Below are 347,843 nucleotides of genomic sequence, written 5' to 3'. Positions count from 1 at the left end.
CCCTGCCGCCCGCTCCAGCCGATCGAGGCGAGCTGGGCGTCCGACAGTGGCTCGGTCATGAGCACGTAGTCGTACACCGGCACCGTCTGGAGGCGGTTGCGCTTCAGCAGGCTCGGGAAGACGTTCGTCGCGAGCGCCGTGCGCTCGGCGCGGACCACGCCGCGCGGCGTCTCGAGGGTGGTGCCGTCGCCGATGCTCTCCACCGGGGAGTGCTCGAAGATCTCGACCCCGAGGTCGGCGCACGCCCGCGCCAGGGCCCTGGCCAGCTTGGCCGGGTGCACCAGCGACGAGTCGGCGGTGCGGAGGAGGCCGGCGAGGTAGGTGGGGGAGTGAACCTCGGCGCGCACCGCGTCGGTGTCGAGGAAGACGGCGTGCTCCCCGTCCGCGGCCTCGCGCAGCCACTCGACCTGGTGCGGCTCGGTGGCGAGGTCGATGGCCCCGTTGCGCTCGAAGTCGGCGTCGAGGCCGAGCTCCCCGATGATCGCCTCGATCTCGTCGAGGTTCCGCATCCCGAGCCGCTGGAGCTGGTCGAACTCCTGCGGGAAGCGGCTGAGGCCGTTGTCGTCGCCGTGGGTCAGGCTGGCCTCGCAGAAGCCGCCGTTTCGGCCGGAGGCCGCCCAGCCGATCCGGCGGCCCTCCAGCAGCACCACCCGGGCGGCCGGGTTCTCGCGCTTGGCGAGCAGCGCGGTCCACAGTCCGGAGTAGCCGCCGCCCACGACGGCGAGGTCGCAGGCGAGATCGCCGGTGAGTGTGGGATACGCGTCGCCCGGCGCATCCTCGATCCAGAAGACGGACTGCCGGGTGCCTGCGAGGCTGTGCCTCACGACGGACGCGTCCGGTCGGCTCCGCTCGAAAACCGTACTGCCCACTCGACTCACGCGCCTCTCTGCTGGGTTTGTGACATTCTGCTCCCTGCGACCCCGACAGAACGACGGATTCCGTACCGAATCCGGCCGCATTCCATCCATTCCGTCCGACGAGCGGCGACAGATGCCCGGCTGATCAGGGCTGGTGGCGTTCGAGGAAGTCGTAGACCTCCGTGGTGTCCACGCCCGGGAACGTCCCCGTCGGCAGCGCAGCGAGCAGCGACGTGGGTGTGCGGGCGGCCGGCCAGGCCTGCCCCTCCCACCGCTCCGCCAGTGCACCGGAGGGGCGGCGGCAGCAGCTCTCGTCCGGGCAGCGCGAGAGGGCGCGGTGCGGGGTCTCCCGGCCGCGGAACCACTTCACGTGCTCGAACGGCACGCCGACGCTCACCGAGTAGTCGCCCTCCTTGGCCTTCTCGATGCGGGAGGTGCACCAGAACGTCCCGCGGGGCGTGTCCGTGTACTGGTAGTACGGGCTGAACCGGTCCTCCACGTCGAACACGGTGCGCGCCGTCCAGCTGCGGCAGACGGGCGTGCCCTCGATCGCGCCGAGCGCGTCGGACGGGAACGCGACCGAGTCGTTCTCGTACGCCTTGATGATCGTGCCGGACTCGTGCACCTTCATGAAGTGCACCGGGATGCCGAGCCGCGCGGTCGCGAGGTTCGTGAACCGGTGCGCCGCCGTCTCGTACGACACGGCGAAGGCGTCGCGCAGGTCCTCCATGGAGATGCGGCGGAAGTTCTTGGCCTCCGTGAGCACGGCCACGGCGTCCTTCTCGGGCAGGAGGAGCGCCGCCGTGAGGTAGTTGGTCTCGATCCGCTGCCGCAGAAATTCCGCGTAGTTTCGCGGCTCGTCGTGGCCGAGCAGCTGCGACGCGAAGGCCTGCAGGATGGGGGAGCGGGAGTCGCGGGAGGCCGACTGCTCCGTCGGCAGGTAGATGCGCCCGTTGCGCTTGTCGGTCACCGAGCGGGTGGAGTGCGGCAGGTCGCCGACGTAGTGCAGCGAGAAGCCGAGGTGGTCAGCCATGTCGGCCACCGTCTGCTGCGAGACCGGGCCGCCGGCGTGGCCGACGGCGGCGAGCAGGTCGGCCGCGATGGCCTCCAGCTCGGCGAAGTAGTTGTCGCGGGCGCGCATGGTCGCGCGCAGCTCGGCGTTCGCGCGGCGGGCCTCCTCCGGGGTCGCGGCGCGCTCGCGGTGCAGCCGCTCCACCTCCTGGTGCAGCGCCAGGATGGCCCGCAACGTCGCGTCCGGCACCGCCTTCGACACCCGCACGGGATCGATCCCGAGCGCGTTGAAGACCGTGCCGCGCTGCGCTCGCTCCACCGCGATCTCCAGGGCGGCGCGCTCGTCGGGCGCCTCGGGGGCGAGCAGGTCGTCGACCGTGACGCCGAGCGCCGTGGCGATGGCGCGCAGCTGCGGGAGGCGCGGCTCGCGGTTGCCGTTCTCGATGGTGGAGACCTGCGAGGGGGCGCGGTCGATCGCCGCGGCCAGGGCCTCCAGGGTCATGCCGCGCTGCACGCGCGCCGCCCGGATGCGCCGCCCCAGGGTGAGCGCGTCCGCCGCCAGGTCGTCGTCGACCGTGTCTGTCATGCAGGCCATGCTGACACCCGCCGGAAGTTCTGGCAAACAGAAGAACGGCCGGATTTCTGTCGGCGGATCCGTTCGGGACGGCGCGCGCCGGGCACAGGATCGTCTCAACCGAACCGACCGATGGAGGTCACGATGAGCACCGCAGCCCACCCAGAGCCCCGCCCCGGCGACACCGTGCAGACCGCCGCCGAGCTCCAGCTGGAATGGGACGCCGACCCGCGCTGGTCCGGCATCCGCCGCGACTACACCGCCGCCGACGTCGTCGCCCTGCGCGGTCCCGTCCGCGAGGAGCAGACGCTCGCCCGCCGCGGCGCGCAGACCCTCTGGGAGCTGATCCAGCGCGACGGCAGCGGATCCGGCGCCCGCTGGGTCTCGGCCCTCGGCGCCCTCACCGGCAACCAGGCCGTGCAGCAGGTCCGCGCCGGCCTCGAGGCCATCTACCTCTCCGGCTGGCAGGTCGCCGCCGACGCGAACCTCTCCGGCCAGACCTACCCCGACCAGAGCCTGTACCCGGCCAACTCGGTGCCCGCGGTCGTCCGCCGCATCAACAACGCGCTGCTGCGCGCCGGGCAGATCGAGGGCGTCGACGGCGCCGTGCGCGACTGGATGGCGCCGATCGTCGCCGACGCGGAGGCCGGCTTCGGCGGCCCCCTCAACGCCTACGAGCTCATGCACGGGATGATCCAGGCCGGCGCCGCGGGCGTGCACTGGGAGGACCAGCTCGCGAGCGAGAAGAAGTGCGGTCACATGGGCGGCAAGGTCCTCATCCCGACCGGCCAGCACATCCGCACGCTCAACGCCGCGCGCCTCGCCGCCGACGTCGCGGGCGTGCCCACCATCGTGATCGCCCGCACCGACTCGCTGGCCGCGACCCTGCTGACCAGCGACCACGACGAGCGCGACCGGCCGTTCCTGACCGGCACGCGCACGGCGGAGGGCTTCTACGAGGTGACCAACGGCATCGACCCGGTCATCGCCCGCGGGCTGGCCTACGCGCCGTACGCCGACCTCCTCTGGGTCGAGTCGGCCGAGCCGGACCTCGAGCTGGCCCGCCGTTTCGCCGAGGCCGTGCACGCACGGTTCCCGGGCAAGAAGCTCGCCTACAACTGCTCGCCGTCGTTCAACTGGAAGAAGCACCTCGACGACGAGACGATCGCCCGGTTCCAGCGGGAGCTCGCGGCGATGGGATACGCCTTCCAGTTCATCACCCTCGCGGGCTTCCACGCCCTCAACCACTCGATGTACACGCTCGCCCGCGACTACGCGTCGCGGCAGATGAGCGCCTACGTCGACCTGCAGGAGGCCGAGTTCGCCTCCGAGGCCGACGGCTACACCGCCACCCGCCACCAGCGGGAGGTCGGCACGGGCTACTTCGACCGCGTCGCGACCGCGCTCAACCCCGACAGCGCCACCCTCGCCCTCGTGGGATCCACCGAACAGCACCAGTTCTGACGGACTGGCCGCACCGACTGACCAAGGAGACACGACCATGATCGAGATCACCGGTCCGACCGTTCCCGGCTCGGACGAGATCCTCACCCCGGAGGCGCTGAGCTTCCTCGACCACCTGCACCAGGCGTTCGCCGCCCGGCGGCAGGAGCTGCTCGCCGAACGGCAGCAGCACCGCGGGGAGGCCGGCAACGGCCGCGACCCCCGGTTCCTGAGCGCGACGGCCGCCGTCCGCGAGGACCCGACCTGGCGCGTCGCCGGCGCCGGCCCGGGCCTGGAGGACCGCCGCGTCGAGATCACCGGGCCGACCGACCCGAAGATGGCGATCAACGCGCTCAACTCCGGCGCCCGCGTCTGGCTCGCCGACCAGGAGGACGCCACGAGCCCCACCTGGACGAACGTCGTCGGCGGTCAGCGCACCCTGCGCGCCGCGGTGCGCGGAGAGCTGGAGTTCGCGAGCCCGGAGGGCAAGGAGTACCGCGTCACGACGCCGCAGGAGCACACCCCGACCATCGTCATGCGTCCGCGCGGCTGGCACCTGGTCGAGAAGCACCTCGCCTTCACCGACCGCGCCGGCCGCACCGCGCCCGCCAGTGCCGCCCTCACCGACTTCGGCCTGTACTTCTGGCACAACGCCCAGGCGCTCGTCGACGGCGGCCGCGGACCGTACTTCTACCTCCCGAAGCTCGAGGGGCACCGGGAGGCGCGGCTCTGGAACGACATCTTCGTCTTCGCGCAGCAGCGCATCGGGATGCCCGTCGGCACGGTGCGCGCGACCGTCCTGATCGAGACCATCCCGGCCGCGTTCGAGATGGAGGAGATCCTCTACGAGCTGCGCGACCACTGCGCCGGACTCAACGCCGGCCGCTGGGACTACATCTTCTCGATCATCAAGACCTTCCTCGGGCGGGGCCGCCGGTTCGCGTTCGGCGACCGGGACCGCATCACTATGACCGTCCCGTTCATGCGCGCCTACACCGAGCTGCTCGTCGCGACCTGCCACAAGCGGGGCGCGCACGCGATCGGCGGCATGAGCGCGTTCATCCCGAACCGCCGCGACCCGGAGGCCACCGAGCGCGCCCTCGCGAAGGTCGCCGACGACAAGCGACGGGAGGCGGGCGACGGCTTCGACGGCACCTGGGTCGCCCATCCCGACCTCATCCCGACGGCGCTCGCGGAGTTCGACGCCGTGCTGGGCGACCGCCCGAACCAGCTGTCGCGGCAGCGGCCCGACGTGCACGTCACCGCCGACGACCTGCTCGACGTGACGTCCGCCGACAGCACCGTCACCGACGCCGGCGTGCGCTCGAACATCTCCGTCGCGCTGCGCTACATCGAGGCGTGGCTGGGCGGCACCGGCGCTGTCGCGATCGACGGCCTGATGGAGGATGCCGCGACCGCCGAGATCTCGCGCTCGCTCCTCCGGCAGTGGATGGACAACCGGGTCGCCACGCAGGAGGGAACGGCCGTCGACCGCGCTCTCGTCGAGCGGATCCTCGACGAGGAACTCGACCGGCTCCGCAGCCCGGAGGGCGACGACCGCTTCGCCGAGGCCGCGGACATCCTGCGCGAGGTCTCCCTCGGGGAGGAGTTCCCGACCTTCCTGACGATCCCGGCGTACGCCCGTCACCTCGTGGACGCGCCGGAGCCCGAGCGGCTCGCGCTGGCGGGCTGACCGGCTGACCGCTCGCCGGTCATCCGGGGTGGTGCTCGAGGAATCCTTCGAGCACCACCCCGTGGTTCTGTTCGCCGCGCGCCCCGACCAGCAGGGTGACGACGGGATGCGCGCGGCCGACCTCCCGCAGCTCCTCCACCGCGGGATTCGTTTCGAGCTCCTCCTCGTAGCGGGCGCGGAACTCCTCGAACGGCGGGTCCTCGTGGTGGAACCACTGCCGCAGCTCGGTCGAGGGCGCGATCTCCTTCAGCCAGAGGTCCAGCCCGGCCCGCTCCTTCGAGACGCCGCGCGGCCACAGCCGGTCGACGAGCACGCGGAACCCATCGTCGGGCGACGGGTCGTCGTAGACCCGTCGCACCCGGAACGCGCCCACCCGATCCGGCGTCGCGCTCACAGCGGGGCCAGGAGGGCGCCGCGCAGCCGGTCGCTCAGCCCCGGCGGGACGTCCACCGCCACCCCGAGCGCCTGGATCGCCCGGCTGAAGTAGTTGCGGGCCGCCGCGGCGAGCGTGATGTCGACGATCTCCCGGTCGGTGAAGCCCAGCTCCCGCAACCGCAGGGTGTCGGCGTCGGTCATCCCGGCCGCATCGGTGCTGATGCGCTCGGCGTACTCCATCATCGCCACCTCGGCCTCGCTGAGATCGGCGTGACGGTAGTCGCGCGCGATGGCCTCCAGCGGCTCCTCGTCGACGAGCGTCAGCATCCTGGCGCCGTGCGCGAGCCGGCAGTGCTCCGAGTGGGCGCCCTGCGCGGCGGCCAGGGTGACGAGCTCGTAGCGGCGCAGTCCCAGCTGCGCGGCGATGGCCCGCGCGAGCTGCTCCCACGCCAGATACGCCTCGGGATTCACGGCCATGACGCGCGTGTGCTCCGGCACGTAGCCGAGATGGCGCTGGTCGTCCGCGTAGATCTCGGCGACGACCCCGGTCGCCTCGTCAGGTTCAGTGGTCTGGATGATGGACACGGCTGCCTCCTCGTGACGCCCCGACGCGCCCATGATGCCATCCGTCCCGCGCCGCGGCCAGTGCGGATCGGGGGAGGCTGCACTATGCTCGCGGGCAGATGCCGATTCTGCTGCGCGATCTCCGACGGGCCTGACCGTCCGCACGTTCGGCGCGCCTGTGACCGGGTCGTGACACCACGGGAGCCTCCTGGCTCCCGTCCGTCCGCACGACCCCCTCATCAGGAGCAGACATGGAATCCATCCTCATCACCGGCGCCTCCGGGCGCCTCGGCGGCGCGATCGTCGCCGCCCTCGCCGCGCGGATCCCGCGCGAGCGGCTTCGCGTGCTCGTTCGCACCACCCCCGCCGCGGACGCCTTCCGGGCCCGAGGCGTGACAGCCCGGCTCGGCGACTACGCCGATCGAAGATCCCTGGTGGACGCCTTCGCCGGCGTCGACCGCCTCGTCTTCGTCTCGAGTCCGGTGCACGATCCGGCGATCCGGGTGCCGCAGCACCGAGCCGTTGTGTCCGCCGCGGTCGCCGCGGGCGTGCGCCGGGTCGTCTACACGAGCGCGTTCCGCGCCGCGCACGATCCCGGGCATGCGACGACGGAGGCTCTGCTGGCCGAGCGGTTCGGTCACGGCGACGACTCCGGCGCCACCATCCTGCGCAACGGCTTCTACACCGAGCCGTTCGTCGACCGGGCCCTGGCAGAGGCCGTCGTCGGTCGCGTCACATCGGCAGCCGGTGGGGGAGCTCTTGCGACGGCGTCGCTCGTCGACCTCGCCGAGGCGGCCGCGCTCGCGGCGACCCGACCGCCTGCGCGCGCTGTGCTCGAACTGCGCGGCCCCGCGTGGACCTACGACGAGCTGGCCGCCCTCCTCTCGTCCGAGCGCGGCAGGCCGATCGTCCACGAGCGCGTCGACGTCGAAGCGGCAAGAGCCTTCGGCCCGCTGCACGCGCTGGCCGCCGGCGGACGTCTCGCCACCGGGTCCGACGACCTCGCTGAGCTGCTCGGGAGGCCGCCGCGCACGCTCGCGGACGTGGTCCGCTCGGCGCTGCAGCGCTAGGCGCCGAGCTCGCGCAGCCGCACGGCGAGCACCGCCCGCAGCGTCTCCTCGCTCAGGGGCGCTGCGGGCGGGAAGTGCAGGGTCGCGCCGGTGATGCTGCCCTCGGCGAGCGTCCCGGTCAGCTCGGCGGCGGCCGGCGGGCTCATCAGCAGGAGGCTGCAGTCCTTCGCCGTCGCGGAGAGGCCGACCAGTCCCTTCCCGTTCAGGCGGAAGATCGGGACGCGGTAGCTGATGACCTGCTCGACCTCCGGGACGATCGCGACGATCCGGTCCCGCACGGTGCGCAGCGCGGTGCCGAACGGCTCGCCGATCCGGTCGAGGTACTCGTCGACCGTGTCCGCCTCCACTCCGCGCGCCATGCCGCGACCCTAGCGCCGGCCGCGAACGGTCGCAACACGCCCTTTTCCGTGATGTTTCAGCTCGGAAAAGGGCGTGTTGCGACGTCTCGCAGCTCGCGGAGCAGGCGGGTCAGTGCGCGAAGGCGCCGTCGGGGACGGAGTCGGCGGGCTTGCTGATGAAGAAGGAGCCGACGACGGCGAAGAGCGAGATGATCGCGGCGGCGAGGAACGCCACCTTGATGCCGCCGGCGGTCGCCACGTCGAGCGGAGCGCCGCCCGCGGTGAGCGCCGCCGTCTGCGCGGACAGCACGGCGACCAGCAGTGCCGTTCCCGCGGCCCCGCCGACCTGCTGCACGGTGCCGACGATCGCGCTGCCGTGCGAGTACAGGTGCGGCGGCACGGCGCCGAGACCGGCCGTGAACAGCGGCGTGAACATCAGGGCCAGGCCGAGGCTCATCACGATGTGCGCGGCCAGCACCATCCCGACCGGGGTGGTCTCGCTCACCAGGGTGAGCGACCAGAGCGCGAGGCTGACGAGGATGGAGCCGGGCACGACGAGCACGCGCGGCCCGAACCGGTCGTACAGGCGGCCGACGAACGGCGCGGCCAGCCCCATGACGAGGCCGCCGGGCAGCAGGAGCAGACCGGTCGAGAGCGTGTCGAGGTGCAGCACGTGCTGCAGGTAGAGCGGGAGCACGATGATGACGCCGAACATCGCCGCCGTGCTGATCGCCATGAGCACGATCGAGACGGTGAAGACGGGGGAGCGGAAGGTGCGCAGGTCGAGCAGTGCGCGATCCCGCCGCTGCAGGATCAGCTGGCGCAGGATGAACGCCGCCAGGCCGACCACGCCGATCGCGAGCGAGATCCAGAGCGCCGCGCCGGGGCCGCCCGACGCGCTGCCCGACTCGCCCGAGAGGGTGAGGCCGTAGACGAGGCCGCCGAAGCCGAGCGCCGAGAGCACGACCGAGAGCACGTCGATCCGCACCTTCTGCGTCTCGGTCACGTTCTCGACGAAGCGCATCCCGATCAGCAGCATGATGAGCGCGATCGGCAGCACGATCAGGAAGATCCAGCGCCAGGCGAGGTAGTTGAGGATGAAGCCCGAGATCGTGGGGCCGATGGCCGGCGCGACCGAGATGACGATCGAGACGTTGCCCATCGTGCGCCCGCGCTTCGCCGGCGGGACGAGGGTCATCAGGGTCGTCATGAGCAGCGGGAGCATCATCGCGGTGCCCGACGCCTGGATGACGCGGGCGCCGACGAGCACCGCGAAGCCGGGCGCGAGGGCGGCGGTCAGCGTCCCGAGCGAGAACAGCGACATGGCGGTGATGAACATCGCGCGCGTCGTGAACCGCTGGAGCAGGAAGCCGGTGATCGGGATGACGATCGCCATCGTCAGCATGAACGCCGTGGACAGCCACTGGGCGGCCAGGGCGTCGATCTTCAGGTCGTCCATCAGCTTCGGGATGGCGACCGTCATGATCGTCTCGTTCAGGATGACGACGAACGTGGCGGCGAGCAGCAGCCAGATCACCCGGTTGTTGCGGCGCTCGATGCGGCCGCTCTCGGCGGCGGTGTCCGTCGTCGCGGGGTCGGCGAGGACGGCGGGCACAGGTGAGGTCTGCTCAGTCACCGGTCAACAGTACCGACGACGGGCGACACCGGGGGTTTCGCGCGGGTAAACGATCGCGCCGTTCACTGACCGCGAAACCGGGAATAGAACGGGCGCGGATCAGCGGCCCAGCGCCTGCACCGTCCGCACGGCTTCGCCGACCGCGGGGGCGACGGCCGCGAGCTCGGCCGCGCCGACCTCCGGACCCCACGAGAACCGGACCGCCGTGCGCGCGAGGTCCTCCGGGTAGCCGAGCGCGAGCAGCACGTGCGAGGCGTCCTCACTCCCGGCGGCGCACGCCGAGCCGCTCGACGAGACGATGCCGTGGCGCTCGAGCTCGAGGAGCACGGCCTCGCCGTTGGTGCCGGGGAAGACGAAGGAGGCGGTGCCCGGGAGGCGCTGCCCCGGGTGCCCGGTCAACTGCGCCCCCGGAGCGGCCGCGAGCACGGCGGCGACGAACCCGTCGCGCGCCTCGGCGGCGGCTGCCGCGTTCGCCGCCCGTCCCGCGGTCGCGAGGCGTGCGGCGGTGGCCAGGGCGACCGCACCCGCGACGTTCTCCGTGCCCGATCGCCGGCCGCGCTCCTGGCCGCCGCCGTGCAGCACGGGCTCCAGTGGGATGCGTCCGCGCACGAACAGCGCGCCGATGCCCTTCGGGGCGCCGATCTTGTGGCCGGAGACGCTCAGCGCGTCGACGCCGAGCTCGCGCACGTCGAGCGGCAGCCAGCCCGCCGCCTGCACCGCGTCGGTGTGGAACGGGATGCGGTGCTCGTGCGCCAGCGCCGCCAGCGCGGCGATCGGCTGGATGGTGCCCACCTCGTTGTTGGCCAGCATCACGCTGGCGAGCGTCGTGTCCGGGCGCAGCGCCGCGGCGAACGCGGCCGGGTCCACCAGGCCGTCGGGTCCGACCGGGACGAACGTCGCCTCGAAGCCGTGCAGCCGCACGAGATGATCGACGGATTCCAGCACGGCCTCGTGCTCGATCGGAGTGGTGACGATGTGCCGGCCGCGCGGAGAGGCGAGCGCGATCCCCTTGATCGCGAGGTTGTCGGCCTCGGTTCCGCCCGACGTGAAGACGACCTCCGACGCGCGACACCCGAGCCACGCGGCGACGGCTGCGCGGGCCTCCGCCAGAGCTCGCGCCGCCGATTCACCGACGGCGTGATGGCTCGACGGGTTGCCGAAGTCGCCGGTCAGGTACGGCCACATCGCCTCCAGCACCTCGCGGCGGACCGCGGAGGTCGCCGCCGCGTCGAGGTACAGGCCGCCGGTCATGGCGTCTCGACCACCACGTCCAGGCCGAGGTCGAGCGAGCGCACGCTGTGCGTCAGGGCGCCGGAGGAGATGACGTCGACGCCGGTCTCGGCGATGGCGCGCACCGTGGCGAGGCTCACGTTGCCGCTGGCCTCCACGATCGCACGGCCGGCGATCAGCGCGACGCCCTCCCGCAGCTCGTCCAGGGTGAAGTTGTCCAGCATGATCGTGTCCACGCCCGCGGCGAGCACCGGCTCGATCTGGTCGATGCGGTCCACCTCCACCTCGAGGTGCGTCGTGTGCGACAGCTGCGCGCGGACCGCGAGGAGGGCGTCGGTCACGCTCAGTCCCGACTGCGCGGTGAGCACGGCGAGGTGGTTGTCCTTCGCCATGACGGCGTCCGAGAGGGAGTAGCGGTGGTTGTGGCCGCCGCCGGCCCGGACGGCGTGCCGCTCGAACGCACGGAGGCCCGGCGTCGTCTTGCGGGTGTCGACGACGCGCGCGGAGGTGCCATCGACCTCCCGGACGAACGCGGCCGTGAGGGTGGCGATGCCGCTCATGCGCTGCGTGAAGTTCAGGGCCACGCGCTCGCCCTGCAGCACCGAGCGGGCCGGGCCGCTGACGGTCGCGAGTGTGTCGCCCGCGGCGAACTCCTCGCCGTCGGCGCGCTCGAGCACCACCTCGATGGCCGGGTCGGTGAGGGTCATCGCCGCGGCGAAGACCTCGCCGCCGGCGAACGTCCCGGGCTCCCGCGCGACCAGGCGCGCGGTGGCATATGCCGATTCCGGAATGAGCAGTTGGCTCGTGAGGTCGCCCCAGGGAGCGTCCTCGACGAGGGCGGCGCGGACGACGGTCTCGATGATCTGGCGGGTCAGCATGCGACGGCGGCTTTCTGGAGGTCGGCGGCCGGGGCGAGCACGGTGTGGCGCGCTGCTCCGGCGGAGGTCAGGGGGAAGTCGGAGCGGTAGTGGGCGCCGCGCGACTCCTCGCGGGCGAGGGCGGCGGCGACGACGAGGCGGGCGACCTGCAGGAGGTCGCGGTCCTCGCCGGGGGCGGGCTCGATCGTCGCGGCCAACCGGGCGGCCGCGGCGGTGAGCCCGGCGCGGTCGCGGTGCACGCCGGCCGCCTCCCACATCAGGGCGCGGAGGCCGTCGCGGTCGAAGGGGAGCGTCGCCTCGACGGGCCGCTCGGTCCCGCCGAGCGCCTCGGCCCGCTCGGCCCGCGGATCGGCCGCGGGCTCGGCGACCGCCGCATCCGTCAGCCACGCCGGCGCGGCCTCCCACGGCGCGCCGAGCGCCTGCACGGCGCGCTGGGCGAAGACCAGCCCTTCGAGCAGCGAGTTGGAGGCGAGCCGGTTCGCACCGTGCGCGCCGGTGCACGCCACCTCGCCGACGGCGAACAGCCCGGGGAGGGTCGTGCGGCCACTGGTGTCGGTCGCCACGCCGCCCATGACGTAGTGCGCCGCCGGGGTGACCGGCACGGGTTCGCGCGCCCAGTCGATGCCGGCCGCGCGGCACGCGGCGTCGATGGTCGGGAAGCGGCGGGCGAGGAACTCCGCGCCGAGCGCGGTCGCGTCGAGCACGACCGGCCGTCCTCCCTGCGCGGCCATCTCGATCGCGATGCCCCGGGCGACCACGTCGCGCGGCGCCAGCTCGGCGTCGGGATGCACATCCACCATGAACCGCTCGCCGCGCGCGTTGCGCAGCACGGCGCCCTCGCCGCGCACGGCCTCCGAGACCAGGAACGACCCCGGGATCGCCAGCGCGGTGGGATGGAACTGCACGAACTCCAGATCGGCCACCGCGGCTCCGGCCCGCCACGCCGCGGCGACCCCGTCCCCGGTCGCGACGGCGGGGTTGGTCGTGTGGGCGTAGAGCTGCCCGAAGCCGCCGGTCGCCAGGATGACGGCGTCGGCCGCGATCCCCCGCTCGGGATCCTGCTCGGTGCGCACCAGCACCCCGGCGGCGGCGCCGTCGCGCACGACGACCTCCCGCAGGAACGCGTGCTCCACGATCTCGACCGCGGAGGCCCGCGCCGCGGCGACGAGCGCCCGCTCGATCTCGGCCCCGGTCGCGTCGCCGCCCGCGTGCAGCACGCGGGGGCTCGAGTGCGCCGCCTCCAGTCCGCGGGCGAGCCCGTCGCCGTCGCGGTCGAACGCGACGCCGAGGGCGATCAGCTCCCGGATGCGCTGCGGGGCGTCGCCGCACAGCGCCTCCACGGCCTCCCGGACGCCCAGCCCGGCGCCGGCGCGCAGTGTGTCGTCGACGTGCGCCGCCGTGCTGTCGTCCGCGAAGAGGGCCGCGGCGATCCCGCCCTGCGCGTACCGGGTGTTGCTCTCGGCGAGCTCGCCCTTGGTGACCAGGACGACGTCGTGGTCGCGGGAGGCCCCGAGCGCGGCGATCAGCCCGGCGATCCCGCTGCCGACGACGACCACGCGGGTCATGTCAGGCCGCCATCGTGGTGTCCGGCCGGGCGGCGAGCATGCGCTCGAGGGCCACCCGTGCGGGCTCGGCGACCTCGGCCGGCACGCTCACCTGGTTGTAGACCTCGCCGCGCACCAGACCCTCCAGCACCCAGGCCAGGTAGCCGGGGTGGATGCGGTACATCGTCGAGCACGGGCACACGACCGAGTCGAGGCAGAAGATCGTGTGCTGCGGGAACTGCGCGGCGAGCCGCTGGACGAGGTTGATCTCGGTGCCGATCGCGAACGTCGAGCCGGCGGGCGCCGCCTGGATGGCCTTCACGATGTAGTCGGTCGAGCCGTACTCGTCCGCAGCGTCGACGACGTCCATCGGGCACTCGGGGTGCACGATCACGCGCACGCCGGGGAACTCGGCGCGGGCGTTCTCGATCTGGCCGACCGTGAACCGCTTGTGCACCGAGCAGAAGCCGTGCCAGAGGATGACGCGGGCGTCCTGCAGGGTCTGCTCGTCCGTCCCGCCCCAGGCCTTGCGCGGGTTCCAGAGCGGCATCTGCTCCAGCGGCACGCCCATCGCCTTGGCGGTGTTGCGGCCGAGGTGCTGGTCCGGGAAGAAGAGGACGCGCTGACCGCGCTCGAACGCCCAGTCCAGCACGGTCGCCGCGTTGGACGACGTGCAGACGATGCCGCCGTGCTCGCCGCAGAACGCCTTGAGCGCCGCCGACGAGTTCATGTACGTCACGGGGATGACCGGCGCGCGCCCCTCGGCGTCCGGCTCGGTGCCGTACAGCTCCTCGAGCTGCTCCCAGCACTCCTGCACCGAGTCGAGGTCGGCCATGTCGGCCATCGAGCAGCCGGCGGCGAGGTTCGGGAGGATGACGCGCTGGTCAGTCCGCGACACTATGTCCGCCGTCTCGGCCATGAAGTGCACGCCGCAGAAGACGATGGCTTCGGCCTCCGGGCGCGCCTTGGCGGCGTTGGCCAGCTGGAACGAGTCGCCCACGAAGTCGGCGAACTGCACGACCTCGTCGCGCTGGTAGAAGTGGCCCATCACGGCGACGCGGTCGCCGAGCGCGGCCTTGGCGTCGAGGATGCGCGTGTGCAGCTCGTCGGCGCTCGCCGTGCGGTACTCCTCGGGCAGCTCTCCCTGGCGCGGGGTGAACGCCGGGATGGGGTCGGCCATGGAGGCGCCCGGGCCGTACGAGGGCGGCGCGGCGTCGAAGTTCCACGGCGCCTCCACGAGGTCGGGGGTGCAGGTCGCGCCGTCCAGCTCTCCGCTGGCGATGAGCTGGATGGTCGTGTCGACCGAGGCGATCGTGGTCATTTCTCTCCTCCGAATGGGTGCTGCTGGCGCGGCAGGGGGCCCGCGTCGGCGAGGTCGATCGAGTCGTTGTACCGGTACAGGCGCGGCGGCCGGTGGGGCGTGCCGGTGAGGTACTCGTCCGTCGCGACCACGGCCCCGGAGGCCTCGATGGTGCGGCGGAAGTTGGCGGGGTCGAGGGCGCGGCCGAGCACGGCCTCGTGCACCTCCCGCAGCTGGGCGAGGGTGAAGCGCTCGCCGAGGAAGGCGTGGGCGATGCGCGAGTACTCCATCTTGGTGTGGAGGCGCCAGAGCGCGTACTCGACGATCAGCTGGTGGTCGAAGGCCAGCGGCGGGAGGTCGTCGGCGGGGAACCAGCGGACGTTCTCGCCCACGCTGGCGCGCTCGGCCTCGTCGGAGCGGACCAGCGCCCAGTAGACGATGGAGACCACACGGTCGCCGGCGGGGGAGCGGGAGGTGTCGCCGAAGGCGTACAGCTGCTCCAGGTAGCGCGGCGTCAGCCCGGTCGTGTCGTTCAGGGTGCGGGCGGCGGCGAACGCGAGGTCCTCGTCTCCGCGCAGCGGTCCGCCGGGGAGCGCCCAGCGGCCCTCGAACGGCTCGCGGATGCGGCGCACCAGGGGGAGCCAGACCTGCGGCAGGCCGCCCGTCTCGTCGTCCTTGCGCAGGGCGAAGATCACGGTCGAGACGGCGAGGATCGCGCTCGCTCTCGTGTGCTCCGTCGTCATGGCCGCTCCCGGCTGGTGGATGGTGCCCTAAAAGTCATCGTGACTCTAACGTGGCTTCATCTTAGTGTCATGCGGACCAGAACGCCAAGCCGAGGTGAACAGGAGGTGACGCGCGGCGGACTCCGTTATGCTGACGACCATCAACTGAACACAGGGCCGACGAGGTCGATGCGGGAGAGTCGCGCGCGTGCGTGCGACACCGAAGGAGCAATCCTCCCCGACAATCTCTCAGGTACGCGTACCGCATCGGACTGGCCACTCTGAAAAGCAGGACGGCGACCGCCGTCCTCGCCCAAGGTGAAAATCGGCGATGCCCGCGACGGGCGGCGCCGGTGAAGCTCTCAGGCCGGATGACAGAGGGGGAGTTCTTCCCGGGGCGGGTGACCGCTCCTTGCAGCCCCCGGCCGACGGCCGGCGATCGGAGAACTCATGACCTCGCAGGACAGCGCGCCGCAGCAGAGCGGCCGCCTCTCTCCCCTTCACGACGCCCACGCCGCGGCCGGCGCCTCGTTCACCGACTTCGCCGGCTGGCAGATGCCGGTGCGCTACTCGAGCGATCTGGCGGAGCACCACGCGGTGCGCAGCGCCGCCGGGCTCTTCGACCTTTCCCACATGGGCGAGATCGTGCTCATCGGCCCGGAGGCCGGGGTCGCCCTCGACTACGCGCTCGCCGGCAAGCTCTCGAGCCTGGCGATCGACCAGGCCAAGTACTCCCTCCTCCTGTCCCGGGCCGGCGGCATCGTCGACGACCTCGTCGTCTACCGCACGGGCGAGGACCGCTACATGGTCGTCGCCAACGCGGGCAACCGCGAGGTCGTCGCCGAGGAGCTCCGCGACCGCACCTCCCCGTTCGACGTCGAGGTCTACGACGAGAGCGACGACATCGCGCTCATCGCCGTGCAGGGCCCCGCGAGCCTCTCCATCCTCCTCGCCACTCCGGGCTTCAGCGTCGAGGGCGGCGACATCGGCGAGCGCCTCGCCGCGCTCAAGTACTACTGGAGCATCCCCGCCGAGTTCGAGGGCCACCAGGTGCTCATCGCGCGCACCGGCTACACCGGCGAGGACGGCTTCGAGCTCTACCTCGCACCGGACGAGGCGCGCACCCTCTGGGACGCGCTGCTGGAGGCCGGGGCCGAGCAGGGCCTCGTCCCCGCGGGTCTCGCGAGCCGCGACACGCTGCGCCTGGAGGCCGGGATGCCGCTGTACGGCCACGAGCTCGGCCTCGACACCAAGCCCGCCTCCGCCGGGCTCGGCCGCGTGGTCAACCTCGCCAAGGAGACCGACTTCGTCGGCCGCGCCGCCAGCGAGGACGGCCCGCACCCCGAGGCGCGCGTCCTGGTCGGGCTGATGGGGGAGGGCAAGCGCGCGGCGCGGGCCGGCTACCCCGTCGTGGTGCCCGGTGCGGACGGCGCGGACGAGGTCGTCGGCGTCGTCACCTCCGGCGCCCTCTCGCCGACCGTCGGCGTCCCCATCGCGATGGCCTACGTCGACCCGCGTCTGGCCCGTCCCGGCACCGAGCTGCACGTCGACGTGCGCGGCAGCCGCCTCCCGTTCACCGTCACCGCCCTCCCCTTCTACAGCAGAAAGAAGCACTGACCATGGCCGCAGAGCAGGACCTCAAGTACACCGCCGAGCACGAGTGGCTGCTCGTCGAGGGCGACGTCGCGACCGTCGGCATCACCGCCTACGCGGCGGAGAAGCTGGGCGACGTCGTGTTCGTCGAGCTGCCCGCCGTCGGCAGCACGGTGGCCGCCGGCCGCGTGGTCGGCGAGATCGAGTCCACCAAGTCGGTCGGCGAGCTCTTCGCACCGGTCGACGGCACGGTCGCCGAGGTCAACGACGCCGTCGTCGACGCCCCCGAGCTGGTCAACAGCGACCCGTTCGGCGAGGGCTGGCTGGTGAAGGTCTCCTTCACCGAGCTCCCCACCCTGCTCAGCTACGACGAGTACACCGCCCTCACGGGCGAGTGAGGCGAACCCCCGCACATGACTGAACTCTTCCAGGCGCGTCACATCGGCACCGACGGCGACGCGCAGCGCACGATGCTGTCCGCCCTCGGCGACGCCCACGCCCGCGCGTACGGCTCCGTCGAGGAGGTCGTCGCGGCGGCCGTCCCCGCGGGCATCCGCGTCGATCCCGCCTACCGGCCGGCCCTGCCGTCGCCCGCGAGCGAGCGCGCCGCGCTCCGGGAGCTGCGCGCGATCGCCTCCCGCAACACGGTCAACCGCTCGCTCATCGGGCTCGGCTACTACGGCACGATCACCCCCGCGGTGATCAAGCGCAACGTGCTCGAGAACCCGGGCTGGTACACGGCGTACACGCCGTACCAGCCGGAGATCTCGCAGGGCCGCCTGGAGGCACTGATCAACTTCCAGACCATGGTCGCCGACCTCACCGGGCTCGACACCGCCAACGCGTCGATGCTCGACGAGGGCACCGCCGTCGTCGAGGGGATGCTGCTGGCGCGCCGCGCCTCCAAGGCCGCCTCCTCGCGGTTCGTCGTGGACGCGGACACCTTCCCGCAGACGCTCGCCCTGCTCCGCAACCGCGCGGAGGCCGTCGGCATCGAGCTGGTCGTGCGCGACCTGGCCGCCACCCCGGCCGACGCTCCGGAGCTGACCGACGCCTTCGGCCTGTTCGTGCAGTACCCGGGTGCCTCGGGCCGCGTCTGGGACCCGGCGGGCGCCATCGCCGCGGCGAAGTCCGCGGGCGCGGTCGTCGTGGTCGCCGCCGACCTGCTCGCGCTGACCCAGCTGCGCTCGCCGGGCGAGCTGGGGGCCGACGTCGCCGTCGGCACCAGCCAGCGCTTCGGCGTCCCGATGGGCTTCGGCGGTCCGCACGCGGGCTACATGGCCGTGCGCTCGGGCCTCGAACGCCAGCTGCCCGGCCGGCTCGTCGGCGTCTCGCAGGACGCCGTGGGCAAGCCCGCCTACCGCCTGACCCTGCAGACCCGCGAGCAGCACATCCGCCGCGAGAAGGCCACGTCGAACATCTGCACCGCGCAGGTGCTCCTGGCCGTCATGGCGGCCATGTACGCCGTCTACCACGGCCCGCAGGGGCTGCGCGCGATCGGGCGTCAGGTGCACCTGACCACCGCCGCGGTCGCGGACCTCCTGCGCGCCTCCGGTGTGGACGTCGTCTCGAACTCGTACTTCGACACCCTCCAGGTCGCCGTCGACGATGCTGCGGCAGTCGCGGAGCGCGCCCACCAGCGCGGCCTGCTGCTGCACGCCACCGACGCCGGCCTCGTCTCGCTCAGCGTGGACGAGGAGGTCGCCGCCGACCTCCGCGACGGCGACTTCCCGCTCGCCGACCTGGTCGCGGTGCTGGGCGGCACCCTGCAGGGCACGCCGGAGCTCGTGCTCCCCGCCGAGGACGCCTTCGACGGCGCCCTCGCCCGCACCTCCGCCTACCTCACGCACCCGGTGTTCAACACCCATCACTCCGAGACCGCGATGATGCGCTACCTGCGCCAGCTGCAGGACCGCGACTACGCCCTCGACCGCGGCATGATCCCGCTCGGGTCGTGCACGATGAAGCTCAACGCCGCCACCGAGATGGAGGCCGTCACCTGGCCCGAGTTCGCCGCCCTCCACCCGTTCGCCCCCGCGGCGGACGTGCAGGGGTCGCTGGCGCTCATCGACCAGCTGGAGTCCTGGCTCGCCGACGTCACCGGCTACGACACGGTCTCCCTGCAGCCGAACGCGGGCAGCCAGGGCGAGCTCGCCGGTCTGCTCGCCATCCGCGGCTACCACCGCTCGCGCGGCGACGACCAGCGCACCGTCTGCCTCATCCCGCAGAGCGCGCACGGCACCAACGCGGCCTCGGCCGTGCTCGCCGGCATGCGCGTCGTGGTCGTGGCGACCGACGAGCTCGGCAACGTCGACCTCGACGACCTGCGGGCCAAGATCGCCGAGCACGCCGACGCCCTCGCCGCGCTCATGATCACCTACCCGTCGACGCACGGCGTCTACGAGCACGAGGTCGTCGCGATCACCACCGCGGTCCACGAGGCCGGGGGACAGGTCTACGTCGACGGCGCCAACCTCAACGCGCTGCTCGGCTACGCCCGGTTCGGCGACTTCGGCGGCGACGTCAGCCACCTCAACCTGCACAAGACGTTCTGCATCCCGCACGGCGGCGGCGGTCCCGGCGTCGGACCGGTCGCGGCGAAGGCGCACCTCGCTCCGTTCCTGCCCGGCCACCCGCTCGCGCAGGACGCGACCCACCCGCTCGCGGGCGGGGGACGCGTCGAGCACGGCGGCGCCCCGGTGTCGGCTGCGCCGTACGGCAGCCCGAGCATCCTCCCGATCAGCTGGGCCTACGTGCGGATGATGGGCGCGGAGGGCCTCCGCGACGCGACCGGCGCCGCGGTGCTCGCCGCCAACTACGTCGCCGCCCGCCTGCGCGACCACTTCCCGGTGCTCTACTCCGGCGACGCCGGGCTCGTCGCGCACGAGTGCATCCTCGACCTGCGTCCGCTCACCGAGCGCACGGGCGTCACGGTGGACGACGTCGCCAAGCGTCTCGTCGACTACGGCTTCCACGCCCCGACGATGTCGTTCCCGGTCGCCGGCACCCTGATGGTGGAGCCGACCGAGAGCGAGGACCTCGCCGAGCTCGACCGCTTCGTGACCGCGATGATCGCGATCAAGGCGGAGGCCGACGCGGTCGCCGCCGGTGCGTGGCCGGCCGACGACAACCCGCTGCGCGGTGCGCCGCACACGGCCGAGTCCGTCGTGACCGCCGACTGGAGCCACCCGTACACCCGCGAGCAGGCGGTCTACCCGGTCCCGGGTCTCGTCCGCGGCAAGTACTGGCCGCCGGTGCGCCGGATCGACCAGGCCTACGGCGACCGCAACCTGTTCTGCGCCTGCCCGCCTCCGGAGGCCTTCTCCTGAGCCCTGCCCGCCGCTGACCGAGTGCGGTCTCCCGGCACGTCCGCCGTCGTCCGACGCGGCGCGGTCGTACCGGGGGGCCGCATTCGCCGTCTCACGCGAAGATCGACGGCCACCAGGCGACGGCGAGGGGATACCCCACGAACGACACGATGTCGATGACGACATGCGCCACCACGAGCGGCATGACGCGGCCCCAGCGGGTGTAGCACCAGCCGAACACGACGCCCATGATCGCGTTGCCGATGAACGGCCCGAAGCCCTGGTAGAGGTGGTAGCTGCCGCGGAGCACGGCGGCGCCCAGGATGATCGACCAGCGGCTCCAGCCGAGCTGACGCAGCCGGGTGAAGAGGTAGCCGACGACGATGACCTCCTCCTGGAGGCCGGCCCGCAGCGCCGCGAGGACCAGCACCGGCACCGTCCACCAGTGCGTGGTCAGGGACGACGCCTGGACCTCCACCGTGATCCCGAGCAGCCGGGTGAGGGCGAAGAACAGGATGCCCGGGATGCCGATGACCAGGAACAGCAGCCCGCCGCGTCCCAGATCGCCCCAGGGCCGGGTCGCGTCGAGGCCGATCCGCCGGAAGCCGCTGCGCGCCGGCTGCCAGAGCAGGAAGATCGTCAGCGCCACGGCGAACAACGGGAACAGGTTGCCGAGCACCTGGTAGAGGAAGTCGAAGAGCTCGCGGCTCGACTGCGACGGGTTGACCTGCGCGACCTGGTCGGCGAGCGCCTGCGGGCGCGTGCTCTTGTCGATGATGTCGACGATCGAGTAGATCGCGGACTGCCCCAGCGAGAGCCCCAGGACGAGGGCGATCTCCCACCACAGCCGGGCTCGCCCGGTGCGTTCCACGGGGGTCTCGCCGGACCAGGTCGGTGCGCTGCTCATATGTGCATCCTGCCAGGCGGCGAGCCACCCGGCGTGCAGTGGCCCGGAGCGTCTGAGAGCACTCGAATCGGGCGCAAGCGCTTGAAATCCTGCGCCGGGCGATGCATTCCGGACGTTTTCGAGCAGAGTGCGCAACAATCCGCCGACTGAGTTACCACTGTGTAACGTTTCCGGGCCTCATTTTGCATTGGCGGCGTGCGCTACCTAGGGTCATTCTTATCGAGCGCGGACCGGGCACTCTCGCATGCCCGTGCTGCGCACACTTCGCACAGGAGGAACATTGAAGACACGCAGATCGCGGCTGCGCCCCGTCGTCGGGGCCGTCGCTGTCGCTGCTGCAGCCGGACTGATTCTGTCCGGTTGCACCACGAGCGGCTCGTCGAATGAGGGCGGCACCGGGGGCAAGACCGTCACTGTGGCGCAGGTGAACGAGGTCACGTCGTTCAACTACAACACGCCGCAGGGCAACCTCGACATGAACGGCATGCTCAACTACATGACGCAGCCGACGTTCTACACCCTCGACCAGAACTACCGGGTCGTCCACAACACGGACCTCGGCACGTACAAGAAGCTGAGCGACAACCCGCTCAAGGTCGAGTACACGCTGAACAGCGACGCGAAGTGGTCGGACGGGACAGCGATGACCGCCGACGACCTCCTCCTCGGCTGGGACCAGCTCTCGTGCTACCACGACTCGTCGACCACCGACGACCAGGGCAACGTCACCAAGGGCACGCAGTACTTCTCGACGGCGAGCGGCTGCGTCTTCTCGACGGGCCTGCCGACCGTCAGCAGCGACAACAAGAGCATGACGATCACCTACGACCAGCCCTACGTGGACTGGGAGATCATGAGCCCGATCCAGCTCCCCGCGCACGTCGTGGCCGCGGAGATCGGCTCGACCACCAAGGACCTGAGCAAGGCGATCCTGGACACCCCGAAGGGTGACAAGGACAACCCGGCGCCGGCCAACCCCGTCCTCGAGAAGGCGGCGAAGTTCGTGAACACGGGCTTCGACACCACCTCGCTGCCGAAGGACAAGAAGCTCTACGTCTCCGGCGGACCGCTGATGGTCACCGCCTGGACGCCGAAGCAGTCGATGACCCTCGTCCCGAACCCGGAGTACAAGGGCAAGCACGCCGTCTCGTTCGGCAAGCTGGTCGTCCGCTTCATCGCTGACGCGAACGCTCAGGTCACCGCGCTCCAGAACGGCGAGGTCGACGCGATCCAGCCGCAGGCGTCCGCGGACACCGTCAAGGCGCTCAAGGCGGCCTCGGGCATCAAGCTCGAGCAGGGCAGCCAGGTCGCCTACGACCACCTCGACCTGAACTTCAAGTCGCCGACCTTCACCGACCCGACCGTGCGCGAGGCCTTCCTGCTGACCGTTCCGCGTCAGGACATCCTGAACTCGATCGTCACCCCGATCAACCCGGACGCGAAGGTCCTCGACTCGCAGATCTTCCTGCCCGGTCAGGACGGCTACGACGAGTCGGTCAAGGCGAACGGCTCCTCGGCCTACGACAAGGTCGACATCGACAAGGCGAAGACGCTCCTCGCGGGCAAGACGCCGACGGTGAAGATCCTGTACAACTCGCAGAACCCGAACCGTGTCGACTCCTTCCAGGCCATCCAGGCGTCGGCCGCCAAGGCCGGCATCAAGGTCGTCGACGGTGGCTCGCCGCAGTGGAGCTCGCTCCTCGCCGGTGGCGACTACGACGCGTCGCTGTTCGGTTGGGCCAACCCGGGTGCCGGCAACGCGCAGCTCCCGCAGCTCTTCCAGATCGGCAACGGCAGCAACTACAACAACTTCAACGACCAGCAGGCGAGTGACCTTGCTGTGAAGTCGCAGGTGACGCTGGACACGTCGGCGCTGCAGGACATCAAGATGCAGCTCGACAAGATCTCGTTCGAGCAGGCGTACGGCCTCCCGCTGTTCCAGCTGCCGGGCCTCTTCGCGAACACCAGCAAGGTGACGGGCATCGGCTACTTCGGTGGCCAGAACGGCATCTTCTGGAACGTCTGGGACTGGAAGAAGTAACACCTACCTCGTCCTCCCGGACACGCTAGAATCACTCAATCACTCGGGGCGCCGGATCCTGGATCCGGCGCCCCATCCATGGGCGGCCACTCGACGACCCGTCACCGATGGCCTGCCGGCCCGGACAGCACCTGTCCGGGCGGCAGGCCGTCACGGCTGCCCACGCTAGCCTGAGGTGCTCGTTTTCTATGGTGAGTTTTATTGCGAGACGCGTTGGCGTCTCGATCCTGATCCTCGTCGCCGCGTCGTTCATCATGTATGTCCTGACCGCAGGCTCGGGGAACCCCCTCCAAGACCTTCAAGGCAGTTCGTCGCCGAACAAGCAGGCGCTCATCGACGCGCGCGTGCACGCTCAGCACCTCGATCTGCCGTCTCCCGTGCGCTGGCTGCTGTGGCTCGGCGGTGTCGCACGATGCATCGTCCCGCTCGGCGGCGCCTGCGACCTCGGCACGACCTTCCAGAACCAGTCGGTCGCCCAGCTGCTCCCGCAGGCCATGGCGGCCACGCTGCAGCTCGTCGTGCTCGCCTTCGTGCTCGCCGTCATCCTCGGCGTCGCGCTCGGCATCGTCACGGCGCTCCGCGCCTACTCGGGCTTCGACTACTCGATCACCCTGGTGAGCTTCTTCCTGTTCTCCCTGCCGGCCTTCCTCGTGGCCGTGCTCCTGAAGACGTTCGTGGCCATCGGCTACAACAACTTCCTGGCGGACCCCGTCATCGGGATACCCTCGCTGATCCTGATAGCGGTGATCGTCGGATTGATCGTCCAGCTGATCACCGGAGGCACCTGGGGCCGGCGCGGCATCGTGTTCCTTATCGCTGCGGTGCTGACGGCTGGGATCCTGGCCTACATGTCGGCGACGGACTGGTTCCTCAAGCCCTCCCTCGGCCCGGTGGTCGTCATCGTGTTCTGCGTCGCGATCGGCCTGGCGGTCGTCGCGCTGCTCGCCGGACTGAACAACCGCAAGGCGTGGCTCACGGCGGGCATCAACGTCGTCGTCGCGATCATCTGCTACTTCTCGCTCCAGGGGCTCCTCAACGTGTCCTCGCTCGCGACCCTGGTCATCCTGGGCGTCGTCGCGATCGTGGTCGGCCTGCTCGTCGGCTTCTTCGTCGGCGGCTACGACCGCGGCCTGATGATGCGGATCGGCGCCATCACGGCGTTCTTCACGTCGGGCGTCATCGTCATCGACCGCCTCATGCGCTCGTGGCCCGCCTACCTCGACATCACGAACGGCCGCCCGATCGCCACCGTGGGGTCGCAGACCCCCGGTCTCGAGGGCGACGTCTGGATCACGAGCCTCGACTCGTTCACCCACCTGCTGCTGCCGACGCTGAGCCTCCTGGCGATCAGCTTCGCCGGCTACACCCGGTACGCGCGCTCCGGCATGCTCGAGGTGCTCAACCAGGACTACGTCCGCACGGCGCGGGCCAAGGGCCTCCCGGAGCGCACTGTGGTCGTGCGCCACGCCTTCCGCAACATGCTGATCCCGATCACCACCCTCGTCGCCACCGACATCGGTGCGCTGCTCGGTGGCGCGGTGATCACCGAGAACGTCTTCGGCATCAGCGGCATGGGCCAGCTGTTCATCACGGGCCTGTTCCGCACCGATGTGAACCCCGTCATGGGGTACTTCCTGGTGATCGCGATCACGGCCATCGTGTTCAATTTCCTCGCCGACCTCACCTACTCGGTGCTCGACCCCCGGGTGCGTGTGCGATGAGGACGGCAATGACGGTCTTCGCGACCATGAAGGAGGAGGTGGCTCGATGAGCACCCTTCAGGGCAATCTGCCGGAACCGAACCTCGGCCGCGACCTCGAGACGGCGGACGCCGGGGACGGCGCGCGCGGCGAGAGCCAGGGCCGGATCATCTTCCGGCGCTTCATGAAGAACAAGGTGGCCGTCGCAGCCATCATCATCTTCCTGCTGATCCTGATCTTCTCGATCTCCGCGATCGGCCTCGGCCCCATCCCGGGCTGGTGGCACTACTCGTACCGCCAGCTGAACGCGCAGCTCAACCAGGGCGCTCCCACTCTGACGCTGTGGCCGTTCAGCCTCGGCGAGCACCCGTTCGGCCAGGACCGCATCGGCAAGGACTACTTCGCGCTGACGATGCGCGGCATCCAGAACTCCGTCCTCGTCATGATCGTCATCGGCCTGTTCGCCACCGTCATCGGTGTCGTGGTCGGCGCTCTCGCCGGCTACTTCCGCGGCTGGGTGGACTCGGTCCTGATGCGCATCACCGACATCTTCATCGTGATCCCGGTGCTCGTCATCGGCGTGATCGTCGGCCAGACCGCCAACGGCCTGAACGCCTTCGTGCTCGCGCTGCTGCTCGGCCTCGTGTCGTGGATGGTGATCGCGCGACTCGTTCGCTCCGAGTTCCTGGCGCTGCGCGAACGCGAGTTCGTCGAGGCGGCCCGCGTCGCGGGCGCGTCGGACATCCGCATCATCTTCCGCCACATCCTGCCGAACGCGATCGGCGTCATCATCGTGAGCTCGACCCTGCTGATCGCCTCGGCGATCCTGCTCGAGACCGCGATCAGCTACCTCGGCTTCGGCATCAAGTCGCCGGACTCGTCGCTCGGCCTGCTCATCAGCTCGAACCAGAGCGCGTTCACCACGCGCCCGTGGCTGTTCTGGTGGCCCGCCGTGTTCATCGTGCTGCTCGCGCTCTGCGTGAACTTCATCGGTGACGGTCTGCGCGAGGCCTTCGACCCGCGTCAGCAGCGATTCAGCCTGCGCCACACCAAGGATCAGCCGGTGCCCGAGCCGGACGAGCCGGCCGAGACCGCGTCGGCCGGTCGAGCGGCCGGATCATGACCGCCGCAGCAGCCATGGCGGGCTCAGCCCAGAAGCACGAAGAAGCTGGCCACCAGCAGCACGAGCAGCGCGGCGCTCAGCCACACGTGCACCTGGATGCGCACCGGGGCCGTGTCCGCGACGCCCAGCTCCAGCCGGCCGCTGTCGCGCAGCTCGCTCCAGCGGTCGCGCACCAGGTACGCGGCCTGGCCGGAGTCGGTGCCGAGCAGGTCGCCCGGGCGCACGGTTCCGTCGTCGCGGGTCGGCGCGGGGCCGACCTTGCCACGGCGCTCGGCACGAGCGGCCCGCGAGGCCGCGGCCCGGCCGGGCGCGGGGGCCACCCAGGCGCTGAATCGCCGTCCCGGCGTGAACAGCGTCAGAGCGTGGCGGGTATCCACCTGGATCAGCGCCTCCCACGGGATGAACACCGTGCGGAACACGTTCCGCAGCTCGGTTCCGTCGTCGTCCACGACGAGGCGGGGGCGCCAGAGGACGGCCCACGCCGCCAGCGCGACGAAGGCGACCGGGACCAGCACCAGCGGCTGCCGCAGGCTCGCGTGCACGGCGATGTAGCTCACCAGGGCGAAGGCGTCGAGCGCCCAGGCGGTGATCGCCAGTCCGCGATTGAACGTGGAAACGAAGACGACCCGGGTTCCGAACTCTGCCATGGTCCAATCGTGGCAGACCTGTTTCGCAGCCCCAACTCACTTGTGTCACCTGCGGCTCGACTGAGCCGGGAAAGGGTTGCTAGCTGATGGCTACAGTGACCGAAGATCTGCCCGTTCTCGAAGTCGAGGGCCTCAACGTCGACTTCGCCGTCGACGGCTACTGGGTGCCCGCCGTGCGCGACCTCGGCTACCGCATCCGCCGCGGCGAGGTCATGGCCCTCGTGGGCGAGTCCGGTTCGGGCAAGAGCGTCAGCTCGATGTCCGTGCTCGACCTCCTCCCGGGCAACAGCCGCGTGAGCGGCAGCATCAAGCTCAACGGCCGCGAGCTCCGCGACCTCTCCAAGCAGCAGATGCGCGGCATCCGGGGCAAGGAGGTCGCCGTCATCTTCCAGGAGCCGATGACGGCCCTGAACCCCGTGCTGACGGTCGGCTTCCAGATCGTCGAGACGCTGCGCATCCACTTCGGGATCTCGCCGCACGAGGCCAGGGAGCGGGCGATCGTCCTCCTCGGCATGGTGGAGATGCCCGACCCGGAGAAGGCGTTCAACTCCTACCCGCACCAGCTCTCGGGCGGTCAGCGGCAGCGTGCGATGATCGCGCAGTCGATCGCCTGCGACCCCGGACTGCTCATCGCCGACGAGCCGACGACCGCGCTCGATGTGACCGTGCAGGCCGAGATCCTCGACCTCATCCGCAACCTGAGCGACAAGCTCGACAGCGCCGTGCTGCTGATCACCCACGACATGGGCGTGGTCGCCGACCTCGCCGACCACGTCGCGGTCATGCGCCACGGTGAGATCGTGGAGCAGGGCACCACGCAGGAGATCTTCCGCGCGCCGAAGCACCCGTACACGAAGGCCCTGCTCGAGGCCGTGCCGCACCTCGGCACCGGCTCGGGCGACGACGCGATCGACGTGACCGCCTCCCTCATCGCCGCCAGCGGTGCGGACGTGGAGGTCAGCGAGGACGTCCTCCGCCAGATCGCCGTGAACGAGGAGGCGCTGCAGGAGGCCCACGAGATCGCCGAGGAGCTGGCCTCGCGTCCCGCGGTGCTCCAGTTCTCCGACGTCGTGATCGAGTACCCCGGCCGAGGCCGGGTCAAGGCGTTCCGCGCCATCGACGGCGTCGACCTCACGGTGCACGCCGGCGAGGTCATGGGCCTCGTCGGCGAGTCCGGGTCCGGCAAGACCACGCTCGGCCGGGCGGCCATCGGCCTCCTCCCGATCACGAGCGGCACCCTGAACGTGGTCGGGACGGACCTGTCGCGGCCCACCCGCAGCCTGGTGCGTCAGGTGCACAAGAACGCGGGGATCGTCTTCCAGGACCCGGCGTCGTCGCTGAACCCGCGCATGACGATCGGCCAGTCGATCGGCGAGCCGCTCCTGCTGGCCAAGAAGGCGTCCGGACGCGGCCTCGAGCGCGAGGTGAAGAGCCTGCTCTCGTCGGTCGAGCTGCCGCACTCCTACTACAGCCGCTACCCGCACGAGCTGTCGGGCGGCCAGAAGCAGCGCGTCGGCATCGCCCGCGCCCTGTCGCTGCGCCCCGACCTGCTCATCGCCGACGAGCCGACCTCCGCGCTCGACGTCTCGGTGCAGGCCAAGGTGCTGGAGCTGCTCAAGGCGCTGCAGGCCGAGTTCCAGTTCGCGTGCTTGTTCATCACCCACGACCTCGCGGTCATCGACATCCTGGCCGACCGCATCGCCGTGATGCACCACGGCCGGCTTGCCGAGGTGGGCACGCGCGACGAGATCCTCCGCAACCCGCAGGACCCGTACACCCAGCGCCTGATCGCCGCGGTGCCGCTTCCCGACCCCGACGTGCAACGCGAACGCCGCGAACTGCGCGCGCAGATCCTCTCGGCCGGCTCGGACGAGAAGTAGCGTTCGTCAGAAGGGCCCGTCGGCGTTGCGCCGTACGGGCCCTTCTGCGTTTGCGGGGCCTCCGGGGGCGACGATTCAGCTGGGAGCGTGAGCAATTGCCCTCCCGTTCATGTGCGTGCGGCGTTCTGTGGTAGTCGATGGGGATAGAATGGACCGTTCCCCGAAAACCACCTGACGAGAGTCGAGCCTTCACGCATGTCCGAGAACGCCGTCGCCCACCGCGACGATCTGCGCAACGTCGCGATCGTGGCCCACGTCGACCACGGCAAGACCACGCTGGTCGATGCCATGCTGCGCCAGACGAACTCGTTCGGTGACCACGAGCACGTCGAAGAGCGTGCGATGGACTCCAACGAGCTGGAGCGTGAGAAGGGCATCACGATCCTCGCCAAGAACACGGCGATCTCGTACAAGGGCAAGCACGCCACCAACGGTCCGATCACCATCAACGTGATCGACACCCCGGGCCACGCCGACTTCGGCGGCGAGGTCGAGCGCGGTCTGTCCATGGTCGACGGCGTCGTGCTGCTCGTCGACTCGAGCGAGGGCCCGCTGCCGCAGACCCGCTTCGTGCTGCGCAAGGCGCTCGAGGCGAAGCTCCCCGTCATCCTCGCGGTCAACAAGACCGACCGCGGCGACGCCCGCATCGAGGAGGTCGTGAGCGAGAGCCAGGACCTGCTGCTCGGTCTCGCGAGCGACCTCGCCGACGACGTCCCCGACCTCGACCTGGACGCCATCCTCGACGTGCCCGTCGTCTACGCGTCCGGCCGCGCCGGCGCCGCCAGCCGCAACCAGCCCGCGAACGGCGAGCTGCCCGACAACGACGACCTCGAGCCGCTGTTCGAGGCGATCCTCGAGCACATCCCGGCGCCGAGCTACGACCCCGAGGCGCCGCTGCAGGCCCACGTCACCAACCTCGACGCGTCGCCGTTCCTCGGCCGTCTCGCGCTGCTCCGTATCTTCAACGGCACCCTGAAGAAGGGCCAGACCGTCGCGTGGGTCCGTCACGACGGCGATGTGCACAACGTGCGCGTCACCGAGCTGATGATCACGAAGGCGCTCGACCGCTACCCGGCCGAGAGCGCGGGCCCCGGTGACATCGTCGCCGTCGCCGGCTTCGCCGACATCATGATCGGCGACACCCTCGCCGACCCGGACGACGTGCGCGCCCTCCCGGCCATCCACGTCGACGAGCCCGCGATCTCCATGACCATCGGCACGAACACGTCGCCGCTGGTCGGCAAGATCAAGGGCCACAAGCTCACCGCCCGCATGGTGAAGGACCGCCTCGACCGCGAGCTGATCGGTAACGTCTCGCTCCGCGTGCTCGACATCGGCCGTCCCGACGCGTGGGAGGTGCAGGGCCGCGGCGAGCTCGCGCTCGCCATCCTCGTCGAGCAGATGCGTCGCGAGGGCTACGAGCTCACCGTCGGCAAGCCGCAGGTGGTCACCAAGCGCGTCGACGGCAAGCTGCAGGAGCCGTACGAGCACCTCACGATCGACGCCCCCGAGGAGTACCTCGGCGCGATCACTCAGCTGCTCGCCGCCCGCAAGGGCCGCATGGAGAACATGGCGAACCACGGCACCGGCTGGGTCCGCATGGAGTTCATCGTCCCGTCGCGCGGCCTGATCGGCTTCCGCACCGAGTTCCTGACCACCACCCGCGGCACCGGCATCGCGAACGCGATCTCGCAGGGCTACGACGAGTGGGCCGGCCAGATCGTCACCCGCAGCAACGGCTCCATCGTGGCCGACCGCGCCGGTGTGGTCACCCCGTTCGCCATCATCGCGCTCCAGGAGCGCATGACCTTCTTCGTGAACCCCACCGAGGAGGTCTACGAGGGCATGGTCATCGGTGAGAACTCGCGCGCCGACGACATGGACGTGAACATCACCAAGGAGAAGAAGCTGACCAACATGCGTCAGTCGACGGCCGACAACTTCGAGTCGATGACGCCCTCGCGTCAGCTGACGCTCGAGGAGTGCCTGGAGTTCGCCCGCGAGGACGAGTGCGTGGAGGTGACCCCGGAGGCCGTGCGCATCCGCAAGGTCGAGCTCGACGCCACCGCCCGCGGCCGCGCCGCCGCGCGCCTCAAGCGCCAGGACGCCTGAGCCTCACCGCTCCGTAAAAGGGAGGGGATTCGTCACGAATGTGGCGAATCCCCTCCCTTTTGTGCGCATTCGGCACGAATGTGGCGACCGCTACGCGAAGAGCCCGGCCCCCACGTACGACCCCTCCTTCGCGCCCGGCGGGACGGCGAAGATGCCGGAGCCGACGTGCTTGAGGTACTCGTTCATCAGGTCGCTGCGCGCCAGCCGCGACTGGATGGGGATGAACTGTTTGCGGGGATCCCGCTGGAACGCGATGAAGAACAGCCCGGCGTTGAGGCGGCCGAGGTCGTCGTTGCCGTCGACGAAGTTGTAGCCGCGGCGCAGCAGCTGCGCGCCGTCGTTCATCGTCGGGTGTGCCAGCCGGACGTGCGAGTCCGGGTCGATCTTCGTGCCGCCGTCGGGAGCGAGCGCCAGGAAGTTCGGGTCGCTGAACTCGGTGCCGCCGGAGAGGGGAGCGCCCTCGCCCTTGTCGCGGCCGACGATGCGCTCCTGCTCGCCGAGCTGCTGCCGGTCCCAGGTCTCGATGACCATGCGGATCTTTCGGGCGACGAGGTACGAGCCGCCGGCCATCCACGCGGCGCCGTCCGAACCGGACGCCCACACCTGGTCCTCGACGACCGTCTGGTCCTCCGACTTGATGTTCGCGGTGCCGTCCTTGAAGCCGAACAGGTTGCGGGAGGTGACCTGGCTGCGGGAGGTGGAGGAGGTGCGGCCGAAGCCGAGCTGCGACCACCGGATCGACGCGCGGCCGAAGGCGATGCGCGACAGGTTGCGGATCGCGTGGACGGCGATCTGCGGGTCGTCGCTGCACGCCTGGATGCAGAGGTCGCCTCCGCTGATCGCGTCCATCAGCGCGTCCCCCGGGAAGTGGGGGAGGTCGACCAGCGCCGCCGGCCGCTTGGCGGCGATCCCGAAGCGGTCCTGACCGTCCGCGGTGGTGAACAGCGTCGGGCCGAAGCCGAAGGTGAGGGTGAGGCCGCCCGGCGGCAGGTCCAGCGCCTCCCCGGTGTCGTCCGGCGGCTGGTCGGCCGGACCGGAGGCGGGGCCGTACTTGCCGGCCGGCTTGCCCTGCGTCATCCGCGCCGCCGCGACGGTCCAGTCCCGTAGCAGGTCGATCAGACCCTCGCGATCGAGACCCGGGTTCACGTCGAAGGCGGCGAAGTGCAGGCGGTCCTGGACGGCGGTGGTGATGCCCGACTGGTGCTCGCCGTAGAAGGGATGGACGGCGGCCGCGGCCTGCGTGCCCGTGACCGCGCGGTCGACGGCGATGCCGGCACCGAATCCGACGACTCCGGCACCGACGCCCAGCCCGGCGAGACCGAGCAGGCCGCGCCGCGACAGGCCGGAGCGCCCGGGGTCCTCGGTGGGCTCCGGGCGCTCGGCCGGTGTTTCCTCGCTCACGCGCCTCCTACTTGACGAGGATCGACGTCAGCTGGCTCAGCGGCTCGCTGAGGGCGTTGACCTCGTCCGAGAGCTCCTTCACCTGCTCGGTGGTGAGCTGGGTGTAGCTGACGTAGCCGTCGCCCGAGGTGTACTGGGCGAGCAGCTTGTCGATCGCGGCGAACTCCGCGTCGAGCTTCTTCGCAGTGCTCGTTCCGGTGCTGCCCTTCTCCAACAGGATGTCACGGACGGTTCCGTACGCGACCTCGGCGCCCTCCACGTTCGCTTTGAAGTCCCACAGGTCGGTGTGCGAGAAGGTCTCCTCCTCGCCGGTGATCTTGCTGCGGGAGACCTCCTCCATCAGGCCGCTGGCGCCGTTGGAGATCTGGTCGAGGGTGAGGGTGAAGTCCTTGGCGTAGACCAGGTCGTAGAGCTTCTGGGTGTCGGCCACGAGCTGGTCGCCGAGCTGCTTGCGTCCGGCGGCGTCGGAGGGGGTGAAGCCGGCGGGGGCCCAGAGGTCCTTCTCGATGCGGTGCCAGCCGGTCCAGTTCTGGCCCTGCTCGAGGTCGGCCTCGCGGAGGTCGAGTGCGGGGTCGATGTCGCCGAACTGCTCGGCGGTCGGCTCGATGCGCTCGTAGAACATGCGCGCGGCGGGGTACTGCGCCTGCGCGGCCGCGTCGTCGCCGCTCTCGTACGAGGCGGCGAACGCCTTCGTGGCGGTGAGGAGCTGGCCGGCCTGGTCCTTGACGTAGCTCGTGTAGTTGGTGACCGCCTGCGCGACCTGCTTGCTCTCGCTCGCGGACTTCGTGTCGGCGGCGCCCTTGCTCACGCTGAACGCGGTGACGGAGGTCGGGCTGCCGACCATGCCCTTCTTGCAGGCGGTGAAGTAGTCGCCCTCGGCGAGCTGCACGACGTAGTTGACGGTCGTGCCGGGCCCGATGTTCTCCTTCTCGCCCGCGATCCGGAGCTTGTCCTTCGCGAGCACCTCGAACTCGTTGACGTCGGAGCCCTTGTTGGTCACCTGGAAGGTCACCGGCCCCGACGGCGCGGACGCGGCCGACACGGTGCAGCTGTCGTCGTTCAGGGTCACCGCGATCGCCTCGGCCTCGGCGGTGGCCTTGTTCGGGACGCAGCCCGTCAGGGCGGCGGCGAGGGCGGCGGCGCCGGCGATGCTGCCGGCGATCACGCCGAGCGGACGGTATCGAGCCATGGGAGTGCTGTGCTTTCTCTCGGGGTGCGGGGAGTGTGTGCGAGTGGTGCGGTGCTGCGGTGCGGTTCCGGGGCGCCTCAGGAGGCCACGGGCGTGCTGTTCGTCGCCCCGGGCGCCTCCGCTTTCGCGGGCTTGCGGTGCGCGGTGCGTTGGGCGCGAACGTAGAAGAACGAGACGACGATGATGTAGCCGAACCAGGCGATGACCTGCAACCAGGTCGGCGACGGGTTGAAGTTGACCGCGCCGGCGAGCACCGTGCCGTACCAGCTCGACGCCGGGATGGCGGCGCTGATGTCGTAGGCGTGGATGCCGGCGCCGGGGATCACTCCGGCCTCCTGCAGGTCGCCGATGCCGTAGGCGAGCACGCCGCCGGCGACGAGGATGAGGAACGCGCCCGTCCAGGCGAAGAACGTCCCGAGGTTGATGCGGACCATGCCGCGGTAGAGCAGGAAGCCGAGCACGGCCGCGGTCAGGAGGCCGAGCAGGGCGCCCACGAAGGGCTCCCAGCCGCCGCCGACGCTGTCGACCGTCGCCCAGACGAACAGGGCGGTCTCGATGCCCTCGCGCCCGACGCTGAGCATGGCGAGGATGACGACGCCCCAGCCCGCGCCGACGAGCACGGAGTCGAGCTTCTCGTGCAGCAGCGACTTCATCGAGCGGGCGGTCTTGCCCATCCAGAAGATCATCCAGGTCACGAAGGCGACGGCGACGACCGAGAGGCCGCCCCCGACGATCTCCTGCGCCTGGAAGCTCAGCCCGTACGGGCCCCAGGTCAGCAGGGCGCCGATCCCGAGCGGCACGACGAGGGCGATGCCGACGCCGATCCAGAGCTTGGAGAGCACGTCCTTCCGGCCGACCTTGACGACGTAGGCGATGAGGATGGTGACGATGAGCGCCATCTCGAGGCCTTCGCGGAGGCCGATCAGGTAGTTCGCGAGCACAGAGGACCTTGCTGGGAGAGGGGAGGGGGTTGGTAAGGCTAACCTTACCGAATCGAGGGTACGTCCTGCCCTCTCGATCTGTCCAGATAAGATGCGAGAATGCTCAGCCGGATCCTCAACGCCGTCCTGCTCGTGCTGGCCGGCATCCTGGTCGGCGCGGTGGGCACGGTGGCGCACCAGATCGACGTCACCTGGGGTGTGAGCATCCCCCTCGGCCTGATCGGCTCCCTGCTGGCGTTCACGCTGCTGCTGGTCGGTCTGCGGCTGCTCGCCTCGACGCGCGTCCCCGCGATCCTCGCGGCGCTCGGCGCGATCGCCACCATCCTGCTCTTCACGCAGCAGAGCCCCGGCGGCTCCGTGCTCATCCCGAACACGCTGGCCGGCCAGATCTGGCTCGTCGCTCCGCTGCTCATCGCCGCCGTCGTGATCGCGTGGCCCGATCTGCGCCGCCGCGACGCGCGCCCCGCTGTCGTCGCCCCCGCACCCGCCCCGGTGCCGTCGGCGGAATCCGTCACCCGCGTTTCGGAATAAGCTAGTCGAGTAGCTCTCGAAGCTCTCGCGAAGGGAACAGAAACACCGTGACCTATGTCATCGCCCTCCCGTGCGTGGACGTCAAAGACCGCGCCTGCATCGACGAATGCCCGGTCGACTGCATCTATGAGGGTGAACGGTCGCTCTACATCCACCCGGACGAGTGCGTGGACTGCGGCGCCTGCGAGCCGGTCTGCCCGGTCGAGGCCATCTACTACGAGGACGACCTCCCCGAGGAGTGGGCCGACTACTACAAGGCCAACGTCGAGTTCTTCGACGACATCGGCTCGCCCGGCGGCGCGGCCAAGGTCGGCGTGATCGCCAAGGACCACCCCGTCATCGCCGCGCTGCCGCCCCAGGCGCACTGACGTGGCCCTCAAGGAGCTCCCGGACTACCCCTGGGATCTGATGGCCCCGTACGCCGCCCGCGCCCGCGAGCACGCCGACGGGATCGTCGACCTCTCCATCGGCTCGCCCGTGGACGAGACGCCCGAGCTGATCCGCACGGCGCTGGCCGAGGCGACCGACGCGCACGCCTACCCGCAGACCGTCGGCACGCCGGCTCTGCGCGAGGCGATCGTCGAGTGGTTCGCGCGCCGTCGCGGCGTCCCCGGGCTCACCGTCGACAACGTGCTGCCGACCATCGGCTCCAAGGAGCTGGTCGCGTTCCTGCCGTTCCTGCTCGGGCTGGGGGAGGGGGATGTGGTGGTGCATCCGCGCGCCGCCTACCCGACCTACGCGATCGGCGCGGCGATGGCCGGCGCGGACGCCCTCGCCAGTGACGACCCGGCCGAGTGGCCCGAGAACACCCGCCTGATCTGGCTGAACAGCCCGGGCAACCCCGACGGCCGGGTGCTGTCGGTGGAGGAGCTCCGCGCCGCCGTCGCCCGCGCCCGCGAGCTGGGGGCCTACCTGGCGAGCGACGAGTGCTACGCCGAGCTCGGGTGGGACGCCCCGTGGGATGCGGAGCGCATCCCGAGCGTCCTCGACCCGCGCGTGATCGGCGACGACCGCCGCAACATCCTCGCCGTGTACTCGCTGAGCAAGCAGTCGAACCTCGCCGGCTACCGCGCCGCGTTCGTCGCGGGGTGCCGCACGGTGGTCGGGAGGCTGACCAACGTGCGCAAGCACGCCGGGCTCATGCTGCCGTCCCCGCTGCAGGCCGCGATGGTCGCCGCACTGGGCGACGACGAGCACGTCGCGCAGCAGCGCGAGCGCTACCGCGCGCGCCGCGAGCTGCTGCGTCCGGCCCTCGAGGCCGCCGGGTTCCGCATCGACCACAGCGAGGCCGGCCTGTACCTCTGGGCGACCGAGGGCCGCGACGCCTGGGAGAGCATCGGCCGGCTGGCCGACCTCGGCATCCTCGCCGGGCCCGGGCACTTCTACGGCGACTCCTTCCCCGAGCACGTGCGGCTGTCGCTCACGGCGACCGACGAGCGGATCGCCGCGGCGGCCTCCCGGCTGCGCGCTTTTGGAGACTCCCTCTAACGCGATGCGCGCGGCTTTGCGTGATGCGACAGTAGCCGTGCGCGTTCGTTAGGCTGTACCCGCACGAATGATTGCAGCGCTGCCACGATCGGCGCGCGTGGTTATGCCCGTACCCAAGACCTGGAGGCGTTGTGACTGGACTCGGCACCGAGAATGCACCGGCGGAGCGTGTCGGCTCCACCGATGGCGAGGCGGCCGTCGCCGAACTGCGCTACCCGGGCGGTGTCGCCGAGTTCCCCATCCTGCCGAGCACGTCCGGCGCGTCGAGCATCGACCTCTCCAGCCTCACCAAGCAGACCGGGCTGACCAGCCTCGACTACGGCTTCGTCAACACCGCGGCGACCCGGTCGGCGATCACGTACATCGACGGCGACCAGGGCATCCTGCGCTACCGCGGCTACCCGATCGAGCAGATCGCCGAGAACTCGTCCTTCCTCGAGACGGCGTGGCTCCTCATCCACGGCGAGCTGCCGACGCCGAGCGAGCTGGCCGACTTCGACGAGCGCATCCGCCGTCACACCCTCCTCCACGAGGACCTGCGCCGCTTCTTCAGCGCCCTCCCGCACGACGCGCACCCCATGTCGGTGCTGTCGAGCGCCGTCTCCGCGCTGTCGACCTTCTACCAGGACTCGCTCAGCGTCTCCGACCCCGAGCAGGTCGAGCTCTCGACCATCCGCCTGCTCGCGAAGCTGCCGGTCATCGCCGCGTACGCGCACAAGAAGAGCCTCGGCCAGGCCTTCCTGTACCCGGACAACTCGCTGAGCTTCGTCGACAACTTCCTGCGCCTCAACTTCGGCACCCTCGCCGAGCCGTACGAGGTCAACCCCGTGCTGTCGCGTGCGCTCGAGCGCCTCCTCATGCTCCACGAGGACCACGAGCAGAACGCCTCCACCTCGACCGTCCGCCTCGTCGGCTCGACGCAGGCCAACCTCTTCGCCTCCGTCTCGGCCGGCATCAACGCCCTCTACGGCCCGCTGCACGGCGGCGCCAACGAGGCCGTGCTCGACATGCTCGCCGGCATCCGCGACTCGGGCGAGAGCGTCCAGAAGTTCGTCGAGCGGGTCAAGAACAAGGAGTCCGGCGTCAAGCTCATGGGCTTCGGCCACCGCGTCTACAAGAACTTCGACCCCCGCGCCAAGCTCGTCAAGCAGTCGGCGGACGAGGTGCTCGCCGCCCTCGGCGTGCACGACCCGCTCCTCGACATCGCCAAGGAGCTGGAGGAGGTCGCCCTCGCCGACCAGTACTTCATCGACCGCAAGCTGTACCCCAACGTGGACTTCTACACCGGCGTGATCTACAAGGCGATGGGCTTCCCGACCCGGATGTTCACCGTCCTCTTCGCGATCGGCCGCCTCCCGGGCTGGATCGCCCACTGGCGCGAGATGAACCTCGACCCCGCCACCAAGATCGGCCGCCCGCAGCAGCTCTACACGGGCAGCCCCGAGCGCTCCTGGCCGACCAGCCGCTGAGCGCCGGCGGGGCGCGAGCGGGCGCGCGTACGCGCGCGCTCGGTGGGATGGCGCTCTCGCGCTGCTGCTCCCGCGAGACCCGCGGGCTAGCGCTCTCGCGCTCCGGCTTCGGCGCGCACTGTGGATGAGCGCGGCTCACTCGTCGTGACACGCCCTCGTGCGCGTGCCGCGCGGCGCGAGAAGGGCGTGTTGCGGCCGTTCGCGGGTGAGCGGTGCGGGAGGGCGCCGCGAATGCGGCGCGTCGCCCCGCACGCACGTTCCCCGCGCGCACTGTGGATGAGCGCGGCTCACTCGTCGTGACACGCCCTCGTGCGTGTGCCACGCGGCGCGAGAAGGGCGTGTTGTGACCGTTCAGCGGCCGCGCGCGCCGCGTCGCGCTCAGCGCGACGACGGGTGCAGCGTGAGCGTCTGCGTGGCGGACGCGGCGATGGCGGTGCGGCTGAAGGGCCAGGGGAGGGTCTTGTTCACGGCCCAGAGGTCGGTCTGGTCGGCGTAGTGGGGGTCGAAGGCGTGGCCGGAGGAGCCGGCGAGGTTGATCCAGCGGCTGCGGTCGAAGTCCGCCAGGTCGACGATCATGCGCATCGACGGGACGCGGTCGGCTCCGTAGCCGACGGATGCATCCCACCCGGTGGCGTCGACGACGCTGGACCCGCCGCCGACCGGGTAGGGGCCGCGGTTGAGCAGCCACTCCACGGGCGCGATCCCGGAGCTGCCGAGGCTGGCGTTGGTCAGGGTGAGCGTGTGGATGCGGTCCCAGCGCCAGTGCGCGGGGTCGTCGCCCATCAGTGAGCGCGCCTCGGTCCAGGCCTGGTCGGCGGCGCGGGCGATCATGCCGTCGCGGTCGCTGGTCCCGAGGTCGGAGTCCGCCCACCAGGCCGAGTCGGGCTGGGTGACGAGATTCTGCACCACGGCGAACCAGCGGTCCCCTCCCGCAGGCGGGGCGGATGCGGGGAGCTTGCGGCCGAAGGCGTCGTGCAGGAGGTTCTTCCAGAACACGTTGAAGTAGGCGGCGGCGGCGCTGTCGGCGTCGTCGTGGAAGTCCCAGCCGGCGAGCAGCGCGGCACCGCGCGCGGCCCCGGAGCCCGGCTCTGCGGCCTCGCCGACGGTCCGCAGCAGCGGGACGAGCGTTGCCGCGTTCGCATCGTAGGTGTCGCCCTGGATGGCGGCCATCTGCGCGGCGGTGATCTTCGCGCCGGCGGCGACGAGCGCCTGCACTCGCACGGCGATCTGGTTGGCGCGGTAGCCGTACTCCCAGTCGCGGGTGATCATGACGGGGTAGTCGGGGCCGACCGCGGCGTTGTTGGCGGTGACGATGTACCCGCTGGGCGGGTCGAGCACCGACGGGAGCTGGTCGTACGGAACGGTGCCCACCCAGCCGTACTGGCTCGTCCAGCCCGGAACGGGCACGGTCCCGTCCCCGGCGGCCCGGATCGGGACGGAGCCCGGCGCCTGGTAGCCGATGTGACCGTCCACGTCGGCGTAGACGAGGTTCTGCGACGGCACCTGGAAGTCCGCGGCCGCGGCGCGGAAGCTCGCCCAGTCGGTGGCGGTGTCGAAGGCGAAGATGGCGCCCGCGGTGGGGCCGGGCGTGAGCGCGGTCCACTCCAGCGAGAGCTGGTACTCCTGCGCGGGCACCCCGAGCTTGCCGGCCTGGTCCTTCGCGATCGCCGCGTAGTCGTCGCTGAGATCGGTGATGAGCGGACCGTGACGGGTGGAGCGGATGGTGAGGTCGACATCCTTGCCGCCCGCAACCCTGATCGTCTCGTGGCGGATCTCGAGCGGCACCTGCGCGCCGTCGTACTCGTAGGTGTCGCCGGTGACCTTCTCGACGTAGAGGTCCGCGACGTCGGGGCCGAGGTTGGTGAACCCCCAGGAGACGCGGTCGTTGTGCCCGATGACGACGCCGGGGAACCCGGAGAACCCGAAGCCGCTGACGTCGAACGGGCACTCCGCGTTCACGGTCGCGCAGTGCAGCCCGACCTGGTACCAGACCGACGGCATGGACGCGCCGAGGTGCGGGTCGTTGGCGAGCAGCGGCTTGCCGGTGGCGGTGAGGGCGCCGGAGACGACCCAGGAGTTGGAGCCGATGTCGCTGCCGGCCGGACCCATCAGGCGGGGGAGGGACTCAAGGCTGGCCGACACCTGCTCCAGCTGCGCGCGGTAGTCCGCGGGCGGTGCGGCGGCGAGCGCCTGCGCGTCCGTCCCGTTCGACGCGGCGGCCCCGGCATCCGCCGCGGAGGCGGTGCTCGGGGTGTCGGGTGTCGTCCGTGCCGGGTCCCCGCCGCCCTCCGCGGTGATGGTCGGGTGCGCTGCGTAGTCGTAGCCCGGGTGGAGGTCGGCGATCTGCTGCGGGGTGAGGGAGGCGGCCAGCAGCCCGCGGTCCACCTCCTCCTCCAGATTGGAGCGGAGGTCCCACGCCATCGCCTTGAGCCAGGCGATGGAGTCCGCCGGGGTCCACTTCTCCGGCTTGTAGCCGGGGTTCTGCAGGCCGAGCACGGCGTACTCGACGCTCAGCTCGGCCCCGGAGTGCGCGGCCAGGTACGCGTTCACCCCGTCGGCGTAGTCCTGGTAGTAGCGGAGCGCCGTCGGGTCGAGGAGCTTCACCTCCTGCTCGGCGACGCGGCGCCAGCCGAGGGTGCGGATGAAGATGTCGGTCGGCACCTGGCTCGCGCCGAACATCTCCGAGAGCCGGCCCGCGGTGACGTGCCGGCGGAAGTCCATCTCCCAGAAGCGGTCCTGGGCGTGCACGAATCCTTGCGCGCGGAAGAGGTCGTCCGCGGTGGAGGCGACGATCTGCGGGATGCCGGCGCCGTCGCGGTAGACGGTCACGGGCTTCTGGAGGCCGGGCACGTCGAGCGATCCGGAGGTCTGCGGGAACGAGCGCGTCACGGTCCAGAAGCCGACGCCGCCGGCGATCGCCGCCACGACCAGGAGCACGGCCAGGATGCCGCCCACGGCGCGCAGGACCCGATGGTGCCGTCGCAGTCTGGGGGTGTCGTCGCCCACGTCCCTCCTCGTGCTCGGTGCCTTCCTTGGACCCTAACGCACGCCGGTGACGTGGCGGCAGCGGGTCAGCGGGCCGTGAGCGCCGCCCACGCCATCCGCTCCAGGACCGGGCGCACGGCGGCCTCGTCGGCGTGCGCCGAGCCGACGCGCGCGGAGTGCGGGGTGGAGTTGATGAGACCGAAGGTCGCCTGCACGCGCACGCGCAGCTCGTCCGGGGCGAGGGAGGGGTGGAGCTCGCCGAGCACGCGGGTCCACAGGTCGACGTAGCGGCGCTGGAGGCGGCGGACCTCGCGCCGGTCGTCGCCGGGGAGGGCGTCGAGATCGCGGTCCTGCACGCGGATGGTGTCGGGCGCGCCGAGCGCGAAGTCGACGTGGAAGGCGATCAGGGCGCGGAGGGCGCCGGCCGCATCCCCGCTCTCCTCCTGCACGGTCGTGCCGCCGTCGAGGAGCCCCTGGCTCACGTCGACCAACAGGGCGGCGAGCACCGCCTGCTTGGAGGGGAAGTGCCGGTACACGGCGGGGCCGCTCACGCCGACCGCCGATCCGAGGTCTTCGATCGAGACCCCGTTGTAGCCGCGCTCGGCGAACAGCCCGGCGGCGGCGTCGAGCAGGGCCGCGCGGCGGTCGGCCTTGGCGCGGCTGCGCTGGGTGGGCCGGCCGGGGGCGTCGAGATCGGTCATGCGGTCTCCCGAGAGGGTGGACATTTGGGTTAATGAACACTAACCTAAAACTGGGTTAGCGAACACTAACCGAATGTCGACGACGACAGGGAGCACGATGCCCGCCACCACCACCCAGCGCGAGCTGGTCGCCGAGCTGCGCGAGCGTCTCGCCGTCGCGGCGGCGGGAGGTCCGGAGCGCTCCCGCGAGCGCCATCTCGCCCGCGGCAAGCTGCTCCCGCGCGACCGCATCGACACCCTGCTCGACGAGGGCAGCCCGTTCCTCGAGATCGCGCCGCTGGCGGCGACCGGGATGTACGGCGACGAGAGCCCGGCCGCCGGTGTGATCGCCGGCATCGGCCTGGTCCACGGCCGGCACGTGATGGTCGTGTGCAACGACGCCACGGTCAAGGGCGGCACCTACTACCCGATGACGGTCAAGAAGCACCTGCGCGCGCAGGAGATCGCGCTCGAGAACCACCTGCCGTGTATTTACCTCGTCGACTCGGGCGGAGCATTCCTGCCGATGCAGGACGACGTGTTCCCCGACCGCGACCACTTCGGCCGCATCTTCTACAACCAGGCCCGGCTCTCGGCGGCGAAGATCGCGCAGATCGCCGCGGTGCTCGGGTCGTGCACGGCGGGCGGCGCGTACGTCCCGGCGATGAGCGACGAGACCGTGATCGTGCGCAACCAGGGCACGATCTTCCTCGGCGGGCCTCCGCTGGTGAAGGCGGCGATCGGCGAGATCGTGACGGCCGAGGAGCTGGGCGGGGGCGACCTCCACGCCCGCACCTCCGGCGTCGTCGACCACCTCGCCGAGAACGACGAGCACGCGCTCGCGATCGTGCGGGACATCGTCGCCACCCTGCCGCAGCCCGCCGCGCCCGCCTGGGAGGTCGTGCCCGCGCTGGAGCCCGCCGCCGATCCGGCCGGCCTCTACGACGTCGTGCCCGTGGACGTGCAAGCGCCGTACGACGTGCACGAGGTGATCGACCGGATCGTGGACGCCGGGGGACTGCACGAGTTCAAGCCCGAGTACGGCACGACGCTCGTCACCGGCTTCGCCCGCATCCACGGCCACCCGGTGGGCATCGTCGCCAACAACGGCGTGCTCTTCAGCGAGTCGGCGCTGAAAGGTGCCCACTTCATTGAGCTGTGCGACCAGCGCGGCATCCCGCTGCTGTTCCTGCAGAACATCTCCGGCTTCATGGTCGGCCGCGACTACGAGGCCGGCGGCATCGCCAAGAACGGCGCGAAGATGGTCACCGCCGTCGCGACGGCGCGCGTGCCCAAGCTCACCGTGGTGATCGGCGGCTCGTTCGGCGCCGGCAACTACTCGATGTGCGGTCGCGCGTACTCGCCCCGCTTCCTGTGGATGTGGCCGGCCGCGCGCATCTCCGTGATGGGGGGAGCGCAGGCCGCGAGCGTGCTCGCGACCGTGAAGCGCGATCAGCTCGAGGGCAACGGCGAGGAGTGGAGCGCCGAGGACGAGGCCGCCTTCCGTGCTCCCATCGCCGAGCGTTACGAGGAGCAGGGCGACCCCTACTACTCGACCGCCCGCCTGTGGGACGACGGCGTGATCGACCCCGCCGAGACCCGCACCGTCCTGGGCCTCGCGCTCGACGTCTGCTCCCGCAGCCCGCTGCCCGACACCGCCTTCGGGCTCTTCCGGATGTGATCGCCGTGACCCTCCCGTTCGACTCCGTGCTCGTCGCCAACCGCGGCGAGATCGCCTGCCGCATCATCCGCACCCTGCGCCGCCTCGGGATCCGCTCCGTCGCCGTCTACAGCGACGCCGACCGGAACGCCCCGCACGTCGCGCTCGCCGACGTCGCCGTGCGGCTGGGCCCGGCGCCCGCCCGCGAGAGCTATCTCGACGTCGACGCGATCGTCGCCGCCGCCACCGCGACCGGTGCGGGAGCCGTGCATCCTGGCTACGGGTTCCTCTCCGAGAACGCCGAGCTCGCCCAGGCCTGCGCGGCCGCCGGCGTCGTCTTCGTCGGCCCGGGCGTCCACGCGTTGGAGGTCATGGGCGACAAGATCGCCGCGAAGCGCGAGGTGGAGTCGCACGGCGTGCCGACCATCCCGGGTATCGCGGAACCCGAGCTCGACGACGGCGCCCTGATCGCCGCCGCCCGGCGGATCGGCTTCCCGGTGCTGGTCAAGCCGTCCGCGGGCGGCGGCGGCAAGGGGATGCAGGCCGTGCGCGACGCGGCCGACCTGCCGGAGGCGCTGCGCACCGCCCGACGGGTCGCCGCCTCCGCTTTCGGCGACGACACCCTCTTCCTGGAGCGCCTCGTCGACGCGCCCCGCCACATCGAGGTGCAGGTGCTGGCCGACACGCACGGCACGGTCGTGCACCTCGGCGAGCGCGAGTGCTCGCTCCAGCGCCGCCACCAGAAGGTGATCGAGGAGGCCCCCTCCGCCCTGCTCGACGGCGAGACCCGGGCGCGGATCGGTGCCGCCGCGTGCCGCGTGGCCGAGAGCGTGGACTACGTCGGCGCCGGCACCGTGGAGTTCCTCGTCTCGGCGGAGGCGCCGGACGAGTTCTTCTTCATGGAGATGAACACCCGGCTGCAGGTCGAGCATCCCGTCACCGAGCTGGTCACCGGCCTCGACCTGGTGGAGTGGCAGCTGCGCATCGCCGCGGGGGAGCCGCTCGGCTTCGCGCAGCGGGACGTGCGCCTGGACGGGCACGCCGTCGAGGCCCGCGTCTATGCCGAGGACCCAGACCGGGGCTTCCTCCCCGGAGGCGGTCGCGTCCTCGCGCTCCGGGAGCCGACCGGGGAGGGCGTCCGCGTCGACAGCGGGCTCGCGGCCGGGCTGGAGGTCGTCACCGAGTACGACCCGATGCTGTCGAAGGTGATCGCCTGGGGCGAGGACCGTCCCTCCGCTCTGGCCCGGCTCGACGCCGCCCTCGCGCGCACCAGCATCCTGGGCGCGACGAACAACGTGGGCTGGCTGCGCGACCTGCTCGCCGACCCGGAGGTCGTGGACGGGACGATGGACACCACGCTCATCGACCGCCGGCACTCCGAGCGCGAACCCGCGGCGTCGTCGGTCTCGGAGGTCGTGCTGGCGGCGCTGCTCGCTCATCGTGCCCGGGAGGCCGTCGCCCCGCACGGCGCCGGTGCGCTGTGGTCCGCGCCCTCGGGCTGGCGGATGGCGAGCCCCCGCCCGGTGTCGTACGACGTGGACGGGACGACCGTCGCGGTCGCCGACGACGGCGCTCGCGTGCTGCTCGGCGACGCGGAGCACACCACCGAGCTCACGGTGCACCCCGGCCGCGACGGCGAGCCGGACCACGCCCTCCTCACCCTCGACGGCATCACGGCCGGATACGACATCGCGCTGGACGGCCCCACCCTCTGGCTCGCGAGCGGCGGACGCACCCGCGGCCTGCGGCTGCGCACGCGGGAGGAGCGGCTGGCCGAGGCGCTCGCCGCGGTCGAGCGCGGCGACGCGGCCGCGCATCCCGAGCTGCGCTCGCCCATGCCGGGGACCGTCGTGGCCGTGCCGGTCGCCGACGGGGACGCGGTGGCGGCGGGAGACACCGTGGCCGTCGTGGAGGCCATGAAGATGGAGCACCGCCTCCTCGCCCCGATCTCGGGCGTCGTCCGCGTGCAGGTCGCCACCGGCGACCTCGTGCGGCTCGATCAGCTCGTCGCCCGCGTCGACGCGACACCATCGCCCGACGACGCGGAACCCCATGGACAGTCACCACGAGAGACAGGAACCCCATGACCATGCAGATGACCGGGCGGACCGCCCCCGCCGCCGACAGCGACGTCGCCGGCTTCGAGCTCACCGCCGAGCAGCGCGCCCTGCGGGACGAGGTGCGGGAGTTCGCCGACACCGTCGTCGCGCCCGCCGCGTACGAGTACGACACCAAGCGCAGCCTCCCGTACGGCATCATCGCCGAGATGGGCCGGATGGGGCTGTTCGGGCTGCCGTTCCCCGTCGAGTACGGCGGCCAGGGCAAGGACTACCTCTCGCTGTGCCTCGCGGTCGAGCAGCTGGGGCGCGTCGACCAGTCGATCGGCGTCACCCTGGAGGCCGGCGTCGGCCTCGGCGCCATGCCGATCTTCCGCAGCGGCAGCGAGGAGCAGAAGCAGCGCTGGCTGCCGATGCTCGCGAAGGGGGAGGCGCTCGCCGGGTTCGGGCTGACCGAGGCGGACGCCGGGTCGGACGCCTCCGGCACCAAGACGACCGCCGTGCTCCGTGACGGCGAGTGGGTCATCGACGGGACCAAGCAGTTCATCACCAACTCCGGCTCCGAGATCACCGCTCTCGTCACGATCACCGCCGTGACCGGCGAGGAGCGCCGCGCCGACGGCTCGATCAAGAAGGAGCTGTCGGCCATCATCGTGCCGAGCGGCACCCCCGGCTTCGTCGCCGAGCCCGTCTACGACAAGGTCGGCTGGCACACCTCCGACACCCACCCGCTGACGCTCACTGACGTCCACGTGCCCGAGGAGAACCTGCTGGGGGAGCGCGGCCGCGGCTACGCGAACTTCGTCGCCACCCTCGACGAGGGGCGCGTCGCCTTCGCCGCGCTCTGCACGGGCGCCGCGCAGGGCTGCCTGGAGGAGGCGCTCGCCTACGCCAAGACCCGCAACGTCTTCGGCCGTCCGATCGGCTCCAACCAGCACATCGCCTTCAAGCTCGCGCGGATGCAGGCCCGGGTGCACACCGCCCGGCTCGCCTACTACGACGCCTGCTTCAAGCTGATGGCCGGCAAGCCGTTCAAGATGGAGGCCTCCATCGCCAAGCTCACCGCCAGCGAGGCCGCGATGGACAACGCCCGCGACGCCACGCAGATCTTCGGCGGCTACGGGTTCCTCAACGAGAACCCGGTCGCCCGCCACTACCGCGACTCGAAGATCCTGGAGATCGGCGAAGGCACCTCGGAGGTCCAGCTCATGGTCATCTCCCGGGCTCTCGGCTTCACCGCCTGAGCCGGGCCGCGGTGCGCGACAATGACAGAGGCTCGACGGTGAGAGAGGGAGGCATCCCGTGATCGACAAGACGGTGGCCACGGCGGCGGAGGCCGTCGCGGACGTGGGCGACGGCGCGAGCCTGGCGGTCGGCGGTTTCGGCCTGTGCGGCATCCCGAGCGCCCTGATCGGAGCGCTGATGGAGGCCGGCACGACCGACCTCGAGGTGGTCAGCAACAACTGCGGCGTCGACGACTGGGGCCTCGGGCTGCTGCTCGCCGAGCGACGTATCCGCAAGATGATCAGCTCCTACGTGGGGGAGAACAAGGAGTTCGCCCGGCAGTTCCTCTCGGGCGAGCTGGAGGTCGAGCTCACCCCGCAGGGCACGCTCGCCGAGAAGCTGCGCGCGGGCGGGGCGGGCATCCCCGCCTTCTACACCCCGGCCGGCGTCGGCACCCAGATCGCGCAGGGCGGCCTGCCCCGCCGGTACGCGCCGGACGGCTCGGTCGCGGTCGCCTCCGAGCCGAAGGAGGTGCGCACCTTCGACGGCGCCGACTACGTGCTGGAGGAGTCGCTCCGCCCCGCTTTCGCCCTCGTGCACGCGGCGAAAGGCGACCGGCACGGCAACCTCGTGTTCCACGCCGCGGCGATGAACTTCAACCCGCTCGCCGCCATGGCCGGGCGCATCACCATCGCCGAGGTGGAGGAGCTGGTGGAGCCGGGGGAGATCGATCCCGGCGCGGTCCACTGCCCGGGCATCTTCGTCCAGCGGGTCGTCCACGCGCCCGGCGTCGAGAAGCGGATCGAGCGGCGCACCGTCGCCGAAGGGAGCCGGTCATGAGCCTCACCCGCACCGAGCTCGCCGCCCGCGTGGCGCGCGAGCTGCGCAACGGCCAGTACGTCAACCTCGGGATCGGCATGCCGACGCTCATCCCGAACTACATCCCCGACGGGGTGGAGGTCATCCTGCACTCCGAGAACGGGGTGCTCGGCGTCGGGCCGTATCCGGCGGACGCCGACGTGGATCCGGACCTGATCAACGCCGGCAAGGAGACGGTCACCGTCGAGCGCGGCGCCGCCTACTTCGACTCGGCGCTGTCGTTCGGGATGGTGCGCGGCGGGCACGTCGACGTGGCGGTGCTCGGCGCGATGGAGGTCTCCGAGACCGGCGACCTCGCCAACTGGATGATCCCCGGCAAGATGGTCAAGGGGATGGGCGGTGCGATGGACCTCGTGTTCGGCGCCAAACGGCTCATCGTGATGATGGAGCACGTGGACCGCGAAGGCCGCCCGAAGATCCTCCGGGAGTGCACCCTCCCGCTGACCGGTTCCGGCTGCGTCGACCGCATCATCACCGACCTCGCCGTCATCGACGTCACGCCGGACGGGCTGGTGCTGCGCGAGCTGGCGCCGGGCGTCACCGTCGACGAGGTCGTCGCCGCCACCGGCGCGCCGCTCGCGGTCGAGCTGGAGGCGGCGCCGTGAAGGAGGTGGAGCAGCGCGGGCTCTACTACGACGAGCTGGAGCTCGAGACGCGCTACCTGCACCGGCCGGGGCGCACGCTCACCGAGGCCGACAACGTCCTGTTCACGACCCTGACCATGAACACGCAGGCGTTGCACCTCGACGCCGCATGGTCGGCTTGCCAGCCGTTCGGCGAGAGGCTCGTCAACTCGATGCTGACCCTCTCCACCCTGGTCGGCTCGTCGGTGGCGCAACTCACGCAGGGCACGATCGTCGCCAACCTCGGCTTCGAGCAGGTCGCGTTCCCGCACCCGATGCACCACGGCGACACGCTGTACGCCGAGACGGTCGTCACCGCCAAGCGGCTCTCCGCCTCCCGCCCCGGGCAGGGGATCGTCACGCTGGAGCACACCGGCCGCAACCAGGACGGCGTCGTCGTCGCGACCGCGACGCGGCAGGTCATGGTGTGGTGCCGGGAGGCGCACGAGCGGTCGACGACGTGACCGGCCGCGCCTTCCCGTGGGGACCCGCCCTGCTGTTCTGCCCGGCGGACCGGCCCGATCGCTACGCCAAGGCGCTCGACCGGGCGGACGCCGTCATCCTGGATCTCGAAGACGCCGTCGACCCCGCGCGGCGTCCGGCGGCACGGGAGGCGCTGGCCGCGTCGCGCCTCGATCCCGCCCGGGTGATCGTCCGGGTCAACCCGGCGGGAAGCAGTGACCACGACGCCGATCTCGCCGCGCTGGAGCTGACGCCCTACCGGGCGGTGATGCTCCCCAAGGCGGAGCGCCCCGCCGACCTCGCGGCGTTCGACGGCTTGGCCGTCATCGCCCTGTGTGAGACCGCGGACGGGGTGCTGGCGGCGCCCGAGCTCGCGCGCGCCCGGAACGTGCTGGCGCTCATGTGGGGCGCGGAGGACCTGGTCGCGTCGCTGGGCGGCACGTCGAGCCGGCACGCGGACGGCACCTATCGCGACGTCGCCCGGCACGCCCGCTCCGCGGTGCTGCTCGCGGCGGGCGCGGCGGGGGTGCACGCCGTGGACACCGTGCACCTCGACATCGCGGATCTGGACGGCCTGCGCGCGGAGGCGGAGGACGCCGTCGCGGTGGGATTCGCGGCGACGGCGTGCATCCATCCCGGGCAGGTCGAGACCGTCCGGGCGGCCTACCGTCCGACGCCCGAGGAGGCGGCCAGGGCGCGCGAGCTGCTCGCCGCGGCCGAGGAGGCAGGGGGAGGGGTCTTCCGCTTCGACGGCGGCATGGTCGACGGGCCGGTGCTGGCCCATGCCCGCGCGGTCGTCCGCCGGGCGTCCGCGGCCGCCGGTCCGGGCGAGCCGTGATGAAACCGTGATCTAGGTTTCTGTCGCAGTTCACCCGTTTCCCCGACGGCGTGTCGTGGGTTTGACGTAGCCTTCACATAGAGTTCGGGAGTAGATCATTCTCGAATCGATTCGACAGTACGATCCGGCCGGTCAGCGGCAGGATCGGGTGCAGGGGGATGAGATGCCGCAATTGCTTCCCCTGCGCCTGCTCGAGACGGTCGGTCTGCGCACCGCCCCCGTCGCGACTCCCATCGTGGAGCCGTCGACCGACACCGGCGGCCCGCTCGACTTCGACCCCGCCCTGGAGCGCACCGGGCCCCTCTCGATCATCGCCCCGCGCCGCATCGGCGAGAGCGACCTCACCGTCTACCCGCTGTCGCTCGGCGCGAGCGTCTTCGGCTGGACGGCCGACGGCGACACGTCGCTCGACATCCTCGACCGCTTCGCCGCACTCGGCGGCGACTTCGTCGACACCGCCGACAGCTACGTCGGCGGCCGCAGCGAGGTCCTCATCGGCAAGTGGATGCGCGAGCGCGGCAACCGCGACCACGTCACCGTCGCCACCAAGGTCGGCCGGCACCACGAGAACCCGGGCCTCGGCTCGGTCAGCATCGTGCGCGCCGTCGAGGCGTCGCTCGAGCGTCTGCAGACCGACCGCATCGACCTGCTCTACTTCCACGACGACGACCCCGACGTGCCCCTGGAGGACAGCCTCGCGACCGCCGAGTGGCTGATCGAGTCCGGCAAGGTGCGCTACCTCGCCGCGTCCAACTTCAGCGCCGACCGCCTGATCGAGGCGCGCATCCTGGCGTCGTCCGGGCTGCCCAAGTTCGTCGCCATCCAGACCCAGTACAACCTGATGCACCGGTCCGAATTCGAGAGCGCGCTGCGCATCGTCGCGGCCGCGCAGGGGCTGTCCGTCATGCCGTACTACGCGCTCGCCAACGGTTTCCTGACCGGCAAGTACCGCTCGAAGGGCGACCTGACCGCCGACGCCAGGAGCGTGCGCGCCTCCGCGTACGTCAACCGCCGCGGCCAGCGCGTGCTCGCCGTGGTCGACCGCATCGCGACCGAGCACGGCGTCGAGCCCGCGAGCATCGCGATCGCGTGGCTCCTGGCCAAGCGCAGCGTCGCCGCACCCGTGGCGAGCGCCAGCCGCCCCGACCAGGTCAACGCCCTCATGGCCGCCGCCGGCATCCGCCTCACCCGCGCCCAGATGCTCGACCTGGACCGCGTCTCCGAGTAGCCCGCTCACGCTCGCGCACATTCGTCACGAATGTCGCGAAAGCCGCCCCCATTCGCGACATTCGTGACGAATGTCGTGGCCAGGACCGCGCGCTGACCCCCGCGACGCGACCCTCCGGAATTCCGGTGATCCGGGCTCCCTCCGGGCCGCAGGCCGGAGTTCCGGAGAATGGAGCGGCGTGGCGCGCGGGAAGACCGGAACGACGGCGTCGAGGCCGCGTCGGCCGGCGGGGCCTACTTCTCGGCGAGGATGCGGTCGAGGGAGCGGTGCAGGGCGGCGCCCGCGGCGATCGGGTCGCCCACGTAGCCGCCGGCGAGGGCGCCGTCGCGGGCGAGGATGAGGTCGTCGGCCGCGTCGCCGGGCCGCGGGTGGCCGAGGTCGCGGAAGAGCTGCTCGATCCGCTTCGCGTACCAGTCGCGGTGCGCCGTCACGGCGACGCGCACGGGGTGGTTCTCGTCGGCGAACTGCGCGGCGGCGTTGATGAAGGGGTCCCCGCGGAATCCGGGGCGGATCGCCTCCTCGTTGATCGAGTCGACGAGGGCGCGCGCGATGGCGCGGGGGTCGTCGCCCGCCTGCTCGCGGGTGGTGAACCACTCGCGCACCTGGCGGTCGCGGCCTTCGACATACGCGATGATGAGGAGGTCCTTGGATCGGAAGTGCTTGTAGAAGGTCGCCTTCGTCACCCGGGCGCCCGCGATGATGCGGTCCACGCCGACGGTGTGGATGCCCTCCTGGTAGAACAGCTCATCCGCTGTCGCGAGGATCTTGATCTTCGACGGCGCTGGAGGCCGGATCGTCGCTCGGGCGCTAACCACCATCGGGCGCGACTCCTTCTGTCACGGGAGGCGGTAGGCCGCCCCCTCGGGGGATGGAAACCACCGGACCGGTCGGGACGGGGTCCAGGGGGGTGCGACCGGTCCGGGTGGTGAGTCCAGTATATAGGTAGACAGACCAGTCTGTTTGTCCTCATTGAAGAGTCCCAGGGATTCCGAAGGCACTGGCGTAGGGTGGTGGGGATGAACAGCGCAGTCGACCTCCCGCTCGGTCTGGCCGACCTCTCCTTCGCCGCATCCGGCGATGCGCTGGTCCGCCGCACCGTCCTCCCCAGCGGCATCCGCGTGCTCAGCGAGCAGGTCCCGGGCGCCCGCAGCGCCACTCTCGGGTACTGGGTCGCCGTCGGCTCCCGCGACGAGACCGACGAGCCGGGGAGCCTCGGCTCGACGCACTTCCTCGAGCACCTGCTCTTCAAGGGCACGCGCGAGCGCACCGCGCTCGACATCGCGATCTCCTTCGACTCGGTCGGCGGCGAGCACAATGCGATGACGGCCAAGGAGTACACCTGCTACTACGCCAAGGTGCAGGACCGCGACCTCGCGATGGCCGTGGAGGTCATCGGTGACATGCTCACCTCCTCCCTGCTCGACCCGGTCGAGTTCGAGAACGAGCGCGGGGTCATCCTCGAGGAGCTGTCGATGGCCGAGGACGACCCGGCCGACGTCGCCAACGAGCGCCTGTTCTCCGCCGTGCTCGGCGACCACTCGCTCGGTCGCCCGATCGGAGGCCGTCCGGACACGATCCGCGCCGCCTCCCGCGACGCGGTCTGGGAGCACTACCGCGCCAACTACCGCCCGCAGGACCTCGTGATCACCGCCGCGGGCGCCGTCGACCACGACCTGCTCGTCGAGGGCGTGGTCCGCGCCCTCGCGGCCGCCGGCTGGGATCCCGAGGTCACCGCCACGCCGGTCGCGCGCCGGTCCGCCACGGCCGCGACGATCGAGCGCGGCGCCGCCCTCGTCACCGTCGAGCGCCCGACCGAGCAGGCCAACCTCCTGATCGGCCTCCCGGGCATCGTCGCGACCGACCCGCGCCGCACCGCCATGAGCGTCCTGAACTCGGTGCTGGGCGGCGGGATGTCGAGCCGGCTCTTCCAGGAGATCCGGGAGCGCCGCGGGCTCGCCTACGCGGTCTATTCGTTCTCGGGGTCCTACTCCGACGCCGGCGTCTTCGGGCTGTACGCGGGCTGCGCGCCCGCCAAGGCCCGTCAGGTCGCCGACCTCATGCTCGACGAGCTGCACCGCCTCGCCGACGGCGGGATCACGCCCGACGAGCTCCGGCGCGCGGTCGGTCAGCTGTCCGGCGGCGCCGCGCTCGCCCTCGAGGACTCCGACACCCGGATGTCCCGCCTCGGCCGCGCCGAGATCACCCTCGGCGAGTTCGCCGACCTCGACGAAAGCCTCCGTCGACTGCACCTCGTCACCGCCGACGATGTGCGCGACCTCGCACGGGATCTGGCCGACCGCCCGATCTCCGTCTCCGCGGTGGGGAGCGTGACCGACGACGTGTTCGCCGGCCTCGCCTCCTGACCCCCGCCTCCGACAGTCACTTCCGAAAGGTCCACCGGTGCCCCACTACCTCTACCTCGTGCGCCACGGCGAGCAACAGGATGCCGAGCACGGCCTCCCCGACGGCCCGCTCTCCCCGCGGGGCAAGCGGCAGGCGCAGCTCATCGCCGAGCGGCTGAGCGGCATCCCCTTCACCGCCATGTACCACTCGCCGCTCGTGCGCGCGGCGCAGACGGCGTCGATCATGGCCGAGCGGATGCCCGCCCTGGAGCCGGAGCCGTCGAGCCTGCTGTTCGACTGCATCCCGTCGGGCCCCACGCCCGACATGCCGAAGGCGTTCGAGTCGTTCTTCGGCTCGGTGACCGAGGCCGAGATCGAGGCCGGGCGCGCGCAGATGGACGACGCCGTGGGGGAGTTCCTCACCCCGGCGCTGGGCGACCGCCACGACCTGCTGGTCACCCACAACTTCGTCATCGGCTGGTTCGTGCGCCACGTCTTCGACGCGCCCGCGTGGCGGTGGCTCGGCCTCAACCAGGCGAATTGCGGCCTCACGATCATCCGCGTGCGCTCGGCGAAGCCGCCCGTGCTCGTGGTGCACAACGACCTGGGGCACCTGCCGGTCGAGCTGCGCACCGGCCTCCCGGAGCTGCAGCCGGTCTGAGCGGCCGAGCGGCGACCGGCGACCGGCGACCCGGAGGCTGCGCGCAGCCGGTCAGTCGGTCAGCGCCTTGCGGAACCAGTCCGTCGCGTTCGGGTTGTCGTTGTAGGGCTGGATGTCCTCGTAGCCGTGCGAGCGGTAGAGCGAACCGGCGGCCTCCAGGCTGGCGTTCGTGTCGAGCACGACCTCGGTGGCGCCGAAGCCGCGGGCGCGGTGCTCCAGCTCCGACAGGATGGCGCGGCCGAGGCCGCGTCCCCGGTGCGTCGGCGACACCCACAGGTGCTTGATCTCATAGCGGACCACCCCGTCGCCCTCTTCGGCGTCGCCCGGGCGGAGGCGCAGCTCGCGGACGCCGCCGCAGCCCGCCTCCCCGTCCTCGTCGTAGGCGAGCAGGAAGACGCCCGCCGGCGCGACGAACTGGCCCGGGTCGGGGAAGGTGGTGCGGTAGGCGCCCTGCGTCGCGGGGAACGTCGACGCGCGCTCGGCGAAGTAGTCCGCGAGCATCCGGTGGGCGGTCGCGTCGGTGACGGCGACATCTGCGAAAGACACCATCGCCCCAGAGTAGCCCCGCGTGCCCGCACGGCCCCGGCGCGACGCGAAGGAGGGTGCGCGGGCCCGGGTAGGCTGGGCGGGTGACTATTCGCGTGGCCGTCGCGGGGGCGAGCGGAAAACTGGGAAGCGTGGCCGTCCGGCTCATCGAGCAGGCCGACGACCTCGAGCTCGTCGCGACCCTGGGCTCCTCGTCGTCGCTCGACGAGATGCTCGGTGCGGACGTGCTCGTCGACATGACGCTGCCGCAGGTGAGCCCCGGCATCGTCGCCTTCGCGGTCGACAACGGCCTGAAGGTGCTGATCGGCACCTCCGGCTGGTCGGCCGACCGCATCCTCGACCTCGAGCGCCGTGTCGCCGCGCACGAGGGCGGCGGCGCGGTCGTCATCCCGAACTTCTCGCTCGGCTCCGCACTCGGCACCGCGTTCGCGACCGTCGCCGCCCGCTTCTTCGACTCGATCGAGATCATCGAGACGCACGGGGCGACCAAGATCGACTCCCCGTCGGGGACCGCGGTGCGCACCGCCGAGTTGATCGGCGCCGCCCGCGCGGGCCGGGGCCCGGTGGAGGCGCCGCACACCGACCAGCGCGCCCGCGGTCAGCAGGTGGCGAGCGTCCCCATCCACAGCCTCCGGATGCGCGGTGTCGTCGCCGAGCAGCAGGTGATCTTCGGCGGCGCGGGGGAGACCCTCACCATCCGGCACGACACCATCGGCCCGCAGGCGTACGAGACGGGGATCCTGCTCGCCCTGCGCGCGGCCGCGACCGCGACCGGCGTGACCGTCGGGCTCGACGCGCTCGTGGACCTCGGCATCTCCGGCCCGGACGGCGAGCCTCCGCGGCCCACCGTGCGCGAACGCTGAGGCGCCCGTGAAGAACCGCATCGCCGCCATCGTCATGGCGATCATCCTGCTGGTCTATCTGGTGCTGGTCTTCCAGCGCTCGATCATGCTCATCGCCACCGGCGAACCCGTCGGGGTGGCCATGGGCGTCGCGCTCGTCCTGCTGCCGATCATCGCCGCCTGGGCGATCGGCCGCGAGCTGCTGTTCGGCGCGCAGACTGAGAAGCTCGTCCGCATCCTCGACGCGGAGGGCGGCCTCCCCGTGGAGGATCTGCCGCACCGGGCGAGCGGCCGGCCGCTGCGGGATGCGGCCGACGCCGAGTTCCCGACGTACAAGGCCGAGGTCGAGGCCGCACCGGAGAGCTGGCGGGCGTGGTTCCGCCTCGGGCTCGCGTACGACGCGTCCGGCGACCGGAGGCGCGCGCGGGAGGCGCTCCGCCGGTCCATCCGGCTCTACCGCTCCGAGGCGCGCGCCGCCCGGTCCTGAGCGGGGCGCTGCTCCCGGGTCAGGCCGACTTCGCCGCCACGAGGCGCTCCATCGCGTCGCGCACCGTCGAGTCGCGGAAGACGAAGCCGTCGTCCAGCAGCCGGGTCGGCAGGACCTTCTGGCTGGCGAGCAGCAGCTCGCGGCCGGCCTCCTGCAGCGCGAGGGTGACCGCCTTCTCGGGCACCGGGAGGCCGTACGGCCGGTGAACCGCGGCCGCGAGCGCGCGGAGCACCCCGCCCGCCGTCGCCGGGGTCGGGCCGGCGATGTTGACCGGGCCCTCGACCGCGGACGTGAGCAGGTGCACGATCGCCGCGGCCTCGTCGTGCAGGCTCACCCACGGCCAGTGCATCCCGCCGCCCGCGATCGGGCCCGCGAGGCCGAGGCGCGCGACCGGTAGCAGCGGCTTCATCGCGCCGCCGCGGCCGATGACGAGACCGGTGCGTAGCAGCACGACGCGCGTCTTCTCCGGGGCGAGCCGCGCCGCCGTCTCCCACGCCTCGACGACGTCGGAGAGGAAGCCGGTGCCCTTCGCCGAATCCTCGGTCAGCTTCTGGCCGGGCCGGTCGCCGTAGTAGCCGACCGCCGAGCCGCTGAGGAAGACCGCGGGGGAGCGCGACGCCTGGCGCATCGCGTCGGTGAGGGTCCCGGTCGCCTCCAGTCGCGAGGAGAGGATGCGGCGCTTGGTCGCGCCGGTCCACGGGAAGTGGTTGAGCGACGCGCCCGAGAGGTTGACGACCGCGTCGGCCGCCTCCATCACGTTGACGTCGATCATCCGGGTGGACGGCGACCAGTGGAACTCATCCGCGGACTGCGGACGCCGGCGGACGAGCCGGCGCACCTCGTGCCCCGCCTCGGCGAGCTGACGGGTGAGCTCGGTGCCGATCATGCCGGACGCCCCGGCGACGAGCACCCGCATCGCTCAGACCAGCGCGGCGTCGATGGTGATCGGGATGCCGACCAGAGCGCGCGAGACCGGGCAGGTCCGCTTCGCCTCGTCGGCGAGGCGCTGGAAGTCCTCGTCGGAGAGGCCGGGCACGCTTGCCTCGACGGTGAGGTGGCTGCCGGTGATGCCCTCGGCCGGGTCGAAGGTGACGGCGGCGGTGGTGCGGATGCTCCCGGGAGCGGAGCCGAAGCCCGCGAGGATGTTGGAGAACGCCATCGAGAAGCAGGCCGCGTGCGCCGCGCCGAGCAACTCCTCGGGCGTCGTCACGTCGCCGCCGCCCTGCGAACGGGCCTTCCAGGTGACGGGGAGGCTCGCGGCGCCGGAGGAGTCGAGGCTGACGTTCCCGGAGCCGGACGTGAGGTCTCCGGTCCAGACGGTGGTGGATTCGCTGGTGACGGGCATGAGTACTCCTGTTCGGTCGCCGCGGGCACGGCGGGTCCGTCCAGACTACTGGCGGGCGGAACCGTGCTCGCGGGCGTCCGGGGGATTCCCGGTTTGGCCCGTCAGACCGCCGGGCCGCCCACCGCCGCGTGGCGGCGGACCAGGCCGGCCCGCACCAGCAGCAGGTAGATCTGGCAGCCCAGGCAGTACCCGAAGACCGCGTTGAGGAACGCCGCGACGAAGGCCAGACCGGCGGCGATGGGGAGCACGAACGGCACGCCGAGGACGTGCAGGAGCAGTCCGAGGCCGGTCACGACGAGGCCGACGCCTTGCGCGAAGGTCGGCGGCGCCGGGTCCTCGCGCTCGGTGGGCGGCGCGAGGCGCGGCTGCACGAGGCGCCGGTAGAGCACGCCGTACGGGTGGCGGCGGATGCCCGCGAACGCGCCCCACGCGAACAGCAGCGCGATGGCCAGCAGGAGGAGCGCGGCCGCGGTCGTCGCACCCACGAGCGCCAGGAAGACGTCGACGAGGAGGAGCACGGCGGTGATGCCCGCGCCGAATCGCGGCGAGCGCGGGTCGATGCCGGCGGGACGGTCAGGCTGAGACATGGTCGCTCCCGAGGATGCGGTCGAGGGTGGTGCGCACGTCGGCGGGCCGGGCGGCGCCGCCGATGCGGGCGCGGACGGATCCGGCGCCGTCGAGCACGAGGGTGGTGGGGGTCTGGAGCACGGAGAAGCGGTGCGCGAGGTCGGGGCGCTGCGTGAGGTCGACCTCCACGTGCGTGACACCCTGCTCCGAGCGGGCGGCCGCACCGAGGACGCGCGCCGTGGCGGGGCAGAGGGCGCAGAACTCCGTCGTGAACTGCAGGAGTGTCGCGCGCTCGCCGAACGCGGCGGCGCCGACCTCCTCGGCGCGGACGGTCTCCGCCCGGCGTGCGGCGCGGGCGCGGCCGGTGGTCGCGCGCCAGACCAGTCCTGCGGCGGTGGCCGCGGCCACCAGTGCGAGCAGGACGCCGAGCGCCGCGATGCCGTTCATGGTGCGCCGACCCTACGCGCGGGCGCGCCCGGCCCGCGCGGTTTGTGTCGGAAGATGACGGGTCGCCCGGGGAGGCGCCGCCCGGGCGCGACCCGATAACCTGGGTCCATGTCTTCCTCTGCGAACCCGTTCGGCCAGGTCCTCGTCGCCCTGGTCACCCCGTTCACCGCCGATGGCGAAGTCGACTGGGCCGGCGCGGAGAAGCACATCGACGACGTGATCACGGCGGGGGCCGACGGCATCGTCGTCACCGGGACCACGGGCGAGACCTCCACCCTCACCGACCCGGAGAAGCTGCGGCTCGTCGAGGTCGGCAAGTCCGTCTCGGCCGGCCGCGCCAAGATCATCACCGGCGGCGGCTCGAACGAGACTGCCCACGCCATCCAGCTCTACCAGCAGAGCGAGAAGGCGGGGGCCGACGGCGTCATGGTCGTCACCCCGTACTACAACAAGCCGACGCAGGCCGGCATCCTGACCCACTTCCGGATGATCGCGGACTCCACGGATCTGCCCGTCATCCTCTACGACATCCCGGGCCGCACGGGCGTCCCGATCAAGTACGAGACGATCCTGCGCATCGCCAAGCACCCGAACGTGCTCGCGATCAAGGACGCGAAGGGCGACTTCAGCGAGGTCAGCCGCGTGCTCAACCAGACCGACCTGCTCTACTTCTCGGGCGACGACGCGAACGTGCTCCCGCACCTCGCGATCGGCGCCAGCGGCCTGATCGGCGTCACGGCGAACATCGCCCCGACGCCGTACCGCCAGATCGTCGACGCCGTGAACGCCGGCGACCTCGCCACGGCCACCGCGGCGCACAAGAAGCTCGAACCGCTGGTGCGCGCCGTCATGACCCACGTCCCCGGCACCGTCGCCGCCAAGTACATCCTCCACGGCCTCGGCCGCATCTCCAGCCCTCGCGTCCGGCTGCCGCTCGTCGGCCCGGAGGAGTGGGAGGCTGCGCAGATCGAGGACGAGCTCGACCTCGTCAAGGACATCCCCGGTGTGGACTTCTCCAACTTCCGGCCGGACCGCAACGCGGCCGCCGGTGGAGCGCTCCCCAGGATCGCCGGGACAACGCGGTAGGGGCCGCCGTCACCAAACGGCCCGGGCGCGACGCGCCCCCGACTCATTCGCAACACCTTTAGGAGGGCATATGCCCAACCTCGTCACCGCACCGCCCGCACTCGAACCCGGAACGCTCCGCATCATCCCGACGGGCGGTCTCGGCGAGATCGGCCGCAACATGACCGTCTTCGAGTACGAGGGCAAGCTCCTCATCGTCGACTGCGGCGTGCTCTTCCCGGAGGAGAACCAGCCCGGCGTCGACCTGATCCTGCCGGACTTCGCCCCGGTCCGCGACCGCCTCGACGACGTGCTCGGCGTCGTGCTCACGCACGGCCACGAGGACCACATCGGCGCCGTCCCGTACCTGCTCAAGCTGCGGGCCGACATCCCGCTGATCGGCTCCGGCCTGACCCTGGCGCTGGTGGAGGCGAAGCTCAAGGAGCACCGCATCCAGCCGTACACGCTCTCGGTCAAGGAGGGTCAGCACGAGCAGCTCGGCCCGTTCGACCTGGAGTTCGTGGCCGTCAACCACTCCATCCCGGACGCGCTCGCGGTCGCCATCAAGACCCCCGCCGGCGTCGTGCTGCACACCGGCGACTTCAAGATGGACCAGCTGCCGCTCGACGACCGCATCACCGACCTGCGCGCGTTCGCCCGTCTCGGCGAGCAGGGCGTCGACCTCTTCATGGCCGACTCCACCAACGCGGACGTCCCCGGCTTCACCCCGCTCGAGCGCTCGATCGGCCCGGTGCTCGACAACGTCATCGCCCGCGCCCCGCGCCGCGTGATCGTGGCGAGCTTCTCCAGCCACGTGCACCGTGTGCAGCAGGTGCTCGACGCCGCCCACGCGAACGGCCGCCGGGTCGCGCTCCTCGGCCGCTCGATGGTGCGCAACATGACCATCGCCGCCGAGCTCGGCTACCTCAAGGTGCCGGAGGGTGTGCTGATCGACTACAAGAAGGCGTCCGACCTCCCGGACGACAAGATCGTCTACATGTCGACGGGTTCGCAGGGCGAGCCGATGGCCGTCCTCGCCCGCATGGCGAACATGGACCACCAGATCGAGGTCGGCCCGGGCGACACCGTCATCCTCGCCTCCAGCCTGATCCCGGGCAACGAGAACGCGGTCTACCGCGTCATCGACGGCCTCACGAAGCTCGGCGCCAACGTGGTGCACAAGGGCAACGCGAAGGTGCACGTCTCGGGCCACGCGGCCGCAGGCGAGCTGCTCTACTGCTACAACATCCTCAAGCCGCGCAACGTGATGCCGGTGCACGGCGAGTACCGGCACCTCGTCGCCAACGCGAAGCTCGCGATGGACACCGGCGTGCCGGAGAGGAACACGATCCTCGCGGAGGACGGCACCGTCGTCGACCTGCGCGACGGCCTCGCCCGCGTGGTCGGCCAGCTCGACCTCGGCTTCGTCTACGTCGACGGGTCGAGCGTCGGCGAGATCACGGACGCGGACCTCAAGGACCGCCGCATCCTCGGCGAGGAGGGCTTCATCTCCATCATCGTCGTGGTCGAGGCCGCGACCGGTCGCATCGTCACCGGTCCCGAGATCCACGCCCGCGGCTTCGCGGAGGACGACGCCGTGTTCGACACGGTGAAGCCGAAGGTCGCCGCCGCGCTGGCGGAGGCCGCCCAGAACGGCGTGCGCGACTCGCACGCCCTCTCGCAGGTCGTGCGCCGCACGGTCGGCCGCTGGGTCAACACGAGCTACCGTCGTCGCCCGATGATCGTCCCGCTCGTCATCGAGGCGTGACCGCAGGCACGACCGAGGGCGCGACCGCGCACTGAGCAGTTCCGGGCGAGGGGCCCGGCGGATGAAAGGCAGCAGCAGATGGGGGTTATGCGGCGCTGGGTGTTCCCGGTCCTCAGAATCGTCGTGATGGCGGCGATCGCCGTCGCACTCGTCAAACTCGCGTTCTTCCCGAGCGGCGAGGCGACGGCGGCCGACCCGGCCGTCCCGACGGGGGAGCTGAGCGACCCCGTCACGGCCGTGGCGACCGGCACGATCGTGAACGACGTGCGGGTCACCGGATCGATCGTCGCGGACGACGCCGTGCCGGCGCGGGTGACCGCGGCCGGCACGGTGAACGAGGTGCAGACCGCGGTCGGCACGCACGTGGAGGCCGGGGACGTGCTCTTCGACGTGAAGATCGAGACGCCGCGCGACCCGGTGGTCACCACCGGGCCCGACGGGTCGCAGACGGTCACCGAGCGCAAGCCGCTGGTGACCTACTCGGCCGTCACCGCGCCGATCGCGGGCACCGTCAGCGAGCTGCCCGTTCTCAGCGGCCAGACCGTGGCGATCGGCGACAAGGCGGGGGCGGTCGCGCCGCCGACCTTCTCGGCCACCGCCTCCCTGCCGCCCGAGCAGCAGTACCGCCTCGTCGCGCGCCCGGACTCGGCGTCGGTCGCGGTCAAGGGCGGACCGGCTCCGTTCACCTGCACCGCGCTGTCCATCACGACGCCGCCGGCGACGGCCTCGGAGGCCCCCTCCGGCGCGGCTCCCAGTACCGGCGGGTCCTCGGGCGCCTCCGGGTCGGGAACCGCCTCGACGACGACCCTGCGCTGCGCCGTCCCGGCCGACGTCACCGTGTTCGCCGGCCTGTCCGCCGACATCACGATCTCGGCGGGGAAGGCGGAGGGGGTCCTCACCGTCCCGACCACCGCCGTGAAGGGGTCGGCCGAGAAGGGCGTCGTCTTCGTCCCGGACGAGAAGGGCGGCGACCCGAAGGAGATCCCGGTCACTCTGGGCCTCACCGACGGCACCTCCGTCCAGATCACCGGCGGCCTGGCCGAGGGCGACACCATCCTCGAGTTCGTGCCGGGCGCCCCCGCACCGACCGGCGACGGCTGCATGCAGGGGCCGGGCGGCGGGATGATCTGCTCCGGGACCGCGGCGTCGTGAGCCTGCTGCGACTCGAGGGCGTCACGAAGACCGTCCGCATCCCCGACGCCGAGCCGCTCACCATCCTGCACGGCGTCGACCTCGAGGTCGGCGCGGGGGAGCGGGTGTCGGTGGTCGGGCGGTCCGGTTCGGGCAAGTCGACCCTCCTCAACATGCTCGGGCTGCTCGACTCCCCGAGCAGCGGCGAGTTCTTCTTCGACGGCACCCCGGTGCAGCGGCTGGGCGGCGGCGCCCGCGATCGGCTGCGCGGAGCGGCCGTCGGCTTCGTCTTCCAGCAGTTCAACCTCCTCTCGGGCCGGACGGCGCTGGAGAACGTCGTGACCCCGCTGCTCTACGCCACGGGGCGCCAGTTCTGGCGCCGGCGGGAGATCGCGGCCGGGATGCTCGACCGCGTCGGCCTCGGGCACCGGCTCGACGCCCGGCCTGAGGTGCTCTCCGGCGGCGAGCAGCAGCGCGTCGCGATCGCCCGCGCGCTCGTCCGCACACCGCGGCTGATCCTCGCCGACGAGCCGACCGGCGCCCTCGACGTCGAGACCGGGGCGGCGGTGATCGACCTGCTCGAGGAGGTCGCTGCCGAGAGCGACGCGGCCCTCGTCGTCATCACGCACGATCCCGCCGTCGCCGCGCGGTCGGCGACGCGCTACCGGCTGGACGCCGGGCGCCTGCACAGCACGTCCGAGGTCGCGGCGTGAGGGCGGTCGAGGCGGTCTGGGGCGCGATCCTCGAGGCCTGGCAGGAACTGCGCATCCACCGCACCCGCGTGCTGCTCTCGCTCATCGGCGTCGGCGTCGCGGTCTGCGCGCTGAGCTCGGTCGTCGGGCTCGCGAACATCGCCGAGCAGTCGCTCCGCGAGAACAACGAGCGCTACGGCGGCCGTCCGGCGCTCATCTCGATCTACCCGGGCGAGGGCACGGCGAGCACCGAACGCAGCGAGGCCGTCTGGGCGCAGATCGTCGAGCGGCACGGCATCCGCTACACCTCGCAGGTGCAGAGCGGTGCCATGCGCGTGCAGTTCCGCATGGGCGCGATGGACGTCCCGGCGCAGGCGGTCGACCAGCCGTACGCGCAGATGCATCGCACCGTGATGAAGCAGGGGCGCTGGTTCACCGACGCGGATGCGGCGAACCTGGCCCCGTCGATCGTCGTGAACGAGGACTTCTGGTCGCGCCTCGGCCAGCCGTCGCTGGACGCCCATCCCACGGCGACGGTGCTCCGCGGCGAGCAGAAGGTCACGGCGGTCGTCGTCGGCGTGGTCCGCACGCCCGAGTCGAGCGATCAGCCCATGGCGATGGTCCTCGGCGCGGGCGCTCCAGCGCTCCTCGCGTCCGACCCCGAGATGTACGGCTCGCCCACCCTGGAGGCGTGGGTGCCGCCGGAGACCGGCGACGCGATGGCGGCGGCGATCACCGCCGAGTTCGACCGGGCGCTCGGCGCGGGGGTGGTGAGCGTGAACCGGTCGGACTACCAGGCGTACCAGACCGAGGACCCGCTGCTGTTCCTCAAGCTGCTGGTCGGCGGCATCGCCGGGCTCATCCTGCTGCTCGGCGCCCTCGGCCTGGTGAACATCGCGATGGTCACCGTGCGCGGGCGGATCCGCGAGATCGGCATCCGGCGCAGCGTCGGCGCGACCAGTGCGCGCGTCTTCTTCGCCGTGATGATGGAGAGCGTCGTCGCGACCAGCGTCGCCGGGGCCGCCGGCGTCGCGCTGGCCATCCTGATCGTGAAGAGCCCGTGGGTCGAGGAGCTCGTCGGGCGGGGCATGGTCGCCGACCCTCCGCCGTTCCCGGCCGAGGCGGCGGTGCTGGGACTGGTGGCCGCGACGGCCGTCGGCGCGATCGCCGGCCTGCTGCCGGCGCTCGTCGCGGTGCGGGTCAAGGTCATCGACGCGATCCGCTACTGACGCGCGCGCCCGTGCATCCGTAACCTGCCCGAAACACGGGGGCGAGTAGCGTTCCCCCATGAGCGGGTACCGCATCCGCCCGGCCGTGGGCGCAGACGCACGGACCATCGCCGACATGCTCGTCGAGGCCGTGAACTGGAACGCCGTGCGCATGCGACCGCGCGTCACCGTCCTGGAGGATCCGGTCGTCTCCCGCTACATCGCGGGCTGGATGCGCCCCGGAGACTTCGGCTGCGTCGCGGAGGACCTGCGCGGTACCCCGGTCGGCGCCTGCTGGGCGCGCCTCTTCCCGGCCGATGCTCCTGGCACGGGGTTCGTCGCCCCCGGGGTCCCCGAGCTCACCCTCGGCGTGAACCCGCAGTGGCGCGCCCGCGGTGTCGGACGTGCGCTGCTGCAGGAGGTCGGGAGGCGCGGGGCGGCCGGCGGCGTCGCACGGCTCAGCCTGAGCGTCGAACGCTCGAACTTCGCGCAGCGGCTCTACGTGAGCGAGGGCTACGTGACGGTCGCGTCGGACGACCGCGCGGACATCATGGTGCGCGCCCTGCGCTGAGCGCTCGGATTTCGGCATTCCAGGCGCGGGATCCGCGGGGTGTCGCGGGCGCGAAGTACCGTTGAGCCCATGGCTACGAGCACCAAGTCGAACGCGCGCTCCGGCGGTTCCGGTCGCGGCGGCTCGAGCGCGCGCAAGCCGGCGTCGAAGACGGCCGCCCAGAAGACGGTGGCCTACCCGGCCGCCGACGCCGCGCCGAGCCCTCTCGTGCGCGCCTGGATGGGCCTCGCCCACCTCACCGGCGGCGCCTTCCGCGCGCTCGGCCCCGAGAAGCTGAGCAAGGAGGAGCGCCGCGACGGCTTCCCCTTCTTCCTCGTCCTGCTCGCGGTCGCCGGCGCGGTGATCGAGTGGTTCCTGATCAACGACCAGGTCGCCCGCACGCTCGATTCCTGGACCTTCGGCATGCTCTTCGGCCGTGTCGCCTTCGCCCTCCCGGTGGTCATGGTCATGTTCGCCGCGTGGCTCTTCCGGCACCCGAGCTCCGTGCACGACAACACGCGCATCGGCATCGGGGTCGGCATCCTGCTCCTGATGGTGTCGGGGCTCTGCCACCTGTTCAGCCACCACCCGACCCCGACCGACGGGATCGCCGCGCTCGCCCAGGCCGGGGGAGTGCTCGGCTGGCTGATCGCCGCGCCGCTGTCGATGCTCATCACGCCGTACGGGGCCGGCGCGGTGATCATCCTGCTGCTGCTGCTCAGCCTCTTCATCATCACGAAGACCCCGCCGAACAAGCTCCCCTCCCGCATCCGCGAGCTGTACGCCTACCTCTTCGGCGCTCAGCTGCCGACCGAGGAGGAGCGTCAGGAGGCCCGCGAGGCCGCCAAGGAGGCCAAGACCAAGCAGGTCCCGCTCGACGGCGTCGACGACGACGAGCAGGAGCCGGAGGGCAACCTGCCCTGGTGGCGCCGCAACAAGTCGCAGCGCGAGGAGGACCCGGACTACGACGGCCCCGCCGCGCGCGACAGCCTCACCGAGGTCTTCGGCGAGCCGAAGCGCGGCAAGGGCGAGTTCGCCACCCCGCTCGAGCCCGATCCCTCCAGCGATCACTACAACACCGAGGTGCTCGGGGAACTCGCCCTCGCGGAGGACGCCCTCAAGCGGTTCACCGGCGAGGTCCCGGCCACGGCGGTCGCTGCCGCGGCCACCGCGGTCCCAACCGCCCCCGCCGTCCTGCCGGGCTTCCAAGCGGGAACGGCGGACGACTTCGACGACACGACCGCGCTGCCGTCCGACGGTCAGCCCGCCGCGCCCTACCACCTCCCCTCCGCCTCCATGCTCTCCGCGGGCACACCCGCCAAGGTGCGCTCGAACGCCAACGAGGAGATCGTCGCCGCGATCACCGAGGTGCTCACCCAGTTCGGCGTGGACGCCAAGGTCACCGGCTACTCGCGCGGCCCGACGGTGACGCAGTACGAGATCGAGCTCGGCCCGGGCGTCAAGGTGGAGCGGGTCACCGCCCTCAGCAAGAACCTCTCGTACGCCGTCGCCAGCAACGAGGTCCGCATCCTGTCCCCGATCCCGGGCAAGAGCGCGATCGGCGTCGAGATCCCCAACTCCGACCGCGAGATCGTGTCGCTCGGCGACGTGCTGCGGTCGCCGGCCGCGACCAAGAGCGTCCACCCGATGACCATCGGCGTCGGCAAGGACGTCGGCGGCGGCTACGTCGTCGCCAACCTGGCCAAGATGCCCCACCTGCTCGTCGCGGGCTCGACCGGCTCGGGCAAGTCGAGCTTCGTCAACTCGATGATCACCAGCCTCCTCATGCGGGCGCAGCCCTCCGAGGTGCGCATGGTCCTCATCGACCCGAAGCGCGTGGAGCTCACCATCTACGGCGGTGTCCCGCACCTCATCACGCCCATCATCACGAACCCCAAGAAGGCTGCCGAGGCGCTGCAGTGGGTCGTCAAAGAGATGGACATGCGCTACGACGACCTGGCCAGCTTCGGCTTCCGCCACATCGACGACTTCAACAAGGCCGTCATCAACGACGAGATCGTTCTGCCCGCCGGCAGCGAGCGCAAGCTCAAGCCGTACCCGTACCTCCTGGTCGTGGTCGACGAGCTCGCCGACCTGATGATGGTCGCCCCGCGCGACGTCGAGGACTCGATCGTGCGCATCACCCAGCTCGCCCGCGCCTCCGGCATCCACCTGGTGCTCGCGACGCAGCGCCCGTCCGTCGACGTCGTGACCGGCCTGATCAAGGCCAACGTGCCGTCGCGGCTCGCGTTCGCGGTGACGAGCGTCACGGACTCGCGCGTCATCCTCGACCAGCCCGGCGCCGACAAGCTGATCGGCCAGGGCGACGGCCTGTTCCTGCCGATGGGCGCCTCGAAGGCGATCCGCGTGCAGGGCGCGTGGGTCAACGAGGACGAGATCCAGAAGGTCGTCGAGCACGTCACCCGGCAGGCGCGTCCCGAGTACCGGCAGGATGTCACGGTCGGCGCCGAGAAGAAGCAGATCGACTCCGACATCGGCGACGACCTGGAGCTGCTGCTCGCGGCCGCCGAGCTGGTCGTCTCGTCGCAGTTCGGCTCCACCTCCATGCTCCAGCGCAAGCTGCGCGTCGGGTTCGCGAAGGCGGGCCGGCTCATGGACCTGCTCGAGTCCCGCGAGATCGTCGGCCCCTCCGAGGGGTCGAAGGCCAGGGACGTGCTCGTCACGGTCGAGCAGCTGGCGGACGTCATGGGGCGGCTGCGCGGCGAGGAGCCGGCAGCGCGACCGGCCGCGCCCGCGGCGGAGGCATCCCCGTCCACGACGGTCGCCGCGCCGTCGGGCGGCGCTGCCGACGACGACCGCTACGGATCCGACCCGGTCGCCGCGATGACCGAGGGCTATCCTGAGGTGGACGGCGACTCCGGCGAGGACGCCTGGCAACTGACCGGCAGGGAGTAGATGAGCGCGATGGCGTCCGAGACACCCCCGCTGGCGGGAGCCCCGGTCCCGCGGCCCAGCAACTGGAACGTGCCCAACGTGATCACGGTGGTGCGCATCCTGCTCGCCCCGCTGTTCGTGTGGATGCTGCTGGCCGACGCCGGCGCCGACGGCTGGCTGCGCTGGGCGGCGGCCGTGCTGTTCGTCCTCGCGATCGCGACCGACGGCGTGGACGGTGCCATCGCCCGGCGCAACAACCTCGTCACCGACCTCGGCAAGCTGCTCGATCCGATCGCCGACAAGGTGCTGACGGGCGGCGCCCTCATCGCCCTCTCCATCCTCGGCGAGCTGCCGTGGTGGGTCACGATCGTCATCCTGGTCCGCGAGGTCGGCATCACGCTCTACCGGTTCGTCGTGATCCGGCAGGGCGTCATCGCCGCCTCCCGCGGCGGCAAGATCAAGACGATCGTGCAGTCGATCGCGATCTCGCTCGCCCTCTTCCCGTTCTGGGCGGTCTTCGGCGACTGGGTGTACTGGGTCAACGGCGTCTTCATGACGGCCGCGGTGATCCTCACGGTCGTCACCGGCTTCGACTACCTCTGGCAGGCCTGGAAGGGCCACCGGGCCAAGCGTGCCGCTGCCTGACGCCGGCCGGTCCGGCGATGCGACGGCGCGGCTGATCGCCCGCCTGCGGGAGACGGGGCGCACGATCGCCGCCGCCGAGTCGCTGACCGGCGGCGAGCTCACGGCCGAGCTCACGCGTGTGCCCGGGGCGTCCGCCGTCGTGGTCGGGGGAGCGGTCGTCTACGCGACCGCGCTCAAGCACTCGCTCCTCGGGGTGGACGCCGCCCTGCTCGACGCGGAGGGGCCGGTGCATCCGCAGGTCGCCGCCCAGCTCGCGGAGGGCGTGCGGAGCCGACTCGCCGTCGACGGACGCGCGGTGGACGTCGGCGTCGCCACGACCGGCGTGGCCGGCCCGGACCCGCAGGGCGGCCGCGCCGTCGGCACCGTCTATCTCGGCATCGCGACCGCGGCGGGGACGCGCGTGGTCGAGCTCGCGCTGCAGGGCGATCGGGCGGCGATCCGGCGGGCGACGGTCGAGCGGGCGATCGCGGAACTCGTCGCGGAGACGGGCGCCTGAGGCCCGGGAATACAGACTGTTTCCGTCTCGTTACAACTGCTGCATTCACAAGAAAAGCCCAGTCGTCGCCGATATCGTGAACATCACGGATGCGGTACAGTTGCATCCCGATCGATCGGTCGGCAGGGTAGAGAAGGAGGCTCCGAATGATTCTTGTACGTCAGGAAATCGGCGACGTGCTCAGGGACTTCCGCCTGCAGAAGGGCCGCACGTTGCGGCAGGTCGCCAGCAAGGCGAGCGTCGCCCTCGGTTATCTCAGCGAGGTCGAGCGCGGACAGAAGGAGGCGTCGAGCGAGATCCTCGCTTCGGTCGCCGACGCTCTGGACACCCCGGTGTCCGTCATCATGCGCGAGGTCGGAGATCGCATCGCGGTCCTCGAGGGCCTCGAGCCGGTCATCCCCGACACCGTCCCCGACGAGTTCGTCACGGCGATGGAAGCGCCGCTGGTCTCGCGCTGACACCGTTCATCCATCAAGACTCGAGGACGCCCCGCGTGAGCGGGGCGTCCTTCGTCGTATCCGACCCGTGAGAATGGATCCATGAAGCTCAGCGAATTCCAGCGCGCCGTCGTCGACGAGTTCGGCAGCGGCTACGGCCAGGCCCTCCTGTCCGACCTCGTGCTCGGTGAGCTCGGCGGTAGGACCGCGCAGCAGGCGCTCGACGCCGGCGCCGCCCCGCGCGAGGTGTGGTTCGCCCTGTGCCGCGAGGCCGGAGTCCCGATGTCGCACTGGCACGGTGCGGGTCGCCCGGCGCCGAAGAGCTGACCCCGACACGCCGATTCGAACGACTCGAAGATATGTTCGGATGTGGCTAGACTCGCTTCACAACCGCAATCGAAAACGAGTTGTCCACCGATCTTCCGGACGACGGCCCCGTGTCGGACGTTCCTCGTACAGTCGAACTCGTCAGCGAAGCGTAAGAAGGAGAACCGCACATGCCATCACCCGCAGACCGCGAGAAGGCGCTCGAGACCGCACTCGCGCAGATCGACCGTCAGTTCGGAAAAGGCTCGGTCATGCGACTGGGCAGCGACGAGCGCGCACCGGTGGAGGTCGTCCCGACCGGCTCGATCGCGCTGGACGTCGCGCTCGGCATCGGCGGGCTCCCGCGCGGCCGCATCGTCGAGATCTACGGCCCGGAGTCGTCGGGTAAGACGACCCTGACCCTCCACGCCATCGCCAACGCGCAGCGCGCGGGCGGCATCGCGGCCTTCATCGACGCGGAGCACGCGCTCGACCCGGAGTACGCCCGCAAGCTCGGCGTCGACATCGACGCCCTGCTCGTCTCCCAGCCCGACACGGGTGAGCAGGCGCTCGAGATCGCCGACATGCTCGTGCGATCCGGCTCCATCGACCTCATCGTCATCGACTCCGTCGCAGCGCTCGTGCCCCGCGCCGAGATCGAGGGCGAGATGGGCGACTCCCACGTCGGTCTGCAGGCGCGCCTCATGTCGCAGGCGCTCCGCAAGCTCACCGGTGGGCTCAACCAGACCAACACCACCATGATCTTCATCAACCAGCTCCGCGAGAAGATCGGTGTCTTCTTCGGAAGCCCCGAGACCACCGCCGGTGGTAAGGCGCTCAAGTTCTACGCGTCGGTCCGACTCGACATCCGCCGGATCGAGACCCTGAAGGACGGCACCGAGGCGGTCGGCAACCGGACCCGCGTCAAGGTCGTGAAGAACAAGATGGCCCCGCCGTTCAAGCAGGCCGAGTTCGACATCCTCTACGGTGTCGGCATCTCCCGCGAGGGCAGCCTGATCGACTTCGGCGTCGAGCACGGCATCGTCAAGAAGTCGGGCGCCTGGTACACCTACGAGGGCGACCAGCTCGGCCAGGGCAAGGAGAACTCGCGCAACTTCCTGATCACCAACGCGGACATCGCGGCGGAGATCGAGAACAAGATCAAGATCAAGCTCGGTATCATCCCCGACCCGAACCCGGTGGCGGCCCCCGAGGCCGACGCCGAGGTCGGCTCGATCGAGGAGAAGCTGCGCGCACGCAAGGGCGCCTGACCCGGGCCGCGGGCGTATCGCCCGTCGACCGTCCATCCGTTCGTCGCACGAGGAGATCCGCATGGTCGTGAGGTTCCCGTCCGATCCCTTCGGGGGCGAGCAGGGCGATGCCCGCACGGACGAAAGCGGTGTCACCGGGGGAGAGCACCTCGCCCCGGTGACACCGCTCCGGCGCCCGACGGCGCCCCGAGGCGGTGGCACGCAGAGCTCGCGCCACCCGGCGGGTTCCGGCCGTGCTGCTGCGCTTGCGAAGCCGGAACCCGCGGGTGAGGTCGTCGAGCTTCCGGGGTCGACGCGCTGGAACAACACCTGGGGCGACGACGGTCGTCCCGCGGCGTCGCGCCCTGAGACCCGGTCGACGCCCACCGAGCCGGAGGACGACGAGGCGGACCGGCAGAGCAAGAAGGTCTCGGCCGTCACCATCCGTCAGCTCGCCCGCCGCGGCATGTCGCGCTGGGAGCTGGAGCAGGTGTTGATCAAGCGCGAGATCGAGCCGGAGGTGTTCGGTCCGGAGCTCGACCGCCTCGAGACGCTCGGCGTGATCGACGACGCGTCGCTGGCCGTCAGCCTGGCGTTCACGCAGCACAGCCGCAAGGGGCTCGGCCGATCGTCGATCGAGCAGGACCTCAAGCGCCGGCACATCGATCCCGAGCTCATCGAGATCGCCCTGGCCGACATCGCGGACGAGGACGAGCTGGAGCGGGCCACCGAGCTGGCCGTCAAACGCATCGGGCAGTTGTCGTCGTACGACGAGGAGACCGCGCGTCGCCGGCTCCACGGCTTCCTCGCGCGCAAGGGCTACAGCTCCAGCATCGTGCGGCAGGCGATGGACGCCGCCTTCGCGTCCCGCCGTCGCGGCGGCGTGCGCTTCCAGTAGCCGTTCGGATCCACGCCGAGGCGAACGTAGAATTGTCGGCATCATGAGCATCACCGAACAGCGCACCGACCTCGAACTGCGCAGCGTCCTCGAGAAGCGCAGCATCATCGAGCCCTCCGACGCGGCCCTCAGCACCGACGGACGCGCCCGGACCTACGAGGTCCGCACCTTCGGCTGCCAGATGAACGTCCACGACTCGGAGCGGCTGAGCGGCTCCCTCGAGGCGGCCGGCTACGTGCCCGCCGACGGCCAGGAAGCCGACGTCGTCGTCATCAACACCTGCGCCGTGCGCGAGAACGCCGACAACAAGCTCTACGGCAATCTCGGCCATCTCGCCGGGGTCAAGCGCCGGCACGAGGGCATGCAGATCGCCGTCGGCGGCTGCCTGGCCCAGAAGGACAAGAACGTCATCCTGGAGAAGGCGCCTTGGGTGGACGTCGTCTTCGGCACCCACAACATGGGTGCGCTGCCGAGCCTGCTCGAGCGCGCGCGTCACAACGACGCCGCCGAGATCGAGATTCTCGAGGCGCTGGAGACCTTCCCCTCGACGCTGCCCACCAAGCGCGACTCGTCCTACTCGGGCTGGGTCTCGATCTCCGTCGGCTGCAACAACACCTGCACGTTCTGCATCGTGCCGTCGCTGCGCGGCAAGGAGAAGGACCGTCGCCCCGGCGACATCCTCGCGGAGATCCAGGCGCTCGTCGACGACGGCGCGATCGAGGTCACCCTCCTCGGCCAGAACGTCAACTCCTACGGCGTCGAGTTCGGCGACCGTCAGGCGTTCAGCAAGCTCTTGCGCGCGGCGGGCCAGATCCAGGGGCTCGAGCGCATCCGCTTCACCAGCCCGCACCCGGCCGCCTTCACGGACGACGTCATCGACGCGATGGCCGAGACCCCGAACGTGATGCCGCAGCTCCACATGCCGCTGCAGTCCGGCTCCGACCGTATCCTCCGCAGCATGCGCCGGTCGTACCGCTCCTCGAAGTTCCTCGGCATCCTGGACCGCGTCCGCGCCAAGCTGCCGGACGCCGCGATCAGCACCGACATCATCGTCGGCTTCCCCGGCGAGACCGAGGAGGACTTCCTCGAGACCATGCGCGTCGTCGAGGCGGCCCGCTTCGCGTCGGCCTTCACCTTCCAGTACTCGATCCGCCCCGGCACGCCCGCCGCGACGATGGAGGACCAGGTGCCGAAGGAGGTCGTGCAGGAGCGCTACGACCGCCTGATCGCGCTGCAGGAGCGGATCTCCCTGGAGGAGAACCAGAAGTTGGTCGGTCGCGAGGTCGAGCTGCTCGTCGCCAACGGCGAGGGCCGCAAGGACGCCGACACCCGCCGTCTGAGCGGGCGCGCCCGCGACAGCCGCCTGGTGCACTTCGAACTGCCCGAGGGCTCGGAGACGCCGCGACCCGGCGACATCGTCACCGTGCGCGTCACGCAGGCCGCCCCGCACTACCTCATCGCCGACGCCGACCCGGGCACGCCGCTGCGCGTCCGCCGCACGCAGGCCGGCGACGCGTGGGACCGCGCCGAGGCCGAGTCCTGCGCCGTCCCTGCGCACGGATCGGGCACGGCAGCGAGCGGAGCGGGCCCCGTCTCGCTCGGCCTTCCCACGCTCCGCACGCGCGAGCCGCTGACTTCCCCGGGTGTCGGGACGATGCCGATCTACGACCCGACGGACGGACAGCGCTGAGCGCCCACGCCCCGGGCGCCGAGGCGCCGTCCATCGTCGCGATCGTCGGCCCCACCGGCACCGGCAAGACGGACCTGTCCCTCGCGCTCGCGGAGCGGCTGCGCGACCGCGGACAGGCCGCCGAGGTCGTCAACGCCGACGCGATGCAGCTCTACCGCGGCATGGACATCGGCACGGCGAAGATCCGGCCCGCGGAGTGGCGCGGCGTCCCGCACCACCTCTTCGACGTGCTCGACGTCACCGAGGAGGCGACGGTCGCCCGGTACCAGCCGGAAGCGCGCGCGGCGATCGAGGTGATCCAGGGCCGGGGTGCGGTGCCGATCCTCGTCGGCGGCTCCGGGCTGTACGTCTCGAGCGTGATCTTCGACTTCCGGTTCCCGGGCACCGACCCCGTGCTGCGCGCCCGCCTCGAGGCCGAGCTCGCCGAGCAGGGCCCCGGGATGCTGTTCCGCCGCCTCGCCGAGGTGGACCCGGAGGCCGCGGCGCGCATCGGCTCCAGCAACGGCCGCCGCATCGTCCGGGCGCTCGAGGTCGCCGAGCTGACCGGAGAGCCCGTCAGCGGGACGCTCCCCGACGCCCCGGTGCCGTGGCGGCCCGTGACCGTCCTCGGCCTCGCCGCACCGCGCGAGGAGCTCGTCGCGCGGCTCGACGCCCGCGTCGACCAGATGTGGGAGTCGGGCCTCCTGGACGAGGTCCGTGGCCTCCTCCCGCTCGGCATCGAACGCGGCGTGACCGCCGGCCGGGCCATCGGGTACGCCCAGGCGCTGGCCGAACTGCGCGGCGAGCTGACCCGCGCCGAGGCGATCGCCCAGACGCAGCAGCTCACCCGGCGCTATGCGCGGCGGCAGGTGAGCTGGTTCAAGCGCTACCCCGACCTGCACTGGCTCGACTACGACGACCCCGGTCTGGTCGACGCGGCGCTCGGTAGGCTGTGAGCATGGCGACACTCCACTTCACCAAAGGTCAGGGCACCGGGAACGACTTCGTGCTCTACTCCGACCCGGACGGCAGCCTGCCGCTGACGGCCGCGCAGATCGCCGAGATCTGCGACCGCCACTTCGGCGTCGGGGCCGACGGCGTGATCCGCGCGGTGAAGTCGAAGCACCTCCCCGAGGGCGCGGAGGCCCTCGCCGAGGACGAGGGCGCCGAGTGGTTCATGGACTACTACAACGCCGACGGCTCGGCCGCCGAGATGTGCGGCAACGGGATCCGCGTCTACACCCGCTACCTCATCGAGTCGGGGCTGGTGGAGCTCGCCGACGGCGACACGCTCGCGATCGGTACCCGCTCGGGCGTCCGCGACGTGCAGCGCAACCTCACCGGCTTCCAGGTCGACCTCGGCCGGTGGGCCCTCGACGGCGGGGAGCCGCTGGTCCGCGCCAAGGAGCTGCCCGTCGCCCGTCCCGGTCTCGGCATCGACATGGGCAACCCGCACGTCGTCGTCGCGGTCGCCGACGAGAGCGAGCTGGAGGCGGCCGACCTCACGTACATCCCGCACCTCGAGCCCGCCCCGGAGGACGGCGCGAACGTCGAGTTCGTGGTTCCGCACGAGCCGCTCGTGAAGGACGGCGTCGGCCGCATCCGCATGCGCGTCCACGAGCGCGGCAGCGGCGAGACCCTGTCCTGCGGCACGGGGGCGGCGGCGGCGGCACTCGCGGTGCGATACTGGGCCGGCGGCGGCGCCCCGAACCAGTGGCGCGTCGACGTGCCGGGCGGCACGGTCGGCGTGCGGATGTTCGCGACGGAGGACGGCGAGCACGTCGCCCTCTCCGGACCGGCCGAACTCGTCTACACCGGCACCCTCGAGCTCGCCTGACCGGGCGAGCGTTCCCGACATTCGGCACGAATGCCGGGTTTCGCGCGGGCATTCACGACATTCGGCACGAATGTCGCGCCGGGGTCACGCCGGGCGGTGCGAGCGGAGGACGCGGTAGCCCTTGGAGATCGCCTGGCGGGTGGTCTTGAGCTCCGGCATGGTTGCCTCGATCCACCGCTGCAGCGAGTCGCTGCCGAGGTTGCGCTGCACGACCAGCCACGCGTCGGAGCCCGGCTCGAGCCGGGGGAGCCAGCGGGTCAGGATGTTGTGCAGCTCGTCCTTGCCGATCCGGATGGGCGGGTTCGACCAGATCGTGGTGAACATCACGTCGTCGGGAACATCATCCGGGGTGACGGGGTTAACATTGGTGAGACCGAGCTTCTGCGCGTTCAGGCGCACCACGTCCAACGCTCGGGTATTGACGTCGACGGCCCAGACCGTCGCATGAGGGGATTCGAGAGCAAGTGTGAGAGCCAGGGGCCCCCAGCCGCAGCCGAGGTCGAGGAACTGACCGCCCGGAGGCGCCGAGGGGACATGGTCGAGCAGGACTCTCGTTCCCGTATCGATGCGCTCGGGGCTGAAGATGCCGTTCGCGGTCGTCAGCTCGTACGTCTGGCCGGCCAGTCGTACGGTGATCGGCCGCAGGTTCATCTCGCTCTCGGGAGCCGTGGAAAAGTAGTGGTCTCCGCTCGCCATAAGAGGACCGTACAGGACGCAGACGAACTGACAAACTGGGATGGACCCGGAACGGGGACGAACGATGACTGAACGAACGAATATCGAAGAACACGAGGCCGACGATGTCGTCGCGCGCGTGCTGGCGACCGAGAAGAACCGCGCGAGCGTGACCCTGTTCGGAACAGGGGCGCAGGCGCTGCAGTCGACGGCGACCGCCGACGGCTCGCACGACGGCGAGCAGTTCGACCGGGAGGAGCGTGCGGCCCTGCGCCGCGTCAGCGGCCTCTCGACCGAGCTCGAGGACGTCACGGAGGTCGAGTACCGGCAGCTGCGGCTCGAGAACGTGGTGCTGATCGGCGTGTACTCGCAGGGCAGCCTGCAGGACGCCGAGAACTCCATGCGCGAGCTCGCGGCCCTCGCGGAGACCGCGGGCGCCGTGGTGCTCGACGGCCTGCTGCAGCGCCGCCCGCACCCCGACCCGAGCACGTACCTGGGCCGCGGCAAGGCGGAGGAGCTCGCGAGCGTGGTCGCCGCCCTCGGCGCGGACACGGTCGTGGCCGACACGGAGCTCGCCTCCAGCCAGCGGCGCGCGCTGGAGGACGTCGTGAAAGTGAAGGTGATCGACCGCACCGCGGTGATCCTCGACATCTTCAGCCAGCACGCCAAGAGCCGCGAGGGCAAGGCGCAGGTCGAGCTCGCGCAGCTCGAGTACCTGCTCCCGCGCCTGCGCGGCTGGGGTGAGTCGATGTCGCGCCAGGCCGGTGGCCAGGTCGGCGGGGCCGGTGCGGGCATGGGCTCGCGCGGTCCCGGTGAGACGAAGATCGAGCTGGACCGGCGGCGCATCCACACGCGGATGGCGAAGCTGCGCAAGCAGATCGCCGGGTTCAAGCCGGCCCGTGAGGCCAAGCGCGCGAACCGCAACCGCAACTCGGTGCCCTCGGTCGCGATCGCGGGTTACACCAACGCAGGCAAGTCGAGCCTCCTGAACCGCGTCACCAAGGCGGGCGTGCTCGTCGAGAACGCGCTGTTCGCGACCCTCGACGCGACCGTGCGCCGCTCGGTGACCGCCGACGGCCGGCTGTACACGCTGGCTGACACGGTCGGTTTCGTGCGCAACCTGCCGCACCAGCTGGTGGAGGCGTTCCGCTCGACCCTGGAGGAGGTGGCCGACTCCGACGTCATCCTGCACGTCGTCGACGGCTCCCACCCCGACCCCGCGTCGCAGCTGGCGACGGTGCGCGACGTGATCGGCGAGGTCGGTGCCCGCGACATCCCGGAGATCGTGGTCTTCAACAAGTCCGACCTGATCGGACCGGACGAGCGGCTCGTGCTGCGCGGCCTGGAGCCCGGAGCGATCTTCGCCTCCGCCCGTACGGGCGAAGGCATCGACGAGGTGCTGGCGGCGATCTCACGACTGCTGCCCGACCTCTCGGTGGAGGTGGAGCTCGTGGTGCCGTACGACCGCGGCGACCTGATCTCGGCCCTGCACGAGCGCGGACGCGTCCTCTCCACGGAGTACGTGGAGGAGGGCACCCGCGTGCACGCGAAGATCATGCCGGAGTACACGGCGGTGTTCGAGCCGTTCGCGGTCTGAGCACGGTGCGGGCCGCCGCCTCGCGGTGGCGGCCCGCCCCCAGTTTTGGTTCCTTTGAGAAAGCTCAGCTTTTGCTAGGTTTGCGCTGTGAACGAAGGAACAAGCGCAGCAGCAGGATGGTACGACGACGGCTCCGGCCGTCTGCGCTGGTGGGATGGGACCCGATGGACCGATGACTACCAGGCGATCGACAACCAGGCGGTCGACGACCAGACGATCAGTGGGCCGCTGACCGCGAACGTGGCTCCGGCCCCCACCGCCGTCGCGTCCAAGGGCGCACCATGGGCGCTCCTCGCCCTCATCGCCGGCATCGTGGCGATCCTGCTCGGCCTCGTCCCCGTGCTCGGCGCCCTCCTCGGGGCCGCGGCCATCGTCTTCGCCGTGCTCGCGTTGCGCGCTCGCCTGTCGAAGGGGCAGAGCGTCACCGGCATCGTGCTCGGTTCGCTCGCTGTCGTGGCCTCCCTCGGGATGACGGTCGGCGTCGCGAGCGTGGCTCCGCGGATCTCGGCGGATGCTCCCCTCGTGGCCCAGTCGACGGTCGAGCCGACGGCGACGCCGCCCGCGCAGCCGTCGCCGACCGCGACGACGCCCCCTGCGCCCACCCCCACGGTTCCGCCCGCCCCTCCCGCGCCGGCGGCTCCGGCTGTCCCCGCCGAGTTCACCTCGGCGCTCAGGAAGGCCGGCTCCTACTCGAGCATGATGCACATGAGCAAGGCCGGCATCTACGACCAGCTCACGAGTCAGTACGGTGAGAAGTTCTCCGCGGAAGCGGCCCAGTACGCGATCGACAACGTCGCGGCGGACTGGGGAGCGAACGCCTTGGCGAAGGCGAAGAGCTACCAGAGCCAGATGAGCATGTCGCCCGAGGCGATCCGCGACCAGCTGGTGAGCGAGTACGGCGAGAAGTTCACGCCGGAGGAAGCCGACTATGCGGTGCAGCATCTGAACGACTGATCCGATCTCGTCGGAAGGCCGGACGGAGCGCGTGTGTCGAATGATGACACCCGCGATTCCGTCCGGCCTTTCCCGTTGCTAGATTCGGCACTCAACCGCAGCGGACGACCGCTCGGTGGTGCGACAGCCGAGCCCGGCACCCGCCCGTGAAACCCTGCCCCTGGCCGTGAGGTCCGAGGCGGGGTGTCCGTGCCGCTGATCGACCACCTGAGGACCTCATGAGCTGTACCACCGCGCGGTACTCCTTCGAGCTCTACCCGCCGCGCAACGAGCGGGCGGCCGCCGCGCTGCCCGCCACCATCGACCGGCTCGCCGCTGCGCGCCCGGACTTCATCTCCGTGACCTACGGGGCGAACGGCTCCTCCCGCACGTCGTCGCTCGACGTGCTGCGCCACATCCTGGAGCGCACCGACGTCAGCCCGATGGCGCACCTGACCTGCGTGGGATCTTCGCACGAGGAGGCCAACCGCCTCATCCGCGAGTTCCTCGACGCGGGGGTGCGCCGGTTCCTCGCGGTGCGCGGGGATCCGCCGGAGGACGCGGCGCCGGGCGAGGACGGTATCGGCGACATCCACAGCTCGGCCGAGCTCGTGCAGCTCATCCACCGGGTGCAGGCCGAGCGGGTCCCGTACGGCGAGCTGCCGGTGCCGGGGCTGCCCGCTCAGGCCGTGCTCGCGCACCGGGAGCACGTGCAGATCGCGGTCGCCGCCTTCCCGAACGGGCATCCGGCCTCGCACTCGATCTCCCAGGACATCGACGCGCTCCTCGCGAAGCAGGCGGCCGGCGCGAATCTCGGCATCACGCAGCTCTTCTTCCACGCGGAGGACTACTTGTCGTTCGCGCAGAAGGCGAAGGATGCGGGCGTCGCGTTCCCGATCCTGCCCGGCATCATGCCCGTGACCTCGCCCGCCCGCCTGAGCCGGATGCTCGAGCTGAGCGGCGAGGACCTCCCGAGCGATCTGGCGATCCAGCTGGAGGTCGAGCCGACCGACGAGGGACGCCGCGAGATCGGCATCGAGTGGGCGGCCCGCCTCGGCCGCCGGCTGCTCGACGGCGGCGCACCGGGCCTCCACCTCTACACCTTCAACCAGAGCGAGGCGGTGCTGTCGGTCCTCGACCGGATCGGCGCGCTGCCCGCCCCCGACTCCACCTCCTCCGCAACCGAAAGGGAACCAGCATGACCTCCACCTCCCGCGCCGCCTTCCCGGCCGGAACGATCCTCGGCTACCCGCGCATCGGGCGCCGCCGCGAGCTCAAGAAGGCCGTCGAGTCCTTCTGGGCCGGCGCCATCACGGCGGACGAGCTGGAGGCGACCGCCGCGGGCCTGCGCGCTGCGACGCGCGAGCGCCTCGCCGCCCTCGGCCTGGGACGCGACGACGCCGCCATCCCGGAGAGCTTCAGCTACTACGACCAGGTGCTCGACGCCGCGGTCGCCGTCGGAGCCGTGCCGACCCGGTTCGCCGGGCTCGTCGGGGCGGACGGCACCGTCGACCTCGCCGGCTACTTCACCATCGCGCGCGGCGAGGGCGACAACGCGCCGCTCGAGATGACGAAGTGGTTCGACTCCAACTACCACTACCTCGTGCCCGAGATCGGACCGGAGACCGACTTCCGCCTGGCGTCCGACCGCCTGGTGCGGGAGTTCGAGGAGGCGCGCGACGCCGGCTTCGTCACCCGCCCGGTGATCGTCGGACCGGTGACGTTCCTCCTCCTGAGCAAGGCGTCGGACGAGGCGCCCGAGGGCTTCCGTCCGCTCTCGCGCCTGGCGGACCTGCTGCCGGTGTACCGCGAACTGCTCACCCGGCTCGGCGCCGCTGGCGCACCGTGGGTGCAGCTGGACGAGCCGGCGCTCGTCAGCGAGAGCATCGAGGAGCCGCGGGCGGAGGTGCTGGAGGCGCTGCGCACGGCGTACGCCGACCTCGGCGCCGTCGCCGAGCGGCCGGCCCTCTTCGTGGCCGCGCCCTACGGCAGCCTGGACGACGCCCTCCCGGTGCTCGCCGCGTCGCCGGTGGAGGCGATCTCCCTCGACCTGGTCCGCGGCTCCCTGCCGACGGGGCTCGACGCGCAGACCGCCGGTTCGCTCGCGACGAAGACCATCGTCGGCGGCGTGGTCGACGGCCACAACATCTGGCGCGGCGACCTGGAGGCGGCCTTCGGCTCGCTGACCGAACTGCTGTCGCTGAGCCCGGACGTCGCGGTGTCCACCTCCACCTCGCTCCTGCACGTGCCGCACGACGTCGAGGACGAGCCGGAGCTCGACGGGCGCCTGAAGAGCTGGCTCGCCTTCGCCGACCAGAAGGTCGCGCAGATCGCGATCCTCGCCCGCGGGCTGGTCGACGGCCACGAGTCGATCCAGGACGACCTGACGGCGGCCACGGCCTCCCTCGCGGACCGCGCCTCCGCTCCCGGCGTGCGCGTCGACGCGGTGCGGGCCCGGGAGGCGGCGCTCACCGAGGCGGACTTCCGCCGCGGCGCGTACGAGGACCGCCTGGCGGCCCAGGACGCGGCCCTCGGCCTGCCGTTCCTCCCGACCACGACCATCGGCTCGTTCCCGCAGACCGGGGACATCCGCCGCTCGCGCGCCCAGCTGGTGAAGGGCCTCATCACCGAGGCGGAGTACCTCGCCCGCATGCAGGCGGAGATCAAGCGCGTCGTCGACCTCCAGGAGGAGATCGGGATCGACGTCATCGTGCACGGCGAGCCCGAGCGCAACGACATGGTCCAGTACTTCGCCGAGAACCTCGACGGCTTCGCGGTCACGCAGAACGGCTGGGTGCAGTCCTACGGCTCCCGCTGCACGCGGCCCTCGATCCTGTGGGGCGACGTCTCGCGGCCGAAGCCCATCACGGTGGACTGGTCGACCTACACGCAGAGCCTGACCGAGAAGCCGGTCAAGGGGATGCTGACCGGCCCGGTGACGATCCTCGCGTGGTCGTTCGTCCGCGACGACCAGCCGCTCGGCGAGACCGCCCGCCAGGTCGCCCTCGCGCTGCGCGACGAGATCGAGGACCTGGAGTCGGCGGGCATCCGCGTCGTCCAGGTCGACGAGCCCGCGCTGCGCGAGCTGCTCCCGCTGAAGCGTGCGGCACAGGACGACTACCTCGACTGGTCGGTCGGCTCCTTCCGCCTGGCGACCGCGGGTGTCCGCGACGAGACGCAGATCCACACCCACCTCTGCTACTCGGAGTTCGGCGTGGTGATCGACGCGATCCGCAACCTCGACGCCGACGTGACCAGCATCGAGGCCGCCCGCAGCCGGATGGAGGTCGTCCACGACATCCAGACCTCCGGATTCGAGCACGGCATCGGCCCGGGCGTCTACGACATCCACTCGCCGCGCGTGCCGTCGGTCGCCGAGGTCACCGAGCTACTCGAGACCGCGCTCAGCGCCATCCCGGGCCGCCAGCTCTGGGTCAACCCGGACTGCGGTCTCAAGACGCGCGGCTACGACGAGACCGTCGCCTCGCTGCGCAACATCCTGGAGGCGACGCGCGCCGTGCGCGAGCGGGCCTCGGTCGACGCGTAGCTAGGACTCCGGGGTCGCGGCCCCGCCGGTTCCGCCGTGGGCGGACGGCGGGACGCGACCCCGTCTCCGTGCGTCAGGATGGGCGCATGGTGCAGATGACGGACGCTGAGTTCGAGGAACTGGTGGGCGCGGTGTTCGACGCGCTGCCGGACGCGATCGTCGGGAAGCTCGACAACGTGGCGTTCCTCATCCAGGATCAGCCGTCGGGGGACCGGCCGCGGCTGTTCGGGCTGTACAGCGGGCGGCCGATCACGACGCGCGGCGTGTACGGCTTCGGCGAGCTGCCGGACCGGATCACCCTGTTCCGCAACAACCTCGAAGCGAGCTGCTCCAGCCTGGACGAGCTGCGCGCGCGGGTGCGCGTGACGCTGGTGCACGAGATCGGCCACTACTACGGGCTCGACGACGCGAAGCTGCAGGAGCTCGGCTGGGCGTGAGGGCCCGCCGCACATTCGTCACAAAAGTGGCTTGTGAGGCGCGCTTTCGCGCCATTTGGCACAAATGTGGGTTATGACGCCGCTATAAGCGACATTTGGCACAAATGTGGGGGTCAGACGGCGCGGAGGACCGCGACGACCTTGCCGAGGATCTGGGCGAAGTCGCCCACTATCGGCTCGAAGTTGGAGTTGCGCGGCAGCAGCCAGGTGTGGCCATCGCGCTGACGGAACACCTTGACGGTGGCCTCCTCGTCGAGCATGGCCGCGACGATGTCGCCGTTCTCCGCCGTGTTCTGCTGGCGGACCACGACCCAGTCGCCGTCGGTGATGGCGGCGTCGATCATCGACTCGCCCACGACCTTCAGCATGAAGAGGTCGCCGTTGCCGACGAGCTGACGGGGGAGGGGGAACACCTCCTCGACCTGCTGCTCGGCCGTGATCGGCACGCCCGCGGCGATGCGCCCGACGAGGGGGACCATGGCGGCGTCGCCGACCGGGGTCTGGTTCTCGTAGTCGACCGACTCGGAGGACGGGGACGGCAGGTCGATCAGGATCTCGAGGGCGCGGGGACGGTTCGGGTCGCGGCGGAGGTAGCCGCTCAGCTCCAGCTGGTTGAGCTGGTGGGTCACCGACGAGAGGGAGGAGAGCCCGACCGCGTCGCCGATCTCGCGCATGCTCGGCGGATAGCCCCGCTGGCTGACGGACTTCTGGATCACGTCGAGGATCGCGAGCTGCTTCTCGCTGAGGTTCTTGCGGCGGCGCGTGCCCCCTCGTGGAGCCTGGTTCTCGTTCGACACGCTCGTCCCTTCGTGACCTCGACCGCATCCGCTCGTCTCGAATGTCGGTGGTGCCTGGAAAGGTGAAGTCCAGACAATCGAAACTGTATCCACGATACGGCCGGAAACAAACATGTGTTCGAGTGTGTCTCGAAATCCGTGGGCGAATTCCTCCACCGCATCGGCTCTTGCGGTTTCGAACATTCGAAGATACATTCGGAACAAAGCTTCGCATCCGCGTTGCACGAGGAGGTCACAGCCATGAGCACGACGGCGATGGTGAGCAGCACGATTCCCGCTTTCCCCGCGGGTGCACGCACGCGGCTCCGTCTCACGCGGCGCGGTCGCGCCGTCCTGACGGCGCTCGTCGCCCTTCCCCTCGTCATCGGCGCCCTCGCCTTCGCTCTCAACGGCGGGGGAGCGGTCGCCACGAGCGAGCAGACGCACGTCAGCTTCCAGCACGTGACGGTTGAGTCCGGCGACTCGCTCTGGTCGGTCGCCGAGCGCGTCGCGCCGAGCGCCGACCCGCGCGATGTCATCGCCGCTCTCGTCCAGCTCAACGGCCTCGACGCGTCGGGTGTCGTCTCGCCCGGCCAGCAGCTCGCCATCCCGGCGCAGTACGCGCACTGACGCTCGCGCGGCGGTGAACGTCGCGCGGCACTTACCCTCGCGCGGCGCTGACCCTCGCGCGCCGCTGACGCTCGCGGCGGTGACCGTCCCGCAGCCGTTCGTCATGTGGGATGAGCTGCACCGGCGCATGGCTAGCATGGATGGGTGACCTCCCTCTCCGACCTCCCGATCCGTGACGATCTGCGTGGACGGACGCCGTACGGCGCCCCGCAGAAGTCCGTTCCCGTCGCCCTCAACGTGAACGAGAACACGCATCCGGTCCCGGAGGACGTCGCGGCCGACATCGTCGCCCGCGTCGCCGTCGCCATCACCGGCGTCAACCGCTACCCGGACCGCGAGTTCACCGAGCTGCGCGAGGCCTTCGCGCGCTACCTCGGCCACGGCCTCGACGCGAGCCGGATCTGGGCGGCGAACGGCTCCAACGAGGTGCTGCAGCACATCCTGCAGGCCTTCGGCGGACCGGGCCGGAGCCTGCTCGGCTTCGCCCCGACGTACTCGATGTACCCGCTGCTCGCCTCCGGCACCGGCACGAGCTGGATCGCCGGGGCGCGCGACGCCGACTACGAGCTCACGCCGGAGACCGCCGCCGCCGAGATCCGTCGCGCCGATCCGGACATCGTCATCCTCTGCTCGCCGAACAACCCCACCGGCACCCCTCTCGACCTGGCGACCATCGAGGCCGCCTACGATGCTGCGCGCGGGATCGTCGTGGTCGACGAGGCGTACGCCGAGTTCATGCCCGACGGCGAGCCGTCGGCCCTCACCCTGCTGGACGGCCGGCCCCGCCTGCTCGTCTCGCGGACCATGAGCAAAGCGTTCGCCTTCGCGGGCGCCCGCGTCGGCTACCTCGCCGCCGACCCGGCCGTCGTCGACGCTCTGCGCCTCGTGCGCTTGCCCTACCACCTCTCCGCGCTCACCCAGGCGGCCGCGCTCGGCGCCCTGGCCCACTCGGACGAGATGCTCGCGATGGTGGGCGAGATCCGCCTGCAGCGCGACCGCCTGGTGACCGAGCTCGCGCGCCTCGGCTACGCGCCCCACCGGAGCGGGAGTAACTTCGTGCTCTTCGGGGGCGTGGCGGACCCGCACGCGGTCTTCGAGGCGCTGCTGGAGCGGGGCATCCTGATCCGCGACGTCGGCATCCCGAACCACCTGCGGGTCACCGCGGGGACCGAGGCCGAGACGACCGCCTTCCTGGAGGCGCTGGCCGCCCTCGGGCGCCCGTCCGGCTCCTCCGCCCCAGTAAACTCGCAGTCATGACGAATCGCACCGCCAGCCTGCAGCGGGAGACCAGTGAGTCGAGCATCGAGCTGAGCCTCGACCTCGACGGGACGGGCGTGGCCGACATCGCCACGAGCGTGCCGTTCTACGACCACCTCCTCACGGCGTTCGCGAAGCACTCGCTGACCGATCTGCGCGTGCGCGCCAACGGCGACACCGAGATCGACGTGCACCACACCGTGGAGGACGTGGGCATCGTGCTCGGCCAGGCGATCCGCCAGGCGCTCGGCGACAAGAGCGGCATCTCCCGGTACGGCGACGCGCTCGTGCCGCTGGACGAGGCGCTCGTGCAGGCCGTCGTCGACCTCTCCGGCCGCCCCTACCTCGTGCACACGGGGGAGCCGGCTGGGTTCGAGTTCCACCTGATCGGCGGCCACTTCACCGGCTCGATGGTGCGGCACGTCTTCGAGGCCATCGCGTTCAACGCCGCGATGACCGCGCACATCACCGTCGTCGGCGGTCGCGACCCGCACCACATCGCCGAGGCGGAGTTCAAGGCGTTCGCGCGCGCGTTCCGCCAGGCGAAGGCGCTCGACCCGCTGGTGTCGGGCATCCCGTCGACCAAGGGCGCGCTGTGAGCGTTTCGGGCACCCCGGACGTCGTGGTCCTCGACTACGGCTCGGGCAACGTGCACTCCGCCGTCAAGGCGCTCGAGGCCGCCGGCGCGAACGTCGAGCTGACGGGAAACCGCAAGCGGGCGCTGGAGGCCGACGGCCTGCTCGTCCCCGGGGTCGGAGCGTTCGCCGCGGTCATCGACGCGCTGCGTGCGTCCCACGGCGACGAGGTCATCGACCGCCGGCTCGCGGGCGGACGCCCCGTGCTCGGGATCTGCGTCGGGATGCAGGTGCTGTTCGAGCGCGGCGTCGAGCACGGCGTGGAGACCGAGGGGCTCGGCGAGTGGCCGGGCACGGTCGACCTGCTGCAGGCCGACGTGGTCCCGCACATGGGCTGGAACACGATCCAGGCTCCCGAGAGCTCGCGACTCTTCGCCGGGCTCCACGACGAGCGCTTCTACTTCGTCCACTCCTACGCCGCGCAGGACTGGACCCTCGAGGTGACCGGCCCCTTCCCGAAGCCGCACGTGACCTGGGCGGAGCACGGCTCGCCGTTCATCGCGGCGGTGGAGAACGGGCCGCTGAGCGCGACCCAGTTCCACCCCGAGAAGTCCGGCACCGCCGGCATCCAGCTGCTGCGCAACTGGCTCGGCACTCTCTGACCGACGCCGGAGCGCGTCACCCCGTCCGCCGTCGCGGACCCGAACGAGGAAACACAGTGAGCGAATTCAACAACACGCCCAAGCTCGTCCTGCTCCCGGCGGTCGACGTCGCGGACGGCAAGGCCGTGCGCCTCACGCAGGGCGAGGCCGGCAGCGAGACGAGCTACGGCGACCCGGTCGACGCGGCCGCCGAGTGGGCGGACGCGGGTGCGGACTGGATCCACCTCGTCGACCTCGACGCCGCCTTCGGGCGCGGCTCGAACCGTTCGCTGCTGAAGAAGGTCATCCGCCAGGTGCGCGGCGTCAACATCGAGCTGTCCGGCGGCATCCGCGACGACGAGTCCCTGGAGCAGGCGCTCGAGATCGGCGCGACCCGCGTCAACCTCGGCACTGCGGCGCTGGAGAACCCGGAGTGGGCGGCGCACGTGATCGGCCAGTACGGCGAGGCCATCGCCGTCGGGCTCGACGTACGCGGCACCACGCTCGCCGCCCGCGGCTGGACGCAGGACGGCGGCGACCTGTGGCAGGTCCTCGAGCGCCTCGAGGACGCCGGCTGCGCCCGCTACGTCGTCACCGACGTCACGAAGGACGGCACCCTGCGCGGGCCGAACCTCGATCTGCTCCGCGAGGTCATGGACCGCACCGAGCGCCCCGTGGTCGCCTCCGGCGGCATCGCGAGCCTGGACGACATCGCCGCCCTGCGCGAGCTCGTCTCCCTGGGCCTCGAGGGCGCGATCGTGGGGAAGGCGCTCTACTCCGGGGCGTTCACGCTGCCCGAGGCGCTGGATGTCGCGGGATACTGACCCGGCGGACGGCCGCGACGCGACGGGCGACGCGGCGGGCGGCACCGGCCGCGCGCCCGGGCGGCCCACGGAGAAGGGCGCCGATCGGCTGAAGCACTTCGCGGCGTCGCTCGGCGACTCCGCGGGTCAGCCGTGGGAGGGCCGGGAGTTCGACGACAACCCGTTCGGCGACGACGACGGGACGGCGCCCCCTGCGCTCCTCGGCGCACTGGCGGCCTTCCGCGCCGGCGAGGTCGGACCGGAGGCCGTGGTCGACGCGCTCCGCGCCTCCCGGCTCCTGATCCCGCTGGTGGCCGAGCTCGGCGACGAGGGCACGACGGAGGCCGGCCTCACCGTCGACAAGTCGCAGGAGCTGTCGATCGTGACGGTCTCCGGCCCGGACGGGCGCAGCGTCCTGCCCGTCTTCTCGTCGGTCACCGCGATGCAGACCTGGAACCCGGCCGCGCGTCCGGTCCCCGCCGACGGACGGCGGGTCGCTCTCGCCGCCGCCTCGGAGGAGACCGAGATCGTCGTCCTCGATCCGACGAGCGAGACCGAGTTCGTGCTGCGCCGCCCGGCCGTCTGGGCCGTCGCGCGCGGGGAGCGGTGGCTGCCGAGCGACCGCGATCCCGAGGTGTTCGCCGCGTTCGACGCGTCCATCGCCACCGAGCTGGGTGTGCACGCCGTGCGTCTCGCCGCAGGCGATCCCGGGCACCGGTTCGCGGGCGAGGAGCTCGTCGTGCAGCTCGCGCTCGCGAGCGGACTGACGCGGGAGGAGCTCGACGCCATCCTGGCCCGGCTGGCCCAGCGCTGGGCGGCGGACGACGTGATCGCGACGCGGGTGGACTCCCTCCGCGTGCAGCTGGTCGCGGCGGACTAGCGACGACCGGTCGAAGACCCGTCTTGCATCGCCTCCCCGCGCTCTCGTAGTCTGAACGCGCCGTGGAGAGCCCTACCGGTCGCCGAAATGATCGAACGCCGGGCGTGACGCCAGAGATGAAGCTCGAGGCGGGGCATCCACAGATCGGAGCACCGATGCGTGCCTCATCCCGTACAGCCCTGACCACCCTCCTCTCCGCCGGAGCGATCGCCCTGTCGATCGTCGCGGGCGGGACCGCCGCGCAGGCGGCGACCCCGGCACCGCCGCCGGTGAACGCGCAGTTCGACTACCAGATCGGCGGCGCCTACACACCGGCGGCGTCGGTCGGCATCGTCGACCGCGACCACACCGCGTCGCCCGTGGCCGGCAAGTACAACGTCTGCTACGTGAACGCGTACCAGACCCAGCCCGACGACACCACGACGTGGGCGGGCGCGAACAGCGACCTCATCCTCCGCAACGCGAAGGGCGTGAAGGTCGGCGATCCGGAGTGGAACGAGTACCTGCTCGACACCTCGACCCCGGCCAAGCGCACCCGGATCGCCGCCATCGTCAACGGCTGGATCGACTCCTGCGCGACCAAGGGCTTCCAGGCGGTCGAGCCCGACAACCTGGACTCCTGGACGCGGTCGAAGAGCGGCGGCACGCAGCTCCTGACCAAGCAGAACAACATCGATCTCGCCACTCTGCTGGCCGCCCACGCGCACCAGAAGGGGCTCGCCATCGCCCAGAAGAACACGACCGAGCTGGGCTCGGCGGGCAAGAACACGATCGGGTTCGACTTCGCCATCGCGGAGGAGTGCCAGTTCAACACGGAGTGCAGCGCCTACACCTCCGTCTACGGCAACAATGTGATCGAGATCGAGTACACGGACAACCCGCGCTCGGCGTACACGCAGGCGTGCGCCGCGCAGGGCAAGAACATCTCCGTGATCCTGCGCGACCGGGATGTGGTCGCCAAGGGCGACAGCGCGTACCGCTACGAGTACTGCTGAGCGACGGCTGCGGCCGGGGACGTCTGCGGCTGCGCGCGCAGCCGCGGACGTCCCGTGCCGTCGCCGTCACCGTGGAAGGGAGACGCCGTGAGGATCGGCATTCTGGGCACCGGTGCGATGACGGAGGCCCTCGGCCGGCGGCTCGCCCGGGCGGGTCACGACGTCGTGGTCGGCTCGCGCGATCCGGAGCGGGCCCGCGGGCTCGCGCGCGCCATCGGGGCCCTCGACGGGACCGATCACCGCGGGGCGGCCGCCTCCGACGCCGTGATCGTCGCGGTGCAGGATGCCGTGGCCCTCGAGCTCGTCCGATCGCTGGCCGCCGAGTTGGAGGGGCGGGGGCTGATCGACATCGGCAACCCGATCGACCCGCCGCACTTCGAGAGCCGCTACGGCGCGGGTCCGTCGCTCGCCGAGCGGATGGCGGAGGCGGCTCCCGGGGCGCGCGTCGTGAAGGCGTTCAACACCGTCTATGCCGAGCTGCTCGCCGACGATGCGGACGAGCGGGTCCAGGTGCTGCTCGCCTCCGACGACGACCCGGCCAAGGAACTCGTGGCGGGTCTCGTCACGGAGATCGGGTGCGAGCCGTTCGACGTGGGCCCTCTGCGGACCTCCCGGCACCTGGAGCGGCTCGCCGGCTTCGAGGTCGATTTGGTCGAGCGCGGATACGCGCGCGCCACGGCGGTCCGGATCGTGGACCGCCGCGGCTGACGCGCCCTCGCAGGCGCGGGGTCAGGCCGTCCGCAGCATCCGCAGGCGCCCGAACAGTGCGAGCACCCCGACGACGCCGACGAACACCACGAGGACGGGGACCAGGGGCCAGACGATCAGGGCGACGCCGACCAGCAGCACCGGCAGCGCGAGCCCCACGTAGGCGACCAGGAAGATCGCGGCCAGGACCTCCCCGCGACGTTCGGGCGCGGCCAGGGCGGCCGTGGCGGCGATCGCGGAGCGGAACAGCAGGCCGACCCCGGCCCCCGCGAGCACGCCGCTGACCAGGAAGACCGCCAGCGACGCGAGGAGGACGCCGGCCGCGAGGCCCACGAGGCCGGTGAGCATCAGGACCAGGGCGAGGACCAGCTGGGCCCGCATCCGGAGCCGCGCGAACACGATCTGGGACAAGGCCGACGCGGCGAAGACCGTGAACGGGACGGCGCCGGCCAGCAGATGCGACGACTGGTGCAGCACGCCGGAGACGACGCTCGGCGCGAGCGAGGTGAACAGGCCGAAGACCGCGAATCCGGCGAACGCGGCGATCGCGGCGGCGGAGAAGGCGCCGCGAGCCGACGCCGGCAGCGACACCCTCTGCGGCCGGTAGGCGGGGCGCTCCTCAGCGCGCTCGACCGTCTCGGGGACCAGCGCGACGGCCAGCGCCGCGACGGCGAGCAGGACGAGGAACACGACGTAGGGGAGCAGCAGGGGCGCCGGCAGGAACTGCGCGAAGGCGCCGCCGATCAGCGGCCCGAGTGCCAGGCCGCCGGTGTTGACGACCGTGGACACCGTCCCCGCCAGTCGCGGGCCCTCGGCGGGGCGGGCGACCGCGCGCAGCTCGCTCAGGTGCGCGGTGGCGCTCGCCGTCAGCGCCCCCACGCCGATCCCGGAGAGGATGCGGGCGACGATCAGTCCGGAGACGTCGTTCCAGACGAGGAAGACGACCGCGGCCAGCACCTCGACGAGGACGGCGATCAGCACCATCCGCCGCCGGCCGGCCCAGTCGCTGAGGTGGCCGATCAGGAACAGGCTCGCGATCACTCCGACGGCGTACGCGGCGAAGACGACCGTGACGACCCAGGTGGGGAACCCGTCGCGCGCCTGGTAGAGCGAGTAGAGCGGCGTCGGCACGGTGGAGAAGGCCATCACGGTGAGGAACGCGGCGGCGATGACCCAGAAGCCCGTCCCGTGGCGGAACCGCCAGCGCCGGACGGGGGAGGCGGGGAGGGACGAGGTCTCGGGTTCGCGGATCGTGCTCATGGTTCCGAGGATGCCCCCGATCCATGATCGAGTCCAACGGATAACGTCGATACCTGCGATCGATGGATACGATTGCCGCATGGACATCCGACAGCTCGAGTACCTCGTCGCCGTCGCCGAGGAGCTGAACTTCACCCGCGCCGCCGACCGCGTGTACGCCGCGCAGTCGACGGTGTCCGCGGGCATCCAGGCCCTCGAACGCGAACTGGGCGCCCCGCTGTTCGACCGCGACCCCCACGGGGTGCGCCTCACCTCCGTCGGCGAGGCGGTGCTGCGGGAGGCGCGCGGCGCCGTCGACGCGATCGACCGGATGCGCGATGCGGCCCGCGGGGACGGTGAACTGCGCGGCATCGTGCGCGTCGGCATCTTCACCAACCTCACCATGATGGATCTGCCCGGGATCATGGGCGCGTTCCACCGGCGGCACCCCCTGGTCGACCTCCGGCTCGGTCCCTCCCCGAGCGGCTCGACCGGATTGGCCGAGGAGGTGCGCCAGGGCCGGCTCGACATCGCCTTCGTCGGTCTGCCCGACCGGCTGCCCGGTCTGCTCGAGCACGAGCTCGCCGTCTCGCCGTTCGTCGCCCTGCTGCCCGCGTCGCATCCCCTCGCCGGTCGTGCGGAGGTGTCGCTGTCGGAGCTGGCGGAGGAGCAGTGGGTGGATGCGCGCGAAGGCTTCGGCAACCGCGTCACCCTCGACCGGGAGCTGGCCGCGCGCGGGATCGTGCGGCATGTGCCGACCGAGCTCTCCGACCTCGGTGAGATCCCGCGGTTCGTCGCCGCCCGCCTCGGCGTCGCCGCGCTGCCCGAGCTGACGGTCATCCCGGCGGAGGGGGCGGTCGTGGTCCCGCTGCGGGAGCGGATCGAGTGGCGGCTGGGGACGATCGCCCGGCCGCGCCCGAGTGCGGCCGCCGCGGCCCTGCTCGACCTCGTGGCGGAGCGGTTCGCGCCGTCCCGTACGCTGGAGGGACGATGACCGTCTTCGCCGCCCTCGTCCTGTTCCTCAACGCGCTCTTCAACGTGTTCGCGTGGCCGCGCTTCTTCACCCGCGTCCGCAAGGACCCGCGTGCGCGCGACGCCGCGGGCAAGGCGACGCCGTTCCTCGTGGTGCACGCGGTGCTCCTCGGGGTGGCGCTGCTGCTCGCGGTGCTCTCCGCCGTCGCGGGCGTCCTGCTGCTCGTCGCCTGACCCGTGGCCGGGCGACCGTGCGCCGCCGCCGACGCCGTGGGACGATGAGGGCATGGCAGTGAACATCACGGGCGACGCGGCCGCGGACGCCCTGCTCGACAGCTCCCCGTTCGCCCTCCTCGTCGGGATGCTGCTCGATCAGCAGGTCCCGATGGAGACCGCCTTCGCCGGCCCGGCGAAGCTGCGCGACCGTCTCGGTGAGCTCGACCCTGCGCAGATCGCGGCGCTCGATCCCGACACGCTCACCGCGGCGATGAAGCAGACGCCGGCCGTGCACCGGTTCCCGGGGTCGATGGCCGGGCGCGTGCAGGCGCTCGCCGCCGCCATCGTCTCCGACTGGGGCGGCGACACCGCCGCGATCTGGACGCGCGACGATCCCTCGGGCGCGGAGGTCCTGCGCCGCCTGAAGGCGCTGCCGGGCTTCGGGGAGCAGAAGGCGAAGATCTTCCTCGCCCTGCTCGGCAAGCAGAAGGACCTGCAGGCGCCGGGCTGGCGCGAGGCGGCGGGCGACTACGGCACCGAGGGCTACCGTTCCGTCGCGGACATCGTGGACGCCGACTCGCTCACCCGCGTGCGCGAGCATAAGCGCGCGATGAAGGCCGCCGCCAAGGGCTGACCGGCGGGCCCGTCCGCCGCTGGGCCGGCACGGTGGTGTCGGTGGTTCCCGATAGGTTGAGGGGACTCGACGGAAGGGGCTGCGCGTGTTCGTGCTCGACGGAGTGATCGTCACCAGCGCCAGCGACCTGACCGAGGCGTCGAAGTGCGAGTTCGCCTTCCTGCGCGCACTCGACGTGAAGCTGGGGCGGATCGAGAAGGCGCCCGAGATCGAGGATCCGATGTACGTGCGGTCGTCGCGCCTCGGCGACGAGCACGAGCACCACATCCTGGAGCGCTACCGCGAACGCTTCGGCGCGCAGGTCGCCGAGATCGAGCGGCCGGAGTCGCTCACGGCCGACGCGCTCGCCGCGGCCGTGGCCGAGACCTCGGCGGCGTTCGAGGGCGGGGCCGAGGTCGTCTTCCAGGCGACCTTCTTCGACGGCGCGTTCGTCGGGTTCGCGGACTTCGTCGTGCGCCGTCCCGACGGCCGCTACCGCGTGCAGGACTCCAAGCTCGCCCGCAGCGCGCGGGTGACGGCGCTGCTCCAGCTCGCCGCGTACGCCGACCAGCTGCGGCGGCTCGGCGTCGACACCGACGAGACGGTCGAGCTGCTGCTCGGCGACGGGTCGGTGAGCGAGCACCGCCTCTCCGACATCGAGCCGGTCTACCGCAAGCGGCGGGCGCGCCTGCTGAGGGTGATCGACGCGCACCTCGCCGATCAGGGGCCCGTGGCCTGGGGCGACCCGCGCTTCACGGTCTGCGGGCGGTGCGACACCTGCGACGCCGAGGTGCAGGCGGCGCGCGACGTGCTGCTCGTGGCCGGGATGCGGGTGACGCAGCGCGAGCACCTGATCGCCACGGGGCTGAACACCATCGACGCCCTCGCCGACTCCACGGGACCGGTGGAGGGGATCCCCGAGGGGACGCTCGACGGCCTGCGCGAGCAGGCGCGGCTGCAGCTGCGCGCGACGCCGGGGGAGGTGCCGCCCGTGCGCGTCTACAACGCACCGGTGCTCGCCGCCCTGCCGCACCCCGACGACGGTGACCTCTTCTTCGACTTCGAGGGCGACCCGCTCTACACCGAGGGTGCGGGGGAGCGCTGGGGGCTCGACTACCTGTTCGGCATGGTCGACGTGAACGCCGAGTTCACCGCGTTCTGGGGCCACGACTTCGCGGAGGAGCGGCTCGCGCTGGAGGCCTTCCTCGCGTTCGTGAAGGAGCGGCGCGCCCGGTACCCGCGCATGCACATCTACCACTACGCCGCCTACGAGCAGACGCACCTGCTCGCGCTCGCCGCCCGGCACGGCGTCGGCGAAGAGGAGGTCGACGGCCTGCTGCGCGACGGCGTGCTGGTCGACCTCTACCCGCTGGTGCGCAAGGCCGTGCGCGTCGGATCGCGCTCGTACTCGATCAAGAAGCTCGAACCGCTCTACATGGGCACCGAGCTGCGCGAGAGCGAGGTGACGAACGGCGCCGACTCGATCACCGAGTACGCCAATGCCCGCGACCTCCTGGCCCTCGGCCGCGAGGAGGAGGCGCAGCCGCTGCTCGACGCGCTGGGCGACTACAACCGGTACGACTGCGTCAGCACGCTGCGCCTGCGGGACTGGCTGCTCGCCCGGGCCGCGGAGAACGGCATCCCCGTCGGCACGGCGCCGGCCGACGAGCTGGAGGCCCCGCCGGAGGAGTCGCCGCTGCGCGCGGCGCTCCTCGGCTACGCGGGCGACCCGCTCGACCCGCACCGCACCCCGGACCGCGCGGCCGTCGCGCTCGCCGCCGCCGCGATCGACTTCCACCGGCGCGAGCAGAAGAGCTTCTGGCAGTCGCACTACGCCCGCCTCATCCAGCCGATCGAGGAATGGGCCGAGACCCGCGATGTGCTCGCCGTCGACACGGTCCGCGTGGTGCGCGACTGGTACCAGGACGACGGGCAGCGCGTCGAACGGCGCGAGCTGCTCCTGAGCGGTCGCTGGGGCCCGGGGAGCGCCGTGCGGGTGAGCGAGCGCGGCGGACCCTTCCTGCTCTACGAGTTCCCCGGCCCGTTCCGCCAGCCGCGCGCCCAGCCCGGCTCGCGCACCGCGCGCACGGTCGCCGTGATCGGCGCGACGGAGGATGGATCGGTCGTCGTCCGCGAGACGCTGCCGCGGGACGTGCTGCCGTACCGCGACGCGCCGACGGCGCTGACCCCCGCCGCGCCGCCGGACGCGCGCCGGCTGGGCGAGGCCATCCGCGAGTGGGGCACCGGGCTGCTCGCCGCGCTCCAGGCCGGCACCTGGCCGGTCGACGCGACCGTCGACCTCCTGCGCCGCACCCCGCCGCGCACCGTGTCGGCCGCACTCGCCGACGAGGGGCCGAGCGACGGGAGCGGGCGGATCGCCGCGGTCGTCGCCAGCCTCCTCGACCTCGACCGCTCCTACCTCGCCGTGCAAGGGCCGCCCGGGACGGGCAAGTCGTACCTGGGGGCCCACGTGATCGCGCGCCTCGTCGCCGAGCACGGCTGGCGCGTGGGCGTGGTGGCACAATCGCACGCCGTCGTGGAGAACCTCCTCGATCGCGTCGTCGCCGCCGGCCTCGACCCGGCGCGCGTGGGCAAGGTGGCGTCGGCCTCCGCCGCCCCGGACGAGGAGCGCGCCTACACCGTGCTGCCGCCGGACGGCCAGCTGCTCTTCGCCGAGGACAACGCCGCCGGCGGCTTCGTGCTCGGCGGCACGGCCTGGGACTTCGCGAACCCGGCCCGCGTGCCGCGCGACAGCCTCGATCTGCTCGTCGTCGACGAGGCCGGGCAGTTCTCGCTGGCCTCCACCATCGCCGTCGGCGTCGCGGCGGCCAACCTGCTGCTGCTCGGCGACCCGCAGCAGCTGCCGCAGGTGAGCCAGGGGCGGCATCCCGAGCCCGTCGACGGGTCCGCGCTCGGCTGGGTGAGCGACGGTCACGACGTGCTGCCCGCGGAGTACGGCTACTTCCTCGCGGAGAGCCGGCGTATGCATCCGGCGCTGGCGGAGGCCGTGTCGGTGCTCTCGTACGAGGGCCGCCTGCACGCCCACCCGGATGCGGGCCGGCGGCTGCTGGCGGGTGTCGACCCCGGGATGCATCCGGTCCCGGTCGTGCACGTCGGCAACGCGACGGCGTCGCCGGAGGAGGCGGCAGTGGTCGTCGACCTGGTGCGGGGAGCGCTGGGCCGGTCGTGGAGCGATCCGTCCGCGGGCGTCGAGGACCAGCCGCTCGGCCCGGAGGACGTCATCGTGGTCACCCCGTACAACGCGCAGCTGGTGGAGGTGCGCGCGGCCCTCGACGCGGCGGGCCATCCGGCGGTGCGCGTCGGCACCGTGGACAAGTTCCAGGGCCAGGAGGCCGCGGTCGCGATCGTGAGCCTCGCCGCCTCCAGCGCCGCCGACGCCCCGCGCGGCATGTCCTTCCTGCTGATGAAGAACCGGCTGAACGTCGCGATCTCGCGCGCCAAGTGGGCCGCATACCTCGTCCACTCGCCGGAGCTGGCCGAGTTCCTGCCGACCACCCCGACCGGCGTCACGGAGCTGAGCGCGTTCATCCGTCTGGTCGAGGGCGACTGAGACGGCTACGGTGGACCCATGAGTCCCGAGGAGCTGGAGACGCTCGTCGCGCTCCGGCGCGCACGCGACCTCATCGACCGCGACTATGCCAAGCCGCTCGACGTGCCGACGATGGCCGCGCACGCCTTCATGTCCGCCTCGCACTTCTCGCGACAGTTCCGCGCCGCCTACGGGGAGACGCCCTACAGCTACCTGATGACGCGGCGCATCGAGCGGGCGATGGCGCTGCTGCGCGCGGGGATGAGCGTGACCGACGCGTGCATGACGGTCGGCTGTACCTCGCTCGGCTCGTTCAGCGCCAAATTCAGTGAGCTCGTGGGGGAGACGCCGACCAGCTACCGATCGCGCGAGCACCTGTCGGTCGCGGTGATGCCGGACTGCATCGTCAAGCAGCGCGTCCGCCCGGTGCGCACCCACCAGCACGGCTGAGTCGAGCAGTTTTGGAGAAGCGGGGCCGTGGCACCGCTTTCTAGAGTGAAGCCATGAGTATCTCAGTCCACTTCGTCGACATCATCGCCACCGACCCCGCCGAGTCCCTCGTGTTCTACCGCGACGCGCTGGGCCTCGACGTCCTCAACGACGTCGCCTACGACGGCCACCACTGGATCACGATGGGCGTGGCCGGGGAGCCCGGCTCGCAGATCGTCATCTCGGACCCGTACGCCGGTCGCCCCCAGGCGGACGGCGACGCCCTCGCGGCGCTGGTCGCCAAGGGCACCCTGCCCGGCGTCGTCTTCAGCACCGACGACGTCGACGGGCTCTTCGAGCGGGTGCGCGCCTTCGGCGCCGAGGTCCTGCAGGAGCCGATCGACCAGTTCTACGGCTCGCGCGACTGCGCCTTCCGCGACCCGTCCGGCAACCTGGTCAAGATCCAGCAGTGGGGCGTGGACGCGGCGCAGACCGCGTAACGATCCGCCGCGACCTCGGAGCGCCGGCTCAGGCCGGGCGCACCGACCCGGGCACGAACTCTCGCACCGGGTGCGCGATCGTGGCCGCACAGGTGCTGAGCAGCGGTTCGGAGAGCCGTTCGGCGACCTCCACCACCACCGTGCCGCCGTCGTGCGCGAGCTCGACGGTCCAGCCGTGCGGGTGCGGGCGCTCGGAGACGACCCGGTAGGCGTCGATCGCGTCGTCGCCCGAGACATCCCGCGCGAAGGCTTCCGCCGCCTGCGCGACCGTGGTGAGGGAGGTCCGGCCGCGCAGAAAACGCGGGTCGACGCGTCCGTCGGCGTAGCGGGCGACCACCTCGGAGGCGTCGGCGGCGGGGACGCCTCCGTAGAGCAGCCCGTGCGGGAAGACGATCATCGTGGCGGCGAAGCGGTCGCCGCCGAGGTGCGAGCACTCCCACGTCTCCTCGGGGAAGGCGTTCGCGAGGGCCTCCACCACCGGGCGGCCGCGGACCGCGCAGCACTGATCGTGCCGGGCATGCGTGCAGACGGCGTAGACCGGCCGTTCGCTGGGCTCCCCGGCCGTCCCGTCCAGCGGAAGGGTCAGGAGGTCGCGCGGGTCGTCCACCCGTCCCCACCGGATGGACGTGCGCCCCGGCCGCGCATCCACCAGGGCCCAGCGCCAGGTCTCCTGGGCCCGGCGCTCTCCGGCGCGCAGACCCGTGCGCCGGATCGCGAGAGGCCGGATCCCCGCCTCCTCCGCCCGGGAGACGAGGGCGGCGCCGACCGCCGGGTCGAGGGCGGAGTCGAAGAACGCGTGGCGCCCCCAGCCGCTCTCGATCTCGACGAGGAGCCAGCGCTCGCCGAATCCGGCCGTTCCCGGCAGCGGGTCGCCGCGCTCGCGGGCGCGGTCGCTGCACGGCAGCCAGCCGGGCGCCGGCGTCACGGCTCGTCGACCACGACGACACCCTCCCGTAGCAGGCGGCGCGCGACCACGACGGCGGACTCCGGGTCGAGGGAGGGAAGCTCGCCGACCACGACCGGTGTGCCGTCGAGCAGTCGCTCCACGGCCGCGCGGGCGGCGATCGGCAGCGCGACGGTGCGGCCCGGGAGGCGGACCGTCACCGTCTCCACCTCGACCGTGACCGTCGGCCGCAGACCTGCGCGCGCGGTGACGACCGTGCTGCCGTCCAGTGCGCCGGCCGCCTCGATCGTCGCCAGCGGCCGCACGGCTGCGGGCGGGGAGTCGCGCCGCCGACGCGCCCGCAGCCGCCGCCCCACCGCGTCGGCGATGAGCGCGCGGCGTGCCGGATCATCGAGGGCGTCGCGCAGCGCGTCGAGCGCGGCGTCGACCTCGGGGTCGAGCAGGGACGCGTCGTCCGGGTCGAAGCCGAGGGGGAGGGAGGCGCGGAGCGACGGGATGTCCGCGGCGCTCGTGACCGCGGCCTCCACGATGTCCGTGCGCGTGTAGGCGGCCACGCCCACCGTGAGGTGGATGGAGAGCTCGCCGAGCGCGGTGGCGGAGTGGATCCAGCCGCGCGGCAGGTACAGCGCGTCGCCGGGCCGGAACGTCTCGTCGATCGCGGGCGTCTCCTGCGCGCGAGCGGCGACGGCGGTGCGGTGGTCGGTCCAGGGCTGGTCCCGCAGCGGGTCCGGGTGGACGGGCTCGTGGATGCGCCAGTGCTTCTCGCCGGCGATCTGCAGCACGAACACGTCGTGCACGTCGTAGTGCGGATCGAAGCCGCGCGACGAGGCGGGGGTGATGTAGGCGTTCACCTGGCAGGGATGGCCGAGCTCGGCCGACAGCGCCCGCGCGAACGCGGCGATCGGCTCCCAGGTGCGGTGCAGCCCCTGGAGGACGAGCGTCGCTCCGGCGGCCAGCTCGGCGAGCACGCGCTCACTGGCGACCTGGTCGCCGACCTCCGCGCCGAACCCGCCCCCGGACGTGTAGCGCGCGGGAGGGAGGACGTCGCCCTCCTTCGCCATCCGGACGAACGGCGTGCGCAGGGCACGCGCGGCGACGAGCTCGTCGACGTCCTCACTGCTGAACAGGTCGGAGAAGTCACCACCGAGATCGGCGGCGCGGGTGAAGAGGGGGCGCCGCGACCAGTACTCCGACGCGAACGCGTCACGCGGGATCGCCGTGCAGCGCGAAAGCGCGGGCCGGTCGCCCGGCCCGCGCTCGTCGGTCGCCATCAAGCGGACCCGTCGGCTCCGCCGTCGTGCCCGTTCGGGGTGGCGCCGCCGTCGGCGGGGCCTTCGCCCGCCGATCCGTCGGCTCCTCCGTCGTGGCCGTTCGGGTTCGCTCCGCCGTCGGCCGGGCCTTCGCCCGCCGATCCGTCGGCCCCTCCGTCGTGGCCATTGGGGTTCGCTCCGCCGTCAGCGGGGCCTTCGCCGCCGCCGCTGGCGTTCGTGGTGATGTCGTCGTCGTCGATCGCGCCCATGTGGGCCTCCACTTCGCTCGGTGCTCGCCACACTACGCGCGCTCGTCACATTTCGGAACGCACTTTGACCCTCCACCGCGCGGCTGCGAGGCTGGTTCCACCGGCGGACGAACACCGGTATCACATTCCCCCCTTCACAAGAGAGAGGCACAGCCATGCCCGACGCCACCCCTCCTGCCGGCTCCCCGACGCCGGCGCTGCCCGAGAAGCCGAAGAAGTCGAAGGTCGGCTGGATCGCCGGCATCGCCGTCGCGGTCGTCGTCGTGATCGTGGCCGCCGTGCTGATCGCCGTGAACGTCGCCGCCGACGGCTCCTCGCAGGCCGCCGGCTCGAAGAACGTCACCGTGAAGATCGGCACCACCGAGCAGGCCGCCCCCTACTGGGCCATCCTGAAGAAGAAGGCTGCCGCCGAGGGCATCACCATCGACGTCGTCGGCTTCAGCGACTACACCCAGGCCAACCCGGCGCTCGCCGACGGCCAGATCGACCTCAACCTGTTCCAGCACCTCCAGTTCCTCGCGAACTACGACGTGCAGGCGAAGCAGAACCTGGTCCCGATCGCCTCGACGCTGGTCGTGCCGCTGCCGCTCTACTCGCACAAGTACGACTCGGTCGACGCGATCCCGCAGGGCGCCCAGATCGCCATCCCGAACGACGCGACCAACCAGGCCCGTGCGCTGCTCGTGCTGCAGAAGGCCGGCCTCCTGAAGCTCAAGGACGGCGGCAACACGCTCGCCACCCCCGCCGACATCGACGCCTCCGCCTCGAAGGTCACGGTCATCCCGGTCGACGCCGCGCAGACCGCCCCGGCGCTCAACTCGGCCGACGGCGCGATCGTCAACAACAACTTCGCCCTGACCGCCGGCATCGACCCGAAGTCCGCGATCTTCCAGGACGACCCGAAGTCCGAGACGGCCGAGCCCTACATCAACGCCTTCGTCTCCCGCGAGAAGGACAAGGACAACGCGACCTACCTCAAGATCGCGGAGCTCTACCACTCCAAGGAGGTCACGGACGCGGTGCTCGCGGAGTCGAAGAACACCGCGGTGGTCGTCGAGAAGCCGCAGGCCGACCTCATCGCCGTGCTCGACAAGCTGAAGAAGAACATCGAGGCGGCGAAGTAGCCCGGTGAGCCCCATCATCGAGTTCCGTGGCGTCACCAAGAGCTTCCGCTCGGGTGACGCCACGGTCGCGGCCGTCGAAGGGATCGACCTCGCCATCGAGCGCGGCGAGATCTTCGGCATCATCGGCTACTCCGGCGCCGGCAAGAGCACGCTGCTGCGGCTCATCAACGCGCTGGAGCACGCCACGAGCGGCACGATCGTGGTCGACGGCCGGGAGATCACCGCTCTGAAGGAGCGCGACCTCCGCAGCGTGCGCGCGGGGATCGGGATGATCTTCCAGCAGTTCAACCTGTTCCGCTCGCGCACCGTCTTCGGCAACATCGCCTACCCGCTGAAGGTGGCGGGCTGGCCGGCCGAGAAGCGCAAGGCGCGGGTCGCCGAACTGCTCGCCTTCGTCGGCCTGACCGACAAGGCGTGGTCGTTCCCCGACCAGCTCTCCGGCGGCCAGAAGCAGCGGGTCGGCATCGCCAGGGCGCTCGCGACGAACCCGGACATCCTGCTCGCCGACGAGGCCACCAGCGCGCTCGACCCAGAGACGACGGCGGACGTGCTCTCGCTGCTCAAGCGGGTCAACGACGAGCTCGGCGTGACGATCGTCGTGATCACGCACGAGATGGAGGTCGTCCGCTCGATCGCCGACCGGGTCGCCGTGCTCGACTCCGGGAAGGTCATCGAGCAGGGGACGGTGTTCGAGGTGTTCTCGAACCCGCAGACCTCCACCGCCCAGCGGTTCGTCGGCACGGTGCTGCGCAACCAGCCCGGCGCGGCGGACATCGAGCGGCTGCGCGGCAAGCACTCCGGTCGCATCGTCTCGGCGCGCGTCGCCGACGACGGCCGCCTGGGCTCCGTGCTCTCCGACGCGGTCGGCCGGCACGGCGTGCGGTTCGAGATCGTCTACGGCGGCATCTCCGCCCTGCAGGGCCGGTCGTTCGGCAGCCTCACGCTCGAACTGATCGGCGAGCCCGCCGCGGTGGATGCGCTGATCGCCGAGCTCCGGACCGTCACCGACGTCGAGGAGGTGTCCGCATGAGCGACTGGTCCACTCTCTGGCCCGTCTACCTGGACTCGATCGGCCAGACGCTCTGGATGGTCGTCGTCACCCTGGTGCTGGGCGGCATCTTCGGCCTCGTGCTCGGCGTGCTGCTGTACACGACCCGCAAGGGCGGACTGCTCGAGAACCCGGCCGTGTTCACCGTGCTCAACATCGTGGTGAACTTCATCCGGCCGATCCCGTTCATCATCTTCATGACCGCGATCGCCCCGCTGACGCAGGCCGTGCTCGGCACGTTCCTCGGCACGCCGGCGGCGATCTTCCCGATGACGATCGCCGCGACCTTCGGCATCTCGCGGATCGTGGAGCAGAACCTCGTCACGATCGAGCCCGGTGTGATCGAGGCGGCGCGGGCGATGGGCTCGCACCCCCTGCGGATCATCGCGACCCTGCTGATCCCGGAGGCGCTCGGGCCGCTGATCCTCGGCTACACGTTCATCTTCGTCGCCATCGTGGATCTGTCGGCCATCGCGGGCAGCATCGGCGGCGGAGGCCTGGGCAACTTCGCGATCGCCTACGGTTACCAGCGCTACGACTGGGCGGTGACCTGGATCGCGGTCATCACCATCGTGATCCTGGTGCAGGCCGCGCAGTTCCTCGGCAACTGGCTGGCGCGCAAGGCGCTGCGCCGCTAGCCGCTGCGCCCTCCCGGGACGTCTGCGCCTGCGCGCGCAAGCGCAGACGTCCCGGGATGCAGCACACGCATCCCTACAGCGGTCCGGTGTAGCGCCCGACCGGACGCAGGCGGAGGGCCGGCTCGCCGTACTCGGCGAGGGCGTGCACCACGAAGCCGACCGCGCGCGCCGTGGCGAAGATCACCTCGCCCGCGTCGTCGCGCATCCCGTGCGCGAGCGTGATCGCGCCGAGCGCGAGGTCGACGTTGGGGAGCGCCCCGGCGCGGTCGCGCAGCAGGGCGGAGACCGCCTCCACGGCCGCGAGGACCGGCGTCGCACCCGCCTCGGCGGCCAGCCTGCCGAGCAGGGCGCGGGCCCGGGGGTCGCCGTCGGGATACAGCGGCTGGCCGAAGCCGGGGACGGGCCCGGCCGCTCCCACGACGGCGTCGGCGACGACGCGGGCGGGGTCCTCTCCGTCGACCACCCGGGCCAGCAGCCGGTGCGCCGCGCGGCTGGCGTTGCCGTGCAACGGGGAGTCGAGGGCGCCCATCCCGGCGACCACCACGCCGTACGGGGTCGCCCGGGCGGAGGCGGCCGCCCGGGCCGCGAGCGTCGATACGGCGAGATCGTGGTCGACGAGCAGGACCAGGGCGGCGTTCAGAACGGCGACCACATCCGGGGTCGGAGGCGTCGCGGCGAGCCGGCGGTGGAGGCGTAGTGCGAGTGCGTCGTCCTCGGTCTCACTCGCGTCGTCGTGCGCCACGACAGGCAGCACGGCGACCATCCCCGCCACCATCCGTTCGGCGGCTCCCGCCACGGTGGTCGGGTCGAGGGAGGTCCGCAGCGGGTCGGCCGCGGCGAGTGCGGTCACGGCGATCAGCTGGCGATCGCGGTCCGCCGCCGAGGAGGGCAGCGCGTCGGCCGCTCGACGCGCGGCCGCCATCCCGCCACCGGGGGAGAACCTCGCCTCCGCGTCCCACGCACCGGTGAGCGCCCACCGCGCGACGGTCTCGAACGGCTCGGCCGCAAGGTCGACGGCGCGGCGCCCGCGGTAGAAGAGGTCGCCGTCCTCGATGAGGGCGAAGCCCGTCTCGATGACCATGAGCGGGCGGCCGTCCGATCGCCCGGTCGCCGGACTGCCCGGCGCGGAGCGGCGCCGGCGCCCCGCCGCGAACCGCTCGACCTCCAGCGGGTCGAACGACGAGCCGTCCGCCGTGCGGTCGCGCGCGAGCTTGCCGCGGGCCACGTAGGCGTAGAGGGTCTCGAGTTTGACCCCGAGGCGTTCGGCGGTCTGCTCGGCGGTCAGGCGGGGGAGGGCATCCATGTTGATCCGATCAACGTTGACGTAGTGAAAATCCACGCTCACACTACCCTCATGGACCGGATGAACGACACCCTGATCGACGTCCCGCGCGGACTCACCAATGTGGTGGCCGCCAGCACCGCGCTCGGCGACGTGCGCGGGCAGGAGGGCTTCTACCACTACCGCCAGTACCCGGCGATCGAGCTGGCGCGCGATCACGCCTTCGAGGAGTCCTGGTACCTGCTGCTCAACGGCGAGCTGCCCGATGCGGAGCAGCTCGCGGCGTTCCGCGCGCGGACGGCGGAGGCGCGACGCATCCCCGGCCCGGTGCGCGAACTCCTCCCGGCCATCGCCCGCCTGACCGCCGGGGACGCCCTCGCCGGCCTGCGGATGGCGCTGGATGCCGTCGCCGCCGCCGACGGCATCCGCCCGGTGTACGACGAGGACCCGGAGGCGCGGCTCACCGACGCGATACGTGCGGCGGCCGTGACGCCGGTGCTGCTCGCGAGCCTGCACGCCCTCGCCGAGGGGCGCGTGCCCCTGGAGCCGCGTGACGACCTCGGCCACGTGGCCGACTACCTGTATCTCGTCACCGGCGCCGAGCCGGATCCCGAGCGGGTCCGCGCCCTCAGCGCCTACATGACCGCCGCGATCGACCACGGCTTCAACGCCTCCACTTTCACGGCCCGGGTCATCGCCTCCACCGGCGCCGACCTCGTCGCCGCGGTCGTGGGCGCGCTCGGAGCGCTCTCGGGCCCGCTGCACGGCGGCGCGCCCAGCCGCGCTCTCGACACGCTCGACGCGATCGGCACCCCCGGCCGCATCGACGAGTGGATCACGCAGACGGTCACCTCCGGTGGTCGCGTCATGGGCTTCGGCCACGCCGTGTACCGCACCGAGGACCCGCGCTCGCGGATGCTGCGGGAGGTCGCCCTCGGCTTCGGCGGACCGCGCGTCGACTTCGCGGTGCGGGTGGAGGAGCGGGTGCAGCAGCTCCTCGCCGAGCTCAAGCCCGGCCGCGAGCTGCACACGAACGTCGAGTTCTACGCCGGGATCGTGATGGAGCTGTGCGGCATCCCGCGGGCGATGTTCACGCCCACCTTCGCCGCGGCGCGCGTCGTCGGCTGGTCGGCGCACGTGCTCGAGCAGGCGGCGGACGGGAAGATCCTCCGCCCCTCCGCCCGCTACGTCGGACCCGAGCCGGTCAGACCGCCAGTGCTCCGATGAGGGCGGCGCCGCCGGCCAGCGACACCAGGCCGCGCAGACCGTTCGCCCGGCGCCAGCGCTGCGCGAACGCCGCGTAGTCGCCGTCGCGGGCGAGCCGGTTGTTGAGCGGGACGTTGACCGCGCCGGTGATCAGGAAGGCGGCCACCGCGAGCACGGCACCCACGAGCGCGAGCACCGCGTCGGCCTCCGGCAGCCTCCCGAGCGTGAGGACGGCCGCGACCACGGCCAGCACGGGGGATGCGAGGAAGAACAGCAGGAAGGACGACCGCGGCGCGCGCACGTTGATGCGGTTCATGACCGACGCGGCCTCCGCTGGTGGCGTGTCCCCGAGCGCGGGCATCACCATCGCGCTGAAGCCGACGTAGACACCGCCCGCCACGGCGGTGGCGAGGGCGGCCAGCCCGGTCACGATCGAGGTCGCTGCGTCCATGCGGCGAGCGTATCGTGCCGGGTGGACGGAGGCGATGGCGATGCGCGGAGCCGCTCGGTGCGTCGCGCGGGTCGTGGCCGGCGACTTCGTTCGTGGCGCGGCTATGTCTCGTTGGGATCCGTGCCGGAGAGCCGGGCGAGGAGGCGTTCGCCTCCAGCCCGGGGGATCTCGACATACAGGACGTACGTGCGGTCGTCGGCGTGCCGATCTGCCCACTCGAGGCACTCGACGACGGAGGCGGCCTCGGTGAGCCGCCATTCGTCGGACGCGCCATCGGCATCGTGGAAATAGACGCGGTAGGCGTCCGGCTCGAGTTCCAGGCTGATGGTTCGCGGGTCCACGGTGGAGGCCTGCACGACACGTCTCCTCATCTGCGACCGGCGCGCGCCGTCACCCCGACGGCGGTCGATCGAGGTCGCTGCGTCCATGCGGCGAGCGTATCGTGCCGGGTGGACGGAGGCGATGGCGATGCGCGGAGCGGTGCGGCACGTGGAGTGGGTCGGCGACGAGGATCCGGAGCGGCTGGAGGCGGCGACGGTCACGCTGGCGCCGGACCGGCTGGACGCCCTCGGCGTCTCGCGCACGACGGACTACGTCACGAGCTGGTCGCTCGAGACCGGTCCCGACTGGGTGACGACCCGGCTGGACGTCTCGGTGACGGGTCGCGGCTTCACCCGCTGGCTCGTGCTGACGCGGGATGACCGAGGCCGGTGGGTGAGCGAGAGCTGGGCGCACGGGGTGACCGCCTTCCACGGTGAGCCGCTGGCGGAGCCCGGTCTGGCCGAGCCCGGCGGCGTCGACGGGGCGCTCGACTGCGATCTCGCTCTCTGCCCGGTCACGAACACGATGCCGATCCTGCGGCTCGGAGCACTGCGCGGCGTGGAGGAGACGGAGCTCACGATGGCGTGGGTCGACCTCCCGAGCCTGGAGGTGCGGGCGAGCCGGCAGGTCTACAGCACGATCGAGCCGTTCGACCCCGCGAGCGGGCGCGGCGTGGTGCGCTACCGGAGCGCCGACCGGGACTTCGTCGCCGATCTGGGCGTGGACGAGGACGGCCTCGTGATCGACTACCCGCGGCTCGCCCGGCGCATCCGCACCCGCACCCGCTGAGCCTGTTGGCAGCCGCTGACGCTACGGGGTCGGGTCGAGCGCGTCGTAGCGCCGGAACGCGCCCTGCACCCGCACGACGGTCGCGACGAGCACGATGATGAGCAGCCCGCCCAGCAGCGGCGGGAACCAGAGGGCGCCGGTGAGGGCCAGGAGGCCGATGTAGAGGTCGCCGAGGCGCGGGCCGCCGGTCACGACCACGGTGAACACGCCCTGCAGGCGGCCGCGCATCGTGTCGGGGGCGGACGCCTGGAGGATCGTCATCCGGAAGATGGAGCTGATGTTGTCGGCGGCGCCGGAGGCCGCGAGCAGCAGGGTCGCGAGCACGAGCGCCGGGAGGTTGGCCTGGGCGATGGAGGTGCCGCCGCCGTTCCAGCCGCCGATCGCGACGACGGCCAGAACGATCCCGAAGCCCAGGATGCTGGCGCCGTAGACGAGGATGGCGCGCTCCACGGCGCGCCCCTGCCAGCGGACGTGCCCCAGTCGGCCGGAGAAGACGCTCGAGACGAGGGTCCCGACCGCGCCTGCGGCGGTGAGGATGCCGACCGTCACGGGGCCGCCGCCGATCAGCAGGGCGCCGACGGCGGGGAAGAGTGCGCGGGGCTGGCCGAAGGTCATGGCGATGAGGTCGAGCACGAACGTCATGCTCAGGTTCGGGGCAGAGCGCAGGAAGCGCAGGCCCTGGAGCACGGAGGCCAGTCCGGCGCTCTGCCGCTCGCCCTCGGGGACGATGGAGGGCAGCGTGAAGATCCCGAGGAAGGCCGCCGTGAAGAGGAGCACGTCGGCCGTGTAGGTCCAGGCGATGCCGACGGTCGCGACCAGCACACCGGCGAGGGCGGGGCCGACGGTCACCATCACACCCATGCTGATGCCGCCGAGGGCGCTCGCCGCGGGCAGCAGCCGGGTGGGGAGGAGGCGCGGCGTGATCGCCTGCCGCGTGCTGCCGATCATCACGGATGCGACCGCGTTGATGGTGGTGAGCACGTACAGCGGCCACACCACCTGGATGTCGAGCCAGGCGAAGACGGCGATGCCGGCGGTCGAGGCCCACGCGACGATCGCCGTGACGAGCGCCACGAGGCGGCGGTCGAAGGCGTCGGCGAGCACGCCGCCGTAGAGGCCGAAGACGATCATCGGGCCGAGCGCGAAGAGGGCGACGAGCGCCACCGCGAGGGTCGAGCCGGTGAGGTCGTAGATGTGGAGGCCCACGGCCACGATGGTCATCTGACCGCCGATGCCCGAGATGGCACCGCCGAGCCAGAGCCGCGCGAACGCGGGGGACTCCTTCAGCGGGGTGAGATCGACGAAGTGGCGCCGGCGGGCCAGCGTCGTATCGTCGGGCTCCTTCGTAGCCGGAGCGTCGTCCGGACTCAGAAGCGGGGCTTCTTGCTGAGCGCGACGGCGGCGGTCGAGAAGACGACGCCGGCGGCCATGATGGTGAAGGTCACCGCCTGCAGCACGGTCTGCCAGAACGGCTCGAACGGAGTGACGGACACCCAGAGCCAGAGCACGGCGCCGATGAGGGTGATCACGTAGCTGAAGGTCTTGCGGGCGGCGATGGCGTTGATCGCGACGACCGTGCCGGCGACGAAGACCTGGAAGAGCGGGAGGCCCGCTCCCGGGTTGCCGCTCCAGGTCGCGATGAGGCTCCAGATGCCGAAGACGATGGTCGCCAGGACCACGACGGTGGCGATGACCGAGCCGAGCGCACCGGGGAGGGTGGCGCTGAGGCTGCGGACGAGCGGGCCGTGCTCGTCGTCGGCGGTGACGGCCTCGGTGTGGGCCGCGGTGGGGGCGGTAACGTTCGTGCTCACGACGACTACCCTACCTCCCGCACGACCTCCTCCGGCGACTTGTCGGGCCGCAGGCCGCGCCAGGAGGGCTGACGCAGGCGGTCGGTGCCGGTCCACTCCGCGAACTCGACCTCGCCGACGTGCTCGGGACGCACCCAGTTCGCGCCGCGGGCGTCGGCGGAGGGCACCCCCTCGAGCGGGCTCGTCTTGCGCGGGTGCGCGGCCAGCAGGGCGGCCAGCCGGTCGAGGTCGGCGTCCGAGAAGCCCGTGCCGACCTTGCCGACGTAGCGCAGCTCGTCTCCGTCCGGGATGCCGAGGAGCAGCGCCCCGAGGGTCCCGGCGCGCCGGCCCGTTCCCGGGGTCCAGCCGCCGATGATGACCTCCTGGGCCAGATGGTGCTTGATCTTGATCCAGGAGCGGGACCGGCGCCCGGTCGAGTACGTGCTGTCGCGGCGCTTGGCCATCACGCCCTCCAGTCCCAGCTCGCGCGACGACGAGACGGCGTGGGCGAGATCGCCGGCGAACGCGGGAGGGACCTGGATCGGGTCCCCGCTGGGCGGCTGCAGTGCGTCCTGCAGGGCGGTTCGCCGCTCGTCGTAGGGCGTGCGGCGCAGGTCGTGCCCGTCCCGCTCCAGGATGTCGAACACGAAGTAGTGGGCGGGTGCCCGCTCGGCCGCCGCCGTCACCTCTGCGGGACGCGTCAGCCCCATCCGGGACTGCAGGAGGCCGAAGTCCGGGCGTCCGCGCGGCGTGAGGGTGACGATCTCGCCGTCGACGACGAGGTCGTGGCCGCCCGCGAGCGCGACGAGCCCCGCGAGGTCCGGATAGGTCGCGGTGACGTCGTTGCCGTTGCGGGTGGTGAGCCGCAACCGGTCGCCGCGCACGACGGCGATGGCACGGATGCCGTCCCACTTCATCTCGAACGCCCAGTCGTCCTCGTCGTCGACGTCCTTCTCCGAGCCGAGGGTCGCGAGCATGGGGGAGACGGGCGTCTCGGTGATGCGCTCCGTCGTCGCGGTCTTCGTCTTCGCCGCGTCCGGCTTCGCCTTCGCCGCAGCCTTCTTCGTCGTCGCCGCCGGCTTCTTCTCCGCGCCCTCCCCGTCGTCCTTCATCAGGTGGATGAGCCAGTTCTTCTCGTCGCCGTCGCGGCCCCCCGTGCGGATGAGCGCGAACTTCCGCGGTTCGCCGCCCAGGCCGCCGTCGGACTGTCCGTGCAGCGTGACGATCACCTCCGCGTCCCGCCACTTCTCGAGCTCGTACTCGCCGTGGTCCCAGATGTCGACATGGCCGGCTCCGTACTCGCCGTGCGGGATGTCGCCCTCGAACGTCCCGTACTCGAGGGGGTGGTCCTCCACGTGCACCGCGAGGTGGTTCTGCTTCGGGTCGACGGGCGGGCCTTTCGGCAGCGCCCAGCTGACGAGCACGCCGTCGTGCTGCAGGCGGAAGTCCCAGTGCAGTCGCCGGGCGTGGTGCTCCTGGATGACGAACGAGCGGCCGTCCACCGCATCCGGGCTGACCTCCGGCACCGGCTCCGGCGTTTTCGCCGCGTCGCGCTTGGAGCGGTAGGTGGTGAGCCGGTCGCCGCCGCTGTCGGGCAGCTGCTCGGCGTCCGGATGCCCGGCCTCCGCCGTCCCGCCGGTCGCGAGCGCAGCCAGCGGGTCGCCGTGCTTCTTCACGCGCTCGAGCACCTCCTCGTACTCCAGGTGCCGCAGGTCCTTGGACGCCAGCTCGCGCCAGGTGCGCGGCGCCGCGACGGTCGGCCGGAGCCGCCCGCGCAGAGAGTAGGGCGCGATCGTGGTCTTCGCGCCGTTGTTCTGGCTCCAGTCCACGAGGACCTTGCCCGCGCGCAGCGCCTTCTTCATGTCGCTGACGACGAGGTCGGGATGGTCGGCCTCCAGCGCCCGCGCCAGCTCGTGGGCGACCGCGGAGATCTGATCGCTCGTCTGCGACCCGTCGAGCGGGGTGTAGAGGTGGATGCCCTTCGAGCCGGAGGTCACCGGCAGCGGGTCGAGCCCCATGTCGGTCAGGATGCCGCGCGCCAGACGGGCGACCTCGGCGCAGTCGGCCAGCGTCACGCCCTCGCCCGGGTCGAGGTCGAGCACCATGCGGTCCGGGTTGCGCCGCGCGTCACCGCGTCCGACGCGCCACTGCGGCACGTGGATCTCCAGCGACGCGATCTGCGCGAGCCAGACCAGCGTGGCCCGGTCGTTCACCAGCGGGTAGGTGTTCTCGCTGGTCTTGTGCGTGATGGTGCGCTGCTTCACCCAGCTCGGGGTGGAGGCGGGGTCGAGGTTCTTCTGGAAGAACACCTCGCCCGGGTGGTCGGCCGTGCCCACCCCGTGCACCCACCGCTTGCGGGTGGCGATGCGGTCGCGGGCGTGCGGGATCATCGCCTCCGCGATCGCGTGGTAGTACCCGATCACGTCCGCCTTGGTCGTCCCGGTCTCCGGATACATGACCTTGTCGAGGTTCGTGAGCTTCAGCCGGTGACCGTCGATCGAGACGGTCTCGGTGTCGTCCGCAGCCATGCGCCCACCGTACGCCGGGGAACATCCTTCGATCACTGGTTGAAATCAGGGCGATGCGCGGACACGATAGAGCGCATGAGGGCCATATGGACGGGTGCGATCACCTTCGGGCTGGTCAACGTGCCGGTGAAGGTCTACAGCGCGACGGAGGATCACGACGTCGCGCTGCACCAGGTGCACGACGCCGACGGCGGGCGCATCCGGTACCAGCGCCGGTGCGAGATCGACGGCAAGGTCATCCCGTACGAGCACATCGCGAAGGCGTACGACGACGGCGACCGGACGGTGATCCTCACCCCGGACGACCTGGCGTCGCTCCCGGCGGAGCGCAGCCGCGAGATCGACGTCGTCGAGTTCGTGCCGAACGAGCAGATCGATCCGATGATGCTCGACCGCAGCTACTACCTCGAGCCCGACTCCAAGTCGCTCAAGGCGTACGCCCTCCTGCGCAAGACGCTGGAGGACGAGGACCGCACCGCGATCGTGAACTTCGCCCTGCGCCAGAAGACGCGGCTGGCCGCTTTGCGCGTGCGGGGCAACGTCCTCGTGCTGCAGACCATGCTCTGGCACGACGAGATCCGGGAGGCCGACTTCCCGGCCCTCGACACGTCGCCCCGCATCACCGAGCGCGAGCTGAAGCTCTCGGCCGCCCTGATGGAGAGCTTCGCAGGCGACTTCGAGCCGGAGAAGTTCACCGACGAGTACCAGGAGGAGCTGCGTCGCCTCATCGACGCCAAGCTCGAGCAGGGCGAGAGCATGGACACCGCCGAGACCTTCGGCGAGGAGCCGGAGAAGGCGAAGGGCGGCGGCGAGGTGATCGACCTCATGGAGGCGCTGCAGCGCAGCGTCGAGCGCAGCCGGTCGACCAAGGAGCCCGCGAAGAAGGCCCCCGCGAAGAAAGCGGCCGCCAAGAGCTCCGTCGCCAAGAGCGCTCCCGCGAAGAAGGCGAAGAAGCCCGCGTGACGCGCCTGCGCCGTAGCGATCCGTCCGGTCCGGGATATCACCGTCGTGCCAGCAAGAAGGGTCCGGTCTACGAGGACGAGGCCGGCAATCCCATCGTCGACGAGCGCGAGCTGGAGCGCATCCGCTCGCTCGTGATCCCGCCCGCGTGGGAGGACGTGTGGATCTCGCCCGACGCGCGCGGGCACATCCAGGCCGTCGGTACCGACCAGGCCGGGCGCCGGCAGTACCGCTACCACGACTCCTGGCGCCTCCACCAGGACCGGGTGAAGTTCGAGCGCGCCGCCCAGCTGGCGGAGACGCTGCCGTCGGCCCGCCGCAAAGTGACGATGGACCTCCGCCAGGAGGGCTTCGGCCGCGACCGCGTGCTGGCCGCCGCCTTCCGCATCATCGACCTCGGGAGCGTCCGCATCGGCAGCGAGGAATACCTGCACGCCAACGGGAGCCGCGGCCTCACCACCCTGCTCTGCCGGCACGCCCGCGTCGACGGCGACGAGATCACGCTGACGTTCCCCGCCAAGTCCGCCCAGAAGTGGACCAGCACGATCGTCGACGCCGACCTCGCCGAGCTCCTCACCCAGATCCAGTCGCTGCGCGGCCAGCGCTCCCGGCTGCTCTCCTGGAAGGACGGCACCTGGCACACCCTGCGCCCGGCCTCCCTCAACGAGTACATCCGCCGCCAGACCGGCGGCGAGTTCACAGCGAAGGACTTCCGCACCCTCCACGGCACGATCGTCGCGGCGGAGGCGCTCGCCGCACTGGGCACGAGCGACACGGAGTCGCGCCGCAAGAAGCGCGTCACCGCGGCCGTGAACGAGGCGGCCGCCGCTCTCGGCAACACCCCCGCGATCGCCCGCAACAGCTACATCGACCCGCGCGTCTTCGACCGCTACCGCCAGGGCGAGGTCATCGACACGGCGGGCGGTCGCGTGCCCGAGCCGGCGCTGCTGGAGCTCCTCGCGAGCTGACCGGCAGCGCCGACGCCGGTCACTTCGCGGGCTGCGCCTTCGTCTCCGCCGAGAGCGGCTGCGCGATGTCCTCCAGCGAGCGGCCCTCCGCGGCGATCCCGAGGAAGAGCTCGACGAGGCCGGCCGCGATCATCAGGCCGGCGCCGATGTAGTAGCCGATGACGACGGAGTGGATGCCGCCCTCGATCAGGTTCCCGAACAGGATCGGGCCGATGATGCCGCCGAGGCCGGTGCCGACCGCGTAGAAGAAGGCGATCGACATGGCCCGGGTCTCCATCGGGAAGATCTCGCTCACCGTCAGGTAGGCGCTGCTGGCGCCGGCGGAGGCGAGGAAGAAGACGACCATCCAGCACGCGGTCAGCCAGAAGGCGTCGAGCGCGCCGGAGTCGAACAGGAGGGCGGTGCCGACGAGGAGGATGCCGCTGCCGACGTACGACAGCGTGATCATGAACTTGCGGCCCACGGTGTCGAAGAGGTGGCCGAGGATCATCGGGCCGAGGAAGTTGCCGATCGCGATCGGCACGAGCGCCCACGGCGCGACGTCGTCCGGCACGTGGAGGAGCTTCGTGAGTACGAGGGAGTACGTGAAGAAGACGGCGTTGTAGAGGAACGCCTGGCCGATGAAGAGCGACAGCCCCAGCACGAACCGCTTGGGGTAGCGGGTGACGGCGGTGCGCACGATCTCGCCGAAGCCGGTCGAGCGGCGCTGGCGGATGTCGATGCCCTTGTCGTCGGGGACGACGGGGAGGGATTCGCCGCTCTCCTTCTCGATGTCGTGCTCGATCCCGTCCACCAGCTTCTCGGCTTCCTGGTCGCGACCGTGGATGAAGAGCCAGCGCGGCGACTCGGGCACGTTGCGGCGCACGAGCAGGATCACGAGGCCGAGCACGGCGCCCAGGCCGAACGCGATGCGCCAGCCGATGTCGGCGGCGAAGAGCTGCTCGTTCAGCAGGAAGACGGTGAGCACCGCGCCGAAGGCGGTGCCGAGCCAGTAGGAGCCGTTGATCGCGAGGTCGACGAGGCCGCGGCGGCGGGCCGGGATGAGCTCGTCGATCGCGGAGTTGATCGCCGCGTACTCGCCGCCGATTCCGGCGCCCGTGAAGAAGCGGAAGACGAAGAACATCCAGGGGGCGACGGAGAACGCCGTGAGCACCGTCGCCACGAGGTAGAGCCCCAGCGTGAGGATGAAGAGCTTCTTCCGGCCGAATCGGTCCGTGAGGTACCCGAACACCAACGCGCCGACGCACGCGCCGGCGACGTAGATCGCCGCGGCCAGACCGACCTGGGCGGTCGTCAGGCCGAGACCGCTGTCCTGCTCGGTCAGCCGGCTGCCGATCGCGCCGACGATGGTCACCTCGAGGCCGTCGAGGATCCACACGGTGCCGAGACCCAGCACGACGAGCCAATGGAAGCGGGACCAGGGGAGGCGGTCCATCCGCGCGGGGATGAGCGTGCGGATCGTGGACAGTGTCGGTTGCTGGGAACCCGGTGTACGTGTACTCACGAAGGTCACCGTACGATCCGTGGGTATTTCCCGGGAGGACCTTGACACGACCGGCGAAAGAGAGCAGGGGGTTGGCGATTAGCGCATCGCCGCGTACCCTGTCAACCCCTTGTTGGGGGACAGGGGCCCCTGCCTACTCTGAGTGTGCGGCGATCCCGGATGACCCCGGCAGCCGCAGCCGAAACACCGAGGCAACGCACGACAGTACGAGCTGAATGGGATGACACGATGACTGTGCTCGAAGTGACCAGCGACCCGGTACGCGACTACCTGAACTCGATCGGACGGACGCGACTGCTGACCGCCGACGAAGAGGTGGCGCTCGCCAAGCGCATCGAGGTGGGAGTCCTCGCCGGAGAGCGCCTGAGCAAGCGACCGGGACTCACCGCCCGAGAGAAGCGCGAGCTCCAGTACCTCGCCGACGACGGCAAGCGCGCGTTCGAGCGCTTCATCGAGGCGAACCTCCGCCTGGTGGTGAGCATCGCCAAGCGCTACTCGGGCCGCGGCCTGCCCGTGATGGACCTGATCCAGGAGGGCAACCTCGGCCTCGTCCGCGCGGTCGAGAAGTTCGACTACCGCACCGGCAACAAGTTCTCCACCTACGCGACGTGGTGGATCCGCCAGTCGATCCTCCGCGGGATCGCCGACACCGCGCGCATGATCCGCATCCCCGTCCACACGGTCGAGAAGATCGACAAGCTCGACCGCATCCGCCGCGACCTCGGCGGCGAGCTGGGCCGCACGCCCACCCTCGAGGAGATGGCGGAGGCCGCCAACCTCACCGAGGCCGAGGTGCACAAGCTGCAGATGAGCGACTCCGAGACCGTCTCGCTGGCCGTCCCGGTCGGCGAGAACGAGGGCGCCGAGCTCGGCGACCTGATCGAGGACGACGACTTCCCGACGCCCCCCGAGGCCGTCGAGGTCGTCTTCCGCCACCGCGACCTCGAGGAGCGCCTGCGCGACCTCCCGCCGCGCGACGCCAAGGTGGTCCGCATGCGCTTCGGCCTCGACGGCCAGAAGCCGATGACGCTGGACGAGGTCGGCGAGGTCTACGGCATCACCCGCGAGCGCGTCCGTCAGCTCGAGACGCGCAGCCTCAAGCGCCTGCGCAGCCCCGAACTGCTCGAGTACCTGCGCTGAGCGCGCGCACACGAGACGAGGACCTCGTGCTCCGTCGAGCGCGGGGTCCTGTCGTCTGCGGGGGACTACTTGCCGGGAGGGGAGTCCGAGTCGACCTCGTCGGCGCCGAGCGCCCCGATCTCCTCGGTCAGCTGCAGGCCGGCCGAACTGTTCGACGAGATGGTCAGCGCCTCCAGCCACGTCTTGTTGATCTTCGGCTGACGGCCGCCGCTGTAGCGGAACAGCAGGGGGACGGCGGGGTCGATCCAGATCGCGCTCCGGCCGTCGCCGACGCTCTGCTCATCCCGCCAGGAGAAGAAGAACCCCTCCTTGCGCCGGAGCTTCAGACCGATCACGATCTGCAGGTGCGCGAGGACGCGGTCCTCGAAGCCGATCTCGGTCGTGCCGGCGTATACGAGCTTGCCCATGCCAGAACCGTACATGACGCCGGCGTCATGACCGCACCGGCCCCGGTTGCGGGTCGCGCGCCTCGGCGTATGGTCGGCGCATGACCCCGCAGCGCGTACTCGTGACCGGAGCGACCGGGTACGTCGGAGGGAGGCTCGTCCCGCGACTGCTCGACCGCGGCCACACCGTGCGCGTGCTGGCGCGCTCGCCGCAGAAGCTGGCCGACGTGCCCTGGGCCGGCGACGTCGAGGTCGTCCAGGGCGATCTCGGCGATCCGGACTCCGTCGCCCGGGCGATGGAGGGGATCGACGTCGTCTACTACCTGGTGCACTCGATGCGCGCTCGCGGCGACTTCGAGGACGAGGAGTCGGAGGCGGCCCGCACGGTGGCGACCGCGGCCGAGGAGGCGGGCGTGCGCCGCATCGTCTACCTCGGCGCGCTGCATCCCGAGGGGCCGCTCTCGCGGCATCTCCGCTCGCGCGTCGCCGTCGGCCGCATCCTGCTGGACTCCGGCGTTCCGACGATCGTGCTGCAGGCGGGGGTCGTGATCGGGTCGGGCTCGGCGTCGTTCGAGATGATCCGCCACCTCACCGAGGTGCTGCCGTACATGCCGGCGCCGAAGTGGGTGCGCAACCGCATCCAGCCCATCGCGATCCGGGATGTGCTGCACTACCTCGTCGCGGCCGCGGACCTGCCGCCCGAGGTGTCGCGCGCGTTCGACGTCGGCGGACCCGACATCCTGCGCTACGGGCAGATGATGAACGGCTTCGCGGTCGAATCGGGGCTCCCGCAGCGGCCGATCGCCTCGCTGCCGGTGTTCACGCCGTGGCTCGCGTCGCAGTGGGTGAACCTCGTGACGCCCATCCCGCGCAGCCTCGCCGTGCCGATCATCGAGTCGCTGCAGTACGACTGCGTGATGCACGAGCACGACATCGACGGCGTCATCCCGCCGCCCGAGGGAGGCCTGACCGGCTACCGCACGGCCGTCCGGCTCGCGCTGGCGCGCATGCGCGACGGCGACGTCGAGACCACCTGGCGCAACTCGTCGGTGGCGGGCGCGCCGAGCGATCCGCTGCCGAGCGACCCGGAGTGGGCCGGTCACACCGTGTACACGGATGTGCGGGAGCGCACCTCCGACGCCGCCCCGCCGGAGCTCTGGCGCGTGGTCGAGGGCATCGGCGGGGAGCGCGGCTGGTACTCGTTCCCGCTCGCCTGGGCGCTGCGCGGCTGGATGGACAAGCTGGTCGGCGGCGTCGGGCTGCGACGGGGGCGGCGCGACGCCGACCGTCTCTCCACGGGTGACGCGCTCGACTGGTGGCGCGTGGAACGCGTCTCGCGCGGCCCCGAGGGCGGCGACCTGCGATTGCGGGCCGAGATGCGCGTCCCGGGGCGGGCGTGGCTCGAGCTGACCGTCACTCCCGGGCCGGACGGGGGCTCCCGCTACCGGCAGCGGGCGGTGTTCTTCCCGCGGGGACTCGCGGGGCGGCTCTATTGGTACTCGATCCTGCCGTTCCACGGCGTGATCTTCAACGGCATGGCGAACCGCATCGTCACCGAGCCCGACCGGCTGCGGTCGGTCGTCAGTCCTCGGCCGGCGGCGGGGTGACGACGGTGGTCGCACTGAGCTCCGTCAGGAACCGTGTGACCACCGCACGCTCGTCGGGCGTCAGCGATCGCGCCACCTCGAAGCGCCGCGCGTGCTGCAGACCCATCGTGCGGCGCACCTCGCGATGCGTCTCCGGGGTGATCTCCACGGTCACGGCCCGGCGGTCCGTCGGATGCGGGCGGCGCACGACGTGGCCCGACGCCTCGAGCCGGTCCAGCAGCTTGGTCGTGGAGGCGGTGGAGATGTGGAGGTGCTCGGCGAGCGCGCCCGCGGTCACCGCGACGCCCGCGTTCATCGAGGCGATGACGTACCGCAGGGCCTTCATGTCGGTCTCGTTGAGCCGCATCTTGCTGCGGGACTCGAAGCTGAGCCGCTGCTCCGCCTCGCGCCAGCCGCGGATCGCGCTCAGCACGCCCACGATCTCGGTGAGCTCGGATTCCGAGAGGTCGTCGTGGCGGACGAGCTCCTGCCGGGGGTCGATGACGCGCGGGTCGATCATCGACCCGGAGATGCGGCGCGCATCGTCCCTGGAGCTCATGCCGACATCTTATGCGACGAGTAAGATGCGTGCTAAGTTATTTTCTATCTTGGCTAGCTATTATGGTCGTTCGCACACGAGGAGGTCCGGATGACCCGCTTCGATTCCCGCATCGACCGGCCGGGGCCCGTCCGGATCCCGCCCGCCGACATCGAGGGCGGCCTCGCCGCGGTGGATGGCCGGCTCGCCGCCTTCTTCGCGGAGCGCATCGCCGCCTCGGCCGCCTACGGCGACGACTACCAGCACCTGTGGTCGAGCGCCCGCGCCGCCGCCGACGGCGGCAAGCGGATGCGCCCGCGGTTCGTGCTCGCGGCCCTCGCCGCTCTCGGCGGGGAGGTGGACGCCGCCGCGATCGACACCGCCACGGCATTCGAGCTCCTGCACACGGCCTTCCTGCTCCACGACGACGTGATCGACGGCGACACCGTGCGCCGGGGGAGGCCGAACCTCTCCGGCGAGTTCGCGGCCGACGCCGCAGCACAGGGCACGCCACGTCCGCAGGCGCGCCTCTGGGGCGAGTCCGCGTCGATCCTCGCGGGGGACCTGCTGCTGCACGCCGCGACGGCGCTCGTCGGCCGCCTCGACATCCCCGCCGCCGCGCGCGGCCGCCTTCTCGACGTCCTCGACCACTCGGTCGTCGTCACCGCCGCGGGTGAGCTGGCCGACGTCGGCCTCGCCATCGGACTGACCACCCCGTCGTTGCCGGCCGTGCTCGGCATGACCGAGCGCAAGACGGCCGCCTACTCGGTCGCCGGCCCCGTGATGGCCGGCGCGATCCTCGCCGGCGGCGACGACCGGCTGCTCGCGGTGCTCGCCGACTACGGCCGGCTCGTCGGGACGGCGTTCCAGCTCGGCGACGACCTCCTCGGGGTCTACGGCGACCAGGAGAGCACCGGGAAGAGCGTGCTGAGTGATCTGCGCGAGGGCAAGAAGACGACGCTCATCGCCTTCGCCCGCACCACCGACGGCTGGCCCGAGATCGACGCGGACCTGGGGCGCGACGACCTGACGGCGCAGGAGGCGGCCGCGCTCGCGGCCGCGCTCGAGCGCTGCGGCGCCCGCCGCTTCGTCGAGCGCCTCATCGCCGACCACGTCGAGCAGGCGGTCGACGCGATCGACGTGCCCGAGGTGCCGTCGGCGCTCGCCGCGGAGCTCACCACCATCGCCCGCAGCTGCGTCGGGAGGATCCGATGACGCGCACACCCGTCGCCTCCACGCCCTCGGCCGCCGCACAGCCGACCGATCTCGCGCTCTACACGCGCGCCGCCCACGCCGGCGCCGCGACCATCATCCGCGAGTACTCGACCTCGTTCGGGATGGCGACCCGGCTCCTCGGCGCCGAGGTGCGCCCGCGGGTGGAGGACGTGTACTCGCTCGTCCGGGTCGCCGACGAGATCGTCGACGGCGCGGCCGCCGAAGCCGGTCTCTCCGTGGCCGACCAGCGCGACCTCCTCGACGCCCTCGAGGCCGACACGGAGCGGGCGATGCGGACCGGCTACAGCGCCAACGTGGTCGTCCACTCGTTCGCCGCGACCGCCCGCGCCTCCGGTTTCGGCGCCGAGCTCACCCGCCCGTTCTTCGCGTCCATGCGACGGGACCTCAGCCCCGTGGACTTCACGGCCGAGGAGCTCCGGGCCTACATCTACGGCTCGGCCGAGGTGATCGGCCTGATGTGCCTCGCCGCCTTCCTCGCGGGGCGTCCCGTGGCCGACGACACCCGGCGCCGGCTGGAGCTGGGTGCGCAGCGGCTCGGGTCGGCCTTCCAGAAGATCAACTTCCTCCGCGATCTGGCCGTCGACTACGCCGAGCTCGGGCGCAGCTACTTCCCGGGGATCGACCCCTCCCGGCTGACCGAGCGGCAGAAGCTCGCCCTCGTGGTCGACATCGACTGCGACCTGGGTGCCGCCGCCGACGTGATCCCCGAGCTGCCCGACAACTGCCGCCGCGCGGTGCTCGCCGCCCACGGCCTGTTCGCGGAGCTGAGCGACCGCATCCGCTCGACGCCGGCGAACGAGCTGCTCGCCCGCCGCGTCAGCGTGCCGACGCGCACCAAGCTCGCGATCCTGGTCCGGGCCGGCGCGGGGTCCTGGCGGTGACCGCGCCGCAGCGCGTCGTCGTGATCGGCGGTGGGATCGCCGGACTCGCGTCGGCGGCGCTCCTGGCCCGCGACGGCCACGACGTGACCCTGCTCGAGCAGTCCGCCGTCGTCGGCGGACGCGCAGGCTCGTGGGAGCACGACGGGTTCCGCTTCGACACCGGTCCCTCCTGGTACCTCATGCCGGAGGTCTTCGACCACTTCTTCGCCCTGATGGGGACCAGCACGGCCGAGCAGCTCGACCTCGTCACCCTGGACCCCGGGTACCGCGTCTTCTCGGAGGACGGGAGGCCGCCGCTCGACGTCCGCGCGGACGGGGCCGCCAACCGTGCACTGTTCGAGAGCGTGGAGCCGGGGGCGGGCGCGGCCCTCGACCGGTACCTCGCCGGCGCGCGCGAGACCTACCGGATGGCCGTCTCCTCGTTCCTCTACGGCACCTTCGCGTCCTTCCGCCCTCTGCTGACCCGCTCGCTGCTGCGCCGCTCCGGCCGGCTGCTCCGGCTGCTGCTCGAACCGCTGGACCGGTACGCCGCCGGCTTCGTCCGGGATGTGCGCCTGCGGCAGATCCTCGGCTACCCGGCGGTGTTCCTCGGCACCTCTCCCGACCGGGCGCCGAGCATGTACAGCCTGATGAGCCACCTCGACCTCGACGACGGGGTCCGCTATCCGCTGGGCGGCTTCACCGCGCTGATCGGGCGGGTCGCCGCACTCGCGACGGAGGCCGGGGCGAGCATCGTCACCGGCGCGCGGGTGACCGCGATCCGCACCGCGGGCGGCCGTGCCGGGGCGCGGGCGACGGGGGTCTCCTTCATCGACGCCTCCGGCGCCGTCCGCGAGCTCGACGCTGACGTCGTGGTCTCGGCCGCCGACCTCCACCACACCGAGACGCGGCTGCTCCCGCCCGAGCTGCGCACGCATCCCGAGCGCGTCTGGGAGAAGCGCAACCCCGGACCAGGCGCCGTGCTCGTCATGCTGGGCGTGCGCGGCACGCTCCCGCAGCTGACGCACCACAATCTCTTCTTCACGACCGATTGGGCCGCCAACTTCGAGCGCATCTACGGGTCGGAGCCCGGCATCCCCGACCCCGCCTCCCTCTACGTCTGCATGCCGAGCGAGACCGATCCGGGGGTCGCGCCCGAGGGATACGAGAACCTCTTCGTGCTCGTCCCCGTCCCGGCCGACGAGTCCATCGGCTCGGGCGGCCTGGAGGGCGCGGGCGACCGCCTCGTCGAACGCACGGCGGACGCCGCCATCGCGCAGGTCGCGGCGTGGGCGGGCATCCCCGACCTCGCCGACCGGATCGTCGTCCGCCGCACGGTCGGGCCCGGGGACTTCGCCCGGGACGTCAACTCCTGGAGCGGCGGCGCGCTCGGACCGGCGCACACCCTGCGGCAGAGCGCCTTCTTCCGCCCGGGCAACGCCTCGGCGCGCGTCGACGGGCTGTTCTACGCGGGCTGCTCGACCATCCCGGGCATCGGGCTGCCGATGTGCCTGATCAGTGCCGAGCTCGTCGTGAAGCGGATGCGCGGCGACGTCTCCGCCACCCCGCTGCCCGAGCCGCTCGTCGCGACGGCCTCGCGGTCGGAGCGCGTGCCGTGAGCCTGATCTACCTGGGCGCCCTGCTGGTCTCGCTCGCGGCCATGGTCCTGCTCGACCGCCGGTTCCGGCTCGTCTTCTGGCGGGACGCCCGACGCGCAGCGATCACCCTCGCCGTCGGCCTGGCGTTCTTCCTCGCCTGGGACGCGGCCGGCATCGCCCTCGGCATCTTCGCCCGCGGCGGATCCCGCTACATGACGGGCATCGAGGTCGCGCCGGAGCTGCCGCTGGAGGAGATCTTCTTCCTCCTCTTCCTCTGCTACCTCACACTGGTGCTCGTGTTCGGCGGCCGCACCCTCCTCGACCGGCGGAAGGCGGAGCGCTCGTGACCTACCTGTGGCTCAGCCTGGCCTTCCTCGCCGTGGCCGCGGTGGTCCTCGTCGTCGCCCTCACGCGGGCGCGCGATCGCCGCAGCCTCGTCCGGCGCTGGTGGCTGCCTGTGACGATCGCCGGCGTGCTGATCGCGGTGCTGACCGCGGTCTTCGACAACCTCATGATCGGCATCGGCCTGATGACCTACGGCGGCGCCCACCTGACCGGCCTGCGGCTCGGGCTCGTCCCGATCGAGGACTTCGCGTATCCCCTCGCCGGGCTCCTCCTGCTCCCGGCCGTCTGGCTCCTGCTCCGCCGGCGATCGGGGGAGGAGGGATGACCACGGCCACCGCACCCGCGCCCTGGCGGCAGCTGCTGATCGCGTCCCGGCCCGTCAGCTGGATCAACACCGCCTTCCCGTTCGCCGCCGCGTACCTGCTCGCCACCGGGCACGTCGACCTGACGCTGGTGATCGGGACGCTCTACTTCCTCATCCCGTACAACCTCACGATGTACGGCGTGAACGACGTCTTCGACTACGAGTCCGACCTGCGCAACCCGCGCAAGGGCGGAGCAGAGGGCGCGCTCCTCGACCGCGGGATGCACCGGCGCACGCTGGTCGCCTCCGCGGTGAGCAGCGTCCCGTTCCTGCTGTACCTCGTGATCGTCGGGTCGCCGCTGTCGTGGCTCGTCCTCGCGGCGAGCGTCTTCGCCGTCCTCGCCTACTCGGTGCGCGGGCTGCGGTTCAAGGAGGTCCCGTTCCTGGACTCCGCGACCTCCAGCTTCCACTTCAGCAGCCCGGCGCTCTACGGCCTGGTGCTGGCCGGCGCGGTCTTCACCCCGCAGCTCTGGCTGCTGCTCCTGGCGTTCTTCCTCTGGGGCGTCGGCAGCCATGCGTTCGGCGCCGTGCAGGACGTGGTGCCCGACCGCGACGGCGGCATCGCCTCCATCGCCACCGTGCTCGGCGCGGCCCGCACGACCCGCTTCGCCATTGGAGCGTGGGCGCTCGCCGGCGTCTGCGTGCTGTTCACCGCCTGGCCGGGACCGCTCGCCGCGATCTTGGCCGTGCCCTACATCCTCGCGGCCGCGCCCTATTGGTCGGTGCCGGATGCGCGGTCGAGCGCCGCCAACCGGGGCTGGCGGCGCTTCCTCTGGATCAACTACGCGTGCGGTTTCGCGGTGACGCTCCTGCTGATCGGCTACGCCCTCCGCTGACGCCCGCGCCGCCGCGCGCTCCTAAGAGCGCGCCGGGAGCTGCTGGAGCGACCAGGCGTTGCCGTCCGGATCAGTGAAGGTCACGAACCGGCCCCAGGCGAGGTCCGCGACGCCCTGCGCGTCGACGCCGTTCTCCTGCAGGTGCGCGAGTGCCTCGTCGGCGTCCGGGATGACGATCTGCAGCCCCTGCATGGTGCCGGGGGTCATCTCGGAGAGCCCCTCGCCGAACGCGATGGAGCATGCGGAGCCGGGAGGCGTCACCTGCACGAACCGCAGGGTGGGGGAGACGCGCTGGTCGTGGTCGGCGTTCCAGCCGAGCGTGTCGACGTAGAACGCCTTCGCGCGGTCGACGTCGCCGACGGGGAGGATGATGAGCTCGATGCGCCAGTCGCTGATGGCCATGATCTGCCTTTCTGTCCGTGTCTTCCGGTGTGTCACCAGGCTAGGCACGCTTGCGGTCAGATTCCGTCCGCAATCGGATATCGAGCAAACGCCCGGTCCGGCGCGCTATCGTCGGAGACCGACCCTCCCAGACGACCGAAGGATCTCCGACCGCATGAGCGACAGCCCCGCCGCAGCCACCCCGTACGAGGTGCTCGGCGTCCGCTCCACCGCGACCCAGGAGGAGCTGCGGCGCGCGTACCGCCGCCTCGCGCGGCAGACCCACCCCGACACGGGCGGCACGGCCGCGGCGTTCCAGGCCGTGCAGGAGGCGTGGGAGCTGGTCGGCGACCCCGAGGACCGCGCGCGTTACGACCGCGGCGAGACCGTCACCGTCGACGCGGTCGCCGGTGGCTACGACGGCGACGGCGGCGGCTTCAGCGCGACCTTCCACTCCACGCGCTCGACGCGCGGCGCCACGGTCCGCGCCCGCAGCTACGGCCACCCGGGCGGACGCGCGCGCGAGCGCTACCTGACCCTGCTGCGCGAGTGGGTCGGCCGCGGCGCCGAGCTCGACGACCCGTACGACCCCGCGCTCGTGCGCTCCGCCCCGCGCGAGATCCGCGGGCTGCTCGCGGAGGCGCTGGCCGAGGAGGCCACCGCCCGCGCGGTCTCGGGCCTCGGCATCGGCTTCACCATCTGGAACGACGTGGCCGTGCACCCGTCGTCGGACGCCAAGATCGACCACATCGTCCTCGGCCCGGCCGGCCTGTTCGCCCTCCGGTCCGCCGACTGGGGCACCGAGGTGAAGCTGGCCAAGGGCGAGCTGGTGGGCCCGGGGATCGCGGACGGCGAGGAGCCATTCCACGATCTCCACCGCGCCGCGAAGAGCTTCGGGCGGCAGGCCGGGGTGCGCTTCACCACGCTCATCGTGGTGGTGCCGGACGACGCCCTCGCCGTCCCGTTCGACGTCGTGCAGCGCGGACGCCTCTCCGGCTCGCTCGTCGTGCGCCGCTCCCTGCTGCCGACGATCCTCCGCGACGGGGCCAACGCGGCCGCGCGCGAGAGCGTCGACCGCGCGTTCGAGCTGCGCACGCGCCTGCAGGAGTCGATCCGCTTCGTCTAGACGCGCGTGCCGCGGAGGAGCAGAGTGGGCGCATGGTCACACCACTCGAGATCTTCAGCGGCTTCAGCGTCAGCGACATCGACGCGGCCCGCACGTTCTACCGCGACACCCTCGGCCTCGCCGTCACGGACGGCCCGATGGGCAACCTCGACATCGCGCTGCCGGCCGGCTCGCACATCTTCGTGTACCCGAAGCCGGACCACGAGCCGGCGACGTTCACCATCCTCAACCTCGTGGTGGACGACATCGACGCGGCCGTCGACGACCTGAACGCGCGCGGCGTCTCGACGACGATCTACGACGACGACCAGCTGCCGACCGACGAGAAGGGGATCCTGCGCGGGCGCAGCCACGACCGCGGACCCGACATCGCGTGGTTCCGCGACCCGGCCGGAAACGTCCTCTCGGTGCTGCAGGACTAGTCCCGCAGCCGCTCCCGGAGCCCCATCGCGTCGTACGGCGCGCGCACCTTCACGTCGTTGTCGAAGTAGGCGTAGACGTCCAGGCCGGCGTCGAGCCAGTCACGCGCCTCCGCCGCCCAGCGGTCGAGGGCCTCGTCGGTGTAGCCGCTGGTGTAGAGCTCCTCGTCGCCGTGCAGGCGCACGTAGACGAAGTCGGTCGTGACCTCCCGCAGGAGCGGGTAGCGGCCGGCGGTGTCGGCGACCACGACGGCGACCCCGTGCTCCCGCGCGATCCGGGCGAACGCGGGGTCGGCGAAGGAGGGATGCCGCGCCTCCACCGCGTGGCGGAGCGGCCGGTCGACCGGTGATGACGCGTCCCGCCTGTCCTCCTCGAGGCTGCTCTCGCCCGCGAGGGCGGCCGCCTCGGCGGTCGTGCGCGGCAGCGAGCCGAGGAAGGCGTCCAGCGCCTCCTCGTCGAGGGGGAGGTTCGGCGGCAGCTGCCAGAGGAGCGGCCCGAGCTTGGGGCCGAGCGTCAGCATCCCGGAGGCGAAGAAGTTGGCGAGCGCCTCCCTGGTGTTCTTCAACCGGAGGATGTGGGTGATGTAGCGGCCGCCCTTGACCGCGAAGACGAAGTCGTCCGGGGTCTCCGCCGCCCATTTGCGCCAGCTCGTCGGCCGTTGCAGGGAGTAGAAGCTCCCGTTGAGCTCGATCGAGTCGAGGCGCTCGGCGGCGTACGCGAGCTCGGCGCGGTGGGGGAGCCCTTTCGGGTAGAAGACCCCGCGCCAGGGCGCGTAGGTCCAGCCGGCGATGCCGACCCGGGCCGTCCCGCGCGCCGGGGCCGCCATCAGTGCCCCCGCAGCTGCTCGATCAGACGGCGGTCGCGCTTCGTCGGCCGCCCGGCTCCGCGCTCGCGGGTCACGTCGGTTGGCGCCTCGGTCTTGGGCGGGGGAGGCGGCGTCCGGTCCTCGAAGCAGTCCGCGGCGACCGCGGCGCCCACCCGCTTCACGATGAGCCGTCGCGCGATGTAGATCTTCTCCGACCCGGCGACGAACGCCCGCACCTCGTCGCCGACCTTGACCGGCTGCGAGGGCTTCGCGCGGTCGCCGTTCACCTTCAGGTGTCCGGCCTTGCACGCGTCCGACGCGGCCGAGCGGGTCTTGAACAGGCGCACAGCCCAGGCCCAGGAGTCGACGCGGACGCTCGACGGCTCGGGCACGATCAGACCGCGACGGGAGCGGCGGCCTCGGCCGCGGCCTCCTCGGCCAGCTCGGCCTTCCACTTCACCAGGCTGCGGACGGTGCGGCTGCGATCGGTCGCGAGCTTCTCCATCACGTCCGCCGGTACGAAGTAGTTCACCGCGACCCAGCCGCGCACCGTCTCGGAGCGGTCGTCCGCGAGCGCGCGGAGGATGTCGCAGGGCGTCGCCTCGTTCTTCGCCACGCAGCCGCGCACGCCCTCGTCGGGGTCCTTCGCGAGGGTCTCGAAGAGATCGACGGGCGTGTTGTAGCTGCTCGCGACGGCCTCCCGGATCTTCGGGTTCTTGTCCGTGGCGAGCAGTCGCAGCCGGCGGATCTTGCTCTCCGTCACCTCGGGCGAGGGATGCAGCGCCGCCGCCTCCTCGGCCGTGAGCATCGCCGGGCTGTGCTCACGCATCGCCTGGCGCTGGGCAGGGGTGTTGAACCGGATGCACGACATGCCTCCACGGTACGCGCTCGCGGGCGGCAGCGCCCGGATCACCCGCCGCGATCCGCCGCTCGCGGTACCGTGAATGCATGGAACAACTGCTGAAGCGGCTCGACCGCCTCGCGGGCGGCCGCCACGCGGAGTACGTGGTGCCCGCGGAGGGGCGCGACCACCCGCGCACGCGCCGTGCGTTCGTCGTCATCTTCTGGCTGCTCGTCGCCGAGCTGCTGATCGGCCTGGCCGCCGTCGTCGTCGCCGTGGTCCTGACCGTGGGCGGTGAGACGCTGCCGTTCGCCGTGTGGATGCGCGCCCTCATCGTGCTCGCCATGACCGCCACGCTCTTCTACTTCGCCTGGCGGGCGCAGAAGGGCTACTACTGGGCGTACTCGCGCCTGCGGCTGTTCTCCAAGATCTTCCCCGTGGTGACCCTGGTGCTCGCGGCCATCCCGGGCCTCTACCCGCTCTGGATGGTGAGCGAGCAGATCCTGTTCAGCCTCCTGCTGATCGGCGTGGCCGACTACCTCGACTCCGACCACATGCGCTCGGTGTTCCCGAAGCCGGGGCGCCCGGTCGCCGCGACCTCCTGACCGCTACGGAGCGGTGACCGGCTGCTCGCCGCCGCGACGCGGGAACCACGGCACGATCGGCGAGGTGCGGCGCTGGTAGTCGGCGTACTCCGGGTAGCGCGAGCGCGAGATGCTCTCGGTGAAGACGGTGGAGCCGATGAACAGCCCGGTGAGCAGCACCGGGCCGATGACGGTCCACTGGAGCACCGATCCGGCCGCGGCGCAGCCGATGAAGAAGAGAACCCACCACTGCGCCTGCTCGAAGAAGAAGTTGGGGTGGCGCGAGACCCGGAAGAGACCGGTCTGCAGGAACCGCGGCGACGGCGTGCGGCCGGCGGCGATCTCCGCCTTCTTCCAGCCGTGGAAGTCCCACTGCTGCTGGTCGGCGACCGTCTCGCCCACCAGGAACGCCAGGAACACGACCGCGAGGACGATGTCCAGCGGTCCGAGCGGCGTCCGGTGGTCGTAGGCCGTCCACGCGGGCAGCGAGATCAGGAGCAGCAGCACGTTCTGGTAGATCACGATGAAGAAGAGGTTGAACAGTTGGAACGCCGCCGAGCCCATCCGCCCGCGCAGCACCTCCCAGCGGTAGTCCTCGCCGCCCGGCTTGTAGCCGCCCTTGCGCGCGAAGTTGAAGGTCAGGCGCGCGCCCCACAGCGTGACCAGCCCGGCCATGAGGTTCAGGCGCGGATCCTGCAGGCCGGCGGCGCCGGCGAACACCCAGACGTAGGCCAGCGGCACCAGCGACCAGATGCGGTCGACCCACGAGTGCTCGTTGGTGATGAGGGACAGGACCCACGTCACGAGACAGACGGCGGCCAGGATCCAGAGACAGACGATGAAGGGCTCCACGCCGTCATCCTAGGCCGTGGCCCATCGGTCAGTAGAGTGGAGGGGTGGATGGAGTCGGCGCACGCGAGGTGAGTTCCCGCGTCTGGACGATCCCGAACATCCTGAGTTTCGTCCGGCTCGCCCTCGTTCCGGTCTTCCTGGCGTTCGTGATCGCCGGACTCGACGCGCTCGCGCTGCTCGTGCTGGTGGTCTCCAGCGTCACCGACTTCCTCGACGGCTACCTCGCCCGCCGCCTGAACCAGGTGTCGCGTCTCGGCCAGCTGCTCGACCCCGCCGCCGACCGGCTCTACATCTTCGCCGCGCTGATCGGCCTCGCCTGGCGCGAGGTCATCCCCTGGTGGCTGGTCGCCGTGATCGTCGCCCGCGACGTCATGCTCGCGGTGCTCGGCGTCATCCTCGCGAACCACGGCTTCGGCCCGCTGCCCGTGCACCACCTCGGCAAAGTCGCCACGTTCTGCCTGTTCTGGGCCCTCCCGCTGCTCATGCTGGGGGAGGCCTTCTCGGCCCTCGCGCCGTTCTCCCTGCCGCTCGGCTGGGCCTTCGCCCTGTGGGGCGCCTTCCTCTACTGGTGGGCCGGGATCGTCTATATCCGCGAAACCGCCCGGGTAATACGACTTCCGGCCGATGACGGGGGCGCTCGATCGGATACGCTGGATCACGAGGAGGTTGACGGTGCCTGACGAGAACTACCTGACCGGACCGGCGGACGACGCCGAGAACAACCCCCTGCGTGATGCCGCGTCGGGGAATGAGGACACCACGGCCCGCTTCGGCGAGGACTTCGTGTCGAAGATGTACCCGCTCGACGGGGAGATCTCACCGGAGGAAGTGGAGGCGATCGGCGCGCTGCCCTCGGGCTCCGCTCTGCTGGTGGTCCGCCGCGGCCCCAACGCCGGCGCGCGGTTCCTCCTCGACGCCGACGTGACCACGGCGGGGCGTCACCCCAACGCCGAGATCTTCCTCGACGACGTCACCGTCTCGCGTCGCCACGCGGAGTTCACGCGCCGCGGCACGGCGTTCGAGGTGCGCGACCTGGGGTCGCTCAACGGCACGTACTACGACGGCGTGCGCATCGAGAGCGCCCTGCTCTCCGACTCGGCCGAGGTCCAGATCGGCAAGTTCCGCCTCACCTTCTACGCTTCGCGCCAAGACCTCGCCGCTTCGGCGAACGGCTAGTGGCCCGGCAAGCGGCGAGGGCGCCCGCCGCCTCGCGCGCCCTGCTGAGCATCGGCCAGGTCCTCGAGCGGCTGACCCCGGAGTTCCCCGACCTCTCGTCGTCGAAGCTGCGCTTCCTCGAGGAGCGCGGGCTGGTGTCGCCCGCCCGCACGGCATCCGGGTACCGCAAGTTCTCCCCGGCCGACGTCGAGCGTCTGCGCACCGTCCTCGGGATGCAGCGCGACCATTACCTGCCGCTGAAGGTCATCAAGGCGTACCTCGCCGACCTCGACGCCGGTCTCGAGCCGACGCTGCCCGGAGGGGGCGCGGCACCGTCCATGCTCGGCGACGAGCGACGGTTCGACCGTGACGAGCTGCTCCGCCGGACCGGTGCGACGCCGGACCTGCTGCAGCAGGCGATCAGCGCCTCCCTCATCGCCCCCGCCGACGTGTACGGGGAGGAGGCGCTGGCCGTTCTCGGAGCCCTCGTCGAGCTCGGCCGCACCGGGATCGAGCCGCGTCACCTGCGCGGTTTCCGCGCCGCCGCCGAACGCGAGATCGGGCTCATCGAGACCGCGCTGGTCCCGATCGCCCGCCGCAACGACGTCTCCAGCAAGGCGCGCACGGCCGAGCTCGCCCGCGAGATCGCCGGTCAGCTCGACGTCGTCCGCGGCAGCATCATCCGCTCCTCCCTCGATCGGATCCGCCCGTAACTGACGGATCCGCTCGACACGCCGACAGTGAATGGGCGGATGTCGTTGCCCGGGGCCTCCGGCATGGGTACCGTGGATGAAGCGCCCCCACCGTCGGCGCAGGATCCGAGAACGGGCGAGAGGCGAACATCATGAGCGAAGCGAGTCGTGACGACGGCGCCGCCCGGTACGACCTGGGCCTCCTGTTCACCGACGGCCTCCCCGACATGGACGACGCCAACGGCTATCGCGGAGCGGTCGCCGCACGCGCAGCCGGCATCTCCTACCGCCAGCTCGACTACTGGGCCCGTACCGGCCTGGTCGAGCCGACCGTCCGCGGAGCGGCGGGCTCCGGCTCGCAGCGCCTCTACGGCTTTCGCGACATCCTGGTCCTGAAGCTCGTCAAGCGCCTCCTCGACACCGGGATCTCGCTGCAGCAGATCCGCACCGCCGTCAACCAGCTCCGGGAGTCCGGCGTGAGCGATCTCGCGCAGACCACCCTGATGAGCGACGGCGCCAGCGTGTACCTCTGCACCTCCAACGACGAGGTCATCGACCTCGTGAGCCGCGGCCAGGGCGTCTTCGGCATCGCCGTCGGCAAGGTCCTCCGCGAGGTGGAGTCCAGCCTGGTCGAGCTCGACACCCAGGGCGACTCCCTCGACGAGCTCGCCCAGCGTCGCGCCAGCAAGTCCAAGGCGTCCTGACGCCCGACCCCATCCGCCGGACGGTCCGCTGACGCGGGCCGTCCTTTTTGCGCGGTCAGGAGGCGCTGGTCAGGAGGCGCTGGTCAGGAGCCCGCGGTCGCGTACTCGCCGATGCGCGCGGTGCGCAGCACCCGCTCCAGGAGCAGGTCGAAGTTGTGCGCCATCTCCTGGGCGCTCTCGCCGGGCCAGACGTGCAGCGGCTTGGCCGCGCCCTGCGCCTGCTGCAGCGACGTGCGCTCCGGCAGCTGGGGGGCGAGCACGAGCGGGCCGAACATGTCGCGCAGCTCCTTGATGCGGAACTGGTGCTCCAGGGACTGCACGCGAGCGCGGTTGACGATGATGCCGAGCGGCTGGAGGCGCGGCGAGAGACCGCGGCGGATCTCCTCGATGGCGCGCAGCGCGCGGTCGGCCGCGGCGACGGAGAACAGGCCGGGCTCGGTCACGACGGCCACGCGGTCGCTGGCCGCCCACGCGGTGCGCGTGAGGGCGTTCAGCGAGGGGGCGCAGTCGATCAGCACCAGCTCGTAGTCGTGCTCGACGTTGGCGAGGGCCTCCTCGAGCTTCCAGATGTCGCGGATGCTCGGGTGCGGGCCGTCGAAGTTGATCGCGGACGGGCTGCCGATCATGACGTCGATCTTGCCCGAGCGGCCGCGGGTCCAGCCGGAGGGAGCGATCGCGGCGCGCACGATCTTCTCCTTCGGGGACGCGAGCACGTCGGCCACGTTGAGGTGGCCCGCGACCTGGATGTCCATGCCGGTCGACACGTCGGACTGCGGATCGAGGTCGACGACCAGCGTCCGCAGACCTTTCGCGAACGCCGCCGAGGCCAGCCCGAGCGTCACCGTGGTCTTTCCGACACCGCCCTTGAGGGAACTAACGCTGAGTACGTGCACGAGAGCCACGTTACCTTCACTAGTCTTAGAGAACCTAACCGTTTGCTGTGTGGTGTCGACCCCTGCTCGAAAGGTTCCCATGTTCAGAAAGATCCTCGTCGCCAATCGCGGAGAAATCGCCATCCGTGCGTTCCGCGCCGCCTATGAGCTGGGCGCAGAGACCGTGGCCGTCTTCCCGTACGAAGACCGCAACTCGATGCACCGCCTGAAGGCCGACGAGGCGTACCAGATCGGCGAGCCGGGTCACCCCGTGCGCGCCTACCTGGACGTGAGCGAGATCATCCGCGTCGCGAAGGAGTCCGGCGCCGACGCCATCTACCCCGGCTACGGCTTCCTCTCCGAGAACCCGGAGCTCGCCGAGGCCGCGCGCGCCGCGGGCATCACCTTCATCGGCCCGCGCGCCGAGGTCCTCGAGATGGCCGGCAACAAGGTCACCGCCAAGGAGCACGCGATCGCCGCGGGCGTCCCGGTGCTCAAGTCCACCCCGCCGTCGCGCGACATCGACGAGCTGCTCGCCGGGGCCGACGCGATCGGCTTCCCGATCTTCGCCAAGGCGGTCGCAGGAGGCGGCGGTCGCGGGATGCGCCGCGTCAACACCAAGGGCGAGCTGCGCGGAGCGCTCGAGGAGGCCATGCGCGAGGCGGACAGCGCCTTCGGCGACCCCACCATGTTCCTGGAGCAGGCCGTGCTGCGCCCGCGCCACATCGAGGTGCAGATCCTGGCCGACGGCGCCGGCGACACCATGCACCTGTTCGAGCGCGACTGCTCGGTGCAGCGCCGGCACCAGAAGGTCGTCGAGATCGCGCCGGCCCCCAACCTGTCGGAGGACATCCGCCAGTCGCTCTACCGCGACGCGATCGCCTTCGCCCGCTCCATCGGCTACGAGAACGCCGGCACCGTCGAGTTCCTCCTCGACACCGCGGGCGAGCGCGCCGGCGAGCACGTCTTCATCGAGATGAACCCGCGCATCCAGGTCGAGCACACGGTCACCGAGGAGATCACCGACGTCGACCTCGTCCAGGCCCAGATGCGCATCGCGGCGGGGGAGACCCTCGCCGACCTCGGCCTCAGCCAGGAGACGGTGCACGTCCGCGGCTCCGCCCTGCAGTGCCGCATCACCACGGAGGACCCGACCGCGGGCTTCCGCCCCGACACCGGCAAGATCACGACCTACCGCTCCCCGGGCGGCGGCGGCATCCGCCTCGACGGCGGAACCATCAGCCCCGGATCGCAGATCAGCCCGCACTTCGACTCGATGCTCGCCAAGCTGATCTGCCGCGGCCGCGACTTCCCGTCCGCCGTGTCGCGCGCCCGCCGGGCCCTGGCCGAGTTCCGCGTCCGCGGTGTCGCCACGAACATCCCATTCCTCCAGGCCGTTCTCGAAGACCCGGACTTCATCGCCGGCAACGTCTCCACCTCGTTCATCGAGGAGCGCCCGGAGCTGTTCAAGGGCCGCGTCTCGAAGGACCGCGGCACCAAGGTGCTCAACTGGCTCGCCGACGTCACCGTCAACCAGCCGAACGGCGCTCGCCCCGAGACCGCGGAGCCCACCGACAAGCTGCCCCGCATCGACCTGAGCGCGCCCGCCCCGGCCGGCTCGCGTCAGCGCCTGCTGGAGCTCGGCCCGAAGGGCTTCGCGGAGGCGCTGCGCGCGCAGACCGCGCTGGCCGTCACCGAGACGACCTTCCGCGACGCGCACCAGTCGCTGCTCGCGACCCGCGTCCGCACCAAGGACCTCGTGGCCGTCGCGCCGTACGTCGCACGCATGACCCCCGAGCTGCTCTCGGTCGAGGCCTGGGGAGGCGCGACCTACGACGTCGCGCTCCGCTTCCTCGCCGAGGACCCGTGGGAGCGGCTCGCCACCCTGCGCGAGGCGCTGCCGAACATCAACATCCAGATGCTGCTGCGCGGGCGCAACACCGTCGGCTACACGCCGTACCCGACCAAGGTGACCGACGCGTTCGTGCGGGAGGCCGCCGCGACCGGCGTCGACATCTTCCGCATCTTCGACGCGCTGAACGACGTGTCGCAGATGCGTCCCGCGATCGAGTCGGTGCTCGCCACCGGCAGCGCGATCGCCGAGGTCGCCGTCTGCTACACGGGCGACCTGCTCGACCCGGCCGAGGACCTCTACACCCTCGACTACTACCTGAAGCTCGCCGAGCAGATCGTCGAGTCGGGCGCGCACATCCTCGCCATCAAGGACATGGCCGGCCTGCTCCGCCCGTCCGCCGCCGAGAAGCTCGTGGCCGCGTTCCGCGAGCGCTTCGACCTCCCGGTGCACGTGCACACGCACGACACCCCGGGCGGCCAGCTCGCGACCCTGCTCGCGGCCGCACGCGCCGGAGCGGACGCGGTGGATGTCGCCAGCGCCCCGATGGCCGGAACCACGAGCCAGCCGAGCGCCTCGGCCCTCGTCGCCGCGCTCGCGCACACCGAGCGCGACACCGGCATCTCGCTGACCGCCGTCGAGGACCTCGAGCCCTACTGGGAGGCCGTGCGCCACGTGTACGCGCCGTTCGAGTCCGGCCTGCCCGGCCCGACGGGACGCGTCTACAAGCACGAGATCCCGGGCGGACAGCTCTCGAACCTGCGCCAGCAGGCGAAGGCGCTGGGCCTGGCCGACGACTTCGAGCTCGTCGAGGACATGTACGCCGCGGCCAACCAGATCCTCGGCCGCATCCCCAAGGTCACCCCGTCCTCGAAGGTCGTCGGCGACCTGGCGCTGCACCTCGCGGCCGTCCACGCCGACCCGGCCGACTTCGCCGAGAACCCGCAGAACTACGACATCCCGGATTCGGTCGTCGGGTTCATGGCGGGCGAGCTGGGCGAGCTGCCCGGCGGCTGGCCGGAGCCCTTCCGCACCAAGGTCCTCGCCGGCAAGACCGTCAAGGTCGGCGTGGAGGACGTCCCCGCGGAGGACGCCGCCGCGCTCGACGGTTCGAGCACCGAACGCCGCGCCGCCCTCAACCGCCTGCTGTTCCCGGCCCCGACCCGCATCTACGAGCAGATGCGCGAGCTGTTCGGCGACCTGTCGGTCGTCGACTCCCTCGACTACCTCTACGGCCTCAAGCAGGGCTCGGAGCACGTCATCGAGTTCAGCAAGGGCGTGCGCCTCTACATCGGGCTGGAGGCCATCGGCGAGGCGGACGAGAAGGGCATGCGCACCGTCATGACCACGCTCAACGGCCAGCTGCGCCCCGTCTTCGTGCGCGACCGCGGCATCGAGGTCGAGGCGAAGGCGGCCGAGAAGGCCGACACCGCCAAGCCGGGCCAGGTCGCCGCGCCGTTCTCGGGCGTCGTGACCCTGCAGGTCGCGGTCGGCGACCGGGTCGAGGCGGGCCAGGCCGTGGCGTCGATCGAGGCCATGAAGATGGAGGCGGCCATCACCGCTCCCATCGCCGGGACGATCGAGCGGCTGGCCGTGCCGAAGACCCAGCAGGTCGACGCCGGCGATCTCCTGGTCGTCATCACCCCCGCCTGAGCGCCGTACAATGACGCAGTCGCCTCCACCGGAGGCAGAAGGAGACCGAAGAACGTGGCACAGAAGCCGGAGGAGCCGGAACGCCGCGACCTCGCGCCCCTGGACGAGGAGCTCACGCTCACCACGCCCGAGACGCTGAGCATCGCGGTGGACCTTCCGCCGACCCCTCCGCGCGAGGTGCCGGACGACGAGGCCGCCGTGGCGATCGACGACGTCCCGGTCGACCCGGGATTCGTCGCGTCGCCGACGGAGCCGAACACCATGTCGGTCGCCATCGTCGCCTCCCGGCTGGCGGCGGCGACGGCGGAGGCCGAGGCGGCCGCAGCCGCCGCGGCCGAGCCGGTCGTCCCGCTCCCGGGCGCGGACGCGTCCCGGCAAGAGCAGTACGGGCAGTCGCGGCGCGACCGGATGCGCGGCGAGCACTCGACGCAGCCCGAGCCGGCGGCGATGCTGACCGCCGACCGGCTGCTCGAGGTCAACCGCAAGACGCGTCCCGGCCCCGAGGGGCCGTGGCAGCGCTTCGTCTACAACGCGACCTTCCGCACCGTGAACCTCGGCGACTCGGCCAAGGTGCGCGCCCGCAAGGAGCTCGACCACCGCATCCAGAAGCAGTTCGAGGGCGGCACCCGGTTCGTGCCGGTGCTCACCCGCAAGGGCGGCGTCGGCAAGACCACGGTCACCACGCTGCTCGGGATGGCGCTGGCCGACGCCCGCGAGGACCGCATCGTCGCCATCGACGCGAACCCGGACCGCGGGACGCTCTCCGAGCGCGTGCCGAAGCAGACCAGGGCGACCGTGCGCGACGTGGTCCACAAGGCCGCCAGCATCACCGGCTTCACCGACTTCTCGGCCCTCGTCTCGCGCGACGAGACGCGCCTCGACATCCTGGCGTCCGACACGGACCCGATGCTCTCGGAGGCGTTCGACGAGAACGACTACAACGTCGTCGCCGACCTCTCCGCCCGGTTCTACTCGATCGTGCTGACGGACTGCGGCACCGGCATCGTCCACTCGGTGATGCGCGCGACGCTGCAGCGGGCCGACTCGCTCGTGATCGTCTCCGGCGGCAGCGTCGACGAGGCACGTCTCGCCTCCGAGACCCTGACCTGGCTCGACGCGAACGGCTACGGCGAGCTCGTCCGCAACGCGATCGTGGCCCTCAACACCGCGACGCAGGGCACCAACCTGGTCAAGCTCGAGGAGATCGAGGCGCACTTCCGCTCCCGCGTGCGCGAGATCGTGCGCATCCCGTACGACCCGCAGCTCGCCGCCGGCTCGGTGGTGCAGTGGAAGGCGCTCAAGCCGCTGACCAAGCTCTCCGCTCGCACGCTCGCGGCGCTCGTCGTCGAGGGCCTGCCCGCCGAGCGCGACTGAGCCCGACCGCCCCGTCCGCACCACCGAGGAGTAGTACCTGTGACCGAGCGTCAGATCCGCATTTTCGGCGACCCCGTCCTGAAGACCCCGTCCCTGCCCGTCGGCGAGCTCGACGAGGGCGTGCACGGGCTCGTCGAGGACCTGGTCGACAGCGTCCTCCCGCCCGGCCGCGCCGGAGTGGCGGCGCCGCAGATCGGCGTCAACCTGCGCGCCTTCAGCTACAACGTGGACGGCGAGGTCGGCTACGTCATCAACCCCGAGCTCGTCGAGGTGTCCGGCGAGCCCGAGCTCGTCGACGAGGGCTGCCTCTCCGTCCCTGGCCTGTGGTTCAAGACCCTGCGCTACCCGTTCGCCCGGGTGCGCGGGATCGACGTCGACGGCAACGAGATCGAGGTGTCCGGCACCGGGGTCATGGCGCAGGCGCTCCAGCACGAGACGGACCACCTGGACGGCACGCTCTACCTCGACCGGCTCGACAAGGAGACACGGCGCGAGGCCATGAAGCAGGTCCGTGAGAGCGACTGGTTCTGACGCCCGCCTCCTAGACTGACCGTATGCGCATCGCGGTCACCGGAGGATCAGGCAAGCTCGGACGCACCGTCGTCCGCGAGCTGAGGGCGGGCGGCGACGACGTCGTCAACCTCGACGCGGCGGGGGAGCGCGGCCCCGGGTTCGTGAGGGTCGATCTGACCGACTACGGCCAGACGCTCGACGCGATCCTCGGCGTCGACGACCAGCACGACGGGTTCGACGCGATCGTGCACCTCGCGGCCATCCCGGCGCCCGGCATCCTCAGCGATGTCGCGACCTTCCACAACAACATCCGCGCGACCTACAACGTCTTCCAGGCCGCGCGGCGGGCCGGCATCCGGAACATCGTCTACGCGTCGAGCGAGACCGTGCTCGGGCTGCCGTTCGACGTGCCGCCGCCGTACATCCCCGTGGACGAGGACTACCCCGCCCGACCCGAGTCGACCTACTCCCTGGTCAAGCACCTCGAGGAGCAGATGGCGATCGAGCTCGTGCGCTGGGATCCCGCGCTCAAGATCGTGGCGCTGCGCTTCTCGAACGTCATGGAGCCGGCCGACTACGACGCCTTCCCCGGCTTCGACGACGACGCGCAGAAGCGCAAGTGGAATCTCTGGAGCTACATCGACGCACGGGACGGCGCTCAGGCCGTCAAGCGGGCGCTCGACTGGCAGACGACCGGTTTCGACCGCTTCATCATCGCGGCCGGCGACAGCGTCATGAGCCGCCCCAACGCCGAGCTCGTCGCGGAGGTGTTCCCCGGCGTCCCGCTGAAGGGCGACCTCGGCGAGCACGACTCCCTCCTCTCCATCGCGAAGGCCCGCCGCCTCCTCGGCTACGCCCCCCAACACTCCTGGCGCGACCCCCGCTGACCCCCCCCCCGACATTCGTGCCGAATGTCGACTTAGCGCGCCGCTTTCCCGCGATTCGTGCCGAATGTGTCCTCCCCAGGAGGACGTGCCTGCGGCGGTTCTCCACAGAACCGACGGGGAGGCGTCCTGCGGCGGCATCGCGTTGTCACGATGAGGCATGCGAACTCCTCCGCCCCTTCCCTCCGCACTCAGTGGAACCTCGTTCACCTCGGCGCATGCTCGTCGGGCAGGTGTCAGTGCGTCGCGGCTGCGTGCACGCGACCTCCAGCATCCGTTTCACGGCGTGCACGCGTCGCGACCGCCGAGCGATGTCATCGCGCGCTGTCTCGCGTATCTGCGCGTGATGCCCGATTACGCGTTCTTCAGCCATCAGACCGCCGCGGCGCTGTTGGGAGTTCCCCTTCCTCCCGGAATTGCAGACGACCACCTCCATGTGTCGGTCTCCTTTCCGCGCACACCCCCGCGAGGACGCGGCATCATCGGGCACAGCCTCGGAAGCGTCGAGGGTTTCGTGGTGGGCGACCTACCGATCTCGGAGCCGGCTCACGTGTGGTGCCAGCTCTCCGGAGTTCTGGAGAGAGACGATCTGGTTGCCGCCGGAGACTTTCTGGTGGGCGCTCGCACTCGCAGCCCGTTGGTCACGGATGACGATCTCGCGGCACTCGCCGCTGACCTGCATCGGACCAAGGGAGCACGGTCGCGAACCTGGGCGCTTCAGCGCATCCGCTTCGGTGCGGACTCTCGGCCGGAGTCGCTCTTGCGGTTGCTGCTCGAGAGTCTGGGACTGGAGGGACTGCACGTCAATGCGCCTGTCACCGTCAGCAGCGGCCGACTCGTCCTGCATCCCGATCTCAGCGTCCCGCAGCTCCGCTTGGCGTTCGAGTACGAAGGGGACGGACATCGCGTGGATCAGCGCCAGTGGTACCTCGACATCGAACGACGCGAGCTACTCGAGGCCGAAGGGTGGCGGGTCGTCCGCGTTACCGCGCGGGACCTCTTCCACGAGCGCGCTGGCTTCGTGGAGCGCCTCCAACGATTCGTGCCGAATGTCGACATTGAGAGAGCCTAAGTCGACATTCGGCACGAATGCGTGCGGGTCAGTAGGCGAGGGAGATGCCCTGGGTCTTGGGGTTGTCGCTGTAGATGCCGTCGATGACGTCGGCGAAGTCGGCGAGGATGACGTTGCGCTTGATGCTGAGCTTGGGCGTCAGGTGGCCGCTCGCCTCGGTCAGGTCGGTCGCGAGGATGACGAACTTGCGCACGCTCTCCGCCCGGGAGACGCCGGCGTTGGCCGCGTCGATCGCGCGCTGCACCTCGGCGTTGACGGCCGGGTTCACGGACGCCTCGGCGAGGGTCATGTCCTTGTCCTCGCCGTTGTTCGCGAGCCAGGTCGACAGCATCTCGGTGTCGAGGGTGACGAGCGCCGAGATGAACGGCTTCTGGTCGCCGACGACGATCACCTGTCCGACCAGCGGATTGGCGCGGATCGGGTCCTCGAGGGCCGCGGGGGAGACGTTCTTGCCACCGGCGGTGACGATGATCTCCTTCTTGCGGCCGGTGATGGAGAGGAAGCCGTCGGCGTCGAACGAGCCGAGGTCGCCGGTCTTGAACCAGCCGTCGTCGAAGGCGGCCGCCGTGGCCTCCGGGTTCTTCCAGTACTCCTTGAAGACGTTGATGCCGCGCACCTGGATCTCGCCGTCGTCGGCGAGACGCACGCCGATGCCCGGGAGGGCCGGTCCGACGGTGCCGATCTTGAACTTGTCCGGGAGGTTGACCGTCGCGGGAGCCGTGGTCTCGGTGAGCCCGTACCCCTCCAGGATCTTGATGCCCAGGCTGTGGAAGAAGTGGCCGAGGTGCGAGCCGAGCGGCGCGGAGCCGGACACGGCGTAGCGGACGCGGCCGCCCATCGCGGCGCGGAGCTTGCTGAACACGAGCCGGTCGTACAGGGCGAACTTGAGCTTGAGCCCGAATGGCACGGAGCCGGCCTCGAGCGCCTTCGAGTGCTCGACCGCGACGGCCGCGGCGGCGCGGAAGATCTTGCCCCGGCCGCCGGCCTCCGCCTTCTGCTCGGCCGAGTTGTAGACCTTCTCGAACACGCGCGGCACGGCGAGGAGGAAGGTGGGCTTGAAGCTCGCGAGCGCCGGGAGGAGCTGCTTGGTGTCGGCCTGGTGCCCCACCTTCACACCACCGGTGACGCACAGCACGGCGATGAACCGGGCGAAGACGTGCGCGGTCGTGATGAAGAGCAGGGTGGATGCTCCGCCGGGCTGGTCGACCAGCTCGGTGAGCGCCTCGGCGGAGTTGCGGGAGAGCTCGACGAAGTTGGAGTGCGTGAGCACGCAACCCTTCGGCCGTCCGGTGGAGCCCGACGTGTAGATCAGGGTCGCGATGTCGTCGCCGCGGGCGAGGTTGCGGCGGCGCTCGATCTCGCCGTCCGGGATCTCGGTCCCGGCCGCGGCGAGCTTGTCCAGGTCGCCGAGATGCAGCTGCCACACGTTGTCGATCAGGGGGAGGTCGGCGTGCACCTCGTCGAAGCGCGAGTACATCTCCGCGTTCTCCAGGATGACCGCGATGGCGCCGGAGTCGGCCATGTTCCACTGGATCTGGCTGGGGGAGGAGGTCTCGTAGATCGGGACGAGCACGGCGCCCGCGAACCAGGTGGCGAAGTCGATCAGGCTCCACTCGTAGCGGGTCTTGCACATCAGGCCGATCTTGTCGCCGGGCTGGATGCCGGCGGCGACGAGACCCTTGGCGAGGGCGATGACCTGGCGGTGGAACTCGGCTGCGGTGATGTCCCGCCAGCCGTCGCCGTCCGGGAGGCTGAAGAGCGGTGCGTCGGGCGTCGCGGCGACGCGCTGGACGAGCAGATCGGTCGAGTTGGCCTCGGGGTCGGCGGGGACGACGGCGGGTGTTTCGAAACTGATCACGGCAGCTCCTTCGATACCGGTGGGCGCGGGCCCGGCCGAATGGCTTCGGCCGGACTGGTTAACTACACTCTAGATGGTGTGGCGGGAGTCGCCCTCGGCGCCCCCTCTCCACCACTCTCCCCACCCGCCTCCTCCTGGAAGGTTTCTGCCTGTGCACGCGATCGGCATCGACATCGGAGGCACGAAGATCGCGGGGGCCGTCGTCGACGAGCTCGGCGTCATCGTCCGCGAGGACCGCGTCCCGACCGACGCCACCCGTCCGGAGGAGATCGAGAACGCCGTCGTGGCGATGATCGAGCGTCTGTCGGACGGCCCGGAGGAGATCGCGGGAGCGGGAGTCGCGGCGGCCGGATTCATCGACGCCGCGCAGTCGACCGTGTACTACGCGCCGAACATCAACTGGCGGCACGAGCCGTTCCGGGAGAAGCTCGAGAAGCGCATCGATCTGCCCGTCCTCATCGAGAACGACGCCAATGCTGCGGGATGGGCGGAGTTCCGCTTCGGCGCGGGCCGTCTCGTCAGCGACATGGTGATCCTGACCATCGGCACGGGCGTCGGCGGCGCCATCGTCAGCAACGACCGCCTGTTCCGCGGCGGCTTCGGCGCCGGCGCCGAGATCGGGCACATGCGGGTCGTCCCCGGCGGCCTGCCGTGCGGCTGCGGCGCCCACGGCTGCATCGAGCAGTACGGCTCGGGACGCGCGCTGCAGCGCATGGCGAACGAGCTGGCGGATGCCGGCGGGATCGGCCAGGCGCTCGCCGACGTGCGTTCGCGCAACGGCTCGCTGAGCGGCACCGACATCTCGGCCCTGATCACGGCGGGCGACCCGGGCGCCCTCGCGGCGCTGCGCCAGCTGGGCGACTGGCTCGGCCAGGCCTGCGCCAGCCTCGGTGCCGTGCTCGACCCGCAGCTCTTCGTCTTCGGCGGCGGTGTCGCCCAGGCCGGCGAGCTCCTCCTGGAGCCGATCCGTCTGGCCTACCTGGAGAACCTCCCCGCCCGCGGCTACCACCCGGAGCCGGAGTTCAAGATCGCCGAGCTCGTGAACGACGCGGGCGTGGTCGGGGCCGCCGACCTGGCGCGCCTGCACGCCTCCCTCTGAGGCGCTCGGGGAGGGGTAGGCTCCAGAGCGATGTTCTACTGGCTGATGAAATACGTCGTCGTGGGCCCGATCCTGCGCGGGATCTTCCGCCCGTGGGTGGTCGGCGTCGAGAACGTGCCCGCCGAGGGCGCCGTCATCCTCGCCAGCAACCACCTCTCGTTCATCGACTCGATCTTCCTGCCGCTCATCGTGGACCGGCACGTCTCCTTCCTCGCCAAGAGCGACTACTTCACCCGCAAGGGGCTCAAGGGCTGGGCGACCAAGACCTTCATGAAGGCGACCGGGCAGCTGCCGATCGACCGCTCGGGCGGCAAGGCGTCGGAGGCGTCGCTCAACACCGGTCTGCGCGTCCTGGCCCGGGGCGAGATCCTCGGGATCTATCCCGAGGGCACACGCAGCCCCGACGGCAAGCTGTATCGCGGACGCACCGGCGTCGCGCGGATGATCCTCGAGGCCGGCGTGCCGGTGGTGCCCGTCGCGATGGTGGACACCGCCGAGATCATGCCGATCGGCAAGCGGCTGCCGAAGATCGGGCGCATCGGCATCGTCATCGGCGAGCCGATCGACTTCTCGCGCTTCGACGGGATGGAGGGCGACCGCTTCATCCTCCGCTCGGTCACCGACGAGATCATGTACGAGCTGCACGCGCTGGGCGCCCAGGAGTACATGGACGTCTATGCCAGCACGGTCAAGGAGAAGCGCGCGGCGCTCGCCCGCTGACGCCGCGCGTCCCGCCCCGTCGTCATCTGTCACGCGGGGCAGGCGCAGCACGGTAGGCTCGGTATCCACCAAACCCACCGGCGCTGCCGAGTGCAGGCGCGCCCCCGAATGAGCGGAAGACCAGTGCTACAGACCACAGATCCCGTCGTGCGACCAGACGAGTCCGTGATCGAGGGCCTGGACTATTGGCGCACCCTCGAGATCAAGCAGCAGCCGACCTGGCCGGACGCCGAGGCCGCGGCCGCCGCGTCGGCCGAGATCGCCACCCTCCCGCCGCTCGTCTTCGCGGGCGAGGTCGACCAGCTGCGCACGCGTCTCGCGCGCGCGGCGGAGGGCAACGCGTTCCTGCTGCAGGGCGGCGACTGCGCCGAGACCTTCGCCGGGGCGACCGCCGACCAGATCCGCAACCGGGTGAAGACCATCCTGCAGATGGCGGTCGTGCTGACGTACGGCGCCTCCGTGCCGGTCATCAAGATGGGCCGGATGGCGGGCCAGTTCGCCAAGCCGCGCTCCAGCGACACCGAGACCCGGGGCGACGTCACGCTGCCCGCGTACCGCGGCGACATCGTGAACGGCTACGACTTCACCCCGGAGTCGCGCCAGGCCGATCCGCGCCGCCTCGTGCAGGGCTACCACACGGCCGCCTCGACGCTGAACCTCATCCGCGCCTTCACGCAGGGTGGCTTCGCCGACCTGCGCGAGGTGCACAGCTGGAACCGCGGCTTCGCCGCCAACCCGGCCAACCAGCGCTACGAGGGCCTCGCCCGCGACATCGACAAGGCGATCAAGTTCATGGAGGCGGCGGGAGCCGACTTCGACGAGCTCAAGCGGGTGGAGTTCTACGCCAGCCACGAGGGCCTGCTGATGGACTACGAGCGGCCGATGACGCGCATCGACTCCCGCACGGGCACGCCGTACAACACGTCGGCGCACTTCGTCTGGATCGGGGAGCGCACGCGCGACCTCGACGGCGCGCACGTCGACTTCCTCTCGCGGGTCCGCAACCCGATCGGCGTCAAGCTCGGCCCGACGACCACGCCGGACACGATGCTGCGCCTGATCGACAAGCTCGACCCGGAGCGCGAGCCCGGCCGCCTGACCTTCATCACGCGGATGGGCGCGGGCAAGATCCGCGACGCCCTCCCGCCGCTGCTGGAGGCCATCAAGGGCGCCGACGCGCTGCCGCTCTGGGTCACCGACCCGATGCACGGCAACGGGCTGACCACGCCCAACGGCTACAAGACCCGTCGTTTCGACGACGTGGTCGACGAGGTGAAGGGTTTCTTCGAGGCGCACCGCGCCGTCGGGACGAACCCGGGCGGCATCCACGTCGAGCTCACCGGCGACGACGTCACCGAGTGCCTGGGCGGTTCGGAGCACATCGACGAGGAGACCCTGGCGACGCGCTACGAGTCGCTCTGCGACCCGCGCCTCAACCACATGCAGTCGCTGGAGCTGGCGTTCCTGGTGGCCGAGGAGCTCGCCAACGCCTGATCCCGGCGCCGACGCCGAAGAGCCCCCGTCGTCCTCGGACGGCGGGGGCTCTTCGCCTGTCGGGCGTGCGACCGGCGGGGCCGCTCAGAACCCGGCGAAGTTGACGGTGATCGTCGAGCCCTTCGGGACCTGCTCGTTGGCGGCGGGCGAGATCTTCGACACCACGAATGCGGGAGGCGCGACGTCGGCGATCGGGCTGTATTTGAGCTGGAAGCCGGCGGCCTGCAGGGCCTTCTTGGCGACGTCCCATGTCTTGCCGACGACGTCGGGCACCGCGACGGGCTCCGGCCCCTTCGACGTCTCGAGCAGCAGTGTGTCGCCGGGCTTGACGACATCGCTCTGCGGGTGCGCCGCGATGACGTCGCCCTTCTCGACCGTGTCGCTGTAGCTCTCGGGGCCGGCGCCGACCTTGAGGTTCACCTTCGCGAGGGTGGCCGTGGCATCGTCGACGGACTTGCCCGCGACGTCCGGGATGGGGCCGACGGACTCGACCAGATCGACGGTCGCCGCCTCGAAGTACTCGCCGCCCTGGGAGAGGTCGCGACCGTCGAGAGCGCCGGAGGCCGAGATGATGGTGCCGGAGGGGACCTTCGCGTCGAACTGCTGCGCGACGGCGCCGACGTTCGCCTTCTTGGCTTTGATCTCCGCCTTCGCCTGATCCAGGGTCGTGCCGGCCAGGGCGCCGAGGGTGATCGGCGCCGGTCCCTGCGAGATGCGGACCGTGACGAGGCTGCCGCGCGCAGCGGACGCGCCCTCGCCCGGATCGGTGCTGGAGACGAGACCCTTCTGGACCGTGGTGCTGTACTCGGGCGCCTCCTTGGTCTGGAAGCCGAGCTCCTTGAGTTGTGCGGCTGCCGCATCCGGCGCGACGTTCACGAGTTTCGGCACCTGCACGAGGGAGCCGGGGCCCGAGCCGAAGTACCAGCCGGTGCCTCCCGCCACGCCCGCGAGCAGGATGATGAGAGCGAACAGCCACCAGCCCTTGCCTCGGCGCCGCTTGGCCGAGTCCGCGAGGGCGTCGGCGGAGCTCGGCGTGTTGGCCGCGACCTGCTGGCGGATGGCCGGGTTGATGATCTGGGTGTCGCCCTCGTCGGCGCTGTACGCCGGCGGGAGGACCATGGTCGGCTGCAGCACGGCCTCGCCGCGGATCGACTTCTCGGCCTCGATCAGCCGGTCGAGCATCTCGCGGGCGTCTTTGGGTCGGCGGTCCGGGTCCTTCTCGGTCGCCCAGAGCACCAGCTCGTCGAGCTCGGCGGGCACCGCCGGGTTCTTGCTGCTCGGGGCGGGCACGGCGTCGTTGGCGTGCTGGTAGGCGATCTGCATCGGCTGCTCGCCCTTGAAGGGCTGCTCGCCGGTGAGCATCTCGAACATCATGATGCCGAGCGCGTAGATGTCGCTGCGGGCGTCCGCGACGCCGCGGGTCACGAGCTCGGGGGAGAGGTACGCGATGGTGCCGAGCAGCGCCTGGCCGGTGGCGGTGTTCGCGCTCGCGGCGCGCGCCAGCCCGAAGTCGCCGATCTTGATGCGGCCGTCGTCGGCGAGCAGCACGTTCTCGGGCTTGAGGTCGCGGTGGACGATGCCGGCCTTGTGCGCGGCCGCCAGACCGCTGAGGACCGCCTCCATGATGTCGACGGTCTGCTCGGGGGTCAGCTTGCCGTAGTCCTTGAGGAGGTCGCGCAGGGTGATGCCCGGGAGGTACTCCATGACCAGGTACGCCATGTCGGAGTCCTGGCCCTGGTCGAACACGTTGACCACGTTCGGGTGGGCGAGGCGCGCGGCCGAGCGGGCCTCCTGAACGAAGCGGCTCTTGAAGGTGCTGTCGTCGGCGAGGTGGCCGTGCATGACCTTGATCGCGACCCGCCGCTCGAGGCGGAGGTCGGTGGCGAGGTAGACCGTCGCCATGCCGCCCCGGGCGATCCGCGAGCGCACCTGATACCGGCCGTCGATGAGACGGCCGATCAAGGGGTCGGTCTGGCTCGTGGTCACGAGTCGAGTCTAGGGAACGACGGGTGCGTGAACCCTGCAAAACACCGGTGACGGCGCGGGCTGTGATCCGGCTGTGACCTTCTGCGGCCCACGCGGGTCAGCCGAGCTGCACGAGCCACGCGCGCGCCGAGGTCTCCCACTTGGCGTAGGCGTCGGGGAACGCGGAGATCTGCACGGCCTGCGCGGCCTGGGTGACGCTCATCGAGGTCCAGCCCGGGATGTCCAGGAGGCCGCGCGTGCGCCCCGGGTTGGGGTTGCCCGCACCGCCGTAGAACGCCCGGATGGCGCGCTCGGGGTCGAGGACCTGGGCGGCGGTGCCCCAGCCGGTGCTGGGCCGCTGCTGGAACAGGCCGAGCGAGTCGCGGTCGCCGTAGCGGACGTTGCGGAGGCCCGACTCCTGCGCGGCGGCGGCCAGCGCGACGACGATGCCCTGATCGCTCACCCCCTCCTGGCGGCCGATCCGCACGATGAGAGCGGCGTTGCCGCGCATCTCGTCGGTGAGCGCGACGACCTGGCCGGCGCTCGCGCTCGGGAGCGGAGCGGGAGCCGCGACCGGAGCCGGAGCCGGCGCCGGAGCGGCCACCGGGGTCACGGACGCCGCGGTCGTCATGCCCGGGATGGTGATCTGCTGCCCGGGGAAGATCAGGCTGGAGCTGCTGAGGCCGTTCACGCTGAGCACCGACGCGGTCGAGACGCCGAACCGGCTCGCGATGCGGCTGATGGTGTCGCCGGAGACGACGGAGTACTTGGTGACCGCCGGGGCGGACGGGGCCGCGGGCGCCGGTGCGGGGGCGGCCGCTCCGCCGAGCGCGAGCACCTGCCCGGGGAAGATGAGGCTCTTCCAGCTGAGCCCGTTGAGGGCGAGGATGCTCGCCGTCGAGACACCGAAGCGGGAGGCGATCCCGCTGACCGTGTCGCCGGAGGCCACGGTGTAGCTGGTCGGGGCGCCCGCGACGGAGGTCAGCGCCGTCGACGTCGTCGTGCTGGCGGACGGATCGACGGCGATCCGGGTCGACCCGGTCGTCGGCGTCTTCTCGCGCGGCTGTTCCGCCGTCTGCGGCTGCACGGCCTGCGCGGGGGTCACCAGATTGAGCGCCACCGCGATCGAGCCGGCGACGGCGATCGGGACGGTGCCGAGCACGGACCGCGTCCAGTGCCGGCCGCGCTCCTGCACGGTCGTCGGCTCCGCGGCGGCTTCGTCGTCTCGCACGGACATGGGACCCCCCTTTCGAGTGACACGCCGGACCCCACGCTGACACAGAATGTAGAGGGAGTCAACCAAAGTGACGGGTGTGACAGCAGTTTACCTGATCGTAACAATCGGTCCCGCACACGGGCCCGCTCCGGACGTGGCACCCTTGATGACGTGAATGAGCGCGTGCAGGCCACCGAGTGGCTCACCATCCCCGACCTCGTCGACCAGCTGGGCATCGGCGTCAGCCGCGTTCGCCGGCTGATCGAGGACCGCCACCTCGCCGCGAAGCGGATCGGCGGCGTCATCAAGGTCCCGGCGCTGTTCCTGCGGGACGGCGAGCCGTTGCCGGAGCTGCGGGGGACGCTGGTCGTCCTCTCCGATGCGGGCTTCGACGACGACGAGGCCGTCGACTGGATGATCGAGGAGGAGGAGTCGCTGGGCACCTCGCCGATCGAGGCGCTGCGCAGCGGCCGCAAGGCCGAGGTGCGCCGGGTGGCCCAGGCTCTCGCCTGAGCCCGTTCAGGCCGCGCGGCGGGTGACCGTCACGGCGAGGTCGCGCAGGTTCGCCTTCGCCTGATCGCCGATGGGCGCGGCCTCGAGCGCGTCGATCGCGCGCCGCACGTTGTCCGCGATCATCTTCTCGACCGTGTCGACCGCGCCAGACTCGCGGATGGTCGACTGGAGCATCGCGATCTGCTGCGGCGTGAGCTCCGGGTCGCCGAGGAGCTCGTCGAGCGTGGCGCGCGCACCGGAGGGGAGGGCCTCCCGGGTGAGGGCGATCAGCACGGTCCGCTTGCCCTCGCGCAGATCGTCCCCGCTCGGCTTCCCCGTCACGTCGGCGTCGCCGAAGACGCCGAGCAGATCGTCGCGCAGCTGGTACGCGATCCCGAGGGGGAGGCCGAAGCCGCGCAACGCGTCGAGCTGGCCGACGGTGGCGCCCGCGAGACTGGCCCCGATGAGCAGTGGCGACTCGATGCTGTACTTGGCCGACTTGTAGACGATGACGCGCTCCGCCCGGGCGAGTTGGTCGGAGTCCGGCCGCCCGGCCCAGCCGATCTCCTCGAAGATGTCGAGGTACTGGCCGGCGGTGACGTCGATCCGCATCCGGTTGAACTCGGCGCGGGCCGCTCGGCGCGCCGATGGGCTGACCGCCTGCGTGAGGCCCTCGTCGAACAGCTCGTCGCTCAGGATCAGGAGGAGGTCGCCGAGCAGGGTGGCGGCGCCGTGGCCGAACGTCTCGCCCGAGCCCTTCCAGCCCTCCTGGTCGTGGAGGCTCTGGAAGCGGCGATGCGCGGACGGTGCGCCGCGGCGCGTGTCGGAGTTGTCGATCAGGTCGTCGTGGACCAGGGCCGCGGCGTGGAACAGCTCCAGCGCGCTCGCGACCGAGACCACGGCGTCGAGCGGACCGCCGGTGGTGACGGGCGACTCGGCGGCTTCGTCACCGGCCGTGCGCACGGCCTGCCAGCCCCAGAAGCAGAAAAGGGCGCGGAACCGTTTGCCGCCGCTGAGAAAATCCCTTGAGAAACCCGCGATCGGGGAGAGCTCGTCCGCGATGGAGACGAGAATAGATGCACGGACATCGAAGAATCCATCGATTCTGGACTGGATAAGGTCGACGAATCGGATGCTTTCAGACACATGCCTAGCCTAGTCAGAGACGCACGGCTACAATCAGCCACACAAGGCTTGAACCCACGAGAAAGAGGGGGAAACGGATGCCGCTTTCGGAGCACGAGCAGCGCCTCCTCGAAGAGATGGAGCGCAGCCTCTATCAGAACGACGCGGATTTCGTGGCGAAGGTCGGCGGCAAGCGGGTGCGACCCGCGTACCGCTCGATCGTCCTGGGCATCCTGATCGCCGTCGTCGGCGTCGGTGTGCTGATCACCGGAGTCTTCGTCCAGCAGCCGCTCGTCGGCATCCTGGGCTTCGTCGTCATGTTCGGCGGAGTGCTCCTGGCCATCGCCCCCGGCAAGCGCGTCGCGGTCGACCCCGACGCCCCCACCACGCCGAGCAAGGCCAAGGCGGGTCGCGGCGGCAGCCAGGCCGGCTTCATGGACAAGCTCAACGACCGCTGGGACAAGCGGCAGGACGGTCAGGGCTGACCCTCCCTCCACTTCGCCCCACCCCGCTCCCTTCGTAGGCAGCACCAGGCCGATCCTTTGGATCGGCCTTTTTTCATGCCCATTTTCCTCCCCGGGCGCGTAGGATTGCTCCACTTTGCTCCACCGCGAAAATCCTTGATTTTCCGCGGCTCGAACACCCCCTTTCGGGCCAATATTCCCGATGTGCGTGATTTTGTGGATGGAAGTGGAGTAAAGTGGAGGCGCACCACAACCTTGGGCCGGAAGAGTGGGGAGGCGTCCGATGTTCCTCGGTACTCACGCCCCCAAACTGGACGAGAAGGGGCGCATCATCCTGCCGGCCAAGTTCCGCGATGAGCTCGCGTCCGGTCTCGTCCTGACCCGCGGTCAGGAGCACTGCGTGTACGTCTTCAGCCAGCGCGAGTTCGAGGCGCTGCACGAGAAGATCCGCCAGGCGCCGGTGACGAGCAAGCAGGCCCGCGACTACCTGCGCGTCTTCCTCTCCGGGGCGAGCGCGGAGGTGCCGGACAAGCAGAACCGGGTGACCATCCCGCAGACGCTGCGTTCGTACGCCGGGCTCGACCGCGACCTGGTCGTGATCGGTGCGGGCAGCCGCGCCGAGATCTGGGACGCCCAGGCCTGGGAGACCTACCTGGCCGAACAGGAATCCACATTCGCAGAGACCGACGAGGAGGTGATCCCAGGGCTGTTCTAGCGCCTGACGCCGGACTCCCAGCCATACGCCCTGACGCACTTCCCCGGTGTCAGGTCGGAATGGATGGGGATCCGGAATCAGGGGCACGGGCCCTCTTCACGATGAGCGAACCGACGAATCACGACGAGATCCACACCCCGGTCCTCCTGGAGCGGTGCATCGAGCTGCTCGGGCCCGCGCTGGAGCGCCCCGGGGCGATCTTCGTCGACGCCACCCTCGGCATGGGCGGCCACTCGGCGGGCGTGCTGGAGCGGTTCCCGGAGGCGATCCTGGTCGGGCTCGACCGCGACCCCGAGGCGCTCGCCATCGCGGGGGAGCGGCTCGCACGGTTCGGCGACCGCGTTCACCTCGTCCACACCGTGTACGACGGCATCCGCGAGGCCCTCGACGGGCTCGGGTTCGACGCGGCCGACGGCATCCTCTTCGACCTCGGCGTCTCCTCCCTGCAGCTCGACCGGGTCGAGCGCGGTTTCTCGTACTCCAAGGACGCCCCGCTCGACATGCGGATGGACGGCACGAGCGACCTGACCGCCGAGGTCATCCTGCGCGACTACTCGGAGGCCGACCTGCGCCGCATCTTCCGCGAGTACGGCGAGGAGAAGCTGGCCGCGCGGTACGCCCAGAAGATCGTGGCGGCGCGCGAGCAGGAGCCGCTGGTCCGCTCCGGGCAGCTGGTCGACGTGATCACGAAGGCCACGCCCGTCGCGGTGCAGCGCCAGGGCCACCCCGCCAAGCGCGTCTTCCAGGCGCTGCGGATCGAGGTCAACCAGGAGCTGTCCGTGCTGCAGCACGCGATCCCCGCGGCGATCGACTCGCTGCGCGTCGGCGGCCGCATCGTCGTCGAGGCGTACCAGTCCCTGGAGGACCGCATCGTGAAGCGCGAGCTGCAGGCGCGCTCCGTCTCCAGCGCGCCTCCGGGGCTCCCGGTGGAGCTGCCGGAGCACCGCCCCGAGCTGAAGCTGCTGATCCGCGGCGCCGAGCTCGCGAACGACGACGAGAAGGCCGCGAACCCGCGAGCCACCCCGGTCCGCCTGCGGGCGGCCGAACGCGTGAGGAGGGCCTCGTGAGCACGAGTCTTGCTGAATCGACCGCACGACGCCGTCCCGCCGCGGGCTGGACCGGGGGCGTCCTCCCGGCCCCGGCCGAGCAGGAGCGGCGCGGCCACCTCGAGGTCGTCCCCTCGCGCTCCCAGCGCCGCGCCCGCCCGCGCGCTCTCTACGCCGTGGTGGCGGTGGGCTCGCTGCTGGTCATCGTCGTGGCCCAGCTGCTGCTGAGCATCGCGATCTCGCAGGGCGCGTACACGCTGAACACCCTCCAGACCCAGCAGACGAGCCTGCAGCGTTCGCTGCAAGCGGCCTCGGAGGACCTCACCCGCGTGTCGTCGCCGCAGAACCTCGCGGCGAACGCCAACTCCCTCGGCATGGTCAGCAACAGCAACCCCGCCTACCTGCGCCTCTCGGACGGCGCCGTGCTCGGCGCGCCCATCGCCGCGACCGGTGCAGCGGGCACGGTCACCGGCGGCCAGGGCAACCTCGTGCCGAACTCGCTCCTGGCGGGCGTCGGACTGGCCAACACGCAGCAGCCGGCCACGCCGCCCGCGACCCAAGCTGGGAATTCCGCAAGCACGGGTGCCGCTACCCCGCCCACCACCGCGCCGACCGTACCGTTGCAGGGAGCGTTGCCCACGCCGGTGACGCACTGACGACGGGACGGACGCACGCATGACCAGCAAGAAGATGTTGCGGCGGCGGACCGCGGTGACCGTGGCGGCCGTCGCCGTCACCGTCGGCATCCTCGGTGCGAAGCTCGTCGACATCCAGGTGGTCCGCGCGGACGCGCTGCAGGCGCAGTCGGTCGACGCGAAGGAGCGGACGACCACGCTCTACGGCAACCGCGGCGACGTCGTCGACGACGACGGGACCGTCCTGGCCACCACCATCTACAAGTACACGGCCGCGGCCTCCCCTTCGGACGCGGTCGCCGGCGCCGACGGGCACGCGAAGATGCTGGCGGCGGCCGCGAAGATCGGCGCGATCACCGGTCAGGGCGCCGACGCCGTGGCGAAACTCTTCGACGACGCGCTCGCCCAGAACCCGAAGTCGAAATACGTGCTCATCAAATCCGGGATGGACGTGGGCACCTTCGACAAGCTGAACGCGCTGCCCTACCCGTGGCTCACCTTCTCGAAGGTCCAGACCCGCAGCTACCCGAACGGCGCGGTCGCCGGCAACCTGCTCGGCTACATGTCGGACTCCGGCAACGGCGGCCTGGAGGAGAGCGAGAACACCTGCCTCGCCGGGCGCAACGGCTCGGAGACGTACCAGCAGGGCGCCGACGGCGTGGCCATCCCGGGCAGCACCGTCGTGCAGAAGCAGGCGAAGGACGGCGGCACGGTCAAGCTGACCTTGGACAGCGACCTCGAATGGTTCGCCACGCAGACGCTGGCCCAGCAGGTCCAAGCGACCGGATCGCAGTTCGGCTTCGTGACGGTCGTGGAGGCCAAGACGGGCAAGGTCAAGGCCGTGGCCCAGTGGCCCTCCGCCGACCCCAACAACCTCGACGGGACCGACCCCAAGTACTGGAACCTGCGGCCGCTCACCGACCCGTACGAGCCCGGCTCGACGTTCAAGGCCCTGACGGCGGCCATGCTGATCGACCAGGGCAAGGCGAGCCCGACCTCGCAGGTCCTCGCCCCCTACGAGTGGAAGTCCGGCAACGGCGCAGACCTCCACGACTCCAGCTACCACGACCCGCTGCGGCTGACGCTCACCGGCGTGCTGATGATGTCGTCGAACACCGGCATGTCGCAGCTCGGCCGCGCGCTCAGCGATCAGACGCGCTACGACTACCTGAAGAAGTTCGGGATCGGCGACAGCACCGGCCTGCCGTACCCGGGGGAGTCCGACGGCATCCTGCACCCGGTCGACAGCTGGGACGACCAGACGAAGTACGCTACGATGTTCGGCCAGGGCGTCTCGGCGACCCAGCTGCAGATGGTGGACGCATACCAGGCGCTCGCGAACGGCGGCGCGCGCATCCCGCTCTCGCTGGTCGAGAGCTGCACCGACGCCGACGGCAAGGTCACCCAGGTCCCGTCGGCCAAGGCGACCCAGGTCGTCTCGCCGGAGGCCGCCAGCACCACGCTCGGGATGATGGAGTCGGTCGTCACCAAGGGCGAGCTCGCGAAGCAGCTCCAGATTCCCGGCTACCGCGTCGCCGCCAAGACCGGAACGGCCCAGCAGCCGGACGGCAAGGGAGGGTACCTGCCCTCGTACTACGTCTCGGTGATGGGCGTGGCCCCGGTCGACGACCCCCAGTACGTCGTTTCGGTCAACCTCGGATACCCGACTACCATTACTTCGTCGGCAGCCGCCGCTCCGCTGTTCCACACGATCATGAGCCAGGTGCTGAAGACCTACCGGGTGAAGCCGTCGACGACCAGCCCGGCCGACTACCCTCCGTACTACTGAAAGTGAGCCCCGTGACAGGACCGGCGCCCTCCTCCCTGCGCCCCGAGCATCCCGTCGCCCGTCCGCTCGCCCAGCTGGTCGCGGAGTTCGGGCTGGACTGCCGAGGCGACCTCGACGCCGTCGAGGTGACCGGTGCGGCTCTCGCGAGCTCCGCCGTCGAGCCCGGCGATCTCTACGTCGGCGTGCCCGGCAAGAACGCGCACGGCGCGAGCTACGCGGCTGCGGCCGCGGAGGCCGGCGCGGTCGCGGTGCTCACCGACGAGGCGGGCGCCGACCTCGCCGCGGCCTCGGGACTCCCCGTCATCGTCACGCAGGACCCGCGCGCCGCCCTCGGCGCCGTCGCGGCCTGGATCTACCGCACGGACGAGAACCAGGCGACCCTGTTCGGCGTCACCGGGACCAACGGCAAGACCAGCGTGGTCTACCTGCTCTACGCGATCCTCGGGCAGCTCGGCGTCGTCGCCGGGCTCAGCTCGACCGCCGAGCGCCGCATCGGCGAGCAGGCGATCACCAGCAAGCTGACCACTCCGGAGGCCAGCGAGCTCCACGCGCTCCTCGCCCGGATGCGCGAGGAGGGCGTCCGCGCCGTCGCGCTCGAGGTCTCGGCGCAGGCCCTCAGCCGCCACCGCGTCGACGGCATCGAGTTCGACGTGGTCGGGTTCACCAACCTCAGCCACGACCACCTCGACGACTACACGGCGATGGACGACTACTTCGAGGCGAAGCTGGAGCTGTTCCAGCCGGACCGCGCCCGCCGCGGGGTCGTCACGGTGGACTCCGACTGGGGCCGCTCGCTCGTCCAGCAGTCGCGCATCCCCGTCACGACCCTGTCCAGCTCGCCCGGAACCGAGGCCGACTGGACCCTGACGATCCTCGACGAGACCCTCTCCGACACTGCGTTCGCGATCGAAGGACCGGACGGCCGCCGCCTGGAGTCCTCGGTGCCGCTGATCGGCGCCTACAACGCCGCCAACGCCGCGCTCGCGATCGTGATGCTGGTGGAGTCCGGCTACGACCTGGACGCGATCGGCGCGGCCCTCGACCGCGACGGCGGGATCGACGCCTACGTGCCCGGACGCACCGAGCGGCTCTCCGGCGACCGCGGTCCGGTCGTCTTCATCGACTACGGACACACGCCCGACGCGTTCCTCTCGACCCTGACGGCGCTCCGCCGGGTCACCTCGGGCCGCGTGGTGATGGTCTTCGGCGCCGACGGCGACCGGGACACCACCAAGCGCGCCGACATGGGCGCGATCGCCGCCCGCGGCGCCGACGCCGTGGTCATCACCGACTTCCACCCGCGCTGGGAGGACCCGGCCGCGATCCGCGAGGCGCTCCTCGCCGGCGCCCGTGCCGCCGTCCCGGACGGCGAGCTCTACGAGGTGCCGGACCCGCGCGCCGCCTTCCGCAAGGCGCTCTCGCTGGCGGGCGACGGCGACGTCGTGCTGTACGCCGGCCCCGGCCACGAGGACTACCAGGAGGTCGCCGGCCAGCGACTGCCGTACTCCGCCCGCGACGACGCCCGGCTCGCCCTCCGAGAGGCCGGGTGGCTCTGATGATCGCCCTCACCCTCGCCGAGGTCGCCGCGGCGACCCGCGGCACCCTCCTGCTCGACGGCGCGCTGGTCGACGGCGCGCCCGCGACTCCCGAGACCGTCGTCAGCGGGCTCTCGACCACCGACTCGCGGGAGGTCGTGCCCGGCACGCTCTTCTTCGCCAAGCCCGGTGAGTTCACCGACGGGCACCTCTTCGCGCCGCAGGCGGCCGAGGCGGGCGCCGCGCTCCTGGTGGTCGACCACGCGCTCGACCTCCCGGTGCCGCAGCTGCTCGTCGAGGACACCGTCGTCGCCCTCGGCGACCTCGCGACCGAGGTCATCGCCCGCGTGCGCGCCCTCGGCCGGCTGAAGATCGTCGGCGTCACCGGCTCCAACGGCAAGACGACCACCAAGAACCTCCTGCGCGAGATCCTGGAGCAGGTCGGCCCGACCATCGCCCCCCGCGCCTCCTTCAACAACGAGGTCGGTGCCCCGGTGACGATGCTCGAGGTCACCGAGGAGACGCGCTACCTCGTCGCCGAGATGGGCGCGAGCGGCGTGGGCGAGATCGCCCGCCTCGTGCGCATGGCCCGTCCGGACATCGGGATCGTGCTCAAGGTCGGCCTCGCCCACGCGGGCGAGTTCGGCGGGATCGAGAAGACGCTCGCGGCGAAGACCGAGATGGTCAGCGACCTGCTCGAATCCGACGTCGCCGTCCTGAACCTGGACGACCCGCGCGTCGCCTCCATGGCGGACAAGACCGCCGCCCGGGTGCTGTGGTTCGGCCTCGACGGCCGCGCCGACGTGCGCGCGACCCACATCGTCTCCAGCGCGCGCGGTACGTCGTTCACCCTCCACCTGCCGGACGGCACCTCGAGCGAGGTCCGCTTCCGGGTGCTGGGCGAGCACCACGTGATGAACGCCCTCGCGGCCGCGGCCGCGGCGCACACGCTCGGCGTCGGCATCGACGCGATCGTCTCCGCCCTCCAGACCGTGCAGCGCGCGGAGCGGTGGCGGATGGAGGTCCTGGGCGGCGCCCGTGGCGTGACGGTCATCAACGACGCGTACAACGCGAGCCCGGACTCCATGTCCGCCGCGCTCAAGACGCTCGCGCAGATCGCGGAGCCGGGCTCCCGGACCGTCGCCGTGCTGGGCGAGATGAGCGAGCTCGGCGAGTTCTCGGGGGAGGAGCACGACCGCATCGGCCTGCTCGCCGTCCGTCTCGGCATCGGCCAGCTCGTCGTCGTCGGTCCCTCGGCCCGGCGGATGCACATCACCGCCATCAACGAGGGATCGTGGGACGGCGAGTCCCTCTACTTCGACACCCAGGACGCCGCGTACGAGCACCTGACGGGAGACCTCCGCGAGGGGGACACCGTGCTCGTGAAGTCCTCCAATTCCGCGGGACTGCGCTTCCTCGGCGACCGACTGGGAGAATTCTTCTCGTGAGAGCCCTGCTGACCTCCGGTGCACTGTCGATGGCGTTCTCGCTGTTCCTGACGCCGCTGTTCATCCGCCTGTTCCGCCGCCTGCAGTGGGGGCAGTTCATCCGCGACGACGGGCCGCAGAGCCACCACGCCAAGCGGGGCACCGCCACGATGGGCGGCATCATCGTCATCCTGGGCACGCTCTTCGGCTACTTCACCGCCCTGCTCCTCACCGGCGACGAGACGAGCGTCTCGGCACTGCTGGTGCTGTTCCTCATGGTGGGGCTCGGCATCGTCGGCTTCGTCGACGACTTCCTGAAGACCCGGCGCGAGCGCAGTCTCGGCCTGACGGGGTGGGCGAAGGTCGCCGGCCAGGTGATCGTCGCGACCGTCTGGGCGTTCCTGGCGATCTCGTTCCCGAACGGCAACGGCGACACCCCGGCCTCGATGAACGTGTCGTTCATCCGCGACCTGCCGATCGACTTCGGCCACCTCACCCAGTTCGGGGCGATCGGGCTCGTGGTGGGCTACGGCCTCTACCTGATCTGGATCAACTTCATCGTGGCCGCGACGTCGAACGGCGTGAACGTCACCGACGGGCTCGACGGCCTGGCCTCGGGTGCGTCGATCCTCGCCATCGGCGCCTACATCATCATCGGCTTCTGGCAGTCCATCCAGTCGTGCGCGAACTCCAACCTGAACCCGGAGAACGTGGCCAAGTGCTACGAGGTGCGCGATCCGTTCGACCTCGCGATCGTGGCGACGGCGATCGTCGGCGCCGTGGTCGGCTTCCTCTGGTGGAACACGTCGCCCGCGCAGATCTTCCTCGGCGACACCGGTTCGCTCGCGCTCGGCGGCGCGGTGGCGGCCCTCGCCATCCTCAGCCACACCGAGCTCCTGCTCGTGCTCATCGGCGGCCTCTTCGTGATCGAGGCGGGCTCGGTGATCGTCCAGCGGGCGTACTTCAAGCTCACCCACGGCAGGCGCATCTTCCTGATGAGCCCCATCCATCATCATTTCGAGCTCAAAGGCTGGGCGGAGGTGACGGTCGTCGTGCGGTTCTGGATCATCGGCGGTCTGCTCGTCGCCGCCGGCGTCGGCTCGTTCTACCTCGAATGGCTCGCCACGTGAGTGCGGGGGAGCGGCTCTCGACCCTGACCAGCTGGCACGCCGACTGGCGCGGCCTGCGGGTCGCCGTCTACGGCCTCGGCGTCACCGGTTTCTCCGTGGCGGACACCCTCGCCGAGCTCGGCGCGGAGGTCCTCGTCGTCACGGCGTCGGCCGACTCCGAGCGGGCGATGCTGCTCGAGGTCATCGGCGCCGAGCTGCTCGAGGAGTCCGACCTCTCGTCGGCGCCGGCGCGTCTGGTCGAGTTCGATCCGGAGCTCGTGGTCGTCTCGCCCGGATTCCACTGGGACCACCCGCTGCTGGTGTGGGCCGAGGAGCGGGAGACCCCGGTCTGGGGCGACATCGAGCTCGCGTGGCGGCTCCGCGACAAGGTGGCGGCGCCGGGCAGCGGGAACACCCCCGCCGACTGGATCTGCGTCACCGGGACCAACGGCAAGACCACCACGGTGCAGCTGACCGCGACCATGCTCCTCGCCGGCGGCAGCCGGGTGGCCCCGTGCGGCAACATCGGCGTGCCGGTGCTCGACGCGATCCGCGACCCCGAGGGCTTCGACGTGCTCGTCGTAGAGCTCTCGAGCTACCAGCTGCACTGGATCAACCGCAACGCGGGCGGCGAGCTCTATCCCTACTCGTCGGCCTGCCTCAACATCGCGGACGACCACCTCGACTGGCACGGCTCGCTGGAGGCGTACATCGCCGCGAAGGCGAAGGTCTACGACAACACGCAGGTCGCGTGCGTCTACAACCGCGCCGACGCCAACACCATCCTGATGGTGGAGGAGGCGGAGGTCGTCGACGGCGCCCGGGCCATCGGCTTCGGGCTCGACGTGCCCGGCCCGAGCGATTTCGGCGTGGTCGACGGCATCCTGTGCGACCGCGCGTTCCTCGAGGACCGCATGACGACCGCCCTGGAGCTGACCACGCTGGACGAGCTGCGGGAAGCGGGACTGTCGGCGCCGCACGTCGTCGCCAACATCCTGGCCGCCAGTGCGCTCGCGCGCTCGTACGGGGTCGAGCCGCAGACCATCCGCGACGTGCTGACCGCGTTCCGACTGGACGCGCACCGCATCGAGCTGGTGCGGGTCGAGGCAGGCGTGAGCTGGGTCGACGACTCCAAAGCCACCAACCCGCACGCCGCGGACGCGTCGCTGCGCGCGTACTCGTCGGTCGTCTGGGTGGTCGGCGGCCTGCTGAAGGGCGTCGACATCGACGAGCTCGTCCGCAGCCACGCCTCCCGCCTGCGCGGGGCCGTGCTGATCGGCGTCGACCGTGAGCCGCTCCGGGAGGCATTCCGGCGACACGCGCCGACGGTTCCGGTGGTCGAGGTCGAGGCCGACGAAACTGAAGGGGTCATGCCGACGGCTGTCCGCTCGGCCGGCGGTCTCGCCCGCGAGGGCGACACCGTTCTGCTGGCGCCGGCCGCGGCGTCCATGGACCAGTTCGCCGACTATGCGGAACGGGGACGCCTCTTCCAGGCGGCCGTCAACGAGTACTTGGGAGGTGAGGCGGATGACTTCTCCGCCTCGCGTCCCGACGAGGACTGAGCGCCCCACTCCCGCCTCCCGCGGCGCCGCCTCGTCCGAGACCTCGTCACGCCTGGCCGGCCTGACCGCGCGGATCTCGCTCGGCAAGAACGTGACCGCGGAGTCGGCCAACTACTTCATGCTGCTCGGCGTCACGCTGTTCATGGTGATGTTCGGCCTGGTGATGGTGCTGTCGTCCTCCTCGGTGGAGTCGCACAGCGACAGCGACAACTTCTTCTCGCGGTTCTGGTCGCAGGGGGCGTTCGCGCTCATCGGCCTGCCGCTGATGTTCCTGGTGTCCCGGTTGCCCGCGCGGTTCTGGAAGAAGTCGATCTGGTTCCTGCTCGCCGCCGCGTGCTTCCTCCAGGTGCTCGTGCTCCTGACCCCGCTCGGCGTCGAGATCGGCGGCAACCGCAACTGGCTGCGGATCGGATCGTTCACCGGCCAGCCGTCGGAGGCGATCAAGGTCGCCCTCGTCGTCTGGCTCGGCGTGGTGCTCGCGCGCAAGCGGGACGTCCTCGACCAGTGGAAGCACGTCGCGGTACCGGTCGTGCCGATCGCCGGCGGCGCGATCGCGCTCGTCCTGCTCGGCGGCGACCTGGGCACGACGGTCATCATGGCCGCACTCGTCCTGGGCGCCCTGTTCTACGCCGGCGTGCGGATGCGCTACCTCGTCATCGGGACGGTCGGGATGGCCGCGATCGCGGTCGCCGTCGCCCTGTCCAGCGCCAGCCGCGTCGGACGCATCGCCGCGTTCTTCGGCGGGAGCAGCGCCGCCAACCCGGACGTCGACTGGCAGATCAAGAACGGCTTCTACGCGCTCGCGTCCGGCGGCGTGTTCGGCGTCGGGCTCGGCAACTCCCACTCGAAGTGGTCCTGGCTGCCCGCTGCCGACACCGACTTCATCTTCGCGATCATCGGCGAGGAGCTCGGGCTGATCGGCGCGATCGTGGTCCTGCTGCTCTTCGTGCTGCTCGCGATCGTGTTCCTCCGCATCATCCACGCGTCCACCGACCCGTTCGCCCGCGTCACGACGGCCGCGATCATGGTCTGGCTGATCGGCCAGGCGTTCGTGAACATCGCCGTCGTCCTCGGCGTCATACCCGTGCTCGGCGTACCGCTCCCACTGATCTCTGCGGGAGGGACTGCCATGATCAGTTCCATGATCGCCATCGGAATCGTCCTCTCGTTCGCGCGCGAGTCGAGCAAGGAATCGCACGCGAACCCGTCCGCCTCCCGATCGGCCGGTCCGCGCGCATGACGCGGTACCTGCTGGCCGGCGGAGGGACCGCCGGCCACGTGAACCCGTTGCTGGCCGTCGCCGACCGCCTGCGCCGCGACGACCCCGCGGCCGAGATCGTCGTGCTCGGCACGAAGGAGGGGCTGGAGGCACGACTGGTGCCCGCGCGCGGGTACGAGCTCGTCACCATCCCGAAGCTGCCCTTCCCGCGGCGCCCCAACGCCGCCGCGCTGCGGTTCCCCGGCGCGTACCGGCGCGCGATCCGCACCGTCGTCGAGCTGATCCGCGAGCGGGGGATCGACGTCGTCGTGGGCTTCGGAGGCTATGCCGCCGCGCCGGCCTACTCGGCCGCCCGCAAGGCAGGCGTGCCGCTCGTGATCCACGAGGCCAACGCCCGCCCCGGCCTCGGCAACCGCCTCGGAGCGCGCTACACCCCGTGGGTGGGCGTGGCATTCGAGGGTACCCGGCTGCCCCACGCGACCTTCGTCGGCATGCCGCTCCGGGTCGAGATCGAGGAGCTGGACCGCGCGGCGTCGCGCTCCGAAGCCCTCGCCGAGTTCGGCCTCGCCGACGACCGGCCCACGCTGCTCGTCACCGGCGGCTCGCTCGGCGCCCGCCGGCTGAACGGCACGATCTCGGCACGCGCCCGCGAGCTGACCGCGGCGGGCTGGCAGGTGCTCCACATCCAGGGCGGCCGCGGCGAGCTGACGGACCCGGGTGTCGAGCACTACCGCCTGCTGGACTACTGCGACCGCATGGACCTCGCGTTCGCGCTCACCGACTTCGCCGTGGCCCGCGCCGGTGCGGCGACGGTGTGCGAGTTCGCCGCGCTGGGCATCCCCGCCGTCTACGTGCCCTTCCCGATCGGGAACGGCGAGCAGCGCTACAACGCCGCCGGCGTCGTGGGCGCGGGCGGCGGGATCCTCGTGGACGACGCAGCGTTCCTCCCCGAGTGGGTCGACGCCGAGCTCCTGCCCCTCCTGAACGACCGCGAACGCGTGGCCGGCATGTCCGCCAGGGCCGCCGCGGCGGGGGTCCGCGACGGGTCCGACCGCATGGCGGCACTCGTCCGGCGCTCCCTCGGCCGCGCCTAGCCCCGTGAGAAGATGGAGGAAGCCGTGATGGAGTTACTCCTCGTGAACCGAAAGCAGTGCCCGTGATCAAGCCCGACCTCACCATGACCATCCCCGACGACCTCGGCGCCCTGCACTTCGTGGGCATCGGCGGGTCCGGGATGAGCGGGATCGCCCGCCTGTTCCTCGAGGCCGGCTACACGGTGACCGGCTCAGACGTGCGCCATTCCGCGAACATCGACACCCTGCGCGCCCTCGGCGCGACCATCGCCGTCGGCCACGACGCCGCGAACGTCGGCGATGCGGACACGCTGGTCGTCACCGGCGCGCTCTGGCAGGACAACCCCGAGTACCAGCTCGCGCTCGCGAAGGGCCTCCCGGTGCTGCACCGGTCGCAGGCGCTCGCGTGGCTGATCAACCGCAAGCGGCTCGTCGCCGTCGCCGGTGCGCACGGCAAGACCACGTCGACGGGCATGATCATCACCGGCCTGCTCGGCATCGGCGAGGACCCGAGCTTCGTCAACGGCGGCGTGATCGCCTCGCTCGGCAAGAGCTCGCAGACCGGCAGCGGCGACCTGTTCGTCGTGGAGGCGGACGAGTCGGACGGCACCTTCCTGCTCTACGACACCGCGGTCGCCCTCATCACCAACGTCGACCCGGACCACCTCGACCACTACGGCTCCCTCGAGGCCTTCGAGGAGGCGTTCGTCACGTTCGCCCGCGAGTCGAGCGAGCTGGTCGTCGTGTCGTCGGACGACGCCGGTGCGAAGCACGTCACCGCCCGCCTGCTGGAGTCCACCCCCGACAAGCGCGTGGTGACCTTCGGCGAGGCGGAGGATGCCGACGTGCGCGTCCACTCGGTCGTCACCGACGGACCAGTCTCCTTCCGCATCAGCTACCAGGGCGACGAGTACGCCGCGCAGCTGCGGGTCCCCGGCCGCCACAACGCCATCAACGCCGCGGGCGCCTTCGCGGTGCTGACCGGCCTGGGCTTCGAGCCGGCCGCGTCGCTCGCCGCCATCGCCGAGTTCGGCGGCACGGAGCGCCGCTTCGAGCTGCACGGGACGGTCGGCGGCGTGAGCGTCTACGACGACTACGCCCACCACCCGACCGAGGTCGCCGCCGCACTCTCCGCGGCGCGGACGGTCGTCGGCTCCGGCCGCATCATCGCGGTGCACCAGCCCCACCTCTACAGCCGCACGCGGCTCTTCGCGAACGAGTTCGCCGAGACCCTCGAGACGTACGCCGACGAGACCGTCGTGCTGGACGTCTACGGCGCCCGCGAAGATCCGGAGCCGGGCGTCACGGGCGCGCTCGTGGCCGATCGGTTCGCGCATCCCGAGCACGTCGCGTTCATCGCCGACTGGCAGGCCGCGGCCGACCACACCGCCGAGATCGCGCGCGAGGGCGACTTCGTCATCACCCTCGGGTGCGGCGACGTGTACCGCATCGTGCCCCAGCTGCTGGACTCGCTCCGCCGCGTCCGCGAGTAGCCGCCCGTGAAGCGCCCTCAAGGTCACGACCGGTCGCCCGGGCAGACGCCGCCGCCCGCGGCGGGCCCGCCCGCGAACGCGCCGGAGCCCGAGCGTCGCGCGACCGCGCGACCGGCGGTGACCGAGCCGATCCCGATCATCCAGGCGCCCACGCCCACGCCCACGCCGACGCCCTCGGCGCCGGCGTCTGCTCCATCCCGCGACCGCGAGCCCGCGCGCCGGCAGCACAGCGCACCTCCGGAGGCCGCTGCCGCCGCCGACACGTCGCCGTACGACCGCCTCCCGAGCAACCGCGAGATCAGCAAGGCGCTTCGGGCCGCGCGCAAGGAGCGCAAGAAGGTGGAGCGCGGCGAGGTCCGCCGGTTCACCAAGCGGTCGCGCCGGCGGCGTCAGGCCTGGCTCGGAGCGGGCGGAGTGGTGGTCGCGCTCGTCCTCGGCGTCACCCTGCTCGCCTTCTCCCCGGTGCTCGCGCTCAAGCACATCGAGGTCACCGGGGCGTCGCGGCTGAACCCCAAGGACATCCAGGCGAAGCTGGGGGATCAGCTCGGCAAGCCGCTCCCGCTGCTCGACCAGGCGGGCATCTCGCACGACCTCGCCGCGTTCCCGCTGATCCGCAGCTACACGGTGGAGAGCCATCCGCCGGACACCATCGTGGTCCGCGTGGTCGAGCGCCAGCCGATCGGCGTGGTGCAGAAGGGTGCGGCGTTCACCCTCGTGGACGCCGCCAAGGTGCCGATCGCCTCGAGCGCGGCCCGGCCCGAGGGGTTCCCGCTGATCGCGGCCGGCGGCGCGTCGGCCGAGAAGGACGCCGACTCGGCGTTCGCGGCGGCCGCCAGCGTGCTGAGCGCCCTCCCCGCCGCGACCCTCGCGCAGGTGGACACCATCTCGGCAACGACGAAGGACGACGTCTCCTTCACCCTCCGCGGCAGCGGTGCGACCGTCGTCTGGGGGAGCGCCGAGGACTCGGAGCTGAAGGCCGCCGACCTCGCGGCGCTGCTCGTCGGAGCCGCCGGCGCGAACCACTACGACGTGTCGTCGCCGCACAGCGTGACGACCGGATGACGCCGTGCGGACGACGGCTTCGGGACGCACTTTCCCGACACGCCTGGCCGGTTCCACCGCCACGGCCCGCGCGCACCTAACGTCGAAAAAAGGAATTGCATACTCAGCATAACTTTAAGCCTCGACTTGAGGTTGAAGGTTCCCGTGGAGGCCGGACGTGACAGCAAATCAGAACTACCTCGCCGTGATCAAGGTCGTCGGCATCGGCGGAGGCGGCGTCAACGCCGTCAACCGCATGATCGAGCTCGGCCTCCGCGGCGTCGAGTTCATCGCCATCAACACGGACGCGCAGGCGCTGCTCATGAGCGACGCCGACGTCAAGCTCGACGTCGGTCGTGAGATCACGCGCGGCCTGGGCGCCGGAGCCGACCCCGAGGTCGGCCGTCGCGCCGCCGAGGACCACGCGGAGGAGATCGAGGAGGCCCTCGCGGGCGCCGACATGGTCTTCGTCACCGCGGGCGAGGGAGGCGGCACCGGCACCGGCGGCGCTCCCGTCGTCGCGCGCATCGCCAAGTCGATCGGCGCGCTCACCATCGGTGTCGTCACCAAGCCGTTCTCCTTCGAGGGCAAGCGCCGCCAGCAGCAGGCCGAGGCCGGCGTGCAGCGGCTCAAGGAAGAGGTCGACACCCTCATCGTGGTGCCGAACGACCGGCTGCTGGAGATCAGCGACCGCGGCATCAGCATGCTGGAGGCGTTCTCCACCGCCGACCAGGTGCTCCTCGCGGGTGTGCAGGGCATCACCGACCTGATCACGACCCCGGGCCTCATCAACCTCGACTTCGCGGACGTGAAGTCCGTGATGCAGGGCGCGGGAAGCGCCCTCATGGGCATCGGCTCCTCGCGCGGCGCCGACCGCGCGATCAAGGCCGCCGAGCTCGCCGTGGCCTCGCCGCTGCTCGAGGCCAGCATCGACGGCGCGCACGGCGTGCTGCTCTCCATCCAGGGCGGATCGAACCTCGGCATCTTCGAGATCAACGACGCGGCCCGCCTGGTGCAGGAAGCCGTCCACCCCGAGGCGAACATCATCTTCGGTGCCGTCATCGACGACACCCTCGGCGACGAGGTGCGCGTCACGGTCATCGCCGCAGGCTTCGACGGGGGAGAGCCCGGCTCCAAGCCGGTGGTCGACACCCGTCGCTCGACGTTCGTCGAGGCCGGCGCGGAGGATGCCGCGACCTCCTCCGCCGTGACCGAGGCCGGAGAGGTCGAGGCGCCGGTCGCCGAGACCTGGACCGGTGAGACCCCGGTCGCCGAGACCGCCGCTCCCAAAGACCCTGCGTTCGACGACGAGAATGACGACCTCGACATCCCCGACTTCCTCAAGTAGCCCGCTCGCCGAGCGCCTCGCCGCGGTCCGGGACGGCATCGACGATGCCGCCCGGGCGGCGGGGCGCTCGCCGGACGAGCTGACCACGATCGTGGTCACGAAGTTCCACCCGGCCTCCCTGGTGCGCGAACTCGCCGCACTCGGCGTGCGCGACGTGGGGGAGAACCGGCACCAGGAGGCGCAGGAGAAGGCGGCAGAGCTCGCCGACCTCGATCTCGCCTGGCACTTCGTCGGGCAGCTCCAGAGCAAGAAGGCGCGACAGGCGCGGCGCTACGCCTCGGTCATCCACTCGATCGACCGCTTCTCGCTCGTCGACGCCCTGCGCTCCGACGAGTCCGAGGTGGACGCCTTCGTGCAGCTCAACCTCACGGACGACCCGGGCCGGGGCGGCGTCGCCGACCGCGACCTGGAGCCGCTCGTCGAGCACGTCCTTGCCACGCCCGGCCTGCGGCTTCTCGGCGTGATGGCCGTCGCCCCTCTCGACGAGGAGCCGGCACGCGCCTTCGAGCGCGTACGGGCCTCGAGCGAGCGCGTCCGTTCGCTGGCCCCGGAGGCCTCCGCGATCTCCGCCGGGATGTCCCAGGACTACCGCGAAGCCATCGCCGCCGGCGCGACACACCTTCGGATCGGGACGGCCATTACCGGGAATCGGCCCACCCTTCGTTAATCTCGAAGGAGAAGAAGGTTCGCAATACGTGCGTGCGAGGCGTCGGCGCACAGTTCTACACGGAGGAAGCGCATGGCCAACCCGCTGAAGAAGACGATGGTCTATCTCGGCCTCGCCGACGAGGAGCTGGAGTTCGACGAGCAGCCCGAGCAGGCGCAGCACCAGCCGCGCCGCGAGGCTCCCGCCCCGGCGCCGGTCCAGCCCGTCCCGCACCCCGCACCGGTCGCCCCCGTGGCCGGCCGCGCTCCGGTCACCCCGCTGCGCAAATCGTCCACCGCACGGAATGTTTCGGTACAGGAAATGAACGAGATCCTCACGGTCCACCCCCGCCAGTACCGCGATGCCCAGGCGATCGCCGAGTCGTTCCGGGAGGGCATCCCGGTCATCATCAACCTCTCGCAGATGAGCGAGGGCGACGCGCGTCGCCTCATCGACTTCGCCAGCGGGCTCTCCCAGGGCCTCTACGGCAAGATCGAGCGCGTGACGCCGAAGGTCTTCCTCCTCTCCCCGTCGCACGTGGTCGTCTCCGGCGAGCACGGCGGTGCGGACTCCGAGGTCGACGCCTCCTTCTTCGCCCAGAACTGAAACGTGCGGCTCCGGCCGCCGACACGACGTGAGCGCACGCCCCCTCGTCAGGGAGGGCGTGCGCTCTCCGTCATACTGGGGGTGTGCTTGTCGTCTCGATAGTCGCGACCATCGCGTACTACCTCCTCCTGATCTACTTCTTCGTCATGTGGGCGCGCTTCGTGCTCGACCTGGTGCGGACCTTCGCGCGGCAGTGGCGGCCCAAGGGCCTCGTGCTGCTGCTGGCCGAGGCGACCTACGCGGTCACGGACCCGCCGATCAAGTTCTTCCGCCGGATCATCCCGCCGCTGTCGATGGGCCCGGTCGCGCTCGACTTCGGGTGGAGCCTGACGATGCTCGTCGTGATCATCCTTTTGTACGTGACGCTGGGATTCAGCTGAGCGTCGATCGCGGAACCGGCGGCCGCCCCGTTATAGGGTTGTCGAGCCGACGAGCGAGCGCGGCGGAGTGCGCATTACCGGCCCACTTTGCTAGCGTTGGCTGAACGCGATATCTGTTCGTCTCTTTCAAGATCTAAGGTGGCTTGCCATGGCGCTGACTCCGGAAGATGTAGTCAACAAGCGGTTCCAACCGACGAAGTTCCGTGAGGGCTACGACCAGGACGAGGTCGATGACTTCCTCGATGAGGTGGTCGTCGAGCTCCGTCGTCTGGGTCAGGAGAACGAGGAGCTGAAGCAGCGCCTCGTCGCCGCCGACTCGCGCATCGCCGAGCTGCAGCGCAGCTCCGGCTCGTCCGCTGCGACGCCCGCCCCCGTCGCGGCCGCGCCTGCCGTCGACAACGGCGAGCTGACCCGTCTGCAGCAGGAGAACGAGGAGCTCAAGCAGCGCCTCGCCGCCGCGCAGCAGGAGTCCGCGGCCGCCGCCGCTGCGGCACCGGCCGCCGCTGCCGCCGCCCCGGCGTTCGCCGCCGACAGCGCGAACGACCCCAACGCGACCAACAACCTCCTCCAGCTCGCGCGCCGTCTCCACGAGGAGCACGTGCGCGAGGGCGTCGAGAAGCGCGACTCGCTCATCGCCGAGGGTCACGCCACCGCCGCGCGCATCGTCGCCGAGGCCGAGTCGAAGCAGCGCGCCCAGATCAGCGCCCTCGACCAGGAGCGCACGCAGCTGGAGCGCCGCATCGACGAGCTCCGCACGTTCGAGCGCGACTACCGTCAGGGCCTCAAGGGCTACATCGAGGGTCAGCTCCGCGACCTCGACGCCCAGCCCGCCGCCGGCGGTGCCGGCTTCGGTCAGAACCGCGCGGCCGCTCCCGTGAGCGCCAGCATCCCGGCCCCCGTCGCCGCGGACGCCTCCAGCTCCTCGGACCAGGGCAACCAGCCCCCGGTCTTCCCCGGCTTTGGAGGCTAATACCTCCCGGCCCTCGGTCAGCGTCCGGGCCTTGGTGATCCTGGCGGTGGTCGCGCTCTGCGTGTACCTCGTCGACCAGATCGCCAAGGTCCTGGTCGTCGCCAACCTCTACGAGGGTCAGCGGGTCGAGGTGCTCGGCCAGCTGCTGCAGTTCAACTTCGTCAAGAACGCCGGCGCCGCCTTCTCGATCGGGAGCGGATCCACCTGGATCTTCTCGATCGTCGGCGTCGGCGTGCTCGGCTTCGTCGTCTGGTACGCCCCGCGGATCAAGTCCACGGCGTGGGCCATCCTGTTCGGTCTGCTCCTCGGCGGCCTGCTGGGCAACCTCACGGACCGCCTCTTCCGGGAGCCGGGCTTCGGCGTGGGCCACGTGGTCGACTTCCTCCAGATCCCGCTCCTGCCGGCGATCTTCAACCTCGCCGATGTCGCGATCGTGTCGAGCATGGCGCTCTTCCTGATCCTGACGATCCGCGGCGTCGGTCTCGACGGGCGCCGGACGGGCGAGGATGAGGATGTCGACGCCGACACCGACGCGCTCGACGACGCGGACGCCCCCGTCGCGGACGACGCGGTCGTGGAGGCTCCTGCCGACGCGCCGACGGAGGCCGAGCACCCCGAGAAGCCGCAGCCGTAGATGGAGTCGCGCAGTTTCCCCATCCCCGACGGGCTCGACGGGGCGCGGGTGGACGCGGGGCTCGCGAAGCTCCTCGGCTTCTCCCGCAGCTTCGCGGCCGAGATCGCGGAGGCCGGAGGCGTCACGGTCGACGGCCGCGACGTCGACAAGTCCGACCGGCTGACGGCCGGCTCCTGGCTCGAGGTGTCGTGGAAGCCGCGCGAGGAGGTCACGATCGTCCCGATCGCGGTCCCCGAGCTCACGATCGTCCACGACGACGACGACATCGTCGTGATCGATAAGCCGGTCGGCGTCGCCGCGCATCCCTCCGTCGGCTGGGAGGGCCCCACCGTGCTCGGTGCCCTCGCGGCGGCCGGGTTCCGGATCTCGACCTCCGGTGCGGCCGAGCGGGCCGGGATCGTGCACCGGCTGGATGCCGGCACGAGCGGTCTCATGGTGGTCGCCAAGTCCGAGCACGCCTACACGGTGCTCAAGCGCGCGTTCCACGATCGGACGGTGGAGAAGATCTACCACGCCGTCGTCCAGGGGCATCCCGACCCGCTCACCGGCACGATCGACGCCCCGATCGGCCGTCACCCGAAGTCGGACTGGAAGTTCGCCGTGGTCGCCGACGGGAAGCCGTCGGTCACGCACTACGAGACGATCGAGGCGTTTCCGGCGGCGAGCCTGCTCGAGATCCACCTCGAGACCGGCCGCACCCACCAGATCCGCGTGCACATGGCGGCGCAGCGGCACCCGTGCGTGGGCGACTCGATGTACGGCGCCGACCCGACGCTCTCCGCCCGCCTCGGCCTCACGCGGCAGTGGCTGCACGCCGTGCAGCTGGCGTTCGAGCACCCGGCGACAGGGGAGTGGGTCACGTTCACGACCGGCTATCCCGCCGACCTCCAGCACGCTCTCGACGTCCTCCGCGCGTCCTGACTCGGGCGTCGACGGGCGTCGCGAACGGAGGAGTTCCGGCGCTCCCGAGGGATGACCGGCGGCTTACGGAGGAGATCCGATCCGGGGTCCGGAAAATGTCCTCAGGAGCCCGCGCGCGAGGCCCGCGACGTCGGTCCCACGACGTAGGCTTGTCCTCGACATGAGCGATTCCTTCGTCCACCTCCACGTCCACAGCGAGTACTCGATGCTCGACGGGGCGGCACGCGTCAAGCCGCTGATCGACGCCGCCGTCGAGCAGCAGATGCCCGCCGTCGCCGTCACCGACCACGGCAACATGTTCGGCGCGTTCGACTTCTGGCGCACCGCCACGGACGCCGGCATCAAGCCGATCATCGGCACGGAGGCGTACCTCACGCCGCGCACGCACCGCACCGACAAGACCCGCGTCCGCTGGGGCGACGGCGGCGGTGACGACGTCTCGGGCTCGGGCGCGTACACGCACATGACCATGCTCGCGGCGACGACCGAGGGCATGCACAACCTGTTCCGGATGTCGTCGAAGGCGTCGATGGAGGGGTACTACTTCAAACCCCGCATGGACCGCGAGCTGCTCAGCCAGTACGGCAAGGGCATCATCGCGACGACCGGCTGCCCGTCGGGCGAGGTGCAGACGCGCCTGCGTCTCGGGCAGTACGACGAGGCCGTCAAGGCGGCGGCGGAGTTCCGCGACATCTTCGGCAAGGAGAACTTCTACGCCGAGATCATGGATCACGGCCTCGGCATCGAGCGCCGGATCATGAGCGACCTCATCCGCCTCGCCAAGGACCTCGGCATCCCGATGGTCGCCACCAACGACCTGCACTACACGCACGCCGAGGACGCGAAGAGCCACGCGGCTCTGCTCTGCGTTCAGTCCGGGTCGACGCTCGACGACCCCAACCGGTTCAAGTTCGACGCCGACGAGTTCTACCTGAAGTCGGCCGAGCAGATGCGCCAGCTGTTCCGCGACTACCCCGAGGCGTGCGACAACACGCTCGCGATCGCCGAGCGCTGCGACGTGCAGTTCGACACGCAGGCCAACTTCATGCCCCGCTTCCCGGTGCCCCCGGAGGAGACCGAGCAGACCTGGTTCGTCAAGGAGGTCGAGAAGGGGCTCACGGAGCGCTACCCGAACGGCATCACGCCGGAGGTGCGCAAGCAGGCCGACTACGAGATCGGCGTCATCTCGCAGATGGGCTTCCCCGGCTACTTCCTCGTCGTCGCCGACTTCATCAACTGGTCCAAGAACAACGGCATCCGCGTCGGCCCGGGCCGTGGCTCGGGAGCCGGCTCGATGGCGGCCTACGCCATGCGGATCACCGACCTCGACCCGCTGCAGCACGGCCTGATCTTCGAGCGCTTCCTCAACCCCGACCGCGTCTCCATGCCCGACTTCGACGTCGACTTCGACGACCGTCGCCGCGGCGAGGTCATCAAGTACGTGACCGAGAAGTACGGCTCCGAGCGCGTCGCCCAGATCGTCACCTACGGCACCATCAAGGCCAAGCAGGCGCTGAAGGACTCGGGCCGTGTGCTCGGCTTCCCGTTCTCGATGGGTGAGAAGCTCACGAAGGCGATGCCGCCGCCCGTCATGGGCAAGGACATCCCGCTCACCGGGATCTTCGACAAGAACCACCCGCGCTACAAGGAGGCGGTGGACATCCGGGCGGTCGTCGAGAGCGACCCGGAGGCCAAGACCGTCTTCGATACCGCGCTCGGCCTCGAGAACCTCAAGCGCCAGTGGGGTGTGCACGCGGCCGGCGTCATCATGTCGTCCGACCCGCTGATCGACATCATCCCGATCATGAAGCGCGAGCAGGACGGCCAGATCGTCACGCAGTTCGACTATCCGGCCTGCGAGTCGCTCGGCCTGATCAAGATGGACTTCCTCGGCCTCCGCAACCTGACGATCATCAACGACGCCCTCGACAACATCGAGGCGAACCGCGGCGAGAAGCTCGTGCTCGAAGACCTCGAACTCGACGACCGACCGGCCTACGAGCTCCTCTCGCGCGGCGACACCCTCGGCGTCTTCCAGCTCGACGGCGGCCCGATGCGCTCCCTGCTGCGCCTGATGCGCCCCGACAACTTCGAAGACATCTCGGCACTCATCGCGCTGTACCGCCCGGGCCCGATGGGCGCGAACTCGCACACGAACTACGCGCTGCGCAAGAACGGCCAGCAGGACATCACGCCGATCCATCCGGAGCTGGCGGAACCGCTCGCCGACATCCTGTCGACCAGCTACGGCCTCATCATCTACCAGGAGCAGGTGATGGCGATCGCGCAGAAGGTCGCCGGCTTCTCCCTCGGACAGGCCGACATCCTGCGTCGCGCGATGGGCAAGAAGAAGAAGTCCGAGCTGGACAAGCAGTTCGCCGGCTTCGCCCAGGGCATGAACGACAACGGCTACTCGATGGACGCGGTGAACAAGCTGTGGGAGATCCTGCTGCCGTTCTCGGACTACGCGTTCAACAAAGCACACTCCGCCGCCTACGGCGTGATCTCGTACTGGACCGCCTACCTCAAGGCGCACTACCCGGCCGAGTACATGGCGGCGCTGCTCACCAGCGTCGGCGACTCCAAGGACAAGATGGCGCTCTACCTGAACGAGTGCCGCCGCATGGGCATCAAGGTGCTCCCGCCGGACGTCAACGAGTCCAGCCTGTACTTCGCCGCCGTCGGCGAGGACATCCGCTTCGGGATGGGCGCCGTGCGCAACGTCGGCGCGAACGTCGTCGAGGGCGTGCGCGAGGCGCGCGAGAGCAAGGGGCGGTTCGAGTCGTTCCACGACTTCCTGTCGAAGGTGCCGATCCACGCCGCGAACAAGCGGACCGTGGAGTCGCTCATCAAGGCGGGCGCGTTCGACTCGCTCGGCCACACCCGCCGGGCCTTGGTCGAGGTGCACGAGGACGCGGTGGAGTCCGCGGTCAAGATCAAGCGCAACGAGGCCAACGGCGACGTCGGATTCGACTTCGACAGCCTGTGGGAGGCCGACGAGCCGGGTCAGGCCCAGCACAACATCCCGGACCGGCCGGAGTGGGGCAAGCGCGACAAGCTCGCGTTCGAGCGCGACATGCTCGGCCTGTACGTCTCCGACCACCCACTGGCCGGCCTGGAGCTGCAGCTGGCGAAGATGGCGAGCACGTCCATCGCCGACCTGGTCGGCTCCGACAACATCCAGGACGGCGAGACGGTCACGATCGCCGGGCTCATCACGAGCGTGCAGCATCGCGTCGCGAAGGCGTCCGGCAACCAGTACGGCATGATCACCGTCGAGGACTTCGGCGGCGAGATGACCGTCATGTTCATGGGCAAGGCGTACCAGGAGTTCTCGCCGATGCTCACGGGCGACGCGATCGTCGTGGTGCGCGGGCGCGTCAGCCTGCGCGACGACGGCATGAACCTCCACGCCTTCAGCCTGATGAATCCTGACCTCGGCCCCATCGAGGACAGCAGCCCGCTGCAGATCACGATCCAGGACCGCCGGGCGACCCCCGACGTCGTCACCCGCCTGGGCGAGACGTTCTCGCGGCACCCGGGGGACAACGAAGTGCGGATCCATCTGGTGACGGGCGGCCGTGTCCGCGTGCTCGGCGTGCCCAAGCAGGTGAAGGTCAGCCCGGATCTGTACGGGGAGCTCAAGGGCCTCCTCGGCCCGAACTGCCTGGTCTAGCGTGGGGTCATGAGCGACGGCGTCCGCAACCTGCACGAGGCACTCGCACGGATCGGCGAGCACTGGCAGCCGCACCGCCTGACGAGCGTCAACGACTACGACGTGAAAGTGGTGAGGCTGCTCGGCGAGTTCGTCTGGCACGAGCATCCCGACACCGACGAGCTGTTCGTGGTGCTCAGCGGTGAGCTGACGATCCAGCTGCGCGACGGCGACGTCGTGCTGGGCCCGGGCGACGTCTACGTCGTCCCGCGGGGCGTCGAGCACTGCCCGCGAGCGGACGCCGAGGTGGAGGCGGTCCTGTTCGAGCCGCAGGGCACGGTGAACACCGGGTCGGCCGGCGGCGAACGGACGGCACAGCTCCGCGAACTGGACTGAGCGACGGCCGGACCGCCGGCGCCGTCAGTCGAGCGCGGTGGGCCGGTGGTAGCGGCGCTCGTGGTAGAGCAGGGGCTCGTCCTCGGCGCCGAGCTCTCCACGCTCGATCTGGACGACCACGACCGCGCTGTTGTGCACGGTGAAGCGCTCGACGATGCGGCCGACCACCCACGCGGTGGTGTCCTTGATGACGGGGAGGCCGTACGGACCGGGGTACCAGTGCTCGCCCTCGAACCGGCGGGCGTTGTCTCCGGCGAGCTTCTCGGCGGCAGCCTTGTTGCGCACGCCGAGCGTGTGGATGACGACGCGATCCGTCTCGGCGATGGCGGGCCAGCTGGACGCCGAGAGCGCCATGTTGAACGTCGCGAGTGGCGGCACCGCTGCCAGGGAGGCGAGCGAGGTCGCCGTGAACCCGACGGGGCTGCCGTCGGCCCGCAGAGCGGTGATGATGGCGACACCGGCGGCGTGGCGGCGGAACGTCTGGCGGAAGGCCGACAGGTCCGGCGTGACGTCGGAGACGGTGCCGTCGGTGGGGTCGGGGGATGCGTTGTTCATACGTGTACTGCAAGCACCAATCGACATCGAGAATTCCGCGCGGGGAAACCATCGCGGGGGAGCGGATAGGCTTGTCGCGCCATGATGCAGACCATCGATCTCCGCGGAGTCCAGCCTACTCGCGTCGCCTTCGAGCGCCTCGTCCCCCGTCCCGTCGTGGACGTGCAGGTCGCGATGCATGTAGCGACCGAGCTCATCGACGACGTGCGCGCCCGCGGGGCCGCAGCTCTTCGGGAGCAGGCCGAACGGTTCGACGGCGTCGCGCCGCCCGCGGTCCGCGTCCCCGTCGAGGAGATCGCGGCCGCCGTGGAGGCGCTGCCCTCCGACGTCCGAGCGGCTCTTGAGGAGACCATCGCGCGGGTCCGAGAGGCGACCGCTGCGCAGGTGCCGCCGCCCGCCGAGACCCGTATCGGCCCGGGGGCGACCATCGTGCAGCGTTGGCAGCCCGTCGAGCGAGCGGGTCTGTACGTGCCGGGCGGCAAGGCCGTCTACCCGTCCAGTGTCGTGATGAACGCGGTTCCCGCCCAGATCGCGGGTGTCTCGTCGATTGCGCTCGCGAGCCCGCCCCAGCGCGAGTTCGGAGGCAGGGTCCACCCCGTCATCCTGGGCGCCGCCGGGCTGCTCGGCATCGACGAGGTCTACGCGATGGGCGGCGCCGGCGCGATCGGCGCGCTCGCCTGGGGTGTGGAGGAGATCGGGCTCGAGCCGGTCCAGGTCATCACCGGTCCCGGCAACATCTACGTCGCCGCCGCCAAGCGCGTCGTGCGCGGGAAGGCCGGCATCGACTCCGAGGCCGGCACCACCGAGATCCTCGTGATCGCCGACGACAGCGCGAACCCGCGGTACGTCGCCGCCGACCTGGTGAGCCAGGCCGAGCACGACGAGGCCGCCGCCTCCCTCCTCGTCACGGACAGCCCGGCCTTCGCCGAGCGCGTCGCCGCCGAGCTGGACCAGCTGGCCGGCGCGACCCGGCACAGCGAGCGTGTCCGCACGGCCCTCGGCGGCCAGCAGTCCGCGATCGTGCTCGTCGACGACCTCGCCGCCGCCGCCGCGTTCAGCAACGCCTACGGCCCGGAGCACCTCGAGATCCAGACCGCGGACGACGACGCCGTGCTCGCCGACATCCAGAACGCCGGTGCGATCTTCATCGGTCCGAGCGCGCCCGTCAGCCTCGGCGACTACCTCGCCGGGTCGAACCACGTGCTGCCGACCGGAGGGCAGGCGCGGTTCTCGTCGGGCTTGGGCGCGTACTCGTTCCTGCGCCCGCAGCAGGTCATCCGGTACGACCGGGATGCGCTGCGCGACGTCGCCGACCGCATCGTCGCGCTCTCGGGCGCCGAGGACCTCCCCGCGCACGGCGAGGCGGTCACCGTCCGCTTCCGCGGCTGACGGCCGGGAGACCGGTAGAATCGGGGTATGTTCTGCCCCTTCTGCCGCCACCCGGACTCCCGTGTCATCGACTCCCGGACCAGTGACGACGGTCTCTCGATCCGCCGCCGCCGGCAGTGCCCCGAGTGCGGCCGCCGCTTCTCGACCACCGAGACGGCCAGCCTCAGCGTGATCAAGCGCAGCGGGGTGGCGGAGCCGTTCAGCCGGGAGAAGATCATGCTCGGCGTGCGCAAGGCCTGCCAGGGGCGGCCGGTGACCGACTCCGACCTCGCCGTACTCGCGCAGAAGGTCGAGGAGACCATCCGCTCGACCGGCGCCTCCCAGATCGAGGCGAACGAGGTCGGCCTCGCGATCCTGCCCGAGCTGCGGGAGCTGGACGAGGTCGCGTACCTGCGGTTCGCCAGCGTCTACCAGGCGTTCGACTCCCTCGACGACTTCGAGGAGGCCATCCAGCAGCTGCGGGTCGCCCACCACATCGTGCCCGCGGACGTGCAGGCCTGACGCCGACCGGTATTCTCGTACCGGCATGTATCGCACACTCTTCTCCCTCGTCCTCTCCAAGCTCGACCCCGAGCGGGCCCATCACCTCGCGTTCGTGGCGATCCGCGCGCTGCCCCTCGTGGGGCTCGGCGGTGTCGCCCGGCGGTTCACCGCGGCCGACCCGTCCCTCGCCGTCGATGCGCTCGGACTGCGGTTCGAGTCGCCGTTCGGTGTCGCGGCCGGCTTCGACAAGGACGGCGAAGCGGTGCTCGGGCTCGGCGCGCTCGGCTTCGGCCACGTGGAGGTCGGGACGATCACCGCGATCGCGCAGCCCGGCAACGACAAGCCGCGCCTGTTCCGCCTCATCCCGGACCGCGCGGTGATCAACCGCATGGGCTTCAACAACCGCGGTGCGGGCGTCGCGGCGGATCGGCTCCTGCGCGTCATCCGGACACGCCACCGCCCGGTGCTCGGGGTGAACATCGGCAAGAGCCGCGTCGTCGCCGTGGAGGACGCCACCGCCGACTACCTGACCAGTGCCAGAGCCCTCGCGCCGGTCGCCGACTACCTGGTCGTCAACGTCAGCTCGCCGAACACGCCGGGGCTGCGCGGGCTGCAGGAGCTCGACCTCCTCGCTCCGCTGCTCACCGCCGTCCAGGAGGTCGCGGGCCGGAAGCCGCTGCTCGTCAAGATCGCGCCCGACCTCACCGACGAGCAGGTGCAGCGGATCGCGGAGCTGGTCGTGCGCCTCGGTCTCGACGGCATCATCGCGACGAACACCACGATCTCCCGGGAGGGGCTCCGCACCGACCCGGCCCGCGTCGACGCGGCCGGGGCAGGCGGCCTGTCGGGCGCACCGCTCGCGGCCCGCTCGCTCGAGGTCCTGAAGCTGATCCGCGCGACCGTCCCGCCCGAGCTCTGCGTGATCTCGGTGGGCGGCGTGGAGACGGCGGAGGACGTGCAGGAGCGTCTCGACGCCGGGGCCACGCTCGTGCAGGGCTACACCGCGTTCCTCTACCGCGGCCCGCTGTGGGCGCGGCAGATCAACCGCGGGCTGCTACGCCTCCGGCGTGCCCTGGTGGAAGCGTAGGCGCCAGCGGCCGCCGCTGCGCTGCCACAGCGAGCTGCGCAGGGTTCCGCCGCGCGCGTCGCTCGTGCGGGCGGTGAGCAGGATGACGCCGTCCGCGACCACCTCGGTGGCGAGGACGTCCAGCTCCACGGCCTCGGCCTCCTCGCCCGCGAGGGCCTGGAGGGTGTCGTCGCGACCCCAGAGCCGGCCGGAACGGCCGATCTCGGCGAACTCGGGGTGCAGCAGGCCGGCGACGCGTGACGCGTCGGAGCGGACCGCCGGGTCGAGCAGCTCGCGCTCCAGCCGGGCGACGATCTCCTCGTCGCTCTCCGCGACGGCCAGGTCGCCGAAGATGTCCAGTTCGAGGGCGTCCTCGGCCGCAGCCTGAGTCGGCGCAGCGACCGGTGCGGATGCTGCGGCCGGAGCGCTTTCAGCGACCCGCGGAGCCGGGGGAGCGGCCTCCTCGACCGGCTGATCGGCCTGCCGCGTGGCCGGGGGCCAGCCCGGTCCGATCGGGATGGGGTCGCCCTTCTGGTACGCGGTCGCCACGGCGCGGGCGCGCACGTCGGCGGCTTCGTTGAGGTCGTGGCCGGCGTGGCCCTTCACCCACTCGAACGTGTAGCGCCGCCCCTGGAGGGCGCGGTCGAGACGCTCCAGCAGCTCGCGGTTGAGCACCGGGGCGCCGTCGGCCTTGCGCCAGCCTTTGCGCTTCCAGCCCGCCATCCACTTGGTGACGGCGTTGATCACGTACTGGCTGTCGCAGAGGATGCGGAGGTCGTCGTCGACGTGGGCCGTCGACTCGAGCAGGTCGATGACGGCCATGAGCTCGCCCTGGTTGTTGGTGCCGTGCGGCCAGCCGCCGGCGGACCAGCGGTCGTCGTCGACGTACCAGGCCCAGCCGGCGGGGCCGGGGTTGCCGAGGGCGGAGCCGTCGGCCGCTGCGACGATCGTCACGTCAGGCGGGGTACTGGCCGCGCTTGACCTGCGGCTTGGGCAGACGCATGACCCGCAGCTGCAGCGCGCGCATGGCCGCGTACCAGCGCAGGCCGCGCTCGACCTTGTCGGCGCCGTACTTCGCCGCGATGCGCTTGCGCACGAGGAAGCCGAGGACGATGCAGTCGAGGACCGAGATCAGGAAGAAGGCCCAGAGCGCGAAGAGCGCCCAGACCTGCAGGAACTGCCACGGCAGGAAGCTCAGGACGATGATGACGAGCATCACCGGGATGAGGAACTCACCGATGCTGAACCGCGCGTCGACGTAGTCGCGCACGTACCGGCGCTGCGGGCCGCGGTCGCGCTGCGTCAGGTAGCGCTCGTCGCCGTTGGCCATGCCGACACGGGCCTTCTCGCGCGCCTCGGCCTGCTTGGTGCGGGCGTTGCGGGCCGCCTCCTTGCGGTCACCGGGGACCAGGGGGCGCTTGCGGGCGGCCTCCTGCTCGCGACGGGAGGGCGTCGGTGCGCCCTTGCCCTGGTTCAGGCGCTCTGCCGTCTGTTCGGGTGTCTCGGCGATCGGCGTCTCCGCCTCGGTCGCCGGGTGGTCTCGTTTCGCCAACGCTCAGCCTTCGGTTGTGGGGTCACTTAAGATTACCCGCATGACAGACTCCCAGCCGTCTTCCGGCCAGTATTCGCAGCCCGCCGACGATCCGGCGGCCGAGGAACGGGTCCGCGCCGCGGTCGAGGGCGGCCTGCCGTCGACCGTCGCCGACCTGTCCCGCCTCGTCCGGATCCCGTCGGTCTCCTGGTCCGCCTTCGACTCCGCGAACGTCCGCGCGAGCGCCGACGCCGTGGCCGCGCTGCTGCGCGAGACCGGCGTGTTCGAGAGCGTCGAGGTCAAGCAGGCGCCGATCGACGGCGAGCAGCTCGGCCAGCCGGCGGTGCTCGCCACGCGCGCCGCGCGGAATGGCCGCCCGACCGTCCTGCTCTACGCCCACCACGACGTGCAGCCGCCCGGATCGGACGACGACTGGGACACCCCGCCGTTCGAGCCGACCGTGCGCGGCGACCGGATCTACGGCCGCGGCGCGGCGGACGACAAGGCCGGCGTCATGGCGCACGTGGCGAGCATCCGCGCGCTCGTCGAGGCGCTCGGCCCGGACTTCGACCTCGGCCTCGCAGTGTTCATCGAGGGGGAGGAGGAGTTCGGCTCGCGCTCCTTCGCCAACTTCCTGCACGAGAACAAGGCCGCCCTCGCCGCCGACGTCATCGTCGTCGCCGACTCGGACAACGTCGACATCGCCACGCCGGCGCTCACCGTCTCCCTCCGGGGCAACGTGACCTTCCGCCTGACCGTGTCGACCCTCGAGCACGCCTCGCACTCCGGCATGTACGGCGGCGCCGCCCCGGACGCGATGATGGCGCTGGTCAAGCTGCTCGCCACCCTGCACGACGAGAACGGCGAGGTCGCCGTCGACGGCTTCCTCTCCTACGACGACGCGGCCGAGCCGCCGCACCTCAGCGAGGAGCAGTTCCGCGAGGAGGCCGCCCTCCTGCCGGGGGTGACGCCCATCGGCAGCGGCCCCATCCTGTCGCGCATGTGGTCCAAGCCGACCATCACGATCACCGGGATCGACGCGCCCTCGGTCGCGAACGCCTCCAACACGCTCCTCCCGAGCGCCGCGGTGCGCCTCAGTGCCCGGGTGGCGCCCGGTCAGCCGGCGGCGGAGGCCTACGCGGCGATCGAGCGCCACCTCCGCGCACACGCGCCGTTCGGCGCCCACGTCGACATCAGCGACGTCGACACCGGCGAGGCCTTCCTCGTCGACACCGCGGGCTGGGCGGCGACCGAGGCCAAGCGCGCGATGACCGACGCGTGGGGCAACGAGGCGGTCGAGACCGGCATCGGCGGGTCCATCCCGTTCATCGCCGACCTGGTCCGGGAGTTCCCGGACGCGCAGATCCTGGTCACCGGCGTGGAGGACCCGGACTCGCGCGCGCACAGCCCCAACGAGTCGCTGCACCTCGGCGTCTTCACCCGTGCGATCCTCTCGGAGGCGCTCCTGCTCGCCCGGCTGGACCGCCGCGAGGGCTGAGCGCCGTCTGAACGTCTGGACAGCCTCCCGGGTTTCCGACGTACAATCGACGCAGATTTCGCATCCCGAAGTCCATTTTTTCCGTGTGAGGAGTTCCATGACCGACACAACCCTGACCGCGCCGAAGGCCCATGGCGTCGGCCTGACCGAGGCCGCAGCAGGCAAGGTCAAGAGCCTGCTCGAGCAGGAGGGCCGTGACGACCTGCGTCTGCGCGTCGCCGTCCAGCCCGGCGGCTGCTCGGGTCTCATCTACCAGCTGTACTTCGACGAGCGCATGCTCGACGGGGACGCGACGGTCGACTTCGACGGCGTCGAGGTCATCGTGGACAAGATGAGCGTCCCGTACCTGGACGGCGCCGCGATCGACTTCGAGGACACCATCCAGAAGCAGGGTTTCACCATCGACAACCCCAACGCGACGGGCTCGTGCGCCTGCGGGGACTCGTTCCACTGAGCCTCGCATAGCACAGAAAAACACCGTGGGCCGCCCCTTGTGGGCGGCCCATTGTGTTCGAATCAGGGTGTCCGGCGGAGTAGGGTAGGGAGAGCCACATACATTTGGATGTGAACTGTCCCAGAAGTCACTCGAAAGGTCACCGGTGCGTCACAATCGCCGTCTCCGATGGGCTGCCATCCCGATCGCAGCGACGCTCGTCGTCGTTCTCGCGGGTTGCACGCAAGCACAGCTGAACGGATTCCTCCCGGGATTCGTCGAGGGCGAGCAGCCCGTCACCAACCACACGGAGCGCATCAGCGGCCTGTGGGTGACGAGCTGGATCGTGCTCCTGATCGTCGGCGTCATCGTCTGGGGTCTCATCGTCTGGGCGGTCATCGTCTACCGTCGCCGCAAGGGCCAGACCGGTCTCCCGGTCCAGCTGCGGTACAACATGCCGATCGAGATCTTCTACACGATCGTCCCGCTGATCCTGGTGCTCGGTTTCTTCGCCTTCACCGCCCGCGACCAGAACGCGATCGAGAAGCCGTACGCCCACCCGGACCTCACCATCCAGGTCTACGCCAAGCAGTGGGCGTGGGACTTCAACTACGTGGACGACAACGTCTACGACCCGGGCATCCAGGTGCAGCCGGATGACGCCAACGCCACCCCGGGCTCCGTGCAGGAAGGGTCGATCCCGACCCTGTACCTCCCGGAGAACAAGAAGATCACGATCCAGCTCGACTCGCGCGACGTGATCCACTCCTTCTGGGTGCCGGCGATGCTCTACAAGAAGGACGTCATCCCCGGCAAGACCAACTACATGTACTTCGAGACGACGGGCCGCACCGGCACGTTCGTCGGCAAGTGCGCGGAGCTCTGCGGCGAGTACCACTCCGCGATGCTCTTCAACGTGAAGATCGTCCCGCAGGACGTGTACGACGCTCACATCAAGAGCCTGCGCGACCAGGGCTACGAGGGTCAGCTCGGTTCCGAGTACGACCGCAACCAGAACCTGCCCGGAACGGGCGCTCCCAAGGGCAACGAGTAGGACACACCGATGACGACGACAGCACCGGCGCCTGGGGCGACCACCGCTCCCGCGCCGAAGCCCACGATCCTCAATGCCAACGGCATCGAGCGCAAGGGCAACATCCTCGTGAACTACATCACGTCGACGGATCACAAGACGATCGGGTACATGTACCTCATCTCGTCCTTCGTGTACTTCCTGATCGGCGGCGTGATGGCGCTCATCATCCGAGCCCAGCTCTTCGAGCCGGGCCTGCAGGTGGTGGCCACCAAGGAGCAGTACAACCAGCTCTTCACGATGCACGGCACGATCATGCTGCTCATGTTCGCGACGCCGCTCTTCGCGGGCTTCGCCAACGTGCTCATGCCGCTGCAGATCGGCGCCCCCGACGTGGCGTTCCCGCGTCTGAACGCGCTGGCCTACTGGTTCTACTCGTTCGGCTCGCTCATCGCGGTCGCCGGCTTCCTCACCCCGCAGGGTGCGGCCTCGTTCGGCTGGTTCGCATACGCGCCACTCTCGAGCACGACGTTCTCGCCAGGGATCGGCGGTAACCTCTGGGTCCTCGGCCTGGGCCTCTCGGGCTTCGGAACCATCCTCGGTGCGGTGAACTTCATCACCACCATCATCACGATGCGCGCCCCGGGCATGACCATGTTCCGCATGCCGATCTTCACCTGGAACACCCTGGTGACGTCGATCCTCGTCCTGATGGCCTTCCCGGTGCTCGCCGCCGCGATGTTCGCCCTGGCCGCCGACCGCGTGTTCGACGCCCACATCTACGACGCCGCGAACGGCGGGGCACTGCTCTGGCAGCACCTCTTCTGGTTCTTCGGACATCCCGAGGTGTACATCATCGCGCTGCCGTTCTTCGGCATCGTGTCGGAGATCTTCCCGGTGTTCAGCCGCAAGCCGATCTTCGGGTACAAGACCCTCATCTACGCGACGATCGCGATCGCGGCCCTCTCCGTCACCGTTTGGGCGCACCACATGTACGTGACCGGATCGGTCCTGCTGCCGTGGTTCTCGCTGATGACGATGCTCATCGCGGTCCCGACCGGCGTGAAGATCTTCAACTGGGTCGGCACGATGTGGCGAGGCTCGCTGACGTTCGAGTCGCCGATGCTGTGGTCGATCGGCTTCCTGATCACCTTCACCTTCGGTGGTCTGACCGGTGTCATCCTCGCGTCGCCGCCGCTCGACTTCCACGTCTCCGACACCTACTTCGTCGTGGCGCACTTCCACTACGTCGTCTTCGGAACCGTCGTCTTCGCGATGTTCGCCGGCTTCTACTTCTGGTGGCCGAAGTGGACGGGCAAGATGCTCAACGACCGTCTGGGCAAGTGGCACTTCTGGCTGCTGTTCATCGGCTTCCACACCACGTTCCTCGTGCAGCACTGGCTGGGTGTCGTCGGCATGCCGCGACGCTACGCGACGTACCTTCCGAGCGACGGCTTCACCTGGATGAACCAGATCTCCTCCATCGGAGCGGGCATCCTGGCGATCTCGATGATCCCGTTCTTCGTGAACGTGTACCTCACGGCGCGCAATGCTCCGAAGGTCACGGTCAACGACCCGTGGGGTTACAGCCGCTCGCTCGAGTGGGCGACGAGCTGCCCGCCGCCGCGCCACAACTTCACGTCGATCCCGCGCATCCGTTCGGAGTCGCCGGCGTTCGACCTGAACCACCCGGAGGCCGGGATCCCGATCGGCGTCGGTGGCGCCAAGGACGCTCCGGATGCCCCCGTGCTCGACGTCGCGAACAACGAGGTGAAGTAACCCATGAGAGCCAATGCCATCCTCTTCTGGATCCTCTCGATCTTCTTCATCCTCTCCGCGGTGGTCTACACCGTGTGGAGCCTGCTCGACCCGATGCACCAGAAGGTCGAGTGGGTCGGAACGGTCGCGCTCGTCCTGAGCGCCATCCTGGCCGCGTTCATCGCGTTCTACATCGGCCGCACGCACGCCTCGCAGGGCGGCGAACTGCCGGAGGACCGCCTCGACGCGAACATCGACGACGGCGACCCGGAGCTCGGGCACTTCAGCCCGTGGAGCTGGTGGCCGATCGCCCTCGCGACCGGTGCCGCTCTGGTGATCCTCGGCCTGGCCGTCGGTTTCTGGATCTGCTTCATCGGTGTGGCGTTCAGCCTCATCTGCATCGTCGGCTGGGTCTTCGAGTACTACCGCGGCTACTTCGCCCGCTGAGCCTCACCCACCGAGCACTGCTCGACGACAGGGCCGCCTCCTTCGGGAGGCGGTCCTGTCGCGTTGTGCGGCCGGTGCTAGGCGGGGCGGGTCGTGCGCGGTAGCTTGGCGCCAGAGTCCGCCACGGCGGTGTGGCGGTCCCGACGAGGGGAATCAGCCATGTTCGACGAGTCCGCGTACGTGATCAGAGGTGGATTCCCGACCGGTGACACTGCGGCGCTCGCGTTCGATGAGGCCGACCTGGTGCGGGCGCTGCATGCGTACCGGTTCTTCTATCCGACCGTCTCGTTCGAAGCGACCTGGCGGGGCAACCGGGACGGTGGGGTCGTCCCCAACCAAGTGTTCCCCGCCTTGAAGGGGACGCCCAAGCAGTTCGTCTTCACGCCGAACTCGGACACTCCGTACGGTGCCGTCGCGCTCGACCTCTCGGATGGACCCATCGTCCTCGAAGTCCCGCCCGGGCCGATCATGGGGACGTTCAACGACCTCAACCAGCTGTGGATCATGGACTACGGCCTCCCGGGCCCCGCGAAGGCGGCGGGGGGCAAGCACGTGGTGCTCCCTCCCGGCTGGGACGGCGAGGTCCCGAACGGGATGTACTCGGCGCGCTCGACGACCAACCGGGTTCTCGGCCTCATCCGGGCGATGCCGATCGGCGGTGACATGGAGGCCGCCGACCGGCTCATGCAGTCCGTGAAGGTGTATCCGCTGGAGCCGCGCGAGGATTGGCCGGAGACCACCTGGGTCGACCTCTCCCTCCTGGATGGCGCCGACTTCACTCCTGTGCGCTGGGAGACCGGTCTGGACTACTGGCGCGTGCTCCACGACACGCTCGAGGAGGAGCCGCCGAACCCCGCGTACCGCTACGAATACGGCGAGCTGGCGCAGCTCGGCATCGCGCGCGGCATCCCGTTCGAGCCGGACGCCCGGTCGACGGCGATCCTCGAGAAGGCCGCCGCGATCGGCCACGCCCATCTGCTCGCCCAGTCGTTCGCCGACCGAAGCCCCGAAAAGCAGGTCTGGCCAGGCACGCAGTGGGAGTGGGCCGTCCTGCAGTCGGACAACGGGACATTCGACGCGCCGGACTACACCGACCTCTACGCCCGCGAGAAGTGGTTCTACCAGGCCCAGGTCGAGTCGCCCGCGATGTTCGCCCGCGCGCCCGGGGCCGGCTCGCTGTACTGGCTCGGGCTCCGGGACGCCGACGGCGACTACCTATACGGAGAGAACGCGTACGTCCTCGATGTCCCGCTGCCGGTGCCGGCGACGCTGTTCTGGTCGATCACCGTCTACGATGCCGAGACCCGCAGCGAGATCCTCACCGACCAGAACGCCGCAGCCCTGCGCTCCATGTACGAGCTCCAGGACCTCACCGGCGACACGGTGCGACTCCACTTCGCGCCGGAACCGCCGACCGACCCGGGCGACGCCACCCGGTGGATCAAAACCAAGCCCGGCGTCGGATGGTTCGTCTACTTCCGCATCTACGGCCCGGAGCCGGCAGCGTTCGACGGATCGTGGCGGCTCCCGGATTTCAGTCGTGGCTCGACGGAGGGGCAGTTCTCCCGCTCTAGCCAATAGTCGCGTTGCATGAGTATCATGCGGAGATGACTATAGAGCTGCGCGAGCCGTCGTTCCTTCTGCTCACGGCGTTGGCCGATGGGCCGAAGCATGGGTACGCCCTCCTCTCGGAGGTGAGCGAGCTGTCCGAGGGGCGCCTTCGCCTCAAGGTGGGATCGCTCTACGCGATGATCGAACGCCTCGAGGCCGGAGGGCTCGTCGTCCACCAGCGCGATGAGGTGGTCGCGGGCCGACTGCGTCGCTACTTCGCCCTCTCGGACGCCGGCCGGGAACGGCTGGAGCAGGAGGTCGCGCGACTCGCCGCCAATGCGCGGCTGGCGACGGAGCGGCTCCGGCGGCGTCCGGGCATCGCCATCGCGGGAGGTGCGGAATGAGCGACGATCTCGAAGCGCGGTACCGGCGCGCTCTCCGCTGGTATCCGGATTCGTGGCGCCGCCGGCATGCGGATGCCGTCGTGGGGATCCTGCTCGACCGCGCTGAGCAGGAGGGCCGCTCGGCGCCGGCGCGCGGCGAAGCGCTCGACCTGGCCGTCCAGGGCAGTGCCGCTCGTCTTGCGGTCGTCGTTCCCCGGGACGTGCGTGCGGGAGCCGCGACGCTCGCCCTCGGCTACGGCACCGTGTTCGCGACCCTGCAATTCTGGAGCAGCTGGTGGGCTCCGTTATCGTCCGGTCGGCGCTACCTGAGGGAGCAAGCGCCCTCGGTGAGCACCTTCGGGCCGTTTCTCAGTCCTGGGGTCGTCCTCGCCGCGCTATGGGTGCTGGCGCTCGCGTTGGTTCTCGCGGGTGCCGTCCGGTCGGCACGGGTCCTGCTCGTCGCGAGTGCGGTCGTCGCCGCGATCCTGCCGACGGTCAACGGATGGATCGGGGGCTGGGACGGGCCGAGCACGACCAACCTGCTCTTTCTCGGCTTCGCCGCCCTGATCGCCGCGTCGGCAGCGCCACTCCGCCGAGCGCTCCTCGTCGGCGTGCCGTTCTGGGCCCTGCTTCTGGTCGGCGTGTTCGGCTGGAATGCAATGCTGGTGCCCGACTTTCCCTCCGACCGGCAGTTCTGGCTCGTCTTCGCCGCTCGTATCCCGCCGGCCGTGATGGTCGTCGCGTTGACGGTGGTGGCGGTGGTCCTCCTGCTGGCCCGCAGGACGGCGGCGATTCCTGTGTTCGCCATCGCCGCAGCGCCGTGGGTCTGCGGGTGGTACGTCGCGACGATGCGAGACAACCCCGCGGGCGCGCTCTCCTGGGGCGTCGCGGCCGTGTTCGCCGTCGCGGCGGCTGCCGCCGTGGCCATCGGGCTACGCCGAGCGGGCGTCCGGGTCTCGATCGAGAACCGGCCGACGCCGCCGAAGGGTCGGGCTCCGAGTTGAAGTCAGCGCTCGCCCGTGTGGTTCGTCGTCGCCGAGCCCCGTGAGCGTTTCGCGGATTCGGCCCGCTGGGAGAGGATCGTTGGATGATACGCGTAGTGCTCTTCGACCTCGACGGCGTGATTCGAAACTTCGATCCCGCGCACGCCGCGGCCATCGAGCAACGGCACGGGCTTGCAGCGGGGACGCTCGAGAGCATCGCTTTCGCGAAACCGCTGATCGAGGACGTGACCACGGGTCGAATCAGCCGGGCTGAATGGCTTCGCCAGGTCGGCGACACGGTCGGCAGCGCGGCGGCCGTGGGGGAGTGGGGCACTCAACCGACCGTCGTCGATGACGGTGTCTTGGAGCTGTCCGACGAGCTTCGGGGCCTCGGGCTGCGGACGGCCGTGCTCACCAACGGGACGGACACCATCCCCGCCGAGATCGCCTCGATGGGTATCGGCGACCGCTTCGATGCGTTCTTCAACTCGGCCGAGATCGGGTTCGTGAAGCCCGACGTCCGTGCCTTCCGCCACGTCCTCGACGCGCTCGCTGTCGGGGCCGAGGAGGTGTTCTTCACCGACGACTCCGCGTCGAAGCTCGCGGGCGCTGACAGCCTCTCGATGCGAACGCACCACTTCGCGGGCGTCGACGGAGTTCGTGAACACCTCCGGAGGGCAGGCGTGGATGTCGCCGAGCCGGACGCGGGGTCGATCAGAGAGACCGGACGCCGGCCCGGACGGTGAAGTGCAGGACGTCCACGTCCAGGCGCGTCTCGGTGGGGAGCTCCTGGCCGCCCGCACCGGTCTCGGCGTCGACGTGGTGCGCCGAGGGCCCCATGCCGATCAGAGCGTTTCGGATGGCGTCGTCGACCGGGAGGGGCTCCGAGACGTGTTCGCGCGTCAGGAGGGCGTACAGGGGCTCTGCGGAGGCGATGACGTCGTCCGCCTTGTCGGCGGGGACGTCGAGCATGGAGGTTGCGGCGCGGAGCGAGCTGAGATGCGCGCCGCGAGGCACGACGACGACGAGCGAGCCGCCGGGGCGCAGGACGCGCGCGAACTCCGGCAGGTTGCGGGGCGCGAAGATGTCGAGCACCGCATCGCACGCGGCATCCCGGATCGGGAGCGGGCGCCAGGTGTCGGCGACGAGGCCGTCGATGCGGTCCGAGGAGCGGGAGGCGCGGCCCACGGCGGCGGGGGAGAGGTCCATGGCGAGGCCGGTGGCGCGCGGGCACGCGGACAGGACGGCGCGGAGGTAGTGGCCGGTTCCCGCACCGGCGTCCAGGACGCGGGAGACGGCGGGAGGGACGGCGGCGGCGACGGCGGCCGCGATCGGTGCGTAGAGGCCGCTCTCGAGCACGGCGTCGCGTGCGTCCAGCATGGCGGGGCTGTCGCCGACATGCTTGGAACCGCCGAGCAGGCTGATGTAGCCGCGCTTGTTGACGTCGTGGCGATGCCCGGACGGGCAGCCGAGGACGAGCCGGTCGATGGGGGAGAGGTCGGCACCGCAGACCGGGCAGCGCAGCCACGACGCGAGGCGTTCGAGATCGGTCATGGCTTCCTCCGCGGGCTGAGGGAAAAGGGGCTGGGAACGCGAAAGCGCCGGCGCGTGAGACGCGCCGGCGCTTTGCAGGAGGCTCGGATCAGTGGTGATCGTGGCCCGACTCGAGCTCGCCCTTGGTCGGCGGCACGATGCGGTCCTCGAAGAACCAGCGCGAGAGGCTCGCGCGCATCCGGTTGCCCATGGTGATTTTGCCCTGCTTGTTCGGGCGGATCATCAGCGGCTCGTAGGCCTCGAAGCTCACCAGACGCCAGCGCTCGTAGTCGCTCAGCTGCTCGTGCACCTCGATGAACTCGCCACCGGGGAGCTTCACGATGCGGCCGGTCTCGTAGCCGTGCAGGGCGATGGAGCGATCCTTCTTCTGCAGGGCGATGCACACGCGCTTCGTGAGGACGTAGGCGATCAGCGGGCCCAGGAACAGGAGCGCCTGGAGCGTGTGGATCACGCCCTCCATCGTCAGCTTGAAGTGCGTCGCGATGAGGTCCGAGCTCGCAGCGGCCCAGAACACGGCGTAGAACGTGACACCGGCAGCGCCGATGGCCGTGCGGGTCGCGGCGTTGCGCGGGCGGTCGAGGATGTGGTGCTCACGCTTGTCGCCGGTGACCCACGCCTCGATGAAGGGGTAGATCAGCACGGTGACGATGAAGAGACCGAGGATCGCGACCGGGACGATGATGTTGAACGACCAGGTGCGGTCCAGCCAGACGAACTCCCAGCCCGGCGGCACGAGACGCAGAGCGCCGTCCGCGAAGCCGATGTACCAGTCCGGCTGGGTACCCGCCGAGACCGGTGAGGGGTCGTACGGGCCGTAGTTCCAGATCGGGTTGATGGTGAAGAACGAGGCCATGGCCGCGATGACACCGAACACGATGAAGAAGAAGCCGCCGGCCTTGGCCGCGTACACCGGGAGGACCGGATAGCCGACCACATTGCCCTGCGTGCGGCCCGGAGCCGCGTACTGCGTGTGCTTGTGGATGACCACGAACATCAGGTGCAGGGCGATGAAGGCGAGCACCATCGCCGGCAGCAGCAGGATGTGCAACGTGTAGAGACGTCCGACGATCGCCGTGCCAGGGAACTCACCGCCGAACAGCAGGAACGAGATCCAGGTGCCCACCACCGGCAGGCCCTTGATCAGGCCGTCGATGATGCGGAGGCCGTTGCCCGAGAGCAGGTCGTCCGGGAGGGAGTAGCCCGTGAAGCCCTCGGCCATCGCGAGGATGAAGAGGACGAAGCCGATGACCCAGTTGAGCTCACGCGGCTTGCGGAACGCGCCGGTGAAGAAGATGCGGAGCATGTGGAGGCCGATGGCCGCCACGAACAGCAGCGCCGCCCAGTGGTGGATCTGACGGACGAGCAGACCGCCGCGCACCTCGAACGAGATGTTGAGCGTGGACTCCATGGCCGCGGACATGTGGATGCCCTTCAGCGGCACGTACGAGCCGTGGTACACGACCTCGGCCATCGACGCCTGGAAGAAGAACGTCAGGAACGTGCCAGAGAGCAGGATGACGACGAAGCTGTAGAGCGCGACCTCGCCGAGCAGGAACGACCAGTGGTCGGGGAAGATCTTGCGACCGAACTCCTTGACGGCGCCCGAGATGCTGGTGCGGTCCTCGATGTAGTTCGCGGCCGCTGCCGTGAAGCCGCCCTTTTTGACCGGGGCAGGTGCCGCGGGTGCGGCGGTCGTGGTACTCAATGGCGCTCCCAGAAGCTCGGGCCGACGGGCTCGTGGAAGTCGCTACGGGCGACCAGGTAGCCATCGGCGTCAACGGTGATCGGAAGCTGCGGCAGCGGGCGCTTGGCCGGTCCGAAGATGACCTCGGCCTCGTGCGTGATGTCGAACTGCGACTGGTGGCACGGGCAGAGCAGGTGGTGGGTCTGCTGCTCGTAGAGTGCCACCGGGCACCCGACGTGCGTGCAGATCTTGGAGTAGGCGACGATGCCGTCGTAGTTCCAGGTCTCGCGACCCTTCGAGACGTGCAGGTCCTCCGGCTTGAGGCGCATGAGGAGCACGGCGGCCTTGGCCTTCTGCTCGAGCATGTCCTCGGCCTCGTTGAGGCCCTCCGGGATGACGTGGAACGCGCTGCCCAGCGTGACGTCCGCCGCCTTGATGGGCGTGCCGGACGGGTCGCGGGTGAGGCGGACGCCCTTGGCCCACATCGTCTGGGAGAGCTCCTCGACCGGGTCGAGGTCCTGCGGCGCGAGACCGCGGAACAGGACGACCGCGGGGAGCGGGAAGGCGATGAGGGCGCCGATGAGGCTGTTGCGGACGAGCGTGCGGCGGTTGAAGCCGGACTCCTCGTCGGCCTGGCGGAAGATCTCCACGGCCCGCTCGGTGGTGGCCTCGCTGCCGTGCACGGGGTGGCGGAGGTCGACGCCCTCCTTCTCGTGCATGAGCGCCTTGCCCCAGTGGACGGCCCCGATGCCGATGGCGAGGAGGGCGAGCGTGATGCCGACGCCGATGAACAGGTTGTTCAGGCGGACCGAGCTCGGGTCGCTGTCGTGGATCGGGAACGCCATGTACGCCGCGACCGCCCAGATGCTGCCGGCGATCGAGAGGTAGAACAGCGTGTAGACGGTGCGCTCGGCGCGCCGTTCCTTCTTGGGGTCGAGGTCGGTGACGCGCGGCCGGTGCGGCGGGAAGCCGGGGTTCTCGGGCGCGTCGCGGACGACGATGGCCGTCCCGGCGTCGCCCGCGCGGTGCACGTCGACATCTGACGAACTGGCTGGCGTCAGCTCGTGACCGCCGTTCTCGTCCTGTGCCATGGTTCTCCTTCTTACGCTTTCTCTACGCTCAGTACCGGCTAGTTGGACTTCGCCGTGATCCAGACGGTCAGTGCGACGATCGCGCCGAGACCGAAGATCCAGAGGAACAGGCCCTCGGCCACCGGGCCGAGCGAGCCGAGCTCGAAGCCGCCCGGGGACGGGTGCTCCTGGATGTACATGAGGTACGTGATGATGTCGGCCTTGCCCTGCGGGTTGATGTTCAGGTCGTTGAACACCGGCATGTTCTGCGGGCCCGTGACCATGGCCTCGTAGATGTGCTTGGCGCTCACACCCGTCAGCGGCGGGGCGTACTTGCCCTCGGTGAGCGCACCACCGGCGCCGGCCACGTTGTGGCACATGGCGCAGTTGATGCGGAAGAGCTCGGCGCCGTTGGCGGCGTCGCCCTTGCCGTCGAGGTACTTCTGCTCGGGGATCGAGGGGCCGGGGGCCAGCGACGCCACGTAGTCGGCCAGCGCCGACACCTGCTCGTCGGTGAACTGGACCGGCTTCTCCTGCGCCTGCGGGCCCTGCATCTGCATGGGCATGCGGCCGGTGCCGACCTGGAAGTCGACGGCGGCGGAGCCGACGCCGATCAGGCTCGGCGCCTCGGCGGTGCCCTGGGCCGACATGCCGTGGCAGGTGGCGCAGTTGGCCTGGAAGAGCTTCTGGCCCTCGTCGACCGTGGCCTGGGAGGCGACGGCGGGCGTCGTCTCGGCCGAGGCGGTCGTGGTGGTGAAAGCAGCGTAGGCGCCGCCGGTGAGGCCCAGACCGATCGCGAGGAGTGCGACGGTGGCCAAGGGGTGACGGCGACCGGTCTTACGGACGGGCTTCGCCTTGCTGCGGGTGTTCGGACGCATGGGGTGAGGTCAGCTCCTGATTTCTACTAACGGATGATGTAGATGACCGCGAACAGTCCGATCCACACGACGTCGACGAAGTGCCAGTAGTAGGAGACGACGATGGCGCTCGTCGCCTCCTTGTGGCCGAAGTGCTTGACCGCGAACGCGCGGCCGATGACGAGGAGGAAGGCGATGAGGCCGCCGGTCACGTGGAGTCCGTGGAAGCCGGTGGTGAGGTAGAACGCCGAGCCGTAGGCGTTGGAGTGGATGGAGATTCCCTCGGTGACGAGCGTGGCGTACTCGAGGATCTGGCCCGACACGAAGATCGCGCCCAGGACGTAGGAGAGCAGGAACCACTCGACGAGGCCCCACTTCCAGAACTGGAACAGGCCGCCCGTGCGGTGCGCCTGCAGCCGCTCCGCTGCGAACACCCCGAACTGGCACGTGACGGAGCTGAGCACGAGGATGGTCGTGTTCGTCGCCGCGTACGGGATGTTGAGGTGCGCCGTCTCGGCTGCCCAGAGGTCCGGCGAAGTCGACTTGAGGGTGAAGTAGATCGCGAACAGTCCCGCGAAGAACATCACCTCCGAGCCGAGCCAGACGATGGTGCCGACGGCCACGACGTTGGGCCGGTTGATCGCCGGCGCACTCGGTGCAGGGGAAATTGAGGTGCTCGTCACGTACCCATTATGGCTGAAAAGAAGCCGTGGTTTTCTCACCTGAAGGGTCTGAATTCGCCCCCAGACTGGTTAGGCTGCCCTTAGTTGGGCTCGAAGACGGGTGGCTCCCCGCGCCCCGCCGCCTCGCAATAGGATCGTTTCATGACGGAATCACAGTCCTGGTCGTCCGTGCTCACCTCCCTGCTCGCCGGGGAGGACCTCAGCGTGGCGGACGCCGCGTGGGCGATGGACCAGGTCATGACCGGGCGGGCGACCGACGCCCAGCTCGCCGGATTCCTCATCGCCCTGCGGGTCAAAGGCGAGACCGTCGACGAGATCGTGGGCTTCCGCGACGCGATCCTGGACCACGCCGTCCCGCTGCCCGTCGACCCGATGGCGCTGGACATCGTCGGGACCGGGGGCGACCGCTTCGGCACCGTGAACGTCTCGACGACCGCCTCCATCGTCGCCGCGGCGGCTGGCGTGCCGGTGATCAAGCACGGCAACAAGGCGGCGAGCTCCTCGTCCGGATCGTCGGACGTGCTGGCGGCGCTGGGCATCGATCTCGCCCTCCCGGCCGAGCGTGTCGCGGAGGTCCTGAACAAGACCGGCATCACGTTCGCGTTCGCCAGCGCCTTCCACCCCGGTTTCGCCAATGCCGGCCCGGTGCGCTCGCAGCTCGGCGTGCCGACCGTCTTCAACTACCTCGGACCGCTGTGCAACCCGGCGCGTCCCGAGGCGTCTGCGGTGGGCGTGGCGACGCTCGACCGCATCCCGCTCATCGTCGGCGTGTTCCAGACCCGCGGTGCGACCGCGCTGGTCTTCCGCGGCGACGACGGACTGGACGAGCTGTCGACCACCGGTCACAGCCACGTCTGGGAGGTCTCTCGGGGCCTCGTCACCGAGCACGACATCGATCCGCGCGATCTGGGCATCCCCCGCGCGAAGATCGAGGACCTGCTCGGGAAGGACGCCGCGTACAACGCGGCTGTCGTGCGTGCCGTGCTCGCGGGCGAAGAGGGCCCCGTGCGCGACATCGTGTTGCTCAACGCGGCGGCCGGGCTCGTGTCCTACGAGCTCGCGTCCGACCCGTCGAGGGTCCAGGACTCCATCCTGGATCGGTTCCGTTCGCAAATGGCGGTCGCCGCTCAGGCCATCGACTCCGGGGCTGCGGCCGCGAAGCTCGACGAATGGGTGGCGGCGACGCACTGACAGCAGTGGAAGGAAGGGTTTCGATGAAGAAGCTCATCAACGACGTACCCGACGTCGTGGCGGAGTCCCTCGCGGGGTTCGGCCGAGCTCACGCCGACATCGTGACGGTGTCGGACGATCCTCGTTTCGTCTCGCGGGCCGACGGCCCCGTGCGGGGCAAGGTCGGCCTGGTCAGCGGCGGCGGCAGCGGCCACGAGCCCCTCCACGCCGGATTCGTCGGGAAGGGGATGCTCGACGCGGCCGTGCCCGGCGAGGTCTTCACCTCGCCGACCCCGATGCCGATCGTCGAGGCCACCAAGGCCGCCGACGGCGGAGCGGGCGTGCTGCACATCGTCAAGAACTACACCGGCGACGTCCTGAACTTCGAGACGGCCGCCGACCTCGTGGGCGCCGAAGGCATCCAGGTGCGCGCCGTCGTCACCAACGACGACGTCGCGGTGCAGGACTCGCTCTACACGGCCGGTCGCCGCGGCGTCGCCGGCACCGTGCTGGTCGAGAAGATCGCGGGCGCGGCAGCGGATCGCGGCGACGACCTCGACGGCGTCACCGCGATCGCCGAGCGGGTCAATGCGAACGTGCGGTCGATCGGCCTGGCGCTGACCGACGGCACGGTACCCCACGCCGGGGAGCCGGGCTTCGTGCTGCCGGAGGACGAGATCGAGTTCGGCGTCGGCATCCACGGCGAGCCCGGTCGCGAGCGCATCAAGATCGAGCCGGCCGACCGCCTGGTGGACCGGATGATGGACGCGATCCTCACCGACCTGCCGTTCTCGTCGGGCGACCAGGTGCTCCTGTTCGTCAACGGGATGGGCGGCACGCCGCTGTCGGAGCTCTACATCCTGTTCCGCCGCGCGGCCGAGATCCTCGACGAGAAGGGGATCACGCTGTCGCGGTCGCTGGTCGGCAGCTACGTCACCTCCCTCGAGATGCAGGGTGCGTCGATCTCGGTGCTGAAGCTGGACGACGAGCTCACCTCCCTCTGGGACGCGCCGGTGCACACGGCCGCGCTCCGCTGGGGACTCTAGCCACACGACACGACACGAGGAGGAGGCGCAGATGGCGCTGGACACGAACTGGGTCTCGGCCTGGCTGACGGCCGGGGCCGCGGCCATCGGGGAGCACAAGCAGGAGCTGAACACCCTGGACAGGGAGATCGGCGACGGCGACCACGGCGAGAACATGGACCGCGGCCTCCGCGCGTCGGTGGACGCCCTGGGCAAGCTCCCCGACGACGCGACCCCGAACGCCGCGCTGCGGTCGGTCGCGATGACCCTCATCTCGACCGTGGGAGGTGCGTCGGGTCCGCTGTACGGGACCGCGTTCCTCAAGGCGGCCGAGCCGGTCGGCGATCGGACGGAGATCGACGGCGCCACCCTGGTGGCGCTGCTGGCCGCCGCGCGTGACGGGATCGTGTCCCGGGGCAAGGCGGAGCCGGGCGACAAGACCATGGTCGACGCGTGGACCCCTGCGGTCGACGCGGCGATCGCGGCCGAGGCGTCCGGCGCCTCCCCGGCCGAGATCCTGGCCGCCGCGGCGGACGCCGCGGAGCAGGGCGCCGCGGCCACTGAACCGCTCGTCGCCCGCAAGGGACGCGCGAGCTACCTCGGTGAGCGCTCCGCCGGACATCGGGATCCCGGCTCCCAGTCGACGGCGCTGCTGCTGCGCGCCGCGGCGGAGGCGGCGGGATGACGGACCGCGTCGGCATCGTCTTCGTCTCGCACAGCGTCCTCCTCGCGGAGGGCGCCGTCGCTCTCGCCGGCCAGATGGCGCCGTCCGTGCGCCTGATCGCGGCCGGCGGCACCGACGACGACGGGATCGGGACCAGTTTCGCCAAGGTGATGGCGGGCGTCGGCGAGGCGGACTCGGGCGCCGGGGTCGTGGTCATCAGCGACCTCGGCTCCGCTCTGCTCACCGCCGAGACCGTTCTCGACATGCTGTCCGACGACGAGCGCGCCCGCGTGCGCGTCGTCGACGTGCCGTACGTCGAGGGCGGGATCGCCGCCTCCGTCGCCGCCGAGACCGGAGCCGAGCTGGCCGAGGTCGCCGAGGCGGCCGAGAGCGCCCGTGCGGCGTGGCCGGCGGCGGAACAGGCCACGGAGCAGGCGGCGGCTCCGGTCGCTGCCGACGCCCCTCCGGCGGCCCCCGCCGCGCCGGGCGGACCGTACGAACGCGAGGTGCTCGTGCGCAACCCGCAGGGGCTGCACGCACGCCCCGCCGCCGACTTCGTGAAGCTGGCCAGCACCTTCCCGGTGAAGGTCACCGTCAACGGCAAGGACGCGAAGAGCCTGCTCGGGGTGATGTCGCTCGGTCTGACGGCCGGGTCCACCGCCCGCATCGCTTCGGAGGATCCGGCCGGATCCGAAGCGGTCGACGCCCTCGTGGCGCTCGTCGAGACGGGCTTCGGCGAGGTCTGACGCTCGCGGGGAGGGCCGCACGGAGCCGTCCGTGCGGCCCTTCTCCGCGTCCGGGACCGGGCGGCGCTACAGGGGGAGCGCCATCTCCCGTTCCAGCGTCGTCCGGTCGAGCGGATACGGCTGGGTGCGCCCGGTGAAGACGAACCCGCGTCGCTCGTAGTAGCGGATGGCCGCCGGGTTGTGCTCGTGGACATCCAGGAGCAGTTGCTCGCCGCGTCCCTGCGCCCAGTCGATCACGGCGACGAGGAGCGCGTCCGTCATCCCGGCCTCCCGCCCCCGGTACCGCGGGGTCACGTAGACGCCCACGAGATACGGGTCGCGCGTTCCCGGCGCCTGGTGGCCGCCCATGCTGCCCAGCCAGCGGCCGTCCGGGGCGACCGCCGCGAACAACCGGGTGGAGGCGGAGGTTCCCGCGGTGCGCCGGCGCCAGTGCTCGTCGGGATGCGTCCGCGCCGTCGCGAGCGTCTCGAGGAACGCCAGCGGCGCGTCCTCCAGCATCTCGAGCCGGAGGGCGCGGTACGCCGGCCAGTCGTCCTCGACGCTCGGACGGACCGTCCAGTCCGTCCGAGCGGCGTCGGACGCGCTCGCGCGGGTCACGGCCGGGTCAGCCCCGCTCGGCCAGCAGCGCTTCGGCCTCGGCGAGCAGGATCGCGGTGCACAACCCGTCGAGTGCGGTGCGCAGCTCGTCGATCGGCGGGAACGTCGGAGCGATGCGGATGTTGGCGTCGCGCGGGTCCTCGCCGTACGGGAAGGTGGCGCCGGCCGGGGTCACGCCGATGCCGGCCTCCTTCGCCAGCTGGACGGCGCGTGCGGCGGTGCCGTCGAGCACGTCGAGGCTGACGAAGTAGCCGCCCTTGGGCGCGCTCCAGGTGCCGCCGCCCCACGGCGCGAGCCGGGCGCGGAACGTCTCCTCGACGACGTCGAACTTCGGGGCGATGATCGCGCGGTGCTTCTCCATGTGCGCGGCGAGGCCCTCCGCGTCGCGGAGGAACTGCGCGTGACGCAGCTGGTTGATCTTGTCCGGCCCGATGCTCTGGGCGCCGAGGTTGTGCTGGAGCCACGCGATGTTCGTCTCGGACCCACCGACGAAGGCGACGCCCGCACCGGGGAAGGTGACCTTCGAGGTGGAGGCGAAGACCAGCGGGCGGTCGGGGTTGCCGGCCTCTGCCGCGAGGGCGAGCACGTCGATCGGCTCCGGGCGCTCGTCCGTCAGGTGGTGCACCGCGTAGGCGTTGTCCCAGATCAGGCGGAAGTCGGGGGCGGCCGGCAGCGACACCAGGGCGCGCACGACCTCCTCGCTGTACACGGCGCCGGTGGGGTTGGAGTACACCGGAACGCACCACATTCCCTTGATGCTGTCGTCCGTCGCGAGCAGGGAGGCCACCGTCTCGATGTCGGGGCCGTCGTCGTTCATCGGGACGGGGATGAGGCGGATGCCGAAGCGCTCGCAGATGGTGAAGTGCCGGTCGTAGCCGGGGACCGGGGCGAGGAAGCTGATCGACTGGCCCGCCCAGGGGAGCTCGCCGCCGGGCACGCCGTAGAGCAGGGCCTGCACGATGACGTCGTGCATGATCGTCAGACTGGCGTTGCCGAGCGCGAGCAGCTGGGGGACCGGGACGCGGAGGGCGTCGGAGAAGATCGCACGGAGCTCGGGGAGCCCGTTCGGGCCGCCGTAGTTGCGCAGGTCGGTGCCCGCGGCGTCGCGGTACTCGCCGTCCGGCAGGTGCAGCAGGTCGTCGGAGAGATCCAGCTGCTCGGCCGAGGGCTTGCCGCGGGTGAGATCGAGGGCGAGGCCGGAGGCCTTCAGCTCGTCGTACGCACGCGAGAACTCGGCGTGCGCGGCGCGCAGCGCCTCGGTGTCCAGGTCGGTGAGAGGAGTCGCAGGAGTCACGTTCCGATCGTAGCGGCGCGGGCGGGGCGACGCGGCGACAGCGTGTGCGAACATCCTGAGTGTGACCGACGAAGTGCAGAAGGGACGCGCCCTGTCGCGCCCGAGGATGTTCGTGGCCCTCGGCGTGGGTGTGCTGACCGGCGTCGTCGTCGGCCTGCTCGACGCGTGGCACTACGCGGTGATCGCGGGCTGGGCGGGCGCGTGCATCGTCTACATCGTGTGGGTGTGGGCGAAGGTCTGGCGGCTCGACGGCGAGCAGACCCGCAGCCACGCGACCCTGGAGGACCCGGGCCGTCGCGTCAGCGACTGGATCCTGCTCGCGGCCTCCGTCGCCTCCGTCGTGGCGGTCGTCTACATCGTCGTGGACGCGCGGCAGTTGAAGGGGGCGCCGCAACTGCTCGTGGCGCTGCTCGCCGTGCTGAGCGTCGGGCTCTCCTGGGCGCTCGTCCACACCGTCTACACGCTGCGCTACGCCCGCATGTACTACCGCAAGGACGGCGGGATCGACTTCAACCAGAAGGAGCCGCCGCGCTACAGCGACTTCGCCTACCTGGCGTTCACGCTCGGGATGACGTTCCAGGTCTCCGACACGAACATCAGCAGCTCGTACATCCGGATGGCGATCCTCCGGCACACCCTGCTGTCCTACCTGTTCGGGTCGGTCATCCTCGCGACGACGGTGAACCTCGTCGCGGGCCTCACCTGAGGTAGGTCGTGAACCGGTAGCGCAGCCCGGAGGCCGACTCGAGCCACTCGCCGGCGCGGACCGTCCATCCGTCGCCCAGTTCGGGCGCGCGGGTGTCGCCGGCGACGTCCAGGTCGACCTCGGTGACCTCCACCCGGTCGGCGAGGGGGAGGGCCGCCGCGTAGAGCTGAGCGCCGCCCATCACCCACACCGTCTCGGCGGCGCCCGCCCGGGCGAGCGCGTCCTCCACGCTGTGCGCGACCTCCGCACCGGGTGCCGACCAGTCCGCCTGCCGGGTCACGACGATGTTCGTGCGCCCGGGCAGCGGACGGAACCGCTCGGGCAGCGAGTCCCAGGTGCGCCGCCCCATGACGACGGGCGACCCCGCGGTGAGCTCGCGGAAGTGCCGCATGTCCTCGGAGAGGTGCCACGGGATGCCGCCGTCGGCGCCGATCACGCTGTCGTGGGCCTCGGCCCAGATGAGTGCGAGTGCCATGCCGGGGTCAGACGGCCACGGCGGCGCGGATGGCCGGGTGGTGCTGGTAGCCCTCGATGACGAAGTCGTCGTAGCGGTAGTCGAAGATGCTCTCGGGCGCGCGGTCGAAGCGCAGGGCGGGTGCGGGATACGGGTCCCGCGAGAGCTGCTCCTCCACCTGCTCGACGTGGTTGTCGTAGATGTGGCAGTCTCCGCCCGTCCAGACGAACTCGCCGGGCTCGAGGCCGACCTGCTGCGCGACCATCAGCGTCAGCAGGGCGTAGCTCGCGATGTTGAAGGGGACGCCGAGGAACATGTCCGCGCTGCGCTGGTAGAGCTGGCAGGAGAGCTTGCCGTCGGCGACGTAGAACTGGAAGAAGGCGTGGCACGGCGCGAGCGCCATGCTCGGGATGTCGGCGACGTTCCAGGCCGAGACGATGATGCGGCGGGAGTCCGGGTCGCTGCGGAGCGTGTCGACCACCTGCTGGATCTGGTCGATGTGCGAGCCGTCCGGCGCCGGCCAGGAGCGCCACTGGACGCCGTAGACCGGGCCGAGCTCACCGCGCTCGTCCGCCCACTCGTCCCAGATGGTCACGCCGTTCTCGCGCAGCCAGCCGACGTTGCTCTCGCCGCGGAGGAACCAGAGCAGCTCGTACGCGATCGACTTGAAGTGCACGCGCTTGGTCGTGATGAGGGGGAAGCCCTCGGCGAGGTCGAAGCGCAGCTGCCGGCCGAACACGCTGCGCGTGCCCGTCCCGGTGCGGTCCGACTTGCGGCTGCCGTTCGCGAGGACGTCGCGCAGCAGGTCTTCGTACGGGGTCGGGATCGTCTCGCTCATCGAGTCGATGGTACTTCCGTTCGGTCACCCCTGACCCCCGTGGGGCGCGAGTCGTAGTCTTTCGACATGGAGACCGGCCCCGGCGGCGAGCGTCACAGCGACGACGAGCTCGCCACCGCCCTCGAGGAGGAGGTGGCGCGCATCACCATGGCCATCCCCGTGGTCGCCGTCGAGCCGTCGCCGGTTCCCCCGGCGGAGCCGGTCCCGGAGCCGTCGCGACCGGGGCCTGCGCTGCCGGAGTCGTCGCCGTCGGAGCCTGCGCCGGAGGACGAGGAGTGGGTGGGGCCGCCGACCCAGGCGATCAGCTTCGAGGACCTCCCGGTGCGTCGGCGGATGGAGGGGCCGCAGCCGACGTTCAGCGCCTGGGTGGGGGCGGCCGCGCCCCAGCCGCCCGCGCCCCAGACTCCTGCGTCGCCGCCTGTCGTTCCCGAGCCTCCCGCACCCGAGCCTCCCGCACCCGAGCCTCCCGCACCCGAGCCTCCCGCGCCCGGACGGGTGCCCGTCGCTCCTGCCCCCACGCGCGCGGAGCCGCTGTCGTACGTCGTTCCCGAACTGGCACCGCGGGACTCGCAGCCGGTTCCGCTCATCACGGAGGAACCGCCGACCGCGCCCCGGGACGCGCCGGCTGAGCCCGCGCCGCCGATCGTGCCGGTGATCGCGATGGCCCCCGTGCTGCTGCCGCTGCCCGGGACCGGTCCCGTCATCACGCACCACCTCGGACCGATCGACGCGCCCTCCGACCACATCGACACGGACCTCCACGACGACGCCGACGACGTGCGGGGGACCGCGCCGACGCCGCGCTCGTCCCCCCGAGTGGCCGTGGACGAAACGGTGCTGCTGGGGGCCGAGCCGGTCGCCGCCCCGCTGTTCGAACCGGAGGAGGCGGACCTCGAGCCGACCCCGATCGACCGGCGCGTCGGCCGTGCGGCGCGGATGTTCTGGCTGTGGTTCGCGGGCACGTCGTCCCTCATCTCGCTCGGGGTCGGGGCCACGCTGTTCACGCTCGGCCTCAGCCTGCGCCAGCTGCTCGTGGCGACGCTGGTCGGCGTGGCGCTGTCGTTCCTCCCGCTCGGGCTCGGGACGCTCGCCGGCAAGTGGAGCGGACAGCCGACGATGGTGGTCTCCCGCGCCACGTTCGGCGTGCGCGGCAACGTGATCCCGACCGTGCTCGCGCTCATCACGAAGCTCTTCTGGGGGTCCGTGCTGCTCTGGCTCGCGGGATCCGCCGCGGGGTCGCTGGCGGTGTCCGGGGGATGGGCGCAGGGCCGCGCCACTCCGACCGCCGTCGCCCTGCTCGTGGCGATCCTGGTCGCCGGTGTGATCGCGTTCTACGGCTACGCGCTCGTCGCCCGCGTGCAGCTCGTCCTCACGGTCGCGTCCGCGCTGCTCATCGCGGTGCTGGTCGCGGCGACCTGGCGGCACGTCGACCTGGCGCGGGCGCTCGCCGTGCCGGACGCCCTCTGGACCCACGTCGTGACGGGGGCCGTGCTCGTCTTCAGCTACCTCGGCCTGGCGTGGGCGATGAGCAGCGCGGAGGTCGCGCGCTACCAGCGCCCGGGATCGTCGGGGGGAGCGGCGATGCTCTGGGCGACTTTCGGCGCGGCCGTCCCGCCGTTCGTGCTCGTGTCGTACGGCGGCCTCCTCGCGGCGTCGCATCCCGGGCTCGCGGAGCAGCTCGCGAGCGACCCCGTCGCCGGCTTCGTGCGCCTCGGCCTGCCGGGCTGGTACCCGGTCCCCCTGCTCCTCGCGGTCGGGCTCAGCCTCATCTCGGCCCTCGTGCTCACCATGTACTCCGCCGGATTCACGCTCGACGCGCTCGGCGTGCGCATCGGCCGACGCTGGAGCACCGTCGCCGCCGGCGGTCCGATCGCGCTCGCCGGGATCGTCCTGGCGCTGACCGTCACCGACCTCGACAGCGTGGTGCGGGGCGTGCCCACCGCGCTCTCGGTCCCCGTCGCGGCGTGGACCGGGCTGTTCGGCGCCGAGACCATGCTGCGGGTGCGCCGCTTCCACCAGCCGTCGCTCCTCGTCTCCGGCGGCGTCTATCCGGACTGGCGCTGGCTGAACCTCGGGATGCTGGTGGCGGCGTCGGTCATCGGGCTCGGTCTCGTGAGCTCGGACCTGCCGTGGCTGGCGTGGGAGGGGTACCTGTTCCGCCTCCTCGGCATCGACCCGCAGGCGGGCATCGGCGCGAGCAACATCGGCGTCATCGTCGCGCTGGCGCTCGGGCTGCTCACACCGCTCGTCGCGGGCTCCCGGGCGGTCCGGCGCCAGGAGCAGGGCGCGGCCTGATCCCGTAGGCTCTATCCCGTGCAGCACACCCTCCGTTCCGTCCGCGAGACCGTCGAGGGACTCTGGCCGCTCTCCGGCGCCGAGGGCTGGGACGCCCCCGGTCTGCTGTCGGGCGACCCGGCCGCTCCGGTCGAGCGCATCCTGCTCGCCGTGGACGTCGTCGCCGCCACGGTCGACGAGGCCGTCGACACCGGCGCCGACCTCCTGCTCGCGCACCACCCGCTCCTCCTGCGCGGGGTGACGAGCGTCGCCGAGGACCGTTACAAGGGCGCGCTCCTGGCGCGCCTGATCCGCGGGGGCTGCGCGCTCATCGCGGCGCACACCAACGCCGACGTCGTCGCCGACGGGACCAGCGCCGTGCTCGCCGCGCGCCTCGGCCTCACCGGCACCGCGCCGATCTCGCCCGCCCCCGACGGCGTCACCGGCATCGGCCGCGTCGGCACCCTGCCGGAGCCGACAACGCTCGGCGCCCTCGCTCGCGCGCTCGCCGACCTCCTGCCGCCCACCGCCGGAGGCGTGCGCGCCGCCGGCGACTACCACCAGCCCGTCTCCCGGGTCGCCGTCTGCGGGGGAGCGGGGGACTCCCTGCTCGGCTCGGACCCCGTCCGATCGGCCGACGTCTACATCACCGCCGATCTGCGCCACCACCCCGCCTCCGAAGCGCGGGAGCAGGCGATCCTCGGCGGCGGCCCCGCGCTGCTCGACGTCTCCCACTGGGCGAGCGAATGGCTCTGGCTCGACACCGCCGCCGACCAGCTGCGCGCCGCCCTCCCGGGAGTGGAGGTCGCCGTGAGCGACCTGCGCACGGACCCCTGGGACTTCGCCATCCTCCAGTAGCCCTGGAGAGACCGTCACCCACGAAGATGGAGCACCACACGTGAAAGCCAGCCCCGCCGACCAGAACGAACTGCTGCGCCTGCAGTCCGCCGACACCCGCCTCGCGCAGCTCGACCACGCCGTCACCACGCTGCCGCAGGTGAAGGAGCTCGCCGCCCTGCAGCCCGAGATCGAGTCCCTCCGCGCGCGCTGGATCACCGCGACCGGAGAGCTGGAGGACGCCCGCACCGAGCTGAAGCGCATCGAGTCCGACGTCGCGGTCGTCGAGGCGCGCATCAAGCGCGACAACGACCGGGTGCAGCAGACCGCCTCCGTCAAGGACGTGCAGGCCCTGGAGGCCGAGCTCGCCTCCCTGGCCAAGCGTCAGGGCGACCTCGAAGAGATCGAGCTGACCGTCATGGAGCGGGTCGAGGGGCTCGAGAAGGCGCTCGCCGCGGTCGACGCCGAGCGCGCCGAGCTGACCGCGCGCACCGAGGTGCTGGAGGCGGCGCGCGACGCCGAGGCCGAGAAGCTCGCGGTGCAGCGCACGGCCCTCGCGGCCGACCGGCACACCATCGCGGGGGCGCTCCCCGAGGACCTCGTCGCGCTGTACGAGCGCCAGCGCGCCCGCTACGGCCTGGGAGCGGCGCTCCTCGTGCGCGGCGTGTCGATGGGCTCCAACGTGAAGCTGACCGAATCCGACCTCGCCGAGATCCGCCGGGCCGCCGCCGACGACGTCGTGCTGTGCCCCGACAGCAGCGCCATCCTCATCCGCAACGAGGAGTCCGGGCTCTGAGCCGACTCTGACCGGGCGCACAGACGCCCTGCGCTATCGTTGACCGCGGAATGGGTCGGCAAGACGGTCGCGTCGGTCCGCGCAAGCGGGCCGCCGAGGAACGTCCGGGCTCCACAGAGCAGGGTGGTGGGTAACACCCACCCGGGGCAACCCGCGAGACAGTGCAACAGAAAGCAGACCGCCACCGGTTTCGGCCGGTGGTCAGGGTGAAACGGTGGTGTAAGAGACCACCAGCGGCCGGGGTGACCCGGTCGGCTCGGTAAACCTCGCCCGGAGCAAGGTCAGACAGGGGACGATGAGGCTGCTCGCCGAGTCCCCGGGTAGACCGCTGGAGGGCGGCGGCAACGTCGCCCCGAGAGAGATGGCCGTCCGCGACACTCCGGTGTCGTGACAGAACCCGGCGTACTAGCCGGCCCATTCCCTGCACACGGATTCACCGGTCGAGGGGGAGCACGGCATGGAGGAGCGTTCCGCCCGGATCGTCCCGCGTGCCGGACGCTCAGCGCCCTGGGCGAGCTGGCTCAGTCCTCGTCGGGCGAGAACCGGTAGCCCATCCCGGGCTCGGTGAGCAGGAAGCGCGGGCGCGAGGGCTCCGGTTCGAGCTTCTTGCGCAGCTGCGCGAGGTACAGCCGCAGATAGCCGGTGTCGCTCGTGTACTGCGGTCCCCACACCTGGGTGAGCAGCGCCTGCCGGGTGACGAGCCGGCGAGGATTGCGGAGCAGCACCTCCAGGATCGCCCACTCGGTCGGCGTCAGGCGCACGTGCTCCGACCCCTCGGCGGTGGCGCGGGTGACCTGGTGCGCCGCGAGGTCGACGCTCACGCCGCCGAACGTCACGACGGGCTCGTCGGTGCCGCCGGTCTGCCGCCGCGTGAGCGCGCGGATGCGGGCGAGCAGCTCGTCCGCAGCGAAGGGCTTGGTCACGTAGTCGTCGGCGCCCGCGTCGAGCGCGTCGACCTTGTCGGCGGAGCCGGTGCGGCCCGAGACGACGAGGATCGGGACGGTCGACCAGCCGCGCAGTCCCTCGATCACCTCGATGCCGTTGAGCTCCGGCATCCCGAGGTCGAGCATGACCAGGTCGGGGTGGTGCTCCACGGCCTCCGACAGCGCCTCCGCGCCGGTGCTCGCGGTCAACACTTCGTACCCCCGTGCGGTCAGGAGGATGCGCAGGGCGCGCAGGATCTGCCGGTCGTCGTCGGCGATCAGGATCTTCACGCGCGTGTCCCTTCCGTCGCCGCGGGGAGCGACACCACCATCGTCAGGCCGCCGCCGGGGGTGTCCTCGGCGTCGAGCGTGCCGCCCATCCCCTCGACGAAGCCCTTCGACAGGGCGAGGCCGAGACCGATCCCGGTGTCGTTGTCGGTGTCGCCGAGGCGCTGGAACGGCAGGAAGACCGCCTCCCTGCGTTCTCCGGGGATGCCGGGCCCGCGGTCGATCACGCGCACCTGCACGGTGCCGCCGAACTCGCTCCCGGCGAGCACGGGGCGCTGTCCGACCGGGCTGTAACGCAGCGCGTTGCCCAGGAGGTTGACCACGACCCGTTGCAGGAGGACGCCGTCGGCGGCGAGCAGGGGCAGCTCCGGGGCGATGTCCAGCTCGACGTCCGCGGGCCCGACGCCCAGCTCGTCGAGGGCGGGGGAGATCACGTCGTCGAGCTCGGTGGGCGCGATCGAGACCCCCAGGACGCCGGCTTCGACGCGGCTCACGTCGAGGAGGTTGGTCACCAGGCCTGCGAGGCCGGCGAGGCTGTCCTCCGCGGTCTCGAGCAGGTCCTCCCGGTCCGTCTCGCTGAGGGCGAGGTCCGCCTGGCGCAGGGTGGTGACGGCCGCGGTCGCGGCGGCGAGCGGGCGTCGCAGGTCGTGGCCGACGGCGGCGAGCAGGGCGCTGCGCACCCGGTCGGCCTCGGCGAGCGGCCCCAGCTCGGAGGCGGTCGCCGACAGGTCGCGGTGCTCCAGGGCGGCGTCGAGCTGCGCGACGATCGCGCCGAGCAGCCGGCGATCGCTCGCCTCCAGGTCGCGGCCGGAGAGCTCGAGCGTTCCGCGGGTCCCGACGGGGAGGCGCTGCGTGTGGTCGGAGTCGGCGGGCTCGCCGTCGGTCGACACCACCTCGCCGCCGTCCAGGAGGCGCACACCGGTGAGCCCGAACGCCTCGCGGGTGCGGGTGACGAGGGCCTGCAGCGCGTCCTGCCCGCGGATGACGCCTCCCGCGATCGTCGCCAGCAGCTCCGCCTCGGCCGCGGCGCGCTGCGCGGTGCGGGTACGGCGGGCCGCCTGGTCGACGACCACGCTGACGAGGGCGGCGATCACGACGTAGAGCACCAGCGCGAGCAGGTGCAGCGGCTCGTTGATCGTGATCGTGTAGAGCGGGGCGACGAAGAAGAAGTCCAGCGTGATGCCGGAGAGCAGCGCCGCGAACAGCGCCGGCCAGATGCCGCCGACGAGCGAGACGATGACCACGAGCAGCTGGTAGCTCAGCACGTCCGCGGTCATGGAGTCGCCGGAGCGGACGCTCGTGAGCAGCAGCGTCAGGAGGGGCCCGCCGACGAGGGCGAGCGCGAAGCCGAGCACCCGCCGCCGCACGGTGAGGCCGCCGCGCGGCCGGGGGAGCGAGAACCGCCCGCCCGCCCGCGAGTGGGAGACGATGTGCACGTCGATGTCGCCGGACTCGCGGATCACCGTGGAGCCGATGCCGGGCCCGGTGAGCAGCGCGGCGAGCCGGCTACGGCGGGAGACGCCGATGACCAGCTGGGTCGCGTTCTCCCCGCGGGCGAACTCGACGAGGGCGCGCGGGATGTCGCTGCCGACCACCTGGTGGTAGCTGCCGCCGAGCTGCTCCACAAGGGCGCGCTGGGCGGCGAGGGTGCCCGGCGCCCCGGTGCGCAGCCCGTCCTCGCTCGTCACGTGCACGGCGAGCAGCTCCCCGCCGGCCGAGCGTGCGGCGATCCGCGCGCCGCGGCGCAGCAGGGTCTCGCCCTCCGGGCCGCCGGTGAGCGCGACCACGACGCGCTCCCTGGCCTCCCACTTGCCGGCGATGCCGTGCTCGGCGCGGTACTTCTGCAGGGCGCTGTCGACCTCGTCGGCCAGCCAGAGCAGGGCGAGCTCGCGCAGCGCGGTGAGGTTGCCGAGCCGGAAGTAGTTCGAGAGGGCGGCGTCGATCCGGGAGGAGGGATAGACGTTGCCCTCGGTGAGCCGGTCGCGCAGCGCCTGCGGGGCGAGGTCGATGACCTCGATCACGTCGGCGCGGCGCAGCACGGCGTCCGGGATGGTCTCGCGCTGCTGCACGCCGGTGATCTGCTCGACCACGTCGTTCAGCGACTCGATGTGCTGGATGTTGACCGTCGACATCACGTCGATGCCCGCGTCGAGCATCGCGTCGACGTCCTCCCAGCGCTTCGCGTGTGCCGTGCCGGGGGCGTCGGTGTGCGCGAGCTCGTCCACCAGCGCGAGCTGCGGGGCGCGGGCGAGCACGGCCGCCAGGTCCATCTCGGTCAGCTGCACGCCGCGATGCTCGACGGTCAGCCGGGGGACGACCTCCAGCCCGTCGAGCATCGCGGCGGTGGCGGCGCGGCCGTGGGTCTCCACGACCGCGACCACCACATCCTTGCCGAGCGCCTGCAGTCGTTTGCCCTCTTCGAGCATCGCGTACGTCTTGCCGACGCCCGGCGCTGCTCCGAGCATCACCCGCAGGCGGCCACGTGGCATGTCTACTTGTCCATCTCCGAAAGGGCCAGGTTGAGCTGGAGCACGTTCACGGTCGGGTCCCCGAGGTATCCGAGGTCCCGTCCCTGAATCCTAGACTCGACCAGCTTCCGCACGCTGTCGGTGGAGAGGCCGCGAGCCGCGGCGACGCGGTCGACCTGGAGCAGGGCGTAGGCCGGTGAGATGTGCGGGTCGAGCCCAGAGCCCGAGGCGGTGACGGCGTCGCTCGGGATGCTGCCGGCGCGCACGCCGTCCGACTTCTCGATCGCCTCGGTGCGCTCCTTCACGGCCTTCTGCTGGGCCGGGTTGGAGGCGGCGAGGTTGCTGCCGGAGGACGACGCGCCGTCGTACCCGTCGCCGGCCGCGGACGGACGGGACTGGAACCACTGCGGCAGCGCCTTCCCGTCCTTGTCGGTGAAGCTCTGCCCGATGAGGGCCGAGCCGACGGGCTTCCCGTCCACCGAGATGATCGAGCCGTTCGCCTGGGCCGGGAGCGCGAGCTGCCCGATCCCGGTGACGACGAGGGTGTAGCCGATGCCGAGCGCGACCGTCAGGACGATCATCGCGCGCAGGGCGACCCAGTACTGGCGCCAGGCGCCGCGGAGGCGGTTCATTGTCGTGCGACCTTTCGTGTCTGTCAGAATCCGGGGATCAGCGCGACCAGGAGGTCGATCAGCTTGATCCCGATGAAGGGGGCGATGATCCCGCCGAGGCCGTAGATCAGCAGGTTGCGGCCGAGCAGCGACGAGGCCGCCGCCGGGCGGTAGCGCACCCCGCGCAGGGCCAGCGGGATCAGCGCGACGATCACGATCGCGTTGAAGATCACCGCGGACAGGATGGCCGAGGCGGGGGAGTGCAGCCCCATGATGTTGAGCGCCGACAGGCCGGGGAACGCGGCCACGAACATCGCCGGGATGATCGCGAAGTACTTCGCGACATCGTTGGCGATCGAGAACGTGGTCAGCGCGCCGCGGGTGATCAGCAGCTGCTTGCCGATGCGGACGATGTCGATGAGCTTCGTCGGGTCGGAGTCGAGGTCGACCATGTTGCCGGCCTCCTTCGCCGCCGACGTGCCCGTGTTCATCGCCACGCCGACGTCCGCCTGAGCGAGCGCGGGCGCGTCGTTCGTGCCGTCACCGGTCATCGCGACCAGAGCCCCGCCCTCCTGCTCGCGGCGGATCAGCGCGAGCTTGTCCTCGGGCTTCGCCTCGGCGAGGAAGTCGTCCACGCCCGCCTCGGCCGCGATGGCCTTGGCGGTCAGCGGGTTGTCACCGGTCACCATGACGGTGCGGATGCCCATCCGGCGCAGATCGGCGAACCGCTCGGCGAGGCCCTCCTTGACGATGTCCTTGAGGTAGATCACACCGAGCACCGTGGCCACGCCGTCCGCGGCGCGGGTCGCGACGGCGAGCGGCGTGCCGCCCATCTGCGAGATTCGCTCGACCTCCGCGTCCAGCTCGTGGAGCGCGCTCGTCGACGGCGCGGCCGTGCCGGCCTCCGTCGCCTGCTCGCGGACCCAGGTCACGATGGCGCTCGCCGCGCCCTTGCGCACCTGCGAGCCGTCCGGCAGGTCGAGCCCGCTCATCCGCGTCTGGGCGGTGAAGGGCACGATCTCCCCTCGGGCGTCGGTCGGGCGCTCGTAGCCGAGCGTCCCCGCGAGCTCCACGACCGAGACGCCCTCGGGGGTGGGATCGCTCAGGGAGGAGAGCGCGGCGGCCCGGACGAGGGCGTCGCGATCGGCGCCGCCGACGGCGGTGAACTCGCTCGCACGCCGGTTGCCGTACGTGATCGTGCCCGTCTTGTCGAGCAGCAGCGTGGTCACGTCGCCCGCGGCCTCCACCGCACGCCCGGACATCGCGAGCACGTTGTGCTGCACGAGGCGGTCCATGCCGGCGATGCCGATGGCCGAGATGAGGGCGCCGATGGTGGTGGGGATGAGGCACACCAGCAGGGCGATCAGCACGGGCACGGTCGGCGCGGCGTCCGAGTAGCCCGCGACCGGCTGCAGCACGAGCACGACGATCACGAAGATGATCGAGAGGCTCGCGAGCAGGATGTTCAGCGCGACCTCGTTCGGGGTCTTCTGCCGCGAGGCGCCCTCGACGAGCGCGATCATCCGGTCGACGAAGGTCTCGCCCGGCTTCGACGTGATGCGCACGACGATGCGGTCCGAGAGGACGCGCGTGCCGCCGGTCACGGCGCTGCGGTCGCCGCCCGACTCCCGCACCACGGGGGCCGACTCGCCGGTGATGGCCGACTCGTCCACGGTCGCGATGCCGCGGATCACGTCGCCGTCGCCCGGGATGAGCTCGCCCGCCGTGACGACCACCACGTCGCCGAGCGCCAGATCGCTCGACGCGACCGCGGCGACGGAGGCGCGCACCGCATCCGGGTCCGCGGTCTCGTCGTAGCCGGTGACGCGGTTGGCGAGCGTGGTGGAGCGGGTGGAGCGCAGGGTGGCGGCCTGCGCCTTGCCGCGGCCCTCCGCGACCGACTCCGCCAGGTTGGCGAAGACGACGGTGAGCCAGAGCCAGACGGCGATGCTCCAGGTGAAGGCGAGCGTGGCCGGTCCCGTGCCGCCCGCGCCGAGGAACGGCTGGGCGATGGCGACGATGGTCGTCAGCGCGGCGCCGACCTCGACGATGAACATGACGGGGTTGCGCCACATCTGGCGCGGATCGAGCTTGCGCAATGCGCCGGGGAGCGCGGCGACGAGCTGGGCGCCGCTGAAGGCGCCGGCCCTGGTCGCACTCTCCTTCGGAGCGCGGGCGCTGCGTTGTGGTGTGAGCGTTGTCATGGTGTTACTGCAGCCCTTCCGCCAGGGGACCCAGCGCGAGAACGGGGAAATAGGTGAGTGCCGAGACGAGCAGGACGGTGCCGATCATCAGGCCGACGAACTGCGGCCGGTGGGTGGGCAGGGTGCCTGCGGTCGCGGGGACGCGGCCCTGCTGGGCGAGCGAGCCGGCGAGGGCGAGGACGAACACGATCGGCAGGAACCGGCCGAGGAACATCGCGACCCCGAGGGCCGTGTTGAGCCAGGGCGTCGCCGCGGTGAGGCCCGCGAAGGCCGATCCGTTGTTGTTCGCGGCCGAGGTGAACGCGTAGAGCACCTCGCTGAAGCCGTGCAGTCCGGGGTTCAGGATCGACGTCTTCTCGATGTCCGCCCGCACCGCGGGGATGGCGAAGCTCAGGCCGGTGCCGAGGAGCACGAGCGTCGGCGTGGTCAGGATGTAGAGGCTGGCCAGCTTGATCTCGCGCGGGCCGAGCTTCTTGCCCAGGTACTCCGGCGTGCGGCCGACCATGAGGCCCGCGACGAACACCGCGATGACCGCGATCACGAGGATTCCGTAGAGACCCGATCCGACACCGCCGGGCACGATCTCGCCCAGCATCATGTTGATCAGCGCCATCATCCCGCCGAGCGGGCTGTAGCTGTCGAGCATGGAGTTCACGGCGCCGGTGGAGGTCGTCGTGCTGGTGGTGTTGAACAGCGTCGAACCGAGCACGCCGAACGCGGTCTCCTTGCCCTCCATCGATCCGCTCGACGCCTCGAACAGCGTCATGGCGATGAGCGAGACGACGAACAGCGTGGCCATCGTCGCGAGGATCGCGTAGCCCTGGCGCTTGTCGCCGACCATCCGGCCGAAGGTGCGCGGCAGGGAGAACGGGATGATGAGCATCAGCAGCACCTCGACCAGGTTGGTCCAGGCCGTCGGGTTCTCGAACGGGTGCGCCGAGTTCGCGTTGAAGAACCCGCCGCCGTTGGTGCCGAGCAGCTTGATGGCCTCCTGCGAGGCGACGGGCCCGCCCGGCAGGGACTGCGCCGCGCCCGTGAGGGTCGTCACGTGGTCGAAGCCGTTGAAGTTCTGCGCCGCGCCGCCGATGATCAGCACGACCGCGGCGATGAGCGACAGCGGCAGCAGGATGCGCACGGTGCCGCGCAGCATGTCCACCCAGAAGTTGCCGATCGTCCCGCTGGAGCGGGAGGCGAAGCCGCGCACCAGGGCGACGGCGACCGCCATGCCGACGGCGGCGGACACGAAGTTCTGCACGGCCAGGCCGGCGAACTGCACGGTGTAGCCGAGGGTCGCGTCGGGGGAGTAGGACTGCCAGTTGGTGTTCGTCACGAACGAGATCGCCGTGTTGAACGACGTCCCCTCCGGGACGGCCGGCATGCCCAGCGAGTACGGCAGGAACTGCTGCAGGCGCTGGAGGGCGTAGACGAGCAGGACGCCGATCACCGAGAACGCCAGCACGCCGCGCAGATAGGCGGGCCAGGTCTGGCCGGCACGGGCGTCCACGCCGATGAGGCGGTAGACGCCGCGCTCGACGGCGAGGTCGCGGTCGGAGGTGTACACGCGCGCCATGTAGTCCCCGAGAGGACGGTAGGCGACGGCGAGCAGGAGCACGAGCGTCGCCAGCTGGGCGACGAACAGCCAGATGCCCGTCATGGAGTCGGAGCCCATCTCAGAACCGCTCCGGCTTCACGAGGGCGACGACCAGGTAGGCGATCGCGGCGACAGCGAGCAGCGCCGCGACCACATTGATCACGATCACAGCTTCTCGACCCCCCGGCCGGCCAGGCCCACGACAAGCGCGAGCACGACCACTCCGAGGAGGTAGACGACGTCCAGCAAGACTCTCTCCATCCGTGAGGATGCCGCGACCGGTCGGTCGCGGCAGAAGAGAGTCCACACCCGCGTTCCCCGCGGGGCGCTGGTCCTAACGCATCCCTAACGCCCCGCTGCGGAATCCTTGCGGCTTGCTGACGCTAGCCCTTCACCGCCAGCGCCGCGGCCCCGAGGATGCCCGCGTTGTTGCGGTGCACGGCCGGGACGATCGGGGTCTTGAGGTCGAGGAGGGGCAGGAACTCCTGGTAGTTCTTGGAGACGCCGCCGCCGACGATGAACAGGTCGGGGGTGAAGAGGAACTCGAGCGTGGAGTAGTACTTCTGGAGGCGCTTCGCCCACTTCTCCCAGCTCATGTCCTCGCGCTCCTTCGCCGAGTACGCGGCGCGGGACTCGGCGTCGTGGCCGTCGATCTCGAGGTGTCCCAGCTCGGCGTTCGGGATGAGGACGCCGTCGTAGATGAGTGCCGAGCCGATCCCGGTGCCGAGGGTGGTCATGATGACCAGGCCGTCCTTGCCCTTCGCGGCGCCGAAGCTGGTCTCCGCGTAGCCCGCGGCGTCGGCGTCGTTGACGAAGTGGATGTCGCGGCCGAGGGCCTTCTCGAAGAGGTCCTCCGCGTGCAGGTCGATCCACTTCTTGGAGACGTTCGCGGCCGAGAGGGTCACGCCGTGGCTCACGATGGCCGGGAAGCAGATGCCCACCGGGGCGTCCGGCTCCTCCGCCGCGAGCTGGTCGACGATCTTCTTGGTGACCTCGACGATGCCGTCCGGCTCGCCGCCCTCCGGGGTGGGCAGCTTGATCCGGTCGCTCAGGAGCTCGCCGGTCTCGAGATCGACCAGCCCTCCCTTGATGCCGGTTCCGCCGATGTCGATGCCGATTGCGTGCTTCTGACCGCTCATGCCCACGAATCTACCGCGGGTCGGCTCCCGGAGTCGTGCGCGTGGCCGTGGCGAGGGGGAGGAAGAGGTCGTCGACGATCGCGACCAGGCTGGCCTCGTCCGCCGGGCGGAGGGTCATCAGCATCTCGTGGCGCAGGGCCATGGTCGGCAGTCCGGCCACCAGCTCCGGCATCCTGCTGCGGTCGATCTCCCCGCGCGCGTCGGCGCGATCCAGGATGGTGTCGAGCATCGACGGGCCCGGGGAGAGCAGGCGCTCGCGCAGTCCGGCGATGCCGCCCTCCGCCTCCCCGAGGATGCCGGAGTAGCGCAGCATGATCAGGGCGACCAGGCCGCTCCGGCGCTCCGTGAACTGGCGCAGGAGGTCGAGGGTGTCCTCCCGGAGGCTGCCGTGGTCGGGCACGTCGATCGGGTCGTCGTCGAAGTGGTGCCGGATCGCGGCCACGGCGAGGTCGCTGCGCCCCGGCCAGCGGCGCGCGATGACCGGGCGGCTGGTGCCGGCCCGGGCGGCGACCGCCTCCATGGTGAGGCCGACGTAGCCGTTGGCGTCGAGCTCCTCCCAGGCGGCGTCGAGGAGGGCGCTCTCGAGTTCCGCGCCACGGCGACGGCGGGCCGGAGTCGAATTAGAGTCCATTTGCGCATCTTATCGGATCGGCGTATCGTCGGCGCTTAGATACAGGCAAGCATCTTAAGGAGCCGGGCCCATGGCAGCGGAGAAACTCGACAAAACCGTGGTGCGCACCGCGACCGCGCTGGTGGTCGGCGCGCTGGCGGTGGTGTTCGACACGACCATCCTCAGCATCGCCCTCCACTCGCTGGCGACGGATCTGCACACCGATGTCGCGCACATCCAGTGGGTGACGACGGGCTACCTGCTCGCCCTCGCGGCGACGGTCCCGCTGTCGGCCTGGTGCCTCGCGCGATTCGGCGGCAAGCGGGTGTGGATGGTCGCCCTCGCCATCTTCCTGGTCGGCTCCGTGCTCTCCGGACTCGCCTGGAACGCGGACAGCCTCATCGCCTTCCGGGTGCTCCAGGGCGTCGGCGGCGGCCTGATGCTGCCGGTCATGACCACGATGGTGATGGAGGTCGCCGGCGGCAAGCAGCTCGGCCGCGTCTCCGCCGTCATCGGGCTGCCCGCGATGGCCGGTCCCGTCCTCGGGCCGGTGCTCGGCGGGGCCATCCTCGCCCTCGGCGACTGGCGCTGGATCTTCTGGGTCAACATCCCGTTCTGCGTGGCCGGGCTGATCCTGGCCTGGCGGATGCTCCCCGCCGACCGCGGCCGCGACCCGCGCCGCCGGCTCGACGTGGTCGGCGTGCTGCTGCTCGTGCCCGGCCTGGCCGGTCTGCTCCTCGGCCTGTCGGACTCCGTCCTCGACGGCGGGTTCGCGCGCCTGGACGCGTGGATCCCGCTGGTCGCCGGCGCTGCGCTCGTCGCCGCCTTCGCCTTCTGGGCTCTGCACCGCCGTGGCGACGCGCTCGTGGACGTGCGGCTGCTGAAGGTGCGCTCGGTCTGGTCCGCCTCCACCCTCCTCTTCCTCTCCGGCGTCGCGCTCTACGGTGCGATGCTCCTGCTGCCCCTCTTCTTCCAGCAGGTGCGCGGCACCGACGCCCTCGGCGCGGGCCTCCTGCTCGTGCCGCAGGGGCTCGGGACGCTCGCCTGCCGGCCGCTTGCGGGTCGCCTGATCGACCGGATCGGCGCCCGCTGGATCACCGTCGTCGGGTTCGCCATCGTCGCGGTCTCGACGGTGCCGTTCGCGTTCGGGCTGCCCGCCTCGGCCGACCCGCTGCTGCTCGTCGCGCTCTTCGTCCGCGGCTTCGGGCTGGGCGCCGTGACCATGCCGCTCATGGTCGCGTCGTATCAGGGGCTGAGCGGCGAGCAGATCGCGCACTCCAGCATCCTGACCCGTACGGCGCAGCAGCTCGGCGGCTCGTTCGGCACCGCGATCTTCGCCGTGCTGCTGCAGGCGGCGGTGCTGGGCGGTTCCACGCTCGGCGGCGCGTTCCAGTCGGCGTTCTGGGTGGCGGTCGGCGTCACTGTGCTCGGCGTCGCCATCGCTTTCGTTCTCCCGGGCGGTCCCAAGCGTGCCGCGGCGGTTCCGGCGGCGCAGCCCGTCCCGGAGCCCGTGGTCGAACCGGGTACGGCCGTCAGGGGAGCGTGAGCACCTCGGCGCCGCGCTCGGTGACCACCAGGGTGTGCTCGAACTGGGCGGTGATGCTGCGGTCGCGCGTGACCACCGTCCAGTCGTCCGCCCACATGTCCCACTCGTGGGTGCCGAGCGTGAGCATCGGCTCGATGGTGAAGACCATCCCGACCTCCATCACGTCGTCGTAGACCGGCGCGGAGTCGTAGTGGGGGATGATCAGCCCGGAGTGGAAGGTCGCCCCGACGCCGTGCCCGGTGAAGTCGCGCACGACCCCGTAGCCGAACCGCTTCGCCTACGACTCGATGGCCCGGCCGATCACGTTGACCTGGCGGCCCGGCGCCACCGCCTTGATGCCGCGGTTCAACGCCTCGCGGGTGCGCTCGACCAGCAGGGCGACCTCCTCGCTCGCCGTCCCCGCGATGAAGGTCTGGTTGCTGTCGCCGTGGAAGCCGTTCTTGTAAGCGGTGATGTCGATGTTGACGATGTCGCCGTCGTCGATCACCGTGTCGTCCGGGATGCCGTGGCAGACGACCTCGTTGACCGAGCTGCAGATCGACTTCGGATAGCCCCGGTAGCCGAGGGTGGAGGGGTACGCGTCGTTGGCGATCAGGAACTCGTGCCCGATCGCGTCCAGCTCCTCCGTGGTCACCCCCGGGCGCACGGCCTCGCCGACGAGCGCGATCGCCTGCGCGGCGATCCGGCCCGACTCCCGGATCAGCGCGATCTCGTCCGGCGTGTACACGTCGCCGCGGGTGTTCGGGGCGGGCGACGGCTTGCCGACGTACTCCGGGCGCGCGATGTGCGACGGGACGGGACGCATCGCGCTGACACGACCGGGGATCAGATGACCGGCGGAATCCTTGGGCATAGGATCAAGCTTATGACCGGTGAGAACGAGTACGGCATCACGCAGGACGCGGAGCACAAGTACTGGTACAACATGAAGACCGGCGCGGTGGAGCAGGGATTCCTCTCGCCGTCGCCCGACCGCGTCGGCCCCTTCGACACCCGTGTCGAGGCCGAGCACGCGCTCGAGAAGCTGCGCGAGAACAGCGCCAAGTGGGCCGAGGAGGACGCGGAGGAGAACCGCTAGGCGGCTCCCGCTCCACGTCCCTCCGGCCGCGAGGCCGACGGCTCTAGAAGCTGTGCTCCGGGCCGGGGAACGTGCCGGCCTGCACGTCCGCCTTGTACGCGGCCGCAGCGCCGGCGAGCACGTTCTTGAGGTCGGCGTACTGCTTGACGAAGCTCGGGACGCGTCCGGTGGTGAAGCCGGCCCAGTCCGTCCAGACGAGCAGCTGACCGTCCACGTGCGGTCCCGCACCGACGCCGATGGTCGGGATGCGCAGCTCCTGCGTCACCCGCTGCGCCACGGCGGCCGGGACCATCTCGAGCACGACGGCGAACGCCCCGGCGTCCTCGACGGCGTGCGCGTCGGCGAGGAGCTGCTCGGCGCTGTCGCCGCGGCCCTGGATCAGGTGGCCGCCGAGGCCGTGCTCGCTCTGCGGGGTGAAGCCGATGTGCGCCATGACCGGGATGCCCGCATCCACGATGCGCCGGATCTGGTCGGCACTGCGCTCGCCGCCCTCCAGCTTCACCGCGTGCGCGCCCGTCTCCTTCATGAAGCGCACGGCCGTGTGCAGCGCCTCGAGGGCGCCGGTCTCGTACGAGCCGAACGGCATGTCGGCCACGACGAACGCGCGCTTGACGGCCTTCGCCACCGCGCGGGTGAGGGGGATGAGCTCGTCGACCGTGACCGGGAGGGTGGTGTCGTAGCCGAGGACGTTGTTGCCGGCGGAGTCGCCGACGAGCAGGAAGTCGATGCCCGCCTCGTCGAAGATCTGCGCGGTCAGCATGTCGTAGCTGGTGAGGCCGGTGAAGGTGGAGCCCTCCTCCTTGGCGGCCTGGAAGTGGCGGGTCCGCACCCGCTTCAGCGACTGCATCGACGGGGTCGCGGGGTGGACGCTGGGAACGGGTGACTGCTCGCTCATGGGCTCAGTCTAGTGACGGGATTCGGGCGCGCGACCGGCCACGATCGAGCCCCCGACCCAGTACGCTGGGAACGCTGACGAAAGGGGCAGGATGGACAAGCAGCGCGACTTCGTTCTTCGCACGATCGAGGAGCGTGGCGTCAAGTTCGTGAGGCTGTGGTTCACCGATGTCGTCGGCACCCTCAAGTCCGTCGCCATCGCCCCCGCCGAGGTGGAGGGCGCCTTCGCCGAGGGCCTCGGCTTCGACGGCTCCGCGATCGAGGGGCTGACGCGCGCGTTCGAGTCCGACCTGCTCGCGCACCCGGACCCGACGACGTTCCAGATCCTCCCGTGGCGCGGCGAGATCGACCCGACCGCGCGCATGTTCTGCGACATCACGACGCCCGACGGCCAGCCGTCCGTCTCCGACCCGCGCAACGTGCTCAAGCGCACCCTCGAGAAGGCGGCCGACCGCGGCTTCACCTTCTACACGCACCCGGAGATCGAGTTCTACCTGCTCAAGTCGTCGGCGTTCGGCGAGGACGGCCCCGAGCCCGTCGACTCCGCCGGCTACTTCGACAACGTCCCCGGCGGCACCGCCCACGACTTCCGGCGCCGCTCGGTGCGCATGCTCGAAGACCTCGGCATCTCGGTCGAGTTCAGCCACCACGAGGCGGGCCCCGGCCAGAACGAGATCGACCTCCGCTACGCGGACGCCCTCACCACGGCCGACAACATCATGACCTTCCGCACGGTCATCAAGGAGGTCGCGATCGAGCAGGGCGTCTACGCGACGTTCATGCCGAAGCCGATGTCCGGCCACCCGGGCAGCGGGATGCACACCCACATGTCGCTCTTCGAGGGCGACACCAACGCGTTCTTCGAGGCCGGTGCGCAGTACCAGCTGTCGAAGGTCGGCCGCCAGTTCATCGCGGGCCTGCTCAAGCACGCTCCCGAGATCACGGCCGTGACGAACCAGTTCGTCAACTCCTACAAGCGCCTGTGGGGCGGCGACGAGGCGCCCAGCTTCGTCTGCTGGGGCCACAACAACCGCTCCGCGCTCGTCCGCGTGCCGCTCTACAAGCCCAACAAGGGCCAGAGCTCGCGCGTCGAGTACCGCGCGATCGACTCCGCCGCCAACCCGTATCTCGCGTTCTCGCTCATGCTGGCCGCCGGCCTCAAGGGCATCGAGAACCAGTACGAGCTGCCGCCGGAGGCCGAGGACAACGTGTGGGCGCTCAGCGACACCGAGCGGCGCGCCCTCGGCTACAGCCAGCTCCCCGCGAGCCTCGACCACGCCATCTCCCTGATGGAGGACTCCGAGCTCGTCGCCGAGACGCTGGGGGAGCAGGTCTTCAACTACGTGCTCCTCAACAAGCGCAAGGAGTGGGCGGAGTACCGGGCGCAGGTCACCCCGTACGAGCTGCGGACCAACCTCGAGATCCTCTGACCGGGTCGTGACGCGCGAGCAGCTCTCCCTGACCGCGCTGGCGCGCGCCGGTTTCGTCGGGCTGAGCTCCGTGCGGGCACAGCTCGACGAGCTCGCGGGCCTGACGGGGTTCCCCGTCGACGACCTCCTGCCCGCCCTCGGCGCGGCAGCGGATCCCGACAACGCCCTGGCGCTCGCTCTGCGGCTGCTGCAGCATGCGCCGGTGCAGGCCGCTCGGTACGTCCCGTCGCGCAACGACGCCCGCCGCGTGCTCCGCGTGATCGGCGCCTCCGAGGGCGCCGCCGAGTTCTTCCTGCGCCAGCCCGCCGAGCTCTCGGCGCTCGACCATCCCGTCGCCGCGCTGCCGACGGCCGACGAGCTGCGCGCCGACCTCCTCGACTCCGTCGGTGCGGTCGACGGCTTCGCCGCCGTCACGGAGGAGGAGGCGTGGACGGCGCTGCGCGTGCGCTACCGGCGCCGTCTCGTCCAGCTCGCGAGCTACGACCTCGAACAGGAGGATCCGGTCGCCGGGTTCGACTCCGTCGCGGCCACCCTCTCCGATCTCGCCGCCGCTGCGCTCGAAGCCTCGCTGGCCGTCGCCCGGCGGCAGACCAGCGGGAGCGGCCCCGGGCGCTTCCCGGAAGCCGAGGTGCGGGCGACCCGGCTGGCCATCATCGGCATGGGCAAGGCCGGCGCCCGCGAGCTCAACTACGTCAGCGACGTCGACGTCATCTTCGTGACCGAGGGCGACGAGGAGGCCGGGCTGACCGGCGGGCGGGCCGTCGACATCGCGACCCGGCTGGCCATGCTGACGATGCGCGGCATCCACGAGCCGGCCATCGAGCCGGGGCTGTGGGAGGTCGACCCCAACCTGCGGCCCGAGGGCAAGGACGGCGCGCTGGTCCGCACGCTCGAGTCGCACATCGCCTACTACGACCGGTGGGCCAAGGGGTGGGAGTTCCAGGCACTGCTCAAGGCGCGCCCTCTGGCCGGCGACCGGGAGCTCGGCGACCGCTACCTCGCCGCTCTCGCCCCGAAGGTGTGGAGCAGCGCCTCCCGCGAGAACTTCGTCGAGTCCGTCCAGCGGATGCGCGAGCGCGTCACCGAGCACATCCCGGACGACGAGGTCCACTATCAGCTGAAGCTGGGGCCGGGCGGCCTGCGCGATGTCGAGTTCACCGTGCAGCTGCTCCAGCTCGTGCACGGCCAGACCGACGACCAGGTGCGGCAGCGCGACACGCTCTCGGCGCTGGCTGCCCTCGCTGCGCAGGGCTACATCGGGCGGGAGGAGGCCGCGGCCTTCTCGCAGGACTACCGCACGCTGCGCCTGATGGAGCATCGCATCCAGCTGCGGCACCTGAGTCGCACCCACCTCATGCCGCGGGACGAGGGCGATCAGCGCATCCTCGCGCGGGCCACCGGGCTGGCCCCGAGCGCCGAGCAGCTCTTCGCGCGGTGGAACGAGATCAAGCACCGGGTGCGCGGGCTGCACGAGCGGCTGTTCTACCGCCCGCTGCTGAGCGCCGTCGCCTCGATGCCGAGTGAGGACTTCGCCCTCACCAGTGCGCAGGCCGAGGCCCGTCTCGCCGCGATCGGCTTCCGGGATCCGCGGGGCGCGCTCGCGCACATCGGCGCGCTCACGTCGGGCGTCTCGCGCCGCGCGACGATCCAGCGCCATCTGCTTCCCGTGATGCTGCAGTGGTTCGCCGACGGCGCCGACCCCGACTACGGCCTCCTGACCTTCCGCCGCCTCAGCGAGGACCTCGGCTCGACCCACTGGTACCTCCGGATGCTGCGCGACTCCACTGGCGCCGCCGAACGGCTGACCCGCGTGCTCTCGGGCTCGCGCTACGCCGGCGACCTGCTCGGGCGCATCCCGGAGTCGGTGGCGTGGCTCGAATCGGAGGAGGAGCTGCGGCCACGCTCCGCCGAGCTGCTGCGCGACGAGACCGCCGCGATCCTCGCCCGGCACGATTCGCCCGAGACGGCCTCGGCCGCGCTGCGAGCGGTGCGCCGGCGCGAGATCCTGCGGCTGGCCTTCTCGGGCATCCTCGGCTTCGCCACCATCGAGGAGCTCGCCCACGGGCTCACCACCGTCACCGAGAACGTGATCTCCGGCGTCCTGGCCGCCATCCGGAGCGCGCGCGGCGACGCCGACGCGTTCGAGTTCGCCGTGATCGGGATGGGGCGGTTCGGCGGCCGCGAGCTCGGATTCGGATCGGACGCCGACGTCATGTACGTCTTCCGCCCGACGACCGCCGAGCAGGAGGAGGCCCACCGCGCCGCTCTCGCCGTCGTGTCCGATCTCGGCCGCCTCACCGAGGACAACATCCTCCCGCTCGACCTCGACATCGGCCTGCGCCCGGAGGGGAAGAACGGCACGCCCGTGCGCTCGCTCGACTCCTACCGCGCCTACTACCAGCGCTGGTCGCTGACCTGGGAGGCGCAGGCGCTGCTGCGCGCGCGAGGCGTCGCGGGGGATGCGTCGCTTCTGGCGGACTTCGAGGCCCTCGCCGACGAGGTGCGCTACCCGGCGGAGATCGGGGAGCGCGAGATCCGCGAGGTCAAGCGGATCAAGGCGCGCGTCGAGAACGAACGCCTCCCGCAGGGCGCCGACCCCTCGCGCCACCTCAAGCTGGGCCGCGGATCGCTCAGCGACGTGGAGTGGTTCGTGCAGCTCATCCAACTGGAGCACGCGGCCGCCATCCCCGAGCTCCGCACCCCCAGCACCCTCGACGCCCTCGCCGTCGCCGCGGCGAACGGCTTCGTCACGGAAGAGGACGCGGCCAAACTCCACGAGGCGTGGGTCTTCGCCTCCCGCGCCCGCTCCGCCATGACCCTCTGGACGAACAAGACCGCCGACGTCCTCCCCTCCGACCGCGTCGCCCTCGACGGCGTCGCCCGGCTCATGGAGTACCCGCCCGGCTCAGCGTCGCGGCTGGAGGAGGACTACCTCGCCGTCACCCGCCGGGCCCGCGCCGTCTTCGAGCGCTCCTTCTACGGCATCCAGGAGCGCCCGGCGCCCACGGGCTGAGGTCCGCCGCGGCGGTCACGTGCCGTGCAACGCGGAAGGGCCGCATCCCCAGTGGGATGCGGCCCTTCTCGTGTCGGAACGCCGAGCGTCAGACCCCGAAGTACAGCTCGTACTCGAACGGGTGCGGGCGCTGCGCGAGGGGCTTGATCTCCTTCTCGCGCTTGTACTCGATCCAGGTCTCGATGAGCTCCGGGGTGAACACGCCGCCTGCGGTGAGGAAGTCGTGGTCGGCCTCGAGGGCGTCGAGCGCCTCCGCCAGGGTGCCGGGCACCTGGGGGATGTTCTTGGCCTCCTCGGGCGGGAGCTCGTAGAGATCCTTGTCGACCGGCTCGTGCGGCTCGATGCGGTTCTTGATGCCGTCGAGGCCGGCCATGAGCTGGGCGGCGAACGCGAGGTACGGGTTGCCCGAGGCGTCCGGCGCGCGGAACTCGATGCGCTTGGCCTTCGGGTTGGTGCCCGTGATCGGGATGCGGATCGACGCGGAGCGGTTGCCGGCCGAGTAGACCAGGTTGACCGGGGCCTCGAAGCCGGGGACCAGGCGGTGGAACGAGTTCACCGTCGGGTTCGTGAACGCCAGGACGGCGGGGGCGTGCTTGAGCAGGCCTCCGATGTACCAGCGGGCGATGTCCGAGAGGCCGCCGTAGCCCGACTCGTCGTAGAAGAGCGGCTTGCCGTCGCTCCACAGCGACTGGTGGGTGTGCATGCCCGAGCCGTTGTCGCCGAAGAGCGGCTTCGGCATGAACGTGGCGACCTTGCCCCACTGCTCCGCCGTGTTCTTCACGATGTACTTGAACTTGAGGATGTCGTCCGCCGCGGCGACCATCGTGTCGAAGCGGTAGTTGATCTCGGCCTGGCCGCCGGTGCCCACCTCGTGGTGCGCGCGCTCCAGGATGAGGCCGGCGTCGATCAGCTTGAGCGAGATGTCGTCGCGCAGGTCGGCCTGCTTGTCGACCGGGCTGACCGGGAAGTAGCCGCCCTTGTACGGGGTCTTGTTGGCGAGGTTGCCGCCCTCTTCGACGCGGCCGGTGTTCCACGCGCCCTCCTCGGAGTCCACCGCGTAGAAGGAGGAGTGCTGGTTCACCTCGTAGCGCACGTCGTCGAAGATGTAGAACTCCGCCTCGGGGGCGAAGAACGCGGTGTCCGCGATGCCGGTGGAGGCGAGGTACTTCTCCGCCTTCTTGGCGACCTGGCGCGGGTCCTTCGAGTAGATCTCGCCGTTGCGCGGGTTGTAGATGTCGAAGACCATGATCAGCGTGCGCTCGACGCGGAACGGGTCGATGTAGGCGGTCGAGACATCGGGGATGAGCTGCATGTCGGACTCGTGGATCGACGCGAACCCGCGGATCGAGGAGCCGTCGAAGAGCTGGCCGACGGAGAAGAACTCCTCGTCGACCGTCGAGGCGGGGATGTTGAAGTGCTGCTGCACACCGGGCAGATCGGTGAAGCGGATATCAAGGAACTTGACGTCGGTGTCCTTGATGAACTTGAGCACCTCGGAAGAATCACGGAACATACGGAGGACTCCCAATGGCTTGCGGTGACCGGACTGCGCGTGCAGTCCCACACCAACGGTAGGGGGAGGCCGTTTCCCCGGGGTGACGCAAATGTTTCCGGCATGTTACGTGTACCGGCCCCGGGTAAACTCATCGGGTGCCACAGAACCCCCCGACGAACCGCTCCGGCGACATCGCCCCCAGCCGCTATCCCGGTGAACGCCTCGGACTTCCGGAGGCGGGGCCGCGCTCGGTCGCACGGCTCGGGCGTCGATTCGGGGCGATCGTGATCGACTGGGCGATCGCGTCGTTCATCTCGTTCGCGTTCTTCCATTACGACGCCTGGGCGAACATCGCGGTGTTCGCGGTGCTGCAGATCGTGTTCATCCCGACCATCGGCGGGAGCATCGGCCATCGCATCTTCGGTCTGCGCCTGGTCGCCGTCCGCGGGGGATGGGTGGGGGTCTGGCGCCCGGTCGTGCGCACGATCCTGCTGTGCCTCGTCATCCCCGCCCTGGTGTGGGACTCGGATCAGCGCGGCTTCCACGACAAGATCGCCGGCACCATCCTGCTGCGCGGCTGAGCCGCCGAACGAACGAACGCGCCGTCCCCGAGGGGGCGGCGCGTTCGTGTCGAAGCAGTGGCGACGGCGGAGGCGTCAGCGTGCGCGCTGGGCGCGGACCTTCATCGGGTCGATGCCCTTCGGGATCGGCAGGGAGTTCTCGAGCGACTGGAGGCGGTTGCTGATCGCGAGGACCTCGGCCTTGGTCAGGGTCGGCTTGATCTTGGCCAGGGTGCGGGGAACGCGGTGCAGTCGCACGGCGTCCGCATCCGGTCCGACGCTGATGACGGTGACCGGGACGTTCGGGAGCACGCGGGTGACCTTGCGGCGCTCCTCGTCGACCATCCGCTGCGTGCGGGTCTTCGGGCCCTCGCTGATGAGCACGACGCCGCCGCGGCCGGTGGCACGGTAGACCGCGTCCTGCGTCTTGCTGTTCACGGCGACCGGCATCTCCGAGCCGCGCCAGCTGCGCTTCAGCGAGCTGCGCAGCACCGCGCCGACGGCGCCCGGCTGGCCCTCGATCTGCGAGTAGGCCGCCCGCTCGGCACGGCGGCCGAGGATGAGGAGTGCCGCGAGCACGCCGCCGAAGACGCCCGCGATGATCCAGAGGACCATCGTGAACACGTTGCCGCCGGAGACGAAGATCGCCAGGAGCACGCCCGCGATGATCGGGAGGACGAAGCCCAGGATGATGTAGAGCAGCGCGCGGTCGTCGTAGCGGCGGGTCATCTGGAAGACCTGCCACATCTGCTTCAGCCGACCGGGCTCCTTGCTGGACTTGTCCTTGCGTGCCATACGCATAAGGATACCGTCCCGGACGGCCTTCGGCAGACGACGTTCGCCTTCAGGAGACGGCCTGCGCGAACCCGAGCGACGCGTCGGCGAGATGCTGCAGCTGCGCCGGCACCGGCCGCCCCTTCGCCTGCATCGACTGCGCCCACAGGAGGCCCGCGCGATACGACGATCGGACCAGCGGACCGGCGAGGACGCCGAGGAATCCGATCGCCTCCGCCTCCTCCTTCAGCTCCACGAACTCGTCCGGGTGCACCCACCGTGCGACCGGCAGATGCCGGGGGCTGGGGCGCAGGTACTGGGTGATCGTGATGATGTCGGTGCCGGCGTCGTGGAGGTCGCGCAGGGCCTGGCTCACCTCGTGGCGTTCCTCGCCCATCCCGAGGATGAGGTTTGACTTGGTGATCAGGCCCGCGGCGCGTCCCTGGGTCAGCACGTCGAGCGAGCGCTCGTAGCGGAAGGCGGGACGGATGCGCTTGAAGATGCGCGGCACGGTCTCGACGTTGTGCGCGAACACCTCCGGTCGCGCGGAGAAGACCTCGCCGAGCTGATCGGGCCGGCCGTTGAAGTCCGGGACGAGGATCTCGACGCCCGTTCCGGGGCTCTGCCGGTGGATCTCGCGGATCGTCTCGGCGTAGAGCCACGCGCCCCCGTCCTCCAGGTCGTCGCGCGCGACGCCGGTGACGGTCGAGTAGCGCAGCCCCATGCGGAAGACCGACTCGGCCACGCGGCGCGGCTCGTCGCGGTCGAACTCCGCCGGCTTGCCGGTGTCGATCTGGCAGAAGTCGCAGCGGCGGGTGCACTGCGAGCCGCCGATCAGGAACGTGGCCTCGCGGTCCTCCCAGCACTCGTAGATGTTGGGGCAGCCCGCCTCCTGGCAGACCGTGTGCAGCTCCTCGGTCTTCACGAGCGCGTGGAGCTGACGGAACTCGGGTCCCATCTTCGCGCGCGTCTTGATCCACTCGGGCTTGCGCTCGATCGGGGTCTCGGCGTTGCGGACCTCCAGGCGCAGCATGCGGCGCCCCTCGGGGACGGCGTTCACGCGGCGGCTCCTGTCGTGGCGGTGCGGGAGGGCTGGGCGGCGGCCGAGGGGTCGAACGCGGCGACGACGAGCGGAGCGACGTCGGCCGGGGTGACCGTGCGACCGAGGACGCGCGAGATCGTGGTGACTCCGGCATCCCGGATGCCGCACGCGACGATGTGGTCGTACGGCTCGAGGTCGTTGGAGCAGTTGAGGGCGAAGCCGTGCATCGTGACCCCTTCGGCGACGCGGATGCCGATGGCGGCGATCTTCTCGTCCCGGCCGTCCGCGCGGATCCAGACGCCGGAGCGGCCCTCGACCTGCTCGCCGTGGACGCCGAGGCCGGCCAGGACCTCGATGAGGATCCCCTCCAGGCGGCGCACGTAGCCGACCACGTCGATCGGGTCGGGGAGGCGCAGGATGGGGTAGCCCACGAGCTGGCCCGGCCCGTGCCAGGTGATCTTGCCTCCGCGGTCCACGTCGATCACCGGCGTGCCGTCGGTGGGCCGTTCGTCGGGCTCGGTGCGCTTGCCGGCCGTGTAGACCGGAGCATGCTCGAGGAGGAGGACGGTGTCGGGCGCCCGGCCGGCGACGACGGCGGCGTGCAGGGCACGCTGTCGCTGAAGGGCCTCGTCATACGGCACGGAGTTGGCGCTTAGCCCCGTGACGTCGTACGTAGTCACCTCGTCAGCATATATGGACTCAGTCCATTAATCGCGTCGAGGGGGTCACCGTGTTCTCCACACCCGTCGTTCATGCTCCGACGATCCACCGATTCCGACGTCGCTGCCCACGGCAGGGCGCCCGGCGTTGGGATGGACGCATGGGAACTCTTCGGTGGGGCCGGCGGCGCGAACTCGATCTCGGCAAGCAGTCAGCGGTGATCGCGCACGCGCTGGGCCTGAGCGCGGGGGAAGTCCTTCGCTCGCCGCCCGGCGTCCATCGGGTCGTGGTGGAGGGGCCGGACCTCTTCCGGCCGGCCGTGCTGTGCGTGCAGGAGGGGACCGGGTTCCCGGATGCGGACGCGGACGCGCGGCGAACGATCGCGTCCGAGCATCTGGCTGAGGTGCGCGAGCTCCCGCCACGGGAGGTGCGTGGTCGGCCGATCGCTGCGCGGCTCGTCGAGTACCTCGCGGGTGGGAGTCTGCGCGGACGGCTGGAGGGCGGATCGCTGAGCGTCGGCGAGGCCGTCACCGTGCTCCTGGCCGTGCTGGACGTCCTGCGGCTGGCCCACCACGCCGGTCTCGGCGGCGTGGAGCCGCGGGTCGACCGTATCCGCTTTCGTGCGGACGGCTGTCCGGTCGTCTCGGAGCTGCCCGCGATCGGGCCGCTGACAGAGGAACTGGCACGCGCGGACACGGAGGCGTTCCTGTCACTGGTCCGGGAGGTGGCGCGCGCCGTGCCCGGCCGCCCGGGTGTGGTGCTGCTGTCACGCCTCGAGGGCGTGATCCCCGGGGGAGGTGGTGGAGGCGGAGGCAGCGGCAGCGTGCGCGAGGCGCTCCTCGGCGTGGCGCCGCCCGTTGCGGTTCGGCTGGACCCCGGCGGAGACGCGCGCGCGACGGGCGACGTGTCGGCCGACGTGCCCGTGGCTCGCGGGCGCGGTCGACGGTCAGCGGCGCCGAGCAGACCCCAGGGCAGCCCTGCAGGGAGGGAGCCGAAGGGGTGGGCGGCGTGGGATGTCCTGCTCGATGGGCGGCCCTTGCGGGAGGCGCGTGCGGCCGTGGTGCGGCTGGTCCGGCGGCGGCCGAAGGCAATCCTCGTCGGGCTGGTGCCGCTCGTCGCGGCGACGGTGGCCTTCGTCGGGCTGCCGTCGGGGTCGCCTGCCGACGGTGAGGGCGGGTCGTCAGGGTCACGGCCGGGGACGACGGGTGGTGGTGAGCCGGTGGCTCCGCCGATGTCCGAGGGGTCCAATACGGGCGCGCCGGGCGTGTGGGGTGAGTCGGGCATGTCCGGTGTGTCGGGTGCGCCCATCGCCGAGGCGGGGTGCTCCGGCCCGGACGCGCCAGGGCAGCACCCGACCGGGCAACACGCATCCGGCGAGGAGGCATCCGGCCAGGACGTCTTCGAGCTGACCTGGGAGGGAGCGCCTGATCCGGGAGCGGGAGAGATGCCGGAGGAGGGTTCCTCGGGCACGGGCTGCCCGAGTGAAGAAGACCCGGTTGCTGCCGCCGTGGAGTGGCTGTCGTCGCGGGACGGGGCGACGGGCTACCGGGGTGCGCAGGCTCAGATCACCCAGCGGTGGGGAGAGGCCGTGCTGGTGCGGGTCGAACCCGACCCGCAGGGGAGCCCGGACAGCGAACCGGCCTCGCTCCTGCTGGTGAGGGGCGAGGCCGGTTGGCGGATACGAGCGGTGTACTCGTGAGGCGGATCAGATCCCGAGGCTGCCCTCGAAGTCGGCGGCCTCGAGGCGGTTCTTCACGGCCACCAGGAAGCGGGCCGCGTCGGCACCGTCCACGATGCGGTGGTCGTACGAGAGAGCCAGGTAGACCGTCGAACGGATGGCGATCGACTCGGTGCCGTCCGCCGTGATGACGACCGGCTTCTTCGTCACGATGCCGGTGCCGAGGATCGCGACCTGCGGGAGGAACACGACCGGGGTGTCGAACAGCGCGCCGCGCGAACCGGTGTTGGTCAGCGTGAACGTGCCGCCGGCGAGCTCGTCGGGCTTCAGCCGGTTGTCGCGGGTGCGCTCGGCCAGGTCGGCGATCTCCTTCGCGAGACCGGAGAGGTCGAGCGAGGAGGCGTCGCGGATGACCGGGGTGAGCAGACCGCGCTCGGTGTCCACGGCGATCGAGAGGTTCTCGTGGTCCGGGTACACGATGTTGTCGCCGTCGACCGTGGCGTTGATGACCGGGTAGGTCTTCAGCGCCTCGGAGGCCGCGAGGGCGAAGAACGGCAGGAAGGAGAGCTTCACGCCGTTCTTGGCGAGGAAGTCGCCCTTCACCTTGTCGCGCAGCGCGGCGACCTTGGTGACGTCGACCTCGACCACGGAGGTGAGCTGAGCGGTCGACTGCATCGAGACGACGGCGCGCTCGGCGACGACCTTGCGCAGACGCGACATGGCCTGGGTCGTGCCGCGCAGCGGCGAGACCTCGACGGCCGGGGCCGCGGCGGGAGCGGAGGCGGAGCCGCCTGCAGCGGGCTGCGCCGCGGCGAGGATGTCCTCCTTGCGGATGCGACCGCCGACACCGGTGCCGGTGATGCTCGCGAGGTCGACGCCCTGCTCGTTCGCGAGCTTGCGGACGATCGGGGTGACGTAGCCGGCGTTGCCGGCGTGCGCGCCACCGGCGGCCGGAGCCGCGGCAGCCGGAGCCGGGGCAGCAGCGGCCGGAGCAGCAGCGGCGGGTGCCGGAGCAGCAGCAGGAGCGGCGGCAGGCGCGGGCGCTGCGGCGGGGGCCGGAGCGGCGGGCGCCTCGGCGGCCGGAGCGGCCGGTGCCGGAGCGGCGGGAGCCTGCGCCTCAGCGGCCGGTGCCGGAGCAGCGGGGGCCGGAGCGGCAGGCGCCTCGGCAGCCGGAGCAGCAGCGGCCGGAGCCGGAGCGGCCGGAGCCTCGGCGGCAGGCGCCTCGGCAGCCGGAGCCGGAGCAGCGGGAGCCTCGGCAGCCGGAGCAGCAGCGGCCGGAGCCGGAGCGGCAGGCGCCTCAGCGGCCGGAGCCGCGGCCTCGGCCGGTGCGGCCTCGGCGGGGGCGGCCGGAGACTCGGCGCCCGCGCCGGAGCCATCGCCGATGGTCACGAGCGCGGTGCCCACCTCGACGGTCTCGTCCTCCTGCACCAGGATCGCCTCGATGACGCCGGCGACCGGCGACGGGATCTCGGTGTCGACCTTGTCGGTCGAGACTTCGAGCAAGGGCTCGTCCACCTCGACACGGTCGCCAACGTTCTTCAGCCAGCGGGTGACCGTGCCTTCCGTGACACTCTCGCCGAGTGCCGGGAGGCTGACGGATTCGCTCATGAGCTTCTCTCCTTCAAAACCTGATCGTTCAGTAGCTTATTGCAGCCGCATCGGCGGCAGCACGGACTTAGAGGGTGTGCAGCGGCTTGCCCGCGAGGTACAGGAAGGCCTCGCCGAGCGACTCGTTCTGGGTGGGGTGCGCGTGGATGAACGGAGCGATGTCCTCCGGGTACGCCTCCCAGTTCACGGCGAGCTGGGCTTCGCCGATGAGCTCGCCCACGCGAGCGCCGATCATGTGCACGCCGACCACGGGGCCGTCGTTGACGCGGACGACCTTGACGGTTCCGCTCGTGCCGATGATCTCGCTCTTGCCGTTGCCGGCGAGGCTGTAGTCGTAGCTGCTGACCTGGTCCGCGCCGTACTGCTCGACCGCCTTGGCCTCGCTGAGGCCGACGGAGGCGACCTCGGGGTCGCAGTAGGTGACCTTGGGGATGTTGACGTCGGGGACGACGATCGGGTTCAGGCCCGCGATCTCCTCCGCGACGAAGATGCCCTGCTGGAACCCGCGGTGGGCGAGCTGCAGGCCGGGGACGATGTCGCCCACGGCGTAGACGCCCGGCACGTTGGTCTGCAGGCGCTCGTCGGTGATGACGAAGCCGCGGTCCATCGTGATGCCGACCTCGTCGTAGCCGAGGTTCGCGGTCTGCGGGCCGCGGCCGACGGCCACGAGCAGCAGCTCGGCCTCGACGGTGTCGCCATTCTCGAGCGAGACGACGACGCCGCTCTCGTTCTGGGTCACGCCGGCGAAGCGGACGCCGAGGCGGTAGTCGATGCCGCGGCGGCGGAACGCGCGCTCCAGCGACTTGCTGATGGACTCGTCCTCGTTGGGGACGAGGTGGGGGAGGGCCTCGATGATCGTGACCTCGGCGCCGAACGACTTCCAGACGCTCGCGAACTCCACGCCGATGACACCGCCGCCGAGCACGGCGACCTTCTTCGGCACGAAGTCGAGCTCGAGGGCCTGCTCGCTCGTGATGACGCGGCCGCCGATCTCCAGACCGGGGAGGCTGCGCGAGTACGAGCCGGTGGCGAGCACGACGTGCTTGCCCACGATGGTGTCCTCGCCGACCTGGACGGTCGTCGGGGAGGTGAGGCGGCCCTCGCCCTCGATGACGGTGATGCCGCGGGCCTTCACCAGGCCCTGGAGGCCCTTGTACTTCTTGGCGATGATGCCCTGCCGGTACTCCGTGACACCGTTGATGTCGATGCCCTGCAGCTCCGTGATGATGCCGTACTTCGCCGACTCACGGGAGTAGTCCGCGACCTCGGCCGCGTGCAGCAGCGCCTTGGTCGGGATGCAGCCGCGGTGCAGGCAGGTGCCGCCGACCTTGTCCTTCTCGATCATGCCCACGGTGAAACCGAGCTCGGCCGCACGCAGCGCTGCTGCGTAGCCTCCACTCCCACCGCCGAGCACCACAATGTCAAAGTTCTGCTCAGACACCCAGTTACTCCCTCGCGCATCAGGATTCGTGACACGATCCTGCCCCGAGGGGTGACTCCGGGCAGGCGTTGAACGGGCGAGATCTTCTCGCCCATACGACCCTACTACTTCCGCGAAAAGTCCTCGGCCAAACGGACGAGCGCACGTACGCTGACGGCGGACGGTCCCTTGCCGGTGAAGCCGTAGGGCGACGCGGGCCCCTTGGCGGGTCCGGCGATGTCGAGGTGGGCCCACGGGATGCGCGGCGCGTCGTCCGCGTCGCCGGTGCGTCCGACGAACTCCTGCAGGAACACGCCGGCCAGCAGCATGCCGCCCGCGGTCTGGCCCGGGTTGGCGTTCGCGATGTCGGCGACGTCGGAGTTGATCGTGGCGCGCAGCTCGCCCGAGAGCGGCATCGGCCAGAGCAGCTCGCCGCTGGCGCGCGCGGCCGAGAGCACCTCGTCGACGAGGTCGTCGGAACCCATGACGGCGGCGTAGCGCGTGCCGAGCGCGACCATGGCGGCGCCGGTCAGGGTGGCGACGTCGACGATCGCGTCCGGGTGCTCCTCGCTCGCGGCGGCCAGGCCGTCGGCCAGGACCAGGCGGCCCTCCGCGTCGGTGTTCAGCACTTCGACCGTGCGCCCGTCGCGGATGCGGAGCACGTCGTTCGGGCGGATCGCCGAGCCGGACGGCATGTTCTCGGCGAGGCACAGCCACGCCGTGACCCGCACCGGAAGGGCGAGGCGGGCGGCGGCCAGAGCGACGGCGAGCACGGTCGCAGCGCCCGTCATGTCGTACTTCATGCCCACCATGCCGGAGGCCGGCTTGAGCGAGAGGCCGCCCGAGTCGAACGTGATGCCCTTGCCCACGAGGGCGAGGTGGCGGCTCGCGCCGGCCGGCGCGTAGTCGACCTTCACGAGGCGCGGCGGGCGGGTCGAGCCCTGTCCGACGCCGAGGATTCCGCCGAAGCCGCCCTCGGCCAGAGCGGCCTCGTCCCAGACGGTGATGTCGACGGGGAGGCCGGCCGCGGCCTCCTGGGCGCGCTCGGCGAAGGTCTCGGGGTAGAGGTCGAGCGGAGGCATGTTGACGAGGTCCTTGACCAGCGAGGCGGCGCCGGCGACGGCCGCGGCGCGGGCCAGGAGGTCGTCCGCCGTCGCGTCGGCCGGGGTGCCGATCACCGTGATCGCGGGCACGGGAGTCTTCGCCGTGCTCTTCTCGCGGTACTCGGTGTAGGAGTAGGAGCCGAGCGCGGCCCCCTCGATCACGGCGCCGAGGCGGGAGTCCCCGTCGGCGGGCAGGTCGACCGAGACACGGGCCGTGCCGGCGAGCTGGCGGATGGCGCTGCCGGCCGCGTAGCGCAGGGCGTCCTCGTCGAGGTCGTCGCCGAGGCCGATGACCGCGAGGGCGGGGCCGCCTGCGGCGCCGGGGAGGCGAACGAGCTCGTCGCGGCCGCCGCCGAAGCCGACGGCGGCGAGCTGCTCCGCGAGCGCCTCCCGATCCGGTCCGGACAGCACGGCGATCTCGTCGCGGGCGACGCGGGCACCGACGACGAGGACGTCGGAGGAGGTCAGGGAGGAGGAATCGGAGGCGAGCGTGAGAGCGGGAACCGTCATGATCCGACCCTAACCCGCCGCTGCGTCCGCCTGTTCGCTGTGGGCGTGCTGCGAGGCGGCCGTCAGCACGGGCCGGGCGCCCGGGGTCGGCCTAGAGTTGATGCATGCGACACCCCGCCGATCTGTTCGAGCTCAACCCGGCCGTCGAGGTCCCGGAGGGCCTCCCGCTCGTGGCCGGGCTGACCGGATTCGCCGACGCGGGCGCCGGCGTGAGCCAGCTCGGCACGTATCTGCTTGGCACGCTCGACAGCGAGGTCGTCGCGACCTTCGACGCGGACATCCTGCTCGACTACCGCGCGCGCCGGCCGATCATCTACTTCGACCAGGACCACCTGGCCGACTACCAGCCGGCGACGCTGAAGCTGTACCTCGCCTACGACGAGCTGCGCCAGCCGTTCCTGCTGCTGTCGGGCTTCGAGCCCGACTTCCGCTGGGAGGCCTTCACGGAGGCCGTGCTCGGCCTGATCGAGCAGTACCGGGTGCGCAGCGTCACCTGGGTGCACGCCATCCCGATGCCGGTGCCGCACACCCGGCCGATCGGCGTGACCGTCAGCGGCAACCGGTCCGAGCTCATCGAGACGATGTCCGTGTGGAAGCCGCAGACCCAGGTGCCCGGCAACGCCCTGCACCTGCTCGAGTACCGCCTGCAGCACCTGAACCACCCGACCGCGGGCTTCGTCCTCCTCATCCCGCACTACCTCGCCGACACGGAGTACCCCGCCGCGGCGATCGCGGGGCTGGACTCGATCAGCGCGGCGACCGGCCTCATCTTCCCGAGCGACCGCCTCCGCCAGGAGGACCGCGACTTCATCGCGAACATCGACGAGCAGGTCGCGGGCAATGCGGAGCTCGCGAAGCTCGTCGGCACGCTCGAGGAGCGGCACGACACGTACATGGAGGACAACCAGCCGCGGTCGCCGCTCACCGACCGCGACGGCGAACTGCCCTCCGCGGACGAGATCGCCGCCGAGCTGGAGAACTTCCTGGCCTTCCGCCGCCACGGCGACGAGGAGAACGGCGACCGCTGAGCCGCCCGACCTCCCGGCCCCTCCGGTCCATCCGGCCTAGACTCGTGGGGTGAACTCGCGGCGCTCCTGGTTCGTCTTCGGGATCGGCGCCTTCGCCTATCTCGTGGCGGTGACGCAACGCACCACGATCGGCGTCGCGGGCGTCGCGGCGACCGACCGCTTCCACGTCTCCGCGTCGGTGCTCTCGACGCTGGCCGTCGTCCAGCTGATCGTCTACGCCGCGATGCAGATCCCCGTCGGCGTGCTGATCGACCGGATCGGCTCCCGGTGGCTCATGCTCATCGGCACCGCCTTGATGGTGGCGGGTCAGATCGCCGTCGCCTTCGCGCCGACCATCTCGATCGCCATCCTCGGCCGCATCCTCGTCGGCGCCGGCGACGCCACCGTCTTCACCTCCGTGATGCGGCTGGTGAACTCGTGGTTCCGAGGGCGCATCGTCCCTCAGCTCTCGCAGTGGATCGGCAACATCGGCCAGCTCGGGCAGGTGCTCTCCGCCGTGCCGTTCGCCCTCGTCCTGCACCTGGCGGGGTGGACGACCGCCTTCCTCGCCGCGGCGTCCCTCTCGGTGATCGCGCTGATCGCCATCGCGGTCGCCATCACGGACCGCCCGGTCGGCTCGTCCGAGGGGCCGCGCCCCGCGACCTGGGGCGACTCGCTGCGGCAGCTGCGGATCAGCCTGGCCCGACCGGGCACGCAGCTGGGCTTCTGGTCGCACTTCGTGACCCAGTCGTCCGGGACCGTCTTCAGCCTGATGTGGGGCCTGCCGTTCATGGCGTTCGCGCTCGGGATCGATCCCGCCGAGGCCTCGGCCCTCCTGATCGTGTCGGTGGTCGCCGGCCTGATCGCGGGTCCGCTGCTCGGCCTGCTCACCGCGCGCCACCCCCTGCGGCGCAGCAATCTGGTGCTCGGCATCGTGGCCATGATGGGCGTGGTGTGGGCCGTCGTGCTCCTCTGGCCGGGAGTCCCTCCCGTCTGGCTCCTCGTGGTGCTCCTCGTCGCCATCGGCATCGGCGGCCCGGGGTCGCTGATCGGCTTCGACTTCGCGCGCACCTCCAATCCGCTGCACAGCCTCGGCTCGGCGAACGGCATCGTCAACGTCGGGGGCTTCCTGGCGAGCTTCGTGATGATGTTCCTCATCGGAGTCTCCCTCGACCTCCAGAACGGCGCCCGGGTCGCGGCGGGCGCCGCGACCGATCTCTACGCGCTCGACTCGTTCCGCTGGGCGTTCGCGATCCAGTACCTCATCATCGGGACCGGGGTCGTCTTCCTGGTGCGCGCACGACGGCGGACGCGCCGCCGGCTGCAGGAGGAGGAGGGAATAGAAGTGGCCCCGATCTGGGTTGCACTCTCTGACGCATGGCGGAGGCGGAGCGGACGCGAGCCGTTCTGACGCCGAGGCTCAGGAGCAGAGGATCCCCTTCGTGCGCGACGGTGGACGTGGTCGGAAGAACGCGTGAATCGTGCAATAATTGATGTCTGGACCCGTTCATATCCTGTTGGGTCGGAGCATTCGACGATGCCCGACGTTCCCCCCAGGACTTGACATGGGTCTTAGTAATGTCCGCACGCAACCCTGAGCCACGGTGGAGCCCCGAGGAATCCGGCCTCCGCTTGGTATTGAAAGGTGTTCACATGGCAACCCGTGCAGCAACGAAGGCCCCCGAGGCCGACACGGTCGACGAGACGGTGACGGGCGCCGAGGGCGCGGCCACCACGACGACCGCGAAGAAGACGACGACGAAGAAGACCGCCGCCAAGAAGCCGGCGGCGAAGAAGGGCGCGACCAAGCCCAAGGGACGTGCGGCGGACGACGACGAGGAGGTCGACGAGGACGCCGAGGTCGAGGTCGAGGAGGATGCCGACGAGGCCGCCGACACCGACACCGACGAGGCGGACGACTCCGACGAGGCCGCCCAGAAGCCGGCCGACATCGCTGCCGCGGCTGTCGCGGCCGCCCCGCTGCCGACCGACGCGCTCGTGCTGCGCGCCGTCGACGAGGACGACGACATCCCGGTCTACTCGACCACCATCACCGGTGCGACGGCCGACCCGGTCAAGGACTACCTGAAGCAGATCGGCAAGGTCCCCCTGCTGAACGCGGCGGAGGAGGTCGAGCTCGCGATGCGCATCGAGGCGGGACTCTTCGCCGAGGACAAGCTCGCGAACACGCCGAACATGCCCAAGGAGCTCGAGCGCGAGCTCCGCTGGGTCGCCCGTGACGGCCAGCGCGCCAAGAGCCACCTGCTCGGCGCCAACCTGCGCCTCGTGGTCAGCCTGGCCAAGCGCTACACCGGCCGCGGCATGCAGTTCCTGGACCTGATCCAGGAGGGCAACCTGGGCCTGATCCGCGCGGTCGAGAAGTTCGACTACACCAAGGGCTTCAAGTTCTCCACCTACGCGACGTGGTGGATCCGTCAGGCCATCACCCGCGCCATGGCGGACCAGGCGCGTACCATCCGCATCCCGGTGCACATGGTCGAGGTCATCAACAAGCTCGCCCGCGTGCAGCGCCAGATGCTGCAGGACCTGGGCCGCGAGCCCACCCCCGAGGAGCTGTCGAAGGAACTCGACATGACTCCCGAGAAGGTCATCGAGGTCCAGAAGTACGGTCGCGAGCCCATCTCGCTGCACACCCCGCTCGGCGAGGACGGCGACAGCGAGTTCGGCGACCTGATCGAGGACACCGAGGCGGTCGTCCCGGCCGACGCGGTGGGCTTCACCATGCTGCAGAAGCAGCTCGAGAGCCTGCTCGACTCCCTGTCCGAGCGCGAGGCGGGCGTGATCCGCATGCGCTTCGGCCTGGGCGACGGCATGCCGAAGACCCTGGATCAGATCGGTGACACTTTCGGCGTGACGCGCGAGCGCATCCGCCAGATCGAGTCGAAGACGATGGCGAAGCTGCGCCACCCGTCCCGCTCGCAGTCGCTGCGCGACTACCTCGAGTAAACCGGTGCGGTATCGATTGGCGGTCGTCGCCGGCCGCCTCGCCCGCTGGCTGCTGCGCCTGCGGGGCGGGGGGTCGGCGGTGCCCGGCCGGGTCGCGCTCGCGATCGCTCCGGCGTTCCTCGAGCGTGCCGTCAGCCGGCTTCCGCTCGGCGTGGTGTTCGTCTCCGGCTCGAACGGCAAGTCGACCACGACCAACATGCTCACCGCGATCCTGCGCGAGCACGGGCTCGAGGTCTTCACGAACCCCTCGGGCGGCAACCTGCCGCAGGGGATCGCGTCCGCGCTCCTCGCCGACGTCCCGCTCGACGGATACGTGCGGGGCGACGTCGGCGTGATCGAGGTGGACGAGGCCTACGGCGTCGACCTCGCCACCCTGCTCAAGCCGCGCGGCTCCCTCCTGCTCAACGTGCAGATCGACCAGCTCAACCGGTTCTTCGAGCCCACACGTGTCGTCGGGATGCTGCGCTCCATCGCGGAGACCTCGTCGGAGTTCGTCGTGGTGAACGCGGACGACGACAGCCTCGCGCGCGTCGGCGCCGACCTCGCCGCGGCGGGACGCGACGTGTCCACCTTCGCCGTCGCACCCTCCCTCATCGAGTCCGCCCCGAACGGGCTGGCCAACGTGGAGGACCTGACCGGCGTCGCCGCCGGCGCCCTCCCCGTGCCCTCGGTCTTCGTGTCCGCGCTCGAGGTGCAGAGCGCCCAGCTCACGATCGGCGGCGAGAGCGTGCGCATCGGGCTCCCCGCGCGCGGTCTGCACTACGCCGTCGACGCGGCGGGCGCCACGGCGATGGCGCGCCGGCTCCTCGGCGACCGGTTCCGGTCGAGCGCGGTGGTCGCCGCGATGGCTTCGCTGCGCACCGTCTACGGCCGGGGCGAGACCCTGCGGGTGGGCGATGAGGACATCGAGATCATCATGATGAAGAACCCGCCGAGCCTGCAGCTGAACCTCGACTACCTGGCCGCGTCGCCCGAGCAGGTGTTCGTGGCCGTCGACGAGGGGACCCCCGACCCGTCCTGGGTCTACGACATCGACCTGTCGAAGCTGGAGCAGGTGCACATCGTGTCGGGCACCAAGGCGTGGCAGTTCGCGACCCGGTTCGCGTACGCCGGCATCCAGGTCGACCAGGTCGTCCCCGAGCTCAAGCCGGCCCTCGCCGCGTTCCTGGCGCTGCCGAAGCCCGCGCACGGCACCAAGACCATGATCGTGAACTACGAGCAGATGATGCTGATCCGCAAACAGCTCGGGTTCCTCGACCTCGAAGGCGGCGAGCGGTGAGCGTTCTGCGCATCCTCCACCTGTACCCGCGCGAGCTGGGCATCAACGGCGACGCCGGCAACGTGCTGGCCCTCGCCGAGCGCGCGCGCTGGCGCGGTATCGAGGCGGAGGTCGTGTCCCACGCTCCCGGCGGCGAGCTGCCCGCGAGTGCCGACATTGTCCACATCGGCTCCGGCCCGCTCTCCGCTCAGCGCGCCGTCCACGCGGATGTGCTGGGCATCGCGGACCGCCTGCGCGATTGGCGCGACGCCGGGGTCCCGATCCTGGCGATCGCGGGAGGCTGGCAGCTGCTCGGCCGCGAACTGGTGACGCCCGAGGGGGAGACCCTCGCCGGCGCCGGCGTCTTCCCGAGCCGCGCCGTGCTCGGCGCAGCCCGCCACGTGGGCGAGATCGTCGTGCGCAGCACCGAGCTCGGCAGCCTGGCCGGGTTCGAGAACCACTCCGCCCGCACCGAGCTGGAGGGCGGCGAGCCGCTGGGCCGCGTGCTCAGCGGAACCGGCAACGACGGCGCATCCGAGGGCGTGACCGTCGGCGCCTCCATCGGCACCCACCTGCACGGACCGGTGCTGCCGATGAACCCCGTGCTGGCCGACCGCCTCCTCGCGACCGCCCTGCGGGCCGAGCTCCCGGCGGTGCCGCAGACCGAGCGCGTCGACCGCTACGCGACGAACGCGCGCCGAGCGATCGCGGAGCGGCTCGGAGTCTCGCTCTAGCCGACGCTGCTTCGGCCGCTACCGCTCTGGCCGCTGCCGCTCTAGCCGACGTAGACGCGCGGAACCCGCGCGGCGACGCCCGTGATCATCTCGTCCGCGATGGTCTCCGCCCAGTCCGCCCAGGTCTCCGCCGTCGCCTCACCGTCGACGCCCGGGCCGAAGAGGATGGCCGAGTCGCCCGCGCGCACGCGGGCGGTGCCCGCGTCCACAAGCATCGAGTCGACGCCCACCGCGACGACCGGGCAGCGTCGGCCGTCCAGCAGAACGGACACCTTCGCGATGCCGAGCGTCGGGACGCCGTCGCCGTAGCCGATCGCGATCCGGACGTGCGTCGTGCCGTCCACATGCACCTCGGTGACGGGAGCCTCCAGGCGCATGACGGGCTCGAGGCCGAGTTCTGCGCCGGTGGCGTCGTCGAAGGGGGAGAAGCCGTAGGCGGCGATCCCGAAGCGGACGAGGTCGAAGCGGGCCTCGGGCATGCGCATCCCTGCCGAGCTGGCGGCGAGGTGCAGGATCTCGAAGCGCGCGCCGCGGTCGGTCGCCTCGGCCACCGCCTCGTGGAACTCGGCGAGAGCGCGACGGTCCTCCTCGAGGGAGGCGTCGGCGAGGTGGGACCAGGCGGCGCGGACGCGCACGACGCCGCGGTCCTGCAGCGCGAGAGCGGCATCCACGAGCCCCGGCCAGTCGGCGCGGGTGGCGCCGTTGCGGCTGAGCCCGGTGTCGACCTTCAGGTGGACCACGGCGGGACGGTCCGCGGCCGCCGCGGCGATCGCGTCGAGCTGCCAGCGGGCGGAGACGCCGAGCTCGATGTCGTTCTCGATGGCGGCGCGCCAATCGGTGTCCTGACCGTGCAGCCAGGCGAGGAGGGGAGCGGTGACACCGGCGCGGCGCAGGACGAGTCCGGCTGGGACCTCGAGCACGGCGAGGGAGGTGGCTCCCGCCTCCAGCCCGGCCTCGGCGACGGGGAGCAGGCCGTGCCCGTAGGCGTCGGCCTTGACGGCGAGCATGACCTCCGCCGGCGCGGCGATCGCGGCGAGACGGGCGACGTTGCGTCGCAGGGCGGCGAGGTCGATGACGGCGCGCGGCAGCGGCTCGGCGATGGCGTCGACGATCGTCATGCGCTGTGCACCCTCTCGATGCGCCGGCCCAGCCGGCTGGTGATGACCGGGGCGGCGACGCCGATCGCGTCCGCCCAGTCGAGCACGGTCGGCTCGCCGCGGGCCGGGTCGCCGAACAGGACCACGGGGTCGCCGGGGGAGGCAGCGCCGTCGCCGATGTCGACGACGAACTGATCCATGGCGATCCGCCCGGTCACCCGGCCGCGCGTCACGCCGACCTGCACGGGTGCCTTGTTGGATGCCACGCGGAGGATGCCGTCGGCGTAGCCGAGCGCCACGAGCACGAGCGTGGTCGGCCGGGCGGTGCGGTAGGTGTAGCCGTACGAGACGCCGCGGTCGGCCTCCACGTGCTTGACGGCGATGATCTCGCCCGTCAGACGCATCGCGGGGGCGGTCGGCGTGACCGGGTCGAGGCCGAAGAGCGCCGGTCCGAGCAGCGCACCGGAGCCGGGACCGGGCCCGCCGACGGTGACGCGGGTGTCGATGCCGTCATCCGCGAGCGCGGCGGCGTCTTCGACGCGGGAGACGACGAAACCGCCGACCCCCGCGGCGGACAGCGCACGTGCCACAGGGATGAGCCCGTGACCGTACGCGTCCGCGCGGAGATCGGCGGTGGAGTCGTGGAGGGAGGCGCTGAGTGCAGCTGCGGTGGAGCGGACGACGGCGAGGTCGATCATGGCGCGCCTGTGCACGCCGTGCCCTGCTGTCATCGTCCGGTCAGCCTCGCGGTCGACGCGGCCGCGTTACGCGCGCTGCTCTTCGAACAGGCGAGCGGTCTCGTCGTGCCAGCTGTGGGCGATCTCCGAGAGCTTCTCCTGGTGCTTCTTGCCGTGGTGCGCACAGAACAGCAGCTCGCCGTTGTTCACGACGACGCGGATGTAGGCCTGCGCTCCGCAGCTGTCGCACCGATCGGCAGCAGTCAGCTGCGGCCCCGAAGCGAGCTCGTCAACCGCATCGTTCTCCGAAGTGATCGTCGACATGTGATGCTCCTTTCAGTCGCAACCGGTGAACTCGGTACCTCTATAGAACCACGCCCGGCGGGTAATCCATCGCGCATTGCCTGCTATTTCGCTCAACGCGTAGCCTCGCGGGCGCTGGGTGTCGGTGGCGGAGGGTGTCCCCGGTGTTGTCTACGCTGGAGAGAGCACGACGCCCGCATCCTCCGGGCGCACCCGGAACGCAAGGAGCACTCGTGGCGAGCTCAGACTATTCGGCCAGGCATCTGTCGGTGTTGGAGGGGCTCGAGGCCGTCCGGAAGCGTCCCGGGATGTACATCGGCTCGACGGACTCCCGCGGCCTCATGCACTGCCTCTGGGAGATCATCGACAACTCGGTCGACGAGGCGCTGGCCGGGCACGGCACGGCGATCGACGTCATCCTGCATCCCGACGGCAGCGTCGAGGTGCGCGACACCGCCCGCGGCGTCCCGGTCGACGTGGAGCCCAAGACCGGCCTCACCGGCGTGGAGGTCGTGTTCACCAAGCTGCACGCCGGCGGCAAGTTCGGCAGCGGCTCGTACGCCGCCTCCGGCGGCCTGCACGGCGTCGGCGCCTCGGTCGTGAACGCCCTCTCGGAGCGGCTCGACGTCGAGGTCGACCGCGACGGCAAGACGTGGGCCATGTCCTTCCACCGCGGCGAGCCGGGCGTGTTCGCCGACGGCGCGGGCGGCCCGAGCCCGGATGCGGCCTTCTCGCCGTTCGTGAGCGGCAGCGAGCTGCGGGTGGCGGGCAAGGTCGCCAAGGCGAAGACCGGCACGCGCGTGCGCTACTGGGCCGACCGGCAGATTTTCACAAAGGGCGCCGCCTTCTCCGTCGAGGACCTGGTCGGCCGCGCCCGGCAGACCGCCTTCCTGGTGCCGGGCCTCGCGATCACCATCGACGACAAGCGGACGCCCGAGGGCGAGCGCACCACCTTCCAGTACCAGGGCGGCATCTCGGAGTTCGTCGAGTTCCTCGCCCCCGACGCGCCGATCACCGACACCTGGCGCCTGCAGGGCGAGGGCACGTTCACCGAGACCGTGCCCGTACTCTCCGACACCGGGGCGATGATCCCGACCGAGCTGACCCGCACCTGCGAGGTGGACATCGCCCTGCGCTGGGGGACCGGCTACGACACCGTCATGCGCAGCTTCGTCAACATCATCGCCACCCCCAAGGGCGGCAGCCACCAGACCGGGTTCGACCAAGGGCTGCTGAAGTTCCTCCGCGCCCAGGTCGAGCAGAACGCCCGGCGCCTCAAGGTCGGCAACGACAAGCTCGACAAGGACGACGTGCTCGCCGGTCTGACGGCCGTGCTGACGGTGCGCCTGCCCGAACCGCAGTTCGAGGGCCAGACGAAGGAGGTGCTCGGCACCCCCGCCGTCCGCAACATCGTCGCCCAGGTCATCCAGAAGACCCTGACCGAGCGGTTCACCTCGTCGAAGCGCGACGACAAGGCGCAGGCCGCGCTCGTGCTCGACAAGGTCGTCGCCGAGATGAAGTCCCGCATCTCCGCCCGCGCCCACAAGGAGACGCAGCGCCGCAAGAACGCGCTCGAGACCTCCTCCCTGCCGGCGAAGCTGGTCGACTGCCGCTCGAGCGACGTCGCCAACAGCGAGCTGTTCATCGTCGAGGGCGACTCCGCCCTCGGCACCGCCCGCCGCGCCCGCGACAGCGAGTACCAGGCCCTCCTGCCCATCCGCGGCAAGATCCTGAACGTGCAGAAGGCGTCCGTGTCGGACATGCTCTCGAACGCCGAGTGCGCCGCGATCATCCAGGTGATCGGCGCCGGTTCGGGGCGCAGCTTCGACCTCGCGACCGCGCGCTACGGCAAGGTCATCATCATGAGCGACGCCGACGTGGACGGCGCGCACATCCGCACCCTCCTGCTCACGTTGTTCTTCCGTTACATGCGGCCGATGATCGAGGAGGGGCGCGTCTTCGCGGCCGTCCCGCCGCTGCACCGCGTCATCGTGCAGAACCCCGGCTCCAAGCCGAACGAGACGATCTACACGTACTCGGAGGCCGAGCTGAACGCCGTGCTCGCCGACCTGGCCAAGCGCGGCAAGAAGCACCAGGAGCCGATCCAGCGCTACAAGGGTCTCGGCGAGATGGATGCGGACCAGCTGGCGACCACGACGATGGACCGCGCACACCGCACCCTGCGCCGCGTGCGCGTCCCCGACGCCGAGGCCGCCTCCCGCGTCTTCGAACTGCTCATGGGCAACGACGTCGCCCCCCGCAAGGAGTTCATCATCGCCGGCGCCGACGACCTCAGCCGCGCACGCATCGACGCGTAGCCTCCGTGCGCGCCGCGCGCCGCGCGCCGCGCCCGCGAGACGTGAGTAGTTGCGGGTGCGGGTCTGCCCTGACCCGCAACGAGCCACCTCTCGCGGGTGGTGGTTGGCGTCTGGCTGCCGTCTGGTTCGCGAGATGTGAGTTGTTGCGGGTGGGGACCCGCCCTGACCCGCAACGAGTCACCTCTCGCGGATGGAGGTTGGCGCCTGGCGAGCCTTTGGTCCGCGAGGCGTGAGTTGTTGCGGGTGTGGGCTTCCCGTGACGCGTAGGAAGTCACCTTTCGCGGCTGGTGGTTGGGGTCTGGTCGCGAGAAGTGAGTTGTTGCGGGTGCGGGCCTCCCATGACTCGCAACGAGTCACCTCTCGCGCGTGGTGCTTGGCGTCTGGTTCGCGACGCGTGAGTTGTTGCGGGTGTGGGTCTGCCCGCACCCACAACAACTCACCTCTCGCGGGTGTTGGTTGGCGTCTGGTTCGCGAGGCGTGAGTTGTTGCGGGTGTGGGCCTCCCGTGACCCGCAACAACTCACCTCTCGCGAATGGGGGATCGCGCCCGGCCCGCGACGTGTGAGTTGTTGCGGATGCGGGTCGGCGCGGACTCGCGACGAGTCACGTCTCGCGAGGTGGCGAGGGGGTGCGGGGGTGCGGGTCAGCCGATCTGGCGGCCGACCGAGCCCACGACCATGTCGAGGGGGGTGCCGGAGGCGTCGCGGCGGGCGCCGCCCTCGGGCAGGGTGCGTGCGGCGCCGTCGGTGCCGACCGCGAGCGCCGGGCCGCGGCCGACCCAGGCGAGGGAGAGCTCGGCCTCGCCCTTGAGGAAGCGCTGGGCGCGCACGCCCCCGGTGGCGCGTCCCTTGGCGGGGAACTCCGCGAGATCGCTGATCTTGCCGCTGCCGGGGTCGGTGCCGGGGAGCGTCTGGCCACCGGTCGCGATCGTGACGACGACCGAGGCCTCCTTCTCGTCGGCCGGGACCGCGCCGAAGGAGAGCACGCGCGCGCCGTCGCCGAGGTTGATGCCGGCCATGCCGCCGGCCGAGCGGCCCTGCGGGCGCACGGCGGAGGCGGGGAAGCGGAGCAGCTGGGCGTCGCTGGCGACGAACACGAACTCGTCCGTGTCCTGGACCTGCACGGCGCCGACGACCTCGTCGCCGGGCTTGAGGGCGATGATCTCGAACTCGGGCTTGTTCGCCCAGTCGCCGGCGACGACGCGCTTCACGACGCCCTGGCGGGTGCCGAGAGCGATGGTGCGGGCGTCGTCGAGGGAGACGATCGCGAGAATCCGTTCCTTCTTGTCGGCGAGGGCGAGGTAGTCGCCCACCTTGACGCCGGCGCCGAGCTGGATGGAGTTGAGCGGTGCGGCGGGCAGGTCGACGGGGGAGAAGCGGATGAGCCGACCGGTGTTCGTGACGGCGCCGATCTCGGCGCGGCTCGTCGTGTCGAGCTGCGAGAGGATGGCGTCGTGCTTGCTGCGCCGGGCCGGCGGCTGGATGCGCGCCAGTGCGCCCGGTTCGACGCCCTCGGCCGGGGCCGGCTCGTCGACGCGGAGGATGCGCCCGGTGGTCGAGAGGAACACGCGGCACGGCACGTCCGCCACCTCGAGCTGCACCTGGGCCGCCTTGCCGCGGCCGGAGGCGCTGGCGATGGAGGGCTTGGCCTCCGTCAGCAGGGTGCGACGCGGGGTGCCGAACTTCGCGGCGACCTGCTCGAGCTCGTCCGAGACCAGCTCGTTGATGCGCTGGCGGCTCGCGAGCAGCGCCTCCAGCTCGGCGATCTCGGCGCGGAGCTGGTCGCGTTCGGTCTCGAGCTCGATGCGGGAGAAGCGGGTGAGGCGGCGCAGTCTCAGCTCGAGGATGTAGTCGGCCTGCAGGGTGCTGAGGTCGAACACCTGCATGAGGCGTGTGCGGGCCTGCTCGGTGTCGTCCGACGAACGGATGACCTGGATGACCTCGTCGATGTCGAGGATCGCGATGAGGAGGCCCTCGACGAGGTGCAGGCGCTCCTTGCGGCGCGCCAGGCGGAACTCGGAGCGGCGGGTGACCACGCGCACGCGGTGGTCGAGGTAGACCGAGAGCAGCTCCCGCAGGCCGAGGGTCTGCGGGCCGCCCTCGACGAGGGCGACGTTGTTGATCGAGAAGCCCTCTTCCAGCGGCGTGTGCCGGTAGAGCTGCTCGAGCACCGCGTCGGGGCTGAAGCCGGTCTTGATGCCGATGACGAGACGGAGGCCGTTCTGACGGTCGCTCAGGTCGGTGACGTCGGAGATGCCGTTGAGCTTCTTGGCGCCGACGCCGTCCTTGATCTTCTCGATGACCTTCTCGGGGCCGACCATGTAGGGCAGCTCGGTGACGACGAGGCCGCTCTTGCGGGCGGTGATCGCCTCGACGGCGACCTTGGCGCGCATCCGGAAGCTGCCGCGTCCGGTGGCATAGGCGTCGCGCACGCCGGCGAGACCGGCGATGGTCCCGCCGCACGGGAGGTCCGGCCCCGGCACGTACGCCATCAGGTCGTCGAGCGTGGCGTCGGGGTTCTCGAGCAGATGCCGTGCGGCGCCGACGACCTCGATGAGGTTGTGGGGGGCCATGTTGGTGGCCATGCCGACCGCGATGCCGCTGGCGCCGTTGACGAGCAGGTTCGGGAAGGCCGCGGGCAGCACATCCGGCTGCATGAGCTGGGCGTCGTAGTTGGGGACGAAGTCGACGACGTCCTCGTCGAGGTCCTCCGCGAGGGCCAGCGCCGCCGCCGTCAGGCGCGCCTCGGTGTACCGCGCGGCCGCCGGGCCGTCGTCGAGCGAGCCGAAGTTGCCGTGCCCGTCGACGAGGGGGACGCGGAGGGTGAAGTCCTGGGCCATGCGGACGAGCGCGTCGTAGATGGCGCTGTCGCCGTGCGGGTGGAGCTTGCCCATCACCTCGCCGGTGACGCGCGCGGACTTCACGTGGCCGCGGTCGGGCCGCAGACCCATCTCGGTCATCATGTAGAGGATGCGGCGCTGGACGGGCTTGAGGCCGTCGCGGGCGTCGGGCAACGCGCGGGAGTAGATGACCGAGTAGGCGTACTCGAGGAACGAGCCCTGCATCTCCGTCGTGACGTCGACGTCTTCGATGCGTTCGGTGATGCCGGCGGGGGTCTGGTCGTCTGCTGGAGTCATTCGTGCATTCTCGGGAAGGGCGGTGGGGCTCCGCCTGCGTGTGCCAGACTGGGCCGGATGTCCCCCATGCTACCGGCCGCGTTCACGACGAGGACGAGCCTTGCCGCGGTTCTGCCGAGTTCGCTCGCCGCGGTGCAGGGGGAGGCGAACGACCTGGGGCTGCCCGCACTGGAGCACGTCGTGGTGATCGTCGTCGACGGACTCGGCGCCTCCTCCCTCCGCGCCCGCTCCGGGCACGCGCGCACGCTCGCGCCGCTGCTCGGCAAGACCACCACGATTGACGCCGGATTCCCCACCACCACCGCGGCCGCGCTGACCACGCTGACGACCGGCACGCTGCCGGGGGAGCACGGGATGGTCGGTTACCGCGTGCGCGACGGCGCGGGCCGGCTGACCAACCAGCTGTCCGGGTGGGACGACCGGATGGATCCGGCGACCTGGCAGCGTTCGCGGACGATCTTCGAGCGCGCGACCGAGCAGGGCGTCGCCGCCCGCGCGATCGGCCTGCCGAAGTACGCCGAGTCGGGCTTCACCGCCGCCGCGCTCCGGGGCGCGGAGTTCGTGGGCGGCCGCACGATGGCCGAGCGCTTCGAGCTCGCCGAGTCCGTCGTCGCGGGCGCCGGGCCCGGCATCACCTACCTGTACGTCGCCGAGCTCGACCAGCTCGCCCACGCCAAGGGCTGGGAGTCGCCGGAGTGGACGGCCGCGCTGGAGACGCTCGACGCCCTCGTCGCCGGGTTCGCCCGGCGGCTCGGCCCGGGCCGCGCCGCCCTCCTCACCGCCGACCACGGCGTGATCGACGTTCCCGAGAGCGGCCACGTGCTGTTCGACACCGCTCCGGAGCTGCTGGAGGGTGTGGACGCGATCGGCGGCGAGCCGCGCTTCCTGCACCTCTACACGAAGGCGGGCGCCGATCCCGACACGGTCGCCGATCGCTGGCGCGGCGTCGAGGGCGAGCGCTCCTGGATCGCCACGCGGGCCGCGGCCGTGGAGGCCGGCTGGTTCGGACCCGCGGTGGATCCCGGGGTGGCCCCGCGGATCGGCGACGTGCTCGTCGCCACGCGCAAGCGCATCGCCTACTACGACTCGCGGGACCTCTCCCGCAGCGGTCGCAACATGGTGGGCCAGCACGGTTCGCTCACCGCGGAGGAGACCAGGGTGCCCCTGCTGCGGTTCGGCGCGGCGGCCTAGCGCCTCAGGCCAGGTCGTCGTCCGTGCGGGCGCCGAAGACGATCTCGTCCCAGCTCGGCATGGAGGCGCGGCCCTTGCGGCGGCCTCCCGTGCTCGGACTCTGCTCGGTCGTGGTGGCGACCGTCGCGCCCTCGAGGGCCGACGGATCGGCGGCGGCGATCGCCTCGTCCACGATGCGGAACGGCGTCGGGGCGGAAGCGGGAGCACCGCCCTCCGGCTGCGCGGGCGGCGTCGGGGCGGCGGGGGCCTCGGGCTTCTCGTCGTAGGTCGCGGCCTCGCGCTCGCCCCGGCGGCGGCGGAGCGCCTCCAGCAGGTCGGCGGTCTGGTGCAGGTCGCGCGGGGTCTCGTCGTCGGCGCGGTTGATGGCGGAGACGGTGATGGAGTTGCTGGCACCCGTGCGGCCGGCGGTCAGCGGCTCGATCGGCGTGGTGATCTCCGGGCCGAGCAGGTCGGCGACGGGCTCGGGGAAGCTGAAGGCACCGCTGTCGAAGCGGGAGGTGTCGGGCTCGCCCTCGTCGGGCAGCACGGCGCGCAGCCGGGGGATCAGCGTCCCGCCGCGGAGCTCGCCCGCCTGGGACAGCGTAGTCGCCTCCGAGTTCAGGGGCGCGAGGCCGTGCTTGCGCGCGTCGTACGACCAGCGCGCGTCGTGGTCGATCTCGTCGGCCGTGAACTCGAGCTTGACGATCCAGCCGGTCTCCGAGTCCTTCCAGCTCGCCCACCGCTCGCCCGAGACGCCGAGGGAGGCGAGGCGGTCGCGGATGACCGAGCCGAACGTGTCCGGCTCGCCCAGGGGGTCGACCTCGGCCGCGGTGCGGACGGGGACGCTGAGGGCGCTGGCGACGATGTGCTCGCGCTCCGCGACGATGGGACCCTCGAAGCGCTGGACGTACTCCAGGGGGGCGCCGGTGACCGCTGAGACGTCTTCCGCCGACATGCCGGAGCGGATGTGGGCCTGGACCTCGCGCGGCGAGAGCTTGACCCCCTCCGTGGACGTCTGCTGCCGCACCTGGCGGATCTTCGACTGCAGGGCGTCGTCGACGGCGATGCGGAATCGCTCACCGTCGTCGCCGACGGCGACGATCGCGCCGTTCTCGACCCCGATGACCTTCAAATCCTGCATGTGGATGCCTTCCGAGCTCGCGTGCGTACCGGGCCAGGATGCCACGGGAACGGAGGTGGGTCGGGGAATACGCCGGGCGTGCCGGAAGTTGATACCTCCGCAATCGCTGAGAGGCTCCCGAGTGGTTTTGCTATTCCTTGGCGATTGATGCAAACTATCGCCGCCGATTGCGAGAATCGGCCGTTACGTACGAGAAGTGGATGGGCATGGCAACGGATTACGACGCACCGCGGAAGACCGAGGACGACTCCGAGTCGATCGAGGCCCTCAAGGAGCGAGTTCCGGACAAGATGTCCGGTGTCGTCGACGTCGAGGATGCCGACAACCCGGGTGGCTACGAGCTCCCCGGCGCCGACCTCTCGGATCTCGACCTCGACGTCGTGGTGCTCCCGCCGCAGGCGGACGAGTTCACCTGCGTGAACTGCTTCCTGGTGAAGCACCGCTCGCAGATCGACCACGAGAGCAAGCTCGGACCGATCTGCGTGGAGTGCGCCGCCTGAGCGACGCACGCACGAACGTCAGTGTTCCCCCGAACTCTGGCGAGCCTCCTCGAGAACCCGGACCAACTGGTCCGGGTTTCTTGTTGAGAGGAGCCAGTACGGGGTCGGGTCGTCGAGGTCGGCGACGGGCACCTTGACGACCGGCTTGATCCAGCCGCGGATCAGCAGCCACGCACGCGCGTCGAGGCGCTGACCGCGCTCCAGCGTCGCGGCGTCGCCGGTGTACGCCGAGGGCGTGGCGGTGAGGGACAGCGGGATGTGCGCGCGGCCGGCGATCAGTTCGTCCTTCGTCACCCGCAGCGACGGGGCGGAGACGATCAGCGCCACGGCGATCGCGACGTAGAACACGATCGCCAGCACGACGCCCACCGTGAAGTTGATGGGCGCGAACACGAGCATGACCGCGGGGATGACGAGCAGGGTGGAGATGAAGAGCCAGGGCGTCGCCCAGAGCCGCTCACGGTAGAGGTCCATGGTCCCTATTCGATCAGACTTCTGCACTACCCTCGACACGTGACCGATTCCGTCGACGTCCCGATCATGGCCGAGCTCCTCCCCACCTACGCCCACCCGGGCGACGCCGGGGCCGATCTCTGCGCGGCGGAGGCCGTGACGCTGGGCCCGGGGGAGCGCCACACGGTCGCCACCGGCGTCTCGATCGCCCTGCCGGACGGGTACGCGGCGTTCGTCGTCCCGCGCAGCGGACTCGCCATGCGGCACGGCATCACGATCGTGAACTCGCCCGGAACCGTGGACGCCGGCTACCGCGGGGAGATCCGCGTGACCGTGCTCAACACGGACAGGTCGATGCCGTACGATATCGCCGTCGGCGACCGGATCGCCCAGCTGATCGTCATGCCGGTCACGCGCGCACGGTTCATCCCCGTCGACACCTTGCCGGACAGCCACCGCGGCACCGCGGGATTCGGCTCGTCCGGATACACCGTGACCCAGTCAGGAGACCACGCTTGAGCGACACCAGCGACACCCCGGAGAAGATCGACGCGACCGAGGTCGACGCCGAGGAGTCCGCTCCGGAGACGCAGGACGCCCCCGACGACGCCAAGTCGGCTCCGGACGACCGCGAGACGGAGGGCCCGCTCGACGAGAGCGAGGCCAACCCCGTCCGCCCCTACGTCGACCTCGGGGGCGTGAAGATCCTGCCGCGCGAGGGCCTGCACCTGCGGCTGGAGGTGGAGGAGGAGTCGCAGCGCGTCGTCGCCGTCGGCCTCGACTACGCGAACTCCACGCTCCAGGTCCAGCCGTTCGCAGCGCCGCGGTCGAGCGGCCTCTGGCACGAGATCCGCGCGCAGATCGCCGATCAGGTGGAGCGCCAGGGTGGCCGCATCAGCGAGCGCGACGGCGTGTTCGGTCCCGAGCTGATCGCGGAGATCCCGGTCGCCGCCCCGCAAGGCAAGCCCGGCGAGACCCGGGTCGCCCGCTTCGTGGGCGTCGACGGACCGCGCTGGTTCCTCCGCGGCGTGATCGCGGGCGACGCGGCCATCAAGCCGGAGGCCGCCGCGCTGGTGGAGGACCTCTTCCGCAGCATCGTCGTCGTCCGCGGCTCGGTCCCGATGCCCCCGCGCGACCTCATCCCGCTGCGGATGCCGGCCGCACCGTCGGCGGGCGCCGACAACGGCTACACCTCGCTGTAGGCGCGCATGGCAGAGCAGGAGCCGCAGCAGCCGGAGCACGTCGAGCACGACGACCACGCCCAGAAGGACGAGGTCGCGGCGAGCGTCGGCGAGAGCCTCGCCCGTGCGGCCCGCAAGTCAGGCCTCGGACAGCTCACCGAAGGGGACGCCCCGACCGGTGCCGCCCTCCTCGGCGCTCTGGGCGGCGTGCGCGGGCTCGCCGAGACGATCCTCCCCGGCCTCGTCTTCCTGATCCTCTTCACGTTCACGGAGAACGTGCCCCTGTCGATCGGGTGCTCGGTGCTCGTCGCGGTGATCTTCACGGTGGTGCGGATCGTCGGCAAGACCCCGGTGACGCAGGCCGTCGCGGGCCTCATCGGCGTCGGCGTCTCCGCCATCCTGGCCCTCATCACCGGTCGCGGCGAGGACAACTTCCTCCTGGGGATCTGGACGAACGCCGCGTACGGCGCCGCCCTCCTCATCTCCATCGTCGTGCGCTGGCCGCTGATCGGCCTGGCCGCCGGCTACCTGATGGGCGACGGACTGGCGTGGCGGAGCGTCCGCTCGAAGTTCCGCGTGATGCAGGCGCTCACGTTCCTCTGGTTCCTGCTCTTCGCCGCCCGGCTGCTCGTGCAGGTCCCGCTCTACCTGGCGCACACGCCCGAGGCGACGAGCGCGCTCGCCCTCACCAAGCTGCTGATGGGCGTCCCGCTGTACGCGCCCCTGCTGCTCGTGACCTACTTCGTCGTCCGCGGCCAGTTCCCGCAGCAGACGCCGCCCCAGAAGACGCCGCCGAAGCCGGCCGGCACGTAGGCCGCTGATCCGGGGGGACGCATGACCGATGCGCGCATGAGCGCGGGCCTCACGGCGGCCCAAGTGGCGGAGCGTCGCGCGGACGGCCGCCACAACGCGCAGCGGCAGTCCAGCTCGCGGTCGATCGGCGACATCCTGCGCGAGAACATCTTCACGCTGTTCAACGGCATCCTCACCGTCTGCTTCGTGGCGGTGCTGCTGCTCGGCGATCTGCGCGACGGCTTCTTCTACGGCGTCGTCGTGGCCAACGCCCTCATCGGCATCGTGCAGGAGGTCAGGGCGAAGCTGGTGCTCGACCGCGCCGCCCTGCTCGCCGCGCCCGAGAGCCGCGTGCGCCGCGACGGCGAGGTGGTCGCGGTGCCGCTGGAGGACGTCGTCCTCGACGATCTGCTCGTCCTGCGGCCCGGCGACCAGGTCCCCGCCGACGCGGTGGTCGCCGAGAGCACCGGGCTCTCCCTCGACGAGTCCCTCCTGACCGGCGAGTCGGACCCGGTGTTCAAGGACGCCGGTGCGCAGCTGCTGTCGGGCTCCCACGTCGCGACCGGCACGGGATACGCGGTGGTCACCGCGGTCGGCGCCGACTCGTACGCGAGCAAGCTCACCAGCGAGATCAAGAAGCACTCGCTCGTTCGCTCGGAGCTGCGGGACGCCACCAACCGCATCCTCGTCTACCTCTCGTGGATCCTCGGGCCGGTCATCCTCATCACCCTCGTCGGGCGGGTGCTGGCCTACGGCGGCTTCCGCACGCTCTTCGTGGACGACCGCTGGCGCCGTGCCCTGGTCGACGCGGTCGCCGCGGTGGTCGGGATGATCCCGGAGGGTCTGGTGCTGCTCACCAGCCTCGCGTTCGGCGTCGCCGCGATCCAGCTCGCGTCGCGCAAGGTGCTGGTGCAGGAGCTCGCGGCGGTCGAGGTGCTCGCCCGCGTCGACGTCCTGTGCCTCGACAAGACCGGGACGCTGACGAACGGGGAGCTGGCGCTGGAGCGCACCGAGGCTCTGGGCGACGACGCGCTCGCCGAGCAGGCGGACGTCGCCCTGGCGGCGTTCGGCTCGGACGACGCGGGCAACGCCACGGCGGGGATCCTGGCCGGCACGTTCCGGAGCGAGGCGTTCACGGTGCTGCGGCGCATCCCGTTCAGCTCGGCCACCAAGTACAGCGGAGTGGTGGTCCGCGTCGGCGGCGAGGAGAGCTCGTGGGTGCTCGGCGCACCGGAGCGGGTGCTCGCCGACCATCCGGCGGAGCTGGCGCGCGCCACCGGGATCGCCGCGACCGGCCGCCGGACCCTGGCCCTGGCACGCGCGGCGGCTCCGCTGCCCGAGGGGGCGCAGATCGAGCTGGCCGGTCTCGCGCTCGAACCCGCGAAGCTCGTGGTGCTGGGGGAGACCCTGCGTCCCGAGGCCGAGGAGACCCTCGGCTACTTCGCCGAGCAGGACGTGCGCGTCGTCGTGATGTCCGGCGACAATCCGGTCACCGTCGGCGCGATCGCCCGCGAGCTCCACCTCTCCGGCACGGCGGTGGACGCCTCCACGCTCACCACGGACGAGCAGCTGGACGAGGCGCTCCGCACCGCCGACGTGCTCGGGCGCGTCAGCCCCGAGCAGAAGCGCACGGCCGTCGGACTGCTGCGCGCGCAGGGCCGGACGGTCGCGATGACCGGCGACGGCGTGAACGACGCGATGGCGATCAAGGACGCCGACCTCGGCATCGCGATGGGATCGGCGACGGCCGCGACCAAGGCGGTGTCGCGGCTGGTGCTGCTCGACAACCGGTTCGACCGCCTCCCCGGCGTGCTGGCCTCCGGTCGCCGGGTGATCGCGAACGTCGAGCGGGTGTCGAACATCTTCCTCGCGAAGACGGTCTACGGGATCCTGCTCGCCCTGGTGAGCGCCGTGCTGCTGTGGCCGTTCCCGTTCCTCCCGCGGCAGCTGACGCTGGTCTCGTCGCTGGCGATCGGCATCCCCTCCTTCTTCCTCGCGCTGGCGCCCAACCGTCGCATCTACACGCCCGGCGTGCTGCCGCGCATCCTGAAGTACTCGGTCCCGACGGGGGTGATCGCCGGCGTCGCCGCCATCGTCTCGTACGCGCCGATCCACCGGTCCCTGCCGCTGCACGAGGCCCGCAGCATCACCACGGTGACGCTCTTCTGCGTCTCGCTCTGGATCCTCTGCGTGCTGACGAGGCCGCTCACGGGCGCGCGGTGGGCGCTGCTCGGCGCCGTCGCGGCCGCCTTCGTCCTGGTCTGCGTCATCCCGTTCACGGCGGAGTTCTTCCAGATGCACCTGAGCCTCTCGGGAGGGCTGCTCTGGGGCCTCGCGGTCGGCGCCGCGGGCGCGGCGGGGATCGAGCTCTTCTACCGGTTCGCGAAGCGCCGCGAACTGGTCTTCGACCGGCAGTGAACGTGGTAGATTTTATCTTGACGTCAAGATAAATCCCGGCGCCGACGACTTAGGCTTACCTTGCTGGAAACACGCTTCGACGGACAACCAAGATGGATGAGGCTCGCGTTACATCGCCTGCCGATGAAGGAGAGGGCAACGTGTCAGCGACTACAAGTTCCGCGTTCGGCAGCTTCGGTGCGAAGAGCACCCTGACGGTCGGTTCGAAGGATTACACGATCTTCCGGATCGACACCGTGGACGGCTACAAGAGGCTGCCGTTCAGCCTCAAGGTTCTGCTGGAGAACCTGCTCCGCACCGAGGACGGCGCGAACATCACCGCCGATCACATCCGCGCCCTCGGGTCGTGGGATCCGGCCGCCGAGCCGGACACCGAGATCCAGTTCACCCCGGCCCGCGTCATCATGCAGGACTTCACCGGCGTGCCCTGCATCGTCGACCTCGCCACGATGCGCGAGGCGGTCTCCGCCCTGGGCGGCGACCCCAAGAAGATCAACCCGCTCGCGCCGGCCGAGATGGTCATCGACCACTCCGTCATCGCCGACCTCTTCGGCCAGGCGGACGCGCTCGAGCGCAACACCGACATCGAGTACGAGCGCAACGGCGAGCGCTACCAGTTCCTGCGCTGGGGCCAGACCGCGTTCGACGACTTCAAGGTCGTCCCGCCGGGCACCGGCATCGTCCACCAGGTGAACATCGAGTACCTGGCGCGCGTCACCATGACCCGCGAGGTCGGCGGCGAGCTGCTGGCCTACCCCGACACCTGCGTCGGCACCGACTCGCACACGACGATGGTCAACGGCCTCGGCGTGCTCGGCTGGGGCGTCGGCGGCATCGAGGCCGAGGCGGCCATGCTGGGCCAGCCTGTCTCCATGCTCATCCCCAAGGTCGTCGGCTTCAAGCTGACCGGCGCCATCCCGACCGGTGTGACCGCGACCGACGTCGTGCTCACCATCACCGAGATGCTGCGCAAGCACGGCGTGGTCGGCAAGTTCGTCGAGTTCTACGGCGCCGGCGTCGCGGAGGTCCCGCTGGCCAACCGCGCCACCATCGGCAACATGAGCCCCGAGTTCGGCTCGACCGCCGCCATGTTCCCGATCGACGACGTGACCCTCGACTACCTGCGCCTCACCGGCCGCAGCGAGGAGCAGGTCGCCCTGGTCGAGGAGTACTCGAAGGCGCAGAGCCTGTGGCACGACCCGGAGACCGAGCCGGTCTTCAGCGAGTACCTCGAGCTCGACCTCTCCACCGTCGTCCCGTCGATCGCCGGGCCGAAGCGTCCGCAGGACCGCATCGAGCTCAGCGAGGCGAAGGACCAGTTCGAGAAGGACCTGACGAACTACGCTGACGTCTCGCACGACCTGGTCGACCTGACGATCTCGGAGTCGTTCCCGGCCTCCGACCCCGGCGAGCTGAGCCCGGAGGACACGCGGAGCACCCACGAGCACCACCACCACAGCCACGCGCCGAAGACGGCGTCGAGCCCGACGCCGGTGACCATCGCCGAGAGCGGCGCCTCGTTCACGCTGGACCACGGCGCCGTCGCGATCGCGGCGATCACCTCGTGCACCAACACGTCGAACCCGTCCGTGATGCTGGCGGCCGGCCTCCTGGCCCGCAACGCGGCGAAGAAGGGCCTCACCTCCAAGCCGTGGGTCAAGACCACCCTCGCGCCGGGATCGAAGGTCGTCACCGACTACTACGAGAAGGCGGGCCTCACCGGCTACCTCGAGGACCTCGGCTTCTACACGGTCGGCTACGGCTGCACCACCTGCATCGGCAACTCGGGCCCGCTGATCGACGAGATCTCGCAGGCCGTCAACCAGAACGACCTCGCCGTCACCGCGGTGCTCTCGGGCAACCGCAACTTCGAGGGCCGCATCAACCCCGACGTCAAGATGAACTACCTCGCGAGCCCGCCGCTCGTGATCGCGTACGCCCTCGCCGGGTCGATGAACTTCGACTTCGAGGTCGACGCCCTGGGCAAGGACCAGGACGGCAACGACGTCTTCCTCAAGGACATCTGGCCGGACGCCGCCGAGGTGCAGGAGACGATCGACTCCTCCATCAACGAGGGCATGTTCACCCACGAGTACGCGAGCGTGTTCGAGGGCGACGAGCGCTGGAAGTCGCTGCCGACCCCGACCGGCTCGGTCTTCGAGTGGGACGAGAAGTCGACCTACGTGCGCAAGCCCCCGTACTTCGACGGCATGACGCTCGAGACGACCCCCGTCTCCGACATCTCCGGCGCCCGCGTGCTGGCGAAGCTCGGCGACTCGGTCACGACCGACCACATCAGCCCGGCCGGCAACATCAAGGCCGACAGCCCCGCCGGCCGTTACCTCGACGAGCACGGCATCGACCGCAAGGACTTCAACTCCTACGGCTCGCGCCGCGGCAACCACGAGGTGATGATCCGTGGCACCTTCGCGAACATCCGCCTGAAGAACCAGCTCCTGGACGGCGTCGAGGGCGGCTACACCCGCGACTTCACCCAGGAGGGCGGCCCGCAGTCGTTCATCTACGACGCGTCGCAGAACTACCAGGCGCAGGGCACCCCGCTCGTGATCTTCGGCGGCAAGGAGTACGGCTCCGGCTCGTCGCGCGACTGGGCGGCGAAGGGCACCAGCCTCCTCGGCGTCCGCGCGGTCATCACCGAGAGCTTCGAGCGCATCCACCGCTCGAACCTCATCGGCATGGGCGTCGTCCCGCTGCAGTTCCCCGCCGGGGAGAGCTGGGCGTCGCTCGGCCTCGACGGCACCGAGGTCGTCTCGATCTCGGGCCTGGAGGAGCTGAACGAGGGCCGCACCCCGAAGACCGTGCACGTCGTCGCCGAGCCCAGCGCGGACTCGCCCGAGGGCAAGCAGACGATCGAGTTCGACGCGGTCGTCCGCATCGACACCCCGGGTGAGGCGGACTACTACCGCAACGGCGGCATCCTGCAGTACGTGCTCCGGAGCCTGGTGTAACCAGACCGTTGTCAAGGGGAGGCTCGGAATCGCCGGTTCCGAGCCTCCTCTCGATTCAGCGGCCCTACACTCGAATTCATGAGCATCCTCGAAACGATCCACGAGCCGCGCGATCTCGATCGGCTCACGGACCGGGAGCTCGTCCAGCTCGCCGCTGAGGTGCGCGCGTTCCTGATCGCCAACGTGGCCAAGACGGGCGGGCACCTGGGGCCCAACCTGGGCGTTGTGGAGACGACCATCGCCATCCACCGCGTGTTCGACTCCCCGCGCGACGCGATCGTCTTCGACACCGGTCACCAGTCGTACGTGCACAAGCTCCTCACCGGGCGTCAGGACTTCTCGCAGCTGCGCCAGAAGGGCGGCCTCGCCGGCTACCCGCAGCGCTCGGAGTCGGAGCACGACATCGTCGAGAGCTCGCACGCCTCCTCGTCGCTCTCCTGGGCGGACGGCATCTCGCGCGCCTTCCAGATGACCGGCCAGAACGACCGGCACGTCATCGCGATGGTGGGCGACGGCGCCCTCACCGGCGGCATGACGTGGGAGGCGCTCAACAACATCTCCGACGACAACAGCCGCCGGCTGATCATCGTCGTGAACGACAACGGCCGCTCCTACGCCCCGACGATCGGCGGCATGGCGCGCTTCCTGAACACGGTGCGCACGCGCCGTGCCTACCGCAACCTCTACCTGACCAGCCAGCGCGCGTTCGACAAGCTCGGCGCCCCGGGGCGCTCGTTCTACCGCGGCGTCCGCGGCGGGCTGCACGGGTTCCTCAGCCGGTTCTCGAACAACGAGGCGCTGTACTCGAACCTCGACATCAAGTACATCGGGCCGGTGCACGGCCACGACATCCAGGCCATGCAGGAGGCCCTCCTCCAGGCGAAGAACTACGGCGCCCCGGTGATCGTGCACGCGATCACCCAGAAGGGACGCGGCTACGAGCCCGCGCTCCGGGATGCGGCGGACCAGTTCCACGCCGTCGGGCAGATCGACCCCGAGACCGGCGAGCCGATCGACAGCTCGAGCAAGCCCAGCTGGACCGGCGTGTTCGCGGACGAGATCGTCCGGCTCGCCGAGAAGGATCCGAAGCTGGTCGGCATCACGGCCGCCATGCTGCGCCCGACCGGTCTGCACAAGTTCGCCGAGCGCTTCCCGGACCGCGTGCACGACGTCGGCATCGCCGAGCAGCACGCCGCGACGAGCGCTGCCGGCCTCGCCTTCGGCGGCCTGCACCCGGTCGTCGCGATCTACGCGACCTTCATCAACCGCGCGTTCGACCAGGTGCTGATGGATGTCGCCCTGCACAAGGCGGGCGTGACGTTCGTGCTCGACCGCGCCGGTGTGACCGGACCGGACGGCCCGAGCCACCACGGCATCTGGGATCTGGCGATCCTGCAGGTCGTGCCCGGCATCCGTCTGGCTGCACCGCGTGACGCGACCCGCTTCCGCGAGGAGCTCGCCGAGGCCGTGGCCGTCGACGACGGGCCGACCGTCCTGCGGTTCCCGAAAGGGAGCGTGCAGCCGGACATCCCCGCCGTGCGTCGGCTGGAGGACGGCGTCGACGTGCTGCGCGACGACGAGCGCAAGGACGTGCTGCTTGTCGCCGTCGGCCCGATGGCCGACCTCGCGCTGAAGGTCGCCGACGGGCTGGCCGCGCAGGGCATAGGCGCGACCGTCGTCGACCCGCGCTGGGTCGTCCCGGTACCGAAGAGCGTCCTGTCCCTCGCCGCGGACCACCGCATCGTCGTCACCATCGAGGACGGCATCCGCGTCGGCGGCATCGGCACGCGCGTCCGCCAGGACCTGCGCGAAGCCGGCATCGACACCGCCGTGGACGAGCTGGGCCTGCCCGACGAGTTCATCGACCACGCGACCCGCGAGCAGATCCTCGAGGAGGCCGGACTCACGGCGCAGAAGATCGCCCGCGACCTCGTCGCGCAGGTCCTCGGCAGTCGCGTGCCCATTGCGCGTCCCCTGCCGGAGCAGGAGCTCACGCGCCGCAACTCGGAGGCCTGACACGATCCGGCCGGCGCAGGTTGACTTCGAGCGCACTCGAAGTCCTATCGTGGCGGTATGACCGACAGCATCACGGCGATGTCGATCTCCGACATCGCCGAGCGCACCGGGCTCTCCACGCACACCCTGCGCTACTACGAGCGCGAGGGTCTCATGCTGAGCCCCGTCGAGCGCGCGTCCTCCTCTCACCGCCGGTATTCGGAGGCCGACCTCACCTGGGTCCTGTTCCTCACGAAGCTGCGCTCCACCGCGATGCCCATCGCCGTGATGCGCCGCTACGTGGAGCTCGCCCGGCTGGGGGAGTCCACCACCGCCGAACGGCTGGAGCTGCTGCTCCTGCACCGCGGTGCGGTCGCGCGGCAGCTGGAGGAGATGACGGCGAGCCTCGCCGCCATCGACTACAAGATCGGTCTCTACGAAGACACCGTCTCCGCACGACTGTCTCCACGCTAAGAAAGGGAAGTCGAACGCATGAAGAAGACCACTCTCGGAACCGAGAAGTTCGAGGTCTCACGCCTGGGCCTCGGCTGCATGGGCATGTCCGCGTTCTACACGGGCGCCGGTCAGGACGACGCGGGTTCGATCCGGACGCTGCACCGCGCGATCGACCTCGGTGTCACGTTCTTCGACACGGCCGAGATCTACGGCCCGTACGCCAACGAGGAGCTGCTCGCCCGCGCCTTCGCGGACGGCCGGCGCGACCAGGTCGTGATCGCGACCAAGTTCGGCACGATCCTGCACCGACAGAACGATGAGCGCGGCCTCGACGGGTCCGCGGAGAACGTGCGCCTCTCGGTCGAGGGGTCGCTGAAGCGCCTCCAGACCGACCGCATCGATCTCTACTACCAGCACCGGATGGACCCCGGAACGCCGATCGAGGAGACGGTGGGCGCCCTCAAGGAGCTCATCGAGGAGGGCAAGATCCTCCACTACGGTCTCTCGGAGGCCGCACCCGAGACGATCCGCCGGGCGAACGCCGTGCATCCCGTGACCGCCGTCCAGACGGAGTACTCGCTCTGGACGCGCGACCCCGAGGAGGGCGTGCTGCCGACCGTCCGCGAGCTCGGCATCGGTTTCGTGCCGTATTCGCCGCTCGGCCGCGGGTTCCTCACCGGGACCATCCGCTCGCTCGACGAGCTCTCGCCGGACGACTTCCGCCGGTTCAACCCGCGCTTCGAGGGCGACAACCTGGAGGCGAACATCCGCATCGTCGAGCAGGTCGACGCCGTGGCGCGGGAGGCGGGGGCGACGGCCGGGCAGGTCGCGCTCGCGTGGCTGCTCGCGAAGGGTGAGGACATCGTCCCCATCCCGGGCACGCGTCGTGTCGAGAACCTGGAGCAGAACGTCGAGGCGGTGGATGTGCAGCTGAGCCCCGAGCAGCTCGAGCGGCTCGACGCCGTCGCCGCCCCGGTCGGCGACCGCTACGCGGACATGACGCCGCTCAACCGCTGACCCTTCGACCGACAGGACGCGGCACGCCGCTTCGCCCGGTGCGAGGCGGCGTTCCGTGTCTTTCGGAGGTGGCGCGCCCTCAGCCGCCGAAGCGGACGCGGAGGGTGCGGGCCTCGGGGCGCAGCGAGAACTCCGGCCACACGTCGGGGCCGCACGCGCGCGAGCCGAGGCCGTGCTGTGCCGCGTCGAGGAAGAGATACGTGGTCTCGGACGCGGGAAGCTCGTGCGGGTGCGCCGCCGCGGCGATCTGCTGCGGGGTGTGGCGCGTGAGCACGAAGCCCGGGAGGCGTCCTCGGCCGTCCGGGAGGGCGCGGAGCGCGAGACCGCCGACGGTGAGCTCCCGCACGGCCGAGCGGTGGCCGGTCTCCTGCGGCCGTGCGTAGGGCACGGAGAGGTCGTCGACCGTCGCTGCATAGCGCCCGAGCCGCGCCGACCGGATGCTGTCGGGATACGACTCCCGCGGCCCGAGCCCGAACCATTCGGCGCCCGTGATCGGCTCGCCGTCGTCGGGGAGGTCGAAACGCACGCCGACGCGCGGCCACACCGTCGGCCAGCCGGCCGACGGCTCGACCTCGACGCGCAGCTCCAGCCGGTCGCCGACCAGGGTCCAGAGCGTCTCCACCGTCAGCGAGAGGGCGGAATCGGCCGCGGAGACGCGGGTGAGCGTGCGGAGGGCGCCGGGCGCCTCCTGGACCGCGACCTGCCGATGCACGAGCCGGTCGAGGCCGTGCGCACGCCAGAGTGAGGCGCTCGACACGCCGGGCACCGCGCCGTCGCTGCCCGCCGGGTCGCTGTAGGCGCCGCCCTCGTCGTTGTCGGTCGGCGCGCGGAACAGCTCGAGTCGCGGCCCGCTCACGGCGCGACCGGCGAGTTCGATCAGGCGCCCGCCCTCGAAGACGGCGGAGCCGAGGGCGAGGGTGCCCTCCGCGTCGCGCCAGCCCGTGACCCGCGGAGCGGTCGGTGCCGTGCTGCTCAGCGGCCGAGGCGTGCGGTCGTCCTGGGCCGAGGCCACGACGTGCCCCTCGGGCGCCCACGGGGTCGCGGTGGCGAGGACCGCCTCGACCGTCAGCCAGGTCTCCGCGTCCGGTGCGACGGGGAGGCCGGGGAGCTCGACGCGCACGGACGAGCCGGCCGCGATCGACGGCACGGCGAGCACGCCGCTCGCGGCGACCCGGCCGTCGTGCTCGGCCCGCCAGTCGAAGCGCAGGTCATCGGTGGGCGCGCTGTGCCGGCGGTTCTCGATGGTCACCCCACCGGTCCGGTCGAACGCGAACCGCACGGGAGCGGCGACCTCGGCGAACTCGTACAGTCCCGGGGTGGGGGTGTCGTCGCTCAGCACCATGCCGTCCATGACGAAGTTGCCGTCGTGCACCACCTCGCCGAAGTCACCGCCATAGGCGTAGTAGGGCGTCCCGTCGGCCGTGCGGGTCAGGATGCCGTGGTCGCGCCACTCCCATACGAAACCGCCGTGCAGGCGTGGATGGGCGTCGACGAGGGCCTCGTACTGGTCGAGAGCGCCCGGGCCGTTGCCCATCGCATGCGCGTACTCGCAGAGGATGAAGGGTTTCGTGCGCTGGCGGGCCCCCTGGGCGGGCGTGCAGCGCAGGAGGGGAGCCGTGGAGCCGTCGGTGCCGATCTGCTCGGTCTCCGGCACGGTCGAGTACATCCGCGAGTACACGTCGGTGTAGTCGCCCGTGTAGTCGCCCTCGTAGTGGACGGGGCGGCCGGTGTCGCGCGCGTGCACCCAGGCCGACATGGCTGCGAGGTTGGCGCCGGTGCCCGACTCGTTGCCGAGGGACCACATCACGATGCTGGGATGGTTCTTGTCGCGCTCCACCGTCCGCTCGATCCGGTCGAGGTAGGCGTCGCGCCACGCCGGGTCATCGCTGGGGTTGCCGATCCAGCCGTTCTTCTCGAAGCCGTGGGTCTCCAGATCGCACTCCAGGATCACCCAGAACCCCAGCTCGTCGGCGAGGTCGAGGAGGCGCGGGTGCGGCGGGTAGTGGCTGGTGCGGATGGCGTTGACGTTGAACCGCTTCATGCGCGCGAGGTCCTCCCGCGCGTGCGGCTCGTCGAAGACGCGGCCGCGCACCGGGTGCGCCTCGTGCCGGTTCATGCCGTGGAAGACGACGCGCTCGCCGTTGACGAGGAACCGGTCGCCGCGGATCTCGACGGAGCGGAAGCCGAGCCGCAGGCTCACGGTCTCGCCGGTGGAGGCGACGGTCGCGTCGTGGAGGCGCGGGTTCTCGGCGGTCCAGGGCTCGACCGGCCCGACCTCGATCCGCCCGACCTCGCTCCGGCCGGCCCACACCGCCTCCACGCCGAGCGACGGGATGCGGAGAGCGACGGGGAAGGCGCTGTCGTCCGCCGTGACCTCCGGCTCGATCCAGCCGGCGCCGTCCGCCCAGCCGGTGCGCAGCCAGACGTCCCGGAGGCCGTCGGAGGGACGCGCGACCAGCGTCACATCGCGGAAGATGCCCGGCAGCCACCACTGGTCCTGGTCCTCGAGGTAGCTCGCGGGAGACCACTGGTGCACCCGCACGGCGAGCAGATTGGTGCCGGGCTGCACGACGTCGGTGACGTCGAACTCCTGCGCGAGCCGGCTGCCCGTGGCGATCCCCACCTCCGTGCCGTTCAGCCACACCCGGTACAGCGACTCCACCCCGTCGAAGCGCAGCACGACGCGCGCACCCGCGGGCCAGTCGCCCGGCAGCTCGAACGTGCGCCGGTAGTCGCCGGTCGGATTCTCGTCCGGGACGTGCGGCGGGTCGAGTGGGAAGGGGAACTGGACGTTCGTGTAGATCGGCCGGCCGTACGCGCCGTCTCCCTGCAGCACCCAGTGCGCCGGGACGGGGAGTTCGTCCCAGCCGCTGTCGTCGAGCCCGACCTCGGCGACGTCGTCGGGCAGCGCGGCCGTGGGGGAGAGCCGGAACCGCCAGGCTCCGTTGAGCGACAGGGCCGGGGCGTCGCTCTGCAGCCACGAGCGCGGAGCCACGCGCGCCCCGCTCCCGGGTGCGGTGTCGTGGAGGTAGGCGGGTGCGAGCACTATTTCACGGATCCTTCGGTGAGGCCGCCGCGCCAGAACCGCTGGAGCACGATCATGGCGATGGCGAGGGGGATGATCGACAGCAGCACGCCGCCGGTGGTCAACTCGTAGAACTCCGGCAGGCGGTCGGTCTGCGAGCGCCAGGAGTTCAGGCCCAGCGTGATCGGGTACAGCCGCTCGTCGGAGAGCATGACGAGCGGCAGGAAGTAGTTGTTCCAGATCCCGACGAGCTGGAACAGGAAGACGGTCACGAGGGCGGGCGTCATCACGCGCAGCCCGACGGTGTGGAAGATGCGCAGCTCGCCCGCTCCGTCGAGCCGTGCCGCCTCCAGGAGCGCCGTGTCCACCGTCGCGTCGGCGTAGATGCGGCAGAGGAACAGCCCGAACGGTGACACCAGCGAGGGCAGCAGCACCGCCCAGTAGGTGTTCGCCAGACCGAGCTCGCTGAACAGCAGGAACAGCGGGAGCGCCGTCGCCGTGCCGGGGACGAGCACGCCGCCCAGGATCAGCCCGAAGACGAAGCCGCGCCCCCGGAACGCGTACTTCGACAGCGCGTAGCCCCCGGCCGCGGCGAAGTAGGTCGCGAGCAGGGCGCCGACTCCCGCGTACAGCACCGAGTTGAGGAACCAGCGCAGGAAGATGCCGTCCTGGAAGTTCAGGACCTCGGCGAGGTTGTGCCAGAGGGCGAAGTTCCCGGAGAACACGAACCCGTTGGTCGCGAACAGATCCTGCGTGGTCTTGGTCGCGGCGACGACGACCCAGTACACGGGGACCAGGAAGTACACCGCGACCACGACGAGAATTGCGGTGACCAGGATGCGCGTGCCGGACCGGCGCCCGGCCGAGCGGTCGTGCGCCGACCGCGGTGCCTGCGCGCCGACGGAGAACGTGGGCGTGGGGTCGGTGGTGTCGGTCGTCGTCATCGGGACCTCCGGTTGGACAGGCGCAGGAAGGCGAACGATAGCAGGAAGGCCACGAGTGCGATGAGCACCGACTGCGCCGCCGCGACGTTGTAGTCGTTGTAGGCGAACGCCGTCGTGTACGCGCTGAGGTTGGGGGTGTACTCGCTGTCGATCGCCGGCGCGACGGACTGCAGCACCTGCGGCTCGGCGAAGAGCTGCAGCGTCCCGATGATGGAGAACACGATCGTGAGCGTCAGCGCGGGCCGGATGAGCGGCAGCTGGATGCTGCGGGCGACCCGGAACGGCCCGGCGCCGTCCACCTTCGCCGCCTCGTACACCTCGGTCGGGATGGACTTCAGCTGCGCGATGATGATCATCATGTTGTAGCCGGTGTAGGTCCACGTGACGATGTTCGCGATCGACCAGAGCACCGTGTTCGGCCCGAGGAAGTCGAGCTGCAGCCCGAACGCGGAGCCGAGGTCGACCAGCGGGCTCAGCCCCGGCACGTAGAGGAACGACCACAGGATGGTCGCGATGACGCCCGGGATCCCGTACGGCAGGAAGTACACCGCGCGGAACAGCCCGGGCCAGCGGACGGAGGCCGACTCCAGCAGGAGGGCGAGCACGGTGCAGAGCGCGATCATCACCGTGACCTGCACGACGCCGAAGAGCAGCATCCGGCCGATGGAGGCGATGAAGTTGGGGTTGCCGAGCGCCTGCGCGTAGTTCGCGAACCACGCGAACTGGGTCGTCACGCCCTTCTCGCCGAAGACGCCCGAGCGGGTGACCGTGGTGAAACTCGAACCGATCGCCACCACGATGGGCAGCAGGAAGGTCAGGACGAACAGCGCCAGGAAGGGGGCGAGGAGCGTCCACGGCGCCCAGGTCGTGCGCGTGCCCTTCACGAGCGGGCCTTCTCGATCGTCAGGCCCTTCTTGCGGAACGCGTCGATGATGGACTTCTCGCTCTGCGCGAGGGAGTCCACGAGCGTCTGGCCGCCCGGCTTCTTGCGGAAGCCGTCCGCCAGGATGTTGAACGACTGCTGCGTGATCGGCCACCACGACCAGTCGGGGTTCTGCTCCGTGGATGCGGGAAGGAACACCTCCTCGTTGTAGCTCTGGCCGCCGAACCACGCCGACGGCTTCGTGCGCTCGGCCCCGATGTAGTCGGCGTCCGGCGACCAGCCGATGCCCGAGTGTTTGATCATCGCGTCGATCCCCTCCGGGCTGGTCGTCATCCAGACGGCGAACTCCATCGCCTCCTTCGGGTGCCTGCTGTTCGCGAGCACTGCGGCGGTCGAGCCGCCGAGGGCACTGGAGCCGTAGCCGGAGTCCCACCGGGGGAGCGGAGCGACCCGCCACTTGCCCTCGCCGCCCGAGACGCCCTGGAGCAGGGCGTCGCCCCAGCTCGCACTGGCGCAGCCGGCGATCGTGCCCTTCGCCGCCGCCGCGAACCAGCCGGTCGAGAAGTCGCCGTAGCCGGTCTGCAGGATGCCGGCGTCGATGGCGGTGTCGAAGAACCGCGCGGTCTGCAGCGTCGCGTCGTCGGTCATGTCGATCAGCCAGCGGTCGCCGTCCACACGCAGCCAGGATGCGCCGGCCTGCCCGGCCAGCGCCGCGAACCACGACGGGTCCGAGTAGTTGAAGGCGTCGATGAAGATCCCGGCCTTCTTCAGCTCCCGGCCCGTCTCCGCCCACTCGTCCCAGGTGGCGGGTGCGCCCGCGCCGACCTTCTCGAACAGATCCGGCCGGTAGTAGAGCGCCATCGGGCCGGAGTCCTGGGGGATGGCGTAGACGCCGCCCACGTAGCTCACCTGGCTCCACAGCGTCGGGTCGTAGCGGGTGGCGTAGTCGGCGGCGCCGTACCGGGCGAGATCGACGAGGCCGTTCACGAGCATGAACTCGGGGACGCTCCGCAGCTCGATCTGCGCGAGGTCCGGGCCGCCGCCGGCGGCGAGGGCCGAGTAGAGCTTCTGGTAGCCGCCGGCGTTGCCTCCGGGGATCCAGACCGCCTCCACCTGGACGTCCGGGTGCGACGCGTTCCACACGTCCGCGACCTTCTGGAGGTCTTTGAGCCAGGCCCAGTAGGTGAGGGTGATCTTCTCGCCGCGGGCAGCCGCTCGGATGGGCGGGGCGGTGTTGACCGACGTCGTGCCCGGGGTGGAGCACGCGGACAGGAGCGCCGTGGTCGCGGCAGCGGCGCCGAGACCGAGCAGGGATCGTCGTGTGAGGTCCGTCATTTCCTTCACTTCGTCGTGGCGGGAATCGGTTACGATCGACGTTAGCCGAAAGTAATGCAGGTGACCTAATTTGATGCGGTCCGACCCGAAGGAGGGCGACGTGGGCGAAGCGAGCCCGACCCGGCGCGGGCCGTACGCGAAGACCGCCGAGCGTCGGCAGCAGATCGTCGACGAGGCGTACCGTCTCTTCGCCACCCGCGGCTACCACGGCAGCTCCCTACGGGAGATCGCGGCGGCGGCCGGGATGAGTCTCGGCAGCCTCCAGTACCACTTCGGGAGCAAGGACGACCTCCTCGTCGCCGTGCTCGCCCGCCGCGACGAGCTGAGCAGCGGAGCGGCGGTGCCGCCCGGCGCCGGCTCGTTCGCCGACCACATCGTCGCGCAGGCGGAGCGCAACGAGGACATCCCGGGACTGATCGCCCTCTACAGCGTGCTCTCCGCCGAGGCGGTCACCGCCGATCACCCGGGCCGCGACTACTTCCTCGGCCGCTACGACCTGCTCCGCGCCGACTACGCCGCCGAGCTCACGGTGCTGCGGGATGCCGGACGGCTGCGCGAGGGTGTGGACCCCGCGATCGCCGCGGCGACGATCGTCGCCCTGTGGGAGGGCATCCAGCTGCAGTGGCTCTACACCCCGGAGAGCATCGACGCGGCGAAGACCCTGCGCTCCTACCTCGACCTCGTCCTGACGTGACGAACGCCCCGCTCACGGCGAGCGGGGCGTTCGATCGGGTCGGTCCGATCCCGAGGGTCAGGCGACGCCCTTCACCGGCGGGTGCTGGAACGTGTCGCCGAAGACGCGCTCGGAGGCGCCCACCCGATCCAGGTACGGCGTGATGCCGCCCATCTGGAACGGGAAGCCCGCTCCGAGGATCATGCAGAGGTCGATGTCCTCCGGCGCCTCGACCACGTGGTCGTCGACCAGCATGCGGTGGATCTCGTCGGCGAGGCCGTCCTCCAGTCGGCGGAGGATCTCGTCCTTCGTCCACGGGTTCTTGCCGCCGGCGATGATCTTGGCCGCGCCCTTGTCGAGGCCCTTGATCTTGCCCTTGCCGTCCTTCTCCAGGAGCGTGCCGTACTCGGCGAGCTTGTGGAGGTTCTCGCTGCGGTAGAACCGCTCGGGGAACGCGGCGTGGTGGGTGTCGAGCACGTGCGCGCCGACCTTGAGCCCGACCAGGTCGAGCAGGGCCGAGGGCGGCATCGGGAGGCCGAGCGGCGCGAACGCCTCGTCGACCGTCTCGAACGAGGTGCCGTCGTCGACGGCGTGCATCGCCTCGCCGAGGACCTTCGCCAGGATACGGTTGACGACGAACCCGGGGGTGTCGGCGGTGATGACCGCGTTCTTCTTCAGCGCGGCGGCGGTGACCATCGCGGTGGAGAGGGTGGCCTCGTCGGTGTGCGGGGTCTTGACGACCTCGATCAGCGGCATGACGGCGACCGGCGTGAAGAAGTGGAACCCGACCAGGCGCTCCGGGTGCTTCAACTTGGCGCCGATCTGCTCGACCGACAGCGAGGACGTGTTGGTCGCGATGACGGCCTCGTCGGAGAGGTACTGCTCGACCTCCTCGAACACGTTCTGCTTGACCGTGAGCTCCTCGAAGACGGCCTCGATGACCCAGTCGCAGTCCGCGAAGTCCGCCTTGTCCGTCGTGCCGGTGACGAGCGCGCGCAGCCGGTTGGACTCGTCGGGCGAGATGCGGCCCTTCTCCTGCAGCTTGCCGATCTCGTCGTGGATGTACGCCACGCCCTTGTCGACGTGCGCCTGGTCGAGGTCGGTGATGACCACGGGCACGCGCAGACGGCGGACGAACAGCAGCGCGAACTGGCTCGCCATGTAGCCGGCGCCGATGACGCCGATCTTGGTGACCTTCTTCGCGAGCTTCTTGTCCGGGGCGCCGGCGGGGCGCTTGGCCCGCTTCTGCACCAGGTTGAAGGCGTAGATGCTGGCCTGGAACTGGTCGCCCGAGATGAGCTCGGCCAGCGCGTCGTCCTCGAGCTGGAAGCCGGCGGCGCGGTCGTTCGACTTGGCGGCCTTGAGCAGCTCGAGCGCCTTGTAGGGCGACTTCGGGACGGTGCCGATGCGGCTCTCGAGCATCTTGCGCGCGATGCCGAGGGCGGCATCCCACTTGACCATGCGCTCGACCTTGCCCGGCACGTTGGGACGCTTGACCTCGACCTGGCCGGTGAGCACCTTGTCGGCCCAGACCAGCGAGTCCTCGAGGAAGTTCGCCGAGTCGAAGATGGCGTCGGCGATGCCGAGGTCGAAGACCTCCTGCGGCTTCAGCATCCGGTTCTGCTTCAGCGGGTTCTCGATGATCACCTTGAGGGCGTTCTCGATGCCGATGAGGTTCGGGAGGATGGTCGCGCCGCCCCAGCCCGGGATGAGGCCCAGGAAGACCTCGGGCAGGGCGAACGCGGCGGCGTTGCGGTCGATGGTGCGGTAGTCGGCGTTGAGGCCGATCTCCACACCGCCGCCGAGCGCGAGGCCGTTCGTGAAGACGAAGGACGGCACGCCGAACGTCGCCTGCTTGCCGAGCACGTAGTGGCCGAGCTGGGGGAGCAGCTTCGCCACCTCGACGCTCGGGATGTCGCCGACCCGGCTGAGGTCGGCCCCGGCGGCGAGGATGAACGGCTTGCCGGTGACGGCGACGGCGTCGATCTCGCCGCGCTTGGCCCGCTCGGTCAGTGCGTCGAAGGTCTTCCCGAGCTCGAGGAGCGTGGCGGGCCCCATCGTGTTCGGCCGCGTGTGGTCACGCCCGTTGTCGAGCGTGACCAGCGCGAGGGTCTTGCCGCTGGGCAGCGGCACGTCCTTCACGGGGGAGTGGGTCACGACCTCGTCGGAGGAGAGGTCGACGAGCGGGGAGAAGTCGATCGTGGTGTAGTCGGTCACTCGTTCTCAGGCCTTCCGTGCAGCGCGCTTGTCGAAGTTCGGGTTCTCCCAGATGACCGTGCCGCCCTGGCCGAGGCCGACGCACATGGCGGTCACGCCGTAGCGGACCTCCGGGTGCTCCTCGAACTGGCGGGCGAGCTGGATCATCAGGCGGACGCCGCTGGCGGCGAGCGGGTGGCCGATCGCGATGGCGCCGCCCCACTTGTTGACCCGCGGGTCGTCGTCGTCGATGCCGAAGTGGTCGAGGAACGAGAGCACCTGGATGGCGAACGCCTCGTTCAGCTCGAACAGGCCGATGTCGTCGATCGAGAGGCCGGCCTTGCGCAGGGCCTTCTCGGTCGAGGGGACCGGGCCGAGGCCCATGATCTCGGGCTCGACGCCGGCGAACGCGAAGCTCACCATGCGCATCTTCGGGGTGAGGCCGAACTCCTTCACCGCGTCGGCCGAGGCGAGCAGGCTCGCGGTCGCGCCGTCGGTCAGCGGCGACGAGTTGCCCGCCGAGACGCGGCCGTGCGGCCGGAACGGCGTGCGCAGGGTCGCGAGCGACTCCATGTTCGTCTCCGGGCGCATGCCCTCGTCGCGGGTGGCGAGTCCCCAGCCCGACTCGGAGCGGATCGCGACCGGGACGAGGTCGGGCTGCAGCTTGCCGTTCTCGTAGGCCGCTGCGGTCTTCTGCTGGCTGCGCATCGCGAAGCGGTCGGAGCGCTCCTTGGTGAGCGCGGGGAAGCGGTCGTGGATGCGCTCGGCGGTGCTGCCCATGTTGAGGGCGTCCTCGCCGACCAGGCGCTCCGTGAGGAAGCGGGGGTTCGGGTCGGCCCCGAAGCCCATCGGGTGCCGGCCCATGTGCTCGACGCCGCCCGCGATCGCGAGGTCGTAGGCGCCGAAGGCGATGCCGGAGCCGAGGGTGGTGACGCTCGTCATCGCACCCGCGCACATCCGGTCGATGGCGAAGCCGGGGACGGACTTCGGCAGTCCGGCGAGCAGTGCCGCCGTGCGGCCGAGGGTCAGGCCCTGGTCGCCCTGCTGGGTCGTCGCGGCGATCGCCACGTCGTCGATGCGGTCCTTGGGCACGTTCGGATTGCGCTCGAGCAGGCCGATGATCGCCTTGACGACCAGGTCGTCCGCCCGGGTGTTCCAGTACTGCCCTTTTTCGCCGGCCCGTCCGAACGGAGTCCGGACTCCGTCGACGAAAACGACTTCGGTTCTTTCGGCCACAGTGCCTCCCATTTCAGGTCCGTATCGATCCTAGGGAGCCTGTCTGGGCGGACGGGAATCGTTTGATTCTTTCTACGAATCCGTTTCGGGCGACTCGTCGGGCGTTTGGCTACTTTCCACAAAGGCATCGGCGATCAACTGTGAGGTTGCCTCAACCTGCCACGGCCGTGCTCCGTGCGCCGTCAGCGCGTCGGCGATCGTCTCGGCGGTGATCTCGGCGGGCGGGGTCCACGCCACGCGCCGCAGCGTCTCGGGCGTCAGGAGGTTCTCCAGCGGGATGCTCCGCTCCTCCGACAGCGCGGTGAGCGCCGCGCGAGCGGCCTTGAGCCGGCCGTCGGCCTCCGGGTTGCGGTCCGCCCAGGCGCGGGGAGGCGGGAGCGTGTCGCCGTTGCCGCGCAGCACCGGGAGGTCCTCGGTGGTGCGCCCGGCCTCGATCGCGCCCCACCAGCGGTCCAGCTCGGTGCGGCTGGCGCGGCCGGTGAACTCGCGCAGCGCGGCCAGGGCGCGCTTGTTGTCGGGGAGGGCCTTCGCCGCGGCGGTCAGCGCCGAGTCCGGCACGAGCCGGCCGGGCGCCGTGTCGAGCTCACGGGCGAGCGCGTCGCGGCTGAGCCACAGCTCCCGCGCCACGGCGAGGTTGCGCAGGCCGCGGATCGAGTGGATGCCCGAGAGACGGCGCCACGGTTCGCTGCGCACCACGGTCAGCTCGCGGGTGAGCTCGGAGGAGAACTCCTGCTGCGCGATCTCGGTCTTGCCCGACTCGTCGAGGAGGGCGGCGATGGCGTCGCGCAGGTCGGGCAGCAGCTCGACGTCGAGTGCGGCGTAGACCAGCCAGGGCTGGGGGAGCGGCCGGGTCGACCAGTCGGCGGCGCTGTGCTCCTTGGCCAGGTGCACGCCGAGCAGCTCCTCCACGACCGTCCCGAGGCCGACGCGCGGCATCCCGAGCAGCCGGGCGGCCAGTTCCGTGTCGAAGATGCGCGAGGGGTCGAGGCCGACCTCGCGCAGGCAGGTCAGATCCTGGGTCGCCGCGTGGAGCACCCACTCGTCGTCGGCGATCGCGGCGTTCAGCTCGTCGAAGCGGCCGACCGCCGGCGGATCGAACAGGAACGTCCCCGACCCGCGGCGGAACACCTGGATCAGATACGCGCGCTGAGAGTATCGGAAGCCGCTGGCGCGTTCGGCGTCGACGGCGATCGGGCCGGTGCCCGCGGCGATGAGGTCGACGGCGTCGAGGTAACCGGCGCGGGTGTCGATGACGGAGCGCTCAGCCACGCGGACTCCGTCTCGTCGTGAGGAGGCTCACGCCCTCGCCCGTCGGAGGCAGTCCGGCCAGCATGCAGAGCAGCTCGCCCCATCCCTCGACGTGCGCGGTGATGTCGGTCTCCAGCGGGCTCCACGACGCGCGCAGCTCGATCTGCGAGCCGTCGCCCTGGGCGGCCAGCTCGCCGAACCCGGTGCTGATGATCTTGGTGGCGGTGCCGCTCGCCGCCGTGTAGCGGGCCTCCCGCGCGTCGAGGGCGTCGACCAGCCACGACCACGTCACGTCGGCGAGGAAGGGGTCGAGGCCGATGTCGGTCTCCAGCGGCGCCTGCGCGAAGCAGACGATGCGGAACGGGCCGCCCCAGGCCTCCGGCTCGTCGGGGTCGTAGAGCAGGATGAACCGGCCGGTGCCGAGCTCGGAGTCGTCGCCGTGCCGCGCAGGGCGCACGTCGGCGGCCAGTGCGACCGCGTAGGGCGCGAGCTGAGCGGGCGCGGGGATCTCGGTGACCGTGAGCTCCGGACGGGCCGGGGCGGCACGGACGGACGCGAGGGCAGCGGCGAACGCGGCCGGCACGTGCGGGGTGGCGGGTGGAGTCGACACGCTACGAACACTAGAAGCCTTTGCGGGTCCGCGACGGTAAGGCACGCCGCCTGAAGAACTCCTGAGGGTGCGCTCCAGGCGGCGCCGGGTACGCTGACGGGCATGGCGCGGGACAAGAGGGCAAGAGGATTCGTGAAGGCGCTCGCCGTGACGGCGGTCGTCGCCGGCGGGCTGGCGCTCGCGACCGCGGCGGGAGCCGGGTACGTGATCAGCCGGGTCGCCAGGACGGTCCTCACGCCGGTGCGCCGGCGCCCGCAGAACCAGACGATCCGCGCGGTCGACCCCGCGCTCGGCACGATCACGATGGCCTCCACCCCGGACGCCAGGATGCCCGGCCGCTTCGGCGTCTGGTTCGGCAGCGAGACCGGCTACGCCAAGGTCGGCGGCCTGCTCGCCGTCGACGAGGAGACGGTCACCCGCGAGCTCGAGCGCGTCGAGTTCGGCGAGCTGAAGCCGGGCCGCGGGCGCATCAGCGGCTCCTGGTACCTGCAGCCGGAGGAGCTCGGCCTGCCGGTCACGAGCGCCGAGATCCCGACCGAGCTGGGGCAGGCGCCGGCCTGGGTGTTCCCGGCCGCGGCCGACGCGGCGGACGACGGCCGCTGGGTGATCCAGGTGCACGGCTGGGGTGCGAGCCGTCTGGAGGGCCTGCGCGCCGTCCAGACGTTCCACGACGCCGGCTACACCTGCCTGCTCGCCTCCTACCGCAACGACGGGGATGCGCCCGACAGTGCGGACCGGCGCTACGGCCTGGGCGGAACCGAGTGGCACGACATCGACGCCGCGCTCGGCTACGCCATCGCGAACGGCGCGCGGTCGGTCGTCCTCATGGGCTGGTCGATGGGCGGCGCCGTCGTGCTGCAGACCATCACGCGCTCCGACAAGGCGGACATCGTCGCCGGCCTCGTCCTCGAGTCCCCGGTGATCGACTGGGTCGACACCCTCGAGTACCAGGCGCACCTCCTGCGCCTGCCCGATCCGATCGCACAGGGCGCCATCCGGCTCATCGAGTCCACCTGGAGCGGCCCGATCACCGGTCAGGGCGCCCCGATCGACCTCGCCAGCATGGACTTCGTCGCGCGCGCGACCGACCTGACGCTGCCGACGCTGATCCTGCACAGCGACGACGACGGCTTCGTGCCGTCCACGTCGTCGCGGGCGCTCGCGGAGGCGCGCAGCGACATCGTCACCCTCGTGCCGTTCACCGTCGCCCTCCACACCAAGCTGTGGAACTACGACGAGCGCAAGTGGAGCAGCGCGATCTCCGACTGGCTCGCCGCCACCCTCCACTGAGCGGGAGCCGCCCGGGAGGCTAGGCGGCCAGCTTCGCCCGCACCTGGCGCTTCGTGCGGCCGAGCAGCGCCGACATGCCGCGGATGCGCAGCGGCGAGACGGCCTGCGTCAGTCCCAGCGTCCCCGGGAAGTCGTCCGGAACGGCGAGCACCTCGTCGGCCGTGAGACCGGCGAGGCCCTGCACCAGGATGGAAGCGAAGCCGCGCGTCGTGGGCGCCTCGGGCGGGGCGGTGGCGAACAGGTGCACCACGTTCGCCTCGTCGACCTCCACGAAGATGAAGACCGGCGCCTGGCACTCCTCGACCCGCTCGAGCAGGTCGGGGTGGTCCGCGTAGCGCTCCGGCAGGGCGGGGAGCTCGTCCGAGAACTCCAGCAGCAGCTGCAGCCGGTCGGGCTGCTCCAGCGCCAGGAAGTCGTCGCGGATCTCGGCCAGGACGCCGGTCAATTCGGTCATGCGTCCAGGCTACTTCGCCGGGACCTCGCCCGGCTCGGAGCCGGTCGCGATCGGCACCCGAACCGCCGAGCCCCACTCGGTCCACGAGCCGTCGTAGTTGCGCACGTTCTCGAACCCGAGCAGGTGGGTGAGCACGAACCAGGTGTGGCTCGACCGCTCGCCGATGCGGCAGTACGCGATCACGTCGTCCCCGGCCTTCAGCCCGGCGTCGCCCAGGTAGATCGACTCCAGCTCCGCGCGGCGCTTGAACGTCGCGTCCGGAGCGGCGGCACGCGCCCACGGCACCGACGCCGCCGACGGGATGTGCCCCGACCGCAGCGCGCCCTCGGTCGGGTAGCCGGGGATCTCGGTGCGCTCGCCGCTGTACTCCTCGGGGGAGCGGACGTCGATGAGCGGCCGCCCGAAGTGGGCGAGCACATCCTCCTTGAAGGCGCGGACGCGGCTGTCGTCGCGCTCGACGACCGGATATTCCACGGGCGTCGGCGACGGGACCTCCCGGGTCAGCTCGCGCCCTTCGGCGATCCACTTGTCGCGGCCGCCGTCGAGCAGGCGGACGTCCTCGTGGCCGAACAGCGTGAAGACCCACAGCGCGTACGCCGCCCACCAGTTGTTCTTGTCGCCGTAGATCACCACGGTGGTATCGCGGGCGATGCCCTTGGAGCCGAGCAGCTCGGCGAAGTGCTCGCCGCTGACGTAGTCGCGGACCACGGGGTCGTTGAGATCCGTGTGCCAGTCGATCTTCACGGCACCGGGGATGTGCCCCGTCTCGTAGAGGAGCACGTCCTCATCCGACTCCACGACGACCAGCCCCGGTTCCCCGAGGTGTTCCGCCAGCCACTCGGTGGAGACGAGGCGCTCCGGGTGGGCGTAGTCGGCGAAGTCGGTCGACGGGTCGGTCTCGATGGCCATGCTGTTCTTCCTCCGGGATAGGCTGGGACCCTGCGAAAAGCAGGGAAAGCAGTCTCAGGCTACGCGGCGCGGAACGACCCGAACAGGCGATCGCGCGCAGAGCGAAACACTGCGACATCCACTCGCTCCGCTCCCGACCACGAAGGTGCCCCTCCCGCCATGACCCTCGATCAGACCGGCGCGCTGCCGCGCCTCGCGGACCGCTCGCCCCAGATCACCGGGACGGAGATCGCCGCGAGCCTGGTGCCGCCGTCGCAGTTCGAGCGCGCCTCCTTCGACAACTACCGCCCCGACCACGACTACCCGTCGCAGGCGGACGCGGTCTCGACGCTCAAGCTGTTCGCGAAGTCGTGGGAGCCGCAGCGACCAGCCGGCCTGTTCAGCCGCAACCGCAAGAAGGTCGCGGCGATGAAGCCGGGCGTCTACCTCGACGGCGGGTTCGGCGTCGGCAAGACCCACCTCCTCGCCGCGCTCTGGCACGAGGCGCCGGGACCGAAGTACTTCGGCACCTTCATCGAGTACACGGCCCTCGTCGGCGCCCTCGGCTACGCCGGCGCCGTCGACCTGCTCCGCGGCTCGACCCTCATCTGCATCGACGAGTTCGAGCTCGACGACCCGGGCGACACCATGATGATGACCAGGATGCTCGGCGAGCTCGTCGCCTCCGGCACCCGCATCGCCGCCACCAGCAACACCCCGCCCAACGCTCTCGGCGAGGGCCGCTTCGCCGCGAGCGACTTCCTCCGCGAGATCCAGTCGCTCTCCGCCAACTTCGAGACCCTGCGGATCGACGGCCTCGACTACCGCCGCCGCGACACCACCGGCAGCGCGATCACGGTCGAGCCCGCGGAGTACACCCGCGTCCTGGAGGCGCTCGCCGCACGGGGCGAGACGGCGACGTCCGACTCCTTCGACGACCTCATCGCCCACCTGGCGACGGTCCACCCCTCCCGCTACATCAAGATCATCGACGGCGTGGACGTCATCGGGCTCGACGGCGTGCACGTGCTGCACGACCAGATGGCGGCCCTGCGGCTCGTCGCGTTCATCGACCGCGTGTACGACGCGGAGATCCCGATCGTGCAGACCGGCATCCCGCTCAACGACATCTTCGACGACGACATGCTCGGCGGCGGCTACCGCAAGAAGTACCTGCGCTCGGTCTCCCGCATGATCGCGCTCACCGCGGGAGAACTGCCTCCGCACGACGGCTAGGCGACCTCCCACCTGCCGCCCGGCAGATCGGGACCCGGCGGAAACACAGTGTTTACACACGCGTCGGATGCGTAACACTCGCGAAACACGCGCAGCCTCCCACCGAAACCTCTCGCGTTCAGACTGGCTCCACCCCGAAGCGCTCCCGCCCCGAATGGGAGCGCACGTGAGCCGGGGCACGCACAGAGAGGTAGACAATTCGCATGGTGCTCCACACAGCAGCGGACTACGCAGAAGCCGGGACGGTCAACGCCCTGTGGCTCCTGGTCGCCGCAGCCCTCGTCCTGCTGATGACCCCCGGTGTCGCCTTCTTCTACGGCGGCATGGTCCGAGCCAAGAGCGTCATCAGCATGATGATGATGAGCTTCGGCGCGATGGCGCTGGTCGGCGTCCTCTGGGTCGTCTACGGCTACGGCCTCTCCTTCGGGCCCGAGTCCATCAAGGGCCTCCTCGGCACGCCGGACTGGTTCCTCGGCAGCCTGATGGGCAAGGACGGGCTCACCCCCGACCTCGGCGGCCTCGCCTTCGCCGGCTTCCAGGCCACCTTCGCCATCATCACCGTGGCCCTGATCTCCGGCGCGATCGCCGACCGGGCCAAGTTCGGCTCCTGGATGATCTTCGCGGGCATCTGGGTCACCGTCGTCTACTTCCCGGTGGCGTACTGGGTCTTCAACCTCTCCAACGGCTGGATCGCGGCCGGCCTGCACGTCAACGACTTCGCCGGCGGCACCGCGGTGCACATCAACGCCGGTGCGGCGGGTCTCGCCCTCGCCCTGGTGCTCGGCAAGCGCGTCGGCTTCCAGAAGGGCATGAGCAAGCCCCACAACGTGCCGCTCACCCTCCTCGGCGCCGCACTCCTGTGGTTCGGCTGGTTCGGCTTCAACGCCGGCTCGGAGGCCGCGGTCGACGGCGTCGCCGCTCTGGCCTGGGTCAACACCCTCGCCGCCCCGGCCGCGGCGACCATCGGCTGGCTGATCGTCGAGAAGCTCAAGGACGGCAAGCCCACGTCGATCGGCGCCGCTTCTGGAGCGGTCGCGGGTCTCGTCGCGATCACCCCGGCCTGTAACATCCTGACCCCGGGCTGGGCGATCCTCCTCGGCGTCGTGGCCGGCGCGGTCTGCGCCCTCGCGATCGACCTGAAGTTCAAGCTCGGCTTCGACGACTCGCTCGACGTGGTCGGCATCCACCTCGTCGGCGGCATCATCGGAACCCTGTGGATCGGCTTCTTCGGCTTCACCCACGTGGACGGCGACGCCAGCAAGCCCTTCTCGAGCCTCCTCTACGGCGGCAGCTTCCAGCAGCTCGGAGTCCAGGCCCTCGGCGCCGCCGCGGTCCTGATCTACTCCTTCGTCCTCGCCTACGCCATCGGCTGGGCGATCCAGAAGACCATCGGCTTCCGGATCAACAACGAGGACGAGCTGGCCGGCGTCGACACCGTGGTCCACGGCGAAGAGGGCTACGCCCTCGAGACGGTCTGACCTGCCTGACCGGTAACACAGCACGCCGAACGGGGTGCCGCCTGCGGGCGGCGCCCCGTTCGGCGTCCGCGGCGGACGTCCCGGCTCGGTAGGGTGATGCTGGCATTTCGAAGCGAAGGGGCGGGATGGGCACGGCGACGAGCGAGCAGGTGGACGCCCTCCTGCTGTTCTTCTGCGGAGCGCTGACGCTCCTGATCGTGCCCGGGCTGGCCTTCTTCGTCGGCGGCCTCGCCGGCCGGGCCCGCGCACGGCGCGCACTGCTGTTCGTGTTCGCCGGCGCAGCGGTCGTCGTGGTCCTCGGGGTGCTCGGCGGCTACGGCCTGATGGCGGGCGCACCGCTCATCCCGCACCTGGTCGGCATCCCGGACCCCGGCCTGGCCACGCAGCACGGCGTCTACCCCCTCGCTCGCGCCGGGGCGCTGATCGCGACGAGCGCGGTGGCGGTGGCGATCGTCGGGGCCGCCGTCGCGTCCCGGATCACCGTGAGGGCGTGGCTGACCTTCTGCGCGCTGTGGAGCGTGCTCGTGCTCTTCCCGGTGGGATACGCCGTGTTCGCGCTGAGCGACGGCTGGGCGGTGTCGCTCCTCGGCGTCGTCGACTACGGCGGCGCCCTGCCGGTCGGGCTCGCGGCCGGTGCGTCCGCCGTCGGCGTCATCGTCGCCTGCGGGCGCGGAGAGCATCCCGCGCAGACCGGGCGCAGCCTCCCCGTCGTCGCCCTCGGGGGGACGCTCGTCTGGGTCGGCTGGCTGGGGCTCGTCACGGGCTCGGAGGGCGCCGTCGACCAGTACACCGCCCCGATCGCGATCAACGCGTTCGTGGCCTCCGCAGCGGGCTGCCTGATGTGGATGCTCGTCGACCGCATCCTGCTGCGCCGGCCGACGCTCGTCAGCGTCTTCTGCGGGGCGTTCTCGGGCCTCGTCGCGATCACCCCGGCCTCCGGGGTCCTGACCATCGGCTGGGCGCTCCTGCTCGGCGCCCTCGCCGCGCTCGCCTGCGCCACGATGGTCGACGTCGCGGCGCGCGCACGCTTCGGGCCGGCGCTCGCCCTCTGCGTCATCGTGATCGTCGGCAGCGCCGTCGGCCTCCTGTTCGTCGGCCTGTTCGGCGCGGGCGGCGGGATGGTGGAGAGCGGCAACTTCGACCTCTTCATCGCCCAGGGCGTCGCCACGGTCGCGGTGCTGGTCTACGCGTTCCTGGTCGCCTTGCTGCTCGCCCTCCTGCTGCGGTTCACCGTCGGACTGACCCGGGTCCGCTATGGTGCCGAACGTGGCATCCCCTCGACGATTCCTGACGGCGCTCGGCCGGCTGTTCCGCCCGAGCGCGCGGACACCTCCCTCCGCCCCGACCGCTGAGCCAGGCCGGACCGGCGCCTCGGCCACCGTGCAGGTCGATCCGCGGCGGCTCGGCGCCATCCGCACCTCGTACGTGCCGAGCACCGACGGCGACGCGGACCCGGGGGAGATCGTCTGGACCTGGGTGCCCTACGAGGAGGCGGACGGGCGCGGCAAGGATCGACCGGTGCTCGTCGTGGCGGCGGAGTCGGGCGGGAGCGTCCTGGCGGTCGCCCTGACCAGCCAGGAGCACCCGGGGCGCCCGGAGTACGTGCCCGTGGGTTCGGGCGCGTGGGACGGGCAGCACCGGCCCAGCTACGCGCGCGTCGACCGCGTCTACCGCCTGCACCAGGGCGGGATGCGGCGGGAGGCCGCCGCGCTCGGGCGCGCCCCGTTCGACGCGGTCCGCGCGGAGCTCCGCCGGCGCTACGGCTGGCGCTGAGCGGCGCGGCCGACACCGTCCGCCGCCGTGTGTCGCACTGTGAACCGCGGACGTGCCGTGCCGGGATGCGGACACTAGTGTGGCCGCATGCCAGAGGACTGTAGCTGGGACTTCGAGACGCGCCAGATCCACGCCGGGGCGGTGATCGACGCCGAGACGCGCTCGCGGGTCACGCCGATCTACCAGACCGCCGGATACGTCTTCGACGACTTCGACGACGGTGAGGCGCGCTTCGCAGGCAGGAGCGCCTACCGCGCGTACTCCCGCAATGAGAACCCGACCAACGCCGTCGCCGGGCGGCGCATCGCCGACCTCGAGGGCGGGGTCGACGGGATCGTCGTCGCCAGCGGGCAGGCCGCGATCGCCGCGGCGCTCACCGCGCTGGCCGCCGCGGGCGACCACGTGCTCGTGACGCGCTCCCTCTACGAGGGCACCCGCGAGATGTTCCGCGGCGTGCTCGCGCGGCAGGGCATCGAGTTCGAGTACGTCGACGACGACGCGTCGGACGAGGACTGGGCGGCGCACGTGCGCCCCTCGACGCGTGCGGTCTACACCGAGACGCTGCCGAACCCGCTCAACCAGGTGGTCGACATCGAGCGGCTGGCGCGGATCGCGCACGCCGCCGGCGTCCCGCTCGTCGTGGACAACACCGTCCCGACCCCGTACCTGTGGCGCCCGATCGAGGACGGCGCCGACATCGTCATCCACTCGACCTCGAAGTGGCTGGCCGGTCACGGCGCGGTGCTCGGGGGAGCGGTGGTCGACGCCGGCCGGTTCGACTGGGCGGCCCACGCCGACCGGTTCCCGCAGCTGACCGAGCCGCCGCGTGCGGGCGTCCCGTCGTTCGTCGAGCGGTTCGGCGCCAGCGCCTACCTCGCCTACGTGCGCACCGTCATCGTGCTCGAGTACGGCCCCACCGTGCCGCCGTCGAGCACTTTCCTGCTGCTGCACGGCATCGAGACGCTCTCGGTGCGGATGGACCGCCACGTCGCCAACGCGCAGGCCGTCGCCGAGCTGCTCGCGAGCCGCCCCGAGGTCGCGCACACCTTCTATCCGGGACTGGAGAACGACCCGGGCCACGCGCTCGCGCAGAAGTACCTCCCCAAGGGTCCCGGGTCGATCGTGTCCTTCGAGCTCGCCGGTGGGCGGGAGGCGGCTCGCCGCTTCATCGACGCCCTGCAGCTCGTCACCCCGATGACGCACATCGGCGACGTGCGCAGCCTCGCCATCCACCTCGCCAGTACCATCCACGCCAAGCTCACGGCCGAGGAGCGCGCGGACGCCGGCATCACGCCGGGCCTGGTGCGTCTCTCGATTGGCCTGGAGAGCCCGCGGGACCTCATCGCCGACCTCGAGCGCGGGCTGGACGCCGCGGGGGTCTGAGGGTCGCCTCCTGCGGACCCCGGGTCGCCTCTCCCGTCGTGCGGTTCAGACCGCGCGGACGAGGAGCGGCGTGGAGGCCGCCGCGGCGCGGGCGTCCACCGTGGCGGCGATGCGCCGCACCGCCTCGACGACCGTCGACGGGTCGCAGGCGAGGTTGAGGCGCGCGAACCCGCGCCCCGGCTCGCCGAACGCGAGCCCGGAGTTGAGCGCGACGCGCCCTTCGTTGATGAGCACGCGCGCCGGGTCGTCGCCGAGCCCGGTGGCGCGGAAATCGAGCCAGACGAGGTATCCCGCGTCCGGCCGGATCGCGGTGACCGACGGCGCGTGGACGGCCAGCTCGGCCTCCAGCAGCCGCACATTGGCGACCAGGAGGTCCAGGAGGCCGTCCCGCCAGTCGAGGCAGGAGAGGGCGGCGACGTTGGCGTGCAGGCCCAGGATGCTGGTGCGTGCCGCGAGCTCTTCGGGCAGCCGGGTCAGCAGCGCGGCGGAGCGTTCCTCCGCGGCGACGACGACGGCGCACTTGAGGCCGGCGAGGTTCCACGCCTTGCTGGCGGAGGTCACGGTCACGGCACGGGCGCCCGCGGCGCGGGCCACGGGGGCGAACGGGGTGAAGACGGTGCCCGGGTGGGCGAGGGGAGCGTGGACCTCGTCGCTGACGACGAACACGTCGTACGCGGCGGCGAGGCGGGCGAGCGCTTCCAGGGCGGCGAGGCTGTGACATCGGCCCGTCGGGTTCTGCGGGTTGCACAGCAGCAGCGCGTCCACGCCGGCAGCGAAGGCCGCCTCGATGCCGGCCAGGTCGAGCGCCCAGCCCTCGTGCTCGAGCAGGGGCACGGTCACGGCGATCGCGTCCGCCTCCTCGATCATCTCGAAGAACGGCGGATAGACCGGGGGAGTGAGCACTACCCGGCCGCCGGCCTCCGGCAGCGCGAGACGCAGGGCCTCCACCACGCCCACGGTGACGTCGGTCGCTAGGTGCACCCAGTCGGTGTCGACCTCCCACCCCCAGGACTCATCCGCGAACCGGGCGAACGCGGGCGCGAGCGGCCCCGCCGAGTCGAGATAGCCCGTGTCCGAGTTGCGCAGCGTCTCCGCCACCCGGTCGAGCACGGCCGGCTCCACGTCGAAGTCCATCTCCGCGACGAAGACAGGGAGGACGTCCGCCGGGTAGCGGCGCCATTTGATACTCGACCTGGTCGCATAGAGCTGCTCCAGGGGACGTGCCGGTCCGAAGCTCATGCAGTTCAGGGTGCCTCAGGATGCGGCGGCGCGCGACCGCCGGTGTCACGGGGCGTAGCAAACCGCGAGCGCCGCCTCCCGGGACCATTGCGCGGCGTCGCCGCGCCGCAATCGTCCCGGCGCGCCGCAGTCGTCGGCGAGCGTTCGGCCGAGCTTCTCGAACCGCGTCTGCCGCAGCCCATAGCTGCCCCGGGTCATTCCGCGCACAGCGAGACGGCCTCGATCCGGAGGCCGTCCATCGTTCCTCGAATGCTGGCCTGAGCGATGCCCGCGGAAGCCGGGCGACTGCCGTCCGGAGCCCAGAAGTCGGTTCCCATCGCACGATCGCGAGGTGCGAGTCCTGCACGCGCCCAGTCCGCGGTGATCGCTGCGAACGCCCTCCCGACGGATTCGTCGGTGGAGGTCGGGTCGTGCCAGAGGGGGAGCGACACCGAGCCGTGGACGGCCTCCCCGCCTCCGCCGACGCAGGCGCCCGGCTGCACGCTCGGTTGCAGATCGCTGGGCGCCGACGCAACGCTCGCCGCCCGCTGCAGGAAGCCGCGCACATCGTCCTCGTACTGCGCCCGTTGGTCCTCCGTCGCAGAGGGGTCGGGAGCGGGAGCAAGGAGTTCGTCCCAGGTCTGTCCGGGAGCCGCAGACCCGACCGGAAGCCCCACGAAGCCCTGAACGGAGTGCGAGCGGTTCGCGTCGTGCAGGTCGAACGCGGTCCGAGGCCGCTCGCCGCGATCCGCGGCAGGATCGACAGCGCTCGCGACGGCCTGTGCGTCGGCCTCGGGGTGGGCGGTCTCGATCGACAGCGTCGGCCGGGATCCCTGCGGGTCGACGGAGGAATGCGTCCCGCTCACGTCCGGACGGTTGTCGTCACTGGTGATCCAGGTCACGTCGTCCCGGCTCGCGAGGTGGTCGAGGACCGCCGCCAGAGCCTCGGACGGAGCGGCCGGCGTCACCTCGATGGAGCGCGACATTCGCTGGTCTCCGTCGGGCCAGAGGACGGCGACGACGGTGAGTGCCCCGCCGCCGAGGCCGGCGACGCTGCGGAGGGCGCCCGCTGCCGCGGCCAGAGGGGACGACCCGTGCGCGGCCGGATCGGTCAGGGACACGGTGCCCGTGCCCGACTCGAACGTGACGCGCTTCGCCAGCGGAAGCCTCCGCAGGAGGTCGGCTGCCTCGATGACGTCCGGTCCAGCAGCACGTGCTGGCTGCTCCTCTCCGAGACCGGAGATCCGCACGGGCGCGAGCCCGGCGCCTCCCGGAACGTCGAGAGTGACGTTCACGCGGTAGGCGCGCCGGAGGTCGACTCGATGCACCGCGTCCAGCACAGGTTCGGGTGCCGTGGTGAGGCCCTCGACGGTGTTGGTGAGCACGCGGATCGAAACAATCCAATCGCCCGGGTGGTCCTTCTCGTCGCGCGCGACGACATCGGACGTCGCCGATGCGACGCCGGAGAGCGCGCCGATCTCGGCGGCCGCACGAGCGGCCTGCTGCACGAGCGCTTCGGGTGGATCCGGGAACAGCGAGCACCCCGTCAACGCGGACACGAGAAGCGCGGACGCCACGAGAGCCGACAGGAGAATGCAGGGAGGGCCCGGTGCGCGGCGGCGAGTCGTCGTCATGCGACCAGTTCAGCCGACCGCCGTGCATCCGTCGTCCGTCGGAAAACGGATGCGGCTCATCCCACAGAAGGATCCTCGTGTCGGCACGTAACGGAGTAGACGCGAGTGCTGCCTCCCGGGACGACTGCGCCGCGGCGCCGGGCCGCGCTCGTCCCTGCGCGTAGCAGTCATCTCCGCAAATGGAAAAGCCCCCGGCGTACCGGGGGCTTTCGTGATCTGGTGGGCGATACCGGACTCGAACCGATGACCTCTTCCGTGTGAAGGAAGCGCGCTACCAACTGCGCCAATCGCCCGTGGGATGTGCACCCGGTCACCCGGCTGCGAGATTCGATACTAGCCGACGCGGGGCGCGGAATGCACATCGGGCGGCCCGGGCGCGGCGACACACCCGGGTGGCGTGTCCGGTTTTGGTTTCGGCGAAAGGATCGGCTAAAGTCATTCAAGTGCCGCGGGAAACTGCGGAACGAAATGCGGATGTAGCGCAGTTGGTAGCGCATCACCTTGCCAAGGTGAGGGTCGCGAGTTCGAGTCTCGTCATCCGCTCGAGTCGGCCCGGTGTCTTCGGATCCCGGGCCTCTCGATACGGTACGGTTATTTCCGTGTTGTTGGCTTCGGTGGATTGGCCGAGAGGCGAGGCAGCGGCCTGCAAAGCCGTATACACGGGTTCGAATCCCGTATCCACCTCGATCCTGAACCTGGTTCAGGCTCTGGGCGATTGGCGCAGCGGTAGCGCGCTTCCCTGACACGGAAGAGGTCACTGGTTCGATCCCAGTATCGCCCACAGAATGAAAACCCCCGGGAGACCGGGGGTTTCTTCGTTTTGCCGCCGACACGGCGGTGCGCTGCCGCACGGCCGCCCCGGATAGGCTGAGTGGGTGCAAGAGGGTTTGTGGGCGCTCCCCACGTCGGAGCTGCTGTCGCGGACGTCATCGTCCGAACCGACGCCGGGCGGAGGTTCGATCGCGGCGATCACGGGCGCGCTCGGTGTCGGCCTCGTCCAGATGGCTCTGGCTGTGACGGCGGACCCCGAGCTGGGGCCGTTGAGCGGGCGGCTCGACGCCATCCGGGAGCGGATCGTCCCCGGAGCGGATGCCGACGTGGCGGACTTCGAGAACCTGATGGCCGCGTATCGTGCGCCCCGGTCGACCGACACCGAGCGCGAGGAGCGTCGGCGGCTGATCGAGGCGGCGACCGTCGCGGCGACGGAGCGTCCGCTCGAGCTCGTCGCAGCCCTCATCGACGCCCTCGTCGCGTCGCACGACGCCGAGTCGGCGGTGAAGCCGGGAATCGTCAGCGACGTGATCGCGGGCCGCGACATCGTCGTCGGCGCAGCGTGGGCGGCCATCCGCACCGTCGACGTCAACATCGCTCAGCTCGACCGCTCGAGTTCCGTGCGCGCGCCGGAACTGCGGGCGACGCGCGACGAGCTCGCCCATCGTCTCCAGGAGGCCTCATGACCGCGATCATTCTCGACCCGTCGCCGGTGGCGGCGTCCTTCCGCGACGAGGTCCGCCAGGATGTGGACCGCTTCCGCGCGGAGGGTCGCACACTGCGGGTGGTCGGCCTCCTCGGCCAGGACGAGGGTCCTGCCGCGACGTATGCGCGGTTCGCGCGCCGAGGCTTCGACGATGTCGGGATCGAGTTCGACCTCCGTCACGTGGTGCCGGAGGAGGCCGAGCGTGCCGTCGCGACCGCGAACGTCGACCCCGACGTGGACGGGATCTTCCTCTACTACCCGCTCACCGATCGCCGCGGCGACCGGTGGCTCCGGGAGCTGGTCGACCCCCGCAAGGACATCGAGGGCATGCACTCCTTCTGGAGCCGCCTGCTGTACGAGAACGAGCGGTTCGTCGACGCGGACCGGACTCAGCGCGCGATCCTCCCGTGCACGCCCCTGGCCATCCTGAAGCTGCTGGACCGCGCCGGTATGCGCGGCACCCGGGAGAACGCCCCGCTCGAGGGCGTGACGGCGTGCGTGATCAATCGCAGCGAGGTGGTCGGTCGTCCCCTCGCGGCGATGCTGGCCAACGACGGCGCCCGCGTCCACTCGCTCGACATCGCCGGAGCCGTGACGTACGAGCCGGCCATCGGGCGCCACACCCACGAGGTGCGCACCTCCGGGATCGACCGCGCAGCGGCACTGGCCGACGCCGACGTGGTCATCTCCGCCGTGCCCTCCCGGGACTTCGAGCTCATCCGCGGGGACGAGATCCGCGCCGGCGCGATCTGCGTCGATGTCGCCGAGTTCACCAACTTCGACGAGTCGGCCAAGGAGCGGGCGGGCGTCTTCGTGCCGCGCGTCGGACCCCTCACGGTCGCCATGGCCGCCCGCAACCTCACCAGACTGGCCCGCCTGACGGGACGCTGAGCGGACGCCGCTCGGCCCGTCACCCTCCCCGTCGCGGCGGAAGGTCCACGGAGGTGTCGCCGACCGTCACCGTCACGGGGAGGGAGGCCGCGAGCTCGTCCGGCACCCGCACCTCGTAGGTGACGAACGCCAGGTCGGCAGTGCACGCCCCGAAGAACCCGCCGCGCTGGCTCACCTCGACGAGGAGCCGGTCGGGCGCCTCGACCGTGAGCGCTTTCGGCTCCGTCGGGCACGTCGACGAGCCACCCAGGGTGACGGCCAGCAGGCGTCCGTCGTCCGCCCACTGCGCACGCGGACCGAGATCCGGGTCCGGCAATCCGAAGGAGCCCGGCGACGGCGACGGTGAGAGCGACGTCGCCGGGAGGCGGGACTCCGGCGGTTCCCCGGGATACGAGCGCTCCACGAGCGACGCGCATCCACTGACCGCGGCCGTGGCGACCGCCACGGCCATGACCGCCATCACCCGCCTGCGCGCGTTCATGCGTGCACCCTACCGGTGCTGGCCGAGCGGCGTCGAAACACGGCGGACACACGCGTTCTCTAGAGTCGATGCATGAGCTTCACCATCGTCCCCGCCGACTTCGACTCGACCGCGCTGCGCGACTTCCTCCAAGCCCACCTCGACGACATGGAGCCGACCGCCCCGCCCGAGAGCCGGCACGCGCTCGATCTCGCGGGCCTGCAGCGGCCGGGCGTGCGCGTCTGGACGGCGGTCGATGGAGACGCGGTGATCGGCACCGCGGCCCTCGCACCCATCGAGGACGGCTGGGAGGAGCTCAAGAGCATGCGGACCGCCCCGGAGCGACGGGGCGAGGGGATCGCCGCCCGCCTCCTGGTGCACGTCCTCGTCGACGCGCAGGACCGCGACGTGGAGCGCGTGTCGCTGGAGACCGGGTCGCAGGAGTTCTTCGCCCCCGCCCGCCGGCTGTACGCCCAGGCGGGATTCTCGGAGTGCGAGCCGTTCGCCTCCTACGTCCCCGACCCGAACAGCGTCTTCATGACGCGCACGCTGGACTGAGCACGCGAACGGCTCCGCCCCTCCCGGAGAGGAGGGGCGGAGCCGTTCGGAACCCGTCAGCGCCGCAGGGGCGGCGCGTCGGTCAGTAGCAGACCTGCAGCGAGTTCACGTCGGTCGTGAGCACATCGGTGCCACCCGCGATCTGCATGGTCGTGGTCGCCAGGCGCACCATCTGGTCGCCGATCGAGCGCGGCACGCAGCCGGGCTTCGACAGGAGGAGCGGCTGAGTGGCCGAACCCGCCGCGGCAGATGCGACGAGGGCGTCCTGCCAGGCCAGCCCGGAGGCGACGTACACGGAGGACGCGCTGTTGGTGCCGAACGCCGACGCCGACAGCAGGGCGCTCGTGCCGAAGCGGTCGCCGCCTCCGACGCGCGCGATGGCCGAACCGGAGCTCTGCGCCTGCGCCGCCCAGTTGTCGGCGACGACGTTCACGCCGCCGACGATGGTGACGGAGCGGATGCTGTGCGACGACAGGTACGACTGCGTCGCCGGGTCGAGCGCGCCGCCGTTCACGAGGATGAGCGGCCGGTTCTGCTTGGCGGCGACCGGTGCGGCCGACAGAGCGTCCGGGAAGCTGTTCCCCGCGGCGACGTAGGCGGCGGTCGCCGTCGGGAACGCGGAGGCGGCGACGAGCCGGGACGTCTCGTAGCGATCGGCGCCGCCGATGCGGGTGACGGGGAAGCCGAGCGAGGTCAGCTGATTGAAGGCGGCGTCGGCGACGGCGTTCGCGCCGCCCACGACGACGATCTTGCCCGGCTTGAGCCGCTGCAGCTCCGTCAGCACGGTGGCCGGCACGGCACCGGGCATCGTGAGCAGCACCGGACCGTGCTGGGCGCCGGCCGCGGACGCGGCGGAGAGGGCGTCGGGGAAGTCGAGACCCGAGGCCACGTACGCGACGGGGACGCCGGCGCTCGGGAAGGCGTGCTGCGAGACGACGACCGCGGTGCCGAACCGATCGGCGCCGGCGAGACGCTGCGCCGCGGGAGCGCTCGACGTCGCGGCCGAGACGAAGGCCGTCTTGCACCCGAGGGAGGCGTTGCCGCCCGTGTTCCCGGGGAGAGCGATGGCGGTGACGCAGGCTCCGTATTGCCCGTAGCCGCTCCATGGCGCCTGCACGGAGTAGCCGTGCGCGGCCCCAGCCCCCGGATACGCGGCCGCCACATCCGGTCTCGACAGATTCGCGGCGACCGTTTGATTCGTGATCCCGGCCGGGGTGTTCCAGGTGATCTGCACCTGGGTGGACGCGGTGATGTTGGACTGGTCGAACGTCCAGCCGGAGACGGAGAACGGTCCTCCCGAACTCACGGTCGCGGCGTCGTACGCGCCGATCGGCGGGTGCGCCCGGCCGCCGAGGGCGAACAGCTGGAGCTGCGCCTGGTTGCCGTTGAAGATGTCCTGGTCGCCGGCGAAGACGCCGGAGCTCGCGTACTGCCACATGGTCCAGTCGAGCCAGCCGGCCGCGAGCGCGCCGGGGGTGCTGGTGCCGTAGCGGGCGACGAACAGCGGGTAGGCGCCGAAGGTGCTGTTGGAGCCGGTGCACTGGTTCCACCAGTTGGCCGTCGAGTAGATCGCCGGGTTGACGCCCGTCAGGCTGCGCATCGTGGTCACGAAGTCGGAGATCCACGCCGACATCGCGGCCTGGGAGAGTCCCCAGCAGGTGCCGCTGCCGTCGGTGGCGTACTCGATGTCGAGGAGCGGGGGGAGGGTGCGGCCGTCGGGCGACCAGCCTCCGCCGTGGCTGTAGAAGAAGCGCGCCTGAGTGGCGCCGTCGGTCGTGTTGGGGGTCGCGAAGTGATACGCGCCGCGGATCATTCCGACGTTGTACGAGCCCGCGTACTGGGCGGGGAAGTAGCTGCTCGTGTAGTAGGTGCCCTCACTGGCCTTGATGTACGCGAAGCGGGCGCCGTTCGCCCACTGCGCGTTCCAGTCGATCGACGGCTGCCAGCCGCTGACGTCCATGCCGAGCACGCCGCCGACGCCCAGGAGCGGGGAGGCCGCGTTCGCGTTGACCCGGAACGGGCTCACGGCGGGGCCTTCGGCGGCCTCGATCGTCGAGCCCATCGCGTGGTCGCCGGCAGCCGTCTGCTCGGCGAGGCTCGGGTTGGCGTCGGAATCGTCGGCCGAGGAGGCGGACGGCGAGGAGGGGGACGGCGACGGTGTCGCGGTCGGGCTGGGCGTCGCGTCCGGAGTCGCCGTGGCGGTCGCCGTCGGCTCCGGAGTGGGCGTCGTGGCGGCGTGCGCTGGCACGCCTCCGACGAGCGCTATCGCGAGCGCCGCGGTGATGGCAAGGCCGGTTTTCATCGGAGACATCCGCTCTGATCGGGGGAGTTGAGGTGTCCGTTCGTTCGGGTCCGTCCGGATCCCTGTTCTGCAGGGAGATGTCTGGAGTCTACGCGGAGGATGTTTTAGCCGGGAGGTGCTGTTTTCCCGACACGCCGCGTTCACCCCCGTGCGAGGGGCGCGATCGGTGCCGAGGGCTGCCCGTGCCCCGATAGAGTTGGTCCGTTCCCTATACCGACGAATCAAGGAGTGGACAGGTGGCCGACGGCTTCGAGCTCTTCACCGACCGTTCCGTTGTCGCGATGCGCGTCAACGGCGAACTGAAGGACCTCGCGACGACCGTCACTACGACCGACGTCGTCGAGCCGGTCACGATCGACTCGCCCGACGGCCTCAACATCCTGCGCCACTCCACCGCGCACGTGCTCGCGCAGGCGGTGCAGGCGGTCAACCCCGAGGCCAAGCTCGGGATCGGCCCGCCCATCACCGACGGGTTCTACTACGACTTCGATGTCGCCGAGCCGTTCACCCCGGAGGACCTCAAGGCCCTCGACAAGGAGATGTCGCGGATCGTCCGCGCGGGCCAGCGTTTCGTGCGTCGGGTCGTCACCGACGACGAGGCGCGCGCCGAGCTCGCCGGCGAGCCGTACAAGCTCGAGCTGATCGGCCTCAAGGGCTCCGCCTCCGACGGCGGCGACAATGAGAACGTCGAGGTGGGCGGCGGCGAGCTGACCATCTACGACAACGTGGACCCGAAGTCGGGGGAGACGGTCTGGAAGGACCTCTGCCGCGGCCCGCACCTCCCGAACACCCGCATGATCGGCAACGGCTGGGCGCTCACCCGCGTGGCCGCCGCCTACTGGCGCGGCTCGGAGAAGAACCCGCAGCTGCAGCGCGTCTACGGCACCGCCTGGCCGACCAAGGACGAACTGCGCGCCTACCAGACCCGCATGGAGGAGGCCGCCAAGCGCGACCACCGCAAGCTGGGCGCCGAGCTCGACCTGTTCTCGTTCCCCGAGGAGATCGGCTCCGGTCTCGCGGTGTTCCACCCGCGCGGGGGGATCATCCGCAAGGAGATCGAGGACTACATGCGCGAGCGGCTCATCGCGAACGGCTACGAGGTCGTCAACACGCCGCACATCACCAAGGCGCATCTCTTCGAGACCAGCCAGCACCTCAACTGGTACAAGGACGGCATGTTCCCGCCCATGCACCTCGACGAGGAGCATGACGCGGACGGCAACATCACCCGGCAGGGGCAGGACTACTACCTCAAGCCGATGAACTGCCCGATGCACAACCTGATCTTCCGGGCGCGCGGCCGCAGCTACCGCGAGCTCCCGCTCCGCCTGGCCGAGTTCGGGACGGTGTACCGGTACGAGAAGTCGGGCACGCTCTCCGGCCTCACCCGCGTGCGCGGCCTCACCCAGGACGACGCCCACATCTACGTGACGGACGACCAGATCAAGGACGAGGTCGCGAGCCAGCTGCAGTTCGTCCTGGAGACGCTGCGCGGCTACGGACTCACCGACTTCTACCTCGAGCTCTCCACGAAGGACCCGGAGAAGTACGTGGGCAGCGACGAGAGCTGGGAGACCGCGACCGAGACGCTGCGCGAAGTGGCGATCGAGTCCGGCCTCGAGCTCGTCGACGACCCGGCCGGCGCCGCCTTCTACGGCCCGAAGATCTCCGTGCAGGCACGCGACGCGATCGGCCGCACCTGGCAGCTCTCGACCGTCCAGCTGGACTTCAACCAGCCGGAGCTGTTCGAGCTGGAGTACAACGCGGCCGACGGCACGCGCAAGCAGCCGGCGATGATCCACCGGGCGCTGCTCGGCTCGATCGAGCGGTTCTTCGCGATCCTGCTCGAGCACTACGCGGGCGCGTTCCCGGTCTGGCTGTCGCCGGTCCAGGTGGTGGGCATCCCCGTCGCCGACGCGTACGGCCCGTTCCTCGACGACGTGATCGCCCAGCTCCGTGCCCAGGGCGTACGGGCCGAGGTCGACCACTCCGACGACCGCATGCAGAAGAAGATCCGCACGCACACCAAGGCCAAGGTGCCCTTCCAGCTCATCGTGGGCGAGGAGGACGCCGGAGCCGGCACGGTCAGCTTCCGCTTCCGCGACGGCACCCAGCTGAACGGGGTGCCGGTCGCCGACGCGATCGAGCGCATCGTCGGGAGCATCCGCAGCCACGAGCTGGTCGACACGGCATGGCTCGCCTGAGTCTCGACGACTACGCCGCCCACGAGCCGGGCGACGGTCACGAGGGCGTCGGCGCGGACGAGGTCCGCGTCGACGACCCCTCGTACCTCGTCGGCGTGCCGGACGAGTTCCAGCGGCTGTGGACGCCGCACCGGATGGTCTACATCCAGCACGGGCAGCAGCCCGGCAAGGACGACTGCCCGTTCTGCGTCGCGCCGAGCATGAGCGACGAGGATGCCCTCATCGTCGCGCGCGGTGAGCACGCCTACGCGCTCCTCAACCTGTTCCCGTACAACAGCGGTCACCTGCTGGTCTGCCCGTACCGTCACATCGCCACGTACGACGAGGCGACGCCGGAGGAGGTCGCCGAGATCGGCTCCCTCACCCAGACGGCGATGCGCGTGATCCGCGAGGTGTCGAAGAACGACGGCTTCAACATCGGCATGAACCAGGGCGCCATCGCGGGTGCCGGCATCGCGGCGCACCTGCACCAGCACATCGTGCCGCGCTGGGCGCAGGACGCGAACTTCCTGCCGATCATCGCGAAGACGAAGGCGCTCCCGCAGCTGCTCGGGGATGTGCGCGCCTCCCTCGCCGCGGCCTGGCCGACGGCCTGAGGCTGCCGCATTCGTGCCGAATGTCGACTCTCGCGCACGCGGAGTCGACATTCGGCACGAAAGTGCGCGTGGTCAGCGCACCTGGCGCACCGCGAACTGCTCGCGCGGGTGCGCGTACGACTCCTGCGACTCGACGAGCTGCAGCTCACGGTCGCCGGACTCGAGCGTGCGGGTGAGCAGATCGAAGACGCTCGACACCGTCTTGCGGAGGGCGATCTCGGCGCTGCCGGTACGGACGTAGTGGGCCGTGAACAGGGCGGCGGTGACGTCGCCGGAGCCGTTCGCCTTCATCGGCAGTCGCGGCGTCTGCACGATCCACGCACCGGTGTCGTCGGCCGCGAGCATCTCGATGGTGTCCGCGGGCTGGTCCGGACGCTCGACGCTCGTCACCAGGACGGTGCGGGGCCCCATCGCGCGGGCCGCATCCACCGACGCCAGCGTCGACTCCAGGGTGTCGGGCGTCGTGCCGGTGAGGAAGCCGAGCTCGAACTGGTTCGGCGTGATGATGTCGGCGACCGGGACGACGCGGTCGCGGAGGAGGTCGGGGATGGCCGGAGCGACGAAGCAGCCGGACTTCGCGTTGCCCATCACCGGGTCGCACGCGTACACGGCGTTCGGGTTGGCGGCCTTGACGCGGGCGACCGCGTCGATGATGACGTCCCCGATGCCCTCGCCGCCCTGATAGCCGGAGAGCACGGCGTCGACCTGGCCGAGCACGCCGCGCTCCTCGATGCCGGTGATCACCGCGCGCACGTCGTCCGGCGAGATCAGCGGGCCGCGCCAGGCGCCGTAGCCGGTGTGGTTGGAGAAGTTCACCGTGTAGACGGGGAGCACCTCGACGCCGATGCGCTGGAGCGGGAAGACGGCGGCGGAGTTGCCGACGTGACCGTAGGCGACCGCGGACTGGATCGAGAGGATCTTCATCCCTCGATCCTCTCACCTCCGGACTACTGCCCTGTGCGCCCGGTGGCGGCGGCCGCGTCGACGAGATCGTCGAGGAGTCGGGCGGTCTCCTCCTCGGTCAGGTCGTGCACGGTGAGGCGGAGGTGGCGGGAGGGTGCCGGCTGCTCCGCGAGGAGGAACTCGTCGCCGGTGCGCGCGAGCCAGCCCCGCCGCATCAGCCGATCGGCGACGAGCCGGGCCTCGACCGGCAGCTCGACCCAGAGGTTGAGGCCGTCCGCGGCCTCGGTGGGCAGCCCGCGATCGGCGAGCCGGGCGGCGAAGGCGGCGTTGCGTTCCGCGTAATGGCGGCCCGCCGCGGCGATCGTCGCGAGGGCGGTCTCATCGGTGAGCTGCGCGAGGACGAGGCGCTGGAGGATGTGGCTGACCCAGGTCGTGCCGGGGCTGAGGCGGAAGGAGAGGCGCTCGGCCGTCTCCGGATCGGTCGCGGCGACCGCGAGGCACATGTCGGGCCCGAGGAACTTCGAGACCGAGCGGACCAGTGCGTACCGGCGGTGGCCCGGTCCGATCAGCGTCTCGTACGGCCGCTGCGAGAGCATCGAGTAATGGTCGTCCTCGATGACGAGCACGTACGGGTGGTCGGCGAGCACCGCCCGGAGTTCGCTCGCCCGGCGCGACGTGAGCGTCGCCCCGGTCGGGTTCTGGGCGCGCGGCGTGCAGATGATCGCCCGGACACCAGCGTCGAGCGCGGCGCGCAGGCCGGCGACGGTCATCCCCTCGGCGTCGACGGGGACCGGCACGGCGCGATAGCCGCCGAGCCGCACCGTGTGGATGCTGGCGAGGAAGCAGGGATCCTCCAGGGCGACCGCGTCGTCGCGCAGCAAGGCCTGGGCGAGGAGCCGCTCGACGGCATCCACCGCTCCGTTCGTGATCGTGATGCGGATGTCCTGGTCCGGCAGGCCGTCCCTGACCCAGGCGAGCGCGCGCTCCTCCAGGGCCGGGTCGATCACGGGCTCGCCGTAGAGCACCGGTCGCCCGATGGCGCCCGCGAGCGCGGCGGACGGGTCCGGGATGCGGCCCGGGTCCGGGTTGCCGGTCCCGATGTCGTGGAGCACGCTGTCGGCCGCGTAGCCCTCCTGCGCCACGGCCTCCAGTCCGGCGATGACCGTGCCCGCGCGTCCCCGTGCGACGACGACGCCGGCCTGCGCCAGCAGGCGGTACGCGGCGACGGCCGTGTTGCGGTTCACGCCGAGCCGCCCGGCGAGCTCCCGCACCGGGGGGAGCGCGTCGCCTCTGCGCAGCGCGCCGCGCTCGTGGAGGGCGCGCACGCTCGCGGCGATCTCGGCGGCCGTCGTGCCGGTGATGCTCAGTTCGTCCATGTCGCAACCGAGTCTAGTGAGCGGTTTGCGGGATGCTATCGTTCGGCATAGGCCAAAAAGAATTACGTTCCGCACGAAAGGGCGATCATGACAGACAAGGACCAGGGCGGCGCCACCGGATCGAGCCGCGTCAAGCGCGGGCTCGCCGAGATGCTGAAGGGCGGCGTCATCATGGACGTCGTCACCCCCGAGCAGGCCCGGATCGCCGAGGACGCCGGCGCCGTCGCCGTGATGGCGCTCGAGCGCGTCCCCGCCGACATCCGCGCGCAGGGCGGCGTCGCCCGGATGAGCGACCCCGACCTGATCGACGCGATCATCGCCGAGGTCTCCATCCCGGTCATGGCGAAGGCCCGTATCGGTCACTTCGTCGAGGCCCAGGTGCTCGAGGCGCTCGACGTCGACTACATCGACGAGTCCGAGGTGCTGTCGCCCGCCGACTACGTCAACCACATCGACAAGTGGAAGTTCACCGTGCCGTTCGTGTGCGGCGCCACCAACCTCGGCGAGGCCCTGCGCCGCATCAACGAGGGCGCGGCGATGATCCGCTCCAAGGGCGAGGCCGGCACCGGCGACGTCTCGGAGGCCACGAAGCACATCCGCAAGATCAGCTCGGAGATCAAGGCGCTCTCGTCGATGTCGAAGGACGAGCTCTACGTCGCCGCGAAGGAGCTGCAGGCCCCTTACGAGCTCGTCGCCGAGATCGCCGAGACCGGCAAGCTCCCCGTCGTGCTGTTCACCGCCGGCGGCGTGGCCACCCCGGCGGACGCGGCGATGATGATGCAGCTCGGCGCGGACGGCGTGTTCGTCGGCTCCGGCATCTTCAAGTCGGGCAACCCCGAGCAGCGGGCCGCCGCGATCGTCAAGGCCACCACCTTCTACGACGACGCGAAGGTCATCGCGGAGGTCTCGCGCGGACTCGGCGAGGCGATGGTCGGCATCAACGTGGCCGACCTCGCGGCGCCGCACCGCCTGTCCGAGCGCGGCTGGTAAGTGCCGGGCGACCAGCGGGCGCCGCGCGTCGGCGTCCTGGCCCTGCAGGGGGACTTCCGCGAGCACATCGCGGTCCTCCGCGGGCTGGGCGCCGACACGGTCCCGGTGCGACGCCCCGAGGAGCTCGCGGCGATCGACGGGCTCGTCATCCCGGGCGGCGAGTCGAGCGTCATGGACAAGCTGTCGCGGGCCTTCGGGCTCGCGGACCCGCTGCGGGAGGCGATCGCCGGCGGCCTGCCCGTCTACGGCACGTGCGCCGGGCTGATCATGCTCGCCGACACGATCGTCGACGGGATCGCCGGGCAGCAGAGCCTGGGCGGACTGGATGTCGCGGTCCGCCGCAACGCGTTCGGCTCGCAGGTGGACTCGTTCGAGACCGACCTCGACATCCCGGCGATCGGCGGCGAACCGATGCACGCGGTGTTCATCCGCGCGCCCATCGTCGAGTCCGTGGGGGAGCGGGCCACTGCTCTCGCGCGCGTCGCCGACGGCCGCGTGGTGGCGGTGGAGCAGGGCAACCTGCTCGGCACGTCCTTCCACCCGGAGATGACGGGGGACACCCGCTTCCACGAGTACTTCCTGCGGAAGCTACGATCGCACGGGTGACCGCTCCGACGCCGCCCGTCTTCCCCTACGAGTCGCAGTGGGGCGATCTGCGGTGCAACGAACCGCTCATCGTCCGCGGGGAGTCGCCGGCGCTCCATCACGATTGGGCGGCGGACGGCTACGCGTCGCAGGCCGAGTACGAGTTCTGGGCGGCGCACGTCTGCGGGCTCGCGTGCCTGCGCTCCGTCCTGCGGGCGTGGCGGCCAGAGCTGGGCGTCGTGCCCATGGCGCGGGTCATCGACGGGGCGGTGGAGGCCGGCGCGCTGGTCCGCCGCGACGACACGGTCGACGGTCTGTACTACCGTCCCTTCCTCTCCTGGATCGCCGACGCGTTCGGGATCGAGGGGGAGGTCGTCGAGCGGACGGCGACGGCGGAGTTCCTCCCGCTCGTCCGGCCCGGCCAGGTCGTGCTGGCCTCCGTCTCGCCGGAGATCCGCTGGCCAGAGCGGCCCAACGAGCGCCGAGGCGGTCATCTGGTCCTCGTGCACGGCCGCGACGGCGACCGGTTCGTCTTCCACAACCCGTCCGGGATCGGCGCCACCGCGGCGGACGCGACCGCGGATGTGCCGACCTTCGCCCGGTTCCACGCCGAGCGGGGAATGGTCCTGCGCGACGGACGGGCCGCATTACTATAGACAGGTTCAGAACGTAACTCGAGGGAGCAGCAGTGTCCGGGCATTCCAAGTGGGCCACGACCAAGCACAAGAAGGCGGTCATCGACGCACGCCGTGCCAAGTCGTTCGCCAAGCTCATCAAGAACATCGAGGTCGCGGCCAAGACGGGCGGGGCCGACATGTCGGGCAACCCGACCCTGGTGGACGCCGTCCAGAAGGCCAAGAAGACCTCGGTCCCCAACGACAACATCGACCGCGCGATCAAGCGCGGAGCCGGGCTCACCGGTGAGACGATCGACTACACGACGATCATGTACGAGGGCTACGGCCCGGGCGGCGTCGCCCTCCTGATCGAGTGCCTCACCGAGAACAAGAACCGCGCGGCCGCCGAGGTCCGCACCGCGATGACCCGCAACGGCGGCACCATGGCCGACCCGGGCAGCGTGGCGTACAACTTCCACCGCAAGGGCGTCATCGTGGTCCCGCACGCCGACGGCGTGGACGAGGACACGGTGCTCACCGCCGTCCTCGACGCCGGCGCCGAAGAGGTCACCGACCGGGGCGAGAGCTTCGAGGTGCTGACCGAGGCGACCGACCTCGTGGCGGCGCGCACCGCGCTGCAGGAGGCCGGGATCGACTACGACTCGGCCGACGCCGAGTTCGTCGCGACCGTCAACGTCGAGGCCGACGCCGACGTGGCCCGCAAGGTGTTCAGACTCATCGACGCTCTCGAGGACTCGGACGACGTGCAGAACGTCTACACGAACCTCGACCTGACCCCCGAGGTCCAGGCGCAGCTCGACGAGGACGACGAGTAAGAGACCGGCCATGTCGATCCGGGTGCTCGGCATCGACCCCGGACTCACGCGGTGCGGCGTCGGGATCGTCGACGTGCGATCCGACCGCCGCGCCGTCCTGGTCGAGGTGACGGTCATCCGCACCCCGCCCGGGATGCCGATCGAGGAGCGCCTGCTCGCGGTCGGTGACGGCATCGAACGGCTCCTGGACGAGCACCGCCCCGCCGCGGTCGCGATCGAGCGGGTCTTCGCGCAGCACAACCTGAGCACCGTGATGGGTGTCGCGCAGGTCAGCGGTGTCGCCCTCCACGCGGCCGCCAAGCGAGGACTCCCGGTCGCGCTGCACACGCCGAGCGAGGTGAAGGCCGCCGTCACGGGCTATGGGTCGGCGGACAAGAAGCAGGTGCAGGCGATGGTCGCCCGCATCCTCGGCCTGGCCGAGGTGCCCAAGCCCGCTGACGCGGCGGACGCCCTGGCGATCGCGATCTGCCACGCGTGGCGCGGCGGACCCGTTCCCGCGCCGCGGGCAGCCGGCGGGGGAGCGGCGCAGCCGGCCGCCGGGACCGGGACGCAGACTCCCGCCCAGGCCGCATGGCTCGCCGCGGAGCGGTCCGCCCGGGCGTCGGCGGCGCCCCGTAGGCTGGCCAGGTGATCTCCTCTCTCCGCGGCACCGTCCTCTCCGCGACCGGCGGCAACGCCGTGATCGAGGTCGGTGGCGTCGGCTTCGCCGTGCAGCTGACCCCCGACCATGTCCTCTCCCTCCGCACCGGCGACGAGGCGTTCATCCACACGTCGATGATCGTGCGGGAGGACTCCCTGCAGCTGTTCGGTTTCGTCGACCGCGAGCAGCTGGAGGTCTTCGAGCTGCTCACGGGCGTCACCGGCGTGGGGCCGAAGTCCGCCATCGGCGTCCTCTCCGTGCTCTCGCCCGACCAGATCGCCGACGCGGTCGCGGCCGACGACGACGCGCCGTTCCGCAAGGTGTCCGGGATCGGTCCCAAGACGGCGAAGCTGATCGTGGTGTCGCTGACCGGTAAACTGGTGGCCACCCGCCGCGTCGCTCCCGCCGTCAGGTCCGCCGGCGCGCCGTCGTCCGTCGCCGACAGCGTGCTCATCGCCCTCGTCGGCCTCGGCTGGCCGGAGAAGGTGGCGGGCGAGGCCATCGCCGACGTCGTCGCCGACACCGACGAGGCCGCGCGCGACTCCGTGCAGACGCTGCTCCGCCTGACGCTCGCCCACCTCGGCCCGGCCGCGCAGGGCGCCCGATGAGCGACGACCTGACCGCCCCGGAGCTCGAGTCCGAGTCCGAGCTCGCCTTCGAAGGCGCGCTGCGTCCGCGGTCGCTCGCGGAGTTCGTCGGGCAGGCCAAGGTGCGCGGGCAGCTCCAGCTGCTGCTCACCGCGGCGAAGATGCAGGACCGGACGGCGGATCACATCCTGCTCGCCGGCCCTCCCGGACTCGGCAAGACGACGCTCGCCATGATCGTGGCGCACGAGAGCGGCCGGCCGCTGCGCCTGTCGAGCGGCCCGGCGATCCAGCACGCCGGCGACCTCGCCGCCCTCCTGTCGTCGCTCACGCCGGGCGAGGTGCTCTTCATCGACGAGATCCACCGCATGGCGCGATCCGCGGAGGAGATGCTCTACCTGGCGATGGAGGACTTCCGCATCGACATCATGGTCGGCAAGGGAGCGGGTGCTACCTCGATCCCGCTCGACCTGGCCCCCTTCACCCTCGTCGGCGCGACCACGCGCTCCGGCCTGCTGCCGAACCCGCTGCGCGACCGCTTCGGGTTCACCGCTCACCTGGAGTTCTACGACGAGTCCGAGCTGACGCAGGTGCTCGCCCGCGCGGCCACGATGCTCGAGCTCGACATCGACCGGGAGGCGCTGGCCGAGATCGCCGGGCGCTGCCGCGGCACCCCGCGGATCGCCAACCGGCTGCTGCGCCGGGTCCGCGACTACGCCCTCGTGCACGGCGGCGACGCCGACCTGGCCGCGGTCGGCGCGGCGCTCGAGCTGTACGACGTCGACCCGCTCGGACTGGACCGCCTCGACCGCGCCGTGCTGCACGCGATCCTCGAACGGTTCGACGGGGGACCGGTCGGCCTGAACACCCTCGCCGTCTCGGTCGGGGAGGAGGCGGAGACGATCGAGTCGGTCGTGGAGCCCTTCCTGGTCCGCATCGGACTGCTCTCCCGGACCCCCAGAGGGCGGGTCGCGACTCCCGCCGCGTGGCGGCATTTCGGTATTCCCGGCCCGCACCAAGGCCGTTCGGAGCAACCTTCCCTGATCGATGACTTATGATGTGAGGTGGCCGTTCGGCCCCTCAAACTCCCCACCGGAAGGTTCGGCAGAAATTCATGGCCATTGATCCGCTGACTATTGTGATGGTCGTCATCCTGGCGGCCCTCATCTTCTTCATGTTCCGCAACAGCCGCAAGCGCCAGAAGGAGCAGGCTGAGACGCGTTCGAAGATGGTGCCGGGCGCCGAGGTCATGACCAACTTCGGTCTTTACGGGACGCTGCTGTCCGTCAACGAGGACGACAACACCGCGCTCGTCGAGACGAGCCCCGGGCACGTCCTCAAGGTGCACCGCCAGGTGCTCGCCCGCGTCGTGGAGCCCACCGTCGCCGAGCCGGCCGAGGCCGACACGGACGTCGACGCGGAGCTCACCACCGGTGCGGCCGAGCTCAACGCAGACCACGCGATCCGTCACGACGAGCCGGAGTACGGCGAGCGGATCGACGAGACCTCCAAGAAGCCCGGCGCGAAGAGCGACGACTAACTCCCGACCCGTGGGCCGCGGCGCTTCGGCGCGCGCGGAACACTCGTAGAAAGCTGAGTTCCTAGGTGGCAAAGTCGACTCCGGCCAAGAAAGCCTGGCGTTCCCTGACATGGCTCGGCGTGCTGGTGGTGGTCCTCCTCGGGACTCTCACCGCCGGCGTGCTGTTCAGCAACGCGACGTGGCTGCCGAAGCTCGCCCTCGACCTCGAGGGCGGCACCCAGGTGATCCTGACGCCGCAGGTCGAGAACGGGCAGCAGATCCAGCAGCAGCAGCTGGACCAGGCCGTCTCGATCATTCGTCAGCGCATCGACGCCTCGGGCATCTCCGAGGCGCAGATCTCCACCGAGGGCTCGCGCAACATCGTGGTCTCGCTCCCGGGCAAGCCCGACGAGGAGACGCTGAACCGGGTGAAGTCGAGCGCCCGCCTCGACTTCCGTCCGGTGCTCGTCGCCGGAGGCCCGACCAACGAGGTCGTAGGGGCCGACGGCAAGTCGACGCCGGCACCGACCCCTGCGCCCGGTCTGGAGTCGACCCCGTCGACCTCGCCGACGAACGGCAGCGACCTCGCCTGGGTGACTCCGAAGCTCCAGGCGGACTTCAACGCGTACTCGTGCTCGGCGAACAAGTCGCAGGACGAGAGTGCCGCGCCGACCGATCAGCCGCTCATCACCTGCGACGACCAGGGCCAGGTCAAGTACCTGCTCGGCCCGGTCGAGGTGAAGGGCCAGAACATCAGCGACGCCAGCGCCGGTCTGGTGCAGAGCTCGCAGGGCGTGAGCACCGGCCAGTGGGCGGTCAACATCGTCTTCGACTCGACCGGCACCAAGCAGTTCGCCGACGTCACGACCCGCCTGGTCGGCCTCACCGGCTCCCAGAACCAGTTCGCGATCGTCCTCGACGGCAAGGTCATCTCCGCCCCGACGACGCAGGCCGCGATCACCGACGGCAAGCCGCAGATCACCGGCAACTTCACCGAGACCAGCGCCAAGGCCCTCGCCGACCAGCTCAAGTTCGGCGCACTGCCGTTCAGCTTCAAGGTGCAGAGCCAGGACACGATCTCGGCGACGCTCGGTTCGGCCCAGCTCATCGCCGGCCTCATCGCCGGCCTGATCGGCCTGATCCTGGTCGCGATCTACACCTTCTTCCAGTACCGCCTGCTGGGCCTCGTCACGATCTTCTCGCTCGTCGTGGCCGGTGTGCTCACCTGGCTCACGATCTCGCTGCTGTCGTGGCACTACGGGTACCGCCTGTCGCTCGCCGGCGTCGCGGGACTCATCGTCGCGATCGGCTTCACAGCGGACTCGTTCATCGTCTACTTCGAACGAATACGTGACGAGTTGCGCGACGGCCGAAGTCTGGAGTCGGCGGTCGAGGCCGGCTGGGGCCGTGCCCGCCGGACGATCTACGCGTCGAAGGCCACCAACCTCCTCGCCGCGATCGTGCTGTACGTCCTCGCGGCGGCGAACGTCCGCGGCTTCGCGTTCACGCTGGGTCTGACGACGATCATCGACGTCATCGTGGTGCTGCTCTTCACCCACCCGACGCTGCAGCTGCTGGGGCGCACACGCTTCTTCAGCACCGGCCACGCGTGGTCGGGTCTGGACCCTGAGGCGCTCGGCGCCGTGTACCGCGGCGCCGCCCAGTTCCGTTCGCCCAGCGCGGCGAAGGTCGGCGCGGGCACCGCGGCACGCAGCAGCAAGGAGGCGGCTCGCCGCCAGACGATCGCCGAGCGCAAGGCTGCGGAGCTGACCGGCGCCTCGACCTCCTCCGATCGTTCGACCGATGGGAAGGACTCCTGATGGCCGCCAGCCGTCTCACCAAGTTCGGCAACGACCTCTACACCGGTGCGCGCTCGTTCGACTTCGTCGGCAAGCGCAAGATCTGGTACGTCATCGCAGCGGTGATGGTGATCGTGTCGATCCTGATCCCGATCGTCAAGGGCGGGTTCAACTTCTCCATCGAGTTCCGTGGCGGTTCGCAGTTCCAGATCACGAACGTCGAGGACACCAACACCGAGAAGGCGCAGTCCGCCGTGACGAGCGTCGTGCCGAACGCCGTCTCGCACGTCAGCGTCGTCGGCGCCAACGCCGTGCAGGTGCAGACCGACCAGCTGTCGGACACCCAGACGAAGGCCGTCGCCGACGCTCTGGCGAAGGCCTACGGCGTGCCGGACACCGAGGTCGCGTCGACCTTCATCGGCCCGTCCTGGGGTGCGGACGTGACGCAGCAGTCCATCCAGGGTCTCGTCGTGTTCCTCTTGCTCGCGTTCATCGCCATGGCCCTGTACTTCCGCACCTGGAAGATGTCGGCCTCGGCGATCATCTCGCTGTTCCACGACCTGATCATCACGGCGGGCATCTACGCGCTCGTGGGCTTCGAGGTGTCGCCGGCGACGATGATCGGCTTCCTGACGATCCTCGGGTACTCGCTCTACGACACCGTGGTGGTCTTCGACAAGGTCCGGGAGAACACCCGGGAGGAGATGGAACTCACCAGGCGGACATTCGCGGAGTCGGTGAACCTCGCCGTCAACCAGACGCTGGTGCGCTCGATCAACACCGCCGTCGTCGCGGTGCTGCCGGTCGCGTCCATCCTGTTCATCGGCGCCTACGCGCTCGGTGCGGCCACCCTGCGCGACATCTCGCTCGCACTGCTGATCGGCATCATCGTCGGCACGTACTCGACGATCTTCCTGGCCGCTCCGATGTACTCGCAGTTCCGCGAGGGCGAGGCCGCGGTGAAGAAGCACGACCAGAAGGTGCGCGCCATCCGCCCGAAGGCCGCCACGGCGGCTGCCGAAGCGGTCGCGGCGGAGTAGCGCGAGCGCATGGGCGGCCCCTATCTCTCCGAAGACGAGGTGAGCGCTGCCCGCGCTCGCGAGCTCATCGCCGCGGGCGAGGCGTACCTCCTCGACGTCCGCGAGCCGTACGAGTGGGAGGAGGTGCGCTCTCCGGACGCGCATCTCATCCCGCTGTCCCAGCTCCAGGAGCGTCAGGACGAGCTCCCCGAGGACCGGCAGATCCTGGTGATCTGCCACTCGGGAGCCCGCTCCCGGATGGTCACGGACGCCCTCGTCCGCGCGGATTTCCCCGCTGCGAACGTGGCGGGCGGCATGATCGCCTGGGAGTCCAGCGGCGCGCCGGTCGAGCGGGGCGCGAGCCCCTCCGGGACCGTCAGCTGATCGCTGCGAGCGGATCGTGGCCGGAACGGCCCCGTGATGCGGCGATAATGGAGCACAGGAGGCGCGCACATGGTTGATACATCGACACCGCAGTCCGCCTCGCTGCGCCGCCTCGTGCCGCGCATCTTCTCGCGTGCGCAGCCCGCTGGCGCGGTGGACACGCTCATCCGCACGGTCCGCATGCACCACCCGAAGGCCGATCTGTCGCTCATCGAGCGCGCCTATGCGGTGGCGGAACGCGCCCACAGCGGCCAGAAGCGGCGCTCCGGCGAGCCGTACATCACGCATCCCGTCGCGGTGGCGCAGATCATCGCGGACCTGGGGATCGGCGCGAAGACCATCGCCGCCGCGCTCCTGCACGACACCGTCGAAGACACCGAGTACACGCTCGACGAGCTGCGCGACCAGTTCGGCGACGAGATCGCCATGCTCGTCGACGGCGTCACCAAGCTCGACAAGGTCAAGTACGGCGACAGCGCGCAGGCCGAGACCGTCCGCAAGATGATCGTGGCGATGTCCAAGGACATCCGCGTGCTCATCATCAAGCTGGCGGACCGCCTGCACAACGCGCGGACCTGGGGCTTCGTCCCCGCCGCCAACGCGACCCGCAAGGCCACGGAGACCCTCGAGATCTACGCGCCGTTGGCGCACCGGCTCGGCATCCAGGCGATCAAGTGGGAGCTCGAAGACCTCTCGTTCGCGGTGTTGTACCCGAAGCTCTACGCGGAGATCGAGAGCCTGGTGAAGCAGCGGACCCCGGAGCGCGAGCGCCTCGTCCAGCAGGTGATCGACGCGATCAACGACGATCTGAAGTCCGCGCGCATCCGCGGCAAGGTCGCCGGCCGGCCGAAGCAGTACTACTCGATCTATCAGAAGATGGTCGTGCGCGGCCGCGAGTTCGACGACATCTACGACCTCGTGGGCATCCGCGTGCTCGTGAACACGGTGCGCGACTGCTACGCAGTGCTCGGCCAGATCCACGCCCGGTGGACGCCGATGCCGGGGCGGTTCAAGGACTACATCGCGACCCCGAAGTTCAACCTCTACCAGTCGCTGCACACGACCGTGATCGGCCCGCAGGGGCGCCCGGTCGAGATCCAGATCCGCACCGAGGAGATGCACCAGCGGGCCGAGTTCGGTGTCGCGGCGCACTGGAAGTACAAGGAGCAGACCACCGGCAAGAGCGCCGGCGGCCCGGCCACCCCCGACACCGACCTCGCGTGGCTCGCGCACATCTCCGACTGGCAGGCAGAGACGGCGGACCCGTCCGAGTTCCTCGACTCGCTCCGATTCGAGATCGGCGCGAAAGAGGTCTACGTATTCACGCCGAAGGGCCGTGTGATCGGCCTGCCCGCGGGCGCGACGCCGGTGGACTTCGCCTACGCCGTGCACACCGAGGTCGGTCACCGCACGATGGGCGCCAAGGTCAACGGCCGGCTGGTCCCGCTCGAGAGCACGCTGGCGACCGGCGACGTCGTCGAGATCTTCACCTCCAAGAACCCGGACTCCGGCCCGAGCCAGGACTGGCTCAACTTCGTCAAGAGCCCGCGCGCGCGGAACAAGATCCGCCAGTGGTTCACCAAGGAGCGCCGCGACGAGGCCATCGAGCAGGGCAAGGACGCGATCGCGCGCGCCATGCGCAAGCAGAACCTGCCTCTCCAGAAGCTGATGACGCAGGACGCCCTCGTCGAGGTCGCCTCGTCCCTGAAGTACGCCGACGTGTCGACGCTGTACGCAGCCGTGGGCGAGGGGCACGTCTCCACCCAGTCGGTGATCGAGAAGGTCGTGGCATCGCTGCAGAGCGACGTCGAGTCGGACGGCGAGATCGACATCCCCGTGAAGGGCCGCCGCCAGCTGCGCAACAGCGACTCCGGCGTCCTGGTGCGCGGTGCGCCGGACATCCTGGTCAAGCTCGCGAAGTGCTGCACGCCGGTCCCCGGCGACCCGATCGTCGGCTTCATCACACGCGGTCAGGGCGTCTCGGTGCACCAGGCCAACTGCCACAACGTGCAGTCCCTGCTGCAGGAGCCGGAGCGCATGATCGACGTCGAGTGGGCGCCGAGCTCGAAGAGCGTCTTCCTCGTGCAGATCCAGGTGGAGGCGCTCGACCGCGCCGGGCTGCTGTCGGACGTCACCCGGGTGCTCTCGGAGCACCATGTGAACATCCTGTCGGCGACCGTGACCACGTCGAGCAACCGCCTCGCGCTCAGCCGGTTCGTGTTCGAGATGGGCGACACCACCCACCTCGACCGGGTGCTCAACGCGGTGCGTCGCATCGACGCCGTCTACGACGTGTACCGCGTCAGCGCGGGCTGACATCGCCGCTCCCGGTCTCCACCAGCGGAAGCCGGGACTGCTCGACGACCCGGATGCGCTGTAACGCGCGCGTGGAACCGCCGCGGCGTGTGCGCGGCACATAGCTGCGCAGCGCTTCGGGCGAGACCGCGGCGAGCGACAGCAGGTGCCGCACCTCGAGCGCCTCCGGCTCGTCGAACCGCGTCGTGGACAGCAGGAGATCGGCGGCGGTGCGGAGGGGAGTCGTCACCTCCAGTGGACCGATCGGGTGCGTCTCCCCGCGCTCGAACGTGCGCTGCCGGCCGTCGACGCTCACGGGGAGGCGTGTCCCGCGACGTGACGGGTCGAGGCAGACCTGGGGCCGTGGCGGGGGAGCGCCGCGCGTGCCGTGGATCCACGCGGCCGTGGCCCGTTCGGCGATCGCGCGACGGGGAACGGTCGCGGCCAGCGCACGCGCGCGGAGCACCGGCGTGTCAGGGGTGTCCGTGGGAGCGAAGGACTCCCCGACGCGGTACAGGTGACCGTCCAGGCACAGCGAGAGCAACTCGGCGAGCGGGAGGACGTGTCGGTCGAGGAGGGCGGGGCACAGTGTCTCGGTCATCTCCCCAGCGTGGCGGGTGCGACGCCGGGGAGACGGCCGGGACGGAGATCTGTGGAGAAGTCGGGTGCCGAGCCCGGCTGTGGGGGATCAGCCGAGCGCGTCGAGCCAGATCTTGCGGGCGTCGAGGGCTTCCTGCGCCGCCTTGACCTTGGCGGCGTCGCCGCCGGCCTTCGCCTCGGCGAGCTCCTCCTCCAGCTTCGCGATGGCCGCGTTGAGCTGGCTGGCGAGCCCTTCGGACCGGGCCTTCTTCTCGGGGTTGTTGCGCTCCCAGTGCTCCTCGTCGAGGCGCCGGACGGCGGTCTCGACCTTGCGGAGGCGGTCCTCGATCGGGCGGACCTGCTCGCGCGGCACGCGACCGATCGCGTCCCAGCGCTCCTGGATCGACAGCAGCGCGGTACGTGCCGTGTCGCGGTTGGTCTCCTTCAGGAGCGGCTCGGCCTCGTCGAGGAGCGCGAGCTTCGCCTGCAGGTTGGCCTCGTACTCGACGTTGTCGCGCGCGTCGACCTCGGCCTTCGCCGAGTAGATCGCGTCTCCCGCGGCCTTGAAACGCGCCCACAGGGCGTCGTCGTTCTTCTTGCCCGCGCGGCCGGCCAGCTTCCACTGGTCGAGCAGACGCCGGTACTCGGGCACGCCGTCGGCGCCCTGGGGGATGAGGCGCTCGGCCTGCTCGATGAGGGCGTTCTTCCGGCTGCGCACATCGCGGTGCTGGTTGTCCAGCTCCGCGAAGAACGCCTTGCGGTTGTGCTCGATCGTGGAGCGCGCGGCACGGAACCGCTTCCAGAGCTCGTTCGCCTCGTTCTTGGGCAGGCGCGGGCCGTCGTGCTGGTGGGCCTGCCAGCGGGCGAAGAGCTCGTCGAGCGCGGAGGTGGTCTGCTTCCACTGCGTGCGCTCGGGATCCTGCGCGGCGAGGGACTCGGCCTCGGTGACGATGGCGGTGCGCTCCGCGATGGCGGCCTCGACGGCGGCCTTGGCTTCGGCGCTCTGCTGCTCCGTCAGCTCCTCGACGGTGCCGCCCAGCGCGTCGAGACGCGTGAGGAGCGAGGCGAGGTCGCCGACGGCGTTCGCGCCCTCGACGGCCGAGCGGAGGTTCGCGACCGACTTCGCCACGTCGCCGGCCGGGGCACCGCGCCGGGCGCGCTGCTCGAGCAGGGAGACCTGCCCGGCGAGATCCGTGTACTTGCGCTCGAAGTAGGCGATCGCCTCCTCGGGCGTGCCGTCCGGGTACTGGCCGACGGTGCGTTCCCCGTCGCCCTCGCGGACGTACACGGTGCCGGTCTCGTCGACGCGGCCCCAGGGGTGCTGTTCAGAAGTAGCCAAGAGTCTCACCTTGCTGCTGTGCGGTCAGGGCGGAGAGCCCGCCCCACGGTGGAATCAGCCTATTGCACACGCCGCATCACTGCAGCGTGAAGCTGTCGATCTTGGTCGCGACGACGGGCTTGCCGTCCGTTCCGCCTCCGTCGACGCCCTTGGCGACGACGTCGGAGGTGAGGGTGTCGAGACCGCTCGCGATGGTGCCGAGGACGGTGTAGCCGCCGGCGGCGTCGGACGGGATGGGGCTGTCCTTGTAGACGATGAAGAACTGGCTGCCCTGGCTGTAGCCGTTGCCGCTCTGGCGGGCCATCGCGATCGTCCCTGCCGGGTAGACGCCGTCCTTCGGGGCGTTCTCCACCGGGCCGTACGAGTAGCCGGGGCCGCCGGTGCCGTCGCCGTTGGGGTCGCCGCACTGGAGCACGTAGATGCCGTCGGTGGTCAGGCGGTGACAGCTCAGCCCGTCGTAGAAGCCCTTCTTCGCGAGCGAGATGGTCGACGACACGGCCTGCGGGGCCTGCTTGCCGTCGAGGGTGACGCCGAGGTCGATCCCGTTGATGACGAGCGAGCCCGTCCAGTCGCGGCCCTCGGCGATGCTGGAGGACGGCACGTCGCCGCTGTTCGCACCGGTCGCGGAGGGGGTGGGGGTGGGCGTCGCCGACGGGGAGGCGGAGGACGACGCGGTGGCGGCGCCGGGGCCTCCCGTGAAGTAGAGGAGCTGGGTGGCGACCGCGAGGCCGACCACCACGACGACGGCGATGCCGGCGATCCAGTTGTCGCGCTTGCGGCGCTTGACCTTCGTCTCGTGCACGGTCTGCCGCGCCTGGTAGGCGCGCAGGCGCTCTCGCGCCTGCCGCGCTTCGCGGTCGTTCGGCTTGTTGGGTGCCACGTGTGTCCTCCGAGGGGCGCCGTCGAGCGGGGAGTCGGTGTCCCGAGGAAGACCGGTCCGCGGGTCAGGAGAACCCTATCCGGCACGCCTATGGACGCCAAACCAGCGCGCGGCGGGTCCTGGACGGGCGGAGGGCGGTGTCAGTGGCGGCCGGTAGCCTGGTAGGATGGTCGATGTGCAACCCGGGCTCCGTACGGGAGCGACGCCGCTCGCTGTGCGCATGCGGCCGACCTCGCTCGACGAGGTGGCGGGTCAGCGGCATCTGCTGCGTCCCGGCTCCCCGCTGGTGGCGCTCGCGTCCGACCAGTCCGGGCAGACCGGCTCCGTCTCCGTCATCCTCTGGGGGCCTCCCGGCACCGGCAAGACGACGCTCGCGCAGGCGATCGCGCACTCGTCCGGCCGCAAGTTCGTGGAGCTCTCCGCCGTGACCGCCGGGGTGAAGGACGTCCGCCTGGTCATGGACGAGGCGCTCTCGACCCGCGACCTCTACGGCGTCTCGACCGTGCTGTTCCTCGACGAGATCCACCGGTTCACCAAGGCCCAGCAGGACGCCCTGCTCCCCGGCGTGGAGAACGGGTGGGTGATCCTCGTGGCGGCGACCACCGAGAACCCGTCGTTCTCGGTGATCTCGCCCCTCCTCTCGCGCTCCCTGCTGCTGACGCTCGAGACGCTGAGCGACGACGACCTGGGCGTGGTGGTCGACCGCGCCGTGGCCGACGACCGCGGGCTGGGCGGCCATTACACGCTCGCCGACGAGGCGCGGGCGGCGATCATCCGGCTCGCCTCCGGTGACGCGCGACGCGCCCTGACGGCGCTCGAGGCCGCCTCGGTCTCGGCGGCCTCCGCCACCCCCGCGACGTCGAAGAAGAAGCCGGTCATCACGGCGGAGATCGTCGCGCAGGCGGTCGACCGCGCCCTCCTGCGCTACGACCGCAACGGCGACGAGCACTACGACGTCATCAGCGCCTTCATCAAGTCCGTGCGCGGCTCGGACGTCGACGCGGCGCTCCACTACCTCGCCCGGATGATCGAGGCGGGGGAGGACCCGCGGTTCATCGCCCGGCGCATCATCATCTCCGCCTCCGAGGACATCGGGATGGCGGACCCGCAGGCGCTGGTCGTCGCGATCGCCGCCGCCGACGCGGTGCAGTTCGTGGGGATGCCGGAGGGACGCATCCCGCTCGCGCAGGCCGTCGTGCACCTGGCCACGGCCCCGAAGTCGAACGCCGCCTACATGGCGCTCGACGCGGCCATCGCGGACGTGCGCGCCGGCAAGATCGGGCGGGTGCCGAAGCACCTGCGCGACGCGCACTATCCCGGGGCGAAACGACTCGGCCACGGCAAGGGCTACAAGTACCCGCACGACGACGCCCTCGGCGTGCTCGAGCAGCAGTATCTGCCGGACGAGCTGAAGGACACGACGTACTACACGCCGACCGACCACGGCAACGAGCGCGACCTCTCCGCGCGCCTGGCGAAGCTGCGCCGCATCGTGCGCGGACGCTGACCGCATTCTGATACACTCGATGGGCCTAGAAGCGTGCACGGCGTGCGGCTGCGCCCACCACGTTCTCGAAGGGGATAGTCCTGTAGCCGGGCGCCCCTGGCAGATAATCCCTCTCTCAGCGCACTCGTCGTGCGCGCGGGCGCCTCTGTCGCGTCCCGCAGTCCATGTACTAGAGAGACCATTGAAAGGAAACCGTGTCTTCACGTTCCCGCAGCAAGACCCGCGAGTCGCGTGCCCTCGGCATCGCGCTCACCCCGAAGGCCGCGCGCTACCTCGAGAAGCGCCCGTACGCCCCCGGTGAGCACGGCCGCACCAAGCGCAAGGCCGACTCCGACTATGCCGTGCGTCTGCGCGAGAAGCAGCGTCTGCGCGCCCAGTACGGCATCCGCGAGAAGCAGCTCCGCATCGCCTTCGAAGAGGCCCGCCGCACCCAGGGCCTGACCGGTGAGAACCTGGTCGAGATCCTCGAGATGCGTCTCGACGCGCTCGTGCTCCGTGCCGGCTTCGCCCGCACGATCTCGCAGGCCCGCCAGTTCGTCGTGCACCGCCACATCCTCGTCGACGGCAAGATCGTGGACCGTCCCTCCTTCCGCGTGAAGCCGGGTCAGCTCATCCACGTCAAGGCCCGCTCCGAGGGCACCGAGCCCTTCCAGGTCGCGGCCGCCGGCGGACACGTCGACGTCCTGCCCAAGGTCCCGGCCTACCTCGACGTCGAGATCGACAAGCTCCAGGCCCGCCTCGAGCGTCGCCCCAAGCGCGCAGAGGTCCCCGTGACCTGTGAGGTCCAGCTGGTCGTCGAGTACTACGCGGCCCGCTAAGGCTCCGCGAGACTCCCGGAACGGGGTCGTGGCTTCGGCCGCGGCCCCGTTCCGTCGTCCCGGGCACTGTACGCGGGCCGGGTCGGGACTACGCTGGACGAGTATGCCGGTGGCGGAATGGAAGGACGACTCGTGTCTGGTGGCGACATCGCAGGACTCATCGCGGCGGGCGTGTTCGCCGTCCTGGTCGGCTTCATCGCCGTGCCTCTCCTCAAATTCGGCCGGGTGCTCGACCAGACCAGGGACTCGATCAAGGACGCCAGCGACGGGATCACCCCGATCCTGGACGAGACGGCCACCACGATCCGCGAGACCAACAAGCAGCTCGCCCGCGTCGACGTCATCACCAGGAACGTCGCCGACGTGACCGGCAACGTGTCGGCGCTGGTGTCGCTGTTCGCCGCGACCGTCGGCGGTCCTCTCATCAAACTCGCCGGCTTCAGCGCCGCTGTGAAGGCGGCCTTCGGGGCCGTCGGCGGCGCGCGGGGGAGCAGGCGCGCGCGCTCGAAGTAGAGCCGCCCCGTCTCCGCCCGCTGCCATTAGACTCGTTCAGGTGTGCTCGCGCACCGGACACGGAGGGAAGAACAGCAATGAAGAGTTTCCTGTGGCTCCTCGTCGGCGTGGGAATCGGCTTCGCCGTCGCCCACCAGGTCAACGAGACTGCGAAGGGTCGGGAGTTCTTCAGCTCGCTCGACCGCAAGGCGCGCGACTTCGGCGAGGCCGTCTCGGACGGCTACCGTCAGCGCGAGGCGGAGATCCGCTCCGCGATCGACGGCGACTGACCAGCGCCCAACACCCACCCCCGCAGCTTCGACCGACCGGAACCCATGCAGACCGCTGAAATCCACCGCCGCTGGCTCGACTTCTTCGCGCAGCGCGGCCACACCGTCGTCCCGTCCGCCTCTCTCGTCAGCGACGACCCGTCGCTGCTCTTCACAGTGGCCGGGATGGTGCCGTTCGTGCCGTACCTGACCGGTGTGGTGCCGGCGCCGTTCCCGCGGGCGACCAGCGTTCAGAAGTGCATCCGCACCCTCGACATCGACGAGGTCGGCAAGACGCCGCGCCACGGCACGTTCTTCCAGATGTGCGGCAACTTCTCGTTCGGCGACTACTTCAAGGAGCAGGCGATCACGTTCGCCTGGGACCTGCTGACGACGTCGGAGGACGAGGGCGGCCTCGGCTTCGACCCGAAGGACCTCTGGGTGACCGTCTACGAGGACGACGACGAGGCCCGCGAGATCTGGGGCCGCGTCTCCACGCTGCCGCCCGAGCGCATCCAGGGTCTCGGCAAGGACACCAACTACTGGTCCACCGGCCAGCCCGGCCCCGCCGGCCCCTGCTCCGAGATCTTCTTCGACCGCGGCCCGGCCTACGGCATCGACGGCGGCCCGGCGACGGACGACGACCGCTATGTCGAGATCTGGAACCTCGTCTTCATGCAGTACCTCCGCGGCGAGGGCGACGGCAAGAAGGACTTCGAGATCCTCGGCGACCTGCCGAAGAAGAACATCGACACCGGCATGGGCCTGGAGCGCGTCGCGTTCATCAAGCAGGGCGTCGACAACATGTACGAGATCGACCAGGTGCGCCCGGTGCTCGACCGCGCCGCGCAGCTGGCCGAGAAGCCGTACGGCAACGAGTCCCACGAGGACGACGTGCGCCTTCGCGTCGTGGCCGATCACGTCCGCAGCGCGCTGATGCTCATGGTCGACGGGGTGACCCCGTCGAACGAGGGCCGCGGCTACGTCCTCCGCCGCCTCCTGCGCCGCACCGTGCGGGCGATGCGCCTGCTCGGCGTCGAGAGCGCGACCTTCCCCGAGCTGTTCCCGGCCTCGCGCGACGCCATGAAGGCGGCGTACCCGGAGGTCGCGATCGAGTTCGACCGCGTCTCGCAGCTGGCCTACGCGGAGGAGGAAACCTTCCTCCGCACCCTGGCCTCCGGCACGAGCATCCTCGACACCGCGGTCTCGAACACCCGCAACGCGGGCAAGAAGCAGCTCGCGGGCGACACGGCGTTCCTCCTGCACGACACCTACGGCTTCCCGATCGACCTCACGCTCGAGATGGCGGAGGAGGCCGGTCTGAGCGTGGACCGCGCCGCCTTCGACACGCTGATGGCCGATCAGCGCTCGCGTGCCAAGGCGGACGCCAAGGCGAAGAAGACGGCGCTGGCCGACCTCTCCGTCTACAGCGCCTTCCGCGCTCAGGGCGAGACGGTCTTCACCGGCTACACCGAGCTCGAGACGGAGTCGAGCGTGCTCGGCCTCATCGTCGACGGCAACTCGGTGAACAAGGCCGTCGAGGGCCAGGTGGCCGAGATCATCCTCGGGGCGACCGCGCTCTATGCCGAGTCCGGTGGTCAGGACGCCGACGCGGGCACGATCGTGGGGCCGGGCTACGAGCTCGAGGTCCTCGACGTGCAGAAGCCGGTCAAGGGCCTGATCAGCCACAAGGTGCTCGTCCGCAGCGGCGAGGTCGGGGTCGGCGCGCCGGCGACGAGCCTCGTCGACCACGAGTACCGCCGTGGCGCGCGCCAGGCGCACTCGGGCACCCACATCATCCACGCGGCGCTGCGCCAGGTGCTCGGCTCCAACGCGCACCAGTCCGGCTCCTACAACAAGGCCGGCTACCTGCGCCTCGACTTCTCCTGGAACCAGGCGCTCTCGCCCGAGACGCGCAGCGAGATCGAGGAGATCTCGAACAACGCCATCCGGCAGAACCTCGAGGTGACGACGCGCGAGCTGCCGCTCGACGAGGCGAAGTCGCTGGGCGCGATGGCCCTCTTCGGAGAGAAGTACGGCGACGTCGTCCGCGTGGTCGACATCGGCGGACCCTGGTCGCGCGAGCTCTGCGCGGGCACGCACGTCGCGGCCAGCGCCGAGATCGGGATGATCAACCTGGTCAGCGAGTCGTCCGTCGGCTCCACGAACCGTCGCGTCGAGTCCCTCGTCGGCCTCGAGGCGTTCCGCGACCTGGCGGTCGAGCGCACGATCGTGTCGCAGCTGTCGGGCGCTCTCAAGACCCCGCGCGAGCAGCTCCCCGAGAAGATCGCCGACCTGCTGGCGAACCTGAAGGCCGCCGAGAAGCGGATCCAGGCCTTCGAGGCCCGTGCGGTGCTCGACAAGGTGCCGGCGCTCATCGAGTCGTCGTCGCGTCGCGGGTCCTTCACCGTGGTGGCCGAGGACGCCGGCACGCTGGGCTCGGCCGACGACCTCCGCCTGCTGGTCACGACCGTCCGCGAGCGTCTGGGTTCCGACCCGGCCGTCGTGGCGCTGGCCGCGCAGGCCGGCGGCAAGCCGGTCGTGATCGTGGCGACCAACCAGGCCGCTCGCGACGCCGGTGCGAACGCCGGTGCGCTGGCGAAGTCGGCCGCGGGCGTGCTGGGCGGCGGCGGCGGCGGCAAGGCCGACCTGGCGCAGGGCGGCGGCACGGACGCGGCGGCCATCCCGGCGGCGCTGAGCGCGGTCGTCTCGGCGATCGGATAGCCGGATGCGCACCGGTGTCCGGCTCGGCATCGACGTCGGCAAGGTGCGGATCGGCGTCAGCCGGTCCGACCCGCACGGCATGATCGCGACGCCGGTGGAGACCGTCGCCCGCTCCGAGGATGCTGCGGATCGGCGGAGGATCGCCGACATTGTGACTGAACTCGGAGTTTTCGAGATTATCGTCGGACTGCCGTTGGCGCTCTCGGGCGCTCACACCGCATCCACCCAGGACGCGGTCGCGTTCGCCGAGGCACTGGACGCCGAGATCGACGTCCCGGTGCGCCTCGTCGACGAACGGCTGTCGACCGTGTCGGCCCATTCGGCCCTCCGCGCGTCCGGCAAGAATTCGAAAAGCGCGCGTCCGGTGGTGGATCAGGTGGCCGCCACGATAATTTTGCAGCATGCCCTCGACGCGGAGCGCGCCTCCGGCCGTCCGCCGGGCCAACCCGTCGAATCGAGCATTGGACCCTGAGTTTGTCGAAGAACCCCGAGGACCGGCCGGAGCCCCCCGTCTTCCCGGCCGTCAACCGGCAGCCGATGACCCGTCGCGAAGCGCGGGCGGCCCGGGAGGCGAACGGCGCCGGCGAGAACGGCGATGCGCAGCAGGCGGTGCCGCACGAGGACGTGCGCGCTCCCGAGGCTGAGCAGCGCGACGCGCTGGATCGCCTCGACTTCGATGCGGTGATCACCGGCCCGATCGCCCGGGTCGAGCAGCCGGAGCCGGAGCGGGAGACCGTGGGCGCCGCGGTCCGTCACGGTGCGGACGACTTCGAGGCCGACCATCCTGCGCGGGCCCTCTTCGGCGCGCTCGACAGCGAGCCGGCCGGGGACGATCCCGCGCCGCCGACCGGGGAGTCCCCGCTCGCCTGGCGGCAGCAGAACTACCTCTCGCACGAGGAGCCGAAGCGCAAGCGACGCTGGATCAAGCCGCTCGTGGTGGTCGTCGTCATCCTGGCCGTGCTCGGCGGGATGGTGGGCGCCGCGTACTCGATCTTCCAGCCCCAGGTGGCGCAGCTGGTGAACGCGCTGACGCCGAAGGACGACGACTACCCGGGTGACGGCACCGGCGAGGTCATGTTCAGCATCGTGTCCGGTGACACGGGTTCGGACATCGCGACCAACCTCCACAAGGCGGGTGTCACGAAGTCGTACGACGCGTTCTACACGCTGCTGCTGCGGCAGAAGCCGGAGCCGGAGTTCCAGCCGGGCGTCTTCAAGCTGAAGAAGCAGATGAGCGCGAACGCGGCGCTCGTCGCCCTGCAGGACACGGCGAACCGCGTCGAGAACACCGCGGTCATCCCCGAGGGCACCGCCGAGGCCGACGTGCTGCAGACCGTGGCCGATGCGACGAAGATCCCGCTGGCGGACCTCCAGGCGGCCGCGGCGACCCCCGCCGACTACGGAGTGCCGGCGGAGGCGAAGACCCTCGAGGGCTTCCTGTTCCCCGCGACGTACACGTTCCCTCCCGGCATCACGGCCCACGACGCCATCAAGACCATGGTCGACCGGATGTTCCAGTCGCTGGATGCCGCGGGCGTCGCACCGGCGAACCGCTGGAACACCATCGTCCTGGCCTCGATCGTGCAGCGCGAGGCGGGCCTGAAGGACGACTATCCCAAGGTGGCGCGCGTCTTCCTGAACCGGCTCGACCAGGGCTGGGACCTGCAGTCGGACGCGACGGTGGCGTACGGCACCGGAAACACCCATCGGGTCGAGACGACCGACGCCGAGCGCGCGGACGCGAGCAACCCCTACAACACCTACGTGCACCCCGGCCTGCCGGTCGGCCCGATCTCGAACCCGGGAGACCTCGCGATCAACGCGGTCGTCCACCCGGCGGACGGCCCGTGGATGTTCTTCGTGACGTGGAACCTCCAGACCGGCGAGACGATCTTCTCGACGACCGAGGCCGAGCACGAGGCCGCCGTGGCCAAATGGCAGCAATGGATGAAGGACAACCCCGGTTATGAGTGACACCCCGCAGACCCCGCGCACGAACGACGAGGAGCCCGAGGGCGGCGCGTCGCTCGAGGACGGCGTCTCGGAGGCCGGTGCGGAGGCCTCGATCGCCGCCCTGGTCGAGGCCGAACGCGAGGCGGAGGCCGAGGAGGCCGCCGTCGCCGAGGCCGAGGAAGCGGCCGAGCGCGAGGAACCGGAGGACGACGAGCCGGAGGCTGCGGAGTCCGAGGACGTCGAACCCGCACCGGAGCTCGAGTCGGCTCCGGTGAAGAAGGCGGTACCCGCGAAGGCCGAGGCGAAGAAGGCCGCACGACCGGCCCGCCTCTCCCTGGCCGTGCTGGGCTCGCCGATCGCGCACTCGAAGTCCCCGGCGCTGCACGCGGCCGCGTACGGCGTGCTGGGCCTGGACTGGTCCTACGAGCCCGTCGAGGTGACCGAGGACGCCCTGGCCGAGTTCGTCGACGGTCTGGGGGAGGAGTGGCGCGGGCTGTCCCTGACGATGCCGCTCAAGAAGGCGGTCGTCCCGCTGCTCACCGAGATCGACCGGGTGGCGGAGCAGACCGGCGCCGCCAACACCGTGCTCTTCGACGGGGAGTCCGTGCGCGGCTTCAACACCGACGTGTCGGGCATCGTCCGTGCCCTCGCCGGCGCCGGAGTGACCTCCGCCCACTACGTCCACATCCTGGGTGGCGGCGCGACCGCGGCGTCCGCTCTCGTCGCGGCCGCGGAACTCGGGGCCGAGCGCGTGGACGTGCACGTCCGCGACCTCACGCGCAGCGTCTGGCTCGAGCCGCTGGCCCACGAGCTCGGCCTGATGGTGCGGCTGCGCTCGCTCGCCCAGGCGGACCGCTCGCTCGACGTCCCGCAACTCGTCATCAGCACCCTCCCGGGCGGCACGCGTCCCGAGGTCCTCTACACCGACTCCACCCGCCGGCGGGCCGTGCTGCTCGACGTTGCGTACGAGCCGTGGCCGACCCCGCTGGCGGCGTCGTGGGGCGCGGTCGGGGGCACCGTCGTCTCCGGGCTCGCCATGCTCGCCCACCAGGCGCTCCTGCAGGTGCGCATCTTCGTCTCCGGGGATCCGCTGGAGCCGCTCCCGGACGAGGAGGCCGTGCTCGCGGCCATGCTCGACGCGGTCGGCATCGATGCGGCGGGCGTTCCGCTGGAGGCCTGACGGAGGCCCGACGGCCGTCACAGGGCGCGGACGCCCTCGGTCGCTGTGCCACAATCGAAGCATGCTTCGTTGGCTCACGGCCGGGGAATCCCACGGCCCCGAACTCATCGCCGTCCTGGAGGGTCTCCCTGCCGGGGTCCCGGTCTCGCTCGACGCCATCCGCGCCGATCTGGCGCGCCGCAAACTCGGCTATGGTCGCGGCGCGCGGATGAAGTTCGAGCAGGACGCGCTCGACATCTCGGGCGGCGTCCGCCACGGCTCCACCCTCGGCAGCCCCATCGCCCTGCGCATCGGCAACACGGAGTGGCCGAAGTGGGTCGACGTCATGAGCGCCGAGCCCGTCGAGCCCGAGAAGCTCGCCGGCGGCCGTGGAGCGGCGCTGACGCGTCCGCGCCCCGGGCACGCCGACCTGGTCGGGATGCAGAAGTACGGCTTCGACGAGGCCCGCCCGGTCCTGGAGCGCGCGAGCGCCCGGGAGACCGCCGCCCGCGTCGCGCTCGGCGCCATCGCGCGCTCGTTCCTCGCCGAGCTGGGGATCACCCTGGTCAGCCACACGCTCTCGATCGGTCCGGTCCGGGTCCCCGAGGGGTCGCCGCTGCCGACGCCGTCGGACGTGGACACGCTCGACGCCGATCCGCTGCGCTGCTTCGACCCGGCCACGTCCGAGCGGATGGTGGCCGAGGTCGACTCCGCACACAAGGACGGCGATACCCTGGGCGGCGTCGTCGAGGTGCTCGCGTACGGCGTCCCGCCGGGCCTCGGCTCGCACGTCCACTGGGACCGCCGGCTCGACGGCCAGCTCGCGGCCGCGCTCATGGGCATCCAGGCCATCAAGGGTGTGGAGGTCGGCGACGGCTTCCTGACGACCACCCGCCGCGGCTCCGAGGCCCACGACGAGCTCCTCGCGGAGGACGGCACGATCGTGCGCACCAGCGACAAGGCCGGCGGCACCGAGGGCGGGATGAGCACGGGAACGGTCCTGCGGGTCCGCGCCGGCATGAAGCCCATCGCGACCGTGCCGCACGCGCTGCGCACCATCGACATCGCGACGAGCGAAGCGGCGGCGGCGCACCACCAGCGCTCCGACGTCTGCGCGGTGCCGGCGGCCGGCGTGGTCGCGGAGGCGATGGTCGCCCTCGTGCTCGCCAACTCGGTCCTCGAGAAGTTCGGCGGGGACTCCCTGCCCGAGACCGCCCGCAACCTGCGCGGCTACCTGGACGCCATCCCGCAGAACCTGGCGACCGAGCGCGTCAGCGCGCCCTACGCCTGAACGCCGTGACGATCGTCCTGATCGGCCCGCCGGCGGCGGGCAAGACCCGGCTGGGCAAACGCCTCGCCAAGCGGCTCGGCCTGACGTTCATCGACACCGACGCGCGCGTCGTCGCCGACCACGGCCCCATCTCGGAGATCTTCGCCGACCACGGGGAGCCGCACTTCCGCGCCCTGGAGCGTGCGGCGGTCGCCGCGGCGCTGGGCGAGGGCGGGGTGGTCTCCCTGGGCGGCGGGGCGGTGCTCGATACCGACACCCGGGCCGATCTCAGCCGTCGCCGCGTCGTGCTGCTCACGGTGCAGCCGGAGGCCATCGCGCAGCGGATCACCGGCGGCAAACGCCCGCTGGTGTCCGACATCGAATCGTGGAAGCGGCTCGTCGCCGAGCGCGCCGAACTGTACGCATCGCTCGCGGATTACACCGCGGACACCTCGTCCCGTCCGATCGACGCCATCGTGGAGGAGATCGCCGAATGGGTCGAGCAGGAGGAAGGACACCGATGACCGACGCCGACACCCCCACCGAGATCCTCGTCGCGGGGGACGACCAGTACCCCGTGGTCGTGGGGCGCGGTGTGCGCTTCGACCTCGCCGACCACCTGGGCTCCGGGGTCAACAAGGTGCTCCTGGTGCACCCGCCGACGCTGGGCGCCGCGGCCGCCGAGCTCCGTGAATCCCTGCTCGGCCGGTACGAGGTGCTCCTCGCCGAGGTGCCGGACGCCGAGGCCGCGAAGCGGGTGGAGGTCGCCGCGTTCCTCTGGGGCATCATGGGCCAGGCCGACTTCACCCGGTCGGACGCCGTCGTCGGCTTCGGCGGCGGTGCCGTCACCGACCTCGCCGGCTTCGCGGCCGCGACCTGGCTGCGCGGCGTGAAGCTCGTCCAGGTGCCGACCACGCTGCTCGGGATGGTGGATGCGGCGGTCGGGGGGAAGACCGGCATCAACACGGCCGAGGGCAAGAACCTCGTCGGCGCGTTCTACGCGCCCGCCGCGGTCGTCGCCGACCTCGACACCCTCGCCTCCCTCGGCCGCAACGAGATCCTCGCCGGGTTCGGCGAGGTCGTGAAGTACGGCTTCATCGCCGAGCCGGAGATCCTGGACATCATCGAGCGGGATGTCGCCGTCGCCACCGATCCCGAGTCGCCCGAGTTCCGCCGCCTCGTCGAGCTCTCCATCGGCATCAAGGCGCGTGTGGTGGGGGAGGACTTCACCGAGCAGGGCCTGCGCGAGATCCTCAACTACGGCCACACCCTCGGCCACGCGATCGAGCACGCCGAGCGCTACCAGTGGCGGCACGGCGCGGCCGTGGCCGTGGGAATGGTCTACGCCGCCGAGCTCGGCCGCCTGAGCGGGCGCCTGTCGGACGAGGCCGTCGACCGCCACCGCCGCATCCTGGAGTCCCTCACGCTGCCGACCACGTATCCGCTCGGCCGCTGGCAGACGCTCCTCGCGACCATGCAGCGCGACAAGAAGGCGCGCGGCAACCTCCTGCGCTTCATCGTGCTCGACGACATCGGCCGCCCGACCGTGCTCGCCGGCCCCGACCAGAGCCTGCTCTTCGCGGCGTACCAGGAGATCGCGTCCTGATGGCCGAGCGGAGCGTCGCGCAGAAGCTGCTGGTGAAGGAGGGCGACGTCCTCCACCTCGGCGGTGCGACGCCCGAGCTCGCGGCCCTCGTCGAGCCCTTGCCCGCGGGTGTGACGGACGGCCCTGCCGCCGACGCCTCGGTCGCGGTCGTCTTCGTGAGCACCCGTGCCGAACTGCTCGAGCGGTTCGGCACGGAGCTGCCGCAGCTCGGCCGCGCCCGTGCCGTCTGGTTCGTGTACCCGAAAGGCAACCGCGCCGACCTCAACCGCGACACCATCATCGCGGAGTCCGGGGCGTTCGGCTGGCGACCGATCAGCAACGTCTCCGTCGACGACGTCTGGTCTGCGGTGCGCGTCCGCCCCCTGACGGACGCCGAGGCACCGGTAGGGTGAACGGCATGAGCAGCGTCCTCGTCCTGAACGGCCCGAACCTCGGCCGGCTCGGCACCCGCGAGCCCGACGTCTACGGGTCGCAGACCCTCGACGACCTGGGCCGGCAGCTCCAGGAGGACGCGCCCGAGCTGCGGATCGACCTCCGCCAGACGGACGCCGAGGCGGAGCTGATCGGCTGGCTGCACGACGCCGCCGACACGGGTGCCCCCGTCATCCTCAACGCGGGCGCGTGGACCCACTACTCGTACGCCCTGCGCGACGCGGTCTCGCTGGTGACCTCGGCCGGGGGCACGGTGATCGAGGTGCACATCTCGAACCCGCACGCCCGCGAGGAGTTCCGCCACACGAGCGTGATCACGGCCGTCTCGACCGGCGTGATCGCGGGTTTCGGCTTCGAGTCGTACCGGCTCGCGCTGGCGTACATTCGCCGAAACGGGCGCTGACGTCTAGAATCTTTCCCGGGCCGCTGCTTCGCGCGCGGCGATGTGGACCGCTGACGCCCGCGGCATCCACCCGGAACTCTTTCGCAAACTGAATGGATCTCGCGCATGGCATCGACCGCTGACATCAAGAACGGCATCGTCCTCAACATCGACGGACAGCTCTGGAGCGTCATCGAGTTCCAGCACGTGAAGCCGGGCAAGGGTGGCGCGTTCGTCCGCACGAAGCTCAAGAACGTCACGACCGGCAAGACCGTCGACCGCACGTACAACGCCGGCGCCAAGATCGACATCACCAACGTCGACCGCCGCGACTACCAGTACCTGTACCAGGACGGCGCCGACTTCGTCTTCATGGACACCAGCGACTACGACCAGATCACCATCCCGGGCCCGATCGTCGGCGACTCCGCCAACTTCATGCTCGAGAACCAGAACGTGACCGTCGCGCTGCACGAGGGTTCGCCGCTCTACGTCGAGCTGCCCGCCTCCGTCGTGCTGGAGATCACCTACACCGAGCCGGGCCTGCAGGGCGACCGCTCGACCGGCGGCACCAAGCCCGCCACGGTCGAGACCGGCTACCAGATCCAGGTCCCGCTGTTCCTCGAGACCGGCACCAAGGTCAAGGTCGACACCCGCACCGGCGACTACCTCGGCCGCGTCAACGACTAGTGAGCGCCCGGACCAAAGCCCGCAAGCGCGCGCTCGACCTGCTCTACAGCGCCGACCTGCGTCAGACCCCGCTCCGGCAGGCCCTCGCGACCGAGGCCGAGCGCGCGGCGATCGAGCCCGCGCGTGAAGCCTCCTGGCTGTACGCGCGCGAGATCGTCGACGGCGTGATCGACCACCAGGACGAGATCGACGAGCAGATCGAGACCTACGCGCAGGGCTGGACCCTCGCGCGGATGCCCGCCGTCGACCGCGCCATCCTGCGCATCGGCGTGTGGGAGCTGCTGTTCAACGACGCCGTGCCCGAGGGCGTCGCGATCTCCGAGGCCGTCGAGGCCGCCACGGTGCTCTCGACGGACGACTCCGCCGGCTTCGTGAACGGGCTGCTCGCGAAGATCGCCCAGAGCAACACGACCAAGTAGCGCGACACCACCAAGTAGATCCACCGCTCCAACCGAAGGGACGACGTGAAGCGCACCCGCCGCATCCTCGCCGCCACCGTCCTGGCCGCCGCACTGTCGATCGGCGTCTCGGCCTGCTCCGTGTTCGCCGACACCTCGGTGCCGGTCGCGACCGCGAAGGCGCCGACCGGCGTCGACGGTGCCGTCAACTTCGACGACCGCTACATCTCGGCCGGCACCGGCCAGAAGAAGGTCGACCTCTGGTTCGACGCGATGTGCCCGGTCTGCGGCGCCTTCGAGAAGGCGAACGGCGACACGATCGAGAAGGCGGTGAAGGACGGCTCCATCACGCTGCGCCTCCACCCGCTCACCTTCCTCGACGCCGCCTCCAGCGGGACCGGCTACTCGACGCGCGCGGCCGCGGCGCTCACCTGCGTGGGCGTCCACGACAAGGCGCGCGTGCTGGACTACTACCAGGCGCTGTTCACGGACCAGCCCGAGGAGAACTCGAAGGGTCTGACCGACGACGAGCTCGCGAAGCGGGCCACCGATCTCGGCATCACCGACATCTCCGGCTGCCTCGAGCGCAGCGGCTCCTACCAGGCGTGGGCGCAGGCCAACACGGCGCACTCGCAGAGCGGCCCGATCGTGGTGGACGGCAAGAAGGCCCTCGACAAGATCGAGGGCACCCCGACGGTCCTGGTCGACGGCAAGCAGTTCACCGGGAGCATCAGCGACGCGACCGCGTTCGAGAAGTTCCTGAACGACAAGTGATCGGTGCCGGGCTGATATGCTCGGATCTCGGTAGACATCCTTTAATGAGCCGTCCTGTGAGGCGGGGAAGGAGGTCGGCATGACAGTGCGCACCGTGCTGCAACAAGCTGACATCGCCCGGGCACTGACCCGGATCTCCCACGAGATCCTGGAGTCGAACCGGGGAACGAACGACCTGGTGATCCTCGGCATCCCGACGCGCGGCGTCGAACTCGCCCGCCGGATCGCCGAGACCATCCAGCGCATCGAGCCGCAGGCCGTCGCTTCGCCCGCCGACATCGTCGGCGCGCTCGACGTGACGATGTACCGCGACGACCTGTCCCGCAACCCGATCCGCACCCCGCAGCCCACGTCGCTGCCCGGGCCGATCGACGGCAAGACGGTCGTGCTCGTGGACGACGTGCTCTTCTCGGGGCGGACGATCCGCGCCGCGCTGGACGCGCTGAACGACCTGGGGCGCCCGCGCGCCGTCCGGTTGGCGGTGCTCGTCGACCGCGGTCACCGCGAGCTGCCGATCCGCGCGGACTACGTGGGCAAGAACCTGCCCTCCGCCGCCTCCGAGCGCATCTTCGTTCGCCTGGAGGGCGTGGACGGCCAGGAGTCGGTGACCATCGAGTCGCCGGCCGATGCGACCGCCGCCGACAGTGCGGAGGCCGGCGCATGAGGCACCTGCTGTCGACCAAGACCCTCTCCCGCGAGGACGCCATCCGGCTGCTCGACGTCGCCGAGGACATGGCGGACGTGCAGGAGCGCGAGGTCAAGAAGCTCCCGACCCTCCGCGGCAAGACCGTCGTGAACCTCTTCTTCGAGGACTCGACCCGCACCCGCATCTCGTTCGAGGCGGCGGCGAAGCGGCTCTCCGCCGACGTGATCAACTTCTCCGCCAAGGGCTCCAGCGTCTCGAAGGGCGAGAGCCTGAAGGACACGGCCCAGACCCTGGCGGCCATGGGAGCCGACGCCGTGGTCATCCGCCACGGTTCCTCCGGCGCACCGCAGACCCTCGCGACGAGCGGCTGGATCGACGCCGGGATCGTGAACGCCGGCGACGGGATGCACGAGCACCCCACGCAGGCGCTGCTCGACGCCTTCACCATGCGGCGGCGTCTCCACGGTGCTGCGTCGCGCGGGCACGATCTCGACGGCGTCACCGTGACGATCGTGGGCGACATCCTGCACTCCCGCGTCGCGCGGTCGAACGTGTGGCTGCTGCGCACCCTCGGCGCACAGGTCACGCTCGTCGCGCCGCCGACCCTGCTGCCGGTGGACGTGACCGGCTGGCCGGCGGCGATCGGCTACGACCTCGACGCCGCGATCGATGCGGATCCGGACGTCGTGATGATGCTGCGCATTCAGGGCGAGCGGATGAACGCCGCCTTCTTCCCGAACCCACGCGAGTACTCGCGGCGCTGGGGCCTGGACGACGAACGGCTCGGGCGTCTGCGCACCGATAGCATTGTGATGCACCCGGGCCCGATGAACCGAGGGCTGGAGATCTCCGCCGCAGCGGCGGACTCGCCCCGCTCGACGGTCAGGGAGCAGGTGGCGAACGGCGTGTCCGTGAGGATGGCGGCGCTCTACCTGTTGCTGTCCGGTGGCGAGCGGGAGGCGTAAGACGACGATGGACGAGAAACTGGCCGAGAAGTATGTGATCGCGGGCGCGACGCTCGCCGACGGCACGCGTGCCGACCTCCTGATCGACGACGGCCGCATCGCGGAGGTGGGCTCCGGCCTCTCCGCCGCGGGCGCGTCGCGGATCGACGCCGACGGGCTCCTGGCGCTGCCGGGCCTCGTCGACCTGCACACCCACCTGCGCGAGCCCGGCTACGAGCAGAGCGAGACGGTGCTGACCGGGACGCGCGCCGCCGCGGCGGGAGGCTTCACCGCGGTCTTCGCGATGGCGAACACCTCCCCGGTGGCCGACACCGCGGGTGTCGTCGAGCAGGTGCTGAGCCTGGGGGAGTCCGCCGGGTACGCGACCGTGCGCCCGATCGGCGCCGTGACCGTGGGACTGGAGGGCGAGCGCCTGGCCGAGCTGGGCGCGATGGCCGACTCCCGCGCCCGGGTCCGCGTCTTCTCCGACGACGGCAAATGCGTCTCCGACCCGCTGCTGATGCGCCGGGCCCTCGAGTATGTCAAGGCATTCGACGGCGTCATCGCCCAGCACGCGCAGGAGCCCCGGCTCACCGTCGGCGCCCAGATGAACGAGGGCGCCCTCTCGGGCGAGCTCGGACTCGCGGGCTGGCCGGCGGTCGCCGAGGAGTCGATCATCGCCCGGGACGTGCTCCTGGCCGAGCACGTCGGCTCGCGGCTGCACGTCTGCCACGTCTCGACCGCCGGGTCGGTCGACGTCATCCGCTGGGCCAAGGCCCGCGGCATCGACGTGACGGCCGAGGTCACGCCGCACCACCTCCTCCTGACCGAGGAGCTGGCGGCCGGCTACGACGCGCGCTACAAGGTGAACCCGCCGCTGCGCCGCGCGGAGGACGTGGAGGCGCTGCGCGCCGGACTCGCGGACGGCACCATCGACATCGTCGCGACGGACCACGCCCCGCACCCCGTGGAGTCGAAGGACTGCGAGTGGGACGCGGCCGCGTTCGGGATGGTCGGGCTGGAGTCCGCCCTCTCGGTTGTGCACGCGTCGGTGGTCGGCAACGGCCTCCTGGACTGGGCCGACGTCGCCCGCGTGCTGTCGTCGACGCCCGCGCGGATCGGCCGGCTCGCCGGCCACGGGACGCCGATCGAGGCCGGAGCGCCCGCCGAGCTGCTCCTCTACGACCCCACCGCGTCGCGCTCGTTCGCGACCGGTGACCTCGCCGGGAAGGGCGTCAACTCGCCCTACCTGTCGATGACCCTCCCGGGGCGCGTCGTCGCGACGTTCCACCGGGGCTACGCGACCGTGCTCGACGGCACGGTCGTCGATCTGGAGGCCGCCCGTGGATAAGTTCCTGCCGACCCTGGGCGTCGCGATCGTCCTCGTCCTCATCCTGCTGCTGGCCTTCTGGGGCTGGCGACGACGCGTGCGGCGCGACGTGCCCGCGGGCGGCGGCCACCCGGCCCCCGCCCAGCTCGGCGCACCGACCGCCGCTGCCGATGTGCTCTACGTCGCGACCACCAAGGCGGGGGAGCAGCTCGAGCGGCTCGTCCTGCCGGGTCTGACCTACCGCGGGAAGGGTTCGCTCAGCGTCTCGCCCGAGGGGATCTCGATCCGGGTCGCCGGCGAGCAGCCCGTCTTCGTCCCCGCCTCGACGCTCACCGGCGTCGGCGCGGCCACCTTCACCATCGACCGGGTGGTGGAGCGGGATGGACTGCTCCGGTTCGGCTGGACCACCAGCGGCGGGGTTCCCGCCGACAGCTACTTCCGGGTCGTCGACCCGGCCGGCCGCGACACGGTGACCGCGGCCATTCAGGACATCCTCCCCGGCGCGACGTCGTCGGGGAGCACGACGGGCCCCGAGGGCCCGGAAGATCAGGAGGTGTGACGTGGCGGCGAATCAAGCAGTCCTCGTCCTCGAAGACGGGAAGCGCTACGTGGGCAAGGCCTACGGCGCCATCGGGCGGACGCTCGGCGAGGCGGTCTTCTCGACCGGCATGACCGGCTACCAGGAGACGCTCACCGACCCGTCGTACGCGGGTCAGATCGTCCTCATGACGGCCCCGCACATCGGCAACACCGGCACCAACGACGAGGACATGGAGTCCCGCCAGATCTGGGTCGCCGGCTACGTCGTGCGCGAGCCCAGCCGGGTCGTGTCCAACTTCCGCGCGCAGCGCAGCCTCGACGACGACCTGGTCGCCCAGGGCGTCGTCGGCATCAGCGGCATCGACACCCGCGCGGTGACCCGGCACATCCGCTCCGCAGGCGCCATGCGCGCCGGGATCTTCTCGGGCGCGGACTCCGAGCTCTCCGACAGCGAGCAGCTGGAGCTGGTGCGCAACGCCGCCGCGATGAGCGGCCGCAACCTCTCCGCCGAGGTCTCGACCGTCGAGCCGTACACCCTCCCCGCCGTCGGCGAGAAGGTCGGCTCGGTCGCGGTGCTCGACCTCGGCGTGAAGAAGTCGACCCTCGAGAACCTCGCCGGTCGCGGCCTCGACGTGCACGTGCTCCCGCAGCAGGTGTCGGCGCAGGATGTGCTCGACCTCGGCGTCTCCGCCCTGTTCTTCTCGAACGGCCCCGGCGACCCGCAGGCCTCGGACCGCCACGTCGCGCTCCTGCAGGAGACGCTGCGCGCCGGGCTGCCGTACTTCGGCATCTGCTTCGGCAACCAGCTGCTCGGCCGTGCGCTCGGGCTCTCGACCTACAAGCTGCCGTTCGGCCACCGCGGCATCAACCAGCCGGTGCTCGACAAGCGCACGGGCCGGGTCGAGATCACCGCGCAGAACCACGGCTTCGCCGTGCAGGCGCCGATCGACGCGGAGTTCGACTCCCCGGCCGGCTTCGGCCGCGTCGAGGTGAGCCACTTCAGCCTCAACGACAACGTGGTGGAGGGGCTCAACTGCCTCGACCTGAACGCGTTCAGCGTGCAGTACCACCCGGAGGCGGCGGCGGGCCCGCACGACGCCAACTACCTCTTCGACCGCTTCCTCAGCATGATCACCGGTCGCGAGACCGCGGACGCTGAGCCCACCAAGGAGGCCGGCGCCTGATGCCGAAGCGCACCGACATCTCATCCGTCCTGGTCATCGGCTCCGGCCCGATCGTCATCGGCCAGGCCTGCGAGTTCGACTACTCCGGCACCCAGGCGTGCCGCGTGCTCAAGCAGGAGGGCGTCCGCGTCATCCTGGTGAACTCGAACCCGGCCACGATCATGACCGACCCCGACTTCGCGGACGCCACCTACGTGGAGCCGATCACCTGGCAGGTCATCGAGACCATCATCGCCAAGGAGAAGCCGGACGCCATCCTGCCGACCCTCGGCGGCCAGACCGCGCTCAACGCGGCCATGCAGCTGCACGAGCACGGCATCCTCGAGAAGTACGGCGTCGAGCTCATCGGCGCGAAGTTCGAGGCGATCCAGAAGGGCGAGGACCGCCAGATCTTCAAGGAGCTGGTCATCGAGGCCGGCGCCGAGGTGGCCCGCTCGCACATCGCCCACACCGTGGAGGAGGCGCTCGAGTACGCCGAGGACCTCGGCTACCCGCTCGTCGTCCGCCCGTCGTTCACCATGGGCGGCCTCGGTTCGGGCTTCGCCTACACGCCGGAGGAGCTGCGCCGCATCGTCGGCGACGGCATCCACCAGAGCCCCACCAGCGAGGTGCTCCTCGAGGAGTCGATCCTCGGCTGGAAGGAGTACGAGCTCGAGCTCATGCGCGACACCTCCGACAACACGGTGGTCGTCTGCTCGATCGAGAACGTCGACCCGGTCGGCGTGCACACCGGCGACTCGATCACGGTCGCGCCGGCGCTCACCCTCACCGACCGCGAGTACCAGAAGCTGCGTGACATCGGCATCGACATCATCCGCGCGGTGGGCGTCGACACCGGCGGCTGCAACATCCAGTTCGCGGTGAACCCGGAGAACGGGCGCATCATCGTCATCGAGATGAACCCGCGTGTCTCGCGCTCGTCCGCGCTGGCGTCGAAGGCGACCGGCTTCCCGATCGCGAAGATCGCGGCGAAGCTGGCCATCGGCTACCGCCTGGACGAGATCCCGAACGACATCACCGGCGTCACCCCGGCGAGCTTCGAGCCGACCCTCGACTACGTCGTGGTCAAGGTCCCGCGCTTCGCGTTCGAGAAGTTCCCGGCCGCCGACCCGACGCTCACCACGACCATGAAGTCGGTCGGCGAGGCGATGGCCATCGGCCGCAGCTTCTCCTCGGCGCTGCAGAAGGCGCTCCGCTCGCTCGAGAAGCGCGGCTCGTCGTTCCACTGGGGCACGCAGACGCGCACCGTCGAGGAGCTGCTGGAGTCCATCCGGACGCCCACCGATGGCCGCATCGTCGACGTGCAGCAGGCGCTCCGCCTCGGCGCGACGCCCGAGCAGGTCTTCGAGTCGACCAAGATCGACCCCTGGTTCATCGACCAGATCGTGCTGATCAACGAGGTCGCCGAGCAGATCCGCGACGCGGACACCCTCGACACCGACACGCTCCGCTACGCGAAGGACCACGGTTTCTCCGACGCTCAGATCGGCGAGCTCCGCGGCTTCGGCGAGGCCGACGTGCGGGAGGTGCGCCACATCCTCGGCGTCCGCCCGGTCTACAAGACGGTCGACACCTGCGCGGGCGAGTTCCCCGCGCTCACGCCGTACCACTACTCCAGCTACGACCTGGAGACGGAGGTCGCACCGAGCGATCGGCGCAAGGTCGTCATCCTGGGCTCCGGCCCGAACCGCATCGGGCAGGGCGTCGAGTTCGACTACTCCTGCGTGCACGCGTCGTTCGCGCTGCACGACGCCGGGTTCGAGACGATCATGATCAACTGCAACCCGGAGACGGTCTCGACCGACTACGACACCAGCGACCGCCTGTACTTCGAGCCGCTGACGCTCGAGGACGTGCTGGAGGTCATCCACGCGGAGTCGCAGTCCGGCGAGCTCGTCGGCGTTGTCGTGCAGCTCGGCGGCCAGACGGCCCTCGGCCTGGCGAAGGGGCTCGAGGCGGCCGGCGTGCCGATCCTCGGCACCACGCCCGAGGCGATCGACCTGGCGGAGGAGCGCGGCCTGTTCGCCGAGATCCTCGACAACGCCGGCCTGCTGGCCCCGCGCAACGGCACCGCGATCGACTTCCCGAGCGCGGCCCAGGCGGCGGAGCAGATCGGCTACCCGGTGCTGGTGCGCCCGAGCTTCGTGCTCGGCGGCCGCGGCATGGAGATCGTCTACGACACCGCGTCGCTCGCGGACTACTTCGAGCGCGTCGCGGGCCAGGGCATCGTCGGACCGTCGCACCCGCTGCTGGTTGACCGCTTCCTCGACGACGCGATCGAGATCGACGTCGACGCGCTCTTCGACGGCGAGCGGCTCTACATCGGCGGCGTGATGGAGCACATCGAGGAGGCCGGCATCCACTCCGGCGACTCGAGCTGCACCCTCCCGCCGATCACGCTCGGCCGCCGCGAGATCGACCGCGTGCGCGAGGCGACCCTCAAGATCGCCGAGGGCATCGGCGTGCGCGGCCTGCTCAACGTGCAGTTCGCGATCGGCGCCGGGGTGCTCTACGTGCTGGAGGCCAACCCCCGCGCGTCGCGCACGGTCCCGTTCGTCTCGAAGGCGCTGGGCATCCCGCTGGCCAAGGCGGCCTCCCGGATCATGGTCGGCGACACCGTCGACGGCCTGATCGCGGAGGGCATGCTCCCGGAGCAGGACGGCTCGGTCATCCCGATGGACTCGCCGGTGGCGGTCAAGGAGGCGGTGCTGCCGTTCAAGCGCTTCCGCACCCGCGACGGAAAGATCGTCGACTCCGTGCTGGGGCCGGAGATGCGCTCGACCGGCGAGGTCATGGGCATCGACAAGGACTTCCCGACCGCGTTCGCGAAGAGCCAGGCCGCGGCCTACGGCGGCATGCCGCTCACCGGGACGGTCTTCGTCTCCGTCTCGGACCGCGACAAGCGCGCCATCGTGCTGCCCGTGCTGCGGCTCAAGCAGCTCGGCTACGAGATCCTGGCCACGGAGGGCACCGCGGAGGTGCTCAACCGCAACGGGATCGAGGCCCGCGTCGTCCGCAAGTACAGCGAGTCGCCGGACGACTCGATCGTCGACCTGATCACCCGCAGCGCGGTGGATGTCGTGATCAACACCCCGAGCGGCGGCACCTCGCGCGCCGACGGGTACGAGATCCGCGCGGCCGCGGTGGCGGGGGACAAGCCGCTGTTCACCACGATCGCCGAGCTGAGCGCCGCCGTCGCCTCCCTCGACGCCGTGCGCGAGGGCTTCGAGGTGACCTCGCTGCAGGAGTACGCGCTGCAGCGGGCGTCGCGCGCATGACCGCTGTCGGCGCAGCGTTCGGCGACCGCCTCGCGCAGGCGTTCGCCGAACGCGGCCGGCTGTGCGTCGGCATCGACCCCCACGCGCACCTGCTCGCCGACTGGGGCCTCCCCGCCTCGGCGGCGGGCGTGCGCGAGTTCGGCCTGATCGCAGTGGAGGCCGCGGCCGGCCGGGCGGGACTGGTCAAGCCGCAGGTGGCGTTCTTCGAGCGGTTCGGCGCGGCGGGCTACGTCGCGCTGGAGGAGGTCATCGCCGCCGCGCGCGCCGCGGGCCTCCTGGTCATCGCGGACGCGAAGCGCGGCGACATCGGCACCAGCGTCACCGCCTACGCGGAGTCCTGGCTCACGCCGGGGTCGCCGCTGGAAGCGGACGCCCTGACGGTCTCCGCGTTCCAGGGCGTGGGGTCGATCGCCGAGCCGATGCGCCTCGCCGAGGAGCACGGCAAGGGGCTCTTCGTCCTCGCCGCGACCTCCAACCCGGAGGCCGCCGTCGTGCAGCAGGCGGTCGTCGCCTCGGGTCCGCGTGCCGGGATGACCGTCGCGCGTGCGATCATCGAAGACGTGCACGAGTTCAACCAGCAGCAGCCGGCGCACGCCTTCGGCACCGTCGGGCTGGTGCTCGGCGCGACCGTCGACCTCGCCGCGTACGGCATCGACACGGACGGCGCCCCGGTCACGCCGGCGTTCCCCGTCCTCGCCCCGGGCTTCGGCCACCAGGGCGCGCGCGTCGAGGACGCTCCGCGTCTGTTCGGCACGCTGGCTCCCGGCGTCATCGTGAGCGAGTCCCGCGGCCTGCTGAGCGCCGGTGCGGACGGCCTCGCCGACGCCGTCGCGCGCCGCGCGGAGGAGGTGCGCGTCAGCCATGGCTGAGACCGCCTCCCGTCGTCCCGCCCCGCCCGACGTCGACCGCCGCGCCGCCTCCGAGGCCGCCGTCGCCGCCCGCCGCGCCCGGGCCGCGGTGAAGAAGTCGATCGCCTCCCGCGAGGTGTCGCCGCTCACCGTGCTCGACCACGCCACCGCGAATCCCGACGGCGTGGAGGGGCGGCTCCGGGTCACGGAGTTCCTGCTCAGCGTCCCCGCCATCGGCACGACGAAGATGAACGAGGCGCTCACCGCCCTCGGCATCTCGCCGGCCAAGCGGCTGGGCGGCCTCGGCCGCCACCAGCGACTGCGCCTGCGCGACTTCCTCATCGAGCGCGAGAACAAGGCCGGGCGCCAGCGCAACCAGCTGGTCGTCCTCGCCGGTCCGACGGCGGTCGGCAAGGGCACCGTCTCGACGTACATCCGCGAGAACTACCCCGACGTCCTGCTCTCGGTCTCGGCGACCACCCGGGCCCCGCGGCCCGGCGAGGTCGACGGCGTGAACTACTACTTCGTCGACGACGCCGAGTTCGACCGGATGATCGAGGAAGGTGAGCTGCTCGAGTACGCGACGGTCCACAACGCGTACCGCTACGGCACGCCGCGCGGTCCGATCGAGAAGGCGCTCGACGCCGGCAAGAGCGTGCTGCTGGAGATCGACCTGCAGGGCGCGCGGAGCGTGCGGGAGAGCATGCCCGAGGCGCGACTGATCTTCCTGCTGCCTCCCACCTGGGAGGAACTCGTGCGCCGGCTCATCGGCCGGGGCACCGAGGACTCCGCCGAACAGGCCCGCCGGCTCGAGACCGCGAAGGTCGAGCTGGCCGCCCAGGACGAGTTCGACCACCGCGTCGTGAACCATGACGTCGCCGAGGCCGCCCGCGAGGTCGTAGACTTGATGAAGGTCCGCGCGGCGCCGTCGCGTCCGTAGACCGCCATCGTCGCGCCGCACCCGGCGCCGGCCGACGCACGTCGGCCGCCCAGAACGACCAGGCCGGCCACGGTCTTTCCACAGAACAGCTGAAGGAGTCCCTCCGCATGGCAACCAGCAACAACGGCATCATCGACCCGCCCATCGACGACCTGCTCGCCAAGGTCGAGTCGAAGTACGCCCTGGTGATCTTCGCGTCCAAGCGCGCCCGCCAGATCAACGACTACTACGCCGACCTCCACGAGGGCAGCCTGTTCGACAACGTCGGCCCGCTCGTCGACTCCTCGGTCGACGACAAGCCGCTGTCCGTCGCGATGCACGAGATCAACGAGGACAAGCTCGTCCTGAAGCCGATCGTCGAGTAACGAGCGACGACACCGCCGGGCACGGCCCGGCCCGAGCTGGACTCTGCCGTTGAGGGGGGTGGCGCCGTGAGCGCACGTTTGACCATCGTCGTCGGAGTGACCGGGGGCATCGCCGCGTACAAAGCGGTGGGTGTCATCCGGGCGCTCGTGCTCGACGGGCACTCGGTGCACGTCGTCGCGACGGAGGCCGCACTGCGGTTCGTCGGCCGCCCGACGCTCGAGGCGATCAGCCGCAACCCCGTCGCGACGGACCTCTACGAGGGCGTCGCCGAGGTGCGGCACGTCGCCCTCGGGCAGTCCGCCGACCTCATCGTCATCGCCCCCGCCACCGCGAACACGATCGCGAAGCTGGCGGCGGGCATCGCCGACGACCTCCTCGGCAACACCGTCCTCGCCTCCACCGCCCCGCTCGTCATCGCCCCGGCGATGCACACCGAGATGTGGCGCAACGCCGCGACCGTCGCGAACATCGCGACGCTCCGCGGCCGCGGCGTCCACATCGTCGGCCCGGCGAGCGGCCAGCTCACCGGCGCCGACTCGGGCCCCGGCCGCATGGAGGAGCCCGAGGTCATCGCCCGTGCCGCGTTGCGCGCTGCGGGCGTCTCGCCCCGCCCGGCCGCGACTCCCGCCCCGGAGCCCGTCGCCGACGTGGTGGTGCTCTCGGAGCGCCGTCGCGCGAACGAAGCGGCGCGCCTGCCGCGCGGCGGCGTCGACCTCGCCGGGCGCCGTGTCGTCATCAGCGCCGGCGGCACCCGCGAGCCCCTCGACCCCGTCCGCTTCCTCGGCAACCGCTCGAGCGGCCGCCAGGGCGTCGCCCTCGCGAGCGCGGCGCTGGCTCGTGGCGCCGAGGTCGTGCTGGTGGCCGCGCACCTCGAGGTCGATCCTCCCGAGGGCGTCGAACTCGTCGAGGTGCAGACCGCCCTCGAGCTGCAGAGCGCCGTCGCTGAGGCGGCGCGCTCCGCCGACATCGTCGTGATGACCGCGGCCGTGGCCGACTACCGGCCCGCCGAGACGCGCGACGCCAAGATCAAGAAGTCCGAGGCGGGGGAGACCCTCACCCTCGAGCTCGTCGCCAACCCCGACATCCTCGCCGGACTCGCGCACGACAAGCGCGACGGGCAGGTGCTGGTCGGCTTCGCGGCCGAGACCGAGCCCGACCCGTCCGCCCTGATCGAGCTCGGCCGCGGCAAGCTCGCCGCGAAGGGCTGCGACTTCCTCGTCCTGAACCAGGTCGGCTGGACCCAGGGCTTCGCAACGGAGAGCAATGAGGTCGTCGTCCTGCGGAAGGGCGGAGATATAGTGATGGAGGCCTCGGGCACCAAGCTGTCGGTGGCCGATCGTATCCTCGACGTCATCGCCTGACGCCCGTCGCGACACCTCGCTGGACCCAAGGAGAACAATGGCAGATCTGCGCCTTTTCACGTCCGAGTCGGTCACCGAGGGACACCCGGACAAGATCTGCGACCAGATCTCGGACAGCATCCTCGACGCGCTCCTGACGGTCGACCCGCACAGTCGCGTCGCCGTCGAGACCCTCGTCACCACGGGACTCGTCCACGTCGCCGGTGAAGTGTCGACCCGTGGCTACGTCGAGATCCCCGCGCTCGTGCGCGAGAAGCTCGTCGAGATCGGGTACGACTCGTCCGACGTCAGCTTCGACGGGACCCAGTGCGGCGTGTCCGTCTCCATCGGCGCCCAGTCGCCCGACATCGCGCAAGGCGTCGACAACGCGCTCGAGACGCGCTCCGAGCAGAGCGAGGACGACCTCGATCGGCAGGGCGCGGGCGACCAGGGCATCATGTTCGGCTACGCGACGACCGAGACCCCGCAGTACATGCCCCTCCCGATCTGGCTCGCGCACCGCCTGTCGGAGCGTCTGGCCGCCGTCCGCAAGGACGGGACGCTGGACTACCTCCGCCCGGACGGCAAGACGCAGGTGACGGTCGGCTACGAGGGCATCGTCCCGAAGTCGGTCCAGACCGTCGTGCTCTCGACCCAGCACGCGCCGTCGGTGACGAACGAGCGCCTCCAGGCCGAGGTGATCGAGGAGGTCATCGCGCCGGTGCTGCACGACGCCGGGCTCGAGACCTCGCACATCCGCACGCTCATCAACCCCACCGGACGGTTCGAGATCGGCGGCCCCAAGGGCGACGCCGGCCTCACGGGCCGCAAGATCATCGTCGACACCTACGGCGGCGCGAGCCGGCACGGCGGCGGCGCGTTCTCCGGCAAGGACCCGTCGAAGGTGGACCGCTCCGCCGCGTACGCGATGCGCTGGGTCGCCAAGAACGCCGTGGCGGCCGGTCTCGCCGACCGACTGGAACTGCAGGTCGCGTACGCGATCGGCAAGGCCGCGCCGGTCGGGCTGTACGTCGAGACCTTCGGCACCGGCGCGGTGCCCGACGAGCGGATCATCGCCGCCATCCGCGACGTCTTCGACCTGCGCCCGGCCGCGATCATCCGCGACCTCGACCTGCTGCGGCCGATCTACGCCCGCACCGCCACGTACGGCCACTTCGGCCGGGAGCTCCCGGAGTTCACCTGGGAGCGGCTCGACCGCGTCGACGACCTGCGGTCGGCCGCGGGGCTGTAACGGTGGCGGCGGCCGGCCGGGTCGCCCGCGTCGTCCTCGACTCGCCGCTCCCGCAGCTGGATCACTTCTTCGACTACGCCGTCCCCGAGGAGCTCGCCGCCGAGGCGGTGCCCGGGGTGCGCGTGCGCGTCCCGCTGCGGACGGCGGGCCGGATCGCCGACGGCTACCTCGTCGAGCTCGCCGATCCCGGCGAGGGCTACGACGGCTCGCTGAGCCCGATCGACGCCGTCGTGTCGCCCGTGCCCGTTCTGACGCCCGGGGTGTGGACGCTCGCCCGCAAGCTCGCCGATCGGAGCGCGGGGACGGCGAGCGACATCCTGCGCCTCGCCGTGCCGTCGCGGATGGTGCGCGCCGAGAAGGCCTGGCTCGCGCTGCCGGAGGAGGAGCGGTCGCCCTCGCCGACCCCACCGGCGTTCGGGGTCAGAGGGTACGGCGACGGGACGCTCGAAGCGGCCGTCGCGCGCAACGAGCGGATGGCGGTGCAGGCCATTCCCCGTCTCAGCCCGCTCCCGGACGGCACGTGGGTGGGCGAGTGGGCCATCACCCTGGCCGCACTCGCGGCCTCCTGCTGGGCGGGCGGCCGCACGGCGATCGTGGCCGTGCCCGACCACCGCGACCTCGATCAGCTCGCCGTCGCCCTCGCGGCCGTCGCCCCGGCGGAGGCCGTCGTGCGGGCCGACGCGTCCCAGGCGAACGCCGACCGCTATCGGGCCTTCCTCGCGGCCCTGAGCGGTCCCCGGATCGTGATCGGCAACCGCTCCGTCGTCTACGCGCCGGCGGAGCGCCTCGGGATGATCGCCGTCTGGGAGGACAGCGACCCGCTGCACGCCGAACCGCTGAGCCCGTACGTGCACACGCGCGACGCCGCCCTGGTGCGCCAGGAGCTCACAGGGTGCGCGCTCGTGATCTCCGGCCTGGTCCGCAGCGCCGAGGCGCAGCGCCTGGTGGAGCTCGGCTGGCTCCGCGACGTCGGTCCCGAGCGCATCGTCACGCCGAAGGTCGTTCTCACCGCCAACCAGCAGGCCACCGAGGACGCGGCGCGCGCCGCCCGCATCCCGTCGATCGCCTGGCGTGCGGCGCGGGACGCGCTGAGCGGCGACAGCGGCCGGCCGAAGGGGCCGGTGCTCGTGCAGGTGGCGCGGCCCGGCTACGTCCCCCAGCTGGCGTGCGTGAGCTGCGGCCAGGCCGCGCGCTGCAACCGGTGCGAGGGACCGCTGGGCCAGACGCGTTCCGGTGCGACGCCGTCGTGCGGCTGGTGCGGAGCGCTCGCGACCGACTGGACGTGCGAGCGGTGCGAGGGCCGGCGGTTCCGGATGGTCAGCCTCGGCTCCGGGCGCACGGCCGAGGAGCTGGGCCGTGCCTTTCCCGGCACGCGGGTGATCCTGGCAGACGGCGACCACCCCGTGCAGCGCGTCGGCTCGGCTCCCGCGCTCGTCGTCGCGACCCGGGGCGCCGAGCCCATCGCCGAGGGCGGGTTCCAGGCCGTGCTGCTCCTCGACGGGGAGCGGATGCTCGCGCGGGAGACCCTCCATGTCGCGGAGGACTGCCTGCGCTGGTGGGCGAGCGCGGCCACGCTCGCCGCGCCCGGAGCGCCCACGATCCTGGTCGGGGTGTCGGGGCCGCTCGCCCGCGCCTTCGCGACCGGACGGATGGTGGACTTCGCGCGGGCCGAGCTCACCGACCGTCGTGAGCTGCGCTTCCCGCCCGCGGTCCGGCTCGCCTCCGTCACCGGTACGGAGGAGGCCGTCCAGGGTGTGATCGGCGCGGTCGACCCGGGCCTCCTGATCGACGTGCTCGGACCGGCGCCCGTCGACGACCGGCTGGTCCGCGGCATCCTGCGCTTCGAGTACGCGCGGGGGGCGGAGGTCGCCGCAGCCGTGCGCGCGGCGGTCGTGCGCAACGCCACCAAACGGCGCAAAGCCCCGGCCGGGCGCGGCGGCTTCCGTCCGGCGCCGGCTCTCCGGGTGCGCTTCGACGACCCCGAGATCCTCTAGCGGCCGCGGGTAGACTCGACCGCGGTCCCACCCGCTCCACACCCTCCGGAAGAACCTTCGCATGCGCCTCGTCTTCGCCGGCACACCCGCCGTCGCCCTCCCGTCCCTCCACGCCCTCGCCGAACGGCACGACATCCTCTCCGTGATCACACGGGAGGACGCCCCGCTCGGCCGCAAGCGCGTCCTGACGCCGTCGCCGGTCGCCACCGCGGCGGCCGACCTCGGCCTCCCCGTCATCAAGGCGAACCGTCTGGGGGAGGAGGTGACGGAGCAGGTGGCCGCACTCGCCCCCGACCTCGGGGTGATCGTCGCGTACGGCGGCCTGGTGCGGGAGCCGCTGCTGTCGCTGCCGCGCCTCGGCTGGATCAACCTCCACTTCTCGCTCCTCCCTCGCTGGCGCGGGGCCGCACCGGTGCAGCACGCGGTCATCGCGGGCGACGCGGAGACGGGTGCCGCGGTCTTCCAGCTCGTCCCGGCACTGGACGCGGGCGACGTCTTCTCGGAGCTCCGCCGCCCGATCGGGGCCGACGAGACCGCGGGAGAGCTGCTCGACGCGCTGGCCGTGTCGGGAGCCGCCCTGCTCGCGGACACGGTCGACGCTCTCGAGGCGGGGACGGCCGTGGCGCAGCCGCAGCGGGGCGAGCCGACGCTCGCCCCGAAGCTCGCCCTCGCCGACGCCCACCTCGACTTCGGGCAGCCGGCGCCGGAGGTCTACGCGCGGCTGCGGGGGGTCACTCCGGAGCCGGGCGCGTTCGCCCTGCTGGACGGCGAGCGGTTCAAGATCGCCGAGGCCCGTCCCGCCCTCGACGCCGCACCCCTCGAGGCCGGCCGCGTGGAACTGCATGACAAGCGCGTGCTGGTCGGCACGGCGACCTCCCCCCTCGAACTCGTCGCCGTGCAGCCCGCGGGCAAGCGCGCCATGGCAGCCGCCGACTGGTGGCGCGGCGCCGGCGGAACGGCGGTGCTCTCATGACCGACCGTCGCCCCCGTGACGACCGTGGCCGTGACGACCGCCAGCGCGGTGACCGCCCGCGTGGCGACCGGCCCCGTGGCGATCGCCCCCGCGACAGCCGTCCGGCCGAGCCGGCGGTGCAGCCCGCTCGCCGGGTCGCCCTCGACGTGATCGCGGCGGTGAGCGATTCCGACGCGTACGCCAACCTCCTGCTCCCCACGCGTCTGGCCCGGGCCCGGCTGTCGCCCGCCGACGCCGCCCTCGCGACCGAGCTGACCTACGGGACCCTGCGCATGCAGGGCTACTACGACCGCGTGATCGCGGATGCCGCCGGTCGTCCCGTCGACCGCATCGACCCGCCGATCCTCGATGTGCTGCGGCTCGGAGCGCACCAGCTGCTCTCGACCCGCATCCCCTCGCACGCGGCGGTCAACGAGTCCGTCGCCCAGGCTCGGCTGGTCGGCAGCCGGTCCGCGACCGGCTTCGCGAACGGCGTCCTGCGCGAGATCGGCCGGCACACGCCCGAGGAGTGGCGCGAGCGCGTCGCCGCAGAGGCCAGGAACGAGGACGACCGGCTCGCCGCGCTCACGTCGCACCCCACCTGGGTGATCCGGGCGTTCCGGCGGTCGCTGGCCGCCGAGGGGCGCGGGGACGAGCTGGAGGCGCTGCTGGAGGCGGACAACGCCGCCCCGCGCGTGAACCTCGTCGCCCTCCCGGGGCTGGCCGAGGCACCGTCCGGCGCGCGTCCCGACCGCTACTCGCCCGTCGGCTTCACCGGCGACGGCGGCGACCCGCTGGGTCTCGTGGAATCGTCGAAGGGGCGCCTCCGCGTGCAGGACGAGGGCTCGCAGCTCGCCGCCCTGGCGCTCACCCGGGCGCGCCCGGTGCGGCCGGGGGAGCGCTGGCTCGACCTCTGCGCCGGCCCGGGAGGCAAGGCCGCCCTGCTCGCGGCCGAGGCCCTCGCCGGCGGCGCCGAGCTGGTCGCGAACGAGCTCGTGCCCGCGCGCGCCGAGCTGGTGCGCAAGGCCCTCGCCGCGGTGCCGCTGGAGGTACCGGTGTGGGAGGAGGACGGCACGACGTTCGGCGACGAGCATCCGGAGGCGTTCGACCGCATCCTGCTCGACGCGCCGTGCACCGGCCTGGGAGCGCTGCGCAGGCGGCCCGAGGCCCGCTGGCGCAAGGAGCCCAAGGACGTCGCCGAGCTGAGCGCGCTGCAGAACCGGCTGATCGACTCGGCGGTCGGCGCGCTGGCGCCCGGCGGGCTCCTCGCGTACGTGACGTGCTCGCCGCACATCGCCGAGACCCGGAGCATCGTCGCCGGCGCGCTGGACCGGCATCCCGAGCTGGAGGCCGTCGGCACCGCCGAGGTCGTGCAGGGACTGGCGGAAGCGCCCCTCGACCTGGCGGGCGATCCGGAGGTCGTGCAGCTCTGGCCGCACCGGCAGCTCACCGACGCCATGTTCATCGCCCTGCTCGCCAAGCGCTGAGCGCCGCGAGAGGTGAGTAGTCGTGGGTGCGTGGCTCTCCGCACCCACGACTGCTCACGTCTCGCGAAAGGGTGTGCGCCCGCTCGATAGGCTGGACGTATGGCCCGCATCAACCCGAGCATCCTCGCCGCCGATTTCGTCAATCTGGAGCGCGACCTCGACCGGATCGCCACGGCGGATCTGGTCCACGTCGACGTCATGGACAACCACTTCGTGCCGAACCTCACGTTCGGCCCGCAGATGGTGGAGCGCATCCAGGCCGTGAGCGCCATCCCGCTCGACGTGCACCTGATGATCGACGACCCCGACCGCTGGGCGCCGGGGTACGCGGAGCTGGGCGCCTACTCGGTCACGTTCCACGCCGAGGCCGCGGCCGATCCGGTCGCGCTGGCCCGACGGCTGCGCGCGATCGGCGCCCGCGCGGGCATCGCCCTCAAGCCGGGCACCGACGCCGCCCCGTATCTGGACCTCCTGCCGGAGTTCGACCAGGTGCTCGTCATGACGGTCGAGCCGGGATTCGGCGGCCAGTCGTTCATGCCGGAGACGATGCCGAAGCTGCGCGCGCTGCGCGAGGCGGTCGAGGCGCGCGGCCTCGATGTCTGGCTGCAGGTCGACGGGGGAGTGACCGCCGAGACCATCGTGACCGCCGCGGAGAACGGTGCGGACACCTTCGTCGCCGGATCCAGCGTGTTCCGCGGCGAGCCGGCCGAGCAGATCGCCGGCCTGCGGGCGGCCGTCGCCGCGCACTCCCACTGACGGCGGCGCACAGGGGTCCCCGCGACCGCTACGCTGTAATGGTGAAAACCTTCGACGACCTCTTCGCCGAGCTCAGCGAGAAGGCCGCGACCCGTCCGGAGGGATCCGGGACGGTGCGCGAGCTGGATGCGGGCGTGCACGCCATCGGAAAAAAGATCGTGGAGGAGGCCGCCGAGGTCTGGATGGCCGCGGAGTACCAGTCCGACGAAGAGACGGCCGAGGAGATCTCCCAGCTGCTCTACCACCTCCAGGTGCTCCTGCTGGCCAAAGGCCTGACGCCGGCCGACGTCTACCGACATCTGTGACGCTGCCCTCGAACGCGCCGTGAGGCGCATCCCGCACCCGTCGCACCAGGAAAGACATCGCACATGCTGAAGATCGCCGTCCCCAACAAGGGTTCCCTCTCCGAGACCGCGGCGCAGATGCTCCACGAGGCGGGCTACGTCGGCCGCCGCGACCCCAAGGAGCTCATCGTCACGGACGCGCGCAACGGGGTGGAGTTCTTCTACCTCCGCCCGCGCGACATCGCCACCTACGTCGGCTCCGGCGCGCTCGACGTCGGCATCACCGGCCGAGACCTCCTGCTCGACTCGGGGTCGCCCGCGAGCGAGATCGCCTCCCTCGACTTCGCCGCCTCCACCTTCCGCTTCGCCGCCCCGGCGAACGGCTTCACCGACCTGGCCGACCTCCAGGGCAAGCGGGTCGCGACGAGCTACCCGGGCCTGGTGGGCGCCTTCCTCGCCGAGCGCGGGGTGGATGCCGCCCTCATCAAGCTCGACGGCGCCGTGGAGTCCGCGGTGCGGCTGGGCGTCGCCGACGCGGTCGCCGACGTGGTCGAGACCGGCTCCACGCTGCGCAAGCAGGGGCTGGAGATCTTCGGCCCGGTCATCCTCGAGTCCGAGGCGGTGCTCATCTCGTCGCCCACGCGCGCCGCGGGCGTCGACACGCTGCTGCGCCGGCTGCAGGGCGTCATGGTCGCGCGCCAGTACGTCCTCGTCGACTACAACCTGCCCGCGGTTCTGCTCGACCGCGCCGTCGCCCTGACCCCGGGCGTCGAGTCCCCGACGGTGTCGCCCCTGGGCGAGCCCGACTGGGTGGCCGTGCGCGTCATGATCAAGCAGGACCAGACCAACCGCGTCATGGACGACCTCTACGAGCTGGGCGCGCGGGCCATCCTGGTCACCTCCATCCACGCGGCGCGGATCTGATGTCCGTCGCGGTCCGCGTCATCCCGTGCCTCGACGTGGCCGCCGGCCGCGTCGTCAAGGGGGTGAATTTCCAGAACCTCCGCGATCAGGGCGACCCGGTCGAGCTGGCGCGCAAGTACTTCGAGCAGGGGGCCGACGAGCTCACCTTCCTCGACGTGACGGCGACGGTCGACGACCGCTCCACCACCTACGACGTCGTGCAGGCGACGGCCGAGCAGGTCTTCATCCCGCTCACCGTCGGCGGCGGCGTGCGCAGCGCGGAGGACGTCGCACGGCTGCTCGGCAGCGGCGCGGACAAGATCGGCGTCAACTCGGCCGCGATCGCGCGCCCCGAGCTGATCGCGGAGATCGCGGACCGGTTCGGCGCGCAGGTGCTGGTGCTCTCGCTCGACGTCAAGCGGTCCGCGGCGACGCCGTCGGGCTTCGTCGTGACGACCCACGGCGGCCGCACCGAGACCGAGCTCGACGCGCTCGACTGGGCGCGACGGGCGATCGAGCTGGGCGCGGGCGAACTGCTGGTCAACTCGATCGACGCCGACGGCACCAAGGAAGGCTTCGACCTGGAGCTCATCCGGGAGATGCGGGCGATCAGCAGCGTGCCCGTCATCGCATCGGGCGGCGCGGGCGCCGTCGCCGATTTCGCGCCCGCGATCGAGGCCGGCGCCGACGCCGTCCTCGCCGCGAGCGTTTTCCACTCCGGCGAGCTGACGATCGGCGACGTCAAGGAGGCCCTGGCACAGGCAGGACGGGAGGTCCGCTCATGAGCGACGACCAGCGCGCGGTGCTCGATCGCATCCGCTTCACCGAGACCGGGCTCGTCCCGGCGATCATCCAGCAGTGGGACACCCGCGAGGTGCTCATGATGGGCTGGATGGACGCCGAGGCGTTCCGGCGCACGATGACGGAGGGGCGGGTGACCTTCTGGTCGCGCTCCCGGCAGGAGTACTGGCGCAAGGGCGACACGTCCGGCCACGTGCAGTTCGTGAAGTCCGCCGCGCTCGACTGCGACGGCGACACCCTCCTGGTGACCGTCGACCAGATCGGCGCCGCCTGCCACACCGGCACCCGCACCTGCTTCGACGCGGACCAGCTCGACCCCGTGGTCGGGGACGGCGCCGCCGACTCCGACGAGATGAGGTCCGACCTGTGATCGCGACGACCGCCGCCTCCACCACCACGCGCGACGACTTCGACGCGCTGGTCGACAGCCACCGCGTCGTGCCCGTCGTGCGCGAGCTGTTCGCCGACGGCGAGACCCCGGTCGGCATCTACCGCAAGCTCGCCGCCGGACGCCCGGGCACGTTCCTCCTGGAGTCGGCCGAGCAGGGCGGGATCTGGTCCCGCTTCTCCTTCGTCGGCGCCGCCTCGTTCGGCGTGCTCACCCAGCAGGGCGACGATGTGCGCTGGCTTGACTACGGCGTGTCCGCCGAGCGCGCTCTCGGCGGGGAGACCGCCCTGCGTCCGCTCGCCGCTCTCGCCGCGCTGCACGAGCGGTGGCAGACGCCGCGCATCCCGGGCCTGCCGCCGCTGACCGGCGGACTGGTCGGCTTCATCGGCTGGGAGGCCATCCGCCAGATCGAGCGGCTGCCCGACCAGCCGCCGGCCGACTACGACATGCCGGGGCAGGCGCTCGCCTTCGCGGCCGACCTCGCCGTGATCGACCACCGCTCCGGCACGGTCAAGCTGATCGCCAACGCCCTCGCCGACGGCGCGGAATCCGCCGACGCCCTGTGGGCCGACGCCCAGGCCCGTCTCGACCGCATGCAGCGCGAGCTGGCGCAGCCGTCGGAGGCGTGGTTGGCGGAGGTCGACCTCGACACCCCGGCCCACCCGGGGTCCCGCACGCGCGAAGAGGACTTCCTGGCGTCGGTGGAGGTCGCCAAGGAGCGCATCGTCGCGGGCGACATCTTCCAGGTCGTCATCTCGCAGCGTTTCGAGCTGGAGTGCACCGCCTCCTCGCTCGACGTCTACCGCGTGCTGCGGGCGCTCAACCCGAGCCCCTACATGTACCTGCTGTCCCTGGAGCGTCCCGACGGCGGCGCCTACCAGATCGTCGGCTCGTCGCCCGAGGCGCTCGTGAAGGTGCAGGAGGGGCGCGCGTTCACCCACCCGATCGCGGGTTCGCGCCCACGCGGCGCGACGCCGGAGGAGGACCTCGACCTGGAGACCTCCCTCCTCGCCGACGACAAGGAGCGCGCCGAGCACCTCATGCTGGTCGACCTCGCCCGCAACGACCTGCTGAAGGTCTGCGCCGCCGGGTCCGTCGAGGTGACGGAGTTCATGCGGATCGAGCGGTTCAGCCACATCATGCACATCGTCTCGTCGGTGGAGGGCGACCTCCTGCCCGACGCCTCTGCGATCGACGTGTTCCGCGCGACGTTCCCCGCGGGGACCCTGTCGGGTGCGCCGAAGCCGATGGCGCTGCGGATCATCGACGAGCTCGAGCCGGCTCAGCGCGGCGTGTACGGGGGAGTGATCGGCTACTTCGACTTCGCAGGCGACGCCGATCTCGCCATCGCCATCCGCACCGCCACCATCATGGACGGCGTCGCGCGGGTGCAGGCGGGAGGCGGACTGGTCGCCGACTCTGTCCCGCGCAGCGAGTTCCAGGAGTCGCAGAACAAGGCCGCCGCGCCGCTGCGCGCGGTCGCCGTGGCGAACGCCATGCGCCGGGTGACCGGCGCCGCTGACGGCGGGCGCTGATCGCGATGACGGCCGAGAACCCGGACGACACGGCGACGGAGCAGAAGGCCTCCCGCCCGGTGAACCGCCGCTCCAAGTACGTCGCGCTGCTCGCCCTCGTGGTCGGCAGCGGACTGACCCTCCTGTCGGCGACGCAGACCTGGTTCAGCGTGCACCTCACGGATGTCGGGAGTCACGTCGGCATCCTGGGTGTGCCCGGCTCGACCGCCGCTCCGGCGCTGACGGCCCTCGCCCTCGCGGGCCTGGCGCTGACCGCGGCGCTGGCGATCGCCGGCCCGATCTTCCGCATCGTGCTCGCGCTGCTGGGCATGCTGCTGGGCGTCTCGGTGCTGATCTCCGCCGGCAGCGCCCTGGCGGATGCGCTGCGCGCCTCCTCCTCGGTCATCACCACGGCGACCGGGGTCGCGGGCGAAGCCTCCATCCGGCGCCTGGTCGACGCGGTCGACGTGCAGTTCTGGCCGTGGCTCGCCGTGGTCGGCGGCGCGCTGATCGTGCTCGCGAACGCGGCCGTCATCGTCTTCTCCCGGCTCTGGCCGGGTTCGTCCCGCAAGTACCAGACGCGGTTCGCCGGGGCGGACGGCCGTGACGCCGCCGCCGCGCTCGGAATCGCCGACACGCCCGAATCGGACGACGAGGAGGCGCGCGCGGTGGCCGAGGGCGAGACCGCCGCGGAGCCCGCGACGCTCGATCGGGACACCGCGATCGACAGCTGGGACGAGCTGAGCCGCGGCGACGATCCCACGCGCTGAGCCACTAGACTTGATCCGTTCCCATTCCCGTGCGTGCCGTCGGCGCGCACCCGACGTGCAGGAGTCCCATGAGCACCGAGTCAGTCGAGCCAGGCCACGGTCATTCGCCGGCGGCGTGGACGGCCGTGATCATCATGCTGGTCGCCTTCGCCATCGGCGCTGTGGCGTTCTTCTTCGATGCGCCGGTCATCGTCTGGGCGGCGGCCGGTCTGGCCATCGTGGGTCTCATCGTCGGCTGGATCATGAAGCGCGCGGGCTACGGAGTCGGCGGCTCCAAGTACACCCCGAAGGGTCACTGACGCGTGCTCGCCGACCTCGTCGCCGGCGCGCTCGAGGATGCTGAACGGCGGCGCGCCGAGCGTCCGCTCGCCGTCGTCGAGGCAGCAGCCCTCGATCGTGCCCCCGCACTCGACGCCCTCTCCGCCCTCGCCCCCGCGGACCGCATCAAGGTCATCGCGGAGGTCAAGCGGGCGAGCCCGTCGCGCGGCGCCCTCGCCGACATCCCGGATCCGGCCGCCCTGGCCGCCGCGTACGAGAGCGGCGGCGCCAGCGCGATCAGCGTCCTGACCGAGGAGCGCCGTTTCCGCGGCTCGCTCGCCGACCTGGAGTCGGTGCGCGCCGCGGTCTCGATCCCCGTGCTCCGCAAGGAGTTCGTCGCCGAGCCGTACCAGATCTTCGAGGCGCGCGCCGCGGGCGCCGACCTCGTGCTCCTCATCGTCGCCGCGCTCGACCAGCAGACCCTGGTCTCGCTGCACGACCTGATCGTCGAGCTGGGCATGACCCCGCTCGTCGAGGCGCACACCGAGGACGAGCTGAGCCGGGCGTTCGACACCGGCGCGAAGCTCGTGGGCGTCAACGCCCGCAACCTCTCCACGTTCGAGCTGGATCGCGATCTGTTCGGCCGCCTGGCCGACCGGTACCCGTCCAGCACCATCCGCGTCGCGGAGTCCGCCGTCCTCTCGGCGGCCGACGTGGCGCACTACCGGGCGGCGGGCGCGGACGTCGTGCTCGTCGGCGAGGCGCTCGTCACGAGCGACCCCGTCGCCACGCTCGGCGAGTTCCTGGGAGTCTGATGTCCCTCCGTTCCGAGACCGGTCCCTACTTCGGCGACTTCGGCGGCCGCTTCGTGCCCGAATCGCTCGTCGCCGCGCTGGACGAGCTGTCCGCGGCGTGGGAGGAGGCCAAGGCCGATCCCGCGTTCCATGCCGAGCTGGACGAGCTGCACCGGTCGTACACCGGGCGCCCGTCGATCATCACCGAGGTGCCCCGGTTCGCCGAGCACGCGGGCGGCGCGCGCGTCATCCTCAAGCGCGAGGACCTCAACCACACCGGGTCGCACAAGATCAACAACGTGCTCGGCCAGGCCATCCTGACCAAGCGCATCGGCAAGAAGCGGGTCATCGCGGAGACCGGCGCCGGCCAGCACGGGGTCGCCACGGCCACCGCGGCCGCGCTGTTCGGCCTCGAGTGCACCGTCTACATGGGCGAGGTCGACACGGAGCGCCAGGCGCTCAACGTCGCCCGCATGCGCCTCCTCGGCGCCGAGGTCATCGCCGTCAAGACCGGCTCGCGCACCCTCAAGGACGCGATCAACGACGCGATGCGCGACTGGGTCACCAACGTGGAGACCACCAACTACATCTTCGGCACGGTCGCCGGGCCGCACCCGTTCCCGGCCATGGTCCGCGACCTCCAGAAGATCATCGGCGAGGAGGCGCGCGAGCAGGTGCTCGCCCTCACCGGCCGTCTGCCCGACGCCGTCGCCGCGTGCGTCGGCGGCGGCTCCAACGCCATCGGCATCTTCCACGCGTTCCTCGACGACGAGGACGTGCGTCTCGTCGGCTTCGAGGCCGGGGGAGAGGGCGCCGAGACGCCCCGCCACGCCGCCACCATCACGAAGGGCCGCCCGGGCGTCCTGCACGGCGCGCGCAGCCTCCTGCTCCAGGACGAGGACGGCCAGACCATCGAGTCGCACTCGATCTCCGCCGGGCTCGACTACCCGGGTGTCGGCCCCGAGCACTCGTGGCTGTCCTCGATCGGCCGCGCCGAGTACCGGCCCGTGTCGGACGCGGACGCGATGGAGGCGCTGCGCCTGCTCAGCCTGACCGAGGGCATCATCCCGGCGATCGAGTCGTCGCACGCCCTCGCGGGCGCGCTGGTGCTCGGGCGCGAGCTCGGCCCCGACGGCATCGTGCTCGTCAACCTCAGCGGCCGCGGCGACAAGGACATGGAGACCGCCGGACGCTACTTCGGCCTGATCGACGAAGGAGCCGTGCAGTCGTGAGCCGGGTCGCCGACACCATCGCCCAGCGCAACCGGGAGGCCGGCGGCGCGCTCATCGGCTACCTGCCCGCCGGGTTCCCCGATCTCGAGACGAGCATCGAGGCCGCCGTGGCCCTCGCCGAGAACGGCGTCGACGTCATCGAGCTCGGCCTGCCGTACTCCGACCCCGTCATGGACGGCACCGTCATCCAGGCCGCGACCCAGCAGGCGCTCGCGGGCGGCTTCCGCCTGCGCGACGGCTTCACCGCGGTGCGCGAGATCACGAAGCGCGCGGACATCCCCGTGCTCGTGATGACCTACTGGAACCCCGTGCTGCAGTACGGCGTCGACCGCTTCGCCGACGACCTCGCGGCCGCGGGCGGTGCGGGACTCATCACGCCCGATCTGATCCCGGACGAGGGCGCCGACTGGCTCGCCGCCTCCGACCGGGCCGGACTGGACCGCGTGTTCCTCGCCGCGCCGACGTCGACCGACGAGCGCCTCCGCCGCACCGTGGAGGCGAGCCGCGGCTTCGTCTACGCCGTCTCGACGATGGGCATCACCGGTGCGCGCTCCGACGTGGACGCCGCCGCCCGCACCCTCATCGGCCGCCTCCGCGAGGCCGGCGCGACGAGTGCATGCGTGGGCGTCGGCATCTCCACCGGCGCCCAGGTGCGCGAGGTGCTCGAGTACGCCGACGGCGCGATCGTCGGCTCCGCCCTGGTCAAGGCCCTCGCCGACGGCGGGGTCGAGGCGGTCGCCCGCACGGCGGCCGAACTGGCGGGTGGCGCGGCGCGGTAGCGCCGTCGTCTTAGACTATGGAGGCTGCGCGGCGATCCGCGGCGGCCTGATCCGAATCGAAAGGTGAGTCTTCGGGTGTTTGCGACGATGAGCAGCTGGTACGCCAGCATCCCGAGCCCGGGGCCCGAATGGCAGAACATCCCGATCGATCTGTTCGGGTGGCACTGGCGCATCCAGACCTACGCGATCATGATCCTCATCGGGATCGTCGTGGCGGTGCTGTGGACCTCGCGCCGGCTGAGCAAGCGCGGCGGCGAGCCGGGCGTGG

The 347,843-nt window shown here is 71.0% G+C and carries 325 protein-coding genes, 4 tRNA genes, 1 other RNA gene, 2 pseudogenes and 1 riboswitch; of the genes and pseudogenes, 228 read left to right on the top strand and 104 right to left on the bottom strand.

All coding sequences use genetic code 11. The annotated features are described in order from the left end of the window. Nucleotides 1-824: FAD-dependent oxidoreductase (locus BGO91_RS09070; RefSeq protein ID WP_290472436.1), on the bottom strand; the 824-nt coding region annotated here is incomplete at its 3' end. A gap of 178 nt (nucleotides 825-1,002) precedes the next feature. Next, nucleotides 1,003-2,463, bottom strand: a complete 1,461-nt coding sequence (locus tag BGO91_RS09065) for a helix-turn-helix domain-containing protein (RefSeq protein ID WP_290472435.1) — start codon at nucleotides 2,461-2,463, stop codon at nucleotides 1,003-1,005. 123 nt (nucleotides 2,464-2,586) lie between these two features. On the opposite strand from BGO91_RS09065, the gene aceA reads away from it, so the two are divergent. Together aceA and aceB are read left to right on the top strand one after the other, a co-directional pair. Next, nucleotides 2,587-3,906, top strand: coding sequence for an isocitrate lyase (gene aceA, locus BGO91_RS09060; protein WP_290472434.1), 1,320 nt, complete (start codon nucleotides 2,587-2,589; stop codon nucleotides 3,904-3,906). Nucleotides 3,907-3,943: 37 nt separating this feature from the next. Beyond that, nucleotides 3,944-5,578: a malate synthase A gene (aceB, locus tag BGO91_RS09055; RefSeq protein ID WP_290472433.1), complete on the top strand. Its 1,635-nt coding sequence runs from the start codon at nucleotides 3,944-3,946 to the stop codon at nucleotides 5,576-5,578. A gap of 19 nt (nucleotides 5,579-5,597) precedes the next feature. Here aceB and BGO91_RS09050 read toward each other — a convergent pair whose 3' ends face one another. Together BGO91_RS09050 and BGO91_RS09045 are read right to left on the bottom strand one after the other, a co-directional pair. After that, nucleotides 5,598-5,972, bottom strand: a complete 375-nt coding sequence (locus tag BGO91_RS09050) for a DUF488 domain-containing protein (RefSeq protein WP_290472432.1) — start codon at nucleotides 5,970-5,972, stop codon at nucleotides 5,598-5,600. Continuing rightward, a complete protein-coding gene (locus BGO91_RS09045) occupies nucleotides 5,969-6,538 on the bottom strand; it encodes a carboxymuconolactone decarboxylase family protein (RefSeq protein ID WP_290472431.1) in 570 nt (189 codons plus the stop codon). The genes BGO91_RS09050 and BGO91_RS09045 overlap by 4 nt, the downstream gene beginning before the upstream one ends. A gap of 230 nt (nucleotides 6,539-6,768) precedes the next feature. Between BGO91_RS09045 and BGO91_RS09040 the strand changes: the two genes are divergently transcribed. Then, a complete protein-coding gene (locus BGO91_RS09040; RefSeq protein WP_290472430.1) occupies nucleotides 6,769-7,587 on the top strand; it encodes an NmrA family NAD(P)-binding protein in 819 nt (272 codons plus the stop codon). Here BGO91_RS09040 and BGO91_RS09035 read toward each other — a convergent pair. The 7 genes from BGO91_RS09035 to BGO91_RS09005 form a co-directional block, all read right to left on the bottom strand. After that, nucleotides 7,584-7,946: an iron chaperone gene (locus BGO91_RS09035; protein WP_290472429.1), complete on the bottom strand. Its 363-nt coding sequence runs from the start codon at nucleotides 7,944-7,946 to the stop codon at nucleotides 7,584-7,586. The two genes, BGO91_RS09040 and BGO91_RS09035, sit on opposite strands and share 4 nt — an antisense overlap. 109 nt (nucleotides 7,947-8,055) lie before the next feature. Continuing rightward, nucleotides 8,056-9,483, bottom strand: a complete 1,428-nt coding sequence (locus tag BGO91_RS09030; protein WP_290472450.1) for an MDR family MFS transporter — start codon at nucleotides 9,481-9,483, stop codon at nucleotides 8,056-8,058. 177 nt (nucleotides 9,484-9,660) lie between these two features. Beyond that, nucleotides 9,661-10,812 carry a cysteine desulfurase family protein gene (locus BGO91_RS09025; RefSeq protein ID WP_290472428.1) on the bottom strand — a complete coding sequence of 384 codons (1,152 nt, stop codon included), beginning with the start codon at nucleotides 10,810-10,812 and terminating at the stop codon, nucleotides 9,661-9,663. After that, nucleotides 10,809-11,669 (bottom strand): carboxylating nicotinate-nucleotide diphosphorylase, encoded by an 861-nt coding sequence (gene nadC, locus BGO91_RS09020; RefSeq protein WP_290472427.1) that lies wholly within the window; start codon nucleotides 11,667-11,669, stop codon nucleotides 10,809-10,811. Before nadC ends, BGO91_RS09025 begins: the two co-directional genes overlap by 4 nt. After that, nucleotides 11,663-13,234 carry an L-aspartate oxidase gene (gene nadB / locus BGO91_RS09015; RefSeq protein WP_290472426.1) on the bottom strand — a complete coding sequence of 524 codons (1,572 nt, stop codon included), beginning with the start codon at nucleotides 13,232-13,234 and terminating at the stop codon, nucleotides 11,663-11,665. Before nadB ends, nadC begins: the two co-directional genes overlap by 7 nt. 1 nt (nucleotide 13,235) lies before the next feature. Next, nucleotides 13,236-14,534, bottom strand: coding sequence for a quinolinate synthase NadA (gene nadA / locus BGO91_RS09010; RefSeq protein WP_290472425.1), 1,299 nt, complete (start codon nucleotides 14,532-14,534; stop codon nucleotides 13,236-13,238). Further along, nucleotides 14,531-15,256, bottom strand: coding sequence for an NUDIX domain-containing protein (locus BGO91_RS09005; protein WP_290472424.1), 726 nt, complete (start codon nucleotides 15,254-15,256; stop codon nucleotides 14,531-14,533). Before BGO91_RS09005 ends, nadA begins: the two co-directional genes overlap by 4 nt. Nucleotides 15,257-15,417: 161 nt before the next feature. Next, nucleotides 15,418-15,510: riboswitch (glycine riboswitch) on the top strand. Nucleotides 15,511-15,685: 175 nt separating this feature from the next. On the opposite strand from BGO91_RS09005, the gene gcvT reads away from it, so the two are divergent. From gcvT to gcvP, 3 genes are read left to right on the top strand one after another with little or no spacing between them, the layout of a single operon-like run. After that, a complete protein-coding gene (gene gcvT / locus BGO91_RS09000) occupies nucleotides 15,686-16,852 on the top strand; it encodes a glycine cleavage system aminomethyltransferase GcvT (protein WP_290472423.1) in 1,167 nt (388 codons plus the stop codon). Nucleotides 16,853-16,854: 2 nt separating this feature from the next. Beyond that, nucleotides 16,855-17,226, top strand: a complete 372-nt coding sequence (gene gcvH / locus BGO91_RS08995) for a glycine cleavage system protein GcvH (protein ID WP_290472422.1) — start codon at nucleotides 16,855-16,857, stop codon at nucleotides 17,224-17,226. A gap of 15 nt (nucleotides 17,227-17,241) precedes the next feature. Then, complete coding sequence (gene gcvP / locus BGO91_RS08990) at nucleotides 17,242-20,157, top strand: aminomethyl-transferring glycine dehydrogenase (protein ID WP_290472421.1); 2,916 nt, start codon at nucleotides 17,242-17,244, stop codon at nucleotides 20,155-20,157. Nucleotides 20,158-20,248: 91 nt separating this feature from the next. Here the strand turns inward: gcvP and BGO91_RS08985 are convergent, their stop codons facing one another. Further along, entirely contained in the window at nucleotides 20,249-21,043 is a 795-nt protein-coding gene (locus tag BGO91_RS08985) for a CPBP family intramembrane glutamic endopeptidase (RefSeq protein WP_290472420.1), read from the bottom strand. 280 nt (nucleotides 21,044-21,323) lie between these two features. Here BGO91_RS08985 and BGO91_RS08980 point away from each other — a divergent pair, with 280 nt between their 5' ends. From BGO91_RS08980 to BGO91_RS08970, 3 genes are all read left to right on the top strand, one after another. Continuing rightward, on the top strand, nucleotides 21,324-23,084 hold the full coding sequence (locus BGO91_RS08980) for an ABC transporter family substrate-binding protein (protein WP_290472419.1): 1,761 nt from the start codon (nucleotides 21,324-21,326) through the stop codon (nucleotides 23,082-23,084). A gap of 188 nt (nucleotides 23,085-23,272) precedes the next feature. Beyond that, the gene (locus BGO91_RS08975; RefSeq protein WP_290472418.1) at nucleotides 23,273-24,805 is read left to right on the top strand and encodes an ABC transporter permease; all 1,533 of its coding nucleotides are present in this window, start codon (nucleotides 23,273-23,275) and stop codon (nucleotides 24,803-24,805) included. Between the two features lie 46 nt (nucleotides 24,806-24,851). Further along, entirely contained in the window at nucleotides 24,852-25,907 is a 1,056-nt protein-coding gene (locus tag BGO91_RS08970; RefSeq protein WP_290472417.1) for an ABC transporter permease, read from the top strand. Between the two features lie 23 nt (nucleotides 25,908-25,930). Here the strand turns inward: BGO91_RS08970 and BGO91_RS08965 are convergent, their stop codons facing one another. Beyond that, entirely contained in the window at nucleotides 25,931-26,554 is a 624-nt protein-coding gene (locus BGO91_RS08965; protein WP_290472416.1) for a PH domain-containing protein, read from the bottom strand. 86 nt (nucleotides 26,555-26,640) lie between these two features. Here BGO91_RS08965 and BGO91_RS08960 point away from each other — a divergent pair, with 86 nt between their 5' ends. Then, nucleotides 26,641-28,434: an ABC transporter ATP-binding protein gene (locus tag BGO91_RS08960; protein ID WP_290472415.1), complete on the top strand. Its 1,794-nt coding sequence runs from the start codon at nucleotides 26,641-26,643 to the stop codon at nucleotides 28,432-28,434. 195 nt (nucleotides 28,435-28,629) lie between these two features. Beyond that, a complete protein-coding gene (gene typA, locus BGO91_RS08955; RefSeq protein ID WP_290472414.1) occupies nucleotides 28,630-30,546 on the top strand; it encodes a translational GTPase TypA in 1,917 nt (638 codons plus the stop codon). A 90-nt stretch (nucleotides 30,547-30,636) separates the two neighbouring features. Here typA and efeB read toward each other — a convergent pair whose 3' ends face one another. From efeB to efeU, 3 genes are all read right to left on the bottom strand, one after another. Then, nucleotides 30,637-31,947, bottom strand: a complete 1,311-nt coding sequence (gene efeB, locus BGO91_RS08950; RefSeq protein WP_290472413.1) for an iron uptake transporter deferrochelatase/peroxidase subunit — start codon at nucleotides 31,945-31,947, stop codon at nucleotides 30,637-30,639. Nucleotides 31,948-31,954: 7 nt separating this feature from the next. Continuing rightward, nucleotides 31,955-33,136, bottom strand: coding sequence for an iron uptake system protein EfeO (gene efeO / locus BGO91_RS08945; protein ID WP_290472412.1), 1,182 nt, complete (start codon nucleotides 33,134-33,136; stop codon nucleotides 31,955-31,957). A 77-nt stretch (nucleotides 33,137-33,213) separates the two neighbouring features. Further along, nucleotides 33,214-34,077, bottom strand: a complete 864-nt coding sequence (efeU, locus tag BGO91_RS08940) for an iron uptake transporter permease EfeU (RefSeq protein WP_290472411.1) — start codon at nucleotides 34,075-34,077, stop codon at nucleotides 33,214-33,216. A gap of 99 nt (nucleotides 34,078-34,176) precedes the next feature. Here efeU and BGO91_RS08935 point away from each other — a divergent pair, with 99 nt between their 5' ends. From BGO91_RS08935 to BGO91_RS08920, 4 genes are all read left to right on the top strand, one after another. Continuing rightward, nucleotides 34,177-34,608: a hypothetical protein gene (locus BGO91_RS08935; RefSeq protein ID WP_290472410.1), complete on the top strand. Its 432-nt coding sequence runs from the start codon at nucleotides 34,177-34,179 to the stop codon at nucleotides 34,606-34,608. Nucleotides 34,609-34,655: 47 nt separating this feature from the next. Beyond that, entirely contained in the window at nucleotides 34,656-34,976 is a 321-nt protein-coding gene (gene fdxA / locus BGO91_RS08930; protein ID WP_021762463.1) for a ferredoxin, read from the top strand. A gap of 1 nt (nucleotide 34,977) precedes the next feature. Continuing rightward, the gene (gene dapC, locus BGO91_RS08925) at nucleotides 34,978-36,096 is read left to right on the top strand and encodes a succinyldiaminopimelate transaminase (protein WP_290472409.1); all 1,119 of its coding nucleotides are present in this window, start codon (nucleotides 34,978-34,980) and stop codon (nucleotides 36,094-36,096) included. 206 nt (nucleotides 36,097-36,302) lie between these two features. Then, a complete protein-coding gene (locus tag BGO91_RS08920; RefSeq protein ID WP_290472449.1) occupies nucleotides 36,303-37,565 on the top strand; it encodes a citrate synthase in 1,263 nt (420 codons plus the stop codon). Nucleotides 37,566-37,943: 378 nt separating this feature from the next. Here BGO91_RS08920 and BGO91_RS08915 read toward each other — a convergent pair whose 3' ends face one another. Then, on the bottom strand, nucleotides 37,944-40,571 hold the full coding sequence (locus BGO91_RS08915) for a penicillin acylase family protein (RefSeq protein ID WP_290472408.1): 2,628 nt from the start codon (nucleotides 40,569-40,571) through the stop codon (nucleotides 37,944-37,946). A gap of 65 nt (nucleotides 40,572-40,636) precedes the next feature. Next, nucleotides 40,637-41,251 (bottom strand): TetR/AcrR family transcriptional regulator, encoded by a 615-nt coding sequence (locus tag BGO91_RS08910; protein ID WP_290472407.1) that lies wholly within the window; start codon nucleotides 41,249-41,251, stop codon nucleotides 40,637-40,639. 73 nt (nucleotides 41,252-41,324) lie between these two features. Here BGO91_RS08910 and BGO91_RS08905 point away from each other — a divergent pair, with 73 nt between their 5' ends. The 8 genes from BGO91_RS08905 to BGO91_RS08870 all read left to right on the top strand — a co-directional run bounded on the left by BGO91_RS08905 (nucleotide 41,325) and on the right by BGO91_RS08870 (nucleotide 50,201). Further along, entirely contained in the window at nucleotides 41,325-42,911 is a 1,587-nt protein-coding gene (locus BGO91_RS08905; protein ID WP_290472406.1) for a carboxyl transferase domain-containing protein, read from the top strand. 5 nt (nucleotides 42,912-42,916) lie between these two features. Then, a complete protein-coding gene (locus tag BGO91_RS08900; protein WP_290472405.1) occupies nucleotides 42,917-44,977 on the top strand; it encodes a biotin carboxylase N-terminal domain-containing protein in 2,061 nt (686 codons plus the stop codon). Beyond that, a complete protein-coding gene (locus BGO91_RS08895) occupies nucleotides 44,974-46,191 on the top strand; it encodes an acyl-CoA dehydrogenase family protein (RefSeq protein ID WP_290472404.1) in 1,218 nt (405 codons plus the stop codon). Before BGO91_RS08900 ends, BGO91_RS08895 begins: the two co-directional genes overlap by 4 nt. Before the next feature lie 58 nt (nucleotides 46,192-46,249). Then, the gene (locus tag BGO91_RS08890; RefSeq protein ID WP_290472403.1) at nucleotides 46,250-47,011 is read left to right on the top strand and encodes a CoA transferase subunit A; all 762 of its coding nucleotides are present in this window, start codon (nucleotides 46,250-46,252) and stop codon (nucleotides 47,009-47,011) included. Next, nucleotides 47,008-47,655: a CoA transferase subunit B gene (locus BGO91_RS08885; protein ID WP_290472402.1), complete on the top strand. Its 648-nt coding sequence runs from the start codon at nucleotides 47,008-47,010 to the stop codon at nucleotides 47,653-47,655. Before BGO91_RS08890 ends, BGO91_RS08885 begins: the two co-directional genes overlap by 4 nt. After that, complete coding sequence (locus BGO91_RS08880) at nucleotides 47,652-48,137, top strand: MaoC family dehydratase (protein WP_290472401.1); 486 nt, start codon at nucleotides 47,652-47,654, stop codon at nucleotides 48,135-48,137. The genes BGO91_RS08885 and BGO91_RS08880 overlap by 4 nt, the downstream gene beginning before the upstream one ends. Continuing rightward, the gene (locus BGO91_RS08875) at nucleotides 48,134-48,973 is read left to right on the top strand and encodes a CoA ester lyase (protein WP_290472400.1); all 840 of its coding nucleotides are present in this window, start codon (nucleotides 48,134-48,136) and stop codon (nucleotides 48,971-48,973) included. Before BGO91_RS08880 ends, BGO91_RS08875 begins: the two co-directional genes overlap by 4 nt. A gap of 163 nt (nucleotides 48,974-49,136) precedes the next feature. After that, nucleotides 49,137-50,201, top strand: a complete 1,065-nt coding sequence (locus BGO91_RS08870; protein WP_290472399.1) for an aldo/keto reductase — start codon at nucleotides 49,137-49,139, stop codon at nucleotides 50,199-50,201. A gap of 233 nt (nucleotides 50,202-50,434) precedes the next feature. On the opposite strand, the gene BGO91_RS08865 is transcribed toward BGO91_RS08870, so the two are convergent. Continuing rightward, entirely contained in the window at nucleotides 50,435-51,019 is a 585-nt protein-coding gene (locus tag BGO91_RS08865) for a TetR/AcrR family transcriptional regulator (RefSeq protein WP_290472398.1), read from the bottom strand. 198 nt (nucleotides 51,020-51,217) lie between these two features. Here BGO91_RS08865 and BGO91_RS08860 point away from each other — a divergent pair, with 198 nt between their 5' ends. Both BGO91_RS08860 and BGO91_RS08855 read left to right on the top strand, forming a co-directional pair. Beyond that, on the top strand, nucleotides 51,218-52,564 hold the full coding sequence (locus tag BGO91_RS08860) for a pitrilysin family protein (protein ID WP_290472397.1): 1,347 nt from the start codon (nucleotides 51,218-51,220) through the stop codon (nucleotides 52,562-52,564). A 37-nt stretch (nucleotides 52,565-52,601) separates the two neighbouring features. Then, nucleotides 52,602-53,204 (top strand): histidine phosphatase family protein, encoded by a 603-nt coding sequence (locus BGO91_RS08855; protein ID WP_021757930.1) that lies wholly within the window; start codon nucleotides 52,602-52,604, stop codon nucleotides 53,202-53,204. Nucleotides 53,205-53,255: 51 nt separating this feature from the next. On the opposite strand, the gene BGO91_RS08850 is transcribed toward BGO91_RS08855, so the two are convergent. Continuing rightward, nucleotides 53,256-53,753 carry a GNAT family N-acetyltransferase gene (locus BGO91_RS08850; RefSeq protein WP_290472396.1) on the bottom strand — a complete coding sequence of 166 codons (498 nt, stop codon included), beginning with the start codon at nucleotides 53,751-53,753 and terminating at the stop codon, nucleotides 53,256-53,258. A gap of 80 nt (nucleotides 53,754-53,833) precedes the next feature. Here BGO91_RS08850 and dapB point away from each other — a divergent pair, with 80 nt between their 5' ends. Continuing rightward, nucleotides 53,834-54,613 (top strand): 4-hydroxy-tetrahydrodipicolinate reductase, encoded by a 780-nt coding sequence (dapB, locus tag BGO91_RS08845; RefSeq protein WP_290472395.1) that lies wholly within the window; start codon nucleotides 53,834-53,836, stop codon nucleotides 54,611-54,613. A 34-nt stretch (nucleotides 54,614-54,647) separates the two neighbouring features. Beyond that, nucleotides 54,648-55,079: a hypothetical protein gene (locus BGO91_RS08840; protein ID WP_290472448.1), complete on the top strand. Its 432-nt coding sequence runs from the start codon at nucleotides 54,648-54,650 to the stop codon at nucleotides 55,077-55,079. Between the two features lie 19 nt (nucleotides 55,080-55,098). On the opposite strand, the gene BGO91_RS08835 is transcribed toward BGO91_RS08840, so the two are convergent. The 4 genes from BGO91_RS08835 to BGO91_RS08820 all read right to left on the bottom strand — a co-directional run bounded on the left by BGO91_RS08835 (nucleotide 55,099) and on the right by BGO91_RS08820 (nucleotide 57,438). Then, complete coding sequence (locus tag BGO91_RS08835) at nucleotides 55,099-55,995, bottom strand: TIGR01777 family oxidoreductase (protein WP_290472394.1); 897 nt, start codon at nucleotides 55,993-55,995, stop codon at nucleotides 55,099-55,101. Between the two features lie 3 nt (nucleotides 55,996-55,998). Next, nucleotides 55,999-56,424: an OsmC family peroxiredoxin gene (locus tag BGO91_RS08830; RefSeq protein WP_021762486.1), complete on the bottom strand. Its 426-nt coding sequence runs from the start codon at nucleotides 56,422-56,424 to the stop codon at nucleotides 55,999-56,001. A gap of 101 nt (nucleotides 56,425-56,525) precedes the next feature. Continuing rightward, complete coding sequence (locus tag BGO91_RS08825; RefSeq protein WP_290472393.1) at nucleotides 56,526-57,011, bottom strand: DUF4395 domain-containing protein; 486 nt, start codon at nucleotides 57,009-57,011, stop codon at nucleotides 56,526-56,528. Further along, nucleotides 56,998-57,438, bottom strand: a complete 441-nt coding sequence (locus BGO91_RS08820) for a thioredoxin family protein (RefSeq protein ID WP_290472392.1) — start codon at nucleotides 57,436-57,438, stop codon at nucleotides 56,998-57,000. Before BGO91_RS08820 ends, BGO91_RS08825 begins: the two co-directional genes overlap by 14 nt. Before the next feature lie 108 nt (nucleotides 57,439-57,546). On the opposite strand from BGO91_RS08820, the gene dapA reads away from it, so the two are divergent. The 16 genes from dapA (at nucleotide 57,547) to dapF (ending at nucleotide 74,285) form a co-directional block, all read left to right on the top strand. Continuing rightward, nucleotides 57,547-58,524 carry a 4-hydroxy-tetrahydrodipicolinate synthase gene (gene dapA / locus BGO91_RS08815; RefSeq protein WP_290472391.1) on the top strand — a complete coding sequence of 326 codons (978 nt, stop codon included), beginning with the start codon at nucleotides 57,547-57,549 and terminating at the stop codon, nucleotides 58,522-58,524. Nucleotides 58,525-58,594: 70 nt separating this feature from the next. Continuing rightward, nucleotides 58,595-60,271: a ribonuclease J gene (locus BGO91_RS08810; RefSeq protein ID WP_290472390.1), complete on the top strand. Its 1,677-nt coding sequence runs from the start codon at nucleotides 58,595-58,597 to the stop codon at nucleotides 60,269-60,271. A gap of 78 nt (nucleotides 60,272-60,349) precedes the next feature. Beyond that, nucleotides 60,350-61,423, top strand: coding sequence for an efflux RND transporter periplasmic adaptor subunit (locus tag BGO91_RS08805; protein ID WP_290472389.1), 1,074 nt, complete (start codon nucleotides 60,350-60,352; stop codon nucleotides 61,421-61,423). Then, nucleotides 61,420-62,115, top strand: a complete 696-nt coding sequence (locus BGO91_RS08800; protein ID WP_290472388.1) for an ABC transporter ATP-binding protein — start codon at nucleotides 61,420-61,422, stop codon at nucleotides 62,113-62,115. The genes BGO91_RS08805 and BGO91_RS08800 overlap by 4 nt, the downstream gene beginning before the upstream one ends. Then, a complete protein-coding gene (locus BGO91_RS08795) occupies nucleotides 62,112-63,323 on the top strand; it encodes an ABC transporter permease (protein ID WP_290472387.1) in 1,212 nt (403 codons plus the stop codon). The genes BGO91_RS08800 and BGO91_RS08795 overlap by 4 nt, the downstream gene beginning before the upstream one ends. 58 nt (nucleotides 63,324-63,381) lie before the next feature. Then, complete coding sequence (locus tag BGO91_RS08790; RefSeq protein WP_290472386.1) at nucleotides 63,382-63,873, top strand: GNAT family N-acetyltransferase; 492 nt, start codon at nucleotides 63,382-63,384, stop codon at nucleotides 63,871-63,873. Between the two features lie 69 nt (nucleotides 63,874-63,942). Continuing rightward, nucleotides 63,943-66,768: a DNA translocase FtsK gene (locus tag BGO91_RS08785; RefSeq protein WP_290472385.1), complete on the top strand. Its 2,826-nt coding sequence runs from the start codon at nucleotides 63,943-63,945 to the stop codon at nucleotides 66,766-66,768. Nucleotides 66,769-66,777: 9 nt separating this feature from the next. Then, complete coding sequence (pgsA, locus tag BGO91_RS08780) at nucleotides 66,778-67,392, top strand: CDP-diacylglycerol--glycerol-3-phosphate 3-phosphatidyltransferase (protein ID WP_290472384.1); 615 nt, start codon at nucleotides 66,778-66,780, stop codon at nucleotides 67,390-67,392. A 31-nt stretch (nucleotides 67,393-67,423) separates the two neighbouring features. Then, the gene (locus BGO91_RS08775; protein ID WP_290472447.1) at nucleotides 67,424-67,888 is read left to right on the top strand and encodes a CinA family protein; all 465 of its coding nucleotides are present in this window, start codon (nucleotides 67,424-67,426) and stop codon (nucleotides 67,886-67,888) included. Nucleotides 67,889-68,034: 146 nt separating this feature from the next. Continuing rightward, entirely contained in the window at nucleotides 68,035-68,346 is a 312-nt protein-coding gene (locus tag BGO91_RS08770; protein WP_021754800.1) for a helix-turn-helix transcriptional regulator, read from the top strand. An 81-nt stretch (nucleotides 68,347-68,427) separates the two neighbouring features. Beyond that, the gene (locus BGO91_RS08765) at nucleotides 68,428-68,652 is read left to right on the top strand and encodes a DUF3046 domain-containing protein (RefSeq protein WP_290472383.1); all 225 of its coding nucleotides are present in this window, start codon (nucleotides 68,428-68,430) and stop codon (nucleotides 68,650-68,652) included. Between the two features lie 170 nt (nucleotides 68,653-68,822). Further along, a complete protein-coding gene (gene recA / locus BGO91_RS08760; protein WP_290472382.1) occupies nucleotides 68,823-69,902 on the top strand; it encodes a recombinase RecA in 1,080 nt (359 codons plus the stop codon). Nucleotides 69,903-69,963: 61 nt separating this feature from the next. After that, complete coding sequence (locus BGO91_RS08755; RefSeq protein ID WP_290472381.1) at nucleotides 69,964-70,779, top strand: regulatory protein RecX; 816 nt, start codon at nucleotides 69,964-69,966, stop codon at nucleotides 70,777-70,779. Between the two features lie 43 nt (nucleotides 70,780-70,822). Beyond that, a complete protein-coding gene (gene miaB / locus BGO91_RS08750; RefSeq protein ID WP_290472380.1) occupies nucleotides 70,823-72,469 on the top strand; it encodes a tRNA (N6-isopentenyl adenosine(37)-C2)-methylthiotransferase MiaB in 1,647 nt (548 codons plus the stop codon). Continuing rightward, entirely contained in the window at nucleotides 72,466-73,404 is a 939-nt protein-coding gene (gene miaA / locus BGO91_RS08745; RefSeq protein WP_290472446.1) for a tRNA (adenosine(37)-N6)-dimethylallyltransferase MiaA, read from the top strand. Before miaB ends, miaA begins: the two co-directional genes overlap by 4 nt. Nucleotides 73,405-73,406: 2 nt before the next feature. After that, the gene (gene dapF / locus BGO91_RS08740; RefSeq protein WP_290472379.1) at nucleotides 73,407-74,285 is read left to right on the top strand and encodes a diaminopimelate epimerase; all 879 of its coding nucleotides are present in this window, start codon (nucleotides 73,407-73,409) and stop codon (nucleotides 74,283-74,285) included. Between the two features lie 84 nt (nucleotides 74,286-74,369). Here the strand turns inward: dapF and BGO91_RS08735 are convergent, their stop codons facing one another. Continuing rightward, complete coding sequence (locus BGO91_RS08735) at nucleotides 74,370-74,981, bottom strand: methyltransferase (RefSeq protein WP_290472378.1); 612 nt, start codon at nucleotides 74,979-74,981, stop codon at nucleotides 74,370-74,372. Between the two features lie 64 nt (nucleotides 74,982-75,045). Here BGO91_RS08735 and hflX point away from each other — a divergent pair, with 64 nt between their 5' ends. The 5 genes from hflX to BGO91_RS08710 all read left to right on the top strand — a co-directional run bounded on the left by hflX (nucleotide 75,046) and on the right by BGO91_RS08710 (nucleotide 81,474). Beyond that, a complete protein-coding gene (hflX, locus tag BGO91_RS08730) occupies nucleotides 75,046-76,557 on the top strand; it encodes a GTPase HflX (RefSeq protein ID WP_290472377.1) in 1,512 nt (503 codons plus the stop codon). A gap of 87 nt (nucleotides 76,558-76,644) precedes the next feature. Continuing rightward, entirely contained in the window at nucleotides 76,645-77,511 is an 867-nt protein-coding gene (locus BGO91_RS08725) for an Ltp family lipoprotein (protein ID WP_290472376.1), read from the top strand. Between the two features lie 218 nt (nucleotides 77,512-77,729). Further along, nucleotides 77,730-78,692 (top strand): methylenetetrahydrofolate reductase, encoded by a 963-nt coding sequence (locus tag BGO91_RS08720; protein WP_290472375.1) that lies wholly within the window; start codon nucleotides 77,730-77,732, stop codon nucleotides 78,690-78,692. After that, nucleotides 78,689-81,037 (top strand): 5-methyltetrahydropteroyltriglutamate--homocysteine S-methyltransferase, encoded by a 2,349-nt coding sequence (metE, locus tag BGO91_RS08715; RefSeq protein WP_290472374.1) that lies wholly within the window; start codon nucleotides 78,689-78,691, stop codon nucleotides 81,035-81,037. The genes BGO91_RS08720 and metE overlap by 4 nt, the downstream gene beginning before the upstream one ends. An 86-nt stretch (nucleotides 81,038-81,123) precedes the next feature. Beyond that, nucleotides 81,124-81,474 carry a metallopeptidase family protein gene (locus BGO91_RS08710; protein WP_290472373.1) on the top strand — a complete coding sequence of 117 codons (351 nt, stop codon included), beginning with the start codon at nucleotides 81,124-81,126 and terminating at the stop codon, nucleotides 81,472-81,474. Between the two features lie 113 nt (nucleotides 81,475-81,587). Here BGO91_RS08710 and lexA read toward each other — a convergent pair whose 3' ends face one another. Continuing rightward, nucleotides 81,588-82,271: a transcriptional repressor LexA gene (lexA, locus tag BGO91_RS08705; RefSeq protein WP_290472372.1), complete on the bottom strand. Its 684-nt coding sequence runs from the start codon at nucleotides 82,269-82,271 to the stop codon at nucleotides 81,588-81,590. Between the two features lie 240 nt (nucleotides 82,272-82,511). Between lexA and BGO91_RS08700 the strand changes: the two genes are divergently transcribed. The 8 genes from BGO91_RS08700 to BGO91_RS08665 all read left to right on the top strand — a co-directional run bounded on the left by BGO91_RS08700 (nucleotide 82,512) and on the right by BGO91_RS08665 (nucleotide 88,739). Next, the gene (locus tag BGO91_RS08700; protein WP_290472371.1) at nucleotides 82,512-82,880 is read left to right on the top strand and encodes a LysM peptidoglycan-binding domain-containing protein; all 369 of its coding nucleotides are present in this window, start codon (nucleotides 82,512-82,514) and stop codon (nucleotides 82,878-82,880) included. Nucleotides 82,881-83,024: 144 nt separating this feature from the next. Continuing rightward, nucleotides 83,025-84,137: a histidinol-phosphate transaminase gene (locus tag BGO91_RS08695; RefSeq protein ID WP_290472370.1), complete on the top strand. Its 1,113-nt coding sequence runs from the start codon at nucleotides 83,025-83,027 to the stop codon at nucleotides 84,135-84,137. Beyond that, a complete protein-coding gene (hisB, locus tag BGO91_RS08690; RefSeq protein ID WP_021759758.1) occupies nucleotides 84,134-84,736 on the top strand; it encodes an imidazoleglycerol-phosphate dehydratase HisB in 603 nt (200 codons plus the stop codon). The genes BGO91_RS08695 and hisB overlap by 4 nt, the downstream gene beginning before the upstream one ends. Beyond that, nucleotides 84,733-85,374: an imidazole glycerol phosphate synthase subunit HisH gene (hisH, locus tag BGO91_RS08685; protein ID WP_290472369.1), complete on the top strand. Its 642-nt coding sequence runs from the start codon at nucleotides 84,733-84,735 to the stop codon at nucleotides 85,372-85,374. The genes hisB and hisH overlap by 4 nt, the downstream gene beginning before the upstream one ends. A gap of 56 nt (nucleotides 85,375-85,430) precedes the next feature. Continuing rightward, nucleotides 85,431-86,177, top strand: coding sequence for a bifunctional 1-(5-phosphoribosyl)-5-((5-phosphoribosylamino)methylideneamino)imidazole-4-carboxamide isomerase/phosphoribosylanthranilate isomerase PriA (priA, locus tag BGO91_RS08680; RefSeq protein WP_290472368.1), 747 nt, complete (start codon nucleotides 85,431-85,433; stop codon nucleotides 86,175-86,177). Next, a complete protein-coding gene (locus BGO91_RS08675; RefSeq protein WP_290472367.1) occupies nucleotides 86,161-87,036 on the top strand; it encodes an SseB family protein in 876 nt (291 codons plus the stop codon). The genes priA and BGO91_RS08675 overlap by 17 nt, the downstream gene beginning before the upstream one ends. A 155-nt stretch (nucleotides 87,037-87,191) precedes the next feature. Beyond that, nucleotides 87,192-88,031: an endo alpha-1,4 polygalactosaminidase gene (locus tag BGO91_RS08670; RefSeq protein ID WP_290472366.1), complete on the top strand. Its 840-nt coding sequence runs from the start codon at nucleotides 87,192-87,194 to the stop codon at nucleotides 88,029-88,031. 87 nt (nucleotides 88,032-88,118) lie between these two features. Beyond that, a complete protein-coding gene (locus BGO91_RS08665) occupies nucleotides 88,119-88,739 on the top strand; it encodes an NAD(P)-binding domain-containing protein (RefSeq protein ID WP_290472365.1) in 621 nt (206 codons plus the stop codon). A 21-nt stretch (nucleotides 88,740-88,760) separates the two neighbouring features. Here BGO91_RS08665 and BGO91_RS08660 read toward each other — a convergent pair whose 3' ends face one another. After that, complete coding sequence (locus BGO91_RS08660; RefSeq protein ID WP_290472364.1) at nucleotides 88,761-89,999, bottom strand: MFS transporter; 1,239 nt, start codon at nucleotides 89,997-89,999, stop codon at nucleotides 88,761-88,763. Between the two features lie 79 nt (nucleotides 90,000-90,078). On the opposite strand from BGO91_RS08660, the gene BGO91_RS08655 reads away from it, so the two are divergent. The 6 genes from BGO91_RS08655 (at nucleotide 90,079) to BGO91_RS08630 (ending at nucleotide 96,258) form a co-directional block, all read left to right on the top strand. Further along, nucleotides 90,079-90,972: a LysR family transcriptional regulator gene (locus BGO91_RS08655; RefSeq protein ID WP_290472363.1), complete on the top strand. Its 894-nt coding sequence runs from the start codon at nucleotides 90,079-90,081 to the stop codon at nucleotides 90,970-90,972. Continuing rightward, complete coding sequence (locus BGO91_RS08650; RefSeq protein WP_290472362.1) at nucleotides 90,969-91,184, top strand: SCO4848 family membrane protein; 216 nt, start codon at nucleotides 90,969-90,971, stop codon at nucleotides 91,182-91,184. The genes BGO91_RS08655 and BGO91_RS08650 overlap by 4 nt, the downstream gene beginning before the upstream one ends. A gap of 52 nt (nucleotides 91,185-91,236) precedes the next feature. After that, complete coding sequence (locus BGO91_RS08645) at nucleotides 91,237-91,800, top strand: HhH-GPD-type base excision DNA repair protein (protein ID WP_290472361.1); 564 nt, start codon at nucleotides 91,237-91,239, stop codon at nucleotides 91,798-91,800. Between the two features lie 85 nt (nucleotides 91,801-91,885). Then, a complete protein-coding gene (locus BGO91_RS08640) occupies nucleotides 91,886-95,350 on the top strand; it encodes a bifunctional RecB family nuclease/DEAD/DEAH box helicase (RefSeq protein ID WP_290472360.1) in 3,465 nt (1,154 codons plus the stop codon). Nucleotides 95,351-95,368: 18 nt separating this feature from the next. Further along, complete coding sequence (locus tag BGO91_RS08635) at nucleotides 95,369-95,779, top strand: helix-turn-helix transcriptional regulator (RefSeq protein ID WP_290472359.1); 411 nt, start codon at nucleotides 95,369-95,371, stop codon at nucleotides 95,777-95,779. A 53-nt stretch (nucleotides 95,780-95,832) separates the two neighbouring features. Then, nucleotides 95,833-96,258 carry a VOC family protein gene (locus BGO91_RS08630; protein WP_290472358.1) on the top strand — a complete coding sequence of 142 codons (426 nt, stop codon included), beginning with the start codon at nucleotides 95,833-95,835 and terminating at the stop codon, nucleotides 96,256-96,258. A 28-nt stretch (nucleotides 96,259-96,286) separates the two neighbouring features. Here the strand turns inward: BGO91_RS08630 and BGO91_RS08625 are convergent, their stop codons facing one another. Genes BGO91_RS08625 through BGO91_RS08615 form a run of 3 tightly spaced genes read right to left on the bottom strand, consistent with a single transcriptional unit; the run spans nucleotide 96,287 to nucleotide 98,681 of the window. Next, the gene (locus BGO91_RS08625; RefSeq protein WP_290472357.1) at nucleotides 96,287-97,183 is read right to left on the bottom strand and encodes a sucrase ferredoxin; all 897 of its coding nucleotides are present in this window, start codon (nucleotides 97,181-97,183) and stop codon (nucleotides 96,287-96,289) included. Continuing rightward, nucleotides 97,180-98,433: a cupin domain-containing protein gene (locus BGO91_RS08620; RefSeq protein WP_290472356.1), complete on the bottom strand. Its 1,254-nt coding sequence runs from the start codon at nucleotides 98,431-98,433 to the stop codon at nucleotides 97,180-97,182. The genes BGO91_RS08625 and BGO91_RS08620 overlap by 4 nt, the downstream gene beginning before the upstream one ends. Beyond that, a complete protein-coding gene (locus BGO91_RS08615) occupies nucleotides 98,433-98,681 on the bottom strand; it encodes a BatC protein (protein ID WP_290472355.1) in 249 nt (82 codons plus the stop codon). Before BGO91_RS08615 ends, BGO91_RS08620 begins: the two co-directional genes overlap by 1 nt. A gap of 155 nt (nucleotides 98,682-98,836) precedes the next feature. On the opposite strand from BGO91_RS08615, the gene BGO91_RS08610 reads away from it, so the two are divergent. From BGO91_RS08610 to BGO91_RS08600, 3 genes are read left to right on the top strand one after another with little or no spacing between them, the layout of a single operon-like run. After that, a complete protein-coding gene (locus BGO91_RS08610; RefSeq protein ID WP_290472354.1) occupies nucleotides 98,837-99,805 on the top strand; it encodes a MetQ/NlpA family ABC transporter substrate-binding protein in 969 nt (322 codons plus the stop codon). A gap of 4 nt (nucleotides 99,806-99,809) precedes the next feature. Further along, a complete protein-coding gene (locus BGO91_RS08605; RefSeq protein ID WP_290472353.1) occupies nucleotides 99,810-100,835 on the top strand; it encodes a methionine ABC transporter ATP-binding protein in 1,026 nt (341 codons plus the stop codon). Further along, the gene (locus tag BGO91_RS08600) at nucleotides 100,832-101,491 is read left to right on the top strand and encodes a methionine ABC transporter permease (protein WP_021763432.1); all 660 of its coding nucleotides are present in this window, start codon (nucleotides 100,832-100,834) and stop codon (nucleotides 101,489-101,491) included. Before BGO91_RS08605 ends, BGO91_RS08600 begins: the two co-directional genes overlap by 4 nt. 73 nt (nucleotides 101,492-101,564) lie before the next feature. Here BGO91_RS08600 and BGO91_RS08595 read toward each other — a convergent pair whose 3' ends face one another. Next, a complete protein-coding gene (locus tag BGO91_RS08595; RefSeq protein ID WP_290472352.1) occupies nucleotides 101,565-102,794 on the bottom strand; it encodes a citrate/2-methylcitrate synthase in 1,230 nt (409 codons plus the stop codon). Between the two features lie 60 nt (nucleotides 102,795-102,854). Between BGO91_RS08595 and BGO91_RS08590 the strand changes: the two genes are divergently transcribed. Beyond that, nucleotides 102,855-104,000, top strand: a complete 1,146-nt coding sequence (locus BGO91_RS08590) for a citrate synthase (RefSeq protein ID WP_290472351.1) — start codon at nucleotides 102,855-102,857, stop codon at nucleotides 103,998-104,000. Here the strand turns inward: BGO91_RS08590 and BGO91_RS08585 are convergent. Both BGO91_RS08585 and BGO91_RS08580 read right to left on the bottom strand, forming a co-directional pair. Beyond that, on the bottom strand, nucleotides 103,978-104,430 hold the full coding sequence (locus tag BGO91_RS08585) for an anthrone oxygenase family protein (RefSeq protein WP_290472350.1): 453 nt from the start codon (nucleotides 104,428-104,430) through the stop codon (nucleotides 103,978-103,980). The two genes, BGO91_RS08590 and BGO91_RS08585, sit on opposite strands and share 23 nt — an antisense overlap. A 101-nt stretch (nucleotides 104,431-104,531) precedes the next feature. After that, the gene (locus BGO91_RS08580) at nucleotides 104,532-104,786 is read right to left on the bottom strand and encodes a hypothetical protein (RefSeq protein WP_290472349.1); all 255 of its coding nucleotides are present in this window, start codon (nucleotides 104,784-104,786) and stop codon (nucleotides 104,532-104,534) included. A gap of 70 nt (nucleotides 104,787-104,856) precedes the next feature. Here BGO91_RS08580 and BGO91_RS08575 point away from each other — a divergent pair, with 70 nt between their 5' ends. After that, nucleotides 104,857-105,540 carry a putative glycolipid-binding domain-containing protein gene (locus tag BGO91_RS08575; protein WP_290472348.1) on the top strand — a complete coding sequence of 228 codons (684 nt, stop codon included), beginning with the start codon at nucleotides 104,857-104,859 and terminating at the stop codon, nucleotides 105,538-105,540. 21 nt (nucleotides 105,541-105,561) lie between these two features. On the opposite strand, the gene BGO91_RS08570 is transcribed toward BGO91_RS08575, so the two are convergent. From BGO91_RS08570 to BGO91_RS08560, 3 genes are read right to left on the bottom strand one after another with little or no spacing between them, the layout of a single operon-like run. Continuing rightward, nucleotides 105,562-106,863: an MFS transporter gene (locus BGO91_RS08570; RefSeq protein WP_290472445.1), complete on the bottom strand. Its 1,302-nt coding sequence runs from the start codon at nucleotides 106,861-106,863 to the stop codon at nucleotides 105,562-105,564. Nucleotides 106,864-106,907: 44 nt separating this feature from the next. After that, entirely contained in the window at nucleotides 106,908-107,351 is a 444-nt protein-coding gene (locus BGO91_RS08565; protein WP_290472347.1) for a hypothetical protein, read from the bottom strand. Between the two features lie 5 nt (nucleotides 107,352-107,356). Beyond that, nucleotides 107,357-109,858, bottom strand: coding sequence for an ATP-dependent DNA ligase (locus BGO91_RS08560; RefSeq protein ID WP_290472346.1), 2,502 nt, complete (start codon nucleotides 109,856-109,858; stop codon nucleotides 107,357-107,359). A gap of 75 nt (nucleotides 109,859-109,933) precedes the next feature. On the opposite strand from BGO91_RS08560, the gene BGO91_RS08555 reads away from it, so the two are divergent. Further along, nucleotides 109,934-110,821, top strand: a complete 888-nt coding sequence (locus tag BGO91_RS08555; protein ID WP_290472345.1) for a Ku protein — start codon at nucleotides 109,934-109,936, stop codon at nucleotides 110,819-110,821. Beyond that, nucleotides 110,818-111,786 carry a DNA topoisomerase IB gene (locus BGO91_RS08550; RefSeq protein WP_290472344.1) on the top strand — a complete coding sequence of 323 codons (969 nt, stop codon included), beginning with the start codon at nucleotides 110,818-110,820 and terminating at the stop codon, nucleotides 111,784-111,786. Before BGO91_RS08555 ends, BGO91_RS08550 begins: the two co-directional genes overlap by 4 nt. Before the next feature lie 19 nt (nucleotides 111,787-111,805). Here BGO91_RS08550 and BGO91_RS08545 read toward each other — a convergent pair whose 3' ends face one another. Further along, nucleotides 111,806-113,221, bottom strand: a complete 1,416-nt coding sequence (locus BGO91_RS08545) for an MFS transporter (protein WP_290472444.1) — start codon at nucleotides 113,219-113,221, stop codon at nucleotides 111,806-111,808. Nucleotides 113,222-113,518: 297 nt separating this feature from the next. Here BGO91_RS08545 and BGO91_RS08540 point away from each other — a divergent pair, with 297 nt between their 5' ends. Further along, nucleotides 113,519-114,430 (top strand): sigma-70 family RNA polymerase sigma factor, encoded by a 912-nt coding sequence (locus BGO91_RS08540; protein WP_290472343.1) that lies wholly within the window; start codon nucleotides 113,519-113,521, stop codon nucleotides 114,428-114,430. Between the two features lie 65 nt (nucleotides 114,431-114,495). Here the strand turns inward: BGO91_RS08540 and BGO91_RS08535 are convergent, their stop codons facing one another. Further along, nucleotides 114,496-114,837: an ATP-dependent DNA ligase gene (locus BGO91_RS08535; protein WP_179701892.1), complete on the bottom strand. Its 342-nt coding sequence runs from the start codon at nucleotides 114,835-114,837 to the stop codon at nucleotides 114,496-114,498. Nucleotides 114,838-114,917: 80 nt separating this feature from the next. Here BGO91_RS08535 and BGO91_RS08530 point away from each other — a divergent pair, with 80 nt between their 5' ends. After that, the gene (locus tag BGO91_RS08530) at nucleotides 114,918-116,423 is read left to right on the top strand and encodes an SDR family oxidoreductase (RefSeq protein WP_290472342.1); all 1,506 of its coding nucleotides are present in this window, start codon (nucleotides 114,918-114,920) and stop codon (nucleotides 116,421-116,423) included. Here the strand turns inward: BGO91_RS08530 and BGO91_RS08525 are convergent. Beyond that, on the bottom strand, nucleotides 116,398-116,961 hold the full coding sequence (locus BGO91_RS08525) for a MarR family transcriptional regulator (RefSeq protein ID WP_290472341.1): 564 nt from the start codon (nucleotides 116,959-116,961) through the stop codon (nucleotides 116,398-116,400). The two genes, BGO91_RS08530 and BGO91_RS08525, sit on opposite strands and share 26 nt — an antisense overlap. Before the next feature lie 90 nt (nucleotides 116,962-117,051). Here BGO91_RS08525 and BGO91_RS08520 point away from each other — a divergent pair, with 90 nt between their 5' ends. Genes BGO91_RS08520 through BGO91_RS08495 form a run of 6 tightly spaced genes read left to right on the top strand, consistent with a single transcriptional unit; the run spans nucleotide 117,052 to nucleotide 122,179 of the window. Beyond that, nucleotides 117,052-118,155 carry a polyprenyl synthetase family protein gene (locus tag BGO91_RS08520; protein ID WP_290472340.1) on the top strand — a complete coding sequence of 368 codons (1,104 nt, stop codon included), beginning with the start codon at nucleotides 117,052-117,054 and terminating at the stop codon, nucleotides 118,153-118,155. Beyond that, nucleotides 118,152-119,057 carry a squalene/phytoene synthase family protein gene (locus tag BGO91_RS08515; RefSeq protein ID WP_290472339.1) on the top strand — a complete coding sequence of 302 codons (906 nt, stop codon included), beginning with the start codon at nucleotides 118,152-118,154 and terminating at the stop codon, nucleotides 119,055-119,057. Before BGO91_RS08520 ends, BGO91_RS08515 begins: the two co-directional genes overlap by 4 nt. Beyond that, nucleotides 119,054-120,655 (top strand): phytoene desaturase family protein, encoded by a 1,602-nt coding sequence (gene crtI, locus BGO91_RS08510; RefSeq protein ID WP_290472338.1) that lies wholly within the window; start codon nucleotides 119,054-119,056, stop codon nucleotides 120,653-120,655. Before BGO91_RS08515 ends, crtI begins: the two co-directional genes overlap by 4 nt. Beyond that, nucleotides 120,652-120,981 (top strand): lycopene cyclase domain-containing protein, encoded by a 330-nt coding sequence (locus BGO91_RS08505; protein ID WP_290472337.1) that lies wholly within the window; start codon nucleotides 120,652-120,654, stop codon nucleotides 120,979-120,981. Before crtI ends, BGO91_RS08505 begins: the two co-directional genes overlap by 4 nt. After that, on the top strand, nucleotides 120,978-121,304 hold the full coding sequence (locus BGO91_RS08500) for a lycopene cyclase domain-containing protein (RefSeq protein ID WP_290472336.1): 327 nt from the start codon (nucleotides 120,978-120,980) through the stop codon (nucleotides 121,302-121,304). The genes BGO91_RS08505 and BGO91_RS08500 overlap by 4 nt, the downstream gene beginning before the upstream one ends. Continuing rightward, nucleotides 121,301-122,179 (top strand): prenyltransferase, encoded by an 879-nt coding sequence (locus tag BGO91_RS08495; RefSeq protein ID WP_290472335.1) that lies wholly within the window; start codon nucleotides 121,301-121,303, stop codon nucleotides 122,177-122,179. The genes BGO91_RS08500 and BGO91_RS08495 overlap by 4 nt, the downstream gene beginning before the upstream one ends. 21 nt (nucleotides 122,180-122,200) lie before the next feature. On the opposite strand, the gene BGO91_RS08490 is transcribed toward BGO91_RS08495, so the two are convergent. Next, entirely contained in the window at nucleotides 122,201-122,581 is a 381-nt protein-coding gene (locus tag BGO91_RS08490; protein WP_290472334.1) for a VOC family protein, read from the bottom strand. A 154-nt stretch (nucleotides 122,582-122,735) separates the two neighbouring features. Between BGO91_RS08490 and BGO91_RS08485 the strand changes: the two genes are divergently transcribed. Continuing rightward, nucleotides 122,736-123,686: a DnaJ domain-containing protein gene (locus BGO91_RS08485; protein ID WP_290472333.1), complete on the top strand. Its 951-nt coding sequence runs from the start codon at nucleotides 122,736-122,738 to the stop codon at nucleotides 123,684-123,686. A gap of 32 nt (nucleotides 123,687-123,718) precedes the next feature. After that, the gene (locus BGO91_RS08480; RefSeq protein ID WP_290472332.1) at nucleotides 123,719-124,108 is read left to right on the top strand and encodes a VOC family protein; all 390 of its coding nucleotides are present in this window, start codon (nucleotides 123,719-123,721) and stop codon (nucleotides 124,106-124,108) included. On the opposite strand, the gene BGO91_RS08475 is transcribed toward BGO91_RS08480, so the two are convergent. Genes BGO91_RS08475 through BGO91_RS08465 form a run of 3 tightly spaced genes read right to left on the bottom strand, consistent with a single transcriptional unit; the run spans nucleotide 124,105 to nucleotide 125,782 of the window. Next, nucleotides 124,105-124,932 (bottom strand): DUF72 domain-containing protein, encoded by an 828-nt coding sequence (locus BGO91_RS08475; protein WP_290472331.1) that lies wholly within the window; start codon nucleotides 124,930-124,932, stop codon nucleotides 124,105-124,107. The two genes, BGO91_RS08480 and BGO91_RS08475, sit on opposite strands and share 4 nt — an antisense overlap. After that, entirely contained in the window at nucleotides 124,932-125,303 is a 372-nt protein-coding gene (locus BGO91_RS08470; protein ID WP_290472330.1) for a S4 domain-containing protein, read from the bottom strand. Before BGO91_RS08470 ends, BGO91_RS08475 begins: the two co-directional genes overlap by 1 nt. Nucleotides 125,304-125,305: 2 nt before the next feature. Beyond that, nucleotides 125,306-125,782, bottom strand: coding sequence for a hypothetical protein (locus tag BGO91_RS08465; protein ID WP_290472329.1), 477 nt, complete (start codon nucleotides 125,780-125,782; stop codon nucleotides 125,306-125,308). Between the two features lie 77 nt (nucleotides 125,783-125,859). Between BGO91_RS08465 and BGO91_RS08460 the strand changes: the two genes are divergently transcribed. Beyond that, nucleotides 125,860-126,357, top strand: a complete 498-nt coding sequence (locus BGO91_RS08460; protein ID WP_290472328.1) for a hypothetical protein — start codon at nucleotides 125,860-125,862, stop codon at nucleotides 126,355-126,357. 3 nt (nucleotides 126,358-126,360) lie between these two features. On the opposite strand, the gene BGO91_RS08455 is transcribed toward BGO91_RS08460, so the two are convergent. Further along, nucleotides 126,361-127,188: a DUF1295 domain-containing protein gene (locus tag BGO91_RS08455; protein ID WP_290472327.1), complete on the bottom strand. Its 828-nt coding sequence runs from the start codon at nucleotides 127,186-127,188 to the stop codon at nucleotides 126,361-126,363. A gap of 44 nt (nucleotides 127,189-127,232) precedes the next feature. On the opposite strand from BGO91_RS08455, the gene BGO91_RS08450 reads away from it, so the two are divergent. The 4 genes from BGO91_RS08450 to BGO91_RS08435 all read left to right on the top strand — a co-directional run bounded on the left by BGO91_RS08450 (nucleotide 127,233) and on the right by BGO91_RS08435 (nucleotide 129,739). Beyond that, a complete protein-coding gene (locus BGO91_RS08450; RefSeq protein ID WP_039924305.1) occupies nucleotides 127,233-127,868 on the top strand; it encodes a CDP-alcohol phosphatidyltransferase family protein in 636 nt (211 codons plus the stop codon). Between the two features lie 46 nt (nucleotides 127,869-127,914). After that, on the top strand, nucleotides 127,915-128,364 hold the full coding sequence (locus BGO91_RS08445; protein ID WP_169730366.1) for an FHA domain-containing protein: 450 nt from the start codon (nucleotides 127,915-127,917) through the stop codon (nucleotides 128,362-128,364). Further along, nucleotides 128,364-129,056 (top strand): MerR family transcriptional regulator, encoded by a 693-nt coding sequence (locus BGO91_RS08440; protein WP_290472326.1) that lies wholly within the window; start codon nucleotides 128,364-128,366, stop codon nucleotides 129,054-129,056. The genes BGO91_RS08445 and BGO91_RS08440 overlap by 1 nt, the downstream gene beginning before the upstream one ends. A 131-nt stretch (nucleotides 129,057-129,187) precedes the next feature. Beyond that, on the top strand, nucleotides 129,188-129,739 hold the full coding sequence (locus tag BGO91_RS08435) for a MerR family transcriptional regulator (RefSeq protein ID WP_021765603.1): 552 nt from the start codon (nucleotides 129,188-129,190) through the stop codon (nucleotides 129,737-129,739). Between the two features lie 83 nt (nucleotides 129,740-129,822). On the opposite strand, the gene BGO91_RS08430 is transcribed toward BGO91_RS08435, so the two are convergent. Then, nucleotides 129,823-130,632: a ParA family protein gene (locus tag BGO91_RS08430; RefSeq protein ID WP_290472325.1), complete on the bottom strand. Its 810-nt coding sequence runs from the start codon at nucleotides 130,630-130,632 to the stop codon at nucleotides 129,823-129,825. 79 nt (nucleotides 130,633-130,711) lie between these two features. Here BGO91_RS08430 and BGO91_RS08425 point away from each other — a divergent pair, with 79 nt between their 5' ends. From BGO91_RS08425 to BGO91_RS08405, 5 genes are all read left to right on the top strand, one after another. Beyond that, nucleotides 130,712-134,116 carry a pyruvate carboxylase gene (locus BGO91_RS08425; protein WP_290472324.1) on the top strand — a complete coding sequence of 1,135 codons (3,405 nt, stop codon included), beginning with the start codon at nucleotides 130,712-130,714 and terminating at the stop codon, nucleotides 134,114-134,116. A gap of 54 nt (nucleotides 134,117-134,170) precedes the next feature. After that, nucleotides 134,171-135,490 carry a MinD/ParA family protein gene (locus tag BGO91_RS08420; RefSeq protein WP_290472323.1) on the top strand — a complete coding sequence of 440 codons (1,320 nt, stop codon included), beginning with the start codon at nucleotides 134,171-134,173 and terminating at the stop codon, nucleotides 135,488-135,490. Between the two features lie 39 nt (nucleotides 135,491-135,529). Continuing rightward, the gene (def, locus tag BGO91_RS08415; RefSeq protein WP_290472322.1) at nucleotides 135,530-136,021 is read left to right on the top strand and encodes a peptide deformylase; all 492 of its coding nucleotides are present in this window, start codon (nucleotides 135,530-135,532) and stop codon (nucleotides 136,019-136,021) included. A gap of 23 nt (nucleotides 136,022-136,044) precedes the next feature. Further along, nucleotides 136,045-136,890: an NAD(P)-dependent oxidoreductase gene (locus BGO91_RS08410; RefSeq protein ID WP_290472321.1), complete on the top strand. Its 846-nt coding sequence runs from the start codon at nucleotides 136,045-136,047 to the stop codon at nucleotides 136,888-136,890. Nucleotides 136,891-137,173: 283 nt separating this feature from the next. After that, entirely contained in the window at nucleotides 137,174-137,959 is a 786-nt protein-coding gene (locus tag BGO91_RS08405; RefSeq protein ID WP_290472320.1) for a hypothetical protein, read from the top strand. Nucleotides 137,960-137,987: 28 nt separating this feature from the next. Here the strand turns inward: BGO91_RS08405 and BGO91_RS08400 are convergent, their stop codons facing one another. Beyond that, a complete protein-coding gene (locus tag BGO91_RS08400; RefSeq protein ID WP_290472319.1) occupies nucleotides 137,988-139,817 on the bottom strand; it encodes a long-chain fatty acid--CoA ligase in 1,830 nt (609 codons plus the stop codon). 151 nt (nucleotides 139,818-139,968) lie between these two features. Here BGO91_RS08400 and BGO91_RS08395 point away from each other — a divergent pair, with 151 nt between their 5' ends. The 3 genes from BGO91_RS08395 to BGO91_RS08385 all read left to right on the top strand — a co-directional run bounded on the left by BGO91_RS08395 (nucleotide 139,969) and on the right by BGO91_RS08385 (nucleotide 143,130). Beyond that, the gene (locus tag BGO91_RS08395) at nucleotides 139,969-140,916 is read left to right on the top strand and encodes an ROK family glucokinase (protein ID WP_290472318.1); all 948 of its coding nucleotides are present in this window, start codon (nucleotides 139,969-139,971) and stop codon (nucleotides 140,914-140,916) included. Between the two features lie 30 nt (nucleotides 140,917-140,946). After that, the gene (locus tag BGO91_RS08390; RefSeq protein ID WP_021764402.1) at nucleotides 140,947-141,636 is read left to right on the top strand and encodes a 1-acyl-sn-glycerol-3-phosphate acyltransferase; all 690 of its coding nucleotides are present in this window, start codon (nucleotides 140,947-140,949) and stop codon (nucleotides 141,634-141,636) included. Between the two features lie 108 nt (nucleotides 141,637-141,744). Then, a complete protein-coding gene (locus tag BGO91_RS08385; protein WP_290472317.1) occupies nucleotides 141,745-143,130 on the top strand; it encodes a class II 3-deoxy-7-phosphoheptulonate synthase in 1,386 nt (461 codons plus the stop codon). Between the two features lie 84 nt (nucleotides 143,131-143,214). Here BGO91_RS08385 and pknB read toward each other — a convergent pair whose 3' ends face one another. After that, on the bottom strand, nucleotides 143,215-145,116 hold the full coding sequence (gene pknB / locus BGO91_RS08380; protein ID WP_290472316.1) for a Stk1 family PASTA domain-containing Ser/Thr kinase: 1,902 nt from the start codon (nucleotides 145,114-145,116) through the stop codon (nucleotides 143,215-143,217). A gap of 97 nt (nucleotides 145,117-145,213) precedes the next feature. After that, a complete protein-coding gene (locus BGO91_RS08375) occupies nucleotides 145,214-146,332 on the bottom strand; it encodes a LysM peptidoglycan-binding domain-containing protein (protein ID WP_290472315.1) in 1,119 nt (372 codons plus the stop codon). Between the two features lie 150 nt (nucleotides 146,333-146,482). Here BGO91_RS08375 and BGO91_RS08370 point away from each other — a divergent pair, with 150 nt between their 5' ends. Beyond that, nucleotides 146,483-146,824: an Rv2175c family DNA-binding protein gene (locus tag BGO91_RS08370; protein WP_290472314.1), complete on the top strand. Its 342-nt coding sequence runs from the start codon at nucleotides 146,483-146,485 to the stop codon at nucleotides 146,822-146,824. Between the two features lie 6 nt (nucleotides 146,825-146,830). Here BGO91_RS08370 and BGO91_RS08365 read toward each other — a convergent pair whose 3' ends face one another. Continuing rightward, nucleotides 146,831-147,949, bottom strand: a complete 1,119-nt coding sequence (locus BGO91_RS08365; RefSeq protein ID WP_290472313.1) for a polyprenyl synthetase family protein — start codon at nucleotides 147,947-147,949, stop codon at nucleotides 146,831-146,833. 77 nt (nucleotides 147,950-148,026) lie between these two features. On the opposite strand from BGO91_RS08365, the gene BGO91_RS08360 reads away from it, so the two are divergent. The 22 genes from BGO91_RS08360 (at nucleotide 148,027) to BGO91_RS08255 (ending at nucleotide 172,592) form a co-directional block, all read left to right on the top strand. After that, entirely contained in the window at nucleotides 148,027-148,413 is a 387-nt protein-coding gene (locus BGO91_RS08360; protein ID WP_021763084.1) for a DUF3040 domain-containing protein, read from the top strand. A 262-nt stretch (nucleotides 148,414-148,675) separates the two neighbouring features. Continuing rightward, a complete protein-coding gene (gene mraZ, locus BGO91_RS08355; RefSeq protein WP_021763085.1) occupies nucleotides 148,676-149,107 on the top strand; it encodes a division/cell wall cluster transcriptional repressor MraZ in 432 nt (143 codons plus the stop codon). Between the two features lie 101 nt (nucleotides 149,108-149,208). Continuing rightward, nucleotides 149,209-150,174: a 16S rRNA (cytosine(1402)-N(4))-methyltransferase RsmH gene (gene rsmH / locus BGO91_RS08350; protein WP_290472312.1), complete on the top strand. Its 966-nt coding sequence runs from the start codon at nucleotides 149,209-149,211 to the stop codon at nucleotides 150,172-150,174. Beyond that, a complete protein-coding gene (locus BGO91_RS08345; protein WP_290472311.1) occupies nucleotides 150,171-150,809 on the top strand; it encodes a hypothetical protein in 639 nt (212 codons plus the stop codon). The genes rsmH and BGO91_RS08345 overlap by 4 nt, the downstream gene beginning before the upstream one ends. Before the next feature lie 19 nt (nucleotides 150,810-150,828). After that, nucleotides 150,829-152,577, top strand: coding sequence for a penicillin-binding protein 2 (locus tag BGO91_RS08340; RefSeq protein ID WP_290472310.1), 1,749 nt, complete (start codon nucleotides 150,829-150,831; stop codon nucleotides 152,575-152,577). Nucleotides 152,578-152,588: 11 nt separating this feature from the next. Then, on the top strand, nucleotides 152,589-154,133 hold the full coding sequence (locus BGO91_RS08335; protein ID WP_290472309.1) for a UDP-N-acetylmuramoyl-L-alanyl-D-glutamate--2,6-diaminopimelate ligase: 1,545 nt from the start codon (nucleotides 152,589-152,591) through the stop codon (nucleotides 154,131-154,133). Continuing rightward, a complete protein-coding gene (murF, locus tag BGO91_RS08330) occupies nucleotides 154,133-155,560 on the top strand; it encodes a UDP-N-acetylmuramoyl-tripeptide--D-alanyl-D-alanine ligase (RefSeq protein ID WP_290472443.1) in 1,428 nt (475 codons plus the stop codon). Before BGO91_RS08335 ends, murF begins: the two co-directional genes overlap by 1 nt. After that, nucleotides 155,557-156,669: a phospho-N-acetylmuramoyl-pentapeptide-transferase gene (mraY, locus tag BGO91_RS08325; protein WP_290472308.1), complete on the top strand. Its 1,113-nt coding sequence runs from the start codon at nucleotides 155,557-155,559 to the stop codon at nucleotides 156,667-156,669. The genes murF and mraY overlap by 4 nt, the downstream gene beginning before the upstream one ends. Then, nucleotides 156,666-158,210 (top strand): UDP-N-acetylmuramoyl-L-alanine--D-glutamate ligase, encoded by a 1,545-nt coding sequence (gene murD / locus BGO91_RS08320; RefSeq protein WP_290472307.1) that lies wholly within the window; start codon nucleotides 156,666-156,668, stop codon nucleotides 158,208-158,210. Before mraY ends, murD begins: the two co-directional genes overlap by 4 nt. After that, nucleotides 158,176-159,450: a putative lipid II flippase FtsW gene (ftsW, locus tag BGO91_RS08315; RefSeq protein ID WP_290472306.1), complete on the top strand. Its 1,275-nt coding sequence runs from the start codon at nucleotides 158,176-158,178 to the stop codon at nucleotides 159,448-159,450. Before murD ends, ftsW begins: the two co-directional genes overlap by 35 nt. After that, entirely contained in the window at nucleotides 159,447-160,523 is a 1,077-nt protein-coding gene (locus tag BGO91_RS08310; protein ID WP_290472305.1) for a UDP-N-acetylglucosamine--N-acetylmuramyl-(pentapeptide) pyrophosphoryl-undecaprenol N-acetylglucosamine transferase, read from the top strand. Before ftsW ends, BGO91_RS08310 begins: the two co-directional genes overlap by 4 nt. 62 nt (nucleotides 160,524-160,585) lie before the next feature. Then, nucleotides 160,586-161,995, top strand: coding sequence for a UDP-N-acetylmuramate--L-alanine ligase (gene murC / locus BGO91_RS08305; RefSeq protein WP_290472304.1), 1,410 nt, complete (start codon nucleotides 160,586-160,588; stop codon nucleotides 161,993-161,995). 6 nt (nucleotides 161,996-162,001) lie between these two features. Beyond that, nucleotides 162,002-163,057, top strand: coding sequence for an FtsQ-type POTRA domain-containing protein (locus BGO91_RS08300; RefSeq protein ID WP_290472303.1), 1,056 nt, complete (start codon nucleotides 162,002-162,004; stop codon nucleotides 163,055-163,057). Nucleotides 163,058-163,214: 157 nt separating this feature from the next. After that, nucleotides 163,215-164,384: a cell division protein FtsZ gene (gene ftsZ, locus BGO91_RS08295; RefSeq protein ID WP_290472302.1), complete on the top strand. Its 1,170-nt coding sequence runs from the start codon at nucleotides 163,215-163,217 to the stop codon at nucleotides 164,382-164,384. Continuing rightward, on the top strand, nucleotides 164,350-165,051 hold the full coding sequence (locus BGO91_RS08290) for a YggS family pyridoxal phosphate-dependent enzyme (RefSeq protein WP_290472301.1): 702 nt from the start codon (nucleotides 164,350-164,352) through the stop codon (nucleotides 165,049-165,051). Before ftsZ ends, BGO91_RS08290 begins: the two co-directional genes overlap by 35 nt. Before the next feature lie 72 nt (nucleotides 165,052-165,123). Next, nucleotides 165,124-165,636, top strand: coding sequence for a cell division protein SepF (gene sepF / locus BGO91_RS08285; RefSeq protein WP_290472300.1), 513 nt, complete (start codon nucleotides 165,124-165,126; stop codon nucleotides 165,634-165,636). Nucleotides 165,637-165,719: 83 nt separating this feature from the next. Next, on the top strand, nucleotides 165,720-166,016 hold the full coding sequence (locus tag BGO91_RS08280; protein WP_290472299.1) for a YggT family protein: 297 nt from the start codon (nucleotides 165,720-165,722) through the stop codon (nucleotides 166,014-166,016). A 148-nt stretch (nucleotides 166,017-166,164) separates the two neighbouring features. After that, the gene (locus BGO91_RS08275) at nucleotides 166,165-166,986 is read left to right on the top strand and encodes a DivIVA domain-containing protein (RefSeq protein ID WP_290472298.1); all 822 of its coding nucleotides are present in this window, start codon (nucleotides 166,165-166,167) and stop codon (nucleotides 166,984-166,986) included. Between the two features lie 34 nt (nucleotides 166,987-167,020). Next, nucleotides 167,021-167,620: a signal peptidase II gene (gene lspA / locus BGO91_RS08270; protein ID WP_290472442.1), complete on the top strand. Its 600-nt coding sequence runs from the start codon at nucleotides 167,021-167,023 to the stop codon at nucleotides 167,618-167,620. Next, nucleotides 167,621-168,541 (top strand): RluA family pseudouridine synthase, encoded by a 921-nt coding sequence (locus BGO91_RS08265; RefSeq protein ID WP_290472297.1) that lies wholly within the window; start codon nucleotides 167,621-167,623, stop codon nucleotides 168,539-168,541. It begins immediately after the preceding gene. Between the two features lie 160 nt (nucleotides 168,542-168,701). After that, nucleotides 168,702-172,217, top strand: a complete 3,516-nt coding sequence (gene dnaE / locus BGO91_RS08260) for a DNA polymerase III subunit alpha (protein WP_290472296.1) — start codon at nucleotides 168,702-168,704, stop codon at nucleotides 172,215-172,217. A 9-nt stretch (nucleotides 172,218-172,226) separates the two neighbouring features. After that, nucleotides 172,227-172,592 carry a cupin domain-containing protein gene (locus BGO91_RS08255; protein ID WP_290472295.1) on the top strand — a complete coding sequence of 122 codons (366 nt, stop codon included), beginning with the start codon at nucleotides 172,227-172,229 and terminating at the stop codon, nucleotides 172,590-172,592. 24 nt (nucleotides 172,593-172,616) lie between these two features. Here the strand turns inward: BGO91_RS08255 and BGO91_RS08250 are convergent, their stop codons facing one another. Next, nucleotides 172,617-173,147: a flavin reductase family protein gene (locus BGO91_RS08250; RefSeq protein ID WP_290472294.1), complete on the bottom strand. Its 531-nt coding sequence runs from the start codon at nucleotides 173,145-173,147 to the stop codon at nucleotides 172,617-172,619. An 81-nt stretch (nucleotides 173,148-173,228) separates the two neighbouring features. Here BGO91_RS08250 and hisD point away from each other — a divergent pair, with 81 nt between their 5' ends. The 3 genes from hisD to BGO91_RS08235 are packed head-to-tail and all read left to right on the top strand — an operon-like array spanning nucleotide 173,229 to nucleotide 176,106. Continuing rightward, the gene (gene hisD, locus BGO91_RS08245) at nucleotides 173,229-174,536 is read left to right on the top strand and encodes a histidinol dehydrogenase (protein WP_290472293.1); all 1,308 of its coding nucleotides are present in this window, start codon (nucleotides 173,229-173,231) and stop codon (nucleotides 174,534-174,536) included. Nucleotides 174,537-174,563: 27 nt separating this feature from the next. Continuing rightward, the gene (nrdR, locus tag BGO91_RS08240) at nucleotides 174,564-175,037 is read left to right on the top strand and encodes a transcriptional regulator NrdR (RefSeq protein ID WP_290472292.1); all 474 of its coding nucleotides are present in this window, start codon (nucleotides 174,564-174,566) and stop codon (nucleotides 175,035-175,037) included. Between the two features lie 25 nt (nucleotides 175,038-175,062). Next, nucleotides 175,063-176,106 carry a quinone-dependent dihydroorotate dehydrogenase gene (locus BGO91_RS08235; RefSeq protein WP_290472291.1) on the top strand — a complete coding sequence of 348 codons (1,044 nt, stop codon included), beginning with the start codon at nucleotides 175,063-175,065 and terminating at the stop codon, nucleotides 176,104-176,106. On the opposite strand, the gene BGO91_RS08230 is transcribed toward BGO91_RS08235, so the two are convergent. Continuing rightward, complete coding sequence (locus BGO91_RS08230) at nucleotides 176,074-177,039, bottom strand: ribonuclease HI family protein (RefSeq protein ID WP_290472290.1); 966 nt, start codon at nucleotides 177,037-177,039, stop codon at nucleotides 176,074-176,076. The genes BGO91_RS08235 and BGO91_RS08230 overlap by 33 nt on opposite strands. A gap of 1 nt (nucleotide 177,040) precedes the next feature. Further along, a complete protein-coding gene (locus BGO91_RS08225; protein ID WP_290472289.1) occupies nucleotides 177,041-177,637 on the bottom strand; it encodes a DUF3043 domain-containing protein in 597 nt (198 codons plus the stop codon). Nucleotides 177,638-177,677: 40 nt separating this feature from the next. Here BGO91_RS08225 and BGO91_RS08220 point away from each other — a divergent pair, with 40 nt between their 5' ends. From BGO91_RS08220 to BGO91_RS08180, 9 genes are all read left to right on the top strand, one after another. Beyond that, nucleotides 177,678-179,114: a dipeptidase gene (locus tag BGO91_RS08220; RefSeq protein ID WP_290472288.1), complete on the top strand. Its 1,437-nt coding sequence runs from the start codon at nucleotides 177,678-177,680 to the stop codon at nucleotides 179,112-179,114. Between the two features lie 97 nt (nucleotides 179,115-179,211). After that, nucleotides 179,212-179,568, top strand: a complete 357-nt coding sequence (erpA, locus tag BGO91_RS08215) for an iron-sulfur cluster insertion protein ErpA (protein WP_021757617.1) — start codon at nucleotides 179,212-179,214, stop codon at nucleotides 179,566-179,568. A 145-nt stretch (nucleotides 179,569-179,713) separates the two neighbouring features. Continuing rightward, on the top strand, nucleotides 179,714-180,601 hold the full coding sequence (gene coxB, locus BGO91_RS08210) for a cytochrome c oxidase subunit II (protein ID WP_290472287.1): 888 nt from the start codon (nucleotides 179,714-179,716) through the stop codon (nucleotides 180,599-180,601). A 9-nt stretch (nucleotides 180,602-180,610) separates the two neighbouring features. Continuing rightward, nucleotides 180,611-182,359, top strand: a complete 1,749-nt coding sequence (gene ctaD / locus BGO91_RS08205; protein ID WP_290472286.1) for a cytochrome c oxidase subunit I — start codon at nucleotides 180,611-180,613, stop codon at nucleotides 182,357-182,359. Nucleotides 182,360-182,362: 3 nt separating this feature from the next. After that, nucleotides 182,363-182,785, top strand: a complete 423-nt coding sequence (locus BGO91_RS08200) for a cytochrome c oxidase subunit 4 (protein ID WP_290472285.1) — start codon at nucleotides 182,363-182,365, stop codon at nucleotides 182,783-182,785. A 159-nt stretch (nucleotides 182,786-182,944) separates the two neighbouring features. Then, complete coding sequence (locus BGO91_RS08195) at nucleotides 182,945-184,366, top strand: DUF1254 domain-containing protein (protein WP_290472284.1); 1,422 nt, start codon at nucleotides 182,945-182,947, stop codon at nucleotides 184,364-184,366. 26 nt (nucleotides 184,367-184,392) lie between these two features. Next, nucleotides 184,393-184,740, top strand: a complete 348-nt coding sequence (locus tag BGO91_RS08190; RefSeq protein ID WP_290472283.1) for a PadR family transcriptional regulator — start codon at nucleotides 184,393-184,395, stop codon at nucleotides 184,738-184,740. Then, a complete protein-coding gene (locus BGO91_RS08185; protein WP_290472282.1) occupies nucleotides 184,737-185,723 on the top strand; it encodes a hypothetical protein in 987 nt (328 codons plus the stop codon). The genes BGO91_RS08190 and BGO91_RS08185 overlap by 4 nt, the downstream gene beginning before the upstream one ends. 95 nt (nucleotides 185,724-185,818) lie before the next feature. After that, entirely contained in the window at nucleotides 185,819-186,448 is a 630-nt protein-coding gene (locus tag BGO91_RS08180; RefSeq protein ID WP_290472281.1) for an HAD family hydrolase, read from the top strand. Here BGO91_RS08180 and BGO91_RS08175 read toward each other — a convergent pair. From BGO91_RS08175 to BGO91_RS08155, 5 genes are all read right to left on the bottom strand, one after another. After that, the gene (locus BGO91_RS08175; protein WP_290472280.1) at nucleotides 186,417-187,256 is read right to left on the bottom strand and encodes a methyltransferase domain-containing protein; all 840 of its coding nucleotides are present in this window, start codon (nucleotides 187,254-187,256) and stop codon (nucleotides 186,417-186,419) included. The two genes, BGO91_RS08180 and BGO91_RS08175, sit on opposite strands and share 32 nt — an antisense overlap. Nucleotides 187,257-187,344: 88 nt before the next feature. Continuing rightward, nucleotides 187,345-188,961 (bottom strand): ubiquinol-cytochrome c reductase cytochrome b subunit, encoded by a 1,617-nt coding sequence (locus tag BGO91_RS08170; RefSeq protein WP_290472279.1) that lies wholly within the window; start codon nucleotides 188,959-188,961, stop codon nucleotides 187,345-187,347. Beyond that, on the bottom strand, nucleotides 188,958-190,031 hold the full coding sequence (locus tag BGO91_RS08165; protein WP_290472278.1) for a ubiquinol-cytochrome c reductase iron-sulfur subunit: 1,074 nt from the start codon (nucleotides 190,029-190,031) through the stop codon (nucleotides 188,958-188,960). The genes BGO91_RS08170 and BGO91_RS08165 overlap by 4 nt, the downstream gene beginning before the upstream one ends. 38 nt (nucleotides 190,032-190,069) lie before the next feature. Beyond that, nucleotides 190,070-190,888: a cytochrome c gene (locus BGO91_RS08160; RefSeq protein WP_290472277.1), complete on the bottom strand. Its 819-nt coding sequence runs from the start codon at nucleotides 190,886-190,888 to the stop codon at nucleotides 190,070-190,072. Between the two features lie 26 nt (nucleotides 190,889-190,914). Further along, on the bottom strand, nucleotides 190,915-191,550 hold the full coding sequence (locus BGO91_RS08155) for a heme-copper oxidase subunit III (RefSeq protein WP_290472276.1): 636 nt from the start codon (nucleotides 191,548-191,550) through the stop codon (nucleotides 190,915-190,917). Nucleotides 191,551-191,691: 141 nt separating this feature from the next. Here BGO91_RS08155 and trpD point away from each other — a divergent pair, with 141 nt between their 5' ends. Genes trpD through dhaM form a run of 4 tightly spaced genes read left to right on the top strand, consistent with a single transcriptional unit; the run spans nucleotide 191,692 to nucleotide 195,155 of the window. Then, a complete protein-coding gene (gene trpD / locus BGO91_RS08150; protein WP_290472275.1) occupies nucleotides 191,692-192,741 on the top strand; it encodes an anthranilate phosphoribosyltransferase in 1,050 nt (349 codons plus the stop codon). Nucleotides 192,742-192,764: 23 nt separating this feature from the next. Then, complete coding sequence (dhaK, locus tag BGO91_RS08145) at nucleotides 192,765-193,766, top strand: dihydroxyacetone kinase subunit DhaK (RefSeq protein WP_290472274.1); 1,002 nt, start codon at nucleotides 192,765-192,767, stop codon at nucleotides 193,764-193,766. A 31-nt stretch (nucleotides 193,767-193,797) separates the two neighbouring features. Next, on the top strand, nucleotides 193,798-194,430 hold the full coding sequence (gene dhaL / locus BGO91_RS08140; protein WP_290472273.1) for a dihydroxyacetone kinase subunit DhaL: 633 nt from the start codon (nucleotides 193,798-193,800) through the stop codon (nucleotides 194,428-194,430). Next, complete coding sequence (gene dhaM, locus BGO91_RS08135) at nucleotides 194,427-195,155, top strand: dihydroxyacetone kinase phosphoryl donor subunit DhaM (RefSeq protein ID WP_290472272.1); 729 nt, start codon at nucleotides 194,427-194,429, stop codon at nucleotides 195,153-195,155. The genes dhaL and dhaM overlap by 4 nt, the downstream gene beginning before the upstream one ends. 66 nt (nucleotides 195,156-195,221) lie before the next feature. Here dhaM and BGO91_RS08130 read toward each other — a convergent pair whose 3' ends face one another. Together BGO91_RS08130 and BGO91_RS08125 are read right to left on the bottom strand one after the other, a co-directional pair. Beyond that, a complete protein-coding gene (locus BGO91_RS08130) occupies nucleotides 195,222-195,752 on the bottom strand; it encodes an N-acetyltransferase (protein ID WP_290472271.1) in 531 nt (176 codons plus the stop codon). 7 nt (nucleotides 195,753-195,759) lie between these two features. Next, on the bottom strand, nucleotides 195,760-197,046 hold the full coding sequence (locus BGO91_RS08125) for an aminotransferase class I/II-fold pyridoxal phosphate-dependent enzyme (protein ID WP_290472270.1): 1,287 nt from the start codon (nucleotides 197,044-197,046) through the stop codon (nucleotides 195,760-195,762). A 61-nt stretch (nucleotides 197,047-197,107) separates the two neighbouring features. On the opposite strand from BGO91_RS08125, the gene BGO91_RS08120 reads away from it, so the two are divergent. After that, on the top strand, nucleotides 197,108-197,752 hold the full coding sequence (locus BGO91_RS08120) for a DUF1345 domain-containing protein (protein ID WP_290472269.1): 645 nt from the start codon (nucleotides 197,108-197,110) through the stop codon (nucleotides 197,750-197,752). Here BGO91_RS08120 and BGO91_RS08115 read toward each other — a convergent pair. Both BGO91_RS08115 and BGO91_RS08110 read right to left on the bottom strand, forming a co-directional pair. Beyond that, a complete protein-coding gene (locus BGO91_RS08115; RefSeq protein WP_290472268.1) occupies nucleotides 197,745-198,227 on the bottom strand; it encodes a dihydrofolate reductase in 483 nt (160 codons plus the stop codon). The two genes, BGO91_RS08120 and BGO91_RS08115, sit on opposite strands and share 8 nt — an antisense overlap. A gap of 7 nt (nucleotides 198,228-198,234) precedes the next feature. Further along, entirely contained in the window at nucleotides 198,235-199,044 is an 810-nt protein-coding gene (locus tag BGO91_RS08110; protein WP_290472267.1) for a thymidylate synthase, read from the bottom strand. Nucleotides 199,045-199,110: 66 nt separating this feature from the next. On the opposite strand from BGO91_RS08110, the gene BGO91_RS08105 reads away from it, so the two are divergent. The 4 genes from BGO91_RS08105 to rnpB all read left to right on the top strand — a co-directional run bounded on the left by BGO91_RS08105 (nucleotide 199,111) and on the right by rnpB (nucleotide 203,372). Next, complete coding sequence (locus BGO91_RS08105; RefSeq protein ID WP_290472266.1) at nucleotides 199,111-201,339, top strand: cytosine permease; 2,229 nt, start codon at nucleotides 199,111-199,113, stop codon at nucleotides 201,337-201,339. A gap of 18 nt (nucleotides 201,340-201,357) precedes the next feature. Next, nucleotides 201,358-202,176: a Nif3-like dinuclear metal center hexameric protein gene (locus BGO91_RS08100; RefSeq protein ID WP_290472265.1), complete on the top strand. Its 819-nt coding sequence runs from the start codon at nucleotides 201,358-201,360 to the stop codon at nucleotides 202,174-202,176. Between the two features lie 40 nt (nucleotides 202,177-202,216). Continuing rightward, on the top strand, nucleotides 202,217-202,951 hold the full coding sequence (locus BGO91_RS08095; RefSeq protein WP_290472264.1) for a hypothetical protein: 735 nt from the start codon (nucleotides 202,217-202,219) through the stop codon (nucleotides 202,949-202,951). A gap of 51 nt (nucleotides 202,952-203,002) precedes the next feature. After that, nucleotides 203,003-203,372, top strand: an RNA gene (rnpB, locus tag BGO91_RS08090) — RNase P RNA component class A. 100 nt (nucleotides 203,373-203,472) lie between these two features. On the opposite strand, the gene BGO91_RS08085 is transcribed toward rnpB, so the two are convergent. The 8 genes from BGO91_RS08085 to BGO91_RS08050 all read right to left on the bottom strand — a co-directional run bounded on the left by BGO91_RS08085 (nucleotide 203,473) and on the right by BGO91_RS08050 (nucleotide 212,806). Further along, a complete protein-coding gene (locus BGO91_RS08085; protein ID WP_290472263.1) occupies nucleotides 203,473-204,165 on the bottom strand; it encodes a response regulator in 693 nt (230 codons plus the stop codon). Then, on the bottom strand, nucleotides 204,162-206,651 hold the full coding sequence (locus BGO91_RS08080) for a DUF4118 domain-containing protein (RefSeq protein WP_290472262.1): 2,490 nt from the start codon (nucleotides 206,649-206,651) through the stop codon (nucleotides 204,162-204,164). The genes BGO91_RS08085 and BGO91_RS08080 overlap by 4 nt, the downstream gene beginning before the upstream one ends. 2 nt (nucleotides 206,652-206,653) lie before the next feature. Next, complete coding sequence (gene kdpC, locus BGO91_RS08075; protein WP_290472261.1) at nucleotides 206,654-207,262, bottom strand: potassium-transporting ATPase subunit KdpC; 609 nt, start codon at nucleotides 207,260-207,262, stop codon at nucleotides 206,654-206,656. A 23-nt stretch (nucleotides 207,263-207,285) separates the two neighbouring features. Further along, nucleotides 207,286-209,445: a potassium-transporting ATPase subunit KdpB gene (gene kdpB / locus BGO91_RS08070; protein WP_290472260.1), complete on the bottom strand. Its 2,160-nt coding sequence runs from the start codon at nucleotides 209,443-209,445 to the stop codon at nucleotides 207,286-207,288. Nucleotides 209,446-209,449: 4 nt separating this feature from the next. Beyond that, complete coding sequence (kdpA, locus tag BGO91_RS08065) at nucleotides 209,450-211,114, bottom strand: potassium-transporting ATPase subunit KdpA (RefSeq protein WP_290472259.1); 1,665 nt, start codon at nucleotides 211,112-211,114, stop codon at nucleotides 209,450-209,452. A 1-nt stretch (nucleotide 211,115) separates the two neighbouring features. Next, a complete protein-coding gene (locus BGO91_RS08060) occupies nucleotides 211,116-211,205 on the bottom strand; it encodes a potassium-transporting ATPase subunit F (RefSeq protein ID WP_290472258.1) in 90 nt (29 codons plus the stop codon). Nucleotides 211,206-211,419: 214 nt separating this feature from the next. After that, entirely contained in the window at nucleotides 211,420-212,175 is a 756-nt protein-coding gene (gene ppgK / locus BGO91_RS08055) for a polyphosphate--glucose phosphotransferase (protein WP_290472257.1), read from the bottom strand. Nucleotides 212,176-212,185: 10 nt separating this feature from the next. Beyond that, nucleotides 212,186-212,806 carry a TetR/AcrR family transcriptional regulator gene (locus tag BGO91_RS08050; protein WP_290472256.1) on the bottom strand — a complete coding sequence of 207 codons (621 nt, stop codon included), beginning with the start codon at nucleotides 212,804-212,806 and terminating at the stop codon, nucleotides 212,186-212,188. Nucleotides 212,807-212,876: 70 nt separating this feature from the next. On the opposite strand from BGO91_RS08050, the gene BGO91_RS08045 reads away from it, so the two are divergent. Beyond that, entirely contained in the window at nucleotides 212,877-214,331 is a 1,455-nt protein-coding gene (locus BGO91_RS08045) for an MDR family MFS transporter (protein ID WP_290472255.1), read from the top strand. On the opposite strand, the pseudogene map reads toward BGO91_RS08045, so the two are convergent. Beyond that, nucleotides 214,318-215,184, bottom strand: a pseudogene (map, locus tag BGO91_RS08040) (type I methionyl aminopeptidase). The gene BGO91_RS08045 and the pseudogene map overlap by 14 nt on opposite strands. A gap of 12 nt (nucleotides 215,185-215,196) precedes the next feature. On the opposite strand from map, the gene BGO91_RS08035 reads away from it, so the two are divergent. Then, complete coding sequence (locus tag BGO91_RS08035; protein ID WP_290472254.1) at nucleotides 215,197-215,409, top strand: SPOR domain-containing protein; 213 nt, start codon at nucleotides 215,197-215,199, stop codon at nucleotides 215,407-215,409. Nucleotides 215,410-215,452: 43 nt separating this feature from the next. On the opposite strand, the gene panB is transcribed toward BGO91_RS08035, so the two are convergent. Further along, nucleotides 215,453-216,304 carry a 3-methyl-2-oxobutanoate hydroxymethyltransferase gene (gene panB / locus BGO91_RS08030; RefSeq protein WP_290472253.1) on the bottom strand — a complete coding sequence of 284 codons (852 nt, stop codon included), beginning with the start codon at nucleotides 216,302-216,304 and terminating at the stop codon, nucleotides 215,453-215,455. Between the two features lie 91 nt (nucleotides 216,305-216,395). Between panB and glnA (BGO91_RS08025) the strand changes: the two genes are divergently transcribed. Next, the gene (glnA, locus tag BGO91_RS08025; RefSeq protein ID WP_290472252.1) at nucleotides 216,396-217,733 is read left to right on the top strand and encodes a type I glutamate--ammonia ligase; all 1,338 of its coding nucleotides are present in this window, start codon (nucleotides 216,396-216,398) and stop codon (nucleotides 217,731-217,733) included. A gap of 7 nt (nucleotides 217,734-217,740) precedes the next feature. Continuing rightward, entirely contained in the window at nucleotides 217,741-220,746 is a 3,006-nt protein-coding gene (locus BGO91_RS08020) for a bifunctional [glutamine synthetase] adenylyltransferase/[glutamine synthetase]-adenylyl-L-tyrosine phosphorylase (protein ID WP_290472251.1), read from the top strand. Nucleotides 220,747-220,834: 88 nt separating this feature from the next. On the opposite strand, the gene glnA (BGO91_RS08015) is transcribed toward BGO91_RS08020, so the two are convergent. After that, entirely contained in the window at nucleotides 220,835-222,259 is a 1,425-nt protein-coding gene (gene glnA, locus BGO91_RS08015) for a type I glutamate--ammonia ligase (RefSeq protein ID WP_021765052.1), read from the bottom strand. A 137-nt stretch (nucleotides 222,260-222,396) separates the two neighbouring features. On the opposite strand from glnA (BGO91_RS08015), the gene BGO91_RS08010 reads away from it, so the two are divergent. Continuing rightward, complete coding sequence (locus BGO91_RS08010; protein ID WP_290472250.1) at nucleotides 222,397-222,822, top strand: RDD family protein; 426 nt, start codon at nucleotides 222,397-222,399, stop codon at nucleotides 222,820-222,822. Nucleotides 222,823-222,897: 75 nt separating this feature from the next. Here the strand turns inward: BGO91_RS08010 and BGO91_RS08005 are convergent, their stop codons facing one another. Genes BGO91_RS08005 through lipB form a run of 3 tightly spaced genes read right to left on the bottom strand, consistent with a single transcriptional unit; the run spans nucleotide 222,898 to nucleotide 225,297 of the window. Next, the gene (locus tag BGO91_RS08005) at nucleotides 222,898-223,596 is read right to left on the bottom strand and encodes a DUF4191 domain-containing protein (RefSeq protein WP_290472249.1); all 699 of its coding nucleotides are present in this window, start codon (nucleotides 223,594-223,596) and stop codon (nucleotides 222,898-222,900) included. Nucleotides 223,597-223,645: 49 nt separating this feature from the next. Continuing rightward, nucleotides 223,646-224,635 (bottom strand): lipoyl synthase, encoded by a 990-nt coding sequence (gene lipA, locus BGO91_RS08000; RefSeq protein WP_290472248.1) that lies wholly within the window; start codon nucleotides 224,633-224,635, stop codon nucleotides 223,646-223,648. After that, entirely contained in the window at nucleotides 224,632-225,297 is a 666-nt protein-coding gene (gene lipB, locus BGO91_RS07995) for a lipoyl(octanoyl) transferase LipB (RefSeq protein WP_290472247.1), read from the bottom strand. Before lipB ends, lipA begins: the two co-directional genes overlap by 4 nt. A 140-nt stretch (nucleotides 225,298-225,437) precedes the next feature. Between lipB and BGO91_RS07990 the strand changes: the two genes are divergently transcribed. Beyond that, nucleotides 225,438-226,976: a hypothetical protein gene (locus tag BGO91_RS07990; RefSeq protein WP_290472246.1), complete on the top strand. Its 1,539-nt coding sequence runs from the start codon at nucleotides 225,438-225,440 to the stop codon at nucleotides 226,974-226,976. A 6-nt stretch (nucleotides 226,977-226,982) separates the two neighbouring features. Here the strand turns inward: BGO91_RS07990 and sucB are convergent, their stop codons facing one another. From sucB to BGO91_RS07975, 3 genes are all read right to left on the bottom strand, one after another. Then, the gene (sucB, locus tag BGO91_RS07985) at nucleotides 226,983-228,563 is read right to left on the bottom strand and encodes a 2-oxoglutarate dehydrogenase, E2 component, dihydrolipoamide succinyltransferase (protein WP_290472245.1); all 1,581 of its coding nucleotides are present in this window, start codon (nucleotides 228,561-228,563) and stop codon (nucleotides 226,983-226,985) included. A 67-nt stretch (nucleotides 228,564-228,630) separates the two neighbouring features. After that, a complete protein-coding gene (gene lpdA / locus BGO91_RS07980; protein ID WP_290472244.1) occupies nucleotides 228,631-230,004 on the bottom strand; it encodes a dihydrolipoyl dehydrogenase in 1,374 nt (457 codons plus the stop codon). Between the two features lie 104 nt (nucleotides 230,005-230,108). Next, on the bottom strand, nucleotides 230,109-231,596 hold the full coding sequence (locus BGO91_RS07975; RefSeq protein WP_290472243.1) for a leucyl aminopeptidase: 1,488 nt from the start codon (nucleotides 231,594-231,596) through the stop codon (nucleotides 230,109-230,111). A 104-nt stretch (nucleotides 231,597-231,700) separates the two neighbouring features. Between BGO91_RS07975 and BGO91_RS07970 the strand changes: the two genes are divergently transcribed. The 5 genes from BGO91_RS07970 to BGO91_RS07950 all read left to right on the top strand — a co-directional run bounded on the left by BGO91_RS07970 (nucleotide 231,701) and on the right by BGO91_RS07950 (nucleotide 237,562). Then, complete coding sequence (locus BGO91_RS07970; protein ID WP_021764699.1) at nucleotides 231,701-232,624, top strand: proteasome assembly chaperone family protein; 924 nt, start codon at nucleotides 231,701-231,703, stop codon at nucleotides 232,622-232,624. A gap of 49 nt (nucleotides 232,625-232,673) precedes the next feature. Then, the gene (locus BGO91_RS07965) at nucleotides 232,674-234,014 is read left to right on the top strand and encodes a nitrate/nitrite transporter (RefSeq protein ID WP_290472242.1); all 1,341 of its coding nucleotides are present in this window, start codon (nucleotides 232,674-232,676) and stop codon (nucleotides 234,012-234,014) included. Nucleotides 234,015-234,256: 242 nt separating this feature from the next. After that, nucleotides 234,257-235,570, top strand: a complete 1,314-nt coding sequence (locus BGO91_RS07960) for an RNA polymerase sigma factor (RefSeq protein ID WP_290472241.1) — start codon at nucleotides 234,257-234,259, stop codon at nucleotides 235,568-235,570. A 4-nt stretch (nucleotides 235,571-235,574) separates the two neighbouring features. After that, nucleotides 235,575-236,849: a MurT ligase domain-containing protein gene (locus tag BGO91_RS07955; RefSeq protein WP_290472240.1), complete on the top strand. Its 1,275-nt coding sequence runs from the start codon at nucleotides 235,575-235,577 to the stop codon at nucleotides 236,847-236,849. Then, nucleotides 236,846-237,562 (top strand): cobyric acid synthase, encoded by a 717-nt coding sequence (locus tag BGO91_RS07950; protein ID WP_290472239.1) that lies wholly within the window; start codon nucleotides 236,846-236,848, stop codon nucleotides 237,560-237,562. Before BGO91_RS07955 ends, BGO91_RS07950 begins: the two co-directional genes overlap by 4 nt. 41 nt (nucleotides 237,563-237,603) lie before the next feature. On the opposite strand, the gene alr is transcribed toward BGO91_RS07950, so the two are convergent. The 3 genes from alr to BGO91_RS07935 are packed head-to-tail and all read right to left on the bottom strand — an operon-like array spanning nucleotide 237,604 to nucleotide 239,660. Continuing rightward, on the bottom strand, nucleotides 237,604-238,680 hold the full coding sequence (gene alr, locus BGO91_RS07945; RefSeq protein ID WP_290472238.1) for an alanine racemase: 1,077 nt from the start codon (nucleotides 238,678-238,680) through the stop codon (nucleotides 237,604-237,606). Next, on the bottom strand, nucleotides 238,677-239,390 hold the full coding sequence (locus BGO91_RS07940; RefSeq protein WP_290472237.1) for an alanine racemase C-terminal domain-containing protein: 714 nt from the start codon (nucleotides 239,388-239,390) through the stop codon (nucleotides 238,677-238,679). Before BGO91_RS07940 ends, alr begins: the two co-directional genes overlap by 4 nt. Nucleotides 239,391-239,423: 33 nt before the next feature. Then, nucleotides 239,424-239,660 carry a hypothetical protein gene (locus BGO91_RS07935; protein ID WP_021764610.1) on the bottom strand — a complete coding sequence of 79 codons (237 nt, stop codon included), beginning with the start codon at nucleotides 239,658-239,660 and terminating at the stop codon, nucleotides 239,424-239,426. 212 nt (nucleotides 239,661-239,872) lie between these two features. Between BGO91_RS07935 and BGO91_RS07930 the strand changes: the two genes are divergently transcribed. Further along, complete coding sequence (locus BGO91_RS07930; protein ID WP_290472236.1) at nucleotides 239,873-241,957, top strand: DNA topoisomerase IV subunit B; 2,085 nt, start codon at nucleotides 239,873-239,875, stop codon at nucleotides 241,955-241,957. 642 nt (nucleotides 241,958-242,599) lie between these two features. Here BGO91_RS07930 and BGO91_RS07925 read toward each other — a convergent pair. Beyond that, nucleotides 242,600-245,092, bottom strand: a complete 2,493-nt coding sequence (locus BGO91_RS07925; RefSeq protein ID WP_290472235.1) for a DNA topoisomerase IV subunit A — start codon at nucleotides 245,090-245,092, stop codon at nucleotides 242,600-242,602. Nucleotides 245,093-245,149: 57 nt separating this feature from the next. Here BGO91_RS07925 and BGO91_RS07920 point away from each other — a divergent pair, with 57 nt between their 5' ends. Continuing rightward, nucleotides 245,150-246,283, top strand: a complete 1,134-nt coding sequence (locus BGO91_RS07920; RefSeq protein WP_290472234.1) for an alkaline phosphatase family protein — start codon at nucleotides 245,150-245,152, stop codon at nucleotides 246,281-246,283. Between the two features lie 4 nt (nucleotides 246,284-246,287). Here the strand turns inward: BGO91_RS07920 and sepH are convergent, their stop codons facing one another. Beyond that, nucleotides 246,288-247,403, bottom strand: coding sequence for a septation protein SepH (gene sepH / locus BGO91_RS07915; RefSeq protein WP_290472233.1), 1,116 nt, complete (start codon nucleotides 247,401-247,403; stop codon nucleotides 246,288-246,290). A gap of 206 nt (nucleotides 247,404-247,609) precedes the next feature. On the opposite strand from sepH, the gene BGO91_RS07910 reads away from it, so the two are divergent. Next, complete coding sequence (locus BGO91_RS07910; RefSeq protein WP_039920738.1) at nucleotides 247,610-247,903, top strand: DUF4193 domain-containing protein; 294 nt, start codon at nucleotides 247,610-247,612, stop codon at nucleotides 247,901-247,903. Nucleotides 247,904-247,921: 18 nt separating this feature from the next. Here the strand turns inward: BGO91_RS07910 and BGO91_RS07905 are convergent, their stop codons facing one another. Then, nucleotides 247,922-248,377, bottom strand: coding sequence for a DUF3093 domain-containing protein (locus tag BGO91_RS07905; protein ID WP_290472232.1), 456 nt, complete (start codon nucleotides 248,375-248,377; stop codon nucleotides 247,922-247,924). 39 nt (nucleotides 248,378-248,416) lie between these two features. On the opposite strand from BGO91_RS07905, the gene dut reads away from it, so the two are divergent. From dut to BGO91_RS07865, 8 genes are all read left to right on the top strand, one after another. Continuing rightward, entirely contained in the window at nucleotides 248,417-248,875 is a 459-nt protein-coding gene (dut, locus tag BGO91_RS07900; protein WP_290472231.1) for a dUTP diphosphatase, read from the top strand. A gap of 26 nt (nucleotides 248,876-248,901) precedes the next feature. Beyond that, entirely contained in the window at nucleotides 248,902-249,558 is a 657-nt protein-coding gene (locus BGO91_RS07895) for a DUF3710 domain-containing protein (RefSeq protein WP_290472441.1), read from the top strand. A gap of 6 nt (nucleotides 249,559-249,564) precedes the next feature. Beyond that, the gene (locus tag BGO91_RS07890; RefSeq protein ID WP_290472230.1) at nucleotides 249,565-250,350 is read left to right on the top strand and encodes a DUF3159 domain-containing protein; all 786 of its coding nucleotides are present in this window, start codon (nucleotides 249,565-249,567) and stop codon (nucleotides 250,348-250,350) included. Between the two features lie 21 nt (nucleotides 250,351-250,371). Then, a complete protein-coding gene (locus tag BGO91_RS07885; RefSeq protein WP_290472229.1) occupies nucleotides 250,372-252,747 on the top strand; it encodes an HAD-IC family P-type ATPase in 2,376 nt (791 codons plus the stop codon). A 140-nt stretch (nucleotides 252,748-252,887) separates the two neighbouring features. Beyond that, a complete protein-coding gene (acnA, locus tag BGO91_RS07880) occupies nucleotides 252,888-255,716 on the top strand; it encodes an aconitate hydratase AcnA (RefSeq protein ID WP_290472228.1) in 2,829 nt (942 codons plus the stop codon). 78 nt (nucleotides 255,717-255,794) lie between these two features. Further along, complete coding sequence (gene dxs, locus BGO91_RS07875) at nucleotides 255,795-257,732, top strand: 1-deoxy-D-xylulose-5-phosphate synthase (RefSeq protein ID WP_290472227.1); 1,938 nt, start codon at nucleotides 255,795-255,797, stop codon at nucleotides 257,730-257,732. 57 nt (nucleotides 257,733-257,789) lie between these two features. Continuing rightward, nucleotides 257,790-258,185, top strand: a complete 396-nt coding sequence (locus BGO91_RS07870; RefSeq protein WP_290472226.1) for a MerR family transcriptional regulator — start codon at nucleotides 257,790-257,792, stop codon at nucleotides 258,183-258,185. 18 nt (nucleotides 258,186-258,203) lie between these two features. Continuing rightward, complete coding sequence (locus BGO91_RS07865) at nucleotides 258,204-259,184, top strand: aldo/keto reductase (protein ID WP_290472225.1); 981 nt, start codon at nucleotides 258,204-258,206, stop codon at nucleotides 259,182-259,184. Nucleotides 259,185-259,263: 79 nt separating this feature from the next. Here the strand turns inward: BGO91_RS07865 and BGO91_RS07860 are convergent, their stop codons facing one another. From BGO91_RS07860 to BGO91_RS07845, 4 genes are read right to left on the bottom strand one after another with little or no spacing between them, the layout of a single operon-like run. Then, a complete protein-coding gene (locus tag BGO91_RS07860) occupies nucleotides 259,264-262,230 on the bottom strand; it encodes a glycoside hydrolase family 2 TIM barrel-domain containing protein (protein WP_290472224.1) in 2,967 nt (988 codons plus the stop codon). Next, a complete protein-coding gene (locus BGO91_RS07855; protein WP_290472223.1) occupies nucleotides 262,230-263,153 on the bottom strand; it encodes a carbohydrate ABC transporter permease in 924 nt (307 codons plus the stop codon). Before BGO91_RS07855 ends, BGO91_RS07860 begins: the two co-directional genes overlap by 1 nt. Then, a complete protein-coding gene (locus tag BGO91_RS07850) occupies nucleotides 263,150-264,037 on the bottom strand; it encodes a carbohydrate ABC transporter permease (RefSeq protein WP_290472222.1) in 888 nt (295 codons plus the stop codon). Before BGO91_RS07850 ends, BGO91_RS07855 begins: the two co-directional genes overlap by 4 nt. Next, nucleotides 264,034-265,371: a sugar ABC transporter substrate-binding protein gene (locus BGO91_RS07845; protein ID WP_290472221.1), complete on the bottom strand. Its 1,338-nt coding sequence runs from the start codon at nucleotides 265,369-265,371 to the stop codon at nucleotides 264,034-264,036. The genes BGO91_RS07850 and BGO91_RS07845 overlap by 4 nt, the downstream gene beginning before the upstream one ends. 100 nt (nucleotides 265,372-265,471) lie before the next feature. Here BGO91_RS07845 and BGO91_RS07840 point away from each other — a divergent pair, with 100 nt between their 5' ends. Continuing rightward, nucleotides 265,472-266,065, top strand: a complete 594-nt coding sequence (locus BGO91_RS07840) for a TetR/AcrR family transcriptional regulator (protein WP_290472220.1) — start codon at nucleotides 265,472-265,474, stop codon at nucleotides 266,063-266,065. A 57-nt stretch (nucleotides 266,066-266,122) separates the two neighbouring features. Here the strand turns inward: BGO91_RS07840 and BGO91_RS07835 are convergent, their stop codons facing one another. The 4 genes from BGO91_RS07835 to BGO91_RS07820 form a co-directional block, all read right to left on the bottom strand. Beyond that, nucleotides 266,123-268,261 carry a 3-hydroxyacyl-CoA dehydrogenase NAD-binding domain-containing protein gene (locus tag BGO91_RS07835; protein WP_290472219.1) on the bottom strand — a complete coding sequence of 713 codons (2,139 nt, stop codon included), beginning with the start codon at nucleotides 268,259-268,261 and terminating at the stop codon, nucleotides 266,123-266,125. A 6-nt stretch (nucleotides 268,262-268,267) separates the two neighbouring features. Continuing rightward, complete coding sequence (locus tag BGO91_RS07830) at nucleotides 268,268-269,476, bottom strand: thiolase family protein (RefSeq protein WP_039923336.1); 1,209 nt, start codon at nucleotides 269,474-269,476, stop codon at nucleotides 268,268-268,270. A gap of 72 nt (nucleotides 269,477-269,548) precedes the next feature. Next, a complete protein-coding gene (locus BGO91_RS07825) occupies nucleotides 269,549-270,745 on the bottom strand; it encodes an HRDC domain-containing protein (RefSeq protein ID WP_290472218.1) in 1,197 nt (398 codons plus the stop codon). Beyond that, nucleotides 270,738-271,334 carry a DUF3000 domain-containing protein gene (locus tag BGO91_RS07820; protein ID WP_290472217.1) on the bottom strand — a complete coding sequence of 199 codons (597 nt, stop codon included), beginning with the start codon at nucleotides 271,332-271,334 and terminating at the stop codon, nucleotides 270,738-270,740. The genes BGO91_RS07825 and BGO91_RS07820 overlap by 8 nt, the downstream gene beginning before the upstream one ends. Nucleotides 271,335-271,436: 102 nt before the next feature. On the opposite strand from BGO91_RS07820, the gene BGO91_RS07815 reads away from it, so the two are divergent. Further along, on the top strand, nucleotides 271,437-272,624 hold the full coding sequence (locus tag BGO91_RS07815; RefSeq protein WP_290472216.1) for an alpha/beta fold hydrolase: 1,188 nt from the start codon (nucleotides 271,437-271,439) through the stop codon (nucleotides 272,622-272,624). Nucleotides 272,625-272,643: 19 nt separating this feature from the next. Here the strand turns inward: BGO91_RS07815 and BGO91_RS07810 are convergent, their stop codons facing one another. Beyond that, nucleotides 272,644-273,078 carry a SufE family protein gene (locus tag BGO91_RS07810; protein ID WP_021763278.1) on the bottom strand — a complete coding sequence of 145 codons (435 nt, stop codon included), beginning with the start codon at nucleotides 273,076-273,078 and terminating at the stop codon, nucleotides 272,644-272,646. Between the two features lie 9 nt (nucleotides 273,079-273,087). Then, nucleotides 273,088-273,987 carry a sulfurtransferase gene (locus tag BGO91_RS07805; protein ID WP_290472215.1) on the bottom strand — a complete coding sequence of 300 codons (900 nt, stop codon included), beginning with the start codon at nucleotides 273,985-273,987 and terminating at the stop codon, nucleotides 273,088-273,090. Nucleotides 273,988-274,146: 159 nt separating this feature from the next. On the opposite strand from BGO91_RS07805, the gene zapE reads away from it, so the two are divergent. The 5 genes from zapE (at nucleotide 274,147) to BGO91_RS07780 (ending at nucleotide 279,836) form a co-directional block, all read left to right on the top strand. Next, complete coding sequence (gene zapE / locus BGO91_RS07800; protein ID WP_290472214.1) at nucleotides 274,147-275,202, top strand: cell division protein ZapE; 1,056 nt, start codon at nucleotides 274,147-274,149, stop codon at nucleotides 275,200-275,202. A 203-nt stretch (nucleotides 275,203-275,405) separates the two neighbouring features. Further along, complete coding sequence (locus BGO91_RS07795; RefSeq protein WP_290472213.1) at nucleotides 275,406-276,680, top strand: ammonium transporter; 1,275 nt, start codon at nucleotides 275,406-275,408, stop codon at nucleotides 276,678-276,680. Nucleotides 276,681-276,805: 125 nt separating this feature from the next. Further along, nucleotides 276,806-278,032 (top strand): ammonium transporter, encoded by a 1,227-nt coding sequence (locus tag BGO91_RS07790; RefSeq protein ID WP_290472212.1) that lies wholly within the window; start codon nucleotides 276,806-276,808, stop codon nucleotides 278,030-278,032. Next, the gene (locus tag BGO91_RS07785) at nucleotides 277,947-278,453 is read left to right on the top strand and encodes a type II toxin-antitoxin system PemK/MazF family toxin (protein ID WP_290472211.1); all 507 of its coding nucleotides are present in this window, start codon (nucleotides 277,947-277,949) and stop codon (nucleotides 278,451-278,453) included. The genes BGO91_RS07790 and BGO91_RS07785 overlap by 86 nt, the downstream gene beginning before the upstream one ends. An 87-nt stretch (nucleotides 278,454-278,540) precedes the next feature. Next, nucleotides 278,541-279,836, top strand: a complete 1,296-nt coding sequence (locus tag BGO91_RS07780) for a PLP-dependent transferase (RefSeq protein WP_290472210.1) — start codon at nucleotides 278,541-278,543, stop codon at nucleotides 279,834-279,836. Nucleotides 279,837-279,881: 45 nt separating this feature from the next. Here the strand turns inward: BGO91_RS07780 and BGO91_RS07775 are convergent, their stop codons facing one another. From BGO91_RS07775 to BGO91_RS07765, 3 genes are all read right to left on the bottom strand, one after another. Continuing rightward, entirely contained in the window at nucleotides 279,882-281,075 is a 1,194-nt protein-coding gene (locus BGO91_RS07775) for an aminotransferase class I/II-fold pyridoxal phosphate-dependent enzyme (protein ID WP_290472209.1), read from the bottom strand. 194 nt (nucleotides 281,076-281,269) lie between these two features. Then, nucleotides 281,270-282,631 (bottom strand): hypothetical protein, encoded by a 1,362-nt coding sequence (locus BGO91_RS07770; RefSeq protein ID WP_290472208.1) that lies wholly within the window; start codon nucleotides 282,629-282,631, stop codon nucleotides 281,270-281,272. A 274-nt stretch (nucleotides 282,632-282,905) separates the two neighbouring features. Beyond that, a tRNA-Val gene (locus BGO91_RS07765) sits at nucleotides 282,906-282,981 on the bottom strand. A gap of 177 nt (nucleotides 282,982-283,158) precedes the next feature. Here BGO91_RS07765 and BGO91_RS07760 point away from each other — a divergent pair. The 5 genes from BGO91_RS07760 (at nucleotide 283,159) to BGO91_RS07740 (ending at nucleotide 285,056) form a co-directional block, all read left to right on the top strand. Next, nucleotides 283,159-283,231: transfer RNA gene (locus BGO91_RS07760), tRNA-Gly, on the top strand. Between the two features lie 70 nt (nucleotides 283,232-283,301). Then, nucleotides 283,302-283,372, top strand: a tRNA-Cys gene (locus BGO91_RS07755). A 25-nt stretch (nucleotides 283,373-283,397) separates the two neighbouring features. Beyond that, nucleotides 283,398-283,469: transfer RNA gene (locus tag BGO91_RS07750), tRNA-Val, on the top strand. A 94-nt stretch (nucleotides 283,470-283,563) separates the two neighbouring features. Then, nucleotides 283,564-284,145 (top strand): cyclodeaminase/cyclohydrolase family protein, encoded by a 582-nt coding sequence (locus tag BGO91_RS07745; RefSeq protein ID WP_290472207.1) that lies wholly within the window; start codon nucleotides 283,564-283,566, stop codon nucleotides 284,143-284,145. Next, nucleotides 284,142-285,056 carry a bifunctional methylenetetrahydrofolate dehydrogenase/methenyltetrahydrofolate cyclohydrolase gene (locus BGO91_RS07740; RefSeq protein WP_290472206.1) on the top strand — a complete coding sequence of 305 codons (915 nt, stop codon included), beginning with the start codon at nucleotides 284,142-284,144 and terminating at the stop codon, nucleotides 285,054-285,056. The genes BGO91_RS07745 and BGO91_RS07740 overlap by 4 nt, the downstream gene beginning before the upstream one ends. 19 nt (nucleotides 285,057-285,075) lie before the next feature. Here BGO91_RS07740 and BGO91_RS07735 read toward each other — a convergent pair whose 3' ends face one another. Then, nucleotides 285,076-285,537, bottom strand: a complete 462-nt coding sequence (locus tag BGO91_RS07735; protein WP_290472205.1) for a hypothetical protein — start codon at nucleotides 285,535-285,537, stop codon at nucleotides 285,076-285,078. A 72-nt stretch (nucleotides 285,538-285,609) separates the two neighbouring features. Here BGO91_RS07735 and BGO91_RS07730 point away from each other — a divergent pair, with 72 nt between their 5' ends. Continuing rightward, on the top strand, nucleotides 285,610-286,074 hold the full coding sequence (locus BGO91_RS07730) for a GNAT family N-acetyltransferase (RefSeq protein ID WP_290472204.1): 465 nt from the start codon (nucleotides 285,610-285,612) through the stop codon (nucleotides 286,072-286,074). A gap of 82 nt (nucleotides 286,075-286,156) precedes the next feature. Here the strand turns inward: BGO91_RS07730 and BGO91_RS07725 are convergent, their stop codons facing one another. Further along, nucleotides 286,157-288,376: a GH25 family lysozyme gene (locus BGO91_RS07725; RefSeq protein ID WP_290472203.1), complete on the bottom strand. Its 2,220-nt coding sequence runs from the start codon at nucleotides 288,374-288,376 to the stop codon at nucleotides 286,157-286,159. A gap of 236 nt (nucleotides 288,377-288,612) precedes the next feature. Between BGO91_RS07725 and thrS the strand changes: the two genes are divergently transcribed. Beyond that, on the top strand, nucleotides 288,613-290,580 hold the full coding sequence (thrS, locus tag BGO91_RS07720) for a threonine--tRNA ligase (protein WP_290472202.1): 1,968 nt from the start codon (nucleotides 288,613-288,615) through the stop codon (nucleotides 290,578-290,580). After that, nucleotides 290,568-291,176, top strand: a complete 609-nt coding sequence (locus tag BGO91_RS07715; protein WP_021764510.1) for an HIT domain-containing protein — start codon at nucleotides 290,568-290,570, stop codon at nucleotides 291,174-291,176. Before thrS ends, BGO91_RS07715 begins: the two co-directional genes overlap by 13 nt. A 72-nt stretch (nucleotides 291,177-291,248) precedes the next feature. Here the strand turns inward: BGO91_RS07715 and pdxY are convergent, their stop codons facing one another. Both pdxY and BGO91_RS07705 read right to left on the bottom strand, forming a co-directional pair. Beyond that, a complete protein-coding gene (gene pdxY, locus BGO91_RS07710) occupies nucleotides 291,249-292,100 on the bottom strand; it encodes a pyridoxal kinase PdxY (protein ID WP_290472201.1) in 852 nt (283 codons plus the stop codon). A 23-nt stretch (nucleotides 292,101-292,123) separates the two neighbouring features. Then, a complete protein-coding gene (locus BGO91_RS07705; protein ID WP_290472200.1) occupies nucleotides 292,124-293,455 on the bottom strand; it encodes an aminotransferase class I/II-fold pyridoxal phosphate-dependent enzyme in 1,332 nt (443 codons plus the stop codon). A gap of 87 nt (nucleotides 293,456-293,542) precedes the next feature. On the opposite strand from BGO91_RS07705, the gene pdxS reads away from it, so the two are divergent. The 12 genes from pdxS (at nucleotide 293,543) to BGO91_RS07645 (ending at nucleotide 304,744) form a co-directional block, all read left to right on the top strand. Then, nucleotides 293,543-294,445 (top strand): pyridoxal 5'-phosphate synthase lyase subunit PdxS, encoded by a 903-nt coding sequence (pdxS, locus tag BGO91_RS07700; RefSeq protein WP_290472199.1) that lies wholly within the window; start codon nucleotides 293,543-293,545, stop codon nucleotides 294,443-294,445. Beyond that, on the top strand, nucleotides 294,446-295,051 hold the full coding sequence (gene pdxT / locus BGO91_RS07695; RefSeq protein ID WP_290472198.1) for a pyridoxal 5'-phosphate synthase glutaminase subunit PdxT: 606 nt from the start codon (nucleotides 294,446-294,448) through the stop codon (nucleotides 295,049-295,051). Beyond that, nucleotides 295,048-295,686, top strand: coding sequence for a hypothetical protein (locus BGO91_RS07690; RefSeq protein ID WP_290472197.1), 639 nt, complete (start codon nucleotides 295,048-295,050; stop codon nucleotides 295,684-295,686). The genes pdxT and BGO91_RS07690 overlap by 4 nt, the downstream gene beginning before the upstream one ends. A gap of 32 nt (nucleotides 295,687-295,718) precedes the next feature. Then, nucleotides 295,719-296,483 carry a YebC/PmpR family DNA-binding transcriptional regulator gene (locus tag BGO91_RS07685; protein ID WP_021763630.1) on the top strand — a complete coding sequence of 255 codons (765 nt, stop codon included), beginning with the start codon at nucleotides 295,719-295,721 and terminating at the stop codon, nucleotides 296,481-296,483. A 16-nt stretch (nucleotides 296,484-296,499) separates the two neighbouring features. Further along, nucleotides 296,500-297,114, top strand: coding sequence for a crossover junction endodeoxyribonuclease RuvC (gene ruvC, locus BGO91_RS07680; RefSeq protein WP_290472440.1), 615 nt, complete (start codon nucleotides 296,500-296,502; stop codon nucleotides 297,112-297,114). Beyond that, nucleotides 297,111-297,731 (top strand): Holliday junction branch migration protein RuvA, encoded by a 621-nt coding sequence (ruvA, locus tag BGO91_RS07675; protein WP_290472196.1) that lies wholly within the window; start codon nucleotides 297,111-297,113, stop codon nucleotides 297,729-297,731. The genes ruvC and ruvA overlap by 4 nt, the downstream gene beginning before the upstream one ends. Further along, the gene (ruvB, locus tag BGO91_RS07670) at nucleotides 297,728-298,765 is read left to right on the top strand and encodes a Holliday junction branch migration DNA helicase RuvB (RefSeq protein ID WP_179701999.1); all 1,038 of its coding nucleotides are present in this window, start codon (nucleotides 297,728-297,730) and stop codon (nucleotides 298,763-298,765) included. The genes ruvA and ruvB overlap by 4 nt, the downstream gene beginning before the upstream one ends. A gap of 56 nt (nucleotides 298,766-298,821) precedes the next feature. Then, a complete protein-coding gene (yajC, locus tag BGO91_RS07665) occupies nucleotides 298,822-299,247 on the top strand; it encodes a preprotein translocase subunit YajC (RefSeq protein ID WP_290472195.1) in 426 nt (141 codons plus the stop codon). A gap of 65 nt (nucleotides 299,248-299,312) precedes the next feature. Further along, nucleotides 299,313-301,046: a protein translocase subunit SecD gene (gene secD / locus BGO91_RS07660; RefSeq protein ID WP_290472194.1), complete on the top strand. Its 1,734-nt coding sequence runs from the start codon at nucleotides 299,313-299,315 to the stop codon at nucleotides 301,044-301,046. Next, complete coding sequence (gene secF, locus BGO91_RS07655; RefSeq protein WP_290472193.1) at nucleotides 301,046-302,065, top strand: protein translocase subunit SecF; 1,020 nt, start codon at nucleotides 301,046-301,048, stop codon at nucleotides 302,063-302,065. The genes secD and secF overlap by 1 nt, the downstream gene beginning before the upstream one ends. Before the next feature lie 9 nt (nucleotides 302,066-302,074). Next, nucleotides 302,075-302,428, top strand: coding sequence for a rhodanese-like domain-containing protein (locus tag BGO91_RS07650; protein ID WP_290472192.1), 354 nt, complete (start codon nucleotides 302,075-302,077; stop codon nucleotides 302,426-302,428). A 69-nt stretch (nucleotides 302,429-302,497) separates the two neighbouring features. Further along, nucleotides 302,498-304,744: a bifunctional (p)ppGpp synthetase/guanosine-3',5'-bis(diphosphate) 3'-pyrophosphohydrolase gene (locus BGO91_RS07645; protein WP_179702001.1), complete on the top strand. Its 2,247-nt coding sequence runs from the start codon at nucleotides 302,498-302,500 to the stop codon at nucleotides 304,742-304,744. Here BGO91_RS07645 and BGO91_RS07640 read toward each other — a convergent pair. The 3 genes from BGO91_RS07640 to BGO91_RS07630 form a co-directional block, all read right to left on the bottom strand. After that, on the bottom strand, nucleotides 304,731-305,324 hold the full coding sequence (locus BGO91_RS07640; RefSeq protein ID WP_290472191.1) for a hypothetical protein: 594 nt from the start codon (nucleotides 305,322-305,324) through the stop codon (nucleotides 304,731-304,733). The two genes, BGO91_RS07645 and BGO91_RS07640, sit on opposite strands and share 14 nt — an antisense overlap. 87 nt (nucleotides 305,325-305,411) lie before the next feature. After that, a complete protein-coding gene (locus tag BGO91_RS07635) occupies nucleotides 305,412-306,641 on the bottom strand; it encodes a DUF349 domain-containing protein (RefSeq protein ID WP_290472190.1) in 1,230 nt (409 codons plus the stop codon). Between the two features lie 76 nt (nucleotides 306,642-306,717). Further along, nucleotides 306,718-307,521 carry a peptidylprolyl isomerase gene (locus tag BGO91_RS07630; RefSeq protein ID WP_290472189.1) on the bottom strand — a complete coding sequence of 268 codons (804 nt, stop codon included), beginning with the start codon at nucleotides 307,519-307,521 and terminating at the stop codon, nucleotides 306,718-306,720. A 166-nt stretch (nucleotides 307,522-307,687) separates the two neighbouring features. Here BGO91_RS07630 and BGO91_RS07625 point away from each other — a divergent pair, with 166 nt between their 5' ends. The 43 genes and pseudogenes from BGO91_RS07625 to BGO91_RS07415 form a co-directional block, all read left to right on the top strand. Continuing rightward, on the top strand, nucleotides 307,688-309,028 hold the full coding sequence (locus BGO91_RS07625; RefSeq protein ID WP_290472188.1) for a replication-associated recombination protein A: 1,341 nt from the start codon (nucleotides 307,688-307,690) through the stop codon (nucleotides 309,026-309,028). 194 nt (nucleotides 309,029-309,222) lie between these two features. Then, the gene (rpsD, locus tag BGO91_RS07620) at nucleotides 309,223-309,846 is read left to right on the top strand and encodes a 30S ribosomal protein S4 (RefSeq protein ID WP_025155698.1); all 624 of its coding nucleotides are present in this window, start codon (nucleotides 309,223-309,225) and stop codon (nucleotides 309,844-309,846) included. 132 nt (nucleotides 309,847-309,978) lie between these two features. Beyond that, entirely contained in the window at nucleotides 309,979-310,359 is a 381-nt protein-coding gene (locus BGO91_RS07615; RefSeq protein ID WP_290472187.1) for a DUF948 domain-containing protein, read from the top strand. Nucleotides 310,360-310,436: 77 nt separating this feature from the next. Next, nucleotides 310,437-310,628: a hypothetical protein gene (locus BGO91_RS07610; protein WP_021758399.1), complete on the top strand. Its 192-nt coding sequence runs from the start codon at nucleotides 310,437-310,439 to the stop codon at nucleotides 310,626-310,628. Between the two features lie 45 nt (nucleotides 310,629-310,673). Next, nucleotides 310,674-313,331 carry an alanine--tRNA ligase gene (alaS, locus tag BGO91_RS07605; RefSeq protein ID WP_290472186.1) on the top strand — a complete coding sequence of 886 codons (2,658 nt, stop codon included), beginning with the start codon at nucleotides 310,674-310,676 and terminating at the stop codon, nucleotides 313,329-313,331. Nucleotides 313,332-313,335: 4 nt separating this feature from the next. Beyond that, the gene (gene ruvX, locus BGO91_RS07600) at nucleotides 313,336-313,803 is read left to right on the top strand and encodes a Holliday junction resolvase RuvX (protein WP_290472185.1); all 468 of its coding nucleotides are present in this window, start codon (nucleotides 313,336-313,338) and stop codon (nucleotides 313,801-313,803) included. 65 nt (nucleotides 313,804-313,868) lie between these two features. Continuing rightward, entirely contained in the window at nucleotides 313,869-315,305 is a 1,437-nt protein-coding gene (mltG, locus tag BGO91_RS07595; protein ID WP_290472184.1) for an endolytic transglycosylase MltG, read from the top strand. Continuing rightward, nucleotides 315,298-316,464, top strand: a complete 1,167-nt coding sequence (locus tag BGO91_RS07590; protein WP_290472183.1) for a shikimate dehydrogenase — start codon at nucleotides 315,298-315,300, stop codon at nucleotides 316,462-316,464. Before mltG ends, BGO91_RS07590 begins: the two co-directional genes overlap by 8 nt. Before the next feature lie 61 nt (nucleotides 316,465-316,525). Beyond that, nucleotides 316,526-317,734, top strand: a complete 1,209-nt coding sequence (aroC, locus tag BGO91_RS07585; RefSeq protein WP_290472182.1) for a chorismate synthase — start codon at nucleotides 316,526-316,528, stop codon at nucleotides 317,732-317,734. Between the two features lie 5 nt (nucleotides 317,735-317,739). Further along, on the top strand, nucleotides 317,740-318,237 hold the full coding sequence (locus BGO91_RS07580) for a shikimate kinase (RefSeq protein WP_290472181.1): 498 nt from the start codon (nucleotides 317,740-317,742) through the stop codon (nucleotides 318,235-318,237). Next, on the top strand, nucleotides 318,234-319,319 hold the full coding sequence (gene aroB, locus BGO91_RS07575; protein WP_290472180.1) for a 3-dehydroquinate synthase: 1,086 nt from the start codon (nucleotides 318,234-318,236) through the stop codon (nucleotides 319,317-319,319). Before BGO91_RS07580 ends, aroB begins: the two co-directional genes overlap by 4 nt. Next, on the top strand, nucleotides 319,319-319,711 hold the full coding sequence (locus BGO91_RS07570) for a hypothetical protein (protein WP_290472179.1): 393 nt from the start codon (nucleotides 319,319-319,321) through the stop codon (nucleotides 319,709-319,711). Before aroB ends, BGO91_RS07570 begins: the two co-directional genes overlap by 1 nt. Before the next feature lie 5 nt (nucleotides 319,712-319,716). Further along, nucleotides 319,717-320,154 carry a type II 3-dehydroquinate dehydratase gene (locus tag BGO91_RS07565; protein ID WP_290472178.1) on the top strand — a complete coding sequence of 146 codons (438 nt, stop codon included), beginning with the start codon at nucleotides 319,717-319,719 and terminating at the stop codon, nucleotides 320,152-320,154. A 105-nt stretch (nucleotides 320,155-320,259) separates the two neighbouring features. Then, the gene (gene efp / locus BGO91_RS07560) at nucleotides 320,260-320,823 is read left to right on the top strand and encodes an elongation factor P (protein WP_290472177.1); all 564 of its coding nucleotides are present in this window, start codon (nucleotides 320,260-320,262) and stop codon (nucleotides 320,821-320,823) included. Continuing rightward, nucleotides 320,823-321,242, top strand: coding sequence for a transcription antitermination factor NusB (gene nusB / locus BGO91_RS07555; protein WP_290472176.1), 420 nt, complete (start codon nucleotides 320,823-320,825; stop codon nucleotides 321,240-321,242). Before efp ends, nusB begins: the two co-directional genes overlap by 1 nt. A gap of 45 nt (nucleotides 321,243-321,287) precedes the next feature. Beyond that, entirely contained in the window at nucleotides 321,288-321,995 is a 708-nt protein-coding gene (locus BGO91_RS07550; protein ID WP_290472175.1) for a thioredoxin domain-containing protein, read from the top strand. Nucleotides 321,996-322,074: 79 nt separating this feature from the next. Further along, complete coding sequence (pyrR, locus tag BGO91_RS07545) at nucleotides 322,075-322,659, top strand: bifunctional pyr operon transcriptional regulator/uracil phosphoribosyltransferase PyrR (protein ID WP_290472174.1); 585 nt, start codon at nucleotides 322,075-322,077, stop codon at nucleotides 322,657-322,659. After that, nucleotides 322,656-323,606, top strand: coding sequence for an aspartate carbamoyltransferase catalytic subunit (locus BGO91_RS07540; protein WP_290472173.1), 951 nt, complete (start codon nucleotides 322,656-322,658; stop codon nucleotides 323,604-323,606). The genes pyrR and BGO91_RS07540 overlap by 4 nt, the downstream gene beginning before the upstream one ends. A gap of 7 nt (nucleotides 323,607-323,613) precedes the next feature. Continuing rightward, entirely contained in the window at nucleotides 323,614-324,936 is a 1,323-nt protein-coding gene (locus tag BGO91_RS07535) for a dihydroorotase (RefSeq protein WP_290472172.1), read from the top strand. Further along, complete coding sequence (locus BGO91_RS07530) at nucleotides 324,929-325,474, top strand: hypothetical protein (protein WP_290472171.1); 546 nt, start codon at nucleotides 324,929-324,931, stop codon at nucleotides 325,472-325,474. Before BGO91_RS07535 ends, BGO91_RS07530 begins: the two co-directional genes overlap by 8 nt. 1 nt (nucleotide 325,475) lies before the next feature. Further along, nucleotides 325,476-326,639 (top strand): glutamine-hydrolyzing carbamoyl-phosphate synthase small subunit, encoded by a 1,164-nt coding sequence (carA, locus tag BGO91_RS07525; RefSeq protein ID WP_290472170.1) that lies wholly within the window; start codon nucleotides 325,476-325,478, stop codon nucleotides 326,637-326,639. Further along, nucleotides 326,639-329,917 (top strand): carbamoyl-phosphate synthase large subunit, encoded by a 3,279-nt coding sequence (gene carB, locus BGO91_RS07520; protein WP_290472169.1) that lies wholly within the window; start codon nucleotides 326,639-326,641, stop codon nucleotides 329,915-329,917. Before carA ends, carB begins: the two co-directional genes overlap by 1 nt. After that, complete coding sequence (gene pyrF, locus BGO91_RS07515; RefSeq protein ID WP_290472168.1) at nucleotides 329,914-330,786, top strand: orotidine-5'-phosphate decarboxylase; 873 nt, start codon at nucleotides 329,914-329,916, stop codon at nucleotides 330,784-330,786. Before carB ends, pyrF begins: the two co-directional genes overlap by 4 nt. Next, nucleotides 330,779-331,705 (top strand): guanylate kinase, encoded by a 927-nt coding sequence (gene gmk / locus BGO91_RS07510; protein ID WP_290472167.1) that lies wholly within the window; start codon nucleotides 330,779-330,781, stop codon nucleotides 331,703-331,705. Before pyrF ends, gmk begins: the two co-directional genes overlap by 8 nt. Before the next feature lie 107 nt (nucleotides 331,706-331,812). Then, the gene (gene rpoZ, locus BGO91_RS07505) at nucleotides 331,813-332,070 is read left to right on the top strand and encodes a DNA-directed RNA polymerase subunit omega (protein WP_021757903.1); all 258 of its coding nucleotides are present in this window, start codon (nucleotides 331,813-331,815) and stop codon (nucleotides 332,068-332,070) included. Between the two features lie 78 nt (nucleotides 332,071-332,148). Then, complete coding sequence (locus tag BGO91_RS07500; RefSeq protein WP_290472439.1) at nucleotides 332,149-333,432, top strand: bifunctional phosphopantothenoylcysteine decarboxylase/phosphopantothenate synthase; 1,284 nt, start codon at nucleotides 332,149-332,151, stop codon at nucleotides 333,430-333,432. Between the two features lie 37 nt (nucleotides 333,433-333,469). Then, the gene (gene metK, locus BGO91_RS07495) at nucleotides 333,470-334,663 is read left to right on the top strand and encodes a methionine adenosyltransferase (RefSeq protein ID WP_290472166.1); all 1,194 of its coding nucleotides are present in this window, start codon (nucleotides 333,470-333,472) and stop codon (nucleotides 334,661-334,663) included. A gap of 2 nt (nucleotides 334,664-334,665) precedes the next feature. After that, a complete protein-coding gene (locus BGO91_RS07490; RefSeq protein WP_290472165.1) occupies nucleotides 334,666-336,657 on the top strand; it encodes a primosomal protein N' in 1,992 nt (663 codons plus the stop codon). A gap of 61 nt (nucleotides 336,658-336,718) precedes the next feature. Continuing rightward, nucleotides 336,719-337,630: a methionyl-tRNA formyltransferase gene (fmt, locus tag BGO91_RS07485; protein WP_290472164.1), complete on the top strand. Its 912-nt coding sequence runs from the start codon at nucleotides 336,719-336,721 to the stop codon at nucleotides 337,628-337,630. 15 nt (nucleotides 337,631-337,645) lie between these two features. Next, on the top strand, nucleotides 337,646-337,780 hold the full coding sequence (locus BGO91_RS07480) for a hypothetical protein (RefSeq protein WP_290472163.1): 135 nt from the start codon (nucleotides 337,646-337,648) through the stop codon (nucleotides 337,778-337,780). A gap of 8 nt (nucleotides 337,781-337,788) precedes the next feature. Then, a complete protein-coding gene (locus BGO91_RS07475) occupies nucleotides 337,789-339,096 on the top strand; it encodes a transcription antitermination factor NusB (protein ID WP_349864748.1) in 1,308 nt (435 codons plus the stop codon). 99 nt (nucleotides 339,097-339,195) lie between these two features. Beyond that, nucleotides 339,196-339,852, top strand: a complete 657-nt coding sequence (gene rpe / locus BGO91_RS07470) for a ribulose-phosphate 3-epimerase (RefSeq protein WP_290472161.1) — start codon at nucleotides 339,196-339,198, stop codon at nucleotides 339,850-339,852. A 41-nt stretch (nucleotides 339,853-339,893) separates the two neighbouring features. Continuing rightward, entirely contained in the window at nucleotides 339,894-340,157 is a 264-nt protein-coding gene (locus BGO91_RS07465) for a phosphoribosyl-ATP diphosphatase (protein ID WP_039921834.1), read from the top strand. A gap of 63 nt (nucleotides 340,158-340,220) precedes the next feature. Next, nucleotides 340,221-341,060, top strand: a complete 840-nt coding sequence (gene hisG, locus BGO91_RS07460; RefSeq protein ID WP_179702025.1) for an ATP phosphoribosyltransferase — start codon at nucleotides 340,221-340,223, stop codon at nucleotides 341,058-341,060. Continuing rightward, nucleotides 341,060-341,824: an imidazole glycerol phosphate synthase subunit HisF gene (gene hisF / locus BGO91_RS07455; protein ID WP_179702026.1), complete on the top strand. Its 765-nt coding sequence runs from the start codon at nucleotides 341,060-341,062 to the stop codon at nucleotides 341,822-341,824. The genes hisG and hisF overlap by 1 nt, the downstream gene beginning before the upstream one ends. After that, nucleotides 341,821-342,210 carry a phosphoribosyl-AMP cyclohydrolase gene (gene hisI, locus BGO91_RS07450; protein WP_290472160.1) on the top strand — a complete coding sequence of 130 codons (390 nt, stop codon included), beginning with the start codon at nucleotides 341,821-341,823 and terminating at the stop codon, nucleotides 342,208-342,210. The genes hisF and hisI overlap by 4 nt, the downstream gene beginning before the upstream one ends. Beyond that, entirely contained in the window at nucleotides 342,210-343,763 is a 1,554-nt protein-coding gene (locus tag BGO91_RS07445; RefSeq protein ID WP_290472438.1) for an anthranilate synthase component I, read from the top strand. The genes hisI and BGO91_RS07445 overlap by 1 nt, the downstream gene beginning before the upstream one ends. A gap of 5 nt (nucleotides 343,764-343,768) precedes the next feature. Continuing rightward, nucleotides 343,769-344,512 carry a Trp biosynthesis-associated membrane protein gene (locus BGO91_RS07440; RefSeq protein ID WP_290472159.1) on the top strand — a complete coding sequence of 248 codons (744 nt, stop codon included), beginning with the start codon at nucleotides 343,769-343,771 and terminating at the stop codon, nucleotides 344,510-344,512. 68 nt (nucleotides 344,513-344,580) lie between these two features. Next, entirely contained in the window at nucleotides 344,581-344,811 is a 231-nt protein-coding gene (locus BGO91_RS07435) for a DUF6704 family protein (RefSeq protein WP_290472158.1), read from the top strand. Between the two features lie 3 nt (nucleotides 344,812-344,814). After that, on the top strand, nucleotides 344,815-345,585 hold the full coding sequence (gene trpC, locus BGO91_RS07430) for an indole-3-glycerol phosphate synthase TrpC (protein ID WP_290472157.1): 771 nt from the start codon (nucleotides 344,815-344,817) through the stop codon (nucleotides 345,583-345,585). Next, on the top strand, nucleotides 345,585-346,796 hold the full coding sequence (gene trpB, locus BGO91_RS07425; protein WP_290472156.1) for a tryptophan synthase subunit beta: 1,212 nt from the start codon (nucleotides 345,585-345,587) through the stop codon (nucleotides 346,794-346,796). Before trpC ends, trpB begins: the two co-directional genes overlap by 1 nt. Next, nucleotides 346,793-347,575, top strand: a complete 783-nt coding sequence (gene trpA / locus BGO91_RS07420) for a tryptophan synthase subunit alpha (protein ID WP_290472155.1) — start codon at nucleotides 346,793-346,795, stop codon at nucleotides 347,573-347,575. Before trpB ends, trpA begins: the two co-directional genes overlap by 4 nt. An 87-nt stretch (nucleotides 347,576-347,662) precedes the next feature. After that, a pseudogene (locus BGO91_RS07415) lies at nucleotides 347,663-347,843 on the top strand (prolipoprotein diacylglyceryl transferase); the annotation flags it as partial.

The sequence above is a fragment of the Leifsonia sp. 71-9 genome, assembly GCF_001898805.1.
Classification (GTDB): domain Bacteria; phylum Actinomycetota; class Actinomycetes; order Actinomycetales; family Microbacteriaceae; genus Leifsonia.
This window is presented reverse-complemented; position numbering and strand designations above follow the sequence as displayed.

Coding starts and splice junctions, on each gene's coding strand:
- BGO91_RS08820 (WP_290472392.1), bottom strand. CDS start 57,438: ATGAACGGCATCGCGGCGCTCGGCGTCCTGCTCGCACTGGTGGCCGCG.
- pyrR (WP_290472174.1), top strand. CDS start 322,075: ATGACAGTGCGCACCGTGCTGCAACAAGCTGACATCGCCCGGGCACTG.
- alaS (WP_290472186.1), top strand. CDS start 310,674: ATGCAGACCGCTGAAATCCACCGCCGCTGGCTCGACTTCTTCGCGCAG.
- BGO91_RS07625 (WP_290472188.1), top strand. CDS start 307,688: ATGGTCGATGTGCAACCCGGGCTCCGTACGGGAGCGACGCCGCTCGCT.
- BGO91_RS08115 (WP_290472268.1), bottom strand. CDS start 198,227: ATGGCACTCGCACTCATCTGGGCCGAGGCCCACGACAGCGTGATCGGC.
- BGO91_RS08585 (WP_290472350.1), bottom strand. CDS start 104,430: ATGGACGCAGCGACCTCGATCGTGACCGGGCTGGCCGCCCTCGCCACC.
- BGO91_RS08220 (WP_290472288.1), top strand. CDS start 177,678: ATGACAGACTCCCAGCCGTCTTCCGGCCAGTATTCGCAGCCCGCCGAC.
- BGO91_RS08495 (WP_290472335.1), top strand. CDS start 121,301: ATGACCACGGCCACCGCACCCGCGCCCTGGCGGCAGCTGCTGATCGCG.
- BGO91_RS07920 (WP_290472234.1), top strand. CDS start 245,150: ATGTCCCCCATGCTACCGGCCGCGTTCACGACGAGGACGAGCCTTGCC.
- mltG (WP_290472184.1), top strand. CDS start 313,869: ATGACCCGTCGCGAAGCGCGGGCGGCCCGGGAGGCGAACGGCGCCGGC.
- BGO91_RS08650 (WP_290472362.1), top strand. CDS start 90,969: ATGACCGTCTTCGCCGCCCTCGTCCTGTTCCTCAACGCGCTCTTCAAC.
- BGO91_RS08850 (WP_290472396.1), bottom strand. CDS start 53,753: ATGGTGTCTTTCGCAGATGTCGCCGTCACCGACGCGACCGCCCACCGG.
- hisF (WP_179702026.1), top strand. CDS start 341,060: ATGTCCGTCGCGGTCCGCGTCATCCCGTGCCTCGACGTGGCCGCCGGC.
- BGO91_RS08670 (WP_290472366.1), top strand. CDS start 87,192: ATGCGTGCCTCATCCCGTACAGCCCTGACCACCCTCCTCTCCGCCGGA.
- BGO91_RS07810 (WP_021763278.1), bottom strand. CDS start 273,078: ATGACCGAATTGACCGGCGTCCTGGCCGAGATCCGCGACGACTTCCTG.
- sepF (WP_290472300.1), top strand. CDS start 165,124: ATGGCCAACCCGCTGAAGAAGACGATGGTCTATCTCGGCCTCGCCGAC.
- BGO91_RS08600 (WP_021763432.1), top strand. CDS start 100,832: ATGAGCGACTGGTCCACTCTCTGGCCCGTCTACCTGGACTCGATCGGC.
- dapF (WP_290472379.1), top strand. CDS start 73,407: ATGGCGACACTCCACTTCACCAAAGGTCAGGGCACCGGGAACGACTTC.
- BGO91_RS08615 (WP_290472355.1), bottom strand. CDS start 98,681: ATGGGCGCGATCGACGACGACGACATCACCACGAACGCCAGCGGCGGC.
- ftsW (WP_290472306.1), top strand. CDS start 158,176: ATGACTTCTCCGCCTCGCGTCCCGACGAGGACTGAGCGCCCCACTCCC.
- BGO91_RS07815 (WP_290472216.1), top strand. CDS start 271,437: ATGGCGCGGGACAAGAGGGCAAGAGGATTCGTGAAGGCGCTCGCCGTG.
- BGO91_RS08960 (WP_290472415.1), top strand. CDS start 26,641: ATGGCTACAGTGACCGAAGATCTGCCCGTTCTCGAAGTCGAGGGCCTC.
- BGO91_RS07440 (WP_290472159.1), top strand. CDS start 343,769: ATGACGGCCGAGAACCCGGACGACACGGCGACGGAGCAGAAGGCCTCC.
- BGO91_RS08290 (WP_290472301.1), top strand. CDS start 164,350: ATGACGACCTCGACATCCCCGACTTCCTCAAGTAGCCCGCTCGCCGAG.
- BGO91_RS07960 (WP_290472241.1), top strand. CDS start 234,257: ATGGCAACCCGTGCAGCAACGAAGGCCCCCGAGGCCGACACGGTCGAC.
- BGO91_RS07935 (WP_021764610.1), bottom strand. CDS start 239,660: ATGTCGACGATCACTTCGGAGAACGATGCGGTTGACGAGCTCGCTTCG.
- BGO91_RS08050 (WP_290472256.1), bottom strand. CDS start 212,806: ATGGACTCTAATTCGACTCCGGCCCGCCGTCGCCGTGGCGCGGAACTC.
- BGO91_RS08645 (WP_290472361.1), top strand. CDS start 91,237: ATGGCAGTGAACATCACGGGCGACGCGGCCGCGGACGCCCTGCTCGAC.
- metK (WP_290472166.1), top strand. CDS start 333,470: ATGGCAGATCTGCGCCTTTTCACGTCCGAGTCGGTCACCGAGGGACAC.
- trpD (WP_290472275.1), top strand. CDS start 191,692: ATGACGGAATCACAGTCCTGGTCGTCCGTGCTCACCTCCCTGCTCGCC.
- aceB (WP_290472433.1), top strand. CDS start 3,944: ATGATCGAGATCACCGGTCCGACCGTTCCCGGCTCGGACGAGATCCTC.
- sepH (WP_290472233.1), bottom strand. CDS start 247,403: ATGCAGGATTTGAAGGTCATCGGGGTCGAGAACGGCGCGATCGTCGCC.
- BGO91_RS08255 (WP_290472295.1), top strand. CDS start 172,227: ATGAGCGACGGCGTCCGCAACCTGCACGAGGCACTCGCACGGATCGGC.
- BGO91_RS08935 (WP_290472410.1), top strand. CDS start 34,177: ATGCTCAGCCGGATCCTCAACGCCGTCCTGCTCGTGCTGGCCGGCATC.
- BGO91_RS08530 (WP_290472342.1), top strand. CDS start 114,918: ATGACCCCGCAGCGCGTACTCGTGACCGGAGCGACCGGGTACGTCGGA.
- BGO91_RS07870 (WP_290472226.1), top strand. CDS start 257,790: ATGACCGACAGCATCACGGCGATGTCGATCTCCGACATCGCCGAGCGC.
- BGO91_RS07715 (WP_021764510.1), top strand. CDS start 290,568: ATGGCTCGCCTGAGTCTCGACGACTACGCCGCCCACGAGCCGGGCGAC.
- miaB (WP_290472380.1), top strand. CDS start 70,823: ATGAGCATCACCGAACAGCGCACCGACCTCGAACTGCGCAGCGTCCTC.
- mraZ (WP_021763085.1), top strand. CDS start 148,676: ATGTTCCTCGGTACTCACGCCCCCAAACTGGACGAGAAGGGGCGCATC.
- BGO91_RS07565 (WP_290472178.1), top strand. CDS start 319,717: ATGAGCAGCGTCCTCGTCCTGAACGGCCCGAACCTCGGCCGGCTCGGC.
- BGO91_RS08660 (WP_290472364.1), bottom strand. CDS start 89,999: ATGAGCACGATCCGCGAACCCGAGACCTCGTCCCTCCCCGCCTCCCCC.
- hflX (WP_290472377.1), top strand. CDS start 75,046: ATGACTGAACGAACGAATATCGAAGAACACGAGGCCGACGATGTCGTC.
- BGO91_RS07940 (WP_290472237.1), bottom strand. CDS start 239,390: ATGACAGCAGGGCACGGCGTGCACAGGCGCGCCATGATCGACCTCGCC.
- BGO91_RS07910 (WP_039920738.1), top strand. CDS start 247,610: ATGGCAACGGATTACGACGCACCGCGGAAGACCGAGGACGACTCCGAG.
- nadB (WP_290472426.1), bottom strand. CDS start 13,234: ATGACCCGCGTGGTCGTCGTCGGCAGCGGGATCGCCGGGCTGATCGCC.
- murF (WP_290472443.1), top strand. CDS start 154,133: ATGATCGCCCTCACCCTCGCCGAGGTCGCCGCGGCGACCCGCGGCACC.
- BGO91_RS07570 (WP_290472179.1), top strand. CDS start 319,319: ATGGCCGAGCGGAGCGTCGCGCAGAAGCTGCTGGTGAAGGAGGGCGAC.
- BGO91_RS08485 (WP_290472333.1), top strand. CDS start 122,736: ATGAGCGACAGCCCCGCCGCAGCCACCCCGTACGAGGTGCTCGGCGTC.
- BGO91_RS08160 (WP_290472277.1), bottom strand. CDS start 190,888: ATGCGTCCGAACACCCGCAGCAAGGCGAAGCCCGTCCGTAAGACCGGT.
- BGO91_RS08805 (WP_290472389.1), top strand. CDS start 60,350: ATGGGGGTTATGCGGCGCTGGGTGTTCCCGGTCCTCAGAATCGTCGTG.
- BGO91_RS08185 (WP_290472282.1), top strand. CDS start 184,737: ATGAGCGACGATCTCGAAGCGCGGTACCGGCGCGCTCTCCGCTGGTAT.
- BGO91_RS08480 (WP_290472332.1), top strand. CDS start 123,719: ATGGTCACACCACTCGAGATCTTCAGCGGCTTCAGCGTCAGCGACATC.
- gmk (WP_290472167.1), top strand. CDS start 330,779: ATGGCTGAGACCGCCTCCCGTCGTCCCGCCCCGCCCGACGTCGACCGC.
- ruvB (WP_179701999.1), top strand. CDS start 297,728: ATGAGCGACGACCTGACCGCCCCGGAGCTCGAGTCCGAGTCCGAGCTC.
- nadC (WP_290472427.1), bottom strand. CDS start 11,669: ATGCTGACCCGCCAGATCATCGAGACCGTCGTCCGCGCCGCCCTCGTC.
- fmt (WP_290472164.1), top strand. CDS start 336,719: ATGCGCCTCGTCTTCGCCGGCACACCCGCCGTCGCCCTCCCGTCCCTC.
- BGO91_RS07805 (WP_290472215.1), bottom strand. CDS start 273,987: ATGGCCATCGAGACCGACCCGTCGACCGACTTCGCCGACTACGCCCAC.
- kdpB (WP_290472260.1), bottom strand. CDS start 209,445: ATGACAACGCTCACACCACAACGCAGCGCCCGCGCTCCGAAGGAGAGT.
- BGO91_RS08575 (WP_290472348.1), top strand. CDS start 104,857: ATGCGGCGAGCGTATCGTGCCGGGTGGACGGAGGCGATGGCGATGCGC.
- BGO91_RS07970 (WP_021764699.1), top strand. CDS start 231,701: ATGCGACACCCCGCCGATCTGTTCGAGCTCAACCCGGCCGTCGAGGTC.
- aceA (WP_290472434.1), top strand. CDS start 2,587: ATGAGCACCGCAGCCCACCCAGAGCCCCGCCCCGGCGACACCGTGCAG.
- glnA (WP_021765052.1), bottom strand. CDS start 222,259: ATGTTCCGTGATTCTTCCGAGGTGCTCAAGTTCATCAAGGACACCGAC.
- panB (WP_290472253.1), bottom strand. CDS start 216,304: ATGAGCGAGCAGTCACCCGTTCCCAGCGTCCACCCCGCGACCCCGTCG.
- dhaK (WP_290472274.1), top strand. CDS start 192,765: ATGAAGAAGCTCATCAACGACGTACCCGACGTCGTGGCGGAGTCCCTC.
- BGO91_RS08620 (WP_290472356.1), bottom strand. CDS start 98,433: ATGGCGACCGACGAGCGCGGGCCGGGCGACCGGCCCGCGCTTTCGCGC.
- BGO91_RS07610 (WP_021758399.1), top strand. CDS start 310,437: ATGAAGAGTTTCCTGTGGCTCCTCGTCGGCGTGGGAATCGGCTTCGCC.
- BGO91_RS08830 (WP_021762486.1), bottom strand. CDS start 56,424: ATGCCCGTCACCAGCGAATCCACCACCGTCTGGACCGGAGACCTCACG.
- BGO91_RS08250 (WP_290472294.1), bottom strand. CDS start 173,147: ATGAACAACGCATCCCCCGACCCCACCGACGGCACCGTCTCCGACGTC.
- BGO91_RS08080 (WP_290472262.1), bottom strand. CDS start 206,651: ATGCCACGTGGCCGCCTGCGGGTGATGCTCGGAGCAGCGCCGGGCGTC.
- BGO91_RS08435 (WP_021765603.1), top strand. CDS start 129,188: ATGAGCGAAGCGAGTCGTGACGACGGCGCCGCCCGGTACGACCTGGGC.
- dhaM (WP_290472272.1), top strand. CDS start 194,427: ATGACGGACCGCGTCGGCATCGTCTTCGTCTCGCACAGCGTCCTCCTC.
- carB (WP_290472169.1), top strand. CDS start 326,639: ATGCCGAAGCGCACCGACATCTCATCCGTCCTGGTCATCGGCTCCGGC.
- BGO91_RS08425 (WP_290472324.1), top strand. CDS start 130,712: ATGTTCAGAAAGATCCTCGTCGCCAATCGCGGAGAAATCGCCATCCGT.
- nadA (WP_290472425.1), bottom strand. CDS start 14,534: ATGACCACGATCGCCTCGGTCGACACGACCATCCAGCTCATCGCCAGC.
- BGO91_RS08975 (WP_290472418.1), top strand. CDS start 23,273: ATGGTGAGTTTTATTGCGAGACGCGTTGGCGTCTCGATCCTGATCCTC.
- pdxS (WP_290472199.1), top strand. CDS start 293,543: ATGACAGACAAGGACCAGGGCGGCGCCACCGGATCGAGCCGCGTCAAG.
- BGO91_RS08360 (WP_021763084.1), top strand. CDS start 148,027: ATGCCGCTTTCGGAGCACGAGCAGCGCCTCCTCGAAGAGATGGAGCGC.
- sucB (WP_290472245.1), bottom strand. CDS start 228,563: ATGAGCGAATCCGTCAGCCTCCCGGCACTCGGCGAGAGTGTCACGGAA.
- BGO91_RS08190 (WP_290472283.1), top strand. CDS start 184,393: ATGACTATAGAGCTGCGCGAGCCGTCGTTCCTTCTGCTCACGGCGTTG.
- BGO91_RS07740 (WP_290472206.1), top strand. CDS start 284,142: ATGACCGCGATCATTCTCGACCCGTCGCCGGTGGCGGCGTCCTTCCGC.
- dxs (WP_290472227.1), top strand. CDS start 255,795: ATGAGCATCCTCGAAACGATCCACGAGCCGCGCGATCTCGATCGGCTC.
- zapE (WP_290472214.1), top strand. CDS start 274,147: ATGACCCTCGATCAGACCGGCGCGCTGCCGCGCCTCGCGGACCGCTCG.
- BGO91_RS08200 (WP_290472285.1), top strand. CDS start 182,363: ATGAGAGCCAATGCCATCCTCTTCTGGATCCTCTCGATCTTCTTCATC.
- BGO91_RS07855 (WP_290472223.1), bottom strand. CDS start 263,153: ATGACGACGACCGACACCACCGACCCCACGCCCACGTTCTCCGTCGGC.
- BGO91_RS08560 (WP_290472346.1), bottom strand. CDS start 109,858: ATGGCTGCGGACGACACCGAGACCGTCTCGATCGACGGTCACCGGCTG.
- BGO91_RS07645 (WP_179702001.1), top strand. CDS start 302,498: ATGGTTGATACATCGACACCGCAGTCCGCCTCGCTGCGCCGCCTCGTG.
- BGO91_RS08700 (WP_290472371.1), top strand. CDS start 82,512: ATGAGCACGACGGCGATGGTGAGCAGCACGATTCCCGCTTTCCCCGCG.
- rpe (WP_290472161.1), top strand. CDS start 339,196: ATGGCCCGCATCAACCCGAGCATCCTCGCCGCCGATTTCGTCAATCTG.
- yajC (WP_290472195.1), top strand. CDS start 298,822: ATGGCCATTGATCCGCTGACTATTGTGATGGTCGTCATCCTGGCGGCC.
- BGO91_RS08385 (WP_290472317.1), top strand. CDS start 141,745: ATGAGCGGAAGACCAGTGCTACAGACCACAGATCCCGTCGTGCGACCA.
- BGO91_RS08535 (WP_179701892.1), bottom strand. CDS start 114,837: ATGGGCAAGCTCGTATACGCCGGCACGACCGAGATCGGCTTCGAGGAC.
- ctaD (WP_290472286.1), top strand. CDS start 180,611: ATGACGACGACAGCACCGGCGCCTGGGGCGACCACCGCTCCCGCGCCG.
- BGO91_RS08635 (WP_290472359.1), top strand. CDS start 95,369: ATGAGTCCCGAGGAGCTGGAGACGCTCGTCGCGCTCCGGCGCGCACGC.
- BGO91_RS07540 (WP_290472173.1), top strand. CDS start 322,656: ATGAGGCACCTGCTGTCGACCAAGACCCTCTCCCGCGAGGACGCCATC.
- BGO91_RS08110 (WP_290472267.1), bottom strand. CDS start 199,044: ATGAGCGAGACGATCCCGACCCCGTACGAAGACCTGCTGCGCGACGTC.
- BGO91_RS08770 (WP_021754800.1), top strand. CDS start 68,035: ATGATTCTTGTACGTCAGGAAATCGGCGACGTGCTCAGGGACTTCCGC.
- typA (WP_290472414.1), top strand. CDS start 28,630: ATGTCCGAGAACGCCGTCGCCCACCGCGACGATCTGCGCAACGTCGCG.
- BGO91_RS09035 (WP_290472429.1), bottom strand. CDS start 7,946: ATGGCGCGCGGAGTGGAGGCGGACACGGTCGACGAGTACCTCGACCGG.
- BGO91_RS08610 (WP_290472354.1), top strand. CDS start 98,837: ATGCCCGACGCCACCCCTCCTGCCGGCTCCCCGACGCCGGCGCTGCCC.
- metE (WP_290472374.1), top strand. CDS start 78,689: ATGACCTCCACCTCCCGCGCCGCCTTCCCGGCCGGAACGATCCTCGGC.
- BGO91_RS08235 (WP_290472291.1), top strand. CDS start 175,063: ATGTATCGCACACTCTTCTCCCTCGTCCTCTCCAAGCTCGACCCCGAG.
- BGO91_RS08540 (WP_290472343.1), top strand. CDS start 113,519: ATGACTGTGCTCGAAGTGACCAGCGACCCGGTACGCGACTACCTGAAC.
- BGO91_RS08885 (WP_290472402.1), top strand. CDS start 47,008: ATGAGCCTCACCCGCACCGAGCTCGCCGCCCGCGTGGCGCGCGAGCTG.
- BGO91_RS07890 (WP_290472230.1), top strand. CDS start 249,565: ATGGCAGAGCAGGAGCCGCAGCAGCCGGAGCACGTCGAGCACGACGAC.
- BGO91_RS08545 (WP_290472444.1), bottom strand. CDS start 113,221: ATGGACCGCCTCCCCTGGTCCCGCTTCCATTGGCTCGTCGTGCTGGGT.
- BGO91_RS09025 (WP_290472428.1), bottom strand. CDS start 10,812: ATGACCGGCGGCCTGTACCTCGACGCGGCGGCGACCTCCGCGGTCCGC.
- BGO91_RS08825 (WP_290472393.1), bottom strand. CDS start 57,011: ATGTCTCAGCCTGACCGTCCCGCCGGCATCGACCCGCGCTCGCCGCGA.
- BGO91_RS07845 (WP_290472221.1), bottom strand. CDS start 265,371: ATGACGGACCTCACACGACGATCCCTGCTCGGTCTCGGCGCCGCTGCC.
- BGO91_RS08310 (WP_290472305.1), top strand. CDS start 159,447: ATGACGCGGTACCTGCTGGCCGGCGGAGGGACCGCCGGCCACGTGAAC.
- BGO91_RS09040 (WP_290472430.1), top strand. CDS start 6,769: ATGGAATCCATCCTCATCACCGGCGCCTCCGGGCGCCTCGGCGGCGCG.
- efp (WP_290472177.1), top strand. CDS start 320,260: ATGGCATCGACCGCTGACATCAAGAACGGCATCGTCCTCAACATCGAC.
- BGO91_RS08735 (WP_290472378.1), bottom strand. CDS start 74,981: ATGGCGAGCGGAGACCACTACTTTTCCACGGCTCCCGAGAGCGAGATG.
- pdxY (WP_290472201.1), bottom strand. CDS start 292,100: ATGAAGATCCTCTCGATCCAGTCCGCGGTCGCCTACGGTCACGTCGGC.
- BGO91_RS08195 (WP_290472284.1), top strand. CDS start 182,945: ATGTTCGACGAGTCCGCGTACGTGATCAGAGGTGGATTCCCGACCGGT.
- BGO91_RS09065 (WP_290472435.1), bottom strand. CDS start 2,463: ATGGCCTGCATGACAGACACGGTCGACGACGACCTGGCGGCGGACGCG.
- BGO91_RS08265 (WP_290472297.1), top strand. CDS start 167,621: ATGGAGTCGCGCAGTTTCCCCATCCCCGACGGGCTCGACGGGGCGCGG.
- hisB (WP_021759758.1), top strand. CDS start 84,134: ATGACGAATCGCACCGCCAGCCTGCAGCGGGAGACCAGTGAGTCGAGC.
- aroB (WP_290472180.1), top strand. CDS start 318,234: ATGACCGACGCCGACACCCCCACCGAGATCCTCGTCGCGGGGGACGAC.
- BGO91_RS08985 (WP_290472420.1), bottom strand. CDS start 21,043: ATGAGCAGCGCACCGACCTGGTCCGGCGAGACCCCCGTGGAACGCACC.
- BGO91_RS08035 (WP_290472254.1), top strand. CDS start 215,197: ATGACCGGTGAGAACGAGTACGGCATCACGCAGGACGCGGAGCACAAG.
- gcvT (WP_290472423.1), top strand. CDS start 15,686: ATGACCTCGCAGGACAGCGCGCCGCAGCAGAGCGGCCGCCTCTCTCCC.
- BGO91_RS07905 (WP_290472232.1), bottom strand. CDS start 248,377: ATGGACCTCTACCGTGAGCGGCTCTGGGCGACGCCCTGGCTCTTCATC.
- rpoZ (WP_021757903.1), top strand. CDS start 331,813: ATGGCAACCAGCAACAACGGCATCATCGACCCGCCCATCGACGACCTG.
- BGO91_RS08790 (WP_290472386.1), top strand. CDS start 63,382: ATGAGCGGGTACCGCATCCGCCCGGCCGTGGGCGCAGACGCACGGACC.
- BGO91_RS08390 (WP_021764402.1), top strand. CDS start 140,947: ATGTTCTACTGGCTGATGAAATACGTCGTCGTGGGCCCGATCCTGCGC.
- BGO91_RS07795 (WP_290472213.1), top strand. CDS start 275,406: ATGGTGCTCCACACAGCAGCGGACTACGCAGAAGCCGGGACGGTCAAC.
- BGO91_RS08630 (WP_290472358.1), top strand. CDS start 95,833: ATGAGTATCTCAGTCCACTTCGTCGACATCATCGCCACCGACCCCGCC.
- erpA (WP_021757617.1), top strand. CDS start 179,212: ATGACCGACACAACCCTGACCGCGCCGAAGGCCCATGGCGTCGGCCTG.
- BGO91_RS08595 (WP_290472352.1), bottom strand. CDS start 102,794: ATGGATGCCCTCCCCCGCCTGACCGCCGAGCAGACCGCCGAACGCCTC.
- BGO91_RS08655 (WP_290472363.1), top strand. CDS start 90,079: ATGGACATCCGACAGCTCGAGTACCTCGTCGCCGTCGCCGAGGAGCTG.
- BGO91_RS08710 (WP_290472373.1), top strand. CDS start 81,124: ATGGTGCAGATGACGGACGCTGAGTTCGAGGAACTGGTGGGCGCGGTG.
- BGO91_RS07730 (WP_290472204.1), top strand. CDS start 285,610: ATGAGCTTCACCATCGTCCCCGCCGACTTCGACTCGACCGCGCTGCGC.
- BGO91_RS08515 (WP_290472339.1), top strand. CDS start 118,152: ATGACGCGCACACCCGTCGCCTCCACGCCCTCGGCCGCCGCACAGCCG.
- BGO91_RS07535 (WP_290472172.1), top strand. CDS start 323,614: ATGGACGAGAAACTGGCCGAGAAGTATGTGATCGCGGGCGCGACGCTC.
- BGO91_RS07885 (WP_290472229.1), top strand. CDS start 250,372: ATGACCGATGCGCGCATGAGCGCGGGCCTCACGGCGGCCCAAGTGGCG.
- BGO91_RS08965 (WP_290472416.1), bottom strand. CDS start 26,554: ATGGCAGAGTTCGGAACCCGGGTCGTCTTCGTTTCCACGTTCAATCGC.
- BGO91_RS09005 (WP_290472424.1), bottom strand. CDS start 15,256: ATGACGACGGAGCACACGAGAGCGAGCGCGATCCTCGCCGTCTCGACC.
- BGO91_RS07735 (WP_290472205.1), bottom strand. CDS start 285,537: ATGAACGCGCGCAGGCGGGTGATGGCGGTCATGGCCGTGGCGGTCGCC.
- kdpC (WP_290472261.1), bottom strand. CDS start 207,262: ATGAACCGCCTCCGCGGCGCCTGGCGCCAGTACTGGGTCGCCCTGCGC.
- BGO91_RS07775 (WP_290472209.1), bottom strand. CDS start 281,075: ATGAGCTTCGGACCGGCACGTCCCCTGGAGCAGCTCTATGCGACCAGG.
- ruvX (WP_290472185.1), top strand. CDS start 313,336: ATGCGCACCGGTGTCCGGCTCGGCATCGACGTCGGCAAGGTGCGGATC.
- BGO91_RS08410 (WP_290472321.1), top strand. CDS start 136,045: ATGCGCATCGCGGTCACCGGAGGATCAGGCAAGCTCGGACGCACCGTC.
- kdpA (WP_290472259.1), bottom strand. CDS start 211,114: ATGGGCTCCGACTCCATGACGGGCATCTGGCTGTTCGTCGCCCAGCTG.
- BGO91_RS08720 (WP_290472375.1), top strand. CDS start 77,730: ATGAGCTGTACCACCGCGCGGTACTCCTTCGAGCTCTACCCGCCGCGC.
- BGO91_RS07790 (WP_290472212.1), top strand. CDS start 276,806: ATGGGCACGGCGACGAGCGAGCAGGTGGACGCCCTCCTGCTGTTCTTC.
- dapA (WP_290472391.1), top strand. CDS start 57,547: ATGTCTTCCTCTGCGAACCCGTTCGGCCAGGTCCTCGTCGCCCTGGTC.
- BGO91_RS08840 (WP_290472448.1), top strand. CDS start 54,648: ATGGCGATCATCCTGCTGGTCTATCTGGTGCTGGTCTTCCAGCGCTCG.
- BGO91_RS07435 (WP_290472158.1), top strand. CDS start 344,581: ATGAGCACCGAGTCAGTCGAGCCAGGCCACGGTCATTCGCCGGCGGCG.
- hisG (WP_179702025.1), top strand. CDS start 340,221: ATGCTGAAGATCGCCGTCCCCAACAAGGGTTCCCTCTCCGAGACCGCG.
- BGO91_RS08810 (WP_290472390.1), top strand. CDS start 58,595: ATGCCCAACCTCGTCACCGCACCGCCCGCACTCGAACCCGGAACGCTC.
- BGO91_RS07640 (WP_290472191.1), bottom strand. CDS start 305,324: ATGACCGAGACACTGTGCCCCGCCCTCCTCGACCGACACGTCCTCCCG.
- BGO91_RS08375 (WP_290472315.1), bottom strand. CDS start 146,332: ATGTCCGTGCGAGACGACGAAGCCGCCGCGGAGCCGACGACCGTGCAG.
- rsmH (WP_290472312.1), top strand. CDS start 149,209: ATGAGCGAACCGACGAATCACGACGAGATCCACACCCCGGTCCTCCTG.
- BGO91_RS08675 (WP_290472367.1), top strand. CDS start 86,161: ATGTCGCGGGATACTGACCCGGCGGACGGCCGCGACGCGACGGGCGAC.
- secF (WP_290472193.1), top strand. CDS start 301,046: ATGGCCGCCAGCCGTCTCACCAAGTTCGGCAACGACCTCTACACCGGT.
- BGO91_RS08460 (WP_290472328.1), top strand. CDS start 125,860: ATGGAACAACTGCTGAAGCGGCTCGACCGCCTCGCGGGCGGCCGCCAC.
- BGO91_RS08475 (WP_290472331.1), bottom strand. CDS start 124,932: ATGGCGGCCCCGGCGCGCGGGACGGCCCGGGTCGGCATCGCCGGCTGG.
- BGO91_RS08520 (WP_290472340.1), top strand. CDS start 117,052: ATGACCCGCTTCGATTCCCGCATCGACCGGCCGGGGCCCGTCCGGATC.
- recA (WP_290472382.1), top strand. CDS start 68,823: ATGCCATCACCCGCAGACCGCGAGAAGGCGCTCGAGACCGCACTCGCG.
- BGO91_RS08555 (WP_290472345.1), top strand. CDS start 109,934: ATGAGGGCCATATGGACGGGTGCGATCACCTTCGGGCTGGTCAACGTG.
- BGO91_RS07925 (WP_290472235.1), bottom strand. CDS start 245,092: ATGACTCCAGCAGACGACCAGACCCCCGCCGGCATCACCGAACGCATC.
- BGO91_RS07725 (WP_290472203.1), bottom strand. CDS start 288,376: ATGAAAACCGGCCTTGCCATCACCGCGGCGCTCGCGATAGCGCTCGTC.
- ppgK (WP_290472257.1), bottom strand. CDS start 212,175: ATGAGCGGTCAGAAGCACGCAATCGGCATCGACATCGGCGGAACCGGC.
- BGO91_RS08970 (WP_290472417.1), top strand. CDS start 24,852: ATGAGCACCCTTCAGGGCAATCTGCCGGAACCGAACCTCGGCCGCGAC.
- BGO91_RS08910 (WP_290472407.1), bottom strand. CDS start 41,251: ATGACCGATCTCGACGCCCCCGGCCGGCCCACCCAGCGCAGCCGCGCC.
- BGO91_RS07705 (WP_290472200.1), bottom strand. CDS start 293,455: ATGGACGAACTGAGCATCACCGGCACGACGGCCGCCGAGATCGCCGCG.
- gcvH (WP_290472422.1), top strand. CDS start 16,855: ATGGCCGCAGAGCAGGACCTCAAGTACACCGCCGAGCACGAGTGGCTG.
- hisI (WP_290472160.1), top strand. CDS start 341,821: ATGAGCGACGACCAGCGCGCGGTGCTCGATCGCATCCGCTTCACCGAG.
- nrdR (WP_290472292.1), top strand. CDS start 174,564: ATGTTCTGCCCCTTCTGCCGCCACCCGGACTCCCGTGTCATCGACTCC.
- alr (WP_290472238.1), bottom strand. CDS start 238,680: ATGACGATCGTCGACGCCATCGCCGAGCCGCTGCCGCGCGCCGTCATC.
- BGO91_RS08785 (WP_290472385.1), top strand. CDS start 63,943: ATGGCTACGAGCACCAAGTCGAACGCGCGCTCCGGCGGTTCCGGTCGC.
- BGO91_RS07590 (WP_290472183.1), top strand. CDS start 315,298: ATGAGTGACACCCCGCAGACCCCGCGCACGAACGACGAGGAGCCCGAG.
- gcvP (WP_290472421.1), top strand. CDS start 17,242: ATGACTGAACTCTTCCAGGCGCGTCACATCGGCACCGACGGCGACGCG.
- aroC (WP_290472182.1), top strand. CDS start 316,526: ATGCTTCGTTGGCTCACGGCCGGGGAATCCCACGGCCCCGAACTCATC.
- BGO91_RS08835 (WP_290472394.1), bottom strand. CDS start 55,995: ATGCGGGTGCTCGTCGCCGGGGCGTCCGGCATGATCGGCACCGAGCTC.
- BGO91_RS08870 (WP_290472399.1), top strand. CDS start 49,137: ATGCCGCAATTGCTTCCCCTGCGCCTGCTCGAGACGGTCGGTCTGCGC.
- dnaE (WP_290472296.1), top strand. CDS start 168,702: ATGAGCGATTCCTTCGTCCACCTCCACGTCCACAGCGAGTACTCGATG.
- BGO91_RS08905 (WP_290472406.1), top strand. CDS start 41,325: ATGTCGACGACGACAGGGAGCACGATGCCCGCCACCACCACCCAGCGC.
- BGO91_RS08175 (WP_290472280.1), bottom strand. CDS start 187,256: ATGACCGATCTCGAACGCCTCGCGTCGTGGCTGCGCTGCCCGGTCTGC.
- BGO91_RS08340 (WP_290472310.1), top strand. CDS start 150,829: ATGACCAGCAAGAAGATGTTGCGGCGGCGGACCGCGGTGACCGTGGCG.
- BGO91_RS08005 (WP_290472249.1), bottom strand. CDS start 223,596: ATGGCACGCAAGGACAAGTCCAGCAAGGAGCCCGGTCGGCTGAAGCAG.
- BGO91_RS08860 (WP_290472397.1), top strand. CDS start 51,218: ATGAACAGCGCAGTCGACCTCCCGCTCGGTCTGGCCGACCTCTCCTTC.
- BGO91_RS08165 (WP_290472278.1), bottom strand. CDS start 190,031: ATGGCACAGGACGAGAACGGCGGTCACGAGCTGACGCCAGCCAGTTCG.
- BGO91_RS08105 (WP_290472266.1), top strand. CDS start 199,111: ATGGAGACCGGCCCCGGCGGCGAGCGTCACAGCGACGACGAGCTCGCC.
- BGO91_RS08590 (WP_290472351.1), top strand. CDS start 102,855: ATGAACGACACCCTGATCGACGTCCCGCGCGGACTCACCAATGTGGTG.
- pyrF (WP_290472168.1), top strand. CDS start 329,914: ATGACCGCTGTCGGCGCAGCGTTCGGCGACCGCCTCGCGCAGGCGTTC.
- BGO91_RS07650 (WP_290472192.1), top strand. CDS start 302,075: ATGGGCGGCCCCTATCTCTCCGAAGACGAGGTGAGCGCTGCCCGCGCT.
- trpB (WP_290472156.1), top strand. CDS start 345,585: ATGTCCCTCCGTTCCGAGACCGGTCCCTACTTCGGCGACTTCGGCGGC.
- BGO91_RS08765 (WP_290472383.1), top strand. CDS start 68,428: ATGAAGCTCAGCGAATTCCAGCGCGCCGTCGTCGACGAGTTCGGCAGC.
- BGO91_RS08895 (WP_290472404.1), top strand. CDS start 44,974: ATGACCATGCAGATGACCGGGCGGACCGCCCCCGCCGCCGACAGCGAC.
- BGO91_RS07990 (WP_290472246.1), top strand. CDS start 225,438: ATGGGAACTCTTCGGTGGGGCCGGCGGCGCGAACTCGATCTCGGCAAG.
- BGO91_RS07975 (WP_290472243.1), bottom strand. CDS start 231,596: ATGACGGTTCCCGCTCTCACGCTCGCCTCCGATTCCTCCTCCCTGACC.
- BGO91_RS08465 (WP_290472329.1), bottom strand. CDS start 125,782: ATGTCGTGCATCCGGTTCAACACCCCTGCCCAGCGCCAGGCGATGCGT.
- BGO91_RS08525 (WP_290472341.1), bottom strand. CDS start 116,961: ATGAGCTCCAGGGACGATGCGCGCCGCATCTCCGGGTCGATGATCGAC.
- BGO91_RS08490 (WP_290472334.1), bottom strand. CDS start 122,581: ATGGCCATCAGCGACTGGCGCATCGAGCTCATCATCCTCCCCGTCGGC.
- efeO (WP_290472412.1), bottom strand. CDS start 33,136: ATGGCTCGATACCGTCCGCTCGGCGTGATCGCCGGCAGCATCGCCGGC.
- BGO91_RS07780 (WP_290472210.1), top strand. CDS start 278,541: ATGCCAGAGGACTGTAGCTGGGACTTCGAGACGCGCCAGATCCACGCC.
- BGO91_RS08755 (WP_290472381.1), top strand. CDS start 69,964: ATGGTCGTGAGGTTCCCGTCCGATCCCTTCGGGGGCGAGCAGGGCGAT.
- dhaL (WP_290472273.1), top strand. CDS start 193,798: ATGGCGCTGGACACGAACTGGGTCTCGGCCTGGCTGACGGCCGGGGCC.
- BGO91_RS08865 (WP_290472398.1), bottom strand. CDS start 51,019: ATGGTGGTTAGCGCCCGAGCGACGATCCGGCCTCCAGCGCCGTCGAAG.
- glnA (WP_290472252.1), top strand. CDS start 216,396: ATGGACAAGCAGCGCGACTTCGTTCTTCGCACGATCGAGGAGCGTGGC.
- BGO91_RS07865 (WP_290472225.1), top strand. CDS start 258,204: ATGAAGAAGACCACTCTCGGAACCGAGAAGTTCGAGGTCTCACGCCTG.
- pgsA (WP_290472384.1), top strand. CDS start 66,778: ATGGCGTCCGAGACACCCCCGCTGGCGGGAGCCCCGGTCCCGCGGCCC.
- BGO91_RS08275 (WP_290472298.1), top strand. CDS start 166,165: ATGGCGCTGACTCCGGAAGATGTAGTCAACAAGCGGTTCCAACCGACG.
- BGO91_RS08045 (WP_290472255.1), top strand. CDS start 212,877: ATGGCAGCGGAGAAACTCGACAAAACCGTGGTGCGCACCGCGACCGCG.
- hisD (WP_290472293.1), top strand. CDS start 173,229: ATGATGCAGACCATCGATCTCCGCGGAGTCCAGCCTACTCGCGTCGCC.